The 331,294-nt window shown below is 49.0% G+C and carries 300 protein-coding genes, 25 tRNA genes, 4 rRNA genes, 6 pseudogenes and 2 riboswitches (1 of these 337 cut by a window edge); of the genes and pseudogenes, 214 read left to right on the top strand and 121 right to left on the bottom strand.

From position 1 onward, the window contains the following. Nucleotides 1–36 precede the first annotated feature (36 nt). From rrf (EA26_RS20020) to EA26_RS19975, 9 genes are all read left to right on the top strand, one after another. A 5S ribosomal RNA gene (gene rrf / locus EA26_RS20020) occupies nucleotides 37–151 on the top strand. 296 nt (nucleotides 152–447) lie between these two features. Next, nucleotides 448–1,992: ribosomal RNA gene (locus tag EA26_RS20010) — 16S ribosomal RNA — on the top strand. A 67-nt stretch (nucleotides 1,993–2,059) separates the two neighbouring features. Then, nucleotides 2,060–2,135: transfer RNA gene (locus EA26_RS20005), tRNA-Glu, on the top strand. 1 nt (nucleotide 2,136) lies between these two features. Next, nucleotides 2,137–2,212, top strand: a tRNA-Lys gene (locus EA26_RS20000). Between the two features lie 31 nt (nucleotides 2,213–2,243). Continuing rightward, nucleotides 2,244–2,319: transfer RNA gene (locus tag EA26_RS19995), tRNA-Ala, on the top strand. Between the two features lie 13 nt (nucleotides 2,320–2,332). After that, a tRNA-Val gene (locus EA26_RS19990) sits at nucleotides 2,333–2,408 on the top strand. 347 nt (nucleotides 2,409–2,755) lie between these two features. Then, nucleotides 2,756–5,643: ribosomal RNA gene (locus tag EA26_RS19985) — 23S ribosomal RNA — on the top strand. A gap of 113 nt (nucleotides 5,644–5,756) precedes the next feature. Next, a 5S ribosomal RNA gene (gene rrf / locus EA26_RS19980) occupies nucleotides 5,757–5,872 on the top strand. Together the 16S, 23S and 5S rRNA genes with 5 tRNA genes alongside form the textbook arrangement of a ribosomal RNA operon. 54 nt (nucleotides 5,873–5,926) lie before the next feature. After that, a tRNA-Asp gene (locus EA26_RS19975) sits at nucleotides 5,927–6,003 on the top strand. A 135-nt stretch (nucleotides 6,004–6,138) separates the two neighbouring features. Here the strand turns inward: EA26_RS19975 and EA26_RS22445 are convergent. The 4 genes and pseudogenes from EA26_RS22445 to EA26_RS19950 form a co-directional block, all read right to left on the bottom strand. Then, nucleotides 6,139–7,174 (bottom strand): IS630 family transposase gene (locus EA26_RS22445; RefSeq protein WP_407701082.1). Its coding sequence is split into 2 segments (ribosomal slippage): nucleotides 6,139–6,709 and nucleotides 6,708–7,174, totalling 1,038 coding nucleotides; the frame shifts between segments, so codons are not numbered across the junction. A 32-nt stretch (nucleotides 7,175–7,206) separates the two neighbouring features. Continuing rightward, nucleotides 7,207–7,738: pseudogene (locus EA26_RS19960) on the bottom strand (IS630 family transposase); the annotation flags it as partial. Between the two features lie 178 nt (nucleotides 7,739–7,916). Beyond that, nucleotides 7,917–9,257, bottom strand: a complete 1,341-nt coding sequence (pssA, locus tag EA26_RS19955) for a CDP-diacylglycerol--serine O-phosphatidyltransferase (RefSeq protein WP_039431544.1) — start codon at nucleotides 9,255–9,257, stop codon at nucleotides 7,917–7,919. A 96-nt stretch (nucleotides 9,258–9,353) separates the two neighbouring features. After that, nucleotides 9,354–9,785: a GNAT family N-acetyltransferase gene (locus tag EA26_RS19950; protein WP_039431541.1), complete on the bottom strand. Its 432-nt coding sequence runs from the start codon at nucleotides 9,783–9,785 to the stop codon at nucleotides 9,354–9,356. Between the two features lie 64 nt (nucleotides 9,786–9,849). On the opposite strand from EA26_RS19950, the gene murB reads away from it, so the two are divergent. Beyond that, a complete protein-coding gene (gene murB, locus EA26_RS19945; RefSeq protein ID WP_039431539.1) occupies nucleotides 9,850–10,887 on the top strand; it encodes a UDP-N-acetylmuramate dehydrogenase in 1,038 nt (345 codons plus the stop codon). After that, entirely contained in the window at nucleotides 10,884–11,852 is a 969-nt protein-coding gene (birA, locus tag EA26_RS19940; RefSeq protein ID WP_039431537.1) for a bifunctional biotin--[acetyl-CoA-carboxylase] ligase/biotin operon repressor BirA, read from the top strand. The genes murB and birA overlap by 4 nt, the downstream gene beginning before the upstream one ends. An 11-nt stretch (nucleotides 11,853–11,863) precedes the next feature. Here the strand turns inward: birA and coaA are convergent, their stop codons facing one another. Continuing rightward, a complete protein-coding gene (gene coaA, locus EA26_RS19935) occupies nucleotides 11,864–12,787 on the bottom strand; it encodes a type I pantothenate kinase (protein ID WP_039431533.1) in 924 nt (307 codons plus the stop codon). Nucleotides 12,788–12,999: 212 nt separating this feature from the next. Here coaA and EA26_RS19930 point away from each other — a divergent pair. The 13 genes from EA26_RS19930 (at nucleotide 13,000) to rpoC (ending at nucleotide 26,893) form a co-directional block, all read left to right on the top strand. Beyond that, nucleotides 13,000–13,075: transfer RNA gene (locus EA26_RS19930), tRNA-Thr, on the top strand. A 46-nt stretch (nucleotides 13,076–13,121) separates the two neighbouring features. Beyond that, a tRNA-Tyr gene (locus tag EA26_RS19925) sits at nucleotides 13,122–13,206 on the top strand. 35 nt (nucleotides 13,207–13,241) lie between these two features. Further along, a tRNA-Gly gene (locus EA26_RS19920) sits at nucleotides 13,242–13,316 on the top strand. Nucleotides 13,317–13,329: 13 nt separating this feature from the next. Continuing rightward, nucleotides 13,330–13,405 (top strand) — tRNA-Thr (locus EA26_RS19915). A 93-nt stretch (nucleotides 13,406–13,498) separates the two neighbouring features. Beyond that, nucleotides 13,499–14,683, top strand: a complete 1,185-nt coding sequence (tuf, locus tag EA26_RS19910) for an elongation factor Tu (protein ID WP_039431531.1) — start codon at nucleotides 13,499–13,501, stop codon at nucleotides 14,681–14,683. A 226-nt stretch (nucleotides 14,684–14,909) separates the two neighbouring features. Next, nucleotides 14,910–15,290 (top strand): preprotein translocase subunit SecE, encoded by a 381-nt coding sequence (gene secE / locus EA26_RS19905; protein WP_039431528.1) that lies wholly within the window; start codon nucleotides 14,910–14,912, stop codon nucleotides 15,288–15,290. 13 nt (nucleotides 15,291–15,303) lie between these two features. Then, nucleotides 15,304–15,852, top strand: coding sequence for a transcription termination/antitermination protein NusG (nusG, locus tag EA26_RS19900; RefSeq protein ID WP_039431525.1), 549 nt, complete (start codon nucleotides 15,304–15,306; stop codon nucleotides 15,850–15,852). A gap of 145 nt (nucleotides 15,853–15,997) precedes the next feature. Next, nucleotides 15,998–16,426 carry a 50S ribosomal protein L11 gene (rplK, locus tag EA26_RS19895; protein WP_011079197.1) on the top strand — a complete coding sequence of 143 codons (429 nt, stop codon included), beginning with the start codon at nucleotides 15,998–16,000 and terminating at the stop codon, nucleotides 16,424–16,426. 4 nt (nucleotides 16,427–16,430) lie between these two features. After that, a complete protein-coding gene (gene rplA / locus EA26_RS19890; RefSeq protein ID WP_039431522.1) occupies nucleotides 16,431–17,132 on the top strand; it encodes a 50S ribosomal protein L1 in 702 nt (233 codons plus the stop codon). Between the two features lie 291 nt (nucleotides 17,133–17,423). Next, nucleotides 17,424–17,912 (top strand): 50S ribosomal protein L10, encoded by a 489-nt coding sequence (rplJ, locus tag EA26_RS19885; RefSeq protein WP_039431520.1) that lies wholly within the window; start codon nucleotides 17,424–17,426, stop codon nucleotides 17,910–17,912. A 60-nt stretch (nucleotides 17,913–17,972) separates the two neighbouring features. Continuing rightward, nucleotides 17,973–18,338, top strand: coding sequence for a 50S ribosomal protein L7/L12 (rplL, locus tag EA26_RS19880; RefSeq protein WP_039431518.1), 366 nt, complete (start codon nucleotides 17,973–17,975; stop codon nucleotides 18,336–18,338). A gap of 250 nt (nucleotides 18,339–18,588) precedes the next feature. Next, nucleotides 18,589–22,617, top strand: a complete 4,029-nt coding sequence (rpoB, locus tag EA26_RS19875) for a DNA-directed RNA polymerase subunit beta (protein WP_039431515.1) — start codon at nucleotides 18,589–18,591, stop codon at nucleotides 22,615–22,617. Between the two features lie 73 nt (nucleotides 22,618–22,690). Then, nucleotides 22,691–26,893, top strand: a complete 4,203-nt coding sequence (rpoC, locus tag EA26_RS19870) for a DNA-directed RNA polymerase subunit beta' (protein ID WP_039431514.1) — start codon at nucleotides 22,691–22,693, stop codon at nucleotides 26,891–26,893. A gap of 95 nt (nucleotides 26,894–26,988) precedes the next feature. On the opposite strand, the gene EA26_RS19865 is transcribed toward rpoC, so the two are convergent. Continuing rightward, nucleotides 26,989–27,483: an Rsd/AlgQ family anti-sigma factor gene (locus EA26_RS19865; protein WP_039431511.1), complete on the bottom strand. Its 495-nt coding sequence runs from the start codon at nucleotides 27,481–27,483 to the stop codon at nucleotides 26,989–26,991. 193 nt (nucleotides 27,484–27,676) lie between these two features. Here EA26_RS19865 and nudC point away from each other — a divergent pair, with 193 nt between their 5' ends. Both nudC and hemE read left to right on the top strand, forming a co-directional pair. Beyond that, the gene (gene nudC / locus EA26_RS19860) at nucleotides 27,677–28,462 is read left to right on the top strand and encodes an NAD(+) diphosphatase (RefSeq protein ID WP_039431510.1); all 786 of its coding nucleotides are present in this window, start codon (nucleotides 27,677–27,679) and stop codon (nucleotides 28,460–28,462) included. 418 nt (nucleotides 28,463–28,880) lie between these two features. Further along, a complete protein-coding gene (hemE, locus tag EA26_RS19855; protein ID WP_039431507.1) occupies nucleotides 28,881–29,948 on the top strand; it encodes a uroporphyrinogen decarboxylase in 1,068 nt (355 codons plus the stop codon). Nucleotides 29,949–30,059: 111 nt separating this feature from the next. Here hemE and EA26_RS19850 read toward each other — a convergent pair whose 3' ends face one another. Then, nucleotides 30,060–30,632, bottom strand: coding sequence for a uracil-DNA glycosylase family protein (locus tag EA26_RS19850; protein ID WP_039431504.1), 573 nt, complete (start codon nucleotides 30,630–30,632; stop codon nucleotides 30,060–30,062). A gap of 3 nt (nucleotides 30,633–30,635) precedes the next feature. After that, nucleotides 30,636–31,562 carry a D-2-hydroxyacid dehydrogenase gene (locus tag EA26_RS19845; protein WP_039431501.1) on the bottom strand — a complete coding sequence of 309 codons (927 nt, stop codon included), beginning with the start codon at nucleotides 31,560–31,562 and terminating at the stop codon, nucleotides 30,636–30,638. 65 nt (nucleotides 31,563–31,627) lie between these two features. Between EA26_RS19845 and EA26_RS19840 the strand changes: the two genes are divergently transcribed. After that, nucleotides 31,628–32,215 carry a YjaG family protein gene (locus tag EA26_RS19840; protein ID WP_039431499.1) on the top strand — a complete coding sequence of 196 codons (588 nt, stop codon included), beginning with the start codon at nucleotides 31,628–31,630 and terminating at the stop codon, nucleotides 32,213–32,215. Between the two features lie 45 nt (nucleotides 32,216–32,260). Here EA26_RS19840 and EA26_RS19835 read toward each other — a convergent pair whose 3' ends face one another. Then, nucleotides 32,261–33,352, bottom strand: a complete 1,092-nt coding sequence (locus tag EA26_RS19835; protein WP_039431497.1) for a CNNM domain-containing protein — start codon at nucleotides 33,350–33,352, stop codon at nucleotides 32,261–32,263. Nucleotides 33,353–33,616: 264 nt separating this feature from the next. Here EA26_RS19835 and EA26_RS19830 point away from each other — a divergent pair, with 264 nt between their 5' ends. Continuing rightward, nucleotides 33,617–33,889 (top strand): HU family DNA-binding protein, encoded by a 273-nt coding sequence (locus EA26_RS19830; protein ID WP_039431495.1) that lies wholly within the window; start codon nucleotides 33,617–33,619, stop codon nucleotides 33,887–33,889. A 48-nt stretch (nucleotides 33,890–33,937) separates the two neighbouring features. Further along, nucleotides 33,938–34,639, top strand: coding sequence for a DUF1481 domain-containing protein (locus EA26_RS19825; protein ID WP_039431494.1), 702 nt, complete (start codon nucleotides 33,938–33,940; stop codon nucleotides 34,637–34,639). 41 nt (nucleotides 34,640–34,680) lie between these two features. Here EA26_RS19825 and purD read toward each other — a convergent pair whose 3' ends face one another. Both purD and purH read right to left on the bottom strand, forming a co-directional pair. Beyond that, nucleotides 34,681–35,967, bottom strand: coding sequence for a phosphoribosylamine--glycine ligase (gene purD, locus EA26_RS19820; RefSeq protein ID WP_039431492.1), 1,287 nt, complete (start codon nucleotides 35,965–35,967; stop codon nucleotides 34,681–34,683). Nucleotides 35,968–36,024: 57 nt separating this feature from the next. Next, nucleotides 36,025–37,617 (bottom strand): bifunctional phosphoribosylaminoimidazolecarboxamide formyltransferase/IMP cyclohydrolase, encoded by a 1,593-nt coding sequence (purH, locus tag EA26_RS19815; protein WP_039431490.1) that lies wholly within the window; start codon nucleotides 37,615–37,617, stop codon nucleotides 36,025–36,027. Between purH and EA26_RS21910 the strand changes: the two genes are divergently transcribed. Both EA26_RS21910 and zntR read left to right on the top strand, forming a co-directional pair. Further along, the gene (locus EA26_RS21910) at nucleotides 37,616–37,843 is read left to right on the top strand and encodes a hypothetical protein (protein ID WP_156111776.1); all 228 of its coding nucleotides are present in this window, start codon (nucleotides 37,616–37,618) and stop codon (nucleotides 37,841–37,843) included. The genes purH and EA26_RS21910 overlap by 2 nt on opposite strands. Nucleotides 37,844–37,900: 57 nt before the next feature. After that, a complete protein-coding gene (gene zntR / locus EA26_RS19805) occupies nucleotides 37,901–38,299 on the top strand; it encodes a Zn(2+)-responsive transcriptional regulator (protein ID WP_039431488.1) in 399 nt (132 codons plus the stop codon). Nucleotides 38,300–38,330: 31 nt separating this feature from the next. Here the strand turns inward: zntR and EA26_RS19800 are convergent, their stop codons facing one another. Continuing rightward, nucleotides 38,331–39,971, bottom strand: coding sequence for a methyl-accepting chemotaxis protein (locus tag EA26_RS19800; RefSeq protein WP_039431486.1), 1,641 nt, complete (start codon nucleotides 39,969–39,971; stop codon nucleotides 38,331–38,333). A gap of 196 nt (nucleotides 39,972–40,167) precedes the next feature. Next, complete coding sequence (locus EA26_RS19795; RefSeq protein WP_152593749.1) at nucleotides 40,168–41,145, bottom strand: hypothetical protein; 978 nt, start codon at nucleotides 41,143–41,145, stop codon at nucleotides 40,168–40,170. 148 nt (nucleotides 41,146–41,293) lie between these two features. Here EA26_RS19795 and EA26_RS19790 point away from each other — a divergent pair, with 148 nt between their 5' ends. Then, nucleotides 41,294–41,554 (top strand): site-specific integrase, encoded by a 261-nt coding sequence (locus tag EA26_RS19790; protein WP_039431483.1) that lies wholly within the window; start codon nucleotides 41,294–41,296, stop codon nucleotides 41,552–41,554. After that, nucleotides 41,551–42,543, top strand: a complete 993-nt coding sequence (locus tag EA26_RS19785; protein ID WP_081946397.1) for a Fic family protein — start codon at nucleotides 41,551–41,553, stop codon at nucleotides 42,541–42,543. The genes EA26_RS19790 and EA26_RS19785 overlap by 4 nt, the downstream gene beginning before the upstream one ends. A gap of 63 nt (nucleotides 42,544–42,606) precedes the next feature. Here EA26_RS19785 and EA26_RS19780 read toward each other — a convergent pair whose 3' ends face one another. The 11 genes from EA26_RS19780 to EA26_RS19730 form a co-directional block, all read right to left on the bottom strand. After that, nucleotides 42,607–43,182 carry a hypothetical protein gene (locus EA26_RS19780; RefSeq protein WP_039431479.1) on the bottom strand — a complete coding sequence of 192 codons (576 nt, stop codon included), beginning with the start codon at nucleotides 43,180–43,182 and terminating at the stop codon, nucleotides 42,607–42,609. A gap of 288 nt (nucleotides 43,183–43,470) precedes the next feature. Beyond that, nucleotides 43,471–46,785, bottom strand: coding sequence for a type I restriction endonuclease subunit R (locus EA26_RS19775; protein WP_039431478.1), 3,315 nt, complete (start codon nucleotides 46,783–46,785; stop codon nucleotides 43,471–43,473). Between the two features lie 99 nt (nucleotides 46,786–46,884). Next, a complete protein-coding gene (locus EA26_RS19770) occupies nucleotides 46,885–48,231 on the bottom strand; it encodes a restriction endonuclease subunit S (RefSeq protein WP_081946398.1) in 1,347 nt (448 codons plus the stop codon). Then, a complete protein-coding gene (locus EA26_RS19765) occupies nucleotides 48,221–49,840 on the bottom strand; it encodes a type I restriction-modification system subunit M (RefSeq protein ID WP_039431475.1) in 1,620 nt (539 codons plus the stop codon). Before EA26_RS19765 ends, EA26_RS19770 begins: the two co-directional genes overlap by 11 nt. A gap of 475 nt (nucleotides 49,841–50,315) precedes the next feature. Then, nucleotides 50,316–50,612, bottom strand: a complete 297-nt coding sequence (gene fis / locus EA26_RS19760) for a DNA-binding transcriptional regulator Fis (protein ID WP_000462885.1) — start codon at nucleotides 50,610–50,612, stop codon at nucleotides 50,316–50,318. Nucleotides 50,613–50,705: 93 nt separating this feature from the next. Next, nucleotides 50,706–51,668, bottom strand: coding sequence for a tRNA dihydrouridine synthase DusB (gene dusB, locus EA26_RS19755; RefSeq protein WP_039431345.1), 963 nt, complete (start codon nucleotides 51,666–51,668; stop codon nucleotides 50,706–50,708). A gap of 139 nt (nucleotides 51,669–51,807) precedes the next feature. Continuing rightward, entirely contained in the window at nucleotides 51,808–52,695 is an 888-nt protein-coding gene (prmA, locus tag EA26_RS19750; protein ID WP_039431729.1) for a 50S ribosomal protein L11 methyltransferase, read from the bottom strand. 102 nt (nucleotides 52,696–52,797) lie between these two features. Beyond that, a complete protein-coding gene (gene accC, locus EA26_RS19745; RefSeq protein ID WP_039431343.1) occupies nucleotides 52,798–54,144 on the bottom strand; it encodes an acetyl-CoA carboxylase biotin carboxylase subunit in 1,347 nt (448 codons plus the stop codon). Nucleotides 54,145–54,156: 12 nt separating this feature from the next. After that, entirely contained in the window at nucleotides 54,157–54,621 is a 465-nt protein-coding gene (gene accB, locus EA26_RS19740) for an acetyl-CoA carboxylase biotin carboxyl carrier protein (protein WP_039431341.1), read from the bottom strand. A 60-nt stretch (nucleotides 54,622–54,681) separates the two neighbouring features. After that, nucleotides 54,682–55,131: a type II 3-dehydroquinate dehydratase gene (gene aroQ, locus EA26_RS19735; RefSeq protein ID WP_039431726.1), complete on the bottom strand. Its 450-nt coding sequence runs from the start codon at nucleotides 55,129–55,131 to the stop codon at nucleotides 54,682–54,684. Nucleotides 55,132–55,497: 366 nt separating this feature from the next. Next, complete coding sequence (locus EA26_RS19730) at nucleotides 55,498–56,076, bottom strand: TetR/AcrR family transcriptional regulator (protein ID WP_039431724.1); 579 nt, start codon at nucleotides 56,074–56,076, stop codon at nucleotides 55,498–55,500. A gap of 149 nt (nucleotides 56,077–56,225) precedes the next feature. Here EA26_RS19730 and EA26_RS19725 point away from each other — a divergent pair, with 149 nt between their 5' ends. Further along, on the top strand, nucleotides 56,226–57,269 hold the full coding sequence (locus EA26_RS19725) for an alkene reductase (RefSeq protein WP_039431339.1): 1,044 nt from the start codon (nucleotides 56,226–56,228) through the stop codon (nucleotides 57,267–57,269). Between the two features lie 129 nt (nucleotides 57,270–57,398). Here EA26_RS19725 and acs read toward each other — a convergent pair whose 3' ends face one another. The 3 genes from acs to EA26_RS19710 all read right to left on the bottom strand — a co-directional run bounded on the left by acs (nucleotide 57,399) and on the right by EA26_RS19710 (nucleotide 62,056). Further along, on the bottom strand, nucleotides 57,399–59,351 hold the full coding sequence (gene acs, locus EA26_RS19720; RefSeq protein WP_039431337.1) for an acetate--CoA ligase: 1,953 nt from the start codon (nucleotides 59,349–59,351) through the stop codon (nucleotides 57,399–57,401). A gap of 203 nt (nucleotides 59,352–59,554) precedes the next feature. After that, a complete protein-coding gene (locus EA26_RS19715) occupies nucleotides 59,555–60,190 on the bottom strand; it encodes a 3'-5' exonuclease (protein ID WP_039431335.1) in 636 nt (211 codons plus the stop codon). A 39-nt stretch (nucleotides 60,191–60,229) separates the two neighbouring features. Further along, the gene (locus tag EA26_RS19710) at nucleotides 60,230–62,056 is read right to left on the bottom strand and encodes a DUF294 nucleotidyltransferase-like domain-containing protein (protein ID WP_039431334.1); all 1,827 of its coding nucleotides are present in this window, start codon (nucleotides 62,054–62,056) and stop codon (nucleotides 60,230–60,232) included. Nucleotides 62,057–62,249: 193 nt separating this feature from the next. On the opposite strand from EA26_RS19710, the gene EA26_RS19705 reads away from it, so the two are divergent. After that, the gene (locus EA26_RS19705) at nucleotides 62,250–63,440 is read left to right on the top strand and encodes a 3-phenylpropionate MFS transporter (protein ID WP_039431332.1); all 1,191 of its coding nucleotides are present in this window, start codon (nucleotides 62,250–62,252) and stop codon (nucleotides 63,438–63,440) included. 86 nt (nucleotides 63,441–63,526) lie between these two features. After that, on the top strand, nucleotides 63,527–66,961 hold the full coding sequence (locus tag EA26_RS19700) for a hybrid sensor histidine kinase/response regulator (protein ID WP_039431330.1): 3,435 nt from the start codon (nucleotides 63,527–63,529) through the stop codon (nucleotides 66,959–66,961). Nucleotides 66,962–67,005: 44 nt separating this feature from the next. Here EA26_RS19700 and EA26_RS19695 read toward each other — a convergent pair whose 3' ends face one another. From EA26_RS19695 to EA26_RS19660, 7 genes are all read right to left on the bottom strand, one after another. Beyond that, nucleotides 67,006–68,193: a lipase family protein gene (locus EA26_RS19695; protein ID WP_039431328.1), complete on the bottom strand. Its 1,188-nt coding sequence runs from the start codon at nucleotides 68,191–68,193 to the stop codon at nucleotides 67,006–67,008. A 1-nt stretch (nucleotide 68,194) separates the two neighbouring features. Beyond that, entirely contained in the window at nucleotides 68,195–68,746 is a 552-nt protein-coding gene (locus tag EA26_RS19690; protein ID WP_226978323.1) for a DUF6795 domain-containing protein, read from the bottom strand. A 425-nt stretch (nucleotides 68,747–69,171) separates the two neighbouring features. Next, on the bottom strand, nucleotides 69,172–69,633 hold the full coding sequence (locus tag EA26_RS19680; RefSeq protein WP_152593748.1) for a DUF6795 domain-containing protein: 462 nt from the start codon (nucleotides 69,631–69,633) through the stop codon (nucleotides 69,172–69,174). A gap of 58 nt (nucleotides 69,634–69,691) precedes the next feature. After that, entirely contained in the window at nucleotides 69,692–70,261 is a 570-nt protein-coding gene (locus tag EA26_RS19675) for a DUF6795 domain-containing protein (RefSeq protein ID WP_039431321.1), read from the bottom strand. A gap of 197 nt (nucleotides 70,262–70,458) precedes the next feature. Beyond that, complete coding sequence (locus EA26_RS19670) at nucleotides 70,459–72,162, bottom strand: sodium:solute symporter family protein (RefSeq protein WP_039431320.1); 1,704 nt, start codon at nucleotides 72,160–72,162, stop codon at nucleotides 70,459–70,461. A 12-nt stretch (nucleotides 72,163–72,174) separates the two neighbouring features. Then, nucleotides 72,175–72,441, bottom strand: coding sequence for a DUF4212 domain-containing protein (locus EA26_RS19665; RefSeq protein ID WP_039431317.1), 267 nt, complete (start codon nucleotides 72,439–72,441; stop codon nucleotides 72,175–72,177). Nucleotides 72,442–72,693: 252 nt separating this feature from the next. Further along, nucleotides 72,694–73,902 (bottom strand): IS4-like element ISVsa5 family transposase, encoded by a 1,209-nt coding sequence (locus EA26_RS19660; RefSeq protein WP_039431722.1) that lies wholly within the window; start codon nucleotides 73,900–73,902, stop codon nucleotides 72,694–72,696. Between the two features lie 282 nt (nucleotides 73,903–74,184). On the opposite strand from EA26_RS19660, the pseudogene EA26_RS19655 reads away from it, so the two are divergent. Then, nucleotides 74,185–75,943 (top strand): annotated as a pseudogene (locus tag EA26_RS19655) (potassium/proton antiporter). Between the two features lies 1 nt (nucleotide 75,944). On the opposite strand, the gene EA26_RS19650 reads toward EA26_RS19655, so the two are convergent. The 4 genes from EA26_RS19650 to aspA form a co-directional block, all read right to left on the bottom strand. Further along, nucleotides 75,945–76,574 (bottom strand): response regulator transcription factor, encoded by a 630-nt coding sequence (locus EA26_RS19650; RefSeq protein ID WP_039431314.1) that lies wholly within the window; start codon nucleotides 76,572–76,574, stop codon nucleotides 75,945–75,947. A 188-nt stretch (nucleotides 76,575–76,762) separates the two neighbouring features. Beyond that, complete coding sequence (locus EA26_RS19645; protein WP_407701084.1) at nucleotides 76,763–78,523, bottom strand: protein-disulfide reductase DsbD; 1,761 nt, start codon at nucleotides 78,521–78,523, stop codon at nucleotides 76,763–76,765. A 462-nt stretch (nucleotides 78,524–78,985) separates the two neighbouring features. Continuing rightward, nucleotides 78,986–80,299, bottom strand: a complete 1,314-nt coding sequence (locus EA26_RS19640) for an anaerobic C4-dicarboxylate transporter family protein (RefSeq protein ID WP_039431309.1) — start codon at nucleotides 80,297–80,299, stop codon at nucleotides 78,986–78,988. A gap of 145 nt (nucleotides 80,300–80,444) precedes the next feature. Beyond that, complete coding sequence (gene aspA / locus EA26_RS19635) at nucleotides 80,445–81,896, bottom strand: aspartate ammonia-lyase (protein WP_039431307.1); 1,452 nt, start codon at nucleotides 81,894–81,896, stop codon at nucleotides 80,445–80,447. Between the two features lie 303 nt (nucleotides 81,897–82,199). On the opposite strand from aspA, the gene EA26_RS19630 reads away from it, so the two are divergent. Further along, nucleotides 82,200–82,691, top strand: a complete 492-nt coding sequence (locus EA26_RS19630; RefSeq protein WP_039431304.1) for an FxsA family protein — start codon at nucleotides 82,200–82,202, stop codon at nucleotides 82,689–82,691. A 78-nt stretch (nucleotides 82,692–82,769) separates the two neighbouring features. On the opposite strand, the gene trmL is transcribed toward EA26_RS19630, so the two are convergent. The 3 genes from trmL to EA26_RS19615 form a co-directional block, all read right to left on the bottom strand. Beyond that, nucleotides 82,770–83,243, bottom strand: coding sequence for a tRNA (uridine(34)/cytosine(34)/5-carboxymethylaminomethyluridine(34)-2'-O)-methyltransferase TrmL (gene trmL, locus EA26_RS19625; RefSeq protein WP_039431302.1), 474 nt, complete (start codon nucleotides 83,241–83,243; stop codon nucleotides 82,770–82,772). A gap of 69 nt (nucleotides 83,244–83,312) precedes the next feature. Next, on the bottom strand, nucleotides 83,313–84,701 hold the full coding sequence (gene cpxA, locus EA26_RS19620; RefSeq protein WP_039431299.1) for an envelope stress sensor histidine kinase CpxA: 1,389 nt from the start codon (nucleotides 84,699–84,701) through the stop codon (nucleotides 83,313–83,315). A 3-nt stretch (nucleotides 84,702–84,704) separates the two neighbouring features. Then, nucleotides 84,705–85,391, bottom strand: coding sequence for a response regulator (locus EA26_RS19615; RefSeq protein WP_039431296.1), 687 nt, complete (start codon nucleotides 85,389–85,391; stop codon nucleotides 84,705–84,707). 187 nt (nucleotides 85,392–85,578) lie between these two features. Here EA26_RS19615 and EA26_RS19610 point away from each other — a divergent pair, with 187 nt between their 5' ends. From EA26_RS19610 to pfkA, 3 genes are all read left to right on the top strand, one after another. Next, nucleotides 85,579–86,097, top strand: coding sequence for a CpxP family protein (locus EA26_RS19610; protein ID WP_039431295.1), 519 nt, complete (start codon nucleotides 85,579–85,581; stop codon nucleotides 86,095–86,097). Between the two features lie 97 nt (nucleotides 86,098–86,194). Further along, a complete protein-coding gene (gene fieF, locus EA26_RS19605) occupies nucleotides 86,195–87,106 on the top strand; it encodes a CDF family cation-efflux transporter FieF (protein ID WP_039431719.1) in 912 nt (303 codons plus the stop codon). Between the two features lie 281 nt (nucleotides 87,107–87,387). Continuing rightward, nucleotides 87,388–88,350 (top strand): 6-phosphofructokinase, encoded by a 963-nt coding sequence (gene pfkA / locus EA26_RS19600; protein WP_039431293.1) that lies wholly within the window; start codon nucleotides 87,388–87,390, stop codon nucleotides 88,348–88,350. A 48-nt stretch (nucleotides 88,351–88,398) separates the two neighbouring features. Here pfkA and EA26_RS19595 read toward each other — a convergent pair whose 3' ends face one another. Beyond that, on the bottom strand, nucleotides 88,399–89,751 hold the full coding sequence (locus EA26_RS19595) for an MATE family efflux transporter (RefSeq protein WP_039431716.1): 1,353 nt from the start codon (nucleotides 89,749–89,751) through the stop codon (nucleotides 88,399–88,401). A gap of 237 nt (nucleotides 89,752–89,988) precedes the next feature. On the opposite strand from EA26_RS19595, the gene EA26_RS19590 reads away from it, so the two are divergent. The 3 genes from EA26_RS19590 (at nucleotide 89,989) to EA26_RS19580 (ending at nucleotide 92,846) form a co-directional block, all read left to right on the top strand. Continuing rightward, entirely contained in the window at nucleotides 89,989–90,279 is a 291-nt protein-coding gene (locus EA26_RS19590) for a co-chaperone GroES (RefSeq protein ID WP_039431291.1), read from the top strand. Between the two features lie 53 nt (nucleotides 90,280–90,332). After that, entirely contained in the window at nucleotides 90,333–91,973 is a 1,641-nt protein-coding gene (groL, locus tag EA26_RS19585) for a chaperonin GroEL (protein ID WP_039431288.1), read from the top strand. A 318-nt stretch (nucleotides 91,974–92,291) separates the two neighbouring features. Then, the gene (locus EA26_RS19580; RefSeq protein WP_039431285.1) at nucleotides 92,292–92,846 is read left to right on the top strand and encodes a VC2662 family protein; all 555 of its coding nucleotides are present in this window, start codon (nucleotides 92,292–92,294) and stop codon (nucleotides 92,844–92,846) included. A 127-nt stretch (nucleotides 92,847–92,973) separates the two neighbouring features. On the opposite strand, the gene EA26_RS19575 is transcribed toward EA26_RS19580, so the two are convergent. Both EA26_RS19575 and epmB read right to left on the bottom strand, forming a co-directional pair. Continuing rightward, nucleotides 92,974–93,471, bottom strand: a complete 498-nt coding sequence (locus EA26_RS19575; protein ID WP_039431282.1) for an MgtC/SapB family protein — start codon at nucleotides 93,469–93,471, stop codon at nucleotides 92,974–92,976. 77 nt (nucleotides 93,472–93,548) lie between these two features. Beyond that, entirely contained in the window at nucleotides 93,549–94,571 is a 1,023-nt protein-coding gene (epmB, locus tag EA26_RS19570; RefSeq protein WP_039431280.1) for an EF-P beta-lysylation protein EpmB, read from the bottom strand. Between the two features lie 32 nt (nucleotides 94,572–94,603). On the opposite strand from epmB, the gene efp reads away from it, so the two are divergent. Next, nucleotides 94,604–95,170: an elongation factor P gene (efp, locus tag EA26_RS19565; RefSeq protein ID WP_039431277.1), complete on the top strand. Its 567-nt coding sequence runs from the start codon at nucleotides 94,604–94,606 to the stop codon at nucleotides 95,168–95,170. 221 nt (nucleotides 95,171–95,391) lie between these two features. Further along, nucleotides 95,392–96,792 carry an SPFH domain-containing protein gene (locus tag EA26_RS19560; protein WP_039431274.1) on the top strand — a complete coding sequence of 467 codons (1,401 nt, stop codon included), beginning with the start codon at nucleotides 95,392–95,394 and terminating at the stop codon, nucleotides 96,790–96,792. 118 nt (nucleotides 96,793–96,910) lie between these two features. Here EA26_RS19560 and frdD read toward each other — a convergent pair whose 3' ends face one another. The 4 genes from frdD to frdA are packed head-to-tail and all read right to left on the bottom strand — an operon-like array spanning nucleotide 96,911 to nucleotide 100,261. Then, nucleotides 96,911–97,288, bottom strand: coding sequence for a fumarate reductase subunit FrdD (gene frdD, locus EA26_RS19555; protein ID WP_039431273.1), 378 nt, complete (start codon nucleotides 97,286–97,288; stop codon nucleotides 96,911–96,913). A gap of 12 nt (nucleotides 97,289–97,300) precedes the next feature. Then, on the bottom strand, nucleotides 97,301–97,684 hold the full coding sequence (gene frdC / locus EA26_RS19550) for a fumarate reductase subunit FrdC (RefSeq protein ID WP_039431270.1): 384 nt from the start codon (nucleotides 97,682–97,684) through the stop codon (nucleotides 97,301–97,303). Between the two features lies 1 nt (nucleotide 97,685). Further along, a complete protein-coding gene (locus EA26_RS19545) occupies nucleotides 97,686–98,444 on the bottom strand; it encodes a succinate dehydrogenase/fumarate reductase iron-sulfur subunit (protein WP_039431267.1) in 759 nt (252 codons plus the stop codon). Then, nucleotides 98,444–100,261 (bottom strand): fumarate reductase (quinol) flavoprotein subunit, encoded by a 1,818-nt coding sequence (frdA, locus tag EA26_RS19540; protein WP_039431265.1) that lies wholly within the window; start codon nucleotides 100,259–100,261, stop codon nucleotides 98,444–98,446. Before frdA ends, EA26_RS19545 begins: the two co-directional genes overlap by 1 nt. 407 nt (nucleotides 100,262–100,668) lie before the next feature. Between frdA and epmA the strand changes: the two genes are divergently transcribed. The 4 genes from epmA to EA26_RS19520 all read left to right on the top strand — a co-directional run bounded on the left by epmA (nucleotide 100,669) and on the right by EA26_RS19520 (nucleotide 103,851). Then, nucleotides 100,669–101,640 carry an elongation factor P--(R)-beta-lysine ligase gene (gene epmA / locus EA26_RS19535; protein WP_039431262.1) on the top strand — a complete coding sequence of 324 codons (972 nt, stop codon included), beginning with the start codon at nucleotides 100,669–100,671 and terminating at the stop codon, nucleotides 101,638–101,640. A gap of 9 nt (nucleotides 101,641–101,649) precedes the next feature. Then, complete coding sequence (locus EA26_RS19530) at nucleotides 101,650–102,021, top strand: VanZ family protein (protein ID WP_039431260.1); 372 nt, start codon at nucleotides 101,650–101,652, stop codon at nucleotides 102,019–102,021. A gap of 99 nt (nucleotides 102,022–102,120) precedes the next feature. Beyond that, nucleotides 102,121–102,756, top strand: coding sequence for a TetR/AcrR family transcriptional regulator (locus EA26_RS19525; protein ID WP_039431258.1), 636 nt, complete (start codon nucleotides 102,121–102,123; stop codon nucleotides 102,754–102,756). A gap of 135 nt (nucleotides 102,757–102,891) precedes the next feature. Then, nucleotides 102,892–103,851: a DHHA1 domain-containing protein gene (locus EA26_RS19520; protein WP_039431256.1), complete on the top strand. Its 960-nt coding sequence runs from the start codon at nucleotides 102,892–102,894 to the stop codon at nucleotides 103,849–103,851. A gap of 30 nt (nucleotides 103,852–103,881) precedes the next feature. On the opposite strand, the gene EA26_RS19515 is transcribed toward EA26_RS19520, so the two are convergent. The 5 genes from EA26_RS19515 to EA26_RS19495 all read right to left on the bottom strand — a co-directional run bounded on the left by EA26_RS19515 (nucleotide 103,882) and on the right by EA26_RS19495 (nucleotide 108,272). Continuing rightward, nucleotides 103,882–105,009, bottom strand: coding sequence for a murein hydrolase activator EnvC family protein (locus tag EA26_RS19515; protein ID WP_039431254.1), 1,128 nt, complete (start codon nucleotides 105,007–105,009; stop codon nucleotides 103,882–103,884). A gap of 62 nt (nucleotides 105,010–105,071) precedes the next feature. After that, a complete protein-coding gene (gene cysE / locus EA26_RS19510; RefSeq protein ID WP_039431251.1) occupies nucleotides 105,072–105,893 on the bottom strand; it encodes a serine O-acetyltransferase in 822 nt (273 codons plus the stop codon). 38 nt (nucleotides 105,894–105,931) lie between these two features. Beyond that, the gene (gene gpsA, locus EA26_RS19505; RefSeq protein ID WP_039431248.1) at nucleotides 105,932–106,969 is read right to left on the bottom strand and encodes an NAD(P)H-dependent glycerol-3-phosphate dehydrogenase; all 1,038 of its coding nucleotides are present in this window, start codon (nucleotides 106,967–106,969) and stop codon (nucleotides 105,932–105,934) included. A 220-nt stretch (nucleotides 106,970–107,189) separates the two neighbouring features. Further along, nucleotides 107,190–107,657 (bottom strand): protein-export chaperone SecB, encoded by a 468-nt coding sequence (secB, locus tag EA26_RS19500; protein ID WP_039431246.1) that lies wholly within the window; start codon nucleotides 107,655–107,657, stop codon nucleotides 107,190–107,192. Between the two features lie 180 nt (nucleotides 107,658–107,837). Next, on the bottom strand, nucleotides 107,838–108,272 hold the full coding sequence (locus EA26_RS19495; RefSeq protein ID WP_039431244.1) for a rhodanese-like domain-containing protein: 435 nt from the start codon (nucleotides 108,270–108,272) through the stop codon (nucleotides 107,838–107,840). A 430-nt stretch (nucleotides 108,273–108,702) separates the two neighbouring features. On the opposite strand from EA26_RS19495, the gene gpmM reads away from it, so the two are divergent. Beyond that, nucleotides 108,703–110,235 (top strand): 2,3-bisphosphoglycerate-independent phosphoglycerate mutase, encoded by a 1,533-nt coding sequence (gene gpmM, locus EA26_RS19490; protein ID WP_039431713.1) that lies wholly within the window; start codon nucleotides 108,703–108,705, stop codon nucleotides 110,233–110,235. 102 nt (nucleotides 110,236–110,337) lie between these two features. Here the strand turns inward: gpmM and EA26_RS19485 are convergent, their stop codons facing one another. From EA26_RS19485 to rsgA, 4 genes are all read right to left on the bottom strand, one after another. Further along, nucleotides 110,338–111,225: a DMT family transporter gene (locus tag EA26_RS19485; protein ID WP_039431241.1), complete on the bottom strand. Its 888-nt coding sequence runs from the start codon at nucleotides 111,223–111,225 to the stop codon at nucleotides 110,338–110,340. Nucleotides 111,226–111,306: 81 nt separating this feature from the next. Further along, nucleotides 111,307–112,722 (bottom strand): SLC13 family permease, encoded by a 1,416-nt coding sequence (locus EA26_RS19480; protein ID WP_039431239.1) that lies wholly within the window; start codon nucleotides 112,720–112,722, stop codon nucleotides 111,307–111,309. Between the two features lie 178 nt (nucleotides 112,723–112,900). Beyond that, nucleotides 112,901–113,758, bottom strand: a complete 858-nt coding sequence (gene asd / locus EA26_RS19475) for an archaetidylserine decarboxylase (protein ID WP_039431235.1) — start codon at nucleotides 113,756–113,758, stop codon at nucleotides 112,901–112,903. A 99-nt stretch (nucleotides 113,759–113,857) separates the two neighbouring features. Then, nucleotides 113,858–114,916: a small ribosomal subunit biogenesis GTPase RsgA gene (gene rsgA, locus EA26_RS19470; protein ID WP_039431233.1), complete on the bottom strand. Its 1,059-nt coding sequence runs from the start codon at nucleotides 114,914–114,916 to the stop codon at nucleotides 113,858–113,860. 132 nt (nucleotides 114,917–115,048) lie between these two features. On the opposite strand from rsgA, the gene orn reads away from it, so the two are divergent. The 16 genes from orn (at nucleotide 115,049) to EA26_RS19395 (ending at nucleotide 117,620) form a co-directional block, all read left to right on the top strand. Continuing rightward, nucleotides 115,049–115,594: an oligoribonuclease gene (gene orn, locus EA26_RS19465; RefSeq protein ID WP_039431231.1), complete on the top strand. Its 546-nt coding sequence runs from the start codon at nucleotides 115,049–115,051 to the stop codon at nucleotides 115,592–115,594. Between the two features lie 158 nt (nucleotides 115,595–115,752). Further along, nucleotides 115,753–115,828 (top strand) — tRNA-Gly (locus EA26_RS19460). A gap of 33 nt (nucleotides 115,829–115,861) precedes the next feature. Beyond that, nucleotides 115,862–115,937: transfer RNA gene (locus EA26_RS19455), tRNA-Gly, on the top strand. Nucleotides 115,938–115,971: 34 nt separating this feature from the next. Then, nucleotides 115,972–116,062, top strand: a tRNA-Gly gene (locus tag EA26_RS19450). A gap of 34 nt (nucleotides 116,063–116,096) precedes the next feature. Beyond that, nucleotides 116,097–116,187, top strand: a tRNA-Gly gene (locus tag EA26_RS19445). A gap of 33 nt (nucleotides 116,188–116,220) precedes the next feature. Next, nucleotides 116,221–116,296 (top strand) — tRNA-Gly (locus EA26_RS19440). Nucleotides 116,297–116,338: 42 nt separating this feature from the next. Further along, nucleotides 116,339–116,415: transfer RNA gene (locus EA26_RS19435), tRNA-Met, on the top strand. A 34-nt stretch (nucleotides 116,416–116,449) separates the two neighbouring features. Beyond that, nucleotides 116,450–116,540 (top strand) — tRNA-Gly (locus EA26_RS19430). 33 nt (nucleotides 116,541–116,573) lie between these two features. Then, nucleotides 116,574–116,664: transfer RNA gene (locus EA26_RS19425), tRNA-Gly, on the top strand. 34 nt (nucleotides 116,665–116,698) lie between these two features. Beyond that, nucleotides 116,699–116,789, top strand: a tRNA-Gly gene (locus tag EA26_RS19420). 33 nt (nucleotides 116,790–116,822) lie between these two features. Then, nucleotides 116,823–116,898, top strand: a tRNA-Gly gene (locus EA26_RS19415). 42 nt (nucleotides 116,899–116,940) lie between these two features. Then, nucleotides 116,941–117,017 (top strand) — tRNA-Met (locus EA26_RS19410). Between the two features lie 34 nt (nucleotides 117,018–117,051). Next, nucleotides 117,052–117,127, top strand: a tRNA-Gly gene (locus EA26_RS19405). A 42-nt stretch (nucleotides 117,128–117,169) separates the two neighbouring features. Beyond that, nucleotides 117,170–117,246: transfer RNA gene (locus EA26_RS19400), tRNA-Met, on the top strand. A 34-nt stretch (nucleotides 117,247–117,280) separates the two neighbouring features. Beyond that, nucleotides 117,281–117,371, top strand: a tRNA-Gly gene (locus EA26_RS21820). A gap of 173 nt (nucleotides 117,372–117,544) precedes the next feature. Next, nucleotides 117,545–117,620, top strand: a tRNA-Met gene (locus EA26_RS19395). Nucleotides 117,621–118,142: 522 nt separating this feature from the next. Here EA26_RS19395 and queG read toward each other — a convergent pair. Next, entirely contained in the window at nucleotides 118,143–119,264 is a 1,122-nt protein-coding gene (gene queG / locus EA26_RS19390) for a tRNA epoxyqueuosine(34) reductase QueG (RefSeq protein WP_039431229.1), read from the bottom strand. Between the two features lie 192 nt (nucleotides 119,265–119,456). Between queG and tsaE the strand changes: the two genes are divergently transcribed. The 8 genes from tsaE (at nucleotide 119,457) to hflC (ending at nucleotide 128,555) form a co-directional block, all read left to right on the top strand. Next, nucleotides 119,457–119,921, top strand: coding sequence for a tRNA (adenosine(37)-N6)-threonylcarbamoyltransferase complex ATPase subunit type 1 TsaE (gene tsaE, locus EA26_RS19385; protein ID WP_039431710.1), 465 nt, complete (start codon nucleotides 119,457–119,459; stop codon nucleotides 119,919–119,921). Nucleotides 119,922–119,932: 11 nt separating this feature from the next. Then, entirely contained in the window at nucleotides 119,933–121,624 is a 1,692-nt protein-coding gene (locus EA26_RS19380; protein WP_235425364.1) for an N-acetylmuramoyl-L-alanine amidase, read from the top strand. A gap of 8 nt (nucleotides 121,625–121,632) precedes the next feature. Beyond that, nucleotides 121,633–123,612, top strand: a complete 1,980-nt coding sequence (mutL, locus tag EA26_RS19375; protein WP_039431223.1) for a DNA mismatch repair endonuclease MutL — start codon at nucleotides 121,633–121,635, stop codon at nucleotides 123,610–123,612. Continuing rightward, a complete protein-coding gene (miaA, locus tag EA26_RS19370) occupies nucleotides 123,609–124,541 on the top strand; it encodes a tRNA (adenosine(37)-N6)-dimethylallyltransferase MiaA (protein WP_039431221.1) in 933 nt (310 codons plus the stop codon). The genes mutL and miaA overlap by 4 nt, the downstream gene beginning before the upstream one ends. Nucleotides 124,542–124,732: 191 nt before the next feature. Beyond that, nucleotides 124,733–124,996, top strand: a complete 264-nt coding sequence (hfq, locus tag EA26_RS19365) for an RNA chaperone Hfq (protein WP_039431220.1) — start codon at nucleotides 124,733–124,735, stop codon at nucleotides 124,994–124,996. Nucleotides 124,997–125,037: 41 nt separating this feature from the next. Continuing rightward, complete coding sequence (hflX, locus tag EA26_RS19360; RefSeq protein ID WP_039431218.1) at nucleotides 125,038–126,327, top strand: ribosome rescue GTPase HflX; 1,290 nt, start codon at nucleotides 125,038–125,040, stop codon at nucleotides 126,325–126,327. Nucleotides 126,328–126,372: 45 nt separating this feature from the next. Beyond that, nucleotides 126,373–127,572: an FtsH protease activity modulator HflK gene (hflK, locus tag EA26_RS19355; RefSeq protein ID WP_039431215.1), complete on the top strand. Its 1,200-nt coding sequence runs from the start codon at nucleotides 126,373–126,375 to the stop codon at nucleotides 127,570–127,572. 2 nt (nucleotides 127,573–127,574) lie between these two features. After that, nucleotides 127,575–128,555, top strand: coding sequence for a protease modulator HflC (hflC, locus tag EA26_RS19350; RefSeq protein ID WP_039431213.1), 981 nt, complete (start codon nucleotides 127,575–127,577; stop codon nucleotides 128,553–128,555). Nucleotides 128,556–128,604: 49 nt separating this feature from the next. Here hflC and EA26_RS19345 read toward each other — a convergent pair whose 3' ends face one another. Beyond that, entirely contained in the window at nucleotides 128,605–128,793 is a 189-nt protein-coding gene (locus EA26_RS19345) for a DUF2065 domain-containing protein (protein ID WP_039431210.1), read from the bottom strand. A 175-nt stretch (nucleotides 128,794–128,968) separates the two neighbouring features. Between EA26_RS19345 and EA26_RS19340 the strand changes: the two genes are divergently transcribed. Together EA26_RS19340 and motX are read left to right on the top strand one after the other, a co-directional pair. Beyond that, nucleotides 128,969–130,267: an adenylosuccinate synthase gene (locus EA26_RS19340; RefSeq protein WP_039431208.1), complete on the top strand. Its 1,299-nt coding sequence runs from the start codon at nucleotides 128,969–128,971 to the stop codon at nucleotides 130,265–130,267. 235 nt (nucleotides 130,268–130,502) lie between these two features. Next, entirely contained in the window at nucleotides 130,503–131,138 is a 636-nt protein-coding gene (gene motX, locus EA26_RS19335; protein ID WP_039431206.1) for a flagellar protein MotX, read from the top strand. A gap of 86 nt (nucleotides 131,139–131,224) precedes the next feature. Here the strand turns inward: motX and hmpA are convergent, their stop codons facing one another. After that, complete coding sequence (gene hmpA, locus EA26_RS19330) at nucleotides 131,225–132,409, bottom strand: NO-inducible flavohemoprotein (protein WP_039431203.1); 1,185 nt, start codon at nucleotides 132,407–132,409, stop codon at nucleotides 131,225–131,227. Nucleotides 132,410–132,554: 145 nt separating this feature from the next. Between hmpA and nsrR the strand changes: the two genes are divergently transcribed. From nsrR to EA26_RS19270, 12 genes are all read left to right on the top strand, one after another. Then, nucleotides 132,555–132,980: a nitric oxide-sensing transcriptional repressor NsrR gene (gene nsrR / locus EA26_RS19325; protein WP_039431201.1), complete on the top strand. Its 426-nt coding sequence runs from the start codon at nucleotides 132,555–132,557 to the stop codon at nucleotides 132,978–132,980. An 85-nt stretch (nucleotides 132,981–133,065) separates the two neighbouring features. After that, nucleotides 133,066–135,525 carry a ribonuclease R gene (gene rnr, locus EA26_RS19320; protein WP_039431199.1) on the top strand — a complete coding sequence of 820 codons (2,460 nt, stop codon included), beginning with the start codon at nucleotides 133,066–133,068 and terminating at the stop codon, nucleotides 135,523–135,525. A 39-nt stretch (nucleotides 135,526–135,564) separates the two neighbouring features. Beyond that, a complete protein-coding gene (gene rlmB, locus EA26_RS19315) occupies nucleotides 135,565–136,308 on the top strand; it encodes a 23S rRNA (guanosine(2251)-2'-O)-methyltransferase RlmB (RefSeq protein WP_039431197.1) in 744 nt (247 codons plus the stop codon). 81 nt (nucleotides 136,309–136,389) lie between these two features. Further along, entirely contained in the window at nucleotides 136,390–137,076 is a 687-nt protein-coding gene (locus EA26_RS19310; protein WP_039431709.1) for a phosphoglycolate phosphatase, read from the top strand. Nucleotides 137,077–137,211: 135 nt separating this feature from the next. Further along, a complete protein-coding gene (trpS, locus tag EA26_RS19305) occupies nucleotides 137,212–138,228 on the top strand; it encodes a tryptophan--tRNA ligase (protein WP_039431195.1) in 1,017 nt (338 codons plus the stop codon). Between the two features lie 475 nt (nucleotides 138,229–138,703). Further along, on the top strand, nucleotides 138,704–139,786 hold the full coding sequence (locus EA26_RS19300) for a porin (protein WP_039431192.1): 1,083 nt from the start codon (nucleotides 138,704–138,706) through the stop codon (nucleotides 139,784–139,786). A 24-nt stretch (nucleotides 139,787–139,810) separates the two neighbouring features. After that, nucleotides 139,811–143,101: an ExeM/NucH family extracellular endonuclease gene (locus EA26_RS19295; RefSeq protein WP_039431190.1), complete on the top strand. Its 3,291-nt coding sequence runs from the start codon at nucleotides 139,811–139,813 to the stop codon at nucleotides 143,099–143,101. Between the two features lie 291 nt (nucleotides 143,102–143,392). Further along, the gene (locus EA26_RS19290; RefSeq protein ID WP_039431188.1) at nucleotides 143,393–143,971 is read left to right on the top strand and encodes an aminodeoxychorismate/anthranilate synthase component II; all 579 of its coding nucleotides are present in this window, start codon (nucleotides 143,393–143,395) and stop codon (nucleotides 143,969–143,971) included. 366 nt (nucleotides 143,972–144,337) lie between these two features. After that, entirely contained in the window at nucleotides 144,338–145,549 is a 1,212-nt protein-coding gene (locus EA26_RS19285; protein ID WP_039431187.1) for an aspartate aminotransferase family protein, read from the top strand. A 99-nt stretch (nucleotides 145,550–145,648) separates the two neighbouring features. After that, the gene (astA, locus tag EA26_RS19280) at nucleotides 145,649–146,668 is read left to right on the top strand and encodes an arginine N-succinyltransferase (protein WP_039431185.1); all 1,020 of its coding nucleotides are present in this window, start codon (nucleotides 145,649–145,651) and stop codon (nucleotides 146,666–146,668) included. A 17-nt stretch (nucleotides 146,669–146,685) separates the two neighbouring features. Beyond that, on the top strand, nucleotides 146,686–148,143 hold the full coding sequence (gene astD / locus EA26_RS19275) for a succinylglutamate-semialdehyde dehydrogenase (RefSeq protein ID WP_039431182.1): 1,458 nt from the start codon (nucleotides 146,686–146,688) through the stop codon (nucleotides 148,141–148,143). A gap of 180 nt (nucleotides 148,144–148,323) precedes the next feature. Continuing rightward, nucleotides 148,324–149,115, top strand: coding sequence for a DUF1338 domain-containing protein (locus tag EA26_RS19270; RefSeq protein ID WP_039431181.1), 792 nt, complete (start codon nucleotides 148,324–148,326; stop codon nucleotides 149,113–149,115). 73 nt (nucleotides 149,116–149,188) lie between these two features. Here EA26_RS19270 and crp read toward each other — a convergent pair whose 3' ends face one another. The 6 genes from crp to EA26_RS19240 all read right to left on the bottom strand — a co-directional run bounded on the left by crp (nucleotide 149,189) and on the right by EA26_RS19240 (nucleotide 154,870). Further along, on the bottom strand, nucleotides 149,189–149,821 hold the full coding sequence (crp, locus tag EA26_RS19265; protein ID WP_011079297.1) for a cAMP-activated global transcriptional regulator CRP: 633 nt from the start codon (nucleotides 149,819–149,821) through the stop codon (nucleotides 149,189–149,191). Between the two features lie 242 nt (nucleotides 149,822–150,063). Next, nucleotides 150,064–150,933 carry a phosphoribulokinase gene (locus EA26_RS19260; RefSeq protein ID WP_039431178.1) on the bottom strand — a complete coding sequence of 290 codons (870 nt, stop codon included), beginning with the start codon at nucleotides 150,931–150,933 and terminating at the stop codon, nucleotides 150,064–150,066. 130 nt (nucleotides 150,934–151,063) lie between these two features. Beyond that, a complete protein-coding gene (locus tag EA26_RS19255; RefSeq protein ID WP_039431176.1) occupies nucleotides 151,064–151,276 on the bottom strand; it encodes a YheU family protein in 213 nt (70 codons plus the stop codon). A gap of 43 nt (nucleotides 151,277–151,319) precedes the next feature. Further along, complete coding sequence (locus EA26_RS19250) at nucleotides 151,320–152,297, bottom strand: hydrolase (RefSeq protein ID WP_039431174.1); 978 nt, start codon at nucleotides 152,295–152,297, stop codon at nucleotides 151,320–151,322. Nucleotides 152,298–152,468: 171 nt separating this feature from the next. Then, nucleotides 152,469–152,951 carry a TIGR02444 family protein gene (locus tag EA26_RS19245; protein WP_039431172.1) on the bottom strand — a complete coding sequence of 161 codons (483 nt, stop codon included), beginning with the start codon at nucleotides 152,949–152,951 and terminating at the stop codon, nucleotides 152,469–152,471. After that, complete coding sequence (locus EA26_RS19240; protein WP_039431170.1) at nucleotides 152,948–154,870, bottom strand: ABC transporter ATP-binding protein; 1,923 nt, start codon at nucleotides 154,868–154,870, stop codon at nucleotides 152,948–152,950. The genes EA26_RS19245 and EA26_RS19240 overlap by 4 nt, the downstream gene beginning before the upstream one ends. Before the next feature lie 165 nt (nucleotides 154,871–155,035). Between EA26_RS19240 and kefG the strand changes: the two genes are divergently transcribed. The 5 genes and pseudogenes from kefG (at nucleotide 155,036) to EA26_RS19215 (ending at nucleotide 159,371) form a co-directional block, all read left to right on the top strand. Continuing rightward, nucleotides 155,036–155,614 carry a glutathione-regulated potassium-efflux system ancillary protein KefG gene (gene kefG, locus EA26_RS19235; RefSeq protein WP_039431167.1) on the top strand — a complete coding sequence of 193 codons (579 nt, stop codon included), beginning with the start codon at nucleotides 155,036–155,038 and terminating at the stop codon, nucleotides 155,612–155,614. Further along, nucleotides 155,598–157,397 (top strand): annotated as a pseudogene (gene kefB / locus EA26_RS19230) (glutathione-regulated potassium-efflux system protein KefB). Before kefG ends, kefB begins: the two are co-directional and overlap by 17 nt. An 8-nt stretch (nucleotides 157,398–157,405) precedes the next feature. After that, entirely contained in the window at nucleotides 157,406–157,606 is a 201-nt protein-coding gene (locus tag EA26_RS19225; protein ID WP_039431707.1) for a YheV family putative zinc ribbon protein, read from the top strand. Between the two features lie 93 nt (nucleotides 157,607–157,699). After that, complete coding sequence (gene slyD / locus EA26_RS19220) at nucleotides 157,700–158,296, top strand: peptidylprolyl isomerase (protein ID WP_039431164.1); 597 nt, start codon at nucleotides 157,700–157,702, stop codon at nucleotides 158,294–158,296. 133 nt (nucleotides 158,297–158,429) lie between these two features. Then, complete coding sequence (locus EA26_RS19215) at nucleotides 158,430–159,371, top strand: isoaspartyl peptidase/L-asparaginase family protein (RefSeq protein WP_039431161.1); 942 nt, start codon at nucleotides 158,430–158,432, stop codon at nucleotides 159,369–159,371. A 44-nt stretch (nucleotides 159,372–159,415) separates the two neighbouring features. Here EA26_RS19215 and EA26_RS19210 read toward each other — a convergent pair whose 3' ends face one another. Beyond that, complete coding sequence (locus EA26_RS19210) at nucleotides 159,416–159,643, bottom strand: SlyX family protein (protein WP_039431157.1); 228 nt, start codon at nucleotides 159,641–159,643, stop codon at nucleotides 159,416–159,418. A gap of 1 nt (nucleotide 159,644) precedes the next feature. Beyond that, nucleotides 159,645–160,625, bottom strand: coding sequence for a WD40 repeat domain-containing protein (locus EA26_RS19205; RefSeq protein WP_039431155.1), 981 nt, complete (start codon nucleotides 160,623–160,625; stop codon nucleotides 159,645–159,647). A gap of 129 nt (nucleotides 160,626–160,754) precedes the next feature. Between EA26_RS19205 and fkpA the strand changes: the two genes are divergently transcribed. From fkpA to rplQ, 39 genes are all read left to right on the top strand, one after another. Beyond that, the gene (fkpA, locus tag EA26_RS19200; RefSeq protein WP_039431153.1) at nucleotides 160,755–161,537 is read left to right on the top strand and encodes an FKBP-type peptidyl-prolyl cis-trans isomerase; all 783 of its coding nucleotides are present in this window, start codon (nucleotides 160,755–160,757) and stop codon (nucleotides 161,535–161,537) included. 150 nt (nucleotides 161,538–161,687) lie between these two features. Continuing rightward, nucleotides 161,688–162,410: a helix-turn-helix transcriptional regulator gene (locus EA26_RS19195; protein ID WP_039431150.1), complete on the top strand. Its 723-nt coding sequence runs from the start codon at nucleotides 161,688–161,690 to the stop codon at nucleotides 162,408–162,410. Continuing rightward, the gene (gene tusD, locus EA26_RS19190) at nucleotides 162,407–162,802 is read left to right on the top strand and encodes a sulfurtransferase complex subunit TusD (RefSeq protein ID WP_039431147.1); all 396 of its coding nucleotides are present in this window, start codon (nucleotides 162,407–162,409) and stop codon (nucleotides 162,800–162,802) included. Before EA26_RS19195 ends, tusD begins: the two co-directional genes overlap by 4 nt. Then, a complete protein-coding gene (gene tusC, locus EA26_RS19185; protein WP_039431146.1) occupies nucleotides 162,799–163,155 on the top strand; it encodes a sulfurtransferase complex subunit TusC in 357 nt (118 codons plus the stop codon). The genes tusD and tusC overlap by 4 nt, the downstream gene beginning before the upstream one ends. Nucleotides 163,156–163,164: 9 nt before the next feature. Beyond that, nucleotides 163,165–163,440, top strand: coding sequence for a sulfurtransferase complex subunit TusB (tusB, locus tag EA26_RS19180; protein WP_039431142.1), 276 nt, complete (start codon nucleotides 163,165–163,167; stop codon nucleotides 163,438–163,440). 176 nt (nucleotides 163,441–163,616) lie between these two features. Continuing rightward, the gene (rpsL, locus tag EA26_RS19175) at nucleotides 163,617–163,991 is read left to right on the top strand and encodes a 30S ribosomal protein S12 (RefSeq protein ID WP_039431139.1); all 375 of its coding nucleotides are present in this window, start codon (nucleotides 163,617–163,619) and stop codon (nucleotides 163,989–163,991) included. A gap of 112 nt (nucleotides 163,992–164,103) precedes the next feature. Beyond that, the gene (rpsG, locus tag EA26_RS19170) at nucleotides 164,104–164,574 is read left to right on the top strand and encodes a 30S ribosomal protein S7 (protein WP_011079316.1); all 471 of its coding nucleotides are present in this window, start codon (nucleotides 164,104–164,106) and stop codon (nucleotides 164,572–164,574) included. Between the two features lie 75 nt (nucleotides 164,575–164,649). Then, a complete protein-coding gene (fusA, locus tag EA26_RS19165; protein WP_039431130.1) occupies nucleotides 164,650–166,749 on the top strand; it encodes an elongation factor G in 2,100 nt (699 codons plus the stop codon). A 153-nt stretch (nucleotides 166,750–166,902) separates the two neighbouring features. Next, complete coding sequence (gene tuf / locus EA26_RS19160) at nucleotides 166,903–168,087, top strand: elongation factor Tu (RefSeq protein ID WP_039431127.1); 1,185 nt, start codon at nucleotides 166,903–166,905, stop codon at nucleotides 168,085–168,087. 322 nt (nucleotides 168,088–168,409) lie between these two features. Next, nucleotides 168,410–168,598 (top strand): (2Fe-2S)-binding protein, encoded by a 189-nt coding sequence (locus EA26_RS21235; RefSeq protein WP_039440300.1) that lies wholly within the window; start codon nucleotides 168,410–168,412, stop codon nucleotides 168,596–168,598. A gap of 78 nt (nucleotides 168,599–168,676) precedes the next feature. Continuing rightward, nucleotides 168,677–169,150 carry a bacterioferritin gene (gene bfr, locus EA26_RS19155; RefSeq protein ID WP_039431122.1) on the top strand — a complete coding sequence of 158 codons (474 nt, stop codon included), beginning with the start codon at nucleotides 168,677–168,679 and terminating at the stop codon, nucleotides 169,148–169,150. A 454-nt stretch (nucleotides 169,151–169,604) separates the two neighbouring features. Next, a complete protein-coding gene (gene rpsJ, locus EA26_RS19150; protein ID WP_004410492.1) occupies nucleotides 169,605–169,916 on the top strand; it encodes a 30S ribosomal protein S10 in 312 nt (103 codons plus the stop codon). Nucleotides 169,917–169,930: 14 nt separating this feature from the next. Continuing rightward, nucleotides 169,931–170,560: a 50S ribosomal protein L3 gene (gene rplC, locus EA26_RS19145; protein WP_039431101.1), complete on the top strand. Its 630-nt coding sequence runs from the start codon at nucleotides 169,931–169,933 to the stop codon at nucleotides 170,558–170,560. 16 nt (nucleotides 170,561–170,576) lie between these two features. Further along, nucleotides 170,577–171,179, top strand: a complete 603-nt coding sequence (gene rplD, locus EA26_RS19140) for a 50S ribosomal protein L4 (protein WP_039431099.1) — start codon at nucleotides 170,577–170,579, stop codon at nucleotides 171,177–171,179. Continuing rightward, nucleotides 171,176–171,478, top strand: a complete 303-nt coding sequence (gene rplW / locus EA26_RS19135) for a 50S ribosomal protein L23 (protein ID WP_039431097.1) — start codon at nucleotides 171,176–171,178, stop codon at nucleotides 171,476–171,478. Before rplD ends, rplW begins: the two co-directional genes overlap by 4 nt. Before the next feature lie 16 nt (nucleotides 171,479–171,494). Further along, nucleotides 171,495–172,319, top strand: a complete 825-nt coding sequence (gene rplB, locus EA26_RS19130; protein WP_039431094.1) for a 50S ribosomal protein L2 — start codon at nucleotides 171,495–171,497, stop codon at nucleotides 172,317–172,319. A gap of 20 nt (nucleotides 172,320–172,339) precedes the next feature. Continuing rightward, nucleotides 172,340–172,618 carry a 30S ribosomal protein S19 gene (rpsS, locus tag EA26_RS19125; RefSeq protein WP_004394525.1) on the top strand — a complete coding sequence of 93 codons (279 nt, stop codon included), beginning with the start codon at nucleotides 172,340–172,342 and terminating at the stop codon, nucleotides 172,616–172,618. Between the two features lie 10 nt (nucleotides 172,619–172,628). Next, nucleotides 172,629–172,961: a 50S ribosomal protein L22 gene (gene rplV / locus EA26_RS19120; protein WP_039431076.1), complete on the top strand. Its 333-nt coding sequence runs from the start codon at nucleotides 172,629–172,631 to the stop codon at nucleotides 172,959–172,961. Between the two features lie 19 nt (nucleotides 172,962–172,980). Next, nucleotides 172,981–173,682 (top strand): 30S ribosomal protein S3, encoded by a 702-nt coding sequence (rpsC, locus tag EA26_RS19115; RefSeq protein ID WP_039431074.1) that lies wholly within the window; start codon nucleotides 172,981–172,983, stop codon nucleotides 173,680–173,682. Between the two features lie 11 nt (nucleotides 173,683–173,693). Next, nucleotides 173,694–174,104, top strand: a complete 411-nt coding sequence (gene rplP / locus EA26_RS19110; RefSeq protein WP_004728605.1) for a 50S ribosomal protein L16 — start codon at nucleotides 173,694–173,696, stop codon at nucleotides 174,102–174,104. Continuing rightward, nucleotides 174,104–174,295, top strand: coding sequence for a 50S ribosomal protein L29 (gene rpmC, locus EA26_RS19105; RefSeq protein ID WP_039431071.1), 192 nt, complete (start codon nucleotides 174,104–174,106; stop codon nucleotides 174,293–174,295). The genes rplP and rpmC overlap by 1 nt, the downstream gene beginning before the upstream one ends. Continuing rightward, on the top strand, nucleotides 174,295–174,549 hold the full coding sequence (gene rpsQ, locus EA26_RS19100; RefSeq protein ID WP_011078824.1) for a 30S ribosomal protein S17: 255 nt from the start codon (nucleotides 174,295–174,297) through the stop codon (nucleotides 174,547–174,549). Before rpmC ends, rpsQ begins: the two co-directional genes overlap by 1 nt. Nucleotides 174,550–174,712: 163 nt before the next feature. Further along, complete coding sequence (rplN, locus tag EA26_RS19095; protein WP_039431069.1) at nucleotides 174,713–175,084, top strand: 50S ribosomal protein L14; 372 nt, start codon at nucleotides 174,713–174,715, stop codon at nucleotides 175,082–175,084. Between the two features lie 12 nt (nucleotides 175,085–175,096). Continuing rightward, nucleotides 175,097–175,414 carry a 50S ribosomal protein L24 gene (gene rplX, locus EA26_RS19090; RefSeq protein ID WP_011078822.1) on the top strand — a complete coding sequence of 106 codons (318 nt, stop codon included), beginning with the start codon at nucleotides 175,097–175,099 and terminating at the stop codon, nucleotides 175,412–175,414. Between the two features lie 26 nt (nucleotides 175,415–175,440). Further along, nucleotides 175,441–175,980 (top strand): 50S ribosomal protein L5, encoded by a 540-nt coding sequence (rplE, locus tag EA26_RS19085; protein ID WP_039431067.1) that lies wholly within the window; start codon nucleotides 175,441–175,443, stop codon nucleotides 175,978–175,980. A 17-nt stretch (nucleotides 175,981–175,997) separates the two neighbouring features. Beyond that, the gene (gene rpsN / locus EA26_RS19080) at nucleotides 175,998–176,303 is read left to right on the top strand and encodes a 30S ribosomal protein S14 (protein WP_039431064.1); all 306 of its coding nucleotides are present in this window, start codon (nucleotides 175,998–176,000) and stop codon (nucleotides 176,301–176,303) included. Between the two features lie 29 nt (nucleotides 176,304–176,332). After that, complete coding sequence (rpsH, locus tag EA26_RS19075) at nucleotides 176,333–176,725, top strand: 30S ribosomal protein S8 (RefSeq protein WP_039431061.1); 393 nt, start codon at nucleotides 176,333–176,335, stop codon at nucleotides 176,723–176,725. Nucleotides 176,726–176,737: 12 nt separating this feature from the next. Next, complete coding sequence (rplF, locus tag EA26_RS19070; RefSeq protein ID WP_039431059.1) at nucleotides 176,738–177,271, top strand: 50S ribosomal protein L6; 534 nt, start codon at nucleotides 176,738–176,740, stop codon at nucleotides 177,269–177,271. A gap of 9 nt (nucleotides 177,272–177,280) precedes the next feature. Then, on the top strand, nucleotides 177,281–177,634 hold the full coding sequence (gene rplR, locus EA26_RS19065; protein ID WP_000358092.1) for a 50S ribosomal protein L18: 354 nt from the start codon (nucleotides 177,281–177,283) through the stop codon (nucleotides 177,632–177,634). Between the two features lie 14 nt (nucleotides 177,635–177,648). Continuing rightward, on the top strand, nucleotides 177,649–178,152 hold the full coding sequence (gene rpsE, locus EA26_RS19060) for a 30S ribosomal protein S5 (protein WP_011078816.1): 504 nt from the start codon (nucleotides 177,649–177,651) through the stop codon (nucleotides 178,150–178,152). A gap of 7 nt (nucleotides 178,153–178,159) precedes the next feature. Then, entirely contained in the window at nucleotides 178,160–178,336 is a 177-nt protein-coding gene (gene rpmD, locus EA26_RS19055) for a 50S ribosomal protein L30 (protein WP_005379565.1), read from the top strand. A gap of 5 nt (nucleotides 178,337–178,341) precedes the next feature. After that, the gene (rplO, locus tag EA26_RS19050; RefSeq protein ID WP_039431016.1) at nucleotides 178,342–178,776 is read left to right on the top strand and encodes a 50S ribosomal protein L15; all 435 of its coding nucleotides are present in this window, start codon (nucleotides 178,342–178,344) and stop codon (nucleotides 178,774–178,776) included. Between the two features lie 20 nt (nucleotides 178,777–178,796). Next, the gene (gene secY, locus EA26_RS19045) at nucleotides 178,797–180,131 is read left to right on the top strand and encodes a preprotein translocase subunit SecY (RefSeq protein WP_039431014.1); all 1,335 of its coding nucleotides are present in this window, start codon (nucleotides 178,797–178,799) and stop codon (nucleotides 180,129–180,131) included. Nucleotides 180,132–180,172: 41 nt separating this feature from the next. Continuing rightward, a complete protein-coding gene (rpmJ, locus tag EA26_RS19040; RefSeq protein WP_000868186.1) occupies nucleotides 180,173–180,286 on the top strand; it encodes a 50S ribosomal protein L36 in 114 nt (37 codons plus the stop codon). A 147-nt stretch (nucleotides 180,287–180,433) separates the two neighbouring features. Continuing rightward, nucleotides 180,434–180,790 carry a 30S ribosomal protein S13 gene (rpsM, locus tag EA26_RS19035; RefSeq protein WP_039430953.1) on the top strand — a complete coding sequence of 119 codons (357 nt, stop codon included), beginning with the start codon at nucleotides 180,434–180,436 and terminating at the stop codon, nucleotides 180,788–180,790. Between the two features lie 18 nt (nucleotides 180,791–180,808). After that, nucleotides 180,809–181,198, top strand: coding sequence for a 30S ribosomal protein S11 (gene rpsK / locus EA26_RS19030; protein ID WP_001118870.1), 390 nt, complete (start codon nucleotides 180,809–180,811; stop codon nucleotides 181,196–181,198). Between the two features lie 27 nt (nucleotides 181,199–181,225). Next, entirely contained in the window at nucleotides 181,226–181,846 is a 621-nt protein-coding gene (rpsD, locus tag EA26_RS19025) for a 30S ribosomal protein S4 (RefSeq protein WP_039430781.1), read from the top strand. 24 nt (nucleotides 181,847–181,870) lie between these two features. After that, on the top strand, nucleotides 181,871–182,863 hold the full coding sequence (locus tag EA26_RS19020; protein ID WP_039430778.1) for a DNA-directed RNA polymerase subunit alpha: 993 nt from the start codon (nucleotides 181,871–181,873) through the stop codon (nucleotides 182,861–182,863). Between the two features lie 26 nt (nucleotides 182,864–182,889). Beyond that, nucleotides 182,890–183,273, top strand: coding sequence for a 50S ribosomal protein L17 (gene rplQ, locus EA26_RS19015; RefSeq protein WP_039430775.1), 384 nt, complete (start codon nucleotides 182,890–182,892; stop codon nucleotides 183,271–183,273). A gap of 276 nt (nucleotides 183,274–183,549) precedes the next feature. Here the strand turns inward: rplQ and bamJ are convergent, their stop codons facing one another. Then, nucleotides 183,550–184,170 carry a BamJ family beta-barrel-assembly machinery protein gene (bamJ, locus tag EA26_RS19010; protein ID WP_039430770.1) on the bottom strand — a complete coding sequence of 207 codons (621 nt, stop codon included), beginning with the start codon at nucleotides 184,168–184,170 and terminating at the stop codon, nucleotides 183,550–183,552. Nucleotides 184,171–184,400: 230 nt separating this feature from the next. Between bamJ and EA26_RS19005 the strand changes: the two genes are divergently transcribed. Next, nucleotides 184,401–184,964, top strand: coding sequence for a LysM-like peptidoglycan-binding domain-containing protein (locus tag EA26_RS19005; RefSeq protein ID WP_039430768.1), 564 nt, complete (start codon nucleotides 184,401–184,403; stop codon nucleotides 184,962–184,964). 15 nt (nucleotides 184,965–184,979) lie between these two features. On the opposite strand, the gene EA26_RS19000 is transcribed toward EA26_RS19005, so the two are convergent. The 4 genes from EA26_RS19000 to cpdB all read right to left on the bottom strand — a co-directional run bounded on the left by EA26_RS19000 (nucleotide 184,980) and on the right by cpdB (nucleotide 188,974). Next, on the bottom strand, nucleotides 184,980–185,843 hold the full coding sequence (locus EA26_RS19000; protein ID WP_039430765.1) for a DMT family transporter: 864 nt from the start codon (nucleotides 185,841–185,843) through the stop codon (nucleotides 184,980–184,982). A gap of 3 nt (nucleotides 185,844–185,846) precedes the next feature. Continuing rightward, nucleotides 185,847–186,296 (bottom strand): GNAT family N-acetyltransferase, encoded by a 450-nt coding sequence (locus tag EA26_RS18995; RefSeq protein WP_039430762.1) that lies wholly within the window; start codon nucleotides 186,294–186,296, stop codon nucleotides 185,847–185,849. A 71-nt stretch (nucleotides 186,297–186,367) separates the two neighbouring features. After that, complete coding sequence (locus EA26_RS18990) at nucleotides 186,368–186,940, bottom strand: Crp/Fnr family transcriptional regulator (RefSeq protein WP_039430760.1); 573 nt, start codon at nucleotides 186,938–186,940, stop codon at nucleotides 186,368–186,370. Between the two features lie 72 nt (nucleotides 186,941–187,012). Continuing rightward, nucleotides 187,013–188,974 carry a 2',3'-cyclic-nucleotide 2'-phosphodiesterase gene (cpdB, locus tag EA26_RS18985; protein ID WP_039430757.1) on the bottom strand — a complete coding sequence of 654 codons (1,962 nt, stop codon included), beginning with the start codon at nucleotides 188,972–188,974 and terminating at the stop codon, nucleotides 187,013–187,015. 300 nt (nucleotides 188,975–189,274) lie between these two features. Here cpdB and cobA point away from each other — a divergent pair, with 300 nt between their 5' ends. The 5 genes from cobA to cysC are packed head-to-tail and all read left to right on the top strand — an operon-like array spanning nucleotide 189,275 to nucleotide 194,961. Beyond that, complete coding sequence (gene cobA / locus EA26_RS18980; RefSeq protein ID WP_039430754.1) at nucleotides 189,275–190,147, top strand: uroporphyrinogen-III C-methyltransferase; 873 nt, start codon at nucleotides 189,275–189,277, stop codon at nucleotides 190,145–190,147. A gap of 56 nt (nucleotides 190,148–190,203) precedes the next feature. Continuing rightward, the gene (gene cysD / locus EA26_RS18975; protein WP_039430753.1) at nucleotides 190,204–191,112 is read left to right on the top strand and encodes a sulfate adenylyltransferase subunit CysD; all 909 of its coding nucleotides are present in this window, start codon (nucleotides 190,204–190,206) and stop codon (nucleotides 191,110–191,112) included. Nucleotides 191,113–191,130: 18 nt separating this feature from the next. Beyond that, nucleotides 191,131–192,561 carry a sulfate adenylyltransferase subunit CysN gene (gene cysN, locus EA26_RS18970; RefSeq protein WP_039430750.1) on the top strand — a complete coding sequence of 477 codons (1,431 nt, stop codon included), beginning with the start codon at nucleotides 191,131–191,133 and terminating at the stop codon, nucleotides 192,559–192,561. A gap of 40 nt (nucleotides 192,562–192,601) precedes the next feature. Continuing rightward, the gene (locus EA26_RS18965) at nucleotides 192,602–194,326 is read left to right on the top strand and encodes an SLC13 family permease (protein ID WP_039430748.1); all 1,725 of its coding nucleotides are present in this window, start codon (nucleotides 192,602–192,604) and stop codon (nucleotides 194,324–194,326) included. Between the two features lie 11 nt (nucleotides 194,327–194,337). Next, nucleotides 194,338–194,961, top strand: a complete 624-nt coding sequence (gene cysC / locus EA26_RS18960) for an adenylyl-sulfate kinase (protein WP_039430745.1) — start codon at nucleotides 194,338–194,340, stop codon at nucleotides 194,959–194,961. Nucleotides 194,962–194,977: 16 nt separating this feature from the next. Here the strand turns inward: cysC and EA26_RS18955 are convergent, their stop codons facing one another. From EA26_RS18955 to EA26_RS18925, 7 genes are all read right to left on the bottom strand, one after another. After that, on the bottom strand, nucleotides 194,978–195,880 hold the full coding sequence (locus EA26_RS18955) for a TIGR03899 family protein (RefSeq protein ID WP_039430742.1): 903 nt from the start codon (nucleotides 195,878–195,880) through the stop codon (nucleotides 194,978–194,980). 341 nt (nucleotides 195,881–196,221) lie between these two features. Then, nucleotides 196,222–196,719 (bottom strand): DUF3299 domain-containing protein, encoded by a 498-nt coding sequence (locus EA26_RS18950; RefSeq protein ID WP_039430739.1) that lies wholly within the window; start codon nucleotides 196,717–196,719, stop codon nucleotides 196,222–196,224. A gap of 6 nt (nucleotides 196,720–196,725) precedes the next feature. After that, nucleotides 196,726–197,985 carry an ABC transporter permease gene (locus tag EA26_RS18945; RefSeq protein ID WP_039430736.1) on the bottom strand — a complete coding sequence of 420 codons (1,260 nt, stop codon included), beginning with the start codon at nucleotides 197,983–197,985 and terminating at the stop codon, nucleotides 196,726–196,728. Further along, a complete protein-coding gene (locus tag EA26_RS18940; protein ID WP_039430733.1) occupies nucleotides 197,982–198,686 on the bottom strand; it encodes an ABC transporter ATP-binding protein in 705 nt (234 codons plus the stop codon). The genes EA26_RS18945 and EA26_RS18940 overlap by 4 nt, the downstream gene beginning before the upstream one ends. Before the next feature lie 65 nt (nucleotides 198,687–198,751). Beyond that, complete coding sequence (zrgA, locus tag EA26_RS18935) at nucleotides 198,752–199,468, bottom strand: zinc uptake protein ZrgA (RefSeq protein ID WP_039430731.1); 717 nt, start codon at nucleotides 199,466–199,468, stop codon at nucleotides 198,752–198,754. Between the two features lie 41 nt (nucleotides 199,469–199,509). Continuing rightward, the gene (locus tag EA26_RS18930) at nucleotides 199,510–199,875 is read right to left on the bottom strand and encodes a DUF2607 family protein (protein ID WP_052072630.1); all 366 of its coding nucleotides are present in this window, start codon (nucleotides 199,873–199,875) and stop codon (nucleotides 199,510–199,512) included. 134 nt (nucleotides 199,876–200,009) lie between these two features. Next, nucleotides 200,010–200,561, bottom strand: a complete 552-nt coding sequence (locus EA26_RS18925) for a YtfJ family protein (RefSeq protein WP_039430728.1) — start codon at nucleotides 200,559–200,561, stop codon at nucleotides 200,010–200,012. 263 nt (nucleotides 200,562–200,824) lie between these two features. Between EA26_RS18925 and EA26_RS18920 the strand changes: the two genes are divergently transcribed. Next, nucleotides 200,825–201,031, top strand: coding sequence for a DUF1107 family protein (locus tag EA26_RS18920; RefSeq protein ID WP_039430725.1), 207 nt, complete (start codon nucleotides 200,825–200,827; stop codon nucleotides 201,029–201,031). Nucleotides 201,032–201,078: 47 nt separating this feature from the next. Here the strand turns inward: EA26_RS18920 and msrA are convergent, their stop codons facing one another. Next, the gene (gene msrA, locus EA26_RS18915) at nucleotides 201,079–201,711 is read right to left on the bottom strand and encodes a peptide-methionine (S)-S-oxide reductase MsrA (protein WP_039430722.1); all 633 of its coding nucleotides are present in this window, start codon (nucleotides 201,709–201,711) and stop codon (nucleotides 201,079–201,081) included. A 224-nt stretch (nucleotides 201,712–201,935) separates the two neighbouring features. On the opposite strand from msrA, the gene tamA reads away from it, so the two are divergent. From tamA to EA26_RS18900, 3 genes are read left to right on the top strand one after another with little or no spacing between them, the layout of a single operon-like run. Further along, a complete protein-coding gene (gene tamA / locus EA26_RS18910) occupies nucleotides 201,936–203,651 on the top strand; it encodes an autotransporter assembly complex protein TamA (protein WP_039430719.1) in 1,716 nt (571 codons plus the stop codon). After that, nucleotides 203,648–207,400 (top strand): autotransporter assembly complex protein TamB, encoded by a 3,753-nt coding sequence (tamB, locus tag EA26_RS18905; protein WP_039430717.1) that lies wholly within the window; start codon nucleotides 203,648–203,650, stop codon nucleotides 207,398–207,400. The genes tamA and tamB overlap by 4 nt, the downstream gene beginning before the upstream one ends. A 60-nt stretch (nucleotides 207,401–207,460) precedes the next feature. Further along, entirely contained in the window at nucleotides 207,461–207,808 is a 348-nt protein-coding gene (locus EA26_RS18900) for a gamma-glutamylcyclotransferase family protein (protein ID WP_039430714.1), read from the top strand. A 59-nt stretch (nucleotides 207,809–207,867) separates the two neighbouring features. On the opposite strand, the gene ppa is transcribed toward EA26_RS18900, so the two are convergent. Together ppa and fbp are read right to left on the bottom strand one after the other, a co-directional pair. Then, nucleotides 207,868–208,395, bottom strand: coding sequence for an inorganic diphosphatase (gene ppa, locus EA26_RS18895; RefSeq protein WP_039430711.1), 528 nt, complete (start codon nucleotides 208,393–208,395; stop codon nucleotides 207,868–207,870). Nucleotides 208,396–208,537: 142 nt separating this feature from the next. Beyond that, entirely contained in the window at nucleotides 208,538–209,554 is a 1,017-nt protein-coding gene (fbp, locus tag EA26_RS18890) for a class 1 fructose-bisphosphatase (RefSeq protein WP_039430709.1), read from the bottom strand. 328 nt (nucleotides 209,555–209,882) lie between these two features. Here fbp and mpl point away from each other — a divergent pair, with 328 nt between their 5' ends. The 5 genes from mpl (at nucleotide 209,883) to thiQ (ending at nucleotide 215,454) form a co-directional block, all read left to right on the top strand. Next, nucleotides 209,883–211,244, top strand: a complete 1,362-nt coding sequence (gene mpl / locus EA26_RS18885) for a UDP-N-acetylmuramate:L-alanyl-gamma-D-glutamyl-meso-diaminopimelate ligase (protein ID WP_039430706.1) — start codon at nucleotides 209,883–209,885, stop codon at nucleotides 211,242–211,244. A gap of 47 nt (nucleotides 211,245–211,291) precedes the next feature. After that, nucleotides 211,292–211,930: a flavin prenyltransferase UbiX gene (locus EA26_RS18880; RefSeq protein ID WP_039430704.1), complete on the top strand. Its 639-nt coding sequence runs from the start codon at nucleotides 211,292–211,294 to the stop codon at nucleotides 211,928–211,930. Nucleotides 211,931–211,959: 29 nt separating this feature from the next. Further along, nucleotides 211,960–212,080: riboswitch (TPP riboswitch) on the top strand. Between the two features lie 78 nt (nucleotides 212,081–212,158). Continuing rightward, nucleotides 212,159–213,151 (top strand): thiamine ABC transporter substrate binding subunit, encoded by a 993-nt coding sequence (thiB, locus tag EA26_RS18875; RefSeq protein ID WP_039430701.1) that lies wholly within the window; start codon nucleotides 212,159–212,161, stop codon nucleotides 213,149–213,151. A gap of 9 nt (nucleotides 213,152–213,160) precedes the next feature. Continuing rightward, a complete protein-coding gene (gene thiP / locus EA26_RS18870) occupies nucleotides 213,161–214,756 on the top strand; it encodes a thiamine/thiamine pyrophosphate ABC transporter permease ThiP (protein ID WP_039430698.1) in 1,596 nt (531 codons plus the stop codon). Then, a complete protein-coding gene (gene thiQ / locus EA26_RS18865; protein ID WP_039430695.1) occupies nucleotides 214,750–215,454 on the top strand; it encodes a thiamine ABC transporter ATP-binding protein in 705 nt (234 codons plus the stop codon). Before thiP ends, thiQ begins: the two co-directional genes overlap by 7 nt. Nucleotides 215,455–215,505: 51 nt before the next feature. Here the strand turns inward: thiQ and yjgA are convergent, their stop codons facing one another. Then, nucleotides 215,506–216,045, bottom strand: a complete 540-nt coding sequence (gene yjgA, locus EA26_RS18860) for a ribosome biogenesis factor YjgA (RefSeq protein WP_039430691.1) — start codon at nucleotides 216,043–216,045, stop codon at nucleotides 215,506–215,508. Nucleotides 216,046–216,162: 117 nt separating this feature from the next. On the opposite strand from yjgA, the gene pmbA reads away from it, so the two are divergent. Continuing rightward, a complete protein-coding gene (gene pmbA / locus EA26_RS18855) occupies nucleotides 216,163–217,506 on the top strand; it encodes a metalloprotease PmbA (protein WP_039430689.1) in 1,344 nt (447 codons plus the stop codon). A gap of 91 nt (nucleotides 217,507–217,597) precedes the next feature. Here the strand turns inward: pmbA and mgtE are convergent, their stop codons facing one another. The 12 genes from mgtE to EA26_RS18795 all read right to left on the bottom strand — a co-directional run bounded on the left by mgtE (nucleotide 217,598) and on the right by EA26_RS18795 (nucleotide 226,795). Then, nucleotides 217,598–218,953 (bottom strand): magnesium transporter, encoded by a 1,356-nt coding sequence (mgtE, locus tag EA26_RS18850; protein ID WP_039430686.1) that lies wholly within the window; start codon nucleotides 218,951–218,953, stop codon nucleotides 217,598–217,600. A gap of 134 nt (nucleotides 218,954–219,087) precedes the next feature. Then, the gene (locus EA26_RS18845; RefSeq protein WP_039430685.1) at nucleotides 219,088–219,363 is read right to left on the bottom strand and encodes an HPr family phosphocarrier protein; all 276 of its coding nucleotides are present in this window, start codon (nucleotides 219,361–219,363) and stop codon (nucleotides 219,088–219,090) included. Nucleotides 219,364–219,365: 2 nt separating this feature from the next. Continuing rightward, complete coding sequence (gene rapZ / locus EA26_RS18840; RefSeq protein ID WP_039430682.1) at nucleotides 219,366–220,229, bottom strand: RNase adapter RapZ; 864 nt, start codon at nucleotides 220,227–220,229, stop codon at nucleotides 219,366–219,368. A gap of 3 nt (nucleotides 220,230–220,232) precedes the next feature. Next, nucleotides 220,233–220,691 carry a PTS IIA-like nitrogen regulatory protein PtsN gene (ptsN, locus tag EA26_RS18835; RefSeq protein WP_039430679.1) on the bottom strand — a complete coding sequence of 153 codons (459 nt, stop codon included), beginning with the start codon at nucleotides 220,689–220,691 and terminating at the stop codon, nucleotides 220,233–220,235. A gap of 2 nt (nucleotides 220,692–220,693) precedes the next feature. Continuing rightward, nucleotides 220,694–220,981 (bottom strand): ribosome hibernation promoting factor, encoded by a 288-nt coding sequence (gene hpf / locus EA26_RS18830; RefSeq protein ID WP_039430676.1) that lies wholly within the window; start codon nucleotides 220,979–220,981, stop codon nucleotides 220,694–220,696. Between the two features lie 23 nt (nucleotides 220,982–221,004). Beyond that, on the bottom strand, nucleotides 221,005–222,468 hold the full coding sequence (locus EA26_RS18825) for an RNA polymerase factor sigma-54 (RefSeq protein WP_039430674.1): 1,464 nt from the start codon (nucleotides 222,466–222,468) through the stop codon (nucleotides 221,005–221,007). A 49-nt stretch (nucleotides 222,469–222,517) separates the two neighbouring features. Beyond that, complete coding sequence (gene lptB, locus EA26_RS18820; RefSeq protein ID WP_039430672.1) at nucleotides 222,518–223,243, bottom strand: LPS export ABC transporter ATP-binding protein; 726 nt, start codon at nucleotides 223,241–223,243, stop codon at nucleotides 222,518–222,520. Between the two features lies 1 nt (nucleotide 223,244). Further along, complete coding sequence (gene lptA / locus EA26_RS18815) at nucleotides 223,245–223,739, bottom strand: lipopolysaccharide transport periplasmic protein LptA (protein WP_039430670.1); 495 nt, start codon at nucleotides 223,737–223,739, stop codon at nucleotides 223,245–223,247. Continuing rightward, nucleotides 223,720–224,283: an LPS export ABC transporter periplasmic protein LptC gene (gene lptC / locus EA26_RS18810; protein ID WP_039430667.1), complete on the bottom strand. Its 564-nt coding sequence runs from the start codon at nucleotides 224,281–224,283 to the stop codon at nucleotides 223,720–223,722. Before lptC ends, lptA begins: the two co-directional genes overlap by 20 nt. Further along, nucleotides 224,280–224,837, bottom strand: a complete 558-nt coding sequence (gene kdsC, locus EA26_RS18805) for a 3-deoxy-manno-octulosonate-8-phosphatase KdsC (RefSeq protein WP_039430664.1) — start codon at nucleotides 224,835–224,837, stop codon at nucleotides 224,280–224,282. The genes lptC and kdsC overlap by 4 nt, the downstream gene beginning before the upstream one ends. Further along, entirely contained in the window at nucleotides 224,837–225,808 is a 972-nt protein-coding gene (kdsD, locus tag EA26_RS18800; RefSeq protein WP_039430663.1) for an arabinose-5-phosphate isomerase KdsD, read from the bottom strand. The genes kdsC and kdsD overlap by 1 nt, the downstream gene beginning before the upstream one ends. 21 nt (nucleotides 225,809–225,829) lie before the next feature. Continuing rightward, on the bottom strand, nucleotides 225,830–226,795 hold the full coding sequence (locus tag EA26_RS18795; RefSeq protein WP_039430660.1) for a calcium/sodium antiporter: 966 nt from the start codon (nucleotides 226,793–226,795) through the stop codon (nucleotides 225,830–225,832). Between the two features lie 315 nt (nucleotides 226,796–227,110). Here EA26_RS18795 and mlaF point away from each other — a divergent pair, with 315 nt between their 5' ends. The 8 genes from mlaF (at nucleotide 227,111) to EA26_RS18755 (ending at nucleotide 232,536) form a co-directional block, all read left to right on the top strand. Then, nucleotides 227,111–227,914, top strand: coding sequence for a phospholipid ABC transporter ATP-binding protein MlaF (gene mlaF, locus EA26_RS18790; RefSeq protein ID WP_039430658.1), 804 nt, complete (start codon nucleotides 227,111–227,113; stop codon nucleotides 227,912–227,914). Beyond that, entirely contained in the window at nucleotides 227,907–228,695 is a 789-nt protein-coding gene (mlaE, locus tag EA26_RS18785; RefSeq protein ID WP_039430654.1) for a lipid asymmetry maintenance ABC transporter permease subunit MlaE, read from the top strand. The genes mlaF and mlaE overlap by 8 nt, the downstream gene beginning before the upstream one ends. 2 nt (nucleotides 228,696–228,697) lie before the next feature. After that, nucleotides 228,698–229,186, top strand: a complete 489-nt coding sequence (gene mlaD / locus EA26_RS18780; RefSeq protein WP_039430653.1) for an outer membrane lipid asymmetry maintenance protein MlaD — start codon at nucleotides 228,698–228,700, stop codon at nucleotides 229,184–229,186. 2 nt (nucleotides 229,187–229,188) lie between these two features. Then, nucleotides 229,189–229,824: an ABC transporter substrate-binding protein gene (locus EA26_RS18775; protein WP_039430650.1), complete on the top strand. Its 636-nt coding sequence runs from the start codon at nucleotides 229,189–229,191 to the stop codon at nucleotides 229,822–229,824. Then, entirely contained in the window at nucleotides 229,824–230,141 is a 318-nt protein-coding gene (locus EA26_RS18770) for an STAS domain-containing protein (protein ID WP_039430647.1), read from the top strand. Before EA26_RS18775 ends, EA26_RS18770 begins: the two co-directional genes overlap by 1 nt. 3 nt (nucleotides 230,142–230,144) lie before the next feature. Beyond that, nucleotides 230,145–230,399, top strand: coding sequence for a BolA family iron metabolism protein IbaG (ibaG, locus tag EA26_RS18765; RefSeq protein WP_039430645.1), 255 nt, complete (start codon nucleotides 230,145–230,147; stop codon nucleotides 230,397–230,399). Nucleotides 230,400–230,409: 10 nt separating this feature from the next. Beyond that, nucleotides 230,410–231,675 (top strand): UDP-N-acetylglucosamine 1-carboxyvinyltransferase, encoded by a 1,266-nt coding sequence (murA, locus tag EA26_RS18760; RefSeq protein ID WP_039430643.1) that lies wholly within the window; start codon nucleotides 230,410–230,412, stop codon nucleotides 231,673–231,675. A 135-nt stretch (nucleotides 231,676–231,810) separates the two neighbouring features. Then, complete coding sequence (locus EA26_RS18755; protein WP_039430642.1) at nucleotides 231,811–232,536, top strand: 1-acylglycerol-3-phosphate O-acyltransferase; 726 nt, start codon at nucleotides 231,811–231,813, stop codon at nucleotides 232,534–232,536. 168 nt (nucleotides 232,537–232,704) lie between these two features. On the opposite strand, the gene EA26_RS18750 is transcribed toward EA26_RS18755, so the two are convergent. Beyond that, nucleotides 232,705–234,042, bottom strand: coding sequence for a cation:proton antiporter (locus EA26_RS18750; RefSeq protein WP_052079224.1), 1,338 nt, complete (start codon nucleotides 234,040–234,042; stop codon nucleotides 232,705–232,707). 190 nt (nucleotides 234,043–234,232) lie between these two features. Here EA26_RS18750 and metH point away from each other — a divergent pair, with 190 nt between their 5' ends. Then, nucleotides 234,233–237,913 (top strand): methionine synthase, encoded by a 3,681-nt coding sequence (gene metH, locus EA26_RS18745; protein WP_039430641.1) that lies wholly within the window; start codon nucleotides 234,233–234,235, stop codon nucleotides 237,911–237,913. A 65-nt stretch (nucleotides 237,914–237,978) separates the two neighbouring features. On the opposite strand, the gene lysC is transcribed toward metH, so the two are convergent. Next, on the bottom strand, nucleotides 237,979–239,334 hold the full coding sequence (gene lysC / locus EA26_RS18740) for a lysine-sensitive aspartokinase 3 (protein WP_039430639.1): 1,356 nt from the start codon (nucleotides 239,332–239,334) through the stop codon (nucleotides 237,979–237,981). Nucleotides 239,335–239,454: 120 nt separating this feature from the next. Further along, a riboswitch (Lysine riboswitch) is annotated at nucleotides 239,455–239,633 on the bottom strand. 211 nt (nucleotides 239,634–239,844) lie between these two features. Between lysC and EA26_RS18735 the strand changes: the two genes are divergently transcribed. After that, nucleotides 239,845–240,966, top strand: a complete 1,122-nt coding sequence (locus EA26_RS18735) for a pyridoxal-phosphate-dependent aminotransferase family protein (protein ID WP_039430637.1) — start codon at nucleotides 239,845–239,847, stop codon at nucleotides 240,964–240,966. A 58-nt stretch (nucleotides 240,967–241,024) separates the two neighbouring features. On the opposite strand, the gene EA26_RS18730 is transcribed toward EA26_RS18735, so the two are convergent. The 5 genes from EA26_RS18730 to EA26_RS18710 form a co-directional block, all read right to left on the bottom strand. Beyond that, on the bottom strand, nucleotides 241,025–242,797 hold the full coding sequence (locus EA26_RS18730) for a PglL family O-oligosaccharyltransferase (RefSeq protein ID WP_039431701.1): 1,773 nt from the start codon (nucleotides 242,795–242,797) through the stop codon (nucleotides 241,025–241,027). 68 nt (nucleotides 242,798–242,865) lie between these two features. Beyond that, a complete protein-coding gene (gene uvrA, locus EA26_RS18725) occupies nucleotides 242,866–245,688 on the bottom strand; it encodes an excinuclease ABC subunit UvrA (protein ID WP_039430635.1) in 2,823 nt (940 codons plus the stop codon). A 142-nt stretch (nucleotides 245,689–245,830) separates the two neighbouring features. Further along, entirely contained in the window at nucleotides 245,831–246,703 is an 873-nt protein-coding gene (gene galU / locus EA26_RS18720) for a UTP--glucose-1-phosphate uridylyltransferase GalU (protein WP_039430633.1), read from the bottom strand. A 165-nt stretch (nucleotides 246,704–246,868) separates the two neighbouring features. After that, nucleotides 246,869–247,516 (bottom strand): LuxR C-terminal-related transcriptional regulator, encoded by a 648-nt coding sequence (locus tag EA26_RS18715; RefSeq protein WP_039430631.1) that lies wholly within the window; start codon nucleotides 247,514–247,516, stop codon nucleotides 246,869–246,871. A 204-nt stretch (nucleotides 247,517–247,720) separates the two neighbouring features. Next, on the bottom strand, nucleotides 247,721–248,848 hold the full coding sequence (locus tag EA26_RS18710; protein WP_039426512.1) for an ISAs1 family transposase: 1,128 nt from the start codon (nucleotides 248,846–248,848) through the stop codon (nucleotides 247,721–247,723). A gap of 216 nt (nucleotides 248,849–249,064) precedes the next feature. Between EA26_RS18710 and EA26_RS18705 the strand changes: the two genes are divergently transcribed. Both EA26_RS18705 and EA26_RS18700 read left to right on the top strand, forming a co-directional pair. Continuing rightward, nucleotides 249,065–249,607, top strand: a complete 543-nt coding sequence (locus tag EA26_RS18705; RefSeq protein ID WP_039430628.1) for a single-stranded DNA-binding protein — start codon at nucleotides 249,065–249,067, stop codon at nucleotides 249,605–249,607. Nucleotides 249,608–249,772: 165 nt separating this feature from the next. Then, nucleotides 249,773–250,804: a tyrosine-type recombinase/integrase gene (locus EA26_RS18700; RefSeq protein WP_039431699.1), complete on the top strand. Its 1,032-nt coding sequence runs from the start codon at nucleotides 249,773–249,775 to the stop codon at nucleotides 250,802–250,804. 18 nt (nucleotides 250,805–250,822) lie between these two features. Here EA26_RS18700 and EA26_RS18695 read toward each other — a convergent pair whose 3' ends face one another. Then, nucleotides 250,823–251,926 (bottom strand): ISAs1 family transposase, encoded by a 1,104-nt coding sequence (locus tag EA26_RS18695; RefSeq protein WP_000583762.1) that lies wholly within the window; start codon nucleotides 251,924–251,926, stop codon nucleotides 250,823–250,825. Between the two features lie 131 nt (nucleotides 251,927–252,057). Here EA26_RS18695 and EA26_RS21810 point away from each other — a divergent pair, with 131 nt between their 5' ends. The 3 genes from EA26_RS21810 to EA26_RS21805 are packed head-to-tail and all read left to right on the top strand — an operon-like array spanning nucleotide 252,058 to nucleotide 254,615. After that, nucleotides 252,058–252,291 (top strand): hypothetical protein, encoded by a 234-nt coding sequence (locus tag EA26_RS21810; protein ID WP_226978395.1) that lies wholly within the window; start codon nucleotides 252,058–252,060, stop codon nucleotides 252,289–252,291. Between the two features lie 15 nt (nucleotides 252,292–252,306). After that, entirely contained in the window at nucleotides 252,307–253,902 is a 1,596-nt protein-coding gene (locus EA26_RS18690; protein ID WP_226978396.1) for a tyrosine-type recombinase/integrase, read from the top strand. Then, complete coding sequence (locus tag EA26_RS21805; RefSeq protein ID WP_226978397.1) at nucleotides 253,902–254,615, top strand: hypothetical protein; 714 nt, start codon at nucleotides 253,902–253,904, stop codon at nucleotides 254,613–254,615. The genes EA26_RS18690 and EA26_RS21805 overlap by 1 nt, the downstream gene beginning before the upstream one ends. On the opposite strand, the gene EA26_RS18680 is transcribed toward EA26_RS21805, so the two are convergent. Continuing rightward, entirely contained in the window at nucleotides 254,512–255,636 is a 1,125-nt protein-coding gene (locus EA26_RS18680) for an IS630 family transposase (RefSeq protein ID WP_039423633.1), read from the bottom strand. The two genes, EA26_RS21805 and EA26_RS18680, sit on opposite strands and share 104 nt — an antisense overlap. A 73-nt stretch (nucleotides 255,637–255,709) precedes the next feature. Here EA26_RS18680 and EA26_RS18675 point away from each other — a divergent pair, with 73 nt between their 5' ends. The 8 genes from EA26_RS18675 (at nucleotide 255,710) to EA26_RS18640 (ending at nucleotide 263,188) form a co-directional block, all read left to right on the top strand. Continuing rightward, the gene (locus EA26_RS18675) at nucleotides 255,710–255,949 is read left to right on the top strand and encodes a LexA family protein (protein WP_020432846.1); all 240 of its coding nucleotides are present in this window, start codon (nucleotides 255,710–255,712) and stop codon (nucleotides 255,947–255,949) included. A 19-nt stretch (nucleotides 255,950–255,968) separates the two neighbouring features. Beyond that, nucleotides 255,969–257,630 carry a hypothetical protein gene (locus EA26_RS18670; protein WP_226978378.1) on the top strand — a complete coding sequence of 554 codons (1,662 nt, stop codon included), beginning with the start codon at nucleotides 255,969–255,971 and terminating at the stop codon, nucleotides 257,628–257,630. Continuing rightward, complete coding sequence (locus EA26_RS18665) at nucleotides 257,623–258,033, top strand: MreC domain-containing protein (RefSeq protein WP_001083107.1); 411 nt, start codon at nucleotides 257,623–257,625, stop codon at nucleotides 258,031–258,033. Before EA26_RS18670 ends, EA26_RS18665 begins: the two co-directional genes overlap by 8 nt. Nucleotides 258,034–258,048: 15 nt before the next feature. Beyond that, entirely contained in the window at nucleotides 258,049–258,573 is a 525-nt protein-coding gene (locus EA26_RS18660; RefSeq protein ID WP_000235991.1) for a hypothetical protein, read from the top strand. Nucleotides 258,574–258,583: 10 nt separating this feature from the next. Then, nucleotides 258,584–260,890: an AAA family ATPase gene (locus tag EA26_RS18655; protein WP_039430625.1), complete on the top strand. Its 2,307-nt coding sequence runs from the start codon at nucleotides 258,584–258,586 to the stop codon at nucleotides 260,888–260,890. Between the two features lie 167 nt (nucleotides 260,891–261,057). Next, nucleotides 261,058–261,330 (top strand): 2Fe-2S iron-sulfur cluster-binding protein, encoded by a 273-nt coding sequence (locus tag EA26_RS18650; RefSeq protein ID WP_039430623.1) that lies wholly within the window; start codon nucleotides 261,058–261,060, stop codon nucleotides 261,328–261,330. Further along, nucleotides 261,330–262,280, top strand: coding sequence for a fatty acid desaturase family protein (locus EA26_RS18645; RefSeq protein ID WP_039430621.1), 951 nt, complete (start codon nucleotides 261,330–261,332; stop codon nucleotides 262,278–262,280). The genes EA26_RS18650 and EA26_RS18645 overlap by 1 nt, the downstream gene beginning before the upstream one ends. After that, nucleotides 262,277–263,188, top strand: a complete 912-nt coding sequence (locus EA26_RS18640; protein WP_039430620.1) for a DMT family transporter — start codon at nucleotides 262,277–262,279, stop codon at nucleotides 263,186–263,188. Before EA26_RS18645 ends, EA26_RS18640 begins: the two co-directional genes overlap by 4 nt. Nucleotides 263,189–263,536: 348 nt before the next feature. Here EA26_RS18640 and EA26_RS18635 read toward each other — a convergent pair whose 3' ends face one another. Next, nucleotides 263,537–263,740, bottom strand: coding sequence for a hypothetical protein (locus EA26_RS18635; protein ID WP_000852433.1), 204 nt, complete (start codon nucleotides 263,738–263,740; stop codon nucleotides 263,537–263,539). Nucleotides 263,741–263,801: 61 nt separating this feature from the next. Beyond that, nucleotides 263,802–265,109: a HipA domain-containing protein gene (locus EA26_RS18630; RefSeq protein WP_226978379.1), complete on the bottom strand. Its 1,308-nt coding sequence runs from the start codon at nucleotides 265,107–265,109 to the stop codon at nucleotides 263,802–263,804. A gap of 246 nt (nucleotides 265,110–265,355) precedes the next feature. On the opposite strand from EA26_RS18630, the pseudogene EA26_RS18620 reads away from it, so the two are divergent. Continuing rightward, a pseudogene (locus EA26_RS18620) lies at nucleotides 265,356–266,479 on the top strand (IS3-like element ISVpa4 family transposase). Between the two features lie 59 nt (nucleotides 266,480–266,538). Here EA26_RS18620 and EA26_RS18615 read toward each other — a convergent pair. After that, nucleotides 266,539–266,913, bottom strand: a pseudogene (locus EA26_RS18615) (hypothetical protein); the annotation flags it as partial. 103 nt (nucleotides 266,914–267,016) lie between these two features. Here EA26_RS18615 and EA26_RS18610 point away from each other — a divergent pair. The 3 genes from EA26_RS18610 (at nucleotide 267,017) to EA26_RS18600 (ending at nucleotide 269,847) form a co-directional block, all read left to right on the top strand. Then, the gene (locus tag EA26_RS18610; RefSeq protein ID WP_001898369.1) at nucleotides 267,017–267,226 is read left to right on the top strand and encodes a helix-turn-helix domain-containing protein; all 210 of its coding nucleotides are present in this window, start codon (nucleotides 267,017–267,019) and stop codon (nucleotides 267,224–267,226) included. 195 nt (nucleotides 267,227–267,421) lie between these two features. Continuing rightward, nucleotides 267,422–268,960, top strand: a complete 1,539-nt coding sequence (locus EA26_RS18605; RefSeq protein WP_039430613.1) for a ParB/RepB/Spo0J family partition protein — start codon at nucleotides 267,422–267,424, stop codon at nucleotides 268,958–268,960. Next, the gene (locus tag EA26_RS18600) at nucleotides 268,960–269,847 is read left to right on the top strand and encodes a DNA adenine methylase (protein WP_039430611.1); all 888 of its coding nucleotides are present in this window, start codon (nucleotides 268,960–268,962) and stop codon (nucleotides 269,845–269,847) included. Before EA26_RS18605 ends, EA26_RS18600 begins: the two co-directional genes overlap by 1 nt. Before the next feature lie 27 nt (nucleotides 269,848–269,874). Here EA26_RS18600 and EA26_RS18595 read toward each other — a convergent pair whose 3' ends face one another. After that, the gene (locus tag EA26_RS18595; protein WP_039430609.1) at nucleotides 269,875–271,434 is read right to left on the bottom strand and encodes an AAA family ATPase; all 1,560 of its coding nucleotides are present in this window, start codon (nucleotides 271,432–271,434) and stop codon (nucleotides 269,875–269,877) included. A gap of 741 nt (nucleotides 271,435–272,175) precedes the next feature. Here EA26_RS18595 and csrD point away from each other — a divergent pair. The 25 genes from csrD to tldD all read left to right on the top strand — a co-directional run bounded on the left by csrD (nucleotide 272,176) and on the right by tldD (nucleotide 302,737). Further along, complete coding sequence (csrD, locus tag EA26_RS18590) at nucleotides 272,176–274,167, top strand: RNase E specificity factor CsrD (protein WP_039430608.1); 1,992 nt, start codon at nucleotides 272,176–272,178, stop codon at nucleotides 274,165–274,167. A gap of 12 nt (nucleotides 274,168–274,179) precedes the next feature. Further along, nucleotides 274,180–275,619, top strand: coding sequence for a PilN family protein (locus EA26_RS18585; protein WP_039430606.1), 1,440 nt, complete (start codon nucleotides 274,180–274,182; stop codon nucleotides 275,617–275,619). Then, entirely contained in the window at nucleotides 275,619–276,269 is a 651-nt protein-coding gene (locus EA26_RS18580) for a type II secretion system protein M (protein ID WP_039430604.1), read from the top strand. The genes EA26_RS18585 and EA26_RS18580 overlap by 1 nt, the downstream gene beginning before the upstream one ends. Then, complete coding sequence (locus EA26_RS18575; RefSeq protein ID WP_039430602.1) at nucleotides 276,262–276,585, top strand: hypothetical protein; 324 nt, start codon at nucleotides 276,262–276,264, stop codon at nucleotides 276,583–276,585. Before EA26_RS18580 ends, EA26_RS18575 begins: the two co-directional genes overlap by 8 nt. Nucleotides 276,586–276,603: 18 nt before the next feature. Then, entirely contained in the window at nucleotides 276,604–278,280 is a 1,677-nt protein-coding gene (mshL, locus tag EA26_RS18570) for a pilus (MSHA type) biogenesis protein MshL (RefSeq protein ID WP_193244158.1), read from the top strand. A 13-nt stretch (nucleotides 278,281–278,293) separates the two neighbouring features. Then, nucleotides 278,294–279,139 carry an ExeA family protein gene (locus EA26_RS18565; RefSeq protein ID WP_039430597.1) on the top strand — a complete coding sequence of 282 codons (846 nt, stop codon included), beginning with the start codon at nucleotides 278,294–278,296 and terminating at the stop codon, nucleotides 279,137–279,139. Then, complete coding sequence (locus EA26_RS18560; protein ID WP_039430596.1) at nucleotides 279,136–280,266, top strand: tetratricopeptide repeat protein; 1,131 nt, start codon at nucleotides 279,136–279,138, stop codon at nucleotides 280,264–280,266. Before EA26_RS18565 ends, EA26_RS18560 begins: the two co-directional genes overlap by 4 nt. Further along, on the top strand, nucleotides 280,263–281,987 hold the full coding sequence (gene mshE, locus EA26_RS18555) for an MSHA fimbrial ATPase MshE (protein WP_039430594.1): 1,725 nt from the start codon (nucleotides 280,263–280,265) through the stop codon (nucleotides 281,985–281,987). The genes EA26_RS18560 and mshE overlap by 4 nt, the downstream gene beginning before the upstream one ends. Before the next feature lie 8 nt (nucleotides 281,988–281,995). Further along, nucleotides 281,996–283,216 (top strand): type II secretion system F family protein, encoded by a 1,221-nt coding sequence (locus EA26_RS18550; protein ID WP_039430592.1) that lies wholly within the window; start codon nucleotides 281,996–281,998, stop codon nucleotides 283,214–283,216. 2 nt (nucleotides 283,217–283,218) lie between these two features. Then, nucleotides 283,219–283,674 carry an MSHA biogenesis protein MshF gene (locus tag EA26_RS18545; protein ID WP_235425361.1) on the top strand — a complete coding sequence of 152 codons (456 nt, stop codon included), beginning with the start codon at nucleotides 283,219–283,221 and terminating at the stop codon, nucleotides 283,672–283,674. 75 nt (nucleotides 283,675–283,749) lie between these two features. Then, complete coding sequence (locus EA26_RS18540) at nucleotides 283,750–284,334, top strand: prepilin-type N-terminal cleavage/methylation domain-containing protein (protein ID WP_039430590.1); 585 nt, start codon at nucleotides 283,750–283,752, stop codon at nucleotides 284,332–284,334. Between the two features lie 36 nt (nucleotides 284,335–284,370). After that, nucleotides 284,371–284,841 (top strand): type II secretion system protein, encoded by a 471-nt coding sequence (locus EA26_RS18535; protein ID WP_039430589.1) that lies wholly within the window; start codon nucleotides 284,371–284,373, stop codon nucleotides 284,839–284,841. Between the two features lie 118 nt (nucleotides 284,842–284,959). Next, a complete protein-coding gene (locus EA26_RS18530) occupies nucleotides 284,960–285,442 on the top strand; it encodes a GspH/FimT family pseudopilin (protein WP_152593745.1) in 483 nt (160 codons plus the stop codon). After that, entirely contained in the window at nucleotides 285,432–285,995 is a 564-nt protein-coding gene (locus tag EA26_RS18525) for a type II secretion system protein (RefSeq protein WP_039430587.1), read from the top strand. Before EA26_RS18530 ends, EA26_RS18525 begins: the two co-directional genes overlap by 11 nt. Further along, nucleotides 285,995–286,768: a PilW family protein gene (locus tag EA26_RS18520; protein ID WP_039430586.1), complete on the top strand. Its 774-nt coding sequence runs from the start codon at nucleotides 285,995–285,997 to the stop codon at nucleotides 286,766–286,768. The genes EA26_RS18525 and EA26_RS18520 overlap by 1 nt, the downstream gene beginning before the upstream one ends. Then, entirely contained in the window at nucleotides 286,743–287,165 is a 423-nt protein-coding gene (locus EA26_RS18515) for an MSHA biogenesis protein MshP (protein WP_193244155.1), read from the top strand. The genes EA26_RS18520 and EA26_RS18515 overlap by 26 nt, the downstream gene beginning before the upstream one ends. Beyond that, nucleotides 287,158–291,849, top strand: coding sequence for a DUF6701 domain-containing protein (locus EA26_RS18510; RefSeq protein WP_039430585.1), 4,692 nt, complete (start codon nucleotides 287,158–287,160; stop codon nucleotides 291,847–291,849). Before EA26_RS18515 ends, EA26_RS18510 begins: the two co-directional genes overlap by 8 nt. 168 nt (nucleotides 291,850–292,017) lie before the next feature. Further along, nucleotides 292,018–293,061: a rod shape-determining protein gene (locus tag EA26_RS18505; RefSeq protein ID WP_039430583.1), complete on the top strand. Its 1,044-nt coding sequence runs from the start codon at nucleotides 292,018–292,020 to the stop codon at nucleotides 293,059–293,061. A 61-nt stretch (nucleotides 293,062–293,122) separates the two neighbouring features. Beyond that, nucleotides 293,123–294,013 (top strand): rod shape-determining protein MreC, encoded by an 891-nt coding sequence (mreC, locus tag EA26_RS18500; RefSeq protein ID WP_039430582.1) that lies wholly within the window; start codon nucleotides 293,123–293,125, stop codon nucleotides 294,011–294,013. Beyond that, on the top strand, nucleotides 294,003–294,491 hold the full coding sequence (gene mreD, locus EA26_RS18495; protein WP_039430580.1) for a rod shape-determining protein MreD: 489 nt from the start codon (nucleotides 294,003–294,005) through the stop codon (nucleotides 294,489–294,491). The genes mreC and mreD overlap by 11 nt, the downstream gene beginning before the upstream one ends. 5 nt (nucleotides 294,492–294,496) lie before the next feature. Beyond that, a complete protein-coding gene (locus EA26_RS18490; RefSeq protein WP_039430578.1) occupies nucleotides 294,497–295,057 on the top strand; it encodes a Maf family protein in 561 nt (186 codons plus the stop codon). Nucleotides 295,058–295,078: 21 nt separating this feature from the next. After that, a complete protein-coding gene (rng, locus tag EA26_RS18485) occupies nucleotides 295,079–296,548 on the top strand; it encodes a ribonuclease G (RefSeq protein WP_039430576.1) in 1,470 nt (489 codons plus the stop codon). 10 nt (nucleotides 296,549–296,558) lie between these two features. Beyond that, nucleotides 296,559–300,449 (top strand): YhdP family protein, encoded by a 3,891-nt coding sequence (locus tag EA26_RS18480; protein ID WP_039430575.1) that lies wholly within the window; start codon nucleotides 296,559–296,561, stop codon nucleotides 300,447–300,449. A gap of 9 nt (nucleotides 300,450–300,458) precedes the next feature. Next, nucleotides 300,459–301,295: a carbon-nitrogen hydrolase family protein gene (locus tag EA26_RS18475; protein WP_039430573.1), complete on the top strand. Its 837-nt coding sequence runs from the start codon at nucleotides 300,459–300,461 to the stop codon at nucleotides 301,293–301,295. Continuing rightward, entirely contained in the window at nucleotides 301,292–302,737 is a 1,446-nt protein-coding gene (gene tldD, locus EA26_RS18470) for a metalloprotease TldD (RefSeq protein ID WP_039430570.1), read from the top strand. The genes EA26_RS18475 and tldD overlap by 4 nt, the downstream gene beginning before the upstream one ends. A gap of 169 nt (nucleotides 302,738–302,906) precedes the next feature. On the opposite strand, the gene EA26_RS18465 is transcribed toward tldD, so the two are convergent. Further along, complete coding sequence (locus EA26_RS18465; protein ID WP_039430568.1) at nucleotides 302,907–304,283, bottom strand: PhoH family protein; 1,377 nt, start codon at nucleotides 304,281–304,283, stop codon at nucleotides 302,907–302,909. Nucleotides 304,284–304,803: 520 nt separating this feature from the next. Between EA26_RS18465 and rapA the strand changes: the two genes are divergently transcribed. From rapA to EA26_RS18450, 3 genes are all read left to right on the top strand, one after another. Further along, nucleotides 304,804–307,713: an RNA polymerase-associated protein RapA gene (rapA, locus tag EA26_RS18460; protein ID WP_039430567.1), complete on the top strand. Its 2,910-nt coding sequence runs from the start codon at nucleotides 304,804–304,806 to the stop codon at nucleotides 307,711–307,713. A gap of 71 nt (nucleotides 307,714–307,784) precedes the next feature. After that, nucleotides 307,785–308,537 carry a pseudouridine synthase gene (locus EA26_RS18455; protein WP_039430565.1) on the top strand — a complete coding sequence of 251 codons (753 nt, stop codon included), beginning with the start codon at nucleotides 307,785–307,787 and terminating at the stop codon, nucleotides 308,535–308,537. Nucleotides 308,538–308,573: 36 nt separating this feature from the next. Beyond that, complete coding sequence (locus tag EA26_RS18450; RefSeq protein WP_039430564.1) at nucleotides 308,574–309,536, top strand: D-2-hydroxyacid dehydrogenase; 963 nt, start codon at nucleotides 308,574–308,576, stop codon at nucleotides 309,534–309,536. A gap of 76 nt (nucleotides 309,537–309,612) precedes the next feature. On the opposite strand, the gene EA26_RS18445 is transcribed toward EA26_RS18450, so the two are convergent. From EA26_RS18445 to arcA, 5 genes are all read right to left on the bottom strand, one after another. Continuing rightward, nucleotides 309,613–310,002: a RidA family protein gene (locus EA26_RS18445; RefSeq protein WP_039430562.1), complete on the bottom strand. Its 390-nt coding sequence runs from the start codon at nucleotides 310,000–310,002 to the stop codon at nucleotides 309,613–309,615. 116 nt (nucleotides 310,003–310,118) lie between these two features. Then, nucleotides 310,119–310,580: an aspartate carbamoyltransferase regulatory subunit gene (gene pyrI / locus EA26_RS18440; protein WP_039430560.1), complete on the bottom strand. Its 462-nt coding sequence runs from the start codon at nucleotides 310,578–310,580 to the stop codon at nucleotides 310,119–310,121. A 15-nt stretch (nucleotides 310,581–310,595) separates the two neighbouring features. Next, a complete protein-coding gene (gene pyrB, locus EA26_RS18435) occupies nucleotides 310,596–311,525 on the bottom strand; it encodes an aspartate carbamoyltransferase (protein ID WP_039430559.1) in 930 nt (309 codons plus the stop codon). 280 nt (nucleotides 311,526–311,805) lie between these two features. Next, complete coding sequence (argF, locus tag EA26_RS18430) at nucleotides 311,806–312,810, bottom strand: ornithine carbamoyltransferase (protein WP_039430557.1); 1,005 nt, start codon at nucleotides 312,808–312,810, stop codon at nucleotides 311,806–311,808. Nucleotides 312,811–312,952: 142 nt separating this feature from the next. Next, a complete protein-coding gene (gene arcA / locus EA26_RS18425; protein WP_039430555.1) occupies nucleotides 312,953–314,173 on the bottom strand; it encodes an arginine deiminase in 1,221 nt (406 codons plus the stop codon). A 566-nt stretch (nucleotides 314,174–314,739) separates the two neighbouring features. Here arcA and rraB point away from each other — a divergent pair. Together rraB and EA26_RS18415 are read left to right on the top strand one after the other, a co-directional pair. After that, nucleotides 314,740–315,162 (top strand): ribonuclease E inhibitor RraB, encoded by a 423-nt coding sequence (rraB, locus tag EA26_RS18420; RefSeq protein WP_039430553.1) that lies wholly within the window; start codon nucleotides 314,740–314,742, stop codon nucleotides 315,160–315,162. A 161-nt stretch (nucleotides 315,163–315,323) separates the two neighbouring features. Further along, on the top strand, nucleotides 315,324–316,124 hold the full coding sequence (locus tag EA26_RS18415; protein WP_039431681.1) for a glycosyl hydrolase 2 galactose-binding domain-containing protein: 801 nt from the start codon (nucleotides 315,324–315,326) through the stop codon (nucleotides 316,122–316,124). A 1-nt stretch (nucleotide 316,125) separates the two neighbouring features. Here the strand turns inward: EA26_RS18415 and EA26_RS18410 are convergent, their stop codons facing one another. Both EA26_RS18410 and EA26_RS18405 read right to left on the bottom strand, forming a co-directional pair. Then, nucleotides 316,126–316,620, bottom strand: a complete 495-nt coding sequence (locus EA26_RS18410; RefSeq protein WP_039431679.1) for a GNAT family N-acetyltransferase — start codon at nucleotides 316,618–316,620, stop codon at nucleotides 316,126–316,128. 46 nt (nucleotides 316,621–316,666) lie between these two features. After that, on the bottom strand, nucleotides 316,667–317,077 hold the full coding sequence (locus EA26_RS18405) for a DUF2061 domain-containing protein (RefSeq protein WP_039430551.1): 411 nt from the start codon (nucleotides 317,075–317,077) through the stop codon (nucleotides 316,667–316,669). A gap of 258 nt (nucleotides 317,078–317,335) precedes the next feature. Here EA26_RS18405 and EA26_RS18400 point away from each other — a divergent pair, with 258 nt between their 5' ends. Both EA26_RS18400 and EA26_RS18395 read left to right on the top strand, forming a co-directional pair. Further along, the gene (locus EA26_RS18400) at nucleotides 317,336–318,511 is read left to right on the top strand and encodes a YjgN family protein (protein WP_039430549.1); all 1,176 of its coding nucleotides are present in this window, start codon (nucleotides 317,336–317,338) and stop codon (nucleotides 318,509–318,511) included. Then, a complete protein-coding gene (locus tag EA26_RS18395) occupies nucleotides 318,511–319,515 on the top strand; it encodes a M48 family metallopeptidase (protein ID WP_039430547.1) in 1,005 nt (334 codons plus the stop codon). Before EA26_RS18400 ends, EA26_RS18395 begins: the two co-directional genes overlap by 1 nt. 113 nt (nucleotides 319,516–319,628) lie before the next feature. Here the strand turns inward: EA26_RS18395 and EA26_RS18390 are convergent, their stop codons facing one another. The 3 genes from EA26_RS18390 to pepA form a co-directional block, all read right to left on the bottom strand. Next, nucleotides 319,629–322,487 carry a valine--tRNA ligase gene (locus EA26_RS18390; protein ID WP_039430546.1) on the bottom strand — a complete coding sequence of 953 codons (2,859 nt, stop codon included), beginning with the start codon at nucleotides 322,485–322,487 and terminating at the stop codon, nucleotides 319,629–319,631. A 94-nt stretch (nucleotides 322,488–322,581) separates the two neighbouring features. Continuing rightward, nucleotides 322,582–323,031: a DNA polymerase III subunit chi gene (locus EA26_RS18385; protein ID WP_039430545.1), complete on the bottom strand. Its 450-nt coding sequence runs from the start codon at nucleotides 323,029–323,031 to the stop codon at nucleotides 322,582–322,584. Nucleotides 323,032–323,096: 65 nt separating this feature from the next. Further along, nucleotides 323,097–324,608 carry a leucyl aminopeptidase gene (gene pepA / locus EA26_RS18380; RefSeq protein WP_039430544.1) on the bottom strand — a complete coding sequence of 504 codons (1,512 nt, stop codon included), beginning with the start codon at nucleotides 324,606–324,608 and terminating at the stop codon, nucleotides 323,097–323,099. 193 nt (nucleotides 324,609–324,801) lie between these two features. On the opposite strand from pepA, the gene lptF reads away from it, so the two are divergent. Both lptF and lptG read left to right on the top strand, forming a co-directional pair. After that, nucleotides 324,802–325,902 (top strand): LPS export ABC transporter permease LptF, encoded by a 1,101-nt coding sequence (gene lptF / locus EA26_RS18375; protein WP_039430543.1) that lies wholly within the window; start codon nucleotides 324,802–324,804, stop codon nucleotides 325,900–325,902. A 3-nt stretch (nucleotides 325,903–325,905) separates the two neighbouring features. Next, complete coding sequence (gene lptG, locus EA26_RS18370) at nucleotides 325,906–326,976, top strand: LPS export ABC transporter permease LptG (protein WP_039430542.1); 1,071 nt, start codon at nucleotides 325,906–325,908, stop codon at nucleotides 326,974–326,976. Nucleotides 326,977–327,004: 28 nt separating this feature from the next. On the opposite strand, the gene EA26_RS18365 is transcribed toward lptG, so the two are convergent. Beyond that, entirely contained in the window at nucleotides 327,005–327,478 is a 474-nt protein-coding gene (locus tag EA26_RS18365) for an RDD family protein (protein ID WP_039430541.1), read from the bottom strand. Between the two features lie 192 nt (nucleotides 327,479–327,670). On the opposite strand from EA26_RS18365, the gene EA26_RS18360 reads away from it, so the two are divergent. The 4 genes and pseudogenes from EA26_RS18360 to EA26_RS18335 all read left to right on the top strand — a co-directional run. Then, nucleotides 327,671–327,755, top strand: a tRNA-Leu gene (locus EA26_RS18360). A gap of 697 nt (nucleotides 327,756–328,452) precedes the next feature. After that, entirely contained in the window at nucleotides 328,453–329,109 is a 657-nt protein-coding gene (locus tag EA26_RS18355; protein ID WP_039430540.1) for a hypothetical protein, read from the top strand. 969 nt (nucleotides 329,110–330,078) lie between these two features. Then, nucleotides 330,079–331,202 (top strand): annotated as a pseudogene (locus tag EA26_RS18340) (IS3-like element ISVpa4 family transposase). A gap of 21 nt (nucleotides 331,203–331,223) precedes the next feature. Continuing rightward, nucleotides 331,224–331,294: the 5' end (the start) of a GFA family protein gene (locus EA26_RS18335; RefSeq protein WP_052079822.1), read on the top strand. The gene runs 358 nt beyond the window's last position; the window shows 71 of its 429 coding nt (coding positions 1–71); its start codon is at nucleotides 331,224–331,226; its stop codon lies off the right edge, out of view.

The following is a 331,294-nucleotide window of genomic DNA, read 5'->3' as shown; positions in this document are numbered from 1 at the left end:
CCAGATTATTCTCTAGAAATAGAGAGAAAGAATTTGCTTGGCGACCATAGCGTTTTGGACCCACCTGACTCCATCCCGAACTCAGAAGTGAAACGAAACAGCGTCGATGGTAGTGTGGGTTTCCCCATGTGAGAGTAGAACATCGCCAGGCTTTAAATTGCGCTTGCTTACTTACATCGTAAGCAAGTCACCATAAAGCTTTAAAAAACTTAGAGTTTTATGACTTTCAAAGTGAAAAGCGTATTATACGCTCCTCGCTTAAGTGCTAAGGCACTGAAAGCCAAGCTCTTTAACCAATATAAACCGTATCAATCTGTGTGGGCACTCGTTGATGATAATCGCAAAAGATTTATCAATGAACTGAGTGACCAATTTGATACTTCGGTATCGAGCACAGTCAATTTATTCAGTATTCATTGAGCCGAAGCGCAAGCTTCAAAAAACTTTTAATTGAAGAGTTTGATCATGGCTCAGATTGAACGCTGGCGGCAGGCCTAACACATGCAAGTCGAGCGGCAGCACAGAGAAACTTGTTTCTCGGGTGGCGAGCGGCGGACGGGTGAGTAATGCCTGGGAAATTGCCCTGATGTGGGGGATAACCATTGGAAACGATGGCTAATACCGCATGATGCCTACGGGCCAAAGAGGGGGACCTTCGGGCCTCTCGCGTCAGGATATGCCCAGGTGGGATTAGCTAGTTGGTGAGGTAAGGGCTCACCAAGGCGACGATCCCTAGCTGGTCTGAGAGGATGATCAGCCACACTGGAACTGAGACACGGTCCAGACTCCTACGGGAGGCAGCAGTGGGGAATATTGCACAATGGGCGCAAGCCTGATGCAGCCATGCCGCGTGTGTGAAGAAGGCCTTCGGGTTGTAAAGCACTTTCAGTTGTGAGGAAGGTGGTGTTGTGAATAGCAGCATCATTTGACGTTAGCAACAGAAGAAGCACCGGCTAACTCCGTGCCAGCAGCCGCGGTAATACGGAGGGTGCGAGCGTTAATCGGAATTACTGGGCGTAAAGCGCATGCAGGTGGTTTGTTAAGTCAGATGTGAAAGCCCCGGGCTCAACCTGGGAATTGCATTTGAAACTGGCAAACTAGAGTACTGTAGAGGGGGGTAGAATTTCAGGTGTAGCGGTGAAATGCGTAGAGATCTGAAGGAATACCGGTGGCGAAGGCGGCCCCCTGGACAGATACTGACACTCAGATGCGAAAGCGTGGGGAGCAAACAGGATTAGATACCCTGGTAGTCCACGCCGTAAACGATGTCTACTTGGAGGTTGTGGCCTTGAGCCGTGGCTTTCGGAGCTAACGCGTTAAGTAGACCGCCTGGGGAGTACGGTCGCAAGATTAAAACTCAAATGAATTGACGGGGGCCCGCACAAGCGGTGGAGCATGTGGTTTAATTCGATGCAACGCGAAGAACCTTACCTACTCTTGACATCCAGAGAAGCCAGCGGAGACGCAGGTGTGCCTTCGGGAGCTCTGAGACAGGTGCTGCATGGCTGTCGTCAGCTCGTGTTGTGAAATGTTGGGTTAAGTCCCGCAACGAGCGCAACCCTTATCCTTGTTTGCCAGCGAGTCATGTCGGGAACTCCAGGGAGACTGCCGGTGATAAACCGGAGGAAGGTGGGGACGACGTCAAGTCATCATGGCCCTTACGAGTAGGGCTACACACGTGCTACAATGGCGTATACAGAGGGCGGCCAACTTGCGAAAGTGAGCGAATCCCAAAAAGTGCGTCGTAGTCCGGATTGGAGTCTGCAACTCGACTCCATGAAGTCGGAATCGCTAGTAATCGTGGATCAGAATGCCACGGTGAATACGTTCCCGGGCCTTGTACACACCGCCCGTCACACCATGGGAGTGGGCTGCAAAAGAAGTGGGTAGTTTAACCTTTCGGGGAGGACGCTCACCACTTTGTGGTTCATGACTGGGGTGAAGTCGTAACAAGGTAGCGCTAGGGGAACCTGGCGCTGGATCACCTCCTTATACGATGATTGTTGCGATGAGTGTTCACACAGATTGATATGGTTTAGACAGTTTAGAGTATCTTAGTGTCCCGTTCGTCTAGAGGCCTAGGACACCGCCCTTTCACGGCGGTAACAGGGGTTCGACTCCCCTACGGGATACCACGGGTCGTTAGCTCAGTCGGTAGAGCAGTTGACTTTTAATCAATTGGTCGCAGGTTCGAATCCTGCACGACCCACCATTCCTTCCATTGGGAATTAAAATCAAGAAATGGGGCTATAGCTCAGCTGGGAGAGCGCCTGCCTTGCACGCAGGAGGTCAGCAGTTCGATCCTGCTTAGCTCCACCATTCTTGAATAAATGGGCGATTAGCTCAGTTGGGAGAGCACCTGCCTTACAAGCAGGGGGTCACTGGTTCGAACCCGGTATCGCCCACCACTCTTTAAGTATTTTTGTGTTGTTTAATCAAACCTCCTCTTGATGTGGATGGTTCCTTTTTCGACGCTGAAAGTCTTTAAAAAGTGGTTTCTCATCGAGAAACGACATTGCTCTTTAACAATTTGGAAAGCTGACAAAGTAATTTATCTTCATGGATAAATTACTTGTAAAGTTCTCAATGTTTGTCTTGATGACAAACACCAACAAAACACATTCAAGTGTTCTTGGGAATGTCACTTATAGTGACAATTCAAAATTGAGTCCGGCAAATCAATGCTATCTCGCTCATTCAAATAATGAGATAGCGAACTTTGGTTGTTTAAACAGAAGACCCTTTGGGGTTGTATGGTTAAGTGACTAAGCGTACACGGTGGATGCCTTGGCAGTCAGAGGCGATGAAGGACGTACTAACTTGCGATAAGCGGTGATGAGGCAGTAAGAGCCACTTGAGTCACCGATTTCCGAATGGGGAAACCCACTTACATAAGTAAGTATCGCTGCATGAATACATAGTGCAGCGAAGCGAACCGGGAGAACTGAAACATCTAAGTACCCCGAGGAAAAGAAATCAACCGAGATTCCGAAAGTAGCGGCGAGCGAAATTGGATTAGCCCTTAAGCTTTACATGCGTTAGACGAATGGTCTGGAAAGGCCAACGATACCGGGTGATAGTCCCGTAGTCATAGGCGCATGTTCAGTGAAATCGAGTAGGGCGGGACACGTGTTATCCTGTCTGAATATGGGGGGACCATCCTTCAAGGCTAAATACTCCTGACTGACCGATAGTGAACCAGTACCGTGAGGGAAAGGCGAAAAGAACCCCTGTGAGGGGAGTGAAATAGAACCTGAAACCGTGTACGTACAAGCAGTAGGAGCAGGCTTTGTCCTGTGACTGCGTACCTTTTGTATAATGGGTCAGCGACTTAATGTTAGTAGCAAGGTTAACCGTATAGGGGAGCCGTAGGGAAACCGAGTCTTAACTGGGCGTATAGTTGCTAGCATTAGACCCGAAACCGAGTGATCTAGCCATGGGCAGGTTGAAGGTTGAGTAACATCAACTGGAGGACCGAACCGACTAATGTTGAAAAATTAGCGGATGACTTGTGGCTAGGGGTGAAAGGCCAATCAAACTCGGAGATAGCTGGTTCTCCCCGAAAGCTATTTAGGTAGCGCCTCGGACGAATACTACTGGGGGTAGAGCACTGTTAAGGCTAGGGGGTCATCCCGACTTACCAACCCTTTGCAAACTCCGAATACCAGTAAGTACTATCCGGGAGACACACGGCGGGTGCTAACGTCCGTCGTGGAGAGGGAAACAACCCAGACCGCCAGCTAAGGTCCCAAATTACAGCTAAGTGGGAAACGATGTGGGAAGGCTTAGACAGCTAGGATGTTGGCTTAGAAGCAGCCATCATTTAAAGAAAGCGTAATAGCTCACTAGTCGAGTCGGCCTGCGCGGAAGATGTAACGGGGCTAAGTTGTAAACCGAAGCTGCGGCAATGTTCTTGGAACATTGGGTAGGGGAGCGTTCTGTAAGCCGTTGAAGGTGTGTTGTAAAGCATGCTGGAGGTATCAGAAGTGCGAATGCTGACATGAGTAACGACAAGGGGGGTGAAAAACCTCCCCGCCGGAAGACCAAGGGTTCCTGTCCAACGTTAATCGGGGCAGGGTGAGTCGACCCCTAAGGCGAGGCCGAAAGGCGTAGTCGATGGGAAACGGGTTAATATTCCCGTACTCGATCAAATTGCGATGGGGGGACGGAGAAGGCTAGGTGGGCCTGGCGACGGTTGTCCAGGTTCAAGTGCGTAGGCTGAGTGTTTAGGTAAATCCGGACACTCGATAGGCTGAGACACGACGTCGAGCTACTACGGTAGTGAAGTCATTGATGCCATGCTTCCAGGAAAAGCCTCTAAGCTTCAGATTTGATGGAATCGTACCCCAAACCGACACAGGTGGTCGGGTAGAGAATACCAAGGCGCTTGAGAGAACTCGGGTGAAGGAACTAGGCAAAATGGTACCGTAACTTCGGGAGAAGGTACGCTCTTGATGGTGAAGTCCCTCGCGGATGGAGCTGACGAGAGTCGCAGATACCAGGTGGCTGCAACTGTTTATTAAAAACACAGCACTGTGCAAAATCGCAAGATGACGTATACGGTGTGACGCCTGCCCGGTGCCGGAAGGTTAATTGATGGGGTTAGCGTAAGCGAAGCTCTTGATCGAAGCCCCGGTAAACGGCGGCCGTAACTATAACGGTCCTAAGGTAGCGAAATTCCTTGTCGGGTAAGTTCCGACCTGCACGAATGGCGTAATGATGGCCACGCTGTCTCCACCCGAGACTCAGTGAAATTGAAATCGCTGTGAAGATGCAGTGTACCCGCGGCTAGACGGAAAGACCCCGTGAACCTTTACTACAGCTTGGCACTGAACATTGAACCTACATGTGTAGGATAGGTGGGAGGCTTTGAAGACGTGACGCCAGTTGCGTTGGAGCCGTCCTTGAAATACCACCCTTGTATGTTTGATGTTCTAACGTTGGCCCCTCATCGGGGTCGCGGACAGTGCCTGGTGGGTAGTTTGACTGGGGCGGTCTCCTCCCAAAGAGTAACGGAGGAGCACGAAGGTGGGCTAATCACGGTTGGACATCGTGAGGTTAGTGCAATGGCATAAGCCCGCTTAACTGCGAGAATGACGGTTCGAGCAGGTGCGAAAGCAGGTCATAGTGATCCGGTGGTTCTGAATGGAAGGGCCATCGCTCAACGGATAAAAGGTACTCCGGGGATAACAGGCTGATACCGCCCAAGAGTTCATATCGACGGCGGTGTTTGGCACCTCGATGTCGGCTCATCACATCCTGGGGCTGAAGTCGGTCCCAAGGGTATGGCTGTTCGCCATTTAAAGTGGTACGCGAGCTGGGTTTAGAACGTCGTGAGACAGTTCGGTCCCTATCTGCCGTGGGCGTTGGAAGATTGAAGGGGGCTGCTCCTAGTACGAGAGGACCGGAGTGGACGAACCTCTGGTGTTCGGGTTGTGTCGCCAGACGCATTGCCCGGTAGCTAAGTTCGGAATCGATAACCGCTGAAAGCATCTAAGCGGGAAGCGAGCCCTGAGATGAGTCTTCCCTGACAGTTTAACTGTCCTAAAGGGTTGTTCGAGACTAGAACGTTGATAGGCAGGGTGTGTAAGCGCTGTGAGGTGTTGAGCTAACCTGTACTAATTGCCCGTGAGGCTTAACCATACAACACCCAAAGGGTTTTGATGGACTCAAAGCAAGAACAAAAACTTGAATGTGTTAAAAAGAACGTAAACAGCTTTCCAGATTATTCTCTAGAAATAGAGAGAAAGAATTTGCTTGGCGACCATAGCGTTTTGGACCCACCTGACTCCATCCCGAACTCAGAAGTGAAACGAAACAGCGCCGATGGTAGTGTGGGGTTTCCCCATGTGAGAGTAGAACATCGCCAGGCTTTAAATATCGTGTTAGGCATTGCCTGATACCAGACTTACAGTCTAACTGATGCGGAGCGGTAGTTCAGTCGGTTAGAATACCGGCCTGTCACGCCGGGGGTCGCGGGTTCGAGTCCCGTCCGCTCCGCCACTTATTAATAAGCCTCGCTGGAAACAGCGGGGCTTTTTCGTCTTTACCGTTTTTGTTCGTCTATCGGCGAATGAATCCAATCTGGAAAATTAACGGGTCAGCTCAATCCAATCTCATTTATACCAATCTGGAAAATTAACTGGTCAGGTCAATCCACTCTCTTATGCACATTTTGCTAACCCTATCTGTACTGTCCAAGAATCGATTCCAAGCCTTGCACACTTTCTCCACGATATCCTCATAATCGGTAAAACTCTGATTGGCAAGATAGTGTTGTCTGAGCCAGCTCCACACTTGTTCTATCGGGTTGAGCTCTGGTGAATAGGGCGGGAGCTTGATGATACTGACATTGCTAAACGGTTCTGCAATGTCATTGGTATGCCAACTCGCCCCATCCATAATGATGACGGCATGACGCCCTTTTTCAGTGATTGCCGATATTTGCTTTAAATGCTCGATCATGATCTCTTTATTCACCCAAGGAACGACCATCGCTTCGCCAATCCCTCTCGCGGGACAGACAGAGCCAAACAGATACGCATATTCAAATTGTTGTTGCTTCACGGCTCTGGGGCGTGTTCCTTTCTCTGCCCATAACCGTGTTGTCGTGTTTTGTTGCCCAAATCTGGCTTCATCTTGAAACCAGACATCCACATGCTCTAGAGCGATATATCCTGGGATCTTCAGGATCGTTTCAATTTTGAATTTTTTTAAAATCGTCTTGGACTTCTTGAGATTGCTTGGGGTGTTTTGAGCGGGAAGTTATCCATGAAAAGCCCATGTGGTCGAGCAGGTAATAGATAGAATCAGGGTGGTAGTGCTGGCCAAATTCTTTCACGATATAAGCGTGGATGTCGGCCCCAGTCAGTCGTCCGCCTTGTGTATCATTGGCTTTATCTTTTATGTATTGGCTCAATTGCTCTCTTTGCTCAGAAGTTAAGAAGGGTGGTCGTCCCGTTCTTGGCTTTTCCTTCAGCCCTTCTAATCCTTCTTCAAGAAAAGTGTGAACCCACTTATTAACACTGGTTCGGCTCACCATAAGAAACTTGGCGATTTGGGTGCGAGAGTGTCCATCTTTGAAATGAGCGAGGGCCAGCAGTCTCATTTTCATCTGAATAGATTTCTGCTGGCTTGCGAGCTTTTTAAAGTCGATATTATTGAGACTGTCCATAGCGAATAAGTTTTATCGTTGAATGACATCAATTAGATCATATTTTTACTTAGATTGGTATTACACATGGTTTTCACCCTATCAGCGCATTCCAAAAATCGATTCCAAGCCTTGCACACTTTCTCCACGATATCCTCATAATCGGTAAAACTCTGATTGGCAAGAGAGTGTTGTCTGAGCCAACTCCACACTTGGTCTATCGGGTTTAGCTCTGGTAAATAGGGCGGGCGCTTGATGATACTGACATTGCTAAACGGTTCTGCAATGTCATTGGTATGCCAACTCGCCCCATCCATAATGATGACGGCATGACGTCCTTTCTCTGTGACTGCCGATATTTGCTTTAAATGCTCGGTCATGATCTCTTTATTAACCCAAGGAACGACCATCGCTTCGCCAATCCTTCTCGCGGGACAGCAGATACGCATATTCAAATTGTTGTTGCTTCACGGCTCTTGGGCGAGTTCCTCGTTCAGCCCAGAGGCGAGTCGTTGTGTTCTGCTGACCGAATCTGGCTTCGTCTTGAAAACAGACATCAACAGCTTCAAGGATCATTTGGCTAGGGATCGTTTCGATTTTGAATTTTTTAATCGTTTTGACGTGTCAGGATTGCGGATAGGAAAGATTCTTCCGATAGGTATAGTGCCAGTAATAGCCTAAATTCTAGGAGCAAGGCTATTGTCTAAAGATGAACAATGGCCTTAATAATACTAAGGCCATAAGGGCAGTAGGAAAATTATTATTAAAGAATTCTCTTTAATACGCCATCGGCTTTGATACGAGTGATCTTACGCACGAGCTTCTGGACCATCAGTGGATAATCTTCGACCTTCTCTAACTGTTTGTATGTGCAGACAAGCTGGGTGTACTGCAAAATATTTTCTATTTCAGCTTCAAATTTGTTCGTTAACTGTGCGTAATCATCACGAATCAGGAGGCCGTTTTCTAGGTCTAGAGCCCAGGCGCGTGGATTTAAGTTATTACCAGTTAGTAGCATATAACGCTTATCCACCCAAATGCCTTTGAGATGGAAACTATTATCTTCATGCTTCCAGAGGCGGATCGAGAGATTTCTCGCGGCGATTTGCGCTTCAAAAGCCTTGGCAAATTTACGCAGGTTAACTTCGTATAAATAGGGCAGGCCGCCGATGGTCTTAAACTCTTTGTCTGGCGCGATGTAAAAATCGTTTGCCGTTTTATCACCCACCACAATAGTGACTTTGACGCCGCGTTTGAGTGCCCGTTTGATCCCTCGCGCAATTTCTTTAGGGAAATTGAAATAAGGGGTGCAAATGAAAATTTCGTTTTGCGCCGCTTCAATGAGCTTGGTGACATTCTGGTTGAGCAGGTTGCGGCGTTTGCCTAAGCCCACCAGTGGCGTGACGTAAAATTGGTCTTTTTCGGCCACTTGCCTGTCAAAATGGTAGCGAGCTTGAGCCAGTGAAGAACGCAGTTGACGTATCGCCGCTTTGATCTCTTTGGTTTCGGGTTTATTGCTGCAACAAAGGTCGTTGACGGCTGGGTGTGCGATCATCTGTTGTTGTACAAAATTAACCATGCTGTCAGCTAATGTCTCATTTTGAATCAAATGATAACGATCAAAACGATAGCGCTCGCTATATTGCAAATAGACGTTATTAAGGCTGGCACCGCTGTAGATCACGGTATCATCAATCACGAATCCTTTGAGATGGAGCACGCCGAAGACTTCACGTCCTCGAACTGGGATGCCATACACGGGGATCTTATGTTGATATTTTTGCGCATAAGCTTTGTAGAGTGCAGCATTGCCTTCGGACTTCTCTGCGCCGATCAATCCGCGTTGGGCTCTATGCCAGTCAACACAAACATTGATATCGAGGCCGGGGTTACGTTGCTTGGCTTCATAAAGCGCGGTGAGAATTTCTCTTCCTGCTTCATCGTCTTCTAAGTAGAGCGCAACCAGATAAATACGAGACGTCGCTTTAGCGATTTCATCCAATAAACGGATTCTGAAGTCTTTTGCCGAGTGAAGAACTTCCAGAGCGTCTGCATTTACAGCGACTGCCGGAAGCTGGGCAAACGGATTCCTGCTAGCCATCATATGGGGTGTATTACCTTAGTTATGTGCAGTATTGCGAGTTGGCCATTCTACCAAACATCTTAAATTCATTACCAGAAATGCAGTGGCTGTTTGCATTTAATCGTCGATGAATTGCATAGGAATGAGATCCTTACCACTTTCACAGTAGCGCAGGTACTTTTGTTTCAGAGAGTTAGGCAGGGCATCAAGCTCAATCGCCTTAAAACCATGCTGCGCATAAAAGGGCGGTAAATGGGGGTAAGCGAAGCAATAACAGTGACTGTTGAGAGTGCTTTCCCGGCAATAAGACAACAGCGCGTGGCCAATTCCCTGCTGTCTGTGTGTTGGGATAACGAGCATACCAGTCAACAATAACCACTCTTCTATCGGTTTGAAGCGGACCAGCCCGACCATTTGATGCTCTTGATAGGCAACAATGATTTGTTCGTCTGTTTTGGCTTTTGCGCTGGGGTAATAGGACTTGTAGAGCTTTTTCACCAGAGGAAGTTTGATGGGGTCTAGCCGTTCGATGCGAATTGTATGTGCCATGGTCACTGCGTCTTAAGTTGAAGTCATGTAGAATGGCGTCAGTTTAAGTTACGACGAAGAGCTCATGCAAATTCAACATCCTGCTTCTCTAAAGCCTTACCACACCTTCGCCATTGAGCAGTATTGCGATTATCTGCTTGAAGTCAGTTCTCTGGATGAGTTAATTGACGTTTACTCGAATCCCGCCTTGGCTGAATTACCCAAGTTGGTGCTAGGAAAGGGCAGCAACATGCTATTTACTCAGCCCTTTGCTGGCGTGGTGATCATTAATCGTTTGATGGGGAAAACGCTCACGCAAAATGACGACTACTACTATTTACATGTTGCTGGCGGTGAAGATTGGCCGCAGTTGGTGAAATGGTGCGTGGAGCAAGGTATCGGCGGATTAGAAAATTTAGCTTTGATCCCCGGCTGCGCAGGTTCGGCGCCTATCCAGAATATTGGTGCTTATGGTGTCGAGCTCAAAGATGTCTGCGACTATGTCGATATTGTATCGCTTGAGGATTATTCACCACGCCGATTGACTGCCGATGAATGCCACTTCGGCTACCGAGATTCAATATTTAAACATCAGTGGTATGGACGCTGTGTGATTGTGGGCCTAGGACTTAAGCTGAAAAAAAATTGGGTGGCGGTGAACAGTTATGGCCCGCTACAGAGCATTCCCGCACATGAGCTGACGCCTCAGCGTATCTATGACACAGTCTGCCAAGTGAGGATGCAAAAGCTGCCAGATCCAGCACAGTTTGGCAATGCAGGCAGTTTTTTTAAAAATCCGGTCATTGATACGCAGCACTTTGCTCGCTTACAGGAGCAGTTTCCGAACATTGTCGCCTATCCCGCGGGCGATAAAGTGAAAGTGGCTGCGGGCTGGTTGATTGAGCATTGTCAGCTCAAGGGCATGATGATTGGCGGCGCGCAGGTGCATCCCAATCAGGCGCTGGTTTTGATTAATGCTGCCGAGTGCAGCGCGCAAGATGTGATTACGCTGGCTGGGCTGGTGTGTGATCGAGTTTGGGAAACATATCAAATCTCGTTGGAGCACGAAGTCCGTTTTATGGGGCGCGATGCAGAAACCACACTAGAAAAGGTAAGACAATGAGAAAAGAACACCGCGTTAAACTGCATTTACTCAGTAAGCTGGCGGATGGCGACTTCCATTCTGGTGAAGCGCTCGGGCAAGAATTGGGTATGTCGCGAGCAGCTATCGCCAAGCACATCAACGGTATCCAGGAGTGGGGGCTGGACATTTATCGTATTCAGGGGCGGGGCTACCAGCTTGCACAGCCGTTATATCTGCTCGATGAAGCACGATTACAAGCGCAAAGCATGGCTTCTGTCGAGCTGATTCCGGTGATCGACTCCACCAATCAGTACCTCCTTAATCGTATCGGTGAGCTTGAGTCGGGTCATGTCTGTCTCGCGGAGTATCAGTCACAAGGGCGTGGGCGCAGAGGTCGACAGTGGTTTTCCCCTTTTGGTGCCAATCTCTACATGTCCATGTATTGGAAACTGGATGCGGGGATGGCTGCTGCCATGGGGCTGAGCTTAGTTGTCGGCATTGCCGCGGTAGAAGCTTTAGAATCGCTTGGTATACAAGGTGTCAAACTCAAGTGGCCAAACGATGTCTATTATCAGGATAAGAAACTGGCAGGCATTTTGGTTGAAATGTCTGGTCAAGCGGGTGGGGCGGCACATCTGGTGATCGGTATGGGGCTGAACATTCTGATGCAAGAGAGTAAAGACAGCATCGATCAACCATGGACAGCACTAAACCAGATTGATAGTGCGACGCCGATAGATCGCAATCAGTTGGCTTTGACACTGATGCGCAGCTGGCAGCAAGCGCTCAAAGAGTACGAATTGTGTGGTATGCCTGGGTTTGTTGAGCGTTGGAATCGCTTAGATAACTTTCGCGGTCGACAGGTCAAGTTGCTGATGGGCGCTCGAGAAGTGTATGGCGAGGTGGTTGGCATCGACAATCAGGGCGGGGTGCTGCTCAGCTCGGCGAATGGAGTTCAAAGTTACCTCGGCGGCGAGATATCTCTGCGTCCAGTAGATAAGTAAGCAGCCGGTTATTATTTCCTCACCAACACTTCTTCGACCGAGTGATTTGCCCCTTTGCGTAAGATCAACTGTGCCCTTTCTTTGGTCGGTAGAATGTTTTCGCGAAGATTCAAGCCATTAATATCACGCCAAATTTGCTGAGCTTTGGCGATGGCTTGCTGCTCAGAGAGTTGAGTGTAGTGACTAAAGTAGGAGCCGGGCTCAGTGAACGCACCTTTGCGGAACTTAAGAAAGCGTTCGATGTACCACTGCTCAATGATCTCGCAAGGCGCATCGACATAAATCGAAAAGTCGAGAAAGTCAGAGACAAACACACGATGCGGATCATGGGGATAATCCATACCACTCTGTAAAACATTGAGACCTTCAATAATCAATACATCTGGACAATCAATGCTTTTCAACTCATCGGTGATGTCATAAGTGATATGTGAATAAACCGGGACCGTTAGATCGGGTTTGCCAGCCTTCACATCCGAGACGAACTGGACAAGGCGTTTCATGTCATACGACTCAGGAAAGCCTTTGCGGTGCATAATACCGCGTTCATCCAGCACCTTTTTCGGGTAGAGAAAACCGTCGGTGGTGACTAACTCCACTTTCGGATGATTCTCCCAACGTGCAAGCAGTGCACGTAGCACACGGGCGGTGGTGCTCTTTCCCACTGCCACGCTGCCCGCAATACCGATCACAAATGGTGGGGCGTGCTCCTCATTATTAAGGAACTTGTGCAGTACAGAGTTACGGCTCTGCCTTGCTTGGACATAGAGGTTAAGGAGACGAGCCAATGGCAGGTACACCTCAACGGCTTCCTGCATTGTCAGGTTCTCATTGATCCCCTGCAGCGCTTTTAAGTCAGCTTCAGACAGCGTCATTGGCACTGAGTTGCGTAAATCAGACCAATTCGCGCGACTGAATGACATAAATGGGCTCATACTCTTCTCGCCATGTCCATTTGAATCCTAAAAGATGATGCAAAATACATCATGAACTCGAGAATGCAAATCACAATAGTAAAACTGCTGTTTAAAAAGCGAGATCTGTATGATTTTGCAGCAAATGATTGCCTTTAAACAAAATTTGGCGCTTTTTTGCAAGAAAGCTATTGCAAGCCAAGAGATCATTCACTAGAATGCGCTCCACTTATGCCGACTTAGCTCAGTAGGTAGAGCAACTGACTTGTAATCAGTAGGTCACCAGTTCGATTCCGGTAGTCGGCACCATTTTCTCTTGAAGTACGCTTCAGGAAAGGAAAGTGGATAAAAATTTGGAGGGGTTCCCGAGTGGCCAAAGGGAGCAGACTGTAAATCTGCCGGCTCCGCCTTCGATGGTTCGAATCCGTCCCCCTCCACCATATTCTTAAGGAAATAGCTCTCAGAGTTACGTGTTGCGGGCATCGTATAATGGCTATTACCTCAGCCTTCCAAGCTGATGATGCGGGTTCGATTCCCGCTGCCCGCTCCACTCTAATTTGAGTGCTGATATAGCTCAGTCGGTAGAGCGCATCCTTGGTAAGGATGAGGTCGGCAGTTCGATTCTGCCTATCAGCACCAGCACTCTTGCTTTTTCCTTTTGAGTACTAAATTCGCCATTATTGGTTGCGTGGTCATTCAAGCCACCTAAATCCGTACCTAGAGGGACAACTCATGTCTAAAGAAAAATTTGAACGTACGAAACCGCACGTAAACGTTGGTACTATCGGCCACGTTGACCACGGTAAAACAACTCTAACTGCAGCTATCTGTACTACTCTTGCTAAAGTTTACGGCGGTAAAGCACGTGACTTCGCATCTATCGATAACGCACCAGAAGAGCGTGAGCGTGGTATCACAATCTCTACTTCTCACGTAGAGTACGACACTCCAAACCGTCACTACGCACACGTAGACTGTCCTGGACACGCTGACTATGTTAAAAACATGATCACTGGTGCAGCACAGATGGACGGCGGTATCCTAGTTGTTGCAGCAACAGATGGCCCAATGCCACAAACTCGTGAGCACATCCTACTAGGCCGTCAGGTTGGTATCCCATACATCATCGTGTTCATGAACAAATGTGACATGGTTGATGATGAAGAGCTACTAGAGCTAGTAGAAATGGAAGTTCGTGAACTTCTGTCTGAATACGATTTCCCAGGTGATGACCTACCAGTTATCCAAGGTTCTGCACTAGGCGCACTAAACGGCGAAGAGCAGTGGGAAGCGAAAATCGTAGAACTAGCAGAAGCGCTAGACAACTACATCCCAGAGCCAGAGCGTGCAGTAGACATGCCGTTCCTGATGCCAATCGAAGACGTATTCTCAATCCAAGGTCGTGGTACAGTAGTAACTGGCCGTATCGAGCGCGGTATCCTGAGAGTGGGTGATGAAGTTGCGATCGTTGGTATCAAAGAGACCACAACGACTACTTGTACTGGTGTTGAGATGTTCCGTAAACTGCTAGACGAAGGTCGTGCAGGTGAGAACGTTGGTGCACTACTACGTGGTACTAAGCGTGACGAAGTAGAACGTGGCCAAGTACTTGCTAAGCCAGGTTCAATCACTCCACACACTAAGTTCGAGTCAGAAGTATACGTACTGTCTAAAGATGAAGGTGGTCGTCACACTCCATTCTTCAAAGGCTACCGTCCACAGTTCTACTTCCGTACAACTGACGTAACTGGTAACATCGAGCTACCAGAAGGCGTAGAAATGGTAATGCCAGGCGACAACATCAAGATGACTGTTGAGCTGATCGCACCAATCGCGATGGACGAAGGTCTACGTTTCGCGATCCGTGAAGGCGGCCGTACAGTAGGTGCTGGTGTTGTTGCGAAAATCTTTGAATAAGATTTGACGAACCAGTAGTAAAAAGGGCATCATTTGATGCCCTTTTTCTACGCTCAATATAATCTTTGCTGCTTTCTTAGGCAGGGTTATCTTGAGTGAAGAATTGTGATTGAGCAATGTCGCTTAGTCGTAAGAGTGCGCTGAGCTTGAATTCAGCGATATGGTGTTTGCCCTGCAACAGCGGGGCTGTTGTCGTCTATAGTAAGACTTGTGACAGGTTGGTTTTATGAAAGCAAATAATGCTGAAACTCCTGATAGCTCAAGTGCAGCGGATACGTTTAAGTGGGTAATCACTTTCGTACTGCTTGCTGCCGCTGTTGTGGGTAATTACCTGTATGGTGAAATGTCTGTAGTAGTTCGTGCTGCAGGTGTAATCGTGTTGATTGCTGCCGCGCTTGGCGTTGCGGCAACAACGTCAAAAGGCAAAGAAGCGATCGCTTTTGCACGCGAATCCCGTATGGAAGTTCGTAAAGTGGTTTGGCCGACTCGTCAGGAAACCATGCAAACTACTTTGATCGTTTTGGCCGTAAGTATTGTAATGGCTCTGGTACTGTGGGGTATTGACGGCATTATGGTTCGTCTCATTGCTTTCGCAACTGGAGTATAGAGGGTTTAAATTCATGAGTGAAGCTCCTAAAAAACGCTGGTATGTGGTTCAAGCCTTCTCTGGATTTGAAGGCCGTGTCGCCCAGTCTCTTCGTGAGCACATCAAAATGCATGGTATGGAAGAGCACTTTGGTGAAGTTCTCGTGCCGACTGAAGAAGTCGTTGAGATGCGCGCTGGTCAGCGTCGCAAATCTGAGCGCAAGTTCTTTCCGGGCTACGTCCTCGTTCAGATGATTATGAATGATGAATCATGGCACCTGGTTCGCAGTGTGCCGCGTGTCATGGGCTTCATTGGTGGTACTTCCGATCGTCCTGCGCCTATCACTGATAAAGAAGCGGACGCCATTCTTAACCGTCTTGAGAAAGCGAGTGAAGCGCCTCGTCCACGTACTATGTACGAAGTGGGTGAAGTGGTTCGCGTCAACGAAGGTCCGTTTGCGGACTTCAACGGTACGGTTGAAGAAGTGGATTACGAGAAGAGCCGCCTGAAAGTGTCTGTATCGATCTTTGGTCGTGCAACACCGGTTGAGCTTGAATTTGGTCAAGTGGAAAAGCTTGATTAAAAAAACACCTTTTTAAGGGTTGTCTGAGGCGCGAATTATGACTATAATTTCGCGCCTTTTTACTTCAAAGTGAAGTAAAGAGAATTGTTAATCACGGGGAGCTGATCGGCGATCAGCGTCTGAACCCAAACATTTAGGTATTATCATGGCTAAGAAAGTTGAAGCTTATATCAAGCTGCAAGTTGCTGCTGGTATGGCGAACCCAAGTCCACCAGTTGGTCCTGCACTAGGTCAACGTGGTGTTAACATCATGGAATTCTGTAAAGCGTTTAACGCGAAAACAGAATCAATGGAAAAAGGTCTTCCTGTTCCTGTTGTTATCACTGTATACAGCGACCGTTCTTTCACGTTCGTAACTAAGACTTCTCCAGCAGCAGTTCTTCTGAAGAAAGCAGCAGGTATCAAGTCTGGTTCAGGTCGTCCAAACACTGAAAAAGTGGGTACTGTAACTGACGCTCAAATCCAAGAAATTGCAGAAGCGAAAGCGGCTGACATGACTGGTGCTGACATCGAAGCGATGAAGCGTTCTATCGCAGGTACTGCTCGTTCAATGGGCCTAGTGGTAGAGGGTTAATATCATGGCAAAACTAACTAAGCGCATGCGCGTAATCCGCGAAAAAGTTGATGCAACTCGTGAATACGACATCAACGAAGCTGTTGCTCTACTGAAAGAACTGGCTACTGCTAAGTTTGTTGAGTCTGTAGACGTTGCTGTTAACCTAGGCATCGACGCTCGTAAATCTGACCAAAACGTACGTGGTGCAACTGTACTGCCACACGGTACTGGCCGTGACATCCGCGTTGCAGTATTTGCACAAGGTGCAAACGCTGAAGCTGCTAAAGCAGCTGGCGCAGATCTGGTTGGTATGGAAGATCTTGCTGAGCAAGTGAAAAAAGGCGTAATGGACTTTGACGTAGTGGTTGCTTCTCCAGATGCAATGCGCGTTGTAGGTCAACTAGGTACTATCCTAGGTCCTCGCGGTCTAATGCCAAACCCGAAAGTTGGTACTGTAACTCCTAACGTTGCTGAAGCGGTTAAGAACGCGAAAGCGGGTCAGGTTCGTTACCGTAACGACAAAAACGGCATCATCCACTCTACTATTGGTAAAGCTGACTTCTCTGCAGAGCAGATCAAAGAGAACCTAGAAGCACTTCTAGTGGCTCTGAAGAAAGCTAAACCATCTTCAGCTAAGGGTACTTACCTGAAGAAAGTAAGCATCTCTACTACTATGGGTGCTGGTGTTGCTGTTGATCAGGCTAGCCTGAGCACTCAAGCATAATCTATTTGCTTAGGCGCAAAATTTGTGTATAATTTTGCGCCTAATATTTGTGGTTGGGGCTGAAGCTTGGTTCTTTGAGTAAATCTTTACTTGGCTGAATTAAGACCCAGTCTCCGTCCAAGACCGTAGGTGTCTAGCGAATGTTAGACTTAATTGTCCTACGTAGATGGTGCCCGAACTGACAGAAAGCTCTATGTAAATAGTTACCTTTCTTCTGGGAAAAGCACCTCAATAGCTCTCACTGTTGTGATAATAGTGAGTGGTGTAACAACAACCAGGAGTTAATCCAAGATGGCTTTAAATCTTCAAGACAAAAAAGCAATTGTTGCTGAAGTCAACGAAGCAGCCGCTGGTGCACTTTCTGCAGTTGTAGCTGATTCTCGTGGCGTTGAAGTTGGCGCAATGACTTCTCTACGTAAACAAGCTCGTGAAGCGGGTGTTTACATGAAAGTTGTGCGTAACACACTAGCACGCCGTGCGGTTGAAGGTACTCAGTACGAGTGTCTAACAGAGACTTTCACTGGTCCTTCTCTAATCGCGTTCTCTAACGAGCACCCAGGTGCTGCAGCGCGTCTTTTCAAAGACTTCGCTAAAGAGAACAAAAACTTCGAGATCAAAGCTGCTGCATTTGAAGGCGCGCTAACTGACGCTGAAGTACTAGCAACACTACCAACTTACGACGAAGCAATCGCACGTCTGATGATGTGTCTGAAAGAAGCTTCTGCTGGCAAGCTGGTACGTACTATCGCTGCTGTCCGCGATCAAAAAGAAGCTGCGTAATTCGCATTGCTTTTTACTGGTTGCTTAATAAACTTATTGTTGACTTAAAAGAGAATTGTTATGTCTATTACTAACGAGCAAATCCTAGACGCTATCGCAGAAATGTCTGTAACACAAGTTGTTGAACTGATCTCTGCAATGGAAGAAAAATTCGGTGTTACTGCTGCAGCTGCAGTTGTAGCAGGTGGCCCAGCAGCAGCAGCTGTTGAAGAGCAAACTGAATTCAACGTAATCCTAGCTTCTGCTGGTGCGAACAAAGTTGCTGTTATCAAAGCAGTACGTGGCGCAACTGGTCTAGGCCTGAAAGAAGCGAAAGCTCTAGTTGACGGCGCTCCAGCGGCTCTGAAAGAAGGCGTTGAGAAAGCTGAAGCTGAAGCTCTGAAGAAAGAGCTAGAAGAAGCTGGTGCAACTGTTGAGATCAAGTAATTATTACTTAGTCTCTTAGCCTAACGGCTATTGGCTGGTGGTTTAATGACCACCGGCCTTTTTGCGCTGTAGGGTATAGGCGAATTTTCCCGCTGTTTAAGCGCCTGATATCCATGCAAAAAACATTTCATTCAATCGCAATGAAGTGTCACTACAGTAAACAGCCATTTAGTCTCTGTCCCTTACCCCCCTTAAGTAACTAGGTGTGGGCGGACAGTTTGGGTCACTTATCAGCGAGCTGAGGAACCCCATGGTTTACTCTTATACCGAGAAAAAGCGCATCCGTAAGGACTTTGGTACTCGTCCACAAGTTTTGGACATTCCATACCTGCTATCGATCCAGCTCGATTCGTTCGATAAATTTATCGAACAGGATCCTGAAGGGCAATACGGTCTTGAGGCTGCTTTCCGTTCTGTATTCCCTATTCAGAGTTACAACGGCAATTCAGAGCTGCAATACGTTAGCTACCGTCTTGGTGAGCCAGTTTTTGATGTTAAAGAATGTCAAATCCGTGGCGTAACTTATTCAAAACCACTGCGCGTTAAACTGCGCCTGGTGATCTTCGATAAAGACGCACCAGCAGGTACTGTAAAAGACATTAAAGAACAAGAAGTCTACATGGGTGAAATTCCACTCATGACGGACAATGGTACCTTCGTAATCAACGGTACCGAGCGAGTTATCGTATCCCAGCTGCACCGAAGCCCAGGTGTGTTCTTCGACAGCGATAAGGGTAAGACTCACTCTTCAGGTAAAGTTCTCTACAACGCGCGTATCATTCCTTACCGTGGTTCATGGCTTGACTTTGAGTTCGATCCTAAGGACAACCTGTACGTACGTATCGACCGTCGTCGTAAGCTGCCGTCAACGATCATTCTTCGCGCACTAGGCAAGACCACCGCAGAGATCTTGGATATTTTCTTCGAAAAAGTGAATTTCGAAGTAAAAGACCAGACGCTGATGATGGAGCTAGTTCCAGAACGTCTGCGTGGTGAAACGGCTTCTTTTGATATCGAAGCGAATGGCAACGTTTACGTTGAGAAAGGTCGTCGTGTAACGGCTCGTCATATCCGCCAGCTAGAGAAAGATGGCGTTGATCACATCGAAGTACCTGTTGAGTACATCGTTGGTAAAGTTTCTTCAAAAGATTACATCAATGAAGCGACTGGCGAGATCATTGTTGCGGCGAACCAAGAAATCAGCCTAGAAGCGTTGGCTAACCTGTCGCAAGCAGGTCACAAGTCGTTGCAAGTTCTGTTTACCAACGATCTTGACCACGGTCCATTCATGTCAGAAACCCTACGTATTGACAGCACTGTTGATCGTATTTCTGCACTGGTAGAAATCTACCGCATGATGCGCCCTGGTGAGCCACCAACGAAAGAAGCGGCAGAAGCCCTATTTGAAAGCCTGTTCTTCTCTGAAGAACGTTACGACCTGTCGACTGTTGGCCGCATGAAGTTCAACAGCTCTATCGGTCGTGAAGACGCGCAAGAGCAAGGCACTCTTGACGAAACTGATATCGTCGAGGTGATGAAAAAGCTTATCGCTATCCGCAACGGCATCGGTGAAGTGGACGATATCGACCACCTAGGTAACCGTCGTATCCGTAGCGTTGGCGAAATGGCAGAGAACCAATTCCGTGTTGGTCTAGTACGTGTTGAGCGTGCTGTGAAAGAGCGCCTAAGCCTAGGCGATCTTGATGCGGTAATGCCACAAGACTTGATCAATGCCAAGCCAATCTCTGCGGCAGTGAAAGAGTTCTTCGGCTCTTCTCAGCTATCTCAGTTTATGGACCAGAACAACCCACTATCAGAAGTCACGCACAAGCGTCGTATTTCTGCCTTGGGTCTTGGTGGTCTGACTCGTGAGCGTGCTGGCTTTGAAGTTCGAGACGTACACGTAACGCACTACGGCCGTCTATGTCCTATCGAAACGCCTGAAGGTCCGAACATCGGTCTTATCAACTCGCTGTCTGCGTTTGCTCGTTGTAACGAGTACGGTTTCCTTGAAACCCCATACCGCCGTGTTATCGATGGTATCGTGACAGACGAAGTGGATTACCTATCGGCTATCGAAGAAGGCCAATTCGTTATCGCTCAGGCGAACGCCGCGCTAACGGAAGAAGGTACTTTCGCCGATGAACTGATCACTGCTCGTCAGAAAGGTGAATCGGGTCTACACCCACGCGAACATGTTGATTACATGGACGTTGCGACTAACCAGGTGGTATCTATTGCGGCATCGCTGATCCCATTCCTGGAACACGACGATGCGAACCGTGCCTTGATGGGTGCGAACATGCAACGTCAGGCCGTACCAACACTGAAAGCAGACAAGCCTCTGGTTGGTACTGGTATTGAGCGTAACGTAGCAGTGGACTCTGGTGTAACTGCGGTGGCGAAACGCGGCGGTGTTATCCAGTCTGTTGATGCTTCTCGTATCGTCGTTAAGGTTAACGAAGAAGAGTTGATTCCTGGTGAAGCGGGTATCGATATCTACAACCTGACCAAATACACGCGTTCTAACCAAAACACCTGTATCAACCAGCGTCCATGTGTGATGCCGGGTGAGCCAGTACTGCGTGGTGATGTGCTTGCTGACGGTCCTTCAACCGACCTTGGTGAACTTGCACTTGGCCAGAACATGCGTATCGCGTTCATGCCTTGGAACGGTTACAACTTCGAAGACTCGATCTTAGTTTCTGAGCGCGTTGTTCAAGAAGACCGTTTCACGACTATCCACATTCAAGAACTGACGTGTGTGGCGCGTGATACTAAGCTGGGTTCGGAAGAGATCACAGCGGATATTCCAAACGTTGGTGAATCGGCTCTGTCTAAACTGGACGAGTCAGGTATCGTTTACATCGGTGCAGAAGTGAAGGGTGGTGACATCCTTGTGGGTAAAGTGACACCGAAAGGTGAAACTCAGCTCACTCCTGAAGAGAAGCTGCTACGCGCTATCTTCGGTGAAAAAGCATCTGACGTTAAAGATACGTCACTGCGTGTACCAAACTCAGTTTCAGGTACCATCATTGATGTTCAAGTCTTCACTCGCGATGGCGTAGAGAAAGACAAGCGTGCGCTTGAAATTGAACACATGCAGCTGAAAGAAGCGAAGAAAGACCTAACAGAAGAGTTCCAAATTCTGGAAGGTGGTCTTCTCAACCGTGTGAAAGCCGTGCTTCTTTCTGGCGGTTACTCTGAAGCGAAACTGGACGGTACTGAACGTAAGAAGTGGCTAGAGCTGACTCTTGAAGATGACGCACTGCAAACTCAGCTTGAGCAACTTGCAGAGCAGTACGACGAGCTGAAAGCAGACTTCGACAAGAAGTTTGAAACCAAGCGTCGTAAGATCACTCAAGGTGATGACCTAGCGCCTGGCGTACTGAAGATCGTGAAAGTTTACCTAGCGGTGAAACGTCGTATCCAGCCTGGTGATAAGATGGCGGGTCGTCACGGTAACAAGGGTGTAATCTCTAAGATCAACCCTGTTGAAGACATGCCATACGACGAAAACGGTCAGCCAGTTGATATCGTACTGAACCCACTGGGTGTACCTTCGCGTATGAACATCGGTCAGATCCTAGAAGTTCACTTAGGTCTGGCAGCGAAAGGTATCGGCGACAAGATCAACCAGATGGTCAAAGAGCAGCAAGAACTGGCGAAATTCCGCGAATTCCTGCAAAAAGTTTACGACCTAGGCGAAACTCGCCAGAAAGTAGACATTGCTTCTCTGTCTGATGATGAAGTTCGTACTCTGGTTCACAACCTACGTGGCGGTCTACCGATCGCGACTCCGGTCTTTGATGGTGCGTCTGAGAAGTCAATTAAAGAGCTTCTAAAACTGGCGGATCTCCCTGAGTCTGGTCAGCTTACACTGTTTGATGGCCGTACCGGTGATGCGTTTGAGCGTCCGGTTACTGTCGGCTACATGTACATGCTGAAACTGAACCACTTGGTTGATGACAAGATGCACGCTCGTTCAACAGGTTCGTACAGCCTAGTGACTCAGCAGCCACTGGGTGGTAAAGCTCAGTTCGGTGGTCAGCGTTTCGGTGAGATGGAAGTATGGGCACTGGAAGCATACGGTGCGGCTTACACGCTACAAGAAATGCTTACCGTTAAGTCGGACGACGTGAACGGCCGTACTAAGATGTATAAGAACATCGTAGATGGTAACCACGCGATGGAACCTGGCATGCCAGAATCGTTCAACGTACTGTTGAAAGAGATCCGCTCGCTGGGTATCAACATCGAGCTAGAAGACGAAGAGTAATCCTTCCGGGTTATTTGGTAGAAAGTAGTCTGTCGAGAGGCAGGCTACTTTTAACTCCTTACAGGAGCTGATTGTGAAAGACTTATTAAACTTTCTGAAAGCACAGCATAAGACCGAAGAATTTGATGCAATCAAAATCGGTCTGTCTTCACCAGACATGATTCGTTCATGGTCTTTTGGTGAAGTGAAAAAACCTGAAACGATCAACTATCGTACGTTCAAACCTGAGCGCGATGGTCTGTTCTGTGCGCGTATCTTTGGCCCGGTAAAAGACTACGAGTGTCTTTGTGGCAAATATAAGCGTCTCAAGCACCGTGGCGTGATCTGTGAGAAGTGTGGCGTTGAAGTTACGCAAACTAAAGTTCGTCGTGACCGTATGGGCCACATCGAGCTAGCTTCTCCAGTGGCTCACATCTGGTTCCTGAAATCGCTACCGTCTCGTATCGGTCTGCTGATGGATATCCCACTACGTGATATCGAACGCGTTCTGTACTTCGAAATGTACGTAGTGACTGAACCGGGTATGACGGATCTTGAAAAAGGCCAAATGCTGACGGAAGAAGAGTATCTGGATCGCCTAGAAGAGTGGGGCGACGAGTTCACGGCTAAGATGGGTGCGGAAGCGATCAAAGACCTACTAGGTTCGATGGATCTGCACGCTGAAGCTGAGCAGATGCGCGAAGAGCTCGATACCACTAACTCTGAAACTAAGCGTAAGAAGCTAACTAAGCGTCTCAAGCTAGTAGAAGCGTTCGTGCAATCTGGCAACAACCCAGAGTGGATGATCTTAACGGTACTTCCAGTTCTGCCGCCAGATCTACGTCCTCTAGTACCGCTAGATGGCGGCCGCTTTGCGACTTCAGACCTGAACGACCTATACCGTCGTGTGATCAACCGTAACAACCGTTTGAAGCGTCTTCTAGAGCTTGCTGCTCCGGACATCATCGTACGTAACGAAAAACGTATGCTGCAAGAGTCTGTTGATGCGCTACTAGATAACGGCCGTCGCGGTCGTGCGATCACAGGTTCGAACAAGCGTCCTCTGAAATCTCTTGCTGATATGATCAAGGGTAAACAGGGTCGTTTCCGTCAGAACCTGCTAGGTAAACGTGTAGACTACTCTGGCCGTTCTGTAATCACAGTAGGTCCATACCTGCGTCTGCACCAGTGTGGTCTTCCTAAGAAGATGGCACTTGAGCTATTCAAACCATTCATCTACAGCAAGCTTGAGACTCGTGGCCTAGCGACGACAATCAAAGCAGCGAAGAAGATGGTTGAGCGTGAAGAAGCGGTCGTTTGGGATATCCTGGACGAAGTGATCCGTGAACACCCAGTGCTACTTAACCGTGCACCAACACTTCACCGTCTTGGTATTCAGGCGTTCGAACCAGTACTGATCGAAGGTAAAGCGATTCAGCTACACCCACTTGTGTGTGCGGCGTACAACGCGGACTTCGACGGTGACCAAATGGCGGTTCACGTACCTCTAACGCTAGAGGCACAGCTTGAAGCTCGTACTCTGATGATGTCGACAAACAACATTCTGTCGCCAGCATCGGGCGACCCTATCATCGTACCTTCTCAGGACGTGGTATTGGGTCTGTACTACATGACTCGTGAAATGATCAACGCGAAAGGCGAAGGCATGTACCTAGCCGGTCCTGCTGAAGCGGAAAAAGCATACCGCACTAAGACAGCGGCACTGCACGCGCGCGTTAAAGTTCGTATCACTGAGACTGTGGTAGACGAAGATGGTCACAGCACAACAGAAACCAAGATGGTGGATACCACTATCGGCCGTGCCATGTTGTGGCAAATCGTACCGAAAGGCCTACCGTTCAGCATCGTTAACCAAAAGCTAGGTAAGAAGCAGATTTCTAACCTACTTAACGAGGCGTACCGTAAGCTCGGTCTGAAAGACACCGTAATCTTCGCTGACCAAATCATGTACACCGGTTTTGCTTACGCAGCACTGTCTGGCGTATCAGTTGGTATCGACGATATGGTTGTACCACCGGCTAAGTACACTGAAATCGCCGAAGCGGAAGAAGAAGTACGCGAAATCCAAGAGCAGTACCAATCTGGTCTGGTAACGGCAGGCGAACGCTACAACAAAGTGATCGATATTTGGGCATCGACCAACGATCGCGTTGCGAAAGCGATGATGGAGAACCTCTCTTCTGAAACGGTCATCAACCGTGACGGTGAAGAAGAGCAACAAGAGTCGTTCAACAGCATCTACATGATGGCGGACTCAGGTGCTCGTGGTTCTGCAGCTCAGATTCGTCAGCTAGCGGGTATGCGTGGTCTGATGGCGCGTCCAGATGGTTCAATCATCGAAACGCCGATCACGGCAAACTTTAAAGAAGGTCTAAACGTACTTCAGTACTTTATCTCAACGCACGGTGCTCGTAAGGGTCTGGCGGATACGGCACTGAAAACAGCGAACTCGGGTTACCTAACTCGTCGTCTCGTTGACGTTGCACAAGACGTAGTAGTTTACGAGCACGACTGTGGCACCCCTGAAGGCATTGAAATGATGCCGCACATCGAAGGTGGTGACGTTAAAGTTGCGCTAACTGAACTTGCTCTTGGCCGTGTGGTGGCAGAAGACATCGTTAAGCCAGGCACAGAAGAAGTTCTGATCCCACGCAATACGCTGTTGGATGAGAAATGGTGCCAGATCATCAACGAAAACTCAGTTGATAAGATCAAAGTACGTTCAGTGGTAACCTGTGATTCAGACTACGGTTGTTGTGCACTGTGTTACGGTCGTGACCTAGCGCGTGGTCACCTAGTGAACCAAGGCGAAGCCGTCGGCGTTATCGCCGCTCAGTCTATCGGTGAACCGGGTACACAGCTAACGATGCGTACGTTCCACATCGGTGGTGCGGCATCGACAGCAGCAGCGGAAAACAGCATCCAAGTGAAGAACAACGGTTCTGTGAAGCTGAACAATGCGAAGTTCGTTGTGAACAAAGCAGGCAAACTGGTTATCACTTCGCGTGCATCTGAACTGACCATTATGGATGAGTTCGGCCGTACCAAAGAGAAACACAAACTGCCTTACGGTTCGACACTGAACAAAGCGGATGGCGATGCAGTAACGGCTGGTGAAACGGTCGCGAACTGGGAAGCGCACACCATGCCAATCATCACTGAAGTGGCAGGTCGTGTTCAATTCGTTGACATGATTGATGGTGTGACTGTTTCACGTCAAACCGATGATCTGACCGGTCTATCTTCAAGCGAAGTGACCGATGCGGCGGCTCGCCCTGCGGCAGGTAAAGATATGCGTCCAGCGATCAAACTTGTCGACGAGAAAGGCAACGACGTGATGATCCCAGGTACCGATATGCCGGCGCAGTACTTCCTACCAGGTAAAGCGATCGTCAACATCGAAGATGGCACCGAAGTGGGTATCGGTGACACGCTTGCTCGTATTCCTCAGAAATCGGGCGGTAACAAGGACATCACCGGTGGTCTACCACGCGTTGCTGACTTGTTCGAAGCGCGTCGACCAAAAGAACCTGCAATTCTTGCTGAACACACAGGTACAGTAAGCTACGGTAAAGAGACTAAAGGTAAGCGTCGCTTGATCATTACTCGTGAGGGTGGTGATACGTATGAAGAGATGATTCCTAAGCACCGTCAGCTGAACGTATTTGAAGGTGAGCGTGTGGAACGTGGCGATGTTATCGCTGACGGTCCAGAAGCGCCACACGATATCCTGCGTCTACGTGGTATCCACGCTGTGACTCAGTACATCGCCAATGAAGTTCAGGAAGTTTACCGTTTGCAAGGCGTTAAGATTAACGACAAGCACATCGAAACCATCGTTCGTCAGATGCTTCGTAAGTGTACTATTACTCACGCTGGTGACTCTGAGTTCCTACCAGGTGAGACAGTAGAATACGCGCAAGTGAAGATTGCTAACCGCAATCTAGAAGCGGAAGGCAAAGAGCCAGCACGTTTCGAACGTGAGCTGCTAGGTATTACCAAAGCATCTCTTGCTACTGAGTCGTTTATCTCTGCGGCATCGTTCCAAGAAACGACTCGCGTACTGACTGAAGCGGCTGTTTCTGGTAAGCGTGATGATCTGCGTGGCCTGAAAGAGAACGTTATCGTTGGTCGTCTGATCCCGGCTGGTACTGGTTTTGCGTATCACCAAGATCGTCAAGCGAAACGTGCGCAAGCACAGGAAGGCCCATCGGCTGCACAAGCAACTGATAACCTTGCTGCACTGCTAAACGCAGGCTTCTCTTCAGACGAGTAATCGTTGAGAAATCAAAAAGGCACCTTCGGGTGCCTTTTTTGTGGCTGTTGTTGCTGTTGTTACTGTTAAATCAATCGTTTTTCGTTGCCTGTACTTCAAGCCCCTGGCGGGACTGACAGGCTGTCAGCGATCAACTGGATGAGTTGATCTTCCACTTCAAAACGCATTTCCAGTATTTCACCCAAGCGAGAGAGATCTTTGTCAAAACGGTCTAGCGTATCTTCTTCATCGACACTGGCGTATTGATCAGTAAAGTTGAGCAGTGGATCGGTGGTTAGCACGATGCGAGCATAAGTGTCATGGATCTCTTGCGTGATTTCAAAGCCAGTAGCACGCCACTTGTTCATCACCATATCGTAGACTTTAAAATGACCTTCAGAGATGTAATCCACCAGTTCTTGGCAGAAATGCTGCAGTTCGTCGGGAGTCGGAAGTTCGAGTACATTCGTCTTGTTGATACAAGGCTGTAAAGCTGCAAGCTTGCAATACTCCACAATCAGCGATTGTCTGGTCTCTAACCAGTGATCAATCACTTCACTGGAGCCGCCCCATTGTTCTTGCGTTTGTTTGAATTTTTTTAGCATGACCATGCCCTCATGATCTGATCACCGAACCTGTGATCTTTTCCTTTGCCTAGTAAAGCCACAATCTTCATAGCAATCTCGAAGATGCAACCTATTGTCCTTACTAGAATTTATATCCAGATGTCAATGTGATAACAAACTCTGGTATGAATTTAGATTGCCAGTAAAATGAACGAACTGCAAGCAGTGAGGATCGAGAATGTTATCTGACATCGACAATAAACAGAACCGGGTATGCTACTGGTGTGTAGTCTCGGGCAGCGAAGTTTGGCTGGTAGATGGGGCTCTACCTTTTGGTTTAGCCAGCCAGTTTTCGCTCGACAGTGATAAGGCAATAAAAGTAGGAAGCTATCAAGGACATGACGTCATGTGGCTCAATGAAGCAGAGCTTGAGCTGAGTCTGCCGATGATCTCACTGCGTGAATGCCTCCACTTCGACGAAGCCTTGTTTCTGCTGATAAGTAAAGCCGTGCAGTACGGCCACATGACGCAAACTCTCCGCTTTTGTCCGCAGTGTGGCGGGCGTACCCATCTCAATCACAATCAGTTGGCGATGCAATGTGCCGATTGTCGTACTTTGCATTATCCCCGCATTTTTCCCTGCATTATCGTTGCGGTGCGCAAGCAACAGGAGATTCTGTTGGCACAACATCCTAGACATCGCAATGGCATGTACACTGTGATTGCTGGTTTCCTTGAAGTGGGTGAAACCTTAGAGCAGTGTGTGGCGCGAGAAGTAAAAGAAGAGACCGGGATTGATGTGACCAATATTCGCTACTTTGGTAGCCAGCCTTGGGCATTTCCTTCAAGTATGATGATGGCCTTTCTCGCCGATTATGCTGGTGGTGAGATAAAGCCCGACTATTCCGAACTCAGTGATGCCCAGTGGTTTGGACTAGGCACTATGCCTGAGGTCGCGCCTGTTGGCACGATTGCTAGAGCGTTAATCGAACAAACACTGCTCGATATAGCCGCTGACATTTGATGGACGAAAACTCCAATCGGTGTGAAGTGTATTACGCCAACCTTAGCTTGGGGTTACTTCTGCGAGTATGGCAGTGCGGTGCAAAAATCACCTATTCAAAGGCGGTCAAGTGGCGGCCTATTTGCCACTTCTGGCCAGTGTGTACTGGTTTAATTTCTTGAAATTAAATAAAAAAAACCCTCCGAGAGGGAGGGGGTAAGTAAGATGTCGTTATGAGATGCCAAGCACTGAGTGCTCGGTTTATAATTGTAGTTTTCGCTAGCGAACAAATTTTTAACACTGTTACTGGTTGGGTGCAAACTAAGCATTGATTTAAACGTTAATAACTTGATCTAGGACGCAAAGCATGCCGCTTTTTCTCTCAAATCAGTGATAGAATGTCGCCCTTATAAGAAAGCCTAACAACTGGAAAGACGGAATGACTGAATTAAAAAATGACCGCTATCTACGTGCTTTGCTCAAGCAGCCAGTGGATTGCACCCCAGTATGGATGATGCGTCAGGCTGGTCGCTATTTACCTGAGTATCGCGCGACTCGTGCTCAAGCTGGCGATTTTATGTCTTTATGCCGCAACGCTGAGTTGGCCTCAGAAGTGACACTCCAGCCGCTGCGCCGTTTTCCTCTTGATGCGGCCATTCTTTTTTCGGACATTTTGACTATTCCAGATGCCATGGGGCTGGGTTTGCGTTTCTCGGCGGGCGAAGGCCCGGTATTCGATAAGCCGATAACCTGCAAAGCGGACGTGGATAAGATAGGCCTGCCCGATCCAGAAGGTGAACTGCAATACGTCATGAATGCCGTGCGCCAAATCCGCAAAGATCTGCAAGGCGAAGTGCCGTTGATCGGTTTCTCAGGCAGCCCGTGGACACTGGCAACCTACATGGTTGAAGGGGGCAGCTCGAAAGCCTTCACTAAGATCAAAAAGATGATGTACGCCGAGCCGCAAACGCTGCACCTGCTGCTCGATAAACTCGCCGATAGCGTTATCGAGTACCTCAACGCGCAGATCAAAGCTGGTGCGCAATCGGTGATGGTGTTTGACACTTGGGGTGGCGTGTTGACTCCGCGTGACTACAACCTATTCTCGCTGCAGTACATGCATAAAATCGTTGATGGGCTGATACGTGAAAATGACGGTCGCCGAGTGCCGGTCACCCTGTTCACCAAGAACGGCGGCATGTGGCTGGAGCAAATAGCCGCAACAGGTTGTGACGCTGTGGGCCTTGATTGGACCATCAACATTGCCGATGCTAAAGCGCGCGTGGGAGATAAAGTGGCCTTGCAAGGTAATATGGACCCCTCCATGTTGTATGCGCCGCATGATCGTATCCGTGAAGAGGTGGCGACCATTCTTGAAGGATTTGGCCAAGGTGGAACCGGGCACGTGTTTAACTTGGGGCACGGCATTCATCTTGACGTTCCACCAGAAAACGCAGGCGTGTTTGTTGACGCCGTGCATGAGCTCTCCAAGCCCTACCATCAATAACGTGATGATGTGAAAAAACCAGCCTCGGCTGGTTTTTTTATGCTCAGTGATTGGGCTTGCAAGGGTTTTGGGTTTGCCATGAGCCTAAAGCTCTTTAACCAGACGTTTGTATCACAGCAGTTGGTGTACGCGTTGGCGGATATAGGCCACGGTTTGCTCTTCAAACCAAGGATTATTACGCAGCCACAGCGTGTTTCTTGGGGACGGATGCGGTAGCGGCAGATAGGTGGGCAGCCAGTCTTGCCAGCGTTGAACCGTTTCTGTCAGCGTTTTGGGTTTGTCAGTTAAATAGTAGTTTTGTGCGTACTGGCCAATCAGTAGCGTCAGTTCAATATTGGCTAAGTGCTTGAGCAGCGCCTCATGCCATAGGGGCGCGCATTCTTTCCGTGGCGGAAGATCGCCCGATTGCCCGCGACCGGGATAGCAAAAGCCCATTGGCATAATGGCCACCTGTTTGGGGTCATAAAAGGTGGTTTTGTCGAGGTCGAGCCACTCTCTTAAACGATTGCCGCTGGCATCGTTCCAAGGTATGGAGGTTTGATGCACTTTGGTCCCGGGCGCCTGTCCGATGATCAAAATCTTCGCCTCTGAGTGAGCTTGAACCACAGGGTTAGCACCTAGCGGCAAGGCGGAGGCACACACTTGGCAGGCTCGGATCTGCCTTAATAAAGTATCGAGAGCCACAGCTTAATAGCCCTTGGCGAAGCTGACTTGGTAGTTGAGTGGGTAGCCCTCAATCCAGCGTTGGTAATTCTCGGCAAAAATCTCTACCACTTGTTCTGCAAAGCTCAAGGCTGCAATGTGTGGTGTGATGGTGATTTGTTTTAACCCCCAAAATGGATGATCGTTTGGCAGCGGCTCTTGCTCAAACACATCCAAAAAGGCGTGCTCAACCCAACGGTTCTTGAGTGCCAGCAGCAGTGCCGCATTATCCAATACATCACCACGGCCAACGTTAAACAGCAAGACTTGGCGGCAGTGGCTCAAACTGGCTTGGTTGAGTAAATGTTTTGTCTGCTCGGTGCTGGGAAGCGTGTTGACGACGATGTCTGCTTGCGTTAACGCCGCGGCCAATTCATTGATGTGATAGGTCTGATGAAAATGGCTGCCCGTCGGTGGAATACCGGTGCGGTTTATGCCCATGGTGTGCAGCCCCATCGCGGAGCAGACGTGTGCAAGATGGTTACCAATGCTGCCCGTACCCAAAATGACCACCCGTTTGCCTTGCAAAGAGGTGTAGAGGTGCGGTTGCCACTGGCGTTGCTGCTGCTGTTGCGCGTAGAGCGGCAAGTGGCGCCAGTGAGCAATGCTATAACCCAGCACATATTCTGCGATCAGCGGGCCAAAAATGCCACGCACATTGGTAAGCGTGTAGTCACGACGCAGGCCGGATGGCATCAGTGCGTTGACCCCGGCATAGGTCGATTGCAGCCATTGCAATTTAGGGAATTGATCGAGCTTATCGGCGATTTTCGGCGGGGCGGCTAACACGATATCTGCCTCAGCGGGGTCTTGGGTGATCGTCAATTCCGGGAGGGAATGGCTCAAGAGCAGGTCGTGATAGCTCTGGTTCTCTTCAGTGAGGATGAAAATCTTGTGCTCTGAATGATGCATAACTTTTTTCCCGTTGGCGAATCAAGTACACTTCCGCTGTCTTTTTCCGCAATGATTGAGTGACTATGCTACAAAATCCACTTCAGGTTCGTTTAGAAAAACTGGAACCTTGGCAACAAATCACCTTTATGGTGTGTTTGTGTGAACGAATGTACCCCAACTACGCCATGTTTTGTGACAACACTGGCTTTGCTGAGCCCCGCAACTATCGCAACATTTTAGATAGTGTATGGGAAATTCTCACGGTGAAAAATGCCAAAGTGAATTTTGAGCGTCAACTTGAGAAGTTGGAAGAGTTGTTCCCTAGCGCTGAAGAGTTTGATCTTTATGCGGTCTATCCTGCGATGGATGCGTGTCAGGCACTCTCTACTTTATTGCATGGTTTGTTGGATCGCGACTATCTGTTCGATTCGATGATCAAAATTAGCCAACAATCGGTGCAAACCGTGGCGGATTTAGAGCAAGCGCAAGGCAGTGAGCCGATCACCAATGACAATCAGAAAGCCAATGAAGCGGTTTGTGCCGAGTGGGATGTTCAGTGGGCGATTTTCCGTCCGTTGCGTGAAGCACAAGAGCGCGATATCGATCTGATCAAAGATTTACGCCAAGAGCTCCGAGATGAGCCCGTGAGCAACATCGGTATCGAACTGTAAGCGGAAAAGTAAAAAAGGCTCCATCGGAGCCTTTTTGCTGTCTGCTTAGCGCGATCTGATTTTTTCGAGGTTTACCTCTTCATCTTCATCGTCACGGCTTTCAATCATGCCGTGTTTGGTTTTCCAGCGCTCCCAACGCTGATACGCCAACTGCTGCATGTCGCTGCTTTTGTCCGCTTCGTCGATGATCTCCTCACCAAGCAAGTACTCGAAAATATCTTCCAGTGTCACTAGGCCTTGCACTGTGCCATATTCATCCACCACGATGGCCAGTTGCAGACGTTTTGCCATCATTTGGTCAAACACTTTCGGCAGTGGCATATTATTAAGTATCACGTGAATGGGTCGCATCACCGCGCCCAACTGCTTTTCGCCTTGTCCTGCTTGTTGCAGTTTAAACAGCTCCAAACGGTGCACAAAACCGATGATGTTGTCTTTCTGCTCGCTGTAAACCAGCGGGCGAGAGAACGGTGTCTCTTTGTGTTCGGCAAGAAACTCATTAATCGTGGTGGTTGCTTCGACACGAAACACCACCGGGCGAGGCGTCATCACCTGAGTCACGGCCACGTTCTGGATGCCCAGTAAGTTGCTGAGGATCTTCGATTCACCTTCCGCAAACTCGCCACTTTCACGTGCGAGGATCGCCATGGCCGACAGTTCATCACGCATTTTTGGCATCTCGTGATTGCGCGCCAACCTTTTCGTGATCTGTTCAGAGAACCACACAAACGGCGTGAGTGCCCACACCATCCAGCGCAGTGTGGTTGCCGCGCTCGGGGCGAGCTGTCGCCAGTAAGTCGCACCGATGGTTTTGGGCACGATTTCCGACAGCACCAAAATACCCAACGTCAGCACGCCGGAAAACACGCCAAGCCACTCACTGCCAAACACCACGGCGGCCTGTGCACCTGCGGTTGCCGCGCCTATGGTATGCGCGATGGTATTGAGGGTGAGGATCGAGGCCAGCGGACGGTCGATATCCGCTTTAAGCTTAGCCAATGGCTCTGCAGCAGGGTGTGCCTGCTGTTTCAACTGTGCGATATAGCTCGGGCTGATACTCAGTAACACCGCCTCCAATACCGAACAGATAAAGGAAATACCGATAGCGATAGAGATGTAGATAGTAAGCAGTAGCATGATTGCCCTTGATAGAAAAACAGAGTGTTGTGACACGAGGGAAGAGTATACGTCAAGATCCCCATTCACCCCTTATAAATAGGTGCTTCGCAGAGGAAAACCAAGGGAATTCTGCTATCAATCGGTAACAATTTGTGAGTTATTACTCAGAATGTGGCTAAAAGTAATTCACTAGAGCGAAAGAAACACGACAAACCTTTGCCAGATGGGGCCTTTATGCTTTAGAGTGAGACCAATTCGATAACCTATGAGAAGGGAAACCTAATGAACAAGACCCAATTAATCGACTTTATCGCAGAGAAAGCAGACCTATCTAAAGCACAAGCAAAAGCTGCTCTTGAAGCTACTCTGGAAGGCGTAGAAGGCGCTCTGAAAGAGGGTGACCAAGTTCAACTAATTGGTTTTGGTACATTCAAAGTGAACCACCGTGCCGCGCGTACTGGCCGTAACCCAAAAACAGGTGCTGAGATCCAAATCGCAGCAGCAAATGTGCCAGCGTTCGTGGCAGGCAAAGCACTGAAAGAATCAGTAAACTAATTCAGTGAGGCGCCGGGGAATCCTTTTCGGCGCCATTCTTTTACAAAAATGAAAAAATTACTTCTTACTTGTACCGCTTGCGTTCTGCTGGCTGGCTGTTCTTCCCCCTCCCGACCGACCCTTGAGCAGTTTACCGAGTTCACTGGTGGACAGATGATGGGCGATGCGACCAGTTTTTATTGGGTGACCGAAAAACTTTCTGGGCCACAAAAAGCGTCTGATTTTGTCTTAGTGGGTGAATATGGCTGGTATCAAAGTGAGTATCGCTGGGATGAAGGTACGCTTAGAGAGTTGATTCGACAAGGTGAACAGCGGGATAACAAGCTGGGCTTGGTGCCTTATCGAATCCACGTTCGTTTTAATGTTGATGGCGAAGCGGTGTACCAACAATTTCGTCTCAATAGCAAGGTGCTGCCGATTCAGGCGGATCAATTGCAACGCTATCAATCGGAAGCCGATATGCTGGTGAAAAAAAGCAAGCAGCAGTCGCGTGATGGTTTGGAACTGATCCAAGGTTACTGGGATGGCGAAACCTTCGAAACCTGTACGGGTGAAGAGTTTTCTACCCTCGAGTTTAACCAAACGCTGCCCGGGTTTGTGATTAACCGCTTGGCGAGCGTTGATAGCTACGTTGCCTTTCTCGGGAAAAAATCGTCCAAGCGTTTGGAAGTCGACACGTTACTTTTGTTAGATGACGACGACCGAGATTGTGTCGCCCGCCCGGTGCTGATTGAAGACGAACAAAGATAAAAAAAAGGCGCTGATTCAGCGCCTTTTGTCTATCTCATCGGTTACTGCTGTTCGCGAGCAATCGCGCGATAACCAATATCGTAGCGATGGAACATGCCATCCCAGCTGATCTGTTTGGCCAGTGCATAAGCGCGTTGCTGCGCTTCAAAGACACTGTGACCTAAGGCAGTGGCACACAATACGCGGCCACCATTGGTCACCACATGGCCTTCTTTGTCGGTGGTGCCGGCGTGGAACACTTTCTGCCCTTCGACTTCGTCTGTCGGTAGGCCTGAAATGACATCGCCTTTGGCATAATCGCCCGGGTAACCGCCCGCAGCGAGGACGATACCGATAGAAGCGCGCGGGTCCCATTTTGATTCAACTTGGTCGAGTTTCTGCTCGATCGCGGCCAGACAAAGTTCAACCAGATCCGATTGCATGCGCATCATGATTGGTTGCGTTTCAGGATCACCAAAACGGCAGTTGTACTCGATCACCTTAGGTGTGCCATCTTTGTCGATCATCAAACCCGCGTAGAGGAAGCCGGTGTATGGGTTGCCTTCCGCGGCCATACCACGCACGGTTGGATAGATCACTTCCTGCATAACCCGATCATGAATCTCTGGTGTTACCACTGGCGCTGGCGAGTACGCGCCCATGCCGCCAGTGTTTGGACCTGTGTCTTTATCGCCGACGCGTTTGTGGTCTTGGCTGGTGGCCATTGGCAGGACGTTTTCGCCATCTACCATGACGATAAAGCTGGCCTCTTCGCCATCAAGGAACTCTTCGATCACCACGCGGCTGCCCGCTTCACCAAAAGCGTTGCCTGCCAGCATGTCTTGAATCGCGTCTTCGGCTTCTTGCAGGGTCATGGCGACAATCACCCCTTTGCCTGCTGCAAGGCCATCGGCTTTCACGACGATTGGCGCGCCTTGTTCACGGACGTAAGCCAGTGCTGGCTCGATCTCCGTAAAGTTGGCGTAGGCAGCGGTAGGGATTTGATGGCGAGCCAAGAAATCCTTGGTAAAAGCTTTTGAACCTTCAAGCTGCGCCGCTGCTTGAGTTGGGCCAAAAATAGGTAAGCCCGCTTGGCGAAACGCATCGACGACACCAATCACCAGTGGCGCTTCAGGGCCAACGATGGTGAGTTCAATCGCTTTCTCTTGAGCAAACGCGACTAAGCCTTCGATGTCTTCGACAGCGATATTGACGTTTTCTAACTTAGGCTCCAGCGCTGTTCCCGCATTTCCCGGTGCAACAAACACCGTGGTGACATTGGGATTTTGTGCCACTTTCCAGCCCAGAGCATGTTCACGACCACCTGAGCCAATAATCAATACATTCATCTCATCATCCTCAAATCTTGCGAAAAGAGGTGCCTTGGTGGGCACCTCTGATAGAAATTAGTGGCGGAAGTGGCGCATACCCGTGAAGATCATCGCCATGCCGTGTTCGTCGGCGGCGGCAATCACTTCATCATCACGCATCGAACCGCCAGGCTGAATCACGCACTTGATACCAGCTTCGGCCGCGGCATCAATGCCATCGCGGAAGGGGAAGAAAGCATCAGATGCCATCACGCTGCCAGCCACTTCAAGGCCTTCGTCTGCCGCTTTGATACCGGCAATTTTCGCGGAGTACACGCGGCTCATTTGGCCTGCGCCCACACCGATGGTCATGTCACCTTTCGCGTAGACAATCGCGTTTGATTTTACGTACTTGGCGACTTTCCAGCAGAACAGTGCATCTTTCAGCTCTTCTTCTGTGGGTTGGCGTTTTGACACCACTTTGAGATCGTCTAGGCCGACCATGCCCTGGTCACGGTCTTGGACCAGCAGGCCGCCATTAACGCGTTTTACATCAAAGCCCGTGGTCTTGGTTGACCATTCGCCGCACTCAAGCAGACGAACGTTTTTCTTCGCAGCCACCACTTCGATTGCTTGTGCAGAAACGGAAGGAGCAATGATCACTTCAACGAATTGGCGCTCAACGATAGCACTCGCAGTTTCTGCATCGAGCTCTTGGTTGAATGCAATGATGCCGCCAAATGCCGAGGTTGGGTCGGTTTGGTAAGCGCGGTTGTACGCTTCAAGAATATCTTTACCGAGTGCGACGCCGCATGGGTTGGCGTGTTTGACGATGACACAAGCAGGTTCGCTAAACTCTTTCACACACTCAAGGGCCGCGTCGGTGTCGGCGATGTTGTTGTAAGACAGTGCTTTGCCCTGGATTTGGCGAGCCGTCGCCACAGACGCTTCTTCTGGGTTGGCTTCCACGTAAAACGCTGCTGCTTGGTGGCTGTTTTCGCCGTAGCGCATGTCTTGTTTCTTGATGAACTGTTGGTTGAAGGTGCGAGGGAATTTGCTCTCTTCATCGCCTTCCTTGTTCTCTCCGTAAGAAGCAACCATAGTGCCGAAGTAGTTGGCGATCATGCCATCGTAAGCCGCTGTGTGCTCAAAGGCTGCAATGGCGAGGTCGAAGCGGGTTTCGAGCGTCAGAGAGTTGTCGTTGGCATCCATCTCAGCAATCACGCGATCGTAATCGTGCGCGTTAACCACTATGGTCACATCTTTGTGGTTTTTCGCCGCTGAACGCACCATGGTTGGTCCGCCAATGTCGATATTCTCTACTGCGTCAGCCAGTGTACAGCCTTGTTTCGCGACCGTTTGTGCAAAGGGGTAGAGGTTAACCACGACGATGTCGATTGGCTTGATGCCGTGTTTCGCCATGACGTCATCGTCTTGACCGCGGCGACCAAGTACACCACCGTGAACTTTTGGGTGAAGGGTTTTAACACGACCATCCATCATCTCTGGAAAACCGGTGTAGTCAGAGACTTCGGTGACAGCGATGCCTTTTTCTGCCAGTAAGCGAGCGGTGCCACCGGTCGACAGAATATCAACACCACGTTGTGCCAGTGCTTGTGCAAACTCAACAATACCGGTTTTGTCTGATACGCTAATCAGAGCGCGGCGAATAGGACGAGCGTTGTTCATGCTTCCATTTCCTCAAATTCACGGAGTTAAACTAAAGATATTTGCCAAAAATGAACTTGTTCTTATCGCCAGAGTGAAAAACTCGGCAGATAAAAGATTGGCCAGTTTTGGTAAAGACCTTTGCTGCTGTTTTCATCGAGAAAACAGTCTCCCTCATTTGGTGGCGCGTATTCTAACCAATTTATTACAAAAAAGCTCGCGCAATCGTTTGGCATCTCAAAAATAATTGCAAAAAGCGCCTGCTTAGACGACAAAAGTAACGAGTGAGTTAATAAGGAGAGTTATGTTTCAAATCGGTGAGTTGGCAAAACGGTGTGGTGTGAGTGCGGATACGCTGCGTTTTTATGAAAAAAACCAACTGATTTTGCCTGCTGGGCGCAGTGAGTCTGGCTATCGTCTCTATAGTGAAGAGAACCAAAAACAGGTCGGTTTTATTCTCAAAGCGAAAGCGCTGGGCTTGAGTTTGGAAGAGATCAAAGAGCTGCTGGAGATCAAGCTTGAAGCGACAGAACACAGCTGCGCAGAGGTGAAAGCGATCACTTCTGCCAAGTTGGCGCTGATCGATGAGAAAATCGCCCAGTTAAGCCAAATTCGTCAGGCGTTGAAGAAAATCAACGATGCCTGTTGTGGTCATACGGATGACGATGCCAGCCACTGTTCTATTTTGGCAGCGCTAGAGTAAGCCGCTCATCAAGGAGCGGCTTTATCTGCCATTAGGCACGAAAAGCAGCGACACTTTGTTGTAGTCGCTGGCCGCTCGCCATTAACTGCTCGCTGGCCGCGGCAACTTGGTTGGCTTGTGCGGCTGCTTGATCACTATGCTCGGCGATTTGGTTAAGACTGTCGCTGATTTGGGTGGTGGTGTGGGACTGTTCTACGCTCGATTGAGCGATGTGTCGATTAAGCTCTAGGATGGTGGCGATCTGCTGATCAATCTCATGCAGTGCGGTTTGCGCTAGACTGGCTTGTAACTGCGTTTCTTGTGATTGGCGCTGCGTCTGTTCCATCGATTTACACACCTCACCGGCCCTTTGCTGCAAATTGGCGATGATCTGCTGGATTTCATCCGTGCTGTGGCTGGTGCGCGTAGCCAAAGTGCGCACTTCGTCGGCAACCACGGCGAAACCGCGTCCCTGATCGCCTGCTCGCGCCGCCTCAATGGCCGCGTTGAGCGCAAGCAGATTGGTTTGCTCTGCCACGCCGCGAATTACTTCCAGTACCGCGCCAACTTTTTGCGTTTCATTGGCTAAATCTTGCACGTTTTGCTCGGTTTGCGTCACCGTTGACGATAAGGCGTTCATATAGTCAGACGCTTTGCTGATCACTTCACTGCCTTCTTTACCCTTTTGGCTGGCATTTTGTGCGGCCAGTGCCGCTTCTTGCGCTGACTCGGCAACGCCAGTGTTACTGGCCTGCAACTGCTTCATCGCATCAGCGACCGAATCGACCGAGCGTTGCTGCATAGTGGCTTTGTGCAGCGCGTGCTGCGCCACCTGAGTCAATTCGCTGGCAGAACCCGTCACATCTTCAGTCACTGGCGTAATGTTGTGTACGATTTGGCGGATCTTGCCAGTAAATTCATTGAACTCTTGGGCTATGTGCGTGAGTTCATCACGTCCCTCAACGGGTAACTGCTTGGTGAGGTCGCCGTCGCCTTTGGCTATCTCGGTTAGTGCCTCTTTGGTCGCGCGGCAAGGCGCGGTGATGCTATTGCCAATCAACGCCGAGAGTAGCAGCATCATGGCAAAAGCGATCGCCAGTTTAAACAGCGATGATTGTGCCCGCTGCCAGATGAGCGCCTGCACATCGTCAATGTACACCCCAGTGCCGATGATCCAGCCCCACGGTTTAAACTCACTCACATAAGAGAGCTTTTCCACATCCACCTCAGAGCCCGGTTTAGGCCACATGTAGTAGACAAAGCCTGCACCGGATTGTTTGACCACTGAGACCATCTCAACAAATAGCGCCTTGCCCGTCGGGTCCTTGAAGGTGCTGAGATCTTGACCATCTAATTGAGGCTTGATTGGATGCATCACCATGGCTGGTTTTTCGTCATTAATCCAAAAATAATCAGATTTCTCATAGCGCAATGCGCTGATGGCTTGTTTGGCTTGGGTCTGCGCTTCGCTGCGAGAAAGGACACCTGCGCTTTCCAACTGCTGAAAATGGGCCAACACGCTGGTGGCGGATTCAACCAGATGACGGGTTTTGACCTGTTTTGCTTCGAGCAAATCGCCTTGATAGGCGTAAAGCAACGATCCAAACGGGATTAAAAGTAGCGTTGAAATAACAAAAGTCAGCAAGTAAAGCCGCTGCTTGATGTTCAAAATACGCAAGCCGAAACTGACCATAGCGATCACTCCTTGATGGTGGATATTTTTATAATTTGATTTTTATTCACTTTAGAATGTAACAAACTGATAACGGCTTCGTATATGCGACTAAAGGAGAGATTTGACTTAAGCGTGAAATTGCTTAGCAACGGTATGAAACGTTGCTGGTAAATGTGCTTTGACGCGAGGAAAGTTGGGGCGAGCCTTCACTGAATCAATAAGAGAGCTGGCTGCTCAGCCAGTGCTGATAATCCAACTCAAAGTTTGACTCGGCATCAAGCAGCAACTGCAGCATCTGATTGCCTTCGAGAATATCGCAAGGGTCTTGCATTTCTTGCTGCATAATTGTTGAAAGTAATCGTTGTCCGCGCTCATCGACGAAGAAAAAGTAAATCAGCAGCCAACTGCTACCGTATAAGAGTAATTTTTCCCGCTGCGCGTCGCGATACCAGTAGGTCTCCTGATTGAATAGCTCAGGCAAGTCAAGCGGCTTGAAACGCAGTCTATTTTTACCGTCAATCCACTTTTTTGACTCTGCGTTGATTTGGCCGGATTCTGATTGCCAAAGGCCGGCGAAGAATTCCGCTAAACCTTCATTCAGCCAACCGGGTAAATAGCCCAGCAAGCGGTGATTGACCGCATGGACGATTTCGTGGATTGAGGTGTTGATGGCCTGTTGCGCATTGCGGTAATAGAACACTATCTTGCCATCGTACAAGCTGTAACTGCCTAAGGCCTCATGGCTTCTATCTTGGCTTTGTGCAAACTGTTGATAGGATTGAAGGTCACTAAATAAGTAGAGATCGACCTCAACGGCTTTTAGAGATGCTTTGCCTAAAAGTAACTGGTAGTAATGCTGAATTGATCTCAGGCGCGGTTTGAGCTGATTAACGAAATCCTCTGGCAATTCGTCGGCATGAAGGTTGAGATAAAACATGCCGTAATGCAGCGTTTGCTCGCTCTTTTGGAAACTTGCCTGAGTCGGCTTAGTGCAATCTGTCCTGTTTTTACGACGTGGAGTGACTTTGGTCTCTACTTGAGATGCCAGCTCGGAAGATTGCCGGGAAGTGGAGACGCGCTCGGAAGAGGTTGGGTTAGTCTCTTTAAGGTAAGAGTCACCATGAGTTGGGGCAAAGAAGACGTACAGTAAAATCGCGAACACAACCGATAACATTGCATTTCTTACCCACATCTCTCGACTCCCTGCTTGATTCACTCCAGAACTTCGCTATCGAGTGATAAATTGGCTTGGCAATCAATGTACAAAGTGTTCAATCATTAAGCAATGCTTACTGCAAAGCGATGTCAAAATGGGAAGCGTGGAATGTTGAGACGTTGCTTTGGACAGTGACAAAGAAGCGTGGACATTGCATGATACTTGTCGAACGCTCGCGACGCGCCTTAATGAGCTTGGCGTTGCGCCTTATGTTGTCGAGCAACTTTTAGGGCACAGCTTGGGGGGAGTAATGGCGATTTATAACCGTAGCCAGTACTTACCTGAAAAAAGGGAAGCGCTCACAATGTGGCTCGAACATTTAGACATTATGACCAACAAAACAAATAATGTGACGTCGATTATTTCCAGCAAAAGAACCGCGTGAGTTTGATGAGCTACCAACCACCTTACACCATTACCAATCAGATTCTTTCGCTGGTGGCGCAAATCAGCGAATGCTTGGGGCGCCTGTCTGTCAATTGTGCTTCACCTCGTGAGCTGAAGCTGCGCAAGGTTAACCGAGTGAGAACGATTCAAGGCTCCCTTGCTATTGAAGGGAATGAACTCTCTCAAGAGCAGATCACCGCATTACTGAATGGTAAGCGGGTACTAGCGCCTAAAAAACAGGTTCAAGAAGCACTGAATGCGATAAATGTTTACCAAGAGTTGAATTCATGGTCTTCACATCGTGAAGTTGACTTGCTGCAAGCCCACGAAGTGTTAATGATCGGCTTGCAGTCTGTGATTGGTTGTTATCGTATGGATGGTGTTGGTGTTTTCAAAGATGGGCAGGTATTGCATATGGCTCCGCCTGCGGAGCGCGTGCCAAAACTGATGAGTGAGTTATTTCAGTGGTTGGCCAATGACAATAGCCACCCGCTTATTCGCAGTTGTGTGTTTCATTATGAGTTTGAATTCATTCACCCATTCTCTGATGGAAATGGACGTATGGGCAGGCTTTGGCAAACCCTGATATTGTCCGAATGGAATTCTCTCTTTGCCCACTTACCAGTTGAGAGCTTTATCTATGAGAATCAGCAAGCCTATTATGATGCGATTAATCGCAGTACGCTGAAAGCCGATTCAGAACCGTTCATTTCCTTTATGTTGCAGATGATCTTGAACGCTTTGCAAGAAACAGAAGCGACTACCCCTCAAGAAGCCCCCCAACTTACCCCTCAAGTTAAACAACTGCTAGAAGTGCTAGAAGGGGAAATGCTTAGAGAAGAAATTCAAGCAATGTTGGGGCTGAAAGATAGAAAATCCTTTCGTGAGCGCTACCTAAAGCCTGCACTTGAGGCAGGCTTAATTGAAATGACCATTCCAGATAAACCCACCAGCAAGGTGCAGCGTTATAGGAAGAGGAGCGTTTGAGGTTAATGGCCACCAGTCATATTGGTGGCCATTTTCTTTGTCCGGCAAAAGAGTGTTGCTCTATTAGCTGAAAGGGTCTGTTAGTTCGGTGGAAAATTGTAGACCTGTTAAACAATTTACTTCATATAGAGACTTAAAGATGTCGTTGCAATAAAGGTTACTCGCCCCTTCTAACTGAGACTTAAAAATAACTTTGTCTTTAATGTCGTCGTCATCGAATACAAGCACTTCTAATCCATCGGGGCTACCATATGAGATTTTTTCTACGCATTTTTGGCGGTCTTCTTTCCCAAAAGTTAAAGCTGTGAAGAGGTGCCACTTTTCATCACTAATGTAGACTGGTAAAAATTCTCCATTTTTCTCTAACACTGAACAGAGCACTCCATAAGCCTTGGGTGACAATACCAAAAACGTACGCAGCCACAAGCTGACATCAGGCAATAGAGAGTTTTGGTTCAACACATCTTCGAACTCCAACAATGCTGGCTTCCAAATATCTTTCAACGATTTGTTGTCAACCGCCTGAAGAATTATCCTTTCAAAATAGTCAAAATTACCCAGTTGAACGGCTACCTCGTCTGGCCCTGAGCAAACCGCTTTGAAGTCATTTAAGTTGTCCGTAATCTTATAAACTGCCATTACCCTTTCCAAAGTTCGTTTTTGCCTTCTAAGAGTTCTGCGGCTGTTGGATTTCTGGGGCGACTGGATTTGCGTATAGCCAAGCTTAAATTATGTTTCATGCAGGTCTTCCATAAACAAGAAATAGCCGTTGGATACCATTTGCCATTCTGACGAGCAAATAGTCAATAGTTTTTATTGGGCTGACTGCATATGAAGCTGTGTAAGAGTAAGTCTATTGCAGCATATTTGAGAATCGCAACCGCCCAAGGCTCGGGCGGAGCGAATCGGCTTCGGCTCGCGCACTTGTCATCCGTGGTGTTTCTTAAAGTTCTCCGCCTGCTCCAGCACATTTTTGTACACGTCATCGTTCGCGACTGGAGGGAAGCCGAAGCGGTGCAATAGCAGGATGAGGTCTACCTTGAGTTTGGCTTTGATGTCGTCGCGTTTGCTCCAATCGGGGTACTGGGCGGTGTCATCAACCACCACCTTCATTTCCTTCGCCAGTTCGAGCATTTTGTCATCGTCGTAGGTGAACTGATATTTCTCACACATGTGGGCGAGGATATCGAGGAACGCCTTCTCTTCCATATCAATGCCCAAATCGACGAACGACATCATCTCGGTTTTGATGTCGTAGATCATGTCGGTCATCATCTGGCTGAAGGTATCGAACTCTTCACCGTTGAGCACATCGTTTTCTTTGCGCTCGTTGTACTTATCCACCAGCGACTTGAAGCGTTTGGAGAAATCGATCCCCTGTAGCTGGTTCACTTTCTTGAAATCGCTGATGGCCTTTTCCAACATCTTCTGTAGCAACTGCATCTTGGTGTTTGGCAGTTTGATTTTGTTGATGCGGTCCATGTACTCGTCATCAAAGATGTCGATGGTTTCGGCCTTGTCATCGCCCAGCAGGAAGATTTCCTCCACACCTTCAGCGCGGATGGCTTCGGCTATCATTTCACGTACGCGTTTGTTCATCTGCGCGGTATCGGGCGCGTCGCCTTTGGTCAGCTTGAACACGATAGAGCGCACAGCAATGTAGAAGTGGATGCGTTCGCGCTCGTCCTGTGTGATTTCCTCACTGCCCACACACACGTCATAGGCGGCTTTCAGGCGCTTCACAAGGGCCATAAAGCGGTTTTCTATTTTCTTCGATTGCAGGGCGAACTCAGCGGCTTGGTTCAGGCACTCCAACTGTTTGACGGGCTCGGCGGCGAAGTAGTCGCTGCTGTCGAACTTATGGAACATCTGACCGAGCAGATGAAGGTGATTGCGCACTTCAATCAACGACTGACGGATATCCTCAAAGTTGGCTTCGTCGGCCTTGGAGTACATCGCCAGTGCCTGATTCATGCGAGATTTGATACCGATGTAATCGACCACCAGCCCCTTGTCCTTGCCCTCGAACTTGCGGTTCACGCGCGAGATGGTCTGGATGAGGTTGTGCTTTTGCAGCGGCTTGTCGATGTAGATGGTGTCCAGCTCGGGGACGTCAAAGCCCGTCAGCCACATGTCCACCACGATGGCGATTTTAAAATTCGATTTGGCGTTCTTGTACTGCTTGTCGAGTTCCTTGCGGTACTCCTTGGTTCCCAGCAGGCCGTACATATCGGCTTCGTCGTCTTTGCCTCGGGTCATCACCATGTTGACCATCGGCAGTGACATCAACTCCTCTTTGTCCTTCTCGGTCAGCAGGGCGCCATCAATAGCCTGCTTTTCCTCGAACCCCTTTCTTTCGACAAACCAAAGGGGGCGCAGCGCTTTGACATTCTTGTAAAAGTCATACGCGATTTCACGGCTGGCACAGACGAACATCGCCTTGCCTTTGACTGACGAGCCTTCCGACACGCGCTTCTCGTAGTGGTCGACAAAATCTTTCGCTAGCGCCTCAATGCGGTCTGGGTCGCCCAGAATGGCGTTCATGTTGGCAGAGGCTTTTTTGCTCTCTTCAATCTGGTGCTCGTTAGCCCCCATACGCTCGCATTCTTCGTAGTACTTTTCGATCTCTTCCAGCTTACTGTTGTCGAGAATCACCTTGGCGGCGCGGCCTTCGTAGACGATACGCACCGTAATGCCATCATTGACCGCTTCGGTCATGGTGTAGGTATCAATCGCGGGGCCGAACACATCCAGCGTGGCGTCGATAGGCGTACCTGTAAAGCCCACATAGGTGGCGTTTGGCAGCGAGTCATGCAGGTACTTGGCGAAGCCGTAGGTTTTACGGATGGTGCCTTTGTCTTGGTCGATGGTGATTTTCTGGTCGAGGTTAATCTGGCTGCGGTGGGCCTCGTCCGAAATACAGACCACGTTGCTGCGGTTGGTCAGCAGTTTGATGTCTTCGGTGAACTTGTGAATGGTGGTAAGGAATACCCCGCCACTGGCGCGCCCTGACAGTTTGTCGCGCAGATCCTGACGGCTGGTGACAGGTTCAATCACTGCATCGCCAATGTAGGCGGTCGCATTGCAAAACTGCTTGGAGAGCTGGTCGTCGAGGTCGGTGCGGTCGGTGATCAGCACTATGGTCGGGCTTTCAAAATCGACTGACTTCATCAACAGGCGCGCCAGAAACTGCATGGTGTAGCTTTTGCCACAGCCCGTTGCGCCAAAGTAGGTGCCGCCTTTACCGCTGCCGCCTACGTTGTTGCCGCTGGCATCCACCACCTTGCGCTCTTTTTTGATGTTGTAGTAGAGCTTACGGGCGGCGTAATACTGCGGGTAACGGCAACACAGCTTGATTTCTTTCTTGCTGGTGTCGGGGAAGTAAACGAAGTTTTTGATCACGTCCAACAGGCGGGTGGGGTGAAACAGCCCCTGAATCATGGTGTAGAGGGCGTTGATGCCGTCTTTCTCGGTGGATTCGTTGCCCGTTACCTTGCGCCATGCGTAGAAGAATTCATAGGGCGCAAACAGGTTACCCATCTTGTTGGTGACGCCATCACTGACGATACACAGGGCGTTGTAAACAAACAGCTTGGGAATGTCGCGGCGATAGCGCACACACAGCTGACGCCATGCATCAAAAGTGGTGGCCTCTTCTTCGCGCACGGCGGATTTGAATTCGAACACCACCACAGGCAAACCGTTGACGTACAAAATGGCATCAGGGATGCGCTTCTGCTGACCACCGTTTTGAGAGCCGCCCTCAATTTCAAGCTGGTTCACCAAGCGGTAGCGGTTGTTGTCGTCGTCGATGGTGTCGATACCGTCTACAAACATCGCCGCCAGTTTTTGAGGCAGGGCTGTGGTATCCATCAGCTCGATGTAGAGGTCTTTCTGGTTGCGGTACTGTCCGCCTTGGGCTGAAGACTCTCGCTTGAGCAGGAAGCCATTACTCAGCCACTGGCAGAAGGTTTTGTTACTCTGGTACAGGTCGCTGGCTGGCAGGGTCTGCAACTGTCGGACGATGGTTTCAATCTCGCCGTCCGTGATGCCGTCCGCTTTGTATTGCTCTTTAAGGTAGCCGCGCAGGTCGTCGAGGATCAGCACTTCCGCCTCATTCGCGCGTGGTACATCGCTGCCAACATAATGCGGGTACACCTGCTGGCCGGATGCGGTGTGGTGCTCACCGAGTAAGGTGATAATGGCCTGTTCCAGTTTTGCTTCGTCAAAAGTGTGGGTCATGGCGTCCTGTCTATTTTATTCTTCTGTTTGGTGCGACTTGCTGGTGGCGCTATAAACGGATGGTGCCAACCACCACCCGCTGCTCTAGTAAATTAGTCGTTATGCGCTTACGGTTTCCTGTTCGACGACAGCCTCAACATCATCAAGGCGCAGCTCGCCGGAGATGAGTTTTGGTAGCAGAGTGTCGCGGAGCTTGGTTAGCGTTTTGTTTTCTTCAGTCCTCTTACTGCTGGATACATAAAAATCGGCGACTCGCTGAGAAAAATATTCTCTTAACTCGCAGGGAGGAATGACTAGTTGCCAGCCTAAGATTGCCTTTTTGTCACCACGTGGCATTTTGGAGCCTTTCGCTGTCGTCATCATGAACTCAAACAAAGCATCTTGATAAAGCAAGTTGAATAAGTAACCTTCAGTATTTTGTTCTTTTGCTTCGAAACCGAGCACATCGTTTGAGTGTCCGCCGTCTCCATTTGCCATCCAGATTTTTTTGAAATAGGGGCGAATGTTCGATACGAGCACATTGCCCGTTGTATAGGCAGGGACAGTGTTGACTGTTGGCAGATTCGCCGCTTCCACAATACCTTTCTTTTCGGTGAGCATGTTTTCAGTAGAGACATAGTTGTTTAGCGAAAGCGTCGTGGTCGCTACTCTGTTGGACGTGTAAGAGGCTATATCTGCAAGACATCCAGAATCCCACCCCTTCGGCACCCAGCCGCTTATGCCCGCTGAAGGCTCCCTTTCTTCAAACGCATCTGGGAACAGCTGACGTACCTCATCCGGCAGTGGCTTGAAGCCTTCGCTTTCACGCACCGCTTTACGCGCTTCCGCACGATGTTGCAGCTCGTCGGGGATGGGGTTGCCCGCATCCAGCGCGTTATCCATCACAGGGTCGAAATCGACGAACCATGACTTGAACAGCGTCTGCGCCATCTGCTCCAGCGTCTGGTTGATTTGGTGGTTGAGGGTGATTTTTTGTTCTATTGAGTCCATCACAACAGCACAGCTTTTTTGATGCTCAAGCGAAGGCAGCCTGATTTTTATGCTTTTGAAGGCTGAATGATTGAGATCTTTCTGTACTGAGCCTGATGCTATGTCATTAGCATGTTTCTGTATGGTTGGCTGCTTCAAAAACCAATACAAAAATCCTCTATGAAGGCGAGATTCATCTGGTACTACTTTAAAGCAGTTGTTGTGAATTACGCCAGTTTTACCCCTGAAAACCAACCCGACTTGACCAGTTCGTGTATATATCAAGTCATCGGTCTGGGCGATACACTTCTCTGGTGCCGTTTCTGGAGTAAGATATTGGCTTTGGGTGTCATTTATCAGGTCGGTTATTCTAAGTAGAGGAAGACCACTACCGGACATCAGATGCTTACTTTTAGAGTTTACTGCGAAGCCCTGAGATAATGTGACTACTTCACCTAGTGTTAACTCACTTCCCATAACCCAATGCCTCCATATTGGCGCGGATCGCCTTGTCGAGGGCTTCGGCTTCATCCAACTGGCGATACAGGGTTTGGGTCAGCTCAAGCATCTTGGTTTCAAACGCAATGCCGTCATCTTCTAAATCCGCTGCGCCCACATAGCGCCCCGGAGTCAGCACAAAGTCGTTGGCTTTAATGTCGGCAATCGTCGCCACCTTGCAGTAGCCTGCGGTGTCTTCGTAATGCTCAACGCTGATTTCTTTGGCGTTAATGCGGCGGGTCAGTTCAGTTTCGTCACAGCGCCATGCGTGGTAGGTGTCGGCAATTTTGGCGATGTCGTCACGGGTCAACTCTTTGTGTACGCGGCTGACCATAGTGCCCATTTCACGGGCGTCGATAAACAGGGTTTCACCGCTGCGGTCGCGGTAGCCATAGCGCGGGTTGGCCTTTTTGTATTTGGTCATAAACCACAGGCAAACCGGAATTTGCGTGGTGTAGAACAGCTGACCGGGCAGGGCAATCATGCACTCGATGCGGTCGTCTTCAATCAGCTTCTGACGGATTTCGCCTTCACCGCTGGTGTTGGAACTCATTGAGCCGTTCGCCAGTACAAAGCCTGCGGTGCCGTCTTCAGAGAGTTTTGACAGCATGTGCAGGATCCAACCGTAGTTGGCGTTGCCTGTTGGCGGGGTGCGAAAGCCGTTAAAGCGCGGGTCGTCCGTCAGCTCGGCATCGTTGCGCCAGTCTTTTAAGTTAAACGGCGGGTTCGCCATGATGAAGTCGGCTTTCAAGTCTGGGTGCTGGTCGGCAAAAAAGGTGTCCGCTGGGCGCTCGCCAAGGTTGCCCGTCAGGCCACGGATCGCAAGGTTCATCTTCGCCAGTTTGAAGGTGGTGGTGGTCAGCTCTTGCCCGTAGATGGCAATGTCTTTGCTCTTGCCCTGATGGCTTTCAATAAACTTTAAGCTTTGTACAAACATACCGCCCGAGCCACAGCATGGGTCGTAGATTTTGCCTTGGTAAGGTTCGAGCATTTCAGCCAGCAGGGTAACAACGGATTTTGGCGTGTAGAATTCCCCGCCACCTTTACCTTCGGTTGCCGCAAAGCGACCCAAGAAGTATTCGTAAACACGGCCTACCAAGTCTTCTTCGGTCATGTCGCATTCGTTGGCAAGCGTATCAATGTTCTCAATCGCATCAATCAGGGACGCCAGCTTTTTCACTTCCAGCCCCATGCGCGAGAAGTAGTTGTCCGGCAGCGCACCTTTCAATGCGCTGTTGTTCTTCTCGATGGTAGAGAGCGCGGTATCAATGATAACGGCGATGTCGTCTTGCTTGGCGCGGGCTTTCACGTAGGACCAGCGGGCGTCTTCCGGTAGAAAGAATACGTTGTCTTGCTGGTAGAACACATCCATATCAACGAAGGCTTCCTGTCCGTTATCAATCAACTGCTGGCGCTTGGCCTCGAACTTGTCGCTGATGAACTTGAGGAACACTAGGCTGAGGACCACGTGCTTGTACTCGGAGGATTCAACGCTGCCGCGCAACTGGTTGGCGGTGTCCCACAGGGTTTCTTCAAAGCCTTTACTTTTGGATTGGGCGGTTTTCTTTTTTGCTGGTGCTTGAGCCATAACGTTCGTTCGGTAATGATTGGGTTTGTTTGCTGGTGGCTGATTATATATGAAATAAGATGGGTTGTTATGACTCGGTTCATAGATGGTGAGTTGTATCAATATGATATGACGAGTCGTGTATTTCATCGTCCTGGATCAGTGGCACTATCTCTGCCCCAATGGCCATGTTCAGCTCGCGTTTGAATCGATGAGGCTGATTTACTAGAGTCGCTAATTTTGGCTCAAAATCCCCTTAAAATGCGAAAACAAACACTCGCGCTGTCCACTTCATTTTTTTTGAAATGGTGACGGAAAAAGTGATCAGTAGTGATGATTTTTGTTATCTGACTTTAGAAAAAGCCTGTCAGTGAGATTTGGGTGATGAAGGGGTAATAGGAAAATGCTCGGGGTACATGTGGGGGTACATATAACAAAAAAGTCGCTCTCTATAAAAGATAAGCGACTTTAAATTCAAATGGTTAACTAATGGGTGTTAGTTCATGCCGTATTTTTTCAGTTTCTTGCGAAGAGTACCGCGGTTGATGCCCATCATGGTTGCTGCGCGCGTTTGGTTGCCGCGAGTGTACTGCATAATGGTATCTAGTAATGGCTGTTCAACTTCAGCGAGAACTAGTTCGTATAGTTCAGTCACTTCCTGACCGTTTAATTGAGCCAAGTAGTTTTTAAGAGACGCTTTAACAGAATCACGTAGTGGCTTTTGCGTGATTTGATCTTGTGATGTTACGGTAGTTACGGTTAAAGCTTCTGAAGTCAGATTTTGTTCGAACATATTCGGTCTAGCTCTTCTCTTAATTATGATGCAACGTCATAGCCTTCATATTTGTAGCTGCAGCGCCGTCAACGACGCTGCTACTCCAACTATTTAGGCTAAATCAAAGTAACCCTCTAACGCCTCAAGCTGCAGATCGGCAGCGTCGATGGCGTTGAAGATACGGCGAAACTCACTCGCTTGTTCATGCTCTTTTAGGTACCAGCCTACGTGCTTACGCGCGATACGCGGACCTAAATACTCGCCATAAAAATCATGCAGAGCGTTCACATGACCAAGCAAGATGCTTTTTACTTCCGCAATAGGAAGCTCGGGCATCGTGGTGCCGTTTTCCAAATAGTGTTGGATTTCCTGAAAAATCCACGGACGACCCTGGGCAGGGCGCCCGATCATGAGAGCGTCAGCGCCGGTGTACTCCAGCACATGCTTTGCCTTCTCCGGACTATCGATATCACCGTTAGCGATAACCGGAATTGAGATGGCTTGCTTGACGGCTCTAATGCTGTCGTATTCGGCCTCACCTTTGTACATACAGGCTTTGGTTCTGCCATGCAGAGCAAGTGCTTGTATGCCGCAGTCTTCGGCTAATTTAGCGATTTGAATACAGTTTTTATTTTCTGTATCCCAGCCAGTGCGGGTTTTTAAAGTGACTGGCACTTTTACTGCGTTCACCACCGTTTTCAAAATCTGTTCGATAATGTCCGGGTATTTCAGCAGGGCAGAACCCGCGAGCTTTTTATTCACTTTTTTTGCTGGACATCCCATGTTGATGTCGATGATTTGAGCACCGTTTTCAACGCTGAATTGCGCAGCATCTGCCATGAGCTGTGGATCACTTCCAGCAATCTGTACTGAGCGAATGCCCGATTCGCCTTCATGCACCATGCGATTTTGTGATTTAGCGGTTTTCCACAAAGCAGGATTGGAGGACATCATTTCACTGACGGCCATTCCCGCTCCGTATCGCAAACACAACTCGCGAAAGGGTCTGTCGGTGACACCCGCCATTGGGGCGACGATCAGATTGTTCTTAAGTTGGTGGTTTCCGATTTTCAAAACGTCTTCACAGCTTCATACCAGCAAGGGCGCGCATTTTACGCATTTTTTTTCTGCGTGAAAAGACTAATATTTGAGCATTGAGTAATTGTTTTTGTAATTTGTATGAAATTCAAACAATTATCCCTGAAAGTCTTATCTAGCCTTGCTTGCGACCCGAGATGCGACACCATTCACTCTGCTCAACAATCGGATCAATGTGAAACGCGTCACGATAGTGATTCGCCACATCTTCCGCTTGTGTGTCTAAAACGCCGGACATCGCCAATAGGCCATTTGGCTTGACCAGCCCTGTAATGATCGACGAAAGTTCACGCAGCGGCGCGGCTAAAATATTGGCCACTACCACATCGGCCAGCAGGCCTTCTGGTTGATCTTGTGGCAGGTAAACCTCAAGTTGTTCGGCCACGCCATTGCGCTGCGCGTTATCTTTTGAGGCGAGTAGCGCTTGAGGATCGATGTCGATACCGATGACTTTTTCTGCGCCCAGTTTGATCGCAGCGATCGCGAGGATGCCTGAACCACAGCCAAAGTCGATTACTGTCTTGCCGCTCAGATCGAGGCTTTCTAGCCACTGCAGGCACAACGCGGTGGTTGGGTGAGTTCCCGTACCAAAGGCGAGGCCCGGATCGAGCATAACGTTGACTGCGCTTGGATCAGGAATGTCGCGCCAGCTTGGGCAGATCCACAGACGCTCACCAAACTTCATGGGGTGGAAGTTGTCCATCCACTCGCGTTCCCAATCTTTGTCTTCAAGCTGCTCTACTTTGTAGGCAAAGCCGTCGACCAGCATGTTGCTGGCTTTAATCTGCGACATGATGAGCTGCGTGTCGGCTTCGGCATCGTACAGCGCTAGGACGTCCGTATCACCCCACAGGCGAGTTTCACCGGGCAGAGGCTCGAATACCGGGGTATCGTGAGCATCCAAGAAGGTCACGGACAGCGCGCCAGTCTCTTCCATAAGCATGTCGCCGATTTGCTCAGCGTTTTCATTGGTCGCATTGAGTTTGATTTGAATCCAAGGCATGAGTGGGTACTCTCGATGTGTAAATTTGGCGCAGAGTTTAGCAGACTTTGCGATGAAACGAAAAATGCCCACCGAGGTGGGCATCATCATTCGAGTGCTGGCTTAGTGCTGAAGTCCGAGCTTCTTCTCAAGGTAGTGGATGTTGGCTCCACCATGTTGGAAGTTTTCGTCGTTCATGATGCTTACTTGCAGCGGAATATTGGTCTTGATCCCTTCGATGATCATTTCACCAAGAGCATTGCGCATGCGTGCAATCGCCACATCGCGGTTCTCACCGTAAGTGATGAGTTTGCCGATCATCGAGTCGTAGTGCGGTGGCACTGTGTAACCCGTGTAGATGTGCGATTCCCAACGAACGCCCATGCCGCCTGGTGAATGGAAGCGCTCGATCTTGCCTGGTGAAGGCAGGAAGCGCTCAGGATCTTCGGCGTTGATACGACACTCAATCGCATGGCCACGGATCTTGATGTCGTTCTGCGTGAATGACAGAGGCTGACCTGCGGCAACACGTAGCTGCTCTTTGATGAGATCAACACCGGTGACCATTTCCGTCACAGGGTGTTCTACCTGAATACGGGTGTTCATTTCGATGAAGTAGAACTCGCCGTTTTCGTACAGGAACTCAAAGGTACCTGCGCCGCGATAACCGATTTCAAGACACGCACGGGTACAACGTTCACCGATGTACTTACGCATTTCTTCTGTGATACCCGGCGCGGGTGCTTCTTCCACCACTTTTTGGTGACGACGCTGCATAGAGCAATCACGTTCACCGAGGTGAATCGCGCCGCCTTGGCCATCGGCAATCACTTGCACTTCAACGTGGCGTGGGTTTTCTAGGAATTTCTCCATGTAAACCATGTCGTTGTTGAACGCTGCTTTGGCTTCAGCACGCGTCATTGCGATCGCTTGAATCAGATCTGCTTCTTTGCGTACTACACGCATACCACGACCACCGCCACCACCAGAGGCTTTGATGATGACTGGATAACCGATGCGTTTGGCGTGTGCTTTGTTTTTCACTTCGTCGTTGTCGAGCGGACCGTCAGAGCCCGGTACACAAGGAACGCCCGCTTTTTTCATCGCGGTGATCGCCGAGACTTTGTCACCCATGATGCGGATAGTTTCCGCTTTCGGACCAACAAAAATAAAGCCGCTGCGTTCTACTTGCTCTGCAAAATCGGCGTTTTCCGACAGGAAACCGTAACCCGGATGGATGGCAACCGCGCCAGTCACTTCCGCCGCGGAAATAATACGCGGAATGTTCAGGTAGCTGTCGATGCCTTTTGCCGGGCCGATACAGACAGTTTCGTCAGCCAGTAGCACGTGTTTGAGATCGCGATCGGCGGTTGAGTGCACGGCAACGGTTTTGATGCCGAGCTCTTTACATGCGCGAAGAATACGAAGGGCGATTTCACCTCGGTTCGCGATGACTACTTTATCTAACATAGCGAACTCCGCTTATTCGATAACAACGAGTGGCTGGTCGAATTCTACTGGCTGGCCATCTTCAACAAGGATAGCGGTAACGACACCAGATTTATCCGCTTCGATTTGGTTCATCATTTTCATCGCTTCAACGATGCATAGCGTGTCGCCCGCTTTTACGCTTTGGCCCACTTCGATGAACGCTTTAGAATCTGGACTTGGTGAACGGTAGAAGGTGCCTACCATTGGAGAAAGCACTTTGTGACCTGCGCTTACCGCTGGCGCTGCGGCGGCAGGTGCCGCTTCAGCAACTGGCGCTGCGGCTACGGGTGCAGGAGCGGTTGCTGGCGCGGCTGCATAGTGGATAGGTGCAGGCGCGGCCATCATTTGACCATGACGGCTGATGCGTACTGATTCTTCACCTTCAGAGATTTCTAGCTCAGCAATGCCAGACTCTTCAACCAGTTCGATCAGTTTTTTGATTTTACGAATATCCATCTTATCTTTCTCTTTTATCTTGTGAGTAAGACAGCCGCCAAGGGCTGCAGAGTGTTTGGGTTACTTTGCCCGCAGCTTAGCAATCGCTGCCGACAGAGCAAATTCATAACCTTGTGCGCCTAAACCGCAGATCACGCCAACCGCTTTGTCCGACAAATAGGAGTGATGACGGAAGGGTTCACGGGCATGCACGTTAGACAGGTGCACTTCAATATAAGGAATCGCGACACCGAGTAGAGCGTCTCTTAGCGCGACACTGGTATGGGTAAATGCCGCCGGATTAATGATGATGAAGTCCACTTTGCCGTGTGCGGCGTGAATGGCTTCGATCAGCTCGTACTCACGATTCGATTGCAGATGTTCAAGCTCAATATCGGCTTGTTTCGCCAATGTCATCAAGTTTTCGACGATCTGCGATAGCGTCTGCGCACCGTAGTGGGCAGGCTCGCGTAAACCAAGTAGGTTAAGATTTGGGCCGTTTAAGACCAGAACTCGTAACTTTGCTGACATGTTGGCGCTATCTTTCTTTATCGTGAGTGAAACCAGCATATTCCCAAAAACAGGAGAAATCGGCACGGTTTTTCTGTCAAATCTGTGCCAATTTTTCAAGATTGCCCAAGATTATAGCTAATTCATAGCAATTAGCAGCAAATTACTGGTCTAATCTCCCGAGTTGAACTTGGATTTCTGTAACCGGGTTAACAAAAAATCGCCGCTGAAACGCGGTATGTGGTGTGGTTCAGTGCGGTTTTTAGCCAATGTCGGTGAGCCGGCGGAAAAACAATCACTTGGCATTAGGAGGAAACCGGCTAGATGAGCGCCGAGGGAGAAGGGCGCTCATGGACTGGCAGAGTTTGGATTGGGAAGAGTGAAGTGTTAAGCGTGTAGCGTGCAAAGCAGTTGCTGCGCCATTTTACTCAGCAAGGTTTTTTCTGGTTTGGTGTGAGCAAAAGTGCGCAAGCCATAAATGCCCATCACCAGATAGTCGGCGAGAAAAGCGCAGTCGGCCTCGGCGCTGATCTCCCCGTTTTGCTGCGCTTGACACAGTTGGGCGAGCAGGCCAAGTTTCCAAGCGTTGAGGGTGTCGCGAATCATTTGTTCCACTTCATCGTCTTGTTTGGACAACTCACTCAGTGCTTTTTGCAGCAGGCAATCTTTGATCTCCTCGCTGGCACACTCGTCAACCACCATGGCAAAGTAGCTTTGCAGTCCGTCCATGACGTTGGTCTGGGCGGCAAAAATCGCATTGAACTCTTGCACGCGTTCCTCGGCATAGTGGGCCAAAGCCGCCAGCAGTAAGCCGCGTTTATTTTCAAACGCACAATAGATGGAACCCGGATGCAGGCCAGTGGCTTTTTTCAAATCTTGCATACTGGTCTTATTGAATCCTTTCGACATAAATTCATACATCGCGGATCGCAACACCTGTTGTCGGTCAAATTCAGCTACGCGCACACACATTCTCTCATTTGGGTTTTCGCCGCATTCTACGCGCAAAATCGCAAGGTGACAAAAATTCTTGAACGTTCGTTCAAAATATATCTTGAATGATTGTTCAAAAATGATCTAGCATAGCGAACTTCACTCGACAGTAGGATGGCCCGATGACGGATTTACTCTTCAAACCTTACGTTTTAAATGAACACCTTACCCTGAATAACCGCATTGTGATGGCGCCACTGACGCGCTGTATGGCAGGAGAGGGACTTGTACCGACAGATGAAATGGCCGCTTACTATGCTCGCCGCGCTGAAGCGGGGTTGATTATTTCGGAAGCGACGATCATTCGCCCGGACGGTCAGGGTTACCCCAATACTCCGGGGTTGTTCAGCGATGCGCAAATTGCTGGCTGGAAGAAAGTGACAGAGGCTGTACATGCGCGTGGCGGTAAGATTTTTGCTCAGCTTTGGCATACTGGCCGTGTGGCGCATCCTGCCTTTTTTGCGGGTGAGTATGTGCTTGCACCGTCGGCGGTGGCTTACGAAGGAACGGTGCCGCGTCGTCGCGATCTGACCTACACCTTGCCAAAAGCCGCGAGTAAAGAAGAGATCGAACAGTTGATCGAGGATTACGCCAGTGCCGCAGAAAACGCCATCGTGGCGGGTTTTGATGGGGTGGAAATCCACGGTGCGAACGGCTATCTGCTTGATCAGTTCCTACACTATGACACTAACTTGCGTGATGATGAGTTTGGTCAAACGCCAGAAAACATGGCGCGTTTTCCTCTGGCGGTGATTGACGCCATTATTGAACGCATTGGTGGGCATCGCACTGGTCTGCGTTTGTCACCGGGAGCCTACGCACACATCAAACCGGATGCGCGTGACCGAGCCGTGTTTGACTACTTGTTGGCCGAGTTGGAAACGCGTCAGTTGGCGTATCTGCATGAAGGGATGTTTGACGACAGCGTGGAGTTTGAGCACTTAGGCGGTAAAGTGTCGGAGTACATGCGCCAGCACTACTCAAAAACCTTGATGGCGGCGGGTGGTTTCAGCGCGCAGTCCGGTGCGTCAGCGATTGAGCAAGGGCTATTTGAACTGCTGGCGATTGGTCGCCCGTTCATCGCTAACCCAGATTACGTGGCAAAAGTACGCAGCGGTGAAACGCTAACGGCGTATGATGAAAGTATGCTGGCGGAGCTGGTCTAACATTCCGTGATCCTAAAGTAATCGCGTGCTCCTAAAACAGCCAAAATGCAAAGGCGTGCTTCAATGAAGCACGCCTTTGTGGTTAGCGCAGGTCTCTTATTGTGGCAGCGTTATATTCGCTGCTCAGAATTAGGCCAGTTCGGCTTTTTCGGCAATCAGCTTGTCGACTACACTTGGATCGGCCAGCGTTGAGGTATCACCCAAGTTGCTGGTGTCACCAGTGGCGATCTTACGAAGAATGCGGCGCATGATCTTGCCTGAACGCGTTTTCGGTAGCGCATCGGTCCAATGCAGCACATCTGGCGTGGCAATCGGGCCGATCTCTTTACGTACCCAGTCTTTCACCTCTTTGTGCAGCTCAGCCGATGGGTATTCCCCAGCGTTGAGCGTCACGTAGGCGTAAATCGCCTGACCTTTGATGTCGTGCGGAATGCCGACAATCGCCGCCTCGGCAATCTTCGGATGTGCCACTAGCGCCGATTCGATCTCGGCAGTGCCCATACGGTGACCGGAGACGTTCAGTACATCGTCCACGCGGCCTGTGATCCAGTAGTAACCATCTTCGTCGCGACGCGCACCGTCACCCGTGAAATACATGCCACGGAAGGTGGAGAAATAGGTCTGCTCAAAGCGTTCGTGGTCACCGTAAACCGTGCGCATTTGACCGGGCCAAGAGTCGAGGATGACGAGGTTACCTTCTGCTGCTTGATCTTCAATCACATTGCCGATGTTATCCACCAGTGCAGGCTGCACGCCGAAGAATGGACGAGTCGCCGAGCCCGGTTTGAGCGCGGTTGCGCCCGGTAGTGGCGTGATCAAAATGCCACCGGTTTCGGTTTGCCACCAAGTATCGACAATCGGCGATTTTTCATTGCCGATGGTTTTGTAGTACCACTCCCACGCTTCTGGGTTAATCGGTTCACCGACTGAGCCCATAATGCGCAAGCTGCTGCGCTCGGTTCCTTCAACCGCTTCATTGCCTTTGGCCATCAGCGCGCGAATTGCCGTTGGCGCAGTATAAAGAATATTGACTTGGTGCTTGTCGACCACTTCGCTCATGCGGCTGGTTTTCGGGTAGTTTGGCACACCTTCAAACAGAATGGTTTTCGCTCCGTTGGACAGTGGTCCGTAGACCAGATAGGTGTGTCCGGTGATCCAGCCCACGTCAGCGGTACACCAGAACACCTCACCAGGCTGATAGTCAAAGACATATTTAAACGTCATGGTCGCATACACCAAGTAGCCGCCCGTGGTATGCAGCACCCCTTTCGGTTTACCTGTGGAGCCTGAAGTGTAAAGGATAAACAGGGGATCTTCGGCTTTCATCTCTTCTGGTGGACAAACGTCCGAGACTGTTGCCGTCGCCTCATGCCACCAAACGTCACGGTGTTCATGCCAATCGACATTGCCACCGGTGCGTTTCAACACCATCACTTTGCTGATGGTTTTCACTTCAGGGTTGGTCAGTGCTTCGTCCACGTTCTTTTTCAGCGGCACGGCACGGCCGCCACGAACGCCTTCGTCAGCGGTAATCACCACCTTGGCATCAGAGTCGATGATACGGCCCGCCAGCGCTTCAGGTGAGAAGCCGCCAAAGACGATGGTATGCACGGCGCCGATACGGGTACACGCCAGCATCGCCACCGCCGCTTCCGGCACCATAGGCATGTAGAGACACACCACGTCACCTTTGCGCACGCCTTGCTCTTTCAGTGCGTTCGAGAAACGACATACTTCTTGGTGCAGTTGTTTGTAAGTCAGAGTTTTGTCTTCGGCTGGGTTGTCACCTTCCCAGATAATTGCCACTTCATCACCGCGCTTGGCCAGATGGCGGTCAATACAGTTAGCGGAAACGTTCAGTGTGCCATCTTCAAACCAGCGAATATCAACGTGGCCCGTGTCAAAAGAGGTCTGTTTGACCTTGGTAAAAGGCTTGATCCAATCAACGATTTTGCCGTGTTCGCTCCAGAAGCCCTCTGGATCGCTGACAGATTGTTGGTACATCGCAAGATAGGTCTCATTATCCGCGTGGGTGTGAGTTTTAATGTTCTCTTTAACCGGATAAATGTGGGCTTCACTCATTGTTTCTCTCCTTGTGCCTTCAACTTTCGTGAACAGGGCTACTTGTGATTGAGTGTGCAACTGAACGCGAACGGAAATCCGTGGTGTCTTTCGACTTGCCTATAACTGTTAATCACTGCGACGATTTCGACAATTAGACTTTAGGATAAAGGCGTATTTTGCTTATAAATGAGTAAATTAAGAATGTATGCGTTGCATCAAACTTACGGGGAGAGGTAAGAGGAAGAGAAGCTGGGCAGATCGCCATGGGTTAAACGCACAAAGATCAACGCCGCCGAAAAGGCATCTTGCAGCGCGTCATGCTTGTCTTGGAGAGGCAAGTCCAGATGCTTGCAGATGGCATCCAAACTGAGGTCAAAGTAGCCATTGGGCAGGTGCTTTTCCAGTTTGTCATGGTAGATCTGGCTAACTTCAACCAACGGATTAGGCAGCGGAAAGCCCAAGTGACGCTGGCAGGCGAGGTCTAAGATCTTCTTATCATAACGGATGTGGTAACCGACTAAAGGGCGGTTGCCGATAAAGTCGAGTAGCCGCGTGATGGCTTCGCGCTCGCTAATACCATCGACCAGATCCTGATGGCGAATTTTGTGGATTCTCACTGAACCCGAGTCGAGCGATTGCGGCGCGCGCAGCCGTACTTCAAACGGCTGACTGGTGAGAATACGGTTGTCGACAATGCGCGTCGCGGCAATGGTGACCAGCTCAGCTCGCTTCGGGTCTAAGCTGGTGGTTTCGCAATCCAGAGAGACAAACTCACGGCTATCGGGCGCGCTAAACAGCGACTGATAGGGCGAGCCTGTCAGTTTGTAGTGCCAGTATTTGCGTTGCAACCAATTCATGCGCGCTTCCTAATACGTTTGGCGTAACGCCTCACGTGGTTAATCTTTGATTTGATAGTGATAACCCAGCCACTGCTTAAACTTTTTCACCACGTGTAAACTGTGGCGCAGCAAATCGCGCTCGGTGCGATCGAGCAGTTTCAAACTGATTTTGTTGTTGCTGTGCTGCTCGGACAACTGCTGAGCAAGACGCAATTTAAAAAACAGCTTCAATGCTTCGCTGAGGTTATCGGCGGTGGTTTGCTCAAGCACTTTGCGTTTGACCAAGGCTTCAATGCGGTCGAAGGTGTTGTTTTCGCTCAAGGCGTATTCCAGCGTTAGAGCGCGAATGCCGTGCACAATCGGGAAAATGCCACCTTGTTTGATGTCGAGCCCTGATTTATCGGCTTTAACATTGCCAAATAGCGTCAGCGGCACGGAAAAACTCAGCGCAGGACGGGTGAATTCGGTGAGGATCAGCTCTTGATCGGCCATCAATTGACACAAGTGCGCTTTCACTGGCGCCAGTAGGCTCTTGTTGCCGGCAACAGCGTGGGCATCGGCCATGATCGCGATGTCCATGACTTGTTCCGATTTGGCGGCTTTTACCCAGTCCGCCAAGGTTTTTTTCCACTGTGTTTGGCTGCGCACCCACTTCGGATTGTTGACCATGACATTGCCCGGGCAAAGTGGGTAGCCAAGTTGCTGCAGAGTATGAGTGAGCTGCTGCATCACCTCGCTGCACAACTGCCATTCCAGCCCGTCTTTGAGGATCAGTGCGTTATCTTGGTCGGTCTTGAGGATTTGCTCGCCTCGACCTTCAGAGCCGAGCACGATCAGACAGCAGTGGTCATGTAGCGCCGGAGGCACGACTAGCTCAAACGCTTTCTCAATAATCTGCTCGTTGACCGCCGAGATCAGCTCCATGATAAAGCGCGTGCGAATGCCGTTTTTCAGCAAGCTTTCGACCAGTTGGCGCTGTTTGTTCGACGCCAGTGCCAACTCTTCGACGCTCGACGCTCGGGCGATGCTTAAGGTCAGCACGTGAGAATGGGTGGAGAAGGCGCTGAGGATCTGCGTCATGTCGAGCATGCCAACCGCTTGGTGACCGTCGCACACCATCAGCCGTTTCATGCGGTTGCGCGTCATGGTGATCATGGCGTTAAACAAAAAGTCGCCATTATCCACATGGCAAACCGGGAAGGTGGCAATCTCGCCTACCGGAGTATCGAGCGGTTTGTCTTCCAGCATCACCGAATGGAGCATGTTGGTGCGGGTGACGATGGCATACGGGTGGGCGGAAGGCTGTTTGAGGCAGCGAGGGTCATCGTCATGCAGTTTGACCAGCGCGGCGTCGATGCCGTTTTCCTTCAAGGTTTTGGTGACTTGATTGATCGGCATCTCGGGCGGAAGAATCATCGCCGGGTGGTAAATCGCCTTGTCGACTTTGGTGAGAATAAACTCGGCCAAGTTTTGCTGCTGCTGCGCTGCTTCAATCAACTCTTGCCGTTTGGCGAGGTTGTTGTCGAAGTAGGCCGCGAACTGGCCATTCTCATTATAAAGTTCCAGAAACAGCGCTTTGGGCAGTAGGTAGGAGAGGGTATCTTCTAGCGCGACGTAGTGGTGGCGTACCGTTGCTTCAAACAGGGCGCGGACGTCAAACATATCGTCGTTGGCGTAGTGGGCAAACACTTCCTGATGATCGGCGGAGCGCTCTTCAACCGCACCTTTGATGAGAATGTGCAGATAATCGCTCGGCTGCCCAGCAGGCAGAACAATGTCGCGGGTTCGATAGTAGGCGACATCCAGTGACGAGCGCAGCAGGGCTTGCTGTCCTTCACTCAGGCGGTCAAACGGTGGAGATTGCATATTAAATTTATCAGGCATGGGGCACTCTATCGTCACGCGGCATAGAGTAAGTCTGACAAATTTACACTGACTCTCCAGACGACTTTGGTCTAATCCTTTGGTGCGATCGGGGAAACGGTGGGTTGCTGATAATTCCCTTTTTCTCTTGTGCATACCCAGTCATAATGCAGCGCACTCAGTTCTTTAACTGCTATTGTTCAGGATTATCACTATGTTTACCCCATCCCCTTATGGCTGGATTTCTCAATATTTCCTCGGCTTCTTTTTTGCTTACGGTGTTTATCTGCCATTTTGGTCGTTGTGGTTTAAGGAGCAGGGCGTCTCTTCCACCGATATCGGCTTGCTGGTGGGGATTGGTTTAGCAACGCGTTGTGTGGCGAATATGGTGATCACACCACGCGTGCATCGCGCCGAACACATCATGCCAGCGTTACGCTGGCTCAGTTTCGCCGCGCTAATTTTTGTCGCGTTTCACTTTTTTACTGGCGGTAATTTCTGGTTGATGGCGCTGGCGACTGTGTTGTTCAACCTCTGTTGTGGCCCGGCGGTGCCGCTCTCTGATGCGCTCGCCAACTACTACGCCCGCTTAAAAATGCTTGATTACGGCCGCACGCGCTTGTGGGGATCCATCGCGTTTATTGCGGGCTCGACCGTGGTGGGGTATTTGATTGCGCTCTACGGCAGCGACATGATCCTTTACACCGCGTTGGCTGGGGTGTTTGTTTCGCTATTGTTCAGCTTACGCAAACCAACGCTGATGCCAGTTACACGCCAAGAGCATCACACCCAGCGGCCAAAGCTAACTGAGTTACTCACCGACAAACCCGTTGTGACCTTTTTGCTGTTGGCGGCGCTAATTCAAGGGAGCCACGCGGCTTACTACAGCTTTAGCGCCATTTACTGGAAGCAGGCGGGCCATTCCGAAGAGATCATTGGCTATCTGTGGAGCTTAGGGGTGGTGGCCGAAGTGGCGGTGTTTGCTCTGAGTAAGCGTCTGTTTGCAGGTTGGTCGCTGCGTGCGCTGTTTGTCGCCGCTTCGATTGGCGTGATGTTGCGCTGGGGGATCACCGCCTCCACCACCTTGCTGCTTGGTCTGGTTTTGGTGCAACTGCTGCACGGCGTGACGTTTGCCATGGCGCATATTGCGGCCATTCAATACATTCAACACTCACCGGAGCACAAAATGGTCGCTCTGCAAGCACTCTACAATGCCCTGCCGTTAGGCGCTTTTATCGCAGCCATGACGGCGTTAAGTGGTTGGGGCTTTGAGCAGTGGGGCGCGAATGTGTTCTGGGTGATGGCGGCCATGGGCTTTATCGCGCTATTTGTTAAAGTGACGCCAGTCAGCGAAGAGCCGCATGTGATTGATGTGGCGAAAGCCGAGCCGAAAGCACAGAATTAGTGTGAAGAGATTGAGTTGAGCTCTCATCCTTAGTTAAATGAAACCTCTCCCATAGCGGAGAGGTTTTTTATCAGGAAGGATGACGCATGCAAGGATGGATTGTGATTCCCGTGTCGTTGGCATATCTGGGCATTTTGTTTTTGATTGCTTGGTATGGCGATAGACAGAAAAAATGGCTGGCGCGTTGGCGCCCGTGGGTCTACAGCTTGTCTATTGCAGTTTATTGTACGTCGTGGACGTTTTACGGCACCGTCGGCCAAGCCAGTAGCAACCCTTGGTCGTTTTTACCCATTTATATCGCGCCGATTTTGGTCTTCACCTTGGGATGGCGCATCCTTGCTCGGCTGATCCTGATCGCCAAACGAGAGCACATTACCTCCATCGCCGACTTTATCGCTGCCCGTTATGGCAAATCGCAGGGCATTGCGGTGGTGGTCACCTTGATTGCCGTGGTCGGTATTTTGCCTTATATCGCGCTGCAGTTGCGCGGCATCACCATGGGACTGGAGATCATCGCCCCCGATCTCTTTAGTCAGTTTGGCTACGAAGATTACAACGTCTCTTGGTTTGTGGTTGGTGCACTGGCGATTTTTACCATGCTGTTTGGCACGCGCCACATCGACAATACCGAGCATCATCGCGGCATGATGATGGCGATTGCGTTTGAGTCCATGGTCAAGCTGTTGGCTTTTTTAGTCGTCGGGGTGTTTATCGTCTGGCTGATGATGCGCCACGAAAGCTTCGATTTAACCAGTGCGATCACGAGCACCTACCAAGCGCCGAATGTTGCGACGCTACTTATTCACACTGTATTGACGATGTTGGCGATCGTCTGTCTGCCGCGCCAGTTTCACACCATGGTGGTGGAAAACGAGCGCGCGCAAGATCTGCATACCGCTCGTTGGTTGTTTCCGCTCTATCTGGTTCTGATGGGGATATTTGTTTTGCCCATCGCTTGGGCGGGGCAAAGTTTGCTGCCGGCCAGTTCGGCCGATACCTATGTGATCAGTTTGCCGATGGCGTTTGGTGCCAGCGATATTGCGCTGCTGGCCTTTCTCGGCGGAACTTCGGCGGCCAGTGGTATGGTGATTGTGTCGACCATCGCGCTGGCGATCATGGTCTCCAATGATTTAGTCATGCCACTGCTGCTCAGACGCATGCGTTTGTCCAATCGCAATCATCATCACTTTTCCGGCCTGCTGCTGCGCATTCGTCGCGCGCTGATTCTTCTGTTGTTGATTGGTGCTTGGGGTTTTTATCAAGCGCTGGATGCGATTCATTCGTTGTCGGCTATTGGCTTTCTCTCGTTTGCCGCGATCACCCAGTTTGCCCCTGCGCTGCTTGGCGGTATGTACTGGCGGCAAGGCAACCGCAAAGGGGTGTATGTCGGGCTGGCGGTCGGCTTCACTTTGTGGCTGATCACCCTGATGACTCAGACCGATATGCTGGCTGGCGATGCGCAAAGCAACTTGTTGATCTGGATAATTACCCCTCCTGAACTGCTGAGCGGGCTGGACGTTAAAGCATCGGATTGGGGGATGATCCTCAGCGTCAGTGCCAACGCTTTCTGCTATCTGCTGGTTTCGATGCTGACACGGCCAAGCCTAAGTGAGCGCTTACAATCGGCGTCTTTTATCGGTATCCCGCTGCCGGAAAATGAGAACATCAGCTTGTACCAAAGCCGTGTCACGGTCGCTGAGCTGGAAATGCTGGCGTCGCGTTTTGTTGGCCGCACTCGGGTCAAGAATGCCTTTGCTTACTATTGGTCGCAGCAGCGAGAAGTGCTGCTGCCCAATCAGCAAGCGCCGTCGACCTTAATTCGCCATACCGAACGGGTTTTGGCTGGTGTTTTTGGCGCGTCATCGGCGAAGTTGGTCCTCACTTCGGCGCTGCAAGGGCGAAACATGCAGTTGGAAGAGGTCGCCACCATAGTGGATGAAGCCTCAGAGCTCTACGACTTCAGCCGTGGGCTGCTGCAAGGGGCAATCGAGCACATTGGGCAAGGGATCGCAGTTGTGGATAAACAGTTGCGGCTGGTGGCGTGGAACCAACGTTATTTAGAGCTGTTTGAGTTCCCGCCGGGGCTGATCCAAGTCGGGCGGCCGATTGCCGATGTAATTCGTCACAATGCGCAGCAAGGGCTGTGCGGTCCGGGCGACCCGGAAGATCACGTGCGCCGTCGGGTCTACCATCTTGAGCAAGGTACACGGCATACCTCATCGCGAATTCGCCCCGATGGGCGGGTGATCGAAGTGCAAGGCAACCCGATGCCCGGCGGAGGGTTTGTGATGAGCTTTACCGATATCACCGTCTTTCGCCATGCCGAACAGGCGCTCAAAGAGGCCAATGAAACGCTGGAAGAGCGCGTTCATCTGCGCACACGCGAGTTAGAGAGATTGAATCAGCAACTGGTGACCGCAACGCAACGTTCTGAGCGCGAGTCGCAATCCAAGTCGCGCTTTTTGGCCGCGGTAAGCCATGATTTAATGCAGCCACTCAACGCCGCGCGCTTGTTTGCCTCGTCGCTCTCTGAAGTGGCGAAAGAAGATGAAACGCGCAAGCTGGCCTCGCACATCGAAAGTGCGCTGGGGGCAGCGGAAGATCTCATCGGTGATTTGCTCGATATCTCGCGGCTAGAGTCCGGCAAACTGGATATTCACATGCACGGCTTCGCCATCGACGATGTGCTGGCCAACCTCAATGCGGAATTCAGTGCCTTAGCCAAGCAGCAAGGTATTGAGTTTTGCATGGTTCCCTCTTCACTGACCGTCAACTCGGACCCCAAACTGCTGCGCCGTGTGGTGCAAAACTTTTTGACCAACGCCTTTCGCTACAGCCCCAACGGCAAAGTGCTGCTTGGTGTGCGCCGCGTCGCGGGGCGTGTGCGGATCGACGTTTGGGACAACGGCATGGGCATTGAAGAAGATAAACAGCAGGAGATCTTTGAAGAGTTCAATCGCGGTAGTCAGGTACGTTCAGATCAAGGGCTCGGTTTAGGGTTGGCGATTTCTAAAGGGATTGCCCAAGTGCTTGGGCATGAAATCTCGATGCGTTCTTGGCACGGCAAAGGCAGCGTCTTTTCCATTACGCTCGATAAAGCCAGCGAGATACAAAAGCCTGCGGTGAGTGAGCCCAGCCCAGCGGTGGCGGATCTCAGCCATCTACGCATTCTGTGTGTCGACAATGAAGAAGAGATTTTGGTCGGCATGGAAAACTTGCTGGTACGTTGGGGCTGTGAAGTGAAAACCGCAACGGACATTATTGGCAGCCTGAAAACATTGGAAAATGGCTGGATCCCTCAGGTGATCTTCTCCGATTATCGTTTAGACGACGGGCGAACCGGTCTCGAAGTGTTGCAGCAGTGCAAACTGCGTTTAGGCAACCGATTTGAAGGCGTCATTATCAGTGCTGATCGCACCGAAGAGATGATGCAAGCGATAAAAGCCAACGGGTTTGGCTTTATTGCCAAACCCGTTAAACCGCTGAAGTTAAGAGCAGTATTGAATCGGGTGAATGCTTAGAAAAAGACCTCGCAAGAGGTCTTTTTTCGATGGCATAGGTATTTTTAGCTGGCAGCCTGAATCGCCTGTTTTGCGACGCGATAGAGCTTACCAATGACAACACTAAATACTTTTCGAATAAAACTGGCTGTCATATCTTCAATGGCAGTGACTGGTTTTCCGGCAAAAACCAACATATGACCGAGCAAACCGCGAACTTGCACTTCCCGTACTTTCGACGCTTTGGCGACTTTCTCAAGATGTCTGGAGAGTAAGTCATAAAATGTGAGTCCGACAGAGATGGATGCCTGTGCTGCAATGGAAGCGAGAAGGCCAGCATCTTTCAAAAGAGTGATCAGGGCTGAGCTTATTTTATTTGCCCAGTATTCTGAAAATGAAGCTTGATTTCTGTGCTCAAATTTCAATCTGACAGGCGTATGCAAATATTGGTTAGCGCTAATCTTTAATGCTGTCCAGTCTTCAGAACTTGCCGTATTTAAATATCCAGGGTTTGAGAATGCAGACATTGAATGAGCGCTTATACAGACTCGGGTTGAACTGTCTAAACGATACTCCTGGCCTTGATAGGGCGCGTGGACAAAAGGCCAAAGTGGAATCATAGGGACAGGATCTCCTCCATGAGTACAGCGGAATATTTTATCAGCTCTGTTGCCTGATTTAATGGCGTATTGTTCCAAGCCAACACGTGGTGCGCCAAAAGTATAGAGATTGACTCGACAAGAGTACTCGCTTTTTAGCCAGTCGGCACAAAGCGATGCTAATGCTCCCCCCAAACTGTGCCCGACACAGTGAATTTTTTTTGGTGTGCGATTGGTTTTAGATAAATGTTGTTTTATTTGACTCTTGATACTATTAAATGAGTTAATAAATCCTGCATGTGCTATTGAACCATTTGGTGAGCCCTTGCAACCAATATTCGCGTTGGTAACCCAATCATTGGCATTTTGTGTACCACGAATGGAGACTACGATTTCATCTTGGTATATTCCCTTGCCAATACCAATCACCGCAAAAGCTTTTGAAGTGCGCATTGCTCCAGGAATGACCTTTCTAATTAAAGGTACGTTTTCCAATAAAGATATTCCACCTGTTTGTCCTTTAAACGTGCTATCTTCTGAGAAAGAAAAGTGTTTTTTAAATTCTCCAGATAATATTTTTAGGTTTTCACCATGATATATTTCGTAAGGAATGTTCGCTATTTGCGAAGCCAATTTTGGTGTTAGAGTGGCCATTTTAATCCTCTTGATTTATTTCTCTACGTTTATATCCTTTGATCTCACATCTACTTATCAGCATCAAATCGACGCCATGAGGAACGACAGGATTGTTAAAATAGTACTGATACTCAGTAGAATTTATTTCACATTTCAAACTTCTAAGGTTGTCCACAATGAGATCAAAGGGCTGATCATAATCAAGTATTGAATGCCAAAGATATGTTTTCCCTTCCTCTGTTAGTAAGTAAATACCAAAATAAGAGTAAGCCTGATTTAATGGAGATTTCTTCAGCCACTGAGCATGAATCATAGGCTCAAAATGGAAATATCCATTCAGATCGGTTTGTGTCTTATGGTTATATCGATGTTCTAAGAACCCGCCTTCAAGATAAACTTCTCTATTTGCCAATGCTTGTCCGTCTTGAGTCAGGTGTCCAGAGATCTCTGGACTTAAGACATACTCATTTTTTTTAAATAAATCAAAGATGTTTAACATAGTACCTTGGCTTACTGATGAAAAAAGAACTAAGAATAATGTTACTATCAGCCTAGTGATGTTCATTTTCATTCCGTGTGCAAATGATGCCTAATATATTGGATATTAATTTTTAATATGAGAAAGATTTTTCATTCTGGAATAAATCTCTAATTTGTTGTGAAATTAACAAAATTGTTAATTTAAAAGCAAAAGCAACATGAAAGCACAATATGAAAGTGAAGAACTTGATTTGTTATCATCCATTGCGGCAGAATCCAATGTAGGGTATACCATATTCTGCTGGTATACCAAGATAAGACAGCCCTTAGTACTGATATCAATGTTGTTGGGTGTTTGGGTGAACGCAGAGAAAAGATCTATAGATCTGTTTGTTGGCATAACCGTTTAAGCAACGTCTAGAGAATAAATATATCAACAAGTAAATCTCCAGTGAGAACTGCGATTTCAACCAAAAGTCAAACAGTGAAGCAACTTGTCTGATAGTGAGTTCATGTCTAATCCTCTATATACCCAGATTCCAAAGCACCGTGTAGTTCACAAATGGTATGTATTTCATATCCATCATGGTTTTTTATCATAGAATCAAAAATGAAATACTTTTCCTTAGCGTTAATACTACACGTAAGATTGGATAGATTTTCTGACATGAAAGGGAGTATTTCATAGCCGGGTAAATAAGAGCGCCACAAGTATATATATCGACCACTATCTTCAATGGTTAAAGAAGTGCTTACCATTTTTTGATCAAACATACTTGTTTTTTTTATGGTTGAGATACTTATTGGATTAAAATAGAAATTTCCGTTTTTGTTTGTGATGACTTTAAACTCATTTGTTTTATTAAGAGCACTAATCTCTAAGGTTACCTCCAAGTTTTCAATAGGAATATTATTTTCTGAAATGTTCCCTTGAATTTTTGGAGTTAAGTTGTATACTTTTTTGTTTAATATGTCCATAGCGTAGGCCTGATATGGAAAAGTTAAAGATAGTAATAAGGTTATTCTGTTTATTAACTTAGATGATTGCTTCATTGTTTTTATTTTCAATGTGTAATTTTTCTCTGTGCCTATATCCCTTAATTTTACATCTGCTTATTAGCATCAAATCAACGCCATTAGGTACTACAGGATTTTTAAAATAGTATTCATACACTGGTGAGTTTAGGTTGCATTTAAAATCACTTAGATTATTAATAATGAAGTCATAAGGCTTATCGTAGCTAAGCTGAGAGCGCCAGATGTATATTTTTTCTTCTTCTACAATTGAGTAAATGCCAAAGTAAGAGTAAGCCTGATTTAATGGAGATTTCTTCAGCCACTGAGCATGAATCATAGGCTCAAAATGGAAATATCCATTCAGATCGGTTTGTGTCTTATGGTTATATCGATGTTCTAAGAACCCGCCTTCAAGATAAACTTCTCTATTTGCCAATGCTTGTCCGTCTTGAGTCAGGTGTCCAGAGATCTCTGGACTTAAGACATACTCATTTTTTTTAAATAAATCAAAGATGTTTAACATAGTACCTTGGCTTACTGATGAAAAAAGAACTAAGAATAATGTTACTATCAACTTGGTGATGTTCATTTTCATTCCGTGTGCAAATGATGCCTAATATATTGGATATTTATTTTTAATATGAGAAAGATTTTTCATTCTGGAATAAATCTCTAATTTGTTGTGAAATTAAGAAAATTGTTAATTTAAAACAAAAAGCCGATGCAGTTGCATCGGCTTTGCTTTTCCACGGAGCTCAATCCCTACAATAAAGCTCGTGAGTCTTATTAGTGGTCGTGCGCAGCACCAGCTCCTTTTGGATAACGGATAGACTCGACCATATCTTGTACATCTTTGGGTACTTCGGCGGTGAACTTGTTCACTACGATAGAGACAACAAAGTTCAAGCACATACCCAGCGTACCAATCCCTTCAGGGCTGATACCAAACCACCAGTTGTCTGGAGTGCTGGCTGCTGGATTGATGAACTTAAAGTAGATGATGTAAGCCGCGGTAAACGCAATACCTGACAACATACCGGCAATCGCGCCTTCTTTATTCATCTTCTTATAGAAGATACCAAGAATAATCGCCGGGAAGAACGAAGCGGCTGCCAAGCCGAAGGCGAATGCCACCACTTGCGCTACAAAGCCGGGAGGGTTAATACCCAGATAGCCTGCACCGATAATCGCCAGTGCTGCGCCTATCCGGGCGGCCCTCAGCTCCTGCTTGTCGGTCATATCCGGCTTAAAGCCTTTCTTCAGTAAATCGTGTGAGATCGAGGTTGAGATAACCAGTAGTAGACCTGCTGCGGTCGAGAGTGCCGCCGCCAAGCCACCTGCGGCCAACAGAGCGACCACCCAGTTTGGCAGTTTCGCTAGCTCAGGCGAAGCCAGTACGATGATGTCATTGTTGATGGTCATTTCGTTACGAGCATCGCCCGCATAGAACATCTTGCCGTCGCCGTTCTTATCTTCCCATTTGACTAGGCCAGTACTTTCCCAGTTTTTAAACCAGCTTGGTGCATCGGCTGCTGCCACGCCTTGCATGTCTGGACCGTTGATGGTGTCAATCATGTTCACGCGAGCAAACGCGGCTACCGCAGGTGCCGTGGTGTACAAGAACGCGATGAAGACCAGAGCCCAACCGGCAGAGATACGTGCATCAGATACTTTCGGAACCGTAAAGAAGCGAATAATAACGTGTGGAAGTCCCGCTGTACCGACCATGAGGGCCGCACAGATGAAGAAGACGTCAACCATACTCTTCGAGCCGTCGGTATAGGCGGTAAAGCCCAGTTCCTGAGTCAAGCCGTCCAGTTTGGTGAGTAGGTACTCATCGCTGCCCGCCATGGTAGAACCAAAGCCAAGCTGAGGGACAGGGTTACCTGTCATCATAAGCGAGGTGAAAATCGCAGGGACCATAAAGGCGAAGATCAGTACGCAGTATTGAGCTACCTGAGTATAAGTAATGCCTTTCATCCCGCCCATTACCGCGTAGAAGAAGACGATTGCCATACCGATGATGATACCCATATTGATGTCAACTTCGAGGAAGCGCGCAAATACCACGCCCACGCCACGCATCTGACCTGCTACGTAAGTAAAGGAGACGAAGATGGCACAAAATACCGCGACCATACGCGCCGTTCTTGAGTAGTAACGGTCACCGATAAAATCGGGCACGGTAAATTTACCAAACTTACGCAAATAAGGAGCAAGACACAGCGCAAGTAGCACATAGCCACCGGTCCAACCCATTAGGTAAACCGTGCCATCGTAGCCGATGAAGGAGATAATCCCTGCCATTGAGATAAACGACGCGGCTGACATCCAGTCCGCGGCGGTTGCCATGCCGTTGGCAACAGGGTGAACACCACCGCCAGCAACGTAGAACTCACTGGTTGATCCCGCACGTGCCCAGATAGCGATACCGATATACAGGGCGAAGGTGAGACCAACCAGAATAAACGTCCAAGTTTGAATATCCATTTTCTAAACCTCTTAGTCTTCCTGTACGTTGTACTTTTTGTCTAGGGCGTTCATCCGTGCCACATAAACAAAGATCAGCGCTACAAAGGTGTAGATCGACCCTTGCTGCGCGAACCAAAATCCTAATTTGAAACCACCAAATTGAATCGCATTTAGCGGTTCGACAAATAAAATTCCAGCGCCATAAGACACCAAAAACCACACTGCTAGCAGTGATCCCATGATCCCCAAGTTTTCCTTCCAGTAGGCTTGAGCATGTTCTGTTGATTCGAACGCCATGGCCTTCTCCTTGTGTTTCTCGTCTGAATAGATGTGTTAACGTAATGTTACACTTCCTAAGATAGCAGCGAAAAATCAACAGATCTGTGCAACTTTAGTCGGGTCAAATGGTGGGATAAATCAGCTCAAAAGGTCGATTGACGCAGGATACGGCAGGAAAATGTGATGTTAACATGATGTTAATTTAGCCAAAGGTCTAAGAAATCGACCTAGATTAGTTTTGCCTCGCAGGCTTTGCGCTGAGGGATCCCCTCATAATTTCTCCAAAGCGTAACCATGTTTGAATAGATTTTGAGCAAGCAGGGTTGCAGCTACGAGTAAGTCTTCCCTTGTTATTGTGTAGCCAGAATGCCGCAAAACTTCCATGCCTAAGCGCACTGTTGAGAGTACGTTTCGATTTCTGACGGTGTTAGCTTGGAAGTGCTTGTCCCAACCTTGTTTCTGAGCATGAACGCCCGCAAGCCAACATGTTAGTTGAAGCATCAGGGCGATTAGCAGCATGATATCAAAACGCTCTGAGCTGCTCGTTCGGCTATGGCGTAGGCCTAGTCCGTAGGCAGGGCTTTTCAAATCTCGGAAGGTCTCTTCAATCTGCATTCGCTTCGAATAGATATTAACAAGTTGTTTGGGTGTTCGAATTTCAACAGGTAAGTTAGTGGCTAGAACCCATGGCTCCTTTGCCGACGCAGAGTAGATTTTAGGTGACGGGTGATGACAATGAGTCCGTGTCGAGCGCTGATTTTTTCGGCCTTTAGGGCGAGATTTATACAATAGAATTTGGCATGAGATTGGATTGCTTTTAGTCAGCCTCTTATCGCCTAAAGTCTTTGAGTGACTTGATGACATGTCGTGTAAGCTGCTGATAGGTTTCAAGTTTTCCGCTCCTAGGTCTGCATATTGTACTTTTCCTCTTACTCGACTTAACCAGTACCAACCCAGCTTCTCAACGGATTTATACCATGGCACTTTAAAGCCAGCATCACTGACAATGAGCGGTGTGGTGTTACTCGGTAGAATGCTTGCAAGGTCGGCTAGAAATTGGTCATGAGCTTTCTTTGAACACTGCTCTGAAAGCGGGAACGCTTTCTCATAAAGAGTAACAGAACGACCGTGTAGTGCGACTGAAGCTCGCAATACCATAAGCCGTTTTTGCTCACGAATATCAGACCAGTCAACAAGTACAATAGGCATCGTATTGCCCGAACAGATAAAGCTAGCATGCCAACGGTATACAGCGAGTCGCTCTTTGTGGAGGTGACGATTACCTAACAATCGGTCGATGCGTTTGATGTTATGTTTTGTTCTCGCTTTGGTTGGCAGGTTGCGGCCAAGTTCGGTAAGAGTGAGGGTTTTACAGTCAAGTAATGCGTGGCAAGCCAACGTTAAGCTGTTGAGTCGTTTTAAGTGTAATTCAGGGCAGAATTGGTAAAGAGAGTCGTGTAAAATATCGAGTTCGCACATCTTGTTGTCTGATTGAAACCATTTGATCATATGACAAGATGTGTATCTACCTTAACTTAATGATTTTTATCAAAATCATTAGGGGATTCCTCAGGGCTTTGCTGGCGCATTTTCATGTCGTATACGCACATCGGCAACATAGTGACGCTAAATTAGACAGAAAAAACTCAATTGTTTACATAAACTTTTCGATAAAGAGTCACGTTTTCGTGCAAAATAGTTAGGCTAAACACGTTGGCTTTCGCTGCAAATAACAACAATTTAACTAAAGGGAGGGAGAAAGTGGACGCAAACACAATCAACGGCTTTTTTCTGATTGGTGCACTGCTTATTGCGCTCAGTGTGCTCCTCAGCCCGGTGTCCTCAAAATTGGGGATTCCAATTCTGCTCGTTTTTCTCGCTGTCGGTATGCTGGCAGGGGAAGACGGCGTTGGTGGCATTTTATTTGATAACTACCCGATCGCCTATCTGGTGAGTAATTTAGCGCTGGCTATCATCTTGCTCGACGGGGGAATGCGTACTCGCGTGGCCAGTTTTCGGGTTGCCTTTTGGCCTTCGGTTTCGCTCGCCACGGTTGGGGTTGCCATCACGACATTATTGACCGGATTGATGGCAACGTGGCTGTTTGACCTCGATTTACTGCAAGGCATTTTGGTTGGTGCGATCGTCGGTTCGACCGATGCCGCAGCGGTGTTTTCGCTATTGAAAGGGCGCAGCTTGAATGAGCGGGTTGGTTCAACCTTGGAGATTGAATCCGGTACCAACGATCCAATGGCGGTGTTTCTCACCGTGACCATGATTGCGGTGCTCGGCAGTAGCGAGAGCGGCCTCAGCGCTGGATTTTTAGCGCTCAGTTTTGTTAAGCAGTTTGGTATTGGCGCTCTGCTCGGGCTTTCTGGCGGCTGGCTTTTGTTGAAAATAATCAATCGCAGTCAGCTACCGGAAGGGCTTTATTCAATTCTGACCATCAGTGGCGGTTTGATTATTTTCGCCCTGTCGAATGCTCTCGGCGGCAGTGGTATTTTGTCGATTTATTTAGTGGGATTGCTGATTGGTAACCGCCCAACGCGCAGCCGCCACTCGATTCTCAACGTGTTGGATGGCATGACTTGGTTGGCGCAAATCGGCATGTTCTTAGTGTTGGGGCTGTTGGTGAAGCCGTCCAACTTGTTGGACATCGCGGTGCCCGGTTTGGCACTGGCGTTTGGTATGATTCTCTTCGCGCGGCCAATCTCGGTGTGGATTGGGCTGTTGCCGTTTAAGAGCTTTACCGCACGCCAGAAATGGTTCATCTCTTGGGTCGGGTTGCGAGGCGCGGTGCCGATCATCTTGGCGGTTTTCCCGATGATGGCGGGTCTGCCGGACGCACAGCTCTATTTCAATCTGGCGTTTTTCGTCGTTATGGTTTCGCTGATTGTGCAGGGCGGTACGTTAACCAAAAGCATGGCGCTGGCCAAAGTGGAACTGCCTTCCAAGCCCGAGCCGATTTCGCGCACAGGCGTCGAAATTTTCCCTACCAGCGAGTGGGAGCTGCTTATCTATAAACTGAAACAAGACAAATGGTGCATCGGCGAGCCTCTACGCAACTTGTTTTTGCCTGAAGGGACACGTATTGCAGCAGTGTTTCGCCAGCAGCAGTTACTGCACCCATCGGGCAGCACCAAACTCGAAGAGGGCGATACCTTGTGTGTGCTTGGGCAAGAAAAAGATCTCGAAGCGCTCAGCCAACTGTTTCAGCCAACTGTTTAGTGAAGCGCCAGAGAAAGCCTCGTTTGCCCGCTTCTTCGGTGATTTTTTCTTGGATGTCGAAGCGAAACTGTCTGACATGGCGATGGCCTATGGCTTAGATCTCGGCGATGTCAGTGGTGACACGACTCTTAAGGAGCTAGTGACGGAACACTTGGGCGCAACCCCAGTATTGGGTGACCATTTTGAATGGCAAGGATTGCGCTGGGTGGTCGCGGATGTGGTGGATTGGCAGGTGACGAAAGTCGGTTTGTGTCTACCTACCGACGATAGTCAAGCGCCAACGAGCGAGTAAGTTACTCGCTCATCTCTTTAAGCAGAATGACCGCTTGAGTGCGGTTTTTCACGTCCAGTTTGCGGAAAATTGCCGTCATGTGCGCTTTGATGGTCGCTTCAGAAACGTTGAGCTCGTAAGCGATCTGTTTGTTGAGTAAGCCATCAGAGAGCATGCCCAGTACTTTATATTGCTGGGGCGTCAACGCGGCGATTTTCTCCGCCAAATCATTACACGCGGCGTTATTGATGATCAAACCTTCCGGGAAATAGGGGTCGCCATTGAGCACTTGGTTGAGTGCGGCGATAAGGGTTCGCATATCGCTCGATTTGGGAATAAAACCGAAAGCGCCGTGGCTTTTCACTTGGGTTACCACGGACGGTTCCTCGCTAGCAGAGACCACCACAATCGGTAAATCCGGGTATTCCGCGCGCAGTTGGATCAACCCCGACATGCCATTGGCGCCCGGCATTTTGAGATCCAGCAGCAACAGATCTGGCTCTTCTTCACGTGCCAGTAGATTGAGCAGTGCTTCTAGAGAATCGGCTTCAAGTAAATTGGCGCCGCTGACCGCCATGTGCACCGACTGAAACAGGGCGTTGCGAAAAAGAGGGTGATCGTCGGCAATGATAATGGTGTAGGTCGAGTCCATGACGTTAAGCGCTTTTTACTAATTCGTTAATAGAATTATTGTCAGCTTTGCCTTGCTGGACAATATTTATCCGCTAAAAGTCTGATGTAAATCGACTTTTATTAGATTTCTTGCATATACACGAGAAAGGAAATGAGAAATCGGCAAAGGAAAACGCCAGAGAGGTATCTCGCTGGCGTTTGAAAGTGTTATGGAGTAAGCGCGTCCAGATGCGCTAAGAAGGGTTCGGCTGGCATAAAGCCAGTTAGCCGCGCGTTTGAAACGGGGTTTCCTTGTGCATCCCAAAACTCGATGGTTGGCAAACCGAGCACTTGCAGATGTTGTAGCAGCTCAATGTCTTGCGCTTGATTGCGCGTCACATCAGCTTGTAGCAAGACAAATTGCTGCAACTTCGCCGCGACCTGAACATCGTGAAAAGTGTATTTCTCAAACTCTTTACACGCCACACACCAGTCGGCATAAAAATCGAGCATCACAGGTTTACCGGCTTGTTTGGCGAATTGCAGTTGCTGCTGTAAGTCGTCCACGGAGCTGATGCGCGTGAAGCGCACCTCGTTTACGGACGTCGATGCGCTTTGCGGCGCATACCAATAGTGCAACGCAGGCTGCGCCGAGGCGAGTAGACCGAGCACGGCGATGATACCCAGCGCACTTTGCTTCCAGCCACCAAACTCTAAGCTATTTTTGACATGGTAAAGCCAGCCAAATGCGGCGATGCCTAACACTGACCATAAGGCGGTCGACCACAGTTCGGGAAGAATGCGTTCCAGCAGGAAAATAGGCGCGGCGAGTAGTACAAAGCCAAACAGGATTTTGACGCGCTCCATCCAGCCGCCTGCTTTCGGCAAGAGTTTGTTGCCAAACACCGCCACTAGGATCAGCGGAATGCCCATGCCCATGGCGAGTGCATACAACGCCACCCCGCCCGTGAGCAAGTCGCCGCTTTGTGCCACGTAAAGCAGCGCACCGGAGAGCGGCGCGGTGGTACAAGGAGAGCAAACCAAGCCAGAAATCGCCCCCATCGCAAACACGCCTAAGCTGCTACCACCTTGCTGCTGATTGCTAAGGTTACTCAGCCAAGTTTGCGCGCGACTTGGTAGTTGCAAGGTGTAGAGGCCAAACATCGACAGAGCGAGGGCAACAAAGAGTACACTCAAGCCAATTAGCACGTATGGGTGTTGCATCGCCGCCTGAAATTGCAGGCCAGCGGAAGCGACCACCAAACCAAGCAGCGTGTATGTCAGCGCCATCCCTTGCACATAGATCAGTGCCAAGCCGAATGCGCGTCGCTGGCTGAGCTGACCGCCGCCGAGCACGATACTGGTGAGGATCGGGTACATCGGCAGAACGCAAGGAGTAAAGGCCAAACCGACGCCCAGCGCCAAAAACAGCAGTGGTGTCCACCAGTTATCAGCTAAGCCAGAAGCCAATTTATCTTGCTGGGTTAAAGGCGCAGCGGGCGAAAGTGTTGATGCGTCTGTCTTGCTGCTGGCCGCAGGTTGGGCAGACGATTTCACGGCTGGCGCTTGGCCATTAGTAAACGACTCAAGCTCAACCACCCGCGTTTCCGGTGGGTAGCAAAAGCCAGCTTTGGCGCAGCCTTGATACTGCACAATCAGTTTTGCTCCGCTTTGCCAGTCTTGCAGGGGAATGCTGACGAACAGCGGCGTCGTGTAGATGTTGACGTCGCCAAAAAATTCATCGCGATACGGCTGGCCGTTTTCCATCTCAATCTCACCGAGGGAGACATTTTCGGCGCTAAAAGAGAGACGCTGCTGGTAGAGGTAGTAGCCGTCTTTCACTTGCCAGTCTAGGGTGATGCGATTGCCTTGCTGGAACGAATTAAATGGAAAAGCCTGGTCGACAGTGACAAATTCACTGCTTCCCGAGGAAAAGCCCGAATTCTGGCTATTGCCAAACAGAGCAAGCGAGGGTGCGGAAAACGTCATGGCACCCAGCAATAAGAGAGTAAACAATGCGCGCATAATATTTGGGATCGAAACTTAAGTTGTGGCTAGGGTCTGTTGACCTTTTGCGGTTAAATTTTGTTCGAGATAAAAGCGTTTTAATCGCGGCGAGAGGTTTGTAGCCTAGTCATTCTAAGCAAAACACCTCTCAACAAAGAGTAAAACGCTTTTTGCGGGGGCGCCTAGCTCGAACCCTTCGGGCAGCGTTTGTGGCTCCTTTTTGCTGCGTTATCGGCTTATCATGTAGGCTCCTACAATTCAAAGCCTCTGCCTTGCACAAAGAATCCACAAACTGCTGCAAAAATCATCTCAAAAGGTCAACAGACCCTAGTGTAACTCACTCAGACCCTGAAACCGCGCAGAAAGTTTCACGTGCATTGGCTTTGTGATGTCGGGCGAAGAAAAAGGGGAACCGAGGTTCCCCTAAATTCTGTATCTAGCAAATTACATCAAGATGTTGGTCAGTAGCAGACCAAAGCCAATGCTGAATACCATGCTAAGTAAGCCAGGGATCATAAAGCTGTGGTTGAAAATGTACTTGCCGATGCGCGTTGTGCCTGTGCGGTCAAAGTCGATTGAAGCAATGATTGGGCCGTAGTTAGGAATAAAGAAGTAACCGTTTACAGCAACGAATACCGCAATGATCACCGCTGGTGGCAAACCGAGTGTGATCGCGACAGGAACTAACACGGCGGTGGTTGCGCCTTGGCTGTTCACCATTACCGACAGAGCAAACAGGGCGAAAGCAAACGTCCAAGGCGCGACTTCAACTAGCCCTGACACCGCCTCTTTAACCATAGCGCCGTGACCGCCAATGAAGGTGTCACCCAGCCAAGCGATACCAAAAATGGCGACGATGGCACGCATACCCGCATGGAATACGGAACTTTGGCTGATGGCATTGCCATTGGGTTTACATAGCAAAATGATCAGAGCGGCAATAGAGAGCATGACGATTTCAATCGTATGCGCCATGCCCATTGGCGAGCCGTTAAATTGCGGACGCAAGCTTGGCAGGGCACCCATCACCACCACTATGATGGCGCCAAATAAGAATAGCGCGACCGATTTTTTCGCTTGCGGCGTGATTTCAATGTCCGCTACCGACACTTCTTGTTCCATTTCAGCGCGAAACTCTGGGTCTTGCAGACGGCGCTGATATTCAGGATCGTCTTTAAGCTCTACGCCAATCTTATTGACGAACAGACAAGCGCACGCCAAACCGAGAATGGTACTTGGAATGGTGATCATCAGCACGTCGGTGAGAGTGATCCCTTGCGGCTCTAAGAAGGCAACCAAGGCGACCACAGCGGCAGCAATCGGGCTGGCGACAATGGCAAACTGGGAGGCAATCACCGCCATGCTCAGTGGGCGCTCTGGGCGGATGCCGCTACGACGGCTCACTTCAGCAATTACAGGCAGTACAGAATAGGCTACGTGGCCGGTACCCGCCATCATAGTGAAAAAGTACGTCACTACAGGTGCGATAAAGGTAATGTGACGAGGGTTGCGGTGCAAAATGTGGGTAGCGATTTTAATCAGGTAATCCAAACCACCTGTGGCTTGCATTGAAGCAGCTGCTGCCACAACCGCCATGATCATCAGCATGACATCAATAGGTGGGCTGGTTGGCTGCATACCAAAACCAAAGCTGAGAATGGCAAGGCCAATACCGCCCATTACACCTAAGCCGATACCGCCAATCCTTGCACCAATTAGGATACATCCTAATACGATAAGGAACTCAATTAAGAACATCTTAGACTCCTAGAAATGAATAGAAAATAAACTGGCTCTATCCGGCGGTATGCTGGTTGTTTTTCTTGCCATGACCCAGCGCAAGCTTTCTCTTTTTTACTGCCGGTAGAAAGTAAAAAGGCTCTGAATCAGAGCCTTTTTTTACTTATTCGTAGCGTTTCGCTTTATAGGTTGGGTGCATAAAGTTTTGCACCGACAAAATGTCATCCAACTCTTCTGATGTGAGCAAGCCGCGTTCAAGGACCACCTCACGCACGCTCTTACCCGTTTCCGCACAAATCTTACCCACGATGTCACCTTCATGGTGGCCGATGTATGGGTTGAGGTAAGTGACGATACCGATAGAGTTGTATACGTAGTTCTCACAGATCTCTTTGTTGACGGTAATGCCATCGATACACTTGTCACGTAGGTTGACACAGGCATTTTGCAGCAGTGAAATCGATTCGAACATCGCCTGACCAATCACAGGCTCCATGACGTTGAGCTGTAGCTGGCCGCCTTCGGCTGCGAAAGAGATCGTGTTGTCGTTGCCCAGCACTTTGAAGCAAACTTGGTTGACCACTTCAGGAATCACTGGGTTTACTTTGGCTGGCATGATGGAAGAGCCTGCTTGCATTTCTGGCAAGTTAAGTTCGTTCAAACCCGCGCGAGGGCCAGAAGAGAGCAGACGTAGGTCGTTACACACTTTAGACAGTTTGACCGCTAGGCGTTTTAGTGCGCCGTGCGCCATCACGTAAGCACCACAGTCTGAGGTTGCTTCAATCAGATCTTCGGCCGGTACCACGTCAAGGCCAGTTACCGCTGCAAGGTGTTTCACCGCAAGCGCTTGGTAGCCCGGAGGGGTGTTTAGGCCAGTACCGATGGCAGTTGCACCTAGGTTCACTTCCAGTAGCAGTTTCGAGGTGTATTCCAGCGCGCGGATCTCTTCATTCAGCGTCACCGCCCAAGCGTGGAACTCTTGACCAACGGTCATCGGCACCGCATCTTGCAACTGAGTGCGGCCCATTTTCAAAATGCCGCTGAACTCTTGTGATTTCAGTTCGAACGCGCCTTTGAGGTATTCAATCGCTTCCATCAATTTATGGATGCTGTTGTAAACGGCAATACGGAAACCGGTTGGGTAGGCACAGTTGGTGGATTGGCTCTTGTTGACGTGATCGTTCGGGTTGATCACATCGTAGCTGCCTTTCTCTTTACCCATCAACTCAAGCGCAATGTTGGCGATCACTTCGTTGGTGTTCATGTTCACCGATGTGCCAGCGCCGCCTTGGAAGACGTCTGACGGGAATTGATCCATGCATTTGCCTGTTTCCAGCATCAGGTCACACGCTTGGATAATGTAATCCGCCACATTCTTTGGAATCGCACCTAACTCGCGGTTAGCCAGTGCCGCGGCTTTTTTGGTCATCACCATGCCACGTACAAACTCAGGTACGTCCGAAATCGTGACATTGGAGATGTTGAAGTTTTCGATAGCGCGTAAAGTGTGGATGCCGTAGTACGCATCCGCAGGAACATGACGTTGACCTAATAGATCTTCTTCAATGCGAGTGGCTTGGGTAGACGCTGGATGCGCTTCAGTTAGGGTAGCCATAACAGGATCCTTAGATGATAATTCTGATAATTTAAAATATTAGTTAGCCATATCTGCAAGCAGAATCCATTCATCAGAATTTTTGGCTGTAAAATCCGTCCTGACTTATGTAGCACATGATACTGTTCCCAGCGTATAAAAATAGTAAGTGGATCACTATTTTTGCTTTTATTTACTGAATATTTTGCAAAATATAAATGGGTTGTGAACAGCGCGCGGGTTTGGTCAATCACGCTTTTTTACAGCTTCAATTTGAGTTGTCAGCGGCTTTGCCATTACACTGGGACGAACTGAGGAGGTCCTGTGTTTCCTGTACTTTTATTGCTTTTTATCTGTGTGCCGATCATCGAAATCGGCCTGTTTATTCAGGTCGGTGGCTTTTTAGGGCTCTGGCCGACGATTGGTTTGGTGTTATTGACTGCGTTTGTTGGCGCGTCTTTGGTGCGCAGCCAAGGGTTACAAACATTGCTGTCGGTACAGCAGCGCTTGCAGCAAGGCGAGTTGCCCGCGCAGCATATTGTTGAAGGAGTGATGTTAGCGGTGGCGGGTGTGCTGCTGCTGACCCCGGGGTTTATGACCGATGCGATGGGCATGGTGGTGTTATTGCCTGCGCCCCGAGCGGCGCTAGCACGCGTATTGATGAGTAAAGTGGTGGTCAAAAGCAGCTTTACGTCGCACTCTTTTGAGCAAGAGATGTTTTCTCACCGTCATCATGATGCTGAGCGAAGCGGACAAACGTTCGAAGGCGAGTTTGAGCGCAAAGACGATGACGAGCACAAACCAAAGCTGAAATAAACCGAAGCGCAAATAAATAGAGCCAGATAGAGAGAAAGCCGAGCATGCCCGGCTTTTTTATCGCATGTTGATGGCGTATTAAACCGCCCCCTCAAAGTCAAGTTGTCGCCACGCTTCGAAGGCAATAATCGCCACCGCGTTCGACAGGTTCAAGCTTCGTGCCTCGGGCATCATCGGAATACGAATGCGCTGACTGGTCGGCAAACTTTCAATCACTTCTTGAGGTAAACCGCGTGTTTCTGGGCCAAACAGCAGGACATCGCCGCGTTGATAGCGGGCGTTAATGTGATGATCGCTGCCTTTGGTGGTGCAGGCGAAGAGACGATATTCACCGCGCGCCTGAAGAAAATCGAGAAAGGCTTGGTAGTTTTTATGGCGTGTCACGCGGGCGAGATCGTGATAATCCAAGCCAGCGCGACGCACTTTCTTCTCTTCCAGATCAAAACCTAACGGTTCAATCAGATGCAAATGTGCGCCACAGTTGGCGCACAGGCGAATAATGTTGCCAGTGTTTGGGGCAATTTCCGGTTCGTAGAGCGCAATATCAAACATGCCATCGAGTTCGTTTAGTCAAGGTGGAGCCAAGTATAAGGCGCTCGCCAGAACGAGTCCAACAGCGACTCAGCCGATTTTATTTAGCGGGAGAGTGACGCTGACGCGCAACCCTCCGAGTGGGCTGCGGCTGGCTTTGATCGTACCACTATGCTGGCGGATGGCGCTTTCGGTAATCGTCAGCCCAAGCCCTGTTCCGCCGGAGTGGCGATCGCGAGCGGTGGAAACGCGATAAAAGGGGCGAAAAATCGCCTCGAGTTCGGCGTCGGGGACACCGTCGCCATTGTCATCCACCGTGATGTGCAGTTGATCGCCGTGGTCGCGTACCTCAACTTGAACCCAATCCTTCCCGTAGTAAATTGCATTGCGAATTAGGTTTTCCACCGCACTCATCAAGAGTTTGGGGTTGCCCGAAATGGTGCGCGATGGCAGCGGTGAGTAGTTGAGCGTTTTGCCCATCTGCTCTGCTTCAAATTGCGCATCTTGTATGATCTCTTCCCATAAGCTGCTGATGGGTTGATCCTCACGGTCGAGATGGCTGTTCATCTGCATGCGCGACAGCGCCAGCAGCTCGGCAATCATCTGTTCTAATCGCTGCGCCTCGGTATCAATGCGTTGCAACTCAGCACTTTCCCCCTGCTTGCGGGTCGCCAACGCGTTGGCCATGCGCAGGCGAGTCAGCGGGGAGCGCAGCTCGTGAGAGATATCCGAAAGCAAACGCTGCTGCCCTGAAATCATCTGATTGACCGCTTCCACCATCTGATTAAAACTCGCGCCCGCTTGGCGAAACTCGGAGGTGCCTTTCTCTAGCGTTGGATCGGTAACAAATTCCCCTTTTGCTACTCGCTGGGCGGCTTTTTCTAATCGGCGCGCAGGTTGGCTCAGTGCCCATGCCAGCCAAAGTAGCAGCGGTGTGCTGACCAGCATGACCGCTAAGAGCAGTTGCAAAGGTTGGTCAAACATGCGCAGCAAAAACGGTGGTGGCTGATTCCACTTGAAGCCGACGTACAAAAAGTACTCTTTGCCAGCCAAGGTAATCGGGATCGGGCCTGAAAGCATAAAACGGCCATAGAGTTTTTGTTGTGGCTTGTCGGGATGCTCCATGCTAGTGACAAAATTTTTCAACGCTTTGATCTGAAAGTCGTTGTGTTTGAGCGTGGTGAGAATGTTGGCGTCGGTGTCACTGAGGAAAAAACGTGGTCGGTTGTCGCGTCCGTGGCGCTCGCCCGGACGTTCGAGACGAAAGAGAATTTTACCCAGATCGCGTTCATTGGCAAATTCACGTTCGATCTCTTGCTTCGCTTCCAGTAGGCGATCGTAATGATCGGGCGGGATCGCATGGGCTTTGCGCGGATCAAGGTGTGGCAGCGCCAGCACCGCCATCAACACCAAGAACATGGTGAACCAGAATATGGCAAAAATGCGCCCATACAGGCTGGTGATCTTGGGTAAGCGCATGCTTTATTCCTCAACCATCAAATAGCCACGGCCCCGCAAGGTTTTGATGCGTGACTTGCCATCGACTCGCTCGGGAAGCTTTTTGCGTAGATTAGACACGTGCATATCAATGGCGCGATCAAACGCGGCGAGGCGTTTGCCAAGGACATCCAAACTGAGCGTCTCTTTGGTCAGCGTTTCCCCCGGGTTTTGCACAAAATGGCTGAGCAGGGCAAATTCTGTTGAGGTGAGATCAAGTAGGCTCTCTTGGCAATAGGCTTCTTGTCTGCCCGGGTAGAGTTTGAGATCTTGATACTCAATGCAGTCGCCACCGTTTTTCGCGCCTTTGGGGTTGCTGGTGCGGCGTAAAATCGCTTTGATGCGTGCCAGCAGTTCCCGGTCGCTGAACGGTTTAGGCAAATAGTCGTCGGCACCCAGCTCAAGGCCGAGCACTCGGTCAATCTCTTCCCCTTTAGCGGTCAGCATCAAGACCGGGGTTTCCCAGTGTGTACGCAGGCGTTTTAAGGTGTCGATACCGTTGAGTTTGGGCATCATCACATCCAACAGAATCAGATCGATCTCCGCTGTCAGTGCCGCAAGGCCACTTTCACCGTCATTCGCTTCGGTGACATTAAACCCTTCATACGAAAGCACTTCGGTCAGCAAACCAGTTAGCTCGGTGTCGTCGTCAATCAGCAGAATATTGGCCATAGGATTACCTTTAAATATCGTCGTTCTGCCTTAATAGTACTGTGAAATGGCTGTCAGGTATGAGGAGCAATGTCGCTCTTTACGATACTTTACGCTCTCTATACGCCGCTTTACTCAGGGTTTTGTATTCTAAACTCAAGCGCTGTGAGAGCAGCTCAGAAACAACTGAATGAGTAAGGAATAGATTATGAAAACGGTAAAAAAACTGGTACTGGCTGCGGCGATTCTTCCTTTAACTTTGGCAACCGCGAGTGCGTTTGCTTTCGGTGGTGGTAAAGGTCATCACAAAGGCGGTCCTGACGACGAGTGTGGCATGGGTATGGATCGCGGTATCTTCCGTGAGTTGAATCTGACCGATGCTCAAAAAGAGCAATTAGACTCGATGCGTCAAGCGGGTCGCAAAGAGATGAAAGCGCAGTTTAAAGGCAAATTCGCTGACAATCAGGCGGAGCGTCAAGCGCAGCATGCTAAAGTGCAAGCGTTAGTGTTGGCCGACACATTTGACGCCAATGCGGCCAACGAGCTGGCAAAAGAGATGGCGGCGAAACAGGCAGAGCGCCGGGTGCAAATGTTAGAGAAGCAGCACCAGATGTTGAGCGTTCTCACTCCAGAGCAAAAAGCGAAATTTGTGGAGTTACAAAATGAGCGTATGCAGGAGTGCGGTGCGAAAATGCACAAACGCTTTGCCGATAAAGCAGACGATTAATCTGTTAGGGCGACAGCAATGTCGCCCTAATTGTTTCATATTCATTCAATGATGAGCGAGTTATACTGGCCGTCTGTTGGTTGAGTTTTAAATGATTATGAAACAGCAATATGCACGACTAGTGACCATGGCCGCTTGGACGGCAACAGCGGTCGCCACTCTTCTTCTTATCGTTAAAGTTGCCGCTTGGTGGGTAACGGGGTCGGTTAGTTTACTCGCTTCTCTGATTGATTCGATGTTGGATATCGCCGCTTCTGTGGTGAATTTGGTGGTGGTGCGCTACGCGTTGCAACCCGCCGACGAAGAGCACACCTTTGGCCATGGCAAAGCGGAATCTTTGGCCGCTTTGGCGCAGGCGATGTTTATTTCCGGTTCGGCGGTTTTCCTCATCTTAAATGGCGTTGATCGCTTTTTCCGCCCTCACTTGTTGAACTCCCCCGAATACGGCGTCTATGTCAGCTTATTTGCCATGGTGGTCACGCTGGGCTTAGTGACCTTCCAAAAATACGTGGTCAAGACCACGGGTAGCCAAGCGATTGCCGCCGATTCCCTCCATTATCAAAGCGATCTGCTGATGAATGCCGCGATCATGTTGGCCCTTGGCCTGAGTTACTTTGGCGTTGGTCAAGCGGATGCGGTGTTTGCGGTTGGCATTGGGCTATTTATCCTCTATAGCGCGTTCAAAATGGTCAGTGAAGCGGTACAGACGCTGCTCGATCGCAAGTTGCCTGACGAAGAGCTTGAACAGATCCACTGCGCGTGCTTAACGGTCGAGCACGTACTTGGGGTGCATCAACTGCGCACGCGCATGTCGGGCCCAACGCGTTTTATCCAGTTGCATCTGGAGCTAGACGATCATTTACCTTTGATCAAAGCGCACCAAATTGCCGATGAAGTGGAAGCGAAACTGTTGGAACTGTTTCCCGCCTCGGATGTGTTGATCCATCAAGATCCTTATTCTGTGGTGGTCAGCAGCGAGAAAGAGCACATTGAACAGCAGTGGTCGTAAGTGAAAATTCGCTTTGTTTTGAAGACAAAAAAGGCGTTGTTGACTATCTTTCCATCTACATCTATTAAGATTCCTGATCCTGATATGAATCAACAAAGTTTTACTGAAAAACTGTAATACTCTTACATAAGTAGAAAAGTTACATAAATTTGTGTGTTTTCGTTGGTATTCCTGTCGAGGAAATGTAACATTGCAGACAGATTTTCCCATTATTTAGGTAGCTGATTACCAGCTGCGATAAAGAAAAATTAAATATTGATTGCCAAAGATCGAGGGTGAGCATGATTAAAAAGATCGGTGTTTTGACAAGTGGTGGCGATGCCCCAGGTATGAACGCGGCAATCCGCGGCGTGGTTCGTACAGCATTGGGTGCAGGCCTTGAAGTGTTTGGTATCTATGACGGTTACCTTGGCCTCTACGAAGGCCGCATTAAGCCTCTTGATCGTTCAAGCGTTTCTGATGTGATCAACCGTGGTGGTACTTTCCTCGGTTCGGCACGTTTCCGTGAATTTAGAGAAGTGGCTGTTCGTGAAAAAGCGATCGAAAACCTAAAAGCTCACGGCATTGATGCGCTGGTGGTGATCGGCGGTGACGGTTCGTACATGGGCGCGAAGAAGCTGACGGAAATGGGTTACCCATGTATCGGTGTGCCAGGCACAATCGACAACGATATTGCAGGCACGGATTACACTATTGGTTACCTAACTGCGCTGAACACAGTGATCGAATCGATTGACCGTCTGCGTGATACTTCATCTTCTCACCAGCGTATTTCGATTGTTGAAATCATGGGTCGCCACTGTGGTGATTTGACGCTGATGTCAGCGATTGCCGGTGGTTGTGAGTACATCATCACGCCAGAAACGGGCTTAGATAAAGAGAAGCTGATCAACAACATTAAAGATGGCATCTCGAAAGGTAAGAAACACTCGATCATCGCGCTGACCGAGCTGATGATGGATGCCAACCAATTGGCGAAAGAGATCGAAGCGGGTACAGGACGTGAAACACGCGCGACCGTTTTGGGTCATATTCAGCGTGGTGGTAAACCAACAGCGTTTGACCGCGTTCTTGCTTCTCGCATGGGTAACTACGCTGTACATCTGCTGATGGAAGGTCACGGTGGCCGCTGTGTGGGCATCGTTAAAGAGCAGCTTGTGCATCACGATATCATCGATGCAATTGAGAACATGAAGCGCCCAGCGCGCAATGATTTGTTCAAGGTAGCCGAAGAGCTGTTCTAAAAATAGTTTGAAACCATAAAACAAGGCCGCGTCATCACGCGGCCTTTTTCATTGGCTGTTTTCACTGAGTTGTAAATGCGTTTTGCGTTTATTCAACGCATACAGATACCCGCAAATTCCACCGGCTAAATTGCCCAGCGCAATCCCAACGAACAGCCCTTCAATGGAGTAGAGCTGGCTGCCAAGCCAAGCTGCGGGCAGTGTAAAGAGAAACAGACGCATAAAGCTCCAGCGAAACGCGTTTAGTGGTTCATGCATGGCGTTCAAGCCGCTGACCAACATCATAATAATGCCGAGAAAGCCGTAACTGGCTGGCACCACCAACAAGTAATGCCACAGGAGATCGCGCACACTCTGTTCCTGCGAAAAGAGGCTGGCAAGTGGAATGCTCAGTGGTACCATCATTAAAAACACCAGCCCTTGAAAGAGCACTGAAAAACGCATACTGACAAACAGTCCTTGAAAGGCGCGTTGCGGATTTTTCGCCCCGAGGTTTTGCGCCATAAACGGTGTCAGGGACGATGTCAGTGCCATCAACGCCAGAATCAAGATCGACTCAATGCGCTGCGCTGCGCCGTAAGCAGCTACGGCAGCGGTGCCGTGGCTGGAGAGCATCATCATTAATAGCGCACCCGACAGCGGGTTCATTGCATTGGATAAGGCTGCAGGTGTGCCCACTCTGAGAATCTGCTGGCAATCTTCGCCAATGCGCTGCCATTTTGGCGCCGCTAGCAGCTTTTCTCGTTTAATCAATACATAGAACGAGCCGCACAAGGCGCCGAACCAGCTAAACGCACTGGCAATGGCTGCGCCTTGAATGCCGAGCTCTGGAAATGGACCAATGCCAAAGATCAGCAGTGGATCGAGAACGCCATTGATAAGTCCGGCCAGCATCATAATCTTGGCGGGCGTTTTGGTATCCCCCGTAGCGCGAATCGCGCTGTTGCCAGCCATCGGGATGACCAACAGTGGAATGGTGAGATACCAGACATGCATGTACTGAGCGATTAGCGGGATGAGTTCGTCTTGCGCGCCAAGTAACGTAAATAGGGGGTCCACCGTGAAAAAGCCAAGCGTAGAGGCAAGAGCAACCAGCGCAACGGCCAATAGCAAACCGTGGCTGGTGAAGCGCGCGGCTTGATTGGCATCGCCCTGACCAAGCAATCGGCCAATGCTGGTGGAAAGACCGATGCCGATGCCCATAGTGATGCAGTTCACCGCAAACGTTACTGGAAAGGTATAGCTGATCGCCGCGAGTGCTTGGGTGCCGAGCAAGGAAACAAAGAAGGTGTCCACCAAATTAAACATCTGGATCGCTACCATGCCGAAGATCATCGGAATGGTCATTTTGCGTAGTGTGAGTGCGATAGGGGCGGTGAGTAACCCGTGTTTATCGAGCATATTAGCGACCACTGAGTGGAAAATGGCAAGGATACAAGAAATCCTTGCCAGCAGCGAGTCAGGGATTTCGACGCAATCCTTTGCTGGACTGTGTGAACTTTTAACTCAATCACAAAAATTTCACCCGTGCCCCTTGGGATCGTCACGATCGCCCCCTATATAGATACCACTAGGCCTAGAGCCCTGCTTTAGGGCAATTATCAAATCACACATGGAATTTTTCAGGAGAGACGACCGATGAATATTCGTCCGTTACATGATCGAGTTATCGTAGAACGCCAACAAGTTGAATCTAAGTCAGCTGGTGGCATCGTTTTAACTGGTTCTGCTGCAGAGAAGTCAACTCGCGGCGTCGTTCTGGCTGTTGGCAAAGGCCGCATCCTTGAAAACGGCTCTGTGCAGCCGCTGGACGTAAAAGTTGGTGACACCGTGATTTTCGCCGAAAGCTATGGCACCAAAACGGAAAAGATCGACGGTAAAGAAGTTCTGATCATGTCTGAGAACGACATCATGGCAATCGTTGAGTAATTCATTCTGAATCACAACGAACTAAAAAACAGAATTTAGAAGGAAAATAAAAGATGGCTGCTAAAGACGTTAAATTTGGTAATGACGCACGTGTAAAAATGCTGGAAGGTGTCAACATTCTGGCTGATGCGGTAAAAGTGACCTTAGGTCCTAAAGGCCGTAACGTAGTACTGGACAAATCGTTCGGTGCCCCAACCATCACCAAAGATGGTGTGTCTGTGGCGCGTGAAATCGAGCTGGAAGACAAGTTCCAGAACATGGGCGCACAAATGGTGAAGCAAGTGGCTTCACAAGCGAACGATGTGGCGGGTGACGGTACAACAACAGCGACCGTGTTGGCACAGTCGATCGTCAACGAAGGCTTAAAAGCCGTTGCTGCGGGCATGAACCCGATGGATCTAAAGCGCGGTATCGACAAAGCGGTAGCAGCGGCGGTTATCGAGCTGAAAGCTCTTTCTAAAGATTGCTCTACCAGCACTGAAATCGAGCAAGTGGGCACTATCTCTGCCAACTCAGACTCAAGTGTGGGTAAAATCATCGCCGAAGCGATGGAAAAAGTGGGTCGCGATGGTGTGATCACGGTTGAAGAAGGTCAAGCGCTGCAAGATGAACTGGACGTGGTTGAAGGCATGCAGTTTGACCGTGGTTACCTATCTCCTTACTTCATCAACAACCAAGAAGCGGGCAGCGTAGAGCTGGAAAGCCCATTCATCCTATTGGTTGATAAAAAGATTTCTAACATCCGTGAATTGCTACCTGCTCTAGAAGCCGTAGCCAAAGCATCACGTCCACTGCTGATCATCGCTGAAGACGTAGAAGGTGAAGCGTTGGCAACTCTGGTTGTCAACAACATGCGTGGCATCGTGAAAGTCGCTGCGGTTAAAGCGCCTGGCTTCGGCGACCGTCGTAAAGCGATGCTACAAGACATCGCGATCCTAACTGGCGGTACGGTGATTTCTGAAGAAGTTGGCCTTGAGCTGGAAAAAGCGACGCTGGAAGATTTGGGTCAAGCGAAACGCGTGTCTATCACCAAAGAAAACACCACCATCATCGATGGTATGGGTGAGGAAGCGATGATCCAAGGTCGCGTGGTACAGATTCGTCAGCAAATCGAAGAAGCGACTTCAGACTACGACAAAGAGAAACTGCAAGAGCGCGTTGCTAAACTAGCGGGCGGTGTTGCGGTTATCAAAGTAGGCGCCGCCACTGAAGTGGAAATGAAAGAGAAAAAAGACCGCGTAGAAGACGCACTGCACGCGACTCGCGCTGCGGTTGAAGAAGGCGTGGTTGCTGGCGGTGGTGTTGCACTGATTCGTGTGGCCTCTAAACTGGTTGACCTGAAAGGTGACAACGAAGAGCAAAACGTGGGTATCCGCGTAGCACTACGTGCGATGGAAGCGCCAATTCGCCAAATCACCAAAAACGCGGGTGATGAAGAATCGGTTGTGGCAAATAACGTGAAAGCGGGTGAAGGCTCTTACGGCTACAACGCGGCAACGGGTGAATACGGCGACATGCTGGAAATGGGTATCCTAGATCCAACTAAAGTAACTCGTTCTGCGCTGCAGTTCGCCGCTTCAGTTGCCGGCCTGATGATCACCACGGAAGCGATGGTGACAGACCTACCTCAAAAAGATGCAGGCATGCCAGATATGGGTGGCATGGGCGGTATGGGTGGCATGGGCATGATGTAATCATCCCACGGCACTAAGCCTAAATGAGAAAAGCTGAGGAGCGATCCTCAGCTTTTTTATTGCCTGAAATCCATCCAACATTGGCGTAAAGCGCAGAATATTTTACGCTTTATTGACGATGAAAAAGAACGCTAGAGATCTGAACTGTATATAACCAAATGATTTTTATGGTTTTGTTTTTTATCCTACCTATTTTCTAGCTATATCATTTTTTACAATACAATGACCTGTCTTTATTGAACGTCGTTCATAATCATCGCATTCTGGGTATAAAAAACGACCCTTCAGTCAATCAGTAGTGATCAGTGGAGACGAAAAATGAAAAAGAGTGTAATCGCAATGGCGGTGGTAGCGCTGAGCTCAACAACAGCGATGGCGGCAACTCCGGTAATGTTTTCTTCGCTTAATAACTTCAATGCGCCAGATGAAAATGCCGTATCCGGTGTTCGTTTGGCGGCGCTCTACGGTAAGGTCGAAGAGTTGAAAGGGGTTGATGTAGCGGTGGTTGGTCTTTCAGAAACCGATCGTACCACAGGGGTAAACTTGGGTTTCTTTGGCGCATCAAAAGTGAATCAAGAGATGACAGGTGCATCGCTTGGTTTCTTTAACTGGAATACCGGAAAAACCACGGGTGCCAACGTTGGCGCAGTGAACATCACTAACGATGTGAAAGGGGCCAACGTGAGTTTTGTCAACTACTCCGAAGGTAATACGATGGTGGATGTGGGCGCGGCGAACTTCTCTGACACCTCAACCGTTCAGGTCGGTGTGTTCAACAAAACGGCGAAGATTGAAGGCGTGCAGATCGGCTTGATTAACTGTGCCGACAACGGTTTCTTCCCTTGCTTCCCGCTGATCAACTTCGCGAAGTAACTACTTCGTTAAATAAGCACTTCGTTAAATAAGCGCTTCGCTTCCGTCGAGCGGTGGCAACGTTGATTACTAGCCAAAAAAACAACCCCGGACATGATCCGGGGTTTCTTATGACGCAGCGCGCAATTTATTTAATCAGGCGGGAAGAACTTCTTCGCTGTTGAATTTTTTGATGTACTCCGCGGCGCAGTGCTTGAATGCGGTTTTCGGCTTTATCGACACCGAGTAGCACTGCCAAGGCGAGTAACGTGATCAGCACTGACTGGTGCATCAAACCCAGCCCGATCATCATCCCCATAGAAGCCAGCACCCAAATCACGGCGGCGGACGTGACGCCGTGGATCTTGCCATCTTGCGTCATCATCACCCCCGCGCCAAGAAAGCCAACGCCAGTAATGATCTGCCCAAGCACGCGCGCTTGATCTAAGGTGTTGGGAGAGAGATACACCGCCATCGACATAAAGAAGTAGGTACCGGAAATGATCAGAATCGACGTACGGATACCGACGGGTTTACCGCGTGTCTGACGCTCCGCGCCAATAAGAACGCCATTGAGCGCGCAGCACAGTAAGGCCGGCCAGCTAAATGGTTCTATATTCAGAAAAGTGTCTAAAGTCTCTTGCATGCTACCCCCGCAATTTTCGCGGAGTATGCGTATTGGGCGCGATGAGATCGAACAAAACTTTTTGTTGGTAACGACAATTACTCTAAATGCAAATCGAGCGGTGTTTTACTTGGCCGGCCGCCAATTTCACGTGTCAATTTCGGCACTAAGTAACCGGAAACACGCGTAATGACTCCGTGCATAATGCGCTTCGCTTGTTGGTCGTCAACAAAGAAATGAGCCGCTCCTTGCACCTTGTCCAAAACATGCAAGTAGTAGGGCAAAATACCAGCATCAAACAGCGATTCGCTCAACGCGACTTGCGCATCCACCGTATCGTTGACCCCTTTAAGCAGCACACTTTGGTTAAGTAGTGTCACGCCAACCTGTTTGAGCTTGGCAAGTTGTGTGGTGAGTTCATGGTTGATTTCGTTGGCGTGATTAATGTGAGTCACCAAAATCACTTGCAGGCGTGTACTGGCCAGTGCTTGGCACAGTTCCTCTGTCACTCGCGCTGGAATGACGACGGGCAAGCGGCTATGAATTCTCAGCCGTTTAATGTGAGGAATAGCGGCAATATGTTCAACCAGCCATTGGATCTCATCGTCTTTCGCCATCAGTGGATCGCCACCGGAGAGAATGACTTCATTGAGTTCTTGGTGTTCGGCGATGTACTGCAAACTGCGCTGCCAAGCGAATTTGTTGCCCTTGTTTTCCTGGTATGGAAAGTGACGACGAAAACAGTATCGGCAGTTGATCGCACAGCCACCTTTGACAATCATCAGCGCGCGATTGCGGTATTTGTGCAGCAGGCCGGGGATCTCGTTGCCTTGCTCCTCAAGCGGATCATGAGAAAAGCCTTCGTGAACCTCAAACTCGTCACTCAGTGGTAACACTTGTCTAAGCAAAGGGTCGTGCGGGTTGCCTTTTTCCATTCTGGCGACAAAGCTGCGGGGAACGCGCTGTGCGAACAGCTTGCGCGCCGCAAACCCTGCTTGCCACGGCGCGGGATCGATCTCTAACATCTGCAACAAGCTTGTCGGATCTGAGATCCCATTCGCTAGCTGTTTGAGCCAGTTTTGCTCAACAGTTTCGACTTTTCGGGTTATTATATGCGGCATTGAATTTAGCTCTAAGAACGTAAGAGGAAAAAATGGCTACAGTTAGCACCAATGAATTTAAAGGCGGTCTGAAACTTATGATTGACAGCGAGCCTTGCGTAATTCTAGAAAACGAATACGTGAAGCCGGGTAAAGGTCAGGCATTCAACCGTGTTAAAATTCGTAAACTTCTTTCTGGTAAAGTGCTAGAAAAAACATTTAAGTCTGGCGACACCTGTGAAGTCGCAGACGTTATGGATATCGACCTAGATTATCTCTATTCAGACGGCGAATTCTACCACTTTATGAACAATCAAACCTTCGAGCAGATTGCTGCTGATGCGAAAGCGGTTGGTGAGAGCGTGAAGTGGTTGGTGGAAAACAACAGCTGTATGCTGACTCTGTGGAATGGTAACCCAATCGCGGTGACACCGCCAAACTTCGTTGAACTGGAAGTGACTGAAACCGATCCTGGCCTGAAAGGCGATACTCAAGGCACAGGCGGCAAGCCAGCGACGCTATCAACTGGTGCGGTTGTTCGCGTTCCACTCTTCATCCAAATCGGCGAAGTGATCAAAGTGGACACTCGCAGCGGTGAATACGTTGGTCGTGTAAAATAACTGTTCACATTAGATCAAGGTCGCTTCGGCGGCCTTTTTTAATCTCTGTCGAAAATAATAACCTCGTCCAATATTCGGAAAAAGTTAATTATTTTTATGAATCTTTCGACTATTTCTACGTGTAAATAATTGTTACATTTGTCCTCGTTGTTGAGTGAGTAAGATAACACTTTGGTTTATTTAGTTTTATCTCATTAAACAACCACAACAGGAGAATTATAATGAACAATCCAAGCATAGGATCCAGTTTGAAAGTAGAAGAGCGCCGCCAGTTGCTGCGTCGTGGCATGAAAGCGGCGGTGTTCGGTCTGCCTCTGTTGGCCGTCACTCTGACTATCAACAGCTCGGTATTGATGACCGATGCCGGATACAGCTACGTTCATCAAAATAACATTACTGGTGAGCTGGATGTATTCACGGAACCAGGCATTCACTTTCGCATGCCTTTTTTGTCGAAGATCACCCAGTACGACCAAGTGATTACGGTGTCATTTGGCAACAACACTGGCGAAGATTTTTACCAGCGGCTCGACCCGGTGCAAGTGCGTTTTGCTGATACCTATATCGGCCAGATCCCGGTGACGTTTCGCTTTAAATTAAGCACCGATCCTGAAGCTTTGATCAAGATGCACCGCGAGTTTCGCAACAACAGTAATTTGATCGATGCGCTGTTGGTTAAAAACGCGCGCAACGTCACGGTGATCACTGCAACCCAGTATACGGGCGAAGAGTTCTTTCAAGGCGGGCTGAACCAGTTCAAGTCAAAATTGGGCGATCAACTGCGTGAAGGGATCTACTTGACTGAGCGTCGTCAGGTGGAAGTGGAGGAGTTGGATCTGGCGCCTGTGGGTGTGGACCAATCCAACGCCAACCAACTACAACGTACCAACCAGTTGGTTTGGAAAACCGTGCCTGTGTTAGACAAGACAGGCCAACCAATTCGTCAGGATAACCCACTGCAGCAGTATGGCATTCAAGTGACTCAGGTGACGATTGGCGATCCGCAGCCGGAAAAACAACTTGATCAGCTATTAGCCGATAAAAAGCGCTTAGTGGCCGATCGCATTCGGGCTATTCAGGAACAAGAAACCTCCAAAGCACAAGCCGAAACGGAGCAGTTGCGCAAAGAGATCCAACGTACTCGCGAAGTGCAAGATGCACAGCGTCAAAAAGAGTTGGCGATTATCTCTCAGCAAAAAGATGTCGAAGTGGCGCGTCAAATTGCAGAACGAGAAATTGTTGAGGTAGAAAAGACCAAGCGTTTGGCCGAAGTTGAAAAAGAGAAAGAGCTGGCAATAGCGGAAGCGAACCTCGCTATTCAAAAGGCCAATGCCTTGTCGGCGGAGTTTGAAGCCAAAGCGATATTGGAAAAAGGGCGTGCAGAAGCGGAAGTGCTAAAAGCCAAATATGCGGCACTGGGAGCAAACCGAGAAGTCTACTTGGCCGAGCTCAATCGCGATGTCGCGAACTCGCTCTACAACAACTTGCAAAACTTCCAAGTGCAGATGCCACAGAACTACATTGGTGGTAGCGATGAAAGTGGTCTGAAAACTAACCTAGATGTCATCACTGGGTTTGGGGCACTCGGCTTGATGGAGCAAACCAAGCAGGTGGTGAAGTAATAAGATCATTGGTGGTCAAAAGCTCTTAAAGGGAGCAGATAGAAAAAAGCTGGCGCGAAATCGCCAGCTTTTTGTTTGGTTAGATTTGTTTGCTTAGATTTGTGTGCTTGGAATAGCCTTACAGCATGAAAATAAATACCACAGCGAGCGCAGAAATGAGGCCAGCAAAGGCGTAGCAGCCAATTTTGCCCACCACACCAGCGTGGATTTTCAAGTCATGCATGCCGTGATGAACACGGTGCATCGCATGCCACATCGGCAGTGCTAAGGTGCCGATGATAAACAGGGCTCCGATAATGCTGGTGGCGAAGCTGACCACGCGTTCGTAACTTAACGCTTGCGCATCGATAATGCCAAGCGGGGCAAGAATACCCAGCACGAGCACCGTTACGGGGGTGATCATGGCAAACCAAGTACCGCCAGCACCAAACAGGCTCCACCAAATTGGCTCATCAGAACGTTTCGGTGCGGTATTTACGGAATAATTGGGTTTCATAGTCAAAGCTCCTTACACCACAACAAGAACGATCAGCGAAATCAAGGCCACGGCGGCCCATTGTGCCAACACGATGATTTTCTTATCCACTAGTTTGCCACCGAGACGGATCGGCATCACCTGCGGCATCATGCTAAAGAAGGTTTGCGCGTGCAGCAAACTGCCCGCCAAAGCGACGATATTGATGGCGACTACCAGCGGGTTGGCCATGAACGCCAGCCAAGTTTGCCATGCCTCTGGTCCCTTCACTAAAGCACCCAAACCAAAAGTAAGGAAGAGAGTGAAAAGGATCAGCGGAAGCACGGTTGCTTCACGCAGCATGTAAAAACGGTAGAAAGGATGACTCTTCCACCAAGTGCGTTTGATTTCGCGAACATAAGGTTTACGGTTACTCATCCTAAGCCTCCACTTTCTTTGGTGTGCCGTCAGGTTTTAGCATGGCGATAACAAAGTCCATCGACGACTCGACTTTGCCTTGGTTAACCGCTGCTGCTGGGTCAACGTGTTTTGGACACACTTCTGAGCAGTAGCCGACAAACGTACAGCCCCACGCGCCGTTTTCACCGTTGATCAACTTCATGCGTTCAGCTTTACCGTTGTCACGGCTGTCCAAGTTGTAGCGGTGAGCCAGCGTCAAGGCCGCAGGGCCGATAAACTCAGGATTGAGGCCGAACTGCGGACATGCCGCGTAGCACAAACCACAGTTGATGCAGCCAGCGAACTGCTTGTATCTCGCCATCTGTTCTGGAGTTTGCAAGTTGGTGCCATCTTCAGGTTTACGATCATTACCGATGATGTAAGGTTTGATCGCTTCAAGACGTTCAATAAACGGCGTCATATCGACAATCAAGTCTTTCTCGATAGGGAAGTTGGCGAGTGGCTCAATCTTCACCCCATCTGGGTAGTCACGTAAAAAGCTCTTACACGCCAGCTTTGGTACGCCGTTGACCATGATGCCGCATGAGCCACAAATTGCCATTCGGCATGACCAGCGGTAGGAAAGGTGTTTATCCAAATGGTCTTTGACATAACCGAGTGCATCAAGCACCGACATAGTGTCATCAAATGGCACTTCAAAGGCTTGAAAGTGCGGCTCTGCGTCGGTTGCTGGGTCGTAGCGCAGAATGTCTACTTTTTGAATGCGATTGGCTGACATTATGCTTGCTCCTCTGCATTTTTCTCGGCGGCTTTGGCGGCTTCTTCAGCGGCGGCTTTCTCTGCCGCTTCGCCATACAGACGCGCTTTCGGCTGAGATTTAGTGATCTTCACATCGCTGTAGCTGATGCTTGGTGCATTGTCAGCTTGGTAGAAGGCCAGTGAGTGTTTCAGGAAGTTCACGTCGTCACGCTCGGTACAACCATCGTCAAGGCGCTGGTGAGCACCGCGCGATTCTTTACGTAAAATCGCAGAGTGAACCATGGCTTCGGCGACTTCTAGGCCGTAACCAACTTCGATGGCGTAGAGAAGATCGGTGTTGAACACCTTGCCTTTGTCTTTGATGCTGATGCGTTTGTAGCGTGCTTTTAGCTCAGTGATTTTGTCGATGGTGGCTTGCATCAAATCTTCTTGACGGTAGATACCACAGCCCGCTTCCATGGTGTGACCCATTTCTGTGCGGATGTCTGCCCAGTTTTCATCGCCTTCTTGGTTCATCAGTGCCGCAATGCGTGCTTCAACCGCTTTGACTTGCTCGGCAATCGACGCTTCGTTCCAGCCTTTGAATTCTGCTGCACGTTTCACTGCGTTTTCCCCGGCGACGCGGCCAAACACCACGAACTCGGCCAGCGAGTTAGAGCCTAGACGGTTGGCGCCGTGTAAGCCAACAGAGGCGCATTCACCGACGGCGAACAGGCCCTTAATTCGGGTTTCACATTCTTTATCGGTCTCGATACCGCCCATGGTGTAGTGTACGGTTGGACGAATGGGGATCGGCTCTTTGGCGGGGTCGACGTTGACGTACGCTTTGGCGAGTTCACAAATAAACGGTAGACGCTCTTGCAGGTACTCTTCACCTAAGTGGCGCAGGTCAAGGTGTACCACATCACCAAGAGGGTGTTTGATGGTGTTGCCTTTTTGCTGCTCGTGCCAGAACGCTTGTGACACTTTATCGCGTGGGCCAAGCTCCATGTATTTGTTCTTCGGCTGGCCAACCGGTGTTTCCGGGCCCATGCCGTAGTCTTGCAGGTAACGATAGCCGTTTTTATTGACGATAATACCGCCTTCACCACGACACCCTTCGGTCATCAGAATGCCCGTGCCAGGCAGGCCAGTTGGGTGGTATTGCACAAACTCCATATCACGCAGCGGCACACCGTGGCGATAAGCCATCGCCATGCCATCACCAGTTACGATACCGCCGTTGGTGTTACAGTGGTAAACGCGACCCGCACCACCCGTCGCCAGTACGACGGATTTGGCTTTGATGGTGACCAGTTCGCCTTCTGACATATGGATAGCAATCAGCCCTTGCACTTCACCTTCATCAACCAGCAGATCGACCACAAAATATTCGTCAAAGCGCTTGATGTTGGAGTACTTCATGGAAGTTTGGAAAAGGGTGTGCAGCATGTGGAAACCCGTTTTGTCAGCCGCAAACCAAGTCCGTTCAACCTTCATGCCGCCGAAGCGACGCACGTTGACTTCCCCGTTTTCTTTTCGGCTCCAAGGACAACCCCATTGCTCCATCTGGATCATTTCTCGGGTTGCATTGGCAACAAAGTATTCAACAACATCCTGTTCACAAAGCCAGTCACCACCGCCAACGGTATCGTTGAAGTGGTTGTCCAGACTATCCTCATCCTTGATAACTGCTGCTGAGCCACCTTCTGCGGCGACCGTATGGGAGCGCATTGGGTAGACCTTAGAAATCAGTGCGACTTCCAGATCTGGGTTTGCTTCAGCCGCTGCAATAGCAGTACGAAGACCAGCGCCGCCAGCGCCGATGACCGCGATATCTGTGATAATGGTTTGCACAGTTATCCTCCAGTGTGTGAGTGCGGGGTAATCCGCTTGTTATTGTGAGCTTGAGAAACTGGGCGGGCCATATTCCCCAAAAGTAGTACGGTTAGTGTAGAAGAGCCGCGCAGGAGAAAAATTGATGTATTTAGGTTTTTGCAGCGGAAATGCAAATATGAGCATAGAATTTACACGTTATGTGATACTTATCACGGCCAAGGGGTTTTGCGGCTCAAGCCTTTGCGGAAAAAGGTGTTAACCGAATGTTGCCGACAATTTTCCTGCTCAATACAGGGGGAAGAACTAGCACGATTTATGTGTTGTACTACGTAAATTTTGCGCTTGTTACCTTACTCGCCAGCGCTTGCAAAGGGGCAAAAAGCTGGTAACTTCCATGCCCTAGCTATCCATATGAGTAACCCAAGATGTCGACTGATTGGCAACCTACTGCTTCTATCCCGCAATTGCGCCAGCGCGCTGCGCTTATCGCGCGCATTCGTCAATTTTTTGCCCAGCGTAATGTGCTGGAAGTGGATACGCCCGCCATGAGTCATGCGACCGTCACGGATGTGCATTTGCACACCTTCCAAACCCAGTTTGTCGGGCCCGGCTATGCGCAAGGGAGCCCACTGTTTCTCATGACTAGCCCCGAATTTCATATGAAACGCCTGCTAGCGGCGGGCAGTGGCTGCATTTATCAACTCGGCAAAGCGTTTCGCAATGAAGAGAATGGTCGTTATCACAATCCAGAATTCACCATGCTCGAATGGTATCGTGTCGGCTTTGACCACCATCAGTTGATGGATGAAATGGACGATTTGCTGCAACTGGTACTGCAATGTGGTGCTGCCGAACGCATGAAGTATCAGCAAGCGTTTTTTACTGTGCTAGGCGTTTGCCCACTGGAAGGAACCATGGCCGAGCTGAAAAGCGTCGCCGCAAGGTTAGGCTTGAATGATATCGCCGAGGCAGAAGAAGATCGCGATACTTTGCTACAGTTGCTGTTTAGCATCGGGGTCGAAGGAAAAATTGGCCAGCAAGTGCCAGCGTTTGTCTACGATTTTCCCGCTTCACAAGCGGCGCTGGCTAAGATCAACCCAAACGATCCGCGTGTGGCGGATCGTTTTGAGGTCTATTTCAAAGGGATCGAGCTGGCGAACGGTTTCCATGAGCTCGACAACGCGCAAGAGCAATTGCGCCGATTTGAGCAAGATAACCGCAAACGTGTTGAGATGGGCTTGGCGGAACAGCCGATTGATTACCATTTGATCGCGGCGTTGCAATCTGGCCTGCCAGAGTGTGCTGGCGTGGCGCTCGGGGTTGATCGTTTGATCATGCTGGCGCTGGGGTGCGATCACATCGATCAAGTGACCGCTTTTCCTTTTCCGATTGCTTGAGTGTGCCAGATGCTAAAAAAATGCGCGTTACTTTTGCTGTATGCTGCGGTTATTGCCGTATTGTCATTGCGTCCATCCAGCAGTTGGCAACAATGGGGTGGCTTGGCTCATCTCGATAAATTGCAGCATATGGCGGCGTATTGCTGCTTCTCGCTTTTGGCTGCTTATCTGATTCGCTCTTGGCGACGCCGCTGCCTCGCGGCGGCAGGCATTCTGCTCTTCAGTGCAGGGATAGAGGTGGTTCAAGGCTTGGTTGGTCGTGAGTCTTCCTGGTTGGATCTGTTGGCCAATCTGTGCGGAATTATACTAGGCTTACTAACGTATAAGCTCTACCTCGTTTGTCGATATCGTACGGTGAAATCGATATACTCAAGCGGCTAGGACGTTGATCTCTTTCCGCGCCGCACGTGTCAGTTCGGTATGAAAGGTGGATGCGCCAACGCCGACTTATCTTTCTAGGAAAGGGATTACAACATAATAATGAAAACACGTGAGAAGATCGTTTACGGAGCCTTGGAACTCTTTAACCGCCATGGGGAAAGGAGTATCACCACCAATCACATTGCTGAGCATGTTGAAATTAGCCCAGGCAACCTTTATTACCACTTTCGCAATAAACAAGAAATTGTGCGCGAAATTTTCACTCTCTACGCGCAGGAGCTACTTGAGCGATTCGCGCCAGTGCAAGGGCAGCAAGAGAGCCTGACCCTGTTGAAGCACTATTTGGACTCCATTTTCACCTTGATGTGGAAATACCGTTTCTTTTACGCCAATTTGCCAGAAATTCTCTCCCGTGATGAGCAGTTGCACGAGCAGTACATTCAAGTGCAGGAGAAGCTCCAAGCTAACTTGGTGGCGATCATGCAAGAGTTTGTTGAACTTGAGCTACTCAGTTTAGAGAAAACGGAATTGACCTCATTGGTGAGAACGCTGCATCTGATTGCCAGCAGTTGGCTGGCGTATCAGTCCGCGATGTCGCTGAAAGTGGCGATCACAGAACAAGTTGTCCGCCAAGGGATGTTGCAGATGTTGGCCGTGGTCAAACCCGTTGCCACCGAACAAGGCATGGAACAGTTGCTGCTGCTTGAAGATGGGATTCGCGCTCTGCACGTTTAGTTTTCACAAGTTCTGTACAAGACGTAGTGCTGATATGACCATAGGCTATGACTCATGGCTTTATGGTCTTTGACTTTTATATTGCCGACGTAACAATACGCCAGAGAATCAATTGGATAGGGATGTTATTGACGGATGAACTACGACATTTTTAACGGCGATGCTGATGGCATTATTGCTCTGCTGCAATGGCGCTTCGCCCATCCCACAGCGTCGACGCTGATTACCGGGGTTAAACGCGATATCCAGTTGCTCGAACAAGTGACGGCGAAAGCAGGCGACACGCTGACGGTGCTCGATATCTCGATGGAGAAAAACCGTCTTGGTCTCGAACGTGCTCTGGCGAGTGGCGCTGAGGTTTTTTACGCCGACCATCATCAGTCTGGCCAAATTCCTCAGCACGCTTTGTTACACGCGCACATCGATCTTGATGCAGATACTTGTACCGCGCTGATTATTGACCGTCTGCTTGCTGGGCGCTTTCATCATTGGGCCATCACTGCCGCTTATGGCGACAATTTGATTGCCAAAGCCAATGCTTTGGCAGAACAAGCTGGGCTTAGCCCGACCCAACAAGCGCAGCTGCGAGAACTCGGCACCTTAATCAACTACAACGGTTACGGTGAGCAGATTGACGATCTGCATTTTCATCCCGCCCACCTTTACCAACATCTCAGCCGCTACGCCTCACCGTTTGATGTGTTGGCGGATATGAACTCCGCCTTTTATCAGTTGCAAAGCGCGTATCAGCAAGACATGGCTGCGGCACAAGCGATCGAGCCGCTCTATTGTTGCGGTCGAGTGTCGGTGACCTTATTGCCAGACTGTGCGTGGTCGCGTCGCATCAGCGGTGTGTATGGTAACTGGCTCGCCAATCAAGAGCCCAGCCGCGCGCATGCTGTGCTCACGCACAATCAGGGTGACTCGTACACCGTATCGCTGCGTGCGCCACTTAACAATAAACAAGGGGCGGGGGAGATTTGTGCTCAGTTCGCCACCGGTGGAGGACGAGCGGCGGCGGCAGGAATTAATGCCTTGGATAAAAATCAGGTAGAGCGCTTAATCGAACTGCTGCAAGCGTATTACGACAGATAAAACGGGTAGGATGCTGAGGTGCGACAGCGATTAGCGCACCATCCAGTGTTTCGGGTTTTGTGCCTCACTGTTGCGGCGGATCTCGAAATAGAGCGAAGGACGATTTTGCCCGCCCGTGTCTCCGGCCAGTGCGATCACTTCGCCAGCGGTCACCTTGTCTCCCTCTTTTTTCAGCAGGGCTTGGTTGTAGCCGTACAGCGTCATGTCACCTTTGCCGTGATCAAGCAGCACCACCAAACCGTAGCCGCGTAAGTACTCTGCAAATACCACGGTTCCCGGGTAAACGGCTTTGACCTGCTGCCCATAAGTGGCCGAAAGTACCACACCTTTCCAGTTGATCTGCCCGGTTTGGCGGGTGCCGAAACTATGCAGCACGCTCCCTTTGAGCGGCCAAGGCAGCTTGCCTTTTTGCCGTTCAAGGCCGTCCATAGGAATGGCGTTGCGTTTGGCCGCTTTGGCAATTTCCGCTTTCAGGCGTGTTTCGTTTCGTTGTAGCTCTGCCAGATAGTTTTTGTCATCCGCAATGCTTTGCCGGATGCTACCAAGCGTTTTCTTGCGCTGTGACTGGGTTTTCGCCAGTTGATCGCGTTTCGCTGATTGCTGTTTGAGCAGTGCTTCGATTTGCCCTTGTTCTAGCAATTTTTGCTGTTTACTGTGCTCTAATTCAGCGCTGGTGGTTTCCAACTGCGAGATAGTTTCGCTGCGCGCTTTGGCAAGGTATTGAAAATATTGACTGATGCGATCTTCCTCCACTCCTTGGTTAAGGAGTGAAACGGACGACTTGGCACGTTGCGTCACGTAGTAGGTTTGCAGCAGCTCCGCTAAACGTTCGGTTTGGCGCTTTTTTTGCGTCTCCAACTCATCGATACGTTCTTCCAATTTCCCAATGTTAGCGCGCGAGGTGGCGAGCGCCTGACGCGATTGGGCGATCTCTTTCTCCAGTTGGTTAATGCCCAGCTCTTGCTCTTTCAGTGACTTTTGTAAATCGTCCAACTGTTTTTCTTGGGTTGAAAGCGATTTCTGCTGGCGTGAGATCTCGCCTTTGACGCCTTGCAATTCGGAATCGGAGGCCGCCAGAGAAACTGTACTGGGAGAAAATAGAAGAACGCCGAGGGAAATCAGCAAGGAGCTTGAAAGAGTTGATTTCTGTTTTACCACGTACGTTCTTTCCTGAGTTGGAAGGGGTTAAAAAGCCGCGCCAATCGCCCTATCGGCGTGCATCAGATGCCGTCACCATCGATGAAGTTTTGCGTTTTGCCGTTAAAACCTTGGTCCATATCGAATGACGGTTTGTCGGTTCTGGGGCGACCAACGATACGCGCTGGCACACCGGCTACGGTGGTGTGCGGTGGAACGGGTTGCAACACCACGGAACAAGAGCCGATTTTCGCCCCTTCGCCGACTTCGATATTACCGAGAATTTTGGCTCCAGCGCCAATCATTACGCCTTCGCGAATTTTCGGGTGACGATCGCCGCACTCTTTGCCTGTACCGCCAAGCGTCACATCTTGCAGGATGGAAACGTCGTCTTCGACCACCGCCGTTTCACCAATGACGATTCCCGTTGCGTGGTCAAGCATAATGCCTTTACCGATGCGCGCCGCAGGATGGATGTCGACCTGGCAGGCGACTGAAATTTGGTTTTGTAAGTAAGTGGCAAGGGCAAAGCGGCCCTGCTTCCAAAGCCAGTTGGCCACACGGTAGCCTTGCAGCGCGTGATACCCTTTGAGATACAGCAGCGGAATGGAATACATCGAGACGGCCGGGTCGCGGTTGACTGTCGCGCAGATGTCACACGCCGCCGAATCGGTAATGTTGGGATCGGCGGCAAAAGCCTCTTCTACCACTTCACGTACGGCCATTGCTGGCATGGAAGCGGTGTTGAGTTTGTTGGCCAGAATATAGCTCAGGGCCGCGCCCAGACTGTCGTGTTTAATGATGGTCGCGTGGTAAAAGCTGGCCAGCATTGGCTCTTGCTCGGACAATTGACGCGCTTCTCTGACAATCCCCTGCCAGACGTTTTTTTTCTCACAGTGTTTCATTGGGCCTTCTTTGCACAAACCACTTGCGCTTTTCCTGATTATTTTCCTTCGGATTTCTTGTCGCGCGCCAATAAGTCTTGAGCGGCCAGACGCGCATCCTTTCCTTGATACAATACTTGATAGATCTGGTCAACAATCGGCATCTCTACGCCCATGCGTTGTGCCAGCATCCACACTTCCTTGGTGTTGCGATAGCCTTCGACCACTTGGCCGATCTCTTGTTGTGCGGTATCGACATCTTTGCCTTGGCCCAAGGCCAAACCAAAGCGGCGGTTACGCGATTGGTTGTCGGTACAGGTCAAGACTAGATCGCCCAATCCGGCCATGCCCATAAAGGTTTCTGGTTGAGCGCCAAGCGCGGCGCCGAGGCGACACATTTCCGCCAAGCCACGAGTGATCAAGGCTGTGCGCGCATTGGCACCAAAGCCAATGCCATCCGACATCCCCGCGCCAATGGCAATGACGTTTTTAACTGCGCCGCCAAGTTGCATGCCAGTGAAATCACTGTTGGCGTAAACGCGGAAGGTTTTGCTGCAATGGATCTTTTCTTGCAGGTCGGCAACAAATTGTGCGTCAGGTGACGCCACGGAAATGGCGGTCGGCATGCCTGCGGCAAGCTCTTTAGCAAAGGTTGGCCCTGACAGTACCGCCAAAGAGTAGTTCTCTCCCAGCGCATCAAACGCCACATCTTTCAGCAGTCGACCTGTCTCTGGCTCCAAACCTTTGGTTGCCCAGCAGATGCGTGAATCGGCACGCAGATAAGGCTGGAGGCTGTTGAGCACTTGACCAAACACGTGGCTTGGCACCACGACCAAAAGATCGCGGCTCGCTTGCACCGCTTTTTGCAGATCCGATTCCACGATCAGGCTCGGTGGAAACTCGATACCTGGAAGAAAAGCACGGTTTTCGCGATCGGCTTCCAGAGTCGCCATGTGCTCAGGATCGTGTCCCCAAAGGATCACATTTGCTCCGTTACGGGAAAGTGAGATCGCCAAAGAGGTTCCGTAGGAGCCTGCGCCAATCACCGTCATGGAAATCGCTTTGTTGTACGCGTTAGTCACCTGAGATTGTGTCATGCTGTAGCCTGATGGTTGGTTGGAGAAAGATGGAGCGAGTATAACGTGAAACGTTACCGCTCTGGATAAATTACTTTACCCTCAAAGAGCGTTGTCACGCCTTTGTGTGTGGTATTGCCACATACCATTGCGGGTGAAACAAAAAATGCACATAACATCGGTGTGAGATGCGCTGTGCATTTTAGTCAATCTGATCGGGAAAAGTCACAAAACGACGGACTTATTCCTCAGTGGCACCTTGTTGGGCCGCTTGCTGTTGCAGGTAGTTCATAAACAGAGCATCGAAGTTAACGGGTGCTAGGTTTAGTTGTGGGAACGTCCCTTTAACCACTAGGCTTGAGATGGTCTCACGCGCGTATGGGAAGAGAATGTTCGGGCAGAATGCGCCTAGGCAATGAGCTAACTGACCAGCTTCCATTTTCTCTGCGGTGAAAATACCGCCTTGTTGCACTTCACATAGGAATGCCGTTTCTTCAGCGTTTTTCACTGTCACAGTCAGACGCAGAACCACTTCATAAACGCCTTCGCCTAGCTCTCGGCTTTGCGTGTCGAGATCCAGTTTCACGTCTGGGTTCCAATCTTTTTGGAACATCATCGGTGAATTAGGTGCTTCAAAAGAAACGTCTTTTAGGAAGATACGTTGAATTGCAAACTGTTGTTGGTTGTCTTGCGGTGCTGCTTCAGCCATTTTTAAATCCTTCAATAATCGTAAATTCAGGCGTGTCAGTCTATGCCTTGAATGTGTCTGCCTTGAGACTAACCGAGCCACACAATGATGACTAGATGAAGCCTTGATTCCGTGCCAAACATCACATCTTTCTTAGCTGACTGCGCTGATTTTAGTCAGTCAGCCAAGATTGGATGGTGATTAACGCTTGCTGCGTACCAGTGGCAGGTTAGCTTCACTCCAGGCAATCAAACCATTTCTGAGTAGGTTTACATTCTCAAAACCAGCTTTAGCCAGTAGGTTTGCACTTTCTTGGGCGGTTTGACCCGTCTTGCATACAACGATGATTGGGTCTGATTTGTGGTTTTCAAGACCAGCAAAATTACCCGCCTTGATTTCTGATGGCAAAATGTGAACTGCGTCGGTGATATGACCTTTTTTGAACTCGTCTTTAGTGCGGATATCGACGACTACGCCATTTTGTCGGTTGATCAGTGTGGTCATATCGTTCACACCGATCACTTTGTAAGCCGCGGTGGCAGATTTGACAAAGCTCATGATCAGAGCGATAAAAATACCTACCCACGCCAGCGACATAATCATGTTCTGCTGAAAAAACTCGATGTACTCTTGCATGTTCCTAGTTCTCGAACCATAAATCTAACAATAAAAGTGGCAAAGAGTATAACGAGGTTCCGCTTGACTGGCGAGTCAGTTAATACTTTCTCACCAATAATTGGGATCTCTTCTAGCGGAATGGTTGCAAAAATACACCCGCTAAAGCTATTAGACCGATTGGTAATATCCACTTTTAAAATCGTGTTAGGTGGTGAATTATAGTGGTATTGGCGCCTGACAAATCGGCAGAAACTGGCGCTTAGGGGTAAGTTGCAAAGATATCGCCATTGACAATGTAATATTGCAACAGGAAATCACCAACATAATTTGATCTTATCCTACAGTTTCGCTTAAAAAGTGTAGTAAAATTACGCTAGTTTTGTTTCAAGGCATGCTAGGGCTTGGAGCCCTGCGCCGAAAGTTACTGAAATTTGACGAGGTCATCACTATGTCTGCTAAGAAGCCTTTGGCTCTGGTTATTCTTGACGGTTACGGTTACCGTGAAGACACTGCAAACAACGCTATTGCAAACGCAAAAACACCGGTTATGGACGCGCTGATCGCGAACAATCCGAACACTCTTATCTCTGCTTCTGGTATGGATGTAGGCCTGCCTGACGGTCAAATGGGTAACTCAGAAGTGGGCCACACGAATATCGGCGCAGGTCGCGTGGTTTACCAAGATCTGACTCGTATCACCAAATCTATCCTAGATGGTGAATTCCAACAGACGCCAGCATTAGTTGAAGCGGTTGACGCTGCGGTGAACGCGGGCAAAGCGGTTCACATCATGGGTTTGATGTCTCCTGGTGGCGTTCACTCACACGAAGATCACATCTACGCAGCTGTAGAAATGGCGGCTGAGCGTGGCGCTGAGAAAATCTACCTGCACTGCTTCCTAGATGGTCGTGACACACCACCTCGCAGCGCAGAAGGCTCTCTAAAACGATTCCAAGATCTGTTTGCCAAGTTAGGTAAAGGCCGAGTGGCGTCTCTGGTTGGACGTTACTACGCAATGGACCGTGACAACAACTGGGACCGCGTACAAGTGGCGTACGATTTGCTGACGCAAGCGAAAGCTGAGTTCACGGTGGATTCTGCGGTTGCAGGCCTTGAAGCGGCATACGCACGTGGCGAGAACGATGAGTTCGTTAAAGCGACGGAAATCAAAGCCGAAGGCCAAGAAACAGCGGCGATGCAAGATGGTGACGCGGTGATCTTCATGAACTACCGTGCTGACCGTGCTCGTCAAATTACGCGCACGTTCGTGACGGATTTTGCTGGCTTTGAACGTGCTGTATTCCCAGCGGTTAACTTCGTGATGTTGACGCAATACGCGGCAGACATTCCACTAGCGACGGCGTTCCCGCCAGCCTCTTTGGAAAACACTTACGGTGAGTGGCTATCTAAACTGGGTCAAACTCAGCTACGTATCTCTGAAACGGAGAAATACGCACACGTGACGTTCTTCTTCAATGGTGGCGTAGAAAACGAGTTTGCCGGTGAAGAGCGTCAGCTCGTGGCTTCGCCGAAAGTGGCGACCTACGATCTGCAACCAGAGATGAGCTCACCAGAGCTGACCGAAAAACTGGTTGCCGCCATCAAGTCTGGCAAATACGACACCATCATCTGTAACTATCCAAACGCAGACATGGTTGGCCATACTGGCGTCTACGAAGCGGCTGAAAAAGCGATTGAAGCACTGGATGAAAGCGTAGGTAAAGTGGTTGCTGCAATCAAAGAAGTGGGTGGTCAACTGCTGATTACCGCAGACCACGGTAACGCTGAAATGATGGTGGACCCAGAAACGGGTGGTATCCACACCGCGCACACTAACCTGCCTGTACCACTTATCTACGTGGGTGACAAAGCGGTGGAGTTCAAGGAAGGCGGTAAGCTGTCTGATCTTGCGCCGACCATGTTGTCTCTAGCGGGCCTTGAAATTCCAGCAGAAATGTCGGGCCAAGTGCTAGTGAAGTAACCCCAAGCAGTGTGATAGAAAGCCTGGATCGAATCCAGGCTTTTTTGTATCTGTGTATTGTGATGAGTGGTTTTTGTCGGCGAGGCTCAGCCCAGCAGAGAGTCATTGAACCAAAATTCCAGTGCCAGTCACGGCGATGATCGCACCAAGCCAAGCATAACGGTTTGGACGCTGCTTGGTGTAGATCCACAAGATCGGCAACAACATGATTGGTGTGGTTGAAGAGAGTAGGGCAACCATACCCACGTTGCCTTCTCGCAAGGCATATAGGATCAGCGTCATACCGACCGCCATGGCGAGAAAGCCATTGATTGCCGTGATGTAGAAAATCTGCCAAGTCATATTTTGCGTTGGCCGCGCGATTTTTGCGCCACTAAAACGCAGCGCAGTGTGAGCGATGAAGGCGCTGATCATTCGAATTGCGGAGGCGGCAACGGGGTCGATGGCCGTTTGCATCACAGGTTTGGCGATAATACCGCCGAGTGCCTGACACAACGCCGCCGTTAAACCCAAGCCCACACCAATCCACACACTGCCTTTGATCGTTTCTAAACTGTGTTGACGGCTGCCGCGCCGGCCAAAGAATATCGCCAGCACCACACCGGAAAAGACTAAGCTTGAGCCGATCAACTCCATCGTGGAGAGGGTTTCGCTAAACAGAAAATAGCCCAAGATGGTAGAGAACACCGCGTGGCAAGAAAAAAGTAGCCCAGCTTGGCGCGGCCCCATGCGGTTGAGGCAAGCAAACAGCGCCGTGTCGCCGATAAAAATTCCAATCAGCCCTGAGAGCATCATGGGCACTAGATGTTCTTGGCCGACACTCGCCCAGCCACCGGTGAACCAAGCCATGCTGGAGAGGATGACGGCGGTGCAGCCCATTCTCCAGCGACTGTAGGCAAACGAGCCTAAGTGCTGTGCAGGCGTGACAGAAAGTAAACTGGCGACAGCCCAAAGCAGAGCCGCCGCCAGAGCAAGCCATTCAAATCCCATAGAAAGGTGATCTCGTAAACGAAAAGATCACCAATATGCCTTAACTTCACTAAGGAGCAAAGAGGCGCGCAGAAGAATTTGTTACCCCAAAATCAGCACCGCCCCATAAACGATGGCGAGACCAATCACACCGACTAACAGCCCCACTTTGGCCATGTCTTTGCTTTCGATCAGGCCCGTTGAATAAGCCAGAGAATTGGGCGGCGTAGAGACAGGCAAAATCATCCCGAGTGACGCTGAAAAAGCCACTACCACCAGTAAACCTTGCAAACCGCCTACTGCGGAGAGGGTGCTCATTGAGGTGCCAATCGCCGCCGCTATCGGCATGAGCAAGTTGGCGGTGGCGGTATTGGACATGAAGTTTGCCATCAACCAACATACCAACGACAGCGCGACGACAATCGCAAAGGGCGAAAGGGATTGATAGTCAATGGCATGCGCCAGCGCTTTTGCCAGTCCTGTCTTATCCAAGCCGATGCCGATGGCGATCCCCCCGGCGACCAGCCAGAGTACATCCCAGTTGATCAGCTTGAGCTCTTCTTTGCCCATAATGCCAGTTAAGGTGAAGACGGCGAGAGGAATGATCGCCACGACATAGGTGTTCATGCCGTGCACTTGCGTGGTCATCCACAGCACTATGGTTAGCGCAAAAGTGATGTAAACCACTATCGCGCGCCAACTGCGTTTAAATTTGCCATCCAACTTAAGCGTCATGGTTGCTTCGTTGGACGGAAAAAGTTTTTGCAGCAAAAACCAAGCAATGGTCAGTTGCACCAACACAAAAGGCAGGCCCATCGACATCCAACTGAGAAAATCGATGCTGTTGGCACCTGTCAGATACTGTAAGGCGATAGCGTTGGGCGGCGTACCTATAGGGGTTGCAATACCGCCGGTGTTCGCCGCAATCGGAATACAGAGCACGAGCGCCTTGATGCCTAAGTCCCCTTTGGGCGCAGAGGCGACAATTGGCCCAAGCAGCGCCAACATCATCACGGTGGTGGCGGTATTGGACATAAACATAGAAAAAACCGCGGTGATCAGCATCAGGCCCAGCATAATAAATTTGGGTTGGTGGCCAAAGGGTTTGAGCAACACGCGTGCAAGGTTGTTGTCCAGTTCGTACTTGGAGGCGGCGATCGCGAGAGCAAAGCCCCCCATAAACAAGATGATGATCGGCGACGAGAAGGCAGAAAAAATATCGGTATAGGCGATGAGATTACCTAGCTCATGCCCTTCGGGCGGGCGACGGAAAAAGTGCAAGCCTTTGTTGGATATCATGATCAGTTCAAGCGCGATGATCAAAATAGAAGTCGCAAACACCGGGACGGGTTCGAGTACCCAAAGCAGCGCTGCGAGCAGGAAAATCGCCAGCAAACGGTGTTGTATCAGCGTGAGATTGTCGATTGGAATCGCATCAATCGGCATCCACAAGACGCCAATTGGTATGGCAAAACAGATCAGCAGCTTCCATACCACGTCAGAAGTCAGTTTTGGCATGCATCGCACCTTAGCAATTTACAGTGGCATCAGGTTAAACGATTGTGAATGTTGCGTCTTAGAGGCGGGTTGAAGTTTCTGAACTTGCGCTGTTTTTCCATCGATGGTTTGTTTTTTGTCAAAAAACAAAAAGCCCTTGCAGGGTGCAAGGGCTGATTGGTCAGTCGCTGTTTAGCGCTTACTGCTTGTGCGCATAAGGTGTGCCGAGCAGTGTCGGAGCGCCGTTCTGCATTGAGTCATCGAAGCGGATCGCGTCTTTGGCAAACAGGTTGATAACGGTTGAACCCAGTTTAAAGCGGCCCATCTCGTCCCCTTTCTTCAGAACCACCGCGTTGTGTCCTTGAGCGGGGTAATCCCATTTGTGGACTGTGTTGCCACGTGGTGGGGTAATCGTCCCTGCCCAGACTTGCTCGATACTGCCGACAATCGTAGCGCCGACCAACACTTGAGCCATTGGGCCGAAAGCGGTATCGAAAATGCACACCACACGCTCGTTGCGTGCGAACAGGTTCGGAACGTTTTCAGCCGTTAGCGGGTTTACCGAGAAGAGATCGCCAGGAACGTAAATCATCTGACGCAAGGTGCCATCACAAGGCATATGCACGCGGTGATAGTCACGTGGTGAAAGATACAGAGTGGCGAAAGTGCCGTCTTTGAATTCTTCTGCCAGCGCCGCATCGCCGCCAAGCAGCTCTTGCGCCGAAAAATCATGGCCTTTGGCTTGGATTAGACGACCATCGGTGATCGGGCCAAACTGGCTAACACAAGCGTCAGCCGGATGAGTGATGACCTCATCACCTTGAGCGATGGGGCGCGCGCCATCTTTTAATTCGCGGACAAAGAATTCATTGAAGGTTTTGTAGTGAGCAGGATCGGCGTGTTTCGCTTCTGCCATATTCACATTGTATTGCTTGATGAACCAGCGAATGATCGCTGTGGTTAGACCGCCAGCTTTGGCTGAGGCCAGTTTACCCACTAAGCGAGTTAGGCCATGTTGTGGAATCCAGTACTGCAGTCCAACTTTAATCTTATCCATTGTAAATACCGATAATGTTTGTGTGATTCTTGTTTCGGGCGCGTGATGTTACTGAAATTTATTTCGCTTGTCAGTAAGTGGTGACGAAATCTTACACAACTACAGATCCGCTTTTTTGTTACGCGAATACTGTCGATTGGCTTTATTTTCCGCCATGCTTTCAATAATACGGTGGTAGTTTTCGTAACGAATAGAGCTTATTTCGCCTTTCTCCACCGCCTCACGCAGAATGCAACCTGGGTCATCGCCATGTTTACAATCTCGGAACTTACAAGCACCAAGATAGGGACGAAATTCGATATAAGCGTTGGTCACTTCATCGGCTTCGAGGTGCCACAAGCCAAACTCACGCACCCCGGGGGAGTCAATCAGATCGCCGCCGGAAGGAATATGATACAAACGAGCGGCCGTGGTGGTATGTTGGCCCAAGCCGGACATTTCGGACACTTCACCCTCTTCAACATCCAGCTCTGGGATTAACGCATTCACCAAGCTGGATTTGCCCACCCCTGATTGACCGACGAAAATGTTGATGCGTTCCCCAAGCTGCGCTTCGAGGTCGGCAATGCCTTCGCCCGATCGCTTACTCACGTATAGAACTTTGTAGCCAATCTTTTCGTATTCTGCTAACCAAGTTTTGTATTGTTTGAGATCCTCATCTTGCAGCAGATCAATCTTGTTCAGCACTAAAATTGGGGCGATATTCAGCGTTTCTGCGGCGATTAGGTAGCGATCGATAATATTGAGCGAAAGCTCCGGTAAGACGGAAGAAACGATGATCATCTGATCGATGTTGGCCGCAACGGGCTTAAGGCCGTCGTAATAGTCCGGGCGAGTTAATATCGAACTCCTTGGCTCGACAGCCTCCACCACCCCAGAAATGCCCGCCATCGATTCGAGCCCTTTTCGCCAAATCACTTTGTCTCCCGACACCAGTGATTCGATACCACGACGCAGATTGCAGCGCTCGATATCACCGCTTTCCAGATCTTCAATATCGGCGTGTTGGCCAAAACGAGTGATCACCAATCCACGCTTACTGTCACCGAGCATGGTCTCATCCCATTGCACAGTGTCAGACGGTTTATTCAAACGTTTTTGTTGATTGTCACGTACCCGACGTACTTGACCTTTGGTTAGCTTTTTCTTTTTTGCCACGATAAGTTACTTAATTTATTGAGCGATAACGCGACAAGTATGACGTTTTTGTCGCTTTTGTCGAAGTATCTTGTTGCCACTATTTTGAGGTATAGTACCCGTTTTATCAGCAAACAAATAGGCAACTCCTCTATGTCCTTTAGCGATCAAAACTTAATTTGGATCGATCTTGAGATGACAGGTTTAGATCCTGACACGCATAAAATCATCGAAATCGCCTCTATTGTCACCGATAGCGAGCTGAACATTTTAGCGGAAGGACCAGTATTGGCGATTCATCAATCGGATGAAGAGTTAGCAAAAATGGATGAGTGGTGCACCAATACACATACAGCCAGCGGCCTTGTTGATCGAGTGCGTGCCAGCATGGTATCTGAGCAAGAGGCGGTTGAACAAACGCTGCGCTTTCTTGAGCAGTGGGTTCCACAAGGCGTGTCGCCAATTTGTGGCAACAGTATTGGACAGGACAGACGTTTTCTGTACCGCCATATGCCTAAACTCGAAGAGTATTTCCACTATCGTTACATTGACGTCAGCACGCTAAAAGAGTTGGCGAGACGTTGGAAGCCAGAAATCCTTGCTGGTTTTTCAAAGCGTGGTACCCACCTTGCTCTTGACGATATTCGCGAGTCGATTGCCGAATTGAAGTACTACCGCCAGACTATCTTTAACATCTGATAGGGCGAGATTTTCTTCACTGGGCGGCGAACTTTTGCTTTGTTTGGATGTTTTTTCAACGAGTAAAAAAAAATTAAGTTTTTTTTCACTAAAGGACTTGCATCACTTAGAAATGCTCTTATAATTCGCAGCCCTGAACAGCGGAAAACGTTGTGAATGCGACACTAGCTCAGTTGGTAGAGCGCAACCTTGCCAAGGTTGAGGTCACGAGTTCGAACCTCGTGTGTCGCTCCAAATTGAAGTTGTCATCGTACTTAACGGTGAAATGCGACACTAGCTCAGTTGGTAGAGCGCAACCTTGCCAAGGTTGAGGTCACGAGTTCGAACCTCGTGTGTCGCTCCAAATTGATAGTTGTCATCGTACTCAACGATGAAATGCGACACTAGCTCAGTTGGTAGAGCGCAACCTTGCCAAGGTTGAGGTCACGCCTCTTTGTTTTAAAGAAGGGAACCTCGTGTGTCGCTCCAAATTGATAGTTGTCATCGTACTTAACGATGAAATGCGACACTAGCTCAGTTGGTAGAGCGCAACCTTGCCAAGGTTGAGGTCACGCCTCTTTGTTTTAAAGAAGGGAACCTCGTGTGTCGCTCCAAATTGAAGTTGTCATCGTACTTAACGGTGAAATGCGACACTAGCTCAGTTGGTAGAGCGCAACCTTGCCAAGGTTGAGGTCACGAGTTCGAACCTCGTGTGTCGCTCCAATTTAATGGTCTTCATCGTACCTAACGGTGACACAATACGGACGCGGGATGGAGCAGCTTGGTAGCTCGTCGGGCTCATAACCCGAAGGTCGTTGGTTCAAATCCAGCTCCCGCAACCACATTCTGTATTAAGTGCTCTGGCATTTAATCATTGCGACACTAGCTCAGTTGGTAGAGCGCAACCTTGCCAAGGTTGAGGTCACGCCTCTTTGTTTTAAAGAAGGGAACCTCGTGTGTCGCTCCAAATTGAAGTTGTCATCGTACTTAACGGTGAAATGCGACACTAGCTCAGTTGGTAGAGCGCAACCTTGCCAAGGTTGAGGTCACGCCTCTTTGTTTTAAAGAAGGGAACCTCGTGTGTCGCTCCAAATTGATAGTTGTCATCGTACTTAACGATGAAATGCGACACTAGCTCAGTTGGTAGAGCGCAACCTTGCCAAGGTTGAGGTCACGCCTCTTTGTTTTAAAGAAGGGAACCTCGTGTGTCGCTCCAAATTGAAGTTGTCATCGTACTTAACGGTGAAATGCGACACTAGCTCAGTTGGTAGAGCGCAACCTTGCCAAGGTTGAGGTCACGAGTTCGAACCTCGTGTGTCGCTCCAATTTAATGGTCTTCATCGTACCTAACGGTGACACAATACGGACGCGGGATGGAGCAGCTTGGTAGCTCGTCGGGCTCATAACCCGAAGGTCGTTGGTTCAAATCCAGCTCCCGCAACCACATTCTGTATTAAGTGCTCTGGCATTTAATCATTGCGACACTAGCTCAGTTGGTAGAGCGCAACCTTGCCAAGGTTGAGGTCACGAGTTCGAACCTCGTGTGTCGCTCCAATTTAATGGTCTTCATCGTACCTAACGGTGACACAATACGGACGCGGGATGGAGCAGCTTGGTAGCTCGTCGGGCTCATAACCCGAAGGTCGTTGGTTCAAATCCAGCTCCCGCAACCACATTCTGTATTAAGTGCTCCGGCATTTAATCATTGCGACACTAGCTCAGTTGGTAGAGTGCAACCTTGCCAAGGTTGAGGTCACGCCTTTTTGTTTTAAAGAAGGGAACCTCGTGTGTCGCTCCAAATTGAAGTTGTCATCGTACTTAACGGTGAAATGCGACACTAGCTCAGTTGATGAGCAAACCTAGCTAAGGTTGAGGTCACGCCTTTTGTTTGAAAGAAGGGAGCCTCGTGTGTCGCTCCATTGCTTTTAAGTAAATGGCATAGCTATTACCGTGCTTAACGGTAATATCGGACGCGGGGTGGAGCAGCTTGGTAGCTCGTCGGGCTCATAACCCGAAGGTCGTCGGTTCAAATCCGGCCCCGCAACCAATTTCTTCTGGCTTATAAGCCATCGCTCTTTAGTAATGCTGAGAAGCATGAACCCCAAAGAATGAAATAAATATCCGGAAAACGCTTTCGGATATTTTTTTGTTGCCTCTTGTTTTTGAATCACTTATTTAGCCTAGCTTTCTTAAGAAAACTGGGCATCTCCCTATTTCGCTAACAGACTTATCCACAGAAATCATATTGTGGATAACTTAGTTGATAACATGTTCTGCAGTAGTTGACTTTCTTCTGAGAAAAGGATCTTTGCTCTCCTCTTTAATAAAATACTAGTGGTCAATTCTGTTAACTATATGTTTTTTATTGATTTTTGTTGTTATGACTAGTCATGCATGCGTTATATTTGGATCACAATGGCATCTTTTTTTGATCCTAGTCATTGATTGGATATGTGCTTAACTTTTCCGAGATGGCTGTAGAATGCATTGTTCCTGCATTTTTTCCACATTTTGGAAAATTGAGAGGGAGGTCAAATATTGCACTGTGTTTCTGTGCTCTGCCCACTCCTTACGCGTCCCTAGGCAGACCTTTTTCAACGATACGGATTAGCCTTTGGTTTTTGATATCGATAGTAGAGGAACCAGCCGATTGGTTCAGTTGTTCTGCTAGGGCCCAATCGATGTGAACATCCAGTAGCTCATTTTGTCCCTTGCGTTCTTGCAATGCTTGCACAATCTTCAGGGAATAAGGGGCGTTCCCCATGGCTATCGCTAAGTTTCTCAGCCACTGCAAGTGACCAATGCGACGGATCGCCGAACCTTCCATCTTTTTCAGAAAGGTGGGCTCATCCCACAGAAACAAATTCACAAGGTCAGCTTGACGTAGCGAGTCACGGCGATGGAAGTCGCTCTGCTCGGTGAGTTCCGCTTCACGATTCCACGGGCAAACTAACTGACAATCGTCACAGCCGTAAATTCGGTTGCCCATTGCTTTACGAAATTCCTCAGGAATGACTCCGGAAAACTCTATGGTCAGGTAGGAGATACAGCGTCTGGCATCGACGATTTTGTCGTCGACGATGGCTTGGGTAGGGCACGAGGTGATACACGCTTTGCATTTCCCACAGTCATCGGTGCTTGGTTCATCGACAGGTAAAGGCAAGTCGACCAGCAGTTCGCCGAGGAAAAACCAAGAGCCAGCTTCTTTATCTAAGATCAGTGAATGTTTTCCAGTCCAACCAAGTCCGGCTTTTTGCGCCAAAGGTCGCTCCAAAATGGGGGCTGAATCGACAAAAGGCCGATAACCAAAGGCACCGACCGCATTTTCAATACGTTTGCCGAGTTCACTGAGCTGCTTTCTAACTAGCTTATGATAGTCACGGCCCAGGGCGTAGCGGCTGATGTAGGCTTGAGTTTTGTCAGCCAGATTTGCAGCAAACTGCGCTTGTGGAGGAAGATAGTTGATGCGCACGCTGATCACTCGGATGGTTCCGGGGAGCAACTCGTCTGGTCGAGCACGCATCATGCCGTGTCTGGCCATCCAATCCATGCTGCCGTGATAGCCTGCATCTAACCACTTTTGCAGCTCGGCCTCATGTTCACGCAGATCAACATCGCAGATCCCGACTTTTTGAAAACCGAGTTCGGCTCCCCAAATTTTGATCTGTTGCGCGAGTTGCTGGTAGTCCATACGAGTTGCCTGATGAAAAACGGACGCGGATCTTACTGGATCTTCGGCCAAGGTTCTAGCTTAGTGAGCGATCTCGGAGGATTTTTCCACGAAATGACATTTAGGCGCTTGTCTCTCAAAACAGACACAGTTTACTATTCCTGTTCTTTTGATTTTTATATAGTCAGTTCCCAGATTCAGAGACCGATGATCATGCATGTAAAGCAGTTCGAACTTAAAGATGAGCAGGCCACCATTAATCTTGGCGCACAGCTTGCCAATCTTTGCTCCCAACAAACCACCATTTATTTGCATGGGGACTTGGGTGCAGGAAAAACCACATTCAGTCGTGGTTTTGTTCGTGCTTTGGGCCATGAGGGCAATGTTAAAAGCCCGACCTACACCTTAGTTGAACCCTATCAATTAGCCAACTGGCAGGTGTGCCACTTCGATCTATATCGTTTGGCTGATCCTGAAGAGTTGGAGTTTATGGGGATTCGTGACTATTTTACCGCCGATGCTGTCTGCTTGGTCGAATGGCCAGAAAAAGGCGCGGGGTTGCTGCCCGAGCCGGATTTAGACATCGACATTCGCTATCAAGGTGAAGCTCGCATCGCGCAACTAACAGCAAACAACCCGTATGGCATTGAGCTGCTCAGTAAATTGGAGTTAAGTTGAGTTTAAAGTGCATCAAAACCGCTGCGATATGGCTGTCAGCGGTTTGTCTTCTTCTGCCTGCGTGGGCTTTTGCCAACGTTCTGCAAAGTGTCAGGGTTTGGCCTTCTCCGGATGAAACCCGCGTGGTGATCGATTTAGCGGATGAGGCGGATTTCAGTTATTTCTCCCTCACTAAGCCAGACCGTTTGGTGGTTGATTTAAAGAAGACGAGTTTGGGCGCAAAACTGCCAGTCACGGTGGCAGACAGCCCGGTATTGAGCAAAATCCGTAAAAGTTCGCCCCCAGAATCGGGCACTTACCGACTGGTGTTTGAACTGAAAAAGCGTTCTCAGGCGGAGCTGTTTAAGCTGGCACCGACCCCTGGCGGCGGTTATGGTCACCGTTTGGTGATCGATTTACCGCATAAAGAGCGCACAACGAACGCATCGACCTCACAGACACCCAGTGTCAGTAAAGACATTCAATCTGTCCATCGAGCGGAAGAAATTCTGATTGTGATTGATCCGGGACACGGCGGTGAAGATCCCGGCTCTATTGGCCCAACACGCCGATACGAAAAAAATGCCACCTTAAGTATCTCAAAAAAGATCGCGGCAGAGCTCGACGCTGTGCCGGGAATCAAAACCCAGCTCACTCGCTCTGGCGACTATTTTGTCAATTTAAACCGTCGTGTTGCGATTGCCCGCGAAAACGAGGCTCATCTGCTGATCTCGATTCACGCCGATGCCTTTACCTCGCCACAGCCTCGTGGTGGTTCGGTATTCGTTCTCAATACACGTCGCGCCAATACAGAGATTGCGCGTTGGGTAGAAAACCACGAGAAACAGTCGGAGATTTTGGGCGGGGCAGGTACTGCATTTGCGAACGTCAACGACAAAAACGTTAACCAAACCTTGCTGGATCTGCAATTTAGCCATTCGCAGAAAGAGGGCTACAAGCTTGCCACCGAGATCCTCGGCGAAATGGGCAAGGTAGCAAAACTGCACAACGAAAATCCGATCAATACCAGCTTAGCGGTGCTACGCTCACCACAGATCCCATCGGTGCTGGTCGAAACGGGATTTATCTCCAACCCGACCGAAGAGAAACTGCTGTTCCAACGTGCTCACCAAGACAAGCTCGCGAAGGCTATTTCTAAAGCGGTGATTAAATACTTGCAAGATAACCCACCAGAAGGAACGGTTTTCTCGGCCAATGCGAAACCGATTTGGCATACGGTGAAGCGCGGTGAATCGCTGTCGCTGATTGCCAAACAATATGGCACAACGACGCAAGCGATTATGCGGGACAACAAACTGAAAAGTTCCACTTTGGCGATTGGACAAACGCTACGCATCGACAATGGCGCGCCGACCGCGGCGATCATTCCGGAAAAGCCAAATACAGTGGAAACGGAGCGCATTACCCACACTGTCGGCCGTGGTGAGTATTTAGGCAAGATTGCCGAGCACTATAAGGTGAGCGTCGATGATATCCGGAAGGAAAACAATCTTAAGTCCGATACCTTATGGGTTGGGCAGAAGCTAAAAATCACCGTCAGTTTAAAAGACAAGCCGATCCGTAAACACAAGGTAGTGCGCGGTGAATACCTGAGCAAAATCGCGGCCAAGTATGATGTCAGCGTCGCCAGTATCCGCTCGGCCAATAATCTGCGTTCCGATGAACTCGCGGTTGGGCAGATATTGATTATTCCCAACAAGTAGGCGGGCGTATGGCAATCAAAATATTACCCGCTAGGCTCGCCAACCAGATTGCTGCCGGGGAAGTGGTTGAAAGGCCCGCTTCGGTGGTGAAAGAGTTAGTGGAAAATAGCCTCGACTCCGGGGCGACTCGCATTGATATCGATATCGAGAAAGGCGGCGCTAAGCTGATTCGAATTCGCGATAACGGTTCGGGTATTTGCAAAGACGAATTAGGTCTGGCGCTCAGCCGTCATGCGACATCGAAAATTCATACTTTAGATGATTTAGAAGCGATCATGAGCCTTGGTTTTCGCGGCGAAGCGCTGGCGAGTATTAGCTCTGTCTCACGTCTTACGCTCACGTCTCGTCCGACAACCCAAGAGCAAGCTTGGAGTGCGTATACGGAAGGGCGTGACATGCAGGTGAATCTGCAACCGACCGCTCACCCGATCGGCACAACAGTTGAAGTATTAGACCTGTTTTTTAACACCCCTGCGCGGCGCAAATTCCTACGTACGGAGAAAACCGAATTTGCCCATATTGATGAGCTGCTCAAACGTATTGCGCTCAGCCGTTTCGATGTCAGTATCACACTGCGTCATAATGGCAAGGTGGTTCGGCAGTATCGAGCGGCGAAAACGCCCAGCCAAGCAGAAAAGCGCTTGGCTTCAGTTTGTGGCAACGCGTTTGTTCGCCATATGTTGGCGATTGAACTGGAGCATCAAGGGTTAAAACTTCATGGCTGGATCACCACGCCAGAGGGCGCGCGCCAGCAAAGTGATTTGCAGTATTGTTATGTGAATGGACGGATGATGCGCGATAAACTCATCAACCATGCGATCCGTCAGAGCTACGAAAACAGTTTAAAACCGGAACAGTTCGCCGCCTATGTGCTGTTTATTGAACTGGATCCTCATCAGGTCGATGTCAACGTCCATCCAGCCAAACATGAAGTGCGTTTTCACCAAGCGCGCTTAGTGCATGACTTCATCTACCAAGCGCTGGCCAGTGCTTTGGCACAAAGTGACGTGATTGAAGCGCCGCAGATAAGTGCTTCCGCATTTCATCATCCCACCGAGCCAGAAAATGAATCTTCGGCCGATGAAGCGGTTGATGCAGTACCAGATTCCGTTTATCAAGCGATAGATAAATCGCCGGCTTATCCGCGTAAACAAGTGGCACATGACAGTGAAGCCGCCTCAGGCGTTGCCGAAGCTTGTGTTTCTCCCACTCGTGGCGAAAAACCGCCAGCGCGTCAGGCTTGGCAAGAATCTCGTCGATCTTCATCGGGGCGTGGTGGCGCAGAATATCAGCCCACACCAGCGCCCTCTAAACAGCAACTCAAAGCTTACCAAGATCTATTGCAGACGCCGGAGATGCCTTCTCCTGTAGAGACAATGCCGCGCGTTGAGTCTTTGCAAACGCAGACAGCTCATGCGCCGAGTGAGCTGGGTAAGGCGGTCGCGATTGTAGAGCAAGTCTACGTGCTGATGGGCAGCAAGTCAGGCAGTTTTCTACTGTCTCTGGCTAGGGCAGAGTATTATCGCTGCCTAGGTCAGCTCAATACCACTGCACAAGCATTGAAATCTCAACCCTTGCTGGTGCCGCTGTCACTCAAATTGAACTCAGAGCAGATGTCAGTCTCTGCGCAGCTAGAGCAAACTTTTGCGCGTTTTGGCCTTCAGTTTAAACCACGCCATGACAAAGCCTTGCTGGTGATGGGTGTCCCTGCGCCGCTTCGGCAACAAAACCTACAACTTCTGATCCCAGATCTGCTATCTTACGCAGCTTCATTTGCTCAGGAAGCTAGGAATGAAAGTTGTGTTTCGCTGCTGGCCCATTGGCTCGCTCTGCGCATCACCAAAGTGAAAAGTCACTATACTCTTTCTGAAGCAATTCAAATTATTTCGGAACTCGAACAGCTCTGGCAGGGTCTACTTCCATTGCAAGATGGCAAATTGCTCACAGAGATCGATTTCTCAGCGACGATAGCAAAACTGAAACCATGACAGACAGATTACCTTTGGCCTTGTTTTTGATGGGGCCTACCGCATCGGGAAAAACGGAACTGGCCATTCGCTTACGTCAGAAATATCCGGTTGAGATCATCAGTGTGGACTCTGCGCTGATCTATAAAGGCATGGATATTGGCACGGCAAAACCGGACGAGCGGGAGCAGCAGTTAGCGCCTCATCGATTGATCGATATCTTGGATCCGGCGCAATCTTATTCAGCGGCAGATTTTCGCCGAGATGCGTTGCAAGCGATGAACGAGATTGCTTCGCAGGGGAAAATACCGCTATTGGTTGGCGGTACCATGTTGTATTTTAAGGCGTTATTAGAAGGTTTATCACCATTACCTGCCGCAAACCCTGAAATACGTCAGCAAATTGAGCAAGAGGCATTGACTAAAGGTTGGTCAGTATTGCACGATGAACTCAAAGAGATCGATCCTGTGTCGGCGGCGAGAATTCATCCTAATGATCCACAAAGATTATCTAGGGCATTGGAAGTTTTTCGCATTTCAGGTAAAACTCTTACTGAGTTGACGCAAACCAAAGGCGAAAGCCTGCCGTTTCGCGTCAAACAGTTTGCAATAGCTCCCAAGGATAGGGCAGAACTCCATCGTCGTATTGAGCTGCGCTTCGACAAAATGATGGAAGCGGGATTTGAACAAGAGATGAAAACCTTGCACGCACGCGAGGATCTTCATCCGGATCTTCCTTCTATTCGATGTGTCGGTTATCGGCAGATGTGGGACTATTTAGACGGAAATGGCACTCTAGACGAAGCGATTTATCGCGGCATCTGCGCCACCCGTCAATTGGCCAAGCGACAGATTACCTGGCTGCGCAGCTGGGATAACCTAACTTGGTTAGATAGCGAGGACATTGAACAGTCATTAGAAACTCTTTCAGAAGCCATAGCATCTGATTGAGATAGCTGTGTATAATGTGATCGTTTTTGCGTGAATACACTCACTGAAGGATCGTTATTGGCGACGTTGGTGACAACTGGCGAATAACTAGAGTGTTATTTTGTTCGTTTAGCTCAGATGCAAAGGCAGTCTCTTTTGCAGTGCACCACTAGCTAAATAATTACAACTACAAATTAAATAAGGAAAATAAAATGGCTAAGGGGCAATCTCTACAAGACCCATTTCTAAATGCACTCCGTCGTGAGCGTATTCCAGTGTCTATCTATTTGGTAAACGGCATCAAACTACAAGGTCAAATTGAATCATTTGATCAGTTTGTGATCCTACTAAAAAACACCGTTAACCAAATGGTTTACAAGCACGCTATCTCTACCGTTGTACCGGCGCGTCCAGTAAGCCACCACAGCGGCGAGCGTAGCCCATCGGATCGTCCACAAGATAAGTCTGAAGATTAATCTTTTCGTCGATCGTGTTACTACATTAAGGAGTTGATTGCTTGTTTGACCGTTATGAATCCGGTGAGCGAGCCGTACTTGTTCATATCAACTTCACGCAAGAAGGTGAGTGGGAAGACTTAGCAGAATGCGAAATGCTAGTCTCTTCCGCTGGGGTAACGACACTGCAAGTGATTACGGGCAGTCGCCGTTCCCCGCACCCGAAATACTACGTCGGAGAGGGTAAGGCGCAGGAAATTGCACAGGCAGTGCAAATGACTGGCGCTGAAATTGTGATTTTTAATCACGCTCTCTCTCCTGCCCAGGAACGCAACCTCGAAAGACTGTGTCAGTGTCGTGTTATCGATCGCACAGGCCTGATTCTTGATATCTTCGCTCAACGAGCACGAACCCATGAAGGTAAACTTCAAGTCGAACTGGCTCAACTGAGACATATCTCTACGCGCTTAATTCGTGGTTGGACGCACCTGGAAAGACAAAAAGGTGGTATTGGTCTGCGAGGACCGGGTGAAACTCAGTTAGAAACGGACCGCCGTTTATTGCGTGAGCGGATCAAAGCGATACTTCGTCGCCTAGAAAAGGTATCGAAGCAACGTGAACAGGGGCGTCGTGCTCGAAATCGCGCCGAAATACCCACCCTTTCATTGGTCGGGTATACCAACGCGGGGAAATCTACCCTATTTAACCGCATTACCGAAGCCGGTGTTTACGCCGCGGATCAACTGTTTGCCACGTTGGATCCGACGCTGCGTAAAATCGACTTGATGGATGTTGGCCCTGCAATTTTGGCTGACACCGTTGGCTTTATTCGACATCTGCCACATGATTTGGTGGCTGCATTTAAAGCCACCTTGCAAGAGACGCAAGAAGCTGACATTTTGTTACATGTTGTTGATGCCAGTGACGAGCGTTTTCGTGAGAATATTCAAGCTGTTCACGATGTGTTGACGGAAATTGATGCACATGAAATCCCGACTTTGGTCGTGATGAACAAGATCGACAACATGGAAGATCAGCGTCCACGCATCGAGCGTGATGATGAAGGTGTTCCTCGCGTTGTTTGGGTCTCAGCTATGGAAGGAAAGGGCATCGACTTGTTGTTCGCAGCGCTCACCGAACGGTTAGCGTCCCAGATCATCGAGTATCAGTTGCGAATCCCTCCACAGCATCAAGGAAGAATTCGCAGTATATTTTTCCAAATGAAGTGTATTCAGCAGGAAGAATACGACCAGGATGGTAACTTGTTGATCGATATTCGAATGCAGCAAGTGGATTGGTCTAGACTTGAAAAAAAAGAAGGGGCAGTTTTGCGTGACTTTATCGTTACTTAAAGGACTGCTACAGTATAACGTCATATCAAATGATGGAGCTTTCTAATGGCGTGGAATGAGCCTGGAAATAACAACGGCAACAATGGCCGCGATAATGACCCTTGGGGTAACAATAATCGCGGTGGCCAGCGTCCGGGGGGCCGAGACCAAGGGCCGCCGGATTTGGATGAAGTGTTTAACAAGCTAAGTCAAAAGCTGGGTGGCAAGTTTGGCAACAAAGGAGGCAAAGGGCCTTCATTCTCTGGTGGTAGCGCAATTGGCTTTGGGGTCATTGCCGTAATCGCCGTTGCAGTATGGTTCTTTTCTGGTTTCTATACCGTTGGTGAAGCTGAGCGTGGTGTCGTACTGCGTTTAGGTAAGTATGATCGCATCGTTGACCCAGGGTTGAACTGGCGTCCTCGCTTTGTTGATGAAGTGACTACCGTTAACGTACAAGCGATTCGCTCACTGCGTGCATCAGGTTTGATGTTGACCAAAGATGAAAACGTGGTCACGGTCGGCATGGATGTACAATATCGCGTGTCTGATCCATACAAATACTTGTATCGTGTGACTAATGCTGACGATAGCTTACGCCAAGCAACCGACTCAGCACTGCGTGCCGTGGTGGGTGACGCCCTAATGGACAGCATCTTAACCAGTGGCCGTCAGCAAATTCGTCAAAGCACCCAAACAACCTTAAATCAAATCATTGATAGCTATGATATGGGCTTAATGATTGTCGATGTTAACTTCCAGTCGGCTCGTCCGCCAGAGCAAGTAAAAGATGCTTTCGATGATGCGATTGCGGCGCGAGAAGATGAAGAGCGTTTCATTCGTGAATCTGAAGCGTATAAGAACGAAATTCTGCCTAAAGCAACAGGCCGAGCAGAACGTTTGAAGAAAGAAGCGCAAGGTTATACGGAACGCACGATTAACGAAGCGTTGGGTCAAGTGGCACAGTTTGAAAAACTGCTCCCTGAGTATCAAGCCGCGCCAGACGTGACACGTAATCGTCTCTACCTAGATACCATGGAAGAAGTGTATTCAAATACATCTAAAGTGCTGATTGATTCAGAATCCAGTGGCAATATGCTTTATCTACCGTTGGATCGAATTACAGGCCAAGAGAGTAAGAGTGGCACCAAACGTCAAGATAAATCGTCATCAGCGTATGATCAGATTGAGCTTGATTCACCGATCAGCAGTAGTGACGGCAGTAATACTCCGCCTCGTTCTAGCAATACACGTCAAGGGAGATACTAGTAATGCGTAAGTTAATGATCCCAGTATTAGTGATTGCACTGGTATTGATGTTGATGTCGCTGTTTGTCATTCCTGAAGGTGAGCGTGGTATCGTTGTCCGTTTCGGTCGTATTCTGAAAGATAACAATGAAATTGCTCGAATCTACGAGCCAGGTTTGCATTTTAAAATGCCACTGTTTGATCGAGTAAGAACGTTAGATGCGCGCATCCAAACGATGGATGGTCGCTCTGACCGTTTTGTGACTTCAGAGAAAAAAGATGTGATCATCGATACCTATGTCAAATGGCGTATTGAAGACTTTGGTCAATACTACTTGGCAACGGGTGGTGGCAATACATTGACTGCTCAGGCACTGTTAGAGCGTAAAGTGACCGACATTCTTCGTTCTGAAATCGGTTCTCGTGAAATCAAGCAAATTGTTTCAGGGCCACGTAATAGAGATGTCTTGCCGGAAAGTGCTGATGACGAAGTCGTCACGACAGAGGCTGCAAAACAAGCATTGGAAATCGATGGTCAGCGTGACCAAGTGATGGAAAATGTGTTGGCAGATACGCGTAAAGGCGCACTGAAAGATTTAGGCGTGAAAGTGGTAGATTTCCGTATTAAGAAAATCAACCTCCCAGATGAGATTAGTGAGTCTATCTATCGCCGTATGCGTGCTGAACGTGAGTCAGTAGCTCGTAAACACCGCTCTCAAGGTCGTGAAAAAGCCGAAGTCATTCGCGCTCAAGCAGAACTTGAAGTGGCGACTATCTTAGCAGAAGCGGATAAAACAGCTCGCGTAACTCGTGGTGATGCTGATGCTAAAGCCGCGAAGATTTATTCAGATGTGTACAGCAAAGATCCTGAGTTTTACCAGTTCTTACGTTCGCTGAAAGCTTATGAGAAATCCTTCAGTGAGAAGAGTGACATCTTGGTGCTTGATCCTAAGAGTGATTTCTTCCAGTATATGAACAGTGGTAAAGGCGTTGAAGCTAAGTAAGCGCTAAACCGCACAAATCGAAAGGCTCCCGTTGTTGGAGCCTTTTTTATCAGTGACTCATCATGTAAGCGATCACAGCCCCAGCAACCACTAGGCAACCGCCAATGCGGCGCAACTGATGGTCGGGTTGCTCGCTGAGCTGCGCCACCATGCTGCGCCATCCTCGAGGTGCGAGCAAAGGTCCCAGCCCTTCAACAATCAAAACAAGCCCCAATGCAACCCAAAGTGAATCTGCCATAGAATCCATATCCATCTAAAAAGCAAGAGAGTATGGTAGCAGTGAAGTGTGGGATGAAAAAGTATGCACTCGTTTTTTCCATCTTTTGTTCCCAAGTCGTGTGAACAAAAAATGACTGCAAGACGCGTAATTCGGTGCTAGAATCCTTTTTTAACTATCAATCAGATTTGGAAAGATGGCAAATAACGTAGTCGTTCTGGGCACCCAATGGGGTGACGAAGGTAAAGGCAAAATCGTTGACCTTTTGACTGAAGATGCAAAGTATGTGGTTCGCTACCAAGGCGGTCACAATGCTGGTCACACTCTTGTAATCGACGGTGAGAAAACCGTTCTCCACTTAATCCCATCAGGTATTCTGCGTAATAACGTTAAATGCGTTATCGGTAACGGCGTTGTGCTTTCACCTGAAGCGCTCATCAAAGAGATGAAACCTCTTGAAGAGCGTGGTATTCCAGTTCGCGAACGTCTGTTCATTTCTGAAGCTTGTCCTCTGATTCTTCAATACCACGTTGCGCTCGACCAAGCGCGTGAAATTGCGCGTGGTAAGAAAGCGATTGGTACTACCGGTCGTGGTATTGGTCCTGCGTACGAAGATAAAGTGGCTCGCCGCGGTCTGCGCGTGGGTGACTTGTTCGATATGGTATCCTTTGCGGAAAAACTGAAAGAAGTGATGGAGTACCATAACTTCCAACTCGTGAACTTCTACAAAGCGGAACCAGTAAGCTACGATGAAGTGCTTGAGCAAGCAAAAGGCTATGCTGAGCTGCTTACATCTATGGTAATTGACGTGACGGACGAACTTGACGCAGCACGCAAGCGTGGCGACAAGATCATGTTCGAAGGTGCTCAAGGTACGCTACTTGATATTGACCACGGTACTTACCCATACGTGACGTCATCTAACACAACTGCTGGTGGTGTTGCTGCAGGTTCTGGTTTTGGTCCTCGTTACCTTGGCTATATCCTAGGTATCGCAAAAGCTTACTGTACTCGTGTGGGCGCTGGTCCATTCCCAACCGAACTGTTTGACGATGTCGGTGAACACTTAGGTGTGAAAGGGCATGAGTTTGGTGCAACCACAGGTCGTAAGCGTCGTTGTGGCTGGTTTGATGCTGTTGCGATGCGTCGCGCCATTCAAATCAACTCAGTGTCTGGTTTCTGTCTAACTAAGTTGGACGTACTGGATGGTCTGAAAGAGCTGAAAATTTGTACCGCTTACCAAATGGAAGATGGTTCAATCCTAGAAGTTTCTCCAATGGCGGCAGAAGCGTTTGACAAAGCGACGCCAATCTACGAAACCATGCCGGGTTGGTCAGAGAATACTTTTGGCGCGAAATCACTGGCTGATTTACCAAAAGCGGCGATCGATTACATCAAGCGTATCGAAGAGCTTACTGGCGTACCGGTAGACATTATCTCTACTGGCCCAGATCGCAATGAGACCATCATTAAGGTTCATCCTTTCGAATCTTAATCTTTGCTCACGAATGATAAGAAACCGACCACGATGGTCGGTTTTTTTATCCCACCAGTTAGTTTTGTGCTTTTTTTGAGCAGAGTGATGCAAATGTCATCACGGCGTGGCAATCTATTGCCTGTGGATGGCAACTTTTGTCTAAAGCTGTGCGATACGTTGCCGATAATGTTATCAAGCCCGCGAGATCCTCCGGAGATCCTGGTTGCCAGATAAACATTAAAGAGTGATGAATATGAAATTACGAACGGTGGCTGCTTCGCTACTGTTGGTGTTGAGTGCTCCTTTTACTAAAGCCAGTGTTGCTGATGTCGGGGCGCCGGTACCCATCTATACCGAAGCAGAGCTTATCAAGCTGATTGAGCAGAATAAGCACCTGGAACGAGTACGGGCAGACAATTGTCAGCTGGTGGAAGATATTGTCGCGCGCGCTACACGGATCAGCTTGCCCGCATACGAGTTTTTATACGGTGATATGTTGGCTTGGGGTGTGTGTGTTGACCAAGACGTCGAGCTCGGTCTCTACTACATGGAAAACGCGGCGCATCAAGGCTTACCTGCTGCGCTGGAACAGCTTGGGCGTTACTACTCGCGTGGGACTTTAGTTCAGCAAGATAAAGAACGTGCCATTCCTTACTTACGTGAGGCTGCTGCTATGGGTAATTTAAATGCTCGCATACACTTAGCGGAGCTACTGCTGCGAGATTATGGCAGCCCTTTAGATTACGAAGATGCCTATCGCTGGCTATATAATTCTGTCACGGCGGATCAAAGGCAGCATCAGCGCATCTCAATGTTGCGGCAAGGTTTGGAGCAGCGCATGCCAGAGAATATCATTGCCCGAGCTAAGCGGCGCGACACCTTCTGGTAGTAGTCAAATTTTCTCACTCTTTATAACAAAGCCCACTTCGCTGAGTGGGCTTTGTTGTTTCTGTTGAGTCTTAATGTTCAGCCAAGTTACATCACTTTATGTGGGCCAAAACACTCGTAATGGATTTGCTCACTGGAGAGGCCAAGCGCAACTAACTGCTCGGCGGCATATTGCATAAAACCAATGGGCCCACAAAGGTAAACTTGCGCATTCTCTGCTTGTAGCTTGTCGCGTATCTCATCCAGTTTGAGCAAACCCGTGAAATGAAAATCATCGCCGAGGCGATCTTCGGTGCGTGGCTGATTGTACCAAATTGCTGTTTGCCCCTGTTCGAGCTTGGAAACTAAAGCCTTGGTGTGTTGTTTAAAGGCGTGCTGCTGGCCATTTTCCGTTGCATGCACCCAAGTAAGCGGCGCTTGATGCTCGGATAAGCTTTCCAGCATGGCAAGCATCGGGGTTAAGCCGACACCAGCAGAGATAAGTACGACTGGGGTTTGGGGCGTGACGTCGAGGTAAAAATCCCCCGCAGGTGCGGTGAGTTTGACCGTTTCGCCAACTTGCAGTGTATCGTGCAGATAGTTGGATACCAAACCGCCGGACTCGCGTTTTACGGAAATTCGATAGACCCCCTCTTGTGGCGCACTCGATAAACTGTATTGACGGATCTCTTGATGCTCAAGGCTTGGGTGCTGGATATGAATGCCAATGTATTGCCCCGGTTTATAGCGAGCAACGTTTAAGCCATCGCTGGGTTTGAAAACGAAGCTGCAAATGGTGCTGCTTTCATAGTGTTTATCGATCAATTCAAATTCGCGTACCCCACGCCATCCACCTTCTTGCGCTTGATTATGCTGATAAATCTGCTCTTCTCGGGCAATAAAGAGATTGGCTAACACGCCATATGCTTCGGCCCACGCATTGATCACGGCTTCTCCTGGCGAAAAAAGCTCATCAATGGTGGCAAGCAAGTGGCTGCCAACAATCTGGTATTGGTCGGCAGAGATGAGAAAGCTGGAATGCTTGTGGGCGATTTTTTCGACCGCTCCTAGCAGGGCAGGAAGGTTGTCGATGTTGTTGGCATAAGCGCAAATTGCATTAAACAAAGCTTCTCGCTGATCGCCGTTACGCTGATTACTCATGTTAAAAATTTCTTTGAGTTCGGGGTGATGGGTAAACATGCGTTGGTAGAAATGCGCGGTCAATTGAGGACCAGTTTCTGCCAGAAGTGGCGCGGTGGATTTAACAATCTGGATAGTGTTTTCGCTGAGCATAGCGGGCTTCCTTTGAAGAGAGTGAGCAGTTTTTATTAGTAATAAGTTTTAAGTTGCATTATCAATGCATGTTTAAAGTTGTATCTCAAATGTATCTTTCACGCAAGAAAAGTTTTAGACTTTCAAAACGACACAGGAGAGCAAAATGCAACTAACCAGTTTTACCGATTACGGTTTACGTACCCTGATTTATCTTGCTTCCTTACCCGAAAATCAGTTGACTAATATTACCGAAGTAACTGATCTGTTTTCAGTTTCTCGAAACCATCTAGTGAAGGTGATCAATCGTCTTGGTCAACTTGGCTACATTCAAACCGTGCGAGGAAAAAACGGCGGCATTCGTCTCAATCGTCCGGCTAGCACGATCTCGGTCGGTGAAGTGGTCAGAGACTTAGAACCTTTGGTACTGGTCAACTGTTCAGCAGAGTTTTGTCACATCACCCCTGCATGTCGTTTGAAAGAGCGACTGGCGCGTGCAAAACAAGCGTTTTTAGCGGAACTGGATCAATGCACGATTGACGATTTATTGAGTGATAATGCAGAACTGATGATTCTTCTTGCTAGAGCGTAGCCATTCTTTTTCAAAGCAATTCTGTAGCTTATCGAGAGACTCGGATATACTAACGCTATACCTTCCTTGCTAAATAGGCGTGCCTATGTCAGACGTAATTCAAAACGATCCTTTTGCTGATCGTGAATCAGAAAACTACGAAAATCCCATTCCGAGCAGGGAGTTCATTCTTGAATTCCTCGCGCAGGCTGGCGTTCCGATGAATCGCAACGATTTGTTTGAAGCGCTGCATCTCAAAGATGAAGAACAGTACGAAGGGCTAAGACGCCGCTTGCGTGCCATGGAGCGCGACGGGCAACTGGTGTTTACGCGTCGTCAGTGCTACGCCTTGCCTGAAAAGCTGGAGATGATCAAAGGTTACGTGATTGGACACAAAGATGGGCACGGCTGGGTAAGGCCGGATGGCAGCACCAACAAAGATGATGACATCTTGCTGCCGCACCACCAGATGCGTAGCGTGATCCACGGCGATTATGTCTTGGTGCAACCGACCGACAACAGCAAGCGAGGGCGTCGCGAAGGTCGTCTTGTGCGCATTCTTGAAGAGCGCCAATCGCAAATCGTCGGCCGTTTCTTCCTTGAGTATGGCTACTCTTATGTGGTGCCAGATGACTCGCGCATTAGCCAAGATATTCTGATCCCGAATGAACTGAAAGCGGGAGCACGCATGGGCAATGTGGTCGTTATTGAAATCACTGACCGTGGCGCCCGCTCTCGTGGCATGATGGGCAAAGTGGTGGAAGTGTTAGGCGAGAACATGGCGCCTGGTATGGAGACGCAGATTGCGATTCGTACCCACCAGATCCCACACGAATGGCCGCAGGAAGTGGAAAAGCAAATCGCCAACTTAGGTGAAGAAGTGCCTGAAGAGGCCAAAGTTGGACGTGTGGATCTGCGCCAACTGCCACTTGTTACCATTGATGGTGAAGACGCTCGTGACTTCGACGATGCGGTTTACTGTGAGAAGAAAAAAGGCGGTGGCTGGCGTTTGTGGGTGGCGATTGCTGATGTGAGTTACTACGTGCGGCCAGATACGGCGCTCGACAAAGAAGCCATCAACCGCGGTAACTCCGTTTACTTCCCATCGCAAGTGGTACCTATGTTGCCGGAAGTACTGTCAAATGGCTTGTGTTCTTTGAACCCACAAGTCGATCGCCTCTGCATGGTGTGCGAAATGACCATTTCCGACACCGGAAAACTCTCAGGGTACAAACATTACGAAGCCGTGATGAATTCGCACGCTCGTTTGACTTACACCAAAGTGAGCGACATTCTTGAGGGCGATGAGGAGTTGCGTGAACGCTACGCAGCTTTAGTGCCGCATCTGGAAGAGCTGCATGCGATGTACAAAGTGCTCAAAGCGGCTCGCGATCAGCGCGGTGCGATTGAGTTTGAAACGGTGGAAACCAAGTTCATTTTCAACCCTGAGCGTAAGATCGAAAGCATTGAACCTGTGATTCGTAACGATGCGCACAAGATCATCGAAGAGTGTATGATCATGGCGAACATCGCTTCGGCCTCTTTGGTGGAAAAAGCCAAAGAGCCCGCTCTGTACCGAATTCACGAATCTCCTGGAGAGCTGCGTTTGCAAGGTTTCCGCGATTTTCTCAGCGAGCTAGGGCTTGATCTGAAAGGTGGCTTAGAACCCTCGCCGACCGATTACGCTGATTTGGTTAAACAGATCGGTGAGCGAGCCGATAAAGAGTTGATCCAAACCATGCTGCTGCGCTCGATGAAGCAAGCGGTCTACAATGCCGACAACGCCGGTCACTTTGGCTTGGCGCTGAAGCGTTACGCACACTTTACCTCGCCTATCCGCCGCTATCCGGATCTCTTGCTGCATCGCGCAATCAAATACCTGATTGCCAAAGAAGAGGGGCGTAATCAGGACCGTTGGACGCCGACGGGCGGTTACCACTACTCTTTCGATGACATGGATTTCTACGGTGAGCAGTGCTCAATGACTGAGCGCCGTGCTGATGATGCGACTCGCGAGGTGGCTGATTGGCTTAAGTGTGAGTACATGCAGGATCATGTTGGCGATGAACTTGATGGTGTGATTGCCAATGTGACCAGTTTTGGTTTCTTTGTGCGCTTAACCGAGCTGCACATCGATGGCTTAGTGCACATCTCGACCTTAGCAAATGACTACTATCAGTTTGATCCGATTGGCCAAAGATTGATTGGCGAAAGCTTTGGGCACATCTATCGTCTCGGCGATGCAGTTAAAGTGAAAGTGCTGTCGGTCAATCTGGACGACAGACAAATTGACTTTGAATTGGTGGGAACCAGCCGTAAGCTACGCGGCGAAGGAAAAACTGCGAAAAAACGTGTCGCTGAAGCGAAAGAAAAGGCCAAAGCGAAGAAAAAAGGCATCGCCAAGGCCTCTGGCAAAACCATGCCTCATGAGCCAGTGATCGAACCGACCAAACGTCCTGCTCCAGTCGAAGGAGCAGACAAAAAGCAGAAAGTAAAAAAAGCGCGTAAGAAAAAACCACACAGTAAGCCGAAGAAAGCCAAGCGCAGTGCAAAAGCGGCTGAGTGAGCAGGCAGTGGTCTTCTACACGAGTAAACAGGTTAAGCAATGAGTAATGAATTTATTTACGGTATCCACGCGGTAAAAGCGGTTTTAGCGCGTGAGCCAGAACGTTTTATTGAAGCCTATGTGCTGAAAGGCCGTCAGGATGATCGCCTGATGCCGATTTTAGGTGAGCTGCAAATGGTGGGGGTTTCCATTCAGCAAATGGCACGAAAAACCTTAGATGACAAAGCGCACGGCGCGAACCATCAGGGTATTATCGCTAAAGTCAAACCCGCTAAACAGTTGAACGAAAACGATCTGGATGACATTTTAGCTCAGCATACGACGCCACTATTGCTGGTGTTGGATGGGGTGACCGACCCGCATAACTTAGGCGCGTGTCTACGCAATGCGGACGCGGCTGGTGTGGCTGCGGTGATTGTGCCGAAAGACAAATCAGCGCCAATGACCGCGACGGTGAGCAAAGTGGCGTGTGGCGCAGCCGAAACGGTGCCGCTTATTCGTGTGACCAACTTAGCGCGCACCATGCGTTATCTGCAAGAAAAAGGCATCTGGTTTGTTGGCACGGCAGGTGAAGCGACGCACGATATTTATCAGGCCAAGCTGACTGGCCCGTTGGCGATTGTCATGGGCGCTGAAGGTGACGGCATGCGCCGTTTGACGCGCGAAACGTGCGATGACTTAATCAAAATTCCGATGGCGGGCAGTGTCTCTAGCCTCAATGTGTCGGTGGCGTCGGGTATTTGCCTTTTTGAAGCGGTGCGTCAGAGACTGGCGTCACAGTAAGCGGACAGGTATAGTAGCCGTAACGGTCATATAGAAAGGATGGGCATGCCCATCCTTCGTTTTTTAGAGAATTTCCATTTTATGTTTCAACAAGACATTCAACTGATCGCTTTCGATCTCGACGGTACATTGCTCGACAGCGTGCCTGATCTGGCGGTCGCTGCGGATCAAGCGGTGCAAGCCTTGGGCTTTCCTAGTGTTAGCGAACTGCAAGTGCGCGATTACGTTGGCAACGGGGCTGATATCTTGATTGGTCGCGCGCTGAGTCAAAGCTTGACCATTGATCCGAGTTTGAGTGATGAGCTGCGCCGCAAAGCGCGTGAGCTGTTTGATGATTTCTATCAGCAGACAGGACATCGCTTGAGTCATTTGTACCCGACAGTCAAAGAGACGCTGCAAGAGCTGCATCGTGCAGGCATAAAAATGGCGCTGGTTACCAATAAACCGAGCAAATTTGTTCCAGATGTTTTAGTGCAACACGGTATCGCTGACTATTTTGTGGACGTGATCGGTGGAGATACTTTTGCTGAGCGTAAACCCAACCCGATTGCGCTCAACTGGCTACTGGAAAAGCATCAGTTGGATGCTTCGCAAATGCTGATGGTCGGCGACTCGAAAAACGACATTCTTGCAGCGAAAAACGCCGGTTGTGCCTCGTTTGGTTTGACGTATGGCTACAATCACGGAGAGCCAATAGCTAACTCCAACCCTGATTATGTCGCGGATTCTTTAGCCCAACTGCTGGATGTGGTGCTCGTTTCTGCCTGAAGTGCGATTCGTCTCGGCCCAACGCAGTGAAAACCACTAGAAAAATACTCATCAATGAGTACACTGAGAAAACCGTGCGCCGAGTCTGCACGGTTTTTCATTTATTTAAGATTAAGAAGTCAAAGGAAGCATTTCATGAGCAAACCCATCGTATTGAGTGGTGTTCAACCGTCAGGTGAACTAAGTATCGGTAACTACTTGGGTGCTCTACGTCAATGGCAGCAGATGCAAGACGACTATGATTGCCAATATTGCGTGGTTGATCTTCATGCCATCACGGTTCGCCAAGACCCGAAAGCATTGCATGAGGCGACTCTGGACGCTCTGGCTATCTGTCTCGCAGTTGGCGTTGATCCGAAGAAGAGCACGCTATTTGTTCAGTCCCATGTACCAGAGCATGCTCAGCTTGGTTGGCTTCTTAACTGCTACACACAAATGGGCGAATTGAGCCGTATGACTCAGTTTAAAGACAAATCTGCCCGTTATGCCAACGATGTGAACGTCGGCTTATTTGGCTACCCAGTATTGATGGCCGCGGATATTTTACTCTACGGTGCGCACCAAGTTCCCGTGGGTAGCGATCAGAAGCAGCACCTGGAACTGGCTCGTGATATTGCGACACGTTTCAACAACATCTATTCGCCAGAAAACCCAATTTTCACTATTCCTGAGCCGTACATTCCAGCCGTGAACGCACGCGTCATGAGCTTGCAGGATGCGACCAAGAAGATGTCGAAATCGGATGACAACCGTAAGAACGTGATCACCTTGCTGGAAGATCCAAAATCGATCCTCAAGAAGATCAACAAAGCGCAAACCGATACCGAAACGCCACCGCGCATTGCCCATGATTGGGACAACAAAGCGGGCATCTCTAATCTGATGGGGCTGTACTCAGCAGCGACGGGCATGAGCTTTGACGAGATTGAAGCCAAATACCAAGGCGTAGAAATGTATGGTCCATTCAAAAAGGATGTCGGTGAAGCACTGGTGGCGATGCTTGAGCCAATTCAAGCCGAGTACCATCGCATTCGTGAAGATCGTACTTATATGAATGAAGTGATGCGTCAAGGTGCAGAAAAAGCTTCGGCACGTGCCGCGCAAACACTGAAACAAGTTTATCAAGCCGTGGGTTTTGTGACCCGTCCATAAATCAGAAATATCTTACAACTAATCAAAGGTCGCCATTCAGTGCGGCCTTTTTTTATTATTTCCTGCTCGACCTAATATACCTATCGCTAATATATCCAGCCGACTTATCATATTTAGAAATTAAAAACTGAGCACTTGCTCTAACTTTATTAAAGTTGATTTCTTGTTGATTATATTAACAACGATATTTGTTGAAAGTATAAAACCCTTCGTATTAATACTTTTATAATTGTGAAACATTTCGCATTTACCATGCTTATCTCTTTTCTTTTTGCATAAAAGAGAGACATTAGTCGAGTTTAGATACGATCTGGTTAAACGGAACCTCTCCTCGCAGCGAAAGAAGCGAGCACGGCTTTGTGTGCCTAAAATTTGACCGATAAATATCCTGTTGGCCAATCAATGTAATAACAGAGCCCTGTTTACCATACAGAACATCATTCCAAGTTGGATTTTAAGATACAAGGAAATAGCAATGTTAAAACGAAATGCAGTGGCAATAGCGATATCGTCGCTATGTATGGCGACCGCAGTGAATGCTGCCACTATTTATCAGGATGATAATGGTGATTACCTGAAATTATATGGTGAAGTCGGCGTTGGCGGTTACTTTGGTACTAAAGCAAAGTTTAAGCAGTACCACTCCAATGACTCTTTTATTGATGACTCAATGGCCACTCTCGGGGCGATGGGTAAAACGGGTATTTTTGATTACCGAGTCGAACTTGACTATGAGCGTGAGAATTGGCGTGGTGGCTCTGGTGATATGGCTTTACACATAGATAAAGCTTGGCTTGGTTACCGTTTGAATCAAAATCACTATGTGGAATTTGGTCTGACTGATACCGCCTTTGACGACTATGATGCGTTTGGTGATTTGTCGTTAGATAGAGGTGCCGATCTTACTGGTGAAGCAGGCGATCAGGACAGAACAATAAAATACGAAGGGAAATACCATAATTTTGCTTTAGGTGTTTCATATAGCTACCGAGGTAAGTCTTCATCAGGGGCGGCATTAGGCAATGTTACCAATGGCTATTTAGGCTATTTCGGCGATCAATTTTCCTTAGTTTTAGGGGCTGAAAAGCGTAATGGCTCTTCAGGTGAATCGAAGTATGGTGAAGCTCGTATTTATGGCCTCGGTGCCAGATACTCGGTGACTGAGAGCATACTGCTCGGCATTAACGGTTTTATTGAATACGAAGATTTAGGTGAATGTACCACAACATCAGACCCTTGGGTTGAACAAGCGAAAATGGTTTGTAATCGTTATCAAGAATTCGAAAACAAAGGTGGTGTGGTGTCACTGCAGTACAGCTTTAATGAGCATTGGGATTTGGTTGGCTCGGTTCAATATGAGGAATATCAAGCTTGGGATCGCGATGATCAAGATAAGTGGGGTAAAGATCAAGTTCTATGGGAAGAGATTGGCAAAAGCCGCACCTTCCAAACGCTTGGCGTACGTTACAAACCGAACCGTTCTTCAGTGATTGAAATCGAAGGCTACACCGGTGAGAGCTATCAAAATGTTTACGCAAAAGCGAGCGTCTTTTTCTAATCCAGTTTTGTAAAGGAAATACCCATGAAACATAAAATCTCTCTGCTGGCATTAGCGGTTGGAGGCTCATTGGCCGCTCCTGCGTTTGCTGATATTAATGATATTGTCATTGCCCGTTATTTGATGGGGATGAGTAATAATAAAGCGATTGAAATTACCAACATTGGCGACCAAGCCCATACATTTGAAGGCACAGCGCTGTATATGGATGGTTTCTCTGGCAGTGGTGCTGATTCATTTCAAGAAATTAATATGCTTAACGGCGTTACACTGGCGTCAGGTGAATCTATTGTCATTCACCATGGTTCATTGGCTGAAGCGATCAAGTCAGAAATTCCATCAGGCGTTCAAACCAAGATAGCAGGGTTTGTTTTTAACGGCGATGATGCGGTGTTTATCGCTCATGACATCGAAGCCAAGTGCGACGCTGAAAAAACTTGTTATATCGATGGTAATGATGAACGTGATGCCATTCGACAAAAAACGCACGATATTGTTGGTGAAAAAACCGTATCAGGTAATACCACAGGCTGGGGCTTTAGAAAAACGTTCGTACGCAGCACAGGCAGTGCTTCACAGCCTAGCCCAACTTTTATTGCTGCCAATTGGAGCGTCTCTCCGGTTGATTCTCCGGCGGGTTTAGGCACAGGGCTATCGGGGGAAGTGACTCCACCTAAGCCAGAAGTTGGGGTGTGTGATAATGCGACACTGACACCGACTTATGAGATTCAGGGTGATAGCTGGCATTCACCAATGGTCGATGTTGCAAATCGTCAATTTATTAGTGATGACGAGTATTTTGTTCAAGGTGTGGTGGTTGCAGCAACCACTGGCCTGACCAAAGGCTATTATATCCAAGATAAAGACGGCGATGGCAATCCCAAAACGTCAGATGGTCTGTTTGTTCCTTTCGATGGTGCAAAAACAGAACATGTTGGCCAAACGCTCTGCTTTAAAGGCAAAGTGGAAGAGTCATATGGCCGTACTCAGCTTAAAACCACCGTCAATAAATTCCAAGTGATGGATTCGGTGGTGACGAATATTGCGCCAACGCCAATTGTCGTTATGCCTGAGCTGGATACTGAGAACGGCACGCTTTTATTCCGAGCGACCTTGGAGCGTTATGAAGGGATGCTGGTCACACTTCCGGAAGATATGAATCCCGAGCTAGACGGTAAACAGAACATGAGGGTGAGTCGCACCTTTAGCTTTGAATATGCCCCTGTCAACCGTAACAATATGGTTCTGGCCTATGAAAGACCGAATATGCACCCCAATCAGTTAGTGCCAGCTGGTTCCGACGAATCGAAAGCCGCGATGCGTGACAATCAAGATCGTCGAGTCTATGTGGAAAGCGATATCAAGGCTAAGGACGGAGAAATTCCCTACTTCCCAGCTTGGAATAGCGATCCGAATGCTAATTCTATTCGCATTAACGATAGTGTCGTTAATATGAAAGGGGTTTTGGATTATAGCTATGATGAATATCGTTTGATTGTGCCATCAAGTGCGGAATTTAACGTAACGAAAGCAAACTTTAAACCGAACAACAGTGCGCGTCAGGGCGCTCCATCGCTAAAAACCAATGTGGCAGCAGATGAGTTTGTTTTGCGCTTGGGCTCCAAGAACGTCTTGAACTTTTTTAACTCGCCATTTAGAGGTGATTACAATAAACATGGTTTAAACCGTGGCGCAGAAAGCCAAGTCGAGTTTGAACTACAAAAAGCGAAACTGGTTGAAGCGCTTTATGGCATGAATGCTGATATCGTCGGTTTGATGGAAATGGAAAACAATGGCTTTGGCCATTATGGTGCGATCAAAGAGTTGGTTGATGCGCTAAACGAGAAATACACCGAAGATCGTTATTCACAACGACATACAGCTAAATACGTCGGTAATCGCTATACCTTTGTGGCAATCGATGCAAATGGTGATAAGTTGATCACCTCTGACGACACTATTGGGTCAGACGCGATTACTACGGGATTGATTTATCGCCCAAGTAAGGTGACTTTGGAAGAAGTGGATATTATTCCTTTACCACGTCAAGAAGCGCCCGCCATCACAGATGCCGATGGCAATGTACTCACCAATAGTAAAGGTGAGTTGCTAGGGAGTGGACGTGCGTTTCAGCGAGATTCATTAACGGGTACATTTTTGGTGCACAATACCGGCAAAAAGCTGACGGTTTCAGTCAACCATCTGAAGTCTAAAGGCTCTGCTTGTTGGGAAGATTATCAAAATGTAGATAGCAAGAATGCGATCATCGATGCCGATAAACAAGGTAACTGTGAACACTTCCGTGTGGCAGGGGCGGTGCAATTAGGTGAGCAGCTTGAGAAACGTTATCCCAAGAATGACCGTATTATCATGGGCGATCTCAATGCTTATGCTAAAGAAGATCCTATGTTAGTGTTAACCAGTAATCCAACCGGTAAACCACTACTTGCCGCAAGAGACACTTGGATTGGCAATCAACCTCAGTTTGGTCCTAACGGTGCTGAAATTAAGCGCAGTTTTGGTTACGTTCATGCTGTGCATATGATGGATGAGAAACATGGTCGCCAGCCAAGTTGGAGCTATTCATACAATGATGAAGTGGGGTCATTAGACCATATGTTGGTTAGCCCTAGTTTGACATCGCGAGTAGTGGATGCGATTGACTGGAACATCAACAGCTCTGAAATGCCGTTATTTGATTATCAAAAACGATATGCTGGTGCCAATCCAGGTAAGTTCCACAAAACAGACGACGATTACTCAAATCCATCAGTGACGGCATACCGTTCTTCGGATCACGATCCAGTACTGATGGCCTTATCTTATAAATACGCAGAATCTGGAGTGAATCCTGTGCGATTTGTCGTCGATAGTAGTCGTGTAGACATTCCTTTTGTTGTGAATGCAGATGCTAAAAAAGGCGACAAGGCTTATCTAGTGATCACTAATGGCTTGAAATCAAATGACAAGCCTCAGATCCCTGTAGTTACGTTACAAAAAGATGGATTACAAACCGTCAATTTTAATGTGGTGAATTTACCTCGTGGTGAATACACGCTGCAGATGCATTTGATGCGTGAAGAGGTTGCTGAAGTAGCAACTGCAGCAGAAAAAGCATCGGACACTCAGGCTGCTTGGTCACAAGTACCTGGTTCGAGCAAGCAGTTATTGATTCAAGTCGCCAGTAAAGATGGTATCGGAGTCGGTAAAATTGCCGTTCCTAGCTATGATGGTACCGGTGGTGGCGGTTCACTCGGTGGATTTGGCTTGCTGTCACTGCTGACATTTGGCTGGTTACGCCGCCGTAAACAATAAATAACGGACGACGAAAACAACCAAAGCCTAGCACCTTGCTAGGCTTTGTTGTTTGTTCAGCAAAGCTGGCAAACCACTTGTTAATGCTTTGCTGCAAATAACCTCTATCACCGGAAAGTTTTATCTAGAGTGCCTTAGACATCCCTATATAGGCTTCGCACCTGCCATCTTAATCTCTTCTCCGGAGTTGAGGTGACTTAGATTCTTTGAACACAAAGCACGTTATTGATTGAATCTGTAAGCCGGATTCGTAGAATGCTAAGGTTTTCATCGCTAGGCTAAGACAAATTTATGCTGCTGATCATCGACAACTACGACTCGTTTACATACAACCTCTACCAGTATTTCTGTGAACTGGGTGCTGATGTGCACGTGGTGCGGAATGATGAGATCGATATTGCCGGGATCGAGCGTCTTCAGCCGACCCATCTGGTGATCTCCCCCGGGCCATGTACGCCTAATGAGGCGGGGATCTCTTTAGCGGCGATCGCCCACTTTGCGGGTAAACTGCCGATCCTCGGCGTCTGTCTTGGCCATCAGGCGATTGCCCAAGCCTTTGGTGGGGAAGTGGTACGCGCACGGCAAGTAATGCATGGTAAAACCTCAGCCATTGAGCACAATGGGAAAAGTGTTTTTCGCGGCTTGAACAACCCACTCACCGTCACCCGCTACCATTCGCTGGTGGTCAAAAATGACACCTTACCTGCCGACTTCGAACTCACCGCTTGGACGACGCTGGCGGATGGCAGTATCGACGAAATCATGGGCTATCAGCACAAAACGCTGCCGATTGACGCTGTGCAGTTTCATCCTGAGTCGATCAAAACCGAGCAAGGGCACGCGTTGCTGGCCAATTTCCTCGCTCGTTGAGCGCGCGTAACCCTGATCTTGATCACCATTCTTAACATTTTCTTCATCTTTTTTTCAGCCAAGGCGAAGTGCAAAACTATTCGCCACTTTTTGCTTTCCCCTTTCCATTTTGCCATTAAGCCAAGTGATTTGTTGATCGATTAAAAAAATGCTTCATAATTTGCGGAACATGATGCATAAATAATCATGAATAGTGACTATTGGGTATTGCTCCGGGCTGTAAAAAGAATATTTCACTATTGAATTCGTTAATTAATTGTAAATACAATGCCGCATCAGCTTAAATGCAAAACAATATTTGCCGGCCAGTCACAGTCGGTTGGATTCGCTCTCTGCTAGGCGTGCGGTATCAAGAAGGAATGTGCAATGACAGTGGAAATGAAAGTAGATCGTGGTTTGTTTGATGAGGTGATGGTGCCTTGCTACAACCCAATGGAGATGATCCCAGTGAAAGGTGAAGGTTCACGTATTTGGGATCAAAACGGCAAGGAATACATCGATTTCGCGGGCGGAATCGCGGTGAGTTGTCTGGGCCACTGTCATCCTGTTATGGTCAAAGCGCTGACTGAGCAAGCGGGTAAACTGTGGCATTTAAGCAATGTCATGACCAACGAGCCCGCATTGCGACTGGCGAAAAAACTGACCGAAGTGAGCTTTGCCGAGCGCGTCTTCTTTGCCAACTCGGGTGCGGAAGCGAACGAAGCGGCGCTGAAACTGGCTCGTCGTTACGCCGCGGACGTTTACGGTGCGGAAAAATCTGAAATCATCGCTTTTAAACAAGGTTTCCACGGACGTACTTTCTTTACTGTTACCGTCGGTGGTCAAGCGGCTTACTCAGATGGTTTCGGTCCAAAACCCGGCGATGTGACGCATCTGCCTTACAACGATATCGATGCCTTGCAAGCGCACATTTCCGATCGCACGTGTGCGGTCATGATGGAGCCACTGCAAGGTGAAGGCGGTATCGTGCCACCGACGCCTGAGTTTGTGCAAACCGTGCGCGAGCTGTGCGACAAGCACAATGCCCTGTTGATTTTTGATGAAGTGCAAACGGGCAACGGACGTACAGGTGATTTTTATGCTTATCAAGGCCTTGGTGTGACGCCTGATATTCTCAGCACCGCCAAATCACTCGGTGGCGGCTTCCCAATTGGTGCGATGCTGACGACAGAAAAACTGGCCGCGCACATGAAAGTGGGCACGCACGGTTCGACTTACGGTGGTAACCCGCTCGCTTGTGCGGTCGCGGAAGCGGTGGTGTCAGAAGTCTCCAAGCCAGAAACCTTGCAAGGCGTGAAAGAGCGTGAAGCACTGTTTCGTGAAGGGCTAAGCAAAATTAACGATAAATATCAGATTTTCTCTGAAATCCGTGGCAAAGGCTTGTTGCTCGGCGCGGCGCTCAATCAAGAGTGGCAAGGCCGCGCACGCGATATTCTGGTCGCTGCAGGTAAAGAGGGACTGCTGGTGCTGGTGGCGGGCATGAACGTGGTGCGCTTAACCCCATCACTGGTGATCACCAAACAAGAAATAGAAGAAGGCTTGGCGAAACTGGATAAAGCAATCGCCACTCTGGTTTAAACGCCTCTCAAACAGACGCCTGCCCAGGAAGCGGCGGGCGTCTACATCACTTCCTAGGTAGTACACCTAGGGCCTTCTATGCATCTGGAGGGAGTATTGATGCTAGTTGTTCGCCCTATTGCAATGTCGGACTATGACGCGCTGCACACCTGTGCAGTGGAATCGGGACACGGATTCACATCTCTGCCGGTTAATGAAGAACTGTTAACCAATCGAATTACACACTCTGAATACAGCTTTGCCAAACCTGACGTTTGTGAGCCGGGCGATGAAGGCTACCTGATGGTCGGCTTTGATGCCGAAAGCGGGGAAGTCGCCGGGACCACAGGTATTGAAGCGGCGATTGGCTGGGACGTGCCTTTTTACTCGTACCACATCAGCAAAATTGTCCATTCTTCGCCGAAACTTGGCGTCAACAATGTGGTGAAGCTGCTCACTTTTGGCAACAACTACACCGGTTGTAGTGAAATTTGTACCTTGTTCTTGCGGGAAAAATTCCGTGAAGGGCTCAACGGTCGCTTGATGTCGAAATGCCGCTTTTTGATGATGGCCGAACATCCGCATCGCTTCTCGAAAACCATTTTCGCCGAGATGCGTGGTGTGTCGGATGCCAATGGCAACTCGCCATTCTGGCAATGGCTTCAGGACCATTTCTTCTCCATCGATTTCACCATGGCGGATTACCTCACTGGTATCGGCAAAAAAGGCTTCATCGCCGATTTGATGCCTAAGCTGCCGATTTACATCAACCTGCTGAGCCCAGAAGCGCAAGCGGTGATCGGCGTGGTGCATGAAAATACTCGTCCAGCGCTCAAGCTGCTTGAGAAAGAAGGCTTTACCAGCCGTGGCTACGTTGACATCTTTGATGGCGGCCCCACGGTGGAGTGTGACCTGCGTAATATTGAATCGGTACGCCACTCAGTGCGAGCGAAAGTGCGCGTTGCGGAGCACTCCAGCTCGCAAGACTTTTTAATAGCCAATACCTCATTTGAAAACTTCCGCGCCACGGCAGCCAAAGCTGCCTATGACCAAGCCTCGTCCAGTGTGATTTTGTCACCGAAAGTGGCCCAGGCTCTGATGGTGGAAGATGGCGAATACGTACGCATGCTAGCGCAGTAATGATTAAGGGAAAGACGATGACACAGTGGATTGCAGGTGAATGGATAGAAGGGCAAGGCGAAGAGTTCACCTCCTTGTCGCCTTATGACAACCAAGTGGTTTGGCGTGGCAAAGGGGCCACTGAGCCGCAAGTCGAGCAAGCGGTGAAAGCGGCGCGTCACGCCTTTCTGAGCTGGAAGAAGCTCACGTTTGCTGAGCGCGAAGCCTACGTGCTGGCCTTTGCCGAGCGTGTCAAAGCGCGCAGCGAAGAGATTGCTCAAGTGATCGCCAAAGAGACTGGCAAACCGCTGTGGGAGACGCGTACCGAAGCGGCGGCGATGGCAGGCAAAATTGCCATTTCGATCCGCGCTTATCATGAACGCACTGGCGAGTCGCAAAAAGAAGCGGCGGGCAACCAAATTGTGTTGCGTCACCGCCCACTGGGTGTGATGGCGGTCTTTGGCCCATATAACTTCCCAGCGCACTTACCAAACGGTCACATTGTGCCTGCGTTGTTAGCTGGTAATACCGTGGTGTTTAAACCGTCCGAGCAAACGCCTTGGACGGGAGAGCTTGCGATGAAACTGTGGCAAGAAGCGGGTCTGCCAAGTGGCGTGCTAAACCTGGTACAAGGTGGTAAAGAGACTGGGATTGCCTTGTCGCAGTCCAAAGGCATCGACGGCTTGCTGTTTACTGGCAGCGCCAACACGGGTCATCTGCTTCATCGTCAGTTTGCTGGTCAACCCGGCAAAATGCTGGCACTGGAAATGGGCGGCAACAACCCGATGGTGATTTCAGAGCAGTACGGCGATCTTGAGGCGACGGTTTACACCATCATTCAATCGGCCTTTATAAGCGCTGGTCAGCGCTGTACTTGTGCACGCCGTTTGTATGTGCCGCTAGGAGAAAAAGGCGACGCACTCATCACTCGTCTGGTGGAAGCAGTGCAAAAGCTTAAAGTCGACCAGCCGTTTGCCGAACCTGCGCCTTTTATGGGACCACAAATTTCTGAGGCGGCCGCGCGCTTTATCTTAGACGCGCAGGCCAATCTACAGTCGCTCGGCGGCGAAAGCCTGATTGAAGCTAAAGCGGGCGAGGCCGCCTTTGTTTCACCGGGGATTATTGATGTCACTCATATCGCGGTTTTGCCTGATGAAGAGTACTTTGGACCACTGCTGCAAGTGGTGCGCTATCAAGGCCTCGAGCGCGCGGTTGAGCTGGCGAATGACACCCGCTTTGGTTTGTCGGCTGGCTTAGTCTCGACCGACGATAACGAGTGGGCGTATTTTGTTGATCATATCCGTGCTGGCATTGTTAATCGCAACCGCCAACTGACAGGGGCTAGTGGTGATGCGCCATTTGGCGGACCGGGCGCGTCGGGCAACTTACGTCCGAGTGCTTACTATGCCGCCGATTATTGCGCGTACCCAATGGCATCAATGGAAGGGGCGCAAACGGAACTACCCGCCACGCTCAGCCCGGGTGTTGAACTTTAATAACGATAACGGCCTTTAGCTCTCTGACCTGCGCCGCTTCGAGCCATGAGTCGCGCAGGCTTGTTTGCTTTCAAACAATGAACGTCACAGGTTGAGGATTGCGGCGGTGATTTCTGCACTCACCGCCGCAGTCCACTCCCAATACTCTGATAATGTGAACTGATACAACAAGGAGGCGTTATGACGCCAGCTGTGTTATTTGAATCGCTATGGAACGACTATATTCAACGCCTGTGTCCTTCCGCGGCAAAAGTGCATCAACTATTGCAAGAAGATGAAGCCCTGATCAACGACCATATTGCGCTACGAACGTTTAACGTTGAGCCGCTGGGCATTGAAACGCTGGCGAAGCCGTTTATCGAATTAGGCTACAAAGCGTGTGGCGACTATCTGTTTGAAAGCAAAAAACTAGTGGCCAAACATTTTGAGCATCCTGATCCGACTCAGCCTAAAGTCTTTATCAGTGCGCTGAAAATCGATGAATGCTCAGAGGCGTTGCAAGCGATTGTGAAAAAGCTGGTTGCCCAAGTGGATGCGAGCCAATTGCAAGGCTACGAGTTCCTTTACGCTGGTCGCTTGTGGGAGTTGAGCTTTGCGGACTATCAAACGCTGGCAAAAGAGAGTGAATACGCCTCTTGGTTGGCGGCGCATGGTTACGGCGCGAACCACTTTACGGTCAGCGTCAATCAGCTCAAAGCATTTGACTCGGTGAAAGGTGTGAACGATCACTTACGTCAAGCGGGCTTTACCATCAATGAAATTGGCGGGGAAGTGAAGGGCACGCCGGAAGTGCTGCTGGAGCAATCTTCCACGATGGCGGACAAAGTGGCGGTGCAGTTTATTGAAGGCAGTGAAATCATTCCCGGTGGTTTTTACGAGTTTGCCAAACGCTACCCAATGGAAAACGGCGATCTATACCCGGGTTTTGTGGCCGCGTCGGCAGACAAGATCTTTGAAAGCACCAACGGTTAAGACGTATCGCGAGAACAAAAAAAGCCACCCAGGGTGGCTTTTTGCAATTTGAACGTCGATTTCTGGCGTGAAATTAACGAGTCCCGTAAACAACAATGGTTTTGCCGTGCGCAGAGATCAGGTTCTGCTCTTCCAGCATTTTCAGAATGCGGCCAACGGTTTCACGTGAACAACCAACAATCTGACCAATCTCTTGACGAGTGATCTTGATCTGCATGCCATCTGGGTGCGTCATCGCATCAGGCTGTTTTGCTAGGTTCAGCAGTGTCTGAGCGATACGGCCAGTCACGTCCAAGAACGCCAAGTCTCCGACTTTCTGGCTGGTCACTTGTAGGCGACTTGCCATCTGCGCCGACAAGCGCATAAGAATGTCTGGGTTGACTTGGATTAACTGACGGAATTTCTTGAATGAAATTTCAGCCACTTCACAAGGAGATTTTGCACGAACCCAAGCAGTACGCTCTTGGCCTTCTTCAAACAAGCCTAGCTCACCGATAAAGTCACCTTGGTTCAGGTAAGAAAGAATCATTTCTTTACCTTCTTCATCTTTGATAAGCACAGCAACAGAACCTTTTACGATGTAGTACAAAGTTTCTGCTTTTTCGCCCGCGTGGATCAGCGTGCTTTTTGATGGGTACTTATGAATGTGACAGTGTGAAAGAAACCACTCTAGTGTTGGGTCGGTTTGAGGTTTACCTAGAACCATAATATCTCACTTCCTCTGCAGGGTACGCTTGCCGCTATCCATACTTTAGCCAAGCCTTGTTATTGACTTGCTAGAATAAGAGCTCTTGATTGATGCTGCAAGCTATCTTGTGTTTCGGTTTGAAATAGTATCCTTTTTCGAAAACGATTTCTTGATTTTAATCGTGTCGAGAATGGGATTTTCTACGCAAAATTGTGCACATGATCACGGTATGAAAAGTAAGCGTGAACCAGCCTCAAATTTTAGCCAATTTTACCTGTTTCAATCAGTTGTTGCAGGATGGGCTGTACAATCAGTTCCATAGCGAAGCTCATTTTGCCGCCTGGCACCACTAAGGTATTGTGTCGCGACATAAAGGAGCCGTCGATCATCGCTAATAGATAAGGGAAGTCGACGTTCTTGATCCCGCGCAGGTGAATCACCACAAAACTCTCATCTAAACTCGGGATGCCTTTGGCATTGAGTGGGTTGGACGTATCCACCGTCGGCACGCGCTGAAAGTTAATGTGAGTGCGTGAAAATTGCGGGGTGATGTAGTTGAGATAGTCGTCCATTGAACGCACAATCGAATCCATTACCGCTTCGCGCGAATGACCGCGATCACGTGTATCGCGCACGTATTTTTGGATCCATTCCAAGTTGACGATCGGCACCATGCCGATCAAAAAGTCCACGTGCTGCGCAACGTTGACTTCACCATCAACTACTCCACCGTGCAGACCTTCATAGAAAAGCACGTCGGTGTTGTCGGGCAGCTTTTGCCACGGTGTAAAGGTACCGGGCATTTGGTTGTAAGGCACGGCTTCGTCAAAGGTGTGCAGATAACGGCGCACTTCGCCTGTGCCCGATTTGCCGTACTGACGGAAAAACTCCGACAGCGCAGGAAAATCGTTGGCTTGCGGCCCAAAGTAGCTGATGTGTCGACCTTGCTCGCGTGCTTTACGGATCTCAACGTCCATCTCTGGGCGAGTGAAACGGTGAAAACTGTCCCCTTCAATCCAAGCTGGCTTGATGGACATCATATTGAACATTTTGCGAAATGCTTCTGACGTTGTCGTCGTGCCGGCACCGGATGAACCAGTGACAGCGATGATTGGATGCTTTGCTGACATGACAAACCCTGTCGTTGTAGTACTTACCTGTCGGGCCGGAATGTGGCTTCCGGCATGTGCAATCGTTTGGCCACTATAACACGTTAAACGTGCTTGTCATGGGATAAGGTGCGGTAAAAATCTCGGCCAACTAAAATTTTTGCTTAAGCTGAATATCAACGGTTTCATGCAGTTCCGAGAAAACGATCACCGCTTCACCTTGCTTGAGCTGGGTTTTTACTTGCTCGATTTTTTGCTCTAACGAGACTTCGTTTTCGCCATAGTCGGTGCCTTCACGCAGAACGAATTCGCGGATCAAATTGCTCAGCGCATCGGCACTGATCTCTTGCCAAGGAATGATCATAAATACCTCTTTACTTTATGCTCAATAAGAAAATGCCGCGCTATTATGCCGAAACCGCTAAGCTTTCATAGTAGCTCGGCAAGGCTTCTTCCAGCCAAAAGCGGGGATGCAGCGCGCTGCCGGTTAAAAAGCCGACATGGCCGCCGTGATCAAACAGGCGATAGTCAATGTTGTCGGGCAAGACAAATTTGGGGATCACTGCATCGGTCATAAACGGGTCGTCTTTGGCGTGAATGATCTGTGTAGGAATGCGGATTTCGCGTAATTTGTGCAACCCCGAACACTGCTGGTAGTAATCGAGCGCGTTTTTAAACCCGTGCAGCGGCGCGGTGATCAGATCGTCAAACTGATATAAGCGAGTGAGTTTTTTGATCGAATGTGGCGATATCGCCAACGCATTTGATAGCAGATGATGCTTTTGTAGCGCGTTCTTTTTCAGTGACGAGAGCAAGTAACGGCGATAGACGCGAGAAAAGCCTTGCTCGATACGCTCTGAGCAAGCCGAAAGATCCAGTGGCGCGGAAACGATGGTGGCGGCGTCCACCAGAGGATCATCTTGATAAGTGGCAAGGTAGTTGGCCAGCATGTTGCCACCAAGTGAGATGCCAAGTGCCACTTTGCGATTCTGCGGAAAATGACGCTGAAGGTGCTGTAAAAAATAGCGCGCGTCTTCGGTTTCCCCTGAGTGATACGCACGCGCGAGGCGATTAGGCTTACCGCTGCAACCGCGAAAGTGCATCATCACGGATAGCCAGCCAGCGTTGGCAAAGGCGTTCATCAGGCCATTTGCATAGGGGCTAAAAAAGCTGCCCTCCAGGCCGTGAAACAGCACGAAAAGTGGCTTTTTACGCGCGCTTTCACCGTTAGGGTCTTCACTCCACGCGAGATCAAGAAAGTCGCCATCTGGGGTGTCCAGCGTTTGCCAAATGGGCTCAAACAGCGCTTTTTTGCGGATAAAGCGGGGCAGTAAGGTTTGCAGGTGAGGATTTTTGATCCCTCTTGCGGCAGTAAATTGAGTCATACTTTTCACTCATGGTTCTGTTGCTGGCTCGCCATACGCGTTGTGATGTCAGCTGCGTGTGTCGCTCTCTTTTTCTCAACGTTGAGCCAACTTTATTAAGGCCCGATTGTTTAGGCGGGTCAATGTTCTGGCAGAGGCGAGCTCGATAACTCGGGCTCGGGATCACAGAAACTAACTGGATTTCGCCAACGGGGCAGAGGGCGGTTTAAATGCCGCATAGAGGTGAGCCGCGCCTAAATGACGGCAGTAGATCTGGGTGAGTGGCTCGGTGTGATTGGGGTGCAGAGCCAGTGTGTTAATGCACTCGACCAGATCGGCTTGTTGCTGTTTTTCCAATTGCAGCTCGAACTGCAACGCTTCGCGATAGAGAGTATCAGGCAGGTGCTGTTTGCACTGACGACGTAATTCACGATAGGTATGCAGCAGCGTTTCGGAGCGGCCTAAGCAGCTTTGCAACTTGTGCCACTCCTCTTCATCGAAACTGAGCTGTTGCTCATCCAGCCATTTAAACAACAGCAACAGGTTAACGTTGCCGTTAAACTGATTTTGCAAACTCAAACACGCCGCTTTTACCTCTTTCACGCCATAGTATTGCAGGCTGAATTGCCACAGCCGCTCAAGCGTAAGTAAAAGTGGGGCGTGTTGATTGCTCATTGACTGTTGAACTCCTGTTCCATCTGCTCTAGCACTTCCTGCTGGGCCATCCATTCCATTTCGACCTCTTCCAGTGCACTTTTGTTTTGCGCCTGAATGGCCAGTACTTGAGTAAGTTTAGCTTTGTTTTCGCCATCATACAGTGTGTTATCTGACAATTGCTGTTCAGCCTCGTCCAGTGCTTGCCCGAGCTTATCCATCTTCGCTTCAAGCTGTGTCAGCGTTTTGCGAATTGGCGCAGTGAGTTTACGAAAATCCGCTTCGCGCCGTTTCTGCTCTTTTTTCGCCGCCGCGCTGTTGTTGCCATCTTTGGCTGGCAGCTCGGCTTGCGCTTCTTTGCGTTCGGCTTTCTGTTGCTCTGTCAGCCATTTGTAGTAATCGTTGAGATCGCCATCAAAGGGAGCTACTTGACGGTCGTGCACCAGATAGAGATCATCGGTCGTGGCGCGCAGTAGGTAGCGATCGTGCGACACAATCACCATCGCCCCTTCGAAGGTTTGCAAGGCGAGCGTCAACGCCTGACGCATGTCGAGATCAAGGTGGTTAGTCGGTTCATCGAGTAGCAGCAGGTTGGGCTTTTGCCACACAATCAGCGCCAGCACCAAGCGTGCTTTCTCGCCGCCCGAGAAGGGAGCCACTTTTTCCAGTGCTTTGTCGCCATGAAAACCAAAACTGCCCAGATAGTTACGCAGTTCCTGTTCGGTTTTGTCGGGCGCTATTTGCATCATGTGTTGCAGTGGCGTCTCTTCTGGGTGCAACGTTTCTAGCTGATGCTGCGCAAAATAGCCAATTTTGACCCCTTGAGAGAAAGTCAAGTCGCCACCTTGTGCTTTGAGCTCGCCCGAGAGCAGTTTGATTAAGGTCGATTTACCTGCGCCGTTACGCCCAAGCAAACCAATGCGGCTGCCAGGAACCAAGTTCAGGCGGATTTGCTGCAAAATCAGTTTGTCACCGTAACCGGCGGAAACTTCATCCATCATCATGATTGGATTTGGTAGCGCTGCGGGCTCGCGAAATTCAAAGCTGAACGGGTTATCAAACTGAGCGGGAAGCACCTTTTCCAGTCGCTCCAGCGCTTTAATCCGGCTCTGTGCTTGACGCGCTTTGGAGGCTTTATAGCGGAAGCGGTCAATGTAGCTTTGCATGTGCGTCATCTGCTTTTGCTGTTTTTCAAACATCGATTGCTGCAAGATCAGCTTTTGCGCGCGTTGGTTTTCAAACGAAGAGTAATTGCCGGTGTATTCGTTGAGCTTCTGGTTTTCGATATGAATGATGCGATTGACGATCGGATCAAGGAAGTCGCGGTCGTGCGAGATCAGCATCAGGGTGCCTGGGTAAGATTGCAGCCAGCGCTCCAGCCACATCACCGCATCGAGATCCAAGTGGTTGGTGGGTTCGTCCAGTAGCAGCAAGTCGGAGCGACACAATAGCGCTTGGGCCAAGTTCAAACGCATTCGCCAACCACCAGAAAATTGGGTTAGGTTCCAGCTCATCTGCTCTTGGCTAAAGCCGAGGCCGTCCAGCAACTCTGACGCGCGTGCGCGAATACTGTAGCCGCCGATGGTTTCTATTTTACCGTGGATCTCTGCGACTAAGGTGCCGTTATCGGCTGCTTCTGCGGCGGCGAGTTGCGCTTCCAAGTCGCGATATTCGCGATCGCCATCAATCACATATTCAATTGCGCTGCGCTCAAGGGCTGGAGTTTCCTGTGCAACCCAAGCCAGTTCCCAGTGCGCTGGTTTGCTAAACGAGCCAGCGTCGGTAGAAAGCTCATCTTTAATCAGAGCAAACAGGGTCGATTTACCGCAGCCGTTCTTGCCGACCAGACCAATTTTGTCTCCCGGATGAATGGTTGCAGAAGTTTGATCCAGAAGCGGGAAACCGCCGCGGAGCAGTTGAATGTCGGAAAAGGTAATCATATCGCTTAGCTCAGTTGATGCCGAATAGTCTGTGCGTTTATCGCTGCGAATAGTAGGAGGAATGAGGATAAATGTCGATCATTATGCAAATTTGAGTATGATGATTAACATCAAGATAACACTTTGTTTTTCTATCATCGTTTACGCTCAGGGAAGGTTCGCGGAATGTCAAAGAAAAAAATTGCCTCAGCCAGCCTGCCAAAAGTTCTGGTGCTTTATGCCCATCCCGAGCCGCAAAATTCGGTGGCTAACCAAGTGATGCTGAAAAAAATCGCCGCTCTGCCGCACGTGACCATACGCGATTTGTACGGCCTTTATCCCGATTTCTTTATTGATGTGAGCCAAGAACAGCAGCTGCTGCGCGAACACGAGGTGATCGTCTTCCACCACCCAATGTACATGTATTCCTGCCCGGCGCTGCTCAAAGAGTGGCTTGACCGCGTTATGAATAAAGGATTTGCGTTTGGTAGTGGTAACGCCCTTGAAGGCAAGTATTGGCGCAGTGTCATTACCACAGGTGGCAAGAAAGAGGCGTTCAGTGCTAAGGGGTACAATAAGTATCCGCTGGAGGAAATCTTACAGCCATTTGAGCTGACGGCCGCTTTGTGCCAAATGCATTGGCTTGAACCGCTGGTGCTTTATTGGGCAAGAAACGTCTCCGATGTCGAGCGCTATCAACACGCTGAGCATTACCGCCAGTGGTTGCTCAATCCGTTAGGAGGTGTGCATGGCGCTGACCAGTGATTTTCTGCAAACCAGTGTGATCTTTCTCTCTGCGGCGGTGGTGGCTGTGCCGCGTGCGCAGCGTTTTGGCTTGGGCTCAGTGCTCGGTTATTTGCTAGCGGGCGTTGCGATTGGTCCTTGGGGGCTGGGGGTTATCAGCGACGTTGACGCCATTTTGCACTTTGCCGAGCTGGGTGTGGTGCTTTTACTGTTTTTAATTGGCCTAGAACTCAACCCGAAAAAACTGTGGCAGATGCGCGTGCCGATTCGGGCTTGGCGGTGCTCAAGTGCTGGTCACCACTTTAGTGATTGCCAGCGTCGTCAGCATGTTTGATCTGGCTTGGACGTCAGCGTTGGTTATTGGCATGGGATTGGCGCTCTCCTCAACGGCAATTGCCTTAAAAGTGCTGGAAGAGCAGGGCTTGGCCCGCACCGAAACCGGGCAGTCGGGATTCGCGGTACTGCTCTTTCAAGATATTGCGGTTATCCCGATGTTGGCGCTGTTGCCTTTGCTCTCGGGCGGCGGTATGAGCGGCGATGGGCTGAGCGCGGTTGCGACCTTGGCGGGAGTTGGCGCGTTGCTCGTTGGTGGTCATTTTCTGCTGCGCCCGTTGTTTCGCTATGTGGTGATGACGGGTGGGCGTGAGCTGTTTACTGTCACCGCGCTGTTGGTGGTGCTAGGGATTGCAATGTTGATGCAGCAACTCGGGCTCTCTATGGCGCTGGGCACCTTTTTAGCCGGCGTGCTGCTGGCCGAAAGTGAGTACCGCCATGAGCTGGAAATTGCCATTGAGCCTTTCAAAGGTCTGCTGCTTGGGCTGTTTTTTATCGCGGTTGGCATGGCGGTGAATTTGGGACTACTGGTGGCGTTTCCGCTGGAGATCCTTTTGGCGGTGCTCGGTTTGGTTGCGGTGAAAGGCGCTCTGCTTTATCTGCTTGGGCGTTTAGTTGGCATGCGGGCGAAAGCGCGCAGCAAAATGGCAGCGATCCTCAGTCAGGGCGGGGAATTTGCGTTTGTGATTTTTACCGCTGCCAGCAAAGAGGGGCTGCTCAACCACAACGAAGTGGCATTTTTGCTGGTGGTGGTGAGCTTATCGATGGTCACGACGCCGCTGCTGCTTTCATTGCAAAATGGCTGGTATACAAGAACCTTGAATCAGGACAGTGAAGCGCTCTCGTCAGATGTGGTTGATACTGAGCCGCGTGTGATCATTGCGGGTTTTGGCCGTTTTGGACAGATTATTGGCCGCCTTCTTTATGCCAATAAAATTAAAATCACCGTGCTGGAAAGTGATGCCAGCCAAATCAAATTGTTACGCAAGTACGGCTACAAGGTGTTTTACGGTGATGCCACCCAGCTCGACCTTCTGCGCGCCGCGGGGGCTGAAAAAGCAGAAGCGCTGGTGATCTGTACCGACTCGCCGGATCAAGTGATGAATATTGTGGAGTTGTGCCGTCAGCACTTTCCTCATCTCAAATTAATGGCGCGCGCCCGTAGCCGAGTTGAAGCGTATCACTGCTCGGGTACGGTATTCATACCTATTCGCGGGAAACATTTCTCGGTGCCTTGGACCTAGGGCGGCAAACCTTAGTGGAACTGGGAATGCATCCCTATCAAGCCAAGCGTGCTGAAGCACATTTCCGTAAATTGGATAACGCGATGCTCAAAGAGTTATTGCCGCAGCATAATGAAGATAAAAAGCTGGCTCAACGTTCCAAAGAAGCGCGTAAAGAGCTGGAAGAGATTTTTGCCCGGGAGATGGAAAACGATCGCCAATCCCGCAATTTCTGGGAAGAAAAGTAGTGAACCAAATGAAAAGTAAAAAACGCTTTATTGCCGGGGCAAGTTGCCCATCCTGCCAGCAGCAAGACACTTTAATGTGGTGGACAGAGAACAACATAGAGTTGGTCGAATGCGTGGAATGCGATTTTAAAGAGCAACGTATGCCCAAATCTGTAGAAAAAAATAAACACGCGGATCAGGAAATGATCGGCATTTTTAAGCCGGAATAATTGTGTTTCTCCATTTGATCTCCATAATAGCGGGATTGATCTTTCGTCCTGGCCCATTTATTCGTCAGGCAAATTGACCTCTCTGGAGTAGTTATGAAAATTGAAAAGAACGTCGTTGTTAGCCTTGCATATCAGGTTAAGCTGGAAGATGGTATCGTCGTTGACCAGTCAACGGCTGATGCGCCACTGGATTACCTGCATGGTCACAACAACCTGATCACTGGCCTAGAAAACGAGCTAGAAGGTAAAGTGGCGGGTGATAAATTCACCGTGACCGTTGCACCAGAAGACGCATACGGTGAGCACAGTGATGCACTGGTTCAACGCGTTCCTGCAGAAGTATTCCAAGGTGTTGAGCAAATCGAAGTTGGTATGCGTTTCCTTGCCGATACTGACCAAGGTCCAATCCCTGTTGAAGTGACCGAAGTCGATGGCGATGAAGTGGTGGTGGATGGTAACCACATGCTTGCAGGTCAAACACTGACCTTTGATGTTGAAGTGATTGCGGTGCGTGAAGCAACGGCAGAAGAGATCGAGCACGGTCATATCCACCAAGATGGTGGCAGCTGTGGTGGTCATGATCACGACCACGATCATGAAGGCGGCTGTTGTGGCGGCGAAGGCCATGGCCATCACCACCACGGTGAAAAAGATGGCTGCTGCGGTGGCGGTGGCTGCGGCTCTCACTAATCGTATTGGGCATCCTCAAGCGATCGGCTTGAGATGTTAAATCGACAAAAAGCGCAAGTAGGGCAATCAACTTGCGCTTTTTGTTTTTCTGCGCTGAGATACTCCGTCCCTTGTTAATTGTTGAGTTGAGAACATGAACAAACCGATTTCAATCGCCATTCATGGTGGCGCTGGCACCATTTTACGTACGCAAATGAGCGCACAGTTGAAGCGCGCGATCTTGAGCGATCTGCAGCGCGCCGTGCAGGCAGGTTACGCGCTGTTGCAAGAAGGGGCCGATGCGCTGGACGCGGTGGTTGCCGCGGTCAAAGTGATGGAAGATTCACCGCATTTCAATGCGGGAAAAGGCTCGGTGTTGACCAACAATGAGATGGTTGAAATGGACGCCTCACTGATGCATGGGCGTGATTTGCAAGCTGGCGCAGTCGCTGGAGTGCGTCACATCAAAAATCCGATTGAACTGGCGCGTGATGTGTTGCGAAACAGCCCACATGTGCTGCTAATCGGTGAGGGTGCGGAGAAATTCGCTTTTGAACAGGGGCACGTCTATACCGAGCAAGATTACTTTTTTACCGATCGCCGTTACGAGCAACTGCTGTCGATGCGCGAAAAAGGTTTGTTTGCCCTTTCCGAAGCCAAATATCCCGATGATAAAAAGCACGGCACAGTCGGAGCCGTGGCGCTGGACGCACAGGGAAACCTTGCTGCCGCAACCAGTACTGGTGGTGTGACCAACAAAAAATATGGTCGAGTGGGTGATTCGGCGCTGATCGGCTGTGGCACGGTGGCAGAAAATGGCGTCGTCGCGGTATCGACCACGGGAGTGGGGGAGTTTTTTATTCGTAAACGCGTGGCCGAAGATGTGGCAGCGCGTATGCGTTATTTAAAAGAAGATGTGCATACGGCTTGTGAACACATCATTCAAGGCGAACTGAAAAATATGGGTGGTGAAGGTGGGTTAATCGCGCTGGACGCACATGGTGAGATTCACTTTGCCATCAATAGTTCTGGCATGTATCGCGCCTCAATAGATGTTGCGGGCAACCTGAGTGTGAAAATTTACGCCGACGAATAACGTTAAGCTAAAGAGCCTGCAAAATGTGAGGCTCTTTCTCTTTCTCAATAGTGCGGCGGCGGCGGCTCTTTGGCCGGTTCGGCCATGTTCGACGTCTCCATATTTTTCATCTTGCCGACCATATACTTCATCTGATGCTGCATTTTGGTGAGCAATAACTGCTGTTGTGCCAAAGCATCATTGAGCTCTTCAATGGTTTGTTCCTGAAAAGCAAGCTGGCATTCTAGGTCATTAAGCCGAGTTTCCAACTGCGCAACGGTTCTGTCTGTCATGTTAATTCTCTAGTGTCCAAGCTTGTGCAATGCCCGCGGATGTCGCCGTGATCACCCTGCGTTTAGTATCAAAAGCGGCATCATACACTACCGCACGTGGTGGACGAGCATCTTTTAGCGGCTCGACCTCATAACTTTCCTTCTTTTTACCACTGGTAGTGTTCCACAGTGACACCTGCCCGGATGGCGTGCCTGTCAGTAGCCAGCGGCCATCGTCGGAAAAACGCGCGGTGGAGAAAATCAGCTGTCGTGCCCAGCTTTTTAATCGTGCTACTTGCTCACCACGGCTTAAATCCCAAACCACCGCCTGATTGCCCCCATCCGAGGTAAAGGCTAATTGACCATCACGCTGCAAAGCCACCCGAACCACTCGTTCTTGATGATCAAAGGTGCGCAAAATCAGCCCAGTTTCGGTGTCCCACAAATAAGCCTTATAGTCATTACCACCCGTTAAAGCAAAACGCCCATTGGCGGAAAGGGCGACCGAATTGACTTTTTCTTGATGAGCGAGGAACTCCATGCGCCTGCCGCTGACTAAGTTGACGTAAATGGCTTTGCCGTTAGACAAACCAAGCAACACTTGCTCGCCATTGCTGCTGATATCGACGTCGCGAATAATGCCATCAGAGATAGACCAAAGGCCTTGAGCCTGAGTCCACCCTAAATCCCAAACCGCAAAGTTCATTTGTGTCGCGGTAATGGCGAAACGACCGTTGTCTGAAATGCGAATATTAGAGACCACGTTGGCTTGTGGGTCTTGTGCGCCTAACTGAGAGAGCTCTTTGTTTTCAAGTAGATCCCAAAGTACCAGTTGGCGAGAAGTTGAATAAAGCAGAGCAAAACGCCCGTCACGGCTCAGTGCAAAGCTGGCGGCACCTTGCGGTTCTATTTCCCAGCGTTGTACATCCTGCTTGGAAAAAAAACAGCCATTTAACACGGTGATGACAATCAACAGTAGTGAGGAATGAAAAATTCTTTGCATCACATCTAATATTCCGGTTTGTGTCCCAAGACATATCACTAGTATATTGGTATAACGATGGACTTCACCAATCTGTTACGAGATTTGTGCACATTAACCAATGGTTTAACCCATTAACTGGAGAGTTTAATGAAATCAGTTTTAAAAGTGTCACTGCTTGCAGCGACAGTTATGCTGGCGGTAGGCTGTCAGAAAGAAGAAGCAAAACCAGACGCTGCGCCAAAAGTTGAGCAAGTGCAAGCTGAAACTGGTAAAGCGGTTCAATTTAATTCAGAAGATGACAAAGCGGCTTACGCCATCGGTGTCTCTTTTGCAAACTACCTAAGCGCCAGCTTAGACAAGCCAAGCGAAATTGGCATTACACTCAACAAAGAGTTGGTTCTTAAAGGGATCGAACACGTCTTTGCGGGTAACCCAGAGCTGAACGAAGCCGACACACGTGCTGCACTAGAAGCGCTTGATAAGCGTGTTGCAGAGACCATGCAGAAGAAAGCAGCGGAAAAAGCGGACGCAGCGAAAAAAGCGGGTGACGAGTTCCGTGCTGAGTTTGAGAAACAAGAAGGCGTGGTTAAGACCGAATCTGGTCTGCTTTACCAAGTGCTGACACCAGCAGAGGGCGAGAAGCCGAAAGACACTGACACAGTGCAAGTGCACTACAAAGGCACACTCACCAACGGCGAGCAGTTCGATAGCTCTTACGATCGCGGTGAGCCAGCCACCTTCCCGCTAAACCGTGTTATCCCAGGTTGGACTGAAGGGGTACAACTGATGCCTGTAGGTTCTAAGTTCAAGTTTGTTATCCCGCCTGAGCTGGCTTACGGCACGCAAGACACACCAAGCATCCCAGCAAACTCAACGCTGGTGTTTGAAGTGGAACTGCTGAAGATTGAAAATGGTGACGCTGCGCAGTAATTTATCGCGCTTTATCATCGATAAGGGCCTGAATTTTTTCGGGCCCTTTTTTGTTCTAAGTCACTAGTTCGAGAGTTTGCTAGGTGTTCTGTTCAAAATTTCTGATAAACTTACAGCAATTTGTTGATTTTTCGCTCGAAGGCTACAACAGTGACAACTACAGAAACATTAACTGCGGACATGTTGCTCGAGATGGAATCCGTTCACGTGAAACCATTTACCGAGCACGATAAAATCATTTTGCGATCTTATGAGGCGGTCGTTGACGGCATCGCCAGTTTGATCGGCCCTTTTTGTGAGATCGTTCTGCACTCACTTGAAGATCTCAACACGTCGGCGATTAAAATTGCTAATGGTGAGAATACCGGGCGTCAGGTAGGTTCACCCATTACCGATTTAGCACTGAAAATGCTAAGGGACATCGAGGGTTCGGAGCGCAATTTTTCCCGTTCCTATTTCACGCGTGCCAAAGGCGGCGTGCTGATGAAATCGATCACCATCGCGATTCGCAATGGGGAAAATCGCGTTATTGGCCTATTGTGTATCAACGTTAACCTTGATGCGCCATTTTCTCAGGTGCTGCAATCGTTCATGCCAACCGAAGAAGCCAAGCAAGCGGCGTCATCGGTCAACTTTGCCAGTGATGTCGAAGAGCTGGTGGATCAAACCGTAGAACGGACCATCGAAGAGATTAACGCAGACAAGTCGGTCTCCAATAACACCAAAAATCGCCAAATCGTCATGGAGCTGTTTGATAAAGGCATTTTTGATATCAAAGACGCCATCAATCGAGTGGCGGATCGCCTCAATATCTCCAAACACACGGTCTACCTCTACATTCGTCAACGCAAGACTGAGGATGATGAGAAGTGAGCGCTTTGACGTACACCCTCGTCGTGACTGGGCCGGTTTATGGTACTCAGTCGGCGCGCAGTGCCTATCAGTTTGCGAACGCGCTGATTGAACAAGGCCACACCTTAGTGAGTGTTTTTTTCTACCAAGAGGGTGTCAGCAACGGCAGTGGCTTGACTGTGCCAGCGAATGACGAATTTGATTTGGTTAAAGCATGGCAAAAGCTTGCTACACAGCACAAAGTGCGGCTGGAGACTTGTGTCGCGGCGGCGCTTCGTCGTGGTGTGATCGGAGATGAAGAAGCTCAGCAGCACGCTTTAGCACAGCATAATTTAGCTGAGGGTTTTACTCAGGCAGGGCTTGGCAGCCTCGCTGAAGCCATGTTAGTGCAAGATAGGGTGGTGCAGTTTTGAGTCAGTTAACCTACGTGTTTCGTTCTGCGCCGCATGGCAGTGCCTCTGGCCGAGAAGGCATTGATGCGCTTCTGGCCGCCTCTGCCTACTGTGAAGAGATTAGCGTGATTTTCATGGGAGATGGGGTCTATCAGCTCTTACAAGGGCAGCAGCCTGCGGGCATTCTCAGCAAAGACTATGCACCGATGCTGAAACTGTTTGACCTTTATGATATCGAGCAAGTCTACGTTTGTACCCAGTCACTAATAGAGCGGGGGGTCGCGCACGCGGATTTGGTTATCGAAGCCCATCAAATCGATCAGCCGCAGTTGCAAACTAAACTTCAACAAGCCGGTAAGCTGCTCACCTTCTGAGAGAGAAATATGCTGCACATTGTCAAATCCGTTTCCGCCATTGCCGAGCTTATTTCGGTTGTCACAGAGCAAGATGAGATCATTCTGATTGAAAATGCGGTGTATGCGGCGAACCCGCAGCACCGAGATTTTCAACAAATTCGCCCGCTTAATGTCTACGTGCTTGATAATGACTTACTGGCCAGAGGTTTGGTAGAACGAGTCAGTCCCACCTTTTCACGGGTCGATTATCTTGGTTTTGTGGCGCTAACCGCAAAGCATGACAGTTCACTGACTTGGAACTAAGTCCTTATCCTCTAAGGGCTGGCATCAAGTATGCCTATGCACTGGACAAAAAAGATCCGCATATTTCTTGACACACTTCTCACTGCTGCATAGAATTTTGCGTCCCTAACTCGCTCACGTGGGTTGGGGACTAGATTTTTCACAAAGCTTACTTTAAGTAAATCAGGAGCTAGTTAATGGCAACTATTAACCAGTTGGTACGTAAGCCATGTGCTAAGCAAGTTGTTAAAAGCAACGTGCCAGCACTAGAAGCGTGCCCACAAAAACGTGGTGTATGTACTCGTGTTTACACTACTACACCAAAAAAACCTAACTCAGCACTTCGTAAAGTTTGTCGTGTACGTCTGACAAACGGCTTCGAAGTAACATCGTACATCGGTGGTGAAGGTCACAACCTTCAGGAGCACTCAGTTGTTCTGATCCGCGGTGGTCGTGTTAAAGACCTTCCAGGTGTTCGCTACCACACAGTACGTGGTGCACTTGACTGTGCAGGCGTGAACAACCGTAAGCAAGCACGTTCTAAGTACGGTGTGAAACGTCCTAAGTCTTAATGCACTTCTTTTTAGTAAGAAGCGTTAAGTAAGGCCAAACACTAAAATTATTTTTAATTTTGAAGAAACTGAAAAGTTTTGGATAACCTGAAGAAGACAACGGAGAATATCCATGCCACGTCGTCGCGTTATTGGTCAGCGTAAGATCCTTCCAGATCCAAAGTTCAAATCTGAACTGCTGGCAAAATTCGTTAACATCCTTATGGTTGACGGTAAAAAATCTGTTGCAGAGAAAATTGTTTACACTGCACTAGACACCATGGCTGAGAAATCTGGCAAAGATCACTTAGCTGTATTTGAAGAAGCTCTTGAAAATGTTCGCCCAGCGGTAGAAGTTAAATCTCGCCGTGTAGGTGGTTCAACTTACCAAGTGCCAGTAGAAGTACGTCCGGTTCGCCGTAACGCACTTGCTATGCGTTGGTTGGTTGAAGCTGCGCGTAAGCGTGGTGAAAAATCTATGGCTGCTCGCCTAGCTGCTGAAATGCTAGACGCGTCAGACAACAAAGGTACTGCTGTTAAGAAACGTGAAGACGTTCACCGTATGGCAGAAGCGAACAAAGCGTTTGCTCATTACCGCTGGTAATGCCTTCTGTGCTGCGAGGTCCTCTCGCAGCACTTTTCTACACTCTAAGGATTCCCTTAGTAAGAGGATACAATCGTGGCTCGTAAAACTCCTATTGAGCGCTACCGTAACATCGGTATCTGTGCTCACGTAGATGCAGGTAAAACAACCACAACTGAGCGTATTCTGTTCTACACTGGCCTTTCTCACAAAATCGGCGAAGTTCACGATGGTGCGGCAACCATGGACTGGATGGAGCAGGAGCAGGAGCGTGGTATCACAATCACCTCGGCTGCGACGACTACCTTCTGGCGTGGTATGGAAGCACAATTCCAAGATCATCGCGTAAACATCATTGATACCCCTGGACACGTTGACTTTACTATCGAAGTAGAGCGTTCACTTCGTGTACTCGATGGTGCTGTGGTGGTGTTCTGTGGCTCATCTGGTGTTGAACCTCAGTCTGAAACTGTATGGCGTCAAGCGGATAAATATCATGTTCCACGCATGGTATTTGTTAACAAAATGGACCGTACAGGTGCAGATTTCCTACGCGTTGTGAAACAAATTAAAAATCGTCTTGGTGCGAACCCAGTTCCTATCCAACTGAACGTTGGTGCGGAAGAGGAGTTCAAAGGTGTCATCGACCTAATCAAGATGAAATTCATCAACTGGAATGAAGCCGATCAGGGCATGACCTTCACTTATGAAGAGATCCCAGCGGACATGGTTGAGCTGGCAAATGAATGGCGCAACAACTTAGTTGAAGCCGCCGCCGAAGCCAACGAAGAGTTGATGGACAAATACCTTGAAGAAGGTGAACTGAGTGAAGCAGAGATCAAGCAAGGTCTGCGCTCGCGTACACTAAATAACGAAATTGTGCTAGCCACTTGTGGTAGTGCGTTTAAAAACAAAGGTGTACAAGCGGTGCTGGATGCCGTGATCGAATATTTGCCATCACCAGTAGATGTACCAGCCATTAAAGGTGTGGATGAAAACGACAATGAAGTTGAGCGTCATGCTGACGACAACGAACCATTTTCCGCACTGGCATTTAAAATTGCGACAGACCCATTTGTGGGTACGCTAACCTTTATGCGCGTCTACTCAGGCGTAGTCAATACGGGTGATGCGGTGTACAACTCGGTTAAGCAGAAGAAAGAGCGTTTTGGCCGTATCGTTCAGATGCATGCCAATAAGCGCGATGAGATCAAAGAAGTTCGTGCGGGCGATATCGCCGCCGCGATTGGTCTCAAAGACGTTACTACCGGCGACACACTTTGCGATGTTAACCACAAAGTGATTCTGGAGCGTATGGAGTTCCCTGAACCTGTCATCCAGATCGCAGTAGAACCACGCTCGAAGGCCGATCAAGAAAAAATGGGTATCGCGCTAGGTAAACTGGCGGCAGAAGATCCATCATTCCGTGTCGAAACGGATGCAGAAACAGGTCAAACGTTGATCTCAGGTATGGGTGAGCTGCACCTAGACATCATCGTTGATCGCATGAAGCGTGAGTTCAGCGTGGATTGCAACGTAGGTAAACCTCAAGTAGCTTATCGCGAAACCATTCGTGGTAAAGCAGAAGTCGAAGGTAAGTTTGTTCGCCAGTCTGGTGGTCGTGGTCAATATGGGCATGTCTGGATCAAACTCGAACCTTCCGAACTTGGCGCAGGTTTTGTCTTCGTAGATGAAGTTGTTGGTGGTGCCATTCCTAAGGAATTCATTGCTCCGGTCGCGAAAGGGATCGAAGAACAGATGAATAGTGGTGTTCTGGCTGGTTACCCAGTTTTGGATATTAAAGCTACACTATTTGATGGCTCTTACCACGATGTCGACTCGAGCGAGATGGCGTTTAAAATCGCTGGTTCAATGGCATTCAAGAAGGGGGCGCTTGAAGCGCAACCTGTTATTCTTGAACCTATGATGAAAGTTGAAATAACTACACCGGAAGACTGGATGGGTGACGTAGTCGGTGATCTTAACCGTCGTCGTGGCATCATCGAAGGTATGGATGAAGGCGTTGCGGGTCTAAAGATCATTCGCGCGCAGGTTCCGCTGTCCGAGATGTTTGGTTATGCAACAGACCTACGCTCTGCAACTCAAGGTCGCGCCTCATATTCAATGGAATTCCATGAGTATGCTGAAGTCCCTAAAAATATTGCTGAAGCAATTATTGCAGAACGCGGTTACTAAATAGGACGTAGATCTGGGAAAAAGTGTTCTCTTTTTTACAGATCAACACGCCCAAATATTGCGCTGACGAGCGTTGGCGCATAAAATATCAATTTCTGGCGCGTCATGATCAACAGAGATCTTGGCGAATCATAACTAGGAAGGAACACGATCGTGTCTAAAGAAAAATTTGAACGTACGAAACCGCACGTAAACGTTGGTACTATCGGCCACGTTGACCACGGTAAAACAACTCTAACTGCAGCTATCTGTACTACTCTTGCTAAAGTTTACGGCGGTAAAGCACGTGACTTCGCATCTATCGATAACGCACCAGAAGAGCGTGAGCGTGGTATCACAATCTCTACTTCTCACGTAGAGTACGACACTCCAAACCGTCACTACGCACACGTAGACTGTCCTGGACACGCTGACTATGTTAAAAACATGATCACTGGTGCAGCACAGATGGACGGCGGTATCCTAGTTGTTGCAGCAACAGATGGCCCAATGCCACAAACTCGTGAGCACATCCTACTAGGCCGTCAGGTTGGTATCCCATACATCATCGTGTTCATGAACAAATGTGACATGGTTGATGATGAAGAGCTACTAGAGCTAGTAGAAATGGAAGTTCGTGAACTTCTGTCTGAATACGATTTCCCAGGTGATGACCTACCAGTTATCCAAGGTTCTGCACTAGGCGCACTAAACGGCGAAGAGCAGTGGGAAGCGAAAATCGTAGAACTAGCAGAAGCGCTAGACAACTACATCCCAGAGCCAGAGCGTGCAGTAGACATGCCGTTCCTGATGCCAATCGAAGACGTATTCTCAATCCAAGGTCGTGGTACAGTAGTAACTGGCCGTATCGAGCGCGGTATCCTGAAAGTGGGTGATGAAGTTGCGATCGTTGGTATCAAAGAGACCACAACGACTACTTGTACTGGTGTTGAGATGTTCCGTAAACTGCTAGACGAAGGTCGTGCAGGTGAGAACGTTGGTGCACTACTACGTGGTACTAAGCGTGATGAAGTAGAACGTGGCCAAGTACTTGCTAAGCCAGGTTCAATCACTCCACACACTAAGTTCGAGTCAGAAGTATACGTACTGTCTAAAGATGAAGGTGGTCGTCACACTCCATTCTTCAAAGGCTACCGTCCACAGTTCTACTTCCGTACAACTGACGTAACTGGTAACATCGAGCTACCAGAAGGCGTAGAAATGGTAATGCCAGGCGACAACATCCAAATGGTTGTTGAGCTAATTGCACCAATCGCAATGGACGAAGGTCTACGTTTCGCAATCCGCGAAGGTGGCCGTACTGTTGGTGCTGGTGTTGTTGCTAAGATCATCGCTTAATTCTCTGAGTTAAACGGAATCTTGCACTTTTCTTCAGCTTGAAGAACAGCGCACAAGAAAAGAGGAAGCTTCGGCTTCCTCTTTTCATTTTAGTTATAAAAAAATCTACGCATCCCTCTGTGCATCACATATAGATATTCAACATTTTCAATCTGTTAACTAGATGTATAAACACGAACAACCAACCTAAGTTAAACCGTTTGGTTTCCACTGCCAATCTTAATAACAATTGGATCTATCTAGCATATTAAATAAGACTGGTAACAAGAATGATTCTCTTTTATTCTTCGTGGGTGTTATAAATTCAGGTTTGTGTTTGTATATGTACGTTTGCTTATGCCACGGTGTTTCAGATAAGAAGATTCGTCAACTTGTGCTGGAAGAAGGCGTGACGGATATTAGAGGGATAAAAAAGTGCACAGCGCTGGGAAGTCAGTGTGGTAAGTGTGTGCGAACCGCTAAAGAAGTGATCAACGAAATCGTGCCCGTTCTCTACAGAGAGGCGAGTTAGAATAGATAGGTGTTGAGTTTTTTTGACTCCTCCATATTTGGTTCTACAGTTAATAGAGCCAAAGAGGAGGGCTATGTCATGAAAGGCGATCCAATCATCATTCAACATCTCAACAAAGTACTCGGCAACGAGCTTGTCGCTATCAATCAATACTTTCTTCACGCTCGCATGTACAAAGACTGGGGCTTAAAACATTTAGCGGACAAAGAGTACCACGAATCGATTGACGAGATGAAACACGCTGATCATCTCATCGAGCGGATCTTATTCTTAGAAGGGCTCCCCAATCTACAGGACCTTGGTAAACTTATGATCGGAGAGAATACTCAAGAGATGCTTGAGTGTGACCTAAAGCTTGAGATGATGGCTATCCCCGACCTAAAAGATGCCATAGCCTACGCGGAAGACATCAGAGATTATGTATCCAGAGATCTGTTCCAAGAAATATTGGAAGATGAAGAAGAGCATGTCGACTGGTTAGAAACGCAGCTTGGTTTAATCCAAATGACCGGGATAGAAAATTACTTGCAGGCTCAGTTTGTCGAAGAATAACGGAACTTCAATCTTTATTTATGGTAAGGGTCAGACGATTTCGAAAATATGTAAACATCAGGCAGCGCCTTTTAGCGACTAGGTGATGCCTTTCTTCTCTAATTCTTACACTACCTCTATCTATTCAACGTTTATTTTTCAAACAGTGCTTGCAAGCTAATTTGTGATCTGTATAATACCCCGCACTGACTTGTTCAGTTGTGAACCAATGAGCAGCGAGGAGCTGACGAATCTAAATGGTTTGAAGGGTAACGTATACTCAGCTTATGTTCGCAGTTAATACAATTAGTAAGCACATTCACTTGTGATAGCTGAATGCTAATCGAAAATTAACTGACAATGTGCCCAATCGGGGTACTACGGTTTCACATAAATCAATCGGCATTCTCTCGCCATATGCGAGTCTGAGTGGCGATATTGTTTGTGTAATTTTTAATAATTGGAGCTCTGTCTCATGCAGAACCAACGTATCCGTATCCGCCTAAAAGCTTTCGATTACAAACTAATCGATGCTTCTACCGCGGAAATCGTTGAAACAGCTAAGCGCACTGGCGCACAGGTTCGTGGTCCAATCCCACTACCTACTCGTAAAGAGCGTTTCACCGTTCTTATCTCTCCACACGTTAACAAGAAAGCTCGTGACCAGTACGAAATCCGTACTCACAAGCGTCTAATCGACATCGTTGAGCCAACAGACAAAACTGTTGATGCTCTGATGCGTCTAGACCTTGCTGCAGGCGTTGACGTTCAAATTAGCCTAGGTTAAGGGAGATTAGAAGAATGATTGGTCTAATCGGTCGTAAAGTGGGCATGACCCGCGTATTTACTGAAGAAGGCGTTTCTATCCCAGTAACAGTTGTTGAGGTTGAAGCGAACCGTGTTGCTCAAGTTAAATCTCTTGAGTCTGACGGTTATGCAGCAATCCAAGTGACTACTGGTTCTAAGAAAGCTAACCGCGTAAACAAAGCTGAAGCAGGTCACTTTGCTAAAGCTGGCGTTGAAGCTGGTCGCGGTCTTTGGGAATTCCGCTTAGAAAACGGCGAAGAGTTCGAAGTTGGTGCAGAACTAACTGTTGAACTGTTCAACGAAATTAAGAAAGTAGACGTTACTGGTACATCTAAGGGTAAAGGTTTCCAAGGCACTGTTAAGCGCTGGAACTTCCGTACTCAAGATATGACTCACGGTAACTCATTGTCTCACCGTGCTCCTGGTTCTATCGGTCAATGTCAGACTCCAGGTCGCGTATTTAAAGGCAAGAAAATGGCAGGTCACATGGGTGCTGAGCGTGTAACGACTCAAAACCTAGAGATCGTACGAGTTGACGCTGAGCGCAATCTGCTTCTTATTAAAGGTGCAGTCCCAGGCGCAACTGGCGGTAACGTGATCGTCAAACCAGCTGTTAAAGCATAACGTCTAGGAGTAAGTAATGGAATTGATGGTTAAAGGTGCTAACGCACTAACTGTTTCCGAAACTACTTTCGGACGTGAGTTCAACGAAGCTCTTGTACACCAAGTAGTTGTTGCGTACGCAGCAGGTGCTCGTCAAGGCACTCGTGCTCAAAAGACACGTTCAGAAGTTTCTGGCGGTGGTGCTAAGCCATGGCGTCAAAAAGGTACTGGCCGTGCACGTGCTGGTACAATTCGTAGCCCAATCTGGCGTACAGGTGGTGTTACTTTTGCTGCGAAACCACAAGATCACAGCCAAAAAGTAAACAAGAAAATGTACCGTGGTGCGATGAAGAGCATTCTTTCTGAGCTAGTTCGTCAAGAGCGTCTAATCGTTGTTGATAACTTCTCAGTAGAAGCACCAAAGACAAAAGAGCTAGTAGCTAAGCTTAAAGAACTTGAGCTTAACGATGTACTCATCGTTACTGGCGAAGTAGACGAGAATCTATTCTTAGCTGCTCGTAACCTATACAAAGTTGACGTGCGTGACGCATCTGGTATCGATCCAGTAAGCTTAATCGCGTTTAACAAGGTTCTAATGACTGCAGCAGCAGTTAAGCAAGTTGAGGAGATGCTGGCATGATCACTGAAGAGCGTCTACTAAAAGTTCTACGTGCACCGCACATCTCTGAAAAAGCAACTATGGCTGCTGAGAAATCGAACACTATCGTTTTCAAAGTAGCGAAAGATGCGACTAAGAAAGAGATCAAAGCAGCTGTAGAAAAGCTATTTGAAGTTGAAGTTAAGTCTGTAAATACTCTTATCACTAAGGGTAAGACCAAGCGTCAAGGTCTACGCCAAGGCCGTCGTTCAGACGTGAAGAAAGCGTACGTGACGTTGAAAGAAGGTCAAGATCTTGACTTTGTTGGCGGCGCGGAATAACAGGAGTAGTTGAATAATGGCTATTGTTAAATGTAAGCCGACTTCGGCTGGTCGTCGTCACGTTGTTAAAATCGTAAACGCTGACCTGTACAAAGGTAAGCCATACGCACCTCTTCTAGAGAAAAACTCTAAGAATGGTGGTCGTAACAACAACGGTCGTATCACAGTACGTCACATCGGCGGCGGTCATAAGCACCACTACCGTGTAGTTGACTTCAAACGTACTAAAGATGGCATCCCAGCGAAAGTTGAGCGTCTAGAATACGATCCAAACCGTAGCGCAAACATCGCTCTAGTTCTGTACGCAGACGGTGAGCGTCGTTACATCATTGCACCAAAAGGTTTGCAAGCGGGTGACGTTATCCAATCTGGCGTTGATGCGCCAATCAAAGCGGGTAACACTCTACCAATGCGCAATATCCCAGTGGGTTCTACTGTTCACTGTGTTGAACTGACTCCTGGTAAAGGTGCACAGCTGGCTCGTTCAGCTGGTGCTTACGCTCAAATCGTTGCACGCGATGGTTCTTATGTCACTATCCGTCTACGTTCTGGCGAAATGCGTAAAGTTCTGTCTGAAGGCCGTGCGACTATCGGTGAAGTAGGCAACGCAGAGCACATGCTACGTGAACTAGGCAAAGCGGGTGCATCTCGCTGGCGCGGTGTTCGTCCAACCGTTCGCGGTGTGGTAATGAACCCGGTTGACCACCCACACGGTGGTGGTGAAGGCCGTACTTCTGGTGGCCGTCACCCAGTTTCACCTTGGGGTATGCCAACTAAAGGCTACAAGACTCGTAGCAACAAACGCACTGACAAGTACATCGTACGTCGTCGTAACAAGTAATCTATATAAGAGGATAAGCCATGCCACGTTCTCTCAAGAAAGGTCCATTTATTGACCTACACTTGCTGAAGAAGGTAGAGAAAGCGGTGGAAAGCGGAGACAAAAAGCCTATTAAGACTTGGTCCCGTCGTTCAATGATCATTCCAACCATGATCGGTTTGACCATCGCTGTCCATAATGGTCGTCAGCACGTTCCAGTATTCGTAACTGATGAAATGATCGGTCACAAACTGGGTGAATTCGCACCAACTCGCACTTACCGTGGCCACGCTGCGGATAAGAAAGCTAAGAAGCGCTAAGGAGTAAATAATGGAAGCTATTGCTAAACATAACTTTGCTCGCATTTCGCCTCAGAAAGCTCGCTTAGTTGCGGATTTAATCCGTGGTAAATCTGTTGACCAAGCTCTAGAAATCCTAACTTTCAGCAATAAAAAAGCGGCTGAACTGGTTAAGAAAGTTCTTGAGTCAGCTATCGCGAACGCGGAGCACAACGAAGGTGCAGATATCGACGATCTACGTGTAGCTAAAATCTTCGTAGATGAAGGCCCAACCATGAAGCGTATTATGCCTCGTGCAAAAGGTCGTGCGGATCGTATCTTGAAGCGTTCAAGCCACATCACTGTTGTTGTAGCAGATCGCTAAGAGACTAGGAGAGTAAGCAATGGGTCAAAAAGTACATCCAAATGGTATTCGTCTAGGCATCGTTAAGCCTTGGAATGCTACATGGTTTGCTAACACCAAAGATTTCGCTGACAACCTAGACGGCGACTTCAAGGTACGTCAGTTCCTAACTAAAGAACTGTCTAAAGCGTCTCTATCACGCATCGTTATCGAGCGTCCTGCTAAGAGCATCCGTGTGACTATCCACACTGCTCGTCCAGGCGTTGTTATCGGTAAGAAAGGTGAAGACGTTGAGAAGCTACGCGCAGCTGTAGCGAAAATTGCAGGTGTACCAGCGCAAATCAACATCGCTGAAGTACGTAAACCTGAACTGGATGCGCAGCTTGTTGGTGACAGCATCGCGTCTCAGCTAGAGCGTCGTGTTATGTTCCGTCGTGCGATGAAGCGCGCGGTACAAAACGCAATGCGTCTAGGTGCTAAGGGTATCAAAGTGGAAGTAAGCGGTCGTCTAGGCGGCGCTGAAATCGCACGTTCTGAGTGGTATCGTGAAGGCCGTGTGCCTCTACACACTCTACGTGCTGACATTGATTACGCAACTTCTTCGGCTCACACCACTTACGGTGTAATCGGCATTAAAGTTTGGATCTTCAAAGGTGAGATCCTAGGCGGTATGCCAGCAGCAACTGAAGCTGCAGAGCCAAAGGCTGACAAGCCTAAGAAGCAGCGTAAAGGCCGTAAGTAAGGAGTCGACAGATGCTACAACCTAAACGTACTAAGTTCCGTAAGGTTCATACTGGTCGTAACCGTGGTCTAGCAAAAGGTACAGAAGTAAGCTTCGGCTCTTTTGGTCTTAAAGCTGTTGGCCGTGGTCGTCTGACTGCTCGTCAAATCGAAGCTGCACGTCGTGCTATGACGCGTCACATCAAGCGTCAAGGTAAAATCTGGATCCGTGTGTTCCCAGACAAACCAATCACTGAAAAACCACTTGAAGTTCGTCAAGGTAAGGGTAAAGGTAACGTTGAGTACTGGGTAGCCCAAATCCAACCTGGTAAGGTGATGTACGAAGTTGATGGTGTACCTGAAGAATTGGCGCGTGAAGCGTTCCGCCTAGCGGCTCGCAAACTGCCATTCAAGACTACATTTGTAACTAAGCAGGTGATGTGATGAAAGCACTAGAACTACGCGAAAAAAGCGTTGAAGAGCTTAACGCTGAGCTATTGAATTTGCTACGTGAACAGTTCAACTTGCGCATGCAAGCTGCGACTGGTCAACTACAGCAAACTCATACTCTGAAAGCTGTCCGCCGTGATATCGCACGTGTGAAAACTGTTTTGACTGAGAAGGCAGGCGCATAATGAGCGACAAAATTCGTACTCAACTAGGTCGTGTTGTTAGCGACAAGATGGACAAGTCTATCGTTGTTGCTATCGAGCGCATGGTGAAGCACCCTATCTACGGTAAATTCGTTAAGCGCACGACTAAAGTTCACGCACACGATGAAAACAACGAATGTGGCATTGGCGACACCGTTGAAATTCGTGAGTGTCGTCCACTGTCTAAGACTAAATCTTGGACTTTGGTAAAAGTTGTAGAAAAGGCGAAGATCTAATCTTACCTCTTCTATGAACGCGAACGGCTCCAAAATTATTTTTTGGAGCCGTTTATTTTTTGACTACCCAATCACAAAAAAGGGTGGTACAATTCGCGTCCCTTATAAAGAGGCAGCCCGACCCGAGAGGGTCTAGTTTTTTAATATTTAGCGGAGCACTAACATGATCCAAATGCAAAGTATGCTGGACGCAGCTGATAACTCAGGCGCTCGCAGCGTAATGTGTATTAAGGTTCTGGGTGGCTCTCACCGTCGTTATGCACACATCGGTGACATCATCAAAGTTACTGTTAAGGAAGCAATTCCACGCGGTAAAGTTAAGAAAGGTGATGTACTGAAGGCGGTGGTAGTTCGCACCCGTAAAGGCGTACGTCGTCCAGACGGTTCTGTCATTCGCTTCGACCGAAACGCTTGTGTACTGTTGAACAACAACAGTGAACAACCTATCGGTACACGTATCTTTGGTCCTGTGACTCGCGAACTTCGTGGCGATAAGTTCATGAAGATCGTTTCACTGGCTCCAGAAGTTCTGTAAGGAGCGGCAATAATGGCAGCTAAAATCCGTCGTAATGACGAAGTAATCGTTCTTGCTGGTAAAGACAAAGGCAAGAAAGGTAAAGTAACTAAGGTTCTAGCAACTGGTAAAGTTATCGTTGAAGGTATCAACCTTGTTAAGAAACACCAGAAACCTGTTCCTGCACTAGGTATCCAAGGCGGTATCGTAGAGCAAGAAGCAGCAATCGACGTTTCTAACGTGGCTATCTTCAATGCAGCTACTGGTAAAGCTGACCGTATCGGTTTCCGTTTTGAAGACGGCCAAAAGGTTCGTTTCTTCAAGTCAAACGGTGAAACTGTTTCTAACTAATTTAGAAAGTAATTTGGAGTTCTACTATGGCGAAACTGCATGATTACTACAAGTCGTCTGTAGTCGCTGAACTGACCAAACAGTTCGGTTACACAAGCGTCATGCAAGTCCCTAGAATCGAGAAAATCACCCTAAACATGGGTGTGGGCGAAGCTATCAACGATAAAAAACTGCTAGAAAACGCAGCTTCTGATATGGCAACGATCTCTGGTCAAAAGCCACTAATCACTAAAGCGCGTAAGTCTGTTGCAGGCTTTAAAATTCGTGAAGGCTACCCAATCGGTTGTAAAGTAACCTTGCGTGGCGAGCGTATGTGGGATTTTATGGAGCGTTTAATCTCTATCGCTCTTCCACGTGTACGTGACTTCCGTGGTGTTAACGCTAAGTCTTTTGACGGTCGCGGTAACTACAGCATGGGCGTTCGCGAGCAAATCATCTTTCCGGAAATCGACTTTGATAAAGTTGATCGTGTACGCGGCCTAGACATCACTATTACGACGTCTGCTGGTACTGATGAGGAAGGCCGTGCTCTGCTGGCTGCCTTTAACTTCCCATTCCGTAAGTAAGGTGAAGGGTTACTGTTATGGCTAAACAATCAATGAAAGCACGTGAAGTAAAACGTGCAAAGCTAGTAGCTAAGTTCGCTGAAAAGCGTGCTTCTCTAAAAGCTATCATCAGCGATGTAAATGCATCAGAAGAAGATCGTTGGAATGCGGTTCTAAAACTGCAAACTCTTCCACGTGATTCAAGTGCGTCACGTCAGCGCAACCGTTGTAACCAAACTGGTCGTCCACACGGTTACCTACGTAAATTCGGTCTGAGCCGTATCAAAGTTCGTGAAGCTTGCATGAAAGGCGAGATTCCTGGACTTCGTAAGGCTAGCTGGTAATTGCCACTTAATCATTTGGAGTAAATCATATGAGCATGCAAGATCCGATTTCGGATATGCTGACCCGTGTTCGTAACGGTCAGGCAGCAAACAAAGTTGCTGTTAAAATGCCTTCTTCAAAGCTGAAAGTTGCAATTGCTGCACTGCTTAAAGCTGAAGGCTACATCGCTGACTTCGCTGTTGAAGGCGACATAAAACCTGAGCTAGAAGTAACTCTTAAGTACTTCCAAGCTAAACCAGTAATCGAGCAACTGAAGCGTGTTTCACGTCCAGGTCTGCGCGTCTACAAGAAGAAAGACGAGCTGCCATCTGTAATGGGTGGTCTAGGTGTTGCTATTGTTTCCACTTCCAAGGGTCTGATGTCAGACCGTGCTGCTCGTAAAGCAGGTCTTGGTGGTGAGATCATCTGCTACGTAGCTTAATAGGAGTAGAATATGTCTCGTGTTGCTAAAGCACCTGTCGCTATTCCAGCTGGCGTAGAGGTGAAACTGAACGGCCAAGAAATCACTGTAAAAGGTGCTAAAGGTGAATTAACTCGCGTTCTAAACAACGCAGTAGTTATCGCTCAGGAAGAAAACAAGCTAACTTTCGGTCCTCGCGAAGGTGTTGCTAACGCATGGGCTCAAGCAGGTACTGCTCGTGCTCTAGTTAACAACATGGTTGTTGGTGTTACTGAAGGCTTCACTAAGAAGCTTACCCTTAAGGGTGTTGGTTACCGTGCTGCTATGAAAGGCAATGCGGTTGGCCTGACTCTTGGCTTCTCTCACCCAGTTGAGCACGAGTTGCCAGCGGGTATCAAAGCTGAGTGTCCAAGCCAAACTGAGATCGTTCTAACTGGTTGTGATAAACAGTTAGTAGGTCAAGTTGCGGCAGACATCCGTTCTTACCGCGCGCCTGAGCCTTACAAAGGCAAAGGTATTCGTTACGCAGATGAAAATGTGCGTAGTAAAGAAGCTAAGAAGAAGTAAGGTAACACTATGGATAAGAAAGCATCTCGCATCCGTCGTGCTACACGTGCACGTCGTAAGATTGCAGAACTTGGTGCAACTCGCCTGGTAGTACACCGTACTCCTCGCCACGTTTACGCTCAAGTTATTGCGGCAAACGGCTCTGAGGTTATCGCAGCAGCTTCTACTGTAGAAAAAGCGATCCGTGAGCAAGTGAAATACACTGGTAACATCGATGCGGCTAAAGCAGTGGGTAAAGCTGTAGCAGAGCGCGCTCTTGAGAAAGGCGTAACTGTAGTTGCATTTGATCGTTCTGGTTTCCAATACCACGGTCGAGTAGCGGCGCTAGCAGATTCTGCTCGCGAAGCTGGTCTGAAATTCTAAGGTAGGGTTGGAAGATGGCTAAAGAACAACAAGTTCAAGCGAATGATTTGCAAGAAAAGCTAATCGCAGTTAACCGTGTTTCTAAAACGGTTAAAGGTGGTCGAATCATGAGCTTTACTGCACTGACTGTAGTTGGTGACGGTAATGGTCGTGTAGGTTTCGGTTACGGCAAAGCACGTGAAGTACCTGCAGCGATCCAAAAAGCAATGGAAAAAGCGCGTCGTAACATGGTTACTATCGCTCTTAACGAAGGCACTCTTCACCACCCAGTGAAAGGTCGCCACTCGGGCTCTAAAGTTTACATGCAGCCTGCTGCAGAAGGTACTGGTGTTATCGCAGGTGGTGCGATGCGTGCAGTACTAGAAGTTGCTGGTGTACACAACGTACTGTCAAAAGCGTACGGTTCTACTAACCCAATCAACATCGTTCGTGCAACGATTGATGCACTAGTAGACGTTAAGTCACCAGAAATGGTTGCTGCTAAACGTGGTCTAACTGTTGAAGCTATTTCGGAGTAAGAACACCATGGCAACTATTAAAGTAACTCAAACTAAAAGCTCAATTGGTCGCCTGCCTAAGCACAAAGCTACTTTGCGCGGTCTAGGTCTTCGTAAAATCAACCACACTGTAGAACTTGAAGATACACCGTGTATTCGCGGTATGATCAACAAGGTTTACTACATGGTTAAAGTTGAGGAGTAATCATAATGCTTTTGAATACTCTATCACCGGCTGCGGGTTCTAAGCCTTCTAAGAAGCGCCTAGGTCGTGGTATCGGTTCAGGCCTCGGTAAAACTGGTGGTCGTGGCCATAAAGGTCAAAAGTCACGTTCTGGCGGCAAAGTTCGTCCAGGTTTTGAAGGCGGTCAAATGCCTCTGAAACAACGTCTACCTAAGTTCGGTTTCACTTCTCGTAAGAGCCTAGTGGCAGCTGAAGTTCGTCTAGCTGAGCTAGCGAAAGTTTCTGGTGACGTAGTAGATCTAAACAGCCTAAAAGCGGCTAACATCATCACTAAGAACATCGAATTCGTTAAAGTTGTTCTTTCTGGCGAGATCAGCAAAGCTGTGACTGTGAAAGGTCTGCGTGTGACTAAAGGCGCTAAAGCTGCAATCGAAGCTGCAGGCGGTAAAATCGAGGAATAATCTCGAGGAACGAGGTACAGATGGCTAAAAAACCAGGACAAGATTTTCGTAGTGCTCAGAGCGGCTTAAGTGAACTAAAGTCGCGCTTGTTATTCGTAATTGGTGCACTTTTAGTATTCCGAGCTGGCTCTTTTGTGCCGATTCCTGGTATTGACGCTGCTGTACTTGCCGATTTGTTCGAACAGCAAAAAGGCACCATCGTTGAAATGTTTAACATGTTCTCCGGTGGTGCACTTTCGCGTGCATCTATTTTAGCTCTGGGCATCATGCCGTATATTTCGGCCTCGATTGTTGTCCAGTTGCTAACGGTAGTTCATCCAGCGTTAGCTGAACTCAAAAAAGAGGGTGAAGCAGGCCGTCGTAAGATCAGCCAATATACACGCTACGGCACGCTTGTACTTGCAACTTTCCAAGCTATTGGTATTGCAACAGGCCTACCAAACATGGTCGACAATCTGGTTGTTATCAACCAAACCATGTTTACGCTAATTGCAACCGTAAGTTTAGTAACCGGCACCATGTTCCTAATGTGGTTAGGTGAACAAATTACAGAGCGTGGAATTGGTAACGGTATTTCGTTGCTAATTTTTGCAGGTATTGTTGCTGGGTTGCCTCAGGCAATCGGACAAACAATCGAGCAAGCGCGTCAAGGTGAATTGCATGTACTTCTTCTGCTGTTAATTGCAGTGTTGGCTTTTGCAGTCATTTATTTCGTTGTTTTCATGGAGCGTGGTCAACGTCGTATCGTTGTGAACTACGCGAAGCGTCAACAAGGTCGTAAAGTGTTTGCAGCCCAGAGTTCGCATTTGCCATTGAAAATAAATATGGCCGGTGTGATTCCTGCGATTTTCGCATCAAGCATTATTTTGTTCCCAGGAACATTGGCACAATGGTTTGGCCAAAATGGTGAAAGCAGCGCGTTCGGTTGGCTAACTGACGTGTCTTTGGCTTTGAGCCCAGGTCAACCTTTGTATGTCATGCTTTATGCGGCAGCGATTATTTTCTTCTGTTTCTTCTACACGGCGTTGGTTTTCAACCCGCGTGAAACAGCAGATAACCTGAAGAAGTCTGGTGCATTCGTACCCGGTATCCGCCCAGGTGAGCAGACAGCCAAATACATTGATAAAGTGATGACGCGTTTGACCTTAGCTGGTGCGCTCTACATTACCTTTATCTGTCTGATTCCGGAGTTCATGATGGTCGCGTGGAACGTTCGTTTCTACTTCGGCGGAACATCACTACTTATCGTAGTTGTTGTCATCATGGATTTTATGGCACAGGTACAGACACATATGATGTCTCATCAATATGAGTCTGTGTTAAAGAAAGCGAATCTGAAGGGCTACGGCCGTTAATTCGGTGGTAGACTCAGCAGTTTCAATTACGGAGTTTAGCAATGAAAGTTCGTGCTTCCGTTAAAAAAATCTGCCGTAACTGTAAAGTAATCAAGCGTAACGGTGTTGTTCGCGTGATTTGCAGTGAGCCAAAGCACAAGCAGCGCCAAGGCTAATTCAGCAGAAATTTTTACTTGAAATATAAGGTAGTGTCGAGTATATTCCTCGGCCTACCTTTTGCGTGCAAAAGAAGTAGTATCCCGCAGCGTATCCATCACGGGCTTTGCTGCGGATAATTCTTTTATGAAACCTAGGAGTGAATAATGGCCCGTATCGCAGGCATTAACATTCCTGATCAGAAACATGCTGTAATCGCTCTAACCGCGATCTACGGTATCGGTAAAACTCGCTCTAAAGCTATCCTAGCTGAAGTGGGTATTGCTGAAGATGTTAAGATCAGTGAACTAACTGAAGAGCAGATCGATCAACTGCGTGATGGTGTAGCTAAATACACTGTAGAAGGTGATCTACGTCGTGAAGTTTCCATGAACATCAAGCGCCTAATGGATCTTGGTTGTTACCGTGGTCTTCGTCATCGTCGCAGTCTACCTCTACGTGGACAGCGTACTAAAACCAACGCTCGCACCCGTAAGGGTCCGCGTAAGCCGATCAAGAAATAATCGGGAAGGTAGAGTACAATGGCTAAACAACCAACTCGCGCGCGCAAGCGCGTACGCAAGCAAGTTGCGGATGGCGTTGCGCACATCCATGCTTCTTTCAATAACACAATCGTAACTATCACTGACCGTCAAGGTAATGCTCTTGCATGGGCAACTGCAGGTGGTTCAGGTTTCCGTGGTTCTCGTAAGTCTACTCCGTTCGCTGCACAGGTTGCGGCTGAGCGCTGTGCTGAAATGGCTAAAGAATACGGCCTAAAGAACTTGGAAGTTATGGTTAAGGGTCCTGGTCCAGGTCGTGAATCTACTGTTCGCGCACTGAACGCAGCTGGTTTCCGCATCACAAACATCGTTGATGCTACACCAATCCCTCATAACGGTTGTCGTCCACCGAAGAAACGTCGCGTTTAACGTTTCTAGGAAGATTGGAGAAGAATCATGGCAAGATATTTGGGTCCTAAGCTGAAGCTTAGCCGTCGCGAAGGCACTGACTTGTTCCTTAAGTCTGGTGTTCGCGCGATCGATACCAAGTGTAAAATTGATAACGCACCAGGTGTACACGGCGCTCGTCGCGGTCGTCTATCTGAGTATGGCGTTCAGCTTCGTGAGAAGCAAAAAGTACGTCGTATGTACGGCGTTCTAGAAAAACAATTCCGTAACTACTACGCAGAAGCTGCTCGCCTGAAAGGCAACACAGGTGAAAACCTGCTTCAGCTTCTTGAAGGTCGTCTTGATAACGTAGTTTACCGCATGGGCTTTGGCGCAACTCGCGCAGAAGCACGTCAGCTAGTTAGCCACAAAGCTATCCTAGTAAACGGTAAAGTTGTAAACGTTCCTTCTTTCAAAGTAGCGGCTAACGACGTTGTTTCAATTCGCGAGAAAGCTAAACAGCAAGCTCGTATTAAAGCGGCTCTAGAAGTTGCTGAACAACGCGAAAAACCAACTTGGATTGAAGTAGATGGCGGCAAGATGGAAGGTACATTCAAGCGTATGCCTGAGCGTTCTGACCTGTCAGCTGACATCAACGAACAATTGATCGTCGAGCTTTACTCTAAGTAAGGTTTAAACTAAAGAGAGGACACAATGCAGGGTTCTGTAACAGAATTTCTTAAGCCACGTCTAGTTGACATTGAACAGATCAGCTCGACCCACGCAAAAGTAACTCTTGAGCCATTAGAGCGTGGTTTCGGCCATACTCTGGGTAATGCACTTCGCCGTATTCTGCTTTCTTCTATGCCTGGTTGCGCAGTGACAGAAGTAGAAATTGAAGGCGTACTTCACGAATACAGTACCAAAGAAGGCGTTCAGGAAGATATTCTTGAAATTCTTCTGAACCTTAAAGGTTTAGCTGTACGCGTTGCCGAAGGCAAAGATGAAGTGTTCATTACACTGAACAAATCAGGCTCGGGCCCTGTGGTTGCAGGTGACATCACCCATGATGGTGATGTAGAGATCGCTAACCCTGAACACGTTATTTGTCACTTAACGGATGACAATGCCGAGATCGCTATGCGTATCAAAGTAGAACGTGGTCGCGGTTATGTTCCAGCTTCAGCTCGTATCCATACTGAAGAAGATGAGCGTCCAATCGGTCGCCTACTTGTCGACGCTACTTTCAGCCCTGTAGACAAAATTGCCTACGCCGTTGAAGCAGCTCGTGTAGAACAGCGTACTGACCTCGATAAGCTTGTTATCGATATGGAAACTAACGGAACTCTTGAACCTGAGGAAGCTATCCGTCGTGCAGCAACTATTCTTGCTGAACAATTGGATGCATTCGTAGATCTTCGTGATGTACGTGTTCCTGAGGAGAAAGAAGAGAAGCCAGAATTCGATCCGATCCTACTCCGTCCTGTAGACGATCTTGAACTAACAGTTCGCTCTGCTAACTGTCTGAAAGCAGAAGCGATTCACTACATCGGTGATCTAGTACAACGTACTGAGGTTGAGCTACTTAAAACGCCAAACCTTGGTAAGAAATCTCTTACTGAGATTAAAGACGTACTGGCGTCACGTGGTCTGTCTCTGGGCATGCGCCTGGAAAACTGGCCACCTGCATCAATCGCTGAAGATTAATCGATACTAGTTAGAAGGATTAGGTCATGCGCCATCGTAAGAGTGGTCGTCAACTCAACCGCAACAGCTCACATCGTAAAGCGATGTTTAGCAACATGGCTAGCTCTCTTGTACGTCATGAAGTTATCAAGACTACATTGCCAAAAGCAAAAGAGCTACGTCGCGTAGTTGAGCCTTTGATTACACTAGCTAAGACTGACAGTGTTGCTAACCGTCGTCTTGCGTTTGCACGTACTCGTGACAACGAAGTAGTTGCAAAACTATTTAACGAACTAGGTCCACGTTTTGCTGCTCGTCAGGGCGGTTACACTCGTATCCTAAAAGCTGGCTTCCGTGCTGGTGACAAAGCTCCAATGGCATACATTGAGCTTGTAGATCGCCCAGCTGCTGAAGAAACTGCTGCTGAGTAATCAGGTTCGTAAGAACGGAAAAGCCGAGCGATAGCTCGGCTTTTTTGTTGACATCATACTGAGATTTTGGCAAAAATTTCGCACCTCGCACCTCGCACCTCGCACCTCGCACCTCGCACCTCGCACCTCGCACCTCGCACCTCGCACCTCGCACCTCGCACCTCGCACCTCGCACCTCGCACCTCGCACCTCGCACCTCGCACCTCGCACCTCGCACCTCGCATATAAAAAAAGCCGACCGAAGTCAGCTTTTGTTATCCGTGTAGAAATCCGTGCTTAAACGATAGCGAGCAGTTCCACTTCAAAGACGAGTGCTGCAAATGGAGGAATCGATGCACCAGCGCCACGCTCACCGTAAGCAAGGTCGTGTGGGATGTACAGTTTCCATTTTGAGCCAACAGGCATCAGTTGTAGTGCTTCTACCCAACCTTTGATCACGCCAGTTACCGGGAACTGTGCAGGCTGACCGCGAGACACCGAGCTATCAAATACTGTTCCGTCAACGAGTTCACCGTGGTAGTGAACGCGAACGGTTTTGTCTGACGTTGGGATCTCGCCAGTACCTTCAGTGATGATTTCGTACTGCAGACCAGAGTCTAGAACAGTCACTTCAGAGCGTAGCGCATTGTCTTTTAGGAATGCTTCGCCATCCGCAGCGGCCGCTTTTGCAGCCTCTGCACGTGCCGCTTCTGCACGTGTGTAAAGTTCTTGCAGGGCTTTGTTGATCTCGTCAACCTCGATTGCCGGCATGTCACCAGTCAGTGCGGTAGCAATACCCGCAGCAATGGCATCTACGTTCAGACCGTCAAGGCCAGAGCCCGCAAGTTGTTGACCCATTTGCAGACCAATACCGTAGCTGGCTTTTTGCTCTATCGTTTCAAATTTAATATCAGACATAAAAGTCGCTCTTTTATCGCGTAACAAAGCCTCAAAGGATAACAGTTTCGACTGGAGGTTTAAATCTTTCTACTTCACAACGATGTAACTTATGTGCTGTGATGAGGCTCTTACTCTTGGCGGAATGTCAGCTTTTTTACCGTCTACTGACCGAGTTTGAGGGTAATTCTCTATACTCTGGTGGTTTGTATTTTTATACTAGGGAACAAAGGGGTTTGGAGAAGTTTGCAATGAATCGTCGTAGAAAGAAGAAGCCACAAACTGACTATTTGGCGCTTGCAAAAGAGAACGTAACCAAAATCGAATTCAAGCCATTGTTAATGCGAGTTCAACGCTTGTGGGATTTCCTGCCGACCTTGCATCGCCGAGCGCTTGCTGTGTTAGTGCCGATACTACTGATTCTTTTGCTTTGGCCGACGAAGAAACTTGACCCTCAACCTGTGGTAGAAAAAGCGCCGCAACGAGTTGCGCTTGACATCAATACTCGTGGATTGAGCGAGCAGCATGATTCACAGCAAAGTGATAGCAAATCGGCGATGTGGCAAGAATACTTGGTGCAAAATGGTGACACGCTCGCGCAAGTGTTTCGCGCTAATCAATTGGCGATGGGCGATCTGAATGCTTTGGTTAAAATCGAAGGCGCCAACAAACCACTGAGTCACATCAAACAAGGTCAATTGGTCCGATTTAAGCTTAATGAGGCCGGACAGCTTGATATTTTGCAGTTGGAAAAAGGCAACAGCTCGGTGATGTTCTTTCGTCTTTCTGATGGGGGCTTTGGCCGCAGTAAGTAGCTGTTTGTCCTCGCTTTATTCTGCGAACCGCCCGTGACGCAGCTTGGCAAAGACGCTTTGCCAAGGAAAAAGTGGCAACACAATCAGTAAGATACCAGCCCAAGTGACACGATCAGGGTATTCGGCGAAAGCATACATGCCAATCAAGGTCACAAACAGCAAGCCCGAGTATTCCGCTAACGCGATTTGTCCGGCGGGTGCTTTTCGATACGCCGCGACCGCGAGACCGTTATAACCCAAAATGCACACTGAGCTGGCGAATATATATCCCGCGAGCGTAGGCGTGAGTGGGCGCCAATAGAGCAGCGCCAGCAGCAGGGAGACAGGCAGCGACAGCAGCGTTGTCCACCACAAAGTGGTCACCACCGTCTGCTCAGCGGGCAGTTTTCTCACCAACACATTAAAGAAAGCCAGGGTGAGCGCGGTGCCGAGCGCAAAACAGGCTGCCCAATGAAATTGCTCAGGGCGCAATACCAACAACACACCGACAAATCCCACCATAGTGCCTAATACTTTTGCCAGAGAAGGTCTCTCTTTGAGTAACCAGACTGACAAGGGCAGCATCAATAATGGCGCGGCGTAAAATACGGCGTTTGCGGTTGCCAAGGGTAAATAGGTAATGGAAACCATCATACAGCCGCTGCCGATCAAGATCAGATGGGCTCGGGCTAAGGTAATGCGCGGCTGTGTTAGTGCTCGTTGTGTTTTGCGTTGCATCAGCCACAGTGGCGTGATCACCAATAATGAGAATAGCTGCCGGAGAAACATGTATTGAAATGGTGAGACGTTACCATCAATCAGTTTCACCGCGACATCAGATAGGGTTGCCAGCAGGTTGCCGACAACCAATAGGACGATCGCGTAGCTCGCGGGCGTCACTGCTTAAGCTCGCTTCATATCGACATGCGGAATGCCATCTTCCAGATACACTTCGGAAGTGACTACAAAACCGTGCTGCTGGTAGAACGGTTTGAGGTGTTCCTGCGCGCCGATTTCAATCGCCTCATTCGGCCACAACTGCTGGCAATGCATAATCGACTGTTGCATCAGCTGATGCCCCAAACCGCCACCGCGTGCATTATGTTTGGTCGCTACACGGCCAATACTGACGCTGTCGTAAGTGGTGCCGGCGGGGAGAAGACGAGTACACGCCACCAGCTCGTCGTTTTTATAACCGAGCAAATGATGCACTCCGTGCAGAATATCGTTGCCATCCAGTTCAGGGTAAGGGCAGTTTTGTTCGACCACAAACACGTCGACTCTCAGTTTGAGTAGTTGATACAGCTGAGTGGTTGAAAGCTGTGAGAAAGGCACAAGATGCCATTGGATCATGGTGATGTTTTCCGCTTAACGATAAGAAGCATACTGTATGCCTTGCAGGCGACTTTTGGCATTAACATAAGTTAAAGTTTTTCATCCAGTTGGCGTTTTTTGATCCGGCTGAGGCTTACCGGGGTGATACCCAGATACGCGGCAATTTGCCGATCACTGAGCCTTTCGAGTAACACGGGAAACAGCTGCTTAAACAGATGATACTTTTCCTCTGGGGTGTGTAGCAGCAGGAAACGTTCTTTGCGCTCTTTGTAAATCAATTGGGTTTCGAGCAGGTGGAGATATAACGGATGAGCGGATGCTCGCCAAGCTTGTAAGCATTCGATAGGAAAGGTGAGCAGATGAACTGGGGTGAGACTTTCCAGCAGAAATGGACTGCCTTGCTCGCGGATCAGGCTTTCAAAGCCGATCATCCAATCGACTTCCCAGTAAAACTCTTTGCTGAACTCTTTGCCTGATTCTGTCAGATAGCAGGCGTGGCAAAGTCCATCCAACAGGAAATAGCAGTGCTGCGGCGCTTCACCTTGATGGATCAATATGTGCCGAGTCGGTAACTGCAACTCTTTGGCGTTGGCGAGTACGCCTTGAATGGCCTCGTTTGAGAGGTTGAGCTGTTGTAGATATTGGGTGAAACGAGCAACCATAGCGATCCCTAAAAAAAACCGCTGCCAAGTGACAGCGGTTTTGAGTTTAAGGATTTCTCTTCGACAGAAAAGTTATTTCTGCAAATTCAAGCGATACACCGCAAAGCCGACCTCATCGGTCGCCACTTGCTCCATCGGATAAATGCCTTTCGCTTTAATGAACTGCGCCGCTTTGTCGCTCGGTGAAGTTTCAAAGCGGATATCCAGCGCTTTTTCCGACTGAATAGGAGCAAAGGTCCAGTTGTTATCGGCGCTTGGGGTCACTTGTCCTTTCTCTTGGCTCACACGTGAGATGTAGCTGGCCAGTACACTGCGGTTTTCATCCGGTGCATCAAACGCCACAAATTCCGCTCCAGTACCTGGGAACTTGTTGCTGTACGCGCGGTAGTTGTTGGTCGCGATGATAAACGTCTGTTTCACGTCAATCGGCTTACCTTGATAGGTCAGATCAAGAATGCGCTGCGCTTCTGGATGAATCAGTTTACAGTCGCCGTCATATTTAGCGGGCTGCGTGATATCGATTTGGTAGTTCACGCCATCAATCACATCGAAGTTATAAGTGCGAAACCCATCCCAGTCGATCAAAGATTGCGGCGCGCTGCTGTTGACATCGATCTGCTTGAACTGGCCAGCGCTACACTCCAACCACTCTTTGACTTGCTGCCCGCTGACTTTCATCGCGACCAGCGTGTTCGGGTAGAGATACAGATCGGCGGCGTTACGGAAGGTCAGTTGACCGGACTCCACTTCGGTAAAGTTGGCGGGATCATTCTTACGCCCGCCCGCTTTAAATGGCGCAGCGGCAGAAAGAACGGGTAGCCCAGCGAGATCTGGATCGCCTTGGATAAAGCGCTCAACGTAATCTTTTTGTGCCAAGTTAACGATTTGTACCGTGGGATCATCCTGCACGAGGGCAAGGAAGCTGTACATCACGTCATTGGCTTTACCAATAGGTTGGTTGACAAAATCACGTGTGCCTTTGTGATCGGCGGCAAGCGCATCGACAATCGCGCTGTCGGCGTCAACTAAGGGCTTTTGGCTCGCTTTGTCAAAAATTGGCCGTGCTTGCGTTTGCCCTTTGACCACCGACCATTTACCCTCTTTTTGTTGCAGCTCTAAATCGATGATGCCGACATGGCTGCCCCAGCGACCCGGCATCACAGCGGCCACGCCATTGATGGTGCCCTTTTGGTTGTCGACGCCTTGAATATGGTCAAACCCCTTGCCCGGGAAAACCGCGTGCGAGTGGCCAAAGGCAATCGCATCAATGCCTTCGACTTGTGAAAGGTAGTAGACTGAGTTTTCTGCGCCGATTTTGTAGGGGTCGGAAGAGACGCCGGAATGAGGGATAGCGACAATCACATCCGCGCCCTCTTTTTTCATCTGTGGAACTAGGGCTTCTGCGGTCTCACGAATGTCTTTGGCAAACACTTTGCCTTCGAGGTTCTTCTTGTCCCACACCATGATCTGCGGTGGCACAAAGCCGATGTAACCCACTTTGATCGTATGTTCTGCGCCATTCACATCTTTAAAGCTGTGCTCTTTAATGAGGTAAGGCTTGAAGTAGTGCTTGCCGCTCTTTTGCTCAAACACGTTGGCGTTGATGTAGGGGAAGTTGGCGTCGTTAATGGTTTCGGCGAGAAATTCCAAACCGTAGTTAAACTCATGGTTACCGATATTGCCGACATCGTAGTGCAATTGGTTCATCGCCTTATACACTGGATGAACTTCACCCGCTTTGATGCCCTTAGCTGCCATGTAGTCACCCATCGGGCTGCCTTGGATCAAATCACCGTTATCCACCAACACGCTGTTGGTGACTTCGGCTTGTGCTTGCTTCACCAAAGTCGCGGCACGGGTTAGGCCAATTTGCTGTGAAGGTTTATCTTTGTAGTAGTCGTAGTCCATCACATTGGTGTGAATATCGGTGGTTTCGATGATTCGCAATTGAATGGTTTCGGCCATGGCCGGGCCCGCGATAGCGAGCATGCTGGTTAAAACGGCTAGAGAGAGAGGGGTCACTGCCACTTTCATTTTTTGCTCCACAAGAGTCAGAGAGGAAGATTCGGTGACTAATGTAACAAAATATAATGAAAGCCATATTTAGCTGGCTAAAAAAGTGTGATTTCAGCCGATTGCTCTACGCCATTCTGTGCGCTGCTTGCCATCTTTTGTCGTGCTGAGGCTTGTTGTGTGAGCAAAAGAGAAAAGTGCATGAGTTAGATAGAAAACTTCTTAGCAGTTTTTTGAATAAAAAATGAAATTTTAGAATTTCAGGTAATATAAAGAGCTCGCCATAATGCGCTTATCAAAAGTTCAACGGAAGCACGGCGTATGACCAGCAAGGAATCAGGAACGGTCTTTCCCTTTAAAAAGCCAACACTCGTTGCCGACAATCGCGCAGTGCCAAGTCGCTTTGCGCGCAGTCAACTCAAGGCCGGAGAAGTGGCTCTAGTGGGCGCTGGACCGGGCGATCCTGAACTGCTCACGCTCAAAGCCTTGACCTATTTACAGCAAGCCGATGTAGTGCTGTACGACTACTTGGTCTCCGATGAAATCATGGCTTTGGTGCCGAGTGACACCATCTTGGTCTGCGTGGGTAAGCGCGCCGGGCATCATAGTGTGCCGCAGGAAAAAACCAATCAGTTGTTGGTTGATTTTGCTCAGCAAGGCTACAAAGTGGTGCGGATTAAAGGCGGTGATCCATTTATTTTTGGCCGTGGCGGTGAAGAATTGGAAGTGTTGGCCGACGCCGGCATTCGCTTTCAGGTGGTGCCGGGCATCACCGCAGCAGCGGGTGCAACTGCGTATGCGGGCATTCCTCTGACTCATCGCGACTACGCCCAGTCGGCGCTGTTTGTTACCGGACACCTTAAGGCAGAAAGCGATCAGATGGATTGGTCGACACTCGCGCGAGGTCAGCAGACTCTGGTGATCTACATGGGGCTGATGAAGTCGAGCTATATCCAAGAGCAGCTTATCGCGCATGGCCGCGCCTCAAGTACGCCGATCGCCATCATTGAACGCGGCACACAGCAGACGCAAAAAGTATTTAAAGGGCAACTGGCTGATTTAGCCACTTTAGCCACACAGGCTGAAGCTCCTGCACTGATTGTTGTAGGGGAAGTTGTTCAGCTATCCGACAAGTTAGATTGGTTTCTTCGTGACGAACAGGCACATCTGAGCACATTGGCTCAGTCTGTTTAACCCGAAGCCAGCGTAATGGACCCATTCAGGCCGTCGAGCCTTAAAAGGAAAGAGATATGAATCAACAACGCTTGACTCATTTAAAGCAGCTCGAAGCTGAGAGCATTCACATCATCCGTGAAGTGGCTGCCGAGTTTGATAACCCAGTGATGATGTACTCGATAGGCAAAGACTCGTCGGTGATGCTGCATTTGGCGCGCAAAGCGTTTTATCCAGGAAAAATTCCCTTTCCACTACTGCACGTTGATACCGATTGGAAATTTCGCGAGATGATCGAGTTTCGTGATCGCACCGCGGAGAAATATGGCTTTGAGCTTTTGGTACATAAGAACCCAGAAGGTCTGGCGATGGGTTGTAGCCCGTTTGTTCATGGCTCCTCTAAGCATACCGACATCATGAAAACCCAAGGGTTGAAGCAAGCGCTCAACAAATATGGTTTTGATGCGGCTTTTGGCGGCGCGCGCCGCGATGAAGAGAAATCACGTGCCAAAGAGCGTGTCTACTCGTTTCGCGATAAGAACCACACTTGGGATCCGAAGAATCAGCGCCCGGAGCTGTGGAAAACCTACAACGGCCAGATCAACAAAGGCGAGAGCATTCGTGTCTTCCCTCTTTCAAACTGGACCGAACTCGATATTTGGCAATACATCTATCTAGAAAACATTGAAATCGTGCCGCTTTACTTGGCCGATGTACGTCCTGTGGTTGAGCGCGACGGCATGCTGATTATGGTGGACGACGACCGCATGAAACTGCGTGACGGTGAGCAGATTGAACACAAGAGTGTGCGTTTTCGCACCTTAGGTTGCTACCCATTGACTGGGGCGATTGAATCAGAGGCCAATACGTTGACCGGCATTATCGAAGAGATGCTGGTGGCCACATCAAGTGAGCGTCAAGGTCGGGCGATCGACCACGATCAGTCTGGATCGATGGAGCTGAAAAAGCGCCAAGGTTATTTCTAAAGGGATCGAGGATACATTATGAACAGTGCAGTTGAAGCGCAATTGGCTGAATTGGGTATTGAAGGTTACCTAGAGCAGCATCAAAACAAATCATTACTGAGATTCCTGACCTGCGGTTCGGTGGACGACGGCAAGAGCACCTTGATTGGTCGTTTGCTGCATGATTCGAAGCAGATCTACGAAGATCAACTGGCGGCGGTCCACTCAGACAGCCAACGTGTTGGCACCACAGGTTCGCGTCCGGATCTGGCGCTGCTGGTGGATGGTCTGCAAGCCGAGCGTGAGCAAGGGATCACCATTGATGTGGCTTATCGTTACTTCTCGACGCAAAAGCGTAAATTCATCATCGCTGACACCCCGGGACATGAGCAGTACACGCGCAACATGGCAACCGGTGCGTCAACCTGTGATCTGGCGGTGATCCTAATCGATGCGCGTAAGGGCGTGTTGGATCAAACTCGTCGCCACTCATTTATCTCCAACCTGCTTGGTTTGAAACATTTTGTTGTTGCGGTCAATAAAATGGATCTGGTCGATTTCTCTGAGCAACGTTTTGAAGAGATCAAAGCGCAGTATCTGGCCTTCTCGCAAAATCTGCGTGGTGAAACCAACATTCAGATCATTCCTATTTCGGCATTGGAAGGTGATAACGTGGTGGAGCCAAGCCAACACATGAGTTGGTATCACGGCCCGTCACTGCTGGAAATCCTGGAAAGTGTCGATGTAGAAAAGGCCAAAGAGGCGGGCGAGTTCCGTTTCCCAGTGCAGTATGTCAGCCGTCCAAACCTCAACTTCCGTGGTTTTGCCGGCACCATTTCATCTGGCACGGTGAACGTGGGCGATCGCATTAAAGTGCTGCCGTCAGGTAAAACTTCCAGCGTGGCGCGAATTGTGACCTTCGACGGTGATTTGCAACAGGCGCAAGCGGGCCTAGCGGTGACGCTGACGCTGGCTGACGAAATTGATATCAGCCGTGGCGATCTGCTGGTACTGGAAGAGGCACAAGTGCAATCGACCAACCACCTGCTTGCTGATGTGGTGTGGATGACGGAGCAGCCGTTACAACCCGGGCGCGATTACGACATCAAGATTGCCGGTAAAAAGACCATCGGTCGTGTGGAAAGTATTCGCTATCAGTACGACATCAACCATCTTTCGTCGCATGGCGCCGCAGAGCTGCCGCTCAACGGTATTGGTCTGTGCGAGTGGACACTCAACGAAGCGGTGGCGCTGGATAACTACCAAGAGTGTGCTGATACCGGCGGCTTTATCATCATTGACCGTTTGACCAATGTCACCGTGGGTGCGGGCATGGTGAGCGAGAGCCTAGCCGCGGTCGCTCAGGCAAGTGGTGATTTCAGCGCATTTGAAGTTGAACTGAACGCTTTGATCCGTAAGCACTTCCCACATTGGGATGCCAAAGATCTCAGTGCGTTGATTAAGAAGTAGTAGTAAGTGATGGGAGCGTGCTCCCCAGTGAGGATGAGGTATGTGGGAGCAAGGAATGGTTTTGGCGATGCTGCTGGGCATCATCACATGTTTGCTCGTCACGAAAATTAAGCCGAGCTATATTTTCGCTGCCGCTGCGTTTGTGGCTTTTATGGCGGGAATGAGCGACTTAACCACCATTGCGGCCAACTTTACCAACTCCTCACTGCTGACTTTAGTGCTGTTGATCTTGGCCTCCACGGCACTGGAAAAAACGCGCTTGATTAGTTGGGTGAGCCGCAATATTTCCGAAGGGCGTTTAGCGACTGTGATTGCTAAATTGGGCTTGTCGACTGCGCTGCTCTCCTCGTTTACCAACAACACTGCAGTGGTGGTGTCGTTGATTGGTGCGGTCAAACGTAATCAGCAGCACGCGCCGTCGAAGCTGCTGATCCCGCTCTCTTATGCCGCGATTTTTGGTGGTACGCTGACCTTGATTGGCACCTCGACCAACCTGATCATCAACAGTTTCGTTGAAGACGCGGGCTTGCCGAGCATGTCTTTCTTTGCGCCGACCTTGATTGGTTTGGCGGTATTGTTGGGTGGGGTGCTTGTCTTAATCCCGCTCAGTTATCTGTTGCCAGACTACGACGAGCAAGGACAAGATGATCTGCCGTACTTCTTAGAAGCGCGTGTTGAACCCGGATCTCCTTTGGTTGGGCGTAGCGTGACCGAGAACAACTTGCGCGCTTTACGTAAGCTGTTTTTGGCTGAAGTGATCCGCAATGGCGAAACGGTTTCTTCGGTCGGGCCGGATTTTGTTTTGCAAGCCAAAGACCGATTGCTGTTTTGTGGTGACGTAGACAGTGTTTCAACATTGCAAGAGATCCCCGGGCTGACGCTGTTCGGTCAGCAGCACCTTAACGGACAGAACTTTGTCGAAGTGGTGGTGAGCTCTTCGGCCAGCTTTTGCAACAAGACACTAAAATCGAGCCGTTTTCGCGATCGCTTTGATGCTGTCGTGGTGGCGATTCGTCGCGGTCATGAGAGGCTGGAAGGCGGTCTGGGCAACATTAGCTTGGCTGCGGGTGACACTCTAGTTTTGGTGCCGGGCAAGCGTTTTGAAGCTGAGCGCCAAGCACACCGCAAAGAGTTTGTCTTGGTTAACGATCTCGATTCTAGCGCTCGCCTCGACAGCCACAAATCGACGTTAGTGTTACTGGGTTTTGTCGCGGTGATTGCGGCGGCACTGCTTAACCTTGTGCCGATCATCAAAGGGCTCGCCATCTATTTATTGGCCTTGCTTTTGTGCGGAATCGTGCAGATCAGTGAGCTCAGACGCCGCTTCCCACTGGATATTGTGGTGATAGTCGGCTCAGCCTTGTCGATCGCGCAATTGATGATCTCATCGGGCTTTTCGGCGCGCATGGGCGGTATGTTTATCGAAGCATTTAATGGTTGGGGCGTATTCGGCGCACTTGTCGCCACCTACATGATGACGCTGATCCTCACTGAGTTAGTGACTAATAACGCGGCGGCGGCATTGGCGTTTCCGATCGGCTACAGTATGGCGCTAGGCTATGGGGTGGATCCGATGCCGTTTATTATGGCGGTGCTGTTTGGTGCGAGCGCCAGTTTTATCTCCCCGTATGGCTATCAAACCAACTTATTGGTTTACAGTGTGGGCAACTATCGCTTGTCGGATTATCTGAAAATTGGCGTGCCAGTGTCTTTGGTGTACTCCACCTTGGTCCTTACTTTTATTCCGATCTTTTTCCCATTTTAAAAGGATTTGTTATGAGCAGCGTGAGCGCGAACAACGATGAAAATATTGTCTGGCATCAGCATATGATTGATAAATCGTATCGTGCCGGGCTCAAACAGCAAAAGCCAGCTGTGCTTTGGTTTACTGGCTTGTCGGGTGCGGGCAAATCGACCATTGCGGGGGCGCTGGAAACACGCTTGGCAGAGCAGGGCTATCACACCTACTTATTAGATGGTGATAATGTGCGGCACGGTTTGTGTAGCGATCTTGGCTTTTCTCAGCAGGATCGCCGCGAAAACATTCGCCGCATTGGTGAGTTGGCCAAGTTGATGGCCGATGCCGGCCTGATTGTCCTTACCGCATTCATCTCACCGCATCGAGCTGAGCGCCAGTTAGTGCGGGATCTGTTGCCCGACGGCGAGTTTATTGAAGTGTTCGTCAACACCTCATTGCAAGTGTGTGAGCAGCGTGATCCGAAAGGTTTATATAAGAAAGCTCGCGCCGGGGAGATTACCAACTTTACTGGCATCGATTCTGCTTATGAAGCGCCACTCAATGCAGAGATCGATCTGCCTGCCGGAGAGAAACTCATTGAGGCGCTGGTGGATCAATGCATTGCAACGCTGGTGGCTCGCGGGATCATTCGCTCATCCTAACTACCAGTGAGCGGCATCATACCGTATGGTGAATGCCGCTTTGCACCTCACTCTGTACGGTAAACTTTTGATTAAGCATCGCCAGCATTTGATCGTAATACTGGCTGTTGGGTTTGTTGCCGAGCAGTTTACACAGTTCATTGCCGGTTGGTGTAAAGCGGTAATAGAGCAGGCGCACGCCTTTACTCAGTACATTCAGCTGCAAGTTGCGCCCTTGATAACTTAAAATCAGCGGCGTTTCGATTTCGATTTCACCCGATTCCAACTCAGTGCCATGCAGCAGGCCCAATTCAATCAGCACCAACAAGCTAGAAAACGACAACTGGAAGCTGCCCATGTTGATGTTGGTGGTGGTGTCGCGTTTACCAAAACTAAAAATGCCGCCTTGAAAACGATAGCCAATCAGCAGCTTACGGCTGTTGTCTGCGCCAAAACTGCAAGCGAGAGATGAGGCGCGTTGCAGGATGTGCGCCTCTTTTGGTGTCATGTCATGCAGTACCTTCAAGGCTTTCATCGAGGTGGAACCTGGGTTGGTCACTTCTCGTTTCAGCACTTGTGCCCACAGTTTCTGCATCGCTGAGTTGTGGATCTCTTGCGCCATATCGAAAAAGCGGTACAGCCAATCTTGATCCGGATCGCCTGCGGTTTCATCTTTGCAAGAGAGATGGGCCAGTTTCAAGATCTGTTCAAGGTTACGCTGGCGCTGCTCTTTGCGCTTCTCCTCACGCAACAAAGCCCGTTCGATGGTGGTTTTTTGCGGCGGATCTTTTTGCAGCAGCGCGTCTAAGCCATAGGTTTGCGCGATCGTCGTTATGCGGCTGGCGCTGTCACGAATGTAACCACTTTTCTTCTCTTGGCTGCTGTGCGGCTTGGGATCGGCTTCTTGGTCAATTACGACCGGCGTTCGGCTATCCGCCATCGTACCTTCCTTTCCATTGCAGGGTGAATGCTAGGCTCAATGTACCCCTTATCGCCAAACCAGTGCAATAATGAGCAATCACACTCTTGGCGATCAATTTGCGCTTAGAGCGGCGAAAATCGTGATCTCGATAAAAATGCGCTGTCACAAATGATAATAAGTTGTTAAAATTGTTATTGTCTTTTGTGAGGGGCTTATGAAGTATTTCGGAGAGAATAAACTTAAAAAGCATCTGCCAACCGCGCTGCTATTGGTTGCTTATTTGGCAACTTTGATCTATTTAGCCAAATATATCGCCTGAGCCAGTGAGATTGACAGGTTACGTCGATGTTTAAAATTGGTTACATGTCATCGTAAGCTTCAATCGCATCCCCTTGGATGACATAAGCCGTTTCGGCCAACTCGTGGCTGACGGTTTCCGTTTTCAGCGTTCCTACCACGTAAATCACATCCCACAGCTCTTGGACTGGCGCACCTTTGGGGAACTTAACGTAGATAATTTGGTTTGGTGGCGGTGGTGGCACATGGATGCACGCGCCAAAGTAAGGCACCAACAAAAACTCGGTCACTTTATTGGCATCCCCTTCCAGCGGAATCACAAAACCGGGGATCTTCACTTTACTGCCATTGAGCTCTGGTCGAACGCCACCCAATTTGGTTTGGCTGACCGCATTACCGGAATGGTCGGCAGCGGGCATGCCGACGCTGTCGAAGAGTTTTCTCTCTTGCTCGGGCACCAGATCGATCCAGTCCAGCGTCATCACATCCTGGCTGGCTGCCAAGGCGGGAAACCAAGGCGTTAAAATTAAGCTTAATAGCAAGATAACTTTGCTTTTCATGAACGATTAAATCCTTATGGTCATTCCATCACTGAGAGATTGTTTGTAAGCCCGGAAAGCAGGAATAAAGCCGATGAAGATTCCTGCCCCTTGGACACAAGCAAGGAGCAGCCACTCATGTGCCGAGATGGCCGTCATTGCAATATTGATTCCGTACTGTTGCTGAATCAGCGGGTGAGCCACGGCGATCAGCGCGTACACCCCCGCAACTCCAGTCACAATCCCGACAAAAGTGAGCAGGCTCGCTTCACTTATAAGCAGGGTAAACACATGCCGTGGACGCGCGCCCATCGCCCTGAGGATCGCCATTTCACGCCGCCGTTCTTGTAAGCTGGTGAGTAGGCTACTGAGCATGCCCAAAAGACCCGCGACGACCACAAACACAGACACCGCCAGCAGCGCTTGCTCGGCAACCGACATCATCCCCCACAGTTCATGCAGAGCGACCCCCGGCATAATGGCGCTAAGCGGCTCTTGCGGGTAGGTGTTGATCTGCCTTTGCAGGGCGAATGTTTGGATGCGCGACTTGAGGCCAATCAGCATCGCGGTGATCTGCTTGGGTTGGAAGTCTCTGTGCGCCAGTTGCGTTGCATCGGGCGTTGGGCCCATGCGCGCGCCAGATTCCCAGCCGACGTGAATCGCTTCAATCGCTTCAAGTGAGACGTGCACGGTTTTGTCTACGGGTGTGCCTGTCGGGGCTAAAATGCCGACCACTTTGAAGGGTAAATTGTCATGGCGACTGAAGCCGACATCGCTGATGCCGTGCGCGATGACTATCTCACTGCCTAGCTGGTAGCCGAGTGTTTTCGCCACATCGTAGCCAAGCACGGTTTCAAATAAGCCGTTGAACGCTTTACCTTGCGAAAAAGTCAGTGGTTGCTTACTTCCGTACTTATAGTGTTCAAAGTAGCTGTGGTTGGTGCCCATTACCCGAAAACCTTGGTGCGAATCGCCGAGTGAGATGGGAATCGCCCATTCAACCGAGCGATGGTTGGCAAACTCTTGGTAGCTTTTCCAGTCGATATTGTTGGTGGCGTTGCCGATACGAAATACCGAGTAAAGCAGCAAGTTCACTTGGCCAGAGCGGCCTCCGACTATCAGATCGGTGCCGGAAATGGTATTGGCAAAGCTCTCTTTGGCTTGGGTGCGAATTCGCTCTACGCCCATCAGCAGCAGCACTGAAATGGCGACCGTCATGACCGTCAGTGCGGCGGTGGCTTTGCGGTTACGTAAACTTTTCCAAGCGAGATTGAAGATGGCACTCATGCGATAACTCCTGCTCGGTTCAATTCGCGTAAGTCGATAGTGCGGTTAAACAGCGCTTCCAAACTCGGATCGTGGCTGACGAAAATCAGGGTGGCGTTGACCGAGTTGGCTTGCTCCATCAGCAGTTCGATAAAGGCGCTGCGGTTATCGTAATCGAGCGCGGAGGTGGGTTCATCTGCAATGACTAACTCTGGCGCGCCGATCAGCGCGCGCGCCGCCGCCACGCGCTGTTGCTGGCCGATACTCAATTCGCTGACGGGTTTGTTGTGCAGCGCGGGCGGCAGATGTAGACGCGTTAACAGCTGTATTGCCCGCTCGTGTGCCTGACCGCCCACTTGTCCCGCGCGCAGCTTGGAAAACTGACAAGGCAGCAGTACGTTTTCCACCACATTGAGGTAGGGCAACAAGTTGAACTGCTGGAAAATGTAGCCGATGTGATCGGCGCGAAACTTGTCTCGCGCACTGGGCGACAAGCTGCCGAGATCGGTACCGAGAATACGCAGTTGCCCAGATTGCAGCGCGTTAATGCCGGTCATTAAACTGAGCAACGTCGATTTGCCACAACCGCTGGGGCCTTTTATAAAAACGTGTTCACCACGCAAAATACGCAGCTCCGGAATATGTAAGATCGGCTGCTGCGCATCTTTCCATGTAAACGTGGCCTGATTGAGCCAAACCACTTCAGACGGAGTATTTACCATAGATTTTCACCATGCTCTGTGCTTTTCAGAAAAAGCAGGTAAGTAAACACTTACCTGCTCGGTTCTTATTTCAAAGAGATTCGTGCGTTTTCAGCCGATAGTTGCGTGGCACTCTGCTTTTTATCGGTAAGCACATTCGCGGTGATGGATTGGGTCGCGGTAAAATGGCTGAACCACTGGGTATCTAGCGTACTCAGTTCGGCCAGATTGTCACAATGGTATTGATATTGAACGGTAAATGCGCCATGACTATCGTGGTCGTGGTCGTGGTCGTGGTCGTGGTCGTGGTCGTGGTCGTGGTCGTGGTCATCATGATGTTTTTCATGCTCATGTTTGTCATGATCGTGTTTGTCACCCTCATGGTGTTCATGTTCATGTTCATGTTCATGTTCATGTTCATGTTCATGTTCATGTTCATGTTCATCGGCATCGTGGTGATCATGATGATGCTCGTCACCCGCTAACGTATGGGCAACGTCGACCTTCTCAATCTGGCATTTGGCCTTGGCATTGAGGGTAACGATCTGCTCAGCTTGTTGCAGTAAGGCGATGCTCTTTTGCAAGCGTTGCTCTTGCTCTGCGTTTTCAGGTGCGTGCTCAAAGCCAACCACATCAGCGCCGGGCGCGGTGATCTCAATCAACAGATCGTGACCATCTTGAGCAACGTTAAATTCCACTTGGCCATGAACATGGGCATCGTGTTGGCGAAATCCTTCTTCAGCCGTTGCGAGAGAGGAGAAAGAGAGGCCAACCAAAACGGCCAATGAAGTTTTGCGTAACATGGATAAATTCCTTATTTGTCTTAATTGTGTCGATATTTGGCTTAACAATAGGTCAAATAAGGCGGTGAACGCGCGAGGTAAGCCGAAAAGCTCTCTGCACGGGTCTCGCTTTGCCAGATGAAAACAGGGCAAAGTGTCGCAGCCGTGACTGCTGTGTGCTGCGGCAGGCTTGCGCCAAGGCCGTGGCTGGCACTGGCAAACTGCTCGCAATGGTGTTGCAGGTGGTGTTCGGGGTTGAAGTCCAACTGATGCGCAAGACTGGCAAAGCTGAGAAATAGCGTCAACACCACCGCCAAGTAGGCAGTGTAGTGGAATCTGAAATGGCGAAGACGTATCCAACCCGGCATGTTTACGGCGACCAGTGACAAGGTGTTACAATATAACAGCTGTAGCGCAAAAAAGTTCACTCATTTTTCTATAAATAGACTTTTTATAAAACGATTTTATTAAAATTTTCTCATTCAATGAAAAAAACCCATACCGTGAGAGTATGGGTTTTGTGTACAGGCTGCGACGCCGCTCTCGCTGAGCCAATCGTGCTTTAGATATTTGCTTTGACTAATGCGATCACTTGAGCAATTTCGCTGTCAGAAAGCGCACCTTCTTTGACAAACAACACTTTGCCCTGCTTGTCTTGCACTATGATGGCGGAGCTTTCTTCTTTTAGCGCCCAATTTTTGGCGACCACGCCATTCTCATCCAGCACCAGAGAAGACCAAGGGAACTCTACTTTGCTGTCTTGGGCGGAGGATTTGACAAACGATCCCGTTCCCCATATCGCATCGTCTTGATTGATGATGGTGGTGGTTTGGTAATGCTCTGCGGGAAACTGAGCCGCGGTGATCGCTTGCATCAGAGGGGCGTTCATCTCTTTTGAGCTGCTGCGACCGGCGATGGCTTGGATTACGCGGACTTTGCCAAGCATCTGCTGAGATGCCCAAGGTTGGAACGCAGTGCCTTTGCCTTGCAGAACGATTTCGCCATACGCATCAACATTGACCGCAGGCACTGCGCTGCCGAGTGAAAGGTTGTGCGCTGTTGCGCCGAATGACGCGCTAAGCAGCGCAAGAGTGAGGAGAGTCTTTGGTTTCATGAATGTTTTTCCTTATCAAGACAGTTTGTCCATTTTATCGTGAGCGGCCACAGTATAATACGTCGCAGGGAAAATTTACTGGCTTCAGGTAACATTTTTTTAACACTTTGCCGAGCGTTGGTTTATCTCACTATGGGCTTGCTGTATGATAGCGTCCATTAGCCAACGCTAAAGTGATAAAAAACACCGCGAAGGCAGATGCCCGAAAGAGGCAGATAAAGGGGATTCCCCCCCGTTTCTCAAACGGAATTTGAGGATGATGTATGTTGCGCGAGTTTGCTGTTTATCGACCACGCCAAGTGGCTCGATTCGTTAAGACCCAATTTAAAGGGGACTTTTTCATTCAAGGGATCGGCGATTTTCATTTTGACCAAGGCAAGGTGCAGTTGCCCGATCTGAGTAATCCGCAAAAATTGGCGGTGTTTCGCGAAGTGAACGCGGAAATCGCTGCGCTCTCTTTGGTGGCGTAAGTTAAGGCAAAAACGCTACCGCAGCGTGGCGACGGTAGCGTATAAAATCAGGCTTGTGGTGGGAAGCAGACCCCAGTACCACCGAGACCGCAGTAACCATCCGGGTTTTTCGCTAAATATTGTTGATGATACGTTTCAGCGAAGTAGTACTCTCCTGCCGGAGCGATCTCGGTGGTGATTGTGCTGCGCTGGCTGTCGCTGAGCGCGCGTTGATACGCTTCTTTCGATGCGGTGGCGATGGCCAGTTGCTCATCGCTGTAGGTGTAAATCACCGAGCGGTATTGGGTGCCAAGATCATTGCCTTGTCGCATTCCCTGAGTGGGATCATGGCGTTCCCAAAATTTCTCTAGCAACTGTGACAACGAAATCTGCTGTGTATCGAACACCACACGTACCACCTCGGTGTGGCCCGTTTGCCCGCTACACACCTCTTCATAGGTTGGGTTTGGCGTAAAGCCACCGCTGTAACCGACCGAAGTCGACACCACGCCATCCAATTGCCAGAACAGGCGTTCAGCGCCCCAGAAGCAGCCCATACCCAGCAAGATCTCTTGTTGGGTACCGACCACAGGTGCGGTGATATCGCTGTGGTTGACGAAATGCTGTGTTTCAACGCTAAGCGGTGTTGTGCGACCGGGCAGCGCACTCTCTTGGCTGACCATGATTTGTTTGTTAAGCATGTGATTTCCCTTTATTCATCTGAAAACAGTGGACTAAATCCGGATATCGGTTGTTCCTTTTAGGAGCGAATGCTATCTTGCACTCTCATGACAGACCGGACGAAATGGTGAGCTATTTTACTGCCATTGTCTCCAGCGTGCATCGGTCTGCGAACTCTTGGAAAGCGCTTGTGGCTCTCCGTCGCCTGAACGATATCAAGCCCTCGTTTTGTACGTACTAAAGCATGATAAGAAAAGTTATTCCAGCCTTTATCGGCATGATCTTCGCCAGTCAAACCCTTGCGTCCAGCGAGGTGGATTTGACTTTGGAAGGCGTTAGCGGTGCCTTAAAAGAGAATATTGAAGCTCATTTATCCTCCATTCCTAGTGAGGATTACGCCACTTCCCTGCGTTTTCAATCTCGGCTTGATAACATTATCAATGAAGCGCTCAAGGCGTTAGGTTACTACCACGCTTCGGTGGAATATCAAATCTCCCCAGACAACGATGAGTTGACCGCGATCATCTCGCCCGGCGAAGTGATGAAACTGGCTGAGGTGGACGTGCGTTTCACCGGTGAAGCGGCCAGTGATGAAAGTTTTGCCGCGCTTTTAGAAAACTCACCGCTTAAGGTGGGGGCGGCGCTTAATCATGGTGATTACGACGCGCTCAAATCTTCGATTCGCAATCTCGCTCTGCAACGAGGCTATTTCAAAGGCGATTTTACCGCGGCGCGTTTGGAAGTGTCGCCCGATCTCAATCAAGCCTTCGTACGTCTGAACTACGACAGCGGCATCCGCTACCAATTTGGTGAAACGCAAATAGAGGGCAGCCAGATTGAAGAGGCCAAAGTGCGCTCCTTGCAGCCGTATAAAAGCGGCGAGCCTTATCTGGTGGCCAAAGTGGGGGAGTTTAACCAAAATCTTTCAAACAGCGACTGGTTCTCCTCGGTATTGGTGGAGCCCGATATCAGTGCGCTGGATGACCGCCGCGATCTGCCGATGAAAGTCTCTTTGGCGCCACAGAAAAAAAATCAGTTGGAAACGGGGATCGGTTATGCCACCGACGTGGAACTGCGCGGCACGCTCAAATGGAAAAAACCGTGGCTCAATGAGCAAGGCCACAGTTTCGACAGCAGTTTGTCGCTTTCTAAACCGGAGCAGACCATCACGGCGGGCTACCAGATCCCGCTGGAGGATGTGTTGCACGACTACTACCGAGTTCAATACGCGATGAAAAATGTCGACAGCCGCGATACCAAAAGTTTGGAGTCCAACCTCGCGGTTGAGCGTCACTGGCTGTTGGACAACCGTTGGCACCGCACTGTGTTTGTCCGTTATTTGATTGAAAACTATGAACAAGGTTTGCAAGATGATGTGGCACAGTTTGTTTTGCCGGGCATCTCTTTTTCTCGCAGCCGGACTCGCGGCGGCGGTATGCCGCTGTGGGGGGATAAACAGAGCATCACTTTGGAGTTCGGGGATGACTCTTTTGTCTCCGAAACGCGCGTATTGCGTTTGCAAGGCCGCACATCGTGGATCCGCAGCTTGGGTGAAAATCACCGTGGCATTGCTCGTTTGGAAGGGGGCGCTAACCTCACCGAAGAGTTTGAGCGTCTATCACCGTCACTGCGTTTTTTCGCGGGCGGTGACAATAATTTGCGCGGCTATGCTTACGAGTCCATTTCCCCCCGAGACGACAGCAATGCACTGACCGGGGCAAAGTACATCGCCACCAGTACGCTGGAGTACCAATATCGTCTGTATGGTAATTGGTGGGCAGCGGCCTTTTTCGACTATGGCGACGCGTTTAACGACGCGCCAGAGTGGAAACGTGGCGCTGGCGTGGGCATTCGTTGGGGCTCGCCAGTTGGGCCGATTCGCTTGGACTTTGCTTGGGGGTTGGATGCCACGCCCGGAGAGGAGTTTCGTATCCATTTCACCTTGGGGCCTGAGTTATGATCAAACGGATGTTCCAATGGAGCAAATGGTGCTCTGCCGCACTCGTTATGTTGCTTTTGTTGGTGTCACTACTGCTTGGGCTCGCGCTTTTTACCAATCTTGGCCTAAACAGCTTGGTTTCATTGGCAGAAAAAGCCATGCCGCAGCTCAGTGTGGGCAGCGCCGAAGGGGCACTGTTGCCCAAGTTCACTTTGCGTGAGGTGCGTTTTCAAGACGATGCTCTTCACCTTGAAACGTCGCTCGACGAACTGGGCTTAGCGATCGATATGGGCTGCTTTTGGCAAGGGCAACTCTGCGTTGATGACCTGAGATTGCACGGTTTGGCGTTAAACTTGCCCGAGCTTGCGCCGTCACAGGAAGAAGCCGAACCAGAGAGCCCGCCGCTGACCACGATTCGCACTCCGCTCCCCATTGCGGTGCGCAGCCTTGATCTCAGTGACATCAAACTGGATATCCTTGGCAACCAGATCGATTGGCGAGAGTTTCGCTCTGGCCTTTCCATGCGGGGCGATCGTCTGACCATCACACCAACGCGATTCAATGAGGTCAATGTCACGCTCGCTGAGAGTGAGCCATCCTCAGCCAACCCACCTGCGGCTGAACCTAAACAAGATATCGTACTGCCTGAGGTATGGATCCCACTCACGATTGATCTGCAACGTTTTGATCTCAATCGCTTTACTCTGCATCAAGCAACACCGATTGAGATTGCGCATCTTGGTCTTGAACTCAAAGCGGCCCAGCACCAAGTGCAAGTTCGCACCTTGGAGCTAGAGATGCCGCAAGTGAACGCTCAGCTTTCTGCGCAAACGGAGCTCCGCGGCGATTATCCGCTCGAACTCACGCTCAAAGCGCAGCTAAAAGAGAGCGAATTGCAAGGGCAGGTGATCAATCTTTCAGCCAGCCAAAGCGTAGCGAATCTCGTCGTGCAAAGCGATCTTTTAGGGCCCGTGCAAGCGCAGATCGCCGCCGAGTTACAGCCGCTAAAAGCGCAGTTGCCCTTCAAGCTCGATTTGCGACAGCTCAAAAGCCAATGGCCCTTGAGTGGCCAAAGTGAATACCAAATTGAGGTGGAGAGTTTACGCGCGGACGGGTCTTTGGATGGTTATCAACTGGCGCTGCAAACCCACCTTGAAGGGGAAGCGATTCCGCCGCTGGATGTCGATCTCTCCGGTGAAGGCTCTTTGCAGCACATAAAGCTGGATAAACTGATCTTGGCGACCTTAGGCGGGCAAGTGAACGGCCAGGTTAGGGCCGACTGGCATGATACGGTGAGCTGGCAGGCCGATTTAGCCCTGCAAGACATTCAACCCGGGCAACAGTGGCCACAAGCGCAAGGCAGCATCAGTGGTAAGCTCTCTACTTCGGGTTCCTTGACCGAACAGGGCGGCTGGCAAGTGGCGCTGCCGCTTTTAGATATTGATGGTGTGCTGCGTGATTACCCGCTCAATATCGAAGGGGATCTGCACATCGCCGATCGCCAAGGCAATGGCGATCTCAACGTCGACACGGCCGGATTGACCCTGTCGCATGGTCCTAACGGACTCACCGCCAAAGGTAAGCTGGATAAACATTGGTTGATGGACGTTCAGGTTCATTTCCCCGATTTGAGCAAAACCTTGCCGGATGTTGCTGGGCGCGTGCAAGGTGACATTGCGCTGCGGGGCGAATTGCAACAGCCCGATGTGCGTTTGGCACTGCTGGCCGAGGCGCTGAAATGGCAGCAACAAGCGAGTATTGAGCAGCTTTCGCTGCGTGGAACGCTGACGCCGCTGCCGATGGCACAAGCGGATTTACGTTTGCAGGCGCGCGCGCTGCGCTATGAAGAAAACCAGCTGGATTCGGTTGATCTCAGCCTCACTGGCAGTGAGCAGCAACATCAGTTGATGCTCGATGTGCTCTCGACACTTTTCTCCACCAGCCTCGCTATCGATGGCCAATTGAGTCGCGACAAAGAGATGATCTGGTCTGGGGCGCTGCAACGAATGCAAGCCACCAGCGAGCAGGGGACTTGGACTCTTGCCAATGCCGCCAAGCTCGCCGCTAATCTGGATACGCAGCAGTTTGATGTGGCCGCGCACTGCTGGCGGCAACAGCAGTCGAGTGTGTGTCTGACCCATGACATCCGCGTTGGCGAGCAAGGCGAAGCGGAAATCGCTATAAGCCAGTTCGATTTTGCGCAAATCGGTATGTTCTTGCCTCAAGAGAGCAAACTACGCGGACAATTAGACGCGACGCTTTGGGCCAATTGGGCGGCGAAACGCGCGCCGCATGTCAAAGTGGCGCTGACGATGCCAGCCGGAGAGCTGGAACAGAGCCTAGACGAAACGCTGACCATAGGTTGGGACAGTGTGATGCTTAACGCCGAGCTGCAAGACGATGCACTTCGCGCCGATTGGCAGTTCAACATTCGCGACAACGGCGATGTGAGTGGTCAACTGAAGGTCGACAATGTGCAGGCCAAAGAGCCGCAGTTGGATGGCACCTTAGCGCTTGGGCAGTTCAATCTCGATTTTCTCGCCCCATTAATTGGCGAATACAGTTCTCTGCAGGCGCTGATCTCTTCTCAGTTGGCGATTCGCGGTTCGGCGTATCATCCGCAAGTGTTTGGTCAAGTGCTGGTGGAAGAGATCCAAGTGCGTGGCGATATCAGCCCGGTGGACGTGCAGCAAGGGCGAGTTGAGTTGCAGTTTAATGGCTATGATGCCGCGCTCAATGCTGGCATTGTTACACCGGATGGTGAGCTAAAAGTCGATGGTACGGCCAACTGGCAGGATTTAGCCAACTGGCATAGCAAGTTGCGCGTTTTTGCCGATGAGCTGCAAGTGAACATGCCACCGATGGTCAATATTAAATTGGTGCCGGACATGACCATTGAGGCTAAGCCTGGGCTGGCGAAGATCTCTGGGGATCTTGCTCTGCCGTGGGGAAGGATTGTGGTGGAAGAGTTGCCACCAAGTGCGGTGAGCATCTCCAAAGATCAGGTGCTGGTTAACGCCGAGTTGCAACCTGTGGAAAGTAGCGCGCCGATGCCCATCAATATCGAAACTGACGTCAACATCCGCATTGGGGATGATTTTAAGCTGGCGGCTTTCGGTTTAGAGGGTGGTTTGCAAGGGCACTTGAATGTGACGCAGAAAGACAAAGGGCCGTTTATTTTGGGCGAAGTGAACATTGTTAACGGAACCTATCGCTCCTTTGGTCAGGATCTGCAGATCCAAGAAGGCAAGGTGCTGATGAATGGCCCGGTGGATCAGCCCTATGTAGCAATCAAAGCGATTCGTAACCCGAACAATACCCAAGATGACATGATTGCGGGAGTGAAAGTGACCGGACCGGCCAGCGAACCGATCATTACCATTTTCTCTGAACCTGCGCTTCCTCAGGCTAACGCGCTCTCTTATCTGCTACGCGGGCAAAATATCGACGCCGAATCGGGTGGAGGCAATGCCATGACCACCGCGTTGATTGGGCTGAGCCTAGCCAAAAGTGGCAAAGTGGTGGGCGAGATTGGCGCTGCGTTTGGTGTGCAGGATCTGCAACTGGATACCACAGGTGCGGGCGATGAGTCTCAAGTGACGGTCAGCGGCTACATCATGCCCGGCTTACAAGTGAAGTATGGGGTGGGTATTTTCAAGCCGTTGGGTGAGTTCACTGTGCGCTACCGTTTGATGAAAGATCTCTACCTCGAAGGGGTGTCGGGGGTCGAAAGTGCGGTGGATTTGATCTACCAGTTTGAATTTGATTAAAACGCTCCTGCGTGCTATTTCTCATCCCAAGAGCATGCACCACAGAAGCAGGGAGAGCGTATGCAGCATCTGGTTTTTGTTTATGGAACCCTTCGCAAAGGGGAAGCAAACCACCACTATCTAGCGCAAAGTCAATGTTTGGGCAGTTGTCAAAGCGGGCTGGATTATAAATTGTATGATCTGGGAGAGTATCCTGCGGTAAGTGATGGTAACACGGCCATCAGTGGTGAGGTGTATCTGATTGACGATCATACCTTACAGGCGCTCGATAAGCTGGAAGACGTGCCTGTGGAGTATCGTCGAGAAACCATTGAAACGCCTTTTGGCACTGCATGGATTTATCTCTATCAAGACAGCAGTAAGCTGGTCAATGAGATCGCATCCGGCGACTGGTGCCAGCGGGTTTAAGCGAAAAAAAAGAGCCAGACTTGTTTCTGGCTCTTTTGCTCTGGACAACGTGCGCTGGATTACTTTTGCGCGCGTTGGTAAGACTCTAGGATCTCTTTGCGAGCCGACTCGACATCTTCCCAGCCATCCACTTTCACCCATTTACCCGTTTCCAGCTCTTTGTAGCGCTCGAAGAAGTGGGTGATTTGCGCTTTGAGCAGCTCAGGTAGATCGCCAACATCTTGGATGTGGTCATACTCTTTGGACAACTTAGAGTGCGGTACCGCAACAACTTTTGCATCTTCACCCGATTCGTCGGTCATTTTCAGCACGCCAACTGGGCGGCAACGAATCACAGAACCCGGCATCAGCGGGTAAGGGGTTGGGACGAGTACGTCAACTGGGTCGCCGTCTAATGAGAGCGTGTGGTTTACGTAGCCATAGTTACATGGGTAGAACATTGGCGCCGACATAAAGCGATCAACAAAAACCGCGCCAGACTCTTTATCGACTTCGTATTTGATTGGGTCAGCGTTGGCTGGGATCTCAATGACGACATACAGATCATCTGGTAGCGACTTACCCGCAGGTACGTTGTTTAAGCTCATGACTTTTCCTTTTCTGTTATTTTTGGGCTGAATGGCCCCAATTTAGCCGCAAATCACTCAGGATGTAAACCAGTGAGAAAGGCGTTTTTCATCGCATCTAACAAAAAAGCGCCTGCGGTTGCAGGCGCTTTGCGAGAAGGTTTTAGGCTTCGTCACGATGCAGTTCGAGGAACTCCTCGACTTTCTTCACCATATTGGTTGAACCGACGAAAAACGGCACACGCTGATGCAGTTCAGTCGGCTTGAGATCGAGAATACGGTTCACCCCGTCAGAGGCAATGCCGCCAGCTTGCTCAATCAGAAAGGCCATTGGATTGCATTCATACAGCAGACGTAGCTTACCGTTCGGGTGGCTCTGCGTGCTCGGGTAGAGATAGATGCCGCCTTTAAGCAGATTGCGGTGAAAATCCGCCACCAGCGAGCCAATATAGCGTGACGTATACGGGCGACCATCTTCAGGCACATTCTCTTGGCAGTACTTAATGTATTTTTTGACGCCCATTGGGAAACGAATGTAGTTGCCTTCGTTGATGGAGTAAATCTTGCCATCTTGCGGGATCATCATGTTTTCATGCGATAGGCAGAACGTGCCAAGCGATGGGTCGTAAGTAAAGCCGTTGACGCCATTACCTGTGGTGTACACCAACATGGTGGATGAGCCGTAAATCACATAGCCCGCTGCCACTTGCTTGTGGCCGGGTTGAAGAAAATCTTCTTGTGTCGGTGGTGTGCCAATTGGCGACACGCGACGATAAATCGAGAAGATGGTGCCGACGGAGACGTTGACGTCGATGTTCGATGAGCCGTCCAGCGGATCCATCAACACAACGTATTTGGCATTCTTGTTTAACTCTTTGTTAAACGCGACCGCTTCATCTTCTTCTTCGCTGGCGACACCACACACTTGGTCGCGAGCTTCTAACGCAGATTTGAATTTCTCATTGGCGTAAACGTCGAGCTTTTGTTGAGCTTCGCCCTGCACGTTTTCCGTACCGACAGAACCGGTGATATCAACCAGACCCGCTTTGTTGATTTCACGGTTGACGATTTTCGCCGCCAGTCGAATGGACGACAAAAGAGATGACAGATCACCGCTAGCGTGGGGGAAGTCCGCTTGTTTCTCAACAATGAACTCGCCAAGGGTGCGCATTCCAGACATGTTATTTCCTTAAACTTCTCTGAATTAATCGGGGGTAGTGAGCGAGCATCTCTTATGGATGTTATCGTTTGCGCTCGCGGTAAGTGTAAGGTTTAGATCTTATTAATGGTAATGAACTAACCGACCGAGATCTCAATTTGCTTGTCGACTATTAGCGAAGAAATTACATCAACTTAGGCGGGAACTTGTGGCGATGTTGCACAAAAAAAGCGCAACAAAGTGGCGGAATTTTGCGCCGCCGAGCAGAAGCCAGACGATCGCCCTCGCTTTTCCGAGCGTTATCGCGATAATGGGAGGGGCAAAAATTTCATAGAGCAGGACGAGCAACATGCATATTCATATCTTAGGGATCTGTGGCACTTTTATGGGCGGCGCCGCGATTTTGGCCCGGCAGTTAGGCCATAAGGTGACGGGATCGGACGCCAATGTTTACCCACCAATGAGTACACTTTTAGAATCTCAAGGTATTGAAATTATAGAGGGTTTTGACCCTTCTCAGTTAAATCCTGCTCCTGATCTGGTGGTGATTGGCAATGCCATGAGTCGTGGCAATCCGTGTGTTGAGTACGTACTTAACCACAACTTGCGTTATACCTCAGGGCCGCAGTGGTTGCAGGAGTTCTTACTGCACGATCGTTGGGTGTTGGCGGTATCAGGCACGCATGGCAAGACCACCACTTCAAGCATGCTGGCGTGGATTTTAGACGCATGCGGCTATCAGCCGGGATTTTTGGTCGGTGGTGTGCTCGGCAACTTCGGTGTCTCGGCGCGTTTGGGAGAAAGCATGTTTTTTGTTGTGGAAGCCGATGAATATGACAGTGCTTTTTTCGATAAGCGTTCTAAGTTCGTCCACTACCATCCACGCACCTTGATCATGAATAATCTTGAGTTCGATCATGCGGATATCTTTGATGATCTGGAAGCGATTAAGCGGCAATTTCACCATCTGGTGCGCACGGTTCCGGGCAACGGACGCATTCTTGCTCCACAGCAAGATGCGGCTTTGGCGGACGTTTTGCAACGTGGCTGCTGGAGCGAGCAGGAGTTTTCTGGCGCGGATGGCCAGTGGCAAGCGGAAAAGCGAGTCAAAGATGGTTCGCACTTTGCGGTTTTCTTCCAAGGTGAATGCGTGGGCGAAGTCAACTGGGACTTAGTGGGCGACCACAACGTCGATAATGCGCTGATGGCGATTGCGGCGGCGCGCCATGTCGGCGTGACGCCCGATCTTGCCTGTCAGGCCCTCGGCCAATTTATCAATACCAAGCGCCGTTTAGAGCTCAAAGGCGAAGTCAATGGTGTGGCTGTGTATGATGATTTCGCACATCATCCCACCGCGATTGAACTGACTCTCGGTGGTTTACGTAATAAGGTGGGCGACAAACCGATCTTTGCGGTTTTGGAGCCGCGCTCTGCAACAATGAAACGTGGGGTGCATAAAGAGACGCTTGCTGCTTCGTTAGCCCATGCCGATGAGGTGTTTTTATTCCAACCGCCGGGTTTGGATTGGTCGGTCGAGGCCGTGGCGGCACAATGTCGCCAGCCTGCGTTTACCAGTGACAATATGGATGAGTTTGTTGCGCAAATTGCCAGCCGTGCCAAATCTGGGGTGCAAATCTTGGTGATGAGTAACGGCGGTTTTGACGGCATTCATGGCAAGTTGCTGGCGGCACTGGAAAAGGCGTCTGACTGACTCGGCCCATAATCGTTCCAACTGAAATCATGCCAACTGAAATGACGATGACTGAAAAACAAAAAACAATCACACTGGCGTTTACGGGCGCATCTGGTGCGCCATATGGTTTACGCCTGCTTGAATGCCTGCTTGCGGCGGATTATCAGGTGTACCTGCTGATTTCTTCTGCCGCGCGCGTGGTGCTAGCCACTGAGCAGAGGCTGAAGTTGCCCGCCAATCCACAAGCTGCGCAAAGCACTCTGGTAAATTATCTGGGCTGCTCGGCCGAGAAGCTGGTGGTGTGCGGTAAGGACGATTGGTTCTCTCCCGTTGCTTCCGGCTCCGCCGCGCCAAAGCAGATGGTGGTGTGCCCTTGCTCTGCGGGCAGTGTCGCGGCGATAGCGCACGGCATGTCGGATAATTTAATTGAGCGCGCCGCCGATGTGGTACTGAAAGAGCGCGGTCAATTGATCCTTGTGGTGCGCGAAACGCCGTTTTCCACTTTGCATCTGGAAAATATGCACAAGTTATCGCAGCTTGGCGTGACCATCATGCCCGCAGCGCCGGGGTTTTACCATCAACCACAACGTATTGAAGATCTGGTCGACTTTATGGTCGCACGCATTCTTGACCATCTTGGGGTCGAGCAAGGCTTAGTGCCGCGCTGGGGGTACGATAACCGCTCGCGTGACGAGCACGTATAGCCAAAGCGAACGTTTCGCATTACAATCCGCCTCACTCATCGGGGAGCTCATCTGCGCATTTTTGTCGCAGAAGCTGAGATCAGGCCATCGCCTGGGACCCGTATACCTGAACCAGATAATGCTGGCGTAGGAATTGAGTCAGGAATTTAATTCGCAATGGAAGATTAAAACCGACTTCAAACCTGTGCCGCTCCACTCATGTCATGCAACGCAAATGGAGAGCGAGCCGTGAAAACCACTCTTAACCTGATTGCCCTAGCGATTGTTACTTCTGCCCCCGCTTTGGCTGCCGATAACACCCTCACTGTTTACACTTACGACTCTTTTGCCGCCGATTGGGGCCCGGGCCCGACGATCGAAAAAGCGTTCGAAGCGAAATGTGGCTGTGACGTCAACTTTGTTGCGCTGGATGATGGCGTGTCGATCCTTAACCGTCTGCGTCTTGAAGGCAAGAACAGCAAAGCGGATGTGGTGCTCGGGCTGGACAACAACTTGATGGCTGAAGCCAAAGCAACGGGTTTGCTGGCAGAACATCAGGTCGATACCCGTGCAGTTACGCTGCCAAAGGGGTGGTCTGATACGACGTTTGTCCCTTATGATTACGGCTACTTTGCTTTTATCTACAACAAAGAGACGCTGGCTAACCCGCCGAAGAGCTTAAAAGAGCTGGTGGAGCAGCGTCGCGATCTCAAAGTGATCTATCAAGATCCGCGCACCTCAACTCCGGGGCAAGGTTTGCTGTTGTGGATCAAATCCGTTTACGGCGATAGCGCCAGCGAAGCTTGGCAGCAACTGGCGAAAAAGACCGTGACGGTTACTAAGGGTTGGTCGGAAGCTTACTCTATGTTCCTCAAAGGCGAGTCGGATATGGTGTTGTCGTACACCACCTCTCCGGCTTATCACTTGATTGCGGAAAATGACGCGAAATACGCGGCGGCAGGCTTTTCTGAAGGGCACTACATGCAAGTGGAAGTGGCGGCGAAAGTGAAAAGCAGCCAAAAACAGCAACTGGCCGATGAGTTTATGCGCTTTATTTTAAGTGACGAATTCCAAGCGGCGATGCCAACGGGCAACTGGATGTATCCGGTCACCGACGTAAAACTGCCTGAGGGTTTTGACACCTTAACTGTGCCGGTGAAATCACTCAGCTTCACTCCTGAAAAGGTGGCCGAAATGCGCAAGCCTTGGATCCGCGAGTGGCAAAGCGCGCTGACGTTTTAAGGCTGCACGTTGAATTCTGTACCTAAAGCGGGCATTGGGGTCGCGGTGATGATCGCGACCTTTGTCATTGCTGCGCTGGCAGCGCTCCTCTCTACGGCGCCCTCGCTGGATGTGAGCATCATCTGGCGCGATCCTTACTATCGTCATGTCACCCAGTTCAGTTTCTGGCAGGCTTTTTTGTCGATGCTGCTCAGCGTCAGTTTGGCGATCCCGGTGGCGCAGGCGTTGGCCAAACGACGTTTTCCTGGTCGCGATCTGCTGTTGAAGCTGTTTGCCTCAACACTGGTTTTACCGGTGTTGGTCGGGGTGTTTGGTCTTTTGGCGATTTATGGCAACAGTGGTTGGTTGGTGAGTCTGTTGCAACAAGCGGGCTACTTGAACTCGTTCTCCATTTACGGTTTGAGTGGTATTTTGCTTGCTCACGTGTTTTTCAATCTGCCGTATGCCGCGCGTTTGCTGCTACAAGCGCTGGAATCGATCCCGGCAGAGCAGCATAAACTGGCTGCTCACCTCGGTATGTCACCTTGGGATAAGTTTCGTTTTGTTGAGTGGCCAAGGCTGCGTCAACAGTTGCCACATGTCGGCGGCTTGGTGTTCATGCTCTGTTTTACTAGCTTCGCCACTGTGATGGCGTTGGGCGGTGGGCCGAAATCCACCACCATTGAACTGGCTATCTATCAGGCGATTAAATTCGATTTCGATCTGCAAAGCGGGGCGATTCTGGCTATCTGGCAAATGTTGCTATGCGGCGTTTTGGCGCTGGCGCTACAAAAATTGGCGCGCCCTTTACCGGTTTCTGCTGGCAGTGGCAGCGAATCCCCTTTTTTAGTGCGCGACAGTGGCCTGCTGCGTATTTGGGACTACGTTTGGATTTTGGCTGCCACGCTTTTGGTGTTACCGCCGCTGCTGATGGTGCTGCTCTCTGGGGTGAATGGCAAAGTGGTTGAGGTGCTGGCTGATGCTCGTTTTTGGTCGGCACTTGGTGCATCACTGCAAGTCGCACTGCTTTCTGCCACGCTCGCAGTGGCGGCCGGCATGGCGATTCTCTCGTCCAGTCGCATCTGGCGCATTGGGCAACATCGCCACCGCGCAGATAGTTTGGAGATGGTGGGCACCATCATTTTAGTCACCCCGGGGCTAGTGATTAGTACGGGTGTTTTCTTGCTGCTGCGCAGCGTGACCGACGTTTTTAGCTTAGCGTTAGTGGTGGTGGTTTTGGTCAATAGCTTGATGGCGCTGCCGTACGCGATCAAAACCTTGGCTCAGCCAATGTTGCACATTGAGCAGCAGTACCAATATCTGTGTGCCAGTTTAGGTATACGCGGCCTAAACCGCTTGCGGGTGATTGAGCTGCGCGCGCTATCGAAACCGCTCGCTTCAGCGTTTGCGCTCTGTTTTATGTTTGCGATTGGCGATCTTAGCGCGATTGCGCTGTTTGGTAGCCAAGATTTTCGCACGCTGCCTTTGTACCTTTTCCAACTGCTGGGCAGTTACCAGATGGAATCGGCCGCAGTGGTCTCGCTCACTTTACTGCTGCTCAGTGTCGGCTGTTTTGCCCTGACCGAACGTCTATTTACCACCCGCGTTAGTGAGGAATCATGTTAACTCTCAATCAGGTGAAGTATTACTACCACGATGCGTTGTTTCACTTTGATCTGCAGGTCGCGCAAGGGGAGATCGTCGCGCTGATGGGCCCAAGTGGCGCGGGCAAATCGACGCTGTTGGCGCTGATCGCCGGGTTCATTGAACCGCAATCGGGCGAGATGGCGGTCAGCGGACTCTCTTTACGCAACAAGCCGCCTTATCAGCGTCCGTTTTCCATGTTGTTTCAAGAGCACAATCTCTTTTCTCATCTCACGGTGGAGCAAAATATTGCTTTGGGCTTACAGCCTGGGCTCAAATTGAGCTCTGCCGAGCACAAGCAGGTGCAACAGGCGGCAGAGCAAGTGGGCATTGCGTCTTATCTGTCGCGTTTGCCGCAACAATTGTCGGGAGGGCAACGTCAGCGAGTGGCGCTGGCAAGGTGCTTTGTGCAGCCCAATCCGATCTGGCTGCTGGATGAGCCTTTTTCGGCACTCGATCCGGTGTTGCGTGAAGAGATGTTGGCACTGGTGAAACATCTCGCCAAGGAGCGCAATATCACCGTATTGATGGTGACGCACCACGTGAGTGATGCTCGTGCGATTGCCAGCCATTTTGTCTACATTGCCAATGGTCATGTTGAGCAGTTCGGCACCATGGCGCAGTTAACCACCACGCATGCCAATCGCGCCTTAGCTGAGTTTGTCCAAGCGGGAAGTTAACGTTTGAAACGTGGATAAGAAAAAGGTTGGCACAAGGCCAACCTTTGTTTTTTACAACGATGAAGCGATTGCTTCGTCATTAAGCTGTTTAAGAACTTGGAAAATTTCGCGAAACGCTTTGGGCGGTTTGTTGTTTTGCTTCTCTTTGAGTGCGGTACGAGCAAGCTGACGCAAGCGCTGACGATCCGCAGCAGGGTAGAGTTCCACCACCTCGTCAATTGCGCTATCCCCTTCGGCAATCACGCGATCACGCAGCGTTTCTAACTTGTGCAGCACCGCCGTGTTTTGTGAATGTTTGTTGCGCAGTTTATCCAACGCCGCTTGAATCGGTTCTGGATCTTCTTGACGCATCACTTTGCCGATGTATTGCAGTTGGCGACGACGTGCTTCGTTTTTAAAACGTTGCGCATCTTTGATCGCCTCAAGCAAATCTTCACTGATCGGAAATTTCGCCAATACGGAAGGTTTGAGTTCAACCAACTCTTCCCCCAGTTTTTGCAACTCATCCATATCGCGTTTCATCTCAGATTTGCTGACTATGATGATTTCTTCTTCTGGTTCCCATGGCGCTTTTTGGTTTTTACGAGCCATCTTTTCTGCCTATGTCACTTTCTCTCAATAAGATTAGCCCCATTTTAACAAGAATCGTGGGGAGAAAGCGAAATTCTTGTTATTCTTAGCCTATCGCTCATCAAAGATTATTGAGATATGGATGTAAAACAGCAAGTTGCTCAACAGAGAATTGAGCTTGAAGCAGCCGTTGCCAGAGCGTTGGAGCTCGCGGCGCAACAGTCCGACGCAGCGGAAGTCGCGATCACTAAGACGACCGGGCTCAGTGTCTCTACTCGTTTGTGTGAAGTCGAAAATGTCGAGTTCAACAGTGATGGCGCGCTTGGCATTACCGTCTACCGTGGTCAGCGTAAAGGCAGCGCCTCGACCTCGGATCTGAGTGAAAAAGCGATTCAGCAAACCGTATTGGCGGCGTTGGATATTGCGCTGTACACCTCGGAAGATCCTTGTTCCGGCCCGGCTCCGGCCGAGTTGATGGTCAAAGATATCCCAGACCTTGATCTCTTCCACCCAGACACGCCGGATCCAGATTACGCAGCGAAGATTGCCATTGCTGCCGAGCGTGAAGCGCTGAGTTATAGCGATAAAATTAAGCAGAGCGATGGCGCAAGCTATGACAGCCACTATGGTGTGCGCGTGTATGGCAATAGCCACGGCTTGCTAGCGAGCTATGCATCGAGCCGTCACAGCATCAGTTGCTGTGTGATTGGTGAGGGCAAAAATGGTGAGATGGAACGCGATTACAGCTATACCGTGGCGCGTCATCGCGATGACATGTGGACGCCAGAGCAAGTCGGCCAAGAAGCGGCGGAAAAAACCATTCAACGCTTGGATGCGCGTAAGCTGAAAACGGGTAAGTTCCCGGTGATGTTTGCTCCGGATGTAGCCACGGGTTTGATGGGCCACTTAGTGATGGCGATCAGCGGTGGCAATCTCTATCGTAAATCTTCTTTCTTGCTCGACAAATTGGGTCATCAGGTGCTACCTGAGTGGTTCAATATCAGCGAGCGCCCGCATATTCTACGCGGTCTGGCTTCAAGCCCATTTGATAGCGAAGGCGTGTTCACTCAAGATAGAGAGATCATTACCGATGGCGTGCTGGCCACTTACCTGCTGACCAGTTACGCGGCGCGCAAAATGAACATGGCACCAACCGGTCACGCCGGCGGTATCCATAACTGGTTTGTCAAATCAACCGGGCAGACTTTTAGTCAGATGCTCAAAGAGCTCGGCACGGGGTTACTGGTTACTGAAGTGATGGGACAAGGTGTCAACGTGGTGACGGGGGATTACTCCCGTGGCGCAGCGGGTTTCTGGGTAGAAAATGGTGAAATCCAATACCCAGTGTCAGAGATCACCATCGCAGGTAATCTCAAAGAGATGTTTACGCACATTGTCGCGGTCGGCAGTGATGTGGAAACGCGCTCGCAGATTCAAACAGGCTCGATTTTGTTAGAGTCGATGAAAATCGCGGGTGAATAGCCTTCGGTTGTCTTGCTACACAAAAGCGCTAAAAACAAACAAGGTTGCCGATGGGCAACCTTTTTAATGCGTTGGATTAGGCTGGTAAAAGTCAGATCAAAATGGTGGCCAGCCCAAGAAAAACCGACAATCCGATCACATCGGTAACGGTGGTCAGTGCCATACCGCCAGCCAGTGCCGGATCGATATTCATCTTTTTCAACAAAATCGGGATAGAGACTCCGGCGATGCCAGCAACAATCAGGTTGGTCATCATCGCGGCAGAAATGATCCCACCGAGCACCCAATTGCCTTTCCACGCGACCACGATGCCGCCAATAATCAGCGCCCACATCACCCCATTGAGAAAACCAATCGCAGCCTCTTTCATCAAGAGTTCACGGCGGTTGGAGTCACCGATGTGACCCAGTGCTAAGCCACGAATCACCAGTGCAACGGTTTGGTTGCCAGCCACACCGCCCATTGAAGGCACTATGGTCATCAGGACCGCGATAGCCGCCATTTGATCCAGCGTGGCTTCAAACATGTTGGAAACAGAAGCGGCAGCAAGGGCGGCGAGCACGTTCGCGCCGAGCCAAACGCTGCGCTTTCGCGCCGATTTAACCACAGGCGCAAAGGTGTCTTCTTCATCATTCAGGCCCGCCATACTCATCATCGAGTGCTCGGCGTCTTCACGAATCACATCGACCACGTCATCGATGGTAATTCGCCCCACCAGATGGTAGTTCTCGTCAATCACCGGCGCAGAGATCCAGTTACGTCGTTCAAACAGGCTTGCGACATCGGAATCGCTGGTATCAACTGTAATGGCGTCATCGACATCTTCCATCACTTCGCTGACTTTCACGTCTGGCTGAGTAGTAATCAGCGCGGTGATAGAGAGCTCGCCTATCAGCTTACTCTCTTCATCGATCACATACAGAGCATCGGTGTTTTCTGGCAGTTCCCCTTTCATACGCAGGTAGCGCAGGACTACGTCAACGTCGACGTCACCACGAATGGTGATAACGTCGGTGTTCATCAATCCGCCCGCGGTATCTTCCGGATAGGAAAGTGCAGTTTCAACCCGTAAGCGGTCGGCTGCATCCATCTGTGCCAAAACTTCACGCGAAACGTTATCTGGCAAGCTACGCAGAACGTAAGCGACGCCATCGGTATCCATGCCTTCGGTGGCTTCAGCGAGCGCTTCAGGGGCCATTTTTGAGACAAGGTTATCTTTGACGTCTTCGCTAAGCTCATCGAGAATTTCACCGTAATCTTCAGGGTCGGTGAGCTGCCAGAGCACTTCACGACTTTTACGCGGGGAAGCTTCTAAAAGGTGGGCGATATCTTCGGGTTCCATGTCCTGAAGTTGACGGCGGACATGGACGAAGCGGCCGTTTTCCAGCGCTTCGGTGACTTCTTGGAGGGCTTGGTGAGCTTGGTCGAATTCTATTTGCTCTGCCATTGTGACCCCCTGATTCCTGGATATTTACAATGCTTTGAATAATAACTTAATTCTATACGCAAGTAACCAGAAGATGCGAGTTTCATCAACAAATCTTGCAGTGGTCAGAGCAACGCTTGCATCACATTGGCGAATTATTCACCTTCATCAAATTTGTCTTCTATCAGGTGGCAAATCGCGTCTAAGGCGACTTGTGCTTGTGGACCTTTGGCGTGAATGGTGACATATTGCCCTTGCGCCGATTCCAACATCAGCAGACCCATAACGCTGTCAGCCGCGGCGGTTTTGTCCTCTTCATTGTCGATGGTAACTTCAGCTTCAAAGCTTTGTGCCAGCTCAACCAACTTTACAGCCGCGCGTGCATGTAGACCCAAACGATTCTGTATCAATACCTTGCGACTCTGTTCCACGGCTATTCCTTGTTGCGCTTTTCTAATCCAGTGTGACGAATTCGCACTTTGTGCCCAAGCTCGGCAAAATATTCACCAATTTGCTGAGTTAAGTACACGGAGCGATGTTTTCCGCCGGTACAGCCAATCGCCACAGTGAGGTAGCTGCGATTGTTCTTTTCCAGCATCGGTAGCCAATGTTCGATAAAGCTTTCTATTTGATGCTTGAGTTCTAATACTTCTTCGTGGCGCTCCAAAAAGGCTTTGATCGGGCCATCCAGACCGGTCATGGGTCGCAGCGATGGTTCCCAATGCGGGTTTGGTAGGAAGCGCACATCAAACACATAGTCTGCGTCGGTTGGCAGGCCATATTTAAAGCCGAAGGATTCAAACACCATGATCAGTTCTTTCCGTTCATGGCCTTCGACTCGGGTGCGAATGGTTTCACTCAGTTCATGCAGTGATTGATTGCTGCTGTCGAGCAGGATATCGGCAATCTCTCGCAATGGTTTGAGGATCTTCTTCTCTTGATCAATCGCTTGATCGAGCGTGTGGGTATGTTCACCCTTAGAAAGTGGATGGATGCGGCGAGTTTCACTGTAGCGCTTGAGCAAGGTCTCTTTATCGGCATCGAGAAAAACCACCGAAACATCAAGGCTCTCTTTGAGCTTCTTTAAGGTCTCGGAAAGCTCCTTCATGCGTTTGGGAATGTTGCGAATATCGATACTGACCGCGACATTTTGCTTGCTTTCGGCGATGGACTGAACAAACGCGTCAAGCAGATTGACTGGCAGGTTATCGACACAGTAGTAACCGAGATCTTCCAGAACGCGCAAAGCAACGCTTTTGCCGGCTCCGGAGTGTCCACTGACGATGATGAGTCGCATCGCTTAGGCGTCCTGTTGCTCGCTGACCATGATGTCGTACAACTCTTGGTCGCTTTTGGCATTGCGCAACATTTTCAGCACCTGCTTGTCGCTCAGGCGTTCTGCCATGGAGGAGAGGGTTTTCAGGTGTTCTTTGCACTGTTCTTCTGGCACCAAAAGCGCAAACAGAAGGTCGACTGGACGGTTGTCGATGGCGTCAAACTCTATCGGTTGTTCACATTGCAGTAAAACGGCGACCGCGTGGTCAGCAGATGTCATGCGTGCGTGGGGAATGGCAATACCGTTACCGATACCCGTGCTGCCCATTTTTTCTCGGCTGAGCATGCACTCAAACAAGGCAGTGGAATCTTGGCCAGTGTGTTCTGCAACCAGGTTGCTGATGATTTCGAGGGCTCTTTTCTTGCTAGAGCACTGAACTGCACTCTTGGTGCAGTTCAGTGAAAGTATTGTGCTAAGTTGCATGGTTAATGACTGTTAAGTTTTTCTTTGTGTTTGTTTAACTGGCGGACGAGTTTATCGACCAGGGAGTCTATGGCAGCGTACATGTTTTCATCGTCGGATGAAGCATGAATTTCGCCGTGGTTTACGTGGAGCGTAGCTTCAGCGATTTGGTGAATTTTTTCAACTTTGAGGACCACTTGGATACTGTTGATGTGGTCAAAAAATCGCTCAAGTTTATCAAACTTGGAGTGAACATAGTCTTGCATTGAATCGGTAAGATCAACGTGATGGCCTTGGATATTGATTTGCATAGACTTTCCTTTTCAGTTGTGGCCTAAAGCAGGCGTTTGCGCTGACTTGAAGGGGCAATGCCTAAGGACTCCCGGTACTTGGCAATTGTTCGCCGAGCGACTTGAATCCCTTGGTCAGCCAGTAGCGCAGCAATTTTGCTATCACTCAACGGTTTGGCAATGTTTTCTGCCGCCACCAGTTTTTTGATGAGTGCGCGGATTGCTGTCGATGAACACTCTCCTCCGTTGTCGGTACTCACATGACTGGAGAAGAAATACTTCAATTCAAAAATCCCTCTGGGGGTATGCATGAACTTTTGTGTAGTCACGCGGGAGATGGTCGACTCATGCATCTCAACCGCCATAGCCACATCATTCAGCACCATGGGCTTCATAGCTTCTTCCCCATACTCGAAGAAATCGTGCTGATGTTCAACTATGCATCGTGCAACTTTGAGCAGTGTCTCGTTTCTACTCTCTAGGCTTTTTATTAGCCATTTTGCTTCTTGCAAATTGCTGCGAATGTACTGACTGTCGGCGCTGTTTCCGCGTCCCAACTGGGCGTATTGCTGATTCACTTTAAGCTTTGGAATGCTGTCGGGATTGATCGCCACGCTCCACTTACCGCTCTCTTTGAACACAGACACATCGGGAATGACGTACTCGGCTTCGGTCGGGTTGATCTTGCTCCCTGGTCTGGGATCTAGCTGCTGGATCAGTTTCAGTGCTTCGCGTAGATCTTCTTCTTTGAGCTTAGCCTCTTTGACGATCAGCTTGTAGTCACGGTTGCCTAGTGCTTCAATGTGCTCCAGCAAGATTAATTTGGCTTCAGACAACCATGGCGTTTCGGCAGGAAACGTGGCGAGTTGTAACAGTAGACACTCTTGCAGGTTTTGCGAGGCGACACCAAGCGGGTCAAATTGCTGAATGCGTTTTCTCACCGCTTCCACTTCATCCAGCTCAATGTCGCTGCTGTTTAGGCTTTCTAAAATCTCTTCTGGGCTGATGGTTAAGTAACCTGTGTCGTCCACGGCGTCGATGATGGCAAAGGCAATCATGCGATCGGTTTCACTGAACGGCGTAAGGTCGAGCTGCCACGATAGGTAGTCGTGCAGGGTTTCGGTGGTTTCCCCTTGATACACAGGCATGTCGTCGTCTAAGGCGATACCGGTATTACCTGTATTCGCGCTGTAAACATCATCCCAAGTGGTATCGATTTCCAGCTCGTTGCTGATTTCGGATTTCTCTATGATGTCTGAGCTGTCCGGCAAGTCGACTTCGGCGCTGAAATCATCAGAATCGTTCCCTTCATTGCTGGGCTTGTCTTCATGGTTAGCTTGTGGCTCGTCATGGCTCTCCTCGACTTCAAGTAGAGGGTTGGATTCCAGTGCTTCCTGTATTTCCTGTTGAAGATCCAATGTCGACAGTTGCAGCAAGCGAATAGCCTGCTGAAGCTGCGGCGTCATGGCTAACTGTTGACCTAGCTTGAGTTGTAATGAGGGTTTCATTCAGTATTACTTACCTTGTTATTCCCAGAATCTGCCGTTGTTTATTTAATCATAGTCGGAATTGTTCGCCGAGATAAACTTGTTTTACTTGCTCATTGTTGAGAACTTGTTCCGGGGTCCCTTCGGCGATCAGGTGCCCTTGACTGACGATATACGCTTTCTCACATACGTCCAGTGTTTCGCGTACATTGTGGTCGGTGATCAGCACGCCAAGGCCGCGATCGCGCAGATGTTCAATGATCTTTTTGATGTCGATGACGGAGATAGGGTCAACACCAGCAAACGGTTCGTCCAGTAGGATGAACTGAGGATTGGCCGCCAGAGCACGGGCGATTTCGACTCGGCGCCTCTCGCCGCCAGATAACGCCATGCCCGCACTTTGTCGAATATGCTGAATGTGAAACTCTTCCAACAGATCTTCGAGTTTGTCTTGGCGTTCTTCGCGAGTGAGCTCGTTGCGCGTTTGCAACACGGCCATGATGTTGTCTTCCACAGAAAGCTTGCGAAAAATCGAGGCTTCCTGAGGAAGATAACCAATGCCTAATTTAGAACGGCTGTGCATCGGTAGAATACTGATGTCTTGATCGTCAATACTGATGGTGCCAGCATCGCGTGGTACTAGGCCCACAATCATGTAAAAAGAGGTGGTTTTGCCTGCACCGTTGGGCCCAAGCAAGCCAACGATCTGCCCTGATTCGACTTGCAAGCTGACGTCAGTGACGACTTTTCTCTTTTTGTAGCTCTTAGCGAGATTTTTTGCTCTCAGAACGGCCATGTTAGTTATTCGCCTGACTTGGTTGTAATACGGTAGTGACACGCTCGTTGTGTGAGCTGTCAGCAATCAATTTCTGCTGCGCGATTTGGTATTTGATCGACGAGCCTTTGATGACGTTACCATCTTGAGACAGCTCCGCCTGACCAAGCATCACCAGTTGATCGGAAGTGACTTCGTAATCCAACTGGTTGGCTTTGCCACTGAGGGTGCGGCCATCGTCAGTCAGTTGTGAAAATGTCGCAGGTTTACCAAAGGCCTCAATTTTATGAATGGCATTTTTTTCTTTGTCGCGGGTAACGACAATCCGCTCGGCGTTAATGCTAATGCTGCCTTGTTTGAGCGAGACATTCCCTTCAAAAATGACCTGATTGCTGCGCATATCTAATTGTTGAGAATTAGAATCGATGTAGACAGGTTGCTGAGTATCCGATTTGAGCGCAAAGGCACTTGGGGCAGCTAAAACGAATGCAAAGAGGCTAAGGTGTAAGGGTCTCATATCTACCTTGAACTTTATTATACAGAGTGGCGGTATTGGTTTGCAGGTTGCCTTGCATTGCCGCTCCGCTTGTTTCAAATTGTGGGCCTACCAGCAGGACTTGCTGATCGGCGCGAAAATCACGATTGGCCAGATCTATCTCCAGCTTGGCGGTGGCTAGGGTATCAAAACCCGCATCCGGCAACAGATTTTGCATCAGCACATTATCGTAAAGCGTCAGAACCTGTTTGTCGTTCAGTACCGCGCGTTTGGCGCTGACTTTCCACTCTAACGCTTCGCCGTCACGGTAGATAGCCAGTGTCGGATTCTCAAAAATGGTATCACCGCTTTTGGCGTAATGATCTAAATGTGACGATGCTATCTGGTGACTGCGTTGGCCATATTCATTGTAACTGGTGTTCTTGAGAGCCGTACCGCTGAACATGGGCAGTTCAAGATTCGGCGCCACTTGAATCGTCTGTGCTTCACGTTGACTATATAAGTAATAAGCCGACCAAGAAGCAACAAAAAAGAGCAACACATATAGGATGCGAGCGACATTCATATACTCAAACCTTTATGAACATCCAGCTCATCGCGTGCCTGCAAAATCAGATCACACACTTCGCGAACAGCACCGTGACCGCCTTTGATTCGGGTCACATAGTTGGCACGTTGAGCGAGCAGTGGGTGACCATCGGCAACACACACTTTGAGCGCGACTTTTTCCATTACTGGCCAGTCTATCAGATCGTCACCAATATAACCTGTCTGCTGTGGGCTGATGGACAATTTGTCACAAATATCAGCATAGGCTTTCACTTTGTCATCTTGCCCTTGATAAATCAGGGAAATGCCTAAGGCTTTCATCCGATTTTCAACGATTTGTGAGCGGCGGCCCGTGATGATGGCGATTTCAATGCCGGCGTTCATCAACGATTTCACGCCATAGCCATCACGAGTATGGAACGTTTTCAACTCTTCGCCGTCGTTACCCATGTAGATAAGGCCATCGGAAAAGACCCCATCCACATCGCAGATCAGTAGTTTGATTTCTTTGGCGATAGCAAAAACCGCCGACTCGACAGGGCCGTATAGCGTTTCAACAGAATGGGTCATTACATCACTCCGGCTTTAAGAAGGTCGTGCATGTTCAGCGCGCCGACCAATTTACCGTGTTGGCACAGCATCAGGCCGTTTATTTTTTTCTGCTGCATCAAATTAAGTCCTTCGACTGCCAGCAGATTGGGATCCGCGACGGTTGGATGCTCTGTCATGACGTCGCCAATTTTCGCACTGTGAATGTCGATACGCTTATCGAGAATGCGACGTAGATCGCCGTCGGTAAAAATACCGAGTAAGTGGTCACTTTCATCGACAATCGCTGTCATGCCAAGGCCTTTTTGCGAAATTTCCAACAGCGCATCGCGCACCAAAGCCTCTGGGTTAACTTTAGGCAAGGCGTGACCTGTGTGCATAATATCGGACAACTTAAGCAGCAGTTTTCTCCCCAGTGCGCCGCCAGGGTGTGACAGGGCGAAATCTTCGGCGGTAAAGCCTCTGGCTTGCAAAAGCGCAACCGCAATCGCATCACCCATGACTAAGGTGGCGGTGGTGCTGGTGGTCGGCGCGAGGCCAAGTGGACACGCCTCTTCTGGCACGGTGATCTGCAGATGGAAATCCGCCAGTTTGGCCATGGTTGAACTTGGATTACCAGTCATGCTGATAATGCGGATGTTCAGCCGTTTGAGAACCGAAAAAAGCGCGAGGATTTCTGAAGATTCACCTGAGTTGGAAATCGCAAGCACGATATCACCGCGTTCAATCATACCTAGGTCGCCATGCGCGGCTTCACCAGGATGCACAAAAAATGCCGAGGTGCCGGTACTGGCAAGCGACGCCGCAATCTTTTTGCCGATGTGACCCGATTTGCCCATGCCCATCACCACCACTTTGCCTTGATTGTGCAGCATTAGCTCGCAAGCTTGTTCAAACTGCTGATCAAAGTATTGCGCGAGCTGTTCTAGCCCGCGGATTTCCGTGGTCAAAACTTGCTGTGCGACGGTGCGATAATCAAACGAAAGTGCCATGTTTACTCCTCAGCGGATCGATTAAGCGGCCATGTTCATCAATAGATAGCTTTGATAAGCGACAAAACAGATCATCAGGATGCCGCCTTCGATGCGATTGATACTGCGAGATTTGCCGAGCGCCATGACAACAAGCAACAACGAGATAGCTAGCATCACCCAGAAATCGCGTCCCATCGCGTATTCGCTTAACACGGATGGGTTGAGAATGCCCGGCAATCCCATCACCGCAAGAATATTAAACACGTTAGAGCCAATAATGTTGCCCACCGCCATGTCATCTTCGCCTTTAAGTGCCCCAGCGAGAGAGGCGGCGAGTTCTGGCAGACTAGTGCCGACCGCGATAATGGTCAGGCCGATGACCAGATCACTCATCCCAAAATGTTTGGCAATCACGACGGCATTATCGACCAGCATATCCGCGGCCAGAGGCAGCAATATCAGGCCGACGACGATCCACAGGCCCGCTTTGCCGTTGCTCACCCCTTGTGGGATTTCCGACTCCTGCTCGTCTAAGAATGCATCGCCGCGCTGTTGCTCTTTTTTGCTGATCTGCAGCATGGCAAATAAAAACACGCCGAAGAGAGCAAACAGCAGAATGCCTTCGTAAAAGCCTAAGTGACTGTCCCAAAGTAAAATACCAGACAGCACAGTCACGGCGATCATCAAAGGCAGCTCACGACGCACAATCGCGGAGCTGATTGACAGCGGCTTAATCAAAGCGGTGATGCCGAGAATTAAGGCGATGTTGGCAATATTTGAACCCAATACGTTCCCCACCGCGGTGTCGGTTTTGCCGTCTAACGCCGCCGTAGCCGAAACCATCATTTCTGGTGCCGATGAACCCATGGCCAAAATGGTCATACCGATCACCAGCGGTGAAATGCCCATGTTGCGAGCTAAAGCCGCAGAACCAAACACAAGTTTGTCTGCACTCCAGACCAGTAGAACAAGACCGACGATAAGTAGCGCGATGGCTTCGAGCATGATGATTCCCAGAAAGTTGTATTGAGTTGAAGGTTTAACCGCTAATTTTGACTTTTTGAGCGAAAAAAGGGAAGACAAACAAGTAACAAATTACGACTGGATTAGGATTTCGTTAGCGCTTTACACCGCGGGTTGAGCATTCGTGTATGCTTTACCTCTGCTATTCTGCAGAGGATTACAGCGCCAGTTTGTGTGCAATATGTAACTATTTTGTGCGAGTTATTTAATCGAACAGTGCTTTTAATTACTAACTATTCTGCTTATGATGGCAACTCAAATTGACGACCCATCTAATAAACACTGACAAGAGAGACTATGTCGAACAACGATTTAGTGACCATAAAAGGGCTGACTTTCTCCCGAGGCCAGCGGCTGATCTTTGATCACGTTGACCTTGAGGTGCCGAAAGGCAAAGTCACCGCGATCATGGGGCCGTCCGGAATTGGTAAAACCACCTTATTGCGTTTGATCGGCGGACAAATTTTGCCCGAAGCGGGCGAAATCTGGTTTGATGGTGACAATATCCCGGCGTTATCGCGCAGTAAGCTCTATCAAGCGCGCAAGAAAATGAGCATGCTGTTCCAATCTGGGGCGCTGTTTACCGATCTCAATGTGTTTGACAACGTCGCTTTTCCGCTGCGCGAGCACACCCAATTGTCTGAAGAGCTGATTCGCACCTTAGTGCTGTTGAAGCTCGAAGCGGTTGGTCTGAGAGGGGCAGCAAGCTTGATGCCAAGTGAACTCTCCGGTGGCATGGCTCGCCGCGCGGCGTTAGCACGTGCGATTGCGCTCGATCCGGATTTGATCATGTTTGATGAGCCATTTGTCGGCCAAGATCCGATCACCATGGGGGTGTTGGTAGAGCTTATTCGCAATCTCAATCAGGCGCTTGGGGTGACCTCTATCGTTGTTTCCCATGACGTTCCTGAAGTGATGAGCATTGCTGATTGGGTCTACCTGCTGGCCGATGGTAAGGTGATTGCGAAAGGTACGCCGGAGGAGCTGCGAGACAACCGCGATCCGCGTGTCCAGCAATTCTTGCAGGGTGACGCCGATGGCCCAGTGCCGTTTCGCTTCCCCGCCCAGAGTATTGAGAAGGATTTATTTGACCATGTCTGAATTAATCAACTTTGTCTCCGGGGTCGGGCGTCGTTTTATGGCGATTTGCGAGTCATTTGGACGGGCGAGCCTGATGTTGTTCGGCGCCGTATTCACACGCCCGCAACCCCTAAGAAACCTGCCATTGTTAGTTAAGCAAGTTCATAGTGTCGGCGTGCAATCGCTGGCGATCATCGTGGTTTCAGGCCTGTTTATCGGCATGGTGCTCAGTCTGCAAGGGTATGTGATTCTGGTCGATTACGGTGCCGAAGGCAGCTTAGGGCAGATGGTGGCGCTCTCGCTACTGCGTGAGCTTGGCCCTGTGGTCACGGCATTGCTGTTTGCCGGACGAGCCGGCTCGGCACTCACCGCTGAAATTGGTTTGATGAAAGCCACCGAACAGCTATCCAGCATGGAAATGATGGCGGTCGATCCGCTGAAGCGGGTTATTGCGCCTCGTTTGTGGGCTGGGCTTCTCTCCATGCCGCTGCTGGCGATGATTTTTATGGCCGTCGGCATCTGGGGCGGTCAATTGGTCGGTGTCGACTGGAAAGGCATTGATCATGGCAGTTTCTGGTCGGCGATGCAGGCTTCGGTTGAGCTTGGGCAAGATATTGGCAATAGCATGATCAAATGCGTTGTCTTTGCTATCACCGTGACTTGGATAGCGTTATTTAATGGATACGATGCCATTCCAACTTCGGAAGGCATTAGCCGTGCGACAACGCGCACGGTGGTACACTCTTCTTTGGCGGTACTGGGGCTTGACTTCGTACTGACCGCACTGATGTTTGGGAACTAATCATGCAACAAACACGCAAAACAGAATTATGGGTTGGCAGTTTCGTCTTAGCAGGAATTTGCGCAATATTAGTAATGATTTTTCAGGTTGCTGACGTAAAAAGTTTGGGTTCAGGCGATAGTTACGCACTTAAAGCCGAGTTCGATAATATTGGCAGCCTTAAAGTGCGTTCACCAGTAAAAGTGGGGGGCGTGGTGATTGGTCGAGTCTCTTCTATCGAGCTTAACCCGCAGACCTTAGTGCCGATTGTCACGCTCTCAATCAGCCGCCGCTACGACCAGTTTCCAGAAACGTCCAGTGTGCAGATTTTAACTTCAGGACTGATTGGCGAGCAGTATATCGGTCTGGTGCCAGGATTTGTCTTTGATGACGAGCAAATGCTCAAAGATGGCGACTTCATTGAAGATACCAAGTCAGCCTTAGTGTTAGAGGATTTGATAGGACAAGTGCTCTACAGCGTAGGAAACAAAGAAGAATCGAAGAAGGAATGATTATGTTGCAACGTTTATTCGCGGCCGTCGCGTTACTGCTGCTGAACGTCAATGTCTCAGCACAAGAGATCGATAAAACCGATCCCTACAAGATGATGAAACAAGTTTCTCAGGCCACATTTAACCGCTTGGCCGCCGATCAAGCGCTGATTCAGAAAAATCCTGAGCACCTCAAAGTAGTGGTTGAAGAAGAATTAATGCCTTACATCAACGACAAATACGCGGCACTCAAATTATTAGGTACCAATTTGAAAGGGGCAAAGCGGGAAGATGTGGGTGAGTTTATTACCGCGTTTCGTGCTTACTTGGTGACTTCTTACGCCCAAGTACTCACGCAATATACCGATCAGAAAGTGGTGTTTGGCCCAGAGCCACCACTGGACGACACCAAACGCATTACTAGCATTAAGGTCGATATCATTGATTCCCCAAGGCCGAACATCAAACTGGAGTTCAAGCTGCGTAAAGAAAAAGATGGTGAGTGGCAAGCGTTTGATATGGTGGCAGAAGGGATCAGCCTACTTTCTAGCAAACAATCTGAGTGGAATGGCAAAATTCGCCAAGAAGGCGTGTTGGCCGTTGCAAAAGAACTGGAACAGTTGGCGGCGCAGCCTATCCGCTTCGAGGTAAAAAATTAATGGCGCAGGCACAATGGCAGCAAATCGCTGCAGATAAAATCGCTCTTCACGGAGATTTAGATCGTGACGAAGTGCCGTCATTATGGCAATTTGCCCAGGATTGGAAGCCCGGTGCGACGCAGGTGGAATGCTCTTTGGCCGAGATCAAACGGGTGGATTCTGCCGGAATGGTGATGCTAATTCACTTAATAGAGCATGCAAAACGACAAAACTGTCATATAATGCTCAGTTTCGTGCCAGCGCAGTTGCGCACACTGTTTCAACTAAGTAACGTCGAAACCGTGGTTGCCGGACATATTCAAAGTTATCAGGGGTAAATTGTGGATAGCGCAAAAGTACAGCAGTTACTAGAAGAAGCACTGAGCCTTGAAGAGGTGCATGTAAAAGGTGAAGGTAGCCACTATGAAGTGGTTGCTGTGGACGCTCGTTTCGCTGAAATGAGCCGCGTTAAGAAACAACAGATGATTTACGCACCTCTTATGGAGTACATCCAGCGGAATGATATTCACGCTGTCTCGATTAAAACTTACACGCCAGCTGAATGGGCCCGTGATAAGAAACTGATGTCTCTGTAAAGGTTTAGTAATGGAAAAGTTTCGTGTTATTGGGTCAACCAAGCCGCTTAGTGGTGAAGTGACCATCTCTGGGGCTAAAAACGCCGCACTGCCGATTTTGTTTGCTTCGATTTTGGCTGAAGAGCCTGTTGAAGTGGCCAATGTTCCTCACCTGCGTGATATTGATACCACCATGGAACTGCTCAAACGCCTTGGCGCGAAAGTCGAGCGCAATGGTTCTGTGCATGTTGATCCTAGCTCAATTACTGAATACTGCGCGCCGTATGATTTGGTCAAAACCATGCGTGCTTCGATTTGGGCACTCGGTCCGCTGGTCGCGCGTTTTGGTCATGGTCAAGTCTCTTTGCCTGGTGGTTGTGCGATTGGTGCCCGTCCGGTGGATTTGCATATCACTGGCCTGGAGCAACTGGGTGCGACCATCACGCTGGAAGATGGTTACGTGAAAGCAACCGTCGATGGCCGCTTACAAGGCGCTCACATCGTGATGGATAAAGTGAGTGTCGGTGCAACCATCACCATCATGTGTGCCGCGACCTTGGCACAAGGTAAAACCGTGCTGGATAACGCCGCGCGTGAGCCGGAAATTGTCGATACTGCCAAATTCCTTAACACGCTCGGCGCGAAAATTTCTGGCGCGGGCACTGATACCATCACCATTGAAGGGGTTGAACGCCTTGGTGGCGGGCGTCATGCGGTGGTCGCTGATCGGATTGAAACCGGTACTTTTTTGGTCGCAGCGGCTGTATCTGGCGGGAAAGTGGTGTGTCGTAATACCAATGCCCATCTTTTGGAAGCGGTATTGGCCAAACTAGAAGAAGCGGGTGCGCTGGTGGAAACTGGCGACGATTGGATTTCGGTCGATATGACTGGGCGTGAGCTCAAAGCCGTCAATGTTCGTACCGCACCCCATCCGGGTTTCCCAACCGATATGCAAGCTCAGTTCACTTTGCTCAACATGATGGCAAAAGGTGGCGGCGTGATCACCGAAACCATCTTTGAAAACCGCTTTATGCACGTTCCTGAGCTAATGCGTATGGGAGCGAAGGCCGATATCGAAGGTAATACCGTTATCTGTGGCGATGTGACTCGTTTGAGTGGTGCACAGGTGATGGCGACCGATTTGCGTGCTTCGGCCAGTTTGGTGATTGCGGGTTGCATCGCCAAAGGGGAGACGATCGTTGATCGCATTTACCATATCGACCGTGGCTACGACAAAATTGAAAATAAACTCAATGCATTAGGTGCAAATATTGAGCGTTTTCGTGAGTCAAGCTAAACTGCCTTGATTCAACTAGAGCCGAAACTCAAGTTTCGGCTTTTTTATGAGCCGCTTCCCGCAGCAAATCAATTGGGCAAACTATTGTCCAAAACACATTTAGGTTATTTATCTTATCGGCATCTGGAGAACAGAATGATTGCCCTTTTACGTATCTTGGCAACCGCGCTATTTGCGATTGTGATGTTCGTCTTCGGCTGCGGCTACTGCTTACTTAGCCCGCGTAACCCGAAGCATGTTTTTACCTTTGGCCGTCTGTTTGCCAAAATGGCGTCGGTATATGGCATCAAACTGGAACTGCGCATCCCAGAAGACGCTTACCAGCGTGGCCAGCACATTTATATCGCTAACCACCAGAACAACTGGGACTTGTTTACCGTTTCAACCGCCGTGACCCCGAAGGTGGTGACGGTCGGCAAGAAAAGCCTGGTTTGGATTCCGTTTTTCGGCCAATTGTACTGGTTAACAGGCAATATCTTGATTGACCGGGCGAACCGCACTAAAGCGAAAGGCACCATAGATCAAGTGGTGGCCAGCATGAAAGCCTCGGATGTGTCGGTGTGGATGTTCCCAGAAGGTACCCGTTCGCGTGGCCGTGGGCTGCTGCCGTTCAAAACGGGGGCATTTCACGCGGCAATTGGTGCTGGTGTGCCTATCATTCCTATCGTCTGTAGCTCAACCGATCACCTAAAACTGAACCGTTGTAACAATGGTCATGTGATTGTCGAAATGCTGCCTCCGATCAGCACCGAAGGATACGCAAAAGAGAACCTACGCGAGCTAGCGCAACTGTGTCACGAGCAAATGAAAGAGAAACTCGAGAGCCTAGATGCGGAAGTGAAGCAGCGCAACGCCAAATAGAGATAATCATCAGGGCCAGTTTTGTACCTAGCGGCGGTGTTTAGCAATCAACAACATGGCCAACAAGGTTAAACCTGTTTAAAAGGAGGCACATTTGCCTCCTTTTCTATACTTCTATACCAAGCAAAATCAACGCTCAGCCAGTAGATTGTCCTGCTAAGCACTGAATCATGGGTGCTGAGATTGAGCACTTTCACCTGTAGCGAGGTCTTTTTCGGCTTGCTCATTTTCGTAGTCGGCTTCAGCTTTTTTGGCTTTCTCAATCATAGGGGTAATGGTTGATCCCTGAACGAGAATGGAGAACACCACGACCGCGTAGGTCATAACCAGAATAAACTCTTTAACGTCAATCAGCTTATCTTCAATCACCCAAATGCCGCTAGGAATCGACAGCGCCATGGCCAGCGCTAGGCCGCCGCGCAAGCCGCCCCAAGTTAAAATACGAATTGACCAAGGGTTGTAGCTGCGAAAACGCTTAAAACCAATGTATGAGATAAAGACACTCAAATAACGTGCGAGCAATACCAAAGGTACCGCAATCGCCATCATGATCCAGTCTTCCTGATGGAACTTAAACAGCAGCATCGACATGCCGATCAGCAGAAACAGCACCCCATTTAAGAACTCGTCCACCAGTTCCCAGAAGTGATCCAAGTGGTCTTCACTCTCTTTGGAAAAGCCGATAAAGCGCGTCCAGTTGCCCATCATAATGCCTGAAACCACCATCGCCAGTGGACCAGAAACGTGGATCACTTCAGCGAACGCATAGCCTGCAGTGGGCACACCTATGGTGAGTAAGAGCTCCATCGAGTGGTCATCGGTCGCGCAGATCAGGTAGTGAAACAGCAGACCCAAAGCGAAGCCGTAGACAATGCCCCCAATCGCTTCTTGGATAAACAGCATGGTCACGCTGCCGACGGTTGGTGCTTCGCTACCGAAAGCGATGGTGAACAGTGTCACGAAAATCACCAGACCAAAGCCGTCGTTAAACAGCGATTCGCCTTCAATTTGGGTTGAAATGCGTTTTGGCGCATGCAGTTTTTTCACGATGGCCAGCACCGCGATAGGGTCGGTTGGGGAAATCAGTGCACCAAAGAGCAAGCAGTAGATCAGGTCAAACTGGATACCGATTAGTTGGCATGCCCCGTAAAGCACAAAGCCGATGAAGAAGGTAGAAAACAGAGTGGCGCCTAAAGCCAGTACGGTAATTTCCCATTTCTGATCTTTGAGGTTGGGAAGCTTAATACCTAGCCCGCCGGCAAACAGAAGGAAACCGAGGATCCCTTTGAGAAGAAAATCTTCAAAGTCGATACTCGATACCGTTTGAGTGGCGATCTCGGTGAGATGAAACCAATTATTTTGACCCGCAATGAGGATAAGGAGTGACAGCACCATAGAACCCGCCGTGATGGCGATGGTGGTCTGCATTTTGCCGATTTTGCTGTTAACGAACGCAATCAGCATTGCTGCCGCAGACAAAAAGCAGAGAGTGTAGTAGACCGACATGAGCTTCTCTTTGTAACAAATTATGAACGAAATTTTCTTTCTTCACTGCACAAATAGCAAACATTTTTTGCTAATTCTTTTATCAATCGGCTAGGTGCATCAAATAGACGTAATTAGAGTTTTTAGACGTCTAGACTCCTGAAGATTGTGTGATAGGATGTGCAAATAATGAAAGGAATGAGGCATTATCGTGGGAAGTAATATTAGAGAGCAGATTGAAGCGCAACTAAAGCAACGTATCTTATTGATTGATGGTGGTATGGGAACCATGATCCAAGGTTACAAGTTGCAAGAGCAAGACTATCGTGGTGAGCGTTTCGCAAATTGGCACTGTGATCTCAAAGGCAACAATGACTTGCTGGTGTTATCCCAGCCTCAGTTGATCAAAGAAATTCACTGCGCTTACTTGGAAGCGGGTGCCGATATTCTCGAAACCAACACTTTTAACGCCACCACCATTGCCATGGCGGACTACGAAATGGAAAGCTTAAGCGAAGAAATTAACTTCGCTGCGGCTAAACTGGCTCGTGAAGCGGCGGACGAGTGGACCGCTAAAAATCCGCAAAAACCACGCTATGTGGCTGGGGTGCTCGGTCCAACCAACCGTACTTGTTCTATTTCTCCCGATGTGAACGATCCGGGCTACCGCAATGTCACTTTTGATGCTTTGGTGCAAGCGTATTCGGAATCGACTCGAGCGCTGATCCGCGGCGGATCCGATCTCATTCTGATTGAAACCATTTTTGATACCTTGAACGCGAAAGCGTGCGCGTTTGCCGTCGATTCCGTGTTCGAGGAACTTGGCATCAGCTTACCGGTAATGATCTCCGGTACCATTACCGATGCTTCCGGACGCACACTCTCTGGGCAAACGACCGAGGCCTTCTACAACGCGTTGCGCCATGTGAGACCTATCTCGTTTGGTTTGAACTGCGCTTTGGGTCCGGACGAACTGCGTCCGTATGTTGAAGAGCTGTCACGTATCTCAGAAACGTACGTCTCTACCCACCCGAATGCGGGTTTGCCAAACGCGTTTGGTGAATACGATCTCTCGCCGCAGGAGATGGCGGTGCACGTCAAAGAGTGGGCTCAAAGCGGTTTTATCAACCTCGTTGGTGGCTGCTGCGGTACCACGCCCGAACACATTCGCCATATGGCGCTGGCGGTTGAAGGGGTCACGCCGCGTGTCTTGCCAGACATTCCGGTGGCGTGTCGTCTCTCTGGGCTAGAGCCTCTGACGATAGCGAAAGATACCTTGTTTGTTAACGTCGGTGAACGTACCAACGTAACCGGCTCTGCGCGTTTTAAGCGTTTGATTAAAGAAGAGCTTTACGATGAAGCCTTGGATGTGGCCCGCGAGCAGGTAGAAAACGGCGCGCAGATTATTGACATCAACATGGATGAAGGCATGTTGGATGCCGAGGCGTGTATGGTGCGTTTTCTCAACTTGTGTGCGTCCGAGCCAGAAATTTCCAAAGTGCCGGTGATGGTCGATTCCTCGAAGTGGGAAGTGATTGAAGCGGGCCTGAAATGCATTCAAGGCAAAGGCATCGTCAACTCGATTTCCCTCAAAGAGGGTAAGGCCAAGTTTGTTGAGCAGGCCAAACTGATCCGCCGTTATGGAGCGGCCGTGATTGTCATGGCGTTTGACGAGGTGGGCCAAGCGGACACGCGCGAGCGCAAACTGGAGATCTGTACCAACGCTTATCGAATTCTGGTCGATGAAGTCGGCTTTCCACCGGAAGATGTGATCTTCGACCCGAACATTTTTGCCATCGCGACTGGCATTGAAGAGCACAATAACTACGCGGTCGACTTTATTAATGCGGTGGCGGACATCAAACGCGATCTGCCGCATGCGATGATTTCAGGCGGGGTGTCGAACGTTTCTTTCTCTTTCCGCGGCAATAACTATGTGCGCGAAGCGATTCATGCAGTATTCCTCTACCACTGTTTTAAAAACGGTATGGACATGGGCATCGTCAACGCCGGGCAGCTCGAAATTTACGATAACGTGCCTGAGAAACTGCGTGAAGCGGTCGAAGATGTAGTGCTGAATCGCCGTGAAGATGGCACTGAGCGATTGTTGGAAATCGCCGAAGCGTATCGTGAAAATGCCGTGGGCAAAGTGGAAGATGCTTCGGCATTGGAGTGGCGTACTTGGCCTGTGGCTAAACGGCTTGAACACGCGCTGGTGAAGGGCATTAATGAATTTATCGTCGAAGACACCGAAGAGGCGAGGCTGAACGCGTCTAAGCCACTGGAAGTGATTGAAGGGCCGTTGATGGACGGCATGAACGTGGTCGGTGATTTGTTTGGGGAAGGCAAGATGTTCCTTCCTCAGGTGGTGAAATCAGCGAGGGTGATGAAGCAGGCGGTGGCCCACTTAGAGCCGTTTATTAATGCGTCTAAGCAGTCCGGTACAACCAACGGTAAGATTTTGCTCGCCACGGTGAAAGGCGACGTGCACGATATCGGCAAGAACATTGTTGGTGTGGTTTTACAATGTAACAACTACGAAATCATTGATTTAGGTGTCATGGTTCCGTGTGAACAGATCCTCAAAGTGGCCAAAGAAGAGCAGGTCGACATCATTGGTCTCTCAGGTCTTATCACTCCGTCTTTGGATGAAATGGTGCATGTGGCCAAAGAGATGGAGCGTCAGGGCTTTGATTTGCCACTGCTGATCGGCGGTGCGACCACCTCCAAAGCGCACACCGCAGTCAAAATTGAGCAGAACTATTCTCATCCCGTGGTGTACGTCAATAATGCTTCGCGTGCGGTTGGGGTGTGTACTTCGCTGCTGTCTGACGAACTGCGTCCGGCGTTTGTCGAACGCTTGCAGGCCGATTATGAGTTGGTGCGCGATCAGCACAACCGGAAGAAACCGAGAAGTAAACCAGTCACCTTGGCAGAAGCACGCGCCAACAAAGCGGCGATCGACTGGCAGAGCTACACGCCGCCAGCACCGGCTAAGCCGGGTGTGCATGTGTTTGCCGATTTTGATGTGGCGGTTTTGCGTCAGTATATCGACTGGACTCCATTCTTTATGACGTGGTCGCTGGTGGGCAAATACCCGACCATTTTCGACCACGAAGAGGTCGGTGAAGAGGCGCAGCGCTTGTTCAAAGATGCCAATGATTGGCTGGATAAAATTGAGCAAGAAGGGTTGATGAAAGCCAGTGGCATGTGTGCGCTCTTCCCAGCCGCCAGCATTGGTGACGATATTGAGGTGTATAGCGACGAATCGCGTAGCCAAGTGGTCAAAGTGCTGCACAATTTAAGACAGCAAACCGAGAAGCCAAAAGGCGCCAACTACTGTTTGTCGGATTACGTTGCGCCGAAAGCCTCAGGCAAAAAGGATTGGATTGGTGCGTTTGCGGTCACTGGCGGCATCAATGAGCGTGAGCTGGCTGATGAGTTTAAAGCGCAGGGCGATGATTACAACGCGATCATGATTCAGGCGGTGGCGGATCGCCTGGCAGAAGCCTTTGCCGAATATCTGCATGAGAGAGTACGTAAAGAAATTTGGGGCTATGCGCCGGATGAAAACTTATCCAATGAAGAACTGATCCGCGAGAAATACCAAGGTATTCGTCCTGCACCCGGTTATCCAGCGTGTCCGGAGCACACGGAAAAAGGCGCATTATGGGAACTGCTCAATGTCGAGCAAACTATAGGCATGTCACTGACCAGCAGTTATGCAATGTGGCCGGGGGCATCCGTGTCGGGCTGGTATTTCTCTCATCCAGAATCGCGCTACTTTGCGATCGCACAGATCCAGCAAGATCAGGTAGAAGACTACGCGCAGCGCAAAGGCTGGGATCTACTTGAAGCGGAAAAATGGCTGGGGCCGAATATCAACGGTTAAACCACACACTTTCGAGCGAAAAAAATGGGTTGCCACGAGGCAACCCATTTTTACATTGGTGAGTATTAGTTGTGCTGCTCAAACAGATCTTGGTGCAGCTTTTGAATCACTTTCTTCGAGTCGTGCGCATCAACGAGGAAACACAGGTTGTGATCGCTCGCTCCGTAACAGATCATGCGCAGGTTGAAATCGCCCAGTGTGCTGAAGACCTCTTTAGCGTAACCTTTGGTCTCCATGTGGTTGCCGATTAAGGCGACCAGACATAGATTGTGTTCGACTTCCACACTGCACAGCTCTTCAAGCTCGCTGCGAACCGCTTGCGGCAACTCAGGCGCACCGCCCGAAGTGTTGGTTTTATCCAGCGTAAGTGAAACACTGATTTCTGAAGTGGTGATCAGATCGACGGAAATTTTATGCTTTGCCAAAATCTCAAATACTTTGGCGAGGAAACCGTAGGCGTGGAACATCTTAGCACTACGCAGCGTCACCATGGTTTGGTTGCAGCGCAGGGCCAACGCACGAAACAGCGGCGAGCTCTGTGCTTCATGACGAATCCAAGTGCCGCCTTTCTCGGGCTCTTTGGACGAGCCGACAAATACTGGAATATCATGACGCAGCGCCGGAACCAGCGTCGAAGGATGAAGGATCTTCGCGCCGAAGTTCGCCATTTCTGACGCTTCAGCAAAACTGATTTCAGGGATCGGAGCCGCTTTTGGCGCGATGCGCGGATCGGTGGTGTAGATGCCCGGGACGTCGGTCCAGATCTCAAGCCCCGTCGCTTTTAATCCTTCAGCAATCAGCGCAGCGCTGTAGTCGCTTCCCCCACGGCCAAGCGTGGTGGTGTTGCCATCAAGGTCAGAGCCAATAAAGCCTTGTGTCACGACGATAAAATCACGGCACAGCGGCAATAGTTTTTCTTGGGCGAGCAGGGCAATTTGCGTTACATCCGGTTCTGCGCGGCCAAAGTTGCTGTCGGTGCGCAGTACGTCGCGGATATCAAAACGTACCGTATTCAAACCACGCTCTTTCATCAATTGAGTGAGAATGTGCGTTGACATCAGCTCACCGCAGGCGACCAAGTGGTCGGTCAGTTTAGTGCTGGCTTGAATGGAAGCGGCTTCGGCTAAGCTGGTTACGGTATCAAGCAGAGCGTACACTTCGGCGGCAGTTTCGCTGGCGTCTTGCAACTGATTGAGAATTGCATCGTGGATCTCTGCCAGTTGGCTGAGGATTTCGTTGCGTCGCTCTTGCGCTTGTACACCGTTGGCCAGTTCAACCAATAAGTTGGTCACCCCAGAACAGGCGCTGCTCACCACCAGACGAGTGTCTGGATTGTTTTCGACCACGGCGGCACTGCGGCTCATCGCCTCAAAGTTGGCCACACTGGTTCCACCAAATTTCGCTACATTTAATGCGCTCACGGCATTTCTCCCACGACTTCTAAAAAATAACTATCGTTGGTAACCCAACATCCGATGTTTGTTTGGTGAGGAAAGGGGATAGAGCAATTGAAAGAGGTCAGTTTGAATAATCAGAGAATGTCCCTCAGAAGCTCTTCATCAGACGGTGCTGATGACAGTTGATGGGACTCAACCCAAGTCAACCGACAGATCAATTCCAGCAACCTTGATCTACCTCGGCACTGCTCCCCCTGAGTATTTCGTATCGGAGTTGCGGCTCCACGAAACACCTGCCTGGGCAGTGCTCCTCTTCTGCATAAAGCTCAAACATTGAACGTTTTTCGCCACTTAATGTCAACGGCTATTTCAGGCAGGAGTGAAAGTTTTTATTAACAAAACTGTGACACTGGTTAGACCTGTAAGACGGTCGGCTAATTGCCGTGGCGGAAATATTGCTTTAGTGTGGAAAGCTCAGCTTTCAATACTAATCTAAGTCCATAACAACCCTTTCACGCTTAGCAAGGAGCCGCTATGACGATACAAAGTTTTCATCCACCACGTCGAATTCTTATGGGGCCTGGGCCATCGGACATCTCTCCGCAGGTGTTGCAGGCGTTAAGTCGCCCGACGGTCGGCCACTTAGACCCACTTTTTATCGCCATGATGGACGAGCTAAAACAGCTCCTCAAATACGCTTTCCAAACGGAAAATGAGTTCACCATCGCGGTATCGGCGCCCGGCAGTGCGGGTATGGAAGCCTGCTTTGTCAATCTGATTGAGCCCGGCGATAAAGTGATTGTGTGTCGTAATGGCGTGTTTGGTGAGCGGATGCGGGAAAACGTGATTCGCGCTGGTGGCGAAGTGGTGCTGGTGGACGATGAATGGGGCTGCCCCGTTTCAGTTGAGAAGGTAGAACAAGCGCTTGCGGAGCATCCAGATAGCAAGATCCTCGCCTTTGTGCACGCCGAAACCTCAACCGGTGCGATGAGCGATGCCGAGGCGCTCGGTAAACTAGCCAAAGCGCATGGGCTGTTAACCATTGCCGATACCGTGACGTCACTCGGTGGCGTGCCGCTCAAAGTGGATGAGTGGCAGCTGGATGCGGTCTATTCTGGCAGCCAGAAGTGCCTCTCTTGCGTACCGGGATTGTCACCATTGACCTTCTCAAAAGCCGCGATTGAAAAAATTCAGGCGCGCACCACGCCGATTCAAAGCTGGTTTTTGGATCAAAGCTTAGTACTCGGCTATTGGAGCGGCGCAGGCAAACGCAGTTATCACCACACGGCGCCAGTCAATAGTCTTTATTCACTGCATGAAGCGCTACTGATGCTGAAAAATGAAGGGCTGGAGAATGCGTGGGCAAGACACAGAGAGATGCACGACAAACTGAAAACCGGACTGGAGAAACTCGGCTTTCGCTTTGTTGTTGATGAGGCTCACCGCCTACCGCAGCTCAACGCTATCTACGTACCGGAAGGCATTGATGAAGCGAAAGTACGCTCGCACCTGCTCGAAACCTATAACTTAGAAATCGGCGCAGGTTTAGGGGCGCTGGCGGGCAAAGCATGGCGCATTGGCTTGATGGGCTATGGAGCACGAGAAGAAAATGTTGCACTCTGCCTTCGCGCATTAGAAGAGTCGTTGGCGCTGTAACAACGCTCGGGTGCTCTAAATAAAAAAGCGAAGCGTGGATGCGCTTCGCTTGATGCCTTTATTGGCCCGCAGAAACCGTGGCTGAGCGTGCACTCGAGGGCGGTTGATATTGCACTTGAGTAAAGTCGTGTTTGGGAAAGAGAAACTCCGCTTCGGCGCGCACTTGTTCGGCCTTACTAAGAGCCCCCAAGCCTTGATAAGCGAGGATCAGATTGGAGTAAAATGCCGGGCGCGGCTTGCTCTGGATGATCTCTAGCGACCAGTCTATATATGGTTGGATTAACGCCGCATCTTGAGTGGCTAAGCCAATGTTGAGATAGGTGCTGTACACATCCCAATCGAAGCGATCTTTCCACACCACAGGATTGGTCACTTGCTTGAGGCGATCGGGATCCAGTGGTCGTGTGGTTTCAAATTTGGTTAGGACATAGTTGGTGTGCAGGGCGCTCAACATATAAAACGCCGTGAGGATAGGCACCACTAAGCTCATCACTCGTAAGACGGTTTTGCTGATAACACTAAAAGAGACAGACTTCATCCGCGTCGCGCGCTGATCAATCCAGTACAGCAAAATGATGAAGGTCAACCAGTGTACCGCTGAATGGTAGAAGGGATACTCCAGTTGACTGTGCAGCACAATGGGCACAAACAGCGCGAACACCGCCAAACGTGTGCCTTTCTTGGTGTTCATAATGCGGTTAAGCACTAACAAGGCCGCCAGCAAAATCCCAATCAGCGGAATGATTCCCCCCTCGACGCCCCAATAAAGCAGCTCATTGTGCGGATGATCCATGGCGGGTAAGCCTGCGGGATAATTGTGATTAAGCAAGTGCTGCCTTGCGGTATACAAGGTGTATGCGGATTCAAAGTTGCCGTAGCCGTAACCGGTAAACGGTTTTTCTATCAGCATATCCAGTGTTTGCGGGAAGGTGTATTCGCGCGCTGAGTCGAAATTGGCTTTGCGTGCGGCGAGGCTGTCACCGTCGGGATTGACGTTATTGAGCATGGCACTGGCCAACACCAACCCCGCAATGACGGCGATGAGCCAACCCCAAAAGCGAATTTTTGTGCCAAAGCGGTAGAGGTAAGGGAGCAGCAGTAACACGCCCAATAACGCCGCTAGCCACCCAGTGCGAGATGCCAGCACTACAATCAGTGGCACGGTGAAGAGCGGCACAAGGTAGAGCAAGGTTATCTCGCTCAAATGCTTGTTGTATTTGTGTGGCTGTCTTGCCAGCAAATAGCCCGAGATCACCAACCCTGTCGCAAGAAAGCTAGCCATCACATTCGGTTGCTGGAAGATGCCGTAAGGGCGATTGGAGAGCGTGTCGTAGCCCATCCAGTTGTCCGCTTTAAGCCACAGATATTGGTAGTAACCTAGACAAGCTTCAATCACCACCGCCAGCACCACCAGCCACAGCAGTCTCTGCTTATGTTTATTACTAAAGCTGAACTGTTGCAGCAGGATAAAAAACGCCATCCCCGCCCACAAACCCAGCATGCGTCCGAGCGAGAGTTCGTAATTGGCCCCGGAATAAAACAGCGGGATAGAGAGGATTACGCAACTGACCAGTAAGCCGATGGTCAACTTGGAATAACGCAGCGCCTGATTGCCAGCGAGATGGTAGCAGCCGATACCGAAGGCGACCGAAAAGGCTATCCAAGTGGTTGGATTAAACGACAGCGCCAACCCAGAACCACCGGGATTGGGCATAAAAAAGTGCATCGCCACCAGAAACACTACCGCCATCGCCGCGAGAAACTTTCTGTTCAACGGAATACGGGCGGGTGGCTGGTCGAGCTGAGTTCCACTTACATGTATGGTTGCCATAAACGTTTTCTGTAATTGTAAACAATGAAACCAGCGCGCAGCTGGTTTCATCACTTTACCTGTTTTTTCTAGTTCAACATAGGCTTAAGGAAGCGCGCAGTGTGTGAACCTTCGACCAAGGCCACATCTTCTGGTGTGCCTTGGGCAATGATCTCGCCGCCGCCTTGCCCGCCCTCAGGACCAAGGTCGATGATCCAGTCAGCGGTTTTAATCACATCCAAGTTGTGCTCAATCACCACCACCGTATTGCCGTGATCACGCAGGCGATGCAAAACTGTAAGCAGTTGTTGGATATCGTGAAAATGCAGACCCGTGGTCGGTTCATCCAAAATATACAAGGTCTTACCTGTGTCGCGTTTGGACAATTCACGCGCCAGTTTCACCCGCTGCGCTTCACCGCCGGAGAGCGTGGTCGCCGCTTGACCAAGGCGAATGTAGGAGAGGCCGACATCCATCAAGGTTTGCAATTTACGCGCAATCACCGGAACGGGTTCAAAGAACTCGCGTGCGTCTTCGACCGTCATTTCCAGCACTTCGTCAATCGATTTGCCTTTATAGCGCACTTCCAGTGTTTCGCGGTTATAACGCTTGCCTTTACACACATCACACGGCACGTACACATCGGGTAAAAAGTGCATCTCGACTTTGATCACGCCATCGCCCTGACAGGCTTCACAGCGACCGCCACGTACGTTGAAACTAAAGCGCCCAGGCTTGTAACCCCGTGAACGAGACTCTTGCGTGCCCGAAAACAGCTCGCGGATTGGGGTAAAAATGCCCGTATAGGTGGCCGGGTTCGAGCGCGGCGTGCGACCAATCGGACTCTGGTCGATATCAATCACCTTATCAAAATGCTCCAGCCCTTTGATGCTTTTGTACGGCGCGGGTTGGGCGGTGGTGGCGCCATTGAGCGCGGTGTGGGCGATTTTAAAGAAGGTGTCGTTGATCAGTGTTGATTTGCCAGAACCGGATACGCCGGTGATGCAGCTAAACAAACCCACGGGCACCGAGAGGTTGACGTTTTTCAGGTTGTTGCCACTCGCGCCGATCAACTCGACGGTTTTGCTCGCATCGTACGGGGTGCGCTCACGTGGTACGGCAATCTCTTTCACGCCGCTCAGGTATTGACCTGTGAGTGAATCCGGATTGGCGATGATCTCGTCAACGCTGCCCTCGGCGACGATCTGCCCGCCGTGCACCCCGGCACCCGGGCCGATGTCAATCACGTAATCGGCCATGCGGATCGCATCCTCATCGTGCTCAACCACTAAGACGGTGTTACCTAAGTCGCGCAGATGATTGAGCGTTTTCAGCAGCCGCTCGTTGTCGCGCTGATGTAGACCGATGGAGGGCTCATCGAGCACGTACATCACCCCCACCAGACCTGCGCCAATTTGGCTTGCCAAGCGGATGCGCTGCGCCTCACCGCCGGAGAGGGTTTCTGCACTACGCGACAGGTTGAGATAATTGAGGCCGACATTGACCAAAAACTGCAAGCGGTCGTTGATCTCCTTCATCACTTTTTCCGCGATCTGCGCGCGTTGCCCTTCGAGCTTGAGATTGGCAAAAAACGCCAATGCCTCGGCGATGCTGAGTTCGACAATCTGCGGCAGGGTGGTGTCATTGATGAACACGTTGCGCGCTTCTAAACGCAAGCGAGTACCGCCACAACTGGCACATGGCTTGGTCGAAATGTATTTGACCAACTCTTCGCGCACCGAGTTGGATTCGGTATCGCGGTAGCGTCTTTCTAGAGTGTTGAGAATACCTTCAAACGGATGACGTTTAACGCGAATATCACCGCGATCATTGATGTATTTGAACTCCACTTCAGCACGGCCCGAACCTTTGAGAATGATCTCTTGGATCTTTTTCGACAAAGTGTTGAATGGCACATGCAGATCAAAACCATAATGATCGGCCAGCGAAGTGAGCATCTGATAGTAGTAATAGTTTTTTTGATCCCAGCCGCGAATCGCGCCTTGTGCCAGACTGAGATTGGCATCTTGGATCACTCGGTCCGGATCAAAATATTGCTGCACGCCCAAACCGTCACAAGTGCCACAGGCGCCAGCCGGGTTGTTAAAAGAGAACAGGCGAGGCTCTAGCTCTTGCATGCTGTAACCACAGTGCGGACAGGCAAAGTTGGCCGAAAAGACGATCTCTTCGCCTTCACCTTCCATGGGAGCCACAACCACAATACCGCCGGAGAGCTCAAGTGCCGTTTCAAACGATTCTGCCAGACGTTGCTGCAGATCGGCGCGCACTTTAAAGCGATCGACGATCACTTCAATGGTGTGTTTTTTGTGTAATTCGAGTGTCGGTGGATCGGACAGGTCGCACGTCTCGCCATCGATACGAGCACGAATAAAGCCTTGCGCGGCGAGGTTTTCCAGCGTTTTAACGTGTTCGCCTTTGCGCTCTTTTACGATCGGCGCCAGCAACATCATTTTGCTGCCCTCGGGCATCTCCAGCACCTTGTCGACCATTTGGCTCACGGTTTGCGCTGCCAGCGGCACTTTGTGCTCAGGGCAGCGCGGTTCGCCGACTCGGGCGTACAACAGACGCAGGTAATCATACACTTCGGTAATGGTACCGACGGTAGAACGCGGGTTATGTGAGGTAGATTTCTGCTCGATGGAGATCGCTGGCGAAAGCCCTTCGATGTGGTCCACATCCGGCTTTTCCATCAGAGATAAGAACTGGCGCGCGTAAGCCGAGAGCGATTCCACATAGCGCCGTTGCCCTTCGGCGTAGAGAGTATCGAAGGCTAGTGACGACTTACCTGAGCCGGATGAGCCCGTAATGACGATCAGTTTGTCTCGGGGAATGGTGAGATTGATATTTTTTAGGTTATGAGTACGTGCTCCGCGAACTTCTATCTTGTCCATCTTCAATGCTCTGTGAAATACCAAGTGGAGCAAGTATTACATAGTGTGAGAAATGTGCAATAAAATACTGGATAAAAAAACAGTTAAAAACGGCGCAGTTCAACCGCGCCGTCACAAGAGATAGAAGCGATGAAATGGCGCTTTAGCGCTGGCGTTTGGTCGACTGTTTGCCGAGTTCCGATTTCTTCTCATCTTTCAAGTAAAGGTTCTGGTAGCAGTAGTTGGTGGCCTCAATGTAGCCTTCGACACTGCCGCAATCAAAACGGCGTCCTTTGAACTTGTATGCCAGTACGCAGCCTGACTGGGCTTGCTTTAAGAGTGCGTCGGTGATCTGGACTTCGCCGCCTTTGCCGGGCTCTGTCTGTTCGATCAAATCGAAAATGTCGGGAGTGAGAATATAGCGGCCAATGATCGCCAAATTACTTGGCGCGGTTCCGGGTTCTGGTTTTTCAACCATGTTGTCCACACGAAATAGATCATCTTTAATCATTTCGCCAGCGATCACGCCGTATTTGTGTGTTTCGTTCTCTGGAACTTCTTGCACGGCGACGATAGAACAGCGGAACTGCTTAAATAGTGCGACCATTTGTGCCAGCACGCCTTGTTCTTGGTTGACACACAAGTCATCAGCCAGCACGACGGCAAAAGGTTGGTCACCGACAAGCTCACGCCCGGTGAGAATCGCATGGCCTAAGCCTTTCATTTCTCGCTGGCGGATATAGGTGAAGTTGGCCGCGTCGATCAGCGCGCGCACGTCATCAAGCAAAACCTCTTTATTGGTGCCGCTGATCTGATGCTCTAGCTCGTAGTTTTTATCGAAGTGATCCATGATCGAGTGCTTACCACGACCAGTGACGATACACATCCCAGTCATGCCCGCCTGAATGGCTTCATCAACACCATATTCAATCAGTGGCTTATTTACCACTGGCATCATCTCTTTTGGCATGGATTTAGTCGCTGGCAAAAAGCGTGTGCCATAACCAGCGGCAGGAAAGAGGCATTTCTTAATCATCAAACGGCGTCCTTTAACTGTGGTTGCAGCCCATTACGATAGCAAACTGAGTGTGACAGGCGCATGAAAGGGCGCTCGCTGCACGGTTGGCTGCATAAGATGCTGCGATTCTAACCCGAGAGCGAGCGATGCCCTATAAACAAACCACAAATTCTGCCCATTTTGTTACGAGAGTAGATGTTGATCGGCCCAGGCGGTGGCCTGAAGACGGTTTTTTACCGAGAGCTTTTTAAAAATCTGGTAGAGATGCGATTTGACCGTGTATTCGCTGATAAACAGATCTTCGGCGATGTGAGCATTGCTTGCTCCTGCTTGTAAGCAGCGTAGCACTTGAATTTCGCGAATAGTCAGGTCCACATTGGCGGGTGCGGTATGGGTGTTGAACATATTGCGGTAGTAATGCAGAAGCTGCGCCTGAACGTGGCGAGGTAGCCAGTTTTGCCCTTCAATCACGGCAATAACGCCTTCGGCAATTTTTTCCATGCTGCAATCTGAGTAGAAAACCGCTTTGCTCTGTCCAAGGCCGAGCAGCTCATCGGTGCTCAATCGTTTTGGTACGTTGAAAATGATGGTTTCAAAGTTTTTGCAAATCAGTGGCAGGTTTCTAATTTGTAACAGCAATACTTTGTGTTCTTGATAGTCGATCAACAAGATACGGTTACGGTGCAAGGGATCGGTTCGCATCAAGGTGTCTGTGGTAATCGCTGGTATGGGGAGATCGATGGCGCGCGCTAAGGTATCAATAAATACTGGGGGTTGTGCGTTTGCTCGCTGGAGAAAGAACAAGCTTCTGGCATAGGAGGATTTTCTCATGTGTGGCTCCGAAAGATAAAAGTTGACCTAATGACAAGGGGGATGAGTGAGAAATTGTCATTGATGGCAGGTCAATACCAGCAGGACTGAAATGAAATGCGTCGAGTTTCAAAGCGGTAAGTAAATGAGCAGTTTGTCAGAGAGAAAAAGCGTTTAGCTGCTCTGAAAAAATGCCCTTCGGGGCCAGGGCGTCCGCATGAGTGGTTAGAATTTAGTCATTGACTTAAATCCAGCGACTAAGACTTGCTCCAAGAAGCCGGGGTTCATCATGCAACGTTTCTGCTTCATTGGCACACTAATTTTGCTTGGCTCAGCTCTTAGCATGTTAAGCGCCATGTGTCTTAAACCTGCCAAATTTTCAGCCGCGTTTTGTCGGTAAATCTGACAAGCATCTTCTCGCATGCTCACATCTAAAATCCAGTGCATTGACTCTATGCCCCAGTGGGCTCGAATGGCATTTCCTGCCTGCTCCGCGGTCAGGTCTGCTGAACTTATGTAGTAGCGGTACTCCAGCTTTGGCGCTTTACCTTTGGCAACTCGGTAATTTTCAACCATGACAATACTGGCGAGTCCGCTCCACGTTGAGAAGTCACCCTCTAACTCACTAGCCTTGAGTACATGGCAAGTACGTGCTTCAACGCGGCCTTTTTGTTTCTCGATTTGATAAGTGGTTTTGTCAATCGGGGCACGGCGGTGTGGGGCGAAGGCTGTCTGTATGGCTGCCGACAACTTGCCTTGATTCCCCTTTACTGCCAACAAGTAATCACCGCCCTTGCTAGTGATCGCCTTGGCAATCTTGGTCTGGCAGGCCATCGCATCAATCGTCACGATAGCTCCTCGCAAGTCGAGCATCTTAATAAGCTCTGGAATCGCGGTAATTTCATTGCTCTTATCGTCAGTTTTGAGTTGGCCCAATACCAGTTGGTTGGCACTTGCATAGGCGCTCACCATATGGATGGTGCTTTTCCTGTCGTCTCTATCGTAGGAGCCGCGCAAAGTCTTGCCATCAATGGCAACCACCTCACCAAACGTCATGGTATGTACCGCATTCATCCAACCCAGGAAGCAGTCGCGAAACTCGGCAGGATCAATATTTGCAATCAAACGAGCAAAGGTATCGTCGACAGGCACACCGTTTTCAAACAGTCCCTGTTTAAGAAACCACTCATGGTGGCCAAGAACATATTCACGAATGTCAGTCCAGCCTTGACCTCCGGCTATCACGGCACAGATAGACCCAAACAAAATATCAAACAGAGGATAATCAACTTTTGCACTTTGCCGTTTGTCACGGATGATACTGAAATGCGCTTTGATGGTATTAATATTCATGGTCGCTCCCCAAAAGAAGAGCATAAGATCACAGACCGTGCTTCAGGTCAAATTTAACCTTGCGTTGTACAAGAAATGTTCATGATCTTGCCCTGCCTTCGGGGCTTTTCTTGCTGAGTGTTAAACCAGACACTCTTTTGACTGTTTTTACCTCAGACAAAGCGTGCTATCCTAATGCGCTAAAATTAAATACCGACAGCTTAAACGGAGCACATCATGGCCAGCCGTGGAATTAATAAAGTAATCTTGGTAGGGAACCTAGGGAACGACCCTGAAATTCGTTATATGCCAAGCGGCGGTGCAGTGGCTAACATTACCGTTGCTACTTCGGAAACTTGGCGCGACAAAGCGACTGGCGAACCGCGTGAAAAAACGGAATGGCATCGTGTTACCCTGTATGGAAAACTCGCTGAAGTCGCAGGTGAATATCTGCGTAAAGGTTCTCAGGTTTACATTGAAGGCCAATTGCAGACGCGCAAGTGGCAAGATCAAAATGGTCAAGATCGCTACTCAACAGACATCGTGGTACAAGGTTACAGCGGTGTGATGCAGATGTTGGGTGGACGTCCACAAGGCGGCGCGCCAGCGATGGGTGGTGTACCTCAAGCGCAGCAACAGGGGGGCTGGGGACAGCCACAACAGCCAGCCGCGCATCAGCAGCAGTCATATCAAGCGCCTGCACAGCAGCATGCCCCGCAGCAATCTCAGCCGCAGTATAATGAACCGCCAATGGATTTCGATGACGACATTCCGTTTTAGGCTGGAATTTTTAATTTCTGTCAAGACGATTACGAATGAAATCTCTGAAAGCCCCGCATTGCGGGGCTTTTTTTATGGTTTTTCTAAAGTTAAGGTTGTCATGTGCATATAAGTGGACTACTTTAGTTTTGTGTGGGTTGGGAATGTAAAGACGGGGAAGTTATTATGGGCTACAAGGCTAAAGTTTGGCGCATCGAGGACAATGGAGAACGGGCGGTTGTTGTCGTTGATGGGCAAGGAATACCTCATGATCAAATCTCTCGCTATTTACTTGGCAAACGAAATGACCGTGCAACCAAAACAGTTTTGAATCTCGGTAAAAATATCTGTCAGCTCTATCGCTGGTCGGATTATATAGGCGTAGATATTGAAGAGCGTATTAAAACGGGCCTGATTTTTGGAATTACTGAAATTGACTCTTTAGTCTCTTATTTGTCCAAGAACCAGCGTCAGCTAAAAAAGCAAAAAGAGGATAAGGAAAGTGATGACAGTGTCTTAGCATTTGCAGGCTATGTCTCCGCAGGTGTATTGACGCAGAAAATTGACGCAGTAAGAGAGTATTTCACATGGCTAGGTCAACTTGCGGTTGAAAATAGATTGATCACTGATCCCTATTACACCGCTATTGCTCCAGCAATTAAAGATCTCAACGATGCATTAGATGCTAGAAAAGTATCGGGAATCACGAAAAAACGTATCGGATTGACAGACAAAGAGCAGCAGTTTTTGCTGTTGATTACCCATCCTACACATCCAGAAAACCCATTTGAATCTCGTACCAGAGTTCGTAATCATTTGATATTCAAAATGCTACTACTATGTGGGGTCAGGTTAGGGGAGTTAATGGCATTGAGGATCAATAACTGCCACCTTTTGGGGGACACACCGTATATCCGTTTTGGTCAAAATCTGACAAAAGAGTCAGATCCTCGTTCTGTACCGCCAGAGGCAAAAACCTTACCTCGCAATATTTATTTGACCACGGAACTAGCGGCTGATTTAGACAGCTACATAATGAATGAGCGTAAGGCGCGTGGAAAAATCGCCCGAAAAGCGCCTCCTTATGTGTTCCTTAATACTCTCAATGCTCCTACACCTATGACAGACGGAGCCTTCTACCATATGTGCAAGCTTCTATGTGAGAAGTTTCCGAAACAACTCAATAATCTTCATCCTCATCGTTTAAGGCACACATAAGGGCGCGAACGTACTTTGTTAAGCTGATGTAAAGAGAACTTTTGCTCTATAATCTTTGTCCCACGTAGCCTTATTCATCTTCCTTGGTACAGACACGCTCCCTTCTGACTTCCTGAAGAGGTTCTGCACAAATCGGCGACAACAAGCCATATTCAATGCCGAGTCCCCAGCGTAAATTCGCTGCTCGTCTTCTTTGAAAATAACGTCCAAAGCCCAGTGCTGCTGGTTCTCGATGTGCCAGTGTTTCCTTGTTGCGTTTGAGGCTAACTCTAAAGACAAATGGTCTGTGCAAATGTAGTACGATGTTTCATAGCTTCCTTTCCCTTTGACGCTTCTATCTCTCACCACCGCAACAATGCTTTTTACAACACTCCACTTATCTTTGAGTTCTTCGCTGAAGGAGGCAGGAAGCACGTAAACCTCTCGAATCTCTTCTCTTCCATGCCCTTTATCTTCAGTGATATACGATTCCTGTTGTTCTTCTGGCAAAGCCCAATAGTCTTGGAACTGCGCATCAATCTCTGCTAACAAACTTGGCTGATTCAGTTTGACTTGCACTAAGAAATCACCACCTTTATCAACCACTTTATTCAGTGTTTCAACCTGACAATGAAGCGCATCAGCAGTTAATAAGCACCCTCTGACATCCAAAGCGTCGAGCATGTTTTTTATCGCTATTAGCTCCATACCTTTACCGTCACAAGGTTGATGTGTGAGAGTCAAACCTTCATCTACGTCAAATGCCGAAACCATATAGAGAGGGTGTTCTTGTTTGCTTGCTTTCGCTCCTTTTAGAACCTTCCCATCAACGCTGATTATGGGCTGAGCATGCTTTTCTCTGTGCAAATTGACCCAGCCTACCATCGCTTCCAAGAGCGTCTCTGGTACAACAGTTCTCATTATCGCGGCAATATTATGCCGAGTGGGGAGACCATTGTCGTAGGGGAGATACTCACGCAACCACTCGATATTTCCTTCGCCGAAATCCTTAATATCAGTCCACTTATTTTGACCACAAATCATGGCGGTTATGACCAAGAAAGCCACTTCCATAACAGGGTACACTTGGTTGATATGCGAACGGGTATCTTTCACTTTTTTTAGCTGCTCAATGATAATCATGTACGAGTTTCTCATATTTTTAACTTCATGATCAGATCGTGATTACCTTGAAAAGTTCCCAATAACATAAAGTCTTTTATTTTCAGTGGTTAAAGTTCGATCCCGCCCTTAGGCACACATTTAACGACAATTTGGCAATAGCGTTTGGCGATTCATTGGAGAGTGAGGAGTTTTTAAAATTACAACGTTGGGCAAATGGCTGGGGGGATGACAGCAAGCAAGGTATAGATTATACCTATAATTCGACTGAAATACGTGGGCAGCGTTGTTTAAGAATGCTCCAAGAAAATATTTTGCAAGGAAATTACCATGCGTTGGATAGTGCATATCCTGAACCGAAGTACGATGAAGATTTCGATATGTAACACTCTGAGGTGATGATGAATAATCAAAATATTACAATATTCCACGACAGTGATAGTCAGGAACCATACTCACCTTTATTTACCGACTCTCAGATAAAAGGTCGCTTGCGAGTTATCGATACGTCAACAGATACATGGGATATAGGTGAGTCAGAAGCTATATTAATTAACTTCAATCTTCTAAATGTTCACAATGTGGAGCTTATTGATCAATTTAAATACACTATTGCGTGGTTTGTAAAAAGTAAAAGTCCAAGTCATGCCTTGGCTATTTTTAATGCAGTAAAATACTTTTTAAATAGCTGCGAATTTTTAGATGATTCAGGTGAGGAGCTTGCGGAGGTATTGGCTGATGAGGTTTGTTACTATTTTGCCAATAATCGTAAGTCTTCTAGTGAGGATAGGCTGGCGTTAGTCCGACTATGGTATCAACGTGGTGTCGCATTGAAACTCCCTATGTTTCAGAAAAATGTAGGTTATGCATTAGAACAATTAAAACTGAAAGGGCGCACCAAGGGATTAGATATTTTAGTTAATATTCCTGGTAAAAGTCCTTTAACCTCTAATAAATTGGCAGACTTACGGAAATTGTTGCAGTGTTACGCTGACCGTTTTGAGGTTGGAACTGCGGCTTATTGGCGATTGATTGCTACTTGGCTGTTTATTACTTTAGGTCTTCGTCCTAAACAACTTCGCTTGCTGATGGTTTGTGATTTAGCGGTAAATATTGACAGTATTACTCAGCGTAAATCCTATTTGTTGAATGTACCCTCTGTTAAAAAGCGATTTGAGGTGCCACGTAGTCGATTTAAATCTCGACCTATCCCTACCTTCCTCGGAGAAATGCTAGAAGCTTTGATAAACTTCAATAAGCAATGGTTAGCAGATAAAAATATTCAACTCCCTGTGACAGAGCTACCACTGTTTTATTCTGAGCCTACTTTATCCCCTCATATCAAGAGAAAGGTTGGTTCCAGAAGTAAACAATTTCGTTTCACTTTCTCTGCTGTTGCTTTTGGTAAAGCAACTCAAAGTACAATCGACCTACTTAATTCTTATCAATCTGCTGTAAACCTTCCCACATTTGATGAGCAGATTACGCCACGACGTTTGCGCAAAACCTTTGCTACTCATGCAGCAGCTTGTGGTACGCCTGCAATAATGCTGATGGAGTTACTTGATCATGATGATTTGCAGCATGTAATGATTTACTACAAATTGGGAGCCAACTTCGCAATTAAGATTGATAAAGTCTACCGAGAACAGTTTGGTACAATGTTTGATTATTTCCGAGGTAAGATTACTTTGGAGGAGTTCTCTGCTGCAAATAAACATAAACAAGTTTTTGGTCCTGATAATTTACGTCGTTTGGTAGGTATTGGCTTCTGTGGAAAAAGCGGACGCTGTCGAAAAATCCCCCCTTACTCCTGTTATACGTGCCTAAAATTTGAAGCATGTAATAACAAACAAGTTCATGTCGAAGTGTTAGAAGGCATGCTTGAGGATGTAGGAGAACTATTTAAATATGAGGTTGCGCCAGGCAAGTATGAAATGGAGCATATTAATGCTTGTCGTTCATTAATTGAACGCTTAGAGGTGGAGAATCGCTAGTGAATACTATAGATGAGAAAAAGGCGTTAACCCCAGCCATAAATGAAATGGAAGACTTTCTATCTTCAAGACAAATTGCGCGAAAAAAAAGCTTACAGCAAAATACTATTTCGCTGTTTACCCCTGCCGATAATTGCTATGAAAATATGGCTGGCTTTATCGAAAGTGCTAAAAATATTCACGCACCATTGTTTGATCATACTGTTAACTGGAATGCATATACATGGAACATCGCTGGTTTCGAATCGACAGTGACTACGCGAGCCGTTACACATGCTGCGAACATTCTTTTTACAGAAGACTGTGGAAAAGCGAAAAAAGTAAAAATATCCAAAGAGGATGAGACCCCCTTTAAAGAGCCATTCGCTTCTGAGGTTAAAGCCATTATCACCCACAAGCACCATCAAAAGAGAGTAAAACATGAGACTCATATGGTTCTTATCGGGGTATTTAGATTGTTGTATATTGGATTAGAAGATCAGGTAGCTCCCTCACTAACTCAGCTTCGCCCTGAGCATTTCGATTTAGCGATTCGTTACGCAATGACAGTAAAGAAACTAGCTCGTACGACGCTTTCTGTTTGGGGAGATAAGCTAGTACCCTTTCCATTTAGTTTTGAATGGTTAGTTCATCATAAGCCCGGTGAAGTTTGTTCCGGGCTTTGTCTACATCAAACAACCATTCAATGGATGCTTTCTCTGTATTGCGCATAGTCTCCCAAGCTTTAAGTTCCCGATGTAATTCCTCCCAACTCCCGATACGTCGATTAAGGCATTGCTGATTCATAACGCCGATCTCAATCTCCACCATGTTGAGCCAACTGGCATGAGGAGGGGTATAGTGGAAAGTGATTTTCCTTAATATTCGACGAGCCTCTCCCGCAGGGAACGTGTGATAAAGTGCGCCAGCCTTGTGAGTGGTAAAATTGTCTAATACAACATGAATTTGCTCTGCATCCGGGTAATGTTCATCAACTAACTCTTTCATGCACCAAGCAAAGTCTTCGAACTTTTTGGTTTTTGTTGCTTTCGCATGTCGCCAACCATTATGTCGGTCATACATCAGGAAGATATTCGCTACCGCTTCCCTGCGATATTCATAATCGATGCGTTCTGGTTGTCCAGGTTTAGCTGAAATAGGCTCTCTTGTATGGGAAATCATCTGCTTCATGGCCTCATCGAAGTTAATGACCGGCTCTTTGGGGTTGGCAGGTTGAGCATACAACTCCAAAACTTCTTCCATCTGTGCAATGAAGTCCGCATTGAGTTGACCAATGCACCACATTTTCTTCTGCCATGGTTTGAGTTGATTTTCCTTAAGTCGTGAGCGGATTGTTTCCAGAGAAATACTTTCTAAGTCCGTCAAAGCAATCAGCCTGTCTGCAATTAAAGAAAGCGTCCAGCGAGCGACCCCTTCAGGTGGCTTGGTACAGGCGATAGTGATAAGCGTGGCTTCCTCGCTTGAGCTTAATGCCTTCGGCTGCCCACGACGTTTTCCTTCTTCCAGGGCAGATTGCAGGCCTTCTTCAACAAAACCGCGTTTGGTTCTATAGACCGTTGAAGTACTGGTGTTTAAGAGCTGACATATTTCAGCGTCTGTATGTTGCCTGTGATTTGCCAGTAAAAGGATTTGGGCACGTTTTAGCTTTCTGGCGTTGTGCTTACCTTTACTGGTGAGTTCGTTAAGTTCAGCAATTTCTTCACAAGTCAGTTCAACACGGTAGGAAATATTCATGGCATGATAGGCTTCATTCTTAAAACCAATAATTGATCATACTCCGGTAAAAATGTCGATCTAAGATGGGAAAATGTCTGGAAAATACACCAAAAAACAAGGGCAGTATCTGGCCTATATTTACTACTACACCAAAGTGAATGGACGAGCGCCAGCTCATGCAGATCTACAAGATTACTTTGAGGTATCACCACCAAGTGTTCATCAGATGTTATTGAAGCTTGAAGAGCGTGGATTGATAACGAAAGAAGCTGGTGTCAGCCGAAGTATCAAGGTGGCTATTGATGTAAAAGAGCTACCATTGGATTGGTAGCTCAATCGATCAGAATTAAATGGAAACGGTACTAGCTATGATTGCTGGCATATTGGACAATAATCGCTTAACTCCTGTTTTACTCGATTGGCGAAATCCAATTGAGCGACATAGCTCCCGAGGTGGGGCTGAGCAAGCCGTCCGTGGTGGTAAGGAAGCAGAGAAAGAACGTGCAAAAAAGCTACCTAAAACGGAGGTGCTAGTATATCTAGCGGCGCTCTGGGCTAACTACGAATATATTGAAGAAAAAGATAAGTCATTGCTTTGTATGGCGATTATCTTGTTGTTGGTAGGTTTTCGCATGGATGAGTTTGTCGGGTTAGATATTAATTGCATTCCCACTCGTGAAGAGTATGAGCAGGCAGAGTTTGAACTCGACCCTCAAACAGGGGTGTATGTTAGGCCACTGCGAATACGTGTTTGGGCAAAGAAAAAAGCAGAGTGGGACGAGAAAATTGTGCCGCCTTCTGCGGTCGAGACTGTATATGAAGCGGTTGAACGGTTAAAAGTCTTAAGCGCTCCTCATCGATATACCGCTAAGATGATGCTTGAAGAGGGCAAATGGGACAAGTTTATTGGGTTCGATGATGATGATTTGCTCTCGGCCAAGCAAATACAAACTCTATTAGGAATATCGGGTCGTTCCACGTCAAACACAATAACCGCGATTACACGTTTAGGCGTAGAGAAAGCACCTGAGTCCTCAAATCGTAATACTCTGTTTCGAGTTGGTGATATTCATGAGGCTGCTTCAGATGCATATCGAGAACGGATCGCTGTTGTCAAAGATGGATTTGGGCATGAGACGCTAAGTGTCCCTATTTGGGATCTTTTAACGCTACGCTATCACAATCAATACACCCCGAAAGAGCGTCTGAATGTATTTGCGGAGCCTCTCAGTGGAACTCATATACAAGACTTTTTTAGGGGGCGCGATTATACAACTCGAACTCAGAAATCGGGAGTAGGCGGTGAGCAAAGGCGCATCCAAAGTGTTTTTGAACGCTATAGCTTCCCTGAAATTGAGGCTATGAATCATACCGTACGAACGCACCAGTTTCGGCATTTACTCAATACGATGATGCAAGAATCAGATATGTTTTCTCAAGAAGATATAGCTAAGAACTTTTTGCGCTCTAATTCCCAAGATAACAGCGCCTACAACCATCAGATTGAACCAGAAAAATACGCTGAGAGAAATCGGCATATCCAGGAAAACGTCCTAAAGAAACTAAATATTGATGCTGATCAGGCGAAGATGGCAATTCAGCGTTATCCATTATTGTCCAATGAGGAAATGCAGCAAGATTTAGACGAATCTGGTTCATACCACTTTACGGACATTGGTCGTTGTCGGCACGACTACACACAATGGCCTTGTGGTATGCATTACTCATGTTTACGGAACTGTATCAACTATAAGCGTGAAAAGGGTAACGCGATTGAAGTTGAAAAAATCACCGCACGACTTGAGCGAGCAGAACATCAAATGACATTAGCCAAAGAAGATGCAGATGATGAATTTACTGGTGCCAATAACTGGTATTTGAACCACAAAGAGCTGGTTGAGGGGTGCAAAGCTGCACTTGCAATTGAGAAAGATCCAAGATTTGCGGTTGGTGAGATTGTTCAGGTTTTTCCATTCGGTGTAGATAACTGCGAAGAGGTTGAAGATGAATAGATATATTACGGCTGAAGCAGAGGAAGACATTAAAGCTTATCTGGCGACATGGGAAACAGGTAAATTCGGAAAGAAACTAAGTTGGGCAATAGTTGCGAAGGCTTTTGGTTATTCTCGCCAGGCGTTGAGTGGCAACGCCAACATTAAAGGCGCTTTCGACAAGGCTAAAACAGCATTACGTGAAGCAAACACCCAAGTAGATAACTTTAAAGAGTTAGAAAAGGAAAATCAGCGCCTTAAAAATGAACTTGATAGATTAAACAAAGAGAATTATGCGTATCAGCAAAAATACTTGAGATGGCAAATTAATGCTCAACAACGAGGAATTAGTGTTGCCATGCTGAATAAGCCCATTGATCCCAGTATGAAGGAAGAGAATCGTAGACGTTCAGAAGAAGTTTAAGAGTGAAGTTGGGATATGGCTACAAGTGTCGAACTGGAAGTTCTAAAGGAAAATATTCGGAAGTTACCTGCAAGTCCAAAGCGTGGGGATATGGTGTATGAAGCATTACGAGTTTGGATCCCATTGCAAACGGATGAAGATTGGTTACGGTTAATTAATGTTAAGAGCAAAAAGCTCAATCAACGGGAAATAGCGGCTGAACTTTGTGCTACGGATAATATTTGGAAGAGGGAGCGGTTTCGTATTCTTCTTGATGAGATGAATGATGATGTCATCGCGAAAGGTTTGCTCAATAAGACGATTGCTCCTTCCGTTCGTAGCGATAGTGAGATTCCCCTAAAACCAGAAGCTGTTCCTAATACAGAAAATCCGATGAAGCAACTGGAGGAAGCCAAACTCAAGGCGAAACTACTGCGAACAGAAGGTAAGTTGCAACAGGCTAACCTGCGTATCCGAAAACTTGAAGCTGAGTTGAAGAAGTACACGGAGTTATCTGAATTAAATCGAGCACTCGAGCAACTGACCAGGCCACGACGTTAACAGGAAATGTATGCGTAACACTGAACCTAAGCATCATCAAGAGTGGAAAGAATTCGAAGGACTGTTGCGTATCGTCCGAGTCGAGAACAAGGACGCAGGCTGGTTTCAGGCAACTTGTACACTGATTGACGATACAGGAGAAATTTTGGATCGTGATGGACTTTATTATCTTGATGCATCACATCAGTGGATGGAACATTTCGTTGAGGTAGGGCAGATATGGATGATTGAGCAGGGAATGATGTGGTCGAGGCTCCTTACAACTCAGGATGGATATGCCAGAACCTCCTATACAATTGAACCTAAAGTTGTGAGTATCTGCCGTCCAAGCGGTAAGAGTTTGATGTGGCATTTTACTAACTGCCAATGGTATCCAGGCATTGGTGAGAAAAAGGCTGAATCACTAATTAGTACTCTAAGTGATGCTTCAGGGTATCAATCTCTCTATGAGGCGTTGGATAATCGTTTGGTCGAAAGGTTAGTAAGTGCTCCGTTGATTACACAATGGGATGCAGAGGTCTTAATAAAGGGGTGGGAGCGGCAAAGTAGTAAGCAGGTTTTAAAGTGGTTAGAAGATAAACAAATCGAGCCTAGTCTGGCATGCAAAGTTTTTGCTTTCCATGGCAAGAACGCAGTTGATGCCATTGAAGCCGATCCTTATTGTCTGACATCGTTCAATATGCCATGGCGTGAGGTAGATAAACTAGCACAGCTAAAGTTCGGGATTGCTCGCGATGACGAGCGTCGCCTACAAGCTGCTGTGACGGAGGTCTTGTGGGGAGCATTTAACGATCACGGACACACAAAAGTAGAATTACCTTACTTTCTACATAATATGAAGTGTTATATCGGTGACGACTTAGAGAAATGGGTTACTGCGTATATTGGAATGATTGAGCAATCTAGAGGGATAGTTCGCGGTAATTATATCCATGCCTTTGAGCCTGCTGTGATGGAGATGATGGTCGCTAATCGAATTGCTGATCTAGTATGTATCGACTATCAATCACCACTATCGATTGGAGCCATCTTATCAGTGATTCGAGATTTCGAGCACAAACAAGGTTTCAAGCTTACCAAAGAGCAAAAAGAAGCGGTTTCGAGAACAGTTTCTACTCCTTTTTCCATCATCACTGGGGGAGCTGGCGTCGGGAAAACCACAGTGTTAAAAGCTCTATATGCACTTTACGATGCTGCTGGTTTTAAGCGTGTACAGCTAGCGTTGTCTGGACGTGCAGTGCAACGTATGAGTGAAGCAACAGGAGAGCATGCAACGACCATTGCGGGACATTTATATCACTTCAACTGGGATAAGGTTAATAAAGACGTTCTGAAAAAGATGGTTGTTGTGGTTGATGAGGCATCAATGGTTGATCTGCATACTATGTATCGTTTGGTGGATAATGTCCCATCGGAAGTGCATCTAGTATTGATTGGTGATCCATTCCAACTTCCACCTATAGGAGGTGGCTTGGTCTTACACGAACTGGTTGATCGTCCTTATTTGCCAGTATCTCATTTGACAGAGGTAAAACGAACAGCAATTGATAGCTCAATTCCATTAGTTTCAGGAGACGTGCGAAAGGGGCGGGTGCCTAGTTATCTGGGAAACAATGTTGAGTTTCACAAGGTGGACTCGGATCAGATTGTAGATAGGGCTATTAACGAATATATGAGAGACATCGAGTCATCCCAAATTCTCTGTTCCACCAATACAATGGTGGGCAGAGTGAATATCAAAGCGCAGAAGCAGTTGAATCCCAATGGAGTGGTCTTGCCTTATATCGTTGAAGGTCAGAGGTATGACTCAGAAGTTCGTCTCAATGACCCTGTAATTTGTGTAGCCAATCTCTATCATCAGGAATACGACTTACGCAATGGTTCTATGGGGCGCATTGTCGAGGTGTACGACGAGCCGAGAACCTTTGAGGTTAAACACTCAAATCGTTCTAAACAGTCGAGGCTGATGACATCTTATGGACGTGCTCGGTGGGATAATGATTCAGGTGCAGGTTTTGATACCGAATTGCCGCTGGAAGTCATTGAGAAGCTGCGCCTCGCTTATGCCATTACTGTACATAAAGCGCAGGGTTCACAGTTCAAACGAGTTATTTTTGCTGCTATTGATGGTCGTAACCTTGATCGAACTCTGGTGTATACCGCAATCACCCGAGCGAGTCAGCACGTTGTAGTCATGGGTGATATTGACGCAGTTAGGGAAGCTATTATGAGGCCACCGAGTGCGACTCATAGGCTTGTTGGACTTGGAGGGTTTTTGGATGAGGTTGTGGGAGGAATAAGTTTCATCGCAAGTTAACATGAGCTGTGTAGGTCGTCACAAGGTCTCATACACAGAAATAACAAATTGATCTAACTTATAACATGTCTGTCTATCTTGGTTGAATTAAAACTCTTTTTAACTGAATAATTACTCGCTATAGTTTGGTTCCAAATTGCAGTGCAACCTCTTTCATTAGTGGATACATGACAGTTGAGCTAGTTGTTAATAATAAAACCAATATGGTGACTAAAGGTGAATCAATTTCAGATAAAGCACATTCAATAGAAGGTGCTGAGTTTTCTTGCTTAAAAGGCAAGTGTGGTAGGTGTTTAGTTGAAGTTATAAATGGAGAACTAGGACACCTAAGTAATAGTGAATTAGAATTTTTGAAGCTTATGGGATTAGCTACGGATGGTAAGTATAGATTATTATGTCAAGGTATTGCTAAATCTAATGCAGTCGTGAGGAAATTTTAATGTTCTCAAAAGAGATTAATAAAGAGTTAGAATTATTATCAAAATCAAACAATTATAGAGGGATGATTGGTTTAGCTAAGGATTATATAGAGATTACAGTTGCAATTGCAATATCTATATATTTTGATAACTTTTTAATCTATATACTGTCAATAGTTTTTATAGGTTCAAGGCAGAGGGCTTTGGCTACAATTTTACACGACTCAGCTCACAGAGTATTGTGTAAAAATAGCAATCTAAATGATATTTTAGGAAAGTATTTTTCTGGTTATCTTATATTTCAGTCATTTACCGCTTATGTTAAGAGTCACGTTATGAACCACCATAACTTCTTAGGAGTCAAGGGAAAAGATCCTGATTATGAAATGTATATAAGATCAGGGGTATATGATGCAATAAACAAAAAAGAATTTATATTTAGACACTTAGTGGCTCCATTTTTTCTCAGTAAATCACCCTTGTTTGTATACTATTTATTTAAAGAAAGATTTGGAAATTTAAATGAGAGAGAATCAATTAATATTATTTTATATTGGTTTGTCATATTATTAGTCTCATACTATTTTTCCATGTTAGATATTGTTGTCATGTATTGGTTTATTCCATTATTTACTACATTTCCAATGATAGGTTGGTTTATAGAACTTTCTGAACATTATCCAATAATTGAGAGTGAACATGAACTATATAAAACGTGGAACAGGTTTGGAAATAAACTAGAAGGATTTCTAACTGGTATGCATAATGAAAATTATCATTTGACACACCATCTAAGAGCTGATATTCCATATTGGAATATCGATAAGGCGCATAAGATTATGATGAATGACCCTGAGTACAATAAAGTAAATCAATCGTTTGGTGGAATTATTTCTTCATCAAATCGAAATAATAAAAGTATAATTAAGCATATATTAAGTAAATATAATGGAGTGGCGGTATTACAATGAGTCGTACATGGATTGTAGGGGCATTTTTTGCAACACTAGCTGCAATATTTAATGCTACAGTAGGCGTGATGAGCGTTAGTCTTTTTAATAATGGTCTCGCCCCCCAGTCAGTAGCATTTTTAAAATGTATTATAGCTCTAGTTATGCTCTTGTTATATGTAATTTCTTTTAAAAGAAAGGAACTAAAAAATAAAATCTTAACAAAATGGAAGCCTATATCAATATGTGCATTTTTTGGATTTTTCATCCTCTATACTTTCGAAACTAAAGCTTATGATACATTAAATGTTGCAGTGGTTGTTTTTATATTGTTTGGTTCGTCAATGATCACGACATTTATATTGAGCTGCTTGCTTGATAGGAGAATGATTAAGTTTAGAGAACTTGTTTCTATAGTTCTTTCAATCACGGGATTAAGCTTGATATTCTCTTATGATTTGGGTGATGAATCGTTTAATGGATTGGTCAATGCTACATTTTCTGGATTTGGGTATGGTGTTTTTTTAGTTTTATCAAAAAGATACCAGATTGGTTCTAGTATTACAACACTGACATCACTTATGATGTTCGGAACATTTTATTTATTTATTTACTGGCTGATTTTTCCTAGTGAAATTTCTTTGGGATCAATAGCTGAGTCTAGTTTTTACTTGTTGGCTTTGGCTATATTACCAACTATTGGTGGTTTCTATTGTACCATAAAATCTTTAAGTTTAATTAAAAGTGAATCTGTACAGTTAATTGAACTATCAGAGCCTGTATTTGCAATTGCATTTTCATTTTTGTTCTTGTCACAAATAATGACGTTTAACCAAGCTGTAGGTGGGGTTGTGATTGTTATTTCTATATTGATACATGAAATGGAATTTGGAATTTTCAAAAGGAAGATATATAAAGCTTTAGGCTGATATTAATAATGAAGTTTTCAACTAGTATACTCAAAATAAAGCCCGATTTATCGGGTTTTATTTCATAGATTTGATTGTTATAATCTAACTGTTTATCCGCGTGGTATCATCAGTTAATCAAAACTGTACCTTAGCGAGCACTTTAGTATTAAGTGCTACTCAGATTGCGCTGTAGCCAGCAAATTCAACGTACTTCACTAAACTGTACAGCTCGTTCGATAACACAAGGTGCTCTCGGTGAACAGTTACGAACGGTTACGTATCCAGAATTACGGATAACTTTCAGATTTTGAGACCTGCATCTTCAAGTTGAGCGGGTATAGATCACTGATCTTTTCTTTTCACGCTTCATTGCTGGCTACTACCATTTTTTATTGACGCAATCACTTTTAATAAATCGGTCGTGATTGCTGGGCATTTGTCATTCATAAAAACCGTTACCTCATCTCCAAATTTCATCGTTACGATTCCATTCTTATCGACACTTAACAGCGCGAAAGACTGCTTCAAATCAAGAGTCGTGTTACTTCCATTGGTCGTGGTTTCAGCCATATTTCCCCTCACTGCTAACGAGTATGTTTACAACATGGACAACAATTGTTACCCCAGATGTTTACTTAATGGTTCTGTTTAACTTTTCAACGATTTCAGTGGCATGTTGAAATATTGCATCCTTTACCAACGCGAACTCCTGTCCAGGGAATCTTTTGTCTATAGAGCTAAGTGCGCTACTAAACTGAGCGAGAAAGGTAAAGACGATTTCATGGCAGTTCGCATTGTTGATACCGAACTGAGCAGCTGTCTGCTCTATATGGCGTAAGCAAATTTTGTTGATATGATATTTGTATCCTCGTGATGCTTTCAGTCCCATAGCTAGCTTTAGTTTGCGCTTATTTAACCCTGTAGCACTGACAGCGGGGTAAGCCGATAGCAAATCGTAGAACGGTGCAAGTTGATAGTGTCCGCCAGGAGCAATATGCACGGAAAAATTCTTGAGATGCCCGTCAGTGGCACCAAGAAGGCATTGTAAAATCATGAACTTAAAAAAGTCATGATTGTTCGCCTTGCTTTGCGCAGAGAGACTTAAAACATCAACAATTTTGGAGACACCTAGGTTGTTCTCCGATTGATATTTTTGATGTTCAGGTATACCAAAAATCTGGCAGAAATCTTCTTGGTGTCTACGAGTCACAACTCCGTCACCAAAACATCGGTCGAACCGTTTTACTGCAAGGGCTTTAGCTCCTGATTCTGCGGTTATTATCTCAATGTCGGGGGCTTTAAAACCAAGTTCCTTCGCTATTTGAGCACATATGAATTCATTCTCAATGCTGCTACTCATATCTAGCACTGAGTTACTTTGGGTAATAACATCCATCGGATACTTAACTATGTGACTACTGAACGCGGTTCCCTGTGGGACATACCACCTTCCATTTGTTTTCATCAGCGTGGTTTTTCTTTGTGTACCAGATACACATGGCCTGTAGTCACCAAAACATGGAAGAAATGACTTACGCTGAGTAACGAGTTCATTTAATTCACTTGCCGAGATCTCTCGATATTTCCACCCTATATTTGGCGGCTCCCTACTCTCAGTAAATGAAATGCCGCCCGTGCAATCGTGACCAACTTTTGAGAGTAAGGTGAATACATCGTTGGATTGCACTCCCATTGAGTGAGCAAGGCTTAATCGTTCTTCCATTAAATCAGGAAGAAGATTATTCATGAAATTCAATACATTAAATGATGAACTTTCTCCCATTCTTAACGGTAGGCTCAACGAGATCGGAAAGGATGAATGATATGCTAACCATTGTTCAGAATATGAAAATGACAAGTTGTTCTTCGACCGTTGAACAAACTGCCCCACGAGCATGTTGTTATTTGTGGCATGTGTGTAAAGAATAGGATTGTGCAAATTAGCTCCCACTTTCTACTGGGTGGGCTGTGTTTTTGTAGAAAGTAATTGCGTTTTCTACTGCCAGCATTTCGGCTTTGAGATCCAATCTACGATTGTCATACTCGGATATATACTCGTCTAAACACGTCCGAAGTTCTGAGTGTTGAGTACACAACTGAGTGAAAAGAAGTGGCCCCCAATTTTCGGACATGACTTTAAGTGGTCGATCTGTTTTGATAGTACCCAACAATACAGGGACAGATTATGACTAGAAAACGTAGAAACCACTCTCCTGAGTTTAAAGCTAAGGTGGCTCTCGATGCCGCTAAAGGCGATAAAACCGTCGCTGAGCTAGCTCAGAAATATAACCTGCACGCTAACCAGATCTCAACATGGAAAAAGGAGCTGCTTGAAAACGCAGCCATGATTTTTGCCACCGAAAATCACTCAGGAAAAGAGAGTTCCGAAGATGTGGACAAACTTCACGCCAAGATCGGTCAATTGACCATGGAAAATGATTTTTTGGCCAAAGTGCTCGGTCGTTAGACCGAGCCCAGCGAAAGAGTTCGCTGGTTAAATCCACCCCATTGCCGATAAAGCGCCAATGTGAGCTGCTCAATATTGCTCGCTCTACCGCTTACTATCAGCCCATCGGACTCTCTGCTGAGGAGATCACGTTACGACGTATGATTGACGAAATTCATCTGCAGTATCCGTTTATGGGCAGTCGGCGCATTCGAACTGAGCTGGCTAAAAAGGGCCATAGCGTTAATCGTAAGCGTGTTGTTCGACTCATGCGCGATATGGGGATTGGGGCGATTTATCCCAAGCCCAAAACGACGCTGGCTAACAAAGCACACAAGGTGTATCCCTACCTGTTGCGTGATATCGAAGTCACTTACCCAAACCAAGCTTGGGCGATTGATATCACGTACATCCCGATGGCGAAGGGGTTCCTGTACCTCGTTGCGATTATCGACTGGTATAGCCGCAAAGTGCTGGCTTGGTGACTATCCAACACCATGGACACGAGTTTTTGTATCGAAGCGCTTGAGGAAGCGCTGAAGCATTATGGGCCACCTGATATCTTTAACTCAGATCAAGGCAGCCAGTTTACCAGCACAGAGTTCACACAGAAGTTAATTGAACATGACATACGTATAAGCATGGACGGGAAAGGCCGCTGGGTTGACAATGTTTTCATTGAGCGATTATGGCGAAGCCTGAAATATGAGGAGGTTTACTTAAAGGCTTATACCACGCCCCGTGAAGCCGAGCTTGAAATCGGCAACTACATGGTGTTTTATAATGAAGAGCGTAACCATCAAGGACTGAATAACCTCACTCCTGATGAGGCCTACTTCGGTAGGCAAAGATACGCAGCATGAGCTGGGTCAACCACTTAACAAATGAGCTTATGTGTCCAACCAGCGGGGTCCACTTCTAAATGCTTCCATGTCCTTTTATGAAGAGAATAGGACTCTGACAGCTCTGACTGTTTATCTTGCAAAATCGTCAAGAGACTTTCTTTTTTGAGAGAAAGGTAATTGGAATCCTCACTGTAGTTGTCGTAATCCACGACCTCCCAGTCGGTATGGTTAAACATAAAACCTTTGGAAAACAACTCATCTCCATGCTTATCGAAACCGCACGACAGGACTGCGCCGATAAGCGACATTTCCTTCAATTTTTTTTCGACGTATTCATCTGATAAGTATTCTTTCTCATCACAGTCTATTGGAAAGGACTTTAAGTCATTGGCAGAGAAATGTTCATTGTAATAAATGGCGAGAAATAACTCTTTTCTGATCTTTACCTTCATGTGTTCAAAAACGGCCTTTATTGTTGATTTTGAGGATTATAATCCGTTGAGTTACATACCGCAACTGTGCAATTGTTCAGCAAATTAATTTCATAAATAAAAAATGAACAAGAAGCTTGCGGCACTTGTGGGCAAACGCATTGCAAAAATGAGGAAATCTAAAGGGTTAACTCAAGATAAACTCGCGTTGTTCGCAGAGATAGATAGAAGTTATGTTGGACGCATTGAGCGCGGTGAAGTCAATCTCACGGTTGAGAAATTGTATGAGATTGCGGAGACTTTGGGCTGTGATGCTAAGGAGCTACTACCTTAATGGTGTAAGAATAGGTCGGCTTTCGATAAACCAATTATCTATTGCAGAGACAAAGGAACAGCCTTTTGATTTTTTAGTTGTAGTTAAAGTCAGCACTAGAAGATAGTAAATGTCTCAAATAATTAAAAATGTGCTTAACATACACTTATGTATGTATATCATCACGTTGTATATAGGATTGAAGGTTGATGTGACATGGTTGACAATAAAAATAAGTGGTGGGAAAAGCGTACTCCACGCTCAGTTGATTATCTTAAGCTATGGAAAGAAAATCCACGTTTTGATACAGCAGAAAGTCAATCAAGAATAAAGTTAGCTGATTTTGCAGAAGACATTATTAGTGAGCCTTCTGATAAAGCGAGCTTTTTTGAGCTTATTAAGTCAATTATTAAACTTGGATTTATGGACTTTGAGCCTATAGTTGTCTGGAAAGATGATAGTGATCGCTATGTGGTCGCTGAGGGGAATCGCCGAATCTTAGCTCTCAAATTACTCAGAAACCCCGATAAGGCACCTAAATCGATACGTAAGTTTATCTTGCAGCAGTCAAAATTGATCAGCCGTAATGATATCGAAAAGGTTCAAGTGTGTGTTGCTCCAAGTCTTGAAGCTACGCGGTGGTATGTATTACAGCGACATTCGACAAGCTCAATTCAAAAGCCCTGGCAGCGTTTACAACAACAGCGCTTTATTGTGAGTTTATATGATGAATATAACCACGATATAGATAAGATTATAGCTGTTACAGGGTTTACTCGTTCAGAGATTATACAAGCCTTACGATATGTTCAGTTACGAGATCTTGCTACGCGTAAACAGGTCACAGATCTCATGACTACCGAAGAAAAGGAGTTGATATATAGCAATAGCATATCGATGACGATTCTTGAACGCTGGTTTGCTAGTGAGTCTGTTCGGGAGCGTTGGGGGGTCAAGTTTGATGGTATGAAAGTTAAAATTACTTCTAATGAAGATAGTTTTTTACATGCATACGGTAAGTTTTTGAAGTTGATGTTCAACATTGAGCCGAATGATTTAAAGTTTGTTGTAAACACTCGTTCCATCCCAGAAAAGAACGAGGAGATTTTTAAAGTACTGCCTGAGGTCACTTTTCCTAGCGTACAAGAAGAAAAGATATTGAATCCATCTTCAGAAGTGTCTCAAGAGAAGGATAGCCAATTAGCTGTTCCATTACCTGATGAACATAACCAAGAAGAGCAAGAGAGTAACAGTGGTGGCGAATCACCTAAAGATGTTAACCCTGTCAATGTCAAGCATAAAAATGATAGACGTCGTATGGTTGTTCCTCATACTACTATAAAAGTACATAGTGCGAAACTTAACAGTTTATTTAGTGAATTAAAAAGAGTGCCTGTACACCTGTACACTCTTTCAGCGTCAATTACTTTGCGAGTATTCCTAGATCTATCAGTAGATGACTTTATTCGACGAAAAGGGTTAGAGAAGAGTGTGTCCACGCAATACAAGAAAGATTACAATCACACGATCTTACAGCAGCGCTTAAAATTCCTATGTGATGAACATGTGAATGACCCTCAAGCGAACAAGGTGATTAGTAAGCTTCTTCAGCCCAAAAATGAACATAGTTTAGATACGTTAAATAGCTACATGCATGGGCACGAAACTCACAAAATTGATTATAGATTTGTAAATGGCTTTTGGGATATGCTTACGCCCTTGCTAAAAGTCCTGATTGAACTGAAGGAAAGATGATGTTTTATTCACCGTTAAGGTATCCTGGTGGTAAGTCAAAACTCACTGCTTATGTCGTGGAAACTTTGAAGCTTAATGGGCTTGAGGGTGGAACGTACGTGGAACCATTTGCGGGTGGATGTGCAATTGCATGGTATTTACTCCTAGAAAAGCATGTACAGAGCGTTTGGATTAATGATCTAGACCCTGCCATTCACGCTTTTTGGTTCAGTGTTCTAAATCGTACTGATGAATTATGCCAACTCATTAAAGATACTGAAGTAACTATTGAAGAATGGCACAGGCAGAAAGCAATCTATACCAATGATAGGACCAATTCACTTCAGCTAGGATTTGCAACGCTTTTTCTTAATAGAACAAATCGCTCTGGAATTATCAAAGCTGGTGTAATAGGTGGTTTGGAACAAAATGGTAATTATCTACTTGATTGTCGATTTAATAAAGATAGATTGGTCGAACAAATCAGATCTATATCAGAATATAAAAATAATATCGTTTTAACTAATCTTGATGCTACACAGTTTATAGATGAATATCTTTTTTCTATAGAGGGGCCATGCCTCGTCAATATAGACCCACCTTACTATGTAAAAGGTAAGGGGTTATATCAAAACTTTTTTGAACATGATGATCACTATCGTTTATTTAGGAGTGTGAGGAATATACAGCATCCATGGATTGTTACGTATGATAATACGCCTGAAATTTGTGGTATTTATGCTGAGTTTGAACCTCAGGAATTCGGGTTAACATACACAGCACAAACGAAGAGAAAGGGAACGGAGGTTATCATCCATAGTCCAATAACTCGTAAAGTTTTCTTCAAGCCCGATGTGACGTTCAATGAAATTAAAAAACTACAAAGATTAGGTACAGAGATAAAATAAAAAAAGCCCTGTTTAACAGGGCTTTTTTTATTTTAAACAAGAGTTATATATATTTGTAAATTGTTCTACAAAAGCTTTTCTATCTTCAGGTATAGTTGCTAAATAGTGTTTGTAGATGTTATTAGCTCCTCTTCCCCAAGCACCTGATTCTACTTGCTCTAAATACCATTTTTTGGCGGTTTCTCTATTCGCTTTGATTTCATTAACATCGAAATTTTTGAAACATACTTGATGTGAGTAATGATTTTTTTTCTGTTTCCAAAATGGGTGTGCATCTGGTAATGAGTCAAGAAAATCCGCAAGTAAGCTCTCTGGGTTTAACTCTCCAGGTAAACATATATAATTTTTAAGCGTAGCTGGACCTTTTGGTAGCTTGCCTCTGACATCCCCATCCAAGACCACAATGGAGTTAGGGTGTTGAAAACTAGGTACTTTTTTTCTTCCCAGTTCTAGGTAATTATTACAACCCATTGTTAAGGGTTCGTACTTTAAGTTGAACTGATTTCCTTGCAATAATGCTTTTGTAAATTGAATGCACTCTTTATCTTCAGTATAAACAGATAGTTGTTTGACTATTTCAGTTCGACCTATACTAACATTCAAATTGTGTAAAATATCCTCGAAGCTAGGTGCTTCGTCTACTAAAATTAGGTTGTCCTGCTTTGTTAAATATACGGTATTGAATTGTTTACTTCTACCACGTGAACTTTTCAGTTTGGAAAGTTTTTCAAGCATTTGAAGTGAATGAGTAGTTGCTATTATTTGTATGTTCTCTTTACTACTAATACTAGCTAGTAGCTCTAACAGTTGCACTTGTGAGCCAGGATAGAGGGTCGCATCAATCTCATCGATAGCGAGAATCCCTCCTTTGTACTCGTCAGGATGCTTTGCTTTTAGTCGTTTAAATGACAGAATAGCTAGAAGAATTTTACCTAGATTATCTTGGCCAGCGGAATTCGAAAGCCAGTCATAGTGCTCAGTTGATACACCTAGAGTATTTTTGGAAGGCCCTTCCAAATAGTCAATAGCTTGTACGTTATCTCTGGTTAAGAGAATTTTCTTGTAGTGTTTGGTAAACCAATGTTGTTCCGCATCAGTTAGTTTTATGTCCTTTTCTTGGACTTTCCCTGCCTCAGCAATAGGGATGAGGCGCTTCAAGCTAAGGTATAGTACAGGGAGCTGAATATAGCCACTTCCTGCTTCTCGTCTACCCTTTTGCCAAAATCGAATGGAATCAACTGTTCGAGGTATGCTTTCAACAGTGAATCCACCATCCTCGCCAATATCTTCGTGTAAATTATGATCATAAAAATAAAGAGTCCACTCATGGCTCCCCGCCAAGTCCCTTTTAGGCGACAAACTAAATTTATCGGCAAAAGATGAACGGTAACTTCCACCTATCAAAGGCTTTTCGTTTGAAAAAGGATGATCTTTGTTTGGGATTGTGAAGGTTTGACTAAGAATCCCTAGCAAAGTGCTCTTTTGTGTACCATTTTGACCAGCAATGAGCGTTACATATTGCCCTAGAGAAAATTTGACATCTGTAAAACCACGAAACTTTTCGATATGAACTTTATCAATAATCATGAGAACCACGTAAATTACAAACTTTGAGGGGCGAAGCTAATACGGTATTGCCCAATATAAAGCGATTCTAACGGAAAAAGAGCGCATTTTCATAGATATTAACTTTACACTTCAATCTATTAAAGTTTTTTGCTACTTCTAGTCGGTGTATCTAGCTTTGTAAGTAGCAAATGAGTTACTGCAAGCACATCAATAGATGTGTCTTACCTCATTGCAGGCTTAACCAAATATCAGCCACCAGTTGTTCTCATTGACGAAGGGGATTGGTTTAAAGATACGACGTATGGATTTAATTAACTAAAAAGCTAAAATTGGAATAAGGTTAAGTCGAATCTCCACTTTTAAAGGTGGTTAACATAAGTCTTTGCTGTTTAAATGTGAGCGTTATATTGTACACTAGCGTGATGCTGTGGTTATGCTTAAAATGTAAAGACATTTACTCATATAGCGCTGGAGTTTACATAAAATGAAGGAATTCGATGATATGAACGATTCCAACAGCATGTATGTTGATGAAAGCGTAGTAATTGCGGGCTTGTGTAACGAACGAACGAGCTTTACGTCTTAATAGTCGTAAGTCTTCCTTTTTAACGGTTACCTGAGATCTACCAAAAGCCGCGGTCCCGCGGCTTTTTCAATGACACTTCTCACATCTTAAGTCATTAGATTGTTAACCATTCTCTTATCAAGTATATATAGATCAATACGGTATATGATGAATGGAAAAGGAATTCGGTATTCATGAGGTATACCCCAACTCTCAAGCTCAGTACTCGCCTCGTGGCTTTCGTCACTGTCATCGTGATCAGCGCCATGTTCATTCTTTTTGTCGGCGGCACGTTGTCGTTTAAACGGCTTGGGCAGGAGTATCTCAACCACTATTTGGCTGGCATTGTCGAAGTGCTGGACAAGGAGATGGAAGATCCGGATGCCGCCTATTCCATGCAGCGCTGGATGCCCAAGATGCTGCAAGCATCTAACATCGTCGAAATGAAGCTCTCCACCGATTCCGGCGTGGTTTACCGTTTCAAAGACACCTCACCACAAATTGACCCCAACCGCCTTTATCAACAGCGATACCAGTTGGAACGCAATCCCGGTTATCACGTCGAATTCAAAGCGGTGCCCCCTTACGTCGGGTTTGGTTACTCGCTGCAAGCGTTTTGGTCAATTACCCTAGCGGTCGGGTTAATCATCTTCTGCTTAATGCGCGGCCTGAAATGGTTAAAAGCGCAGTTGTATGGCTCGGAATTATTGGAAGAGCGTGGACGAATGATTTTAGCCGGAAGGGTCGAACAGTTTGCCAAAGGTGACGAGCAAGAGTGGCCCTACACGGCCAGTGAAGCGTTGGATCGTTTAATTGAAGAGCTGCAAGATGCCCGCCAAGAGCGCAGCCGCTTTGATACTTTTATTCGTACACAGACTTTTCTTGATAAGCTGACAGGCACAGCCAATCGCGTGTTGTTCGACAACAAATTAGAGTCGGCGTTACAAGAGAGCGGCGCGCAAGGTGGCGTGGTGCTGGTACGCATTGCCGATTGGAAAAGCGTATTGGAAGAGAATGACAAACTGATCGCTGATGAGTTTATTGTCGAAGTGGGTAGTTTGCTGTCCAACCTTGTGCAACGTTATCCAGACGTGGTCTTTTCTCGCTATTACAACGCCGATTTTGCGCTCTTTATTCCCCATCAAAGTGCCAAAGATGTGGCCAATCTCGCTTCACAGTGCATTCGTCAACTGGAGAAATTACACCCGCCGTACCCCCTCGATAAAGAGAATTGGTGCCATATTGGCATCACCATGTATCAGGAAGGGGAGCGCCACAATCAGATCATGGATGAAGCGGAAACCGCGCTGCGCAGTGCGCAACTGCAGAACAATAACAATTGGAGCCGCTTTAAAAAGTGGAACCAGATCGATGAGATCCGCGGTAGCGTGAAATGGCGTACCATTTTTGAGACAACACTGCATGCTGAAAGTGTGTTACTCTTTGGACAACCCGCTTATCTATTAAATAACAATCAGTTGGATTTACTACATACTGAATTAACGTGCCGAATTCACGATCCGGAAAATGGGATTGTGAAAGCGTCGAGGTACATGTCGGCGCTCAAGCAAGTCGGGTTTGAAAGCCAAATGGATAGGGCGGTATTAAGTAAAGCATTTGGTTTTTTACGTTCCACTCAGCAGAGCGTGCCTCTTTCTCTGAATGTGAATGTCACTCCGTTTGCAAACCGCCGCCATTTCAAATGGTTCCGTGATGAACTGCTACAGTTAACCAGTGAAAAGCGTGCTTTATTAAGCTTTGAGTTTGTTGAAAGTCATCTGGTGCGACACCTCGACTATATGCGACCAGTGGCGAAAATGCTTAAAGGCTTAGGTTGTCAGCTGGTGGTCGGGCAAGCTGGCAGAACCATCGTCAGTACCCATTATCTGAAAGATCTGCACGTAGATTATTTAAAACTGCATCGAAGTTTGGCAAAAAACATCGAAAAGCGACATGAGAATCAACTGTTTGTGCGTAGTATGCTGGGCGCTGGCGAAGGCACAAAGGTACGAGTGATAGCGGTCGGTGTGGAGACCCAGCAAGAGTGGGATACCTTAGTGGAGTTGGGCATTCACGGTGGTCAGGGGCGCTACTTTAGCCAAGAATCGCAACTGTTGCCGCCGCCAGTGCAAAACGAAGAAAAACAGATCAAGCCAGGGAGACGTAATCGCTGGCGACGGAAATAAGTGGAACCCTAAATGAATGTGCAGGCGTTGTTAGCGAAGCTGAAAGGTCAATCTCAGCAAGGACATCATCATGTTGCCTTATTGCAGCCCGATGCGGTCTATTTTGCCTCGAGCGCGCAACACGACCAACCCGCACACGTTGAGCCTATCAGTAGTAGCTGGGAAAAAAGCCTAGCGCATATTTTACAACTGAAAGCCACGCCAGGGCAGCGAGTTTCTATCGTTCTGGCCAGCCATCATTACCAAATCTTCCAGTTAGATAAGCCCGCGATACCGCGTAGCGAATGGCCTGCGGCGCTGCCTTTTCTCGTCAAAGATCTCATCTCTGAGCGGGTGAGCGATATTGTCGCCGATGGGCGCTTGTTGCCTGGTGACAACAAGATCCAAGTCTACGTATTGGCCAAAAAAGTAGTCGATAAAATTATCGACGTGCTGCTGCGCAATCAATGCGAATTGGACGCCATTATTCCTGAAGATGAAGTGTGGCCGCACAGTGCGGGCGATTTGGCGAACTTCATTTTGCTGCAACGCAGCCATAAAGGGCAGTTTAAACTCGGCGCGTTTGTTGATTTCACCCCCACTTTTCAGCGCACCATCCGCTCTGTCTATCCACCACTGACGGGGGAATCCGCCAGTGCCTTGCAACTTGATGGACTGGCGCTGGAGTTGCAGCGTTCGATGGATTACCTCTCATCACAATTGAAAGGGGTGACGCTCAATCAACTGAAAATCTGCTGTGACGATGAAGATCAAAATGCGCTGGTGGCCGCACTGAGTGAGCGTCTTACTGCGACTACGTCTGTGCTCGCATCGCCAGCACTGCAATGCGGACAAATCGTAGTCAATACGGCACGTTCACTTGGATTGCCCTCGGTTAATCTTTACCCAGAACATCTCAAGCCAAAGCGAGCTCGCTTTAATCTCATCACGATGCTTGCCTCTTGGCTTCTCGCTGCGCTTGTTCTTGGGGGGATGTACGGATTGGCGCGCTGGCAGCAAGCGCAGCTCGCTCAAGAGTTAGCCGTTGCACAAGCACAAGCACAACAATTTAAGCAGCAGTTAGCCGCGCAGCAGGCAAAACTGGCCGCGCATAAACCTGCTGCGGAAAAGCTCGCCGCAGTGGAGCGCTTAAAGCAACAAATTCAGGCCATGCAAGCCTCATTGGCGGCGGTGGGTAATTATGATCAATCTCGCCAAGGCGGGTATTCCGAGATCATGCAAGCGCTGGCCAAGCTAGGCAGAAATGACATCTCTCTGAGCGACATCTACATCACGCATGATCGACTCGATTTAAAAGGGCTGGCTCGCAGTGCCAACGTGGTACCTAACTGGGTAAACCAGTTTAAGCAGGAAGTGAGCTTGGTTGGCCGTAACTTTGAAAAAGTTCGTTTAGGCCGCAATGAACAGGACGTGATTACCTTTGAACTCAGAACTCGCGCAGAGGGTAAATAATGAATTCGTGGTGGAAAGGGCTTAACGACAAGTTCATCGCATTGAGCCGCCGAGAAAAAGGCTTGATTGCCCTGTGTGGTTTGGTGGTGATCGTGCTTAGTGTCTCGACACTGCTGCTTGAACCTTTGTGGAAGGCGTTGGAAGCGCAAAAAACGCAGTTATCGACACTGGTATTGAATAACCAGCGCAATGAAGGCGAGCTGTTGGTGATTCAGGCTAAGCTAAATAAAGATCCCAACCAAGAGGTCGATATTGAACTTAAGAACCTAATGCAAAGAAGCCAAGAGCTCGACATGCAGCTTTCAGAGATGGTGAGCAATTTGATCTCGCCAAGCCAGATGGCAGCCCTTTTGGAAAGCGTGCTCGACACCAGTAGCGGCATCAAATTGGTCTCGCTGGAGTCGTTAACCGCAGAGCCGATTGGCGGCGATGCGCAAACCTCGGCCTACTCGGGCTACTATGTCCATCCCGTACGCCTTGAGCTGACTGGCAGCTACTTTGCGGTGGTCAATTATCTCAATCAACTGGAGAGCCTACCGGTGAACTATTATTGGCGCAGTTTCCATTACAAGGTAGAAAACTATCCGCAGGCGCGATTGATACTGCAAGTGTATACCTTGGGCACGAGACAGGAGTTTATCGGTGGTTAGAGTGGCGATGTTGTGGCTGTGCTTGCTAACGCTGCCAAGTTGGGCCGCGCAAGACCCGACGGCGCCGCTGTCGTGGATGGCACCTGCTCCTGTGCAAGCTAAATCGACCAGCAGAGCGGTCAGTTTGCCTCTATTGCAGAGTATCGTGTGTGAAAGTGAGCGCGACTGCGTGGCGGTGATAGATGACCAAGTCGTTGCCCGCGGTGATGTGCTGCGCGGTTTTCGCGTGCAGAAAGTGACTCCTGAGGCAGTGACGTTAGCGCAAGGTACGCGCCAATGGCAGCTTGAACTGTTTAATTTAGATGTAAAACAATAATTAAGGTTGAATCAAATGATGCGAAAGATTGTAGTTGGAGTCATCTCAGCCTCTTTGCTCGGTTGCGCCATGGGGCATCGCGATCCCGTTGAGATTAAGCAGACCTTGAATCAATCGATCAATGAAAGCAACAGCCGCGCGCTCGATGAGCTGCCCGCGTCGGTGCAAGACGATCTGATGCCGGAACTGGGCAATGACGGTTTCGATGATAGCGACAAAACGCTGAAGCGCTTTCGCATTCAAGCCAACCAAGTCGAAGCGCGTGCATTTTTTGCCTCCCTGGTGAAAGGGACCGAATTTAGTGTTGCTGTCCATCCTAACGTGGCTGGCCGCATTACTCTTAATGTCAGTGATGTGACTCTTGATGACATCTTATCCGTAGTGCAAGACATGTACGGTTACGATGTGGCCAAAACGGGCAAAGTGATCCAAGTTTATCCGGCGGGGCTGCGCACCGTGACGATCCCAGTTGACTATATCCAGTTTCAACGCTCTGGCCGCTCGCTGACCAGTATTGTTACGGGGTCGATTACATCCAATGAGTCTAGCGGCGGAGCTAACCGAAATAGTGAGAGTTCAAGTAAGCGCTCTGAGGATGGCTCTAATTCAAGCAGCTCTTCGCAAGTCTCGACGTCAAGCAATGGCGGCACACGGATCGAAACGCTTACCGAAAGTAATTTCTGGCCCTTATTGCAGCAAGCGGTTAGCCGCCTGATTGGTTCTGGCGATGGGCAAAGTGTGGTGGTGACGCCACAAGCCAGCGTGATCACCGTGCGTGCCTACCCAGACGAGATTCGCGAAGTGCGTCAGTTTTTGGGCGTCTCCCAGCAGCGTATGCAGCGCCAAGTGATTTTAGAGACAAAAATTTTGGAAGTGACCCTAAGTGATGGCTATCAGCAAGGGATCAACTGGTCGAGGATGTTTACCTCATCTGGTACACAATATCAAATCAGTTCAGGCTCAATTTCTAAAGATGGTAGCGGCAACATATTAACGGAGACACTGCCCGGCTTAAATGCAATCGGTTCATTGCTCGGTGGTCAAAGCAATATGGTGGTCTCCGGTGGTAGTTTTGAAGCGGTGCTCAGTTTTATGTCGACTCAAGGCGATCTTAACGTCTTGTCTAGCCCGAGAGTGACGGCGGCAAACAATCAAAAAGCGGTGATTAAAGTCGGCAGCGATGAGTACTATGTGACGGCAATGTCGAGCGTTGCGGGTTCCGGCGACAGCGCTAATGTTGCACCAGAAGTCACGTTAACCCCGTTTTTCTCCGGCATTTCTCTCGATGTTACGCCGCAAATTGATGATAACGGCAATGTTTTCTTGCATGTCCACCCGGCGGTAATCGAAGTCGAAACCGATGTCAAAAACCTCAACTTGGGTGGTGGCTTTGCCAATGTTTCATTACCACTTGCTAAAAGCTCTATTCGTGAATCGGACTCAGTGATCCGCGCGCGCGATGGGGATGTAGTGGTGATTGGTGGCTTGATGAAATCGAACACCATAGATCGGGTATCGAAAGTGCCCTTCTTAGGCGATATTCCTGCCTTGGGGCATCTGTTTCGCAATACCAACAAGCTGACACAAAAAACCGAGCTGGTGATTTTGCTTAAACCAACGGTGGTTGGTGTCAACACGTGGCAGAAAGAGCTAGAGCGTTCGCGCGATCTGCTGCAAGAATGGTTCCCAGAATAACTGCGGAAAAAACATGTATTGGCAACACTTTGGTTTTCACTTTGCGCCGTTTTCGTTAACGCCCAATACCGACCTGTTTTTAGGCTTGGCACCTCACTACGAGGCGATTCAAACCGTGCTCGCGGCGCTGGAGATGGGCGAAGGGGTGATCAAAGTTACCGGTGAAGTGGGCACAGGGAAAACCATGCTGTGCCGCATGCTGATTGAACAGCTAAGCGAGCACACGCAACTGGTCTATTTGCCCACTCCGGTGCTTTCTGGCAGCGAACTGCAAATGGCGGTGGCACGAGAGCTCGGATTAAGCTCAGTGGAGAGTATCGATGTAGTGCCACGTATTCAGCAGGCGTTAATTGCCGCCAAGCGCGAGCACAAGCCGACGGTGCTCTTGCTTGATGAAGCGCAGGCGCTGCCATTAGAGGCGCTGGAAACACTGCGCCTGTTTGGCAATTTGGAAACCGAGCAAGACAAACTGTTGCAGATTGTCCTGTTTGGTCAGCCAGAGCTGGATGAGCGCATGGCGCAGCGCGAGCTCAGACAACTGCGACAACGCATCACCTTCAATTGTACTTTGCGTCCGCTCACGGTGGCTGAAGGGGTGGCGTATCTTGATAATCGGCTGAGTAAAGCCGGTGGCAAGAGTGACTTGCTGACTCTGGAGCAGAAAAAAGCGCTGTGGCGCAGCGCAAAAGGGATCCCGAGGCTGATGAATCAACTTTGCCACAAAGCGTTATTGCTGGCCTATCAGCAGCAAAGTGCGGTGGTGACAAACCGTCATCTCTATCTGGCGATGCAGGACACCTTTGATGCCTGCAAACCGATGTTTACGACCCCGATTTGGTGGGGATGGAGTCATAATTGAGCGAAATTAACCAAGCGCTGGCCGATCTGGCGAGTAAAAAACAAACAACAGCTCAATTGCAACGGGCGGAGATTCCGAGTCTGCCTTCCAGCAAGCCTTTTCTCTGGATCGTGGTCGGGTTTAGCTTAAGTCTTGCCGTGGGCGGCTGGGCAGTCACGCAGTCGACGTCGATGCAAGAAGCGCCGACAACCACTATGGCCGTTAGCGCGCCAAACGTAGCGCCGCTTCAAGCCGCAGCGATTCTATCTCCGACATTAAAAACGCCGACAGCCGAGTTACTCACGCCAGCGGAGCCTCTCTTCTCCGTTGCCACTGCGCAGAAAAAGCCAGAACAACAAAAAAATATGAGCGCACATAAGCAGGCAGACGAAAAGCGCGCTCTGCCTACTCGCCCGGTTGTGCAAGAGAAAAGCACAACTACTAAGCCCGCCGCTATGGCAGCGACGGCGGCAGAAAAGCCGCAAGCGACGAGAGCAAAGAGCAACAACGCAAGCGACCCCGTAGCACCGAGCGCCACTATGGTGATTGAGCAAGTGGAGCTGACACCTGCACAACTGGCGGAAAAGTCGGTCAGCCGCGCGGAAAAAGCGCTCGATGCGGGCGATCTGCAAACTGCGTTGTCGTCCTACAACGAAGCGCTGCGCTACACCGCTAACGATGAAATGACGCGGCAAAAATTAGCGACGCTCTATTTTGGTAAGGGGGATAACCGCAAAGCGTATGAGCTATTGCAAACTGGCATCAACCTTAACCCGGAAGGCGAAACGCTGCGTTTGGCGTTGGCGAAAATGTTACTCAAAGCCGATCAAGACGACGCTGCGCTTAGCCCTTTGTTGGCACTAAGCGCTGCACCGAGCAAAGACTATTTGGCGATGCGCGCTGCGCTGGCGCAAAAACTGAAAAAAGATGAGATTGCCCTAGAAAGCTATCAGCAACTGATCCAGCTAGACAGCGACAATGCGCGCTGGTGGCTAGGGGTGGCAATACAGCAAGAGCGCGCCTTGCAGCTAAAAGATGCCGAAGTCTCTTACCAAACAGCACTGCAAAAAATGGGCATTTCCAGTCAGTCGCAGCGCTTTATTCACGAACGCCTCAAAGTATTGCAAGAGTTGGAGAGTGTGCAATGAAAGTCCGTTTAAGAAAACGGCTGGGAGATCTGCTGGTTGAAGAGGGGATCATCAACGAAACCCAGCTCAATCAGGCGTTGAGCGTGCAAGGCAACAGTGGCCGCAAGCTTGGCGATACGCTTATTGATCTCGGCTTTCTCACCGAACAGCAAATGCTGGCGTTTCTCTCTCAACAGCTCAATCTGCCGTTGATCGATTTAAGCCGCGCCATGGTGGACATTGATGCGGTGCAACTGCTGCCCGAGGTGCATGCTCGCCGTCTGCGTGCGTTAGTCATCGGCCAGCAAGGTGATACCTTACGCGTGGCGATGAGTGATCCCGCCGATCTGATTGCGCAGGAAGCACTGCTTGGTCAGCTCGGTCAGTACGGGTTAGAGTTTGTCATCGCGCCTGAGCGGCAACTGGTGGAAAGCTTTGACCGCTATTATCGCCGCACCAAAGAGATCGCCACTTTCGCCGAACAGCTTCAGGCCGAGCACCAAAGCAACGACAGCTTTGATTACAGCCTCGAAGACGATGACAGCGACGAAGTGACGGTGGTGAAGCTGATCAACTCCATGTTTGAAGATGCGATTCAGGTCGCCGCGTCTGACATTCATATTGAGCCGGATGCCAATGTACTGCGTTTGCGTCAGCGCATCGATGGCATCTTGCATGAAACCTTACTCAACGAAGTCAACATTGCGCCTGCGTTGGTACTGCGCCTTAAGTTGATGGCCAATCTGGATATTTCAGAAAAGCGCCTGCCACAAGATGGGCGCTTTAACATTCGCGCTAAAGGGCAGTCGGTCGACGTGCGTCTCTCCACCATGCCAGTGCAATACGGCGAATCGGTGGTCATGCGTTTGCTCAATCAGTCGAGCGGAGTGCGCAAGCTGGAAGAGTCCGGTTTACCGGAGGATCTTCTGCTGAGATTGCGCCGCCAGTTAAAACGCCCGCATGGCATGATCTTGGTGACCGGGCCAACGGGTTCGGGAAAAACCACTACCTTGTATGGCGCGCTTACCGAGCTCAATCAGCCGGGCAAAAAGATCATTACCGCCGAAGATCCGGTTGAATATCGCCTGTCGCGGGTGAACCAAGTGCAGATCAACCCGAAGATCGATCTCGACTTTTCTACCGTGCTGCGCACCTTCTTGCGCCAAGATCCAGACATCATCTTGATTGGTGAGATGCGTGATCAGGAGACGGTCGAGATTGGCCTGCGCGCGGCCCTGACAGGTCACTTAGTGCTTAGTACCCTGCACACCAATGATGCGGTAGATAGCGCGCTACGCATGATAGACATGGGCGCGCCGGGTTATCTGGTCGCCAGTGCGGTGCGTGCTGTGGTCGCGCAGCGTTTGGTGCGGCGCATCTGCCCCGATTGCAAAACCGAAGACAGCGTCGATGAGGCACGCCAAGCGTGGCTGAGTCAGCGCTTTCCCAATCAGACCGAAGCGCACTTTGTCAAAGGGCGAGGTTGCCAGAACTGCAATCTCACCGGTTATCGTGGCCGTATCGGTGTGTTTGAAATGTTGGAGCTCGATCACAGCATGATGGACGCACTGCGCGCCAATGATGCGGTTGGTTTTGCCGAGGCGGCGAGACGCAGCGAAAGCTACAAACCGTTGTTGGCGTCGGCGATGGAGCTGGCGCTGCAAGGGGTGGTCAGCCTGGATGAAGTGATGACGCTGGGCGAAGGGGATACCTCCGGCCACGCTGACGCGATTCTGCTTTAAGGGAAATTATGGCGACATTTCGGTATCAAGGGCGCACCCTAGACGGCAACAAAACCAGCGGACAGATTGATGCGGTCACCTCTGAGGCGGCGGCCGAGCAACTGATGAGCCGTGGCATTATCCCGATTGAGATTCGCCAAGGCAAAAGTGCAGGCGGCAGCCAGTTTGATTTGCGCGGCTTGCTGACGCCCGCCATTCCACTGGAAATTTTGGTGCTGTTTTGTCGCCAACTGTTTAGTCTTACCAAAGCGGGGGTGCCTTTGCTGCGCTCAATGCGCGGTCTGGTGCAAAACTGCGAAAACAAACAGCTCAAAGCGGCACTGGAAGAGGTGGTGACAGAGCTGACCAACGGACGCAGTTTGTCGGCGGCGATGCAGATGCACAGTAAGGTGTTTAGCCCGCTGTTTGTTTCGATGATCAACGTTGGCGAGAATACCGGTCGGCTAGATCAAGCGTTGCAGCAACTGGCCACTTACTATGAGCAAGATCTGGAAACGCGCAAACGGATCAAAACCGCGATGCGTTACCCGACGTTTGTGATCAGCTTTATCTTGGTGGCGATGTTTGTGCTTAACGTCAAAGTGATCCCGCAGTTTGCCTCGATGTTTAGCCGCTTTGGCGTTGACTTGCCGTTACCAACGCGCATTTTGATTGGCATGTCGGAGTTTTTTGTTAACTACTGGATGCTGCTGCTCGGCGGCATTGTCGGTTTAGTGTTTGCCTTTCGCGCTTGGGTCGGCACCAGTAACGGCAGAGAGCGCTGGGACAAGTGGCGCTTGAAATTGCCCGTGGTCGGCGGCGTGGTAAATCGGGCGCAGTTGTCGCGTTTTTCGCGCACCTTTGCGCTGATGCTAAAAGCGGGCGTGCCGCTTAACCAGTCGCTGGCACTCTCTGCGGAAGCGATCGGTAACCGCTTTCTCGAACTGCGTATTTTGGAAATGAAAGCGGCGATCGAGGCGGGCAGCGCTATCTCCGCCACGGCGATCAACAGCGGCATTTTTACCCCGTTGGTGATCCAGATGATCTCGGTCGGTGAAGAGACCGGGCGAATTGATGAGCTGCTGCTCGAAGTGGCGGACTTTTATGATCGCGAAGTGGATTACGATCTCAAAACTCTCACGGCGCGCATCGAACCGATTTTACTGGTGGTGGTCGCTTCGATGGTGCTGGTGTTGGCGCTGGGCATCTTCCTGCCGATGTGGGGAATGCTCGATGCGATTAAGGGTTAGCCGTGTTTAAACAATTGATGTTGTTTGTGATGTGGATGTCGATTGTTGCGAGCATCGTGGCCGTCTTTGCTCGCGTATGGCAGCCCGTTGAGTTGGAAGCGTACAAGGCCGCAACAGAACTGGCGGCGCGGCGCATGCTGGAAGTAGCCAATCAGTATAAGCAGGAATGGATTTTACGGGGAAGGCCCGCGCAGATTGTGGTGGAGGGGCAAGCCGTTCCACTCACGCGCTACGGTTGGGTGCCTTTAGTTGATGAGCAGGAGCAGTTTGCCTGTCAGCGCTGGCTGGTATTGCATTATCCGGATGGCAAGATTTTAGATTCGTCACTGCAATCTGTGCGCGAGCGATGGATAAATCAAGCTTATCAATGTGAGTTTGATTATGGCTTTAAGCAGATAATTGTGGTTTATCAAAAAGATAAAATACAAAAAATCAGCGCCGATATTTTGTCAGAGTGAGTTTTTTTGACGCCTTGCTGTGTATCCTCTTGCAGAAGTGGGTATAATGAGTAAGCAGTTAATAGAAGGTTTGTTATGAAACAGAAGCAGAAACAAAGCGGTTTTTCTTTAGTTGAATTGGTGGTGGTGATCGTTGTGGTCGGTTTGCTGGCGGTAGCCGCTTTACCGCGTTTTCTTGATGTCACCGATGCAGCGAAAAAAGCCAGTGTGGAAGGCGTAGCGGGCGGTTTTGCCACCGGCGTACTCTCTGCACGTGCGCAATGGGAAGCGCTGGCGCGCCCTTCTGTTACGATAGGTGGTCAGGATCAAAACAACGTCAATTACGACGGAGTAGACTTCTGGTTAACGCGCAGTAAAGATGCCTCGGGCAATGACACCGGCTTTCGCGATGGCTACCCGTGGGGATTAGCGGGCGATGCCTCAAGCTACCCGAGTGCGCTAACCGACCAAATGTGTGTAGACTTAATGGATAATCTGTTGCAAAACCCACCGAAAGTGGGCATCGCTGGCTCAAGTACCAGCAGTGACAGCGGTTTTAAGTATTCGGCATCGGCCAACAATACCGATGCCAAATGTACCTATATTCAGCTGGATGGCAACACCGCTCATCAGTTTGAATATGAAGTGAAAAATGGTCGTGTGACCGTAACGTTGCAGTAATCCTGCGTTGATGATTGAACATAGAGAGAGAACACTATGAAAAGACAAGGCGGTTTCACCCTAATCGAATTGGTGGTGGTAATAGTTATTTTGGGTATCCTTGCAGTCACTGCAGCGCCTCGTTTTCTGAATCTTCAGGGCGACGCGCGCGATGCTTCTCTGCAAGGGTTAAAAGGCGCAATGCAAGGTGCCGCAGGAATTGTATATGGCCGCTCAGCTATATCTGGAAAAGAGTCGGTATCTTCATCTTCGATTACTATTGACGGAGTTTCTGGTGCAGTCAGTCTAGTATGGGGATATCCTGCAGCAAGTACTGACGGTATTACTAAAGTTGTTAATGGTTTAAATAGTGACTGGGAGATTGTATCCGGTTCAAATACGGCCAATGCTATATCGTACACATTCAAGTCTGGAAATGGTGATACTAGTAAGTGCTTTGTAAAGTATGAAGTTACACCAGCAGTGTCTTTTTCGGAACCAACCATTTCGCTTACAAGTTGCAAATAAATAGAAGCGATTAGCGTTCTGCTTTTACCGATGAGACGGCTGTATAGTAATCAAGGCGAGCATTTATCTGGCTCGCTTTATTTTCTGCCCTAATCGCGATAACCCTATGTGTAAGCAAATGAATAAACCCAATGGCTTTACTCTAGTCGAACTGATTGTGGTGATTCTGCTGCTCGGCATCATCTCGGTTTGCGCTGCCAGCCGTTTTTCTGGCCCTGCTTCTTTTTCTACTATCACCACACAAAGTGAACTGCTTGCCTCGCTGCGTTTAGTGCAAAGTCGCGCCATGCAGCGCAGCGGTTATTGCAATCGCTGGCTACTCAGCGCCACTGAAGCGAAGCAAGTCTCCCCTTTGCAACTGACGGGCGCTTGTGATAACAGCCAATTTGATGCCAACGACGCCAGTGTGGTGAATGCCGCCGATAGCGATGTTTCGCTCAGTTTAAGCAATGATGCAGGCAATAATTACCTCGACTTTGATGCGCTTGGCCGTGCGGCGCAGTGCCAAAGTGCTATCTGCACCGTCACTTTAAGCAACACACAAAACGGCGAAACGCGACAAATTTGCATTAATAAGCAAGGGTATATTTATGGCTGTTAAACGAGGTGGCGGTTTTACCCTAGTAGAAATGATCATTGTGATCACCTTGATTGCCATTGCCATCACCAGCCTGACGGCGGCGCTCTATCCGCGCTCGCAGCAGAGCGCTGAACAAGCTTTAGCGGTCAAAGCCGCCGATCTCGGCCGCGCGGTGCTCGATGAAATCATTGGCCGACAATTTGATCACAACTCGGGCCCCAATGGCGGCCTGCCGGAGTGCGTGTTAGTCGCGATCACCGGCCGCACTGTGTGCACTGATCCCACCTCACTTGGGCCAGACACTGCGGCTGGAGAAAACGACCGAACCTTGTACAACGATGTGGATGATTTTCATGGTTTAAGTGGCTCGGTAGTCGATGTGTTGGGAGAAGACCGAGCCAATGAATACCGCCGCTATCAGGCAGCAGTGAGCGTATTTTATGTGCAGGACAATGGCGGCTCTTTTTCTGCCCAAGCGGCCGTCACCGCCACTCACTATAAACGCATTGCGGTGGTGATTATTGACCCGCAGGGCAATCGCTATCCGTTTGCCGCCATTCGGGGGAACTACTGATGCAACGTGGTTTTACCCTGATCGAAATGGTGATTTCCATTATCTTGCTGGCGGTGGTCGGGCTGTTTCTCGGCTCGGTCATTCGTCAAGGATTAAGCATTTATGTCGATAGCAGCGCGCGTGAAGCGCTGATTCAACAAGGGCGTTTTGTCACCGAACGCCTTAGTCGTGAGCTGCGTGAAGCCGTACCTAACAGTGTGCGGGTTGACAACGGCTGCATTGAGTTTTTACCCATTACCAACAGTGCAATTTACAGCAGCTTGCCTTCTTCTTTGGCGCCGTCTAGGACGATTCGCCTTTTGCCAATAGAAAAAAGCCTTGCGGCGGACGAGCGATTGGTTGTCTATCCGCTTGATGGTGAAGCATTGCGTCAAGCGGTCTCAAGTGCGGCGCAAACCGCGCAGGTTTACAGTGATGTCGATTTTACCTCGCCCAACGATCGTACTATGGTTAATGTCACCTTGACTCAGCCAACGAGCTTTGAACGCCAATCGCCTGCTCGGCGCATCTATTTTTATCGTACTCCGGTGGCTTTTTGTTATGAAAACAACCGCATCTCTCGTTATGCTGATTATGGGCTGGATCGCGAGGATCTGGTTTCCAGCGAGCTCGGTACGGGAGTCTTAATGGCAGAAAACCTAAGCCAAGCCAGCTTTGAGGTGGCAAAGCCTGAGCTGCAGCGCAACGGTTTAATTAAAATTGAATTAACCTTTGAAGATCGCGGTGAAAAGGTGGAGTTTGTTCATAATGCACTTATCTACAACACGCCGTAGCCAACGCGGCAGTGGTCTGGTTTTGGTGATCTTTATTATCGTCGTGGTCGGTTTTGTTGCCGCAGTGGCCAACCGTAACCAGCAACGTAATAGCCAGCAACTGGTTTCTATGGTGCTTGGCACCCGAGCTGAAATGGCAGCACGTTCAGCGGCGGAGATCGAAATCAGTCAATTTTATCAATCGACCACGCAAGGGAGTTGCCACCTCAACGCAGAGCAGAGCTATAGTTTCAGTGGCGATGGCTTAACCAACTGCGAGGCGAAGGTGAGCTGCGCTGAGATCGGCGCAATGGATGATGGACGAAACGTATTTCAATTGACCGCTACAGGGCGATGTCAGGCCGGAGATTGGATGTTACAACGAAAGATTGAAGTTGGGGTGAGAGATGATGGGTAGAATTGCCTTTGCTTTGCTGGTTTTACTGGCTTCCTTTCCTTCCGTTGCCAGAGATTATCAGCTTTCCTCAAGCGCTACCAATGCTGATTTACCCACGTGTAGCAGCAACAATTGGCAGCAAACTGTCGCAGGTGGCATACGTACTTATCACTGCGCTAATGGCTCTGTCTCCCTCTCGTCTGGAGATAACATCACGGCTACCTCACAAGCGATCTTATCGGCGGATGCGGGTTTTAGCCTAGCGGGCAGTAATACGATTGGCTCGGCCACGACGGTTGTGGATTTAGTTTCTTCTTATGGTTCAACAACTTGGCAAGGGAATGGCAATCGACTTTTTGGCAACTATCAAGCTGCTAATACGCCAGTCACGTTAAACAATGTCGATATACAAGGCGCAGTGACCACTGGAGGGGCTATTGCCATTCAAGGCGGAAGTGTGAGCGGCGATGTTCGTTCCAATAATCATGGTATTAGACTTGAAAACACCAATGTTCAAGGTGCTGTATTCGCGATTGGCAATATTTTAGTTGATGGCTCTTCTGTCAGTGGAAGTATTGAAACACCAAATAACGCTTTGACGATTACCGACTCCACCATTACGGGGAGCTTAACCGCCAATGGCGATATAATTGTTACTAGATCAGATGTGTCGGGAAATATCACAACACCAAATAACGCTTTGACGGTTACCGACTCGACTATTACGGGGAGTTTAACCGCCAATGGCGATATTATTGTTACTAGATCGGATGTGTCGGGAAATATCACCACACCAAATAATAGTGTGACGATGAACGACGCCAATGTTGTTGGTAGTGTCAGTGCGAATGGTAACGTCGTGATTGACAACACCTCCGTCACCGGAAACCTTACTAGTACCAACAATCAAGTGACATTAAACAATGGTTCATATGTATTAGGCGATGTTACCGCAGGACAGCCTAACTGGGGGATTGTGAACATTAATGGCGGGAGCGTTGTTGAGGGAAATTGCCTTTACAACACGGTGCCAGCGAATGCGTGTGGAGCAAGTGTGTTACCAAGTGCTGTTGCTCTCTATCATTTAGAAGAGCAAGTCTGGGATGGTAGTGCGAGTGAGGTACTCGATGTTTCCGGCAATGGTTTACATGGTCGCACGGTGAATGGCGCGGTGACCGCGATTGCCACGCCAGCACTGCCAACATTAAATAACCTTGGAACGTGTGGTTATGGGGTATTTAATAAATCGTCGAACCAATATTTAGAGGTGCCACACTCTCAATTATTCAATTTAGAAGAAACGTTAACCGTATCTGCATGGATTCACCCAAATGATTATCCTACAGGTAATGACTTGATGAGTATCGTCTCGAAAGATGGCAACTATGAATTTCATTTGGATAGTTCTGGGCGAGTGTTTTGGTATTGGGAAATACAAGGTGCTGGCTATCATGTATTAACATCAACGAAACCTATACCTAAAGATAAATGGTCACATATTACTATTCGCTATGATCTAAATCGAAGCATTCAACAACAAGCTATATTTATTAATGGGCAATTAGATAGTTCAGATAATATCTCTAGTCGTTTACGAACCAATAACCGCCCATTACAAATAGGACAAGACCAAAATTTCGCAGGACGTGCGTTTGATGGTTTTATTGACGAAGTGCAAATTTTTTCTCAAGCGCTGAGTAATGCCCAAATCCTCCAGTTATATCGACAACGTCATCCTTGCGGCAGCGGCCCCACTTTACAATGTTTTAACGATGACTTTCAAAGTCAGCCGCTTGATCAGCAATGGCGAGTCTTTAGCAGTAGTGGGTCGTTTACTCCCTCGACAGTTATCGTAAATGGCAATAATAGCCGCTTGCGCTTAACTGAAGCTGCGCAAAACCAAGCGACCGCTTCAACCTTCCAACGAATCTTTCCTGCGGCTAATAACCGTGTTGAAGTCGAGTTTGACTATTTTGCTTATGGTGGGAACGGTGCTGATGGGGTGGCGATTGTTTTTTCAGACGCTTCTGTCACTCCTCAAGTTGGGGCATTTGGTGGGCCATTGGGTTACGGCTACAAAGTGAATGAACAGAAGCCTGGTTTTGCTGGGGGATGGTTAGGGATTGGTCTTGATGAATACGGGAACTACTCCATTGAAGGGGGTGGAAATGGTCCTGGGCGCAGAAAACAGTCGGTTGCTTTGAGAGGATCTGGTTCTGGCTATAGCGGTTATAACTATTTGGCAGGTACGTGTAATAACGGCACGATCAATACCAACGGTGATTGTTTGTCCCCAGATATCGATGATAATGATGGTAATCTGCTGCATCGCTATCGGATTGTGATCGACTCAACACAAGCAGGTACGTCTTTTGTGACTGTATCAAGGCGAGTTGGCAGTGGGTCATGGGTCGACTTAATTGAATCTATTAATATCTTGAATTTATCTGGTCAAAGTGCGGTTCCTCAAGAGCTGTTGTTGTCGATCACAGGCTCGACCGGCTCTTCAACCAATAACCATGAAATTGATAATTTTGAAGTCTGCGCGCTCAATTCTCGTCCGGTCGGTGAGCAAATTAATCACTTTCGCATCTCTTTGCCTGCGCAAGGTTTAACTTGTGCTGCCTCTAATGTGTCTGTGACGGCGTGTGCTGATGAAAATTGTAATAACTTATTTACTGATCCTGTTATTGCTTATTTAACCCCCAATTCTCTACCTAGTGCAACGGGTGGTTGGGTGAATGGCTCAACTATCTCATTTAGCAATGGGGTTGGTAACACCCAACTTAGGCGTAATAGCGCAGGCAATATCACTGTTGATGTCTCTGGATCAGTTCCCACGTCGGTATCTTTCAATAACACCTTATGCAGCCTCAATGGGAATGCTGGCCCCTTTTTGGCCAGTAACTGCACAGTGAATTTTGTAGATAGTGGTTTTATTTTAGATGTGCCTGATGCTTATGCCAATAAACCTGTTCCAGCCAGCCTTAGTGCAGTACGAAAAGATAATGTTACCGAAAAATGCACGCCCACTTTCGCCTCGGTTACCAAATCGGTCAAGTTTTGGAGTGATTACGTCTCGCCGAGTGTTGGTCAGATTAATAATGCCGCGCAAGCCCGTATTAATACAACGAATATTGCAACTTCGGAAGAATCATCAAAGGCAATAGTACTCAATTTTGACGCACAAGGAACGGCAAACTTTACGCTAAATTACCCAGAAGCAGGGCAGCTTGAACTGAATGCCAAGCTGCAAGCAACGGATGATGATCAAGATTTAGTGATGCATGGTTCAGCGCAATTTGTACGAGTGCCGAGAGCGTTAGTGGTGACGGCTAAAAATGGCGCAAATCTTGGTGCTTGTACTACGCAGGATATTAACTGCGATGTGTTTGCAAAAGCAGGTGAGAGTTTTGATCTTGACATCAGGGGCGTGGCTTGGCAGTCGGACGCTGACTCTAATTTTGCCGATAATCCCGTCACACAAAATTATCAGCATGCGGCTATCGTGCTTGATCACTCACTAATTGCTCCTGTATCAGACAGTGAAGGAGTTCTTGGTAGAGCTAGCCATAATCATCTGTCAACCAACGGTGGCGTCAGCACTGCCGCACAAAGCATTAGTGAAGTCGGGGTCTTTAGTTTTAGCGCAAGCGCACCGAAAACGTATTTAGGCTTAAACCTGACTGACAGCGGCTTGGAAATTGCCGATGGCTCAACGGGGTCTATCGGCCGTTTTATTCCCTATTATTTGCACCTAGAGGGTAATATTCCGAGCTTTTCTCAAGCATGTAGTACTTTCACTTATTTGGGGCAGGCAATGAAATTTGATCGGTTACCTGAAATTTCGGTAGCAGGGCGATTTTACGATGAATTGGGTGCTAATGGCGAAGGTGAGACGGAGAATTACAAGATTGGTAGCTGGTGGCGATACAGTAATCCTTGGCTCTATCGAAATTTTTCAGCGCAAAGTTCAGGTTTTAATATTACTGATACTGAAACACCGGGATTATTAAGCCCGCAAGAGGGATTCGCTTGGCCGGGAAGTGTGGTGATTGATGCAAGTAACTTTATTGCTCGGCTTGAGAATGCTCAAATCCGCTATGACAAGCCTTACGCACCGGTAGAGCCTATCGCTGAGGGAGTGATTTTACAGCTTTCGATTGATGATACGAAAGATTTAGACGGGGTGTGTTATCAAACAAGCAGTGAATCGGGATGTATTGGCTATGATTTTCCATCTTCAGAGAGTCAGAATCAGCTCTGGGGACGTTTGCTAATTCACGACACTTATGGCCCAGAAACCAACCCGCTTTCGCAAACAGTGGAAGCGCAGTATTTTAGTGGCGGGATCTTTCGTACTAACAGCGATGATAGTTGCAGTGATCTAGGCTCGGTAAATCATTTTACTTTCGACTCGACTGACTTTACCGTGCTCAAAAGTGGCACGGCAACCCCGCCCGAAGTGAAAGCGACACTGGCTCCTTCGCTGCTCAGTTCGGGGGTTGCGAATATTGACTTAAGTGCGCCGGGGGCTGGGAACACAGGAACCATAGTGAGTCGTTATGATCTTTCTACTTTGCTGCCTTGGCTGCGTGTGGATGAAGATGGCAACAACAGCTTTGAAGATAGTGTATCAGGGCGAGTACAGTTTGGGCTGTATCGAGGCAGTGACCGAGTCATCTGGTGGCGAGAATCGAATTGATGACAAATCGGTGTTTTTTAGCCGTTTGATGACGCTGCGTTAAAGTATGGTCAGAAATTGCGTGTTTTAGTCCATGTTTATGGATCAATGCCTTGCTGTGATAGCAAGGCATTGGTACATTTAGGGCAATTTTTATCTTCTATTTTTCTTGCAGGATGAGCGAAGAGTATGTTTAAGAAACTTCGTGGCATGTTTTCCAATGACCTATCGATCGATTTAGGTACCGCCAACACTCTGATTTACGTAAAAGGACAAGGCATCGTTCTTGACGAACCGTCTGTAGTTGCAATCCGTCAGGACCGTGCTGGTTCGGCGAAAAGTGTGGCTGCGGTCGGCTATGCAGCCAAACAAATGTTGGGACGTACTCCTGGCAACATTTCTGCGATTCGCCCGATGAAAGATGGCGTGATTGCGGACTTCTACGTTACTGAAAAAATGCTGCAGCACTTTATTAAACAAGTGCACGACAACAGTATCCTCAAACCAAGCCCGCGTGTTTTGGTGTGTGTGCCTTGTGGCTCCACCCAAGTTGAACGCCGCGCGATCCGTGAATCGGCGCTGGGTGCTGGCGCACGTGAAGTCTACCTGATTGACGAGCCAATGGCGGCGGCGATCGGTGCAGGCTTGCGCGTCTCTGAACCTACTGGTTCTATGGTGGTCGATATCGGTGGTGGTACGACAGAAGTGGCGGTGATCTCGCTTAACGGCGTGGTGTACTCTTCTTCCGTTCGTATCGGTGGCGATCGTTTTGATGAAGCGATCATCAATTACGTGCGTCGTAACTATGGCAGCTTGATTGGCGAAGCGACGGCAGAAAAAATCAAACACGAAATCGGCTCGGCCTACCCTGGCGATGAAGTACATGAAATCGAAGTGCGCGGCCGTAACCTTGCTGAAGGTGTGCCACGTAGCTTTAGCCTTAACTCCAATGAAATTCTCGAAGCGCTGCAAGAGCCCCTGTCTGGCATTGTGTCAGCGGTGATGGTGGCTCTAGAACAATGTCCGCCAGAGCTTGCTTCGGACATTTCCGAAAACGGCATGGTCTTGACGGGCGGTGGCGCACTGCTGAAAGATCTTGATCGTCTCCTAACCGAAGAGACGGGCATTCCTGTGGTGATTGCGGACGATCCGCTGACTTGTGTGGCGCGTGGCGGTGGTAAAGCGCTCGAAATGATCGACATGCACGGTGGCGATCTGTTTTCAGAAGAATAATGGTCACGGCTTGGGTAAGCGCGGCTTGCCCAAGCTGACAAGCCTAAGGTTCTAAAACACAATGAAGCCAATCTTTGGTAGGGGTCCTTCTCTACAGTTGCGTCTGTTGTTTGCGGTGATCGCATCCGCCAGTTTGATGTTTGCAGACAACCGTTTAGACGCATTCTCAGGTGTTCGATACTTTCTCAATAGCTTAGTTGCACCGATTCAGTACACGGCGGATTTGCCACGTACCATGTTTGATGGGGTGTACGAGCGTTTTAATACCCAACAGTCACTGTTGGAAGGCAACCAAAACTTAAGACGTGAAGTGTTGCGCCTGCGCAGCGACTTACTGCTGCTTGATCAATACAAAGAGGAAAACCTGCGCTTACGTAAGCTGCTCGGCTCCTCTTTTGTGCGCGATGAAAAGAAAATGGTCACGGAAGTGATGGCGGTGGACACTTCTCCTTATCGTCATCAAGTGGTGATTGATAAAGGTCGCATCGACGGTGTGTATGTCGGCCAGCCAGTGATCAACGAAAAAGGCATTGTCGGGCAAGTCACGTTTGTGGCGGCGCATAACAGCCGGGTTTTGTTGCTCACTGACGCGAAAAACGCCATTCCAGTGCAAGTGATCCGCAACGATATTCGCGTGATTGCTTCGGGCAATGGTGAAATCGATGAGATCCAGTTGGAGTACATTCCAACCAGTACCGATATTCAGGTGGACGATCTGCTGGTGACTTCGGGTCTTGGCGGGGTTTACCCTGAAGGCTACCCTGTGGCGCATGTTACCTCGGTCGAGCATGACACTCGACGTGAGTTCGCGGCGATTAAAGCCAAGCCTGTGGTGGAATTTGACCGCCTGCGCTATCTGCTTTTGGTGTGGCCAAATGAAGATCGCCAGCACAAAGTATTGGATGCCAATAACAGTGAGCAAGTGACACAAGAGGTAAGCGATGGCGAATAGTGTGTTACGTAGCCAAATAGTGATCGGCCTGAGTTTTTTTGTCGCGCTGGTGCTGCAAACCATTCCTTGGCCGGGCAGTTTGGATCTGTTTCGCCCGTCGTGGTTGCTGCTGGTCACCTGCTACTGGGTATTGGCATTGCCGCATCGCGTCAATGTCGGCAGCGCGCTGATCCTTGGCCTGTTATGGGATCTGCTGATCGGCTCGACCTTGGGCATACGCGGCATGATGATGTCTATCGTCATCTATCTGGTTGCATTGAACTTTTTGCTAATCCGCAATATGGCGCTCTGGCAACAAGCCATGCTGGTGGCGGGCTTAAGTGCCACACTGGAAGTGCTGATATTCTGCGGAGAATATTTGATCCAGGACGTGGTATTCAATCCATTATCGCTTTGGACCGCAGTAATTAACTGTATACTTTGGCCATGGGTGTTTTTATTGATGCGACGGATACGTCGCCACTGGCATGTAAGGTAATGAACATGAGCCATTTGGTGCTCGCGTCGGGTTCTCCAAGACGCAAAGAGCTGTTGTCCCAGCTTGGTCATGATTTTTCGCTTGTGGTGCCAGATATCGCAGAAGCCAAAGCAGAGCATGAATCGCCTGCCGAATACGTACTGCGTTTGTCGCAAGAAAAGGCGCTCGCAGGGCTTGCTTTGGTCTGCACTGAGAGTGTGGTGATTGGCTCTGATACTGTCGTGGTCTGTGATGAACAAGTGCTAGAAAAGCCGCAGCATCTTGACGATGCGAAGCGCATGCTTAAACAGCTTTCAAATCGTCGTCATCAGGTGATGACGGCGGTGACTGTCGTGACATCCAACAAACAGCGCTCGGTCGTGGTAACGACGGAGGTGTGGTTTAAAGCCCTGACAGACGATGAAATCGAACAATACTGGCAGTCAGGTGAACCATGCGATAAAGCTGGCAGTTATGGAATTCAAGGCTTGGGTGGACGTTTTGTTACCCGTATTGAGGGCAGCTATCACGCTGTCGTAGGACTCCCTCTGTTTGAAACTGACCAGCTGCTGCACGAATTCTTATAATTTTTAAACTGAGGTGCGCACATGAGTGCAGAGTTGCTGCTTAACGTGACCCCGAGTGAAACTCGCGTGGCCATGATTGAAGGTGGAGTACTACAAGAAGTTCATATTGAACGCGAAGCTCGTCGTGGCATCGTCGGTAACATTTATAAAGGGAAGGTCAGCCGGGTTCTGCCGGGTATGCAGGCCGCCTTTGTCGACATCGGCTTGGATAAAGCCGCCTTTCTTCACGCGTCGGATATTGTCCCGCACACCGAGTGCGTCGCGGAAAATGAAAAACAGCAATTTCAGGTGCGCGACATTTCTGAGCTGGTGCGCCAAGGGCAAGACATCGTCGTGCAAGTGGTCAAAGATCCGCTCGGTACCAAAGGTGCCCGCCTGACCACCGATATTACACTCCCATCGCGTTATTTAGTCTTTATGCCGGGCGCCAGCCACGTTGGTGTGTCGCAACGTATTGAAAGTGAATCGGAGCGCGAACGCCTCAAACGCATTGTCACTCACTACTGCGATGAACACGGCGGATTTATCATTCGCACCGCGGCCGAAGGGGCGGATGAAAAGGAGCTCTCACAAGATGCAGCGTTTCTCAAACGCTTGTGGAATAAGGTGATGGAGCGCCGGGCGAAGTACAAAACTCGTTCTACCTTGTATGGAGAATTGGGCCTGGCACAACGTATTTTGCGCGATTTTGTGGGCACTGAGCTGGATAAGATTCTGGTCGACTCCCGTCAGGAGTTTGAAAACCTGAAAGAGTTTACTTCCGAGTATGTGCCGGAGTTGACCGATAAGCTTGAACTCTACGAAGGCGATAAACCGATCTTCGACATGTACGATACCGAGAACGAAGTGCAACGTTCTTTGGAACGCAAAGTTGAGCTTAAATCTGGCGGTTATCTGATTATCGACCAGACCGAAGCGATGACCACGGTGGACATCAACACCGGAGCGTTTGTCGGTCGCCGTAATCTCGAAGAGACGATTTTTAACACCAACATCGAAGCGACCCAAGCCATCGCCCGTCAACTGCGTTTGCGCAACCTAGGCGGTATTATCATTATCGACTTTATCGATATGACTTCGGAAGAGCACCGTAAGCGGGTACTTACCTCGCTAGAAAATGCACTGAGCAAAGACAGAGTGAAAACCAACATCAACGGCTTTACTCAGCTTGGTTTGGTGGAGATGACGCGTAAACGTACGCGAGAAAGTATCGAACATATTCTCTGCTCCAGTTGTCCAACTTGTGAAGGGCGCGGCAGTGTGAAAACGGTCGAAACCGTCTGCTACGAAATTCTGCGAGAGATTACGCGAGTGAACCGCGCCTACGACGCCGACAAGTTTGTCGTGTATGCGTCGCCAGCGGTGGCCGACGCCTTGCACGGTGAAGAGTCGCATGCCTTGGCCGAGTTGGAAGTCTTTATTGGTAAGCAAGTACGTATTCAAGCGGAGCCTCTGTACATTCAAGAGCAGTTTGATGTCGTGATGATGTAGTGGAAAATTTGTGATCTCTGTTGTTACCCGCTTTGGGCGAGCGCTGCTGTGGCTGATTGTGTCAGCCCTGCTGGTGCTGGCTATCACTGTCACTGCGCTGCGGATTGCCCTGCCGCGCATGAACCATTTTCAGCAAGAAATCACCAGTTGGGTGAAACAGGGTACAGGCCTTGATGTGGCGATCCGCAGTGTGGCTGGCGCCTGGCGCAATAGCCATCCTTCGGTGGCGCTGCAAGGACTTGAGGCGCAACTGTCTGGTGAGCAAGAGATCAACTTGTCGGTGGATGAAATCCACGTTGAGTTCGATTTACTCCAGTCTTTACTGACTTTACAGCCAGTGGTCGCCAATCTCGATCTCAATGGTCTGGCTTTGGATGTGCGCTCGCTGAACCTGATTCCGCCGCCATCCGAAAGCAGTCAAGCCGCTGCGCAACCTGCGCTAGACAGTAAAACCTCGCAACTGATTGAACGGCTCGATAGCTTGTTGCTTAGGCAGCTTGAAGAGGTGTCTCTCACGCAATCGAAAATCTGGTATCGCTCGGTGTCGGGCGAAAATCGCCGACTGGATATTGAGAAGCTGCGTTGGCGTAACCAAGGCGCGCACCACTTAGCGGAAGGGGTGGTCAGCATTGCTGGCACCAATCTCAATTCTCTGTTAGTGACCGCTAACTTTGTCGACCATGGTTCGCTCTTGGATGTCAGTGGGGAGTTTTACGTTAATGCCGAGGAGATTTCCGTAACGCCTTGGCTAACCCGCTATATGAAAAGTGAGAGCGGGATTGAATCTGGCAAGGTGAGTCTCAAGTCTTGGCTGACCTTACAACACTCGAAGCCTCGTTATGCCTATGTGGAATTGTTGCCTTCCGAGCTGATTTGGAGTGAAAAAAATCGCCATGCACTGATCCTCGAATCGGGCGTATTCAAGCTTTCTCCCGATAAAGAGGGGTGGAAAGTAAATGGTCACTCACTGAGTCTGCGTACCGACGAAACCGACTGGCCGGAGCTGGATGTCGCCTTTGATTGGCAGCCACAAGGTTGGACGCTAAACCTCTCGCAACTGAGTATTCAGGCCTTGCTGCCACTGGTTAAGCTGATGCCAGACTCTACCGAGGTGACCGATGTGTTGACCAAACTTGAGCCAAAAGGGCTGATTGAAGACATTCGCCTGAAAATGAGCGATGGACTTGATTCACTGCGCTACTCGGCAGAAGTCGATTCCTTAGCCATGCAGCAGTGGGAACTGTTACCGGGTTTTCACAATGTGACAGGAGCAATCTCCGGCACGCCGACGCAAGCCAAAGTCTCTTTGGCGGTGATTGATGATGTGTTTCCGTACGGAGACGTGTTTCAGGCGCCGCTCAATATCAAGCAAGGGCAAGTCGACCTTGTGTGGCAAAACTACGCTGGTGGCTGGCGACTATGGGCCGATAAGGTGACCGCCGCCACGCCAGATTTGCAAGTGCTGGGTGAGTTTCGTTTAGATTTTCCTGACAACCAGAGTCCGTTTCTCTCTTTTTATGCCGAAGCCGACGCTTACAATGCTGGCGAAACATGGCGTTATTTGCCGACGTTGGCGCTTGGGCGCGAGTTAACCGACTATCTCTCCAGTGCAATCCAAGGTGGTAAAGTCAATACCGCCAAGCTGCTTTGGTACGGTGAACTGGGGCAGTTTCCTTACCGAGACAACGATGGCATGTTCCAAGCTTGGGTCGGTTTACAAGAGGGGAAATTCAGTTTTGATACCGCGTGGCCGCCGATCACGGATTTGCAGATGGATCTGTTGTTCCAAAACGATGCCATGTACCTTGATTCGAAATCGGCGACCTTAAAAGAGGTGCAAGCATCACGTATCACCGGACGTATTCCGGAACTGGTCGAAGATGGGCATATTGAAATCGAGGCAAGCGCTACGGCGGAAGGTAATGCGGTGCGTGACTACATGACCGCGACGCCGTTGGTGGACTCGGTCGGCGCCGCGCTCACGGCTTTGCAAGTCAAAGGGCCGGTGGTATCGCAGTTTCAACTCAATATTCCCTTTGAGAGCAGCAAAGAGCCGCGTGCGTGGGGATACGCCGATCTGAAAGGCAATCATGTCGATATTGATGCGCCGCCGATGGCTTTGGAAAAAGTCTCCGGACGGATTGAGTTCGACAACGATGTGGTGAAAGCCTCCGGTTTGTCGGCCAAGTTGCTCAAGCAGAACATCGCCATCGATTTTGCTGGTGAAAGTGCCGATTACGGTTACAGCGTTAAGATCAACACCGTGGCGGATTGGGATGTGAAGCCGCTGGTCCCTTATGTCGGCGAGCAATGGCTAGGGCGACTTTCCGGCCATGCGCCTTGGTTGATGGACATCGATTTGCAGCTCAATGACGTCGGTTTTACTTATCAGTTAGATCTCAGCGCTAAGTTGGATCGCGTTGCCAGTCGCTACCCGTATCCGCTCAATAAATCGGTGGGTGAGAACTGGAATGCGCGGCTGCAAGCCTCTGGCAATCAAGAGTCGATCACCGCGCGTCTGCAACTTCCCAATGCGAAATATCAAACCGAAATCGACATTACCGGTAAAGTGCCGCAGTTGACCGCGACCAACCTAGTACTGGGTAATGGCGGGTTCAAAATCAGCCCAGTGGTCGGGCATCATGCGTTGATCCGCACTGACTACTTTGATTTTGATGAGTGGCTGGATGTGGTGATGGCGAAGCCCGCCAGCAATCAATCCGCGCTCGACGGGATGCAAACACCAGAAATTCCGCTACCGACTCGAGTCAAACTGGAAACGCCAACATTGCGCCTCGCCGGGATCGAGTTCCACGATGTGGATTTCTCTGCACGTAAAAAGAACCTCAGTTGGCAACTGGAGGTGAAAAGTCAGGAAGTCGACGGCAAAGCGCACTATCTTGAACCTTATGACTTAGCGGTGTCGTTGGAGAAACTGCACCTCTATATTCCCGGTTTAGATGAGAAAAAAGCCAAGCAAGAGTCTCTGTTGACCGCAGAAAGTGAAGATGCGCCGCTCATCAGCGATTTTGATCGCCAGTTTCACCAAGCTATGCCGAATTTGACTCTCAACATTGATGATTTTTGGTTGCAAGGCTACAAAGTCGGCACTGTTAACGTCGATTTGCAGCGTCAAGGCAATGCGCTGGAGTGGAAACAGCTTAAGCTCGCCAGTGGCAGCAGTCAGGTGGATGTGAGCGGGCGCTGGATGTTGGATGGCGAGCGCAGTCACTCTCAAATGAACCTCAAAGTGAGCGGTGAAAACAACAGCGACTTGATGGAGCGCTTTGGTATCACCTCTGGGATCCAAAAAGCGCCGTTTGAGATCACCTCAAAAGTGGAGTGGGATGGTGCGCCTTGGTCGATGCGTGTCAGCACCTTAGATGGTGAAGTGCAGAGCGAGTTTGGTAAAGGGGTGATCTCCGATGTGAGCGGCGCGGCGCGTCTGCTGGGGCTGTTCAGTCTAGACTCGATCATCCGTAAAATGCAGCTCGATTTTACCGACGTGTTTGATCAGGGCATGGCGTTTAACTCGATCAAAGGCACTGGCAAAATTCAAGATGGTGTGTTTGTCACTAACGACATTTTTATGGACGCGCTGGCCGGTGAAATGCGCATTCGCGGTTTGGCAGACATGGGGCAGCGTACGGTCGATGCCGAAGTACAGTTTATTCCCGATGTTACCTCGGGCATTCCGATTCTGACGGCGTTTGCCGTAGCGCCGCAAACTGCACTGTACGTGCTGGCGATCTCGACGGTGATCTCGCCCGTAGTTGAGGTGTTTACGCAGGTTAACTACGAAGTCAAAGGGCCGCTGGAAGCGCCGACGGTAAAAGAGATTTCCCGTAGCCGCGGCGAGTTTACCCTGCCAGAGAAAATGCGCAGCGAAGTGCAACAATAGGAGTGTGCAATGGAAAGGATTGCCATTATTCAGATGACCTCAAGCGCCGAACCCGCAGCCAATCTGGCGGCGATTCAGCGCGGCTGTGAGCAGGCTGCCAAACAAGGAGCAAAACTGGTGGTAACACCGGAAAATGCGCTGCTGTTTGCCGACAAACAAGCCTACCACCAGCATGCGGAAGTGCTGGGAGAGGGGCCGCTGCAACGTGCTTTAGCGCAGTTGGCGAAACGCCAGCAGATCACCTTGGTGGTCGGCAGTATGCCGATCCGCAGCGCCACTGGCGTGACCACCACCAGTTTGGTGTTTGGTCCCGATGGTGAGCGTTTAGGCCATTACAGCAAACTGCACATGTTTGATGTCGATGTGGCCGATGGTCATGGTAGCTATCGCGAGTCCGATAGTTTTCAGCCCGGTAATGAAATTTGCGTGGTGGAGACGACGGTCGGCAAACTTGGTCTGAGCATCTGTTACGACTTGCGTTTTCCTGCGCTCTACCAAGCGCTACGAGAGCAAGGTGCGCAAATAATTTTGGTGCCTGCGGCGTTTACCGCCGTCACTGGCGAAGCGCATTGGGAAGTACTGCTCAGAGCCCGCGCCATCGAAACACAAACCTGGGTGATTGCCGCGGGGCAAGGTGGCCAGCACTCCGCCAAGCGAGAAACGTGGGGTCATTCGATGGTGATTGACCCGTGGGGAAGTTTGGTGGCGCAACTCCCACAACAGGGCGACTTGCTTGTTGCCGAGATTGATTTAGCCTATAGCGAGAAGATTCGACAAAACATGCCCGTTGCTCAGCATGGTCGTTTTACCCATTTACTAAATAAAAAAGCAGAGCCAAGCTTATGAGTATTAATCAAGTAGAAGAGGCACTGTTAGCACCGGGAGGTCTAACAGCGCAGGACGTGGCGGAGACGTTAAGCAGTATTGCAACGCGCCAAATTGACTATGCCGACATCTATTTTCAGTCCAGCTGGCACGAATCTCTAGTGCTGGAAGACAGCATCATCAAAGACGGTTCTTTCAATATTGATTGTGGTGTCGGTGTGCGTGCGGTGACGGGTGAAAAAACCGGTTTTGCCTATGCCGACCAAATCCAGTTGGACGGCTTACGCCAAAGTGCTCTTGCCGCGCGCGGTATTGCCCAGCAAGGGCAAAATGGCCAAGTTCAAGCCTTTCGCCGTAGCGACAATCAGCACTATTATGCAGCGCTCAATCCACTCGCATGCTGGGAAAAACAGCAAAAAACCGAACTGCTTAAATCGCTCGATGCCTATATCCGCACCAAAGAGCCGCTTGTCAAAGAGGTGTCGATTAGCTTAAGCGGCGTGCATGAACAGATGTTGGTTGCCGCAACCGATGGCACTTACGCAGGCGATGTGCGCCCGCTGGTGAGATTATCCATTAGCGTACTGGCGGAAAAAGGCGATCGCCGTGAGCGTGGCAGCTCAGGCGGCGGCGGCCGTTTTGGCTACGATTTCTTTATCGGAGAGGAAGATGGCGTGCAACGCGCGTTCCACTTTGCTGATGAAGCGATTCGCATGGCACTGGTCAATCTTGAAGCCGACGCAGCGCCAGCGGGAACCATGCCTGTGGTACTCGGTTCGGGCTGGCCGGGCGTACTGCTGCATGAAGCGGTCGGCCATGGTTTGGAAGGGGATTTCAACCGTAAAGGCTCTTCCGTCTTCTCCGGCAAAATCGGCAGTCAGGTGACCTCGCCACTATGTACCATTGTCGATGACGGCACACTCAAAGATCTGCGTGGTTCTTTGAACGTGGATGACGAAGGGGTAAATGGTCAATACAACACCCTGATTGAAAACGGCGTTTTGCAAGGCTACATGCAAGATAAGCTCAACGCACGTTTGATGGGCGTGAACCCAACGGGTAACGGTCGCCGTGAATCTTACGCTCACCTGCCGATGCCGCGCATGACTAACACTTACATGCTGCCGGGTCAGCACACGCCGGAAGAGATCATCGCCACGGTGAAAAAAGGCTTGTACGCGCCTAACTTCGGTGGCGGTCAGGTAGACATCACTTCCGGTAAGTTTGTCTTCTCAACCTCGGAAGCGTATTTAATCGAAAACGGCAAGATCACTCGCCCGGTTAAAGGCGCGACTTTGATTGGTTCTGGGATTGAAGCCATGCAACAAGTGTCGATGGTCGGCAACGATCTCAGCATTGACCGTGGTGTCGGCGTGTGTGGCAAAGCCGGGCAGAGTATTCCGGTTGGTGTTGGGCAACCGACCCTGAAACTCGACTCCATCACGGTAGGTGGCACGGAATAATCCCACACAGTAATAACAAAAGGGGGCGAAATGATCGCCCCCTTTTTTAAGCTCACTCTTGTCTCGTTTACTCATTTATGAGTAACCTAGCCCCCAGAACCTAGCCCCCAGAACCCAGAACCCAGAACCCAGAACCCAGAACCCAGTTCCTCGCTTTCCTAGTTCCTCGCTACAAATTCTCCTCGGCAAATTCCGCCAAGCGGCTGCGCACCACACCGTTGAGGTGGATGTTGGCACTGCCTTCGAAATTCTTAAAGCGCTCGACCATGTAGGTCAGGCCCGAGGTGACTGGAGTTAGATAGTGGGAATCAATCTGCGCCAGGTTACCGGAACAGACGATCTTAGTGCCTTCCCCACAACGGGTGATGATGGTTTTGATTTGTGATGCGGTGAGGTTTTGGCACTCATCCAGCAAGACAAACGCATTTTGAATCGAACGGCCACGCATAAAGTTGATCGATTTGAACTGAATGTTGGCTTTATCGACGATGTATTTGAGCGAGCCTTCGGTACAGTGATCGTTTTTGTGCAGCGCTTCCAGCGTATCGGTCACGGACGCAAGCCAAGGCATCATTTTTTCCTCCTCGGTGCCGGGCAAGAAGCCGATCGACTCGCCGATGTCTGGTGTGTTGCGCGTCACGATGATCTTATCGAACATCTTTTTCTCTATGGTTTGCTCTAGCGCGGCGGCCATGGCAAGCAAGGTTTTACCGCTGCCCGCCGCGCCAGTGAGGATGACAAGGTCAATGGTCGGATCCAGCAACGCATCCAGCGCCATCGCCTGATAGATGTTCTTCGGTGAGATATCCCAAGCGCGGCGGTGCATCATGCGCTCACGACTGATGTCGAGCAGCGTCAGTTTGTCGCCGTCAATCTCCGCCACACGGCCGGCGAAGTCGCTCTCTTCATCAATCACATATTGGTTAATAAAGGTCGGGTCGAACGGCGCTCTATCGAGGGTGTGATAGGTCCGGCCGCCGAGCGTGCGGCTTTCAACCTGATCCACGTTTTGCCAAAAATCGCCTTCACGCTGTTGAAAGCCTTTGGTGAGGTATTGAATGTCGTCAATCAGTTGGTCGGTGCGATAGTCTTCAACAAAGCGTACACCGGCCCCTTTGGCGCGCAGACGCATGTTGATGTCTTTGGTAACCAGCACCACTTCGCGTGGCGCACGTTTGTTTTGTAGATAAAGCACGGCGTTGAGAATGCGGTTGTCGCCCGCTTTATCAGCAAAGGCTTTGACCGTTTCTTGCAGTTCGAAATCGGCCAAAATAGCAATGGTACCGCGACTGTTGCCTTCCCCGGAGACGGGAATGCCTTCTGAAATTTCATCCGGAGTGGCATCGCGAAAGAGGTCTTCCAGTGCACGAATCGCCACGCGCGCATCGCGCGCCACATCTCGTTTACTGTCTTTAATTCGGTCCAGCTCTTCAAGCACCGTCATGGGTATCACCACGTCGTGCTCTTTGAACGAGTAGATAGCGAAGGGTTCGTGTAGCAGTATGTTGGTATCAAGTACAAACAGTTTCCGGTCGGTATCGCCCATAGCGTCTCCTTGCCGCAGCGCGGCTTTGCTTGCTCAGTACCAAGCGAAGACAGAGGTCTTCTGCTTGGCCGTATGCTTGCAGCAGAGGTCGAATACTTCCGGCCATTACCGACAGAGGCACCATTGGGGGCGCATATGGCATGTCAACCGAGTAGCGAGACGACTTACTGCAAACCCGTGTTGATCCTAAACGTGTACCGAGAACCTGCATTATCTGTGCCGCTGTCAGCTTTCTGACGAGAAAGGGCGAACAGGTTCTGTTTAAGTATACGCAAATTTGATCACACCAGATCCCACAAATGCCATGAGTTTTTTACATTTTGATTTCATCCACGTTTGGTGAAAAAAAATAAAGTGAATCCCAGTGTTTGGGCGTGACCTCCATCACGGCATCAAGTAAGATTAGCGGCCTTTTTCTGCGGCGATTTTTACAGCGAATTATTCGCCTTTTCCCGGTTGGCGAGGGGCGTAAGCAGAACTAAGCTTTTAGAATTCATAATCAAAACGAGGTAGTCAATTCATGACATTTGCTCTGGGGCAACGCTGGATCAGCGATACGGAAAGTGATTTGGGTTTAGGTACGGTGGTCGCGTTAGACGCGCGAACGGTGACATTAATGTTCGCCGCTTCAGAGGAAAACCGTGTTTATGCCAGTAACGATGCCCCAGTAACCCGAGTGATTTTTAACGTCGGTGATGTCGTGGAGTGTCAAGAAGGCTGGTCACTGCGTGTAGAACAAGTGGTGGAGGAGAAAGGCCTTTACACTTACCTCGGCACGCGCGAAGACACCGAAGAGACCGGAGTCGCGCTGCGTGAAATTTTCCTTAGTAACCAAATCCGTTTCAACAAGCCGCAAGACAAAATGTACGCTGGTCAAATCGACCGCATGGACAACTTCGTGCTGCGTTACCGCGCATTGAAAAATCAGTATGAGCAGCATCGCAGCCCAATGCGCGGCCTCTGTGGCATGCGCGCTGGCCTTATTCCTCACCAACTTTACATTGCCCACGAAGTGGGGCGTCGTCATGCGCCGCGCGTATTACTGGCAGATGAAGTGGGCCTAGGTAAAACCATCGAAGCGGGGATGATCATTCATCAACAAGTGCTGCTTGGTCGTGCTGAGCGCATTTTGATTGTGGTGCCAGAAACTTTGCAGCACCAGTGGCTGGTGGAAATGATGCGTCGTTTCAACCTGCATTTCTCGATTTTTGACGAAGAGCGCTGCGTCGAAGCATTCGCCGAATCGGACAACCCATTTGACACCCAGCAGTACGTGCTCTGTTCACTGGATTTTTTGCGCAAAAGTCGCAAGCGTTTTGAGCAAGCGCTGGAAGCGGATTGGGATCTGTTGGTGGTCGATGAAGCGCACCATCTGGAATGGAGCCAAGACAAACCAAGCCGCGGCTACCAAGTGATTGAAGGGCTGGCTGAGCGCACGCCGGGCGTATTGCTGCTGACCGCGACGCCCGAGCAACTTGGCCGCGAGAGCCACTTTGCCCGTCTGCGCCTACTTGATTCAGATCGTTTCTACGACTACGAAGCGTTTGTCGAAGAAGAAGCGCAGTACGCGCCAGTTGCCGATGCGATCACTGCCCTGTTTTCGGGCAAGCTGCTGCCTGATGAGGCAAAAAATCAGATCACTGAACTGCTTTCGGAGCAGGACGTTGAACCGCTGTTTCGTATTATCGAAAGCAACGCCGATGAAGAGAGCAAAGCCGCTGCGCGCCAAGAGCTGATTGACAACCTGATGGATCGCCACGGTACGGGGCGTGTTCTATTCCGTAACACCCGTGCGGCCATCAAAGGCTTCCCAGTACGTAACGTGCACCTGCTGCCGATGCCGATCCCATCGCAATACACTACTTCAATGCGTGTCTCTGGCATGATTGGCGGTAAAATGACGCCGGAAGCGCGTGCGATGAAAAACCTTTATCCGGAAGAGATCTTCCAAGAGTTTGAAGGGGACGATTCAAGCTGGTGGCAATTTGACTCACGGGTAAACTGGCTGCTGGAAAAAATTCTCGCCAAACGCAGCGAGAAAATTTTGGTTATCGCCTCACGCTCCAGCACGGCATTGCAACTAGAGCAAGCGCTGCGCGAGCGTGAAGGCATTCGCGCCACCGTCTTCCACGAAGGCATGTCGATTCTCGAGCGCGATAAAGCGGCGGCGTACTTTGCTCAGGAAGAGGGCGGCGCTCAGGTGCTGATCTGTAGTGAGATCGGCTCAGAAGGCCGTAACTTCCAGTTCGCTAACCAGCTGGTGATGTTTGATTTGCCGTTTAACCCGGATCTGCTTGAGCAGCGGATTGGCCGTTTGGATCGCATCGGACAAAAACGTGATATCGACATTCATGTCCCTTACCTGCAAGGCACTGCGCAAGAGGTGCTCGCACGTTGGTTCGATGAAGGCTTGAACGCATTTGCTGAAACCTGCCCAACAGGCCGTGCGGTGTATGACCAATACGCCGATACGCTGATTGAGATCCTCGCATCCGGTGACAGTACGCCGCTGGAAGAGGTGATTGCCCAATCGGCTAAAATGAACCTCGAGCTAAAAGCGCAGTTGGAACAAGGGCGCGATCGCCTGTTGGAAATGCACTCTAACGGCGGCGAAAAAGCGCAGCAGATCGTGGCAGAGATCGCGGGCAAAGATGGCGATACCAACTTGGTGAGCTTTGCGCTGAGCCTGTTTGATACCATTGGCCTTAACCAAGACGATAAAGGCGAAAACGCGATTGTCGTTACGCCATCCGAGCACATGATGGTGCCAAGCTACCCGGGCTTACCCTACGAAGGAGCGACCATCACGTTTGACCGCGATACGGCACTGTCGCGTGAAGACATGCACTTTATCAGTTGGGAACACCCGATGATTCAGGGCGGTATCGACCTGTTGATGAGCGAAGGCGTCGGCACATGTGCGGTGTCGCTGCTGAAGAACAAAGCGTTGCCGGTTGGCACAATTTTGCTCGAGCTGATCTACGCTGTGGATGCCCAAGCGCCTAAACGCAGCGGTATTGGCCGCTTCCTACCGCGCACGCCCATCCGTTTGATGATGGATGCGCGCGGCAATGATTTGTCGGCTCAGGTTGAGTTTGAAGGCTTTAACCGTCAACTTAGCCCGGTTAACCGCCATCTGGCCAGCAAACTGGTTTCATCGGTGCAGCAAGATATTCACCGTTTGATCGAGTCCGGTGATGCGCTGGTGGTTGAGCGCGTCGAAGCGATTCGCCAGCAAGCACAGCAAGAGATGCAGCAAAGCCTCAATGGTGAGCTGGAACGTCTGCAAGCGCTGAAAGCGGTCAACCCGAATATTCGTGATGAAGAGCTGGAAGCGATTGACGCGCAAATCAAAGAGCTGAGTGGTTACATTGGCAAAGCGCAGTACCAGCTTGATTCACTGCGTCTGATTGTGGTCAGCCACAACTAATTCGCGTCGCCCATCGGCTGGATATGCCATGCGATGGGCGACCTTGATTGATTTTGTTATGAGACACTTTTATGTCTGAGTTTGAATACCATCCGCCGACCGACCCTTGGATAGATATCGTCTATGAAGATGGGCATATCTTGGTGGTCAATAAGCCGTCTGGCCTGCTGTCGGTGCCGGGGCGCTTGCCGCAATACAACGACAGCGTCTGGAGTCGTTTGAAACAGCAAGATCCAGACATTCAAGTGGTACACCGTTTGGATCTCGCCACCTCAGGCTTGATGCTGCTCGCCAAAGGCAAACATGCAGAATCGGCACTGAAGAAGCAGTTTCAATACCGTTTAACGCACAAAATCTACTACGCTCGCGTTTGGGGCCATGTGGAAGCCGATGAAGGCATGATCGATCTGCCGCTGATTGTCGACTGGCCAAATCGTCCGTTGCAGAAAGTGTGTTATGAAGAGGGCAGGCCATCGCAGACTAAGTTCCATGTGGCCAAGCGTGAAGTGCACCCTAATGGTGAGAAAACCACCATCATGCGCCTACTGCCGATCACCGGTCGTACGCACCAACTGCGCGTACACATGCAGTCCATCGGTCATCCGATTGTCGGGGATGAGTTTTACGCCAGCGGTGAAGCGCGCGCCTTTTCTGCACGTTTAGAGTTGCATGCCGCTGAGCTGAGCTTTTATCATCCGAAGAATCGTTGGCTGCGCAGCATCTTTGTGCCGTGTGATTTTTATCCGCAGGCGCAAGAGATGATCTTTTCTTATTACGATCCTGCGCGTAAATTACCGGATTACAAAACGCTGTCCAACCCTTAATCAACGAGCGATGGGCAGTGCATTACAGGAGTTGCTATGTCACTGCCCACTATCGTTTTTCTCGACCGAGCCACCATTCCCGCTCACATTCCACTGCCGCAAGTTGATTTTGCTCACCACTGGGTTGAGTACCCTCTCACCTCGCCAGAGCAAGTGGTGGAGCGCCTGCAAGCGGCCGACATGGTTATCACCAATAAGGTGGTGTTAGACCAAACGGTGTTAAGTCAACTGCCCAATCTGCGCATGATCGCGGTGGCAGCCACCGGGTTTAATAACGTAGATGTGGACTACTGCGCGGCCAAGCAGATCGCAGTGAGTAACGTGCGAGGCTATGCGGGCAACTCAGTGCCGGAACATGTGATGGCGATGCTGTTTGCCCTAAGACGTAATCTGTTTGCTTATCATCAAGATATTGCCGCTGGCGTCTGGCAAAAAGATAAGCAGTTCTGCTTTTTTACCCATCCGATTGGCGATATTGCTGGCACAATCTTAGGCATTATTGGCGCAGGTGCACTGGGCCAAGCCACCGCCAAACTGGCGCGAGCGCTGGGTATGCAGGTGCTTTTTGCTGAGCACAAAGGGGCGACGCAGTGCCGCGAGGGGTATCTGCCGTTTAGTGAAGTGCTGCAAAACAGTGACGCCATAAGCTTGCACTGTCCGCTGTCTGAGCACACGATCAATTTGATTGGCGCGGATGAACTGGCACAAATGAAGCCATCGGCGATTTTACTCAATGCTGGCCGAGGTGGTTTGGTCGATGAGCAGGCGTTGGTCGCTGCGCTGAAAAATGGTGTGATTGCTGGTGCGGGCGTGGACGTGTTTAGCCAAGAGCCTGCCGATGAAACCAATCCGCTGTTGGCGAACATGGCGTTGCCGAACTTGCTGCTCACGCCGCATGTGGCGTGGGGCAGTGATTCAGCGATCAGCAAACTGGCCGAGATCCTGATGGAAAACATTAACGCTTTTTGGCGCGGTGAAGCGTTAAATCGCGTAGTGTAACCTCACGCAGAGACAAAAAAGGGTGACCTCGTGTCACCCTTACTTTTTGCCGCGCTCTGTGAGCCGACTCAATCGATTATTTGCGTACCGCAATCGCTTCGATTTCGATGCCAACATCTTTCGGTAGGCGAGCCACTTCTACGCAAGAGCGAGCTGGGTAGTGCGCCACGTTGTGCTCGTCAAAAAACTTGCCGTACACTTCATTCACTGTGCCGAAGTCATTTAAATCTTTGACGAAAACCGTCATTTTTACGATGTCGCCCACGCTCAGGCCAGAGGCTTCGACCACGGCTTTGACGTTGTCGAGCGACTGACGTGCTTGCGCTGCGATCTCTGCTGGGATTTCGCCAGTCGCAGGGTTGACGGGGATCTGGCCTGAAGTTAGGACCATGTTGCCAAGGTCAACGCCTTGAATGTAAGGGCCGATGGCCGCAGGCGCCGAATCAGTGTGAAGTACTTTAGTCATTGTTATGTTCCATCTTGATTGAAGGGAAAACAAAAGAGGCTTCAGTGTGCCGCGAAAGGGATGATTGGTAAAGAGAAAATCCCCAGCCGCGAAGGCTGGGGAAGTGCTTGTGACGATTAACGTTCGGTGACGATTTCGCGTGAAAATACTTTCTCGCAGTATTTGCATTTCAAGCGCACATCGCCTTTCTTTTCAAATACGCGAAAGCTGCTGGCCACGGGCTCGTTGTGAGAAATGCAGTTGCTGTTCGGGCACTCGAACACATCGCTGACAAACTCCGGCAACTCTAGCGCCAGTTTCTTCACCACGTGGTAGTTTTCGATTTGGTTAACGGTCGCGTGCGGGGCATACAGCGCCAGTTTGCGCGCTTGTTCTTCACTGATGAAGACGTTCTCAATTTTGAGCAGATCTTTACTGCCAAGCGCGGAAGAGGGCAGATTGAGGCCGATGGTGACGCGTTGGGAAGAGTTGTGCATATCGAACAGTTTCAGCACCTTAATGCCCACTTGTGCCGGAATGTGGTCAATCACTGTACCGTTTTTAATCGCTTCAACCTGCAATTTTGTCTCTTTTTCCATGCTATTTCTCTCCGATTACAGTGATTCATTCAAAACTAGGGCCAACAGGGCTTCACGCGCGTACACGCCGTTGCCCGCTTGCTGGAAGTAGTAGGCGTAAGGCGTTTTATCCACATCGGTGGTGATCTCGTCGACGCGTGGCAGCGGGTGCAGCACTTTCAAGTTATCGCGGGCATTTTCCAGCATGGCGGCGGTGAGAATGTAGGCCGATTTGATGTGCACGTATTCCGAGGCATCGAAACGCTCTTTTTGCACGCGGGTCATGTAGAGAATATCTAACTCAGGGATCACGCTGTCCATGTCGTTGTGCACGCTGTAGGCGATGCCTGCTTCATCCAACTCTTCCAGAATGTACTCTGGCATCGCCAGTGCATCTGGCGCGACAAAGAAGAAACGGATGTTGTTAAACTTCGCCAGTGCTTGAGTGAGCGAGTGGACCGTGCGGCCATATTTGAGGTCGCCGACAAACGCCACGTTGAGCTCGTCCAAGCGGCCTTGGGTTTCAGAAATGGTGAACAGATCAAGCAGGGTTTGTGTGGGATGCTGGTTAGCGCCATCGCCCGCGTTAATCACGGGCACGCCGTTTGAGAACTCCGACGCCAAACGCGCTGCGCCCTCTTGCGGGTGGCGCATGACAAACGCATCCACATAGTTAGAGATCACTTGCACGGAATCGGCCAGTGTTTCGCCTTTTTTCGCCAGCGAGGTGTTACCGCCATCGTCAAAGCCAATCACGTCGCCGCCGATGCGCTGAATCGCCGTTTCAAACGACAAGCGGGTTCGGGTTGAAGGCTCGAAGAAGCAGCTCGCCACCACTTTGTTTTTGATCAGATCTGGATTTGGCTCTGCTTTGAGTTGACCAGCCGTTTTGACAATCAATTCCAGCTCAGCGCGGCTCAGCTCCGGAATGGAAATAATGTGCTTTTTATAAAGCGAGTTTGTCATAGTCGTCTTCCCTATCTGAATGTTTCAGGCAATAAAAAAGCCTCCCATTACGGGAGGCTTTAAAAATCAATCGGATTAGTCAATGCAACGACAGAAGAAACAGCGCCATGCAGGTGAGATTGAGTGCCTGCTCGTCGTGCTGTGTTGGTTGTCAAACGCGTTGTCATTTCATAACCCTCGGACAAATTGCCGGGTATTATACGCATCAAGCGCGTGAGCGCAAGCGATTACATCAAGCTTTTACGCGCCAATGTAATCGATTAACTCACTCGTGTTTCCGTTAGCTGCCCAGCGTTGCCACCATCACCGCTTTGATGGTGTGCATGCGATTTTCTGCTTCATCAAAGACAATTGAGTGGTCTGATTCAAACACCTCTTCTGTCACTTCTAGCCCTTTCATCCCATATTTTTCCGCCACTTGTTTGCCGATGACGGTTTCATCGTTATGGAAGGCGGGTAAGCAGTGCATAAATTTCACCGCAGGATTGCCCGTTTGCTTGAGCATCGCCATATTGACTTGATACGGCTTCATCAGCGCCACGCGCTCATCCCACGCTTGCGGTGCTTCGCCCATGGAAACCCACACATCGGTGTAGAGAAAATCACACCCGGTCACGCCCTCTTCGACGCTTTCGGTCAAGGTGATTTTCGCCCCGTTTTCGCTGGCAATGGTTTGGCAAAGGGCCACTAACTCCTCTTCCGGCCAAAAGGCTTTCGGCGCGACTAAGCGAATGTCCATGCCCATCTTAGCTGCGCCAACCATGAGTGAATTACCCATGTTGTTGCGCGCATCGCCAAGATAGGCAAATTTGATTTGATGCAAGGCTTTACCTTGGCCGTGCTCTAGCATGGTGAGGAAATCAGCAAGAATTTGCGTGGGATGGAATTCGTCGGTCAGGCCGTTCCACACTGGCACGCCTGCGTAGGCGCCAAGCTCTTCAACAATCGCTTGACCAAAGCCGCGATACTGAATGCCATCGTACATTCGCCCGAGCACCCGAGCGGTATCTTTCATCGACTCTTTGTCACCGATTTGCGAACCGGATGGACCGATGTAAGAAACCTGTGCCCCTTGATCAAAAGCGGCCACTTCAAAGGCGCAGCGTGTACGGGTCGACGCTTTTTCGAAGATCAGCGCGATGTTCTTGCCTTGTAAGGTTTTCTTCTCGGTTCCGGCGTACTTGGCTTTTTTCAGCTGCGCGGAGAGGTCCAGCAAAAACTGAATTTCCTTCGGCGAGAAGTCCAGCAGCTTGAGAAAATTGCGATTGCGAAGATTAAATGCCATGAGCCAGCCCTTTTTCTATGAAGAGTTATGGCGCTAGTAAAACATATAAATGCTATATTTGTGAATAAATATTTTTATTTGCGTAAGGAAAAACCGATGCGCAAACATCGGTTTTTGTTGAAACGACTGGGAGTTAGCGAGATTAAATGTCATCGCGCTCAATCGGGCAACTCATGCAGCGTGCGCCGCCACGGCCGCGTCCCAGTTCATTGCCGGGAATGGTTAAAACCTCAATCCCTGCCTTGTCATACTTCTCATTGGTGTAGACGTTGCGCTCGTAGCCAATCACCACGCCCGGTTTGACGGTCAGTACGTTATTGGCATCATTCCACTGCTCGCGTTCGGCTTCGTAATTGTCACCACCTGTGGTGATGATGTTGAGCTGATCCAAACCAAGAGCGGTTTCGATAGCATGCAGATAGTTATGCGATGCCTCGACGCGCATTTCACCATTCCCTTGCGGTGTGAGGCGCCAAGTATCGAGATCTTTGCGCATGATTTCTGGATAGACCGAAAAAGTATCGACATCCATGTGCGTCATGACGGTGTCTAAATGCATGCAAGAGCGGTGCTTTGGCAGATCAATGGCGATCACCTCTTTTGCTTGGCCGGACTTAAACAGGCTCGCCGCGAGGTTTTCTACCCCTTGTGGCGTGGTGCGCTCAGACATACCGATTAACACCGCGCCTTTGCCGATCACCAGCACATCGCCGCCTTCGATATTGGCGTTGTCGTAGTGCAGGTCTTCATCACCGAAGTATTTGATGAAATCTTGCCCTGCAAACGTCGGGTGCCAATGATAAATCGCGCGCAAATGGTTGGTTTCGCGTTGGCGCGCCGCTTTCATCATTGGGTTGAGTGACACGCCTCCGTATACCCAACACGAGGTGTCGCGGGTGAAGAGATGGTTGGGCAGCGGCTCAATGACGAAATCCAGCGGGCGCTTCATTCTTGGTAGCATAGACGCGGATTTGATCGGCAACTCAGAGTAGGCTAATCCGCCAAGTAGAATGGTCGCCAGATGCTCATCGTCCATATCAGAGAGATAGTGGCGCAGATCGCGGGCGAAAATCGGCCCGTAGCGAAAATCCGAAATTTGCACATTCAGCAGCCAGTGTTTGGCTTGCGGCACGGCTAGGGTTTGAACCAAGAGATCGTGCAGCAGTAACACTTCAACCCCTTGGCTGCGCAGCGTGTTGGCAAACGCATCGTGTTCTTGGCCCGCCGCCTCAACCGCTAACACATCATCAAACAGTAACTCGTGGCAATTGGAGGGGGTGAGATGGGTTAGGGCTCGTTCTGGGCGGTTTAACAACACTCGTCGTAGTTGACCGACCTCGGAGCCGACATACAGCTTGCTCATTTTGCATCCTTACAATTTATCCTGCCGCTATTTATGACAACCTTATCTATAAGATGCAAATCGCTTTACTTTGTTTAAATTCTGCATTTTGTTTTAATTTTGGTTTTTGTTGCTAATTTTTGTTTACATCTTGGAGTTATGGTCTGTTTTGGTGTTCTTTATTTTGGAGGGCAAAATATGCGTTTTTATGCGCGTCACTTACTGCTCTTTGGATGAGGAATCTTAGGAAATGATTGAATAGACATTCAATAATATGCACTTATTGCCGCTCCATTAGTCGCAATCTCGTTTTTTGACAGAATTTAATCGTGAATGAAGCGGCAAATTTTAGGCAATTATATTTATGTGCTGTTCGTTTTTGCTCGCGTAGGATCTTCTGAATCTTACTGAAAGGGTAAAATTGTTAATTTAGTGTAGCAAAGTTGACGTGCTTGTGACTTTTGCTCGCCGCAGCAGAGAAAGATAAAGGGGAAAAGAGTTTGTCGGTGGCTTTTCCGCTCGATCCATGCCATATTTCACCGCATTAACGATGAACCAAGTTAGAGTTACGATTCCGGAGCTAAACCATGTCTCACGAAGATGAATATCTGTCAGTTGAAGAATTAATCGAGATTCAAAAGGAAGATACTCGCGATATTATTGCTGCACTACTTGAAGATGGCAGCGATCCTGATGCTCTGTATGAAATTGAGCACCATCTGTTTGCCGAAGACTTTGAGACGCTGGAAAAAGCGGTGGTTGAAGCCTTTAAAATGGGTTTTGAGGTTTTGGAAGCGGAAGAGACTGAAGACGAAGATGGTAAGATCCTGCTTTGCTGTGATGCCACCATGCAATCTGCCCTTGATGCCGAAGCGATTGACGCCCAGGTTGAGAAACTGGTTCATCTAGCTGAAAAATATGACATTATTTATGACGGATGGGGCACGTACTACGAAGGCGAAGACGCACTTTACCCTGATGATGACGAAGACGACGATTACGAAGATTAATCGCTTGATTTGAAAGCTGGCAAACGCCAGCTTTTTTATTGCCTGCTTTGCTCGCCACCAAATGATTTGATTATGTGGTCATTAATCTACGCCGCGATGTCTCGCTTCTGCGATACGAATGTGCGTATAATGGCGCAAATTTGATCTGGCTCAATATCATTATGCAACTCTCGCTTAGCGGCCTTTGGCAACTTTCTCCTCTGACTGATCTCTCCATCGCTCAAGATGACATTACTTTTCCCGCTCCACTGAGCCAAATTTTGCCTGACGATCTCTCAGAGCAGGAGATTGCCCAGCAAGAGTGGCATTTGATGCATGACATTGAGGTTGACGAGGCGATGCTGGCCTTTCCGGCGGTTGAGCTGGTACTCGGTGGGGTTGATTATCATGCTGAGGTGCGCCTCAATGGGGTAGCGGTGTTTGATTGTGACCAAAGTCAACTTGTCTATCGCAAAGATATCCGGCCTTATCTGCAACTGGGGCGAAATCGTTTCGAGATCCTTTTTCTTGAGGAAGAAGAATCCTTACTGTTTGACGAAGATGAACCGGATGTGTGCGTACTGACGGCTAATGCCTATCACAAAAGCGATGAGCGTATCGGCATCTGGCAAGTGCCGTATCTGCAATTTATCCGCCATGTGCGACTCGATCACATCACCACCGAGCAGATCTGGCATCACGGCGGTGGCTGTGAGTTTAAGGTCGACCTTTATTATCAAACTTTTGCGCCCGGCTTAGTCTCGGCAGCGGTGAAATTCAACGGTATGACGTATCAGATCCCGATTGATGTGAGAGCGGCACACGCTTGCGCGCTGTTTTATATCGAAGCGCCGCGCTATGCCGATCTCAACGATCCCGATCCGCGAGATCTTTACTCACTGACGGTGGAACTCGATGGGCAACGCCAAGAGTTCTCAGTGGCGCTTAGCCAAGATCTCTGTGTCAGTCATTGGGTGTGGTGAGTTAGAGCTCTGTGATCATCACCACTTCACAGGCGTCGTGACCGGTGTTGCCCAGTGGTGCATCGAGATGGCGAAAGCCAACTTTTTCATACAGTGCCAGCGCTTCTTTCAAGTTGGCGGTGCTTTCAAGATAGCATTGTTGATAGCCCATGTCTTTCGCCAACGCTTTACACAAGGCGATGATTTGCTTGGCCAGCCCTTGGCCGCGGCAAATGGGTAAAAAATACATTTTTTGCAGTTCACAGATATGCTCGGCGCCGCTGAGCGGTGAGAAGCCACCGCCCCCGACCACTTCGCCTTGATGTTCCACCACCCAGTACGCAGCGCGTGGCTGTTTGTAGACACTGTACAAATCGTCCAGTGTCGGATCGGCGACGCTGTAGCCTTTATCGGCGGTTAAGCCATATTCGGCCGAGACTTGGCGAATCACATGGGCTATTGAGGCGTTATCCTCAAGGGTTATCGGGCGTAAGGTAAATTCCATTTCTTGTGACATAAGGCCATTCATAGTTCAGTTCATGATGGTCAAAACTATAGAGTGGCTACGCCGTTGGGTGCAAACAAAAACGGTGCGAATCGCGCGTTTGTTTGCTTGCACTGTGGCGTAACCAGACCTTTTCATGGAAGTAGTACACCACTGTGTTGATCGAAGGTTCAATCATCGCCATGACGCCACCGACCAAAAGGTCACCAGTCAATAGATAGGCGACAGAAAACGCCACGCTGAAATGGACGGTCGCAAAGCTGGTAGTCTTGAGTTTGGTCATCCACTGACGCGCTCTTAACGCGGGTGCTTGCGCCCATGCTTTCTCATGAAAGTAAAATGCCACGGTGTTCACTGAGGGCTCAATCATGGCGATCAAACTGCCGATCAGAATATCCCCAGTCAGCAAGTAAGCGACGGTAAAGGCGATAGTAAAGTGCAGGGCAGCAAAGGTTAGGGTCTTTTTCATGATGGATCCTCTCAGTACGCCATCGTAGTTGGTTCGGCGTTAAGTGCAGTATCTGAGAAAAATAATTAAAGGGAAATTCGATTGAATCTATCTAATTAATCGTCAAAAGCTATATATGGGTTGCTGAGTGATTTATATAGGAAATCAATGTGTTTTGTTTAGATGCATCACTGAATGGGGGAGTATAATCCGGTTAGAATAACAGGTTTTATAAAATTACTGATTTTCTTATTAATTATTACGTCAGGGATAGTTTCAATGAACAACACATCAACGCGAAATACCATCCAATTTCACGGCCAAGGGGGCGAGTTTTTTGGCATCTGGATCGTCAATATTCTTTTGTCTGTTATCACCTTAGGCATCTACTCCGCTTGGGCAAAGGTCAGAACAAAACGCTACTTTTACGGCAATACTGAGCTCGCAGGTGATAATTTTGAGTATCACGCCACCCCGATTCAACTGCTTAAAGGCCGTTTAGTGGCCTTGTTGGTGGTGCTTGTCTGGGCGGTTACCAACACCATCTTCCCGTTATTCAGTGCGTTGCTTTTGATCGCGTTTTATCTCGCCTTGCCTTGGCTGATGTGGAGCAATGCTCGCTTTGATGCGGCGATGACTAGCTATCGCAACGTGCATTTTGCCTTTAATGCCTCACTAAGTGGCGCCTATACTGCCATTTTGGGGCGTGGTATTGTCTCGCTGATTGTGCTTGGATTGTACGGCAGCCTAGTGTTTGCTGCGGCTTTCTCGTCAGGAATGGCCGCCATGTTACTCGGTCTGTTCGGGCTGGTTGTCGCCGCCGTGCTTTACGCTTGGATGGCGGTGGGTATGCATCACTATTTTGCCAATGGTTATCAGTATGGCGAATGGCAATTTAGTGCCGAGTTGAAAACGGGTTTCTTTGCTTCGGTTTACCTGAAAGCGAGTCTACTCGGTGTACTCTTTAGTGCCATCATCGGTGGGGTTGTGCTCGGGTATGTGTTTGGCTCAGGTGTGTTGATGGATTTAGTGAATGGCGATCTCTCTACTCTTGAGAACCATTCGAGTTTGTTTGTTGTTCCATTGATGTATGCTTTGATTTTAATTATGTCGGTCGTCATGACGGCCTACACTACCACTCGTATTCGCAACTATGTCTTCTCTTGTCTGCGTGCGCAGCAAGCAAGTGACAGTGAACAAACGTTTACTTTTTCTTCGACCATGGGCGTGTGGAATTACACCACGTTAGTGATCAGCAACTTCTTATTGCAATTGGTGACGCTTGGTTTAGCACGTCCTTGGGTGATGGTGCGCACCACGCGATATGTCGCAGCTAATACGGCGGTGCTGGGCGACATGACGCAACTGAAAGCTTGGGATCAGGATTCGGAGGTGAAATCGGCCATCAGTGACGAGCTGGCGCAGGTGTTTGATCTTGGCATGGGCATTAGCTGATGTCACGCATTCAAGGCACCGCGTTTGCGCCTCGTAGCTCAGAGCGACACGAGGCGATGTTAGATCTCTCTCAGGCCAATTTTGTCGCGCTGCACATAAATGGGGACATTATCAGTTGTGAGCAGCATCATGTGACGGTCAGCGATCCGGTGGGCAATCTGCCCATCCGTTTTACCTTTGCGCAGGGGTGGGTGTTTGTTGCTCCCCGCAGTGCGGCAATAGAGCAATGGTTGCAGCGTCATCGTAAGCGCAGAACTCGCTTTGTCGATTGGATGGAAGGAAATATCACCGCTTGGGTGGTTTCCTCGTTCATCTGTATCGCTATTCTGCTTTGGGGGTATGTCTACGCGTTGCCTTGGGCGAGTGACAAGATAGCTGAGCGTTTGCCCGACTCGGTCTCGTTGCTTCTGGGCGAGAAGATCTTGCAAACCTTGGACGAGCACCTCGTCCCCAGCGAGCTTGCCGCCTCGCAGCAGCAGGCAATTCGTTTGCGTGTGTCGCAGCACGTCGAAAAGCTTGCTCCGCTGCCTTTTGCTATCAATGTGCAGTTTCGCTCATCGGCTCAAGGAGCGAATGCGTTTGCGCTACCCGGCGGTACTATCATTCTTTTAGATGAGCTGGTGGCTCTGGCAGAGACGCCAGCGCAGCTTGATAGCATCATTTTGCATGAGTTAGGGCATGTTCATCACCGGCATATGATGAAGCAATTGGTGCAATCGACCATACTCTCCGTCAGTGTTTCTCTGATCACGGGGGAAAGTTCGGGCATCGTTGATAATCTGGCGGGGATGGGCGTATTCATTGCTTCCAATGGCCAATCGCGTGAGGCCGAAAAGCAGGCGGATCATTACGCGAAACTGGCGATGCGGCAGATATATGGTAGTAGTGAACCGATGGCAGAGATGTTTGAGCGTTTTCAGCAGCAAAGTGAGGGGGAAGTGCCCGCATGGCTGAGTACTCATCCTGATTTTGACTCCCGCATCGATGCTGCGCGCAGTGATTAGCGGTAGGGGAAATGTGTGCGGCAAACCGCAAGCGGCTAAAGAAAGCCAATAGAAAAGGCAGCGAACTCGCTGCCTTTTCTGATTAATCATGGATCTCTTAATTCACTTTGGAATTAAAGTGCCGCGATCGTGTTTTTTTGCTCTTCTAGCTTAGCCAGTGTCTCTTTGTAACCTTCCAGCTTTTCACGCTCTTTGGCGATAACCGCTTCAGGGGCCTTCGCAACGAAACCTTCGTTGCCCAGTTTACCTTCGATGCGTTTGATTTCGCCTTGTGTTTTCGCTACTTCTTTATCCAAACGAGCCAGCTCGGCATCTTTGTCGATCAGGCCTGCCATTGGGATCATCAGCTCAGATTTACCGACCAGTGCGGTTGCACAGGCAGGCGTTTCTTCACCGGTTGCGAGCACGCGTACTGACTCCAGCTTAGCCAGAGAAATCAGCACCTGCTTGTTGGCTTCAACGCGCGCAGCGTCTTCTGCTGTCGCCGCTTTGAGCATCACAGACAGAGGCTTACCTGGGTTGATGTCGTATTCAGCACGTAGGTTACGAATGCTAGTGATGAAGGCTTTTACCCATTCGATGTCATCGAGCGCTGCTTGGTTGAAGTTCGCTTCATCGAATTGAGGCAGAGATTGCAGCATGATGGTCTCGCCTTCCACACCGTCTACTAGTGGCTTGATGCTTTGCCAGATAGTTTCGGTGATGTAAGGAATCACAGGGTGAGCCAGACGTAGCGTCTTCTCCAGCACTGTGATTAGCGTACGACGCGTACCACGTTGTTGCGCTTCAGTCCCTTTCCATAGAACCGGTTTGGTTAGCTCTAAGTACCAGTCACAGAATTGGTTCCAGATGAATTCGTACAGGGTGTTGGCTGCCATATCGAGACGGAAGTTATCGATATGGTTGTTAAACGCCTTCGCTGCGAGTTCAAACTGAGACTCGATCCACTTGTCCGCCAGTGAGTATTCGATCTCACCTGCGCCAAAGCCACAATCTTGCTCTTCGGTGTTCATCATTACGTAACGGCTGGCGTTCCATAGCTTGTTACAGAAGTTACGGTAACCTTCCAGACGCTTCATATCCCAGTTGATATCGCGGCCAGTTGATGCCATTGCAGCAAGGGTGAAGCGCAGTGCGTCTGTACCGTATGCTTCAATGCCGTTTTCAAATGTCTTACGCGTGTTCTTCTCGATCTTCGCTGCAAGCTGAGGCTGCATCATGTTGCCAGTGCGCTTCTCAACCAGAGACTCAAGGTCGATACCGTCGATCATGTCGATCGGGTCAAGTACGTTACCTTTTGACTTCGACATCTTGTCGCCGTTTTCATCACGGATTAGGCCGGTAACGTAAACGGTTTTGAATGGCACTTGTGGCTTGCCGTTTTCGTCTTTGACGAAGTGCATGGTCATCATGATCATGCGCGCAACCCAGAAGAAGATGATGTCGAAACCCGTCACCAGTACATCTGAAGGGTGGAACACTTTCAGATCATCCGTTTGCTCTGGCCAACCTTGCGTGCCGAAGGTCCATAGTGCAGAAGAGAACCAGGTATCCAGTACGTCTTCGTCTTGGTGCAGCTCAATCACCGACTCTAGGTTGTGCTTTTGACGAACTTCTTCTTCGCTGCGACCAACGTAAACATTGCCTTGGTTGTCGTACCAAGCTGGGATGCGGTGACCCCACCACAACTGACGAGAGATACACCAGTCTTGAACGTCACGCATCCAAGAGAAGTACATGTTTTCGTATTGCTTAGGCACGAATTGGATGTCGCCGTTTTCAACCGCTTCAACCGCGGTTTTTGCCAGCGGTGCAGTGCGCACGTACCATTGGTCAGTCAGCATAGGTTCGATCACCACGCCACCACGGTCGCCGTATGGCACCGTCAAGTCGTGATCTTTGATCTCTTCCAGCAGGCCAAGCTCGTCGAATTCCGCCACGATCGCTTTACGCGCCGCGAAACGCTCCATACCTTGGTATTTGGCTGGAATCTCGGTGGAGTACACATCACTTGGCTCACCGTTGGTGGTGAACACTTCTGCAGCGTCGCGGATGTTGGCATCGAAAGTGAAGATGTTGATCATCGGCAGTTGATGACGTTTACCCACTTCGCAGTCGTTAAAGTCGTGCGCTGGGGTGATTTTCACACAGCCCGTACCTTTTTCCATGTCGGCGTGTTCATCGCCTACGATTGGGATACGACGATCAACGATAGGCAGGATTATCTCTTTACCAATCAGATCTTTGTAACGAGGATCTTCTGGGTTTACCGCCACGCCAGTATCGCCGAGCATGGTTTCTGGACGTGTGGTGGCGACAACGATGTAGTCTTTACCATCTGCGGTTTTTACGCCGTCTGCGAGCGGGTAGCGGAAGTGCCACATGTGGCCCTTGGTCTCTTTGTTCTCAACTTCGAGATCGGAGATCGCAGTGTGCAGTTTAGGATCCCAGTTAACCAGACGCTTACCACGGTAGATGAGGTCATCTTCGTAGAGACGCACGAACACTTCTTGAACAGCATTCGACAGACCTTCATCCATGGTGAAGCGCTCACGATCCCAGTCGACTGATGCGCCAAGACGACGAAGCTGCTGAGTAATGGTGCCGCCTGATTGGCCTTTCCATTCCCAGATCTTGTCGATGAAAGCGTCACGACCGTAATCGTGCTTAGTTTTGCCTTCTTCTGCAGCGATCTTACGCTCAACCACCATCTGAGTGGCGATACCGGCGTGGTCGGTGCCGACTTGCCAAAGGGTATTTTTGCCCTTCATACGTTCACAACGGATCAGCGTATCCATGATGGTGTCTTGGAACGCGTGGCCCATGTGTAGGCTACCTGTGACGTTCGGCGGCGGGATCATGATGCTGTATGACGCTTTCGTCGTGTCACCGTGTGGCTTAAAGTAGCCTTGCTCTTCCCAAGTCTGATACAGAGCTTGTTCGATTGAAGTTGGGTTGTATGTCTTTTCCATAGCGCTCTTTAAATGGATACGTTGATGGTTGAATCTGAGTCAATCTCTATAAGTGAACTCTCTAAAGAGAGAGCTTAACTATAAGGATTGACGGTTAGTTGTGTTCAATTTCGATGGTTTGCAGCTGATAACCAGCTTGGCGATAGATTTTATACCTTTCTCTCGCGAGCTGTTTAGCTTTTTCTTCGCAAGGGACGAAGTCTACCACCTCAGCAAACTGGTTCGCAAAGGTTGTCTCATTTTCCGCCAAGTTTATGACCAACTGCCGATTCCAACAAGGGCGCACAGCAGAATGGCCGATCTCAATGTTGGTGGCGTATTTTGGTCCTTCTCCGACCAAATTGTGCGCGACAAACTGTTCGGGTTCGACTTGCCAAAAAAACTCCGCCATCTGCTCGGCGTGAGTTTTGCTTTTGCAGTTGAGATACACTTTGGCCCCTTGCTTAGCAAAATGATGAGCGAGAAACACCACGTAGTGGGCGAATCCGCTGTCACTCGCTTGAGGGCTTTGTGGCTGAATAATGTAAAACGTGGCTCTTTGCATCGTCGTTGAACCTTAGGTTGAACGATTAAAAAAGGGCCTTGAGGCCCTTTTTGTTGTTGAGAGTATTACTCTTCAATTTCGTGGTGGCCGCTGCGGTTCAATAGGAATTGGACCAGCATTGAGACCGGACGGCCCGTTGAGCCTTTGGCTGCGCCAGAGCGCCATGCTGTACCCGCGATATCCAAGTGCGCCCAGTTGTATTTCTTGGTGAATTTAGACAAGAAACAGGCCGCGGTAATGGTGCCGCCAGGACGACCACCGATATTAGCCATGTCAGCAAATGGGCTCTTAAGCTGCTCATGGTATTCATCTGCCATCGGTAGACGCCATGCGCGATCGCTTGCTTGCTCAGAGGCATTCACCAGCTCGTGTGCCAATGGGTTGTGGTTCGCTAGAACACCAGTAATGTGGTGGCCAAGGGCAATCACACACGCACCTGTTAGCGTCGCTACGTCGACCACACAATCTGGCTCGAAACGTTCAACGTAGGTGAGCGCGTCACACAGCACCAAGCGGCCTTCCGCGTCAGTATTCAACACTTCGACCGTTTGGCCTGACATGGTGGTTAAGATGTCACCTGGGCGGTATGCGTTGCTGCCAGGCATGTTTTCACAACCTGCTAGCACGCCAATCACGTTGAGTGGCAGTTTGAGTTTTGCCACGGCTTTCATCGTGCCGAAAACCGAAGCCGCACCACACATGTCGTACTTCATCTCATCCATGCCTTCGCCGGGTTTGAGCGAAATACCGCCTGAGTCAAATGTGAGGCCTTTGCCGACCAGCACAATCGGTTTAGCATCTGGATCTGGGTTACCCTTGTACTCAATGACCGACATCATGGATTCGTTCTTCGAACCACGGCCAACCGCCAAGTAAGAGGTCATGCCCAATTTTTCCATCTCTTGCTCGCCAATGATCTTGGTAGAGATGGTGTCGTAGTCGTCTGCTAGGCGGCGAGCTTGAGAGGCCAAATAGGCTGGATTGGCGATATTCGGTGGCATGTTGCCAAGGTCTTTACACGCTTTCACGCCAGAAGCAATCGCAAGGCCGTGAGTAATAGCGCGCTCACCCATGTTCAGTTCACGACGAGTTGGTACGTTGAATACCAATTTGCGCAGTGGACGACGAGTTTCAGGTTTTACGCTCTTAAACTGATCAAAGGTGTACAAACCATCTTTCGTTGCTTCAACGGCTTGGCGCACTTTCCAGTACGTGTCACGTCCTTTGACGTGCAGTTCAGTTAAGAAGCACACCGCTTCCATAGAACCTGTTTCGTTGAGCGTGTTGATGGTTTTTTGAATGATCTCTTTGTACTGACGTTCGCCCAGTTCGCGTTCTTTGCCGCAACCGACTAAAAGAACACGTTCAGAAAGCACACCCGGCACCTGATGCAGCAGTAGCATCTGGCCTGGTTTACCTTCTAGATCACCGCGGCGAAGCAATGAACTAATATAACCGTCACTGATTTTATCGAGCTGTTCGGCTACTGGAGAAAGGCGACGTGGTTCAAACACACCAACAACGATGCATGCGCTACGTTGTTTCTCTGGACTGCCACTTTTTACACTGAACTCCATGCGTACTCCTACATCCTGAAGACAAATAGTTCTAAATGTTAGATAATGACCGCTTACTTGTTGAATTCTATTCTCGGTCTACTCTGTTAAAGCTCAGATTAACATTTAGTCAGTTTTTTTAAAAAATAAAAGGTTCAACGGGAAACTATAGTGATTCGACCAAAAAAACAAGTTTTGTATAGGTAATTTCAGCGTGATTATTGTTAGATATTTGATCCGCGAGACACTCAAGAGCCAATTTGCGATCTTTTTCGTACTTTTTTTGGTGTTTCTCAGCCAACAGTTCATTAGCGTACTGGCCGATGCGTCGGATGGTGATATCCCTGCGAGTCTGATTGTGTCAGTGGTTGCACTGAATATGCCTTCCATGGGACTTTTGATGCTGCCATTGAGCTTGTATATCGGTATTTTGATTACCTTTGGTCGCCTCTATGCCGAAAGTGAAATTGTCGTCATGAATGCTACTGGCATCGGCAATAAATTTCTTATTCAAGCGGCACTCTATCTCGCGGCGATGACCTCAGGCTTGGCGGCTTTCAACGCGCTTTGGCTTTCTCCTTGGTCGATGGATAAAGTAGAGCAACTGACTGAGCAAGTGGCGGCCGAGAACAGTGTCGATTTATTGAAAAAAGGGCAGTTTCAGTTTACTCCTGACCGTTCTTCTGTGGTTTTCATTGACGATATCAAAGACAAGCAGCTTTCTAATGTCTTTGTCGCACAGTTATTACCCCGAGACTCAATTCTTCCTAGTGTGATGTTTGCCAGCTCTGGCGAGGTAAAAGAGTTGTCTGACGGCAGGCAGATCATCTCAATGAAGGAGGGGACACGCTATGAGGGCATTCCGACACGCGTTGAATATATGATCACCGAATTTGCCCAGTATGACGGGCTGATCGGTCAGCGAGCGGTGAAGTATCGTGGCCGAGATTGGGACGCAACGCCAACGCTGGACTTAATTGGTCACCCCGATCGTGAAGCGCAAGCTGAACTGCAATGGCGATTCTCACTGTTTGTCTGTATTCCGCTGCTGACCATGCTGGTGATTCCTCTCTCTGCGGTCAATCCACGTCAAGGCCGATTTGCCAAGATGGGGCCTGCCATTTTGATCTACCTCGCTTATTTCTTAGCGATCAGTGCCACCAAATCGGCATTAGAAGAAGGGGACATTCCAACATCGGTTGGTATGTGGCCAATTAATGGCATGCTGCTGTTGGTGGCGATCTTGGTCAATCTGATGGACAGTGTTCCGGTGCGACGCATGAAAGACAATTTTAAGAAGAAAAGGTTGGCGTAACTCGTGTTCAAAATTCTAGACCTTTATATTGGTAGAACCATCGTTGCCACCACCTCTTTGGTTCTGGTGACCTTTGTCGGCCTCTCCGGCATCATCAAATATGTGGAACAACTACGTAAAGTCGGCAAAGGAGCTTACGATCTGTTGCACGCGCTCTACTTTGTTGTTTTGAGCATTCCACGCGATATCGAAATGTTTTTCCCCATGGCCGCATTACTTGGGGCGCTGATTGGCCTAGGCATGTTGGCATCTAGCTCAGAGTTGGTAGTGATGCAAGCGGCGGGATTTTCTAAGTTGGACATCGGCCTCTCAGTGCTGAAAACAGCGATTCCACTGATGTTGGTCGTGATGACTTTAGGTCAGTGGGGGGCTCCTGAAGCGCAGAAGCTAGCACGAGACTTACGCGCTTTTGCCCTTTCTGGCGGCAGCATTGTCTCGGTGCGCAGTGGGGTTTGGGCCAAAGATGCCAATGATTTCATCTTTATCGGCAAAGTGGATGACGATAAGTTGTACGGATTGAACATGTGGCGCTTTGATGCTGACAAAAAGCTGCAAGCAGTGGTGTTTGCTGAAGAAGTCGACTACTTACAAGACAATCGTTGGCTGATGCGCTACGTGCAAATCACCAATATGCAAGATGAAAAGGTGATTACTAAGCAGTCACTAGAGCAGATGGATTGGGAAACGTCCCTGGCTCCAGACAAACTGGCCGTGGTCACCGTCAAACCTGAAGAGCTTTCCATCAGTGGATTATATGACTACGTCACATACTTGAAAGCGTCAGAGCAAGATGCTTCTCGCTATGAATTAGCCTTTTGGCGCAAGATCACTCAACCTATCTCGATTGGCGTGATGATGCTGATGGCGCTGTCGTTTATTTTTGGCCCGCTGCGAAGTGTGACTATGGGGGCGAGGGTACTGTCTGGTGTGATTGCCGGATTCGCATTTTATATCTCCAGCGAATTTTTCGGTCCGCTCAGCTTGGTCTACGGCATTTCCCCTGTATTTGGTGCCATTGCGCCCAGTATCGTCTTTTTAACTATCGCGGTGATGCTGCTCAATCGGAAATTATAAAAAATGGAAGGCCTCGGCCTTCCATTATTTATTTTGCCACAGGCAACACTACGACTTGGGTTTTTGCCCAAATATCATGAAACCCTCGCTTCTGAGGGTCAAAAGGCACAGCGAGGTTGGCAAGGCCAAAGGCGGAAGTGGCGATACGAATCAAAGCTTGAGTGGTGCTGATCATCGTCCCGTCTTGATTTCTTACCTGGATCTTCCAAGCGCGCATGCCCAGCGTTTGCCCTGCTCGGGTCCAGAAAAAAACAAAGAAATAGACCCACATCGCCGCTAAATAAAAGGTAAACATTGGGCTAAATATCGGATGTCTGCTGAGCAGATCCGCTGCATCGAGATATTCTCCATAGCTTAGTATTCCCATCCCATTTAAAGCGAAGAGCACCGCCATCACCACGCCAGCAGCAATCATCTCTAGGGCAATAATAATCAGGGCATCATAAAAAAGCGCCGCAAGCCGACGGAACAGGCCTGCAGGTGGTAATGTTGTTGTAGTCATAAATGCATCACTTACCGTTAAAATCGGGCGTCAGGATATAGTTCTCGCCATTGGAATAAAAGAGAGCTAACGCACACTGTGTTCATTTGTGGCGAAAATCTAGGCAAACGGTAATTATTTCAATCTTTTGCTCTTGCACAACCGAAAAGCTTACGTATAATGCCAAACATCGAAAGGCAATAGCCTAAAGATGCCGGTGTGGTGAAATTGGTATACACGACGGATTCAAAATCCGTTTCCTTCGGGAGTGGCGGTTCAAGTCCGCCCACCGGTACCATATATAGAAAGGTCGCTTTTATAGCGGCCTTTCGTCGTTTTAGGTGTTTGAAAATGTTCGAATTTTCAGGCGCGTACCTCAGTTTTCCTTTCTTGTTATCAACGCTTTTCTCGCTCCATTTTACTCATTTTATCCATCTTAAAATTTCTCCCATGGTCCATATATGGTTCATCGCATGACGATTCTGTGCACAAGGGAATCCCAGTAAATCCAAGAATCTCCGGTAACTGCAAAGTCGCAAGCTAGTATTACCAAAGGCTTCGGACACGAAGAACCATGCTCGTACCATGGTGACTTTACGGTGCTATGAGGTTTTAGTTTTGCCTTTGTAGAACAACTGATCGTTTTGATGGATAGTCGAAAAGTCGGTTTGAGATAGGAGGTTTTGCGGTGTGTGTAGTAAGCGCGTTGGGGATATGATAAATGGTTGTGGCTTGCTGGGTTAATGACAAAGTGCTCTGACTTGGAAATGCCCCAAAATGATTTTCGCCAAGTTACAGTCAACGACGCAACTTCATAAGTTTGCATCAGCTTTTGTAATATAAAAGTGGATACCGCTCTCAGGGTTTACTAGGTCTCACTTTTAATATAGTGCTAGATGTCAATACATTAGAAGTTAATAACATTTTACACACGAAACGCCTACTTATTATTATGTAATGGTTTGTGTATTGAAATTAACAAAGGACTTTTAGGCATGGACTCTTTAAGCGTCACATCTTTCAGATACACCCACCGGCAACACAATCAAGAGCCGTTAAAGTTTTTCATTGTTCTCATGGGTCTAGAACCATATAAAAATGATTTACATCGCGAAAATCAATCGTTAAGCCTTTTGTCTGGTATTGTGTTGTACAGACATTTATCGAAGCCCGACCAAAGAAAAGTAACGAGTAGTGTGTTGAATTTAAAGAACAATCGCTTGAAGTCTAAACTCTATGGAATGATAGGCCAAATCGTCGCAAATCCATACTGGTTCTGCTGGTCACTAAGTGATTCTGAGTTAAAAAGTTATTATAATTCAAACAAGAAAATCTCTGACTTACTCAGTAGCCTTGGCTTTGATGTTCCAACGATTTCAGTCGGAGTGTTAGCCGCTGGCGCATATTCTGTTTTTAATGAAGGAATGAAAACAACAGTGACCAAAGGTCTAACGAGTATCGCTAGTTCGAATAAGGTGCTAGAGACAGCGAAAGAATTGGGATTAAGAAAGCGACTTGTAGGTGAGTCAGGGCGAATGCTTGGCGCTTTTGTGATAATGATTATTGGTTTTAATGCAATGCAAACCAAAGGCATGAAAGATGCCAGAAAAGAACTGATCCTCAGAGGCCTAATCAATCCTTCGGAGTTATAATGATTATAGCAATATTGGGTCTTTTCGGTGGGTGCGCTTTACTCTTCTTTTACTTGCAAGGACTAAAGGTAGAGCTAAGAGAGGGCTCATCCGGTATAGTTAAATGTAACGCTTTTCCATTCAACGTAGCGATGCTGATTGGTGTTATTGTGGGCTGCTTATTCTACATCGTGATGGCTGTAGACAGTTTGGTTGTGGTATCAGCGACGATAGCGATAACATGGTTTATCTTACGTATATTTCGCGATCGAATAATTCGTGCACTCTTAAAGGGCCTATGAATTACTATCTACCCTTTGATGTTTGCTTTAAAAATTAACATCAAAGGCTTTTGATCTGCCCAGCCGGACTGGATATATCAAGAAGCGACTTTCTGATACCAAAAGTTATCCGTATTTCTCTAATTTAAGTGATAGAACTAAGAAGGTTTTGTCCAGAAACGTGTTACAAAGGGTGGTCTAGTGTGTGCACCATTTTAAATCTGTGCTCGACGCATGCTAAAAAGATCCAATTAAATCCTATTTCATGGTCCTTGATATCCCAAGAAATTCTCTTAAATGCAAGTAATTACAATTACTTAAGAGGAATTCAAAATCCGCCTCCTTCGGGGGTGGTGGTTCAAGTCCGCCCACCGGTACCATACATAGAAAGGTCGCTTTTATAGCGGCCTTTCGTCGTTTATGGGCCTAGAGTGGCCGTATCTGGTAAAAAGTCATTGGGACTTCCTCCTTCTCTGTTTCTCCTCATTTCCGTTGCCATGCCAACAAGTTGAGCACCTATTAGCTCTCTTTTCTATGCCCTGAAAGACTGACAGCAAGCTTTTTGATAGGATGACTGGTGATAAGTTTACCCATTATTGAATGAAAAAGGTGTTGGCGATGGACGGAAAAAGAAGTGGCCCCCAATTTTCGGACATGACTTTAAGTGGTCGATCTGTTTTGATAGTACCCAACAATACAGGGACAGATTATGACTAGAAAACGTAGAAACCACTCTCCTGAGTTTAAAGCTAAGGTGGCTCTCGATGCCGCTAAAGGCGATAAAACCGTCGCTGAGCTAGCTCAGAAATATAACCTGCACGCTAACCAGATCTCAACATGGAAAAAGGAGCTGCTTGAAAACGCAGCCATGATTTTTGCCACCGAAAATCACTCAGGAAAAGAGAGTTCCGAAGATGTGGACAAACTTCACGCCAAGATCGGTCAATTGACCATGGAAAATGATTTTTTGGCCAAAGTGCTCGGTCGTTAGACCGAGCCCAGCGAAAGAGTTCGCTGGTTAAATCCACCCCATTGCCGATAAAGCGCCAATGTGAGCTGCTCAATATTGCTCGCTCTACCGCTTACTATCAGCCCATCGGACTCTCTGCTGAGGAGATCACGTTACGACGTATGATTGACGAAATTCATCTGCAGTATCCGTTTATGGGCAGTCGGCGCATTCGAACTGAGCTGGCTAAAAAGGGCCATAGCGTTAATCGTAAGCGTGTTGTTCGACTCATGCGCGATATGGGGATTGGGGCGATTTATCCCAAGCCCAAAACGACGCTGGCTAACAAAGCACACAAGGTGTATCCCTACCTGTTGCGTGATATCGAAGTCACTTACCCAAACCAAGCTTGGGCGATTGATATCACGTACATCCCGATGGCGAAGGGGTTCCTGTACCTCGTTGCGATTATCGACTGGTATAGCCGCAAAGTGCTGGCTTGGTGACTATCCAACACCATGGACACGAGTTTTTGTATCGAAGCGCTTGAGGAAGCGCTGAAGCATTATGGGCCACCTGATATCTTTAACTCAGATCAAGGCAGCCAGTTTACCAGCACAGAGTTCACACAGAAGTTAATTGAACATGACATACGTATAAGCATGGACGGGAAAGGCCGCTGGGTTGACAATGTTTTCATTGAGCGATTATGGCGAAGCCTGAAATATGAGGAGGTTTACTTAAAGGCTTATACCACGCCCCGTGAAGCCGAGCTTGAAATCGGCAACTACATGGTGTTTTATAATGAAGAGCGTAACCATCAAGGACTGAATAACCTCACTCCTGATGAGGCCTACTTCGGTAGGCAAAGATACGCAGCATGAGCTGGGTCAACCACTTAACAAATGAGCTTATGTGTCCAACCAGCGGGGTCCACTTCTAAATGCCTCAGTGGCGCGGTTAGTTTTGAAATAAA

This window comes from Vibrio navarrensis (genome assembly GCF_000764325.1).
Taxonomy (GTDB): domain Bacteria; phylum Pseudomonadota; class Gammaproteobacteria; order Enterobacterales; family Vibrionaceae; genus Vibrio; species Vibrio navarrensis.
Note: the sequence above shows the minus strand (reverse complement) of the source record. Positions and strands in the feature narration are given on the sequence as shown.

Bases quoted from the DNA above. Each gene is read 5' to 3' on its own strand.
- pssA (WP_039431544.1), bottom strand. From the start codon at position 9,257: ATGATGGCTAGCAGGAATCCGTTTGCCCAGCTTCCGGCAGTCGCTGTA.
- EA26_RS19950 (WP_039431541.1), bottom strand. From the start codon at position 9,785: ATGGCACATACAATTCGCATCGAACGGCTAGACCCCATCAAACTTCCT.
- murB (WP_039431539.1), top strand. From the start codon at position 9,850: ATGCAAATTCAACATCCTGCTTCTCTAAAGCCTTACCACACCTTCGCC.
- birA (WP_039431537.1), top strand. From the start codon at position 10,884: ATGAGAAAAGAACACCGCGTTAAACTGCATTTACTCAGTAAGCTGGCG.
- coaA (WP_039431533.1), bottom strand. From the start codon at position 12,787: ATGAGCCCATTTATGTCATTCAGTCGCGCGAATTGGTCTGATTTACGC.
- tuf (WP_039431531.1), top strand. From the start codon at position 13,499: ATGTCTAAAGAAAAATTTGAACGTACGAAACCGCACGTAAACGTTGGT.
- secE (WP_039431528.1), top strand. From the start codon at position 14,910: ATGAAAGCAAATAATGCTGAAACTCCTGATAGCTCAAGTGCAGCGGAT.
- nusG (WP_039431525.1), top strand. From the start codon at position 15,304: ATGAGTGAAGCTCCTAAAAAACGCTGGTATGTGGTTCAAGCCTTCTCT.
- rplK (WP_011079197.1), top strand. From the start codon at position 15,998: ATGGCTAAGAAAGTTGAAGCTTATATCAAGCTGCAAGTTGCTGCTGGT.
- rplA (WP_039431522.1), top strand. From the start codon at position 16,431: ATGGCAAAACTAACTAAGCGCATGCGCGTAATCCGCGAAAAAGTTGAT.
- rplJ (WP_039431520.1), top strand. From the start codon at position 17,424: ATGGCTTTAAATCTTCAAGACAAAAAAGCAATTGTTGCTGAAGTCAAC.
- rplL (WP_039431518.1), top strand. From the start codon at position 17,973: ATGTCTATTACTAACGAGCAAATCCTAGACGCTATCGCAGAAATGTCT.
- rpoB (WP_039431515.1), top strand. From the start codon at position 18,589: ATGGTTTACTCTTATACCGAGAAAAAGCGCATCCGTAAGGACTTTGGT.
- EA26_RS19865 (WP_039431511.1), bottom strand. From the start codon at position 27,483: ATGGTCATGCTAAAAAAATTCAAACAAACGCAAGAACAATGGGGCGGC.
- nudC (WP_039431510.1), top strand. From the start codon at position 27,677: ATGTTATCTGACATCGACAATAAACAGAACCGGGTATGCTACTGGTGT.
- hemE (WP_039431507.1), top strand. From the start codon at position 28,881: ATGACTGAATTAAAAAATGACCGCTATCTACGTGCTTTGCTCAAGCAG.
- EA26_RS19845 (WP_039431501.1), bottom strand. From the start codon at position 31,562: ATGCATCATTCAGAGCACAAGATTTTCATCCTCACTGAAGAGAACCAG.
- EA26_RS19840 (WP_039431499.1), top strand. From the start codon at position 31,628: ATGCTACAAAATCCACTTCAGGTTCGTTTAGAAAAACTGGAACCTTGG.
- EA26_RS19835 (WP_039431497.1), bottom strand. From the start codon at position 33,352: ATGCTACTGCTTACTATCTACATCTCTATCGCTATCGGTATTTCCTTT.
- EA26_RS19830 (WP_039431495.1), top strand. From the start codon at position 33,617: ATGAACAAGACCCAATTAATCGACTTTATCGCAGAGAAAGCAGACCTA.
- EA26_RS19825 (WP_039431494.1), top strand. From the start codon at position 33,938: ATGAAAAAATTACTTCTTACTTGTACCGCTTGCGTTCTGCTGGCTGGC.
- purD (WP_039431492.1), bottom strand. From the start codon at position 35,967: ATGAATGTATTGATTATTGGCTCAGGTGGTCGTGAACATGCTCTGGGC.
- EA26_RS21910 (WP_156111776.1), top strand. From the start codon at position 37,616: ATGCTTCCATTTCCTCAAATTCACGGAGTTAAACTAAAGATATTTGCC.
- purH (WP_039431490.1), bottom strand. From the start codon at position 37,617: ATGAACAACGCTCGTCCTATTCGCCGCGCTCTGATTAGCGTATCAGAC.
- zntR (WP_039431488.1), top strand. From the start codon at position 37,901: ATGTTTCAAATCGGTGAGTTGGCAAAACGGTGTGGTGTGAGTGCGGAT.
- EA26_RS19800 (WP_039431486.1), bottom strand. From the start codon at position 39,971: ATGGTCAGTTTCGGCTTGCGTATTTTGAACATCAAGCAGCGGCTTTAC.
- EA26_RS19795 (WP_152593749.1), bottom strand. From the start codon at position 41,145: ATGTGGGTAAGAAATGCAATGTTATCGGTTGTGTTCGCGATTTTACTG.
- EA26_RS19780 (WP_039431479.1), bottom strand. From the start codon at position 43,182: ATGGCAGTTTATAAGATTACGGACAACTTAAATGACTTCAAAGCGGTT.
- EA26_RS19775 (WP_039431478.1), bottom strand. From the start codon at position 46,785: ATGACCCACACTTTTGACGAAGCAAAACTGGAACAGGCCATTATCACC.
- EA26_RS19770 (WP_081946398.1), bottom strand. From the start codon at position 48,231: ATGGGAAGTGAGTTAACACTAGGTGAAGTAGTCACATTATCTCAGGGC.
- EA26_RS19765 (WP_039431475.1), bottom strand. From the start codon at position 49,840: ATGGCTCAAGCACCAGCAAAAAAGAAAACCGCCCAATCCAAAAGTAAA.
- fis (WP_000462885.1), bottom strand. From the start codon at position 50,612: ATGTTCGAACAAAATCTGACTTCAGAAGCTTTAACCGTAACTACCGTA.
- prmA (WP_039431729.1), bottom strand. From the start codon at position 52,695: ATGCCTTGGATTCAAATCAAACTCAATGCGACCAATGAAAACGCTGAG.
- accC (WP_039431343.1), bottom strand. From the start codon at position 54,144: ATGTTAGATAAAGTAGTCATCGCGAACCGAGGTGAAATCGCCCTTCGT.
- accB (WP_039431341.1), bottom strand. From the start codon at position 54,621: ATGGATATTCGTAAAATCAAAAAACTGATCGAACTGGTTGAAGAGTCT.
- aroQ (WP_039431726.1), bottom strand. From the start codon at position 55,131: ATGTCAGCAAAGTTACGAGTTCTGGTCTTAAACGGCCCAAATCTTAAC.
- EA26_RS19725 (WP_039431339.1), top strand. From the start codon at position 56,226: ATGACGGATTTACTCTTCAAACCTTACGTTTTAAATGAACACCTTACC.
- acs (WP_039431337.1), bottom strand. From the start codon at position 59,351: ATGAGTGAAGCCCACATTTATCCGGTTAAAGAGAACATTAAAACTCAC.
- EA26_RS19715 (WP_039431335.1), bottom strand. From the start codon at position 60,190: ATGAATTGGTTGCAACGCAAATACTGGCACTACAAACTGACAGGCTCG.
- EA26_RS19710 (WP_039431334.1), bottom strand. From the start codon at position 62,056: ATGCCTGATAAATTTAATATGCAATCTCCACCGTTTGACCGCCTGAGT.
- EA26_RS19705 (WP_039431332.1), top strand. From the start codon at position 62,250: ATGTTTACCCCATCCCCTTATGGCTGGATTTCTCAATATTTCCTCGGC.
- EA26_RS19700 (WP_039431330.1), top strand. From the start codon at position 63,527: ATGCAAGGATGGATTGTGATTCCCGTGTCGTTGGCATATCTGGGCATT.
- EA26_RS19695 (WP_039431328.1), bottom strand. From the start codon at position 68,193: ATGGCCACTCTAACACCAAAATTGGCTTCGCAAATAGCGAACATTCCT.
- EA26_RS19690 (WP_226978323.1), bottom strand. From the start codon at position 68,746: ATGAAAATGAACATCACTAGGCTGATAGTAACATTATTCTTAGTTCTT.
- EA26_RS19680 (WP_152593748.1), bottom strand. From the start codon at position 69,633: ATGGACATATTAAACAAAAAAGTATACAACTTAACTCCAAAAATTCAA.
- EA26_RS19675 (WP_039431321.1), bottom strand. From the start codon at position 70,261: ATGAACATCACCAAGTTGATAGTAACATTATTCTTAGTTCTTTTTTCA.
- EA26_RS19670 (WP_039431320.1), bottom strand. From the start codon at position 72,162: ATGGATATTCAAACTTGGACGTTTATTCTGGTTGGTCTCACCTTCGCC.
- EA26_RS19665 (WP_039431317.1), bottom strand. From the start codon at position 72,441: ATGGCGTTCGAATCAACAGAACATGCTCAAGCCTACTGGAAGGAAAAC.
- EA26_RS19660 (WP_039431722.1), bottom strand. From the start codon at position 73,902: ATGTGCGAACTCGATATTTTACACGACTCTCTTTACCAATTCTGCCCT.
- EA26_RS19650 (WP_039431314.1), bottom strand. From the start codon at position 76,574: ATGGACTCGACCTACACCATTATCATTGCCGACGATCACCCTCTTTTT.
- EA26_RS19645 (WP_407701084.1), bottom strand. From the start codon at position 78,523: ATGACGTTTTCCGCACCCTCGCTTGCTCTGTTTGGCAATAGCCAGAAT.
- EA26_RS19640 (WP_039431309.1), bottom strand. From the start codon at position 80,299: ATGTTCTTAATTGAGTTCCTTATCGTATTAGGATGTATCCTAATTGGT.
- aspA (WP_039431307.1), bottom strand. From the start codon at position 81,896: ATGGCTACCCTAACTGAAGCGCATCCAGCGTCTACCCAAGCCACTCGC.
- trmL (WP_039431302.1), bottom strand. From the start codon at position 83,243: ATGTTTGATATTGCGCTCTACGAACCGGAAATTGCCCCAAACACTGGC.
- cpxA (WP_039431299.1), bottom strand. From the start codon at position 84,701: ATGCGCTTACCCAAGATCACCAGCCTGTATGGGCGCATTTTTGCCATA.
- EA26_RS19615 (WP_039431296.1), bottom strand. From the start codon at position 85,391: ATGGCCAATATTCTGCTGATTGACGACGACACCGAGCTAACTGGTTTG.
- EA26_RS19610 (WP_039431295.1), top strand. From the start codon at position 85,579: ATGAAAACGGTAAAAAAACTGGTACTGGCTGCGGCGATTCTTCCTTTA.
- fieF (WP_039431719.1), top strand. From the start codon at position 86,195: ATGAAACAGCAATATGCACGACTAGTGACCATGGCCGCTTGGACGGCA.
- pfkA (WP_039431293.1), top strand. From the start codon at position 87,388: ATGATTAAAAAGATCGGTGTTTTGACAAGTGGTGGCGATGCCCCAGGT.
- EA26_RS19595 (WP_039431716.1), bottom strand. From the start codon at position 89,751: ATGCTCGATAAACACGGGTTACTCACCGCCCCTATCGCACTCACACTA.
- EA26_RS19590 (WP_039431291.1), top strand. From the start codon at position 89,989: ATGAATATTCGTCCGTTACATGATCGAGTTATCGTAGAACGCCAACAA.
- groL (WP_039431288.1), top strand. From the start codon at position 90,333: ATGGCTGCTAAAGACGTTAAATTTGGTAATGACGCACGTGTAAAAATG.
- EA26_RS19580 (WP_039431285.1), top strand. From the start codon at position 92,292: ATGAAAAAGAGTGTAATCGCAATGGCGGTGGTAGCGCTGAGCTCAACA.
- EA26_RS19575 (WP_039431282.1), bottom strand. From the start codon at position 93,471: ATGCAAGAGACTTTAGACACTTTTCTGAATATAGAACCATTTAGCTGG.
- epmB (WP_039431280.1), bottom strand. From the start codon at position 94,571: ATGCCGCATATAATAACCCGAAAAGTCGAAACTGTTGAGCAAAACTGG.
- efp (WP_039431277.1), top strand. From the start codon at position 94,604: ATGGCTACAGTTAGCACCAATGAATTTAAAGGCGGTCTGAAACTTATG.
- EA26_RS19560 (WP_039431274.1), top strand. From the start codon at position 95,392: ATGAACAATCCAAGCATAGGATCCAGTTTGAAAGTAGAAGAGCGCCGC.
- frdD (WP_039431273.1), bottom strand. From the start codon at position 97,288: ATGAAACCCAATTATTCCGTAAATACCGCACCGAAACGTTCTGATGAG.
- frdC (WP_039431270.1), bottom strand. From the start codon at position 97,684: ATGAGTAACCGTAAACCTTATGTTCGCGAAATCAAACGCACTTGGTGG.
- EA26_RS19545 (WP_039431267.1), bottom strand. From the start codon at position 98,444: ATGTCAGCCAATCGCATTCAAAAAGTAGACATTCTGCGCTACGACCCA.
- epmA (WP_039431262.1), top strand. From the start codon at position 100,669: ATGTCGACTGATTGGCAACCTACTGCTTCTATCCCGCAATTGCGCCAG.
- EA26_RS19530 (WP_039431260.1), top strand. From the start codon at position 101,650: ATGCTAAAAAAATGCGCGTTACTTTTGCTGTATGCTGCGGTTATTGCC.
- EA26_RS19525 (WP_039431258.1), top strand. From the start codon at position 102,121: ATGAAAACACGTGAGAAGATCGTTTACGGAGCCTTGGAACTCTTTAAC.
- EA26_RS19520 (WP_039431256.1), top strand. From the start codon at position 102,892: ATGAACTACGACATTTTTAACGGCGATGCTGATGGCATTATTGCTCTG.
- cysE (WP_039431251.1), bottom strand. From the start codon at position 105,893: ATGAAACACTGTGAGAAAAAAAACGTCTGGCAGGGGATTGTCAGAGAA.
- gpsA (WP_039431248.1), bottom strand. From the start codon at position 106,969: ATGACACAATCTCAGGTGACTAACGCGTACAACAAAGCGATTTCCATG.
- secB (WP_039431246.1), bottom strand. From the start codon at position 107,657: ATGGCTGAAGCAGCACCGCAAGACAACCAACAACAGTTTGCAATTCAA.
- EA26_RS19495 (WP_039431244.1), bottom strand. From the start codon at position 108,272: ATGCAAGAGTACATCGAGTTTTTTCAGCAGAACATGATTATGTCGCTG.
- gpmM (WP_039431713.1), top strand. From the start codon at position 108,703: ATGTCTGCTAAGAAGCCTTTGGCTCTGGTTATTCTTGACGGTTACGGT.
- EA26_RS19485 (WP_039431241.1), bottom strand. From the start codon at position 111,225: ATGGGATTTGAATGGCTTGCTCTGGCGGCGGCTCTGCTTTGGGCTGTC.
- EA26_RS19480 (WP_039431239.1), bottom strand. From the start codon at position 112,722: ATGCCAAAACTGACTTCTGACGTGGTATGGAAGCTGCTGATCTGTTTT.
- asd (WP_039431235.1), bottom strand. From the start codon at position 113,758: ATGGATAAGATTAAAGTTGGACTGCAGTACTGGATTCCACAACATGGC.
- orn (WP_039431231.1), top strand. From the start codon at position 115,049: ATGTCCTTTAGCGATCAAAACTTAATTTGGATCGATCTTGAGATGACA.
- queG (WP_039431229.1), bottom strand. From the start codon at position 119,264: ATGGACTACCAGCAACTCGCGCAACAGATCAAAATTTGGGGAGCCGAA.
- tsaE (WP_039431710.1), top strand. From the start codon at position 119,457: ATGCATGTAAAGCAGTTCGAACTTAAAGATGAGCAGGCCACCATTAAT.
- mutL (WP_039431223.1), top strand. From the start codon at position 121,633: ATGGCAATCAAAATATTACCCGCTAGGCTCGCCAACCAGATTGCTGCC.
- miaA (WP_039431221.1), top strand. From the start codon at position 123,609: ATGACAGACAGATTACCTTTGGCCTTGTTTTTGATGGGGCCTACCGCA.
- hfq (WP_039431220.1), top strand. From the start codon at position 124,733: ATGGCTAAGGGGCAATCTCTACAAGACCCATTTCTAAATGCACTCCGT.
- hflK (WP_039431215.1), top strand. From the start codon at position 126,373: ATGGCGTGGAATGAGCCTGGAAATAACAACGGCAACAATGGCCGCGAT.
- hflC (WP_039431213.1), top strand. From the start codon at position 127,575: ATGCGTAAGTTAATGATCCCAGTATTAGTGATTGCACTGGTATTGATG.
- EA26_RS19345 (WP_039431210.1), bottom strand. From the start codon at position 128,793: ATGGCAGATTCACTTTGGGTTGCATTGGGGCTTGTTTTGATTGTTGAA.
- EA26_RS19340 (WP_039431208.1), top strand. From the start codon at position 128,969: ATGGCAAATAACGTAGTCGTTCTGGGCACCCAATGGGGTGACGAAGGT.
- motX (WP_039431206.1), top strand. From the start codon at position 130,503: ATGAAATTACGAACGGTGGCTGCTTCGCTACTGTTGGTGTTGAGTGCT.
- hmpA (WP_039431203.1), bottom strand. From the start codon at position 132,409: ATGCTCAGCGAAAACACTATCCAGATTGTTAAATCCACCGCGCCACTT.
- nsrR (WP_039431201.1), top strand. From the start codon at position 132,555: ATGCAACTAACCAGTTTTACCGATTACGGTTTACGTACCCTGATTTAT.
- rnr (WP_039431199.1), top strand. From the start codon at position 133,066: ATGTCAGACGTAATTCAAAACGATCCTTTTGCTGATCGTGAATCAGAA.
- rlmB (WP_039431197.1), top strand. From the start codon at position 135,565: ATGAGTAATGAATTTATTTACGGTATCCACGCGGTAAAAGCGGTTTTA.
- EA26_RS19310 (WP_039431709.1), top strand. From the start codon at position 136,390: ATGTTTCAACAAGACATTCAACTGATCGCTTTCGATCTCGACGGTACA.
- trpS (WP_039431195.1), top strand. From the start codon at position 137,212: ATGAGCAAACCCATCGTATTGAGTGGTGTTCAACCGTCAGGTGAACTA.
- EA26_RS19300 (WP_039431192.1), top strand. From the start codon at position 138,704: ATGTTAAAACGAAATGCAGTGGCAATAGCGATATCGTCGCTATGTATG.
- EA26_RS19295 (WP_039431190.1), top strand. From the start codon at position 139,811: ATGAAACATAAAATCTCTCTGCTGGCATTAGCGGTTGGAGGCTCATTG.
- EA26_RS19290 (WP_039431188.1), top strand. From the start codon at position 143,393: ATGCTGCTGATCATCGACAACTACGACTCGTTTACATACAACCTCTAC.
- EA26_RS19285 (WP_039431187.1), top strand. From the start codon at position 144,338: ATGACAGTGGAAATGAAAGTAGATCGTGGTTTGTTTGATGAGGTGATG.
- astA (WP_039431185.1), top strand. From the start codon at position 145,649: ATGCTAGTTGTTCGCCCTATTGCAATGTCGGACTATGACGCGCTGCAC.
- astD (WP_039431182.1), top strand. From the start codon at position 146,686: ATGACACAGTGGATTGCAGGTGAATGGATAGAAGGGCAAGGCGAAGAG.
- EA26_RS19270 (WP_039431181.1), top strand. From the start codon at position 148,324: ATGACGCCAGCTGTGTTATTTGAATCGCTATGGAACGACTATATTCAA.
- crp (WP_011079297.1), bottom strand. From the start codon at position 149,821: ATGGTTCTAGGTAAACCTCAAACCGACCCAACACTAGAGTGGTTTCTT.
- EA26_RS19260 (WP_039431178.1), bottom strand. From the start codon at position 150,933: ATGTCAGCAAAGCATCCAATCATCGCTGTCACTGGTTCATCCGGTGCC.
- EA26_RS19255 (WP_039431176.1), bottom strand. From the start codon at position 151,276: ATGATCATTCCTTGGCAAGAGATCAGTGCCGATGCGCTGAGCAATTTG.
- EA26_RS19250 (WP_039431174.1), bottom strand. From the start codon at position 152,297: ATGACTCAATTTACTGCCGCAAGAGGGATCAAAAATCCTCACCTGCAA.
- EA26_RS19245 (WP_039431172.1), bottom strand. From the start codon at position 152,951: ATGAGCAATCAACACGCCCCACTTTTACTTACGCTTGAGCGGCTGTGG.
- EA26_RS19240 (WP_039431170.1), bottom strand. From the start codon at position 154,870: ATGATTACCTTTTCCGACATTCAACTGCTCCGCGGCGGTTTCCCGCTT.
- kefG (WP_039431167.1), top strand. From the start codon at position 155,036: ATGTCAAAGAAAAAAATTGCCTCAGCCAGCCTGCCAAAAGTTCTGGTG.
- EA26_RS19225 (WP_039431707.1), top strand. From the start codon at position 157,406: ATGAAAAGTAAAAAACGCTTTATTGCCGGGGCAAGTTGCCCATCCTGC.
- slyD (WP_039431164.1), top strand. From the start codon at position 157,700: ATGAAAATTGAAAAGAACGTCGTTGTTAGCCTTGCATATCAGGTTAAG.
- EA26_RS19215 (WP_039431161.1), top strand. From the start codon at position 158,430: ATGAACAAACCGATTTCAATCGCCATTCATGGTGGCGCTGGCACCATT.
- EA26_RS19210 (WP_039431157.1), bottom strand. From the start codon at position 159,643: ATGACAGACAGAACCGTTGCGCAGTTGGAAACTCGGCTTAATGACCTA.
- EA26_RS19205 (WP_039431155.1), bottom strand. From the start codon at position 160,625: ATGCAAAGAATTTTTCATTCCTCACTACTGTTGATTGTCATCACCGTG.
- fkpA (WP_039431153.1), top strand. From the start codon at position 160,755: ATGAAATCAGTTTTAAAAGTGTCACTGCTTGCAGCGACAGTTATGCTG.
- tusB (WP_039431142.1), top strand. From the start codon at position 163,165: ATGCTGCACATTGTCAAATCCGTTTCCGCCATTGCCGAGCTTATTTCG.
- rpsL (WP_039431139.1), top strand. From the start codon at position 163,617: ATGGCAACTATTAACCAGTTGGTACGTAAGCCATGTGCTAAGCAAGTT.
- rpsG (WP_011079316.1), top strand. From the start codon at position 164,104: ATGCCACGTCGTCGCGTTATTGGTCAGCGTAAGATCCTTCCAGATCCA.
- EA26_RS21235 (WP_039440300.1), top strand. From the start codon at position 168,410: ATGTACGTTTGCTTATGCCACGGTGTTTCAGATAAGAAGATTCGTCAA.
- bfr (WP_039431122.1), top strand. From the start codon at position 168,677: ATGAAAGGCGATCCAATCATCATTCAACATCTCAACAAAGTACTCGGC.
- rpsJ (WP_004410492.1), top strand. From the start codon at position 169,605: ATGCAGAACCAACGTATCCGTATCCGCCTAAAAGCTTTCGATTACAAA.
- rplC (WP_039431101.1), top strand. From the start codon at position 169,931: ATGATTGGTCTAATCGGTCGTAAAGTGGGCATGACCCGCGTATTTACT.
- rplD (WP_039431099.1), top strand. From the start codon at position 170,577: ATGGAATTGATGGTTAAAGGTGCTAACGCACTAACTGTTTCCGAAACT.
- rplW (WP_039431097.1), top strand. From the start codon at position 171,176: ATGATCACTGAAGAGCGTCTACTAAAAGTTCTACGTGCACCGCACATC.
- rplB (WP_039431094.1), top strand. From the start codon at position 171,495: ATGGCTATTGTTAAATGTAAGCCGACTTCGGCTGGTCGTCGTCACGTT.
- rpsS (WP_004394525.1), top strand. From the start codon at position 172,340: ATGCCACGTTCTCTCAAGAAAGGTCCATTTATTGACCTACACTTGCTG.
- rplV (WP_039431076.1), top strand. From the start codon at position 172,629: ATGGAAGCTATTGCTAAACATAACTTTGCTCGCATTTCGCCTCAGAAA.
- rpsC (WP_039431074.1), top strand. From the start codon at position 172,981: ATGGGTCAAAAAGTACATCCAAATGGTATTCGTCTAGGCATCGTTAAG.
- rplP (WP_004728605.1), top strand. From the start codon at position 173,694: ATGCTACAACCTAAACGTACTAAGTTCCGTAAGGTTCATACTGGTCGT.
- rpmC (WP_039431071.1), top strand. From the start codon at position 174,104: ATGAAAGCACTAGAACTACGCGAAAAAAGCGTTGAAGAGCTTAACGCT.
- rpsQ (WP_011078824.1), top strand. From the start codon at position 174,295: ATGAGCGACAAAATTCGTACTCAACTAGGTCGTGTTGTTAGCGACAAG.
- rplN (WP_039431069.1), top strand. From the start codon at position 174,713: ATGATCCAAATGCAAAGTATGCTGGACGCAGCTGATAACTCAGGCGCT.
- rplX (WP_011078822.1), top strand. From the start codon at position 175,097: ATGGCAGCTAAAATCCGTCGTAATGACGAAGTAATCGTTCTTGCTGGT.
- rplE (WP_039431067.1), top strand. From the start codon at position 175,441: ATGGCGAAACTGCATGATTACTACAAGTCGTCTGTAGTCGCTGAACTG.
- rpsN (WP_039431064.1), top strand. From the start codon at position 175,998: ATGGCTAAACAATCAATGAAAGCACGTGAAGTAAAACGTGCAAAGCTA.
- rpsH (WP_039431061.1), top strand. From the start codon at position 176,333: ATGAGCATGCAAGATCCGATTTCGGATATGCTGACCCGTGTTCGTAAC.
- rplF (WP_039431059.1), top strand. From the start codon at position 176,738: ATGTCTCGTGTTGCTAAAGCACCTGTCGCTATTCCAGCTGGCGTAGAG.
- rplR (WP_000358092.1), top strand. From the start codon at position 177,281: ATGGATAAGAAAGCATCTCGCATCCGTCGTGCTACACGTGCACGTCGT.
- rpsE (WP_011078816.1), top strand. From the start codon at position 177,649: ATGGCTAAAGAACAACAAGTTCAAGCGAATGATTTGCAAGAAAAGCTA.
- rpmD (WP_005379565.1), top strand. From the start codon at position 178,160: ATGGCAACTATTAAAGTAACTCAAACTAAAAGCTCAATTGGTCGCCTG.
- rplO (WP_039431016.1), top strand. From the start codon at position 178,342: ATGCTTTTGAATACTCTATCACCGGCTGCGGGTTCTAAGCCTTCTAAG.
- secY (WP_039431014.1), top strand. From the start codon at position 178,797: ATGGCTAAAAAACCAGGACAAGATTTTCGTAGTGCTCAGAGCGGCTTA.
- rpmJ (WP_000868186.1), top strand. From the start codon at position 180,173: ATGAAAGTTCGTGCTTCCGTTAAAAAAATCTGCCGTAACTGTAAAGTA.
- rpsM (WP_039430953.1), top strand. From the start codon at position 180,434: ATGGCCCGTATCGCAGGCATTAACATTCCTGATCAGAAACATGCTGTA.
- rpsK (WP_001118870.1), top strand. From the start codon at position 180,809: ATGGCTAAACAACCAACTCGCGCGCGCAAGCGCGTACGCAAGCAAGTT.
- rpsD (WP_039430781.1), top strand. From the start codon at position 181,226: ATGGCAAGATATTTGGGTCCTAAGCTGAAGCTTAGCCGTCGCGAAGGC.
- EA26_RS19020 (WP_039430778.1), top strand. From the start codon at position 181,871: ATGCAGGGTTCTGTAACAGAATTTCTTAAGCCACGTCTAGTTGACATT.
- rplQ (WP_039430775.1), top strand. From the start codon at position 182,890: ATGCGCCATCGTAAGAGTGGTCGTCAACTCAACCGCAACAGCTCACAT.
- bamJ (WP_039430770.1), bottom strand. From the start codon at position 184,170: ATGTCTGATATTAAATTTGAAACGATAGAGCAAAAAGCCAGCTACGGT.
- EA26_RS19005 (WP_039430768.1), top strand. From the start codon at position 184,401: ATGAATCGTCGTAGAAAGAAGAAGCCACAAACTGACTATTTGGCGCTT.
- EA26_RS18995 (WP_039430762.1), bottom strand. From the start codon at position 186,296: ATGATCCAATGGCATCTTGTGCCTTTCTCACAGCTTTCAACCACTCAG.
- EA26_RS18990 (WP_039430760.1), bottom strand. From the start codon at position 186,940: ATGGTTGCTCGTTTCACCCAATATCTACAACAGCTCAACCTCTCAAAC.
- cpdB (WP_039430757.1), bottom strand. From the start codon at position 188,974: ATGAAAGTGGCAGTGACCCCTCTCTCTCTAGCCGTTTTAACCAGCATG.
- cobA (WP_039430754.1), top strand. From the start codon at position 189,275: ATGACCAGCAAGGAATCAGGAACGGTCTTTCCCTTTAAAAAGCCAACA.
- cysD (WP_039430753.1), top strand. From the start codon at position 190,204: ATGAATCAACAACGCTTGACTCATTTAAAGCAGCTCGAAGCTGAGAGC.
- cysN (WP_039430750.1), top strand. From the start codon at position 191,131: ATGAACAGTGCAGTTGAAGCGCAATTGGCTGAATTGGGTATTGAAGGT.
- EA26_RS18965 (WP_039430748.1), top strand. From the start codon at position 192,602: ATGTGGGAGCAAGGAATGGTTTTGGCGATGCTGCTGGGCATCATCACA.
- cysC (WP_039430745.1), top strand. From the start codon at position 194,338: ATGAGCAGCGTGAGCGCGAACAACGATGAAAATATTGTCTGGCATCAG.
- EA26_RS18955 (WP_039430742.1), bottom strand. From the start codon at position 195,880: ATGGCGGATAGCCGAACGCCGGTCGTAATTGACCAAGAAGCCGATCCC.
- EA26_RS18950 (WP_039430739.1), bottom strand. From the start codon at position 196,719: ATGAAAAGCAAAGTTATCTTGCTATTAAGCTTAATTTTAACGCCTTGG.
- EA26_RS18945 (WP_039430736.1), bottom strand. From the start codon at position 197,985: ATGAGTGCCATCTTCAATCTCGCTTGGAAAAGTTTACGTAACCGCAAA.
- EA26_RS18940 (WP_039430733.1), bottom strand. From the start codon at position 198,686: ATGGTAAATACTCCGTCTGAAGTGGTTTGGCTCAATCAGGCCACGTTT.
- zrgA (WP_039430731.1), bottom strand. From the start codon at position 199,468: ATGTTACGCAAAACTTCATTGGCCGTTTTGGTTGGCCTCTCTTTCTCC.
- EA26_RS18925 (WP_039430728.1), bottom strand. From the start codon at position 200,561: ATGAAACCAAAGACTCTCCTCACTCTTGCGCTGCTTAGCGCGTCATTC.
- EA26_RS18920 (WP_039430725.1), top strand. From the start codon at position 200,825: ATGTTGCGCGAGTTTGCTGTTTATCGACCACGCCAAGTGGCTCGATTC.
- msrA (WP_039430722.1), bottom strand. From the start codon at position 201,711: ATGCTTAACAAACAAATCATGGTCAGCCAAGAGAGTGCGCTGCCCGGT.
- tamA (WP_039430719.1), top strand. From the start codon at position 201,936: ATGATAAGAAAAGTTATTCCAGCCTTTATCGGCATGATCTTCGCCAGT.
- tamB (WP_039430717.1), top strand. From the start codon at position 203,648: ATGATCAAACGGATGTTCCAATGGAGCAAATGGTGCTCTGCCGCACTC.
- EA26_RS18900 (WP_039430714.1), top strand. From the start codon at position 207,461: ATGCAGCATCTGGTTTTTGTTTATGGAACCCTTCGCAAAGGGGAAGCA.
- ppa (WP_039430711.1), bottom strand. From the start codon at position 208,395: ATGAGCTTAAACAACGTACCTGCGGGTAAGTCGCTACCAGATGATCTG.
- fbp (WP_039430709.1), bottom strand. From the start codon at position 209,554: ATGTCTGGAATGCGCACCCTTGGCGAGTTCATTGTTGAGAAACAAGCG.
- mpl (WP_039430706.1), top strand. From the start codon at position 209,883: ATGCATATTCATATCTTAGGGATCTGTGGCACTTTTATGGGCGGCGCC.
- EA26_RS18880 (WP_039430704.1), top strand. From the start codon at position 211,292: ATGACTGAAAAACAAAAAACAATCACACTGGCGTTTACGGGCGCATCT.
- thiQ (WP_039430695.1), top strand. From the start codon at position 214,750: ATGTTAACTCTCAATCAGGTGAAGTATTACTACCACGATGCGTTGTTT.
- yjgA (WP_039430691.1), bottom strand. From the start codon at position 216,045: ATGGCTCGTAAAAACCAAAAAGCGCCATGGGAACCAGAAGAAGAAATC.
- pmbA (WP_039430689.1), top strand. From the start codon at position 216,163: ATGGATGTAAAACAGCAAGTTGCTCAACAGAGAATTGAGCTTGAAGCA.
- mgtE (WP_039430686.1), bottom strand. From the start codon at position 218,953: ATGGCAGAGCAAATAGAATTCGACCAAGCTCACCAAGCCCTCCAAGAA.
- rapZ (WP_039430682.1), bottom strand. From the start codon at position 220,229: ATGCGACTCATCATCGTCAGTGGACACTCCGGAGCCGGCAAAAGCGTT.
- ptsN (WP_039430679.1), bottom strand. From the start codon at position 220,691: ATGCAACTTAGCACAATACTTTCACTGAACTGCACCAAGAGTGCAGTT.
- hpf (WP_039430676.1), bottom strand. From the start codon at position 220,981: ATGCAAATCAATATCCAAGGCCATCACGTTGATCTTACCGATTCAATG.
- EA26_RS18825 (WP_039430674.1), bottom strand. From the start codon at position 222,468: ATGAAACCCTCATTACAACTCAAGCTAGGTCAACAGTTAGCCATGACG.
- lptB (WP_039430672.1), bottom strand. From the start codon at position 223,243: ATGGCCGTTCTGAGAGCAAAAAATCTCGCTAAGAGCTACAAAAAGAGA.
- lptA (WP_039430670.1), bottom strand. From the start codon at position 223,739: ATGAGACCCTTACACCTTAGCCTCTTTGCATTCGTTTTAGCTGCCCCA.
- lptC (WP_039430667.1), bottom strand. From the start codon at position 224,283: ATGAATGTCGCTCGCATCCTATATGTGTTGCTCTTTTTTGTTGCTTCT.
- kdsC (WP_039430664.1), bottom strand. From the start codon at position 224,837: ATGACCCATTCTGTTGAAACGCTATACGGCCCTGTCGAGTCGGCGGTT.
- kdsD (WP_039430663.1), bottom strand. From the start codon at position 225,808: ATGGCACTTTCGTTTGATTATCGCACCGTCGCACAGCAAGTTTTGACC.
- EA26_RS18795 (WP_039430660.1), bottom strand. From the start codon at position 226,795: ATGCTCGAAGCCATCGCGCTACTTATCGTCGGTCTTGTTCTACTGGTC.
- mlaF (WP_039430658.1), top strand. From the start codon at position 227,111: ATGTCGAACAACGATTTAGTGACCATAAAAGGGCTGACTTTCTCCCGA.
- mlaE (WP_039430654.1), top strand. From the start codon at position 227,907: ATGTCTGAATTAATCAACTTTGTCTCCGGGGTCGGGCGTCGTTTTATG.
- mlaD (WP_039430653.1), top strand. From the start codon at position 228,698: ATGCAACAAACACGCAAAACAGAATTATGGGTTGGCAGTTTCGTCTTA.
- EA26_RS18775 (WP_039430650.1), top strand. From the start codon at position 229,189: ATGTTGCAACGTTTATTCGCGGCCGTCGCGTTACTGCTGCTGAACGTC.
- EA26_RS18770 (WP_039430647.1), top strand. From the start codon at position 229,824: ATGGCGCAGGCACAATGGCAGCAAATCGCTGCAGATAAAATCGCTCTT.
- murA (WP_039430643.1), top strand. From the start codon at position 230,410: ATGGAAAAGTTTCGTGTTATTGGGTCAACCAAGCCGCTTAGTGGTGAA.
- EA26_RS18755 (WP_039430642.1), top strand. From the start codon at position 231,811: ATGATTGCCCTTTTACGTATCTTGGCAACCGCGCTATTTGCGATTGTG.
- EA26_RS18750 (WP_052079224.1), bottom strand. From the start codon at position 234,042: ATGTCGGTCTACTACACTCTCTGCTTTTTGTCTGCGGCAGCAATGCTG.
- EA26_RS18735 (WP_039430637.1), top strand. From the start codon at position 239,845: ATGACGATACAAAGTTTTCATCCACCACGTCGAATTCTTATGGGGCCT.
- EA26_RS18730 (WP_039431701.1), bottom strand. From the start codon at position 242,797: ATGGCAACCATACATGTAAGTGGAACTCAGCTCGACCAGCCACCCGCC.
- uvrA (WP_039430635.1), bottom strand. From the start codon at position 245,688: ATGGACAAGATAGAAGTTCGCGGAGCACGTACTCATAACCTAAAAAAT.
- galU (WP_039430633.1), bottom strand. From the start codon at position 246,703: ATGATTAAGAAATGCCTCTTTCCTGCCGCTGGTTATGGCACACGCTTT.
- EA26_RS18715 (WP_039430631.1), bottom strand. From the start codon at position 247,516: ATGAGAAAATCCTCCTATGCCAGAAGCTTGTTCTTTCTCCAGCGAGCA.
- EA26_RS18710 (WP_039426512.1), bottom strand. From the start codon at position 248,848: ATGAATATTAATACCATCAAAGCGCATTTCAGTATCATCCGTGACAAA.
- EA26_RS18705 (WP_039430628.1), top strand. From the start codon at position 249,065: ATGGCCAGCCGTGGAATTAATAAAGTAATCTTGGTAGGGAACCTAGGG.
- EA26_RS18700 (WP_039431699.1), top strand. From the start codon at position 249,773: ATGGGCTACAAGGCTAAAGTTTGGCGCATCGAGGACAATGGAGAACGG.
- EA26_RS18695 (WP_000583762.1), bottom strand. From the start codon at position 251,926: ATGATTATCATTGAGCAGCTAAAAAAAGTGAAAGATACCCGTTCGCAT.
- EA26_RS18690 (WP_226978396.1), top strand. From the start codon at position 252,307: ATGAATAATCAAAATATTACAATATTCCACGACAGTGATAGTCAGGAA.
- EA26_RS18680 (WP_039423633.1), bottom strand. From the start codon at position 255,636: ATGAATATTTCCTACCGTGTTGAACTGACTTGTGAAGAAATTGCTGAA.
- EA26_RS18675 (WP_020432846.1), top strand. From the start codon at position 255,710: ATGTCTGGAAAATACACCAAAAAACAAGGGCAGTATCTGGCCTATATT.
- EA26_RS18670 (WP_226978378.1), top strand. From the start codon at position 255,969: ATGGAAACGGTACTAGCTATGATTGCTGGCATATTGGACAATAATCGC.
- EA26_RS18665 (WP_001083107.1), top strand. From the start codon at position 257,623: ATGAATAGATATATTACGGCTGAAGCAGAGGAAGACATTAAAGCTTAT.
- EA26_RS18660 (WP_000235991.1), top strand. From the start codon at position 258,049: ATGGCTACAAGTGTCGAACTGGAAGTTCTAAAGGAAAATATTCGGAAG.
- EA26_RS18655 (WP_039430625.1), top strand. From the start codon at position 258,584: ATGCGTAACACTGAACCTAAGCATCATCAAGAGTGGAAAGAATTCGAA.
- EA26_RS18650 (WP_039430623.1), top strand. From the start codon at position 261,058: ATGACAGTTGAGCTAGTTGTTAATAATAAAACCAATATGGTGACTAAA.
- EA26_RS18645 (WP_039430621.1), top strand. From the start codon at position 261,330: ATGTTCTCAAAAGAGATTAATAAAGAGTTAGAATTATTATCAAAATCA.
- EA26_RS18640 (WP_039430620.1), top strand. From the start codon at position 262,277: ATGAGTCGTACATGGATTGTAGGGGCATTTTTTGCAACACTAGCTGCA.
- EA26_RS18635 (WP_000852433.1), bottom strand. From the start codon at position 263,740: ATGGCTGAAACCACGACCAATGGAAGTAACACGACTCTTGATTTGAAG.
- EA26_RS18610 (WP_001898369.1), top strand. From the start codon at position 267,017: ATGAACAAGAAGCTTGCGGCACTTGTGGGCAAACGCATTGCAAAAATG.
- EA26_RS18605 (WP_039430613.1), top strand. From the start codon at position 267,422: ATGGTTGACAATAAAAATAAGTGGTGGGAAAAGCGTACTCCACGCTCA.
- EA26_RS18600 (WP_039430611.1), top strand. From the start codon at position 268,960: ATGTTTTATTCACCGTTAAGGTATCCTGGTGGTAAGTCAAAACTCACT.
- EA26_RS18595 (WP_039430609.1), bottom strand. From the start codon at position 271,434: ATGATTATTGATAAAGTTCATATCGAAAAGTTTCGTGGTTTTACAGAT.
- csrD (WP_039430608.1), top strand. From the start codon at position 272,176: ATGAGGTATACCCCAACTCTCAAGCTCAGTACTCGCCTCGTGGCTTTC.
- EA26_RS18585 (WP_039430606.1), top strand. From the start codon at position 274,180: ATGAATGTGCAGGCGTTGTTAGCGAAGCTGAAAGGTCAATCTCAGCAA.
- EA26_RS18580 (WP_039430604.1), top strand. From the start codon at position 275,619: ATGAATTCGTGGTGGAAAGGGCTTAACGACAAGTTCATCGCATTGAGC.
- mshL (WP_193244158.1), top strand. From the start codon at position 276,604: ATGCGAAAGATTGTAGTTGGAGTCATCTCAGCCTCTTTGCTCGGTTGC.
- EA26_RS18565 (WP_039430597.1), top strand. From the start codon at position 278,294: ATGTATTGGCAACACTTTGGTTTTCACTTTGCGCCGTTTTCGTTAACG.
- mshE (WP_039430594.1), top strand. From the start codon at position 280,263: ATGAAAGTCCGTTTAAGAAAACGGCTGGGAGATCTGCTGGTTGAAGAG.
- EA26_RS18550 (WP_039430592.1), top strand. From the start codon at position 281,996: ATGGCGACATTTCGGTATCAAGGGCGCACCCTAGACGGCAACAAAACC.
- EA26_RS18540 (WP_039430590.1), top strand. From the start codon at position 283,750: ATGAAACAGAAGCAGAAACAAAGCGGTTTTTCTTTAGTTGAATTGGTG.
- EA26_RS18535 (WP_039430589.1), top strand. From the start codon at position 284,371: ATGAAAAGACAAGGCGGTTTCACCCTAATCGAATTGGTGGTGGTAATA.
- EA26_RS18530 (WP_152593745.1), top strand. From the start codon at position 284,960: ATGAATAAACCCAATGGCTTTACTCTAGTCGAACTGATTGTGGTGATT.
- EA26_RS18525 (WP_039430587.1), top strand. From the start codon at position 285,432: ATGGCTGTTAAACGAGGTGGCGGTTTTACCCTAGTAGAAATGATCATT.
- EA26_RS18520 (WP_039430586.1), top strand. From the start codon at position 285,995: ATGCAACGTGGTTTTACCCTGATCGAAATGGTGATTTCCATTATCTTG.
- EA26_RS18515 (WP_193244155.1), top strand. From the start codon at position 286,743: ATGCACTTATCTACAACACGCCGTAGCCAACGCGGCAGTGGTCTGGTT.
- EA26_RS18510 (WP_039430585.1), top strand. From the start codon at position 287,158: ATGGGTAGAATTGCCTTTGCTTTGCTGGTTTTACTGGCTTCCTTTCCT.
- EA26_RS18505 (WP_039430583.1), top strand. From the start codon at position 292,018: ATGTTTAAGAAACTTCGTGGCATGTTTTCCAATGACCTATCGATCGAT.
- mreC (WP_039430582.1), top strand. From the start codon at position 293,123: ATGAAGCCAATCTTTGGTAGGGGTCCTTCTCTACAGTTGCGTCTGTTG.
- mreD (WP_039430580.1), top strand. From the start codon at position 294,003: ATGGCGAATAGTGTGTTACGTAGCCAAATAGTGATCGGCCTGAGTTTT.
- EA26_RS18490 (WP_039430578.1), top strand. From the start codon at position 294,497: ATGAGCCATTTGGTGCTCGCGTCGGGTTCTCCAAGACGCAAAGAGCTG.
- rng (WP_039430576.1), top strand. From the start codon at position 295,079: ATGAGTGCAGAGTTGCTGCTTAACGTGACCCCGAGTGAAACTCGCGTG.
- EA26_RS18475 (WP_039430573.1), top strand. From the start codon at position 300,459: ATGGAAAGGATTGCCATTATTCAGATGACCTCAAGCGCCGAACCCGCA.
- tldD (WP_039430570.1), top strand. From the start codon at position 301,292: ATGAGTATTAATCAAGTAGAAGAGGCACTGTTAGCACCGGGAGGTCTA.
- EA26_RS18465 (WP_039430568.1), bottom strand. From the start codon at position 304,283: ATGGGCGATACCGACCGGAAACTGTTTGTACTTGATACCAACATACTG.
- rapA (WP_039430567.1), top strand. From the start codon at position 304,804: ATGACATTTGCTCTGGGGCAACGCTGGATCAGCGATACGGAAAGTGAT.
- EA26_RS18455 (WP_039430565.1), top strand. From the start codon at position 307,785: ATGTCTGAGTTTGAATACCATCCGCCGACCGACCCTTGGATAGATATC.
- EA26_RS18450 (WP_039430564.1), top strand. From the start codon at position 308,574: ATGTCACTGCCCACTATCGTTTTTCTCGACCGAGCCACCATTCCCGCT.
- EA26_RS18445 (WP_039430562.1), bottom strand. From the start codon at position 310,002: ATGACTAAAGTACTTCACACTGATTCGGCGCCTGCGGCCATCGGCCCT.
- pyrI (WP_039430560.1), bottom strand. From the start codon at position 310,580: ATGGAAAAAGAGACAAAATTGCAGGTTGAAGCGATTAAAAACGGTACA.
- pyrB (WP_039430559.1), bottom strand. From the start codon at position 311,525: ATGACAAACTCGCTTTATAAAAAGCACATTATTTCCATTCCGGAGCTG.
- argF (WP_039430557.1), bottom strand. From the start codon at position 312,810: ATGGCATTTAATCTTCGCAATCGCAATTTTCTCAAGCTGCTGGACTTC.
- arcA (WP_039430555.1), bottom strand. From the start codon at position 314,173: ATGAGCAAGCTGTATGTCGGCTCCGAGGTCGGTCAACTACGACGAGTG.
- rraB (WP_039430553.1), top strand. From the start codon at position 314,740: ATGTCTCACGAAGATGAATATCTGTCAGTTGAAGAATTAATCGAGATT.
- EA26_RS18415 (WP_039431681.1), top strand. From the start codon at position 315,324: ATGCAACTCTCGCTTAGCGGCCTTTGGCAACTTTCTCCTCTGACTGAT.
- EA26_RS18410 (WP_039431679.1), bottom strand. From the start codon at position 316,620: ATGTCACAAGAAATGGAATTTACCTTACGCCCGATAACCCTTGAGGAT.
- EA26_RS18405 (WP_039430551.1), bottom strand. From the start codon at position 317,077: ATGAAAAAGACCCTAACCTTTGCTGCCCTGCACTTTACTATCGCCTTT.
- EA26_RS18400 (WP_039430549.1), top strand. From the start codon at position 317,336: ATGAACAACACATCAACGCGAAATACCATCCAATTTCACGGCCAAGGG.
- EA26_RS18395 (WP_039430547.1), top strand. From the start codon at position 318,511: ATGTCACGCATTCAAGGCACCGCGTTTGCGCCTCGTAGCTCAGAGCGA.
- EA26_RS18390 (WP_039430546.1), bottom strand. From the start codon at position 322,487: ATGGAAAAGACATACAACCCAACTTCAATCGAACAAGCTCTGTATCAG.
- EA26_RS18385 (WP_039430545.1), bottom strand. From the start codon at position 323,031: ATGCAAAGAGCCACGTTTTACATTATTCAGCCACAAAGCCCTCAAGCG.
- pepA (WP_039430544.1), bottom strand. From the start codon at position 324,608: ATGGAGTTCAGTGTAAAAAGTGGCAGTCCAGAGAAACAACGTAGCGCA.
- EA26_RS18365 (WP_039430541.1), bottom strand. From the start codon at position 327,478: ATGACTACAACAACATTACCACCTGCAGGCCTGTTCCGTCGGCTTGCG.
- EA26_RS18355 (WP_039430540.1), top strand. From the start codon at position 328,453: ATGGACTCTTTAAGCGTCACATCTTTCAGATACACCCACCGGCAACAC.